The 446,792-nt window shown below is 66.8% G+C and carries 406 protein-coding genes, 10 tRNA genes, 1 other RNA gene and 1 pseudogene (2 of these 418 only partly in view); 235 read left to right on the plus strand and 183 right to left on the minus strand.

The window, feature by feature from the left end:
* Window positions 1–286 carry the 3' portion of a response regulator transcription factor gene (locus tag ACZ5M6_RS09415; RefSeq protein ID WP_336966801.1) on the plus strand. 389 nt of this gene lie to the left of the window's left edge, so only the last 286 of its 675 coding nucleotides appear in the window; its start codon lies beyond the left edge, outside the window; the stop codon is at window positions 284–286.
* A gap of 87 nt (window positions 287–373) precedes the next feature.
* On the plus strand, window positions 374–1,390 hold the full coding sequence (locus ACZ5M6_RS09420) for an AAA family ATPase (RefSeq protein WP_152949986.1): 1,017 nt from the start codon (window positions 374–376) through the stop codon (window positions 1,388–1,390).
* Between the two features lie 82 nt (window positions 1,391–1,472).
* On the opposite strand, the gene ACZ5M6_RS09425 is transcribed toward ACZ5M6_RS09420, so the two are convergent.
* Window positions 1,473–2,735 carry a TonB-dependent receptor gene (locus ACZ5M6_RS09425; protein WP_464158288.1) on the minus strand — a complete coding sequence of 421 codons (1,263 nt, stop codon included), beginning with the start codon at window positions 2,733–2,735 and terminating at the stop codon, window positions 1,473–1,475.
* Window positions 2,736–2,850: 115 nt separating this feature from the next.
* A complete protein-coding gene (locus ACZ5M6_RS09430) occupies window positions 2,851–5,631 on the minus strand; it encodes a M16 family metallopeptidase (RefSeq protein WP_464158290.1) in 2,781 nt (926 codons plus the stop codon).
* A 179-nt stretch (window positions 5,632–5,810) separates the two neighbouring features.
* On the opposite strand from ACZ5M6_RS09430, the gene ACZ5M6_RS09435 reads away from it, so the two are divergent.
* The 15 genes from ACZ5M6_RS09435 to ACZ5M6_RS09505 all read left to right on the plus strand — a co-directional run bounded on the left by ACZ5M6_RS09435 (window position 5,811) and on the right by ACZ5M6_RS09505 (window position 30,542).
* Window positions 5,811–7,259: a hypothetical protein gene (locus ACZ5M6_RS09435; protein ID WP_333895871.1), complete on the plus strand. Its 1,449-nt coding sequence runs from the start codon at window positions 5,811–5,813 to the stop codon at window positions 7,257–7,259.
* Window position 7,260: 1 nt separating this feature from the next.
* Entirely contained in the window at window positions 7,261–8,217 is a 957-nt protein-coding gene (locus ACZ5M6_RS09440; RefSeq protein WP_228184748.1) for a DUF58 domain-containing protein, read from the plus strand.
* 5 nt (window positions 8,218–8,222) lie between these two features.
* On the plus strand, window positions 8,223–9,926 hold the full coding sequence (locus tag ACZ5M6_RS09445) for a hypothetical protein (protein ID WP_464158292.1): 1,704 nt from the start codon (window positions 8,223–8,225) through the stop codon (window positions 9,924–9,926).
* A 16-nt stretch (window positions 9,927–9,942) separates the two neighbouring features.
* On the plus strand, window positions 9,943–12,408 hold the full coding sequence (locus tag ACZ5M6_RS09450; protein WP_336966813.1) for a VWA domain-containing protein: 2,466 nt from the start codon (window positions 9,943–9,945) through the stop codon (window positions 12,406–12,408).
* 2 nt (window positions 12,409–12,410) lie between these two features.
* The gene (locus tag ACZ5M6_RS09455) at window positions 12,411–17,870 is read left to right on the plus strand and encodes a hypothetical protein (protein ID WP_464158294.1); all 5,460 of its coding nucleotides are present in this window, start codon (window positions 12,411–12,413) and stop codon (window positions 17,868–17,870) included.
* 120 nt (window positions 17,871–17,990) lie between these two features.
* Window positions 17,991–19,373, plus strand: coding sequence for a sensor histidine kinase (locus tag ACZ5M6_RS09460; protein ID WP_227975900.1), 1,383 nt, complete (start codon window positions 17,991–17,993; stop codon window positions 19,371–19,373).
* Between the two features lie 69 nt (window positions 19,374–19,442).
* Window positions 19,443–20,375, plus strand: a complete 933-nt coding sequence (locus tag ACZ5M6_RS09465; RefSeq protein WP_464158296.1) for a retroviral-like aspartic protease family protein — start codon at window positions 19,443–19,445, stop codon at window positions 20,373–20,375.
* Between the two features lie 174 nt (window positions 20,376–20,549).
* A complete protein-coding gene (locus ACZ5M6_RS09470; RefSeq protein ID WP_464158298.1) occupies window positions 20,550–21,224 on the plus strand; it encodes a DUF3307 domain-containing protein in 675 nt (224 codons plus the stop codon).
* Window positions 21,225–21,918: 694 nt separating this feature from the next.
* Window positions 21,919–24,117: a TonB-dependent receptor gene (locus ACZ5M6_RS09475; protein WP_464158300.1), complete on the plus strand. Its 2,199-nt coding sequence runs from the start codon at window positions 21,919–21,921 to the stop codon at window positions 24,115–24,117.
* Entirely contained in the window at window positions 24,117–25,364 is a 1,248-nt protein-coding gene (locus ACZ5M6_RS09480) for a cytochrome P450 (protein WP_227975903.1), read from the plus strand. The genes ACZ5M6_RS09475 and ACZ5M6_RS09480 overlap by 1 nt, the downstream gene beginning before the upstream one ends.
* 10 nt (window positions 25,365–25,374) lie before the next feature.
* Window positions 25,375–26,247, plus strand: coding sequence for a helix-turn-helix transcriptional regulator (locus ACZ5M6_RS09485; RefSeq protein WP_464158303.1), 873 nt, complete (start codon window positions 25,375–25,377; stop codon window positions 26,245–26,247).
* The gene (locus tag ACZ5M6_RS09490) at window positions 26,247–27,716 is read left to right on the plus strand and encodes an aldehyde dehydrogenase family protein (protein ID WP_464158305.1); all 1,470 of its coding nucleotides are present in this window, start codon (window positions 26,247–26,249) and stop codon (window positions 27,714–27,716) included. Before ACZ5M6_RS09485 ends, ACZ5M6_RS09490 begins: the two co-directional genes overlap by 1 nt.
* 33 nt (window positions 27,717–27,749) lie before the next feature.
* Window positions 27,750–28,853: an NAD(P)-dependent alcohol dehydrogenase gene (locus ACZ5M6_RS09495; protein ID WP_464158307.1), complete on the plus strand. Its 1,104-nt coding sequence runs from the start codon at window positions 27,750–27,752 to the stop codon at window positions 28,851–28,853.
* Window positions 28,854–29,023: 170 nt separating this feature from the next.
* Window positions 29,024–29,338 (plus strand): 2Fe-2S iron-sulfur cluster-binding protein, encoded by a 315-nt coding sequence (locus ACZ5M6_RS09500; RefSeq protein WP_464158309.1) that lies wholly within the window; start codon window positions 29,024–29,026, stop codon window positions 29,336–29,338.
* Between the two features lie 4 nt (window positions 29,339–29,342).
* Window positions 29,343–30,542, plus strand: coding sequence for an NAD(P)/FAD-dependent oxidoreductase (locus ACZ5M6_RS09505; RefSeq protein WP_464158310.1), 1,200 nt, complete (start codon window positions 29,343–29,345; stop codon window positions 30,540–30,542).
* An 8-nt stretch (window positions 30,543–30,550) separates the two neighbouring features.
* On the opposite strand, the gene ACZ5M6_RS09510 is transcribed toward ACZ5M6_RS09505, so the two are convergent.
* From ACZ5M6_RS09510 to ACZ5M6_RS09525, 4 genes are read right to left on the minus strand one after another with little or no spacing between them, the layout of a single operon-like run.
* On the minus strand, window positions 30,551–31,354 hold the full coding sequence (locus ACZ5M6_RS09510; protein ID WP_464158312.1) for an enoyl-CoA hydratase/isomerase family protein: 804 nt from the start codon (window positions 31,352–31,354) through the stop codon (window positions 30,551–30,553).
* Entirely contained in the window at window positions 31,351–32,421 is a 1,071-nt protein-coding gene (locus tag ACZ5M6_RS09515) for a phosphotransferase (protein WP_464158314.1), read from the minus strand. Before ACZ5M6_RS09515 ends, ACZ5M6_RS09510 begins: the two co-directional genes overlap by 4 nt.
* Window positions 32,418–33,605 (minus strand): acyl-CoA dehydrogenase family protein, encoded by a 1,188-nt coding sequence (locus ACZ5M6_RS09520; protein WP_464158315.1) that lies wholly within the window; start codon window positions 33,603–33,605, stop codon window positions 32,418–32,420. The genes ACZ5M6_RS09515 and ACZ5M6_RS09520 overlap by 4 nt, the downstream gene beginning before the upstream one ends.
* On the minus strand, window positions 33,602–35,140 hold the full coding sequence (locus ACZ5M6_RS09525) for an acyl-CoA synthetase (RefSeq protein ID WP_152950018.1): 1,539 nt from the start codon (window positions 35,138–35,140) through the stop codon (window positions 33,602–33,604). Before ACZ5M6_RS09525 ends, ACZ5M6_RS09520 begins: the two co-directional genes overlap by 4 nt.
* A gap of 390 nt (window positions 35,141–35,530) precedes the next feature.
* Here ACZ5M6_RS09525 and ACZ5M6_RS09530 point away from each other — a divergent pair, with 390 nt between their 5' ends.
* From ACZ5M6_RS09530 to ACZ5M6_RS09555, 6 genes are all read left to right on the plus strand, one after another.
* A complete protein-coding gene (locus ACZ5M6_RS09530) occupies window positions 35,531–36,292 on the plus strand; it encodes an SDR family NAD(P)-dependent oxidoreductase (RefSeq protein WP_464158317.1) in 762 nt (253 codons plus the stop codon).
* An 81-nt stretch (window positions 36,293–36,373) separates the two neighbouring features.
* Entirely contained in the window at window positions 36,374–37,546 is a 1,173-nt protein-coding gene (locus ACZ5M6_RS09535; protein WP_464158319.1) for an acetyl-CoA C-acetyltransferase, read from the plus strand.
* 34 nt (window positions 37,547–37,580) lie between these two features.
* Window positions 37,581–38,558 carry an NAD(P)H-dependent flavin oxidoreductase gene (locus ACZ5M6_RS09540; protein ID WP_152950024.1) on the plus strand — a complete coding sequence of 326 codons (978 nt, stop codon included), beginning with the start codon at window positions 37,581–37,583 and terminating at the stop codon, window positions 38,556–38,558.
* Window positions 38,559–38,569: 11 nt separating this feature from the next.
* Complete coding sequence (locus ACZ5M6_RS09545) at window positions 38,570–39,346, plus strand: enoyl-CoA hydratase-related protein (RefSeq protein WP_464158321.1); 777 nt, start codon at window positions 38,570–38,572, stop codon at window positions 39,344–39,346.
* Between the two features lie 3 nt (window positions 39,347–39,349).
* Window positions 39,350–40,477: an acyl-CoA dehydrogenase family protein gene (locus tag ACZ5M6_RS09550; protein WP_464158323.1), complete on the plus strand. Its 1,128-nt coding sequence runs from the start codon at window positions 39,350–39,352 to the stop codon at window positions 40,475–40,477.
* Window positions 40,478–40,501: 24 nt separating this feature from the next.
* On the plus strand, window positions 40,502–41,683 hold the full coding sequence (locus ACZ5M6_RS09555) for an acetyl-CoA C-acyltransferase (RefSeq protein WP_464158325.1): 1,182 nt from the start codon (window positions 40,502–40,504) through the stop codon (window positions 41,681–41,683).
* A gap of 185 nt (window positions 41,684–41,868) precedes the next feature.
* On the opposite strand, the gene ACZ5M6_RS09560 is transcribed toward ACZ5M6_RS09555, so the two are convergent.
* The 6 genes and pseudogenes from ACZ5M6_RS09560 to ACZ5M6_RS09585 all read right to left on the minus strand — a co-directional run bounded on the left by ACZ5M6_RS09560 (window position 41,869) and on the right by ACZ5M6_RS09585 (window position 45,978).
* A complete protein-coding gene (locus ACZ5M6_RS09560; RefSeq protein WP_464158327.1) occupies window positions 41,869–42,417 on the minus strand; it encodes a peroxiredoxin family protein in 549 nt (182 codons plus the stop codon).
* Between the two features lie 159 nt (window positions 42,418–42,576).
* Entirely contained in the window at window positions 42,577–43,170 is a 594-nt protein-coding gene (locus tag ACZ5M6_RS09565; protein WP_464158329.1) for an LPD7 domain-containing protein, read from the minus strand.
* Window positions 43,167–44,057, minus strand: a complete 891-nt coding sequence (locus ACZ5M6_RS09570) for a type IV secretory system conjugative DNA transfer family protein (protein WP_464158331.1) — start codon at window positions 44,055–44,057, stop codon at window positions 43,167–43,169. The genes ACZ5M6_RS09565 and ACZ5M6_RS09570 overlap by 4 nt, the downstream gene beginning before the upstream one ends.
* A 100-nt stretch (window positions 44,058–44,157) precedes the next feature.
* Window positions 44,158–44,415, minus strand: a pseudogene (locus ACZ5M6_RS09575) (STN domain-containing protein); the annotation flags it as partial.
* 84 nt (window positions 44,416–44,499) lie between these two features.
* Entirely contained in the window at window positions 44,500–45,483 is a 984-nt protein-coding gene (locus ACZ5M6_RS09580; protein WP_464158333.1) for a FecR family protein, read from the minus strand.
* Between the two features lie 9 nt (window positions 45,484–45,492).
* Window positions 45,493–45,978 (minus strand): RNA polymerase sigma factor, encoded by a 486-nt coding sequence (locus ACZ5M6_RS09585; protein WP_464158335.1) that lies wholly within the window; start codon window positions 45,976–45,978, stop codon window positions 45,493–45,495.
* Between the two features lie 397 nt (window positions 45,979–46,375).
* Here ACZ5M6_RS09585 and ACZ5M6_RS09590 point away from each other — a divergent pair, with 397 nt between their 5' ends.
* On the plus strand, window positions 46,376–46,624 hold the full coding sequence (locus ACZ5M6_RS09590; RefSeq protein ID WP_464158337.1) for a response regulator transcription factor: 249 nt from the start codon (window positions 46,376–46,378) through the stop codon (window positions 46,622–46,624).
* Window positions 46,625–47,369: 745 nt separating this feature from the next.
* Here the strand turns inward: ACZ5M6_RS09590 and ACZ5M6_RS09595 are convergent.
* Window positions 47,370–47,445 (minus strand) — tRNA-Lys (locus tag ACZ5M6_RS09595).
* 156 nt (window positions 47,446–47,601) lie between these two features.
* Between ACZ5M6_RS09595 and ACZ5M6_RS09600 the strand changes: the two genes are divergently transcribed.
* Both ACZ5M6_RS09600 and ACZ5M6_RS09605 read left to right on the plus strand, forming a co-directional pair.
* The gene (locus tag ACZ5M6_RS09600) at window positions 47,602–49,014 is read left to right on the plus strand and encodes an amino acid permease (protein WP_287395962.1); all 1,413 of its coding nucleotides are present in this window, start codon (window positions 47,602–47,604) and stop codon (window positions 49,012–49,014) included.
* On the plus strand, window positions 49,014–49,367 hold the full coding sequence (locus ACZ5M6_RS09605; RefSeq protein ID WP_287106007.1) for an Hpt domain-containing protein: 354 nt from the start codon (window positions 49,014–49,016) through the stop codon (window positions 49,365–49,367). Before ACZ5M6_RS09600 ends, ACZ5M6_RS09605 begins: the two co-directional genes overlap by 1 nt.
* Here the strand turns inward: ACZ5M6_RS09605 and ACZ5M6_RS09610 are convergent.
* Both ACZ5M6_RS09610 and ACZ5M6_RS09615 read right to left on the minus strand, forming a co-directional pair.
* On the minus strand, window positions 49,364–49,696 hold the full coding sequence (locus ACZ5M6_RS09610) for a chorismate mutase (RefSeq protein ID WP_152950036.1): 333 nt from the start codon (window positions 49,694–49,696) through the stop codon (window positions 49,364–49,366). The genes ACZ5M6_RS09605 and ACZ5M6_RS09610 overlap by 4 nt on opposite strands.
* A 149-nt stretch (window positions 49,697–49,845) precedes the next feature.
* Window positions 49,846–50,661 (minus strand): ferredoxin--NADP reductase, encoded by an 816-nt coding sequence (locus ACZ5M6_RS09615; protein WP_464158340.1) that lies wholly within the window; start codon window positions 50,659–50,661, stop codon window positions 49,846–49,848.
* A gap of 109 nt (window positions 50,662–50,770) precedes the next feature.
* On the opposite strand from ACZ5M6_RS09615, the gene ACZ5M6_RS09620 reads away from it, so the two are divergent.
* The 6 genes from ACZ5M6_RS09620 to egtB all read left to right on the plus strand — a co-directional run bounded on the left by ACZ5M6_RS09620 (window position 50,771) and on the right by egtB (window position 59,200).
* Window positions 50,771–53,017 (plus strand): S9 family peptidase, encoded by a 2,247-nt coding sequence (locus tag ACZ5M6_RS09620; protein WP_464158342.1) that lies wholly within the window; start codon window positions 50,771–50,773, stop codon window positions 53,015–53,017.
* 27 nt (window positions 53,018–53,044) lie between these two features.
* A complete protein-coding gene (locus ACZ5M6_RS09625) occupies window positions 53,045–54,688 on the plus strand; it encodes an amidase (protein WP_464158344.1) in 1,644 nt (547 codons plus the stop codon).
* A gap of 47 nt (window positions 54,689–54,735) precedes the next feature.
* Window positions 54,736–55,014 carry a SemiSWEET family sugar transporter gene (locus tag ACZ5M6_RS09630; RefSeq protein WP_287105213.1) on the plus strand — a complete coding sequence of 93 codons (279 nt, stop codon included), beginning with the start codon at window positions 54,736–54,738 and terminating at the stop codon, window positions 55,012–55,014.
* 274 nt (window positions 55,015–55,288) lie between these two features.
* Window positions 55,289–55,594, plus strand: coding sequence for an SCP2 sterol-binding domain-containing protein (locus tag ACZ5M6_RS09635; RefSeq protein ID WP_182713812.1), 306 nt, complete (start codon window positions 55,289–55,291; stop codon window positions 55,592–55,594).
* Window positions 55,595–55,699: 105 nt separating this feature from the next.
* On the plus strand, window positions 55,700–56,926 hold the full coding sequence (locus ACZ5M6_RS09640) for an acyl-CoA dehydrogenase family protein (RefSeq protein WP_182713811.1): 1,227 nt from the start codon (window positions 55,700–55,702) through the stop codon (window positions 56,924–56,926).
* Window positions 56,927–57,040: 114 nt separating this feature from the next.
* The gene (gene egtB, locus ACZ5M6_RS09645) at window positions 57,041–59,200 is read left to right on the plus strand and encodes an ergothioneine biosynthesis protein EgtB (RefSeq protein ID WP_464158348.1); all 2,160 of its coding nucleotides are present in this window, start codon (window positions 57,041–57,043) and stop codon (window positions 59,198–59,200) included.
* Between the two features lie 220 nt (window positions 59,201–59,420).
* Here egtB and ACZ5M6_RS09650 read toward each other — a convergent pair whose 3' ends face one another.
* On the minus strand, window positions 59,421–59,642 hold the full coding sequence (locus ACZ5M6_RS09650; protein ID WP_152950050.1) for a con-10 family general stress protein: 222 nt from the start codon (window positions 59,640–59,642) through the stop codon (window positions 59,421–59,423).
* A gap of 116 nt (window positions 59,643–59,758) precedes the next feature.
* The gene (locus tag ACZ5M6_RS09655; RefSeq protein WP_182713809.1) at window positions 59,759–59,923 is read right to left on the minus strand and encodes a hypothetical protein; all 165 of its coding nucleotides are present in this window, start codon (window positions 59,921–59,923) and stop codon (window positions 59,759–59,761) included.
* Between the two features lie 121 nt (window positions 59,924–60,044).
* On the opposite strand from ACZ5M6_RS09655, the gene ACZ5M6_RS09660 reads away from it, so the two are divergent.
* The gene (locus tag ACZ5M6_RS09660; RefSeq protein WP_231681254.1) at window positions 60,045–60,338 is read left to right on the plus strand and encodes a hypothetical protein; all 294 of its coding nucleotides are present in this window, start codon (window positions 60,045–60,047) and stop codon (window positions 60,336–60,338) included.
* Between the two features lies 1 nt (window position 60,339).
* Here the strand turns inward: ACZ5M6_RS09660 and ACZ5M6_RS09665 are convergent, their stop codons facing one another.
* Window positions 60,340–61,041 carry an MBL fold metallo-hydrolase gene (locus ACZ5M6_RS09665; RefSeq protein WP_464158351.1) on the minus strand — a complete coding sequence of 234 codons (702 nt, stop codon included), beginning with the start codon at window positions 61,039–61,041 and terminating at the stop codon, window positions 60,340–60,342.
* Between the two features lie 192 nt (window positions 61,042–61,233).
* On the opposite strand from ACZ5M6_RS09665, the gene tig reads away from it, so the two are divergent.
* The 3 genes from tig to ACZ5M6_RS09680 all read left to right on the plus strand — a co-directional run bounded on the left by tig (window position 61,234) and on the right by ACZ5M6_RS09680 (window position 63,778).
* On the plus strand, window positions 61,234–62,577 hold the full coding sequence (gene tig, locus ACZ5M6_RS09670; protein ID WP_464158353.1) for a trigger factor: 1,344 nt from the start codon (window positions 61,234–61,236) through the stop codon (window positions 62,575–62,577).
* 159 nt (window positions 62,578–62,736) lie between these two features.
* Window positions 62,737–63,384, plus strand: a complete 648-nt coding sequence (locus ACZ5M6_RS09675; RefSeq protein ID WP_054765520.1) for an ATP-dependent Clp protease proteolytic subunit — start codon at window positions 62,737–62,739, stop codon at window positions 63,382–63,384.
* A gap of 73 nt (window positions 63,385–63,457) precedes the next feature.
* Window positions 63,458–63,778 (plus strand): hypothetical protein, encoded by a 321-nt coding sequence (locus ACZ5M6_RS09680; RefSeq protein WP_054765521.1) that lies wholly within the window; start codon window positions 63,458–63,460, stop codon window positions 63,776–63,778.
* 6 nt (window positions 63,779–63,784) lie between these two features.
* On the opposite strand, the gene ACZ5M6_RS09685 is transcribed toward ACZ5M6_RS09680, so the two are convergent.
* Complete coding sequence (locus ACZ5M6_RS09685; protein ID WP_054765522.1) at window positions 63,785–64,435, minus strand: HAD-IB family hydrolase; 651 nt, start codon at window positions 64,433–64,435, stop codon at window positions 63,785–63,787.
* 194 nt (window positions 64,436–64,629) lie between these two features.
* On the opposite strand from ACZ5M6_RS09685, the gene clpX reads away from it, so the two are divergent.
* The 4 genes from clpX (at window position 64,630) to ACZ5M6_RS09705 (ending at window position 69,477) form a co-directional block, all read left to right on the plus strand.
* A complete protein-coding gene (gene clpX / locus ACZ5M6_RS09690) occupies window positions 64,630–65,898 on the plus strand; it encodes an ATP-dependent Clp protease ATP-binding subunit ClpX (RefSeq protein WP_054765523.1) in 1,269 nt (422 codons plus the stop codon).
* Window positions 65,899–66,585: 687 nt separating this feature from the next.
* A complete protein-coding gene (lon, locus tag ACZ5M6_RS09695) occupies window positions 66,586–68,982 on the plus strand; it encodes an endopeptidase La (RefSeq protein WP_464158356.1) in 2,397 nt (798 codons plus the stop codon).
* Window positions 68,983–69,091: 109 nt separating this feature from the next.
* Window positions 69,092–69,367 (plus strand): HU family DNA-binding protein, encoded by a 276-nt coding sequence (locus ACZ5M6_RS09700; protein WP_054766918.1) that lies wholly within the window; start codon window positions 69,092–69,094, stop codon window positions 69,365–69,367.
* A 34-nt stretch (window positions 69,368–69,401) separates the two neighbouring features.
* A tRNA-Val gene (locus tag ACZ5M6_RS09705) sits at window positions 69,402–69,477 on the plus strand.
* 57 nt (window positions 69,478–69,534) lie between these two features.
* Here ACZ5M6_RS09705 and ACZ5M6_RS09710 read toward each other — a convergent pair.
* The gene (locus ACZ5M6_RS09710; RefSeq protein ID WP_464158359.1) at window positions 69,535–72,834 is read right to left on the minus strand and encodes an autotransporter outer membrane beta-barrel domain-containing protein; all 3,300 of its coding nucleotides are present in this window, start codon (window positions 72,832–72,834) and stop codon (window positions 69,535–69,537) included.
* A gap of 326 nt (window positions 72,835–73,160) precedes the next feature.
* Here ACZ5M6_RS09710 and ACZ5M6_RS09715 point away from each other — a divergent pair, with 326 nt between their 5' ends.
* The gene (locus ACZ5M6_RS09715; RefSeq protein ID WP_082382674.1) at window positions 73,161–74,411 is read left to right on the plus strand and encodes a glycosyltransferase; all 1,251 of its coding nucleotides are present in this window, start codon (window positions 73,161–73,163) and stop codon (window positions 74,409–74,411) included.
* 141 nt (window positions 74,412–74,552) lie between these two features.
* Here the strand turns inward: ACZ5M6_RS09715 and ACZ5M6_RS09720 are convergent.
* The 3 genes from ACZ5M6_RS09720 to ACZ5M6_RS09730 form a co-directional block, all read right to left on the minus strand.
* A tRNA-Asp gene (locus ACZ5M6_RS09720) sits at window positions 74,553–74,629 on the minus strand.
* Between the two features lie 82 nt (window positions 74,630–74,711).
* Window positions 74,712–74,788, minus strand: a tRNA-Asp gene (locus tag ACZ5M6_RS09725).
* Window positions 74,789–74,883: 95 nt separating this feature from the next.
* A complete protein-coding gene (locus ACZ5M6_RS09730) occupies window positions 74,884–76,515 on the minus strand; it encodes an AbgT family transporter (RefSeq protein ID WP_464158361.1) in 1,632 nt (543 codons plus the stop codon).
* 204 nt (window positions 76,516–76,719) lie between these two features.
* Here ACZ5M6_RS09730 and ACZ5M6_RS09735 point away from each other — a divergent pair, with 204 nt between their 5' ends.
* The 22 genes from ACZ5M6_RS09735 to ACZ5M6_RS09840 all read left to right on the plus strand — a co-directional run bounded on the left by ACZ5M6_RS09735 (window position 76,720) and on the right by ACZ5M6_RS09840 (window position 96,481).
* Window positions 76,720–77,097, plus strand: coding sequence for an NADH-quinone oxidoreductase subunit A (locus ACZ5M6_RS09735; RefSeq protein ID WP_054765527.1), 378 nt, complete (start codon window positions 76,720–76,722; stop codon window positions 77,095–77,097).
* Window positions 77,067–77,678: a NuoB/complex I 20 kDa subunit family protein gene (locus ACZ5M6_RS09740; protein WP_152950061.1), complete on the plus strand. Its 612-nt coding sequence runs from the start codon at window positions 77,067–77,069 to the stop codon at window positions 77,676–77,678. The genes ACZ5M6_RS09735 and ACZ5M6_RS09740 overlap by 31 nt, the downstream gene beginning before the upstream one ends.
* Complete coding sequence (locus ACZ5M6_RS09745) at window positions 77,675–78,319, plus strand: NADH-quinone oxidoreductase subunit C (RefSeq protein ID WP_182713804.1); 645 nt, start codon at window positions 77,675–77,677, stop codon at window positions 78,317–78,319. Before ACZ5M6_RS09740 ends, ACZ5M6_RS09745 begins: the two co-directional genes overlap by 4 nt.
* A gap of 65 nt (window positions 78,320–78,384) precedes the next feature.
* A complete protein-coding gene (locus ACZ5M6_RS09750; protein WP_054766920.1) occupies window positions 78,385–79,599 on the plus strand; it encodes an NADH-quinone oxidoreductase subunit D in 1,215 nt (404 codons plus the stop codon).
* Window positions 79,596–80,273 carry an NADH-quinone oxidoreductase subunit NuoE gene (nuoE, locus tag ACZ5M6_RS09755; RefSeq protein ID WP_201462517.1) on the plus strand — a complete coding sequence of 226 codons (678 nt, stop codon included), beginning with the start codon at window positions 79,596–79,598 and terminating at the stop codon, window positions 80,271–80,273. The genes ACZ5M6_RS09750 and nuoE overlap by 4 nt, the downstream gene beginning before the upstream one ends.
* Window positions 80,273–80,554 carry a hypothetical protein gene (locus tag ACZ5M6_RS09760; protein WP_054765531.1) on the plus strand — a complete coding sequence of 94 codons (282 nt, stop codon included), beginning with the start codon at window positions 80,273–80,275 and terminating at the stop codon, window positions 80,552–80,554. The genes nuoE and ACZ5M6_RS09760 overlap by 1 nt, the downstream gene beginning before the upstream one ends.
* Before the next feature lie 393 nt (window positions 80,555–80,947).
* Window positions 80,948–82,261 carry an NADH-quinone oxidoreductase subunit NuoF gene (gene nuoF, locus ACZ5M6_RS09765; protein WP_464158364.1) on the plus strand — a complete coding sequence of 438 codons (1,314 nt, stop codon included), beginning with the start codon at window positions 80,948–80,950 and terminating at the stop codon, window positions 82,259–82,261.
* Window positions 82,262–82,263: 2 nt separating this feature from the next.
* Window positions 82,264–82,755 carry a hypothetical protein gene (locus ACZ5M6_RS09770; RefSeq protein WP_464158366.1) on the plus strand — a complete coding sequence of 164 codons (492 nt, stop codon included), beginning with the start codon at window positions 82,264–82,266 and terminating at the stop codon, window positions 82,753–82,755.
* Entirely contained in the window at window positions 82,755–84,800 is a 2,046-nt protein-coding gene (gene nuoG / locus ACZ5M6_RS09775) for an NADH-quinone oxidoreductase subunit NuoG (protein ID WP_464158368.1), read from the plus strand. Before ACZ5M6_RS09770 ends, nuoG begins: the two co-directional genes overlap by 1 nt.
* Window positions 84,801–84,803: 3 nt before the next feature.
* Window positions 84,804–85,883, plus strand: coding sequence for an NADH-quinone oxidoreductase subunit NuoH (gene nuoH, locus ACZ5M6_RS09780; RefSeq protein ID WP_191555534.1), 1,080 nt, complete (start codon window positions 84,804–84,806; stop codon window positions 85,881–85,883).
* A complete protein-coding gene (locus ACZ5M6_RS09785; protein ID WP_191555535.1) occupies window positions 85,884–86,117 on the plus strand; it encodes a hypothetical protein in 234 nt (77 codons plus the stop codon).
* Window positions 86,114–86,347: a hypothetical protein gene (locus tag ACZ5M6_RS09790; RefSeq protein WP_464158370.1), complete on the plus strand. Its 234-nt coding sequence runs from the start codon at window positions 86,114–86,116 to the stop codon at window positions 86,345–86,347. The genes ACZ5M6_RS09785 and ACZ5M6_RS09790 overlap by 4 nt, the downstream gene beginning before the upstream one ends.
* Window positions 86,347–86,838 carry an NADH-quinone oxidoreductase subunit NuoI gene (gene nuoI / locus ACZ5M6_RS09795; protein WP_054765538.1) on the plus strand — a complete coding sequence of 164 codons (492 nt, stop codon included), beginning with the start codon at window positions 86,347–86,349 and terminating at the stop codon, window positions 86,836–86,838. The genes ACZ5M6_RS09790 and nuoI overlap by 1 nt, the downstream gene beginning before the upstream one ends.
* Before the next feature lie 71 nt (window positions 86,839–86,909).
* Window positions 86,910–87,536: an NADH-quinone oxidoreductase subunit J gene (locus ACZ5M6_RS09800; RefSeq protein ID WP_464158372.1), complete on the plus strand. Its 627-nt coding sequence runs from the start codon at window positions 86,910–86,912 to the stop codon at window positions 87,534–87,536.
* The gene (gene nuoK, locus ACZ5M6_RS09805) at window positions 87,536–87,844 is read left to right on the plus strand and encodes an NADH-quinone oxidoreductase subunit NuoK (protein WP_182713796.1); all 309 of its coding nucleotides are present in this window, start codon (window positions 87,536–87,538) and stop codon (window positions 87,842–87,844) included. Before ACZ5M6_RS09800 ends, nuoK begins: the two co-directional genes overlap by 1 nt.
* Before the next feature lie 2 nt (window positions 87,845–87,846).
* Window positions 87,847–89,949 (plus strand): NADH-quinone oxidoreductase subunit L, encoded by a 2,103-nt coding sequence (nuoL, locus tag ACZ5M6_RS09810; protein ID WP_464158375.1) that lies wholly within the window; start codon window positions 87,847–87,849, stop codon window positions 89,947–89,949.
* A gap of 4 nt (window positions 89,950–89,953) precedes the next feature.
* Window positions 89,954–91,438 carry an NADH-quinone oxidoreductase subunit M gene (locus tag ACZ5M6_RS09815; RefSeq protein WP_464158377.1) on the plus strand — a complete coding sequence of 495 codons (1,485 nt, stop codon included), beginning with the start codon at window positions 89,954–89,956 and terminating at the stop codon, window positions 91,436–91,438.
* Window positions 91,439–91,446: 8 nt separating this feature from the next.
* The gene (gene nuoN, locus ACZ5M6_RS09820) at window positions 91,447–92,889 is read left to right on the plus strand and encodes an NADH-quinone oxidoreductase subunit NuoN (RefSeq protein ID WP_464158379.1); all 1,443 of its coding nucleotides are present in this window, start codon (window positions 91,447–91,449) and stop codon (window positions 92,887–92,889) included.
* A 4-nt stretch (window positions 92,890–92,893) separates the two neighbouring features.
* Complete coding sequence (locus ACZ5M6_RS09825; RefSeq protein WP_152950073.1) at window positions 92,894–93,643, plus strand: biotin--[acetyl-CoA-carboxylase] ligase; 750 nt, start codon at window positions 92,894–92,896, stop codon at window positions 93,641–93,643.
* Entirely contained in the window at window positions 93,640–94,419 is a 780-nt protein-coding gene (locus ACZ5M6_RS09830) for a type III pantothenate kinase (RefSeq protein ID WP_152950075.1), read from the plus strand. The genes ACZ5M6_RS09825 and ACZ5M6_RS09830 overlap by 4 nt, the downstream gene beginning before the upstream one ends.
* Window positions 94,420–96,093: a ribonuclease J gene (locus ACZ5M6_RS09835; protein WP_191555542.1), complete on the plus strand. Its 1,674-nt coding sequence runs from the start codon at window positions 94,420–94,422 to the stop codon at window positions 96,091–96,093.
* Window positions 96,094–96,142: 49 nt separating this feature from the next.
* Window positions 96,143–96,481 carry a DUF3088 family protein gene (locus tag ACZ5M6_RS09840; protein WP_464158381.1) on the plus strand — a complete coding sequence of 113 codons (339 nt, stop codon included), beginning with the start codon at window positions 96,143–96,145 and terminating at the stop codon, window positions 96,479–96,481.
* 9 nt (window positions 96,482–96,490) lie between these two features.
* On the opposite strand, the gene ACZ5M6_RS09845 is transcribed toward ACZ5M6_RS09840, so the two are convergent.
* Window positions 96,491–96,844 carry a 5-carboxymethyl-2-hydroxymuconate Delta-isomerase gene (locus ACZ5M6_RS09845; RefSeq protein WP_201462526.1) on the minus strand — a complete coding sequence of 118 codons (354 nt, stop codon included), beginning with the start codon at window positions 96,842–96,844 and terminating at the stop codon, window positions 96,491–96,493.
* 76 nt (window positions 96,845–96,920) lie between these two features.
* Here ACZ5M6_RS09845 and ACZ5M6_RS09850 point away from each other — a divergent pair, with 76 nt between their 5' ends.
* The 4 genes from ACZ5M6_RS09850 (at window position 96,921) to ACZ5M6_RS09865 (ending at window position 100,558) form a co-directional block, all read left to right on the plus strand.
* Window positions 96,921–97,187, plus strand: coding sequence for a DUF1467 family protein (locus ACZ5M6_RS09850; protein ID WP_183215750.1), 267 nt, complete (start codon window positions 96,921–96,923; stop codon window positions 97,185–97,187).
* Between the two features lie 77 nt (window positions 97,188–97,264).
* On the plus strand, window positions 97,265–98,581 hold the full coding sequence (gene proS / locus ACZ5M6_RS09855) for a proline--tRNA ligase (RefSeq protein ID WP_182713789.1): 1,317 nt from the start codon (window positions 97,265–97,267) through the stop codon (window positions 98,579–98,581).
* On the plus strand, window positions 98,578–99,864 hold the full coding sequence (locus tag ACZ5M6_RS09860; protein ID WP_182713788.1) for a lipoprotein-releasing ABC transporter permease subunit: 1,287 nt from the start codon (window positions 98,578–98,580) through the stop codon (window positions 99,862–99,864). Before proS ends, ACZ5M6_RS09860 begins: the two co-directional genes overlap by 4 nt.
* On the plus strand, window positions 99,857–100,558 hold the full coding sequence (locus ACZ5M6_RS09865) for an ABC transporter ATP-binding protein (RefSeq protein ID WP_464158384.1): 702 nt from the start codon (window positions 99,857–99,859) through the stop codon (window positions 100,556–100,558). Before ACZ5M6_RS09860 ends, ACZ5M6_RS09865 begins: the two co-directional genes overlap by 8 nt.
* 27 nt (window positions 100,559–100,585) lie before the next feature.
* Here the strand turns inward: ACZ5M6_RS09865 and msrA are convergent, their stop codons facing one another.
* Window positions 100,586–101,218 (minus strand): peptide-methionine (S)-S-oxide reductase MsrA, encoded by a 633-nt coding sequence (msrA, locus tag ACZ5M6_RS09870; protein WP_464158386.1) that lies wholly within the window; start codon window positions 101,216–101,218, stop codon window positions 100,586–100,588.
* A 488-nt stretch (window positions 101,219–101,706) separates the two neighbouring features.
* Between msrA and dnaE the strand changes: the two genes are divergently transcribed.
* The 18 genes from dnaE to lpxB all read left to right on the plus strand — a co-directional run bounded on the left by dnaE (window position 101,707) and on the right by lpxB (window position 121,379).
* A complete protein-coding gene (gene dnaE / locus ACZ5M6_RS09875; RefSeq protein WP_464158388.1) occupies window positions 101,707–105,168 on the plus strand; it encodes a DNA polymerase III subunit alpha in 3,462 nt (1,153 codons plus the stop codon).
* A 98-nt stretch (window positions 105,169–105,266) separates the two neighbouring features.
* Entirely contained in the window at window positions 105,267–105,653 is a 387-nt protein-coding gene (locus tag ACZ5M6_RS09880) for a DUF3224 domain-containing protein (RefSeq protein WP_054766923.1), read from the plus strand.
* 97 nt (window positions 105,654–105,750) lie between these two features.
* Complete coding sequence (locus tag ACZ5M6_RS09885) at window positions 105,751–106,344, plus strand: DUF4142 domain-containing protein (protein WP_054765552.1); 594 nt, start codon at window positions 105,751–105,753, stop codon at window positions 106,342–106,344.
* Window positions 106,345–106,568: 224 nt separating this feature from the next.
* The gene (gene rpsB, locus ACZ5M6_RS09890) at window positions 106,569–107,453 is read left to right on the plus strand and encodes a 30S ribosomal protein S2 (protein WP_182714651.1); all 885 of its coding nucleotides are present in this window, start codon (window positions 106,569–106,571) and stop codon (window positions 107,451–107,453) included.
* Between the two features lie 102 nt (window positions 107,454–107,555).
* Window positions 107,556–108,497 carry a translation elongation factor Ts gene (gene tsf / locus ACZ5M6_RS09895; protein ID WP_464158390.1) on the plus strand — a complete coding sequence of 314 codons (942 nt, stop codon included), beginning with the start codon at window positions 107,556–107,558 and terminating at the stop codon, window positions 108,495–108,497.
* Window positions 108,498–108,622: 125 nt separating this feature from the next.
* The gene (gene pyrH / locus ACZ5M6_RS09900) at window positions 108,623–109,357 is read left to right on the plus strand and encodes a UMP kinase (protein ID WP_054765555.1); all 735 of its coding nucleotides are present in this window, start codon (window positions 108,623–108,625) and stop codon (window positions 109,355–109,357) included.
* 39 nt (window positions 109,358–109,396) lie between these two features.
* Window positions 109,397–109,954, plus strand: a complete 558-nt coding sequence (gene frr, locus ACZ5M6_RS09905) for a ribosome recycling factor (RefSeq protein ID WP_464158392.1) — start codon at window positions 109,397–109,399, stop codon at window positions 109,952–109,954.
* Window positions 109,955–109,988: 34 nt separating this feature from the next.
* Window positions 109,989–110,750 carry a polyprenyl diphosphate synthase gene (gene uppS / locus ACZ5M6_RS09910; RefSeq protein ID WP_054765557.1) on the plus strand — a complete coding sequence of 254 codons (762 nt, stop codon included), beginning with the start codon at window positions 109,989–109,991 and terminating at the stop codon, window positions 110,748–110,750.
* Window positions 110,750–111,571: a phosphatidate cytidylyltransferase gene (locus tag ACZ5M6_RS09915; protein WP_054765558.1), complete on the plus strand. Its 822-nt coding sequence runs from the start codon at window positions 110,750–110,752 to the stop codon at window positions 111,569–111,571. Before uppS ends, ACZ5M6_RS09915 begins: the two co-directional genes overlap by 1 nt.
* The gene (gene dxr, locus ACZ5M6_RS09920) at window positions 111,568–112,764 is read left to right on the plus strand and encodes a 1-deoxy-D-xylulose-5-phosphate reductoisomerase (RefSeq protein WP_464158394.1); all 1,197 of its coding nucleotides are present in this window, start codon (window positions 111,568–111,570) and stop codon (window positions 112,762–112,764) included. The genes ACZ5M6_RS09915 and dxr overlap by 4 nt, the downstream gene beginning before the upstream one ends.
* A gap of 23 nt (window positions 112,765–112,787) precedes the next feature.
* A complete protein-coding gene (locus tag ACZ5M6_RS09925) occupies window positions 112,788–114,005 on the plus strand; it encodes a M50 family metallopeptidase (RefSeq protein WP_464158396.1) in 1,218 nt (405 codons plus the stop codon).
* Between the two features lie 29 nt (window positions 114,006–114,034).
* Window positions 114,035–116,449 carry an outer membrane protein assembly factor BamA gene (gene bamA, locus ACZ5M6_RS09930; protein ID WP_228185557.1) on the plus strand — a complete coding sequence of 805 codons (2,415 nt, stop codon included), beginning with the start codon at window positions 114,035–114,037 and terminating at the stop codon, window positions 116,447–116,449.
* Window positions 116,450–116,486: 37 nt separating this feature from the next.
* Window positions 116,487–117,089, plus strand: a complete 603-nt coding sequence (locus ACZ5M6_RS09935; RefSeq protein WP_054765562.1) for an OmpH/Skp family outer membrane protein — start codon at window positions 116,487–116,489, stop codon at window positions 117,087–117,089.
* A gap of 7 nt (window positions 117,090–117,096) precedes the next feature.
* Complete coding sequence (gene lpxD / locus ACZ5M6_RS09940) at window positions 117,097–118,110, plus strand: UDP-3-O-(3-hydroxymyristoyl)glucosamine N-acyltransferase (protein ID WP_191555552.1); 1,014 nt, start codon at window positions 117,097–117,099, stop codon at window positions 118,108–118,110.
* Between the two features lie 2 nt (window positions 118,111–118,112).
* Window positions 118,113–118,589 carry a 3-hydroxyacyl-ACP dehydratase FabZ gene (gene fabZ, locus ACZ5M6_RS09945; protein ID WP_054765564.1) on the plus strand — a complete coding sequence of 159 codons (477 nt, stop codon included), beginning with the start codon at window positions 118,113–118,115 and terminating at the stop codon, window positions 118,587–118,589.
* Window positions 118,589–119,377, plus strand: coding sequence for an acyl-ACP--UDP-N-acetylglucosamine O-acyltransferase (gene lpxA / locus ACZ5M6_RS09950; RefSeq protein ID WP_464158398.1), 789 nt, complete (start codon window positions 118,589–118,591; stop codon window positions 119,375–119,377). Before fabZ ends, lpxA begins: the two co-directional genes overlap by 1 nt.
* Window positions 119,374–120,213, plus strand: coding sequence for a UDP-2,3-diacylglucosamine diphosphatase (gene lpxI, locus ACZ5M6_RS09955; RefSeq protein ID WP_287396201.1), 840 nt, complete (start codon window positions 119,374–119,376; stop codon window positions 120,211–120,213). The genes lpxA and lpxI overlap by 4 nt, the downstream gene beginning before the upstream one ends.
* Window positions 120,210–121,379, plus strand: a complete 1,170-nt coding sequence (lpxB, locus tag ACZ5M6_RS09960) for a lipid-A-disaccharide synthase (protein WP_464158399.1) — start codon at window positions 120,210–120,212, stop codon at window positions 121,377–121,379. Before lpxI ends, lpxB begins: the two co-directional genes overlap by 4 nt.
* 80 nt (window positions 121,380–121,459) lie before the next feature.
* Here the strand turns inward: lpxB and gltA are convergent, their stop codons facing one another.
* Both gltA and gltX read right to left on the minus strand, forming a co-directional pair.
* On the minus strand, window positions 121,460–122,752 hold the full coding sequence (gene gltA, locus ACZ5M6_RS09965) for a citrate synthase (RefSeq protein WP_054765568.1): 1,293 nt from the start codon (window positions 122,750–122,752) through the stop codon (window positions 121,460–121,462).
* 67 nt (window positions 122,753–122,819) lie between these two features.
* Window positions 122,820–124,235 carry a glutamate--tRNA ligase gene (gltX, locus tag ACZ5M6_RS09970; protein WP_464158401.1) on the minus strand — a complete coding sequence of 472 codons (1,416 nt, stop codon included), beginning with the start codon at window positions 124,233–124,235 and terminating at the stop codon, window positions 122,820–122,822.
* Between gltX and ACZ5M6_RS09975 the strand changes: the two genes are divergently transcribed.
* Window positions 124,234–126,411: a ComEC/Rec2 family competence protein gene (locus ACZ5M6_RS09975; protein ID WP_464160116.1), complete on the plus strand. Its 2,178-nt coding sequence runs from the start codon at window positions 124,234–124,236 to the stop codon at window positions 126,409–126,411. The genes gltX and ACZ5M6_RS09975 overlap by 2 nt on opposite strands.
* Here the strand turns inward: ACZ5M6_RS09975 and lexA are convergent.
* The 4 genes from lexA to ACZ5M6_RS09995 form a co-directional block, all read right to left on the minus strand.
* Entirely contained in the window at window positions 126,392–127,093 is a 702-nt protein-coding gene (lexA, locus tag ACZ5M6_RS09980; RefSeq protein ID WP_152950098.1) for a transcriptional repressor LexA, read from the minus strand. The two genes, ACZ5M6_RS09975 and lexA, sit on opposite strands and share 20 nt — an antisense overlap.
* Window positions 127,094–127,216: 123 nt before the next feature.
* Complete coding sequence (trpC, locus tag ACZ5M6_RS09985) at window positions 127,217–128,011, minus strand: indole-3-glycerol phosphate synthase TrpC (protein WP_464158403.1); 795 nt, start codon at window positions 128,009–128,011, stop codon at window positions 127,217–127,219.
* Window positions 128,008–129,045, minus strand: a complete 1,038-nt coding sequence (gene trpD / locus ACZ5M6_RS09990; protein WP_464158405.1) for an anthranilate phosphoribosyltransferase — start codon at window positions 129,043–129,045, stop codon at window positions 128,008–128,010. Before trpD ends, trpC begins: the two co-directional genes overlap by 4 nt.
* Window positions 129,046–129,061: 16 nt before the next feature.
* Window positions 129,062–129,652 (minus strand): anthranilate synthase component II, encoded by a 591-nt coding sequence (locus tag ACZ5M6_RS09995; protein ID WP_464158407.1) that lies wholly within the window; start codon window positions 129,650–129,652, stop codon window positions 129,062–129,064.
* 87 nt (window positions 129,653–129,739) lie between these two features.
* Between ACZ5M6_RS09995 and ACZ5M6_RS10000 the strand changes: the two genes are divergently transcribed.
* Window positions 129,740–129,946: a hypothetical protein gene (locus ACZ5M6_RS10000; RefSeq protein WP_054765574.1), complete on the plus strand. Its 207-nt coding sequence runs from the start codon at window positions 129,740–129,742 to the stop codon at window positions 129,944–129,946.
* Here ACZ5M6_RS10000 and trpE read toward each other — a convergent pair.
* On the minus strand, window positions 129,943–131,457 hold the full coding sequence (gene trpE / locus ACZ5M6_RS10005; protein WP_464158409.1) for an anthranilate synthase component I: 1,515 nt from the start codon (window positions 131,455–131,457) through the stop codon (window positions 129,943–129,945). The two genes, ACZ5M6_RS10000 and trpE, sit on opposite strands and share 4 nt — an antisense overlap.
* On the minus strand, window positions 131,454–133,361 hold the full coding sequence (locus ACZ5M6_RS10010; RefSeq protein WP_464158411.1) for a peptidylprolyl isomerase: 1,908 nt from the start codon (window positions 133,359–133,361) through the stop codon (window positions 131,454–131,456). The genes trpE and ACZ5M6_RS10010 overlap by 4 nt, the downstream gene beginning before the upstream one ends.
* Window positions 133,362–133,499: 138 nt before the next feature.
* Between ACZ5M6_RS10010 and tpiA the strand changes: the two genes are divergently transcribed.
* From tpiA to ACZ5M6_RS10030, 4 genes are all read left to right on the plus strand, one after another.
* Window positions 133,500–134,249 (plus strand): triose-phosphate isomerase, encoded by a 750-nt coding sequence (tpiA, locus tag ACZ5M6_RS10015; RefSeq protein ID WP_336966927.1) that lies wholly within the window; start codon window positions 133,500–133,502, stop codon window positions 134,247–134,249.
* A 108-nt stretch (window positions 134,250–134,357) separates the two neighbouring features.
* Entirely contained in the window at window positions 134,358–134,777 is a 420-nt protein-coding gene (secG, locus tag ACZ5M6_RS10020; protein WP_336966928.1) for a preprotein translocase subunit SecG, read from the plus strand.
* A gap of 120 nt (window positions 134,778–134,897) precedes the next feature.
* On the plus strand, window positions 134,898–136,550 hold the full coding sequence (locus ACZ5M6_RS10025) for a CTP synthase (RefSeq protein WP_152950112.1): 1,653 nt from the start codon (window positions 134,898–134,900) through the stop codon (window positions 136,548–136,550).
* Between the two features lie 99 nt (window positions 136,551–136,649).
* Window positions 136,650–136,808, plus strand: a complete 159-nt coding sequence (locus ACZ5M6_RS10030) for a hypothetical protein (protein ID WP_183215693.1) — start codon at window positions 136,650–136,652, stop codon at window positions 136,806–136,808.
* Between the two features lie 4 nt (window positions 136,809–136,812).
* Here the strand turns inward: ACZ5M6_RS10030 and ACZ5M6_RS10035 are convergent, their stop codons facing one another.
* Genes ACZ5M6_RS10035 through hemB form a run of 4 tightly spaced genes read right to left on the minus strand, consistent with a single transcriptional unit; the run spans window position 136,813 to window position 140,142 of the window.
* Window positions 136,813–138,129, minus strand: coding sequence for a hypothetical protein (locus tag ACZ5M6_RS10035; RefSeq protein ID WP_336966929.1), 1,317 nt, complete (start codon window positions 138,127–138,129; stop codon window positions 136,813–136,815).
* A 50-nt stretch (window positions 138,130–138,179) separates the two neighbouring features.
* Window positions 138,180–138,521, minus strand: coding sequence for a hypothetical protein (locus ACZ5M6_RS10040; protein ID WP_336966930.1), 342 nt, complete (start codon window positions 138,519–138,521; stop codon window positions 138,180–138,182).
* Between the two features lie 53 nt (window positions 138,522–138,574).
* Window positions 138,575–139,144 (minus strand): N-acetyltransferase family protein, encoded by a 570-nt coding sequence (locus ACZ5M6_RS10045; RefSeq protein WP_464158414.1) that lies wholly within the window; start codon window positions 139,142–139,144, stop codon window positions 138,575–138,577.
* Complete coding sequence (gene hemB / locus ACZ5M6_RS10050) at window positions 139,144–140,142, minus strand: porphobilinogen synthase (protein WP_464158415.1); 999 nt, start codon at window positions 140,140–140,142, stop codon at window positions 139,144–139,146. The genes ACZ5M6_RS10045 and hemB overlap by 1 nt, the downstream gene beginning before the upstream one ends.
* 147 nt (window positions 140,143–140,289) lie before the next feature.
* Here hemB and ACZ5M6_RS10055 point away from each other — a divergent pair, with 147 nt between their 5' ends.
* A complete protein-coding gene (locus tag ACZ5M6_RS10055) occupies window positions 140,290–141,090 on the plus strand; it encodes a class I SAM-dependent methyltransferase (RefSeq protein ID WP_464158417.1) in 801 nt (266 codons plus the stop codon).
* 4 nt (window positions 141,091–141,094) lie between these two features.
* Here the strand turns inward: ACZ5M6_RS10055 and ACZ5M6_RS10060 are convergent, their stop codons facing one another.
* The 3 genes from ACZ5M6_RS10060 to ACZ5M6_RS10070 all read right to left on the minus strand — a co-directional run bounded on the left by ACZ5M6_RS10060 (window position 141,095) and on the right by ACZ5M6_RS10070 (window position 145,935).
* Window positions 141,095–143,080, minus strand: a complete 1,986-nt coding sequence (locus tag ACZ5M6_RS10060; protein WP_464158419.1) for a M61 family metallopeptidase — start codon at window positions 143,078–143,080, stop codon at window positions 141,095–141,097.
* 227 nt (window positions 143,081–143,307) lie between these two features.
* Window positions 143,308–145,263 (minus strand): M61 family metallopeptidase, encoded by a 1,956-nt coding sequence (locus tag ACZ5M6_RS10065; protein ID WP_464158421.1) that lies wholly within the window; start codon window positions 145,261–145,263, stop codon window positions 143,308–143,310.
* 117 nt (window positions 145,264–145,380) lie between these two features.
* Complete coding sequence (locus tag ACZ5M6_RS10070) at window positions 145,381–145,935, minus strand: FKBP-type peptidyl-prolyl cis-trans isomerase (RefSeq protein ID WP_287396411.1); 555 nt, start codon at window positions 145,933–145,935, stop codon at window positions 145,381–145,383.
* Between the two features lie 127 nt (window positions 145,936–146,062).
* Between ACZ5M6_RS10070 and ACZ5M6_RS10075 the strand changes: the two genes are divergently transcribed.
* The 3 genes from ACZ5M6_RS10075 to ACZ5M6_RS10085 all read left to right on the plus strand — a co-directional run bounded on the left by ACZ5M6_RS10075 (window position 146,063) and on the right by ACZ5M6_RS10085 (window position 149,977).
* A complete protein-coding gene (locus ACZ5M6_RS10075) occupies window positions 146,063–147,013 on the plus strand; it encodes a mechanosensitive ion channel family protein (RefSeq protein ID WP_333897033.1) in 951 nt (316 codons plus the stop codon).
* Complete coding sequence (locus ACZ5M6_RS10080) at window positions 147,013–148,029, plus strand: threonine aldolase family protein (RefSeq protein WP_054765588.1); 1,017 nt, start codon at window positions 147,013–147,015, stop codon at window positions 148,027–148,029. Before ACZ5M6_RS10075 ends, ACZ5M6_RS10080 begins: the two co-directional genes overlap by 1 nt.
* Before the next feature lie 61 nt (window positions 148,030–148,090).
* Window positions 148,091–149,977: an ABCB family ABC transporter ATP-binding protein/permease gene (locus ACZ5M6_RS10085; RefSeq protein ID WP_464160117.1), complete on the plus strand. Its 1,887-nt coding sequence runs from the start codon at window positions 148,091–148,093 to the stop codon at window positions 149,975–149,977.
* Here ACZ5M6_RS10085 and ACZ5M6_RS10090 read toward each other — a convergent pair.
* From ACZ5M6_RS10090 to ACZ5M6_RS10105, 4 genes are all read right to left on the minus strand, one after another.
* Window positions 149,962–150,474, minus strand: coding sequence for a chemotaxis protein CheE (locus ACZ5M6_RS10090; RefSeq protein WP_464158423.1), 513 nt, complete (start codon window positions 150,472–150,474; stop codon window positions 149,962–149,964). The two genes, ACZ5M6_RS10085 and ACZ5M6_RS10090, sit on opposite strands and share 16 nt — an antisense overlap.
* Window positions 150,471–151,019, minus strand: coding sequence for a response regulator (locus tag ACZ5M6_RS10095; RefSeq protein ID WP_464158424.1), 549 nt, complete (start codon window positions 151,017–151,019; stop codon window positions 150,471–150,473). The genes ACZ5M6_RS10090 and ACZ5M6_RS10095 overlap by 4 nt, the downstream gene beginning before the upstream one ends.
* A gap of 72 nt (window positions 151,020–151,091) precedes the next feature.
* Entirely contained in the window at window positions 151,092–152,039 is a 948-nt protein-coding gene (locus ACZ5M6_RS10100; protein ID WP_464158426.1) for an acetyl-CoA carboxylase carboxyltransferase subunit alpha, read from the minus strand.
* 116 nt (window positions 152,040–152,155) lie between these two features.
* Window positions 152,156–153,058: a site-specific tyrosine recombinase XerD gene (locus ACZ5M6_RS10105; protein ID WP_464158427.1), complete on the minus strand. Its 903-nt coding sequence runs from the start codon at window positions 153,056–153,058 to the stop codon at window positions 152,156–152,158.
* 125 nt (window positions 153,059–153,183) lie between these two features.
* On the opposite strand from ACZ5M6_RS10105, the gene ACZ5M6_RS10110 reads away from it, so the two are divergent.
* The 3 genes from ACZ5M6_RS10110 to ACZ5M6_RS10120 are packed head-to-tail and all read left to right on the plus strand — an operon-like array spanning window position 153,184 to window position 155,440.
* Window positions 153,184–153,750 (plus strand): shikimate kinase, encoded by a 567-nt coding sequence (locus ACZ5M6_RS10110; protein WP_183215671.1) that lies wholly within the window; start codon window positions 153,184–153,186, stop codon window positions 153,748–153,750.
* On the plus strand, window positions 153,747–154,853 hold the full coding sequence (gene aroB / locus ACZ5M6_RS10115) for a 3-dehydroquinate synthase (protein ID WP_464158429.1): 1,107 nt from the start codon (window positions 153,747–153,749) through the stop codon (window positions 154,851–154,853). Before ACZ5M6_RS10110 ends, aroB begins: the two co-directional genes overlap by 4 nt.
* Complete coding sequence (locus tag ACZ5M6_RS10120; protein WP_464158431.1) at window positions 154,853–155,440, plus strand: GNAT family N-acetyltransferase; 588 nt, start codon at window positions 154,853–154,855, stop codon at window positions 155,438–155,440. The genes aroB and ACZ5M6_RS10120 overlap by 1 nt, the downstream gene beginning before the upstream one ends.
* Here the strand turns inward: ACZ5M6_RS10120 and ACZ5M6_RS10125 are convergent.
* The 3 genes from ACZ5M6_RS10125 to tadA are packed head-to-tail and all read right to left on the minus strand — an operon-like array spanning window position 155,437 to window position 157,447.
* The gene (locus tag ACZ5M6_RS10125; RefSeq protein WP_464158433.1) at window positions 155,437–156,483 is read right to left on the minus strand and encodes an NAD(P)H-dependent flavin oxidoreductase; all 1,047 of its coding nucleotides are present in this window, start codon (window positions 156,481–156,483) and stop codon (window positions 155,437–155,439) included. The genes ACZ5M6_RS10120 and ACZ5M6_RS10125 overlap by 4 nt on opposite strands.
* 40 nt (window positions 156,484–156,523) lie before the next feature.
* Entirely contained in the window at window positions 156,524–156,949 is a 426-nt protein-coding gene (locus ACZ5M6_RS10130) for an MliC family protein (protein ID WP_336966942.1), read from the minus strand.
* A 39-nt stretch (window positions 156,950–156,988) separates the two neighbouring features.
* Window positions 156,989–157,447, minus strand: coding sequence for a tRNA adenosine(34) deaminase TadA (gene tadA, locus ACZ5M6_RS10135; RefSeq protein WP_054766924.1), 459 nt, complete (start codon window positions 157,445–157,447; stop codon window positions 156,989–156,991).
* Between the two features lie 12 nt (window positions 157,448–157,459).
* Here tadA and ACZ5M6_RS10140 point away from each other — a divergent pair, with 12 nt between their 5' ends.
* Both ACZ5M6_RS10140 and rsmD read left to right on the plus strand, forming a co-directional pair.
* Window positions 157,460–158,920 carry a pseudouridine synthase gene (locus tag ACZ5M6_RS10140; protein ID WP_464158436.1) on the plus strand — a complete coding sequence of 487 codons (1,461 nt, stop codon included), beginning with the start codon at window positions 157,460–157,462 and terminating at the stop codon, window positions 158,918–158,920.
* A 3-nt stretch (window positions 158,921–158,923) separates the two neighbouring features.
* Window positions 158,924–159,496, plus strand: coding sequence for a 16S rRNA (guanine(966)-N(2))-methyltransferase RsmD (rsmD, locus tag ACZ5M6_RS10145; RefSeq protein WP_464158438.1), 573 nt, complete (start codon window positions 158,924–158,926; stop codon window positions 159,494–159,496).
* A 72-nt stretch (window positions 159,497–159,568) separates the two neighbouring features.
* Here rsmD and ACZ5M6_RS10150 read toward each other — a convergent pair whose 3' ends face one another.
* The 7 genes from ACZ5M6_RS10150 to ACZ5M6_RS10180 all read right to left on the minus strand — a co-directional run bounded on the left by ACZ5M6_RS10150 (window position 159,569) and on the right by ACZ5M6_RS10180 (window position 167,809).
* Window positions 159,569–160,021: a hypothetical protein gene (locus tag ACZ5M6_RS10150; protein ID WP_464158440.1), complete on the minus strand. Its 453-nt coding sequence runs from the start codon at window positions 160,019–160,021 to the stop codon at window positions 159,569–159,571.
* A gap of 81 nt (window positions 160,022–160,102) precedes the next feature.
* Window positions 160,103–160,576: a low molecular weight protein-tyrosine-phosphatase gene (locus ACZ5M6_RS10155; RefSeq protein ID WP_464158442.1), complete on the minus strand. Its 474-nt coding sequence runs from the start codon at window positions 160,574–160,576 to the stop codon at window positions 160,103–160,105.
* Window positions 160,577–160,612: 36 nt separating this feature from the next.
* The gene (locus ACZ5M6_RS10160; RefSeq protein WP_464158444.1) at window positions 160,613–162,280 is read right to left on the minus strand and encodes an AAA family ATPase; all 1,668 of its coding nucleotides are present in this window, start codon (window positions 162,278–162,280) and stop codon (window positions 160,613–160,615) included.
* 143 nt (window positions 162,281–162,423) lie between these two features.
* Entirely contained in the window at window positions 162,424–164,304 is a 1,881-nt protein-coding gene (gene mutL / locus ACZ5M6_RS10165; RefSeq protein ID WP_464158445.1) for a DNA mismatch repair endonuclease MutL, read from the minus strand.
* Between the two features lie 64 nt (window positions 164,305–164,368).
* Window positions 164,369–166,141, minus strand: a complete 1,773-nt coding sequence (locus ACZ5M6_RS10170) for a response regulator (protein ID WP_464158447.1) — start codon at window positions 166,139–166,141, stop codon at window positions 164,369–164,371.
* A 65-nt stretch (window positions 166,142–166,206) separates the two neighbouring features.
* Window positions 166,207–167,211 carry a cobaltochelatase subunit CobS gene (cobS, locus tag ACZ5M6_RS10175; protein ID WP_054765606.1) on the minus strand — a complete coding sequence of 335 codons (1,005 nt, stop codon included), beginning with the start codon at window positions 167,209–167,211 and terminating at the stop codon, window positions 166,207–166,209.
* Window positions 167,212–167,380: 169 nt separating this feature from the next.
* Window positions 167,381–167,809, minus strand: coding sequence for an organic hydroperoxide resistance protein (locus tag ACZ5M6_RS10180; protein WP_152950162.1), 429 nt, complete (start codon window positions 167,807–167,809; stop codon window positions 167,381–167,383).
* 136 nt (window positions 167,810–167,945) lie between these two features.
* Here ACZ5M6_RS10180 and ACZ5M6_RS10185 point away from each other — a divergent pair, with 136 nt between their 5' ends.
* On the plus strand, window positions 167,946–170,357 hold the full coding sequence (locus ACZ5M6_RS10185; RefSeq protein ID WP_054765608.1) for a penicillin-binding protein 1A: 2,412 nt from the start codon (window positions 167,946–167,948) through the stop codon (window positions 170,355–170,357).
* A 120-nt stretch (window positions 170,358–170,477) separates the two neighbouring features.
* Window positions 170,478–171,600 (plus strand): peptide chain release factor 2 gene (prfB, locus tag ACZ5M6_RS10190; RefSeq protein WP_152950166.1). Its coding sequence is split into 2 segments (ribosomal slippage): window positions 170,478–170,546 and window positions 170,548–171,600, totalling 1,122 coding nucleotides; the frame shifts between segments, so codons are not numbered across the junction.
* Window positions 171,601–171,653: 53 nt separating this feature from the next.
* Here the strand turns inward: prfB and ACZ5M6_RS10195 are convergent.
* Both ACZ5M6_RS10195 and ACZ5M6_RS10200 read right to left on the minus strand, forming a co-directional pair.
* On the minus strand, window positions 171,654–172,202 hold the full coding sequence (locus tag ACZ5M6_RS10195) for a bactofilin family protein (protein WP_464158450.1): 549 nt from the start codon (window positions 172,200–172,202) through the stop codon (window positions 171,654–171,656).
* Window positions 172,186–173,295 carry a M23 family metallopeptidase gene (locus ACZ5M6_RS10200; RefSeq protein WP_464158452.1) on the minus strand — a complete coding sequence of 370 codons (1,110 nt, stop codon included), beginning with the start codon at window positions 173,293–173,295 and terminating at the stop codon, window positions 172,186–172,188. The genes ACZ5M6_RS10195 and ACZ5M6_RS10200 overlap by 17 nt, the downstream gene beginning before the upstream one ends.
* Between ACZ5M6_RS10200 and ACZ5M6_RS10205 the strand changes: the two genes are divergently transcribed.
* On the plus strand, window positions 173,294–173,455 hold the full coding sequence (locus ACZ5M6_RS10205) for a hypothetical protein (RefSeq protein WP_464158454.1): 162 nt from the start codon (window positions 173,294–173,296) through the stop codon (window positions 173,453–173,455). The two genes, ACZ5M6_RS10200 and ACZ5M6_RS10205, sit on opposite strands and share 2 nt — an antisense overlap.
* Window positions 173,456–173,515: 60 nt before the next feature.
* Here ACZ5M6_RS10205 and ACZ5M6_RS10210 read toward each other — a convergent pair whose 3' ends face one another.
* The 3 genes from ACZ5M6_RS10210 to tyrS are packed head-to-tail and all read right to left on the minus strand — an operon-like array spanning window position 173,516 to window position 175,648.
* Window positions 173,516–173,980: a peroxiredoxin gene (locus ACZ5M6_RS10210; protein WP_464158456.1), complete on the minus strand. Its 465-nt coding sequence runs from the start codon at window positions 173,978–173,980 to the stop codon at window positions 173,516–173,518.
* The gene (locus ACZ5M6_RS10215; protein ID WP_464158459.1) at window positions 173,970–174,335 is read right to left on the minus strand and encodes a GIY-YIG nuclease family protein; all 366 of its coding nucleotides are present in this window, start codon (window positions 174,333–174,335) and stop codon (window positions 173,970–173,972) included. The genes ACZ5M6_RS10210 and ACZ5M6_RS10215 overlap by 11 nt, the downstream gene beginning before the upstream one ends.
* Before the next feature lie 59 nt (window positions 174,336–174,394).
* Complete coding sequence (tyrS, locus tag ACZ5M6_RS10220; protein WP_464158461.1) at window positions 174,395–175,648, minus strand: tyrosine--tRNA ligase; 1,254 nt, start codon at window positions 175,646–175,648, stop codon at window positions 174,395–174,397.
* 199 nt (window positions 175,649–175,847) lie between these two features.
* Here tyrS and ACZ5M6_RS10225 point away from each other — a divergent pair, with 199 nt between their 5' ends.
* From ACZ5M6_RS10225 to ACZ5M6_RS10245, 5 genes are all read left to right on the plus strand, one after another.
* Complete coding sequence (locus ACZ5M6_RS10225; protein ID WP_464158463.1) at window positions 175,848–176,354, plus strand: DOMON-like domain-containing protein; 507 nt, start codon at window positions 175,848–175,850, stop codon at window positions 176,352–176,354.
* Complete coding sequence (locus tag ACZ5M6_RS10230; RefSeq protein WP_464158465.1) at window positions 176,351–177,553, plus strand: exo-beta-N-acetylmuramidase NamZ family protein; 1,203 nt, start codon at window positions 176,351–176,353, stop codon at window positions 177,551–177,553. Before ACZ5M6_RS10225 ends, ACZ5M6_RS10230 begins: the two co-directional genes overlap by 4 nt.
* Before the next feature lie 425 nt (window positions 177,554–177,978).
* Window positions 177,979–178,542 (plus strand): alkyl hydroperoxide reductase subunit C, encoded by a 564-nt coding sequence (gene ahpC, locus ACZ5M6_RS10235; RefSeq protein WP_464158466.1) that lies wholly within the window; start codon window positions 177,979–177,981, stop codon window positions 178,540–178,542.
* A 142-nt stretch (window positions 178,543–178,684) separates the two neighbouring features.
* Window positions 178,685–180,271 carry an alkyl hydroperoxide reductase subunit F gene (gene ahpF, locus ACZ5M6_RS10240; RefSeq protein ID WP_182713644.1) on the plus strand — a complete coding sequence of 529 codons (1,587 nt, stop codon included), beginning with the start codon at window positions 178,685–178,687 and terminating at the stop codon, window positions 180,269–180,271.
* Window positions 180,272–180,339: 68 nt separating this feature from the next.
* The gene (locus tag ACZ5M6_RS10245; protein ID WP_464158468.1) at window positions 180,340–181,302 is read left to right on the plus strand and encodes a DMT family transporter; all 963 of its coding nucleotides are present in this window, start codon (window positions 180,340–180,342) and stop codon (window positions 181,300–181,302) included.
* A 10-nt stretch (window positions 181,303–181,312) separates the two neighbouring features.
* Here ACZ5M6_RS10245 and ACZ5M6_RS10250 read toward each other — a convergent pair whose 3' ends face one another.
* On the minus strand, window positions 181,313–182,629 hold the full coding sequence (locus ACZ5M6_RS10250) for an NAD(P)/FAD-dependent oxidoreductase (protein WP_464158470.1): 1,317 nt from the start codon (window positions 182,627–182,629) through the stop codon (window positions 181,313–181,315).
* Window positions 182,630–182,803: 174 nt separating this feature from the next.
* Between ACZ5M6_RS10250 and ACZ5M6_RS10255 the strand changes: the two genes are divergently transcribed.
* A complete protein-coding gene (locus ACZ5M6_RS10255; protein WP_464158472.1) occupies window positions 182,804–183,796 on the plus strand; it encodes a TerC family protein in 993 nt (330 codons plus the stop codon).
* A gap of 21 nt (window positions 183,797–183,817) precedes the next feature.
* Here the strand turns inward: ACZ5M6_RS10255 and ACZ5M6_RS10260 are convergent, their stop codons facing one another.
* Window positions 183,818–184,468: an alpha/beta hydrolase gene (locus tag ACZ5M6_RS10260; RefSeq protein WP_054765621.1), complete on the minus strand. Its 651-nt coding sequence runs from the start codon at window positions 184,466–184,468 to the stop codon at window positions 183,818–183,820.
* Between the two features lie 158 nt (window positions 184,469–184,626).
* Here ACZ5M6_RS10260 and ACZ5M6_RS10265 point away from each other — a divergent pair, with 158 nt between their 5' ends.
* Genes ACZ5M6_RS10265 through ACZ5M6_RS10305 form a run of 9 tightly spaced genes read left to right on the plus strand, consistent with a single transcriptional unit; the run spans window position 184,627 to window position 191,871 of the window.
* Window positions 184,627–185,109, plus strand: a complete 483-nt coding sequence (locus tag ACZ5M6_RS10265; RefSeq protein ID WP_054765622.1) for an Rrf2 family transcriptional regulator — start codon at window positions 184,627–184,629, stop codon at window positions 185,107–185,109.
* On the plus strand, window positions 185,106–186,245 hold the full coding sequence (locus ACZ5M6_RS10270) for a cysteine desulfurase family protein (protein ID WP_464158474.1): 1,140 nt from the start codon (window positions 185,106–185,108) through the stop codon (window positions 186,243–186,245). The genes ACZ5M6_RS10265 and ACZ5M6_RS10270 overlap by 4 nt, the downstream gene beginning before the upstream one ends.
* Window positions 186,245–187,711 (plus strand): Fe-S cluster assembly protein SufB, encoded by a 1,467-nt coding sequence (sufB, locus tag ACZ5M6_RS10275; protein WP_054765624.1) that lies wholly within the window; start codon window positions 186,245–186,247, stop codon window positions 187,709–187,711. The genes ACZ5M6_RS10270 and sufB overlap by 1 nt, the downstream gene beginning before the upstream one ends.
* Before the next feature lie 59 nt (window positions 187,712–187,770).
* Window positions 187,771–188,088: a hypothetical protein gene (locus ACZ5M6_RS10280; protein WP_464158476.1), complete on the plus strand. Its 318-nt coding sequence runs from the start codon at window positions 187,771–187,773 to the stop codon at window positions 188,086–188,088.
* 2 nt (window positions 188,089–188,090) lie between these two features.
* The gene (gene sufC / locus ACZ5M6_RS10285) at window positions 188,091–188,852 is read left to right on the plus strand and encodes a Fe-S cluster assembly ATPase SufC (protein ID WP_182713656.1); all 762 of its coding nucleotides are present in this window, start codon (window positions 188,091–188,093) and stop codon (window positions 188,850–188,852) included.
* On the plus strand, window positions 188,849–189,871 hold the full coding sequence (sufD, locus tag ACZ5M6_RS10290) for a Fe-S cluster assembly protein SufD (protein ID WP_464158478.1): 1,023 nt from the start codon (window positions 188,849–188,851) through the stop codon (window positions 189,869–189,871). The genes sufC and sufD overlap by 4 nt, the downstream gene beginning before the upstream one ends.
* Entirely contained in the window at window positions 189,850–191,088 is a 1,239-nt protein-coding gene (locus ACZ5M6_RS10295) for an aminotransferase class V-fold PLP-dependent enzyme (RefSeq protein ID WP_464158480.1), read from the plus strand. Before sufD ends, ACZ5M6_RS10295 begins: the two co-directional genes overlap by 22 nt.
* A 4-nt stretch (window positions 191,089–191,092) precedes the next feature.
* The gene (locus tag ACZ5M6_RS10300; RefSeq protein WP_287104396.1) at window positions 191,093–191,482 is read left to right on the plus strand and encodes an SUF system Fe-S cluster assembly protein; all 390 of its coding nucleotides are present in this window, start codon (window positions 191,093–191,095) and stop codon (window positions 191,480–191,482) included.
* Window positions 191,482–191,871, plus strand: a complete 390-nt coding sequence (locus tag ACZ5M6_RS10305) for a HesB/IscA family protein (RefSeq protein ID WP_183215633.1) — start codon at window positions 191,482–191,484, stop codon at window positions 191,869–191,871. The genes ACZ5M6_RS10300 and ACZ5M6_RS10305 overlap by 1 nt, the downstream gene beginning before the upstream one ends.
* Window positions 191,872–191,879: 8 nt before the next feature.
* Here the strand turns inward: ACZ5M6_RS10305 and ACZ5M6_RS10310 are convergent, their stop codons facing one another.
* A complete protein-coding gene (locus ACZ5M6_RS10310) occupies window positions 191,880–193,610 on the minus strand; it encodes a cytochrome c biogenesis protein DipZ (RefSeq protein WP_464158482.1) in 1,731 nt (576 codons plus the stop codon).
* Window positions 193,611–193,758: 148 nt separating this feature from the next.
* Here ACZ5M6_RS10310 and parC point away from each other — a divergent pair, with 148 nt between their 5' ends.
* Complete coding sequence (gene parC, locus ACZ5M6_RS10315) at window positions 193,759–195,972, plus strand: DNA topoisomerase IV subunit A (protein WP_464158484.1); 2,214 nt, start codon at window positions 193,759–193,761, stop codon at window positions 195,970–195,972.
* Here parC and ACZ5M6_RS10320 read toward each other — a convergent pair.
* Both ACZ5M6_RS10320 and ACZ5M6_RS10325 read right to left on the minus strand, forming a co-directional pair.
* The gene (locus ACZ5M6_RS10320; RefSeq protein WP_183215627.1) at window positions 195,965–196,717 is read right to left on the minus strand and encodes an arginyltransferase; all 753 of its coding nucleotides are present in this window, start codon (window positions 196,715–196,717) and stop codon (window positions 195,965–195,967) included. The two genes, parC and ACZ5M6_RS10320, sit on opposite strands and share 8 nt — an antisense overlap.
* Window positions 196,718–196,831: 114 nt before the next feature.
* The gene (locus ACZ5M6_RS10325) at window positions 196,832–197,731 is read right to left on the minus strand and encodes a flagellar motor protein MotB (protein WP_054765635.1); all 900 of its coding nucleotides are present in this window, start codon (window positions 197,729–197,731) and stop codon (window positions 196,832–196,834) included.
* Between the two features lie 123 nt (window positions 197,732–197,854).
* Between ACZ5M6_RS10325 and ACZ5M6_RS10330 the strand changes: the two genes are divergently transcribed.
* Window positions 197,855–198,715, plus strand: coding sequence for an NAD(P)-dependent oxidoreductase (locus ACZ5M6_RS10330; protein WP_464158487.1), 861 nt, complete (start codon window positions 197,855–197,857; stop codon window positions 198,713–198,715).
* Window positions 198,716–198,734: 19 nt separating this feature from the next.
* On the opposite strand, the gene ACZ5M6_RS10335 is transcribed toward ACZ5M6_RS10330, so the two are convergent.
* Together ACZ5M6_RS10335 and ACZ5M6_RS10340 are read right to left on the minus strand one after the other, a co-directional pair.
* The gene (locus ACZ5M6_RS10335; protein WP_464158489.1) at window positions 198,735–200,954 is read right to left on the minus strand and encodes a S9 family peptidase; all 2,220 of its coding nucleotides are present in this window, start codon (window positions 200,952–200,954) and stop codon (window positions 198,735–198,737) included.
* A gap of 75 nt (window positions 200,955–201,029) precedes the next feature.
* On the minus strand, window positions 201,030–202,814 hold the full coding sequence (locus ACZ5M6_RS10340; protein ID WP_464158491.1) for an acyl-CoA dehydrogenase: 1,785 nt from the start codon (window positions 202,812–202,814) through the stop codon (window positions 201,030–201,032).
* A 124-nt stretch (window positions 202,815–202,938) separates the two neighbouring features.
* Here ACZ5M6_RS10340 and ACZ5M6_RS10345 point away from each other — a divergent pair, with 124 nt between their 5' ends.
* Entirely contained in the window at window positions 202,939–203,490 is a 552-nt protein-coding gene (locus tag ACZ5M6_RS10345) for a cytochrome b (protein WP_191555590.1), read from the plus strand.
* Window positions 203,487–204,413, plus strand: coding sequence for an L-threonylcarbamoyladenylate synthase (locus ACZ5M6_RS10350; protein ID WP_464158493.1), 927 nt, complete (start codon window positions 203,487–203,489; stop codon window positions 204,411–204,413). The genes ACZ5M6_RS10345 and ACZ5M6_RS10350 overlap by 4 nt, the downstream gene beginning before the upstream one ends.
* Here ACZ5M6_RS10350 and ACZ5M6_RS10355 read toward each other — a convergent pair.
* The 4 genes from ACZ5M6_RS10355 to ACZ5M6_RS10370 all read right to left on the minus strand — a co-directional run bounded on the left by ACZ5M6_RS10355 (window position 204,410) and on the right by ACZ5M6_RS10370 (window position 207,782).
* Window positions 204,410–205,474, minus strand: a complete 1,065-nt coding sequence (locus tag ACZ5M6_RS10355) for a patatin-like phospholipase family protein (RefSeq protein WP_182713624.1) — start codon at window positions 205,472–205,474, stop codon at window positions 204,410–204,412. The genes ACZ5M6_RS10350 and ACZ5M6_RS10355 overlap by 4 nt on opposite strands.
* 24 nt (window positions 205,475–205,498) lie before the next feature.
* Entirely contained in the window at window positions 205,499–206,323 is an 825-nt protein-coding gene (locus ACZ5M6_RS10360) for a 3-hydroxybutyrate dehydrogenase (protein WP_348683648.1), read from the minus strand.
* A gap of 52 nt (window positions 206,324–206,375) precedes the next feature.
* Complete coding sequence (gene yaaA / locus ACZ5M6_RS10365; RefSeq protein WP_182713622.1) at window positions 206,376–207,161, minus strand: peroxide stress protein YaaA; 786 nt, start codon at window positions 207,159–207,161, stop codon at window positions 206,376–206,378.
* Between the two features lie 78 nt (window positions 207,162–207,239).
* Window positions 207,240–207,782: a DUF924 family protein gene (locus ACZ5M6_RS10370; protein WP_054765643.1), complete on the minus strand. Its 543-nt coding sequence runs from the start codon at window positions 207,780–207,782 to the stop codon at window positions 207,240–207,242.
* Between ACZ5M6_RS10370 and ilvC the strand changes: the two genes are divergently transcribed.
* Entirely contained in the window at window positions 207,781–208,815 is a 1,035-nt protein-coding gene (gene ilvC / locus ACZ5M6_RS10375) for a ketol-acid reductoisomerase (RefSeq protein ID WP_464158496.1), read from the plus strand. The genes ACZ5M6_RS10370 and ilvC overlap by 2 nt on opposite strands.
* 147 nt (window positions 208,816–208,962) lie before the next feature.
* On the opposite strand, the gene ACZ5M6_RS10380 is transcribed toward ilvC, so the two are convergent.
* Window positions 208,963–209,039: transfer RNA gene (locus ACZ5M6_RS10380), tRNA-Pro, on the minus strand.
* A 200-nt stretch (window positions 209,040–209,239) separates the two neighbouring features.
* Between ACZ5M6_RS10380 and ACZ5M6_RS10385 the strand changes: the two genes are divergently transcribed.
* Together ACZ5M6_RS10385 and ACZ5M6_RS10390 are read left to right on the plus strand one after the other, a co-directional pair.
* A tRNA-Gln gene (locus ACZ5M6_RS10385) sits at window positions 209,240–209,313 on the plus strand.
* Window positions 209,314–209,599: 286 nt separating this feature from the next.
* Window positions 209,600–209,684 (plus strand) — tRNA-Leu (locus tag ACZ5M6_RS10390).
* 187 nt (window positions 209,685–209,871) lie between these two features.
* On the opposite strand, the gene ACZ5M6_RS10395 is transcribed toward ACZ5M6_RS10390, so the two are convergent.
* The gene (locus tag ACZ5M6_RS10395) at window positions 209,872–211,482 is read right to left on the minus strand and encodes an amino acid permease (protein ID WP_182713620.1); all 1,611 of its coding nucleotides are present in this window, start codon (window positions 211,480–211,482) and stop codon (window positions 209,872–209,874) included.
* Between the two features lie 156 nt (window positions 211,483–211,638).
* Here ACZ5M6_RS10395 and hrpB point away from each other — a divergent pair, with 156 nt between their 5' ends.
* From hrpB to ACZ5M6_RS10410, 3 genes are all read left to right on the plus strand, one after another.
* Complete coding sequence (gene hrpB / locus ACZ5M6_RS10400; RefSeq protein WP_464158499.1) at window positions 211,639–214,074, plus strand: ATP-dependent helicase HrpB; 2,436 nt, start codon at window positions 211,639–211,641, stop codon at window positions 214,072–214,074.
* 75 nt (window positions 214,075–214,149) lie between these two features.
* Entirely contained in the window at window positions 214,150–214,359 is a 210-nt protein-coding gene (locus ACZ5M6_RS10405) for a hypothetical protein (RefSeq protein WP_042823661.1), read from the plus strand.
* A gap of 71 nt (window positions 214,360–214,430) precedes the next feature.
* The gene (locus tag ACZ5M6_RS10410; protein WP_396335229.1) at window positions 214,431–215,717 is read left to right on the plus strand and encodes an MFS transporter; all 1,287 of its coding nucleotides are present in this window, start codon (window positions 214,431–214,433) and stop codon (window positions 215,715–215,717) included.
* 55 nt (window positions 215,718–215,772) lie between these two features.
* On the opposite strand, the gene ACZ5M6_RS10415 is transcribed toward ACZ5M6_RS10410, so the two are convergent.
* From ACZ5M6_RS10415 to ACZ5M6_RS10425, 3 genes are read right to left on the minus strand one after another with little or no spacing between them, the layout of a single operon-like run.
* Window positions 215,773–216,570, minus strand: coding sequence for a TrmH family RNA methyltransferase (locus tag ACZ5M6_RS10415; RefSeq protein WP_464158502.1), 798 nt, complete (start codon window positions 216,568–216,570; stop codon window positions 215,773–215,775).
* On the minus strand, window positions 216,567–217,478 hold the full coding sequence (locus ACZ5M6_RS10420; RefSeq protein ID WP_464158504.1) for an RsmD family RNA methyltransferase: 912 nt from the start codon (window positions 217,476–217,478) through the stop codon (window positions 216,567–216,569). The genes ACZ5M6_RS10415 and ACZ5M6_RS10420 overlap by 4 nt, the downstream gene beginning before the upstream one ends.
* A gap of 18 nt (window positions 217,479–217,496) precedes the next feature.
* Window positions 217,497–218,879, minus strand: coding sequence for a glycosyltransferase (locus ACZ5M6_RS10425; RefSeq protein ID WP_464158506.1), 1,383 nt, complete (start codon window positions 218,877–218,879; stop codon window positions 217,497–217,499).
* Between the two features lie 127 nt (window positions 218,880–219,006).
* Here ACZ5M6_RS10425 and ACZ5M6_RS10430 point away from each other — a divergent pair, with 127 nt between their 5' ends.
* From ACZ5M6_RS10430 to ACZ5M6_RS10445, 4 genes are all read left to right on the plus strand, one after another.
* A complete protein-coding gene (locus ACZ5M6_RS10430) occupies window positions 219,007–219,636 on the plus strand; it encodes a TetR/AcrR family transcriptional regulator (protein ID WP_183215598.1) in 630 nt (209 codons plus the stop codon).
* Window positions 219,637–219,719: 83 nt separating this feature from the next.
* On the plus strand, window positions 219,720–220,439 hold the full coding sequence (locus tag ACZ5M6_RS10435; RefSeq protein WP_464160118.1) for an ABC transporter substrate-binding protein: 720 nt from the start codon (window positions 219,720–219,722) through the stop codon (window positions 220,437–220,439).
* Window positions 220,436–221,425, plus strand: a complete 990-nt coding sequence (locus tag ACZ5M6_RS10440; protein ID WP_287395793.1) for a FecCD family ABC transporter permease — start codon at window positions 220,436–220,438, stop codon at window positions 221,423–221,425. Before ACZ5M6_RS10435 ends, ACZ5M6_RS10440 begins: the two co-directional genes overlap by 4 nt.
* Window positions 221,425–222,180 carry an ABC transporter ATP-binding protein gene (locus ACZ5M6_RS10445; RefSeq protein WP_464160119.1) on the plus strand — a complete coding sequence of 252 codons (756 nt, stop codon included), beginning with the start codon at window positions 221,425–221,427 and terminating at the stop codon, window positions 222,178–222,180. The genes ACZ5M6_RS10440 and ACZ5M6_RS10445 overlap by 1 nt, the downstream gene beginning before the upstream one ends.
* On the opposite strand, the gene ACZ5M6_RS10450 is transcribed toward ACZ5M6_RS10445, so the two are convergent.
* A complete protein-coding gene (locus ACZ5M6_RS10450) occupies window positions 222,174–224,225 on the minus strand; it encodes a lytic transglycosylase domain-containing protein (RefSeq protein ID WP_464158509.1) in 2,052 nt (683 codons plus the stop codon). The two genes, ACZ5M6_RS10445 and ACZ5M6_RS10450, sit on opposite strands and share 7 nt — an antisense overlap.
* Before the next feature lie 125 nt (window positions 224,226–224,350).
* On the opposite strand from ACZ5M6_RS10450, the gene dapA reads away from it, so the two are divergent.
* Both dapA and smpB read left to right on the plus strand, forming a co-directional pair.
* Window positions 224,351–225,235, plus strand: coding sequence for a 4-hydroxy-tetrahydrodipicolinate synthase (gene dapA / locus ACZ5M6_RS10455; RefSeq protein ID WP_182713611.1), 885 nt, complete (start codon window positions 224,351–224,353; stop codon window positions 225,233–225,235).
* Window positions 225,235–225,708 carry an SsrA-binding protein SmpB gene (smpB, locus tag ACZ5M6_RS10460; RefSeq protein WP_054765718.1) on the plus strand — a complete coding sequence of 158 codons (474 nt, stop codon included), beginning with the start codon at window positions 225,235–225,237 and terminating at the stop codon, window positions 225,706–225,708. Before dapA ends, smpB begins: the two co-directional genes overlap by 1 nt.
* Before the next feature lie 16 nt (window positions 225,709–225,724).
* Here the strand turns inward: smpB and ACZ5M6_RS10465 are convergent, their stop codons facing one another.
* The 3 genes from ACZ5M6_RS10465 to ACZ5M6_RS10475 all read right to left on the minus strand — a co-directional run bounded on the left by ACZ5M6_RS10465 (window position 225,725) and on the right by ACZ5M6_RS10475 (window position 227,192).
* Window positions 225,725–225,916 (minus strand): hypothetical protein, encoded by a 192-nt coding sequence (locus ACZ5M6_RS10465; RefSeq protein ID WP_054765719.1) that lies wholly within the window; start codon window positions 225,914–225,916, stop codon window positions 225,725–225,727.
* 98 nt (window positions 225,917–226,014) lie between these two features.
* Window positions 226,015–226,653 (minus strand): uracil-DNA glycosylase, encoded by a 639-nt coding sequence (locus ACZ5M6_RS10470; protein WP_054765720.1) that lies wholly within the window; start codon window positions 226,651–226,653, stop codon window positions 226,015–226,017.
* Window positions 226,650–227,192: a LabA-like NYN domain-containing protein gene (locus tag ACZ5M6_RS10475; protein WP_152950228.1), complete on the minus strand. Its 543-nt coding sequence runs from the start codon at window positions 227,190–227,192 to the stop codon at window positions 226,650–226,652. The genes ACZ5M6_RS10470 and ACZ5M6_RS10475 overlap by 4 nt, the downstream gene beginning before the upstream one ends.
* A 25-nt stretch (window positions 227,193–227,217) precedes the next feature.
* Here ACZ5M6_RS10475 and folK point away from each other — a divergent pair, with 25 nt between their 5' ends.
* The 10 genes from folK to ACZ5M6_RS10525 all read left to right on the plus strand — a co-directional run bounded on the left by folK (window position 227,218) and on the right by ACZ5M6_RS10525 (window position 236,260).
* On the plus strand, window positions 227,218–227,766 hold the full coding sequence (gene folK, locus ACZ5M6_RS10480) for a 2-amino-4-hydroxy-6-hydroxymethyldihydropteridine diphosphokinase (RefSeq protein WP_224761548.1): 549 nt from the start codon (window positions 227,218–227,220) through the stop codon (window positions 227,764–227,766).
* Window positions 227,767–227,850: 84 nt separating this feature from the next.
* Window positions 227,851–228,210, plus strand: a complete 360-nt coding sequence (rpoZ, locus tag ACZ5M6_RS10485; protein ID WP_054765722.1) for a DNA-directed RNA polymerase subunit omega — start codon at window positions 227,851–227,853, stop codon at window positions 228,208–228,210.
* 98 nt (window positions 228,211–228,308) lie between these two features.
* The gene (locus tag ACZ5M6_RS10490) at window positions 228,309–230,489 is read left to right on the plus strand and encodes a RelA/SpoT family protein (protein ID WP_054765723.1); all 2,181 of its coding nucleotides are present in this window, start codon (window positions 228,309–228,311) and stop codon (window positions 230,487–230,489) included.
* A 39-nt stretch (window positions 230,490–230,528) separates the two neighbouring features.
* Window positions 230,529–231,113: an orotate phosphoribosyltransferase gene (gene pyrE, locus ACZ5M6_RS10495; RefSeq protein ID WP_228185672.1), complete on the plus strand. Its 585-nt coding sequence runs from the start codon at window positions 230,529–230,531 to the stop codon at window positions 231,111–231,113.
* A gap of 40 nt (window positions 231,114–231,153) precedes the next feature.
* Window positions 231,154–231,894, plus strand: a complete 741-nt coding sequence (locus ACZ5M6_RS10500) for a pyridoxine 5'-phosphate synthase (RefSeq protein ID WP_444572652.1) — start codon at window positions 231,154–231,156, stop codon at window positions 231,892–231,894.
* Window positions 231,891–232,292: a holo-ACP synthase gene (acpS, locus tag ACZ5M6_RS10505; protein WP_333895676.1), complete on the plus strand. Its 402-nt coding sequence runs from the start codon at window positions 231,891–231,893 to the stop codon at window positions 232,290–232,292. The genes ACZ5M6_RS10500 and acpS overlap by 4 nt, the downstream gene beginning before the upstream one ends.
* A 349-nt stretch (window positions 232,293–232,641) precedes the next feature.
* Window positions 232,642–233,355, plus strand: coding sequence for a signal peptidase I (lepB, locus tag ACZ5M6_RS10510; protein WP_224764416.1), 714 nt, complete (start codon window positions 232,642–232,644; stop codon window positions 233,353–233,355).
* Window positions 233,355–234,065 carry a ribonuclease III gene (rnc, locus tag ACZ5M6_RS10515; protein WP_054765727.1) on the plus strand — a complete coding sequence of 237 codons (711 nt, stop codon included), beginning with the start codon at window positions 233,355–233,357 and terminating at the stop codon, window positions 234,063–234,065. Before lepB ends, rnc begins: the two co-directional genes overlap by 1 nt.
* The gene (era, locus tag ACZ5M6_RS10520) at window positions 234,062–235,009 is read left to right on the plus strand and encodes a GTPase Era (protein ID WP_054765728.1); all 948 of its coding nucleotides are present in this window, start codon (window positions 234,062–234,064) and stop codon (window positions 235,007–235,009) included. Before rnc ends, era begins: the two co-directional genes overlap by 4 nt.
* A gap of 15 nt (window positions 235,010–235,024) precedes the next feature.
* Window positions 235,025–236,260: a serine hydrolase domain-containing protein gene (locus ACZ5M6_RS10525; protein ID WP_464158515.1), complete on the plus strand. Its 1,236-nt coding sequence runs from the start codon at window positions 235,025–235,027 to the stop codon at window positions 236,258–236,260.
* Window positions 236,261–236,373: 113 nt separating this feature from the next.
* Here ACZ5M6_RS10525 and ACZ5M6_RS10530 read toward each other — a convergent pair whose 3' ends face one another.
* The gene (locus ACZ5M6_RS10530) at window positions 236,374–237,885 is read right to left on the minus strand and encodes an acetyl-CoA hydrolase/transferase family protein (protein WP_464158518.1); all 1,512 of its coding nucleotides are present in this window, start codon (window positions 237,883–237,885) and stop codon (window positions 236,374–236,376) included.
* A gap of 185 nt (window positions 237,886–238,070) precedes the next feature.
* Between ACZ5M6_RS10530 and ACZ5M6_RS10535 the strand changes: the two genes are divergently transcribed.
* The 3 genes from ACZ5M6_RS10535 to recO are packed head-to-tail and all read left to right on the plus strand — an operon-like array spanning window position 238,071 to window position 239,939.
* Complete coding sequence (locus ACZ5M6_RS10535; RefSeq protein ID WP_054765731.1) at window positions 238,071–238,676, plus strand: flavodoxin family protein; 606 nt, start codon at window positions 238,071–238,073, stop codon at window positions 238,674–238,676.
* A 22-nt stretch (window positions 238,677–238,698) separates the two neighbouring features.
* Window positions 238,699–239,208: a nuclear transport factor 2 family protein gene (locus tag ACZ5M6_RS10540; protein ID WP_464158520.1), complete on the plus strand. Its 510-nt coding sequence runs from the start codon at window positions 238,699–238,701 to the stop codon at window positions 239,206–239,208.
* Window positions 239,208–239,939: a DNA repair protein RecO gene (gene recO, locus ACZ5M6_RS10545; RefSeq protein ID WP_054765732.1), complete on the plus strand. Its 732-nt coding sequence runs from the start codon at window positions 239,208–239,210 to the stop codon at window positions 239,937–239,939. Before ACZ5M6_RS10540 ends, recO begins: the two co-directional genes overlap by 1 nt.
* A 39-nt stretch (window positions 239,940–239,978) precedes the next feature.
* Here recO and ACZ5M6_RS10550 read toward each other — a convergent pair whose 3' ends face one another.
* Entirely contained in the window at window positions 239,979–240,587 is a 609-nt protein-coding gene (locus tag ACZ5M6_RS10550; RefSeq protein ID WP_152950246.1) for a hypothetical protein, read from the minus strand.
* A 292-nt stretch (window positions 240,588–240,879) separates the two neighbouring features.
* Here ACZ5M6_RS10550 and ACZ5M6_RS10555 point away from each other — a divergent pair, with 292 nt between their 5' ends.
* From ACZ5M6_RS10555 to ACZ5M6_RS10610, 12 genes are all read left to right on the plus strand, one after another.
* On the plus strand, window positions 240,880–241,218 hold the full coding sequence (locus ACZ5M6_RS10555; protein ID WP_054765734.1) for a RebB family R body protein: 339 nt from the start codon (window positions 240,880–240,882) through the stop codon (window positions 241,216–241,218).
* Window positions 241,219–241,253: 35 nt separating this feature from the next.
* A complete protein-coding gene (locus ACZ5M6_RS10560; protein WP_152950248.1) occupies window positions 241,254–241,577 on the plus strand; it encodes a RebB family R body protein in 324 nt (107 codons plus the stop codon).
* 103 nt (window positions 241,578–241,680) lie between these two features.
* On the plus strand, window positions 241,681–242,046 hold the full coding sequence (locus tag ACZ5M6_RS10565; protein WP_054765736.1) for a RebB family R body protein: 366 nt from the start codon (window positions 241,681–241,683) through the stop codon (window positions 242,044–242,046).
* Window positions 242,043–242,369 carry a hypothetical protein gene (locus ACZ5M6_RS10570; RefSeq protein ID WP_054765737.1) on the plus strand — a complete coding sequence of 109 codons (327 nt, stop codon included), beginning with the start codon at window positions 242,043–242,045 and terminating at the stop codon, window positions 242,367–242,369. The genes ACZ5M6_RS10565 and ACZ5M6_RS10570 overlap by 4 nt, the downstream gene beginning before the upstream one ends.
* 24 nt (window positions 242,370–242,393) lie before the next feature.
* The gene (locus ACZ5M6_RS10575; protein WP_054765738.1) at window positions 242,394–242,621 is read left to right on the plus strand and encodes a RebB family R body protein; all 228 of its coding nucleotides are present in this window, start codon (window positions 242,394–242,396) and stop codon (window positions 242,619–242,621) included.
* A 3-nt stretch (window positions 242,622–242,624) separates the two neighbouring features.
* Window positions 242,625–242,960: a RebB family R body protein gene (locus ACZ5M6_RS10580; protein ID WP_464158523.1), complete on the plus strand. Its 336-nt coding sequence runs from the start codon at window positions 242,625–242,627 to the stop codon at window positions 242,958–242,960.
* Between the two features lie 19 nt (window positions 242,961–242,979).
* Entirely contained in the window at window positions 242,980–243,213 is a 234-nt protein-coding gene (locus ACZ5M6_RS10585; RefSeq protein WP_054765740.1) for a RebB family R body protein, read from the plus strand.
* 34 nt (window positions 243,214–243,247) lie between these two features.
* Complete coding sequence (locus tag ACZ5M6_RS10590) at window positions 243,248–243,631, plus strand: hypothetical protein (protein ID WP_054765741.1); 384 nt, start codon at window positions 243,248–243,250, stop codon at window positions 243,629–243,631.
* A gap of 21 nt (window positions 243,632–243,652) precedes the next feature.
* The gene (locus ACZ5M6_RS10595) at window positions 243,653–244,003 is read left to right on the plus strand and encodes a hypothetical protein (protein WP_182713600.1); all 351 of its coding nucleotides are present in this window, start codon (window positions 243,653–243,655) and stop codon (window positions 244,001–244,003) included.
* A gap of 8 nt (window positions 244,004–244,011) precedes the next feature.
* Window positions 244,012–244,266, plus strand: a complete 255-nt coding sequence (locus ACZ5M6_RS10600; protein ID WP_182713599.1) for a hypothetical protein — start codon at window positions 244,012–244,014, stop codon at window positions 244,264–244,266.
* A complete protein-coding gene (locus tag ACZ5M6_RS10605) occupies window positions 244,263–244,580 on the plus strand; it encodes a hypothetical protein (RefSeq protein WP_182713598.1) in 318 nt (105 codons plus the stop codon). Before ACZ5M6_RS10600 ends, ACZ5M6_RS10605 begins: the two co-directional genes overlap by 4 nt.
* A gap of 263 nt (window positions 244,581–244,843) precedes the next feature.
* Window positions 244,844–245,482 (plus strand): RNA polymerase sigma factor, encoded by a 639-nt coding sequence (locus tag ACZ5M6_RS10610; protein WP_201462603.1) that lies wholly within the window; start codon window positions 244,844–244,846, stop codon window positions 245,480–245,482.
* Here ACZ5M6_RS10610 and ACZ5M6_RS10615 read toward each other — a convergent pair.
* From ACZ5M6_RS10615 to ACZ5M6_RS10625, 3 genes are all read right to left on the minus strand, one after another.
* A complete protein-coding gene (locus ACZ5M6_RS10615; RefSeq protein WP_464158526.1) occupies window positions 245,479–246,228 on the minus strand; it encodes a lysophospholipid acyltransferase family protein in 750 nt (249 codons plus the stop codon). The two genes, ACZ5M6_RS10610 and ACZ5M6_RS10615, sit on opposite strands and share 4 nt — an antisense overlap.
* 38 nt (window positions 246,229–246,266) lie before the next feature.
* Window positions 246,267–247,313, minus strand: coding sequence for a GGDEF domain-containing protein (locus ACZ5M6_RS10620; protein WP_336967014.1), 1,047 nt, complete (start codon window positions 247,311–247,313; stop codon window positions 246,267–246,269).
* 100 nt (window positions 247,314–247,413) lie between these two features.
* Complete coding sequence (locus tag ACZ5M6_RS10625; protein WP_464158529.1) at window positions 247,414–248,943, minus strand: DEAD/DEAH box helicase; 1,530 nt, start codon at window positions 248,941–248,943, stop codon at window positions 247,414–247,416.
* 247 nt (window positions 248,944–249,190) lie between these two features.
* Here ACZ5M6_RS10625 and ACZ5M6_RS10630 point away from each other — a divergent pair, with 247 nt between their 5' ends.
* Genes ACZ5M6_RS10630 through ACZ5M6_RS10640 form a run of 3 tightly spaced genes read left to right on the plus strand, consistent with a single transcriptional unit; the run spans window position 249,191 to window position 254,824 of the window.
* Window positions 249,191–250,009, plus strand: a complete 819-nt coding sequence (locus ACZ5M6_RS10630; protein ID WP_464158531.1) for an ImuA family protein — start codon at window positions 249,191–249,193, stop codon at window positions 250,007–250,009.
* Window positions 249,909–251,465 carry a Y-family DNA polymerase gene (locus tag ACZ5M6_RS10635; protein ID WP_464158533.1) on the plus strand — a complete coding sequence of 519 codons (1,557 nt, stop codon included), beginning with the start codon at window positions 249,909–249,911 and terminating at the stop codon, window positions 251,463–251,465. The genes ACZ5M6_RS10630 and ACZ5M6_RS10635 overlap by 101 nt, the downstream gene beginning before the upstream one ends.
* Window positions 251,462–254,824 carry an error-prone DNA polymerase gene (locus ACZ5M6_RS10640; protein WP_464158534.1) on the plus strand — a complete coding sequence of 1,121 codons (3,363 nt, stop codon included), beginning with the start codon at window positions 251,462–251,464 and terminating at the stop codon, window positions 254,822–254,824. The genes ACZ5M6_RS10635 and ACZ5M6_RS10640 overlap by 4 nt, the downstream gene beginning before the upstream one ends.
* 6 nt (window positions 254,825–254,830) lie before the next feature.
* Here ACZ5M6_RS10640 and ACZ5M6_RS10645 read toward each other — a convergent pair whose 3' ends face one another.
* Window positions 254,831–256,000, minus strand: coding sequence for an MFS transporter (locus ACZ5M6_RS10645; protein ID WP_464158536.1), 1,170 nt, complete (start codon window positions 255,998–256,000; stop codon window positions 254,831–254,833).
* A gap of 103 nt (window positions 256,001–256,103) precedes the next feature.
* Here ACZ5M6_RS10645 and ACZ5M6_RS10650 point away from each other — a divergent pair, with 103 nt between their 5' ends.
* Entirely contained in the window at window positions 256,104–257,000 is an 897-nt protein-coding gene (locus ACZ5M6_RS10650; protein WP_464158538.1) for a LysR family transcriptional regulator, read from the plus strand.
* Between the two features lie 62 nt (window positions 257,001–257,062).
* Here the strand turns inward: ACZ5M6_RS10650 and ACZ5M6_RS10655 are convergent, their stop codons facing one another.
* On the minus strand, window positions 257,063–257,575 hold the full coding sequence (locus ACZ5M6_RS10655; RefSeq protein WP_464158539.1) for a hypothetical protein: 513 nt from the start codon (window positions 257,573–257,575) through the stop codon (window positions 257,063–257,065).
* Window positions 257,576–257,762: 187 nt separating this feature from the next.
* Between ACZ5M6_RS10655 and ACZ5M6_RS10660 the strand changes: the two genes are divergently transcribed.
* Together ACZ5M6_RS10660 and ACZ5M6_RS10665 are read left to right on the plus strand one after the other, a co-directional pair.
* Window positions 257,763–258,629: a 50S ribosomal protein L11 methyltransferase gene (locus tag ACZ5M6_RS10660; protein ID WP_054765755.1), complete on the plus strand. Its 867-nt coding sequence runs from the start codon at window positions 257,763–257,765 to the stop codon at window positions 258,627–258,629.
* An 18-nt stretch (window positions 258,630–258,647) separates the two neighbouring features.
* Window positions 258,648–260,453 carry an aminopeptidase P family protein gene (locus tag ACZ5M6_RS10665; protein ID WP_464160120.1) on the plus strand — a complete coding sequence of 602 codons (1,806 nt, stop codon included), beginning with the start codon at window positions 258,648–258,650 and terminating at the stop codon, window positions 260,451–260,453.
* A 2-nt stretch (window positions 260,454–260,455) separates the two neighbouring features.
* On the opposite strand, the gene ACZ5M6_RS10670 is transcribed toward ACZ5M6_RS10665, so the two are convergent.
* The gene (locus ACZ5M6_RS10670; RefSeq protein WP_464158541.1) at window positions 260,456–262,192 is read right to left on the minus strand and encodes a patatin-like phospholipase family protein; all 1,737 of its coding nucleotides are present in this window, start codon (window positions 262,190–262,192) and stop codon (window positions 260,456–260,458) included.
* Window positions 262,193–262,277: 85 nt separating this feature from the next.
* Here ACZ5M6_RS10670 and ACZ5M6_RS10675 point away from each other — a divergent pair, with 85 nt between their 5' ends.
* The 5 genes from ACZ5M6_RS10675 (at window position 262,278) to ACZ5M6_RS10695 (ending at window position 266,224) form a co-directional block, all read left to right on the plus strand.
* On the plus strand, window positions 262,278–263,690 hold the full coding sequence (locus tag ACZ5M6_RS10675) for an FAD-binding oxidoreductase (protein ID WP_464158543.1): 1,413 nt from the start codon (window positions 262,278–262,280) through the stop codon (window positions 263,688–263,690).
* A 17-nt stretch (window positions 263,691–263,707) separates the two neighbouring features.
* The gene (locus ACZ5M6_RS10680; RefSeq protein ID WP_464158545.1) at window positions 263,708–264,421 is read left to right on the plus strand and encodes an HAD-IA family hydrolase; all 714 of its coding nucleotides are present in this window, start codon (window positions 263,708–263,710) and stop codon (window positions 264,419–264,421) included.
* Between the two features lie 114 nt (window positions 264,422–264,535).
* Window positions 264,536–265,825: a dicarboxylate/amino acid:cation symporter gene (locus ACZ5M6_RS10685; RefSeq protein ID WP_464158547.1), complete on the plus strand. Its 1,290-nt coding sequence runs from the start codon at window positions 264,536–264,538 to the stop codon at window positions 265,823–265,825.
* Window positions 265,826–265,881: 56 nt separating this feature from the next.
* A tRNA-Val gene (locus ACZ5M6_RS10690) sits at window positions 265,882–265,956 on the plus strand.
* A 55-nt stretch (window positions 265,957–266,011) separates the two neighbouring features.
* A complete protein-coding gene (locus ACZ5M6_RS10695; RefSeq protein WP_464158548.1) occupies window positions 266,012–266,224 on the plus strand; it encodes a hypothetical protein in 213 nt (70 codons plus the stop codon).
* A gap of 83 nt (window positions 266,225–266,307) precedes the next feature.
* On the opposite strand, the gene ACZ5M6_RS10700 is transcribed toward ACZ5M6_RS10695, so the two are convergent.
* Together ACZ5M6_RS10700 and ACZ5M6_RS10705 are read right to left on the minus strand one after the other, a co-directional pair.
* The gene (locus tag ACZ5M6_RS10700) at window positions 266,308–267,525 is read right to left on the minus strand and encodes an LL-diaminopimelate aminotransferase (protein ID WP_183215551.1); all 1,218 of its coding nucleotides are present in this window, start codon (window positions 267,523–267,525) and stop codon (window positions 266,308–266,310) included.
* A gap of 155 nt (window positions 267,526–267,680) precedes the next feature.
* Window positions 267,681–267,872: a hypothetical protein gene (locus ACZ5M6_RS10705; RefSeq protein ID WP_054765761.1), complete on the minus strand. Its 192-nt coding sequence runs from the start codon at window positions 267,870–267,872 to the stop codon at window positions 267,681–267,683.
* Between the two features lie 213 nt (window positions 267,873–268,085).
* Here ACZ5M6_RS10705 and ACZ5M6_RS10710 point away from each other — a divergent pair, with 213 nt between their 5' ends.
* A complete protein-coding gene (locus tag ACZ5M6_RS10710) occupies window positions 268,086–269,456 on the plus strand; it encodes a class II 3-deoxy-7-phosphoheptulonate synthase (protein WP_152950257.1) in 1,371 nt (456 codons plus the stop codon).
* Here the strand turns inward: ACZ5M6_RS10710 and ACZ5M6_RS10715 are convergent.
* Complete coding sequence (locus tag ACZ5M6_RS10715) at window positions 269,434–270,645, minus strand: FAD-dependent oxidoreductase (protein ID WP_464158551.1); 1,212 nt, start codon at window positions 270,643–270,645, stop codon at window positions 269,434–269,436. The genes ACZ5M6_RS10710 and ACZ5M6_RS10715 overlap by 23 nt on opposite strands.
* Window positions 270,646–270,845: 200 nt before the next feature.
* On the opposite strand from ACZ5M6_RS10715, the gene ACZ5M6_RS10720 reads away from it, so the two are divergent.
* Together ACZ5M6_RS10720 and ACZ5M6_RS10725 are read left to right on the plus strand one after the other, a co-directional pair.
* Entirely contained in the window at window positions 270,846–271,421 is a 576-nt protein-coding gene (locus tag ACZ5M6_RS10720) for a prephenate dehydratase domain-containing protein (protein ID WP_182713582.1), read from the plus strand.
* 281 nt (window positions 271,422–271,702) lie between these two features.
* Complete coding sequence (locus ACZ5M6_RS10725) at window positions 271,703–272,461, plus strand: chorismate mutase (RefSeq protein ID WP_054765764.1); 759 nt, start codon at window positions 271,703–271,705, stop codon at window positions 272,459–272,461.
* Between the two features lie 18 nt (window positions 272,462–272,479).
* Here ACZ5M6_RS10725 and ACZ5M6_RS10730 read toward each other — a convergent pair whose 3' ends face one another.
* The 3 genes from ACZ5M6_RS10730 to ACZ5M6_RS10740 form a co-directional block, all read right to left on the minus strand.
* Window positions 272,480–273,388, minus strand: a complete 909-nt coding sequence (locus ACZ5M6_RS10730) for an SDR family NAD(P)-dependent oxidoreductase (protein ID WP_152950260.1) — start codon at window positions 273,386–273,388, stop codon at window positions 272,480–272,482.
* A 98-nt stretch (window positions 273,389–273,486) separates the two neighbouring features.
* Window positions 273,487–275,439: an acetate--CoA ligase gene (gene acs, locus ACZ5M6_RS10735; RefSeq protein ID WP_464158553.1), complete on the minus strand. Its 1,953-nt coding sequence runs from the start codon at window positions 275,437–275,439 to the stop codon at window positions 273,487–273,489.
* 2 nt (window positions 275,440–275,441) lie between these two features.
* Window positions 275,442–276,791: a DcaP family trimeric outer membrane transporter gene (locus ACZ5M6_RS10740; RefSeq protein ID WP_191555712.1), complete on the minus strand. Its 1,350-nt coding sequence runs from the start codon at window positions 276,789–276,791 to the stop codon at window positions 275,442–275,444.
* A 164-nt stretch (window positions 276,792–276,955) separates the two neighbouring features.
* On the opposite strand from ACZ5M6_RS10740, the gene ACZ5M6_RS10745 reads away from it, so the two are divergent.
* Window positions 276,956–277,570: a response regulator transcription factor gene (locus ACZ5M6_RS10745; RefSeq protein ID WP_182713578.1), complete on the plus strand. Its 615-nt coding sequence runs from the start codon at window positions 276,956–276,958 to the stop codon at window positions 277,568–277,570.
* 7 nt (window positions 277,571–277,577) lie between these two features.
* Here the strand turns inward: ACZ5M6_RS10745 and rnhA are convergent, their stop codons facing one another.
* Window positions 277,578–278,030 (minus strand): ribonuclease HI, encoded by a 453-nt coding sequence (gene rnhA, locus ACZ5M6_RS10750; RefSeq protein WP_182713577.1) that lies wholly within the window; start codon window positions 278,028–278,030, stop codon window positions 277,578–277,580.
* 109 nt (window positions 278,031–278,139) lie between these two features.
* On the opposite strand from rnhA, the gene ACZ5M6_RS10755 reads away from it, so the two are divergent.
* The 3 genes from ACZ5M6_RS10755 to tatC are packed head-to-tail and all read left to right on the plus strand — an operon-like array spanning window position 278,140 to window position 279,887.
* Entirely contained in the window at window positions 278,140–278,352 is a 213-nt protein-coding gene (locus ACZ5M6_RS10755; protein ID WP_054765770.1) for a twin-arginine translocase TatA/TatE family subunit, read from the plus strand.
* Window positions 278,353–278,382: 30 nt separating this feature from the next.
* Window positions 278,383–279,000 carry a Sec-independent protein translocase protein TatB gene (gene tatB, locus ACZ5M6_RS10760; protein WP_464158556.1) on the plus strand — a complete coding sequence of 206 codons (618 nt, stop codon included), beginning with the start codon at window positions 278,383–278,385 and terminating at the stop codon, window positions 278,998–279,000.
* Window positions 278,997–279,887, plus strand: a complete 891-nt coding sequence (gene tatC, locus ACZ5M6_RS10765; protein ID WP_054765771.1) for a twin-arginine translocase subunit TatC — start codon at window positions 278,997–278,999, stop codon at window positions 279,885–279,887. The genes tatB and tatC overlap by 4 nt, the downstream gene beginning before the upstream one ends.
* A gap of 10 nt (window positions 279,888–279,897) precedes the next feature.
* Here the strand turns inward: tatC and ACZ5M6_RS10770 are convergent, their stop codons facing one another.
* From ACZ5M6_RS10770 to ACZ5M6_RS10780, 3 genes are all read right to left on the minus strand, one after another.
* Window positions 279,898–280,266, minus strand: coding sequence for a hypothetical protein (locus ACZ5M6_RS10770; RefSeq protein WP_464158558.1), 369 nt, complete (start codon window positions 280,264–280,266; stop codon window positions 279,898–279,900).
* Between the two features lie 78 nt (window positions 280,267–280,344).
* Window positions 280,345–281,751 (minus strand): type I glutamate--ammonia ligase, encoded by a 1,407-nt coding sequence (gene glnA, locus ACZ5M6_RS10775; RefSeq protein WP_444581165.1) that lies wholly within the window; start codon window positions 281,749–281,751, stop codon window positions 280,345–280,347.
* Window positions 281,752–281,802: 51 nt separating this feature from the next.
* Window positions 281,803–282,141, minus strand: coding sequence for a P-II family nitrogen regulator (locus ACZ5M6_RS10780; protein WP_054765773.1), 339 nt, complete (start codon window positions 282,139–282,141; stop codon window positions 281,803–281,805).
* Window positions 282,142–282,255: 114 nt separating this feature from the next.
* On the opposite strand from ACZ5M6_RS10780, the gene ACZ5M6_RS10785 reads away from it, so the two are divergent.
* The gene (locus ACZ5M6_RS10785) at window positions 282,256–283,074 is read left to right on the plus strand and encodes an NAD(P)H-hydrate dehydratase (RefSeq protein WP_464158560.1); all 819 of its coding nucleotides are present in this window, start codon (window positions 282,256–282,258) and stop codon (window positions 283,072–283,074) included.
* Window positions 283,075–283,770: 696 nt separating this feature from the next.
* Here ACZ5M6_RS10785 and qatD read toward each other — a convergent pair.
* The 6 genes from qatD to ACZ5M6_RS10815 form a co-directional block, all read right to left on the minus strand.
* On the minus strand, window positions 283,771–284,502 hold the full coding sequence (gene qatD / locus ACZ5M6_RS10790; protein WP_125901858.1) for a Qat anti-phage system TatD family nuclease QatD: 732 nt from the start codon (window positions 284,500–284,502) through the stop codon (window positions 283,771–283,773).
* Window positions 284,499–285,767: a Qat anti-phage system QueC-like protein QatC gene (gene qatC, locus ACZ5M6_RS10795; protein ID WP_125901857.1), complete on the minus strand. Its 1,269-nt coding sequence runs from the start codon at window positions 285,765–285,767 to the stop codon at window positions 284,499–284,501. Before qatC ends, qatD begins: the two co-directional genes overlap by 4 nt.
* Entirely contained in the window at window positions 285,764–286,630 is an 867-nt protein-coding gene (gene qatB, locus ACZ5M6_RS10800; RefSeq protein WP_125901856.1) for a Qat anti-phage system associated protein QatB, read from the minus strand. Before qatB ends, qatC begins: the two co-directional genes overlap by 4 nt.
* Entirely contained in the window at window positions 286,630–288,483 is a 1,854-nt protein-coding gene (locus tag ACZ5M6_RS10805; RefSeq protein WP_161639405.1) for a KAP family P-loop NTPase fold protein, read from the minus strand. Before ACZ5M6_RS10805 ends, qatB begins: the two co-directional genes overlap by 1 nt.
* A gap of 371 nt (window positions 288,484–288,854) precedes the next feature.
* Window positions 288,855–289,130, minus strand: coding sequence for a metal-sensing transcriptional repressor (locus tag ACZ5M6_RS10810; protein ID WP_125901854.1), 276 nt, complete (start codon window positions 289,128–289,130; stop codon window positions 288,855–288,857).
* Window positions 289,131–289,196: 66 nt separating this feature from the next.
* Complete coding sequence (locus ACZ5M6_RS10815) at window positions 289,197–289,556, minus strand: MerC domain-containing protein (RefSeq protein ID WP_464158563.1); 360 nt, start codon at window positions 289,554–289,556, stop codon at window positions 289,197–289,199.
* Between the two features lie 56 nt (window positions 289,557–289,612).
* On the opposite strand from ACZ5M6_RS10815, the gene ACZ5M6_RS10820 reads away from it, so the two are divergent.
* Complete coding sequence (locus ACZ5M6_RS10820) at window positions 289,613–290,938, plus strand: MFS transporter (protein ID WP_464158564.1); 1,326 nt, start codon at window positions 289,613–289,615, stop codon at window positions 290,936–290,938.
* A gap of 76 nt (window positions 290,939–291,014) precedes the next feature.
* On the opposite strand, the gene ACZ5M6_RS10825 is transcribed toward ACZ5M6_RS10820, so the two are convergent.
* The 7 genes from ACZ5M6_RS10825 to ACZ5M6_RS10855 form a co-directional block, all read right to left on the minus strand.
* A complete protein-coding gene (locus tag ACZ5M6_RS10825; RefSeq protein ID WP_161639109.1) occupies window positions 291,015–291,686 on the minus strand; it encodes a transmembrane anchor protein in 672 nt (223 codons plus the stop codon).
* A gap of 14 nt (window positions 291,687–291,700) precedes the next feature.
* Window positions 291,701–293,611, minus strand: a complete 1,911-nt coding sequence (locus tag ACZ5M6_RS10830) for a HupE/UreJ family protein (protein ID WP_464158566.1) — start codon at window positions 293,609–293,611, stop codon at window positions 291,701–291,703.
* The gene (locus tag ACZ5M6_RS10835; protein ID WP_161639110.1) at window positions 293,611–296,799 is read right to left on the minus strand and encodes an efflux RND transporter permease subunit; all 3,189 of its coding nucleotides are present in this window, start codon (window positions 296,797–296,799) and stop codon (window positions 293,611–293,613) included. The genes ACZ5M6_RS10830 and ACZ5M6_RS10835 overlap by 1 nt, the downstream gene beginning before the upstream one ends.
* Window positions 296,800–296,813: 14 nt before the next feature.
* The gene (locus ACZ5M6_RS10840) at window positions 296,814–298,079 is read right to left on the minus strand and encodes an efflux RND transporter periplasmic adaptor subunit (RefSeq protein WP_125901848.1); all 1,266 of its coding nucleotides are present in this window, start codon (window positions 298,077–298,079) and stop codon (window positions 296,814–296,816) included.
* The gene (locus ACZ5M6_RS10845) at window positions 298,076–299,344 is read right to left on the minus strand and encodes a TolC family protein (RefSeq protein WP_243637691.1); all 1,269 of its coding nucleotides are present in this window, start codon (window positions 299,342–299,344) and stop codon (window positions 298,076–298,078) included. Before ACZ5M6_RS10845 ends, ACZ5M6_RS10840 begins: the two co-directional genes overlap by 4 nt.
* A gap of 112 nt (window positions 299,345–299,456) precedes the next feature.
* Window positions 299,457–299,912, minus strand: coding sequence for a hypothetical protein (locus ACZ5M6_RS10850; protein ID WP_464158568.1), 456 nt, complete (start codon window positions 299,910–299,912; stop codon window positions 299,457–299,459).
* Between the two features lie 816 nt (window positions 299,913–300,728).
* On the minus strand, window positions 300,729–301,313 hold the full coding sequence (locus ACZ5M6_RS10855; protein WP_161639112.1) for a hypothetical protein: 585 nt from the start codon (window positions 301,311–301,313) through the stop codon (window positions 300,729–300,731).
* Window positions 301,314–301,411: 98 nt separating this feature from the next.
* Here ACZ5M6_RS10855 and ACZ5M6_RS10860 point away from each other — a divergent pair, with 98 nt between their 5' ends.
* Entirely contained in the window at window positions 301,412–301,663 is a 252-nt protein-coding gene (locus ACZ5M6_RS10860) for a helix-turn-helix domain-containing protein (protein WP_161639113.1), read from the plus strand.
* Window positions 301,664–302,099: 436 nt separating this feature from the next.
* Here the strand turns inward: ACZ5M6_RS10860 and ACZ5M6_RS10865 are convergent, their stop codons facing one another.
* From ACZ5M6_RS10865 to ACZ5M6_RS10875, 3 genes are read right to left on the minus strand one after another with little or no spacing between them, the layout of a single operon-like run.
* Entirely contained in the window at window positions 302,100–304,409 is a 2,310-nt protein-coding gene (locus ACZ5M6_RS10865; protein ID WP_161639114.1) for a hypothetical protein, read from the minus strand.
* Window positions 304,399–305,874, minus strand: a complete 1,476-nt coding sequence (locus ACZ5M6_RS10870) for a site-specific integrase (RefSeq protein WP_161639115.1) — start codon at window positions 305,872–305,874, stop codon at window positions 304,399–304,401. The genes ACZ5M6_RS10865 and ACZ5M6_RS10870 overlap by 11 nt, the downstream gene beginning before the upstream one ends.
* Window positions 305,874–307,040, minus strand: a complete 1,167-nt coding sequence (locus tag ACZ5M6_RS10875) for a tyrosine-type recombinase/integrase (protein WP_464158570.1) — start codon at window positions 307,038–307,040, stop codon at window positions 305,874–305,876. The genes ACZ5M6_RS10870 and ACZ5M6_RS10875 overlap by 1 nt, the downstream gene beginning before the upstream one ends.
* A 317-nt stretch (window positions 307,041–307,357) precedes the next feature.
* On the opposite strand from ACZ5M6_RS10875, the gene ACZ5M6_RS10880 reads away from it, so the two are divergent.
* Together ACZ5M6_RS10880 and ACZ5M6_RS10885 are read left to right on the plus strand one after the other, a co-directional pair.
* Window positions 307,358–309,028, plus strand: coding sequence for an MFS transporter (locus ACZ5M6_RS10880; protein WP_054765775.1), 1,671 nt, complete (start codon window positions 307,358–307,360; stop codon window positions 309,026–309,028).
* A 93-nt stretch (window positions 309,029–309,121) separates the two neighbouring features.
* Entirely contained in the window at window positions 309,122–312,496 is a 3,375-nt protein-coding gene (locus ACZ5M6_RS10885; protein WP_464158572.1) for a hybrid sensor histidine kinase/response regulator, read from the plus strand.
* A gap of 15 nt (window positions 312,497–312,511) precedes the next feature.
* Here the strand turns inward: ACZ5M6_RS10885 and ACZ5M6_RS10890 are convergent, their stop codons facing one another.
* From ACZ5M6_RS10890 to kdsA, 5 genes are all read right to left on the minus strand, one after another.
* Window positions 312,512–312,970, minus strand: coding sequence for an NfeD family protein (locus tag ACZ5M6_RS10890; protein ID WP_191557823.1), 459 nt, complete (start codon window positions 312,968–312,970; stop codon window positions 312,512–312,514).
* 14 nt (window positions 312,971–312,984) lie between these two features.
* Window positions 312,985–313,968: an SPFH domain-containing protein gene (locus ACZ5M6_RS10895; protein ID WP_054765777.1), complete on the minus strand. Its 984-nt coding sequence runs from the start codon at window positions 313,966–313,968 to the stop codon at window positions 312,985–312,987.
* Between the two features lie 77 nt (window positions 313,969–314,045).
* The gene (locus ACZ5M6_RS10900; RefSeq protein ID WP_464158575.1) at window positions 314,046–315,143 is read right to left on the minus strand and encodes a DUF3089 domain-containing protein; all 1,098 of its coding nucleotides are present in this window, start codon (window positions 315,141–315,143) and stop codon (window positions 314,046–314,048) included.
* A complete protein-coding gene (gene rfaD, locus ACZ5M6_RS10905; RefSeq protein ID WP_227975916.1) occupies window positions 315,140–316,141 on the minus strand; it encodes an ADP-glyceromanno-heptose 6-epimerase in 1,002 nt (333 codons plus the stop codon). The genes ACZ5M6_RS10900 and rfaD overlap by 4 nt, the downstream gene beginning before the upstream one ends.
* A gap of 1 nt (window position 316,142) precedes the next feature.
* The gene (kdsA, locus tag ACZ5M6_RS10910; RefSeq protein ID WP_370513357.1) at window positions 316,143–317,012 is read right to left on the minus strand and encodes a 3-deoxy-8-phosphooctulonate synthase; all 870 of its coding nucleotides are present in this window, start codon (window positions 317,010–317,012) and stop codon (window positions 316,143–316,145) included.
* Between the two features lie 100 nt (window positions 317,013–317,112).
* Between kdsA and ACZ5M6_RS10915 the strand changes: the two genes are divergently transcribed.
* From ACZ5M6_RS10915 to sseA, 3 genes are read left to right on the plus strand one after another with little or no spacing between them, the layout of a single operon-like run.
* Window positions 317,113–318,564: a cryptochrome/photolyase family protein gene (locus ACZ5M6_RS10915; protein WP_464158577.1), complete on the plus strand. Its 1,452-nt coding sequence runs from the start codon at window positions 317,113–317,115 to the stop codon at window positions 318,562–318,564.
* Between the two features lie 22 nt (window positions 318,565–318,586).
* Window positions 318,587–319,807, plus strand: coding sequence for an SAM-dependent methyltransferase (locus tag ACZ5M6_RS10920; RefSeq protein ID WP_191555696.1), 1,221 nt, complete (start codon window positions 318,587–318,589; stop codon window positions 319,805–319,807).
* A 15-nt stretch (window positions 319,808–319,822) separates the two neighbouring features.
* Entirely contained in the window at window positions 319,823–320,671 is an 849-nt protein-coding gene (gene sseA, locus ACZ5M6_RS10925; protein WP_464158579.1) for a 3-mercaptopyruvate sulfurtransferase, read from the plus strand.
* Between the two features lie 15 nt (window positions 320,672–320,686).
* Here sseA and ACZ5M6_RS10930 read toward each other — a convergent pair whose 3' ends face one another.
* Complete coding sequence (locus ACZ5M6_RS10930; RefSeq protein WP_464158580.1) at window positions 320,687–322,015, minus strand: dicarboxylate/amino acid:cation symporter; 1,329 nt, start codon at window positions 322,013–322,015, stop codon at window positions 320,687–320,689.
* 33 nt (window positions 322,016–322,048) lie between these two features.
* On the minus strand, window positions 322,049–323,137 hold the full coding sequence (locus tag ACZ5M6_RS10935; RefSeq protein WP_464158582.1) for an amino acid ABC transporter substrate-binding protein: 1,089 nt from the start codon (window positions 323,135–323,137) through the stop codon (window positions 322,049–322,051).
* Window positions 323,138–323,223: 86 nt separating this feature from the next.
* Here ACZ5M6_RS10935 and metC point away from each other — a divergent pair, with 86 nt between their 5' ends.
* The 7 genes from metC to gor all read left to right on the plus strand — a co-directional run bounded on the left by metC (window position 323,224) and on the right by gor (window position 331,830).
* Window positions 323,224–324,402 carry a cystathionine beta-lyase gene (gene metC / locus ACZ5M6_RS10940; protein WP_464158584.1) on the plus strand — a complete coding sequence of 393 codons (1,179 nt, stop codon included), beginning with the start codon at window positions 323,224–323,226 and terminating at the stop codon, window positions 324,400–324,402.
* 22 nt (window positions 324,403–324,424) lie between these two features.
* Window positions 324,425–325,774 carry an O-antigen ligase family protein gene (locus tag ACZ5M6_RS10945; protein WP_464160121.1) on the plus strand — a complete coding sequence of 450 codons (1,350 nt, stop codon included), beginning with the start codon at window positions 324,425–324,427 and terminating at the stop codon, window positions 325,772–325,774.
* Window positions 325,749–327,812 (plus strand): DNA topoisomerase IV subunit B, encoded by a 2,064-nt coding sequence (locus ACZ5M6_RS10950; protein WP_348682889.1) that lies wholly within the window; start codon window positions 325,749–325,751, stop codon window positions 327,810–327,812. Before ACZ5M6_RS10945 ends, ACZ5M6_RS10950 begins: the two co-directional genes overlap by 26 nt.
* Window positions 327,813–327,893: 81 nt before the next feature.
* Window positions 327,894–329,255: a bifunctional UDP-N-acetylglucosamine diphosphorylase/glucosamine-1-phosphate N-acetyltransferase GlmU gene (gene glmU, locus ACZ5M6_RS10955; protein ID WP_464158585.1), complete on the plus strand. Its 1,362-nt coding sequence runs from the start codon at window positions 327,894–327,896 to the stop codon at window positions 329,253–329,255.
* On the plus strand, window positions 329,252–329,935 hold the full coding sequence (gene rpiA, locus ACZ5M6_RS10960) for a ribose-5-phosphate isomerase RpiA (protein WP_152950271.1): 684 nt from the start codon (window positions 329,252–329,254) through the stop codon (window positions 329,933–329,935). Before glmU ends, rpiA begins: the two co-directional genes overlap by 4 nt.
* 62 nt (window positions 329,936–329,997) lie before the next feature.
* Window positions 329,998–330,330 carry a hypothetical protein gene (locus ACZ5M6_RS10965; RefSeq protein ID WP_464158587.1) on the plus strand — a complete coding sequence of 111 codons (333 nt, stop codon included), beginning with the start codon at window positions 329,998–330,000 and terminating at the stop codon, window positions 330,328–330,330.
* A 117-nt stretch (window positions 330,331–330,447) separates the two neighbouring features.
* Window positions 330,448–331,830 carry a glutathione-disulfide reductase gene (gene gor / locus ACZ5M6_RS10970; protein ID WP_464158588.1) on the plus strand — a complete coding sequence of 461 codons (1,383 nt, stop codon included), beginning with the start codon at window positions 330,448–330,450 and terminating at the stop codon, window positions 331,828–331,830.
* A gap of 25 nt (window positions 331,831–331,855) precedes the next feature.
* Here gor and ACZ5M6_RS10975 read toward each other — a convergent pair whose 3' ends face one another.
* Window positions 331,856–333,445, minus strand: a complete 1,590-nt coding sequence (locus ACZ5M6_RS10975; RefSeq protein WP_464158590.1) for a carboxylesterase/lipase family protein — start codon at window positions 333,443–333,445, stop codon at window positions 331,856–331,858.
* A gap of 114 nt (window positions 333,446–333,559) precedes the next feature.
* Here ACZ5M6_RS10975 and ACZ5M6_RS10980 point away from each other — a divergent pair, with 114 nt between their 5' ends.
* Complete coding sequence (locus ACZ5M6_RS10980; protein ID WP_464158591.1) at window positions 333,560–335,065, plus strand: sensor histidine kinase; 1,506 nt, start codon at window positions 333,560–333,562, stop codon at window positions 335,063–335,065.
* Entirely contained in the window at window positions 335,062–335,439 is a 378-nt protein-coding gene (locus tag ACZ5M6_RS10985; RefSeq protein WP_182714444.1) for a response regulator, read from the plus strand. The genes ACZ5M6_RS10980 and ACZ5M6_RS10985 overlap by 4 nt, the downstream gene beginning before the upstream one ends.
* 8 nt (window positions 335,440–335,447) lie before the next feature.
* Here the strand turns inward: ACZ5M6_RS10985 and ACZ5M6_RS10990 are convergent, their stop codons facing one another.
* Genes ACZ5M6_RS10990 through ACZ5M6_RS11010 form a run of 5 tightly spaced genes read right to left on the minus strand, consistent with a single transcriptional unit; the run spans window position 335,448 to window position 342,223 of the window.
* Entirely contained in the window at window positions 335,448–335,996 is a 549-nt protein-coding gene (locus ACZ5M6_RS10990) for a hypothetical protein (protein ID WP_464158593.1), read from the minus strand.
* Between the two features lie 39 nt (window positions 335,997–336,035).
* Window positions 336,036–338,852: a class I SAM-dependent DNA methyltransferase gene (locus ACZ5M6_RS10995; protein WP_464158594.1), complete on the minus strand. Its 2,817-nt coding sequence runs from the start codon at window positions 338,850–338,852 to the stop codon at window positions 336,036–336,038.
* Between the two features lie 55 nt (window positions 338,853–338,907).
* Window positions 338,908–340,119, minus strand: a complete 1,212-nt coding sequence (gene hutI / locus ACZ5M6_RS11000; protein WP_464158595.1) for an imidazolonepropionase — start codon at window positions 340,117–340,119, stop codon at window positions 338,908–338,910.
* Window positions 340,116–340,850, minus strand: coding sequence for a histidine utilization repressor (gene hutC / locus ACZ5M6_RS11005; RefSeq protein ID WP_152950277.1), 735 nt, complete (start codon window positions 340,848–340,850; stop codon window positions 340,116–340,118). Before hutC ends, hutI begins: the two co-directional genes overlap by 4 nt.
* The gene (locus tag ACZ5M6_RS11010; protein WP_464158597.1) at window positions 340,847–342,223 is read right to left on the minus strand and encodes a formimidoylglutamate deiminase; all 1,377 of its coding nucleotides are present in this window, start codon (window positions 342,221–342,223) and stop codon (window positions 340,847–340,849) included. The genes hutC and ACZ5M6_RS11010 overlap by 4 nt, the downstream gene beginning before the upstream one ends.
* 74 nt (window positions 342,224–342,297) lie before the next feature.
* Here ACZ5M6_RS11010 and hutG point away from each other — a divergent pair, with 74 nt between their 5' ends.
* Genes hutG through hutH form a run of 3 tightly spaced genes read left to right on the plus strand, consistent with a single transcriptional unit; the run spans window position 342,298 to window position 346,309 of the window.
* Window positions 342,298–343,119 carry an N-formylglutamate deformylase gene (gene hutG / locus ACZ5M6_RS11015; protein ID WP_464158599.1) on the plus strand — a complete coding sequence of 274 codons (822 nt, stop codon included), beginning with the start codon at window positions 342,298–342,300 and terminating at the stop codon, window positions 343,117–343,119.
* Entirely contained in the window at window positions 343,116–344,777 is a 1,662-nt protein-coding gene (gene hutU / locus ACZ5M6_RS11020) for a urocanate hydratase (protein ID WP_464158600.1), read from the plus strand. Before hutG ends, hutU begins: the two co-directional genes overlap by 4 nt.
* 2 nt (window positions 344,778–344,779) lie before the next feature.
* A complete protein-coding gene (gene hutH / locus ACZ5M6_RS11025; protein WP_464158602.1) occupies window positions 344,780–346,309 on the plus strand; it encodes a histidine ammonia-lyase in 1,530 nt (509 codons plus the stop codon).
* Window positions 346,310–346,327: 18 nt separating this feature from the next.
* Here hutH and ACZ5M6_RS11030 read toward each other — a convergent pair whose 3' ends face one another.
* Window positions 346,328–348,151, minus strand: a complete 1,824-nt coding sequence (locus ACZ5M6_RS11030) for a PPC domain-containing protein (protein WP_464158604.1) — start codon at window positions 348,149–348,151, stop codon at window positions 346,328–346,330.
* Window positions 348,152–348,251: 100 nt separating this feature from the next.
* Here ACZ5M6_RS11030 and folD point away from each other — a divergent pair, with 100 nt between their 5' ends.
* The 5 genes from folD to ACZ5M6_RS11055 all read left to right on the plus strand — a co-directional run bounded on the left by folD (window position 348,252) and on the right by ACZ5M6_RS11055 (window position 352,234).
* Window positions 348,252–349,175, plus strand: a complete 924-nt coding sequence (gene folD, locus ACZ5M6_RS11035) for a bifunctional methylenetetrahydrofolate dehydrogenase/methenyltetrahydrofolate cyclohydrolase FolD (protein ID WP_464158606.1) — start codon at window positions 348,252–348,254, stop codon at window positions 349,173–349,175.
* Between the two features lie 62 nt (window positions 349,176–349,237).
* Window positions 349,238–349,912: a LemA family protein gene (locus tag ACZ5M6_RS11040; protein WP_464158608.1), complete on the plus strand. Its 675-nt coding sequence runs from the start codon at window positions 349,238–349,240 to the stop codon at window positions 349,910–349,912.
* 7 nt (window positions 349,913–349,919) lie between these two features.
* Window positions 349,920–350,744, plus strand: coding sequence for a TPM domain-containing protein (locus ACZ5M6_RS11045; RefSeq protein ID WP_464158610.1), 825 nt, complete (start codon window positions 349,920–349,922; stop codon window positions 350,742–350,744).
* Entirely contained in the window at window positions 350,744–351,418 is a 675-nt protein-coding gene (locus ACZ5M6_RS11050) for a TPM domain-containing protein (RefSeq protein WP_292136832.1), read from the plus strand. The genes ACZ5M6_RS11045 and ACZ5M6_RS11050 overlap by 1 nt, the downstream gene beginning before the upstream one ends.
* 72 nt (window positions 351,419–351,490) lie before the next feature.
* Window positions 351,491–352,234: an endonuclease/exonuclease/phosphatase family protein gene (locus ACZ5M6_RS11055; protein ID WP_054765802.1), complete on the plus strand. Its 744-nt coding sequence runs from the start codon at window positions 351,491–351,493 to the stop codon at window positions 352,232–352,234.
* A gap of 37 nt (window positions 352,235–352,271) precedes the next feature.
* Here ACZ5M6_RS11055 and ACZ5M6_RS11060 read toward each other — a convergent pair whose 3' ends face one another.
* Window positions 352,272–353,750, minus strand: a complete 1,479-nt coding sequence (locus ACZ5M6_RS11060) for a phospholipase D-like domain-containing protein (RefSeq protein ID WP_464158613.1) — start codon at window positions 353,748–353,750, stop codon at window positions 352,272–352,274.
* 155 nt (window positions 353,751–353,905) lie between these two features.
* Between ACZ5M6_RS11060 and ACZ5M6_RS11065 the strand changes: the two genes are divergently transcribed.
* From ACZ5M6_RS11065 to pip, 5 genes are all read left to right on the plus strand, one after another.
* Window positions 353,906–354,085, plus strand: a complete 180-nt coding sequence (locus ACZ5M6_RS11065; protein WP_464158614.1) for a hypothetical protein — start codon at window positions 353,906–353,908, stop codon at window positions 354,083–354,085.
* Window positions 354,086–354,199: 114 nt separating this feature from the next.
* Window positions 354,200–356,926, plus strand: a complete 2,727-nt coding sequence (locus ACZ5M6_RS11070) for a coiled-coil domain-containing protein (protein ID WP_464158616.1) — start codon at window positions 354,200–354,202, stop codon at window positions 356,924–356,926.
* Window positions 356,927–356,978: 52 nt separating this feature from the next.
* A complete protein-coding gene (locus tag ACZ5M6_RS11075; protein ID WP_464158618.1) occupies window positions 356,979–357,599 on the plus strand; it encodes a C15 family peptidase in 621 nt (206 codons plus the stop codon).
* Window positions 357,600–357,695: 96 nt separating this feature from the next.
* Window positions 357,696–358,052 (plus strand): DUF423 domain-containing protein, encoded by a 357-nt coding sequence (locus tag ACZ5M6_RS11080; protein WP_191553981.1) that lies wholly within the window; start codon window positions 357,696–357,698, stop codon window positions 358,050–358,052.
* A gap of 44 nt (window positions 358,053–358,096) precedes the next feature.
* Window positions 358,097–359,071, plus strand: coding sequence for a prolyl aminopeptidase (gene pip / locus ACZ5M6_RS11085; RefSeq protein ID WP_464158620.1), 975 nt, complete (start codon window positions 358,097–358,099; stop codon window positions 359,069–359,071).
* 44 nt (window positions 359,072–359,115) lie between these two features.
* Here the strand turns inward: pip and ACZ5M6_RS11090 are convergent, their stop codons facing one another.
* Window positions 359,116–359,829, minus strand: a complete 714-nt coding sequence (locus ACZ5M6_RS11090) for a pirin family protein (RefSeq protein WP_054765807.1) — start codon at window positions 359,827–359,829, stop codon at window positions 359,116–359,118.
* 117 nt (window positions 359,830–359,946) lie between these two features.
* Between ACZ5M6_RS11090 and ACZ5M6_RS11095 the strand changes: the two genes are divergently transcribed.
* Window positions 359,947–360,873 carry a LysR family transcriptional regulator gene (locus tag ACZ5M6_RS11095; RefSeq protein ID WP_464158622.1) on the plus strand — a complete coding sequence of 309 codons (927 nt, stop codon included), beginning with the start codon at window positions 359,947–359,949 and terminating at the stop codon, window positions 360,871–360,873.
* A gap of 3 nt (window positions 360,874–360,876) precedes the next feature.
* On the opposite strand, the gene ACZ5M6_RS11100 is transcribed toward ACZ5M6_RS11095, so the two are convergent.
* From ACZ5M6_RS11100 to ACZ5M6_RS11115, 4 genes are read right to left on the minus strand one after another with little or no spacing between them, the layout of a single operon-like run.
* Window positions 360,877–361,182 (minus strand): hemolysin, encoded by a 306-nt coding sequence (locus ACZ5M6_RS11100; protein WP_464158624.1) that lies wholly within the window; start codon window positions 361,180–361,182, stop codon window positions 360,877–360,879.
* A 24-nt stretch (window positions 361,183–361,206) separates the two neighbouring features.
* The gene (locus tag ACZ5M6_RS11105; protein ID WP_231681288.1) at window positions 361,207–361,515 is read right to left on the minus strand and encodes a hypothetical protein; all 309 of its coding nucleotides are present in this window, start codon (window positions 361,513–361,515) and stop codon (window positions 361,207–361,209) included.
* Window positions 361,516–361,520: 5 nt separating this feature from the next.
* On the minus strand, window positions 361,521–361,979 hold the full coding sequence (locus ACZ5M6_RS11110; RefSeq protein ID WP_464158626.1) for a DNA polymerase III subunit chi: 459 nt from the start codon (window positions 361,977–361,979) through the stop codon (window positions 361,521–361,523).
* A 20-nt stretch (window positions 361,980–361,999) separates the two neighbouring features.
* Window positions 362,000–363,475 (minus strand): leucyl aminopeptidase, encoded by a 1,476-nt coding sequence (locus tag ACZ5M6_RS11115; RefSeq protein ID WP_464158627.1) that lies wholly within the window; start codon window positions 363,473–363,475, stop codon window positions 362,000–362,002.
* Window positions 363,476–363,619: 144 nt separating this feature from the next.
* Here ACZ5M6_RS11115 and ACZ5M6_RS11120 point away from each other — a divergent pair, with 144 nt between their 5' ends.
* The 7 genes from ACZ5M6_RS11120 to ACZ5M6_RS11150 all read left to right on the plus strand — a co-directional run bounded on the left by ACZ5M6_RS11120 (window position 363,620) and on the right by ACZ5M6_RS11150 (window position 372,762).
* Window positions 363,620–364,768: an LptF/LptG family permease gene (locus ACZ5M6_RS11120; RefSeq protein WP_464158629.1), complete on the plus strand. Its 1,149-nt coding sequence runs from the start codon at window positions 363,620–363,622 to the stop codon at window positions 364,766–364,768.
* Window positions 364,769–364,770: 2 nt separating this feature from the next.
* On the plus strand, window positions 364,771–365,913 hold the full coding sequence (gene lptG / locus ACZ5M6_RS11125) for an LPS export ABC transporter permease LptG (RefSeq protein WP_464158630.1): 1,143 nt from the start codon (window positions 364,771–364,773) through the stop codon (window positions 365,911–365,913).
* 81 nt (window positions 365,914–365,994) lie between these two features.
* On the plus strand, window positions 365,995–368,397 hold the full coding sequence (locus tag ACZ5M6_RS11130) for an LPS-assembly protein LptD (protein WP_464158632.1): 2,403 nt from the start codon (window positions 365,995–365,997) through the stop codon (window positions 368,395–368,397).
* Between the two features lie 72 nt (window positions 368,398–368,469).
* Window positions 368,470–369,825, plus strand: coding sequence for a peptidylprolyl isomerase (locus ACZ5M6_RS11135; RefSeq protein ID WP_231681292.1), 1,356 nt, complete (start codon window positions 368,470–368,472; stop codon window positions 369,823–369,825).
* Window positions 369,822–370,817, plus strand: a complete 996-nt coding sequence (gene pdxA, locus ACZ5M6_RS11140; protein ID WP_054765813.1) for a 4-hydroxythreonine-4-phosphate dehydrogenase PdxA — start codon at window positions 369,822–369,824, stop codon at window positions 370,815–370,817. Before ACZ5M6_RS11135 ends, pdxA begins: the two co-directional genes overlap by 4 nt.
* A gap of 8 nt (window positions 370,818–370,825) precedes the next feature.
* Complete coding sequence (gene rsmA, locus ACZ5M6_RS11145; protein WP_464158634.1) at window positions 370,826–371,635, plus strand: 16S rRNA (adenine(1518)-N(6)/adenine(1519)-N(6))-dimethyltransferase RsmA; 810 nt, start codon at window positions 370,826–370,828, stop codon at window positions 371,633–371,635.
* A complete protein-coding gene (locus tag ACZ5M6_RS11150; protein WP_292136855.1) occupies window positions 371,632–372,762 on the plus strand; it encodes a pyridoxal phosphate-dependent aminotransferase in 1,131 nt (376 codons plus the stop codon). The genes rsmA and ACZ5M6_RS11150 overlap by 4 nt, the downstream gene beginning before the upstream one ends.
* Before the next feature lie 233 nt (window positions 372,763–372,995).
* Here ACZ5M6_RS11150 and gmk read toward each other — a convergent pair whose 3' ends face one another.
* The 9 genes from gmk to ACZ5M6_RS11195 all read right to left on the minus strand — a co-directional run bounded on the left by gmk (window position 372,996) and on the right by ACZ5M6_RS11195 (window position 380,929).
* The gene (gmk, locus tag ACZ5M6_RS11155) at window positions 372,996–373,637 is read right to left on the minus strand and encodes a guanylate kinase (RefSeq protein ID WP_152950293.1); all 642 of its coding nucleotides are present in this window, start codon (window positions 373,635–373,637) and stop codon (window positions 372,996–372,998) included.
* Complete coding sequence (locus ACZ5M6_RS11160; protein WP_464158636.1) at window positions 373,627–374,508, minus strand: YicC/YloC family endoribonuclease; 882 nt, start codon at window positions 374,506–374,508, stop codon at window positions 373,627–373,629. Before ACZ5M6_RS11160 ends, gmk begins: the two co-directional genes overlap by 11 nt.
* Window positions 374,505–375,614 carry an endolytic transglycosylase MltG gene (gene mltG, locus ACZ5M6_RS11165; protein WP_464158638.1) on the minus strand — a complete coding sequence of 370 codons (1,110 nt, stop codon included), beginning with the start codon at window positions 375,612–375,614 and terminating at the stop codon, window positions 374,505–374,507. The genes ACZ5M6_RS11160 and mltG overlap by 4 nt, the downstream gene beginning before the upstream one ends.
* A 31-nt stretch (window positions 375,615–375,645) precedes the next feature.
* A complete protein-coding gene (fabF, locus tag ACZ5M6_RS11170; protein ID WP_464158639.1) occupies window positions 375,646–376,917 on the minus strand; it encodes a beta-ketoacyl-ACP synthase II in 1,272 nt (423 codons plus the stop codon).
* 149 nt (window positions 376,918–377,066) lie between these two features.
* Window positions 377,067–377,306 (minus strand): acyl carrier protein, encoded by a 240-nt coding sequence (locus ACZ5M6_RS11175; RefSeq protein ID WP_008264317.1) that lies wholly within the window; start codon window positions 377,304–377,306, stop codon window positions 377,067–377,069.
* Window positions 377,307–377,478: 172 nt separating this feature from the next.
* Complete coding sequence (gene fabG / locus ACZ5M6_RS11180; RefSeq protein ID WP_464158642.1) at window positions 377,479–378,219, minus strand: 3-oxoacyl-[acyl-carrier-protein] reductase; 741 nt, start codon at window positions 378,217–378,219, stop codon at window positions 377,479–377,481.
* A gap of 26 nt (window positions 378,220–378,245) precedes the next feature.
* Entirely contained in the window at window positions 378,246–378,539 is a 294-nt protein-coding gene (locus tag ACZ5M6_RS11185) for a hypothetical protein (RefSeq protein WP_464158644.1), read from the minus strand.
* A gap of 2 nt (window positions 378,540–378,541) precedes the next feature.
* Window positions 378,542–379,489: an ACP S-malonyltransferase gene (gene fabD, locus ACZ5M6_RS11190; protein ID WP_464158646.1), complete on the minus strand. Its 948-nt coding sequence runs from the start codon at window positions 379,487–379,489 to the stop codon at window positions 378,542–378,544.
* An 84-nt stretch (window positions 379,490–379,573) separates the two neighbouring features.
* Window positions 379,574–380,929, minus strand: a complete 1,356-nt coding sequence (locus ACZ5M6_RS11195; RefSeq protein ID WP_464158648.1) for a cytochrome b/b6 domain-containing protein — start codon at window positions 380,927–380,929, stop codon at window positions 379,574–379,576.
* Between the two features lie 132 nt (window positions 380,930–381,061).
* On the opposite strand from ACZ5M6_RS11195, the gene ACZ5M6_RS11200 reads away from it, so the two are divergent.
* Window positions 381,062–382,126 carry a PA0069 family radical SAM protein gene (locus ACZ5M6_RS11200; RefSeq protein ID WP_464158650.1) on the plus strand — a complete coding sequence of 355 codons (1,065 nt, stop codon included), beginning with the start codon at window positions 381,062–381,064 and terminating at the stop codon, window positions 382,124–382,126.
* A gap of 204 nt (window positions 382,127–382,330) precedes the next feature.
* Here the strand turns inward: ACZ5M6_RS11200 and ACZ5M6_RS11205 are convergent, their stop codons facing one another.
* Together ACZ5M6_RS11205 and ACZ5M6_RS11210 are read right to left on the minus strand one after the other, a co-directional pair.
* Window positions 382,331–382,738: a hypothetical protein gene (locus tag ACZ5M6_RS11205; protein WP_464158652.1), complete on the minus strand. Its 408-nt coding sequence runs from the start codon at window positions 382,736–382,738 to the stop codon at window positions 382,331–382,333.
* A gap of 5 nt (window positions 382,739–382,743) precedes the next feature.
* Entirely contained in the window at window positions 382,744–383,988 is a 1,245-nt protein-coding gene (locus tag ACZ5M6_RS11210) for a class I SAM-dependent RNA methyltransferase (protein ID WP_464158653.1), read from the minus strand.
* 204 nt (window positions 383,989–384,192) lie between these two features.
* On the opposite strand from ACZ5M6_RS11210, the gene ACZ5M6_RS11215 reads away from it, so the two are divergent.
* Window positions 384,193–384,840: a glycine zipper 2TM domain-containing protein gene (locus ACZ5M6_RS11215; RefSeq protein ID WP_183215448.1), complete on the plus strand. Its 648-nt coding sequence runs from the start codon at window positions 384,193–384,195 to the stop codon at window positions 384,838–384,840.
* A 149-nt stretch (window positions 384,841–384,989) separates the two neighbouring features.
* On the opposite strand, the gene ACZ5M6_RS11220 is transcribed toward ACZ5M6_RS11215, so the two are convergent.
* The 5 genes from ACZ5M6_RS11220 to ACZ5M6_RS11240 form a co-directional block, all read right to left on the minus strand.
* Window positions 384,990–385,715: a TlyA family RNA methyltransferase gene (locus tag ACZ5M6_RS11220; protein WP_464158655.1), complete on the minus strand. Its 726-nt coding sequence runs from the start codon at window positions 385,713–385,715 to the stop codon at window positions 384,990–384,992.
* A gap of 130 nt (window positions 385,716–385,845) precedes the next feature.
* Window positions 385,846–388,575, minus strand: coding sequence for a valine--tRNA ligase (locus tag ACZ5M6_RS11225; protein WP_464158657.1), 2,730 nt, complete (start codon window positions 388,573–388,575; stop codon window positions 385,846–385,848).
* Window positions 388,576–388,678: 103 nt separating this feature from the next.
* Window positions 388,679–389,302 (minus strand): DUF2497 domain-containing protein, encoded by a 624-nt coding sequence (locus ACZ5M6_RS11230; protein ID WP_464158659.1) that lies wholly within the window; start codon window positions 389,300–389,302, stop codon window positions 388,679–388,681.
* Window positions 389,303–389,460: 158 nt separating this feature from the next.
* A complete protein-coding gene (locus ACZ5M6_RS11235) occupies window positions 389,461–390,996 on the minus strand; it encodes a TolC family outer membrane protein (protein ID WP_054765829.1) in 1,536 nt (511 codons plus the stop codon).
* Window positions 390,997–391,132: 136 nt separating this feature from the next.
* Entirely contained in the window at window positions 391,133–391,762 is a 630-nt protein-coding gene (locus ACZ5M6_RS11240) for a protein-L-isoaspartate O-methyltransferase family protein (protein WP_191557847.1), read from the minus strand.
* A gap of 134 nt (window positions 391,763–391,896) precedes the next feature.
* Here ACZ5M6_RS11240 and ACZ5M6_RS11245 point away from each other — a divergent pair.
* Window positions 391,897–391,970, plus strand: a tRNA-Cys gene (locus tag ACZ5M6_RS11245).
* A 255-nt stretch (window positions 391,971–392,225) separates the two neighbouring features.
* Here the strand turns inward: ACZ5M6_RS11245 and ACZ5M6_RS11250 are convergent.
* Window positions 392,226–393,050, minus strand: coding sequence for a TrmH family RNA methyltransferase (locus tag ACZ5M6_RS11250; protein WP_054765831.1), 825 nt, complete (start codon window positions 393,048–393,050; stop codon window positions 392,226–392,228).
* Between the two features lie 62 nt (window positions 393,051–393,112).
* On the opposite strand from ACZ5M6_RS11250, the gene ACZ5M6_RS11255 reads away from it, so the two are divergent.
* A tRNA-Asn gene (locus ACZ5M6_RS11255) sits at window positions 393,113–393,187 on the plus strand.
* A gap of 100 nt (window positions 393,188–393,287) precedes the next feature.
* On the opposite strand, the gene ACZ5M6_RS11260 is transcribed toward ACZ5M6_RS11255, so the two are convergent.
* From ACZ5M6_RS11260 to cyoA, 7 genes are read right to left on the minus strand one after another with little or no spacing between them, the layout of a single operon-like run.
* Window positions 393,288–393,824 (minus strand): response regulator transcription factor, encoded by a 537-nt coding sequence (locus tag ACZ5M6_RS11260; RefSeq protein ID WP_054765832.1) that lies wholly within the window; start codon window positions 393,822–393,824, stop codon window positions 393,288–393,290.
* Window positions 393,821–395,158 carry an ATP-binding protein gene (locus ACZ5M6_RS11265; RefSeq protein ID WP_409614372.1) on the minus strand — a complete coding sequence of 446 codons (1,338 nt, stop codon included), beginning with the start codon at window positions 395,156–395,158 and terminating at the stop codon, window positions 393,821–393,823. Before ACZ5M6_RS11265 ends, ACZ5M6_RS11260 begins: the two co-directional genes overlap by 4 nt.
* A complete protein-coding gene (locus ACZ5M6_RS11270) occupies window positions 395,155–395,904 on the minus strand; it encodes an SURF1 family protein (RefSeq protein WP_323133022.1) in 750 nt (249 codons plus the stop codon). Before ACZ5M6_RS11270 ends, ACZ5M6_RS11265 begins: the two co-directional genes overlap by 4 nt.
* A gap of 21 nt (window positions 395,905–395,925) precedes the next feature.
* On the minus strand, window positions 395,926–396,321 hold the full coding sequence (gene cyoD, locus ACZ5M6_RS11275; protein WP_152950309.1) for a cytochrome o ubiquinol oxidase subunit IV: 396 nt from the start codon (window positions 396,319–396,321) through the stop codon (window positions 395,926–395,928).
* Window positions 396,318–396,944, minus strand: coding sequence for a cytochrome o ubiquinol oxidase subunit III (gene cyoC / locus ACZ5M6_RS11280; RefSeq protein WP_054765835.1), 627 nt, complete (start codon window positions 396,942–396,944; stop codon window positions 396,318–396,320). Before cyoC ends, cyoD begins: the two co-directional genes overlap by 4 nt.
* A 3-nt stretch (window positions 396,945–396,947) precedes the next feature.
* Window positions 396,948–398,948 (minus strand): cytochrome o ubiquinol oxidase subunit I, encoded by a 2,001-nt coding sequence (gene cyoB, locus ACZ5M6_RS11285; RefSeq protein WP_054765836.1) that lies wholly within the window; start codon window positions 398,946–398,948, stop codon window positions 396,948–396,950.
* Between the two features lie 13 nt (window positions 398,949–398,961).
* Window positions 398,962–400,176, minus strand: a complete 1,215-nt coding sequence (gene cyoA / locus ACZ5M6_RS11290) for a ubiquinol oxidase subunit II (RefSeq protein ID WP_228184203.1) — start codon at window positions 400,174–400,176, stop codon at window positions 398,962–398,964.
* A gap of 213 nt (window positions 400,177–400,389) precedes the next feature.
* On the opposite strand from cyoA, the gene ACZ5M6_RS11295 reads away from it, so the two are divergent.
* Window positions 400,390–401,754, plus strand: coding sequence for an MFS transporter (locus tag ACZ5M6_RS11295; protein ID WP_201462654.1), 1,365 nt, complete (start codon window positions 400,390–400,392; stop codon window positions 401,752–401,754).
* Between the two features lie 151 nt (window positions 401,755–401,905).
* On the opposite strand, the gene ACZ5M6_RS11300 is transcribed toward ACZ5M6_RS11295, so the two are convergent.
* The gene (locus ACZ5M6_RS11300) at window positions 401,906–404,761 is read right to left on the minus strand and encodes a TonB-dependent receptor (protein ID WP_464158664.1); all 2,856 of its coding nucleotides are present in this window, start codon (window positions 404,759–404,761) and stop codon (window positions 401,906–401,908) included.
* 302 nt (window positions 404,762–405,063) lie between these two features.
* On the opposite strand from ACZ5M6_RS11300, the gene ACZ5M6_RS11305 reads away from it, so the two are divergent.
* On the plus strand, window positions 405,064–406,620 hold the full coding sequence (locus ACZ5M6_RS11305; RefSeq protein ID WP_464160122.1) for a carboxylesterase/lipase family protein: 1,557 nt from the start codon (window positions 405,064–405,066) through the stop codon (window positions 406,618–406,620).
* Between the two features lie 5 nt (window positions 406,621–406,625).
* Here the strand turns inward: ACZ5M6_RS11305 and ACZ5M6_RS11310 are convergent, their stop codons facing one another.
* From ACZ5M6_RS11310 to ACZ5M6_RS11320, 3 genes are all read right to left on the minus strand, one after another.
* Complete coding sequence (locus ACZ5M6_RS11310; RefSeq protein WP_464158666.1) at window positions 406,626–407,624, minus strand: alpha/beta hydrolase; 999 nt, start codon at window positions 407,622–407,624, stop codon at window positions 406,626–406,628.
* A gap of 53 nt (window positions 407,625–407,677) precedes the next feature.
* Window positions 407,678–408,964 (minus strand): MFS transporter, encoded by a 1,287-nt coding sequence (locus ACZ5M6_RS11315; protein WP_464158668.1) that lies wholly within the window; start codon window positions 408,962–408,964, stop codon window positions 407,678–407,680.
* Between the two features lie 83 nt (window positions 408,965–409,047).
* Entirely contained in the window at window positions 409,048–409,884 is an 837-nt protein-coding gene (locus tag ACZ5M6_RS11320; RefSeq protein WP_464158670.1) for a 2-keto-4-pentenoate hydratase, read from the minus strand.
* Window positions 409,885–410,052: 168 nt separating this feature from the next.
* On the opposite strand from ACZ5M6_RS11320, the gene ACZ5M6_RS11325 reads away from it, so the two are divergent.
* Window positions 410,053–411,102 carry a LacI family DNA-binding transcriptional regulator gene (locus tag ACZ5M6_RS11325; protein ID WP_227975925.1) on the plus strand — a complete coding sequence of 350 codons (1,050 nt, stop codon included), beginning with the start codon at window positions 410,053–410,055 and terminating at the stop codon, window positions 411,100–411,102.
* 55 nt (window positions 411,103–411,157) lie between these two features.
* Here the strand turns inward: ACZ5M6_RS11325 and ACZ5M6_RS11330 are convergent, their stop codons facing one another.
* Window positions 411,158–411,820 carry an RpiB/LacA/LacB family sugar-phosphate isomerase gene (locus tag ACZ5M6_RS11330; RefSeq protein WP_054765843.1) on the minus strand — a complete coding sequence of 221 codons (663 nt, stop codon included), beginning with the start codon at window positions 411,818–411,820 and terminating at the stop codon, window positions 411,158–411,160.
* 224 nt (window positions 411,821–412,044) lie between these two features.
* On the opposite strand from ACZ5M6_RS11330, the gene kduD reads away from it, so the two are divergent.
* From kduD to ACZ5M6_RS11345, 3 genes are all read left to right on the plus strand, one after another.
* Window positions 412,045–412,803, plus strand: a complete 759-nt coding sequence (gene kduD, locus ACZ5M6_RS11335; protein WP_152950318.1) for a 2-dehydro-3-deoxy-D-gluconate 5-dehydrogenase KduD — start codon at window positions 412,045–412,047, stop codon at window positions 412,801–412,803.
* 19 nt (window positions 412,804–412,822) lie between these two features.
* Window positions 412,823–413,866: a sugar kinase gene (locus ACZ5M6_RS11340; protein WP_333896482.1), complete on the plus strand. Its 1,044-nt coding sequence runs from the start codon at window positions 412,823–412,825 to the stop codon at window positions 413,864–413,866.
* A 109-nt stretch (window positions 413,867–413,975) separates the two neighbouring features.
* Entirely contained in the window at window positions 413,976–415,625 is a 1,650-nt protein-coding gene (locus ACZ5M6_RS11345; protein ID WP_464158673.1) for a pectate lyase, read from the plus strand.
* Window positions 415,626–415,670: 45 nt separating this feature from the next.
* Here ACZ5M6_RS11345 and ACZ5M6_RS11350 read toward each other — a convergent pair whose 3' ends face one another.
* The 9 genes from ACZ5M6_RS11350 to ACZ5M6_RS11390 form a co-directional block, all read right to left on the minus strand.
* Complete coding sequence (locus ACZ5M6_RS11350; RefSeq protein ID WP_464158675.1) at window positions 415,671–417,170, minus strand: UxaA family hydrolase; 1,500 nt, start codon at window positions 417,168–417,170, stop codon at window positions 415,671–415,673.
* A 3-nt stretch (window positions 417,171–417,173) separates the two neighbouring features.
* A complete protein-coding gene (locus tag ACZ5M6_RS11355) occupies window positions 417,174–418,619 on the minus strand; it encodes a mannitol dehydrogenase family protein (protein WP_464158677.1) in 1,446 nt (481 codons plus the stop codon).
* A 32-nt stretch (window positions 418,620–418,651) separates the two neighbouring features.
* Complete coding sequence (gene uxaC / locus ACZ5M6_RS11360) at window positions 418,652–420,067, minus strand: glucuronate isomerase (protein ID WP_191554009.1); 1,416 nt, start codon at window positions 420,065–420,067, stop codon at window positions 418,652–418,654.
* 195 nt (window positions 420,068–420,262) lie between these two features.
* A complete protein-coding gene (gene rodA, locus ACZ5M6_RS11365) occupies window positions 420,263–421,417 on the minus strand; it encodes a rod shape-determining protein RodA (protein ID WP_054765850.1) in 1,155 nt (384 codons plus the stop codon).
* Window positions 421,414–423,411: a penicillin-binding protein 2 gene (mrdA, locus tag ACZ5M6_RS11370; protein WP_054765851.1), complete on the minus strand. Its 1,998-nt coding sequence runs from the start codon at window positions 423,409–423,411 to the stop codon at window positions 421,414–421,416. Before mrdA ends, rodA begins: the two co-directional genes overlap by 4 nt.
* Window positions 423,408–423,926, minus strand: coding sequence for a hypothetical protein (locus tag ACZ5M6_RS11375; RefSeq protein WP_054765852.1), 519 nt, complete (start codon window positions 423,924–423,926; stop codon window positions 423,408–423,410). Before ACZ5M6_RS11375 ends, mrdA begins: the two co-directional genes overlap by 4 nt.
* Complete coding sequence (gene mreC / locus ACZ5M6_RS11380) at window positions 423,923–425,044, minus strand: rod shape-determining protein MreC (protein WP_054765853.1); 1,122 nt, start codon at window positions 425,042–425,044, stop codon at window positions 423,923–423,925. The genes ACZ5M6_RS11375 and mreC overlap by 4 nt, the downstream gene beginning before the upstream one ends.
* A gap of 151 nt (window positions 425,045–425,195) precedes the next feature.
* Complete coding sequence (locus tag ACZ5M6_RS11385; RefSeq protein WP_054765854.1) at window positions 425,196–426,236, minus strand: rod shape-determining protein; 1,041 nt, start codon at window positions 426,234–426,236, stop codon at window positions 425,196–425,198.
* 284 nt (window positions 426,237–426,520) lie between these two features.
* Complete coding sequence (locus ACZ5M6_RS11390; protein ID WP_054765855.1) at window positions 426,521–427,234, minus strand: TVP38/TMEM64 family protein; 714 nt, start codon at window positions 427,232–427,234, stop codon at window positions 426,521–426,523.
* A gap of 124 nt (window positions 427,235–427,358) precedes the next feature.
* Here ACZ5M6_RS11390 and ACZ5M6_RS11395 point away from each other — a divergent pair, with 124 nt between their 5' ends.
* Window positions 427,359–428,564, plus strand: a complete 1,206-nt coding sequence (locus ACZ5M6_RS11395) for a pyridoxal phosphate-dependent aminotransferase (protein ID WP_409614343.1) — start codon at window positions 427,359–427,361, stop codon at window positions 428,562–428,564.
* A 51-nt stretch (window positions 428,565–428,615) separates the two neighbouring features.
* Here the strand turns inward: ACZ5M6_RS11395 and ACZ5M6_RS11400 are convergent, their stop codons facing one another.
* From ACZ5M6_RS11400 to serS, 8 genes are all read right to left on the minus strand, one after another.
* A complete protein-coding gene (locus tag ACZ5M6_RS11400; protein WP_152950324.1) occupies window positions 428,616–429,920 on the minus strand; it encodes a cation:proton antiporter in 1,305 nt (434 codons plus the stop codon).
* A gap of 109 nt (window positions 429,921–430,029) precedes the next feature.
* A complete protein-coding gene (secF, locus tag ACZ5M6_RS11405) occupies window positions 430,030–431,019 on the minus strand; it encodes a protein translocase subunit SecF (protein ID WP_464158681.1) in 990 nt (329 codons plus the stop codon).
* On the minus strand, window positions 431,019–432,611 hold the full coding sequence (gene secD / locus ACZ5M6_RS11410; protein WP_464158682.1) for a protein translocase subunit SecD: 1,593 nt from the start codon (window positions 432,609–432,611) through the stop codon (window positions 431,019–431,021). The genes secF and secD overlap by 1 nt, the downstream gene beginning before the upstream one ends.
* Window positions 432,612–432,646: 35 nt before the next feature.
* Window positions 432,647–432,964 carry a preprotein translocase subunit YajC gene (gene yajC, locus ACZ5M6_RS11415; protein WP_054765860.1) on the minus strand — a complete coding sequence of 106 codons (318 nt, stop codon included), beginning with the start codon at window positions 432,962–432,964 and terminating at the stop codon, window positions 432,647–432,649.
* Between the two features lie 104 nt (window positions 432,965–433,068).
* On the minus strand, window positions 433,069–434,118 hold the full coding sequence (locus ACZ5M6_RS11420) for a peptidoglycan DD-metalloendopeptidase family protein (RefSeq protein WP_321208062.1): 1,050 nt from the start codon (window positions 434,116–434,118) through the stop codon (window positions 433,069–433,071).
* A gap of 275 nt (window positions 434,119–434,393) precedes the next feature.
* Window positions 434,394–435,038 carry a protein-L-isoaspartate(D-aspartate) O-methyltransferase gene (locus ACZ5M6_RS11425; RefSeq protein ID WP_054765861.1) on the minus strand — a complete coding sequence of 215 codons (645 nt, stop codon included), beginning with the start codon at window positions 435,036–435,038 and terminating at the stop codon, window positions 434,394–434,396.
* The gene (gene surE / locus ACZ5M6_RS11430) at window positions 435,035–435,826 is read right to left on the minus strand and encodes a 5'/3'-nucleotidase SurE (protein WP_191554015.1); all 792 of its coding nucleotides are present in this window, start codon (window positions 435,824–435,826) and stop codon (window positions 435,035–435,037) included. The genes ACZ5M6_RS11425 and surE overlap by 4 nt, the downstream gene beginning before the upstream one ends.
* The gene (gene serS, locus ACZ5M6_RS11435) at window positions 435,826–437,322 is read right to left on the minus strand and encodes a serine--tRNA ligase (RefSeq protein ID WP_054765863.1); all 1,497 of its coding nucleotides are present in this window, start codon (window positions 437,320–437,322) and stop codon (window positions 435,826–435,828) included. The genes surE and serS overlap by 1 nt, the downstream gene beginning before the upstream one ends.
* A 264-nt stretch (window positions 437,323–437,586) precedes the next feature.
* Between serS and ACZ5M6_RS11440 the strand changes: the two genes are divergently transcribed.
* Genes ACZ5M6_RS11440 through ACZ5M6_RS11455 form a run of 4 tightly spaced genes read left to right on the plus strand, consistent with a single transcriptional unit; the run spans window position 437,587 to window position 439,594 of the window.
* Window positions 437,587–438,438 carry a thymidylate synthase gene (locus tag ACZ5M6_RS11440; protein WP_054765864.1) on the plus strand — a complete coding sequence of 284 codons (852 nt, stop codon included), beginning with the start codon at window positions 437,587–437,589 and terminating at the stop codon, window positions 438,436–438,438.
* The gene (locus tag ACZ5M6_RS11445) at window positions 438,438–438,737 is read left to right on the plus strand and encodes a phosphoribosyl-ATP pyrophosphohydrolase (RefSeq protein ID WP_464158685.1); all 300 of its coding nucleotides are present in this window, start codon (window positions 438,438–438,440) and stop codon (window positions 438,735–438,737) included. Before ACZ5M6_RS11440 ends, ACZ5M6_RS11445 begins: the two co-directional genes overlap by 1 nt.
* A complete protein-coding gene (locus tag ACZ5M6_RS11450; RefSeq protein WP_054765866.1) occupies window positions 438,734–439,264 on the plus strand; it encodes a dihydrofolate reductase in 531 nt (176 codons plus the stop codon). The genes ACZ5M6_RS11445 and ACZ5M6_RS11450 overlap by 4 nt, the downstream gene beginning before the upstream one ends.
* Window positions 439,265–439,273: 9 nt before the next feature.
* Window positions 439,274–439,594 carry a YbjQ family protein gene (locus ACZ5M6_RS11455; protein WP_054765867.1) on the plus strand — a complete coding sequence of 107 codons (321 nt, stop codon included), beginning with the start codon at window positions 439,274–439,276 and terminating at the stop codon, window positions 439,592–439,594.
* A gap of 34 nt (window positions 439,595–439,628) precedes the next feature.
* On the opposite strand, the gene ACZ5M6_RS11460 is transcribed toward ACZ5M6_RS11455, so the two are convergent.
* Both ACZ5M6_RS11460 and ACZ5M6_RS11465 read right to left on the minus strand, forming a co-directional pair.
* Window positions 439,629–440,726, minus strand: coding sequence for an NADH:flavin oxidoreductase (locus ACZ5M6_RS11460; RefSeq protein ID WP_183215396.1), 1,098 nt, complete (start codon window positions 440,724–440,726; stop codon window positions 439,629–439,631).
* Between the two features lie 75 nt (window positions 440,727–440,801).
* The gene (locus ACZ5M6_RS11465; RefSeq protein WP_191557991.1) at window positions 440,802–441,875 is read right to left on the minus strand and encodes an Mrp/NBP35 family ATP-binding protein; all 1,074 of its coding nucleotides are present in this window, start codon (window positions 441,873–441,875) and stop codon (window positions 440,802–440,804) included.
* A gap of 74 nt (window positions 441,876–441,949) precedes the next feature.
* On the opposite strand from ACZ5M6_RS11465, the gene miaA reads away from it, so the two are divergent.
* The 4 genes from miaA to ACZ5M6_RS11485 all read left to right on the plus strand — a co-directional run bounded on the left by miaA (window position 441,950) and on the right by ACZ5M6_RS11485 (window position 444,590).
* Window positions 441,950–442,831 carry a tRNA (adenosine(37)-N6)-dimethylallyltransferase MiaA gene (gene miaA, locus ACZ5M6_RS11470; protein ID WP_370866399.1) on the plus strand — a complete coding sequence of 294 codons (882 nt, stop codon included), beginning with the start codon at window positions 441,950–441,952 and terminating at the stop codon, window positions 442,829–442,831.
* Between the two features lie 5 nt (window positions 442,832–442,836).
* Window positions 442,837–443,202: a transfer-messenger RNA gene (ssrA, locus tag ACZ5M6_RS11475) on the plus strand.
* A gap of 89 nt (window positions 443,203–443,291) precedes the next feature.
* Complete coding sequence (locus ACZ5M6_RS11480; protein ID WP_182713053.1) at window positions 443,292–443,762, plus strand: SspB family protein; 471 nt, start codon at window positions 443,292–443,294, stop codon at window positions 443,760–443,762.
* Window positions 443,763–443,825: 63 nt separating this feature from the next.
* Entirely contained in the window at window positions 443,826–444,590 is a 765-nt protein-coding gene (locus tag ACZ5M6_RS11485) for a C13 family peptidase (RefSeq protein WP_054765870.1), read from the plus strand.
* Here ACZ5M6_RS11485 and ACZ5M6_RS11490 read toward each other — a convergent pair.
* The gene (locus ACZ5M6_RS11490) at window positions 444,559–444,915 is read right to left on the minus strand and encodes a RusA family crossover junction endodeoxyribonuclease (protein ID WP_054765871.1); all 357 of its coding nucleotides are present in this window, start codon (window positions 444,913–444,915) and stop codon (window positions 444,559–444,561) included. The genes ACZ5M6_RS11485 and ACZ5M6_RS11490 overlap by 32 nt on opposite strands.
* The gene (locus ACZ5M6_RS11495) at window positions 444,912–445,529 is read right to left on the minus strand and encodes a peptidylprolyl isomerase (protein WP_464158689.1); all 618 of its coding nucleotides are present in this window, start codon (window positions 445,527–445,529) and stop codon (window positions 444,912–444,914) included. The genes ACZ5M6_RS11490 and ACZ5M6_RS11495 overlap by 4 nt, the downstream gene beginning before the upstream one ends.
* Window positions 445,530–445,610: 81 nt before the next feature.
* On the opposite strand from ACZ5M6_RS11495, the gene fumC reads away from it, so the two are divergent.
* A protein-coding gene (gene fumC / locus ACZ5M6_RS11500; protein ID WP_152950333.1) for a class II fumarate hydratase crosses the window boundary here: on the plus strand, window positions 445,611–446,792 show its 5' portion. It continues 210 nt past the right edge of the window; 1,182 of the gene's 1,392 nt are visible here — the first part of the coding sequence; the start codon lies at window positions 445,611–445,613; its stop codon lies off the right edge, out of view.

Below are 446,792 nucleotides of genomic sequence, written 5' to 3' on the forward strand. Positions count from 1 at the left end.
ACCTTTGATGCACGACCTGGAAAGCGGCGTCTTTTTCGTGGACGAGACGCCCCTGACCCTGCGACGCACCGAAGCCCTGGTGCTGGAGGCGCTGATGGCGCGCCCCGGCGCCGTCATCCAACGTGAAACGCTGGAAGCGAGGGTCTACGGCTATGACAAGGTCGTCAACGCCAACTCGCTCGAGTCGCAAATCTCGCGTCTGCGCACCAATCTGGCGCGGCGGACCGACAAGGTGCGCATCCAGGCCGTTCGCGGCCTGGGCTATTGCCTAACCGAAGACAGCTGACATCGCCGCTCGATCTCAGATCGCGTCAGCCTGGTGCAAGCCAAGCATGAGACACCCACTCCTATGGCTTACGAATCCGGATATTCCATGACGTCTCAGGACGATGTCGAACGCGCCCGACAGGAGGCCGCCGCGTTCAAGGAGACCTTCATCAACATCCGCGCCGAAGTCGGCCGGATGATCGTCGGCCAGGCGGATGTCGTCGACGGCGTCCTGACCGCCCTTATGGCCGGTGGCCATGTGCTGCTGGAGGGCGTGCCGGGCCTGGGCAAGACCATGTTGGTCGCCTCTTTGAGCCGAGCGGTCGATCTGCCCTTCTCGCGCATCCAGTTCACGCCGGACATGATGCCGGCCGACATCGTCGGCACCACGGTCCTGACCGAAACCGACGGCGGGGGGCATGAACTGACCTTCCAGCAGGGGCCGATCGTCTCCAACCTGGTGCTGGCGGACGAAATAAACCGCGCGACGCCCAAGACCCAGTCCGCCCTGCTGGAGGTGATGCAGGAACGCCAGGTCACGGTCGGCCGCCGCACCATCAAGATGCCGGAACCCTTCTGCGTCATGGCGACCCAGAACCCCGTGGATCAAGAGGGCACCTATCCTCTGCCCGAGGCGCAGCTGGACCGGTTCCTGTTCAAGCTGGTCGTCGGCTACCCGTCCGAGTCCGACTATCACGCCATCATTGATCGCACGACGGCGGGGCACGACGTCGTGCTGAATCCCGTCGCCGACGCCGCGACGGTGCAACGGATGCGGGCTGTCGTGCGTCAGGTGCCCGTGACGGAGGCGGCCAAGACCTATGCCATTCGCCTGGTCATGGGCACCCAGCCGGGCAGCGACTATGCGCCCGACAGCGTCAATCGCAGCGTGGCCCTGGGCGCCTCTCCGCGTGGGGTTCAGAGCCTGATGCTGGCCGCCAAGGTCCAGGCCCTGCTGGATGATCGTTTTGCCGTCAGCACCCACGATGTCGCGGCTGTGGTCATGCCCGTCCTGCGGCACCGGCTGGTGGTCAACTATCACGCCCAGGCGAACAATCTCACGGCCGACGCCCTGCTGGAGGATGTCCTGGCCCACGTCAAACGTCCGTACGCCACCGACTGACGGTCCCCATAAAGGTCAGTCGGCACGGATGTCCGAGGCGCCGCAGGGTCCTGCTTTCCCTGCGGCGCCTTTCTTTTAGGGCTCAGAAGCGCTTGGCGAACTGGATGCCAACTTGCCGTCCGATGGGATCGTGATCGTCTCGGCCATAGCCGGGTGCCGGGCGGCCGTCGCCCAGGCGGGCCTCCGGACGGGTGTCGAATGCGTTCTGAACCTCGACCGTGATCTGGCCGCCGCCGGCCAAGCGACCTGATCGCGGAGCCGCCGTTGACCCTTGAGCGCGTAACTCGGAGGGTAGGAGGATGACGCCGAGCCGGAAATCCACAGCCGCGAAGCCGTCGACCACAAGGTCGTCCGGTCCCGTCGCGTCCCCTCGCAGAGATCGGTAGCCCGCCTGCCATCGAGCGCTCGTGCTCAGGCTCCAACGGCCCCGCCGGGTTTCGGCGTTCAGGAAGAGGGTCTGGCGAGGCAGGCCGCCGCCGACGCCCGCGATCCGGTCCAGAACCGGGGCGCCGGGTCCAAAACGGGAGCGATCCGTCAGGCGGTAGGCGTAATTCAGGTTGATCTGAAGGCTCTGCGGCTCCTCATCTTCACCCCGCGGCAAGGGCAAGGCCAGACTGACCGAAGTGGATAGGTCCTCCGATGTCGCGGAAGCCAGGTTCAGCGGCCTGCGGTCGATGAAGGCGAGCCGACCCTCGGCGTCGCGGATGAAGCGTTCCGGAAAGGCGGCCTCAAGCGCGGGGGTCGGTTCGCTCAGTTGTCCGACACCGTCCTGCGTCTCGTTTCGACCGTAGCTGAGGTTCAGGAAAAGCCCCGTTTTTGTAAGGGGCCCCGCGCTGACGCTCGCCGACAAGCGATCCGATCGCTGCGCCCTCAGGTCCGGATTGCCGCCGAGCAGCGGTGTGACCTGTACGGCCTGGCCGGTCACCAGATCGAACACCGAGACAGGATCGCCGTAGACGAGAGGCGCATAGAGTTGGTCGGTCGTCGGAGCGGCGTTCGCGGTCGCATATCCCGCATTGAGCCTCAACGCCTCGATCGGGGTCCAGTTGAGATCGAGATCCAACCCGTCGCCTTCGCCTATGGAGCTGTTTAGCAGATTGCCGCCGAGGCTGAGTGAAACCTCGCCAGGACCGAACTGACGCTCCCCATCCTCGTCGATCCGGCGCCACAGTGGAACGACTATATTGCCGCGCAGACTGGTGGTCCGGGTGGTGCGATCCTCTTCAACCACGTCGGCTTCGACCGTCGCTCGTTCCGTATCGGACCAGCTCAGCCGATGGTCCACGGACAGATTCGCTATCAGATTTCCCGTGGGCAGGGTCTTCAGCTTGCGGTTCGCGTCCATATTCGCCCCGATGGATCATGACGCAGAGAGGACACAAGGCCATTCGGGCGAGAACCGTGGGGGAGGGAAGATCTGGACCGGGTGCGCAAGACCCGGCCGAGCGTGTCGCTGCCGTCTAGCGTATTTTGGCCCCGTAGATGTTCCAAACCTCGACCGGCCCGAAGTTCAAGGCGCGAACAGAGGTCTCAATCTTCGAAAGGTCGCCGACAACAACCCAGGTCAGCTGTTCGGGGCGGTAGGTCCGGCGTGACCAGGCTTGGACCTGATCCAGGGTGACCGCCGACAGCCGGTCGCCGGACGAGGCGGCGCGATCATAGGGCAGGCCGTAGGCGGCCGAGCTGACGATCGACCCGAGGAAGGCGGCGTTGCCTGAGAAGGCCGACGGAAGGGCCAAGATGCGGGCGGTCCGGTCGCGGTCGATCTCGTCCTGCGTGGCGGGGCGTGCGTCGACGAAGTCGGCGATCTCCTTGCGGATCTCCGCCATGGCCTCGGCCGCGTGCTCCGCCTCGATGGCGCCGCTGACGGTGAAGAGGCGCTGGCCGACCGGGGCGTCCGACACGCCCCCAGTAAAGCCGTAGGTCCAGCCCTTGTCTTCGCGCAGGTTCATGTTCAGGCGGCTGTTGAAACCCGAACCCAGGACGGAATCGGCCAGAGCCTCGGCTGCGGACTGGTCCGGGTCGAAGGCGTCGACGACGTGGCCGGCCATTACATTTGTCTGGGTTGCTCCGGGCGCATCGACCAGAATGACGCGACCCGGTGTTCCAGCGGCGTCGGCGAGGGGCGCCAGCGGCGTCGGCGCGGTCGCGCGCCAGTCGCCGAAATATTTGCCGGCCACCGCGCGCGCCTGGTCGAGAGTAATGTCGCCGATCAGATAGAGGGTGGCGTTGTTCGGGCCCAGTTCGCGGTCGTGGAAAGCCTGGAGGGCGTCACGCGACACCTCGGCGGCGTCGGCTCGCGTGCCGATCCGGCCGTTGCGATGTCCTTCGCCCCAGACCGCACGCGCGTAGACAGGGCCTGCGGCGTTTATCGGATTGCGTTCATAGGCGTCGAACTGCGGACCGACCCCTTCCAGGGCCCGGTCGATCTCGCGCTGTGGATAGGTGGGGCGGCGAACGACTTCGGCGGCCAGGGCGAAGCCTTCGTCCAGTCGGGCGCTCAGCATTGACCAACTGACGCCGCTCTGGCGAGCCTGCGCGCCCGCCTCGATATTAACCCCTATTCGCGAGGCTTCGCGCGCGAGACGCTCGGCGTCGTAACGTCTTGTCCCGGCGGTCATCAGGCTGAAGGCCCGGGCGGCGGCGCCACGGCCGTAGGCGTCTTCCGCCATCGAGCCGGTGGCGAACTGAAGCCGGGCGTCGACGACGGGAAGATTGGGACGGTTCGCCACCACCAGCCTCAAACCGTTCGGCAAGACCGTCTCTTCGATCCGGGGAAACTGGATCCGCGTATCGGCAGGGCCGGGTTCGGGCATCCGCGTAGGATCCGCCAGGCCGGCGACGTCGGGCGCGCGCGCCGGCTTCGGCGCCGGCCGTTGCACCAGTTCGTAATAGGGGCGCGACAGGGTCCGCGCGGTCAGGGCGCGGATCTCGTCGCGGCTCGGGCTCTGAATCCAGTCGCGTTGCTTGAGGAAGTAGGTCGGGTCGCCGCGGGTGGTTTCCCCCTCCGCCAACCACGCCCCGATGGCGGCGCTGTCCTCGAGCATCCGCAGCAGCGACAGATCCGTCGCCGAAGCGACCGTCTCCAGCCGTTCGGCCGACGGGCCCTTCTCGTAAAAGTCCGCCAGGACCCGGTCGATGGCGGCGTCCGCCGCCTCGGGTTCTATCCCGGGTTTCAGCTCTACGGAGAGGCTGAAGGCGCCGGCCAGCTGACCTTCGTTGACCGAGGCGGAAACGCTGGAAGCGAGACCCCTATCCTCCACTAAGGCGTCATGCAGGGGCGTGCCCTTGCCGCCCGCCAGGCTGCGGGCCGCCAGTTGGAGCAGGGTGTTGTCGCGAGAGGCGGCGGCAGAAAGGGGCCATGTGCGGGTCAGGACGGCGACAGGGATGTTCTCGTAGACCACGTCGCGCCGGATGTCGGGCATCGGGGGCGTCCAAAGCGTCGGGCGGCTGATCGGTTCGCCTTGACGCACCCGGCCGAAATAGCGGGCCGCCTTCTCTTGGGCTGTTGCGACGTCGATGTCGCCGGCCAGAACCAAAACGGCGTTCGAGGCCCCGTAGTTGGCGGCGAACCAGGCCTTGACGTCCTCAACGGTGGCGCGATCCAGATCCTCCATCGAACCGATCGTCGTGTGGGCATAGGGATGGTCGGGGGGATAATAGCCCCGGAGGAACTGGGCTTCGGCGGCCTGTCCTGGGCCGAGCTCGCCCTGACGCTTCTCGTTCTTGACCACGGCGCGCTGCTCGTCGAGCAGAGCCTGGGTCATGCCGCTGTCCAGGTCGCCCATCCGGTCAGCCTCCATCCAAAGCGCGCGGTCGAGCGCGTTGGAGGGAACGGTCTGGAAATAGTTGGTGTAGTCGGCCGTGGTGCTGCCGTTGATCCCCGTCGCGCCGACCGCCTCGAGCGGCGGGAAATATTCGGTGGGTCGGTTGCGGGTCGGTTGGAACATCAGATGTTCAAACAGATGGGCGAAGCCGGTGCGGCCTTCCGGCTCGTCCTTCGATCCGATCCGATACCAGACGCCGACAAACACGCTCGGGGCGGTGCGGTCGGTATAGACCAGCACGGTAAGCCCGTTCGGCAGGGTGAAGCGCTCGTAGGGAATCTGCACCCTGCCGAGTTCCGCCCGTCCCGGGGCTCGACTCTGGGCTTCGGCTCGGCCGATCGCCAGAGCCGGGCCGGCAGCGACCAGCAGGGCAGCCAGGGCGACGCTCGCCGTCGTCTTGACGAATGGATGCACGGTCGACCCCTTGATCTATGGCGTTCTGCCGGCCCACCAAACATGCGAAGCTTGCCCCAGCCTTGCCGCTGCGGCGGGCGCACGCTTTCGTCTGGGCCCGGACGTCCCGTAAGGTTGGTGCAAGCTGCCCGGCCTAGGCGTTTCAGGGTGTTTCGCGTGTGCGGTTCGAGTTGGAGCGGATGATTCAGGGGGGCGATACAGGGCTGCGGCTGCGTCTGGACGCGCTCGAGGCCAAGGGGCTGCGGCTGATCCTGGATCAGGCGCGTCGCCAGGCCGTGTCGCGCGCGTTCGCCTGGGCCGCTCCCGCCTCGGCCGTCGGGGGGGTGGTCTTTGTGCTCTCCGCCCTGATCCAGCGCCCATCGCCCGTGGTCGGTCTCGCCGCCGTCGTCCTGCCGCCGCTCGTCGTGGGCGGCGTGACCTATCTGGGCGTGCGGCGCGCCCAGTCGATCGAACGTGCTGCTGCGCTCGCCCGCCTGGACCAGAGGTTCGGCATCAAGGACCGGATACAGACGGCCGACGAGTTTTCGCGGATCGCCGACCGCTCCTCCTTTCAGAGCGCCGCCCTCCAGGAGGCGTCGCCGTGGCTTGATCGAGCGGCGAACGCGCCGGTCGTCTCCACGCCGGTATTGACGGTTCGCCCGTCGCGGCTGTGGCTCTGGCTTCTTCTGGCCTTCGTGCTATTCGCCTCGGCCTTTTTCATTCCGGGCTTCGGGGCCGGGGCGAACCCGATCCAGAGCCCGGCCGACGAAACCGCAGCCCCGGCGGTCGCCTCTGTCGCCACGGCTGCGTCTAAGGCGTCGCCGGCCGTTCGGGATTTCGACGCGAACAGCGCCGTCGCCGTCCCCCGCAGCGGCGGTCAGGCAGGGCAGGCCGGCGAGGGGGAGGGCGTATCGTCGATCCTGCGCCGCCTGGCGGCCCTGTTGAGCCCGGACCGCAGCTCGGCCGGCGGTCCGCGTGCGCCGGGCAAGCCGGGGTCGGGCGGCGAAGCGGCGGCGGGCGGCGGCGAGAGCGTCGGACGCGGCGCGCTGGGCATGTCCGGGCACGGCTCTTCTCGCGGCGCCATGGCGGCCGAGCCGGAGGCCGCACGCACAACCCCGGACGACCAGGCCCCGGTCGGCGAGGCGGGCAATCAGGACCAGTCCGACATGGCTGACGCGCCGGCCAGCAGCGGACAGTCGGCGGGCGGGCGTCAGGACGCGCCCTCGGCCCGTCAGGCCGAGCCCGAGCGATCGGGGGAGGGGCGCCGGCAGAGCGGAGAGGGCAAACAGCCGGGCGGCCGCAGCCGTCGCGGCGACCAAGATCAACAGGGCGGCGAACAGAGCGGCGGCCAAGGCGAGTCCGGCCAGCGCAGCGGCGCCGACGCCGGCGCCAAGAAGGGGCGGGGCGTGTCCAGCCTGCTGCTCGCCACTCCGATGCAGGATCGTCTGGCCGGCATGGCCAGTCCCGGCCGCACCAGCACCACGACCCGGGACGGCGCGCCTCAGGCCTTTCCTGTCATTGCGGGTCAAGCCGGCGACCGCGGCGCGGCCCGGGGCGAGGCGTCACGCACGGCGCCCCGTGCGACCTCGCCGCAGGACCAGCGTCTGACGCGCGACTATTTCACCCGGCGAAATGCGAGCAGCGACTGAGATGCTGTTCCGCAAGCGCGCTCCAGTCGCCGCCTCACCTGTCGAAGACCTGGCCAAACCGCTGAGCTTCGAGACCCTGTTCGATCCCGGCTTCCTGGCGGGGCTCAAGGCCTTCTCCCTGCGGATCGCGCGGGCGCAGAAGGGCGGGCGTCTGGCCGAACAGCGCACCAATGCGCGCGGTCAGGGCGCGGAGTTCGCGGACTTCAAACCCTATGTCGCCGGCGACGATCTGCGCGCCATCGACTGGAACGTCTATCGGCGCCTGGGCAAGGTCTTCGTCCGGGTGTTCGAAGAGAGCCAGGACATGCCGGTCTATATTCTGGTCGACCGCTCGCGCAGCCTCTACGTCGAACAGCCCCCGCGCATTCACGCGGCCCAACGCGCCGCCCTGGCTCTGTCGGCCGTGGCGCTGGATCAGCACGATTCCGTCGGCCTCTTTCCCTTCTCCGACACGATGGAGATCGAGTTCCGCGCCGTGTCCGGCAAGGCCGGTCTGGCGCGCGTGGCGCACAGCCTCGCGGCCTACGAAGCCAAGGGCGGCACCGGTCTGGCGGCGGCCTTGATGCATCTCGCCGGCATGGGCGTCCGCCAGGGGCTTGTGATCGTGATCTCCGACTTCTTCGACGAAGCAGGCATTGAGGCTGTGGTGAAGGGGCTCGAGCGTTTGCCGCACAGGCTGCTGCTTGTGCAGATCGTCAAGGCGCATGATGCTGAGCCCGAACGCCATCCGGATCTGAACGGCGACGTGCTGATGGACGATGGAGAGACCCCCGCGCCGGCGTCCCTGACCATCACCCCCGAGCTGATCGCGCGCTACAAGGCGGCCTACGGCGTGTTCGACCGCGCCCTGGTCGACTTCGCCCGCGCCCGAGGCGCCGGCCTGGCGCGGATCGACGCCGATGCACCCGTGACGGAGCAACTGGCGACCCTGTTCGAAGGCGGAGCGGTCCGGCTGTGAGCTTCTTGTCGCTCCCTCTCTGGGCGGTCCTGATCGGCGCCGGCGCTCTGGCGGGCCTGTTGTTCGTGCTGCAGATTCTGAAGGCGCGCCAAAAGCGGGTGCGGATCGCCGCCGCCGGCCTCTGGGCCCAGGCCGCGCGGGTCGCGCCCTTGCGTGTGTTTCGCCAGAGGTTCCAGCGCTGGCTCGCCTATCTTTTGGTGCTGGCCATTGCTTTGCTGCTCTGGACGGCAGGGGCGCGACCGGAGCTTTCGCCCCGTCGCGACACGGCGCGCCATGTCTTCTATCTGGACGCCACTGCGGGTCTGACCGGTTCTGACCAGTTCGACCGCGCCCGCCGCGCCCTCATCGCCGATGTCCGGGCGACCGAGCCGTCCCGACGGACGGTCTATCTAGGGGACGCGACAGGCACGCGATTGTTGCGACCCGGCGAGAACATCGCTCTGCTGAACCGGCGCCTCGAAGGCCTGAAGCCTGAGGCCCGCCCGTCCGACTTCTCCCGCTTTGTCGCCTTGGGGCCCGTCGATCCGATGGCTGCGTCCTCAGAAGGCGAGCGGACGATCCTCCACTACTACGGCGCATGGACCTCGGGCGCGGCGGCGCGGCCCGCTGCAGGCGTCGAACAGGTCTGGGGCTATCTGGCCGAGGCCGTCCCCGGCAATCGCGGCGTCGTCGTCCTGGGTGCGCGTCCGGCCGTGTCCGGAGCTGCGGATCGCGCCGACATCCTGGTCCAGGCGGTGGATGCGCGCGGAGCGACCCTGCCGCCGGAAGAGTTGCGGTTCAGCCGCGACGGCCGCGACGTCTCAATGACACCGTCGGTCCTTGCGGGAGGCGCCTTGATCCTTCGGGACGTGGCGGCCGACGGAAGCCTCTTCGGCGTGCGTCTGGCGCGCGGCGACGCCTTTCCGGCCGATGATCGGGCGGCGCTGAGGCTCCCGGCGCGAGGCGGGCTGAAGGTGGCTCTTTCAGCCGGAACGCCGGCCGCCCTGCGGCAGGTGGTGGGTCTGGACGCAGGGCTGTCCGAGGTCGCAGTCGATCAGGCCGATGTGGTAGTTCGGCGCGCCGACGAGGTCTTCGGCGCCGACCGGCCCGCGTTCGTCCTGAGCGGAACCGACGCGCCGGCCTTCCGCCTGACCTATGCGGCGGACGAAGCCGCGCCCGATCTGGCCTCCGAGTCCGAGACCCTGGGGCTGGCGGATCTGGACGCCGCAGCCTTGGCGAGAAGGACCAACCGCCCCGTCGGCGTGGAATCCGACGCCGGCGCGCGGCGGGGCCTTTCGGTCTGGTCGGCGCTGTTCGATCAGGGGGGCGGTTTCACCACCTCGGCCGATTTCCCGGTCTTCGTCTCACGCTCGCTTCGATGGCTGTCCGACCCTGAACCCTGGATCGCCTACGCGGCCGCCGGGACGACCTTGGTCGATCAGTCGGATCTCTACGGACTCGCGGCGGATCGGCGCCTTGCGGCGCGGGCGTTGAACGGCGACCTCTATCTGGGCGGGGCCGGGCAGATCCGGATCGGCGACCTGCCGGTCAGCGTGTCCCTGCTGGACCGGGCGACGACCCTGGATGCGGCGCGTCCTCGACCGGCGGACATGGTCGTCGCGCCGGTGCGCGGGGCGGCCGTCGATCTCCTCTTCACCCTGTTGGTGCTGCTGGCCGGTCTGTTGCTGACGCTGGAATGGCGGTTGCACCAGCGCGGTGTCCTGGCCTGAGATTCTGATCGTGTCCTTGACCTTTCTTCATCCCGAGGCCGGTTGGCTTCTGCTTCTGCTGCCCGTCTTCGTCTGGTGGGCGCGCAAGGCCGCCCCCTTGCGCCTGGCTCTGCGTCTCGCCGTCTTTGCAGCCCTGATCGCCGCCTTGGCCCAACCAAGTCTGATCTATCCCAGGCGCGGCGCGCCGCAGGTCTTCGTCGTGGATCAGGGCGACCGCCTGTCTCCGGCGGTGCGCGAGCAGGTGCGCGAGGCTGTGACCGCCGCCGTCGCCCGTCGCCGGGCCGACGGCCCGGTCACCGTGATCCAACGCGGCGGGGCGCCGTTGAAGCTGCGCGCCGATCGCTTCGTCCTTCTGGGCGCCAAACCGAGCGACGACTCTCTGACCAAGGCGCTGGCCCTGGCCTTGAACGTCCTTCCTCAGGGCGCAAAAGGGCGCATCACCCTGGTCAGCGACGGTCTGAGCACGGACCGTGACTGGGGGCGCGCCGTCGACGGGCTGCTGTCGCGGGGCGTGGCGGTCGATACGGTGACCCTGGCGGCCGGCCGACAAGACGCCTTCATCGCCCGGGTCGCGACCCCGGTCGTCGGAGCCGGTGAACACATTCCCTTGCACGTCGGATTGGAAGGCGCGGGGCAGGGCCTGTCTGTCGCGGTCTTTAACGGAGCGCGTCGGGTCGCGGCGATCGGTCCATTCGATCTGGACGGCGCCTTGACCGTCCCCCTGTCTCTGCCGGGGGAGCCTTCCGGCTATCACGCCTTGCGGCTTGAGCTGTCGCGCGACGGCCAAGTGGTCAGTCGCTATCAGACCGACTTGGCCGTTCAGGATCCACTGCCCCTTCTCTACGCCAACGGACGTCAGGCCGGCGCGGGCGCAGCCCTGCAACGGTTGCTTGGCGACGGGGTACGGGTCGAAACCCGAGCCCCTGCGACCCTGGGAACGATGAATCTGGCCGCCTATCGGGCCGTCATGCTGGACGACGTTCCGGCCTCGGCTTTGTCGGCTTCCAGTCAGGCTCGCCTTGTCGCCGCCGTGCGCGAGGGCGGCCTGGGCCTTGTGGTTTCGGGCGGCGAGGCGGCCTTTGCGCCGGGCGGCTATGCCGACACGCCCCTGGCGGCGGCCCTGCCGGTCGAGATCAGACAGGATGAGCTGACCGAGGATCCCAGCGTGGCCCTGGCGGTGGTCATCGACACCTCGGGGTCCATGTTGGGGGCGCCTCTGGATCTGGGCAAACAGGTTGCCCGCCTGGCCGTGCGCAAACTGACCCCGGCCGACAGCGTCGGCGTGGTCGAATTCTACGGCGGACGCCAGTGGGTCGCCCCTATGCAGCCCGCGCGAGACATTCCCGAGGTCGAGCGCGCCATCGGCCGCGTCCAGGCCCAGGGCGGCAGCGAACACCTGTTCGGCGCCCTGCAGGAAGCCTATTACGGTCTGCAGAACACCCAGGCCCGATATCGCCATATCCTGGTCATTTCCGACGCCGGTGTGAACGCTGATCGCTATCCGCAGCTGATCCGCCATATCGCCGAGGATCAGGTGAGCGTCTCCACCGTCCTGGTGGGAGGCAGCGCTGAGGGCGAGGCTCGCATGGCCCAGTGGGCCCGTCTGGGGCGCGGTCGCTTCTATGTGGTCAATGACGAGTTCAGCCTGGTCGAGATCAACCTGAAACAGCCGCAGCAGAAGCCCGAGCCCGGCGTAAAGCGCGGTGGTTTCGTCCTTGCCGCATCGGCCCCGGCTTACGGATGGAGCGGTCTGACCGCCCCGCCGCCGGCGCTCGACGGCTACGCCCGCGTCGGGGGGCGGCCCCTGGCCGACACCCTGCTGCGGACGGGGACCGGCGATCCTGTCTTGGCCAGCTGGCAGTGGGGCGCGGGGCGGGTGACGGCCTTGATGACCGAGCCGGTGGGCGAGGGCGCGGCCGGTTGGCGCAATTGGGACGGCTATGGCGACTGGCTGAGACGGTTGATCGCGCGAACGGCGGATAGGCGCCCTGACTGGGACGTGCGTCTCGGCCGTGTCGGCGGACAGGTGTCGATCGTCGCGCAGCGGGTGCGCGGCGGTGGAGACGGCGTCCCAAGCTTGCGTCTCCTCGGCGACGGGGGCGGGGAGCAGTTTCTGGCGCCGGTCGCACGCGCCCCCGGACTTTTCACGGCGACCGTTCAGGTCGCGTCTGACCGGCCGGTGCGTGTGGAGGTCCGTGAAGCCGAAAGCGTGACACGCGCCGCCCTGCCGGCCTTTGCTGGCGGCGACCCGGACCGTCCCCTGTCCGAAGCCGACGCCATGCCGCTCGATCAACTGTCGCGCCTGACCGGGGGCGAGGCGTTCGACACGGTTGCGGCGCTTGCCGCCAAGCCAGGCGCCCACGGTGAGGAGGCGGCCGCCCTGGATCTTTGGGGCTGGCTGTGCTGGCTGGCCCTGGCCCTGTATCTGGCCGACATTCTGTATCGCCGTTGGCCGCCTCGGCGGACCGCCGCGGGAGCCTGACTATGATCCTCCGCTCCCCAACCCTCTTCCTGGCCCTGGGCGCGAGCCTTTGCGGCGTGGCGCCGACGACGGTTCTGGCGGCGCCCCAGGTGGAGATGACCGCCTCCCCTATCGAGCCAGGCCTTTTGAACGCCGAGCGTCTCGACTTCGCCGCGGCGGACCGACTGTATGCGCGCGCTGTTCTGGCCGACGACCTGGCAGGCGTCATGGCGCGTCTCGATAGCCTGGCCGTGTCTCCCGACCGGGGCATCGCCTGTCGGGCCGCCGTGCTGAAGGCGGTGCTGCTATGGCGCGGCGGTCAGGCTGAGGCGGCGGGCGACACCGTCTCAGCCGTCTTGACCCAATGCGAAACGACCGACGCCCTTCTGCTGCGGGCGCGTCTGCTGGACATTCAGGGCCAGGCCGGGGCCGCGACCGGCTTCTACGAACGCGCCCGCGCCCTGTCCGGCGATGCGGCCGAACGGATCATGATCGACCGCAGGTTGGCGGTGATCGGGGTGACAGGCCGTCGGCCGCTCGCCCTGGCCGAACTGGCTCAGGCCGGACCCGAGGCGGCCAATCGAGCGGCGGCTGTTTTGGGGTTGCTGGGACGCGCCGGAGACGCCCTCAGCCTGTATCGTCCCTCGGTCCAGGGTTACGCCGCAGCCGTGAGGCAGGCGGACTGGGCGGTCACGGCAGGCGACCGAACCGCCGCCGCCGCCGCCGCCTGGCGCGCTTTCGAGGTGGGGGCGACGTCGGAAGATCGATTGTACGCCTTGGCTCTTTTGGTCGAGGCCTATCGGACGGTGGACGATCTCGCTGGGGCCGAGAGGGATTTGGCTGGGCGGCCGCGTGGACCTGAGGTCGATCAGACTCGCCTCGACGTCCTCTTGGAACTGGGGCGCTACGACGAGGCAGTCGCCTTTGTTCAGGCCAGCGGAGACGCAGCCCTGCGCGAGCGGCTTCTCGGCGTGTTGCGCGCCGCCGGCCGCACCGACGAGGTCAAGGCGGAATACGCCCGACTGATCCGCGCCCAGCCCGCAGAGGCGCGCTGGTCGAACGACCTTGCCGCCCTCCATCTGCAACAAGGCGACGTGGACGGCGCGGTCGCCGTCTACAAGCTCTTCTTCGCCGCAAACCGGGATCGAGCCGAGGCCCAGATCGAGGCGGCGCGCCGTATGATCGCCATGGGGCTTGGCGATCAGGCTCGCAGTCTGCTGGGCGAGGCCGGCGCTCGTCCGGACCTGGCTGTTGCGGTGCGGCGCTTCGAGATCGAGGTCGCGATCGACCAGGGCAGGGACGCCGAGGCCGACGCCGGGCTGAAGGCCCTGCGCGCGCTTCGGCCGAACGATGTGGCGACACAGCTCGCAGTGGCCGAGGACTATGAACGTCTGGGCCGTCAGGATCAGGCGCTCGACACCCTGCTGTCGATCGAACGGGCGGGCGGCGTCCTGGACGACGACCAGCAGGCCCACATCGCCGAACTGGCGTATGCGGCCGGACGCCCCCAAGAGGCGCTGGATCGGTGGCGCAGCCTCTGGGCCCGGACCCAGCTTCCGGCCCGCAAGACCTATCTGCAGCGACTGATTATCCGGGCGGCCCAGAGGCTCGACCGCCTGGACGTCATCGGCGCGGAATTGGAGCAGCGGATCGCCAGCGGCGCCGCCGACGCGGGCGAGGTCAATCTCCTGGTCGAAATCCGCATCGCCCAGGCAGACGGCGCGGGCGCTGAACGCGCCATCCGGACCTACGCCGAACGCTCGGCTGCGGGCGAGGTACGCACCCTGGAGCAACTGGCCTCGGTTCAGGCGCGAATGCGCAACTACGCGGCGCTGAACCAGACCTTGGCGCGCCTTGCCGACAGAGATCCCCAAAATGCGGAAGCCTATCTTCGCCGGCTGATCATCAACGTCCTGCGGTTCCCCGACCCCGCCGAGAACGAGGCCGCGCGCAACGCCCGGATCGACGCCCTTTTGACCCGTATCCAGGGGACCGGTCGGCTGGACGGAGCCGATGCTGCGCGGTTCGCAGCCTCGATCTACACCTCCGGCTATCGGCTGGACGCCGCTCTGGTTCAGCACCGCCGCGCCCTGGCCCTGGCGCCGAACGACATCGACGCCTTGCTGGAATACACGGCCGCCCTCAAGGCGCGGGGCGATGTGGTCCAGGCCGCCGCCCTCTTGCAATACAAGGCCGAGACGGCCACCGACGAGGCGGGCTTTGTGGCCGCGGTCAACGGGCTGCTCGACGTCCTGGCGCCTGGCGGCCAGGGGAGTCCGCCCGTGCCGGCGGATCTGACGCAGGCGCGGCTCGGCTGGGCCAGACGCGCGGTTCTCGAACGCATTCTGACCTATGGCGACGATGTGCGCCTTTCGTCCCTGGTCGGGGACGTCAGCCAGGAACGGGGCGACTTCGACACCCAGAGACGGGCGCTTCAATCCTCTCTCGCGGTCGCGGGAGATCAGAAGCCCGCCGTCCTGCGTCAGCTGATCGCCCTGACTTCGCCCAGCGAGACCGGTGCTGGAGACCCGGCTCGCAAGGTCGTCTATGGGCGACGCCTGGTCGCCATGCACAAACCCTATCCGCCGGAATTCTACGCCGACTTGGCCAAGGCCTTCCTCGAACAGGGCGACGTCGCCGGCGCCGAGCGCGCCTTCGCCCTGATGGGCGATATGGGGGGGCTGGTGAATGTTGAGGCGCTGCGAGGCGAGGCCTATGCGGCCGTGGGGCGCCCCCAGGACGCCTTGGCCAGCTACCGCCTGGCTCTATTGCAGGATCAGGACAATCTCGATCTGTTGTCGCGGACGGCCGAGCTGATGGAGGCGCAAGGGCTGACGAACGAGGCGAGCGGCCTCTACTGGAAGGCGGTGAACCTGCTGATCCGTCGCCAACCGTCACGTCTGGTCGGAGACGCGCCCCCCAACCTGGACGCCGTTCAATACGGGCCGACCCTGATCGAAGGCCTGCTGCTGACCTGGCCCAGGGAGGACGACGCAGACCGGCTTGCGAGTTGGCGAGCGACCTTTGATGCGGCCATGGCGTCGTCAGAGGCGGATGGCGCTGAGCCCAAGCTGGCGGACGCTCCGCGCCTGGCCTTAGTCGTGGCGGTCAATCGTCGCTTGGCCGCCGCTCTGGACAAGCCGGTCTTGATCGAGGCCGAGGCGCCGTTGCAGGCCCTATATGGCGGCGACACGGCGTACCAGAGGGCGCTTGCCGCCTATCGAACCGATCCGACGGCCCATGCCGAGCAGAATCCGCTCGACGACCTCCGCCGTCAGGTCGCGCGTGACGGCGAGTTTGAACTGGACCTCGTTTTGGCCTTCGAGACAGGCGACCGTGCGCATATTCAGGGTTTGACGGCCCAGGCCATTGCAGAAGAGGCGCCTTGGCGTGCGGCGCGCGAGCTGGGCGCCGCAGCACCTCAGCCCAACGGCCTGATCATCTTGCTGATGAAGGCGGCGGAGTTCGCGTCGCCGTCCATGCTCCGCCAGGACATCCTGCCGCCGCTGCTGGCATCGGGTTTCAGCGACGACGTCTTCTTCGACCTCTATCGGATCGATCCCGAACGTCTGGCGCGTTTCGAATCGGCGGCCGGACGTCGGCTGATCGACGACGAAACCCTGATCAATCTCCTCGTCACCCGCGGGGGAGATCCCCTGCCGACGGCCTCAGCGGCGGGGCGTCGACGCGGCGGTCCCGATCCGCTGGATCAGATGGCGGCGCGGTTCGACGAAGATCGGCTGATCGGCTTCTATGAGACCCTGGTCGAGCGGATGATCCAGACCGGCGCGGTGTCCAGCTTACAGGAGGCGATCGCCGGCCGTCTCCTGGACCACCCTTTGTCCGCCGCCCAGAGAGAGCGCCTTCAGGCCGCGCTGATCCGGGATATCGGCGCCGATCGACCCAACTCGGACAATAGCGTGACCAACTTCACCGGCCTGCTTCTGCGGCTGGATGCGCCGGAGGGCAGCCGGGCGCTGCTACTGCAGGCGGCGCGGGCCGCGGCCTTGCGCTACCCGGACGGGACGCATCTGCCAGAGGTGCTGAGCGCCTGGTTCGAGGGAGAACGGAGCGCGAGCTTCGAAGCCTTGACCGCGCTGATCGAACAGGCGGACTCCGCCAATGACATCGGCCTGCAAACCCTGTTGCGCACCCGCTTCGCCGCCGAGCGGAAGGCGGCCTTCGACGCCTTCCTCGCGCGGTCTTCGGCGACCCGCGAAGAGACGGCGCGTTTTCAACGTCGTTTTCTTCGTGACGCCCTGAGGCAGGCCTCGCCCGATCCGGACGTGTTGGCGGCCTATCGTCGATTGGTGGTCTTCGAACCTGGCAACACGGCCTATGTCGCCGCTCTGATGACCTTGCAGGCCCAGTCCGGCGACGTCGCGGCCCTGGTCGATACAGCCCGTCCCTATGTCGCGGCCCATGTCGAGGACCAGGAGGCCGCTACGGTCTTGGGCTTGGCGCTCCGTCTTATCGGGGCCGACGCCGAGGCCGCTCGCACGGCGGAAGCCTCCAGCGTCGATCTGGACGACGCCGACTGGATCAGCCAGCTGTCGACACGCGCGAGCCAGCCCCGCTCCACTGAAGGCGAAATGCTCGGCGCATTCGGTCCCGTGTGGGAGGCCTATCAGCAGAAGTTCCCTGACGCTCCAGCCGGGCGGGCGCTCAAGACCGCAGAGCCCGAGTGGTCTCCGCTCGACGCTCGGCAAGATCGGCCGCTTGATCGTCTCGTCGCGGCGGACGGCGCGGCGGGTCAGGTTCTCCGTGGGCTCTGGAGAGAGACGACGCTGCGCGGTCGGGAAGATGGGGATACGGTCGCGCGCCAGTCGCTGATCGACGCCTTGGCGGATCCATCGGCGGCCCAATATGCGCCGCAAGTCGCGGACGCCCTGGCTCGTCGCGCCGAGGTCACGGAAGAACTGGAGGCGGAACTGTCCGTCTTGCCGCCGGCGAGTCAGGCGGTGCAGATGCGCCTCTACAGACAGGTCGCCCGGGGTCTCGTGGCGCAGGGCGCGGACATGTCTCGGCGAATGGACTTGGAGACGAGGCTCGGCGAAGGCGCCCTGTCGGTGCATAATTTGTCGCTCTATCTGGCCCTGGTCGAGGAGACGGCTTCGTCTCTCGATCCGACACGGCTCCGGGAGCTCCAAACCCGGCTCAGCGCGATGCCCTCGCCCTCGGCGCAGATGCGGTTGGCTATGGCGCGGGCGGCCGCGCGCTCGGGCGATCTGGAGGCGACCCAGGGGCTGCTCGAGGCGGCTCTGCTCCAGACCTTGTATCCGGCCGCTTCCGCCGCCCTGGAGCCCGGCGACCCGCCGCTGACGCCAACCGACCTGGTCGACGCCCTCTCGCTGTTGCCGGATCGCGTCGAAAGACGCCGCGCCCATGACGCCCTGGCCCAGCTTCTGGCTCGTCATGCGGACCGCGTCGCCGTCACTCATTTTGGCGCGCTCCCGCCATTGACCGAGGTAATACAGTCCTAGGGCGAGATCAGATCGGTTTCGCGCAACGTCGGGGCAGGCTAGGCTGCGACTGCGCCGATGGGCGAGGAGGACGGTTTGGGCTTTAATCCGCGGACCCTGCACAGGTCGATGTTTGGCCAGTTGGCGCTCATCACCGTGCTGTTCGTCGGGTTCGGCGTCTACTTCTTCACCATCCGGCCCCTGTTGTCCGTTGAACCCAGCGGGGTGGCGGATCCTCTGGCGCGCACGGCCACGCGCGCCTCAGACGTCTTGAGCCGTTTCGCCTTCGCCGAACGGGAGAAGCCTGGGTCAGGAGACGACCTGAGCCAGGATCCAGTTCTGCGGGAGATCGAAGCTCATAATCCCAACTTTCGCTATTTCGTTCGGGTCAACGGCCAGAACTACAGGCGCGGGGAGGGTACGCCCTTCTTCATCAGCTTGGCCTTTGATCGGCTGGAGCGACAGAATCTTTCGGCGGCTTATGACGGTCTGTGTCTGAACACCGCCCGCGACGAGGTGGGCGGTCGGGGCAAGAGTTTCCTGGCCTACGCTGACTGCGGCGGGCAGCGAAGCTATTACGAATATGCGGGGATCGAGCACCCGACTACCACTGCAGCGGCCAGTTCGGCTCAGCTCTACGGCAAGTTCATCTGGAGCTACGGCGGGCTTTTTCTGTTCACTGTCGGGGCCGCCTTTGTCGTCTTCGCCGTCATCCTGCTGATCAATATGCTGAGAATCCGGCGCGTGGCGGCCATGGCGCGCGACCTGGATCCAGACGCCTTGCCGGGCTTGTTTCCCGAACGCGGGCTGCCGCTTGAGGTGACGCCGCTCGTCTCGGCGCTCAATCAGATGATTGTGAGCGTCGATGAGGCCCAGCGCCGCCAGCGGTTCTTTCTGTCCGCCGCTGCGCACGAGATGCGAACCCCGCTGACGGTTCTGCGCACCCGGTTGGAAATCCTGGATGAGGGGCCGTTGAAGGATAAGCTGGTTTCGGATGTGCGTCGTTTGACCGATCTGGCCAACAAGCTTTTGACCCTGATGACCATCGGCGAGGCCGAGGACGCGATGCGGGAGACCGATCTGGTCACGGTCACGGGGCGAGTGGTCGGGGAGCGCGAGACGGTGGCGCGCAAGCGCGGCCTCGACCTGAGGTTCGAGCGCGAAGTCACAAGCTATCGCATCCGGGCGGACCCGGGTCTGGTCGAAACCGCCATCGGCAATGTGATCGACAACGCCCTGTCGTTTTCAGCAGAGGGGCAGGTCGTCACAGTACGCCTCGACAAGGCCGGCTGGGTGCGGGTTCGCGATCAGGGACCGGGAATTCCGGCGGATCAGGTCAAGGCCCTGTTCGAACCGTTCACGCGGATATCGACACGGGGCCGGAGCGGCTTTGGCCTGGGTCTGGCGATCGTGAAATCCGTGATCGACCGTCACAAGGGGGCTGTGGAGGTCAGTGCGCCGCCCGGAGGCGGAGCCGAGGTCGCGCTGAGATTCTCCCCGCTGCAGACCGAAGGGGATTTCTGACGAGCGGGTCGGGGCCAGCTTCCGACAAGCTGGCGGGTCTAAGCCTGACGGGACCATCAGGAGTCCGTCATGTCGCTTTCAGCCGTTATCGCCAGCTTGGCCCTGGCCGCCCAGTCGCCGGCTCAAACGCCTGGCTTGATCCTTTCCGTCGACGGTTCGTCGGGCGACGTTGCGGCGACGCCTGCGGCTCCTTCGACGGTATTGGGGCGAGACACCCGCGGGCGTCCTACCCTGACGGCCCGATTCAACGGCCAAGGCCCCTTCGCCATGGTGCTGGACACCGGCGCCCAGACCAGCCTCGTCTCGACCGGCCTGGCGGATGAGCTCGACTTGCCCGAACTCGACGGCGGACTGGGCGTCAACGGGGTGTCCGGGGCGGAACAGGCTCGTCTCTTTGCCGTGGATCGGTTCCAGACCGATCTGTTCGACGCGGACTCGGTCGCCGTTCCTGCTCTGCCGAACCAAGGCGTGACCGAGGCCCGGGGGATCGTAGGCATGGAAATGCTCGCTTCCGGGCGTCTGGTTTTCGACCAGATCGCCTATCGGATCCGCCTGGAGCCGTCCGGCGGCCCTCACGACGGGTACGCGGTGATTCAAGGCCGGCTGAACGACGCCGGCCTCCTGGTGGTTCCGGTGGAGATCGACGGGGTGAAACTGGATGCGCTTGTCGACACGGGCGCGGCGATTTCGGTGGTTTCGGGCGCCGCCGCCCGTGTTCTGGGCTGGGCTGAGGACGACCCGCGAATCAAGGCCGCAGGGGGCATGCGGGGCGCGGCGGGTCAGGGCGCTGCTGTTCAATCCGCCGTGGTCGGACATCTCGCGGTCGGTCCTGTGACCTTCCGGGACTTAAACCTCTTCTTCTCAGCCCAAGGCGGCCCCTCTACCGCCGACTTATCTCCCCCGACCTTTATTCTGGGGTCGGATTTGCTGAACAATCTTGAGGCCTTCGCGGTCGATTTTCCCAAGGCTCAACTGCTCATCCGGATCCCGAGCCGCGACTAGGGCGTCGCCATGGCGGGGGCGCCACATGAGCAGATCAGGATGAAACGGACTCTCGCTCAAATCGGGGGATCAGGAAGCGGGCACGTCATACCGTCTCGCGCTCATAGGCGCTCAAGCGTCGGGGCGAGCCTGAACCATCATGTTCGCCACGTAGCTCATGACGGCGACGCCCGATTGATTGAACACCGTCAACGCCGTCTTGGTCAGCCCGATGGTCGGCCGGCTTTCCGATCGTCGGGCTTCCAGCGCGACACTCTCGCGCCCCTGGCCCTGATGGCCGTCAGCCATTTCGCCATGGACTATGCCAAGACCCGTTGGCTGGGCGACCGGCTGTGGAGCTTCAGCCTGGATCAGGCGGTGCATATTGCGGTTCTGGTCGCCCTGGCCCTGGCCTGGCCCGACCTGGCGCGGCAGAGCCTCTGGGGCATGGCGCCGTCCGATGTCCAGCTTCAGATCTATGCGGTCCTGTCGGTCGTCTGCGGCGCGGTCGTCGGGGTTCCGGTTGGCGGCGTGGTGATCAAGAAGCTGGTGGAGCCGTTGGCGCCGACGTCGGCGCCGCCGAATGGACCGCTGCCGACGGCGCCGATCATCGGCATGCGCAGCGCCGGGCGCTACATCGGCTGGCTCGAGCGGGGGCTCACGATCACCTTCATCTTGATCGGCCATCCGGAAGGGGTCGGCTTCCTGCTGGCCGCCAAGTCCATCCTGCGCTTCCGGGACGTCCAGGATCAGACGGATCGTCACCAGGCCGAATATATCATCATCGGCACCTTCCTGAGCTTCGGCTGGGCCCTGTTCGCCGCGCTGGCGACCAAGGCCGCTCTGGCGCACTGGTTCGCCCCGCTCTGAACCGAGTTTGGCGGGGCGGCGCGACTAGCGGGATCCGCCCCGGTCGCGCGCCTCGTGCCTGTCCCTCGCTTGTTGAGGGGCGCGGCGCGCCTGGAAACGGTCCAGGGCCTCGGCCATCAGCCGGGTCTGGAGTGCGGCGCCCGGCGCCCAGGCCGGTCGGACGGCTGCGGCTCAGGCCCGGACCGTTGGCGTCGCCCAAACGCTCTCTGAGCTCCTGGGCGACGCGCAAGGCCTTCGGGGCGAAGACGACCGCCACGCCGCAGTTGCTGAGAATGTCCTCGGTGAGGTCGGGACCGTACGGCGACGATGGCGCAGCCAGGCCGGCCTGAGGGCCGAAGAGCGTGCGCCGGAGGCCGCGTTCAGATTGTCCGGGGTGGCGCCGCTTTGGCTTGTGTTGCTCTGGAGAAGCCCCCTCTGAAGCGATCTGTGTAGGGCCGGAAAAGCGATGTCGGATGGGGGGAACGTCGTTCGTTTTTCGCGGCTAGGCGAGCGTTGTGGCGTTCGGGCGGCTTGCAGCCTGCAAATCCGGCGAGCGCAAGATTTGTCAAATCTTGGAGCAAGCCCTGGCAAAGCCAATCCGCACAATCCGCCCTAGCGTCAAGAACAACAAAAAGGGCCGAGACACGGCTCATGTTCTAGGGAGGATGAAGATATGCGGACTCTACGTCAGAGGTGCGTTCTGCTTGCCATACTGATGACTTCGGTCGCGGGTGGGGCGCTTGCTCAAGAAGCGGCCCCGACGCAGCCCGGTCCGGCGGGCGCCGTCGACGACATCGTGGTGACCGCGCAGCGCCGTACTCAAGCGCTGTTGGATGTGCCGCTCGCGATATCGGCGCTCAACACCGAAACTCTCACTACCAAAGGCATTACCAACTCGGCGAGCCTGGCGACGGCCGTGCCCAATCTTCAGGTGTCCAGCCCCTACGGGAACACTCAGCCGAACTTCTCGCTGCGGGGCATCTCGGTTGCCAATGAATACAACGCCAACCAGGCCTCGCCGGTCGGCGTCTACATCGACGACGTCTATATCGCATCGCGCACAAGCCAGGGCATGGGCCTGTTCGACCTGGATCGGATCGAGGTGCTGCGCGGGCCTCAGGGCACGCTGTTCGGGCGTAACACCACCGGCGGCGCGATCAACTTCATCACCATGCGGCCGGATCTGGCGGGGACGGAAGGTCGGGTCGAAGCGGGCTACGCCAACTTCAATACCGTCAGCGCCCAAGGCGCATTCGAGACAACGCTGGTGGAGAACGAACTCGGAGTCCGAGCGGCGGTCAACTATGTCAAAGGCGATGGTCAGCTGAAAAACCTGGCTGCGAACGGGCGTGATTCCAACTCGGTCGATACGCTGCAGGGGCGGCTGTCGGTGCGTTGGAAACCCAACGACGGTCCTGTGGACGTTAATCTGCGCGCCTATGCGGGGCGTGATCGCGGCGCCCAGGCCGGTATTCACGGGCTTTCTGGACCCGGCGACGGCACTGGGTTCTTCGAGATCAACGAGAACCGGGTCGGCGACAACAAGACCGAAGCCTGGGGCGTCGCGCTGAACGTCGCCGCAGAGCTGAGCCCGACGGTCACTGTGACGTCGATTACCTCCAAGGACGGCGGCAACCAGGATCTACAACAGGCCGCAGATGGTTCGTCGCTCGATCTCTTGGACATCAATTGGAAGTCGGACTTCGACCAGTTCAGCCAGGAGCTTCGGCTGAATTATGACACTGACAAGATCCATGCCGTCGTGGGCGGTTTCTACGGAACCGACGAGATCGTCACCGACAACCTGTTCAATATCGGCAGCGCTCTGGGGCCGAACGTCAACGGCGGCTTCTTCCAGCATTACAAGCAAACGCGAAAGTCGTGGGCGATCTTCGCACAATCGGACTTCGTCCTGACGCCTAAACTGACGGTCACGGCAGGTGTTCGCTACACTCAGGACGACGCCGAATATCGCGACGGTTACGCCTATCTGTTCGCCGGCGATATCGGTGGCGAGATGACGCCGTTGGCGTCCACCGTGCCCTGCGCAACGCCTGCCGGAACCTGCGCCTATGATCCGGCGGCGCGTTACAATATTGACGGTGACTCCGACGCCGTCACAGGGCGGTTGGCGCTGTCCTATACGTTCGACAACGGCGTGCTCGCCTATGCCAGCTACAGCCGTGGCTATCGATCCGGAGCATTCAACGGCGGCGGCTATACGTCTTCGGCCGGTATTACTTTTATCCAGCCGGAGGAAGTAAACGCCTATGAAGCGGGTCTGAAGGGGCGGTTCATCGACGAGCGTCTCACCTTGTCGTCGGCGGTATTCTATTATGACTATTCGAACCAGCAGGTGCAGGATACCCGCGCCGGGCCGGTGTCGTTCCTGGTGAATGCGCCCAAGTCGGAAGTGTATGGCGGTGAGGTGGAGTTCGGATATCGCCCCATGCCCGATTTCAAGCTGAACGGCTCGTTGGGCTATCTGGATGCGACCTACAAGGAACTGACGCTCCAGGGCGTGGACCTCTCGGGCAATGATCTGCCGTTTGCGCCAAAGGTCACAGCGCAGCTGGGCTTCGATTGGACGTTTGTGCGACCGGCGGGCGGCGCACTGACGTTCTCGCCGACGGTCAGCTATTTCAGCCGCCAGTATTTCTCGCCGTTCAACGAGAAGAACGCCGCCGGGACGGGCCAGGTGAACTCGGAGCTGCAGCAGGACGCCTATGCAAAGGTCAACGCCTCGCTCTCGTGGGCGCGAGATGATCTGACGATCCGGGCCTTCGTCAACAACGCCTTCGAGAAAGAGACCTATTCTTATGGTCTGGACCTGCGAGGCGCGGGCTTCCCGTTCAACTTCCTGGTGCCGTCTGCTCCCCGCACCTATGGCCTGACGATCTCGAAGGCCTTCTGATGGCGATGCTCTCCAGCCAGGCGCCCTTCGACGTGCCGGATCTGAAAAACCCGGATCTCTACGTTGACCAGATGCCGCACGACGTCTTCGCGACCTTGCGTCGCGAAGCTCCGGTCCATTGGAATCCCGAGGTGGACGGCGCAGGCTTCTGGGCGGTGACGCGACATGCGGATATCGTCGAGGTGTCCAAACAGCCGCTGTTGTTCTCGTCGGCCTACGACAACGGCGGCCACCGGATCTTCAACGAGAACGAGGTGGGGCTGACGGGGGCGGGGGATTCTGCAGTTGGCGTCCCCTTCATCTCGATCGACCCGCCGACCCATACCCAGTATCGCAAGGTGATCATGCCGGCGTTGTCGCCTGTGCGGCTTGGCGACATCGAGACGCGCATCGAAGAACGCGTCGAACGGCTGCTGGATCAGATCCCCCTGAACGAAGTCGTCGATCTGGTGCCTCTACTGTCGGCGCCGTTGCCGCTGCTGACCCTGGCCGAGCTTCTGGGCGTCCCGTCTGAACGCTGGAAGGACCTCTATCACTGGACCAACGCCTTCGTGGGCGAAGACGATCCTGAGTTCCGCCAGTCGGCCGAGGCGATGGGGGCGGTCATGGCCGAGTTCTTCGCCTTCAGTCAGGACTTGTTCGAACGCCGTCGCGCCGCGCCCGGACCGGACATCGCCAGCCTGCTGGCCAATGCCGAGATCGACGGCCAGCCGGTCCCGTTCCGTGACTTCGTCGGCAACCTGATCCTGGTGCTGGTCGGCGGAAACGAGACGACGCGAAACTCGCTGAGTCACACCATCCTCGCCCTGTCGAAAGACCCGTCGCAGTGGGACCTGATCAGGGCGGATCCTGATCTCTTGAAGACCGCGACGGCCGAGATGGTGCGGCACGCCAGCCCCGTCATCCATATGCGCCGCACGGCGACCGAGGACACGGTCATCGGCGGCCAGGCGGTGCGCAAGGGCGACAAGGTCGTGGTGTTCTACGCCTCGGGCAATCGGGACGAGGCGGTGTTCGAGAACGCCGATCGGTTCGATCTGACCCGCAAGGGCGTCGTCCATGTCGGGTTTGGCTCCGGTCAGCACGTTTGCGTGGGCTCGCGGCTGGCGGAAATGCAGTTGCGAGTGGCCTTCCGGCTGCTGGCCAGACGGGTAGGGCGCTTCGAAGTTGTTGCGCCGCCTCGCCGTTTCAGATCGAACTTCATCAACGGACTGAAGAACCTGGATACCAGGCTGGTCCCTGCTTGAGGAAGCGACCATGGCGGACGACGACTGGGCTACAGAAGCGATCATTAGCGATACGCTGTGCGATAAGCCGGATATCGCGCTCGGCGGTCCGGCCGAGGGCTGGCGCCTGTCGCGCTGGCGACGGTTCGTCGGCAGCTATGCCTTGCCGCCCCTTCCGACGCCCGTCTTCGTCATGCACATCGGCGGCAAGCCGGTGAAGACCTGGGACCGGGACGGGTGGACGGGCAACAGCTCCATGCCCGGCGACGCCACCATAGTGCCGGCGGGAATGGCCTCACGCTGGCGGGTCGATGGGGAACTGGACACGGTCACCCTGAGCCTTGCGCCGCATTTGTTGAACGCCTCGCCGCATTCGGCCCGGTTCCAGCAACTTCGTTTCGCCTTCTCAGACGCCTTGGGGGCGGCGCTGACGCGCCAGGTGCTGTCGGAGCTCTATACGCCGGACTCCGTCGAACGAGATGGGTACGTCACCACCTTGATGACGGCGCTTACGTCTCATGTCCTCAGAGGCGCTGATCGTGCTCATGCCCCGTTGATCCCGACGTCATCCAACTCTTCATTCCGGCTCCATACGGTCATGGATCAGGTGAAGAAGGCGCCGGAGGCCGATCACAGCCTTGAGGAGATGTCGGCTGCAGCAGGGCTGACGCCCTCGCATTTCTGCCGGGTCTTCCGTCGCGCGACTGGCACTACGCCGCATCAGTTCGTCATGCGGACCAAGCTGGATCGCGCCCGGTTTCTGCTCGGTGCGTCGGAACTGTCGATGGCGCAGATCGCCGACAGTCTGGGCTTCAAGAGCCAGAGCCACTTCACCCGCAGTTATCGCCAGTATTTTCAAGAGACGCCGAGCGACTACCGCCGGCGCGGCAAGGAGGCCGCTTGATGGCCAGTCTTCAGGGTTTCGACGATCTGGTGTTGCCTGAGCTGAGGCTTCGGGCGGGCGGCGACGCCTTGTGGGTCGGGACCACTTTTGACGACGAAGATCCGTCCCGCGCCCAGGTGTTCGCGCAGATCCCTGAGGCGTCCGCATCGGACGTCGACGCCATCGTCGAGGGCGCCTGGATCGCCCTGAAGTCTCCGGCCTGGCGCGATCTCATCCCGCTGCAGCGCGACGCCCTGTTGCACAGATTCGCCGACGCCATCGAAGCCGATCTGCCGAGACTGGCGGCGCTGGAGGCGCTGGACGCGGGCAAGCCCATCTCGATGGCCGAGACCATCGACATCCCGGCGACGGTGGGATGGCTGCGCGCCTATGCCGGATGGCCGTCCAAGATCCAGGGGCGGGCCGGGGGTCTGGCGGCGTCTCCGGGCGGGCATCATGTCTATACGCGGCGCGAGCCGGTCGGCGTCGTCGCCGCGATCACGCCCTGGAACTTCCCGTTGGTGCTGTCGATGTGGAAGATCGCCCCCGCGCTCGCGGCAGGGTGCACCGTCGTTTTGAAGCCCGCGCCGGAAACCAGCCTGTCGGCGCTGCGCCTGGCCGAACTGGCGGTGCAGGCCGGACTGCCCGCGGGCGTTCTGTCGGTGGTCACGGGCGGCGGGGATGCCGGCGCACGGCTGGCCGCGCATCCGAAGATCGCCAAGGTGGCCTTCACCGGATCGACCAGGACGGGGCAGTCGGTGCTGTCGGCGTCGATCCCCGATCTGAAGCGCGTGACGCTGGAGTTAGGCGGCAAATCGCCATCGATCATTTGCAAGGACGCGGATCTGGCCAAGGCGATCCCCGAGGCGGCCTTCGGCTGTTTCTTCAACTCGGGACAAGTCTGCTACGCGGGCACACGGCTTTATGCGCATCGGTCGATCTATGAGGAGACGCTGGCGGGTCTGGCGGCGACGGCGGCGGCCTTGCCGATGGGCGTAAGCTCTGATCGTGGCGCGCAGCTCGGCCCGCTGATCAGCGCGCGCCAATATGACCGGGTCGCTGGCTTCGTCGATCGCGCTTTGGCGTCGGGTGTTCAACGATATGGGGACGCGCCCGTCGTCCCGGACCAAGGGCATTTCTATCCGCCGACCATACTGCGCGACGTGCCCGTCAACGCCGAGGTGGCCCGCGAAGAAGTGTTCGGCCCGGTGCTGTCGGTCACGCCCTTCGACGAATTCGACGAGGCCGTCGCGATGGCCAACGACAGCGACTACGGCCTAGCCGCCCACATCTGGACCCGCGACCTGGGCGTCGCGCATCGGGCGGCGGCGGAGCTGGAAGCCGGCACCGTGTTCGTAAACTGCATTCTCGCCGCCGATCCGGCCTTCCCGTTCGGGGGGATGAAGCGGTCGGGCATCGGACGGGAAAACGGGCCGGACGTCCTCGACGCCTACCTCGAATCCAAATCCGTGGTCGTGGCCCTGCCGTGATCCCTCCCTATTTCGCCTTCCCAGGATAGACATATGCAGATCACCGCCGCCGTTGCCCGAAAGCCGCACGCGGACTTCTCCGTCGAAACCGTCGAGATCGAGACGCCGCGCGCCGACGAGGTCTTGATCCGGATCACGGGGGTCGGACTTTGCCATACCGACCTGATTGCGCGCGACGGCTTCATTCCTGTCACCTTGCCGGCCGTGCTGGGCCACGAGGGGGCGGGGATCGTTGAAGCGGTCGGCTCCAGCGTGACCAAGGTGGCGCCGGGCGACCGCGTGGTGCTGAGCTTCGCCAGTTGCGGACACTGTTCGCGATGCGATGATCACCTGCCTTCCTATTGCCGGGAGTTTCCGGCCTTGAACTATGCGGGTGCGCGAAAGGACGGCTCGACCGGCGTCAGTCTCGGCGGTCAGCCGATCTCGGCAAACTTTTTCGGACAGTCGTCCTTTGCGAGTCACGCCCTGGCGTTCGAGCGCAATGTCGTGAAGATCGAGGACGCCGATGCGCCGCTCGAAATCCTGGGTCCGCTGGGCTGTGGGTTTCAAACGGGAGCCGGGGGGATCATGCGCTCCCTGGCCTGTCCGGCGGGATCGACCCTGGCTATTTTCGGCGGAGGTCCGGTGGGGCTTTCGGCCGTCATGGGCGCCGTCATCCAAGGCTGTGGGACCATCATCCTGGTCGAGCCGATCAAGGCGCGGCGCGATCTGGCCCTAGAATTGGGCGCGACCCACGTCATTGACCCGGCGACGGGCGACGTGGTCGAGGCCATCCGGGCCATCCTGCCTGACGGCGTCGACTACGCCCTAGAAACCAGCGGGCGTGAGCCGGTAGTGGAAGGGGCCTTGGCCAGCCTGGCCAGCCACGGCGTCCTCGGGCTGGTCGGGGTGCCCCCTAAGCCGGAGAGCAGCGTCGCGATCAATCTGGCCGGTCTGATCACCTATGGGCATCGCATCCAAGGGATCATCGAGGGCGACAGTGATCTGGACGGCTTCATCCCGGAGCTCGTGGCTCTGCATCGCGAGGGGCGGTTCCCGATCGAGAAGCTGACCAAGACCTGGCCGCTGTCCGAAATCAACGCCGCCGTCGAGGCGCAACACAAGGGTGAATGCGTGAAGGCCGTGCTCATTCCCTGATCCTCATTCGCGACGGCGGCGCCGTCGCCACCCTCTTCCTCCCCGGAAACTCCCGCCGATCGCCGCTAGGCTGCGAGCGGTCGGCGGGACCTTTTCTGAAAGCCGAGCCTGATGCCCACCGATTCACCCATTCAGAGCCGCCGCAAGGCCGTCTTGCAGGAGCAGGGCTGATGCCGGCCGTCACCATAATCCTGCGCGAGGGCGACGCCGTTTCGGTCGATGCCGAGATCGGTTCTTCGGTCATGGAGACCATCCGCAACGCCGGCATCGACGAGGTCGTCGCCCTCTGTGGCGGCTCGTGCTCGTGCGCGACCTGTCACGTGTTCGTTGAGGCGAACCAAGGGGCGTTGCCGGAAATGGCGGCGGACGAGGCCGACATGCTGGAGTGCAGCCTGTATCGCCAGCCGAACTCCCGCCTGTCATGCCAACTGCCCGTCACGGCGGAAATGGCGGGGCTGGTCGTTCGCATCGCGCCAGAGGAGTAGGGCGATGAGCGACGGCGAACATTCGTCCGATGTCCTGATCGTCGGCGGTGGGCAGGGCGGCGCACAGACCGCCATCTCGCTTCGCCAACTCGGGTTCGGCGGCTCGATCACCCTCATCGGCGACGAGCCGGAGCCGCCCTATGAGCGGCCGCCGCTCTCGAAAGAATATTTCGCCGGCGAGAAGACATTCGAGCGGCTACATCTTCGACCCGCGACATACTGGACCGAAAAAGCCGTCACGCTGATGACGAACGAGACGGTGGTTCAGGTGGATGCGCAGGCCCAGACCGTGCAGACGGCGTCGGGCCGTGTCGTGCGCTATGGCGTGCTTGTCTGGGCGGCTGGCGGATCGCCGCGAAGGATGACGTGCGACGGCGCGGATCTGGCAGGGGTCCATTCCGTGCGCAGCCGGGCGGACATCGACGCCATTCTGGCCGAGCTGCCCGGCGTAAAACACGTGGTCATCGTGGGCGGCGGCTATATCGGTCTGGAAGCCGCGGCCGTTCTTAGGAAGTTTGGCAAGTCGGTAACCCTGGTGGAAGCCCAGGCCCGGTTGCTGGCGCGGGTGGCGGGCCCCACCCTGTCCGATTTCTTCGCTGACGAGCATCGTGCGCAGGGCGTGGATGTTCGGCTGGGCGTCGGCGTCGCCTGTTTCGAAGGCCAAGGCCGGGTCAGCCATGTCGTGCTGGCGGACGGCGAGCGGATCGAGACCGATCTGGTGATCGTCGGGATCGGCATCACGCCCAATGTTGCGGTCCTGGCCTCTGCGGGCGCCGAGGTGACGAACGGCATAGACGTCGATGGACGATGCCGGACCAACCTGCCCAATGTCTTCGCCATCGGAGACTGCGCTAACCAGGCCAGCAAGTTCGCCAGCGACGCCAGGGTTCGTATCGAGTCCGTACCCAGTGTGTCGGAACAGGCAACGACGGTTGCGCGCGAGCTGACGGGGCAGGGCCGCGATCATGACGCCCTGCCGTGGTTTTGGTCCAATCAGTATGACCTGAAGCTCCAAACCGTCGGACTCTCGAACGGTCATGACGCCGAGGTCGTACAGGGCGACCCGGCCACGCGGAGCTTCTCGGTGGTCTATCTCCGCGAGGGGCGGATCATCGCCGTGGACGCCATCAACGCCGCCAAAGCCTTCATGAAAGGTCGCGGCTGGGTCTCCACCGGCGCATCCGTCGAAGTCCTGTCGCAGTAGAAGCGCCGTCATCCACCGGCGGCGGACGAAATGAAATCCGACGGCCGGCGCTCGACGAAGGCGGCGATCCCTTCGCGGCTTTCGGCGGACCGGCCCGCCCGCGCGATCATCCTCGCCTCGGCTTCCAGGTGGCTTTCCAGCGAAGCGCCATAGGCTCCGAGCAGGAGTTCGCGCGTGCGACCCCAGGCGCACACGGCCGAACGGGATAGTCGCTCGATCAACTGGTCGGCTTCAGCGGAAAGTGTTTCGGCGTCGAAGACGGAGGTTACAAGTCCCAGGTCGGCGGCCGTTGCCGCGGGCAGAGTCGGATCGGTCAGCATCAGCTCTTGGGCGCGACGCAGACCGATCAGGCGGGGCAGAAGCCAGGTCGCTCCCCCATCCGGTGACAGGCCGAGCTTGCCGTAGGCCAGGGTGAAGCTGGCGTCTGGCGACGCCAAGGCGATGTCGCCCAGCAGCGCCAAGCTGAAACCGGCGCCGGCCGCCGGGCCGTTGACGATGGTGACCAGGGGCTTCTCCATCCGCGCCAAGCGGGAGATCGCCGAGTGCAGGTAGCTGGTCAGTTCTTTCAGGAGCTGAGGAATCCTGTCCCCGGCCGAGGCGAAAAGCCGAACATCGCCGCCGGCGCAGAACATGCGGCCGGCCCCCGTCAGCACGACGCACCGGACCTCCGGATCCTCGTCGCAGGCGATCGCGGCCTCCATCAAGGCTTTGGCCAACTCGATGTTGATGGCGTTTCCGGCCTTGGAGCGATTGAGGATCAGGCGAACGACCGAACCCTCGCGTTGGATCAGCAGCGGAGCGTCGTCCGTCATGGTTGGGCCTGCATGGCTTGTTGGAGCGCGATTTTGGAGATGATGGGCAGGGTGGCGATCATCTCGCGGGCGTGCGCAGATGAGGCCGTGCCGCGGGCGATGCGCGCCTTGATGCCGTGGAAGATCGCGGCCAGGCGGAAGAGGTTGAAAGCGACGTAGAAGTCGAGGTTCGGCACGGCGTCGAGGCCCCGTCGCCGCCGATAGAGATCGACGTATTCGGCCTCGGTCGGCAGGTTGAGCGCGCCGATGTCCGCACCGACCAAGCCCGTCAGCATCGTCGGCGGGATCCGGTACATCATCATGTTGTAGGCGAAGTCGGCGATCGGCTGTCCAATGGTGGACAGCTCCCAGTCGAGGACGGCGACGATGCGCGGCTCTGTCGGGTGGAAGATCATGTTGTCGATGCGAAAATCGCCGTGGACGATAGAGGGCGCGCCATCCGGCGGCATATGCTCCGGCAGCCATGCGATCAGGGCTTCCAGATTGGGCTCCGTACCCGCTTCGGCGAGATCGGCGTCGTACTGGCGAGTCCAGCGCTTGACCTGGCGAGCGACATAGCCGTCAGGGCGGCCGTAGTCTTCCAACCCGATGGCGCGATAGTCGATCTGGTGCAGCCGGGCCAGAGTGTCGGCCATGGCCGCGAAATAGGCGGGGCGATCCTCGGCGGCGATGTCGGGCAGGGTGGCATCCCAGAAGATCCGGCCCTCGACCAGGTCCATCACATAGAAGGCCGTGCCGATGACGCCAGGGTCCTCGCACAGGCCGTGGACGTGGGGGACGGGAAAATCGACCGTGCCGAGCGCGCTCAGGATGCGCGCCTCACGCTCGACAGCATGGGCGCCGTCGGCGAGCCGTCCGGGCGGCTTGCGTCGCAGCACATAGTTCCGGCCGGGCGTGGACAGGCGGTAGGTTGGGTTCGACTGCCCGCCCTTAAACTGATGCACCGTCAGGGGACCGACGAAGTCGGGAATGGTCGCCGCCATCCATTCGGCCAAGGCCGCCTCGTCGAATCGATGCCTTTCGCCGACCTCGGCGAAGCCGGCGTTTGGGTTGGCTGCTTCGGTCATTGGGATACTCCTGCCGCCTCGGCGTGGGAGCGGGCCTCGCGCTTGATCGCCTTAGTCAGGCTCCATTTGTGGACCTCGGTGGGGCCGTCATAGATCCGGAAGGCCCGCAGTTCGCGAAAGACCTGGCCGACAATGGTGTCGTCGGTGACCCCGGTCCCGCCCATGACTTGAACGCAGCGGTCGGCGACAGCATAGAGGCCCTCCGATACCGCGACCTTAGCCATCGAACTTTCAACGGCGCCCAGCACGCCGGTGTCGAGCACCCCGGCGCACCAGTCGATCATCAGTTCGGCCTGTTTCAAGGCGATCTGGTTCTCCGCCAGCATGAAGCCGACGCCCTCGTGGTCGATCAGGGGCTTGCCGAAGGCTTGGCGTTTGACGGCGTAGGCGACGGCGATCTCATGGGCGCGGGTGCAGGCGCCCAGCCAGCGCATGCAGTGGGACAGTCGGGCAGGAGCCAAGCGTACCTGAGCGTATTTGAAGCCCTCGCCGCTGTCGCCCAGCATCTGGTCGGCGGGAAGGCGCAGGTTCTCGATGGTCACCACGGCATGGCCGCCTGGCATCGAGGTGTCGATCGTGTTCAGGATGCGGTCGATCCGGATCGCCGGGTCCGGCAGATCGACCAGGAACATACAGGCGCCGTCCTCGGACTTCGCCATGACGATGCCGATGTCAGCGCCCTCTGCGCCGGTGATGAAGGCCTTTCGGCCGTTGATGACCCAGTGATTGCCGTCGAGGCGGCAGGTCGTCTTCATCATCGACGGGTCCGACCCGGCGCCGCCTTCCTCCGCTGGCTCTGTCATGAAAAAGGCCGAGCGCGCCCGCCCTGAAACCAGGGGCTCCAGGAACCGGGCCTTCATTTCCGGCGATGCGACCTTGCCAATCAGGAACATATTGCCCTCGTCCGGGGCGGCGACGTTGACGGCGAGGGGGCCCAGCGGCGACAGGCCCGAGGCCCGCAGGACCACAGCCGTCTCTCGCTGCGTCAGGTGGGAACCGTCAGGGCGGATGTGCGGTGTCAGAACCCCGGCGTCGCGCGCCAGGTTGCGAAGGTCCTGGACCAGATCGTCGGAGGGGCCGTGAGCGGAACACCGCGCGTCGGTCTCGAAGGGGGCGACGACGTCGCGGACGAAGGATTCGACGCGGGCGGCGATGTCGCGTGCCTCGTGGGAAATCGTGCTCAAGAGACAGCGTCCTTTGCGTGGTAGTCGTCGCGGATCAGGCGTTTGAGCAACTTGCCCGTGGGTTCGCGAGGCAGGGTCTGGCGGAAGTCGACCTGACGAGGCGTCTTGACCCCGCCCAGGTGCTCTCGGGCCATACGGGTCAGTTCTTCAGCCAGCGCAGGACCGGCGTCGCTCCAGCTGGTCGGCTGGACGACCGCCACCACCCGTTCCCCCATCTCATCGTCCGGGGCGCCGACGACGGCGACATCCGCGACCAGGGGATGGGTGATCAGTAGGTTCTCGATCTCCTGCGGGTAGATGTTCACCCCGCCTGAGATGATCATGAAGCCCTTGCGGTCGGTCAGGAACAGATAGCCGTCTTCATCCAGATGGCCGATATCGCCCAAGGTCGCCCACCCTTGAGGACTGTAGGCCTTAGCCGTCTTCTCGGGATCCTTATGGTAGGCGAAGGCGGGGCCGTCGGAGAAATAGACATCGCCCGCCACGCCGACCGGCTGTTCTTCAAAACGCTCGTTCAGGATGCGGACCTTGCCGAGCACCGCACGGCCCACAGAGCCTGGCTTGGCCAGCCATTCCTCTGCGGAAAGGGCCGTGATGCCGCAGGCCTCCGTGCCTGAATAATATTCGTGGAGGATCGGCCCCCACCAGCTCATCATGGCCTGTTTGACCGGCACGGGGCAGGGCGCTGCGGCGTGCACGGCGGCCGTCATGCTGGAGACGTCGTACCGCGCTCGCACCTCCTCGGGCAGTTTGAGCATGCGCACGAAGTGCGTCGGGACCCAGGTGCTGGCGGTGACCCGGTAGCGCTCGACGAGGGCGAGCGCTTGTTCGGGATCGAACTGGTTCATGACTACGACCGTTCCGCCCAGTCGGTGCACCGTCATCGCCCAGCGCAGCGGCGCCGCGTGATAGAGAGGCGATGTCGAGAGATAGATGGTGTTCTCGTTCATGCCGTAGAGATCGCGCCCCATGGCCATAAGGCCGGTCGGGGCGTCGAGCGGGCCGTCCGGCAGCGACGGTCGAACGCCTTTTGGTCGTCCGGTCGTGCCTGACGAATAGAGCATGTCGGTCCCTGGGACAGCGTCCTCCAGCGGGCGGTCGGAAAAGGCTGAACGAGCGGCCGACCAATCCTGCAGTCCGCTTTGGCCGGTTATAGAGAAGGAGGCGATATCGAGGTTGGACGCAGCAGCCCTTCCGCATGCCGCCAGACGATCGGAGACGATCATCAGCCGCGCATCGGCATCTCGCAGAATGTAGGCGAGGTCGCCCACACTGCTCTTTGTGGACAGGCTGGTCAGGAAGACGCCGATCCGCTGGGCGGCCCAAGCGATCGTGAAGGTCTCGAAACTGTTGTCGAGCACGACAGCGACGACATCGCCGCGCTTCAGCCCGAGCTCGCGCATCAGCCGCGCGCCCTGGTTGGCCGATGCCTCCATCTCGGCATAGGTCATCACCTCGCCGCTCTCGGCGAGAATGCAAGCGGCTTTGTCGGGAACCCGCCGGGCATGGCCCTGCGGGTGTGTGGCCTCCGCCATGAACGACATCCTCCTCGTCCGGGTCGCACGCCAGGCTCGTCCCGGGCCGCCCGATAATCTTGTTGAGGGATGCGAGCCGCAGTCGGGGCGGTGAAGCAAGGGGGCCGCAAGAAACGTCAAATCTTTCGGCAAGGGAGGGCAAAGCCTTCGAAGCCGATCAGACGTAGCGTGATTTTAACGACAGCGCGGAATGCGCGGCGATCCCTCGAGGAGGAAAAATTGCGGAACCCATCATGCCCGGGGCGCCCTGGTCGGTGTCGCTGAACGCGACGTCGTCCCGCACTCGCGAACCCGAAGCCGCCTTCGGGCGCTTGTCCCACTCTCCGTGCCCCGCCTGGCGTCGTGATCGGCCGCCTTCGGGGCGGTCATTTGCCGAGAAAGACTGAACTCATGAATATCGCTGGACACGCCGCCATCGTCACCGGAGGTGCTTCGGGCCTGGGCGGCGCGACCGCCGCTCGTCTCGCCAGGGCCGGCGCCAAGGTCACCATCCTCGACCGCAATGCCGGGCTGGCGGCCGAAACCGCCGAGCGTATCGGCGGTCGGTTCGCGGTGGTCGATGTCGCGGACGAGGCGGCTGTCGCCAACGCCCTGGACGAGGCGGAGGGCGTTTACGGCAAGGCGCGCATCCTAGTGAACTGCGCCGGCATAGGTCCGCCCGCGAAGGTCATCGGTCGCGACGGCAAGGCGCTGCCGCTGGCGGACTTCGTCAGCATCATCACGGTCAACCTAATCGGCAGCTTCAATGTCTTGTCTAAGTTCGCCGAACGTCTGCACGATGCCGAGCCTGTCGGCGAAGAGCGCGGTGTGATCGTCAACACCGCCAGTGTCGCGGCCTTCGACGGTCAGATCGGACAGGCCGCCTATTCCGCGTCCAAGGCGGCGATCGCCGGCATGACCCTGCCTATCGCGCGAGAGTTCGCCCGCTATGGCATACGTGTCGCGACCATCGCGCCGGGCTTGTTCCTGACGCCGCTCCTCGCCACCCTGCCTCAGGAGGCCCAGGACTCGCTGGGTAAGCAGGTGCCGTTCCCCGCCCGTCTCGGCGACCCCGACGAATACGCCCACCTGGTCGAGTCCATCGTCACCAACGCCATGCTGAACGGCGAGACCATCCGACTGGACGGCGCCATTCGTATGGCTCCCCGCTGAGGATCGGGACGGTGAGCAGCACCTCTGAACCGATGAGACGCTCGTTCGGGCCTTCTGTCACGCCCGCAAGGAGAGATCTGAATGGCTGAGGCCTATATCGTCCAGAGCCTGCGCACCGCAGGGGGGCGTCGCAACGGCCGTGTGTCCGGCTGGCATCCTGCGGACCTTGGGGCCGAAATCCTGAACGCCCTGGTCGATCGCTCTGGCATCGATCCGGCCGCCGTCGAGGACGTCATCATGGGATGCGTCACCCAGGCCGGCGAGCAGGCATTCGCGTTTGGCCGTAATGCGGTTCTGGCCTCGCGCCTGCCGGAGTCGGTTCCGGCTCTGACCATTGACCGCCAGTGCGGCTCGTCTCAGCAAGCCGTTCAATTCGCCGCTCAGGCCGTCTTGAGCGGGACCCAGGACGTGATCATCGCCGCAGGCGCCGAGAGCATGAGCCGGGTGCCGATGTTCACCAACATGTCCTTCCATCAGGAGAAGGGGATCGGCGAAGGGCCGCTGAGCGCCCGAATCAAGGCCCGTTACGGACGCGACGTCTTCAGCCAGTTCGAAGGCGCGGAGATGATCGCCAAGAAATACGGGTTCGACCGCGATACCCTGGACGCCTACGCTCTGCGCAGCCACCAGCGGGCGACGACGGCGACGCGAGCCGGCGCCTTCGACGCCGAGATCGTGCCGATCGAGGTCCAGACGCCCGACGGCCTCACATCGCATACGACGGATGAAGGCATCCGCTACGACGCCACGATAGACAGCATAGGGTCCGTGAAGACCCTGGTCGAAGGCGGCGTGGTCACGGCTGCGAACGCCAGCCAGATCTGCGACGGCGCCTCGGGCGCGCTGATCGTCTCGGAAGCGGCTCTGAAGCGTTACGACCTGACCCCGATCGCCCGCATCCATAACTTCACGGTCACCGCCGGCGATCCCGTCATCATGCTGGAAGAGCCCATTCCGGCGACGAAGCGGGCGCTGGACCGCGCGGGACTGCGTATTCAGGACATCGACCTCTATGAGGTAAACGAGGCCTTCGCCCCCGTGCCCTTGGCGTGGCTCCAGGCGTTGGACGCCGATCCGGACAAGCTAAACGTCAACGGCGGGGCGATCGCCCTCGGTCATCCTCTCGGCGCATCGGGGACCAAGCTGATGTCGACCCTGATCCACGCCCTTAGGGCGCGCGGCAAACGCTATGGCCTGCAAACCATGTGCGAAGGCGGCGGCGTCGCCAATGTGACCATCGTGGAGGCGCTGTGATGAGCCGGGTCCGTCTGCAGGGGCAAGGCGACTGATGGCGATCCGGACCCGCCTGACGGAATTGCTCGGCATCCAGCATCCGGTCGTCCAAGGCGGCATGATGTGGGTCGGTCGCGCCGAGCTCGCCGCCGCCGTATCCAACGCTGGCGGACTGGGGATCATCACCGGCCTGACGCCAGGCTCGCCCGACGCCCTGCGCCGGGAGATTGAGCGCTGCCGAACGATGACCGACAAGCCCTTCGGGGTGAACCTGACCATCCTGCCGTCGGTCAGCCCGCCGCCCTACGCGGCGTACCGCCGGGCGATCATCGACAGCGGCGTCACCATCGTCGAGACGGCCGGTCACAGGCCTCATGAACATGTCGAGGACTTCAAGGCCCACGGGATCACCGTCCTGCACAAGTGCACGGCCGTCCGGCATGCCGTGTCCGCCGAGCGCATGGGCGTGGACGTTATTTCCATCGACGGCTTCGAGTGCGCCGGTCATCCGGGCGAGGACGACATCCCAGGCCTCGTCCTGATTCCGGCCGCGGTGGACAAGGTCACGATTCCGGTCATCGCCTCGGGCGGCATCGCTGACGGCCGTGGACTGGCGGCGGCGCTGGCGCTGGGTGCAGAGGGCGTCAACATGGGCACCCGTTTCTGCGCGACGGTCGAGGCGCCGATCCACGACAGGATCAAACAGTTCTTCGTGGCGAATGACGAACGGGCGACCAACCTGATCTTCCGCCAGTTCCACAATACCGGGCGGGTCGCGCGCAACAGCGTGTCGGACGAGGTTGTGGCGCGGTCGCAAAGGCCAGGCGCGGTGTTCGAGGACGTGCGTTCTCTGGTGTCCGGCGCTCAGGGCCGCGAGGCATTGGAGACCGGTGACCTGGACAAGGGTCTGATCTGGGCCGGTCAAGTCCAGGGCCTGATCCACGACGTCCCCACCTGTGCCGACCTTCTCACCACGATGATCTCGGACGCCGAAGCCATCATCGCCGGTCGCTTGGCCGGAATGCTCATTTAGGACTGCGCCGCATGACCTTTCAATACGCCCTGGTCGAACGCGAGGGACCGCTGACGATCGTCACCCTCAACCGGCCCCAGGCCCGCAACGCCTTGAACGCCGAAGCCCATGCCGAGTTGGCGGACATCTTCGACGCCTTTGCCGCCGACCCCGATCAATGGGTCGCGATCCTCACCGGCGCCGGCGACAAGGCCTTCTGCGCCGGTCAGGACTTGGCGGCGCTGGCTGACGGCGCGGTGCTACGTCCACCGCCGCGTGGGTTCGGCGGTCTCAGCAGCAGGTTCGACCTGAACAAGCCGGTCATCGCCGCCGTCAACGGCATCGCCTTCGGCGGCGGCTTCGAACTGGCCCTGGCGTGCGACATCGTCGTGGCCCTGGAGACGGCGAAATTCGCCCTGCCGGAGCCGAAGGTCGGTTTGGCCGCACTGGGCGGCGGCATCGAGCGGCTCCCACGTGAGATCGGCCTCAAGCGCGCCATGGGAATGATGCTGACTGGAAAGCCCGTCTCCGCGACCGAGGGGCTGCGCCTCGGCTTCGTCAACGAAGTGGTCGCCGAGGACGTCATGGGCGCTGCGCGACGTTGGGCGCAGGATATTCTGGTCTGCAGCCCGATGTCGGTCCGGGCCACCAAGGAGGCGGTCTTGCGGGGGCTGGATACGCCGCTCGAGGTCAGCGCCGAGACGGTCTGGACCTATCCCGCGATGGTCGAGATGCTGGCGTCCCAGGACGCCGCCGAGGGACCGAAGGCCTTCACGGAGAAGCGTGCTGCAGACTGGCGGGGTCGCTGAACCATGATCCTGACAGAGACCCAGTCCCTCGTCCGCGATGCGGTGCGGGCTATGGCGCGTGAACGGATCGCGCCGAACGCCGCCGCCTGGGAGGCGGCCGGCGCCTATCCCGACGACCTGTTCCGCGAACTTGCCGAACTGGGGCTGATGGGAATGACGGCGCCGGGCGAATACGGCGGGGCGGAAGCCGACTATGTGTCCTACGCCCTGGCGCTGATGGAGTTGGCGGCTGCCGACGGCGGCTTATCGACGGTGGTCTCGGTCCACAATGCGCCTGTCGTCGCGGCCCTGCTTCGTAACGGATCGACAGACCAGAAGACGCGCTTCCTGCCAAGACTTTGCGCTGGCGAGATCATCGGCGCCTTCGCCCTGACCGAGGCCGGCGCTGGATCCGACGCCTCGGCGTTGAAGACGCGGGCGGAGCGCGACGGCGACGGGTGGCGGATCGACGGGTCGAAACAGTTCATCACATCCGGTCGGATCAGCGGTCTGACCATCGTCTTCGCCGTGACGGATCCAGCAGCATGCAAACGGGGCCTGTCGGCCTTTCTCGTCCCGGCTGGAACGCCGGGCCTGACGATCGCCAAGCCGGAACACAAGCTGGGGCAGAAGGCGTCCGACACCTGCGCCCTCAGCTTCGACGACATGCGGATCGGCGACGAGCTTCGCTTGGGTGAAGAAGGCGACGGTTACAGGATCGCGCTGGCCAATCTGGAGACCGGCCGGATCGGCATCGCCGCCCAGAGCGTCGGGATGGCGCAGGCCGCGCTCGAGGTCGCCGTCGCCTATTCCAAGGCACGGATCGCCTTCGGCAAACCCATCGTGGAGCATCAGGCCGTCGGCTTCCGCCTGGCCGATCTGGCCGCCCGCCTGGAAGCCGCGCGCCAACTTGTGCTTCACGCCGCTTCGCTCAAGGACGCAGGCGTTCCCTGTCTGACAGAGGCTTCGATGGCCAAGCTGGTGGCGTCAGAACTGGCCGAAACCGTGGTCTCCGGCGCCATTCAGACCTTGGGCGGGTACGGCTATCTGGAGGAATACGGGCTGGCGAAGATCTATCGCGACGTCCGCGTCTGCCAGATCTACGAGGGCACCTCCGACATCCAGCGCATGGTCATCGCCCGCGCCCTCTGATCCGTCGTCGCCTTGAGGCAATCCATGTCAGATCCCGTCGTCATCGTCTCATTCGCCCGCACGCCGATGGGCGGTTTTCAGGGCGTGTTCGCTGGCGTACGTGCCACCGAATTGGGCGCCGCCGCCGTCCGGGCGGCCGTCGCGCGCGCTGGTGTTTCGCCTGACAAGATCGACCAGATCTACATGGGCTGCGTCCTGCCCGCCGGGCTTGGTCAGGCGCCGGCCCGTCAGGCGGCGCTTAGCGCCGGTCTGGGCCAGAACGTCGAGGCCACCACCCTGAACAAGATGTGCGGTTCGGGCCTGCAGGCGGTAATCATGGCTTCCGACAGCCTGGCGGCAGGCAGCGCTGACATCATCGTTGCGGGTGGCATGGAGTCCATGACCGGCGCGCCGTTTCTGATGAATAAGCACCGCGCCGGAGCCCGCATCGGCCACGACGTCATCGTCGATTCCATGATGATGGACGGTTTGGAGGACGCCTATGACGCCGGCAAGCCTATGGGATCGTTCGCCGAGGCCTCGGCGTGGACCTATCAGCTAACGCGCGAGGCTCAGGACGCCTATGCCATCGAAAGCCTGAACCGCGCGAACGCCGCCATCGCCTCCGGCGCCTTCAAGGCCGAGATCACCCCGGTCGAGGTCAGCGGCCGCAAAGGCGTCATCACGATCACAGAAGACGAACAACCCGGTAAGGCCAAGCCGGATAAGATCTCCGACCTGAAGCCCGTGTTCGCCAAAGAAGGGACTATCACCGCCGCGTCCTCGGCTTCTATTTCGGACGGGGCTGCGGCTCTTGTCCTGACGCGCGAGAGCGTGGCCAGGGCCATGGGGCTGCCGATCGTCGCCCGCATCGTCAGCCATGCGGCCCACGCCCATGAGCCCGGCCTGTTCACCACCGCGCCCGTACCCGCGATCCGCGAGGCGCTGAGCAAGGCAGGATGGTCGGTCGAGGACGTCGATCTTTGGGAAATCAACGAGGCCTTTGCCGTCGTCCCGATGATCGCCATGCTGGAACTGAGAATCGACCACGCCAAGCTGAACGTGAACGGCGGTGCGACCGCCTTGGGCCACCCCATCGGCGCTTCCGGCGCCAGGGTTCTGACGACGCTCTTGGCGGCCCTTCTAACGCGCGGTGCAACCAAAGGTGTCGCCAGCCTGTGCATCGGGGGCGGCGAGGCCGTCGCCATGGCGGTTGAGCTGGTCTGACATCGATGACGCGGTAAAATTGCTATGTATTAAAGCTATCACGTCGCTGAAGTACAATATTCCCCAGTATCGCTTTTTGAAAACGGTTACCGGTGGCCGACGGTTGATTCAGGCATTGTAAAAGTGGTGGATAGAGACATTTACTGCGCCGGTGGTTACGGATACCGTTCGGTGCGCCGAACGGATCAGTCTTCGGTATTCATGTCTTGCACGAAGGCAAGCCAGTTATCGTCGTCCATATGACTTTGATCAACAATCAGACCCTTTTCATCGACGAAAAGGTAAGATGGAATCATGTTTCTTGGATTTAGCTTCCGGCGTATGTCTAATGGAAGGCGCAAGACGTGGGATTCGAGCGTGCTCCCGGCCACAATGTTCGTGACGCCATGAACGTCGTCCGCCGGTATGATCCAGAACGCCACATCCGAAGCGGACAAGCCGGGCAGGAGGTCGATCAGAATCTCTCTCTTTTTGGTGCAATCCGGACACCCTGACGACAGGAAAACCAGAACCGTGTTCCGGCCAAGCAGGTCTCGCGAATGCACGGCGGCGTCATCGATCGCGCAGTGTCCTGTGAACGAGGGCAGGGGCAGGCCGATCAGGGAGGCGTCCGGCGACTGCTTGGCTTCGAGCGCCGCGACCCGCGCAGACAATCGGGCAGCCAAAAACACCATTGCGGAAAAGCCGAATAGGAGAACGGTCACCGAGATTTGGAGCGCCACCATGTCAGCCAAGGGCTAAGAAATCGGTTGTGAGCGGATCGTACAACCCCATAGGGTTGTGGAAGGATCGGCCGGAGCGCCTTTGGAATGATGCGGTGTCCCGCCTAGTAGTTGGGGCGGGACTGGAGGTCGGTGCAATCCAGGGCATCGGCGTCGAGGCGGCGCGCGCGGTTAGCGCGATCGGCTCCGGTCGCGCGCCTTGTGCCTGTCCCTCGCTTGGTCAGGGGCGCGGCGCGCCTGGAAGCGGTCCAGGGCCTCGGCCATCAGCCGGGTCTGGAGTGCGGCGTCCGGCACGAGGCGGCGCACGACCACGGCGGCGCGGACCATCCGATCCGCGATCTCGGCCGGCAGAGCCGGGCGCGGCTCAAGCCCGGCGGCCTGCCGGTCCCGCTCGCGCGGCCGGTGGCCCTGAACCTCCAGCCCCAGCGCCTGGGCCTGGATCCAAACTTCACGCCGAAACCCGGGATCGCCCGAGACCCGGACAGCGGTCCAGCCGCGATGCCGGGCGATCTTGAGCATGTCGATGACGGCGTCGGGATAGGCGTTGTAGGCGACCAGAGACCGGCCGCGATCCTGAAACATCGGTTCCGTCGCCCGATGGTCGCGAAAGAAGCGCTCCGGCCGGCCGCGAAGGTCCCGCTCGATCAGATAGCGGTCGAGGACGGCGTCCGGGAGGTCGCCCTTGGCGGTGGACCTATGGGTCTTCGCGGCGCCGGGCGAGAGCCGGTTCGGCGTCGAGGCGCGGGGCGGGACGGGTTCGGTCATGCGCCGACCTCGCGCGCCGGGGTGTCGAGGACGCGGTCGAGCCGGTCGCCGACGGCGGCCGCGTCGGCGCCGGGCGGCGGCGGGGGGAGGCCTTCTGCGGCGAAGGCGCGGGCGATGACGTCGAAATCCAGGGGATCCTCTTCGGCCGAGGCGGGAGCGGGCGAGGGGAGGACGGCAAGGACCGCGATCTCCGGCGCCGGCCGGAGCCTTCGGACAAAGACGCGCTCGCGCCAGTAGACGATCTTGCGCCCCCGAGTCGGCAGGGTCTCGGCCTCCAGCACGAGAAGCCGGTCCGACGGCAGCTGCATCAGTTCCTGGGGCAGCAGAAGCGCGCGCCTCTGGTCGGAGACGGTAGTGCTGCGGCGCCCGGCGGCCAGGCCGGTCGGACGGCTGCGGCTCAGGCCAGGCACGGTGGCGTAGCCCAGACGCTCGCTGAGCTCCTGGGCGACGCGCAAGGCCTTGGGGGCGAAGACGACCTCCACCCCGCAGTTGGTGAGAATGTCCTCGGTGAGATCGGGTCCATAGAGGGCCGAAGCCCCGTCGAGCAGGACATCGGTGCGCGCGATGGCGCTGCTGGGCAGGTTGGAGACGTCCGCGAAATCGCCGGCGCCGCCCGTACCGGCGATCCGCCGTCCGTTGACGAGCACCAGGGTCGCGTCCGCCCCAAGCCCCCTGAGATTGACCCCTGTGGCGTAGGCGGTGTTGCGGTTGGTGCGGTCCGCGCCGGTTCCAGCCGATCCCTCATAGGCCGCCCCGGTGAAATTCTGCGGCAGGGCCGCCAGGGTTTCGGCCACGGTGCCCCGTCCGCGACGGTCGACGTCGGCCTGAGTCAGAACCGTGACCGGCGACGGGCTGTCGGCGCCCCTGAGATAGGTCCCGGTGACCACCACCTCGTCCAGAACCGGCGTGGCGGGGTCTTCTTGCGCCTTCGCGGCGGGATCGATCAGAACAAAGACCGTCGGACGACTCTGCCGAAGAGGTCAGGCCGGTGTTGTGCAAAAGCAGGCCCAGCGCCGTCTCGGCCGTGTGGGCGCCCGAGACGCCTGCCGACCGGCGGCCTGCCGCCAAGGCCGAGGGATAGAGAATTTGCAGGCCGCTCTGCTGGGCGAAGGCGGGCAGGACCCGCTCCAACGGCCCGGCGGGAATGTCGTAGCTGCGCACCGCCTCCGCCGATTGCGCGAGGACCGGCGTGGCGGCGGCGAGCATCAGCGCGGCGAGCGCAGTTGAGGTGAAGGCCTGACGCATGAGTTCCCCCGTTGTCTACCCGCGGATGTGCGGGGCAGGGAAGAGACGTCGGGCGGTGCAACTGACCCTAAGTCTGTCGTCAGATTATTTTTTGGAGGCGGATCCCAGCAGAATCCGGCCGTCGTCGGAGACAGTGGCGTCCAGCCCATAGAGATCGCTGAGAGCGGCCACGAAGCCGTCGATGTCGCCGACATTGAACACGCCGCTGACAGGCACCGACGAGAGCCGCGCGTCCTGAAGCACGATCGGACTGCGGCTGTAGCGATTGATCTCCGCCAAAGCGATTGCGATCGGGGTTTTGTCGAAGGTCAGACGCCCGGCGCTCCAGCTGGTGGAGGCGACGACATTGACCGGCGTGACCTTCGGGCGCGGCGCCGAGGTGACCAACTGCTGGCCGGGCGACAACGACCATCGCGCGTCAGAGGCTGCGGGTTTTCGAACCGCCACCCGGCCCTCCACCAGAATGACCCGCGCGCCGGCGCCGGACCGGCGGACGTCGAACCGTGTCCCCAGCGCCGTCACCTCGGTGTCGCCCGCCCGGACCACGAAGGGCCGCGAGGCGTCTTTCGCCACGTCGAACATCGCCTGACCCTGGGTGAGCGCGACGGTGCGACGGTCGCCGGCGAAGCGAACGGAGACTCGCGAGCCCGTATCGAGGATCAGACGGGAGCCGTCGGCGAGCGCCACCCTGCGTTGCTCGCCGATCTCGGTTGCATAGGTCGCAGGCCGCAACGCCAGCCAGGCGAAACCGGCGGCGCCGAGCGCGAGCGCTAGGGCGCCGACCGCGCCGATCGGGACGAGGCGGTCCCGAAGAGGGTTTCGGGATGGGCGGGAACGACGCGGTCTCGCGGCCGCCTCCGTCAGGATCTGGATGTCGGGCGACCGGCCCAGGGGCACCGTCGCCGACCACAGGGCCTCCAGCCGGGCGAAGGCGCGGGCGTTCTCGGGGTCGCGCCGCCAGGCGCTGAACCGGCGCACATCGGCCGTCGTCACCTTGCGCTGATTGAGGCGGGCGAACCAGTCGGCCGCTTCCTTGCGCCTGATTTCGGCGTCAGCCTCGATCGTCATCCGTCTTGCCTAAAGGTCCAGCCGAGACGCGCAATACTCGAGCGCCCGGGCCATCCGCCATTCCACAGTCTTTGGGCTGACGCCGAGCGTTCGGGCGATCTCGGCATAGGTCATACCGCGAAACCGGTTCAGAACGAAGACGTCGCGATACAGCGGCGGCATCCCGCGGACCACCTGACCCAGCAGGGCTTCGTCCAACTGGGAGGCGGGCTGACTGTCCGTGGGATTGCATATCGCCGGAGTCTCACGCTGCCGGGCGTCTCGTCGGGCCTCGTCCTTCAACAGGTTCCGCGCGATCCGCAGGAGAAACGCCTTGGGGTGACGAATCCCGGCGCTATGGGGCGCCGCCCGGAGATAGGTCTCCTGAACAAAGTCGTCGGCGGCGTCCGCTCCTACCTCCGCGCGCAGCCGGCGCGTGAGCCAGCCGGCGTAAAGCCGGTAGAGACGGTTGACCCCGTCCCGATCCTCCCCGTCCAGCGGCTTTGCGTCCGTCACCCAGGCCTCTCCGGCGTCTGATGGAGAGGTCCGGAATCCGCATGCGGCTTTAGGACCGCGCACGCGCACGAGGCCGCGCCGGCAAGCCGTCGCCGTCGGACATCCGCGTCGCGCGGCGCCGTCGATGATGTGATGTCGCACAGGGGATTCCAGGCCCCACCGACGCGGACGTCGGCGAGTCGAGCATGAATCAAACCCCGGCTTGGCGCAACCCAAAGGCGCTGCGGCGTGGCGTCAACGGCGTCCGCCTTGTTTCGGCCTGTCGTGAGGCGCGAAGGACGGCGGCCAAAATCTGCAATTTCCGCAAAAATCTGGCGGATGGTCCGCAATTCACTGTCGTTGCCGGACCGTCGATTTCATCGCACCGTGAAACCGTCCGAAACCGGAGGGAATTGTCATGGACTTTGACGCTCGGTCTGATCGGGGAGGCTCGACGGTGCTGAGCGGCCGCGAGGCCCAGTGCCTCCTGTGGGTCAGTCGCGGCAAGAGTTCCAGCGACATCGGGCAGATCGTAGGGCTCTCGCCGCGCACGGTGGACAGTTATATCGAAAAAGCCTGTGCGAAACTGAAGGTCCGCACCCGGATTGAGGCGGTCGCCGTGGCGGTACGCAGCGGCCTGATCGACCCCGAGGGGGTATCGTCATGAGGGAAAGGGGGGCGGGTCTGGAACTTCTGTACGGAAGCCGGGGGTTTCAGCTCTGATCGCCGCCGACGCGCTGCGTCCCCCGGCTCAAGATCAGCGCCTATCCGTTCCGGAACCCGCCAGACGCCATTCTGGTGCGCGCACGGCGAGATGTCGATTCCCTGCGGCGGCGCCGAACATGGTTAGATACCGCGACGAAGCTCTGCCTCTGATGCAGGGCTCGGATGAGGCTTTGCAGTTTGGCTGGTGGAGGTCCTGACATCTGTGTCCGCCCACGCGCGGAGATCGGCCAACGAATAGACGACCCGTCCTCCAAGTTTGCGATAGATCGGGCCGGTGCCGCACGTTCTATGTTTTTCGAGCGTTCGGGCAGAGAGCCCTAAAAGCCTGCCGGCCTCGGGTGTCCGAACGAAGCGGCTCATCAGATCTCGCGCCTCTGCCATTGTTCTCTCTTGATTATTGACGGCGCGATTCTCCTGCGCCTTGGGCCGGAACCGAAGCCCGCAAGGTCGCGGTGGCGAGATGACGGGGCGTCGATCGCTGCTCCACTTTGTCCTGGCGGGAATGCAGCGCCGCAGTGAAGCGAAGCCGTCCATAAATCCCATTTATAGTCCACTAGGGGGCGCGCGGGCGTGTTCTGGCGAAGGTGACGCTCTTCCGCTTCACCGTTTTTCTTACCGTTTTTCTGGATTGCTGAAACGGCGAGTTTGCCCCCAACGGGGAAATCTTCAGCGATTTGAGGCGACGATGGTGGGTGATCACAGGTTCGAACTGTGGACCCGCTGATTAAGAGTCAGCTGCTCTACCGACTGAGCTAATCACCCACACCGATCGTCGCGACTTCGGCGAAGACGAGCGCCTCGCCGAAGGGCGCTCCTACTACCCACCCGTTCCGGGCTTGGCAAGCGCTTTCGCAAACTTTCTTTGACGGGCATGGTCTCGGCCGAATCAGCCGCAAAGACGGTGGGGGAGTGAGCATCATGGCCTTTTGGAACCGGCGTCGTTCGATCGATGTCATGACGGCGCCGCACGACGGGCCGCGGCTGAAGCCGACGCTCAGCTGGCCGCATCTGCTGGCCCTGGGCGTGGGCGCCATCGTCGGCACCGGCATTCTGACCCTGATCGGGGTCGGGGCGGGTCTGGCGGGGCCGGCGGTATTGATCAGCTTTGGCCTGGCGGGCCTGGTCTGCGTCTGCGCCGCCCTGGCCTATGCCGAACTGTCGACCATGATGCCGACGGCGGGCAGCGCCTACACCTATTCCTACGCCGTTCTGGGCGAGATGATCGCCTGGGTCGTCGGTTGGAGCCTGATCCTGGAATATTCGCTGGTGGTCTCGGCCGTGGCGGTGGGCTGGTCGGGCTATGCGGTTGGGTTTTTGACCGGCCTGGGTGTCGATCTGCCGGCGGTCCTGACGGCGGGGCCGCACGCCGGGGGAATCATCAACCTGCCGGCCGTCGCCATCATCGGGGTGGTGACCGGCCTGCTGCTGCTGGGCACCAAGGAGAGCGCAACCCTGAACGCGGTCCTGGTGGTCATCAAGATCGCCGCCTTGGTCGTCTTCGTCGCCATCGCCCTGCCGGCCTTCAAGCCCGAGAACTTCACCCCCTTCATGCCCAACGGCTTCGGCGCCCCCTTCGTCCAGACGGGGGTCATGGCGGCGGCGGCCATCATCTTCTTCGCCTTCTACGGCTTCGACGCCATCTCCACGGCGGCGGAGGAGACCAAGAAGCCTGAGCGGGACCTGGCCATCGGCATCATCGGCTCCATGCTGGTCTGCACGGCCCTGTATCTGGTGGTCGCCGCCGCCGCCATCGGCGCCCGGCCAGTCTCCGACTTCGCCGACAGCCCCGAGCCCCTGGCCCTGATCCTGCGCCAAATGGGGCAGGGCACGGCGGCCCAGTGGATCGCGGCGGCGGCGGTGATCGCGCTTCCGACCGTGCTGCTGGCCTTCCTGTTCGGCCAGAGCCGCATCTTCCTGGGCATGGCGCGCGACGGCCTGTTGCCGCGTCGGCTGGCCAAGGTCTCGGCGCGCGGCGTTCCGGCGGTGGTGACGGTCTTTACGGCTGTGGTGGTGGCGATCCTGGCCGGGCTGTTGCCGCTGGACGAACTGGCTTCCTTGGCCAACGCCGGCACTCTGGCCGCCTTCTGCGCCGTGGGCGTCTGCCTGATCGTGCTGCGGATTCGCGAGCCGGGCCGCCGGCGGGTGTTCAAGGCGCCCCTGTGGCCCCTGGTCGGCGCCGTCACCGTGATCGGCTGCGTGGTCTTCTTCCTTAGCCTGAAGCCGGTGACCCAGATCGGCTTCGTCGTCTGGAACGGGGTCGGCGTCCTCATCTATCTGGCCTGGTCGTCTCGGAACTCCCGTCTGGCCAAGGGCGAGGAAGAGGCCGCCTGATGGCCCGTCGCGACCTGACCGGCGCCGTCGACTTCAGCGTGCTGGAGGGCATGACCGGCGGCGACGCGGCGATTTCGGAAGAGGTGCTGTGCCTGTTCGTCGAACAGGCCGCCCTCTGGTCTGTGCTTCTGAATCCCAGGGCCGACGGTTGGCGCGACGGAGTCCACACCATCCGGGGCGCGGCCGCAGGGATCGGCGCCGGCGACCTGGCGGCGATCTGCGCCCAGGCGGAAACGGTCGAACAGGCCCTGGCGGCGCCGGCGCTGGAGCGGGTGCGCGACGCCCTGGACGCCGCGCTGGCCGACGTCGCGGCCTATCGCCACGAGCTGATGCTGCGGGGGCTTAAGGCCTAGCTTCGAGTCCGGTCGTAGACCGCGAACTCGTGCGCGATGCACCGGTCGATCAGCAGCCGCCAGACCGGTTCGGCGATCTCGGGCGACAGGTGGTGCGCTTGCGCGGCCGTCAGCACCTTGGCCACCACGTCGTCGATCCGGGCCTGGTCGAAGACGGCGTCGCGGTCGGGCTTGATGCGGGCGGCCGCCTCCATATAGCGCTGGCGTTCGGCCAGCAGGGCGACCAGGGCGCGGTCCAGGGCGTCGACGCCCTGGCGGACCTCGGCCATGGACTGGCATTCGGCAGGATCGACGCGGGGATCGACGGCGACAAGGGCAGGGTGGTGCATCAAAACTTTCCGCTCATCCCGGCGAAAGCCGGGACCCAGTGCTTTCGCCACACTGGTGTCTGGGATCAAGGGCGCAGATCGTCGAGAGACAGGGATCGCCCAAAGATCTGGGTCCCGGCTTTCGCCGGGATGAGCGGATTATTCAAGTGTCAGCCGACGAAGGCCCGCTCCAGCACATAGTCGGCCGGTTCAGCGTTGGAGCCTTCCTTCAGTCCATAGGTCTCCAGCAGTTCCCCGGCCTCCTTGATCATGGCCATGGAGCCGCACAGCATGACGCGGTCCTTGGCCGGATCGAAGCCTTCGGGCAGGCCCAGGTCGCGGAAGAAGTCGCCCGACTTGATCCGGTCGGTGATGCGGCCGGGGGTCTGGAATTCCTCGCGCGTGACCGTGGGATAATAGGTCAGCTGCGCCCTGGCCTCGTCGCCGATCAGGGGGTCGTCGTGGATCTCGCGGGTGAAGAAGTCACGGTAAGCCAGGTCGGCGACGTTGCGCACCGTATGGATCACATAGACATGGCCGAAGCGGGAATAGGTCTCCGGATCGCGCGCCACGCTCAGCCAGGGCGCCAGACCCGTGCCCGTGCCGATCAGGAACAGCCGCTCGCCGCCGGTCAGGGCGTCCAGCACCAGGGTGCCGGTCGGCTTCTTGCCCATCAGCACCGTGTCCCCGGCCACGATCTTTTGCAGGCGCGAGGTCAGGGGGCCGTCGGCGACCTTGATCGAGAAGAACTCCAGCTCCTCGGCCCAGCAGGGGCTGGCGATGGAATAGGCGCGCAGGATCGGCTTTCCGCCGTCTTCGCCGGGCAGGCCGATCATCACGAACTCGCCCGAACGGAAGCGGAAGTCCTCGGGCCGTTTCACGCCGAAGCTGAACAGGCTGTCGGTCCAGTGGCGAACCCACAGGACCTCAAGTTCGTTGAACGGACTGGCTTTCACAGGGGCGGGGGAGAGGGCGGCGTCGGTCATGGTGCGGCCTCTCTAGTCTGAGAACCGGTCGCAGGGAAGAAAAAGCGCTCCGGGCGGCGACCACTTTTCCTAGTGACGGCTTGCAGAAGCGTCGCTAGCGTCGCCGACCATGCGCACCCTTCTTCTCGCCTCGACCATCCTCCTCTCGGCCGGTTCAGCGGTCGCCCAGGAGACGCCCTCCAACATTCTGACGCCCGAGCGCGTCTTCTCCAGCCCCAGCTTGAACGGCCCCGTGGCCAAGGGCGTCAGCCTGTCGCCGGACGGCCAGCTGGTGGCCTTCCTGCGCTCGCGCGAAGATAATGTGGACGTCCAGGACCTGTGGGCCGCCCCCACCGGCGAAGGCGAGCCCTATAAGCTGATCGACGCCCGCGCCCTGGTTCCCGATGCAGGCGAACTGTCCGAGGCCGAAAAGGCCCGGCGCGAGCGGATGCGGATCAGCGCGCGCGGCGTGGTCGAATACGCCTGGGACCAGCAGGGCCGCTACATCCTGGCGCCGCTGGAGGGCGACATCTTCCTGGCCAGCCGCGCCGACGGCAAGGTGCGCCGCCTGACCGAGACCCCCGCCGACGAGATCGACGCCAAGGTCTCGCCAAAGGGCAACTATGTCTCCTGGGTCCGCGACCAGAACCTGGTCATCTATGATCTGGCCACGGGCAAGGAGACGCCGATCACCGACGACGGCGCCGGTCTGATCACCTGGGCCACGGCCGAGTTCATCGCCCAGGAGGAGATGGATCGCGACACCGGCTACTGGTGGAGCCCCGACGAACGCTACATCGCCCTGACCCGCGTGGACGAAAGCCCGGTGGACGTCGTGCCCCGGTTCGAGATCACCGGCGGCGGCGCGACCATGGTCGAGCAGCGCTATCCCCGCGCCGGCCGCCCCAACGCCTTGGTCGAACTCTATGTCCGCGATCTTCAGAGCGGCGCGCGGGTCAAGGTGGATCTGGGCGCCAATACCGACATCTATCTGGCGCGGGTCGACTGGTCGCATGACGGCAAGACCCTGTATGTCCAGCGTCAGTCGCGCGACCAGAAGACGCTCGACCTGCTCAGCGTCGATCCGGCCACCGGCGCATCGCGGGTCATCCTCAGCCAGAAGGCCGAGGCCTGGGTCGATCTGAACAACGACTTCCACGTCCTGCCGGATGGCCGTTTCATCTGGTCGAACGAGGACAGCGGCTGGCGCCACCTGTATCTGTACGACCGTAACGGGCGTCAGCTGCGGGCGATCACGCACGGCGACTATCCGGTCAAACATCTGGACGGGGTAAACGAACAGACCGGCGAGGTCTATTTCACCGCCTCGATGCGCGACGGCAAGGAACTGCCCATCGAACAGCAGATGTTCCGCGCCAGCCTGAACCGCACGGTCGATCCGGTGGCGGTGACCCCCGCCGGCGGCTGGTGGAACGTCTCGGTCAACGGGCCGGCGACCGCCTATGTCGGCAACTATTCCGATCCCGCCACCCCGCCCCAGTCGGCCCTGTACCGGATCGACGGCACGCGGATCCGCTGGATCGAGGAAAACCGGCTCGACGCCGATCACCCCTTCGCGCCCTACGTCTCGCGTCTGCGGGCGCCCGAGTTCGGCACGATGCAGAGTCATGGGGAAACCCTGGTCTGGCGCATGACCACCCCGCCCGACTTCGATCCGTCGAAGAAGTACCCGGTGGTGATGCAGGTCTATGGCGGTCCGGGCACCGGCGCAGGCGTGCAGAAGAGCTGGCAGCCCCTGACCAACCAGCTGCTGACCGAGGCCGGCTATATCGTCTTCCGCGTGGACAACCGCGGCGAGGGCGACCGGTCCCAGGCGTTTGAGACCAGCATCTATCGCCGCCTGGGCATCCCTGCGGTCGAGGATCAGGCTTTGGCCGCCAAATGGCTGAAAACCCTGCCTTATGTCGATGGCGACCATATCGCGGTCATGGGCTGGAGCTTCGGCGGTTTCCTCAGCCTGCTGACCCTGACCGATCCGGACGCTGGACTGGCCTCGGCGCTTGCCGGCGCCGCCCCGACCGAGTGGAGCCTCTACGACACCCACTACACCGAACGCTACATGTCCACGCCCCAGGACAATCCGGACGGCTACGCCGCCACCGACATCCTGCCGCGCCTGGACGACCTGACCGGCCGTCTGCTGATCCTTCACGGCATGGCCGACGACAATGTCATCTTCGGCAACGCCACCCGCGTGATCGACGCCCTCCAGGCCAAGAGCACGCCGTTCGAGATGATGCTCTATCCCGGCCAGAGACACGGCGTCCGCGGCGAACCGAGGCAACTGCAGCAATGGCGAACCTATCTCGACTTCCTGGACCGCACGATCGGCAAGAGGGCTGAGACGGCGGACTGACGACTGAACCAAGGCGCAGGGGCGAACATGTTGAAGACCAAGCTTTTGGCCGGCGTGTTCGCCGTCGTCCTCGCCGGCGTCGCGGCGCCGTTCGCCTCGGCGCAGACGCCGCCGCCCCCGCCGCCGCCGCCGAACGCCGACATCGCCTGGGTTCAGCGCGAGCGGACGCCCTACGGCTCCTGGGAGCAGATGGCGCGCTTCTTCCTCAGCCAGATTCGCACCTATGACGTCGAAGGCCGGTTCGGCGAGCCCGGTCCCGCGATCAACAGCCTGATCGCGATCAACCCCGATGCGCTCGAGGACGCCCGCGCCTCCGACGCCCGCCGCCTCGCCGGACAGGCCCTGCCGCTGGACGGCGTGCCCCTGGTCATCAAGGACAATGTCGAGGCGCGCGGCATGCCGACCACGGCGGGCTCCCTGGCCCTGGCCGCGAACCAGCCGGACCGCGACGCGCCGATCACGGCCCGGCTGCGCGCGGCGGGGGCGGTGCTGATCGGCAAGTCCAATCTGTCGGAGTGGGCCAATATCCGCTCGTCCCACTCCATCAGCGGCTGGAGCGCCGTGGGCGGCCTGACCCGAAACCCCTACGCCCGCGACCGCAACACCTGCGGCTCGTCCTCGGGATCGGGCGCGGCGGTGGCGGCGGGTTTCGCCATCGTGGCCATAGGCACCGAGACGGACGGATCGATCACCTGTCCGGCGGCGATGAACGGTCTGGTCGGGTTCAAGCCCACTGTGGGCCTGGTGTCGCGCACGGGGATCGTGCCGATCAGCCACAGCCAGGATACGGCCGGGCCGATGACCCGCACGGTCAGGGACGCGGCCCTGGTGCTCAATGTCATCGCCGGTTCCGACCCCGCCGATCCGGCGACGGCTGAGGCTGACGCCCGCAAGACCGACTATGCGGCGGCTCTGGAGGCGGCCAGTCTCCGCGGGGTTCGCATCGGCGTCGCTCGGTTCCTCACCGGCTATTCCGACGGCACGGACGCCGTCTTTGAAGCCAATCTGGAGCGGTTGCGCCAGGCGGGCGCCGTCCTGATCGAGATCAAGGACGGACCGGATATGGACGCTGTCGGCGGCGCGGAATTCACCGTCCTGCTGACGGAGTTGAAGGCGGATCTGAACGCCTATCTCGCCACCACCGATCGGGCCCAGGTCAAGACCCGCACTCTGGCGGACGTCATCGCCTTTAACCGCGCGACCCCGCGCGAGCTGGCCCTGTTCGACCAGGACCTGTTCGAGGCCGCCGAGGCGACCGGGGGCCTGTCCGACCCCGCCTATGTGGCGGCGCGCGAGACCTCGCTGCGTCTGGCCGGGGCCGAGGGGATCGATCGACTGCTGAAGGACAATGACGTCGCCGTCCTGATCGCGCCGACGACCGGCCCGGCCTGGATGACCGACGTCGTCAACGGCGACCACTATCTGGGCTCGGCCTCGACGCTGCCGGCTGTGGCGGGCTATCCCCACCTGACCGTGCCCATGGGGCAGGTGGGCGGGCTTCCGGTGGGGCTCAGCTTCATCGGCGGCCAGTGGCAGGATGCGCGGGTGCTCGCGCTCGGCTACGCCTTTGAACAGTTGGGACCGCAGCGGGTCGCGCCGGCCTTTTCAGCCTCGTTGAACAGCACGCGCGCCGTCGCGCCTGTGCTCGCGCCCATCCATCAGGAACCTTGATCGGCGGTCCGCTGTTGGGCCTTCATGACAAAGCCGATTCTCCCCGAATGAGCGACCTGATCGCCAATATCGTCGGCTCGGCCGCAGCGGTCTGTTCCGTCACCAGTTTCGCACCCCAGGCGCTCAAGATCTGGAAGGAGAGGGACGCCTCCTCCGTCAGTCTGAGGACCTATTCCCTGACCGTGACCTGTTTCGCCTTGTGGGTGGTCTATGGGGTGATGACCCAGGCCTGGCCCGTCACCTTGGCCAATTCCTGCGCCCTGGTCATGGCGTCCTGGGTTTTGGTGATGAAATGGCGGTTCCGCGACGGCGATCCCGAAGCCTGACGGCCCGATTCTGCAGGTTTGATCCGGATCAAGGCGAGGCGGCGGAGGCGGCGCGAGGGTGGGGCTGAGGAGATTTCCCATGCCCCATGACGCCGTCCCCTTCGTCGCCGCCATCGTCGCGGCCTTCGTCTTCTTCATGGCCGCCCTTGGTCTGGCCAGTCTCTATTCGGGCTCTTCACCGGACAAGTGACGAGAGCTTTACCCGACGTGATCTTGGCGCCCCGCGCGATGCGGGCTACGGCAGGAGCCTCAACGTCCAAGGGAGACGCCCCCAATGCCTGATCTCGCCCAAGTCACCGAACACATCCGCGCCGCCGTCGGCGACAACTCCGGCCTCGGCAAGACCGTGAAGCTCGACCTCGGCGACGAGGGCAAGATCTTCATCGACGGCGCCTCCGTGCCGAACACCGTCACCAACGAAGACAAGCCCGCCGACGCCACCGTCTCGATCAAGTGGGACGACTTCATGGCCCTGTCGGAAGGCAAGCTGGACCCGATGATGGCCTTCATGCAGGGCAAGCTGAAGATCGCCGGCGACATGATGATCGCCCAGAAGCTGGCCCCGCTGCTGAAGCGCTGATGGCTCGCTGATCAATACTTGTCTGCGGCGCGGCTCCCCTCGGGGGCCGCGCCGTTTTCGTCTTCAGCGTCCGTCAGAGGCGCGACCGAAAAACGAGGAAACGACATGGACTTCAGACATTCCGACCGCGCCCTGGACTGGCACGCCCGCGTGCGCCGTTTTCTCGACGAACAGGTCATCCCGCGCGAGGCCGACTATTTCGCCCAGGTGCGCGAAAACCCGAACCGCCAGCCTCCGGTCATGGAGGCCATGAAGGCCGCCGCGCGTGAGGCGGGCCTGTGGAACATGTTCCTGCCGGGCGGCCATGACGGAGAGAACGGGGGCGCCGGCCTGACGAACCTGGAATACGCCCCCCTCGCCGAGATGATGGGCCGCCACCTGTGGACGGCCGAGGTGTTCAACTGCAACGCCCCCGACACCGGCAATATGGAGGTGCTCCATATGTACGGAAACGCGGCCCAGCAGGACCGCTGGCTGAAGCCGCTGATGGCGGGCGAGATCCGCTCCGCCTTCCTGATGACCGAGCCCGAGGTCGCCTCGTCCGACGCCACCAATATCCGGACCCGGATCGAGCGCGACGGCGATCACTATGTCATCAACGGCCGCAAATGGTGGTCGACCAACATGGCCCATCCGAACGTCGCCGTGACCATCGTCATGGGCAAGACCGATCCGGACGCCGCTGCGCACGCCCAGCAGTCCCAGATCATCGTCCCCGTCGATACGCCCGGCTTCCGGGTCGAGCGGATGCTGTCGGTCTTCGGCTATGACGAAAAGCCCATCGGCCACGCCGAGGTGGTGCTGGAGAACGTCCGCGTGCCGGTCGAGAACCTGATCGCGGGCGAGGGCCGGGGATTCGAGATCGCTCAGGGGCGCCTCGGCCCGGGCCGTATCCACCACTGTATGCGCGTGATCGGCGCGGCCGAGCGGGCGCTGGAGCTGATGGTGACCCGCCTTCTGAACCGCACCGCCTTCAGAAAACAGCTGGCCGAACATTCGGTGTGGGAGCAGCGGGTCGCCGAGGCCCGCACCAATATCGAGATGTGTCGCCTGCTGGTGCTGAAGGCCGCCTGGATGATGGACGAGGCGGGGGCCAAGAACGCCCGCTCCGAGATCGCCCAGATCAAGGTCGCAGCCCCGCGCATGGCGCTTCAGGTCATTGACGACGCCATCCAGGCCTTCGGCGGCGCCGGCGTCTCGGCCGACACCCCCCTGGCCGAACTCTACGCCACGGTGCGCACCCTGCGGATCGCCGACGGCCCGGACGAGGTGCACAACCGCGCCATCGCCCGGCTGGAGTACGCCAAACACGGCGGCAGACCCTCGGCCTGAGAAACGGCGTCACGCCGTCCGCTTCCGAGGGAACCCCTGGCGGCGCCTGACGTTTTCCGGACAGGACGACGCGAGGCCAGCCGGGGCGTCGCAAGCGGGGACGGAACGGCTGAGATGAATGCGCGCTTGGAGCCCGATACGCGGGCGGCGTCCGACGTGACCCGTTTCAGGGCGATCCGGGGCGCCATGCCCGCCCTGGCGGAAGGCCTGTCGCCCGAGGATCTGGCGGCCCAGTCCATGCCGGACTGCAGCCCCAGCAAATGGCACCTGGCCCACACCAGCTGGTTCTTCGAGGCGATGATCCTGTCGGCCGACCCGGACTATGCTCCGGTCGATCCGCGCTTCCAGCAGCTGTTCAACTCCTACTACGAGGCCCTGGGCGAGCGGGTGCCCCGGCCCCAGCGCGGCCTGATGACCCGGCCCTCGGTGAACGAGGTCCTGGCCTATCGGCGCGAGATCGACCGCCGCATGGCCGCCTGGCTGGCCTCGGGGCCGTCCAGCGGCCATCAGCGCTATCTGTTCGAACTGGGCCTGCACCACGACCAGCAGCATCAGGAGCTGTTCCTGATGGACCTGCTGAACCTGATGGCCTGTTCGCCGCTGGACCCGGCCGCCTATGCGGTCGAGCCGCGACAGGCCCCGCCTGAGGCCGCGCGCGGCGGCGCCGTCGTCTTCGAGGGCGGCCTGGTCTCGATCGGTCATGGCGGCGCCGGCTTCGCCTTCGACAATGAGGGGCCGTCGCACCGGGTCTGGCTGGAACCCTTCGCCCTGGCCGCCGACCTGGTGACCAACGGCGACTGGCTGGGCTTCATCGCCGACGGCGGCTACGCCCGGCCCGAGCTGTGGCTGTCCGACGGCTGGGCCACAGTCAAGGCCGAGGCCTGGACCGCGCCCCTCTACTGGCGCCGCGACGGCGACGACTGGACGGTCCTGAGCCTGATCGGCCGCGCCCCGGTCGATCCGACCGCCCCGGTGCGGCATGTCAGCTTCTATGAGGCTGACGCCTACGCCCGCTGGGCCGGCAAGCGCCTGCCGTCCGAGGCGGAGTGGGAGCATGCCGCGACCACGGCGCCCGACGCCTTCTCAAACCTGTCGGGCGAGGTCTGGCAGTGGACGTCCAGCGCCTACGCCCCTTACCCCGGCTTCCAGCCGACGCCTGGCACGGCGGCTGAGTACAACGGCAAGTTCATGGCCAATCAGATGGTCTTGCGCGGCGGCGCCTTCGCCACGCCGCACGGCCACGCCCGCGTCACCTATCGCAACTTCTTCTATCCCCAACAGAGGTGGGCCTTCATGGGTCTGAGACTGGCCGAAGACGCCCCGCGCGGGCGCACGAGTTTCATTGAGGACGCCCAGACGGCCGCCTTCCGGCGCGACCTGGTCCAGGGCCTGTCCCGCGACCAGAAGGCCGTGCCGCCCAAGTGGTTCTATGACGCCGAGGGCTCGCGCCTGTTCGAAGAGATCACGGCCCTGCCGGAATATTATCCGACCCGTCAGGAGACGGCCCTGCTGCGCGACCGGGCCGCCGCCCTGACCGCCGACTTCGGCCCCGAGGCCGTCCTGGTCGAGTTCGGTTCGGGCGCCAGCGAAAAGACCCGCATCCTGCTGGACGCCGCGCCCGACCTCGGCGCCTATGTGCCGCTGGACATCAGCGAGACGGCCCTGCTGGACGCCGTCGCCCGCCTGTCCGCCGACTATCCGGCCCTGCGGGTCCAGCCGGTTCTCGGCGATTTCGAACATCTGTCGCCCCTGCCGGACGATTTGCCGCAGGGGCGGCGCATCGGTTTCTTCCCCGGCTCGACCATCGGCAATCTGGAGCCCGAGGAGGCGGTGCGGTTCCTGGCCTCGGCGCGTCGGATGCTGGGGGAGGGGGCCCTGTTCATTCTGGGCGTCGATCTGGTCAAAGACCCTGCGACCCTGGTCGCCGCCTATGACGACAGCCGGGGCGTCACCGCGGCCTTCAACCTGAACCTCCTGGTCCGCGCCAACGCCGAACTGGACGCCGATTTCGACCTGGACGCCTTCGCCCACCGCGCCGTCTGGAACCCGGATCACTCGCGCATGGAAATGCACCTTCAGGCGCTGCGTCAAACCGCCGCCCGCGTCGGCGACAGGGCCTTCACCTTCATGGCCGGAGAGACCCTCCACACCGAAAGCTCGCGCAAGTTCACGCCGGATTCGGTCGAGGCCCTGGCCAAGGAGTCCGGCTGGTCCATGGCCGGTTTCGAGGTTTCGCCCGAACCCCGCGTGGCCCTGGCCTTGCTGCGGGGGTGAGGGGGCCACTTCCTTTCTGTCTATACAGATAAGATCGTCATCCTCGGCCTTGTGCCGAGGATCCATAATCCCGGCGCCGGGCGTCGTGCCCCCTGCAAGACCGAGCCTATGGATCCTCGGCACAAGGCCGAGGATGACGGCCATGGGGGCGAGTGCATGGAAAAGAAAAAGGGCGGCGCATCCTCGACGCGCCGCCCTGCAGACTCTCACTGAAGCCGTGTCACTCGGCTTCGTTCGAAGCCGCGTCCTTCTTCGGCCCGTGCGAGGCCTCGCCGCCCTTGCGTCCGGCCTGGGCGGCCAGGCTGCGGTCTTGGGAGAAGCTTCGTTTTTCGCTGGGGACGCTTGCGCCCCCCTTGCGTGCGATTTCGCGCTGACGTTCGGGATCCATGGAGGCGAAGCCTCGCTTGGAAACGCCGGAGGGTCGCGAGGTCTGGCCGTCCATCGGTGTTCCTTTCAGTGCTGCCGTTGCGCTTGCCGAAATGAACCCTGTGACTCCGTGACGGTTCCGTAGGTAACTTCGTTTTACCGCGGTGATCTGAACGTCTTTGTGGTTTGACTTCAAACGGCTGCATAGGGGCGGGAATCGCCTTCGCCGCCGCCGCCCGGCTCCATCGGCGGCATTTCGTCCGGAGCGTCGGCCGGATCGATCTCGGGTTGTGGCGTCGGCTCGGGCTGGATTTCCGGTTGCGGCGTTCCGGGGGGCGTAGGTTCGACATAGGTCATGGTCTTCTCCTCTGAATGGAGAACGCGGCCCGCACCCCAATGTTCACCCCCGGCTTTGGGCGCGGACATGGGGAACTGGATCCGGTCGGGCCGGTTCAGTGTCCGAACCCCGGAGATTCCCATGACCCAGACCCCCATCGCCCCTTCCTCGCCCGATGACATCGTCACGGAAGACGACGGCCCGACCCAGCGCCTCGACCGACAGGCGGACGCCATCCTGGCCGAGGGCGAAGCCCGCAGCTTCGAGGACACCACCTCGCTGCGTCAGGCTCTGCGCGAAGACGCCGCCATGATCCGCAGCAAGGTGGCCGGCCGGGTCGAGACCGCCCGCGACGGCATCCGCGACGAGCCGATGCGGACCACCCTCTACGCCCTGGGCATAGGGGTGATCATCGGCATGCTGATGCGCCGCTGATCTACGCCGGCCCCACCGGCTCCCGCTGCATCGGCGCCCTCTGCAACGCCGCATCCGACACGAACGGATTGGTCCGCCGCTCCTCGCCGAAGGTCGAGATCGGCCCGTGGCCCGGCACGAAGGTGACGTCGTCGCCGAGCGGCCACAGCTTCTCCACCACGCTGCGGATCAGGGCCGGCGGGTCGCTCATCGGGAAGTCGGTCCGGCCGACCGAGCCCTTGAACAGCACGTCGCCCACCTGGGCGAACCGGGCCGCCGGGTTGAAGAAGATCACATGGCCGGGCGTATGGCCGGGGCAGTGGCGGACCTCCCAAGTCGTTTCGCCCAGGCTGACGGTGTCCCCGTCCTCCAGCCAGCGGTCAGGCGTAAAGGGTCGGGCCTCGGGCAGGCCGTACATCCGGCTGGTCTCCACGATCCGGTCGATCCAGAACTGGTCGGCCTTCTGGGGGCCGGTGATCCGGACCCCGGTCTTCTCCTGCATCTCGGCCGCGCCGCCGGCGTGGTCCAGATGACCGTGGGTGATCCAGATCTGATCCAGGGTCAGGCCGCGCCGCGCCACCTCGGCCAGAATCGCATCCACCGATCCGCCCGGATCGATCACGGCGGCCCTGTTGGTCCTCGTGCACCAAACAGTGGTGCAGTTCTGCTGGAGCGGCGTGACGGGCGTCACGAAGACGCCGATGGGGGAGGCGGGCTGGGTCATGGCGCCTTATTAGCCGCCCCTGTGACGCGAAACCACCGCTGCGGCCCACGCTCGCGTTGACCTTTTGAGCCCTTCTCGACATAAGGGCGGGCTTCGAGGCGCCGCTCCAAACGGGGCGGCCTTCTTGCTTTATCCATTCCGCGCCGACCGTCCCGACGGTTCATGCGCCCCAGAGCGTCAGAAATCCCGACCATGCAAGTCGTCGAAAAGTCGAACGAAGGCCTCAGCCGCGTGATCGCGGTCACCATTCCCGTCGCGGAGCTGAACGAGAAGCTCGAAGCCCGCGTCAAGGAAGTCGCCCCGCAGATGAAGCTGAAGGGCTTCCGTCCGGGCAAGGTGCCGGTCGCCCACGTCAAGAAGACTTTCGGCCGCGACTTCATGGGCGAGATCATCAACGCCCAGCTGAACGAGACCAGCCAGAAGGCTCTGGACGAGGCCAAGATCCGTCCGGCCGCCCCGGCCGAGATGAAGCTGACCTCCGACATGGACAAGGTCATCGCCGGTCAGGAAGACCTGGCCTATGAGATGTCGCTGGAGATCATGCCGGACTTCACCCCGGTCGATCCCAAGACCCTGAAACTGGAACGCCCCACCTATGAGGCGTCTGACGCCGATCTGGACGAGGCCCTGACCGAACTGGCCGGCCAGGCCAAGTCCTACGAGGACAAGAAGGGCAAGACCGTCAAGGCCGCCGAGGGCGACCAACTGACCATCGACTTCCTGGGCAAGCTGGACGGCGAGCCCTTCGACGGCGGCGCCGCCGAAGACGCGGACCTGGTGATCGGCTCGGGCCGCTTCATCCCCGGCTTCGAAGAGCAGCTGAAGGGCGCCAAGGTCGGCGAGGAAAAGACCATCGAGGTCACCTTCCCGGAAAACTACCAGGCCGCCCATCTGGCCGGCAAACTGGCCACCTTCGACATCAAGGTGAAGGCCATCAAATCCGAGGTCGAAGCCAAGGTGGACGACGAGTTCGCCAAGCGTATCGGTCTGGAATCGCTGGATCGCCTGAAAGAGCTTCTGAGCCAGAACCTGAACCAGCAGTACGCCGGCGCCGCCCGCTTCAAGCTGAAGCGGGCCCTGCTGGACCAGCTGGACGCCGCCCATGACTTCCCCCTGCCGCCCAAGATGGTCGAAGCCGAGTTCGACGGCATCTGGCAACAGGTCGAGGCCGACAAGGCCGCCGGCCGCCTGCCGGAAGAAGACGCCGCCAAGTCCGAAGAGGACCTGAAGGCCGAATACAAGAAGATCGCCGAGCGTCGCGTGCGCCTGGGCCTGGTCCTGGCCGAGATCGGCCGCGCCCACAATGTCCAGGTCACCGACCAGGAGCTGAACGCCGCCCTGCTGCAGGAAGCCCGCAACTATCCGGGCCAGGAGCAGGCCGTCCTGAACTTCTACCGCCAGAACCCCAATGCGGCCGCCCAGATGCGCGCCCCGATCTATGAGGAAAAGGTCGTCGACCTGATCGTCGGCCTGGCCGAAGTCACCGACAAGCCCATCAGCAAGGAAGAGCTGCTGAAGGAAGACGAAGAGGGCTGATCGCCGCCTTCATCGGATCGGGAAGAGGCGGGGGTCGGCGATCCCCGCCTTTTTCGTATGCGGGCCCCACCTTGTAAGGCGGCCTTCATAACGCGATATGCAGAACAACAAGGCGAGCGACCGCGAGTCGCGCGCTCCCCGCATTCTTGAGAAGGCTCCATGCGCGATCCGATCGAACTGATGAACATGAACCTCGTCCCCATGGTGGTCGAGCAGTCCAGCCGGGGCGAGCGCTCCTTCGACATCTTCTCGCGCCTGCTGCGCGAGCGGATCATCTTCCTGACGGGGCCGTTCGAGGACGGCATGGCGTCGCTGATCTGCGCCCAGCTTCTGTTCCTGGAGTCGGAGAACCCCAAGAAGGAAATCTCCATGTACATCAACAGCCCCGGCGGTCAGGTGACCTCGGCGCTGGCGATCTACGACACCATGCAATACATCAAGAGCCCAGTCTCGACCGTAGTCATGGGCATGGCGGCCTCGGCCGGCTCCCTGATCCTGACGGCCGGCGAGGCGGGCCAGCGGATCGCCCTGCCCAACGCCCGCGTCATGGTGCACCAGCCCTCGGGCGGTTTCCGCGGCCAGGCCTCGGACATCGAGCGCCACGCCGAGGACATCCGCTACACCAAGAAGCGGCTGAACGAGATCTATGTCCATCATACCGGCCGCACCTATGAGGAGGTGGAGCGCACCCTGGACCGCGACCACTTCATGTCGGCCGAAGAGGCCAAGGCCTGGGGCATCGTCGACCACGTTTATGACCGGCGCGAACAGGCGGACGCCGACGGCATAAAGACGCCCGGCGCCTGAGCCCCGTTTTTCAGCTAGAATAGGGGGCGCGTCCTGGCGGCGCGCCCCTTTCTTTTCGTCCATCGGAACCGAGATGCAGTTCACAAGAGACCCCTCAGGCACGATCGAAGTGGAGGGCGAGACCTACGCCTGGGAAATCCGACGCCAGCCGCGCCCCGTCGGCGGCGCGGTGTGGGAGGGGATGGCCGTCTCCCTTCGCCATGTGGATTTCAAGCGCGAGGCCATCATCCAGTTTCCGCCGCCCTTGCGTCCCAACGGCCGGCCCGACGTGGAGAAGCAGCGGGTCAATGTCGATGCGGTGCGCAACGCCGTCACCGCCGCCATCGAGGCGGGCTGGGACCCGACCTCGCGGGGCAAGGCCATGGTTTTCGACGTGGACGCCGACGGCCGCTGACGCCGTTCAGGGCCGCTGGGTGAAGACCCGGAACCCCGGCGACTGGGCGATGGCCAGCATTTCCGCGTCGCCGGAGGTGTCGCCATAGGCGGCCGTCAGGACCAGATCCTCGCCATAGGCGGCCTTCAGACGCCGCACCTTCTCCTCGCCCCGGCAGTTGGCGCCGTCGAAGGCGCCGGTCACCCGGCCTTCGGCGTCGAAGGTCAGGGGCGTTCCCAAGAGGGCCTCGGCGCCCAGCCGGCGGGCGAAGGGCTCAACCGTCGTCTCGGGCGAGGCGGTCACGATCACGCGATGGGCGCCGCGCTCGCCCCAGTCGTTCCAGACCTTCAGCGCGTCCGGCCGCATGAAGCGGTCCCAGACCAGGTCGGCGAACCGTTCCGCCTCGGCCTCCAGACTTTCGCGGTCCATGCCGGCCAGGAATTCCTTGACCGAGGCGGCCTTGATCCGGCCCCGATCACGATCCCGCCCATAGGCAGCCAGGGCCGGCGCCAGCTTGACCAGACCCAGGGCCCAGCCGCCCGGACCGGCCTTCCAGCGCAGAAACTGCGTGAAACTGTCGCGAATCGTCAGGGTGCCGTCGAAGTCGAAGGCGACGAGCGGCTGTTCCGAATTGATCCGGGACTGGCGTAATTCCTGCAGGCTTCCCATGTCAGACATTCGCCGTGATCCCCAACGACACTGATCCATCCCCTTTCCGTGACCTCGCCCCTCCGCCTTCGGGGTTGTCGTGGAACGTGGGATGGGTGATTGTCATTTTTTGAAGACCTTTGCGTCCAGAGTGCTGGAATCAACGCGGAGGAAGCGCGTATCGGGCCATTTCGGTCCGCTCCGCGGGAGTGAGATAAGGGTCTATGACCAAAGCAGCCGGCTCTGACGCCAAAAGCACCCTGTACTGCTCGTTCTGCGGAAAGAGCCAGCACGAAGTCCGCAAACTCATTGCGGGACCGACCGTCTTCATCTGCGATGAATGTGTCGAACTGTGCATGGACATCATCCGTGAAGAGCACAAGATCGGCTTCAAGAAGACGAGCGACGGCGTCCCCACGCCCAAGGAGATTCGCGACGTCCTGGACGATTACGTCATCGGCCAGTCGCACGCCAAGAAGGTCCTCTCGGTCGCCGTCCACAACCATTACAAGCGTCTGAACCACGCGACGAAGAACAACGACGTCGAACTGGCCAAGTCGAACATCATGCTGATCGGCCCGACCGGTTCGGGCAAGACGCTGTTGGCCCAGACCCTGGCCCGCATCATCGACGTGCCCTTCACCATGGCCGACGCCACGACCCTGACCGAGGCCGGCTATGTGGGCGAGGACGTCGAGAACATCATCCTGAAGCTGCTCCAGGCGTCGGATTACAATGTCGAACGGGCCCAGCGCGGCATCGTCTACATCGACGAAATCGACAAGATCAGCCGCAAGTCGGACAATCCCTCGATCACCCGCGACGTCTCGGGCGAGGGCGTGCAGCAGGCCCTGCTGAAGATCATGGAAGGCACCGTCGCCTCCGTGCCTCCGCAAGGCGGCCGCAAACATCCGCAGCAGGAGTTCTTGCAGGTCGACACCGCCAACATCCTCTTCATCGTGGGCGGCGCCTTCGCCGGGCTGGAGAAGGTGATTTCGGCGCGCGGCGAGGGGGCCTCGATCGGCTTCGGCGCCAAGGTCAAGGAAATCGACGAGCGCCGCACCGGCGACATCCTCAAGGGGGTGGAGCCTGACGACCTGATGCGTTTCGGCCTGATCCCCGAGTTCATCGGCCGTCTGCCTGTCCTGGCGACGCTGGAGGATCTGGACGAAACGGCCCTGGTCACCATCCTGACCGAGCCCAAGAACGCCCTGGTCAAACAGTACAAGCGTCTGTTCGAGATGGAGAATGTCGAACTGACCTTCACCGACGACGCCCTGATCGCCGTCGCCAAGAAGGCCATCACCCGCAAGACCGGCGCGCGCGGCCTGCGTTCGATCCTGGAAGGCATTCTGCTGGAGACCATGTTCGAACTGCCGACCTTCGAAGGCGTCGAGGAGGTGGTGGTCAACGCCGAGGTCATCGACGGCAAGGCCCAGCCCCTGCTGATCTATTCCGAAGCCTCCAAGAAGAAGGCCGACGGCGCCGCCTGATCGAGCCGCCGCTGAACGTCACAAGGGCCGGAGCGACGCCGCTCCGGCCCTTTTTTCAGCTGGGATCCTCCCCCGCTTGCGGGGGAGGTGTCGCGTCGATCGCGCAGCGATCCAGCGACGGAGGGGGAAATCTCACGAGTCTCCCGCAGGGTGGAAGAAACCCGCACCTTCTCTCGCCCTTTCGGCCGGCGCTTCATCCGCGCACTCCCGCATTCAGTCTCATCGGCAATACAAAGACTTGTCGGTCCCAGGCGCTGATCGACCCGTCGCGGCGCCGGGGCGGCTTATGCTGGCGGGATCAGCCGAGGCGGCGCAGAGGCGTGACGGAGGTGACTTTCAAATCGGACACATTGGACACATCGGACACTGTTTTTCTGTGTCCGACAGCCGCCGAACGGTTCTTCCGCTTCGCCGAGGGCTTCACTTCCGGACAGATCGGACACATCGGACACTGTTTTTCAGCCGTCCGAAAACCGCGCGCCGACCGGCCGCAGACCCCGGCGGCGTGGGCGGAAAGACACGTGCATGTGGGCGGATGGGCGGCCACGCTTGAACCGCAGGTCTTTCAAACCACATACTCATCCGAACGCCGTCGGAATCGACGGGCCGTCACGCGCTGGTCGGGCCTCTTGCCCGGGCGACCGTGGCGGCGGGCCGGCGATCACCAATGGCCCAGGAGTACGCATCATGACTGACACCAAGATCCTGCCCGTCCTGCCGTTGAGAGACATCGTGGTCTTTCCGCACATGGTCGTGCCGCTCTTCGTGGGCCGCGAAAAATCGGTGAAGGCCCTCGACGAGATCATGAAGGGCGAAAAGCAGATCCTTCTGGCGACCCAGAAGAACAGCGTTGACGACGACCCGTCGCCCGACGCCATCTACCCCATCGGCGTCCTGGCCAGCGTCCTGCAGCTGCTGAAGCTGCCGGACGGCACGGTCAAGGTCCTGGTCGAGGGCAAGGGCCGCGCCCGCCTGACCCGCTTCACCGACCGCACCGACTATTTCGAAGCCGAGGCCGTCGAGATCGAGGACGAGCCGGGTGAGACCTCTCAGGCCGAGGCCATGCTGCGCGCCGTGGTCGAGCAGTTCGAAAACTATGTGAAGCTGAACAAGAAGGTGCCGCCCGAGGCCCTCAGCTCCATCCCCCAGATCACCGACGCCTCCAAACTGGCGGACTCGGTCGCGGCCCATCTGTCGGTCAAGATCATCGACAAACAGGGTCTGCTGGAAACCATCGACGTGCCCAAGCGGCTGGAGAAGGTCTATGGCCTGATGGAGGGGGAAATCTCCGTCCTGCAGGTCGAGAAGAAGATCCGCTCGCGCGTGAAGCGTCAGATGGAGAAGACCCAGCGCGAATATTATCTGAACGAGCAGATGAAGGCGATCCAGCGCGAGCTGGGCGAGACCGACGACGCGCGCGACGAGATCATGGATCTGGAGAAGCGCATCCGGAAGACGCGCCTGTCCAAGGAGGCCCGCACCAAGGCCGAGGCCGAGGTCAAGAAGCTGCGCAACATGTCGCCGATGTCGGCCGAATCGACGGTGGTGCGCAACTACCTCGACTGGCTGCTGTCCGTGCCGTGGGGCAAGGCCAAGCAGAAGCCGATCGACCTGGTGCGGGCGGAAGAGATCCTCGAGGAGGACCACTTCGGCCTGGAGAAGGTCAAGGAACGGATCATCGAATATCTGGCCGTCCAGGCCCGCACCGGCAGCCTGAAGGGGCCGATCCTGTGCCTCGTCGGCCCTCCCGGCGTCGGCAAGACCTCTCTGGCCAAGTCGATCGCCAAGGCCACCGGGCGTGAATATGTCCGCATGTCCCTGGGCGGGGTGCGCGACGAGAGCGAGATCCGCGGCCACCGCCGGACCTATATCGGCTCCATGCCCGGCAAGATCATCCAGTCGATGAAGAAGGCCAAGACCACCAACGCCTTCGTCCTGCTGGACGAGATCGACAAACTGGGCGCCGACTGGCGCGGCGATCCGTCCTCGGCCCTGCTGGAGGTGCTGGACCCGGCCCAGAACTCGACCTTCGGCGACCACTATCTGGAGGTGGACTACGACCTGTCCCAGGTGATGTTCGTGACCACCGCGAACAGCCTGAACATGCCGCAGCCCCTGATGGACCGGATGGAGATCATCCGGGTGTCAGGCTACACCGAGGACGAGAAGGTCGAGATCGCCAAGCGTCACGTCCTGCCCAAACAGATGAAGGATCACGGCCTGAAGGACGGCGAGCTGGTCGTTCCGGAAGAGACCATCCGCGACCTGATCCGCTACTATACCCGTGAGGCCGGGGTGCGTTCGCTGGAGCGGGCCCTGGGCGGCCTGGCCCGCAAGGCCGTGCGCGAAATGGCCAAGACCGGCGTCGCCTCGATCACCGTCGATGCGGACAAGCTGGCCGAATACGCCGGTGTGAAGAAGTTCCGCTACGGCGAGACGGACGAGGAGGATCAGGTCGGCATCGTCACCGGCCTGGCCTGGACCGAGTTCGGCGGCGACATTCTCACGATCGAGGCGATCAAGATGCCCGGTCGCGGCCGCATGACCGTGACCGGCAACCTCAAGGACGTGATGAAGGAGTCGATCTCGGCGGCGGCCTCCTATGTCCGTTCGCGGGCTCTGGACTTCGGCGTCAAGCCGCCGGTGTTCGAGAAAACCGACATCCACGTCCACGTGCCGGACGGCGCCACGCCCAAGGACGGTCCGTCCGCCGGCGTCGCCATGACCGTGGCCATGGTCTCGGTCCTGACGGGCGTGCCGATCCGCAAGGATATCGCCATGACCGGCGAGATCACCCTGCGCGGCCGCGTCACCGCCATCGGCGGCCTGAAGGAGAAGCTGCTCGCGGCCCTGCGTTCCGGGGTCAAGACGGTGCTGATCCCCCAGGAGAACGAAAAGGACCTCGCCGACGTGCCGGACAATGTGAAGTCAGGTCTGGAGATCGTGCCGATTTCCACAGCGGACGAGGCCCTGAAATGGGCCCTGGTCGGCGCCCTGACCCCGGTCGAATGGGACGAGACGGCTGAACCCCTGCCGACGCCCGTTCCCCCCGCGGAGGGCGCTACGGCGGCCGTCAGCCACTGAAACGCGACTTAAGTCGCACGCCGCAACGCCGCCGACAGCCCGTCGGCGGCGTTTTCGCTTTTGACGCGAGCGCCTATCGGACGTTTACTGACCGTTTGGAGGGATGACGATGACGAAAGCGGAACTCATCGGTCGCATGGCGACGGCGGCGAACATCAGTCGGGACCAGGCCAAGGCGGCGCTGGAGGCCTTCACCGACGGTGTTGTCGAGGCCCTGTCTCACGGTCACGACGTCAAGCTGATCGGCTTCGGCAGCTTCACCACGATCGAGCGCAAGGCGGGGGTGGCGCGCAATCCTCAAACCGGCCAGGCCATAGCGCGGGCCGCCTCCCGCACCGCCCGCTTCCGCGCCGGCGAAGGCCTGAAAAGCGCCTTGAACGCCTGACGCCCAGAGGGCATAAGCCCCGCTCTGGTTTCAAGGGCGGCTAGCTCAGCTGGAAGAGCATCTCGTTTACACCGAGAGGGTCGGCGGTTCGAGCCCGTCGCCGCCTACCAATCAAAAAGGCCGCCGGATCGCTCCGGCGGCCTTTTCCGTTTGATCTCAGGCTCCGATCAGAACCGGAAGCTGGCCCGCAGCAGCAGCGAATAGCGGACATAGTCCTCCAGCAGCTCGGCGTCGCCCGTCAGGGACAGCATGCCCAGCTCGTTGCCCAGGTTCATGCGGAAGCCCAGCAGCAGGCCGCCGCCCTCGACGGCGTCCGGCGACAGGATGAAGTCCGGCCCGCCGCTGGCGAAGCGGGCGATGGTCTCGCCGGCGTCGACCGACAGATTCTGGCGATAGCCGATCCGCAGTTCGGGACGGATCCAGCCGTCGCGACCGAAGCCGTAGCCGACGTTCATCGCCGCCACCGCCGAGAAGATGTGGCTGTCGCGGGAATCGATGTCCAGATCGAAGCCGTCGCCGCCGCCCTTTTCGGATCGGGCGTCTTCCGACAGGCGGAAGTATTCAGCGTAGATTTCGGGACGGACGTTCAGCCGGCCGTAGTTGCGCTCATAGGAGGCGCCCCCGGCGGCGGCGGCGGTCCAGCCGTGCCAGTCGGAGGTATTGTTCAGATAGACGCCGCCGGCGACCAGCGAGCGGTCGGCGCTGAAGCTGGCGTAGCCGCCGGCCGCCCGAGCCCAGGTGGTCCAGTACTGGCCCTGGGCGCGCCAATAGAGGCCCAGCTCCAGAAGATTGGCGGACAGGACCTCTTCGGCCTCCGCTTCCGGATCCTTGATGTCCGAGGAGGTGAAGGCCGCCGTCACGCCGAAAGCGCCCAGGCTGGAGCCCTTCTCGACGCCGCCGGCCACGCCGAATCCTTCGGAACGGAAGCCGTAGGAGTCGGTCTTGTCCTTGTCTGCGTAGAAGTTGATCTCCTGCAGCCAGGCGCTGGTCTCGCCGGGCGCGGCGGAGGCGTTGCGACCGGTCAGGGCGCGGGTCACCGCGTCCACCCCGGCCGACAGCGACATCAGCGGACCGCCCGAATGGTCCGGCAGCATCTGCTCATAGGCGTCGATGAAGCCGTCGCGGCCCGTCTGGGACAGGAACAGGTTACGAACCGTCTCATTGGCGCCCAGGGCGGCGTAGACGGCGTCATAGGCCGAGGCCTCGACCGGGATCAGCCCGGCCTCCTGGGCGGTGCGCCGCCGTGCGTCGATATAGAGGCTGTTGGCGCCCTGATCGACGCCCGCTTCGACGACGTAGAGATACGGCGAGTTCTCGGCGAGCAGCTGTTTGTCGATTTGACCGACGTTGAGCGTCCCGGCCTTGATGATGTCGAACCGTTCCGGCCCCTCCAGCAGGGAAGAGAAGCGCACGCCCAGCTGGGCGCCCGTGGCCAGGGTTGCGGCGCCGCTGACGTTGAAGCCGCCGGCGCGATCGGCCTTGGGGTCCAGGGTCGTGATCAGGACGCCGTCAGCCCCCACGTTCAGGCTGGAGATGTTGGTGGCGGTCGTCTGGGTCGCGTTCAGCGTGCCCTTGGAGACGTTGATGTCCAAGGCGCCGTCGCTGTCGGTGATCGCGCCCTGAACCACGGCGCCGCCGCTGATCGCCAGGCGGTCCGCGCCTGCCCCGAAGGCGATGTCGCCGACGACCGTGCCGTTCTCGACATTGAAAGTGTCGGCGCCAGAGCCCAGCTTGATCGCGCCCACGATCTGGGGCTCGCTAGCGTCCGGCACTCCGTCCTTGTCAGTGTCGGTCGCAGTGCTGTCGGCTGCGGCGGGAACACCGTACTGGCGCAGGGTCACGCCGCTGGTGTTGGCCGACAGGTCGATGGCCGTGACCGTGCCGGAGACGTCCGCCAGACTGCTGGAGCTGGCGGTCAGGGAGCCGGCGATCACGCCGGCGTTGTTCAGCTGGGTCAGCGAGCCCGACTGATCGCGGATCACGGTCGCCGAACCGTCGTCGCCGCCGTAGGAGGCGATCATTGTTCCGGTGTTGGTCAGGCTGCCGACGTTCGCGCCGGCGCCGATCAGAACGCCCGTGGCGACCTCGGTTCCCTTGCCGGCCACGACGGCCTGGATGGTCCCGGTGTTGACCAAGGCGGGGGCGGAGACGCCGGAACCGACCTGGATGGCGGTGGCGTTGGCGTCGACGGCCGAGGCGGCGATCGAGCCTTCGTTGCGCACGCCGCCCGCAATCGTCACGGCCTGTCCGCCGTCCACGCCGAGTTGAAGCCCGCGTCCCTGAATGCCGGAATAGACGCCCGATCCGGTGATGGCGCCCCGGTTGATCAGGCCATAGGCGGCGTCGCCCGTTCCCACCGCGCCCAAGTTCACAGTGTTGGCGGTGGAGCCGATCAGCAGGGCCGGCGCGGCGCCCAGAGAGGTGAGGGCGGCCGTTGTCTCGCTGGCGTCGGGCACGCCGTCGCCGTCGCGGTCCAGATCATCGCGGTTCTTGACGCCGTCGCCGTCGTCGTCCTCGTCGCCGTTCTTGACGCCGTCCTTGTCGTCGTCGCCGTCGATGCCGGCGGCCGAATAGGCCAGGGCCTTGTCCAGCAGGACGCCGCCCGCGACATCGGCGCCGACGCGCACGGCCGGTCCGCCCTGAAGCAGGTCATCGGCGTCCAACTCATCCAGGAACAGGGTGGTGGCGTTGTCGAACGTTCCGGTGGAGGGGCGCGCCGGAGGCGGGGTGGTGTAGCGATAGCCGGTGGTGGCGATGGTGGAATGGATCTTCAGAGCGCCGCCCACGGCGCCTTCGACCGAGACCCCGGTCGCGCCCGCGCCGGTGGCCGAGATGGAGCCCGCTAGATCCACATTGCCCGAGACCGGAGCCGTGGTGCGGACGCCCGCCGTGTTGTCGCCCACGACCCGGATGGTGCCCAGGCTCTGAACCTTGCCGTTCACCGCCGATTCGACGCCGAGCCCGTAGGAATTATTGCCTTCGACCGTAATGGAGCCGCTGGATTCGACCAGGACGTTGCCGGTGAAGGGCGATGCCCCGGTCACCCGCACGCCATAGCGGCCGGTTCCCGTGGCGAAGGGGCCGTCCAAATCGCCGTCGCCGTCTGTGTCCTTGATGTCAGCCGTTTCCTGGCTGTCGGTGATGTTAATCGCCCCGCCGACCGTGACCGACCCGGTGTTGCCGCCGTTGACCAGGATGCCGGTGGCGCCGTCGGCGGCCTTGTCCATGGTGATGGAACTACCGCTGTCCAGATCGACGGTGTTGCTGGAATCCAGCGTCACGGCCGCGCCCGAGTTGACGGCGACCGAGCCGCCGCTGGCCAGACGGACGTTGTCCGCCGCCGTTCCGGTGGCGTTCGCCGTGCGGATCGGGGTGGTCCGGGCGGTCGAGACGACGACCTCGGCCTGAGCGCCGCTTACGGCCATCAAGGGGGCGATCGCCACGGCGGTCGCGAGCAGAATACGCATTCGGAAGAAAACCCCTGGTGGTCACGCGATCACGATGCAGGCGACCCTTTAGCAGGGTCCGGGCCAGCCTTCCCCAACTTTATCGAATTTGAGGCGAATGCAAGGCCGCGCTCCATCTGCTGCGGCGCCGAAAGGGCGGGGTGGTCGGGCCAAGGTCCTGATTTTCAGTCGTGATGGGCGGGGTTCGGAGGGTTTTTCTCGCTCCCTATTGAGCTTTGCCGCAGCCGGGTCTAGGGGCGAAGATCATGGTCAACCGCCTCTGAGGATGAGGCATCCATTCCGCGCCTTTCGGCGTTTGCGAGCGCAGACCTGACGAGAACCCCCGAATGACCCTGACTGATCTCGACGTCCACGAAAGCGAACTTCGTCTGATTCCCGGACTGGACGTGGAGGTGGCGGACACCTTGAGGGCGTTGAAACAGGCGTCGCAGGACGAGCGGCCGCGGCTGTTGGACACCACCATGCTGTACGCGCCCCGGTCCGGCGGCGTGAAGCGATACCTGCTGTCGAAGAAGGCGTGGATCGAGGCCAATCGGCCGGGGGTCAGCCATTCCCTCATCGTGCCGGGCGCCCGACACAGGGCGCGGGCGGACGGGATCGTTCAGCTGCGCGCCACGCGACTGCCGTTCGGAGACGGCTATCGTTGGCCCAGTTCGGTCAAGCGCTGGAGCGCCTGGGTCGCGGCCATGAAGCCGTCGATCATTGAGGCGGGCGACCCCTATACGCCGGGACAGGGCGCCCTGGAGGCCGGCCAGAGGGTCGGCTGTCCCGTCGTCGGCTTCTGCCATTCGGACCCAGCCGGCCTGGCGGCGCTTCATTTCGGCGAGTGGGCCAAGAAGCCCGTCGAAAAGCGCTGGGCCCGTCTGTTCTCCCAGTTCGACCGCGTCGTTTCGCCCAGCCGCTTCATCGCGCGGCGGCTTGAGGAGGCGGGGGTGGACAATATCGTCATTCGTCCGCTGGGCGTCGAGGTCGACACCTTCCGGCCCGACCGCCGCGATCGGTCCTGGCTGCTGAAGGAACTGGGCCTCGGCCCAGACGCACGCCTTCTGTGTTTTGCCGGCCGTCCCGCCAAGGAGAAGAACGTCGATGTTCTGATCGAGGCGGTCCAAAAGCTGGGCGCCCCTTATTATCTGGTCCTGGTCGGCGCTGGTTCGGGCATGCCCGCCGAGGACCGGGTGATCTCCCTGCCTTATGAGAAGGACCCGCGGGCGGTGGCCAAGATCATCGCCAGCTGCGACGCCTTCGTTCACGCCAATGACAAGGAGCCCTTCGGTCTGATCGTGCTGGAGGCCATGGCCTGCGGTCGGCCCGTGGTGGGCGTAAACGCCGGGGGCGTGGCCGAGACGGTCGATTCGACCGTGGGCCAGTTGGCCGCCAGCGCCGAGGCCGACGACTACGCCCAGGCGATCGAGGCCTTGTTCGCCCGCGACATCGAGGCCATCGGCCGCGCCGCCCGCGAAAAGGCGGTCAGCCGGTTCGCCTGGAACCGCGTCTTTGAAGACCTGTGCATGGTCTATGGAGAGCTGACCGGAGAGGCCGCCTTCGTTCAGCCCGAGGCGGCGTTCGCCGTCCACTGATCCGAAGCGGGCGCCGCCCGTCTCCGGGGACGGTATTGCGGTCAGCGCCGATCATACCCCGGAAGGGGATGATGTTTTTCCAAGAAATAGGGGATTTGCGCGCTTGCGGGGCGGCGCGCCGCTTCCTCGTTACAGAAGAAGTGGCGCGAGTGACGGGGCTCGAACCCGCGACCTCCGGCGTGACAGGCCGGCACTCTAACCAACTGAGCTACACCCGCGTACCTGGGTCGAAACTTTAGAGTTGTTTCGAAAACTGTGTGGGAAGGCGGTGTGCGCCACTCCATCTATTTCTAGAGAGAGTGGCGCGAGTGACGGGGCTCGAACCCGCGACCTCCGGCGTGACAGGCCGGCACTCTAACCAACTGAGCTACACCCGCGTTTCCCGACCGAAGCGGCTGTGCGCCCCGGCGAGGGGCGTCGTTTAGGCGGGCTTACACAGCGCGTCAAGCGACCTTTTTCGATAAGACGGGCCTCAGCGCGACGGGGCTGTGGGCGAAGGGACCGCCGCCGGTTGGGGCGGGGTGTGCGGACCCGCCAGACCGCCTGCAGCAGGCTCCTGGGCGGCGACGGCGGGGGCGGGCGGTTCGTAATAGACGCCGACGCCCGGCCCAAGCGGCAGGTCCAGCGTGACCCAGGCCGCCACCATGATCAGGCCGGCGACCAGGAAGGCCCCTGCATAGGGCAGCATGGTCGCCATCAGAGACCCCAGGCCGAAGCGCGGATCCCAGCGCTGGGCGAAGGTCAGGATCAGGGGGAAGTAGCTCATCAGCGGCGTGGCGATGTTGGTGACCGAATCGCCCATCCGATAGGCGGCGGTCGTCATCTCGGGCGAAATCCCCAACAGCATGAACATCGGCACCACGATCGGAGCCAGGGCGGACCATTTGGCCGAGGCCGAACCGATGAACAGGTCGAAGAAGCAGGAGACGAAGACCACGCAGATCAGCAGCAGGGGGGCGGGCAGGGCCAGGCTCTTCAGCTCGGCGGCGGCGTTGACCGCCAGGATCGGCCCCAGCCCCGACCAGTTGAACATGGCTACGAAATGGGCGGCGAAGAAGGCCAGCACGATATAGGGCGCCAACTGGGCTATGCCGTCGCGCATCATGCGGACCAGGTCCCGATGCGACTGGATTGACCGCGAACCGGCGCCATAGGCGGCGCCGGTCAGGAAGAAGGTCACGGCGAAGAAGGCCACCAGCGAACGGTACAGGGGATTGAACCTCTGTTCGGGCTCGGCCGCCGGATCGACGAAGGGCGAGCCGGGCAGGAGGGTGATCAGGGCCCAGAGGGCGATCATCCCCATCAGGGCCAGTCCGGCCCAGGCCAGGCCGCGCTTCTCATCGGCGGTCAGGGGCTGTTTCTCGGAGGCGGCGGGAGCGGCGGCGTCCGCCGACGGCGCCCACGGCCCCAGGCGCGGCTCGATCACCCGGTCCGTCAGGAACCAGACGATGGGGGTGAAGACCAGGACGACCCCGATGATGAAGAACCAGTTGCCGGCGATGTTCACCGAATAGGAGGGGTCGATCAGGTGGGCCGCCGGCTCAGTGATCCCCAGGATCAAGGCGTCGCTGGCGCCGGGAAACAGATTTCCGGCATAGCCGCCCGACACGGCCGCAAACCCGGCGGCCAGACCCGCCAGGGGGTGCCGACCCGCCGCAGCGAAGATGACCGCCGCCAGGGGGATGACCACGACATAGGAGGCGTCCGACGCATGGTGGGAGACCATGCCCGTCACAACCACGATCGGGGTCAGGATCGCGCGCGGCGCATTCAGCAGGGCGGCGCGAATCGCCGTGGCGAACAGGCCGGCCCTTTCCGCCACCGAAGCCCCGTAGATGATGGTGACGACGATCCCCAGGGGCGGGAAGTCCGCCAGGGTGCGCGGCATGCCGATGATCAGCCGCTCCAGGTTTTCGGTCGACAGCAGGCTCTGGGCCGCCAGCCGATCGCCCGTCACCGGATTCACCGCCGACCAGCCCAGGGCCGCGCCGATCATGCTGAGCAGAATCAGGCCGCCGACCAGCCAGAGGAACAGAAACACCGGATCGGGCAGACGATTTCCGATCCTCTCGACGGTGTTCAGAAGGCGCGCGGCTGGATTCATCGTCGGACTTTCGGGAGCGAAATCAGGCCGTCAGTAGGGCCGCGCGCCGTCGAAGACGGCAAGCGCCGCACCTGCGACATATAGCCCGAAAACCTGCGACCGATTCTCAACAAAAAACCCGTCGTCACAGGGGTTTGAACCGCGCCGACGTTGGGTCTAAGAAGCCCCGAATCCCGCCTCTCCCCGGCGGCCGAGGTTCTTTGAATGAACGCATTTCTGCTCGAATATCTGCCGGTGCTGATCTTCGCCGGCGTGGCCGCCTTCATCGGCGTGCTTTTCATCGCCCTGCCGCTGCTGCTGGCGCCGAAAAATCCGGACGCCGAGAAGCTGTCCGCCTATGAGTGCGGGTTCAACGCCTTTGACGACGCGCGGATGAAGTTCGACGTCCGCTTCTATCTGGTGTCCATCCTGTTCATCATCTTCGACCTGGAAGTGGCCTTCCTCTTCCCCTGGGCCGTGTCGATGTTCGACCTGTCGCAGGCGGGCATGATCTTCGCCTTTTGGTCGATGATGGTCTTCCTGGGCGTCCTGACCATCGGCTTCATCTATGAATGGAAGAAGGGAGCCCTGGAATGGGAGTGATCGCGCCTTCGTCGCCGCTTCCCGGCGCAATGGTTCCCGCCAACTCGGCCGCCCGGTCGACGGTCGAGGGCTATGACCCCAAGGTCCATGACAAGTTCTTCGAGGCGGTGAACACCGAACTGGGCGAGCGCGGCTTCCTGACCGCCTCGCTGGACGACGTCATCACCTGGGCCCGCACCGGCTCGCTGATGTGGATGACCTTCGGCCTGGCCTGCTGCGCCGTCGAGATGATCCAGATGTCGATGCCGCGCTTCGACGTGGAGCGCTTCGGCATGGCCCCCCGCGGCAGTCCGCGCCATTCGGACCTGATGATCGTCGCCGGCACCCTGACCAACAAGATGGCTCCGGCCATCCGCAAGGTCTATGACCAGATGCCCGATCCCCGCTACGTCGTGTCGATGGGCAGCTGCGCCAACGGCGGCGGCTATTATCACTACAGCTACAGCGTCGTGCGCGGCTGCGACCGCGTGGTGCCGGTGGACGTCTATGTGCCCGGCTGCCCGCCGACGGCCGAGGCCCTGCTGTACGGCCTGCTGCAGCTGCAGAAGAAGATTCGCCGCACGGGGACCATCGACCGATGAGCTCGCTGGCCGTTCAAGCCCAGTTCGAGGCCGCCTTGACGCCGATGGGCGCCGAGCTGGTCGGGGCGCTCGCCGGCGACGGCTGGGGCGTCGAGGCCCAGGTCGCCTTTGGCGAACTGACCCTGGTCGCGCCGCGCGAACACATCGTCGAGGTGATGACCGCCCTGCGCGACCGGTTCGGGTTCCAGCAACTGCTGGACGTCTGCGGCGCCGACTACCCGGATCGCGAAGAGCGGTTCGAGGTGGTCTATCACCTGCTGTCCCTGACGCGGAACGCCCGCATCCGGGTCAAGGTCGCCACCGACGAGGTCCAGCCGGTCCCGACCGTCTGCCACGTCTATCCGTCCGCCGGCTGGTTCGAGCGTGAAGCCTACGACATGTACGGGATGATCTTCGCAGGCCATCCCGACATGCGGCGCCTGCTGACCGACTACGGGTTCGAGGGGCATCCGCTGCGCAAGGACTTCCCCATGACGGGCTATGTCGAGGTCCGTTACGACGAAGAGCAGAAGCGGGTCGTCTATGAACCCGTCAAGCTGACGCAGGAATTCCGCACGTTCGACTTCCTGTCGCCGTGGGAAGGCGCCGACTATCCGGCGCCCGTCCTGCCCGGCGACGAAAAGGCTGGAGTGAAGGGCTGATGGCTGACGGCGCCCGTATCCCTGCGTCCGCGAACAGCGGCGGCGGCGGAGATCCCTTCGAAGACATGCCGATGGATCACCGGACCGACCATGCCCGCGACATGGACGACCGCAAGTTCACCATCAACTTCGGCCCGCAGCACCCGGCCGCGCACGGCGTGCTGCGTCTGGTGCTGGAGCTGGACGGCGAGATCGTCGAGCGCGTCGATCCGCATATCGGCCTGCTGCATCGCGGCACCGAAAAGCTGATGGAGGCCCGCACCTATCTGCAGAACGTGCCCTATCTGGACCGGCTCGACTATGTGGCGCCGATGAACCAGGAGCACGCCTTCTGCCTGGCCATCGAGAAGCTGCTGGGCATCGAGGTTCCGTACCGGGCTCAGCTGATCCGCGTCCTCTATTCGGAGATCGGCCGGATCGGGAACCACCTGCTGAACGCGACCATGCAGGCCATGGACGTCGGCGCCCTGACGCCCCCGCTCTGGGGTCACGAAGAGCGCGAGAAGCTGATGGTCTTCTACGAGCGCGCCAGCGGGGCGCGTCTCCACGCCAACTACTTCCGCCCCGGCGGCGTCCATCAGGACCTGCCGATGGACCTGATCGACGACATCGGTCGCTGGTGCCTGGAGTTCCCCAAGGCCCTGGCCGACATCGAGAGCCTGGTCACCGAAAACCGCATCTTCAAGCAGCGCAACGTCGACATCGGCGTGGTGTCCAAGGAACAGGCCCTGGCCTGGGGCTTCTCGGGCGTGATGCTGCGCGGCTCGGACATCGCCTGGGACCTGCGCAAGTCGCAGCCCTACGAGTGCTACGCCGAGATGGAGTTCGACATTCCGGTCGGCAAGAACGGCGACTGCTGGGACCGCTACCTCTGCCGCATCGAGGAGATGAAGCAGTCGGTGCGCATCATGGAGCAGTGCATCCATAAGCTGCGCAACTGCCCCGGCGAGCCGGTGATGGTCGAGGACAACAAGATCGTGCCGCCGCGTCGCGGCGAGATGAAGCGGTCGATGGAATCCCTGATCCATCACTTCAAGCTGTACACCGAAGGCTTCAAGACGCCGGAAGGCGAGGTCTATGCGGCCGTCGAGGCGCCCAAGGGGGAGTTCGGCATCTATCTGGTGTCGGACGGCACCAACAAACCCTATCGCGTCAAGATCTCGGCGCCGGGCTTCCGTCACCTGCAGGCGATGGACTGGATGAACCGCGGCCACCAGCTGGCCGACGTCTCCGCCATCCTGGGCTCGCTCGACATCGTTTTCGGAGAAGTGGACCGATGAGCGTTCGTCGTCTCGCCAAGGAACAGCCGGCCTCGTTCGCCTTTTCGAAGGACACCCAGGCCAAGGCCGAATGGTGGATCAAGAAATATCCGGAAAACCGTCGCCAGTCGGCGGTGATCCCGATCCTGTGGCTGGTGCAGAAGCAGGAAGGCTGGGTCTCAGAACCCGCCATTCGCGCGGTCGGCGAACTGCTGGGCATGCCCTTCATCCGAGTGATGGAGGTCGCGACCTTCTACACCATGTTCATGCTGGAGCCGGTCGGCAAGACCGCCCTGATCCAGGTGTGCGGCACCACGCCGTGCATGCTGCGCGGCGCCAATCAGCTGATGAAGGTCTGCAAGGAGAAGATCGGTCCCAAGGACCATCTGTCCGCCGACGGCCGCTTCACCTGGCAGGAGGTCGAATGCCTGGGCGCCTGTTCCAACGCGCCCATGGCCCAGATCAACGACTACTATTACGAAGACCTGACGCCCGAGACCATGGCCCAGATCATCGACGACTTCGCGGCGGGCAAGGCGCCCAAGCCGGGCTCCTACATCGGTCGCCACAACGCAGCGCCGGCCGGCGGGGCCAAGACCCTGCTGGACCCGAAGCTGTATGACGGCTCGGCCGCCAAGCCGATCAAGAAACTGCCCAACAGCGACCCGGCGCCGGTCGAGAAGGCCCCGGCCTGATGCCTGCCCCTGACCTCGACAGCGACGAAGGCCGCGCCGCATACCGCAAGGAGCTGCGCCAGGTCGCGCGCCCCCTGCGCGCGGGCGGGCTCGCGCTCGTGGTCGGCGCCGCCATGCTGATCCTGTTCACGCGGCAGGGCACGCCCGGCTTGGGCGACTGGGCCTATACGGCCTCCTACGTCATGCTGGGCCTGGGCTGGGCCTGCGTCATCGGCGCCGTCTACACCCGCACCCAACATCACCGACGCCGTATGCGCGAGCTGGAAGGCGCTTCGTCATGAGTGCGTCGATCTACTGTGGTTTCCTGAACTCGATGCAGCGTGCCGGGGGGCGCCATGTCGACGGATCAGAAACGGGCAGGGCGCCGTGCGCCCAAGCGCGGCCGAGGCGGATGGAGCCCCGCCGGGACAGGTCGATTGCTGGTCAATCTGGCCGGCGCGGCCAGTCTGTCGCTGAGCGCTGGGTCCGTATCGACGCAAACCCCGCCCACATCCCCTTCGGTCGCCCCCGCGACCGCTCCCTCTACGCCTACACCCGGTCCTGCTGATGCTTCCGAACCGCGTAACAAACCCAGCCCTGAACCGCGTCAGCCGCCGCCCGGCCAGCGCGATCTCGGCCTCGAACGCCAGTCCGCTCTCGGTCCCCCCCGTCGGCGTAGACGCAGGAGCAGCCTGATGGTCGGCATTCTCGAAGACAAGGACCGGATCTTCACCAACCTGTACGGCTTCCACGACTGGACGCTGGACGGGGCGAAGACCCGCGGCGCCTGGAACGCCACCAAGGACATGCTGGACCTTGGCCGCGACTGGATCATCAACAACGTCAAGGCGTCCGGCCTGCGCGGCCGTGGCGGCGCCGGCTTCTCGACCGGTCTGAAATGGTCCTTCATGCCCAAGGAAGTGAAGGATCGGCCTCACTACCTGGTCGTCAACGCCGACGAATCCGAACCCGCGACCTGCAAGGACCGCGAGATCATGCGCCACGATCCGCATCTGCTGATCGAAGGCTGCCTGATCGCCAGCTTCGCCATGCAGGCCCACGCCTGCTACATCTATCTGCGCGGCGAATATGTGCTCGAGCGCGAGCGGATGGAGGCGGCGGTCAAACAGGCCTATGAGGCCCGGCTGATCGGCAAGGACAATGTCCATGGCTGGGACTTCGACGTCTACATCCACCACGGCGGCGGCGCCTATATCTGCGGCGAAGAGACCGCCCTGCTGGAATCCCTGGAAGGCAAGAAGGGCCAGCCCCGTCTGAAGCCGCCGTTCCCGGCCGGCGCGGGCCTGTACGGCTGCCCGACCACGGTGAACAACGTCGAGTCGATCGCCGTCGTCGGCACCATCCTGCGCCGCGGCGCGGACTGGTTCGCCAGCTTCGGCCGTCCGAACAACACCGGCACCAAGCTGATGTCGCTGTCGGGCCATGTGAACACGCCCTGCGTCGTCGAAGAGACCATGTCGATCCCGCTACGCCAGCTGATCGAAGAGCACGGCGGCGGCGTTCGCGGCGGCTGGGGCAATCTGAAGGCCATCATCCCCGGCGGCGCCTCCTGCCCGGTCATCACGCGCGAACAGGCGGAAACCGTGCTGATGGACTTCGACTCCATGCGCGAGGTCCGCTCGTCGCTGGGCACCGCCGGCGTGACCGTGATGGACGAGTCCACCGACGTCGTGAAGGCGATCGCCCGCATCAGCTATTTCTTCAAGCACGAGAGCTGCGGCCAGTGCACGCCGTGCCGCGAGGGCACCGGCTGGATGTGGCGCGTGCTGGAGCGCATGGCCGTGGGCGAGGCCGATCCGTCGGAAATCGACCTGCTGCTGGACGTCGCCGGTCAGGTCGAGGGCCACACCATCTGCGCCCTGGGCGACGCGGCCGCCTGGCCGGTCCAGGGCCTGATCCGTCACTTCCGTCACGAGATCGAAGACCGTATCGCCAACTACCGCAGCCGCCGCGCGAACTTCGCCGGCCACGCGATCGCCGCGGAGTAGGAATGCGCCGCTTGTCCGCCATCGTGATCGGAGCCTTGGCTCTCGCCGCTTGCGGCGAGCGCGAAGCTGCGCCCACGCCTGCGGAGAAGGTCGCGGCTGCGGCCAAACCGTCCGACGCCGTGAAGACGGTGCCGGCGGTCCTGACGCCCGTCGATCTGCGCCGGGTCTGTCGCGCCGGCCTCGCCGCCATTCACGGGCAGCAACCCGGCGCCGTCGCCATCGACGGCGTGGAGGGCGAGGTGGTGCACGCCTCTTGGCGCGCGCCGGTCGACGGCGGCCGGATGCGCGCCGACTGCCGCGTCGAGAAAGACCTGATCGTGTGGAAACCGCTCGATCTGCCCGATCCAACCTTCGTGCGCTGGATGAACCAGTCGGACGATCCGGTGGTCCGCTACGTCATGGACGGCGAGACGATCACCATCACCCAGACCCTCCCGGATGGGACGACGGAACAGGCCGAATTGGCCGTTCCTGCTGAAGAAGAGGCCCGCTGATGCCAGTCGCCAAGGTCAACGGCGTCGAAGTTGAGTTCGAGCCCGGCATGACCGTGCTCCAGGTCGCCGAGCGCGCGGGGCAGGAAATCCCGCGCTTCTGCTACCATGAACGCCTGTCCATCGCCGGCAACTGCCGCATGTGCCTGGTCGAGGTGAAGCCCGGACCGCCCAAGCCCCAGGCTTCGTGCGCGCTTCCGGCCGCCGACGGCCAGGAGATCTTCACCGACACCCCGATGGTGAAGAAGGCCCGCGAAGGCGTGATGGAGTTCCTGCTCATCAACCACCCGCTGGACTGCCCGATCTGCGACCAGGGCGGCGAGTGCGACCTGCAGGACCAGTCCATGGCCTATGGCCGCGACGGTTCTCGCTATGCCGAGAACAAGCGCGCGGTCGAAGAAAAGAACATGGGGCCGACGATCAAGACCTTCATGACGCGGTGCATTCAGTGCACCCGTTGCGTTCGCTTCATCACTGAGGTCGCGGGCGTGCCGGACATCGGCATGATCTCGCGCGGCGAGGACGCCGAGATCACCACCTATCTCGAGAAGTCGGTCGCCTCGGAACTGTCGGGCAATGTCAACGACCTGTGCCCGGTCGGCGCCCTGACCCACCGGCCCTGGCAATACCACTATCGTCCGTGGGAACTGAAGAAGACCGAGACCATCGACGTCATGGACGGCCTGGGCTCGAACATTCGCGCCGATTACCGCGGCTCCGAGGTCATGCGGGTCCTGCCGCGCGTGAACGAGGGGATCAACGAGGAGTGGCTGTCGGACAAGAGCCGCTATGTCGTCGACGGGCTGACCGCGCGCCGCTTGGACCGCCCGTGGATCCGCGAGAACGGCAAGCTGCGCGCCGCCACCTGGAACGAGGCGCTGGACGCCGTCGCCGCCAACCTGAAGGCCGCCTCGGCCGACCGCATCGGCGTCATCGCCGGCGACCTTCAGGACGCCGAGTCGATGAAGGCGACCCTGGACCTGTTCCGCGCCCTGGGCTCCAAGAACACCGACTGCCGCCAGGACGGCGCCGCCCTGGGCTATGGCCCGCGCGAGGGCTGGCTGTTCAACTCCGGCCTGGAAGGCATTGAAAAGGCGGACGCCATCCTGATCGTGGGCGCCAACCCGCGCGTCGAGGCGCCCCTGCTGAACGCCCGTCTGCGCAAGAGCTGGATCAAGGGCGGGGTCGAGATCGGCGTCATCGGCGAACAGGCCGATCTGACCTTCGACTACGCCTATCTGGGCGCCGGGTCGAAGACCCTGGCCAAGCTGCCCAAGTCGGCGATGGACTTCCTGGCCAAGGCCGAGCGGCCGGCGATCATCGTCGGCTCCGGCGCGCTGAACGGGGAGGGCGGCGCCGCCGTCCTTAACGCCCTGGGCGCCCTGGCCAAGAAGGTCGGGGTCGTGACCGACAGCTGGAACGGCTTCAACGTCCTGCACCACGCCGCAGCGCGCGTGGCCGGCCTGGACATGGGCTTCGTGCCGGCCGAGGGCGGCTTGACGGCAGCGGAGATGCTGAAGCCGGGCGCGCTGGACGTGCTGTTCCTGCTGGGCGCCGACGAGGTCGATCCGACCGGTTCGAACGCCTTCCGCGTCTATCTGGGCAGCCACGGCGACCGCGGCGCGCACGGCGCCGACGTCATCCTGCCGGGCGCGGCCTATACCGAGAAGTCGGGCCTGTATGTGAACACCGAGGGCCGGGTGCAGATGGCCGAACGCGTCGTCTTCCCCAAGGGCGAGGCCAAGGAAGACTGGGCGATCATCCGCGCCCTGTCCGCCCGCGTCGACCAGACCCTGCCGTACGACACCCTGGACCAGCTGCGCGCCAAGCTGATGGCCGATCATCCGACCTTCGGCCGGATCGACTATCTGCCGACGCCGGCCGCCTTTGACCCCTCGAAACTGGGCGTCAAGGGAGACCTGGGCGACCGGGCCTTCACCTCGATCGTCGCCGATCCCTATCTTTCCAACCCGATCGCGCGCGCCAGTGCGACCATGGCCGAACTGTCCGCCCTGCGGATCGCCCCGGTCGCGATGGCGGCGGAGTAAGTCATGGACGCTGCTACCTCCTTTTGGGCCACGCCCGGCGGCTGGACGCTGATCACCCTCGGTCAGATCCTGCTGATCACCGTCGGCGTCCTGGTCGCCGTCGCCTTCCTGCTGCTGGCCGACCGCAAGGTCTGGGCCTCGGTGCAGATGCGCAAAGGGCCGAACGTCGTCGGTCCCTTCGGCCTGCTCCAGTCCTTCGCGGACATGATCAAATTCGTGCTGAAGGAGGTGGTCATCCCCTCCGGCGCGGACAAGGCGGTCTTCATCCTGGCGCCGATCATCACCGTCGTCCTGGCCTTCATGGCCTGGGCGGTGATCCCCTTCGCGCCGGGCTGGGTGGTGTCGGACCTGAACGTCGGCATCCTGTACATCTTCGCCGTGTCGTCGCTGGGCGTGTACGGCATCATCATGGGCGGCTGGGCTTCGAACTCGAAGTATCCGTTCCTGGGCTCGCTGCGTTCTGCGGCCCAGATGGTGTCCTATGAGGTCTCGCTGGGCCTGATCATCATCAATGTGATCCTGCTGGCCGGCACCATGAACCTGTCGCAGATCGTCGAAGGTCAAAGCGGCTATTTCTGGAACTGGTACGCCTTCGGCGGCGGGCAGGGCACCTGGCCCCTGATCGTGATCCTGTTCCCGATGTCGATCGTCTTCTTCGTCTCGGCCCTGGCGGAAACCAACCGCCCGCCGTTCGACCTGCCCGAAGCGGAGTCGGAACTGGTGGCCGGCTATCAGGTCGAATACAGCTCGACCACCTATCTGCTGTTCATGATGGGCGAGTACGTCAACATCGTCTTCATGTCGGCGATGATGACCATCCTGTTCTTCGGCGGCTGGAACCCCGGCTTCCTGTCGCAGGAGACGCTGGACGGCCTGCCGGCCTGGATCGCCTACACCCTCTATCTGCTGACCTTCGTCACCAAGACGGTCTTCTGGTTCCTGGCCATCGCCCTGGTGAAGGCCTTCGTGCCCCGCTATCGCTATGACCAGCTGATGCGGCTGGGCTGGAAGATCTTCCTGCCCGCCTCTCTGGTCGCCGTGGTGGTCACCGCCGCCTGGCGCGTCTTCGCGGTGGGGGCCTAGATGGTCTCGCGCGCCGTCATCCTGGTTCTGGCCGCGTCGGGGGGGCTCGCCGCCTGCACCTTCGCGCCCATTCCCGCGCCGGCGCCGACCGATCCGGCTGCGTCGCTGGAGCGGCGCGAGGACGGGGCACGCCGTGACGGCGAGACGGTCAATCTGTGCCGGATGATGAACCGCGACGATCCCCGCTACAAGACGATGGACTGCAAGGACGTGCTGCGGAGGGGCGGAGCATGACCCGTCTGATCCTCCCGCTGCTGGTCTTCGCGCCCGTTATGACGGCCTGCGCCCCCGACACCCGGATGCCTGAATCCGGCTATCAGTGGCAGCAGCGCCAGGAGCGGATCGAGCGCGAATGGCGCGCCGCCCAAACCCCGGTTCCAGCCCAGACCCCGACCAAGACCCAGGCCGTCGCCCCGGCCCAGACTTCAACCAACGGCGCCCCTGCGCCAGAGGATCGCTCGTGATGTTCACCCGTATCGCCCAGGCCGCCAAGGGCGCGATGATGCTCGACGCCATCGGCGCCATCGGCCTGACCCTCAAATACATGGCCCGCCCCAAGGCGACCGTGAACTATCCGTTCGAGCGGAACCCGCAATCGCCTCGCTTCCGCGGCGAACACGCCCTGCGCCGCTATCCGAACGGTGAAGAGCGCTGCATCGCCTGCAAACTGTGCGAGGCCATCTGCCCGGCCCAGGCCATCACCATCGAGGCCGAGCCCCGCGCCGACGGCAGCCGCCGCACGACCCGCTACGACATCGACATGGTCAAATGCATCTACTGCGGCCTGTGCCAAGAGGCCTGCCCGGTGGACGCCATCGTCGAGGGCCCGAACTCGGAGTTCACCGTCGAAACGCGCGAGGAGCTGCTTTACGACAAGGCCCGGCTGCTGGACAACGGCGACCGCTGGGAACGCCATATCGCTAAGAATCTGGAACTCGACGCGCCTTACCGCTAAGGCGCTCACGCTAACGGGTCGGCGATTCCCAAACGGGGGCACGACCGAGACGAAAGGGGCCTCGTCCCGACATGCTGCAAGGCATAGCCTTCTATCTGCTGGCGGCGACCGCCGTGGTGTCCGGCCTTCTGGTCGTGACCACGCGCAATCCCGTGCACAGCGTTCTCTTCCTGATCCTGGCCTTCTTCTCCTCTGCGGGTCTGTTCGTCCTTCTCGGCGCCGAGTTCCTGGCGATGCTTCTGGTCGTCGTCTACGTCGGGGCAGTGGCGGTGCTGTTCCTGTTCGTCGTGATGATGCTGGACGTCGACTTCCTGAAGCTTCGGGGCGGCTACGCCCGCTATCTGCCGATCGGGGCCATCGTCGCGGCCGTGCTGCTGTTCGAGATGATCCTGGTGTCCATCGCCGTCATCCAGGGCGGCGCGACCGCCGGCCTGGCGGCGCCGAGCGCGCCGAGCGCCGACATGACCAATGTCGAGGCGATCGGCCGGGTGCTCTATACCGACTATGTCTACTTCTTCCAGGCGGCCGGGATCGTGCTGCTGATCGCCATGATCGGCGCCATCACCCTGACCCTGCGCCACAAGCCGCATATCAAGCGCCAGAACATTTCGGACCAGGTCAACCGCTCCGCCGCCAAGGCGATGGAGGTCAAGTCGGTGCAGACCGGGCAGGGCGTCTCGCCCGAGGAGCTTCTCTGATGGAAATCGGTCTGATCCACTATCTCGGCACGGCCGCCGCCCTGTTCACCATCGGGGTCTTCGGCATCTTCGTGAACCGCAAGAACGTCATCATCATCCTGATGTCGATCGAGCTGATCCTGCTGGCCGTGAACATCAACTTCGTCGCCTTCTCGGCCTATCTCAATGAGGTGTCGGGGCAGATCATGGCCATGTTCGTCCTGACCGTGGCTGCGGCCGAGGCCGCCGTCGGCCTGGCCATTCTGGTGACCTTCTTCCGCAACCGCGGCGACATCGCCGTCGACGACGCCTCCGTGATGAAGGGCTGAGCGTGAACCTCCACACCCTGATCATTCTCGGGATCTTCGCCCCGCTGCTGGGCGCGACCATCGCCGGCCTGTTCGGCCGTCGGATCGGCAACATCCCGTCGCAGACCGTAACGACCGGCCTGCTGTTCTTCTCGTGCGCCGTCGCCTGGACGGTCTTCGGCCAGTGGACCTGGGGCCATCTGGAGCCCTTCACCATCCGCCTGGCGCCCTTCATCAATGTGGGGGACTTCCAGTCGGCCTGGTCGATCCGCATCGACGCCCTGTCGGCGACCATGCTGATCGTGGTCACCAGCGTCTCTTCGCTGGTTCACCTCTACTCCTGGGGCTATATGGCCGAGGACGACAGCCGGCCGCGCTTCTTCGCCTATCTGTCCCTGTTCACCTTCATGATGCTGGCGCTGGTGACGGCCGCCGACTTCATGCAGATCTTCTTCGGCTGGGAAGGCGTGGGTCTGGCCTCCTATCTGCTGATCGGTTTCTGGTACAAGAAGCCGACCGCCAGCGCCGCCGCCATCAAGGCCTTCGTGGTCAACCGGGTCGGCGACTTCGGCTTCGTGCTGGGGATCATGACCGTCTTCTGGATGTACGGCACGATCGAGTTCGCCGAACTGTTCCCGCTGGTCGCCTCCAAGGCGGGGACGACCTGGGAGTTCCTGGGCGTCCAGTGGTCCGCGCTGGATCTGGCCGGCTTCCTGCTGTTCATCGGCGCCATGGGCAAGTCGGCCCAGTTCTTCCTGCACACCTGGTTGCCGGACGCGATGGAAGGCCCGACGCCGGTGTCCGCCCTGATCCACGCGGCCACCATGGTGACCGCCGGCGTCTATATGGTCTGCCTGCTGTCGCCGATCTATGAGCACGCCCCCGGCGCCGCCCAGATCATCGCCATCATCGGCGCGATTACGGCCCTGTTCGCCGCCACGGTCGGTCTGACCCAGAACGACATCAAGCGGGTCATCGCCTATTCGACCTGTTCGCAGCTGGGCTATATGTTCTTCGCGGCCGGGGTCGGCGCCTATCAGGCGGCCATGTTCCACCTGTTCACCCACGCCTTCTTCAAGGCCCTGCTGTTCCTGGGCGCCGGCTCGGTGATCCACGGCATGCACCACGAGCAGGACATGCGGAAGATGGGCGGTCTGTGGAAGCTGCTGCCGATCACCTATGCCGTCATGACCATCGGCACCATCGCCATCACCGGCCTGGGCATCCCCGGCGTCGGCGGCTTCGCCGGCTTCTATTCGAAGGACTCGATCATCGAGAGCGCCTACGCCTCGGCCGCCAGCGGCCATAGCGCGGTCGGCCTGTTCGCCTTCTTCGTCGGCATCATCGCCGCCGGTCTGACGGCCTACTATTCGTGGCGCCTGGTCTTCATGACCTTCCACAACAAGCCTGTGTGGAAGGAGGAGGGCGACGCCCATCATGCGGACGACCATGCCTCGCACGCCCAGCTGGAAACCCATTCCGAGCCGGCGGCCGACGCGCATGCCCATGACGCGCATGACGATCACGCTCACGACGACCATGGCCACCATGGCCCGCTGCAGCCGCACGAGAGCCCCTGGGTCATGCTGGTTCCGCTGATCCTGCTGTCGGTCGGCGCCGTGGCTGCGGGCTTCGTCTTCGCGCCGCACTTCATCGGCCACCACGAGCACGAGTTCTGGCGCGGCGCCATCTTCACCGGCGAGCACAACCATGTGCTCCACGAAAGCCACGAGGTCCCGACCTGGGTGAAGTGGTCGCCGCTGATCCTGACCCTGATCGGCACGGCCTTCGCCTACTGGATCTATGTGGCGCGCGAGGGCATGGGCCGTCGCATGGCCGAGCGGGACGGCGTCATCTACCGCTTCCTGTACAACAAATGGTACTTCGACGAGCTGTACGACTTCGTCTTCGTGCGCGGCTTCCGGGCCCTGGGCGACGCCTTCTGGAAGGTCTTTGACGTAAAGATCATCGACGGCTTCGGACCCAACGGCGCCGCCTGGGCCTCGCTGAAATCGGCCGGCTGGCTGTCCAAGTTCCAGTCCGGATTCCTTTACTACTATGCCTTCGTGATGCTGCTCGGGGTGGCTGGTCTGCTCACCTTCGCCATCCTCGCGTGGGGAGCCTGATCCCGTGCCCTACATCCTGAGCCTCGTTACCTTCCTGCCGCTGGTCGGCGCCCTGGCGATCTTCCTCGCCCGGCTGGCGTCCAAGTCCCAGGACGCCGCCGCCCCGGCCGCGCGCTGGATCGCTCTGCTGACGACCCTGGTCGTCCTGGGCGTCTCGGTCGTGCTGGTCGCCGGTTTCGATCCGTCGAACACCGCCTATCAGTTCGTGGAGATGGCCCCCTGGTTCGCCGGGGCCAGCTATCATCTGGGCGTCGACGGGGTTTCGATCCTGTTCGTCCTCTTGACGGCCTTCCTGATGCCGATCTGCATCCTGGCCAGCTGGAAGTCGATCGAGACGCGCGTCGTCGAATATATGATCGCCTTCCTGATCCTGGAGACCCTGGTCATCGGCGTCTTCACGGCCCTGGACCTGTATCTCTTCTACATCTTCTTCGAAGGCACACTGGTGCCGATGTTCCTGATCATCGGCATCTGGGGCGGCGCCAACCGGATCTACGCGGCCTACAAATTCTTCCTCTACACCCTGCTGGGGTCGGTGCTGATGCTGCTGGCCATGCTGTGGATGTCGCACACCGCCGGCACCACCAGCATTCCGGAGCTGAAGCAGTACGCCTTCAGCCCCGCCGTTCAGCCCATCCTGTGGCTGGCCTTCTTCGCCTCCTTCGCGGTGAAGATGCCGATGTGGCCGGTCCACACCTGGCTGCCCGACGCCCACGTTCAGGCGCCGACGGCCGGTTCGGTCATCCTGGCCGGCATCCTGCTGAAGCTGGGCGGTTACGGCTTCATCCTGTTCAACGTGCCCATGTTCCCGGTCGCGTCCGAGATGTTCCGGCCCCTGGTCTTCACCCTGTCGGTGATCGCCATCGTCTACACCTCGCTGGTCGCCTGGCGTCAGACGGACATCAAGAAGCTGATCGCCTATTCGTCGGTCGCCCACATGGGCTTTGTGACCCTGGGCATCTTCGCCGGCAACGACCAGGGCATGCAGGGCGCCGTCTTCCAGATGATCAGCCACGGCCTGATCTCGGGCGCGCTGTTCCTGTGCGTCGGCGTGGTCTATGACCGGATGCACACGCGCGAGATCGCCTTCTATGGCGGCCTGACCTCGCGCATGCCCTGGTTCGCCGCCATCTTCCTGATGTTCACCATGGCGAATGTCGGCCTGCCGGGCACCTCGGGCTTCATCGGCGAAGTCCTGACCATGACGGGCGCCTATCGGGCCTCGACCTGGGCGGCCCTGGTGGCGGCCTCGGGCGTCATCTTCTCGGCGGTCTACGCCCTGACCCTGTATCGTTCGGTCATGTTCGGCGAGATCACCAATCCGAAGCTGATGACCATCGCCGACATCGACAAGCGTGAGCTTGCGCTGTTCGTGCCGCTGATCGTCGGCACCCTGTGGCTGGGCGTCCATCCGGCCGCCGTCCTCGATTACACCGGGCCCGCCGTCGAGGCCCTGACCAGCGCCTATCGCGCCGCGATCGGCGGGTGAGACCAAGCATGCCTGATCTGTCCTCCGCCCTGCACCTCGCCGCCTCGGAGCTGACCCTCGCGGTCGGCGCCCTGGTCCTGCTGATGGTCGGCGCCTTCATCGGCGACAAGAGCGCCCGGCTGGTGTCCATCCTGTCGGTCCTGCTGCTGATCGCCGCCGCCGTCGTCGCCGTCATGGGACCGTGGGGCGTCGCCTTCAACGGCGCCTATGTGGCCGACCCCCTGGCCATCTACGGCAAGAGCGTCATCTATCTCTCCGCCGCCGTGGCCGTCGTGCTGGGCGACGGCTGGATGAAGCGCACCCGCATCGCCAAGTTCGAATATCCGGTCCTGATCGTTCTCGCGGCGGTCGGCATGGGCATGATGGCCTCGTCCGGCGATCTGATCTCCATGTATGTCGGCATCGAGCTGCACTCGCTGGCCCTGTACGTCCTGGCTGCCTACCACCGCGACGACGCCAAGGCCTCGGAAGCGGGCCTGAAGTATTTCGTGCTCGGCGCTCTGTCGTCCGGCCTGCTGCTGTACGGCGCCAGCCTGATCTACGGCTTCGCCGGCTCGATGCGGTTCGAGGACATCGCCGCCTTCGCTCAGGACCATCCGGGCCCGGGCCTGGTCTTCGGCCTGGTCTTCCTGATCTGCGGCCTGGCGTTCAAGGTTTCGGCCGCCCCCTTCCACATGTGGACGCCTGACGTTTACGAAGGCGCCCCGACCCCGGTCGTGGCCCTGTTCGCCACCGCGCCCAAGGTGGCCGCCATGGTCCTGATCGCCCGCGTTCTGGAGGGCGGCTTCGCCGAGGCCCACGCCCAGTGGTCGCAGGTCCTGATCGCCATCTCCCTGCTCAGCTTCGTGGTCGGCGCCTTCGGCGGCATCGCCCAGAAGGACATCCAGCGTCTGCTGGCCTATTCGTCGATCGCCAACATCGGCTACGCCCTGTTGGGCATCGCCGCGGGCACCAGTGCGGGCCTTCAGGCCATGCTGATGTTCATGACCCTGTATGTCATCGACCAACTGGGCTTCTTCGCCATCCTGCTCAGCCTGTCCAAGTCGGGCCGCCCGATCCGACGCATCGCCGATCTCGCCGGTCTGAAGAAGGATCGTCCGGTCACCGCTGTGGCCCTGACCGTCCTGTCCTTGTCGGTGCTGGGCATGCCGCCGCTGTCGGGCTTCTGGGCCAAATACTATGTGTTCGGGGCCGCTGCCTCCGCCGGCTTGTGGCCGGTCGCCGCTGTCGGTCTGGTCGCCTCGGTCGTCGCCGCCTTCTACTATCTGCGGATCATCAAGCTGATGTGGTTCGATGCGCCCGTGGATGAGATCGCGATGGACAAGGCCTCGCCGGAAACCAACGTCATCGGCTGGGCCTGCGCCGCCTTCGCCTTCCCCCTGGTGATCGTCGGTCTGACCTGGCTGGAGCCGCTGACCAAGGTTGCGAGCGCCGGCTTCGGGAACGGTTAGGGCGTTGACGCCCGCCCCCTTGGTCATCCTCGACGAGATCGACTCGACCAACGCCGAGGCCCGGCGTCTCGCCGAGGCTGGAGAAGCCGGGCCGCGCTGGATCGTGGCTCGGCGCCAGACCGCCGGTCGCGGTCGCCGCGGCCGCAAGTGGGAGACGGAACAGGGCAACCTGGCCGCCACCCTTTTGATCACCACGCCCAAGTCGGCGGCCGAGGCGGCCCAGGCCACCTTCGTCGCCGCCCTGGCCGTCGCCGACCTGCTGGACGTCTTCGTCTCGCCGGCCCTGGTCTCGATCAAATGGCCGAACGACGTCCTGCTGGACGGGGTCAAGGTCTCCGGCATCCTGGTCGAGTCCGGCGCCCATGCGAACGGCGACCTGTGGCTGGCCGTCGGCATCGGCGTGAACCTGGCCCATGCGCCGGACGATACAGAGCGGGGCGCGACTGCGATTGCCGAGCGCCTGCGCGCCGACCTGGCTTTCGCACCCCCCATCGAGGCCGCCGCCGAGATCCTGGCCGAGACCTTCGCCGTCTGGTGGGGGCGGTGGCAGACCCTGGGCTTCGAACCTGTGCTGGACGCCTGGACCAGCCGGCTGACCGGCCTTAACGGCCCCTGCGTCGCGCGACTGGACAATGAGACCCTGGAAGGCGTGGCCGAGGGTGTCGAGGCGGACGGGGCGCTGCGTCTGCGTCTGACCGACGGCTCCGTGCGGCTGATCTCGGCGGGCGACGTCTTCTTCGGCAAGGCGAACTGATGCTGCTCGCCATCGAACAGGGCAACACCAATACGCTGTTCGCCGTTCACGACGGTTCGGACTGGATCGCCCAATGGCGCGCCGCCACAGAGGCCAGCCGCACCGCCGACGAATACGCCGTCTGGCTGAACCAGCTGATGGTCATGAAGGGGCTTGAGTTCGCCGCCCTGACCGGCTGCATCATCTCCAGCGTGGTGCCGCAATCGATCTTCAACCTGCGCAACCTGTCGCGCCGCTATCTGAACATCGAACCCCTGGTGATCGGCGAAAACGCCGAGCTCGGCATCGACGTCCGCATCGCCAAGCCCAGCGAGGCGGGCGCCGACCGTCTGGTCAACGCCATCGGGGCCAAGCTTGTCTATCCGGGCGACCTGATCGTGATCGACAGCGGTACGGCCACCACCTTCGACATCGTCGCCGACGACGGCGCCTTCGAGGGCGGCCTGATCGCGCCGGGGATCAATCTGTCGCTCCAGGCCCTGCACGAGGCCGCCGCCAAACTGCCGCGCATCGCCATTCAGAAGCCCGAGCATGTGATCGGCAGGGGCACGGTCGAGGCCATGCAGTCCGGCGTCTTCTGGGGCTATGTCTCATTGATCGAAGGCTTGGTCGCGCGCATCAAGGCGGAATGGGCGCGGCCCATGACCGTCATTGGAACCGGCGGGGTCGCCAGCCTGTTCGAAGGCGCGACCGACAGCATCGATCACTTCGACCCTGATCTGACTATTCGCGGCCTCCTCGAAATCTGGCGTCGTAACGCCCATCTGACGGACTGAATGAAAAAGCAAACCCAAGACGAACTCGTTTTCCTGCCGCTGGGCGGCTCGGACGAGGTCGGTATGAACCTCAACGCCTATGGCTTCGGGCCAGAGGCTGATCGTGAATGGCTGATCGTCGATGTCGGCGTCACCTTCGGCGACCTGTCGACGCCTGGCGTCGACGTGATCGTGCCGGACCCCACCTATCTGGAAGGGGAGACGATCAAGGGCATCGTCCTGACCCATGCGCACGAAGACCATATCGGCGCCCTGGGCTGGCTGTGGCCGCGTATCAAGGCGCCGGTCTACGCCACGCCCTTCACCGCCTATCTGATCCGAGACAAGCTGCGCGAGCGCGGCATTCTGGACGAGGTCGAACTGATCGAGGTGCCGCTGGGCGGAACCGTCGACATCGGCTCGTTCGGCGTCACCTTCGTCAACATGACCCATTCGATCGCCGAGCCCAGCGGCCTGGCCATCGACACCCCCCTGGGCACGGTGTTCCACACCGGCGATTGGAAGATCGACAACCAACCGGTGATCGGAACCAAGACCGACGCCCCGACCATCCGCGGCCTGGGCGACGAGGGCGTCCTGGCCATGGTCTGCGACTCGACCAATGTCTTCGTGCCGGGCGTGGCCGGGTCGGAAGGCGACGTGGCCGTGGCCCTAGCCAAGTTGATCTCGACTCTGAAGGGCCGCGTCGCCGTCGGCTGTTTCGCCTCCAACGTCGCCCGGATGGACAGCGTGATCCGCGCCGCGGAGGCCTGCGGGCGTCGCGTGGCCCTGGCCGGCCGTTCGATGCACCGGATCACGGCGGCGGCCAAACACGTCGGCATGCTGCAGGACGTGAAGCCCTTCCTATCGGACGAGGAGGCGCGCGTCTGGCCCGCCGACCAGATCCTGTACCTGTGCACCGGCAGCCAGGGCGAGGCGAGGGCGGCCCTGTCGCGCGTCGCCGACGGCACGCACCCGGTCGTGAAACTGGGCCTGGGCGACCACTGCATCTTCTCGTCGCGCCAGATCCCCGGCAACGAACTGGCCATCGGCAATCTGCAGGACCGTCTCGCGGACCGGGGCGTGCGCCTCTACACCGAGAAGGATCACCCCGGCATCCACGTCTCCGGCCACCCGTGCCGCGACGAGCTGAAGCAGATGTACGAATGGGTCCGGCCGCAGATCGCGGTTCCGACCCATGGGGTGCGCCGCTTCCTGCTGGAACACGCCAACCTGGCCAAGGAGGTCGGGGTCAAGGAGACGGTGACCCCGCGCAACGGCGACATGGTCCGTCTGGCCCCCGGTCCGGCCCAGATCATCGACGAAGTGCCGAACGGCCGGCTCTATGTCGACGGCGGCATGCTGGTGACCGAACAGGGCGAGGCCCTGAAGGAGCGTCGCCACGCCTCGACCAATGGCGTGCTGATCGTCAGCTTCGCCCTGGACAAGCGCGGCCGGATCGTCAGCGACATCGACATCCGCAGCGTCGGCCTGCCGGGCGACACCGCCACGCCCCTGGGCGACGCCCTGGACAATCTGGCCGAGCGGGTCGAGCAGGTGGTCAAGAGCCTGAAGGGCGAGGCCCTGGAGGACGAATTGGTCATCGAACAGGCCGTCGCCCGCGTGCTGAAGAAGGCCAGCCAGCAGATCTGGGATCGCCGTCCCATCGTCGAGACGGTCGTCCTGCGGGTCTGACGGCGCCTCCCTCTGGCGCTTCGGTCATGAGCCGATCTACATCGCGCTCATGGCCGAACGACTCTTCCTGCTGAATCCTGACTGGCACGACGATCAGGGCGGGCCCTGGTTCTGTCCGCCCGGCGCCTATATCGAGGGCGTCCTGGCCTTCTATCCCCAGCTGCGGGAAGCGCTTGAGGTGGTCTATCTGGACCACCCCCGGCCGCGCGCGCCAGTCGTCGCCGAGGTCGGCGAGGCGCATCAGAGCTGCCCGATCCTGATCCTGGACGGCGAACTGGACTGGCCCGAGGCCCAGGTCAGCGAAACCACCGGCCGCCGCTTCCTCCAGGACCACGCCATCGGCCCCTATCTGGCGGCCCGCTACGGCGTGGGCCGCCCGCATCCCTGAGGGCGCGCCTCAGCCGAGCGTGGCCTTGCGATAGGTCTCGTTCAGCTCGAACACCTCGGCCGAGACCTCGACCTTGCGCGTGACGCCGGCCAGGGCGGCCGTCAGGATCTCCAGCACGCGTTCGCTCAGCGCGCTCTTCTGCTCAGGCGTGCGGCCCAGCATCAGGCCGATGCGGCAGGCCAGCATGGCGGTCTCTGGCGCGTCGTCGGCGATGACGACATGATCCAGGGCGATCAGCCGGGTCTTGCAGGCCGACAGGGCGGCGCCGGCGATCTCGACGGCGGCCTGGTGGATCTCCAGCGCGATCGGGGTCCAGTCGGCGTCGGCCAGGTGGCGGGTGTATTCCAGGGTGATCTGCGGCATGTCGGGGACTCGTCGTGGGGAGGCTGATCCTCTAGACCGGTTTCAACCGGACGCCAAAGTTCCGACAGGAGGTTTCATGCCCATCGGCCCCGCCACCATGTTCGGCATCTACATCATCGTCTGGTGGACGGTGCTGTTCGCGGTCCTGCCGCTGGGAACCTCGCGCGAGACCCATACTCCGCCGACCGACGGCGCCCAATGGGGCGCCCCGACCACGCCGAACCTGAAGCGCAAATTCATCACCACCACCTGGGTGTCGGTGATCGTCTGGGCCTTCGTCATGGTGCTGATCTTCACCGGCTGGCTCCCCCTGCCGGACTTCTCGCGCGCCCCGGCTCTCTAAACGCCATCCCGGCCTAGCTTTCGCCCCGGTCCAGCGGCTAAAGCCTTGGTCTGTCTCTACGCCTAGGATTCCCCATCATGCGCCTGTCGCGCTTTTTCCTGCCCACGCTGAAGGAAGCCCCTTCGGACGCCCAGATTGTTTCGCACCAGCTGATGCTGCGCGCCGGCATGATCAAGCAGGAGGCCGCCGGCATCTACGCCTGGCTGCCGCTGGGCCTGAAGGTGCTGCGCAAGATCGAGCAGATCGTGCGCGAGGAGCAGGTGAGGGCGGGCGCCGTCGAGCTGCTGATGCCGACCCTGCAACTGGCGGACCTGTGGCGTGAGAGCGGCCGCTATGACGCCTATGGCCCCGAGATGCTGCGCATCACCGACCGGCACGAGCGCGAACTTCTGTACGGACCGACCAATGAGGAGATGATCACCGACATCTTCCGGGCCTATGTGAAGTCCTACAAGTCGCTGCCGCTGAACCTGTTTCACATCCAGTGGAAGTTCCGCGACGAGCGCCGCCCCCGCTTCGGCGTGATGCGCGGCCGCGAGTTCCTGATGAAGGACGCCTATTCCTTCGACGTGGACGAGGCCTCGGCCCGCAAGGCCTACAACCGCATGTTCGTGGCCTATCTGAACACCTTCGCCCGCATGGGGCTGAAGGCCGTGCCGATGCGCGCGGATACCGGCCCGATCGGCGGCGACCTGAGCCACGAGTTCATCGTCCTGGCCGAGACCGGCGAGAGCGCGGTCTTCTGCGATAAGAAGCTGGTCGAAATGCCGGCGCCGGGCGCGGACGTGGACTGGGATGATCTTCAGTCAATCGTTGATCAACGAACCGCGCTCTACGCCGCGACCGAGGAAATGCACGACGAAGCCCGGTTCGAGGCCGAGACCGCCGAGGGCGATCGCCTGTCGGCGCGCGGCATCGAGGTCGGCCACATCTTCTATTTCGGCGAGAAATATTCGGCGCCGATGAAGGCCCGCGTCGCCGGTCCCGACGGCCAGGACGCGAATGTCCACATGGGCAGCTACGGCGTCGGCGTGTCGCGCCTGCTGGGCGCCATCATCGAGGCCAGCCACGACGAGGGCGGCATCATCTGGCCCGACGCCGTGGCGCCGTTCGACGTGGTGGTGATCAATCTGCGCGCCAATGACGACGCCGTCTCCGCCGCCTGCGAGGACGCGGTCGCTCAGCTCGAGAAGCGGGGCAAGGAGGTGCTCTACGACGACACCGACGAACGGCCGGGCGGCAAGTTCGCCACCGCCGACCTGATCGGCGTGCCGTGGCAGCTGACCATCGGTCCCAAGGGCTTGGCGGACGGGGTGGTCGAGCTGAAGCGCCGCGCCACCGGTGAAAAGGTCTCCGTGCCCCTGGCCGAAGCCATCGAAAGGCTGACGGCTTGAACCCTCCAGCCCGTTCCTCCGGCCCCTTCTCCGCCTGGGAGATCGGTCTCGCCCTCCGTTACCTGCGCGCCAAGCGAAAGGAGGGCGGGGTCGCCACCATTGCGGTGATCAGCTTCATCGGCATCATGCTGGCCGTCGCCGTGCTCATCAGCGTCATGAGCATCATGTCCGGCTTCCGTGCGGAACTGCTGGGCCGGATGCTGTCGTTCAACGGCCATATGTACGTCCAGGGCCCGGTCCTGACGTCGGAAGATCGGGACGCCGCCCTGAAGCGGATCGCCGCCGTGCCGGGCGTGGCCAGCGTCACCCCTCTGAACGAGAGCCAGAGCCTGGTCCGGGTCGGCAACTTCACCACGGGCGCCATGGTGCGCGGCGTGCGGCCCCAGGACCTGGCCACCACCAAATATGTCTTCGACAGCCTGACGCCCCAGGAGCGGGCGAACTTCGGCAAGGGCGCCTATGGCGGCGACCGCATCCTGATGGGCGCGGCCCTGGCCAATTCCCTGGGCCTGCGGGTCGGCGATCCCGTCACCCTCTATTCGCCCACCGGAGCCGATAGCGCCTTCGGCAATCTGGGCGGGCTGGAAAAGACCTATTTCGTCGGCGGTCTGTTCCGCTCGGGCACGGCCGATTTCGACCGCGCCTTCCTGTTCATGCCGCTGGAACAGCAGCAGCTCTTCTTCGGGAAGGAAGGCGTGTGGGACGCGATCGAGATCAAGGTCGATGACCCCGACCGGGTCGGCGAACTGACCCCCGCCATCCGCGACGCGGCCGGGCCGGGCTCGGTCGTCAGCGACTGGCGCGAGCGTCTGGCCGCCTTCTACGGCGCCCTGAAGGTCGAGCGGGTGGCGATGAGCATTATCCTGGGTCTGGTGGTCGCCATCGCAGCGATGAACATCATCTCCGGCATCGTCATGCTGGTGAAGAACAAGACGCGCGACATCGCCATCCTGCGCACCGTCGGCGCCAGCCAGTCTTCGATCCTGCGGGTCTTCTTCATGTCGGGCGCCCTGATCGGCGTGGCCGGGACCGTAGCGGGTCTGGTGCTGGGCCTGCTGTTCTGCTGGAACATCGGCGCCATCCAGCACGCCCTGGAAGCCATCCTGGGGGTCCAGCTGTTCAACGCCGACGTCTATCAGCTGGACGCCATTCCGGCCCTAGTCGATCCCGTCGACGTGACCTGGGTCGCCCTGCTGTCCTTCAGCATGAGCTGCCTGGCCAGCCTGCCGCCGTCGTGGACGGCCTCGCGCATCGATCCCGTGGAGGCGCTCCGCTATGAGTAGTCCCATCCTGTCGGTGCGCGGCCTGACCCGCACCTATGACACCGCGAGCAGCGGCCTGACCGTGCTGAAGGGCGTGGATCTGGACGTCATGCCCGGCGAGATCGTCGGCCTGATCGGTCCCTCGGGCTCGGGCAAGTCCAGTCTGCTGCACGCCGCCGGCCTGCTGGAAAAGCCGACCGAGGGCACGGTCGCCATCGACGGCGAAATGGTGGGCGATCTGGACGAGCGCGCCCGCACCCGCCTGCGTCTGTCGCGGATTGGCTTCGTCTATCAGTTCCACCATCTGCTGGCCGAGTTCGACGCGCGCGACAACGTCGCCCTGCCGATGCGGATCGCCGGCATGGGCCAGGCCCAGGCGCGCAAACAGGCCGAGGAGACCCTGACGGCCTTGGGTCTGGGCGAACGCCTGACCCACCAGCCGGCCCAGCTGTCGGGCGGCGAGAAACAGCGCGTCGCCATCGCCCGCGCCCTGGCCAACCGGCCCCGCCTGCTGCTGGCCGACGAACCGACGGGCAATCTGGACCCGACCACCAGCCAGTCCGTGTTCGAAGCCCTGCGCGACCTGGCCAAGACCACGGGCGTCGCCGCCCTGATCGCCACCCACAATATGGAGCTGGCCGGCCACATGGACCGCGTCTTCGCCCTGAGGGACGGCCATCTGGAAGAGCGGGCGGCTCAAAGCCAGGCGTACTGAGCCAGGCCTGCTGAAGGCCCGCCTGCCTCAACCCACCGCCGCGTCGCCCCAGATGGCCCGCAGCTGCTGGGGCCGGCGGCAGCCCTGGCGGTAGGCTTCGTAGTGGGCGCGGTGGCGGCGGGCGTAGTCCTGGTGCTCCGCGCCGGCGGGCCAGAACCGCTGAGCCCCGACGACCGGGGTGGTGAAGCTCTTGCCCAGCACCCGCATGGCCGCATCGCGCGAAGCCACCGCCGCTGCGCGCTGATCCGCCGTGGCGAAGACGGCGGTTCGATAGGAGGGGCCTCGGTCGCAGAATTGTCCGTCCGGATCGGTCGGGTCGATCGTGCGCCAGTAGCGGTCGACCAGGGCGCGATAGCTGACCACGCGCGGATCGAAGGTCACCTGGACGGCCTCCATATGGCCGGTCCCGCCGCGCACCACCTGCTCATAGGTGGGATTGGCCCTATGGCCCCCGACGAAGCCCGACACCGCCGACCGGACGCCGGGCAGGCCGTCGAACGCCTTTTCCTCAGACCAGAAGCAGCCTCCGGCGAAGACCGCCGTCTGAAATCGAGGCGCGTCGCGGGCCTGGGCGTCGGCCGCCGCACGGGGCAGGGCGAGCAGAACGAGTCCCGCGACGATGGCTCCGACGCCGGTCGGGCGGATCTTTGATTTGAGCATGGTCGTCTCCCTGCTTGCTCTACATACGACGGACGCGCGTGAGTGGTTTCGTACGGAACGCCCCTGTGGATAAGTGTGGGGTTGACGCGAACAAGAGGTGAACATAGAACAAGACGGGAACATTATTCATTGGGGATGAACCGTAATGCCGCGTTTGATGAGAGACCTGTTGTCGTTGGCCTCGTGCGGGGGCTTCGTCTGGATGGTCTGGACCCTGGCCTTCAGCGTCACCGCCTGAAATCGGACACATCGGCCGACAGTCCGACTGTCGGTTTTCAACAGATCAAAGACTTAGGCGGAGGTTTCGGACAGATCGGACAGTTCGGACACTGTTTTTTCCCCGACTGGCCCTAGCCTCTATCCACAGCCGGGGGCCGAGATCGGCCGTCTCTGGGGCGGTTTGCGGTGTCTCCGCGCGCGACGATGTGAGACTCGGTCCAAGATGGCGTATGCGCCCCTGATCGGCGACGCGAGAGGCGGAAGGTGCAGTGAGCGAAACGGTGAACAGTCAGGGCTTCGTCCATCTGCGGGTCCGCTCGGCCTATTCCCTGCTGGAGGGCGCGATTAAGGCCGGCAAGCTGGGCAAGATGGCGGCCGAGGCGGGCATGCCGGCGGTGGCGATCACGGACCGGTCCAACCTGTTCGGCGCCCTGGAGTTCAGCCAGTCCACCAAGGACGCCGGGGTTCAGCCCATCGTCGGCTGCGCCCTTCCGGTCCTGGGGATCGGCGGTCAGCAGGCCGTGCGCTGGGCCAAGACGCCGACGGTGGTTCTGCTGGTCCAGAACGAGACGGGCTGGCGCAATCTGTGCGCCCTGTCCTCGGCGGCCTATCTGGAGGCCGGCGAGATGGCCGAGCCGGGCGTGGCCTGGAGCATGGTGGCGGCCCGCTCTGAAGGCCTGATCCTGCTGTCGGGCGGCCCCGACGGCCCGATTGATCCCCTGTTTGCCCAGGGCAAGTCCGGGGAGGGCGCCGCCGCCTTGGCGGCGATGAAGTCCGTCTTCGGCGACCGCTTCTATGTCGAGCTTCAGCGCCACGGCCTGGAGGACGAACGGCGCGCTGAGCCGGGTCTGGTCCAGTGGGCCTATGACAATGACGCGCCCCTGGTCGCCACCAACGACGTCTATTACGCCAAGGCGGCCCAGGCGAAGTCTCACGACGCCCTGTTGTGCATCGCCGACGGCGCCTTCACCGGCCAGGAGGACCGCCGCCGGATCACCGGGGAACACTGGTTCAAATCGGCTGAGGCCATGCGGGTTCTGTTCGCCGACCTGCCCGAGGCCTGCGACAACACGATCGACATCGCCCGGCGCTGCGCCTTCCTGGTCAAGACCCATGCGCCCATCCTGCCGCGCTTCGACACCGGGGCGGGGCGGTCGGAGGCCGACGAACTGGCCCACCAGGCGCGCGAGGGGTTGAAGCTCCGGCTTCAGCAAGTCCCGCCCGCCGTGCCGGAGGACGACTACTGGACCCGGCTGGAATGGGAGGTCGGCATCATCCAGCAGATGGGCTTCCCCGGCTATTTCCTGATCGTGTCGGACTTCATCAAATGGGCCAAGGAGCACGGCATCCCGGTGGGGCCGGGGCGGGGCTCCGGGGCGGGGTCGCTGGTCGCCTGGTCCCTGACCATCACCGATTTGGACCCCTTGCGGTTCGGCCTGCTGTTCGAACGGTTCCTGAACCCCGAACGGGTCTCCATGCCCGACTTCGACATCGACTTCTGCCAAGAGCGGCGCGAAGAGGTGATCGACTATGTCCAGGCCCATTACGGCAAGGACCGGGTGGCCCAGATCATCACCTTCGGCACGCTTCAGGCCCGGGCCGTGCTGCGGGACGTCGGTCGGGTGCTGCAGATGCCGTTGGGGCAGGTGGACCGGCTCTGCAAGATGGTGCCGAACAATCCGGCCAATCCCGTCACCCTGGCCCAGGCCATCGATCTGGAGCCGCGCCTAAAGGAGGCGAGGGACGCCGAACCGGCGGTTCGCACCCTGCTGGAGACGGCGCTGGAGCTGGAGGGGCTGTACCGCAACGCCTCGACCCACGCCGCCGGCATCGTCATCGGCGACCGCCCCCTGGTCGAGCTGGTGCCCCTGTACCAGGACCCCCGCTCCACCATTCCGGCCAGCCAGTTCAACATGAAGTGGGTCGAGCCGGCCGGCCTGGTCAAGTTCGACTTCCTGGGCCTGAAGACCCTGACGACCCTGGATCGGGCGCACGGCTATCTGTCCCGGCGCGGCGCCGCCCCGGTCTGGAACCAGCTGCCGCTGGACGACGCCAAGACCTATGAGCTGATGGCTTCGGGCCAGACGGTCGGCGTGTTCCAGCTGGAATCCCAGGGCATGCGCGACACCCTGCGCAAGATGCGCTGCGGCTCCATCGAGGAGATCACCGCCCTGATCTCCCTCTATCGGCCGGGGCCGATGGAGATGATCGACACCTATATCGACCGGAAGTTCGGCCGGGCCGAGGTCGACTATCTGCACCCCAGCCTGAAGGAGGTGCTGACCGAGACCTATGGCGTCATCATCTACCAGGAACAGGTGATGAAGATCGCCCAGATCCTGGCGGGCTACAGCCTGGGCGAGGCCGACCTGCTGCGTCGCGCCATGGGCAAGAAGAAGAAGGAGGAGATGGACTTCCAGCGGGCGCGCTTCATCAAGGGCGCTCTGGAAAAATCCGTCCCCGAAAGCCAGTCCGGCTCCATCTTCGACCTGGTGGCCAAGTTCGCCGGCTACGGCTTCAACAAGTCGCACGCCGCCGCCTACGCCCTGATTTCCTTCCAGACGGGCTGGCTCAAGGCCAATCATCCGGTGGAGTTCTTCGCCGCCTCGATGAGCCTGGATCTGTCGAACACCGACAAGCTGGCGGTCTTCTACCAGGACGCCAAACGGTTTGACGTGCCGGTCCTCCCGCCCGACATCAACCGCTCCTCGGCCGACTTCGACGTGGCCTGGGAGGAGGGGCAGGGGTCTGTCCTCTATGCGCTCGGCGCCATCCGCAACGTGGGGCTGGAGGCCATGCGCCACGTCATCGAGGTGCGCGAGACCGGCGGCCGCTTCGCCGACATCTTCGACTTCCTGGAGCGGGTCGATCCGCGCAGCGTCAACAAGCGGGCGCTGGAAGGCCTGGCCAAGGCCGGGGCCTTCGACAGCATCCACCCGAACCGCCGCCAGCTGGTCGAACAGGCCGACGTCCTGATGGCCTATTGCCAGAGCGTGGCGGCCGAACGCGCCTCGTCCCAGGTCAGCCTGTTCGGCGGAGACCAGGCCCATGTCGGCCGGCCCCGTCTGAAGAGCGTGGAGCCCTGGGTCGGGCCGGAGCGGCTGGATCACGAACTCTCCGCCGTCGGCTTCTATCTGTCGGGCCATCCGCTGGACGAGATGAGTTCGGCCCTGAAGCGCAAGCGCGTCACCTTCGTCGCCGAGGCCATTCCCCTGGCGGAGGGCGGCCATGAAGCCTTCCAGATGGCCGGTGTGGTGCGTCGCCGGCAAGAGCGCGCCAGCGCCCGCACCGGCGAGAAGTTCGCCTTCGTCACCTTCTCCGATCCGACGGGCGAGTTCGAATGCCTGTTCCCGCCCGAACAGCTGCGCAAATGCCGCGAGGTGCTGGAGCCCGGCGCCACCGTCATGGTGCGCGTGCGCGCCAAGGCGTCCGAGGGCGAGGTGCGGTTCTTCGGCGACGACGCCAGCCGGATGGACAATCTGCTGGATGACGCCAACATCGGCCTGCGGATCCACGTCTCGGCCCGCAGCGCCGACGCCGAGGCCCTGAAGACTCGTCTGGAGCGGGCCCGGTCCGGCGCCATCGGCAAGGGCGGGGAGATCGCCCTGGTCGCTTCGCTGGACGGTCGTCAGGAGGTCGAGATCAAACTGCCCGGCCGTTATCGTCTGGACGGCGCCCTGCGCGGCGCGCTGAAGTCCGCGCCCGGCGTCCTGATGCTGGAGGACGCCTGATGTCGGCTTGCGGTCTGATCCTCGCCCTGAGTCTGGCGGGGGGCGATCCTTCGAGCGCTCCGCCCCTCCAGCCGATCACCGCCTCAAGGAGCCAGACCATGTCCCACGCCGTCGGAACCTTCGAGGTTCAGATCACGCCGATCGCTCCAGACGCCGATGCGCCCGGCGGCGCGCCAGGCCGGATGCGTTTGGCCAAGACCTTTCACGGGGATCTGCAGGGCGAGGGCGCGGGCGAGATGCTGGGGCTGCTCAAGGACGGCTCGGGCGCCTATGTCGCCATGGAGCGGGTGTCCGGCGTTCTGGAGGGGCGACGCGGCGCCTTCGCCCTGGTCCATCGGGGCGTCATGGAGGCGGGCGCTCAGGATCTTCTGATCACCATCGTCCCCGGTTCCGGCGAAGGCGAACTGGCTGGGATTGCGGGCGTCTTTCATCTGAAGATCGAGGGCGGCGTCCACCGCTACGAGCTGGAATACAGCCTGCCCTGAGGCCGCCATATACAGCCAAGCCTATGGCGAAGCTTGTGAATTTTCGGAACCTCACAGCGGCGGGGCGGGTTTTGGCAGTCCATAGGGAGACTGTTCCATGAAAAATCTCGTTCTCGCTGGCGCCGCGTCGCTGGCTCTTCTCGCGGCCTGTAACCAAGGCGGTGACACTGCGGCCCAGAACACCGGCGAAGCCGTGAACGCCACCCAGGACGCGACGTCCGGCATGGTGGGCCAGACTTCGGCGGCCACCCTGGGCGCCAATACGGTGGACGGCTTCGTCACCAATCTGGCGGTCGGCAACATGTATGAGATCGAGGCCGCCAAGATCGCCCAGGCCAAGTCGAACAACGCCGACGTCAAGGCCCTGGCCGCCATGATCGAGAAGGATCACATGGCCGCGGGCGACAAGCTGAAATCGACGGCTGCGACGGCTGCGCCGGACGTGACCGTGCCGACCATGCTGGACCAGCGCCGCCAGGGTCTGATCGACAATCTGAACGCCGCCGCCCCGGACGACTTCAACAAGGTCTATCTGGACCAGCAGGTCGCGGCCCATAACGAAACCCTGACCCTGTTGAACGGCTTCTCCGACAACAGCGACGCCCCGGCCCTGGCCACCCTGGCGCGGGAGATGATCCCGACCATCACCACCCACCGCGACCGGGCTCAGGCCTTGGTCAACGGCATGTAAGACGGTCCTAGGATCGCAGGTGGAAGGGCGGCTCTTGACGGGGCCGCCCTTCGTCCTGTTCACGCCGCGCTTGCTATTGCGGGCCATCCCGACTACATGGCCCCCGCACTTCGCAACGCGGGCGAGGCGCGGTTCGGGGAGACATCCCGCTCCGCTCCATTCCGAGGGTCTTTCAGACCTTTAATCCCCGCGCCACGTTAGATCGGAAAAAGGACTGAACGATCATGGCTCTGCCTGAATTCTCGATGCGCACCCTGCTGGAAGCGGGCGCCCACTTCGGCCACCAGACGCACCGCTGGAACCCGAAGATGGACCGCTACATCTTCGGCTCGCGCTCGAACATCCACATCATCGACCTGTCGCAGACGATGCCGCTGTTCCACCAGGCCCTGGTGGCGGTGCGCGACGTCGCCGCCAAGGGCGGCCGCGTCCTGTTCGTCGGCACCAAGCGCCAGGCCGCCGAGCCGGTCGCCGAAGCCGCCAAGCGCTGCGCCCAATACTATATGAACAACCGCTGGCTGGGCGGCACCCTGACCAACTGGCGCACCGTCTCGGGTTCGATCGCTCGCCTGCGCGAGCTGGAAACCATCCTGGCCAACGGCGGCGAAGGCCGGGTCAAGAAGGAGCTGCTGAACCTGCAGCGCGAGAAGGACAAGCTGGAACTGTCGCTGGGCGGCATCAAGGACATGGGCTCCATTCCGGACATCATGTTCGTGATCGACACCAACAAGGAAGCGATCGCGATCCAGGAAGCCCGCAAGCTGAACATCCCGATCATCGCCATCCTGGACACCAACTCGGACCCGGACGGCATCACCTATCCGGTGCCGGGCAATGACGACGCCGCCCGCGCCATCCAGACCTACTGCGACCTGATCGCCGACGCCGTCCTGGACGGTCTGGCCGCCGGCGCCTCGGCCTCGGGCATCGACCTGGGCGCCTCGGAAGCCCCGGTCGAGCCGATGCTGCGCGAAGCCTCGGCCCCGGCCGAAGCCGAGCCCGCTCCGGCCGGTACGGAAGCGGTCGCCGAAGAGCTGCTGGCCTCGGACGACGCCTCGGCCAATACGGCGGCTCTGGACGCGGTCGAGACCGAACAGGCTGCGGGCTGAGGCCCGACGGCCTTCAAGACGAGGGCCGTGCGTTGAACTGACACACGGCCGGGCTAAGTCAGCCCGGCCGTTACCACATACGAATCCCCCAAGGAGAAGAACATGGCCGAGATCACTGCCGCCCTCGTGAAGGAACTTCGCGAGCGTTCGGGCGTCGGCATGATGGACTGCAAGAAGGCCCTGCAGGAAAATGACGGCAATATCGAAGCCGCCATCGACTGGCTGCGCGCCAAGGGCCTGTCCAAGGCCGCCAAGAAGGCTGACCGTGTCGCCGCTGAAGGTCTGGTGGCCGTGGCGTCCAAGGAAGACGGCAAGGGCGAAGTCGCCGCCGCCATCGAGTTCAATGCGGAAACCGACTTCGTCGCCCGCAACGAACTGTTCCAGAACGCCGCCAAGGCCTTCGCCCAGCTGGGCCTTGAGCACCACACGGTCGAGGCTCTGCACGGCGCCGAGCTGGAAGCCGGCAAGACGGTCCAGGACGAGGTGACCAACCTGATCGCCACCGTCGGCGAAAACATGCAGCTGCGCCGCGCGGCCCGTCTGTCCGTGTCGGAAGGCGTGGTTGCAACCTATGTCCACAACGCCGTTTCGCCGGGCGTCGGCCGTATCGGCGTTCTGGTGGCTCTGGAAGGCGAGGGCGACAAGACCGCCCTGCGCGACCTGGGCCGCAAGATCGCCATGCACGTCGCCGCCACGGCGCCGCTGTCGCTGAACACCGACGATCTGGATCCGGCCGCCATCGAAAAGGAACGCGCCGTCCTGATCGAAAAGGCCAAGGAAGAAGGTCGTCCGGAAAACATGATCGAGAAGATCGTGGAAGGTCAGATCAACAAGTTCCAGAAGGACGTGGTGCTGACCAAGCAGCCGTTCGTCATGGATCCGGACGTGACCATCGAACAGCTGGTCGCCAACTCGGCCAAGGAACTGGCCTCGTCCAACCTGCACCTGGCGGGCTTTGTCCGCCTGGCTCTGGGCGAGGGCGTGGAGAAGGTCGAAGGACCCGATTTCGCGTCGGAAGTCGCCTCCATGATGGGCGGAAACTAAGACCCTTTCCCTCATTCGTGAGGGTTTTGTATCAGAGGGGCGCGTTCGGCTTTGAAGGCCGGCGCGCCCTTCGTCTATAAGAAGTCGCCTGATTCAACGGCGCCGCAGACAACGGACCACACCGCATGCCCGACGCCCCGTCTAACTTCCGCTACAAGCGCGTCCTGCTCAAGGTGTCCGGCGAGGTGCTGATGGGCGATCAGGCGTTCGGCGTGGACATGAAGACGGTGGACACGGTCGCCAAGGCCGTGGCCCAAGTGGCGGCCGAGGGTGTGGAAATCTGTCTGGTGATCGGCGGGGGCAACATCTTCCGCGGCCTGTCCAAGGCGGCGGCGGGGATGGAGCGGGCCCAGGCCGACTATATGGGCATGTTGGCCACCATCATGAACGCCCTGGCCATGCAGTCGGCGCTGGAGAAGATCGGCGTCTCGACCCGGGTGCAGAGCGCCATTCCGATGGCCGCCATCGCCGAACCCTACATTCGCCGCCGCGCCCTGCGTCACCTGGAAAAGGGTCGGGTGGTGATCTTCGCCGCCGGGGTGGGCGCGCCCTTCTTCACCACCGATTCCGGCGCGGCCCTGCGCGCCGCCGAAATGGGCTGCGACGCCCTCTTGAAGGGCACCAGCGTGGACGGCGTCTATACGGCCGACCCCAAAAAGGACCCGACCGCGACCCGCTATGACACCCTGACCTATCAGGACGTTCTGGCCAAGGACCTGCGGGTGATGGACGCTTCCGCCATCGCCATGATGCGCGATACGGGCATTCCGATCGTCGTCTTCTCCATTCGCGAAGACGATTCCCTGCGCCGGACCCTGACGGGCGAGGGCACCTGCACGATCATCCAGGACCGCGGCTGATCGTTCGGACGACGAATAGAGACGAGAGAGACCAAGACCATGGCCAAGCCTGACGTGAAGACCTACCGCGACCGCATGGACAAGGCGGTCGCCGCCCTGAAGGAAGAGTTCAGCGGCCTGCGGACCGGACGCGCCAACGCCGGCCTCCTGGAGCCCGTGCGGGTCGAGGCCTATGGCTCGACCTCGCCGCTGACGGCCGTCGCGGCCATCAGCGTGCCCGAGCCGCGCATGATCACGGTCAATGTTTGGGACAAGGGGATGGTGGTCTCGGTCGAAAAGGCGATCCGCAACGCCAATCTGGGGCTGAACCCGATCGTCGACGGCCAGACCCTGCGTATTCCGGTCCCGCCCCTGACGGAGGAGCGCCGCAAGGATCTGGTCAAGCTGGCGGGCAAGTACGCCGAACAGCAAAAGATCGCCGTTCGCAACGTCCGCCGCGACGCCAATGACGACTTCAAGAAGGCCGAAAAGGCCGGCGAGATCAGCCAGGACGAACAGAAGAAGCTGGAGACCGACGTCCAGAAGGAGACGGATGCGGCCATCAAGCGTATCGACGAAGCCTTGAAGACCAAGGAACAAGAGATCATGCAGGTCTGACGGACAGACCGGGCCTGATGGGATCAGAAGACAGATGACGGCAGACAGCGCCGCGCCTTCAGGCTCGCGTCCTCCCGCTGGACCGCGCCATGTCGCCATCATCATGGACGGCAACGGTCGCTGGGCGAAGGCGCGCGGGCTGCCGCGCGCCGTGGGCCATCGCGAGGGCGTCCAGGCCCTGAAGCGCACCATCCAGGCGGCGCCGGATCTGGGCATTCAGTGTCTGACTGTCTTCGGCTTTTCGACCGAGAACTGGAGCCGGCCGCCCGACGAGGTCTCGGACCTGATGGGGCTGGTGCGAACCTATGTGGCCAGCGATCTGGCCCGTCTGGAAAAGGCGGGCGTGCGCCTGAGGGTTCTGGGCCGTCGCGAGGGCCTTCCGGCCGACATCGCCGCCATCATCGAAAGGGCCGAGGCCCAGACCGCGCACAATGATCGGTTCCTGCTTCAGGTCGCCTTCAACTACGGCGGCCGTGCGGACCTGATCGACGCCGCCCGTCGCCATATGCAGCGGATGCTGGCCGGCGAGACGATCGAGCCGATCGGCGAGGCCGACATCACCGACGGCCTGGCCACGGCGGGTTCGCCGCCGCTGGACCTGATCATCCGCACCTCGGGCGAGCAGCGGCTGTCGAACTTCCTGCTGTGGGAAGCCGCCTATGCCGAACTGGTGTTTCAGGACGTCCTCTGGCCCGACTATGGACCGAAGGCGCTGGAGGAGGCGGTGCTGATCTTCCGGCAGCGCGAGCGCCGCTATGGCGGTCGTGCGGTCGAGCCTGCGCGCGTGTCGGCCTGATGGCGGTCAAGGGACGCGACATCGCCTTGCGGGCCGCCTCCGCCGCCGTCCTGGCGCCGGCGGCTGTGGCCGCGACCTGGATCGGCGGCGTCTGGTTCCTGGCCCTGATCACGGCCGCGAGCGTCGTTCTGGCCTTCGAATGGGCGGCGATGAGCGCCCCGCATGCGCGACGCCTGATCGGCGGGGCCGTCAGCCTGGGCGTGGTCGCCGCAGTGGTCAGCGCCTATTTCGGCGTCATGTCGGTCGCCTTCGTGATGTTGGTGTTCGGCGCCGCCGCCGCCGGCCTCTATGCGCGCAGCCGGGGGCAACAGGCCTTGGACGCCGCCTATGGGGTCCTCTATCTGGGCTGGCCGTCGGTCCTGCTGATCTGGTTGCGGGACGTGGACGCCACGGTCGGCCTGCATTGGACCGTGCTGGTCTTCGCCGTCGCCTGGTCGGCTGACATCCTGGCCTATCTGGCCGGATCGACCTTCGGCGGGCCCAAGCTGTGGCCCCGCTTTTCGCCCAACAAGACCTGGTCCGGCTTCGTCGGGGGCATCCTGGCGGGCGCCGTCGCCGGAGCCGTCATGACGGCCTGGTTCGACATGGGGCGGTTGACCGTCTTCTGGGGCGGCGTGCTGGGTCTTGCGGCCGCCCTGGCGACCATGGCGGGCGACCTGTGGGAATCGGGCCTGAAGCGGCGCTTCGGGGTGAAGGACGCGGGCAACACCATTCCCGGCCACGGCGGCCTGCTCGATCGGGTGGACGGGCTGATGTTCGCCGTCGTGGTCGTCGCCGTCGGACGGCTGATCGTTCTGATGGTCGAACGGGGCGCGTCTTGATCCGCCGTCGCGTCTCCGTCCTGGGCTCCACCGGCTCGGTGGGTTCGTCCACCCTGGACCTGATGGAACAGGCCGAGGCGGGCGGGGCCGCCGCCTTTGAGGTCGAGGCCCTGACGGGCGGATCGAACATCGCCCGGCTGGCTGAACAGGCCCGGCGCTGGAAGCCGCGTGTGGCCGTGACCGCCGACGCCGCGCGTCTGGACGAGCTTCGCGACGCCCTGGCCGGCACGGACGTGGCGGCGGCGGCGGGAGAGGCGGCGGTCGTCGAGGCGGCAAGCCGTCCCGTCGACTGCGTCATGGCCTCCATCGTCGGGGCGGCGGGGCTGAAGTCGGCCTGGGCGGCGGCCGACACCGGCGCGACCCTGGCCCTGGCGAACAAGGAAAGCCTGGTCTGCTGCGGCGCGACCCTGATCGAGCGCGTGAACCGGGCGGGGGGACGTCTTATCCCGGTCGATTCCGAACATTCGGCCATCTTCCAGGTGTTTCCGGCCGAGGCGCCGGAGCGGGTGGCCAAGCTGGTGCTGACGGCCTCAGGCGGGCCCTTTCGCCAGACTCCGCGAGCCCAGATGATCGGGATCACGCCGGAACAGGCCGTGGCCCACCCCAACTGGAGCATGGGCGCCAAGATCTCGGTCGACAGCGCGACCATGGCCAACAAAGGGCTGGAGATGATCGAGGCGGCCTATCTGTTCGACATGCCCGCCGATCGGATCGACGTCGTGGTCCACCCCGAATCGATCATCCACAGCCTTGTGGAATATGTGGATGGTTCGACCCTGGCCCAGATGGGCCCGCCGGACATGCGCACGCCGATCGCCTGCGCCCTGGCCTGGCCCGACCGGATCGCCTGGCCCGCGCCCAAGCTGGACCTGCCCGCGCTGGGGCGGCTGACGTTCGAAGCGCCGGATCTGGCGCGTTTTCCGGCCTTGGACCTGGCCCGTCAGGCCCTGAAGGCGGGCGGGGCGGCGCCGGCGGTGTTCAACGCCGCCAATGAGATGGCGGCCTTCGCCTTTCTTGACCGCAAGCTGGCCTTTCTCAATATTGCCGCAGTCGTCGCCGAAACCCTTGAGCGTGCGATGAAAGCGGGGATGGTGTTCGGCTCTGGAGACGCCTGCAGCGCGGCCCTTTCGGTCGATGCTGAGGCGCGACGGATCGCCGGATCCATTATCGCCGGACTGGCGAACGCGGCCTGATCGGCCAGGGGAGACGATTTACGATGCTGGGCGCCCTGGGTCAGATCCTGATCTATATCGTGCCGTTCCTGCTGGTGCTGACCTTCATCGTCACCATCCATGAACTGGGCCATTTCCTGGTCGCCCGCGCCTTCGGCGTGAAGGTGGATCGGTTCGCCATCGGCTTCGGCCGGGCGATCTTCAGCCGCACCGACCGCCACGGGATCGAATGGCGGCTGGGTTGGATGCCGCTCGGCGGCTACGTCAAATTCTCCGGCGATCTGGATGCATCCAGCGTGCCCGATCAGGCTGGGCTGGCCGAACTGCGCCGACGCCTGGTCGCCCAGGGCGGTGCGGGGGCCGAACGCGACTACTTTCATTTCAAACCCGTCTGGCAGCGCGCCCTGATCGTCGTCGCCGGCCCGGCGGCCAACTTCATCCTGGCGATTTCGATCTTCACCCTGGTCTTCATGACCATCGGCACGCAGATCCGGCCGGCGCGGGTGGCCCAGATTCAGGCCGGTTCCCCCGCCGCCGCCGCCGGATTCCAGGTGGGCGACCTGATCACCGGGGTCAACGGCCGCACAGTGCGGGACGGGGGAGAGGTGACCCAGACGGTCATGCTGTCCACCGGCGACCCGGTTCGCTTCACCGTCGAGCGCGGCGCGCAGACGGTGGAACTGGTGGCGGTGCCGGAGCGCCGGGAAGAAAACGATCCGATCGCCGGCCGCATCAAGGTGGGTCGGATCGGCCTGGGGCTGGGCGCCAGCCGGGCCGATGTCCGCCATCTCCGCTATGGGCCGCTCGAGGCCGTGACCGAGGGGGTGCGTCAGACCGGCGAAATCATCGGCTCGACCCTGACCTATCTGGGGCGGCTGGTCACGGGTCGGGAGTCGGGCGATCAATTCAGCGGACCGCTGGGGATCGCCAAGGCGACCGGCGCCCTGACCACGGCGGCGGTGGAGGCCGATCCCGCGCCTCAGGCGATGGCGCTCAACCTCCTTCTCACCCTGACAAGCTTCGCCGCCATACTTTCGATCGGAATCGGATTTCTAAATCTTTTGCCCATTCCGGTTCTGGACGGCGGCCACCTGCTTTTCTACGGCTATGAAGCCGTGGCGCGGCGACCCGTGGCGGCGCGGTATCAGGAGATGGGCTATCGCGCAGGTCTTGCGCTTCTGGCGGGATTTATGTTGTTCGCGACGTGGAACGACCTACAGAAGCTCAACCTCTTCCAATTCCTCGGCGGGCTCGTCTCGTGAGCCGACGCCAGCCCCCGATGGTTTTCAGAATGAACGACATGAAATCTCGCGCCGCCGTCCGACTGAGCGCCCGATCCAGCCTCCTGGCGCTGGCCGTGGCCGCGGGCTTTTCCGCTCCCGCCCTGGCTCAGTCGGCTCCGGCGCCCGCTGCCGAGGGCGCGGCCCCGCAACAGCCGCCGCGCGTCGAGGTCGCAGCGCCCCAGGCCCTGACCGTCAATCGGATCATCGTCCAGGGCGCCCAGCGGATCGACCAGACCACGGTCTTGTCCTATCTGCCGATCCGCCCCGGCGACACCGTTGACGCCGCCGTGCTGGACGTGGCCGTGCGCACCCTGTCGCGGACCGGCCTGTTCGCCGACGTGCAGTTGGGCGTGCAGAACGGCGATCTGATCGTTCAGATCGTCGAAAACCCGATCATCAACCAGGTGGTGTTCGAGGGGAACAGCGCCGTCTCTCAGGACAAGCTGACCAAGGAGGTCACCCTCCAGCCCCGCGGCATCTACACCCGCGCCAAGGTGCAGGAGGACGTCGGCTCCATCGTCGAGCTCTACCGCCTGCAAGGCCGGATTTCGGCGACGGTGACGCCCAAGCTGGTGCAGTTGGAGCAGAACCGCGTCGATGTGATCTTTGAGATCAACGAAGGGCCGCAGACCGGCATCAGCGCCATCAATGTCCTGGGCAACAAGGCCTTTTCGGACAACGACGTCCGGGACGTCATGGTGACGGAGCGGTCGCAGTGGTGGAAGTTCTTCTCCAACAACGACAATTACGATCCCAACCGGCTGGAGTACGACCAGGAGCAGCTGCGCAAGTTCTACACCAACCGCGGCTATTACGACTTCCGCATCATTTCGTCGGTTGCGGAACTTCAGCCGGACAATCAGGCCTTCCAGATCACCCTGACGCTGAACGAAGGCGACAAGTACAACTTCGGCAAGATCGACGTGGTCACTCAGAACGACCGCCTCAACGCCCAGTTCCTGAAGGCCCTGGTGCCGATCCGCGAAGGCCAGCTGTACGAAAGCGACAAGATCGAACAGGCGGTCGACGCCTTGACCTTCGCCGCCGGCTCTGCGGGCTATGCGTTCGTCGAGATCAATCCGACGTACCGCGCCAATCCCGACACCGATACGGTCGACGTCACCTTCAACGTCTCAGAAGGCCAGCGGGTCTACATCGACCGCATCAATGTGGTCGGCAACACCCGCACCATCGATCCCGTCATCCGGCGCGAGCTGATGCTGACCGAAGGCGACGCCTTCAACCGCGCCCTGATGGAACGGTCGCGCAACAATCTGCGCGCGCTGGGCTTCTTCAAGGACGTGACGATCGAAGAGACCCGCGGCAGCGCCCCGGACCGGAGCATCGTCAACGTCAACGTCCAGGAACAGCCCACCGGCGAACTGTCGGTCGGGGCCGGCTTCAGCTCGGTCGATTCCTTTACGGTGAACCTGGGCATTTCAGAGCGGAACTTCCGCGGTCGGGGCCAGAACGTCGTCGCCCGGCTGGAGTGGGGCTCGCTGCGTCAACAGGTCGATTTCCGCTTCACCGAGCCTAAATTCCTGGGTCGCGACCTGCGCGCGGGCTGGGACCTGTTCCACTCGCGCTATGACCTCAGCGAATACTCCTCCTACGACTACCGGTCGACCGGCGGCGGCCTGCGGCTGACCTATCCGCTGAACGGCAATATGTGGCTCAGCACCCGCTACTTCCTGAAGTCCGACGAAATCATCGTCCCGACCGGCTATTGCAACACCAGCGGCAGCGGCTCGTCGGCCCTGTGCGACCAGGTCGGCAGCTACATCAACTCGTCTGCGGGCTATACGCTTCAGATGAACTACACCAACGATCCGATCCGGCCGACGCGCGGCTGGTCCGGCTCCTTGCGTCAGGACTTCGCGGGCCTGGGCGGCGACGTAAACTATGTGAAGACCGAGGCGGACGCCGCCTGGTACTACGGCATCACCCCGCGCTGGATCGTCAGCCTTCAAGGCTCCACCGGCTATGTCAGCGGCTGGAACGGCGACCCGATCCGCATCAACGATCGCTTCTTCAAGGGCGGCAACAGCTTCCGCGGCTTCGAAACCGCGGGCATGGGGCCGCGCGACCTGGACACCACCGACGCCCTGGGCGGCAACTTCTACGCCATCGGCACCGTCGAACTGACCGTGCCCAACTATCTGCCCGAACAGTACGGCATCAAGACCTCCCTGTTCGCCGATGTCGGCACCCTGGGAGTTCTGGATGACCGCTATAAGCTGACCTCGACCGGTGCGGTCGACACCACCATCGCCGACGAGCTGTCGCTGCGGGCTTCCGCCGGCGTCAGCATCCACTGGAAGTCGCCGATGGGCCCGATCCGGTTCGACATCTCAAAGGTCCTGTCCAAGGAAGACTACGACAAGACGGAATCCTTCCGCTTCTCGACCTCCACCCAATTCTAAGGAAGCGACGCAAAAAAGCGTTCGCAGAGGAATACCCATGAAAGCTCTGATCATCGCCGCCACGGCCGCCGCCTCGCTGGTCGCCACCGCCGCCTCGGCCCAGACGGCCGCGCCGGCCAACCCCGGTCCGGTCATTCCGGGCGTCTGCGTCTATTACAACGCCCGCCTGCTGGCCCAGTCGGCCGCCGGTCAGGCGGTCGAGGCCCGCATGCAGCAACTGGCCCAGGAGGTTCAGGGCGAGCTTCAGCCCTATGCCACCGCCATCCAGTCGGAAGCCCAGCAACTGCAAACCTCGGGGGCTAGCCTGCCCGCGGACCAATTGCAACAGCGCCGTCAGGCCCTGCAGCAGCGCGCCCAGGAGGCCCAACAGCTGGAAGCCACCCGCGAGAACGAGCTGCGCTACACCCTGGCCATGCAGCGCCAGGCCATCACCGAGGCTGTGTCGCCGATCCTGACCGCCCTCTATCAGGAAAAGGGCTGCGGCCTGCTGTTGGACCGCGAGAGCGTCTTCATGATGAACCCGGCCATGGACCTGACCGACGCGGCGATCCAGCGGCTGAACACGGCCCTGCCGACCCTGTCGTTCAACCGCATGCCGGTGCCGGCGCAGCAGCCGCAACAGCCGGCCGCCGCCAACTAAGGCCCTCATGCCCGATTCCCGCTTCTTCCAAACCCTTTCGCCCCTGTCCGTCGTCGAACTGGCGGCCAAGACCGGGGGTGAGGCGGTCCGGGGCGGGGACCGGATGATCGGTTCCGTCGCGCCCCTGTCCTCTGCGGACGGGGGGGCGATCGCGTTTATGGGCGACCGCAAGTTCGTGGCGGCCCTGGCGGCGACACAGGCGGGCTGCGTCATCGTGCCGGAACAGGCGGTGGGCTCGGTTCCGGCCGAGGCGGCGGTGATCGTCTCGCGCACGCCCCAGGCCTCCTGGGCCATGGCCTCGGCCCTGCTGCACCGCCCGTTGAGCCTGGACCGCGCCATCGCCCCGTCTGAGGCGTCCGAGGACGACAGCGTGGTGATCGAACCCGGCGCGGTTCTGGGCGAGGGCGTCCGCATCGGCTGCGGCACGCGCATCGGCGCCAATACGGTGATCGGCCCGGGCGTTCAGATCGGGCGCGACTGCGTGATCGGTTCGAACGTCACCGTCGGCTTCGCCCTGATCGGCGACCGTGTGAAGCTCTATGCCGGCGCGCGCATCGGCGAGGCGGGCTTCGGCGCCACCGGCACGGCGGCCGGCGCCATGGACATTCCCCAGCTGGGCCGCGTGATCTTGCAGGACGGCGTGACGGTCGGCGCCAACAGCTGCATCGACCGCGGCGCCTATGACGACACCGTCATCGGCGAGAACACCAAGATCGATAATCTGGTCATGGTGGGCCACAACTGCGTCATCGGCCGCAACAATCTGATGGCGGCCAATACGGGGATCTCCGGCTCCGTGACCAGCGGCGACAATGTCATCTTCGGCGGCAAGGCGGGGGTCGGCGACCATCTGACGATCGGCGAAGGCGCGCGGGTGGCGGCTGGGGCGGGGGTGCTGGCGGACATTCCGCCGGGCGAGACCTGGTCCGGCTATCCCGCCCGCCCGATCCGACAGTTCTTGCGTGAAACCGTCTGGCTCGCCAAACAGGCGTCTTCAAAGAAGGCCCCAAGGGAATCATAGGGATGAGTGAAGACGGCAAGATCGACTACGCCGAGGTGATGCGGCGGCTGCCGCACCGCTATCCCTTCCTGCTGGTGGACAAGGCCGAGGAGTTTGTTCCCGCGACTTCCATCGTGGGGATCAAGAACGTCACCCACAACGAGCCCTTCTTCCCCGGCCATTTCCCGATCGATCCGGTCATGCCGGGCGTGCTGATCGTTGAAGCCATGGCACAGACCGGCGCCTTGCTGATGTCCAAGACCCTGGACGTCGCCGTGGCGGACAAGGTCATCATGTTCATGTCGATCGACGGCGTGCGTTTCCGCAAGCCGGCGCGGCCCGGCGATCAGCTGCGCATGCAGGTCAAGGTGATCAAGGCGCGCGGCGACGCCTACAAGTTCCGCGGCGAAACCTTCATCGACGGCAAGCTGGCGGCCGAGGCCGAGTTCATGGCCATGGTCGTGACGGTGCCCACGCCGGCGACGGAGCCCGCCGCCTGATGGCCATCCACCCCACCGCCCTGATCGACGCCACGGCGACCCTGGCCGAAGGGGTCGAGGTCGGCCCCTGGTGCACGGTCGGACCGAATGTCTCCCTGGCCGAGGGCGTGCGACTGGTCAGCCATGTGGTGGTCCAGCAGGACACGACGGTCGGGGCTGGAACCGTGATCCATCCCTTCGCCGTCATCGGCGGCGATCCGCAGCACAACGGCTACAAGGGCGAGCCGGTGCGGCTGGAGATCGGCGAAAACAATCTGATCCGCGAGCACTGCACCTTCAACCGGGGCACGCCCCAGGGAACGGGCGTGACCGTCGTCGGCTCCAACAATCTGTTCATGACGGGCGCGCACATCGGTCACGACTGCGTGGTCGGCAGCCATCTGGTCATGGCCAACAACGCCACCCTGGGCGGTCATGCCCAAGTCGGCGACAAGGTCTTCCTGGGTGGGCTGTGCGCCGTGCACCAGAACGGGCGCGTGGGGCAGGGGGCGATCATCGGCGGTCTGGCCGCCGTCACCCGCGACGTCATCCCTTACGGTTCGGCCTGGGGCAATCATGCGCGACTGCGCGGGCTGAACCTGATCGGGCTGAAGCGCAAGGGCTACGGCAAATCCGAGATACGAAGATTGCTGGCCGCCTATCGCGACCTGTTCGAGGGCGAGGGCGAGTTCGCCGGTCGCATCGACGGCGTGGCCCAGGCCTACGCCGACCTGCCGGAGATCCTGGAGATCATCGCCTTCATCCGTGATGGCGGGCGGCGTCCGCTGTGTCTGCCGAACGCGGAATGAGCCGCTCGGGAAGGCTGGGGCTGATCGCCGGGGGCGGCGATCTGCCGGCGGCGGTGGCGGCCCGGTGCGAGGTCGAGGGACGGCCGGTCTTCATCATCCGTCTGGCGGGGTTCGCCGATCCGCATCTGAGCCGTTGGCCCAGCGCCGAGTTCGGCATGGCCCAGATCGGGGCCATATTGAAGGCTCTGAAGGCTGAAGGCTGCACCAGCGTCTGTCTTGCCGGCATCGTCAATCGACCCGATTTCAAGACCTTGAAGCCCGATCTGAAGGGCGCGTCTCTGCTGCCGGGCATCGTCGCGGCGGCGACCAAGGGCGATGACGCCCTGCTGAGGAAGATTCTGTCCATCTTCGAGGCCGAAGGATTTACGGTTGAAGGCGCAGACGACATCCTGGGCGGCGAGACCCTGGCAGGCGGAGCGCTGGGGGCGGTCGTCCCGACCTCGCAGCAGATGGACGATCTGAGAAAGGCGCTTCACGTCGCCGAAAAGTCCGGCGAACTGGATATCGGCCAGGGTGCGGTCGTCTGTGACGGCCTGGTCCTGGCGGTCGAGGCGCAGGAAGGCACCGACGCCATGTTGCGCCGCGTGGCGGACCTGCCCGCCGATCTCCGCGGCGCTCCGGCCTCGCCCAGGGGCGCCTTGGCCAAGGCGCCCAAGCCGATCCAGGACCTGCGCGTGGACATGCCGGTGATCGGACCGCGCACGGTGGAGCTGGCGGCGGCGGCAGGGCTGGCGGGGATCGCCGGCGTCGCCGGGCGGTTGATCCTGATCGACCGGTCCGCGATCGTGGCGGCGGCGGATCGGTTGGGCCTGTTCGTCTGGGGTGAAACGCGATGAGCCGTCCGTTGAAGATCATGCTGGTGGCGGCCGAGGCGTCGGGCGACGCCTTGGGCGCCGGCCTGGCGCGGGCTTTGAGAGTGCGGCTGGGTCAGGGGGTTAGCTTCGTCGGCATCGGCGGCCCGCGCATGGCGGCCGAGGGCGTCGTCAGTCCCTTCGACATCGCCGAACTGTCGATTCTGGGCTGGATCGAAGGTCTGCGCGCCTACCGGACGGTGCGCCGTCGCGTGGCGGAGACGGCTGCCCTGGCGGCGCGTGAACAGCCGGACGCGGTGGTTCTGATCGACAGCTGGGGCTTCACCATTCGGGTCGCAGAGGCGATCCGCGCCGCGCGGCCGGACGTGCCCTTGATCAAATACGTCGGGCCCCAGGTCTGGGCGTCTCGTCCTGGTCGGGCCAGGACCCTGGCGCGGGCCGTGGATCATCTGCTGGCCCTCTACAGCTTCGACGCGCCCTGGTTCGAGCGTGAAGGTCTGCCGACGACGGTGGTCGGCTCGTCCGCCCTGCACGTCGACATGGGCGGGGCCGACGGCGCCGCCTTTCGCGCCCGGCGCGGCCTCACGCCAGACGCCAAGCTGCTGCTGATCCTGCCGGGCAGCCGACCGGCTGAAATCGCGCGGATGACTCCGGTTTATGAGGCGACCGTCAAGCGGTTGAAGGCCCAGGATCCAGGCCTGGAAGTCGCGGTGGTCGCGGCGGGTACGGTGTCAAAGGACGTGGTCGGGCGCGTATCCGCCTGGCCTTTCCGCGTCCATGTCGTCGATGAGGCCGAAAAGTACGACGCCATGCGGGCGGCGACGGCGGCCCTGGCGACCAGCGGCACCGTCTCGACCGAACTGGCCCTGGCGGGGGCGCCGATGGTGATCGCCTATAAGATCGGGGGGGTAAGCTATCAGCTGATGAAGCGGCTGGTGACGGCCGAACACATCACCCTGTTCAACATCGCCGCCGGCGCACGGATCGCCCCGGAGTTCATCCAGGGCGAGGCGTCTGCGGAAAATCTGGCGGCGGCCGTCGGGCGGCTGTTGAACGATCCCGAGGCTGCGGCCGAGCAGGCAAGGCGTCAGACGGCGGCGCTGGACCTGATGGGACGGGGCGGGCCGGATCCTTCGACCCTGGCCGCCGAGGCCGTGTTGCGGGTCATCGAGGCCAAGGCGGCTGGATAGCGGCCCGATCTCTGTCTCAGACAAAGAAAACGCCGGGGCCTGCGCCCCGGCGTTCTGCATTTCAGGCCTGTGGCGCTCGATCAGCCGCGCTGTTCGATCGGCACGTAATCGCGCTGCGTCGGGCCGGTGTACAGCTGACGCGGGCGGCCGATCTTCTGCGACGGATCGGCCATCATTTCCTGCCACTGGGCGATCCAGCCCACAGTGCGGGCCAGGGCGAACAGGACGGTGAACATGGTGGTGGGGAAGCCCATGGCCGACAGGGTGATGCCCGAATAGAAGTCGACGTTCGGGAAAAGCTTGCGCGAGGTGAAATATTCGTCGTTCAGGGCGACCTTTTCCAGCTCCTTGGCGACCTGGAACAGGGGGTCGTTTTCGCGGCCCGTGGCGGCCAGAACCTCATAGGCCGACTGCTGCATGACCTTGGCGCGCGGGTCATAGTTCTTATAGACCCGGTGGCCGAAGCCCATCAGCTTGTATTTGCGGTCCTTCACGCCCTGGATGAACTCGGGGATCTTGTCGGGGGTGCCGATCTCCTTGAGCATGTTCAGCGCCTCTTCATTGGCGCCGCCGTGCGACGGGCCCCACAGGCAGGCGATGCCGGCGGCGATACAGGCGAACGGATTGGCGCCCGACGAACCGGCCAGGCGGACGGTCGAGGTCGAGGCGTTCTGCTCGTGGTCGGCGTGCAGGGTGAAGATGCGGTCCATGGCGCGCACCAGGGCCGGATCGACGTGATAGTCCTCGGCCGGGACGGCGAAGCACATCCGCAGGAAGTTTTCGGCGTAGGACAGGTCGTTGCGCGGCGAGATGAAGGGCTGGCCGACATGATATTTGTAGGCGCGGGCCGCGATCGTCGGCATCTTGGCGATCAAACGGATGGCCGAGATGTCGCGCTGGACCGGATCATGGATGTCCAGGCTGTCGTGATAGAAGGCCGACAGGGCGCCGACCGTGCCGACCATGATCGCCATCGGGTGGGCGTCGCGGCGGAAGCCTTCGAAGAAGCGGTCGAACTGGGCGTGCAGCATCGTGTGCATGGTGATGCTGTCTTCGAACTTCTCGTACTGCGCGGCCGTCGGCAGTTCGCCGTGCAGCAGAAGGTGGCAGACCTCGATGAAGTTCGACTGGGCCGCGAGCTGGTCGATCGGATAGCCCCGGTGCAGCAGGACGCCGGCGTCGCCGTCGATATAGGTCAGGCCTGACTCGCAGGAGGCGGTCGAGGTGAAGCCCGGATCGAAGGTGAAAGCGCCCGTTCCGCCGTAGAGCTTGCGGATGTCGATAACGTCCGGACCGGTCGAACCCGACAGAACGGGCAGATCGACGCTCTTGCCCTCGAAGGAGAGCGTGGCGGTTTTGGCTTGGTCAGTCATCAATGCCCCTTTGCATTTGGACGTCCGATCGCGGGGAGGCGCCGGGCGCTCTTAGGTTTGTGGTTGATCACTTAGTCTGTTGCAGCGCATCATCCAAGCGTCCGAGACTTTCGTCGCGCCCAAGAGCGGACAAAGTTCGTGCAATATCAGGTGATGTTGACCCTGCGGTAAGCGCTGCGCGCATCGGCGGGCCGATCTTGCCGAAGCCGACCTGTTCGGCTTCGGCGAAGCTCTTCAGCTCGGCTTCCAGGGCGAAGACGTCCCAGGACTGGAACAAAGCCAGCCGGTCGCGCAGGCGCGCCAGGCGGTCCAGGGTTTCGCCGGACAGCAGGGTGCGGCCCTTGTCGTCAATGTCCAGGGGACGTGTCTTGAGCACGAATTCCGTCTGGTCGGCCAACTCCAGCACGGTCTTGGCGCGGTCCTTCACGAACGGCATGGCGCGCTGAAGCCTGGTCTCGTCGGCTTCGGCCAGAGGCCGGCCGCGGGCGAGGTGGACGTCCAGCGTCAGCTTGGCCAGGCGTTCATCGTCGGCGAGCCGCAGCCAGTGGGCGTTGACGTGGGCCAGCTTGTCGAAGTCCAGCCGCGCCGGCGCCTTGCCGATGCCGGCCAGATCAAACCATTCGATCGCCTGGGCGTCGCTGAACAGTTCGTCGTCGCCGTGACCCCAGCCGAGGCGCGCCAGATAGTTGCGCATGGCCTCGGGCAGATAGCCCATTTCGGCGTATTCGTGGACGGCCTGGGCGCCGTGGCGCTTCGACAGCTTGGCGCCGTCCGGCCCGTGGATCAGCGGGATATGGGCGAAGGTCGGTCGGGTCCAGCCGAGGGCGTCATAGATCAGGCTCTGGCGGGCGGCGTTATTCAGATGGTCATCGCCGCGGATGACGTGGGTCACCCCCATGTCGTGGTCATCGACAACGACCGCGAGATTATAGGTCGGCACCCCGTCCGAGCGCAGCAGGACCAGATCGTCGAGGTCGTCGGTCGACCAGCTGACCGAACCCTGGACCTCGTCCGCGACGGTGACGGTCGCGGACTGGGGGCGACGGAAGCGGACGACGTGCGGCTGGGCCAGGTCGTCGACGGTCGGGGTGCGGTCGCGCCAGGGCGATTCAAAGGTGCGACGCTCGGCCTTGGCGGCGTCGCGCAGACGTCCGGTTTCCTCGGCCGTGGTGAAATCGCGATAGGCGTGGCCGGTCTCCAGCAGTTGATCGACGACTTCGCGATGGCGGTCGGCGCGGCTGAACTGGAACACCGGCTCTTCGTCGGCGAACAGCTCCAGCCAGCTCAGGCCGTCGAAGATGGCCTGGACGGCCTCCTCGGTCGAACGCTCCCGATCGGTGTCCTCGACCCGGATCAGGAAGCGTCCCGCGTGTCTCTTGGCGTACAGCCAGTTGAACAAGGCGGTTCTCGCCCCGCCGATATGCAGATAGCCTGTCGGCGAGGGGGCGAAGCGGGTGACGACAGTCGAAGAAGGCAAGGTCATGGGGGAAGGGTCCGTAAGCGAGGCCCTTATACGCCCCGAGGCGACAAAGCCTACCCCCGGCGCGCGTTTGCGGGTCTGGCTGGCCGACGAGATCAAGGCGCAGGCGCTGAGATGGCGGCTTTGGGCGCCGGTGGCCTTCGGCGGCGGCGCCGCCTGCTATTTCGCCCTGAGGACAGAGCCGAGCCTGTGGCCTCTGGTGATCACGGCGGCGGCGGCTGTCGCGGCATGGCTGGCGGCGCGGCGGCGCGGCTTCAGGCGGCGTCTTACCTGGCCGCTGATGATTCTGGCCTGCCTGACCTGCGGCCTGGCGGCGGCGAAGATTCGCACCGAAAGCGTGGCCGCCCCGATCGCGCCGGCCCTGCCCGAGGGGGTGGTGATCGAGGCCTGGGTCGTCGATGTCGACAGCCCTGGCGAGAACGGCGCGCGGATCGTGGCGGCCCCGGTCTGGATCCGAGGCCTGAGCCCGGAGGAGACGCCGGTTCGGCTGCGGGTCACGGTGAGGGGCGAGCCGCCGAGGGCCGGTGAGGCGATCCGACTGTTCGCCCTTCTCAATCCGCCCCCTGCGCCCGCCAGTCCCGGCGCCTATGATTTCGGTCGCAATGCCTTTTTCGAGGGCCTGGGCGGCGTCGCCTTCGCTCTGGGAGAGACACGGCGGATCGATCTGCCGCCGGCGCCGTGGCGGCTTCGACTGGCCATGGCGGTGAATGGGGCGCGCTATGCCCTGGCGGAGCGGATCGTGACGCGGCTGGGCCGGCGGACCGGCGGGATCGCGGCGGCCATGACCACCAGCCACGAGGCCTGGATCAGCCAGGCCGACATGGATGTGATGCGAGAATCCGGCCTGGCGCACATTTTGTCGGTCTCGGGCCTGCACATGGCCATCGTCGGCGGATTTGTCTTCTTCGCCGTGCGGTTGGGCGTGGCGGCCTGGCCCTGGCTGGCCTTGCGCGTTCCCGGCAAGAAGGTCGCCGCCGCGGCGGGCCTGACGGCTGTGGGGGTTTATCTGGTGATTTCCGGCGCCCCGCCGCCGGCGGAGCGGGCGGCGATTACCGCCTCCATCGCCTTTGCGGCCATCTTGCTGGACCGGCAGGCCGTGACCATGCACGGGCTGGCCGTGGCCGCCTTCGCCGTCCTGGCGATCCAGCCCGAGGCCATCGTGACGCCGGGGTTCCAGATGTCGTTCGCGGCGACGGCGGCCCTGGTGGCCCTGGTCGAAATCTGGCCCAAGCGGACCCGAGAGATCTCGGCGCCCTGGCCCATTGTGGCGGTCCAGAGGTTCGGCGGTTGGCTGACGGCGGCGGTGGCGGCCAGCGTCGTGGCGGGGCTGGCGACGGGACCCTTCGCCATGCAGCATTTCAACCGGACGGCCATGTATGGGCTGCTGGCCAATCTGGCGACGGCGCCGGTGGCGGACTTCGTCCTTATGCCCGCCCTCGCGTTGGGCGCGGCCTTGGAGCCCGTGGGCCTGGGCGGCCCGTTCCTGGCGGTGGCGGGGTGGGGCGTCGATCTGACGCTGGCGATCGGCGGCTGGACGGCCGGCTTGCCGGGCGCGGTGCGGACGGTGGCCAGCGCGCCGGACCCTGTGCTGCCCGTGGCCTTTCTAGGCGTGCTGTTCGTCTGCCTCTGGCAGGGGCGGCTGCGGTGGCTGGGCCTGCCTCTTGCGGCGGCGGTGCTGGTCTGTCCGCGCGCGCCGACGCCGGATGTCTGGATCGGCGAGGGGGGGACCAATGCGGCCTTTCGTCGCCAGAAGGAGGCGATCGTCGTCCGGCCCGGCGTGCGTGAGTTTGCGACGGACCTGTGGTCCCGGCGGCGCGGTCTGATCTTGGCGGACCGTCCCGAGGCCGGCTGGGCCTGCGACCGCGCTTCATGCCGTCCCGAGCTCACTGGGGCGGGGCCGGTCGCCCTGTGGTGGGGCAGGCGGACGCCGGACATGGAGCAGATGGACGCCCTGTGCCTTGCGGCCCCGGTCGTCAGCGTGCGGGCGGTGGTTCACGCCCTGCCGCCCTCATGTGACGGGCGGCTGGTTCTGGACGGGGCGGACTTTGCGCGCGGCGGGGCGGTGGAGCTGTGGCGTAGCGGCGCGGGCGGCTGGCGGGCCGTGTGGACGGCCGATGTCCGGGGCGACCGGCCGTGGGCGCGCCGGCCGAATCCAGCTGTCAGTGATAGCGGCGCATGAGGCCGACCAGCTTGCCCTGGACCTCGACCTGGTCGGGACCGAAGATGCGGGTCTCATAGGCGCGGTTGGCGGGCTCCAGGGCGATGGAGCCGCCCTTGCGGCGCAGGCGTTTCAACGTGGCCTCTTCGCCCTCGACCAGGGCCACGACGATCTCGCCGTTGTTGGCCGTGTCGCCGCGCCGGATCACGACCAAGTCGCCGTTCAGTATGCCGGCCTCGATCATGGAGTCGCCCTCGATCTCGAGGATGTAGTGATCGCCCTTGCCCAGCATGGATTCCGGCACCGGCAGCCGCTCCTGCTCGTGCTGGATGGCGGCGATGGGGGTGCCGGCGGCGATCTTGCCCAGCAGCGGCAGTTCGCGGGTGTCATTGGCGGCTGAGGCTGCAGCGACGGGACGCGCGCCGCCGCCGCCTTCGATGACATCGGGCTTGAACCCGGCCCGGCCGCGCGGGGCGCCGGCTGTAGCCTGTTCAGGCAGTTTGGTCACTTCCAGGGCGCGGGCGCGATGGGCGAGGCGGCGGATGAAGCCGCGCTCCTCCAGCGCCGTAATCAGACGGTGAATGCCCGACTTGGACGCCAGGTCCAGCGCCTCCTTCATCTCGTCGAACGAGGGGGAGACGCCGGTCTCCTGAATCCGTTCGTGGATGAACATCAGCAGTTCGTGCTGTTTGCGCGTGAGCATCGCCGGCCCCTCATGCGCCCGACCGACGAATCGGAACGGGCCGTGAACATTGACGATGTTCTGTAAGTGTTCCTTCCTAATGTCAACTTAACGGCGTCGCTTCACCACGCTCATCACGTTGGATCATAGGGTCAGCAGCGCCCGCGTCGCGGCCTCGACGTCGGCCTGACGCATCAGGCTCTCGCCGACCAGAATGGCCTGGGCGTGGGCGGCGGAGACGCGCGCAACGTCGTCCGGGGTGAAGATGCCGCTCTCGGCGACCAGAAGGGCGCGCACGGGGCTGAGGATCGCCAGGCGTTCCGTCGTTTCCAGATCGACCTCGAACGTCCGCAGCGACCGGTTGTTGATCCCTACCAGATCGCCGCCGAGGGCGCAGGCGCGCGCCATTTCCGCCTCGTCGTGGGTTTCGATCAGGGCGTCCATGCCGAAGCGCTCGGCCTCGGCCAGCAGTTCGGCGGCCAGCCGATCGTCGATCATGGCCAGGATGATCAGGATGCAGTCGGCGCCGAGCGCCCGGCTCTCGGCGACCTGCCAGGGATCGACCAGGAAGTCCTTGCGCAGGCAGGGCAGGGCGGTCGCCGCGCGGGCCTGGCCCAGATAGACGTCGTCGCCCTGGAAACTGGGGCCGTCGGTCAGGACCGAAAGGCAGGACGCGCCGCCGGCCTCATAGGCCTTGGCGAGGGCCGGGGGATCGAAGTCGGGACGGATCAACCCCTTGGACGGACTGGCCTTCTTGATCTCGGCGATCAGGGCGGGGCGGCCGGTGTCCTCGACCGTTCGATTCAGGGCGGCGCGGAAGCCGCGCGGGGCCGAGGCGGCCTGGGCCAGGGTCTCGATCGCGTCCTGAGAGGTCGCGGCCTTGCGGGCGGCGACGTCTTCGCGCTTGTAGGCGGCGATGCGGGCCAGAACGTCGGTCATGGGGTGTCCTCCGTCTCCAGCGGCGTGGAGGTGATGCGGGCCAGACGATCCAGCGCCTGGGCGGCCCGGCCGTCGTCGACGGCGGCGGCGGCGAGGGCGGCGCCTTCCGACAGGTCCGCCGCCCGATCCGCGACCACGAGGGCGGCGGCGGCGTTCAGCAGGACGATGTCGCGGTAAGGGCCGGTCTGGCCCGCCAGCAGGGCGCGAAGGGCGGCGGCGTTCTCCTCGGCGTCGCCGCCGCGGATGGCGTCGATGGAGGCGCGGGGCAGGCCGGCGTCCTCGGGCGTGACCTGGAAGCGGCGGACGGCGCCGTCCCTCCATTCCGCCACTTCGGTCGGGCCGGAGGTGGCCAGTTCGTCCAGACCCTGGCCGTGAACGGTCCAGGCGCGGGTCGCGCCCAGCCGGCCCAGCACCTCGACCAGGGGCTCCAGCAGGCGGGGGTCATAGACGCCCATGACCTGGCGTTTCGCCTGGGCCGGGTTGGACAGGGGGCCCAGCAGATTGAAGACGGTGCGGAAACCGATCTCGGCCCGGACGGGGCCTACATGGCGCATGGCGCCGTGATAGGCGGGGGCGAACAGGAAGCAGATGCCGGCCTCGTCCAGCGCCTTGCGCTGCTGGGCCGGGCTGGCGGCCATGTTGACGCCCAGGATCGACAGGACGTCGGACGAGCCGGATTTCGAGGACATGGCCCGGTTGCCGTGCTTGGCGACCTTCAGGCCGGCGCCGGCCAGGACCAGGGCGGCGGCGGTGGAGATGTTGTAGGTGTGCTGGCCGTCGCCGCCGGTGCCGCAGGTGTCGATCACCTCGTAGGGATGATCCAGCGTCAGGGCGGCCTCGCGCATGGCCTTGGCGAAGGCGGCGATCTCGTCCACCGTCTCGCCCCGAATGCGCAGGGCGGTGACGGCGGCCGCGACCTGGGACGGGGTCGGTTCGCCGCGCAGGCAGGCGGCGAAGAAGTCGTGCGCCTGTTCGGACGTCAGGGGGTGGCCCTCGACCAGTCGGGCGAGGATCGGCTTGAAACCATCGGCCATGGTCAGGCGGCCATGATCAGGCGGCCGCGAGGCGCTTCACGCCGGCGATCTGAAGGAAGTTGGCCAGCATGTCGTGGCCATGTTCTGTGGCGATGGATTCCGGGTGGAACTGCACGCCATGGATCGGGCGGCTGCGGTGCTGGAGCCCCATGATCTCGCCGTCGGCGGTCCAGGCGGTCACCTCGAGACAGTCGGGCAGGGTTTCGCGCTTCACGGCCAGGGAATGATAGCGGGTGGCGGTGAAGGGCGAGGGCAGGCCGGTGAAGACGCTCTTGCCGTCGTGATGGATCGGCGAGGTCTTGCCGTGCATCAGGGTCTTGGCGCGGATCACGTCGCCGCCGAAGGCCTGGCCTATGGCCTGGTGACCCAGGCAGACGCCCAGGATGGGCATGGAGGCCGGCGCGCTCTCGATCAGAGGCAGGCAGACGCCCGCCTGGTCCGGCGCGCAGGGACCGGGGGACAGCAGGACGGCGGCGGGGTTCAGCGCCCAGGCCTCGTCCGCTGTCAGGTCGTCGTTGCGCACCACATGGGTCGGCGCGCCCAACTCCGCGAGGTAGTGGACGAGGTTGTAGGTAAAGCTGTCGTAGTTATCGACGACGAGGATCATGATCAGGCTTCTAGGCGTGACAGGCGTCCGCGCCAAGCATATGCGTCGCTAAAGCGCATCTTAACGGTCATGGGGGCAGGTGGAGGGGTGAAACTCGCTGCCGAACAAGAGATCGCCGACAAGATCGCCGCCGCAAAGGCGAAGCTGGTCGTGGCCGAACCCAAGCCGATCAGCCCCTATGCGGCCCTGGGCGCCGCCGCCCTGGCCGCCACGGCCGCCGTGGTCATGGCCGGTGTCGTGGTGCTGGGGCCGGGCGTCCGATTCGACGAACCCCCGGCGACCTACGCGCCCTAGCGATTGCCGGTGCGGAAACGCCAGGCCTCCTCGGCGGCCCGCATGGGGGCGCGGGCCTTGTGCCGGGTCTCGGCGTATTCGGCGGCCGGATCGCTGTCGGCGACCACGCCGGCGCCGGCCTGGACGAAGATCTGATCATCAGCGAACAGGGCGGTGCGCAGGGTGATGCAGATGTCCGCCTCGCCGCCCGCCGAAATATAGCCGACGCCGCCGCCGTAGCCGACGCCGCGCTTTTCGGCTTCCAGCTCGTCGATGATCTCCATCGCCCGGACCTTGGGCGCGCCCGACAGGGTGCCGGCGGGAAGGGCCGCCAGCAGGGTGTCGACGGCGTCCAGTTTCGGATCGGCCTTGCCGCGCACATTGGAGACGATGTGCATGACCTGGCTGTAGCGTTCGACGACGAAGCTTTCGGTCACCTCGACCGTGCCCGGCGCGGCGACGCGGCCGACGTCGTTGCGGCCCAGGTCCAGCAGCATCAGATGTTCGGCCCGCTCCTTGGGATCGGCCAGCAGTTCGGCCTCCAAAGCCTTGTCCGCCTCGGGCGTGGCGCCGCGCATCCGGGTGCCCGCCAGCGGTCGAATGGTGACCTGGCCGTCCTTCAGCCGGACCAGGATCTCCGGGCTGGACCCGGCCAGCTGGAAGCCTTCGAAGTTCAGATAGAAGAGATAGGGGGACGGGTTCTGGCGACGCAGCGACCGGTAGAAGGCGAAGGGGTCTTCGGTCCAGGGCGCCGAGAAGCGGTGGCTGAGCACGACCTGGAAGATGTCGCCGGCGGCGATATAGTCCTTGGCCCGGGCCACCATCTCGCCGAATCCGGCCTCGTCCACGGGCGAGGCGAAGGTCGGGGCGGGCGTCGGCTGTGGCGCGGCGCGCACCGGCAAGGGCTCGCGCAGGCCCGTCTCGAAAGCGTCCAGCCTGGCGACCGCAGCATCGAAGGCTTGCCGCGCGTCGCCGCCCGTGTCGGGATAGGCGGCGGAGACCAGGATGATCTCCTGGCCGACCGAATCGAAGATCGCCACCAGCGACGGGCGGGTCAGGACTGCATCAGGCAGGTTCAGCGGGTCGGGATTGGGTTCGCCCAGCGGCTCGAGCAGGCGCACCATGTCATAGCCGAAGACGCCGAACAGGCCGGCCGCCATCGGCGGCAGACCCTCGGGCAGGTCGAACTTGGAGGCGGCGATGAGGGCGCGAAGCGACTGAAGCGTCGGCAGCGGCTCGGGAATGAACCGGCCCTCGGCGACGGCCGGACCGCGCGCCAGTTCCGCCGCGTTCGACCGGCAACGCCAGACCACGTCCGGGTCCAGGGTGAGGATCGAATAGCGTCCCTTGACGGCGCCGCCCTCGACCGATTCCAGCAGGCAGGCGTAAGGCCGGTGGAGCCCCAGCTTCAGATAGGCCGAGACCGGGGTCTCCAGGTCGTCGATCACCCGACGCACGATCACCTGGGGCCGGCCGGCCCTGAGGCCGGCGGCGAAGGCGTCGAAATCAGGCTCGCTGTCCGCTTGCGTCATTGCGCCGGAGCGGCGGGCGCGGTCGGTTCGGCCGACAGGCCCAGGGCCTGACGCGCCAGGCCGACGTCATGCTTGGCCTTGGAGCGTTTGGCCGCCGCCGCCATCTCGGTCTGAACCATGGCCTGGACGATCTCCTGGGTGATGCGCGGGCGGGCCTGTTCGGCGAGCGGACCGGCGACCGCTGGATTGGCGGCGTGGATGTCATCGACCCGGCCGATCAGGACGCCGCCCTGTCCCGGTTGGGAGAAGACCTGGCCCTTGGACTGGCCGAACAGACCTTGCAGCACGCCCTGACCGAGGGCCTCCTGGGTGGCCTGATCACGGACGACGCCGGTGCGGACGGTCAGGGGGGCGTTGACGGAACGGGCCACGGCGGCGATGTCCTGGCCTTGGCGCACGCGACCGGCCAGCTCCTCGGCCTTGGCGGCGAGCCGGCGCGAAATCTCACGCTGTTTCCACTGGGCGGCCAGGGGTTCGCGCACCTCGGCCAGGGTGGGCAGGGCGGAGGGACGGATGTCGTTCAGCCGAACCGCGAAATATTGGCCCTGACCGGCGTCCACCACATCGCTTTCGCCGCCCTTGGTCAGGGACCAGGCGGTTTCGAACAGCTGCGGCGGGGCGTTCAGCGGCTGGCCGTTCGGCAGTTTGCCGTCCTGGGTGAAGGGGGGCAGGTCGACGATCCGCGCCCCGGCTTCACGCGCGGCGTCGGTCAGGCTCTTGCCGGCGGTGCGGGCGGCTTCGTACTTTTCGACCTTGGCGTAGGTCTGGCCCTTGATGTCCTCGGCGCGCAGTTCCTGAAGGATTTGCTCGCGCGAACCCTCCAGGCTGGCGGGCTGACCGGGCTGGACCGCCGTCAGCTTGGCGACGGCGAAGCCCACGCCCGCCTGGACCGGGTCCGACACCTGGCCGGGCTGAAGGCCGAACACGGCCGCTGCCGTGGCGGCGTCGCCGATGGCGGAGCGCGGCGTGGCGTCGAACTGGGCCGGCTGGATGCTGTTGGCGCGGCCGACGTCTGCGGGCGACTGACCGGCGCGCAGGGCGGCGGCGATCTTCTGGGCCGCGTCGCGGCTGGGCGCCGTCAGGGTGACGAAGGTGCGGGTCTCGGGCTTGCCCAGGCTGTCCTTCTTGAATTCGAACCGCTCGCGGATCCGCTCTTCCGACACGGCCGGGGCGGCGCCGGGCTCCGGCGAGAACAGGACGACGGAGGCCATGCGGAACTCCGGCGCGCGCAGCCGGGCGGCGTTCTCCTGGATGAAGGCGTTCAACTGGGCGTCGGTCGGGGCGGGGATGTCTCCGGCCATCGCGGGGGTGATTTCGAACCAGCGGCCGTCGCGGCTCTCGAAGGCGGCGCCGGCCAACAGGGCGCCGTAGATCCGGGGCGCACGGGCGCCGGCGAAGACGGCGGCGTTGAAATGTTCGGTCGCATATTGGTCGCGCAGGTCCTGTTCCAGCATGGCGGGAGTCAGGTTCTGCTGGGCCAGGGCGCTCTCATAGGCCTTCTGGTCGAACTGGCCCGTGACCGAGTTGAAGAAGGCCGGGATCTGGCGGATCTGTTTGACGATCAACTCCTTGCCGGGGCGGATGCCCGCCTTCCACGCCCAGTTCAGGAAGCCCAGCTGTTCGGTCTGGCTTTCCAGAAAGCGGACATGGATGTTTTCGGCGATCAGATCCTCGTTCGTCACCGGACGACCGGCCTGCTGCTGAATGTTCTCGCGCACCCGTCCGAAGGCGGCGCTGAACTCGGCCTCGTTCATCGAACGGTCGCCGGCGTCGATGACGTGTTTCGGTCCCAGGTTGGCGAAGACGTCCATGCGCGCGCCCACGATCACAAAGCTGATCGCGATCAGGACGAGCAGGCCGGCGGCCCATTTTGAGCGCGAGAAGGCGCGGAAGGCGGTGATCATTCGTGGACCCGGAGACTTGCCGACGATGGCTTCGCTTCGGCGTATAGTCGGCTGGGGCGGGCCGCCGCAAGAACGGCTTGATGTCCAGATTGGGGCACCCCTCTTGGCGCGGAGGTTTTCGCCCCCTAGACAGGCGTGATGAAACAATCCGTGAAGTTGATCGTCGGCAATTGGAAGATGCACGGTCTGGCGGCCGCCCTGTCCGAAGCCGAGGGGTTGAAGACCGCCCTGTCCGCCGCACCGACCCAGGCCCGCGTGGCCCTGTGCCCGCCCGCCACCCTGGTCCATCAGATGAGCGCGGTTCTGAGCGGAAGCGCGATCGAGACCGGGGGGCAGGACTGTCATGACAAGCCGTCGGGCGCCTTCACCGGCTCGATCTCGGCGGAGATGCTGGCGGATGCGGGGGCCGGGCTGGTGATCCTGGGCCATTCCGAACGCCGCGCCGCCTTTGGAGAGACCGACGCCCAGGTGGCGGACAAGGTTCAGGCCGCCGTTGCGGCGGGACTGGAGCCCATCGTCTGCGTCGGCGAGACGCTGGAACAGAGACAGGCTGGCCAAGCCGTCGCGGTCGTCAGCGCCCAGGTGGCGGGATCTCTGCCCGACGGACTGGCGGAGCGGACGTTTGCGGTGGCCTATGAGCCGGTCTGGGCGATCGGCAGCGGCCTGACCCCGAGCCTCGAACAGATCGCCGAGGTCCATGCGGCGATCCGCAGCGCCCTGGTCGACCGGCTGGGCGAGGCGGCGCGTCGGGCGCCGATCCTGTACGGCGGCTCGGTCAAGCCGGACAATGCGGCCGGTATTCTGGCGACGGCGGAGGTCGGCGGGGCCCTGGTCGGGGGGGCGTCGCTGAAGGCCGAGGACTTTCTTCCGATCATCCGCGCGGCCTGAATGACGCGGCCGGGCGGTCGGGCGCGGCTATAGGTTTGCCCCTTGGCGGCATCGGTGATAGAGGCCGCCGCTTGATCGGCGCAGCTCCGCGCCCACATGAATGACGCCATGCTCCAGACCATCCTGCTCGTCGCCATCATCCTGGTCGCCGTCTCCTTGACGGGCGTCGTTCTGCTGCAACGCTCGGAAGGCGGCGCCCTGGGCATGGGCGGCGGACCCTCGGGCTTCATGACCGCGCGCGGCGCGGGCAATCTGCTGACCAAGGTGACCTGGGTTCTGGCCGCCCTGCTGTTCGGCCTGACCATCATCCTGACCGTGGTCGGCAATATGGACCGCGCCTCCACCTCGGTGATCGACGCCGACGCCGTGGGTTCCCTGGCCACCACGCCCCGGCCCCAGCAACAACAGCCCGCCCAAGCCCAGCCGGCCGCCCCCGCCCAACCGTCGGCCCCGTCGCTGGACGATCTGGAAGCCAGCCTGCCGTCGGCGGCGCCGGCCCAGCCGCCTGCCTCGACTCCGGCCCAGTAGGGCCGCCGCCGACCCAGAGTTCCGAAAGCGCGCCGCAGGGCGCGCTTTCTTCTTTTGATCAACAGTTCGATTCGCAGGCGACATGCGCCGTTTGCGAATCATGGAGTAAGGTGTTCGCCCATGGCTCGCTATGTGTTCATCACCGGCGGCGTGGTTTCCTCACTGGGAAAAGGCCTCGCCTCCGCCGCTCTCGGCGCTCTTCTGCAGGCGCGCGGCTATAAGGTCCGCCTGCGCAAGCTCGACCCCTATCTGAACGTCGATCCGGGGACGATGAGCCCCTATCAGCACGGCGAGGTCTTCGTGACCGACGACGGCGCCGAGACCGATCTGGACCTGGGCCACTATGAGCGGTTCACCGGCGTGTCGGCGGCCAAGTCCGACAACATCACCACCGGCCGGATCTACTCGACCATTCTGGAGAAGGAGCGGCGGGGCGACTATCTGGGCGCCACCGTCCAGGTCATTCCCCACGTCACCGACCAGATCAAATCCTTCTGCCTGACCCCGGCCCTGACGGATGCGGGCGAGGACGTCGACTTCGTCCTGGTCGAGATCGGCGGCACGGTCGGCGACATCGAGGGCCTGCCCTTCTTCGAAGCCATCCGCCAGCTGGGCCAGGACCTGCCGCGCGGCAAGAGCTGTTTCGTCCACCTGACCCTCTTGCCCTTCATCAAGACGGCCGGGGAGATGAAGACCAAGCCGACGCAGCATTCGGTCAAGGAGCTGCGATCCATCGGCATCCAGCCCGACATCCTGCTGTGCCGCTGCGAACAGCCGATCCCGGCCGAGGAGAAGCGCAAGATCGGCCAGTTCTGCAACGTCCGCGAAAGCGGCGTGATCCAGGCGATGGACTCGGCCGACATCTACGCCGTGCCGCTGGACTATCACCGCGAGGGGCTGGACAAGGAGGTCCTGGCCCATTTCGGCATCGAGGACGCGCCTGAGCCCGATCTGACGCGCTGGCGGGAGATCGCACGGCGCCGGCTGCAGCCCGACGGCGAGGTCACCATCGCCGTGGTCGGCAAGTACACTGTGCTGAAGGACGCCTATAAGTCCCTGATCGAGGCCCTGCACCACGGCGGGGTCGCGAACAACGTCAAGGTCAATATCGACTGGGTCGAGGCCGACACCTTCGAAGGCGATCCTGAGGCCTGCGAGGAGCGGCTTCAGGGCGCCCATGCGGTTCTGGTGCCCGGCGGCTTCGGCGAGCGTGGGTCGGAAGGCAAGATCGAGGCGGCGCGGTTCGCCCGCGAACGCAATATCCCCTATTTCGGCATCTGTTTCGGCATGCAGATGGCGGTGATCGAGGCGGCGCGGAACCTGGCCGGTTTTCCCAAGGCCTCCTCGACGGAGTTCGGCCCTACGACCGAGCCGGTCGTGGGTCTGATGACCGAATGGACCCAGGGCAATCAGCGCGTCCTGCGTCAGCAGGGCGGCGACCTGGGCGGCACCATGCGGCTGGGCGCCTATGAATCGACCCTGGCCGAAGGCTCCCGCATCGCCGAAATCTATGGGACCACGACCATCAGCGAACGGCACCGCCACCGCTACGAGGTCAACATCAACTATCGCGAGGCGATCGAGGCCAAGGCCGGTCTGGTCTTCGCCGGTCTGTCGCCCGACGGCGTCCTGCCCGAGACGGTGGAGCGGCCGGACCATCCCTGGTTCATCGGCGTCCAATATCACCCGGAGCTGAAGAGCCGCCCCTTCGCGCCGCATCCGCTGTTCGCCAGCTTCATTGCGGCGGCGGTGGTGCAGAGCCGGTTGGTGTGAGAACGACGCTCACGGACCTGCGATTCCGGTTGGCGTCCTTTTTGCGATAAAATGCCTGGAACGGATCGAATTAGGACGATCCGACAGGATGGACCGTCGATGATCGGCGCCTTGCTCTATTACCTGCACCGGCATGTCCGCCTGGTGCTCATTGTCGCCGGCCTTGGGCTCATGTTCGGCGTCGGCGTGATCGGCTATGAGGTCGTTCGCGGCCTGGCGGCGGCGTCGGCCCACCCGGCGCAAACCGGGCGGGCCTGAGCCGTCAGTCGATCTTCAGCCGCATGAAGACCATGCCGCCGTCCGGATCGCCGCCGTAGATCGGCTCCAGCGCGTCCGGCACGCGGTTCATCGCATAGAGGGCGCCGAGGCCGAAGCGGACGCGCGGGGCGATCCGCCAGTCGCGGACGGCGCCCACAGACGCCTTGCCCACCGTGTAGAGCGGGCCGTGGCCGCCGTGATCGCCGGGGACCAGTTCGTCGGTCTCGATCCGTTCGGCCCGGGCGAAGACGGTCCAGCGGTCGTTCGGATGGAGGGCGGATTCCAGCAGCCAGCCGTCCTTGGATTCATCGTGACTGTTGGTCTTGCGGCCCCAGGCCAGGGTCGAGGACCACCAGCCGGTCTCGCCCAGGCGGCGGGTGTGGAGGACGCTGGCCGACCATTTGGTCTCGTCCTCGTCAGGCTCGAGCTGTTCCGGGGCCGAGACATCGGCGTAGGAGGCCTGGAGGGCCCAGTCGGACGACGGGTTCCAGGAGGCTCGCACCGACCAGCTGTCCAGTTTCGGCTCATCTATGCCCCAGCGTTCCTCGTCCGGCTCGCGCCCCTTGAAGGCCGAGGTCTCGATCTTGAACCGGTCGTGGGCCCAGCCCAGGGTCGTCACGCCGAAGACGATATGGGTCGAGTCCAGCCAGTGGTGGGTGATGGGCGCCTCGGGACTGTCCATGGCGCTCATCCGGTGCATGAAGGCGGGCGGGCCGAAGGCGGGCTCGCCGGGCAGGCCGATGTAGCCGTAGAGGCTGTCCTTTTCGGACAGGCGTTTCGAATAGCTGGCCGACAGCTCCATGAAGAAGTCGTGCGGATGCTGGCGGTCCACCAGGGGATCGACGCCGTTCGCCGTTTCGCCGGCGGCCAGCAGCAGCGGATAGCCGGACTTGCCCATCAGGGGGTCGGGGCTGAGCATGGCGCGCAGGTTCAGGGTCGAACCGTCGTCGAAGTCACGGCGAGCCGTCGTCATCAACATGCCCGAGGCGAAGGTCTTGTCGCCGCCGCGGGGGCCGGACTGGGTGTCGTAGGTCAGGTTCAGCAGGGCGTGGGTCATCACCGTCCAGTCGCCCCGGACGGTGTGGATCCCGGCGTGTTCGCCGGAATCGGGTTGCCAGCTCGTGCCTGAGGCGTCGCGGTTCATGGGCCAGGGGCCGTAGGGGCTGGTCATGGCGTGGGCCATGTCGGCCCTGTCGTGGCCGGCGTGAGGATCAGCGGCCGGCTCCGCCTGGTGGTGAGAATGGTCCTGCGCCGTCGCCACTTGAGCGAGGGCTAGCAGGGAGACGCCGGCGAGGGCGCCGACGAGCGTATGGGGAGCCATGATGGCCTCCTTGAAGGATCGACTGAAGGCGCCGCGAAGCGCGCGAGGGTTCAGGCGATCAGGAGGCGGGGCGGGCCGGGCTCGGGCGAGGGCCGACAGCCTGACGGGAGGGCCGGCGAAACGGCGGTCAGACGAAGCGGCGCCGCAGCCGTCTGAGGACGGGCGGCGGGCGGAAGGGTCGGCGCCGCGACGCAGGCGACGCAGCAGGCCATGGCCTTCATGACCTTATCGGGTGCCTTATCGGGCGCCTTGCCGGACGGATCCGGGGTCGCTTGGCCCATCTCATGGCAGGGCGTCTCGGCCATGGCCGGGCTGGCCGAGACGCCGAGGGCGCCCAGGGTCAGCACCGCAAGGGCGCCGATCAGCAGCAGAAGGGACGAGACGATCTTCACGACGCCAAGGATAGGCGTTGCACTCCCCCGTCGCAATGGATCGCCCGCGTCATTCACCGGGCCGGCTTCTTGTCGACCAGGGGCAGGCCGGGGGCGTCGGGCGGGGTTCGGCCGCCCGGGCCCAGTTCCCGCTGCATGAAGACGACGTCGCGCCAGTCGTCGTGTTTCCAGCCTGCCGCCTTGAACACCCCGGCGTCGGCGAAGCCGCGGGCGCGGTGCAGGGCGATGGAGCCCTGGTTCGCGGAGTCGCCGATCACGGCGACCATCTGGCGCAGGCCGAGCGCCTCGCAATGGTTGATCAGCTGGTCCAGCAGGGCTCCGGCGACGCCGCGACCGCGGGCCTCGGGCGACACATAGATCGAATCCTCGACCATGTAGCGATAGGCTTGGCGGGTGCGGAACGGCCCGGCGTAGGCGTAGCCGACCACGGCGCCGTCGATCACTGCGACCAGGCGTGGCAGGCCCAGGGCCTGGACGGCGGCGAACCGGGCCGTCATCTCGATCTCGTCCGGCGGCTCCAGCTCGAAGGTGCCGCGCCCGTTGGCGACGCTCTCGGCATAGATGGCGGTGATCGCCGCCATGTCGGCGGGCGTCGCCTCGCGGATCTGGACGTCAGGCCGCATCAGCCCAGCAGCCGCGCGGCCTGGGGGGCGAAATAGGTCAGGACGCCCGCGCAGCCGGCGCGCTTGAACCCGTGCAGGGTCTCAAGGATGGCCCGGTCCTGGTCCAGCCAGCCGTTGGCGATCGAGGCCTGCATCATCGCGTACTCGCCCGAGACCTGATAGGCGAAGGTCGGGACGCGGAAGGTTTCGGACACACGCCGGACGATGTCGAGATAGGGCATGCCCGGCTTGACCATGACCGCGTCGGCGCCTTCCGACAGGTCCATGGCGACCTCCTTCAGGGCCTCGTCGGAGTTGGCGTAGTCCATCTGATAGGTCTTCTTGTCGCCCTTCAGCGCTTTCGAAGAGCCGACGGCGTCGCGGTAAGGGCCGTAGAAGGCCGAGGCGTATTTGGCCGCATAGGACAGGATCAGGGTGTCGTGGAAGCCGTTGGCCTCCAGGGCCTCGCGCACCGCCTGGATGCGACCGTCCATCATGTCCGAGGGGGCCACCACGTCGGCGCCGGCGTGAGCGTGGATGAAGGCCTGTTCGGCCAGGCGGTCCAGGCTGGCGTCATTGACGATCCGGTCGTCCTCCAGAACCCCGTCGTGGCCGTGGTCGGTGTAGCAGTCCAGCGCCACGTCGGTCATGATTCCGATCTCGGGCGCGGCGTCCTTGATGGCCTTGATGCTCTCGGGGATCAGGCCGTCGGGATCGGTGGCGCCCGTGCCGACCGCGTCCTTGAGGGCGCCGTCGACATTGGGGAAGAGGGCCAGCATCGGAATGCCCAGATCGCGCGCCTCGACCGCCGCCTTTGCGGCTTCCTTGGGCGACAGGCGGAAGACGCCGGGCATGGAGGCGACGGGGACGCGGTCCTCGGCGCCGTCGTGGACGATCAAAGGCCAGATCAGGTCGGCCGGGGTCAGGACGGTCTCGGCGACCATGCGGCGCACCCAGGGGCTGGCGCGCAGACGCCGGGGACGGGCGAGCGGGAAGGGGGCAGGCTGGTAGGGGAGCATGGCGAGACCTTGGAAATCTGTCGCCGGACTAGCGCCGCCGGGGCCGGGGCGCAAATCGCGTGAGGATTCGGATCGTTTCAAGCGGGATACCGGCTTGCGCCGGGCGACGAAATGCGAGCCTATCGCGACGAACTGAGGGAGACGAAGATGATGAGACGATGGGCGGCGGGCGCGGCGGTTCTGGCCCTGGCGGCGGGACTGTCGGGATGTATCATCATCGCCTCCGACGGCGGCGACCGGACGGTGGTCGTGGACAGCGCGTCCTCGTCCGCCCCCGCCTATGTCTCCCTCTATGCCGACGCCGTCGCCGATCCGAAGCGCCCGGCCGAGGAGGTGGCGCGCGATCCTCTGCGTCATCCAGCCGAGATCCTGTCCTTCGCCCAGGTCGCGCCCGGCGACAAGGTGGCCGACATCCGCCCCGGCGCCGGCTATTTCACCCGCCTGTTCTCGGACGTGGTCGGGCCGACGGGCCGGGTCTACGCCTTCGTGCCCGAGCGGACCATGGCGCGGGAGAACCCCCTGGCCGACGCCCTGGCCGCCGCCTATCCCAATGTGACGCGGGTCAACGGCCTGCTGGACTCCATGACCTATGACCAGCCGCTGGACCTAGTCTTCATGAGCCAGGAGTACCACGACTTCCACATTCCCGGCTTCAACACCGATGTGGCCAGGATGAACGCCGCGGTGTTCGCCGCCCTGAAGCCCGGCGGCCGCTATATTCTGATCGACCACCAGGCGGCGCCGGGGACGGGGATTTCGGCGGTCCAGACCCTGCACCGGATCGAGGGCGACTATCTGAAGCGCGAGGTCGAGGCCGCCGGCTTCGTCTTCGAGGCCGAGAGCCGGGCGGTGGCCAACCCCGACGACGACCACAGTCTGAACGTCTTCGACGCCGCCATCCGCGGCAAGACCGACCAGTTCGTCTATCGTTTCAGAAAGCCGGGCTGAGACCTCAGCGCCGGCGCGGGGCCAGGATGTCGGACAGCCGGTCCGGGGTTCCTTCGATCCGCTCCAGACGCGGATAGCGCAGGCCGTCGTGATAGTCGAAGGCGACGGTGCGGAACCGGTCGCCGGACTTGATCAGCAGCTCCAGGGGGGCGTCCGTCCCCTTGGCGGCCGTGACGGCGTCGCGCAGAACCTCGGCCGAGCCCGCCTTGCCGTTGACGGCGACAAGCGACCAGCCGGCGCCGATCCCCTGTTCGAAGGCCGGGCCGCCCCAGCGGATATTGGTCAGCTTGTCACCCGACAGGCTGAAGCCCAGCGAATATTGGAAGTCATTGGCCCAGCCGCCGTTCACCGCCTTTTCATCGGCGTTGGGCGTGTCGGTATAGGTCAGGCGCCAGCCGCCCCGTTCGATCCCCGCCAGGGGCGCGCGGGCGTCAGGGCCGACGGCGTCCAGCCTTTCGCGCAGGAAGCCGGCCCAGTCGTGCGGATGGACGGCGTTCAGGGCGGCGACGACCTGATCGAAGGTGTAGCCCTGGGGCGCCCAGGCGCCGTCGCTGTGGCCGAAGAAGGCCCGGGCGAAGTCGTCGAGCGACTTGCGCCCGTTCGTCTCGGCCCGGATCAGGGTGTCGGCGTCCAGCCAGACCAGCAGGCTTTCGCGATAGTAGTCGCCGGTGCCCCGCATCCAGGAGGGATATTGGCCTGGCACGCGGTAGCCCAGGAGATTGTGGTTGTTGGTGTCCTGAAGGGCGCGCCACTGACGGCCGGGCTGGTTGTCATAGAAGGCGGCGACGCTGGCCAGGGTCGCCAGGGCCACCCCCTTGGAATGCAGGCCCGAGCGGGCGGCCAGGACATCGCCCCAATATTCCGTCTGGCCCTCATAGACCCACAGCAGGGTGTTCTGGGTCGGGACGTTGTGGTTGGCGGTCAGCTCATCCGCCGGGCGCATGAACTTGCCGTTCCAGGAGTGGGTGTATTCGTGGGGCAGAAGGGCGCGGTCGCCGGCGCTCTTGGCCCAGTCGGTGAAGAAGCCGGGGGCGCCGGTGTTCTCGGAGGAGCGATGATGTTCCAGACCGATGCCGCCCATCTGGTCGGTCAGGGCGAAGAGGAACTCATAGTTGTCGAAGTGACGGGCGCCGAACAGGCGGTCGGCCTGCTGGACCATGTTCTCGTAGAGCTTCAACTGCTCTTCGGTGGCGGCGAGACCTTTCTCCTCGTCGGCGAGGAGGTTCAGGTGGACCCTTGATTCAGACGGGGCGCCGTTCGGGTCGATATCGACGCGGCGATAGTGGGCGCCGGCGAAAACCGGGCTGTCGATCAGGGTGTAGAGGTCGGTGGTCTCCAGCCGCGCCACATCGCCGTCGCGGCCTTCGGTCTTCAGGGCCGTGCCGTAGCTCCAGCCGGCGGGCAGGCGGATGGAGGGGGCGACCTGAATCTGGCGGCTGTAGTAGCCGGCCGGATAGAGGATGGCCTTCTCCCACTGCAGATTGACCATGGCGGGGGTCATCAGGACGCGCCAGTTGGAGCTGTCCGGCTGGGTCAGCTGTTCGAAGGCGACTTCGATCGCCGTCACGCCTGCGGGAACGTCCAGGTGGAAGGCGTAGGGGTCGAGGGTGTCGCGCAGCCATTCCAGCCTCTGGCCGTTCGCCGTCACCGTCAGACCGGCCAGCAGCTGGATGGGGCCGGTGGCGGCGTGGTTGCCCGGCAGATATTTCGGATAGAGCAGGGTCAGCGGGCCGGGAGCGGCGACGGGGATGGTCTGGCTGACGCGGATGATTCGCCGGTCCAGGTCGGTGATGTCGGCCCGGTACTGGATGACGCCGGGATAGGGCCTGTCCGCAGGGGCGGGGATGGCCGGTTGGGGCCGCGGCAGGGCCAGGGCCGCGTCGCGCGCCTCGACCACCACCGGCGTCGACTGGAAATCCTGGGCCAGGGCTGGGGCGGCCGTCATCAGGGCGGCGAGGCAGGCGGCGGCGGTCAGGCGGGTACGCGGCATCAGGTCATCCGAACAGCAGGGCAGATCTGCACCGTCGGGGAGCGGGCAAGGGGCGTCAAGTGCAGCAGGCGCGGTGCGGCGTTAGAGCCCCTCCTTCACGGCGCCGAACGGCGCCGCGCCACCTCCCCACCCTGTGGGGAGGAGACGGTGCTGTCTCCTCCCTGTCGCAAGGCGATGGGGCGGCGGCTCGGAGCGAAGCGGAGAGACAGAAAGGGGGGCTACCGGCGTCAACGCTTGCGCGGCGTCAGTATGTCGCCCAGCCGGTCCGGGGTTCCGGGGATGCGTTCCAGGCGCGGGTAGCGAAGGCCGTCGTGATAGTCGAGGACGACGGTCCGGTACTGGTCGCCGTCCTTGACGATCAGGGTGATCGGCACGGCGGGGTCCTTGGCGGCGGTGACGGCCTCGGCCAGTCGGTCGGGCTTGGCGGCCTGGCCGTTGACGGCGACGATCTCCATGCCCGGCGCCAGGCCGGCCTTGAAGGACGGGCTGCCCCACTGGACGCTGCGGATCGCATTGTTCTCGCCGGTCTGCAGGCCCAGGGAATAGGTGAAGTCGTTGCGCTTGAACTCGCCGTACAGGGTCTTCTGATAGGCCGTCGGGGTCTCGCCGTAGGTCAGCCGCCAGCCGCCGCGCTCCAGCCCGTCCAGCGGCGCGCGGGCGTCGGGGCCGACGGCGTCCAGCCGCGCGCGCAGGAAGGCGGCCCAGTCGTTCTCGACCACCCCGTTCAGGGCCGCGACCACGTCTTCGAAGGTGTAGGGCGCCGGTTCGAAACTGCCGTCCTGAACGCCGTAGAAGGCGCGGGCGAAGTCGTCGAGCGACTTGCGGCCGCCGGTCTTCTCCCGGATCGTCGTATCGACGTCCAGCCAGATCAGCTGGCCTTCGGAATAGTAGTCCTCGTCCCTCTGCCAGGACAGCCAGGCCTTGGGCCGGCGCTGGCTGATGATCGGGTCGTTGGTGGTGTCCTGAAGCGCGCGCCAGCCGCGCCCGACCCGGTAGTCATAGGAGGCCGCCGTCATGGCCAGGGAGTCCATGGCCTGTTCCTTGGTCAGAAGGCCCGAACGGGCCGCGACGACCTGGCCGTAGTATTGGGTCTGGCCCTCATAGACCCACAGCAGGCTGTTCTGCATCGGGCTGTTGAAGTTAGGCACATACTGGTCCGCCGGGCGACGCCATTTGCCGTCCCAGGAGTGGTTCATCTCGTGGCTGAGCAGATCGCGGTCGCCCAGATGGGTGGCCCAGCCGGTGAAGAACTCGGGATCGACCGAGTTCTCGGAGGAGCGATGATGCTCAAGACCGATGCCGCCCAGCTTGTCGGTCATGGCGATCAGGAAGTCGTAGTGGTCGAAATGGCGCGCGCCGTAGAGGCGGTCCATCTGGGTCACGAGGTTGCGCAGGATCTGAATCTGCTCGTCGGTGGCTTCCAGGCTCTTCGCCTCGTCGGCGACGATATTGGCGCGGACCGGCGAGCGGCCGCCGGGGTCCAGGTCGATCTGGCGATAGTGGAGGCCGGCGAAGACGGGGCTGTCGATCAGGACCTCCAGATTGACCGGTTTGAAAGTCTGGACGTCGCCGGTCTTGGTTTCCGGCTCCAGCGCCGTGCCGAAGCGCCAGCCGGTGGGGAACTTGACCGTGGGATGGACCATGATGTTCCGCGACCAGTGACCGGCGGGATAGAGCAGCATCTTCTCCCACTGGATGTTCAGCATCTCGGGCGTCATCGTCACCCGGCCCTGGGCGCCGCTGGTCGGCGAAAGGTGCTGCATGGCGATCTTCAGCTCGGTCGCCCCGGCCGGAACCGTGATGTGATAGGCGAAGGGGCTGAGGGTGTCGCGGACCCATTCGACCCGCCGGCCGTTCGCGGTGATCTCGATCCCCGCCAGCTGGGTGATCGGCCCGACCGGACCGTGGTTGCCCGGCAGCCATTCGGGGAAGAACAGGACCATGGGCCCGCTCTGGGCGACGGGAAGAGTCTCGGTGATCGAGAAGATGTGCTGGCCCAGGTTGGTCGCGTCGATTTCCAGACCGATCACCTCCGGATAGGCGACGTCGCGCGCCGCTGGGATGGGCGTCAGGGGCGCCGGCAGGGCGGGCGCCGCCGTCGACGCCTGTTGCGCCAGGGCGGCCGGTGCGGCGGAGGCCAGCAGGAGGGCGAGGCCGACGGCGCGAAGGCGGGTGCGGATCATGGACGCGGACTTTCGAACTCAGGAAAGGGAGAGGCGCGACAGTCCGCCGCACCGCGTGGATCGTCAAGCGGTCGGGCCGATCGGACGCCGAAAATCTCGTTCGCCCGGACCCAGGCGTCAGGCGCCGGGGGTCACGTCCAGCAACTCCACCGAAAAGCGCAGGGTGGAGTTGGGCGGAAGCTGATCGCCGCCGACCCAGCGCGAGCCATAGGCCAGGGCCGGCGGAATGACGAACTCAAAGGTCTCGCCGACCCGCATCAGGGCGACCCCTTCGGTCCACCCCTTGATGACCCGGTTCAGCGGAAACTCGGCCGGTTCGTTGCGGGCGTAGGAGCTGTCGAACTCCCGCCCGTCGATGAAGGTCCCGCGATAATGGACCTTGACCGTATCGGTCGCCGACGGCTGGGCGCCCTCGGGATGGGCCTTGCCCACGCGGCGGTATTGCAGGCCGCTGGCTGTGGTGGTCCAGCCGCGCCGGGCGCCGTTCCACGCCAGATAGGCCTGGTTTCCGGCGTCCCAGGCCTGTTGCGGCGTCTGTCCGGCCTGGCCCTCGACCTGGGCGGCGGCGCGGGCGGCCGCCGAGGCCGTTTCGGCGTAGGAGACCGGCGTCCCGCGCGTCGCGCAGGCGGAAAGGGCGAGGGCGGCGAGGAGGATCGGCAGGGTGCGAGTCATAAGGCGACGCTATCAGGCCGAACGGGCCGCCGCCAACCGTCTTTGCGCGAAGGCGACATAAGCGGAAGGAGCGGGAAATTGAGCCGGCGGGGTTCCAATCGGGACTTAAGGCGTTAGACCCGCGACCATGTCCATAGACAACTCTCTCGCCGAAGCAGTGGCGGCCGGTCGCCAGGCCGTGGCCGTCGACGCCGTCATGATCGCCAAGCTGACCGACATGGCCGGCGACTTCGCCATCAATCTGATCATCGCGGCCCTGATCTTCGCGGCGACCCTGTTTGCGGCCAAATGGGCGGCGGGGCTGGCGCGAAGGGCGCTGTCGCGGATCGGCGCCTTCCGCCACGACCAGACGGTCCTCAGTTTCGCCGTTCAGGTGGTGCGGGTGGTGGTGATCATCATCGGCATGATCGCCGTGCTGCAAAGGCTGGGGGTGCAGACCACCTCCATCATCGCGGTTCTGGGCGCGGCGTCCCTGGCCGTGGGCCTGGCGCTTCAGGGCACATTGTCCAATGTGGCCTCGGGCATCATGCTTCTGATTCTGCGGCCCTATCGCGTCGGGGACGTGGTGGACGTCGGCGGCATGGCCGGGACGGTGCAGCGGCTGGACCTGTTCACGACCCAGCTGTCGAACGCCAACAACCACAAGATCGTCATTCCGAACTCCAAGGTCCTGAGCGATCCCCTGACCAATCTGACCGGCCAGCAGACCCGGCGGATCGAGATCAACTTCACCGTCGGCTACGGCGAGGATCTGAACAAGGCGCGCTGCGTCCTGGCCGACATGGCCGCAGCCCATGACAAGGTTCTGCACGACCCCCATCCCTGGACCGGGGTGACCGGCCTGTTGGACAGCGCGGTCCAGATCACCCTGCACGCCTGGGTCAAGGTCGAGGACTGGTGGCAGACCCAGGCCGATCTGATGCAGGGCGGCAAGGAGGCGCTGGACGCCGCCGAGATCGAGATTCCCTTCCCGCACCAGGTCGCCGTGCCCTATGGCGACGAGGACGTCATGCCGGTGGTCCGTGTGCGGACGGTCGACCCGAACCAGGCCGAAGAGACGAGTACGAAGACCCGCTGATGCGTTACGATTTCGGATCCGACAACACCGCCGGAATGGCGCCCAGCGCCCTGGAGGGCCTGATCCAGGCCAACGCCGGCTTCGTTCCCTCCTACGGCGCCGATGCGATCACGGCGCGGGCCGCCGACCAGATCCGCCAGAGGCTGGACGCCGACGCCGACGTCCGTTTCGTCTTCAGCGGCACGGCGGCCAACGCCATCGCCCTGTCGATGCTGACCTATCCGTTCGAGGCGGTGCTGGCGCACAACGCCGCCCATGTCTGCACCGATGAAACGGGGGCGCCGGGCTTCTTCGGCCAGGGGGTGGGGCTGATCGGCCTGCCGGGCTTTTCCGGGCGGATCGATCCCCTGGCGCTGAAGGCGCAGCTGACCGAGCCCGAGGTCGGCCATCGCCAGCCGCCGGCCGCCCTGTCCCTGACCCAGGCCACGGAATACGGCGCCGTCTATACGGAAGAAGAGCTGCGCCATCTGATCGAGCCGGTGAAGGCGTGCGGCTATGGGGTGCATATGGACGGGGCGCGGCTGGCCAACGCGGCTGCGGCCGGGTTCGACCTGAAGGACATTGCGCGCCTGGGCGTGGACATATTGGTGTTCGGCGGCGCCAAGGCGGGCGCGTCTTGCGTCGAGGCCCTGGTCCTGTTCGACAAGAGCCTGGCGCGGCGGCTGGACAATCGGCTGAAACAGGCCGGACAGACGGCGTCCAAGGCCCGGACGCTGGCCGGACCCATGCTGGGGCTGCTGGAAAGCGGCGACTGGGAGGCGGGCGGCGCCCACGCCAATCTGATGGCCCAGCGTCTGGCGGCCGGGATTGCGACGCGCTCGCCCTTCGTCCTGGCCCATCCGGTCGAATCCAATACGGTTTTCGTCCGTATGCCGGCCGAGGCGCACCAGAGGCTGAAGGCCCTGGGCTGGGCCTGTTATCAGTTCGACGACGGATCAGTCCGGTTCGTCTGTTCCTGGGCGACCCAGGAAGAGGCGGTGGACGAGCTGATCGCCGCCATCGCCGGCCTGAACTGAGCGGTTCACAGCGGGCGGCCTTTTCCCGGCCGTCTTGACTGTCCATATGCGGACCATGGCGATGCGCGGAGAGCGCTCCGGCGGCCGGCGCGACCCGATGGTCAAGGCGCAGCAGGCGGGGAGCATGCAGGACAGAACGGAAGGCCCGCCGACGCTGAAGGCGCTGGCGGATCTGGTGCGGCTGGTCGGGCGATCGGGCGCGCCGCAGCTGCGCGCGCGGCTGGGGGCGGCGATCGCCCTGACCCTGGCGGGCAAGGGTCTGGGCGTGCTGGCGCCCCTGGTCCTGGGCGCGGCGGTCAATCGGCTGGCGGCCGGACAGGGAACGGCCGTCGCCATGGGCTGGGGCTTCGCCGCCTTTGCGGTCGGCTGGGCCCTGGTGCGGTTTCTGTCGGCGGCGGCGCCCCAGGCCTCGGACGTGGTCTTCGCCCCGGTCCGAGCGGCGGCCCAGAGGCGGACAGCCGCCGAAGGTTTCGCCCACGCCCTGAGCCTGTCGCTGGATTTCCACCAGACCAAACGCTCCGGCGCCCTGTCGCGGACCCTGGATCGCGGCTCGCGGGCCGTGGACTTCCTGCTGCGCATCCTGGCCTTCAACCTGGTTCCCACCGGGGTGGAGCTGGTGCTGGCGGCGGCGGTGCTGGGCGGCAAGTACGACTGGCGGTTCGCCGCTGTGGCGATCGCGGTGGTGGTCGTCTACGCCGCGGCCACCTTCGCCCTGTCGAACTGGCGGCTGGAGCATCGGCGGGTGATGAACGCCGCCGATTCGGAGGCCGCCGGGGTCTCGGTCGACGCCCTGCTCAACTATGAGACGGTCAAGTCGTTCGGCGCCGAGGCGCGGGCCGCCCTGACCTATGACCGGGCCCTGGGCGACTATGCGGCGGCGGCCTTGAAGGCCAACACCTCCCTGGCCCTGCTGAACGGGATTCAGGCCCTGATCATGAACCTGGGTCTCGGCGTCATGGCGGTCATGGCTGGGTTCGAGGCTGCGGCTGGGCGGATGGGGCCGGGCGACGTGACGGCGGCGGTGCTGATCATGGTCTCCCTGTATGCGCCCCTGAACATCCTGGGCTTCGCCTATCGCGAGATTCGCCAGTCCTTCATCGACATGGAGGAGATGCTGAAGGTCACGCGCCAGACGCCCCAGGTGGCGGACGCGCCCCACGCCCAGCCCCTGCCGCGCGCGGCCGATGCGCGGGGCGCTGCGGTCGAGTTCCAGCACGTCGGCTTCCGCCACGACGCCCGCGCCAATGGGCTGGAGGACGTCAGCTTCGTGGCGGCGCCCGGAACCACCACCGCCCTGGTCGGGCCGTCGGGTGCGGGCAAGTCGACCATCGTCAAACTGGCCCTGCGGCTGATCGATCCGCAGGAGGGCCGGGTTCTGATCGACGGCCGCGACGTGCGCGACGTGACCCAGGCGTCCTTGCGGGCTGCGGTAGCCCTGGTGCCGCAGGACGTAGCCCTGTTCAACGACACCTTGGCGGCCAATATCGCCTTCGCCCGGCCCGAGGCGGACGAGGCCCAGGTCTGGGCTGCGGCGGAGGCGGCGGAACTGGCCGACTTCATCCGCGGATTACCGGACGGGATGCAGACCCGGGTCGGAGAACGGGGGCTTAAGCTGTCCGGCGGCGAACGCCAGCGGGTGGGCATCGCCCGCGCCCTGCTGGCCGATCCCTGCATCCTGATCCTGGACGAGGCCACCAGCGCCCTGGACAGCCGCACCGAGGCGGCGATCCAGAAGACCCTTCGGCGGGTCAGCGCCGGACGCACCACCCTGGTGGTCGCCCACCGGCTGTCCACCGTGGCCGACGCCGACCAGATCCTGGTGCTGAAGGCGGGGCGGATCGTCGAGCGCGGGGCCCATCACGAACTGGTGGCGCGCCAGGGCGGGGAGTACGCCGCCCTGTGGCGCAAACAGACGCGGGCGGGACGGACGATTCAGGCGGTCGGCTGAACCGCCTGATGAGCCGTCTGATGAGCCGTCTGGGGCGCGGCGGGCAGTTTGCGCTTCAGAACCTCAGCCAGGTTGTCGACGATGGCGGCGCGGGGCGCTGCGGCGTCGGTCGGCAGGCTGAGCAGCAGCTTCATCGCCTGGGCGTGGACCGTGGCGATGCGCCAGTCGAAACCACCCTGGCGCGGGGCGGCGTCCAGAAGGTCGCACAGACCCTTGGCGGCCGTGCACAGATCATCCATCGCAAAGGGGCTGGCCGCGTCGATGATCTGGTTGGACGCTGAATAGGCCAGGTCCAGCCGCAGGGCCTCGATCGTGCCCGGCGCCGGCTCGGCCAGGAGGACGGCGATGTTGTCGGCGATGATGGCGCAGGCCTGGTCCCTCAACCCGCCCAGATTGGCCTGGGCCTGAGCGAGGGCGACGCCGACGCTGACGCCGCCGGGGCGATCCACCATCTCCGCCAGGCGCGAGCGGCGTTGAACGTGGGTGATGACCGTCATGCGAACTCCACCATATTGTTGCGGAGCCTGTCGGCGCGCCGTTCCTCGCCCTCATAGAGTTCGGGGCGGACGAAGCGACGATCCGGGCCCAGATAGTCCCCGACCTCAAGGAAGGGGCGCGTGTCGCGGGCGACCCAAAGGATGCGCTCCAGCAGCATGGCGGCGCTGAAGGGCTTGGTGACGACAAAGTTGGCGCCGCAGTCCCGCGCCTCGGCCACCCGACCGCGTCGGATGTGGCTGGCCGTCATGATGACGGGGGTGAAGGCGTTGGGATTTGGGCCGGACCGGCGCAACCATCGCACCAGTTCGAACCCGTCTATGTCGGGCATGTCGGTGTCGATCAGCAAGAGGTCGATCGGCTTTTCCGCCAGGAGGCTCTGGGCTTGAACGCCGCTGCCGACCGTATAGGCCGGGCGCACGCCGAAGCCGGACAGGACGCCCGTGGTCAGGGTCAGGGAGAAGGGCGAATCATCGACCACCATGACGACGGCGCCGCTCAGATTGAAGACGGCGCTGTCCCTGAGCGTATCCGACTGTGTCGGCATGTCCGATCTTTCCAATCCCCCGGGTCCTATAGGCTAGAACCTGGAGGTGGATGCGCGGTTAACGGCGTTCGATCAGAGGGCGCCGATGGCGTAGAACCGCTCGGCGCGGCGGGTCTTGATCTGCTGGGGCGACAGGCCGTCGAAGGATTGGAGTTCCTCGGCCAGAACGTCGCCGACCCTGGCCAGGGCGCCGTCGCGGTCGGCGTGGGCGCCGCCGGTCGGTTCCTCGATCAGACGATCCACGATCTTCAGCGCGACAAGGTCCGGGCCGGTGATCTTCATGGCCATGGCGGCGTCGCGGGCCCGGGCGCCGTCGCGCCACAGAATGCCGGCCGCCCCTTCGGGCGAGATAACCGAATAGATCGAATGCTCCAGCATCAAGACGCGGCTGGCGGCGGCGATGGCGATGGCGCCGCCCGATCCGCCTTCGCCGGTGATGGTGGCGATGGAGGGCACGCCCAGGGTCAGGCAGCGTTCGGTCGAACGGGCGATGGCCTCGGCCTGGCCGCGCTCTTCGGCGCCCAGGCCCGGATAGGCGCCTGCCGTGTCGATGAAGCTGAGGACCGGCAGGCCGAACTGTTCGGCCATGTCCATCAGGCGCACGGCCTTGCGATAACCCTCGGGCCGGGCCATGCCGAAGTTGTGGGTCAGGCGAGTCTCGGTGTCGTGGCCCTTCTCATGGCCCATGACGACGACCGGACGGCCCCGGAATCGCGCCAGCCCGCCCAGAATGGCCTGATCGTCGCCGAACTGTCGGTCGCCGTGCAGTTCGGTCCAGTCGGTGAACAGGCCTTGGACATAGTCGATGAAGTGGGGGCGTTGCGGATGCCGCGCCACCTGGGTCTTCATCCAGGGGTCAAGGCCGGCGTAGGTCTTCTTGCGCAGCTGTTCAGCCTTCCTGCGCAGGCCGGCGATCTCGTTGTCGAAGCCCCCGGAGGTCTCGGACAGGGCCGACAGCTCTTCGATCTTGGCTTCCAGATCGGCGATCGGCTTTTCGAAATCGAGATAGTGCGTGGCCATAAAGGCGTCCGAAAACGGCGGGCGAGGCGCCCCAGGGGAAGGCGGGGGAAACTAGAGAGGTCGGGGCCGTGGGGCAAGCGGGGTGACAATGTCGCTTTCACAGCCGTGAGTCGGAGTTATTCGTCCCGCGCCAAGGGGTGGTTCTGGTGGACGACCTGGGCCAGGCGGTCGGTGGCGACGTGGGTGTAGATCTGGGTGGTGGCGATGTCAGCATGGCCGAGCAGGGTCTGGACCACGCGCAGGTCGGCGCCGCCCTCCAGAAGATGGGTGGCGAAGGCGTGACGCAGGACGTGGGGGCTGACCCGCGCCGGGTCGAGGCCCGCCGCGACCGCGGCCTCGTCCAGCAGCTGGGCGAACCGGCGCGGGGTCAGATGGCCGGAACGGCCGGAGGATGGAAACAGCCAGGGGCTGTCGGGCGCCTCGGGCTTGCGCCGGGCGTCGCGCGCCGTCAGCCATGCCTTCAGCGCCGCGCGGGCGGCGGGGTTCAGGGGGGCCAGGCGCTCCTTGCCGCCCTTGCCGCGCACGATCAGATAGGCGGGATCGCGGCGCACGGCCTCGACCTTCAGGCCCAGCAGTTCCGACACCCGCAAGCCCGAGGCGTAGGCCATCTCCACCAGGGCGACCAGACGCAGGCCGGCGGCCGCGTCTCGGGCTGCGGCGGCGGCCAGCAGCCGGTCGATCTCGTCCCGGCTGAGGGACTTGGGCAGGGGGCGGCCCTGTTTGGGGGCGTCCAGGCGACGCGACGGATCGTCGGCCCGCCAGCCCTCGGCCAGGGCGAAGCGGTAGAACTGCCGCACCGACGACCGGCGTCGGGCGGCGGTGGCCGCCGACAGGCCCCGGCGCGACAGGTCGGCGAACCAGGCCTCGACCGCCTCGGCCGGGGCCTGCATCAGGCCGCCGTCCGACGACAGGGCGGCCTCGGCGTCGGCCAGATCCCGTCCATAGGCCGCCAGGGTGTGGGGCGAGGCGTCACGCTCCACCGCCATCATCTCCAGAAAAGCTTCGATTTGTGGCGTCATGCGGCGATCGTTCCTGCGAACGGATGGCGCGAGGCCGGGCTTGGTGTAGAGGTTCCAACGATCATGTCCGCCTGCGCCGTCGCCTTCGCCGTTTCCTTCGCCGTCCGTTCCGCCGGAGCCGCCGGATGAGGCGGCGCGCGAATCCGGGCCCGACCCGCACCATAGCCCTGGTCGGCCTGATGGGGGTGGGCAAATCGTCGGTGGGGCGGCGGCTGGCCAATCGGTTGAAACTGCCCTTCGCCGACGGAGACGTGGAGATCGAGGAGGCGGCGGGAATGACCGTGTCCGAAATCTTCGCCGCCTTGGGCGAGGCCGAGTTCAGGGCCGGCGAGGCGCGGGTGATCCGCCGCCTGCTGGAGGGGCCGCCCCTGGTCCTGGCCACCGGCGGCGGGGCGATGATGAACCCGGAGACCCGCGCCCTGCTGAAGGAAAGAGCCGACACGGTCTGGCTGAGGGCCGATCTGGCGGTCATCGCCGAACGGGTGGCGCGGCGCGACACCCGGCCCCTGTTGCGCGGCAAGGACCCGCTCGAGGTGCTGACGGCCTTGGCCGAGGTCCGTTATCCGATCTATGGCGAGGCCGACGTCACCGTGGACGTGGGGCAGGGGTCTCACGGCCAGGCGGTGGACGCCATTCACAAGACCCTGCGCCGACACTGGCGCACACGCCGCCGTGCGGAGACGAAAGCATGACGACCATTTCCGTCAGCGGCGGCGCCTTCGCCGCCTATCAGGTGATCGTGGGGCGCGGACTGCTGCAGCAGGCGGGCGCCCGGATCGCGCCCCTGGCCCGGGGCCGGACGGTGATCATCACCGATGAGACGGTCGAGGCCGTTCACGGCGCCGCCCTGACCGCATCCCTGGCGGCGGCGGGGGTCCAGAGCCGGATCGTCGCCGTGCCGCCGGGCGAGGGGTCGAAATCCTTCGCCCAGCTGGAGCGGGTGCTGGACCGGCTGCTGGAGATCGGCCTGGACCGCAAGGACGTGGTGATCGCCCTGGGCGGCGGGGTGGTGGGGGATTTGGCCGGTCTCGCGGCCGCGCTCTACATGCGCGGCATCGACTTCGTGCAGATCCCGACGACCCTGCTGGCCCAGGTCGACTCGTCCGTCGGCGGCAAGACGGCCATCGACACGCCGCGGGGCAAGAACCTGGTCGGCGCCTTCCATCAGCCGCGCCTGGTCCTGGCCGACATCGACGTGCTGGCGACCCTGCCGGCGCGGCAGGTGAAGTCCGGCTGGGCCGAGGTGCTGAAGCACGGGCTGATCTGCGACCCCGCCTTCTTCAACTGGCTGGCGGGCGAGGGGGCGGCCGGAGCGTCGGGCGATCCGGCGGCCCTGGAACGGGCGGTGATCCGCTCAGTCGAGATCAAGAGCGCCGTGGTCGGGGAGGACGAGAAGGAGGCGGGACGCCGCGCCCTGCTGAACCTGGGCCACACCTTCGGCCACGCCATAGAGGCCGAGGTCGGGTTCGACGAAGACGCCCTGGCCCATGGGGAGGCGGTGGCGCTCGGCTGCTGCATGGCCTTGCGCTATTCGGCGCGCGAGGGACTGTGTTCGGCCGAGGACGCCGCGCGGGTCGAGGCGGTGATCGCGGCGGCGGGCCTGCCCACGCGGCTGGATCAGGCGGGCGCCTTCGAAGCCGACCGGCTGCTGGCCCTGATGGCCGGGGACAAGAAGGCCGAGGGCGGCACCCTGACCCTGATCCTGGCTCACGGCGTCGGCCGGGCCTTCGTCGCCAAGGGCGTGGATGCGGACAAGGTGCGCGCCTTCCTGATCGCCGAAGGGGCGACGGGCTGATGCAGATCGCCGTCGTCCCGCTGGAGGATCGGTTCGTGCGGCTGGAGCCGTTTACCGAGGATTTGCGGGAGACGATGAAGGCGGCGCTGGATTGCGATCCGGCCGCCTGGGAGATCATGGTCGCGCCCGCCTATGGCGCGCATTTCGACGGCTGGTGGGGCGCCGCCCTCAAGGCCATGGCGGCCGGAACGCGCATCGCCCACGCCGTGCGGCGGCTGTCGGACGGGGCGGTGGTCGGGACGACCAGCCTTTACGAGATCCACCCGGCCTATCGACGCTGCGAGATCGGATCGACCTTCTATCGGCCGGAAGCGCGGGGCGGGCCGGTCAATCCGGCCTGCAAGCGGCTGCTGCTGGGCCACGCCTTCGACGCCGGCGCTGTGCGGGTCGAGATCATCACCGATGCGGTGAATGCGCAGAGCCAGGCGGCGATCCGCAAACTGGGCGCCAAGGCCGAGGGCGTTCTGAGGAAGCACAAGACCACCTGGACCGGCCGGGCGCGGGATACGGCCATGTTCGCGGTGATCGACGACGACTGGCCCGAGGTGCGGGACGGGCTGGATCGAAGGCTGGCGGCGTTCGGCTAGGCGTCCATCTCCTCGATCAGGGCCGCAATCAGGTCGGCGGCGGGAAGGCTGCGGGCCAGGGGCGCGCCCTGGCCGGCCCATTGGGCGCCGAAGCCGTATTCGCCGACGGCCTTGGCGGCGGCGTTCAAGGCCTTTCCGGCGTCATAGGCGACGGGATAGTCGGGGATGGCGGCCGTCGTCTGCGCCCCCAATTCGGTGAAACGATTGCGCAGGCAGCGGGCGGGTCGGCCCGATACGGCGCTGGTCATGACGGTATGACGCGCCGCGTCGCTGAACAGGGCGGCGCGATAGGCGGCGTCGGCGGCGCTTTCGTCACAGGCGACGAAGGCGGTGCCCAACTGGGCCGCGACGGCGCCCAGGTCCAGGGCGGCGCGGACGCCCCGGCCGTCCATGATCCCTCCGGCGGCGACGACCGGCAGGCCGCTGTGAAGCGCCAGCAGGCGGGTCAGGGCCAGAGTCCCCAAGCGGCCGTCGTCGGCGTCAGGATCGAACATCCCGCGATGGCCGCCGGCCTCCCATCCTTGCGCCACCACGGCGTCGACGCCCGCCGCCCTGCAAGCCAGGGCTTCATCGAGATTGGTCGCCGTGGCCAGGAGCAGGCAGCCGGCCTGTTTCAGCGCCCGGATCCGCTCTCCATCGGGCAGGCCGAAGTGGAAGCTGACCACGGCGGGGGCGTCGGCGATCAGGCGCGCCAGCATGGCGTCGTCGTCGGCGAAGCTGCGATAGGGGGCGTTCAGCGTGGCGGGGGGCGCGGCGCCGAAGGCGGCGAACGACGGCGTCAGGGCCTGAAGCCAGGCGGCTTCCGCACCTTCGTCGCGGCGGGGCGCGGCGTGGACGAACAGATTGACGTTGAAGGGGCGGTCGGTCAGGGCGCGGGTCTCGGCGATCATCCGGCCGGCCCCCGCCGCATCGGTCGCGCCGACGGCGATGGAGCCCAGCGCCCCGGCGTTCGAAACGGCCGCCGCCATGGCCGGGGTCGAGACGCCCGCCATGGGCGCCTGGACGATCGGCGCGGTCAGGCCAAGCTGTTCGATCAGGGACATGGACCGCAGCTAGGGAGCCGGGTCGGCTTCGGCAATGGGGTCAGTCGACGGCCCGGCATTCGGTCGGCTGTCGGCCTTCGACGGACCAGGTGGCCAGCACCCCCTTGCCGCGCAGTTCGACGTTGGAGGCGCGGTACCAGATGCCGTCGGCGGCGCGTTCCTGATAAAGATCCACCGCCTCGCCCGAGGAGTTGCGGACCGTCGCCATCTGGCGCGGATTGTCGAAATCCACCGACAACCGCTCGCCGTTGTCGCACAGATAGACCGTATGGACGACGCGGTTCAGGACGCGGTCCTGGACCTCGGCGCCGGTGCGTTTGCGGGCGGTCTGGGCCTCGATGGCGCGTTCCTTGACCTCGTCGCCGGTGGTGGGAGCCTTGTCGGGGTCAGGGCCGCAGGCCGTCAGAAGGAGGACGGCGGCGAGGCCGCCGAGAGCGAAGGACGGCCGCAGAACCGGCTTGGACAAGGCGATACTCCTCACAACAGCGCCGCTTGGGGCGGCGGTCTAACGTCCGCCGCCTGCGGCCGTTCCTCTCCGTTGACGGAAGAAGGACTTGAGCAGGCTGGACGCCTCCTCGGCCAACAGACCCCACTCCGTCGCCGGACGCCAGTGGCAAGTGGGTTGCTCGAACAGACGGGGGCCGTGGAGCACGGCGCCGCCCTTGGGATCATCGGCCGCCCAGACCACGCGACCGATGCGGGCGTGGCTGATGGCGCCGGCGCACATGGCGCAGGGCTCAAGCGTCACATAGAGGGTCAGGCCGGTGAGGCGATAGTTCTGCAGCGCCGTCGCCGCGCGTCGCATGGCCACGATCTCGGCATGGGCTGTAGGGTCGTGCGCGCAGATCGGGCCGTTGGCGCCGGTGGAAATCACCGCGTTTGAGGCGGGATCGACAAGAATTGCGCCCACAGGCACCTCTCCTGCGTCCGCCGCCGCTTGCGCTTGGTCCAGCGCCATGCGCATGAACCGCTCATCATGGTCCGCCATACGAACGACAACGACAAGAAGCCCCGCGCCCGTCAAGACGGACGGTCGCCTGGGCCCTTCAAATCCTCCGGTCCTCGCAAGAGCGGCGACGGGAAGACCCCCTTCGGCGACAAGCCGCGCAAGGCCTTTGCCGGCAAGTCGGGCGACGACCGCCCCCGCGCCGGCGCCAAACCGGCCAAGGCCGAGGCCGCCCCGGTCCGCAGCGAGCGAATCGCCAAGGCGATGGCCCGCGCCGGCATCGCCTCGCGCCGCGAGGTCGAGCGGCTGATCGGCCTGGGCAAGGTGGCGGTCAACGGCCGCATCCTGGACACGCCCGCCACCCTGGTGACGCGCGACGACGTAATCACCGTGGACGGCAAGCCGATCGGCGGGGCCCAGGCGACGCGCGTCTGGCGCTATCACAAGCCGGCCGGTCTCTTGACCAGCCACAAGGATCCGGCGGGCCGGCCGACGGTGTTCGACGCCCTGCCGGCGGGGCTGCCGCGCGTGATCTCGGTCGGGCGGCTCGATCTGGCGACCGAGGGCCTGCTGCTGCTGACCAATGACGGGGAGCTGAGCCGGGCGCTGGAACTGCCCTCGACCGCCCTGGTGCGCCAGTACCGCGCCCGGGCGCGGGGCAAGATCACCCAGGCCCAACTGGACAAGCTGAAGGACGGGGTCGTCGTGGACGGCGTCTCCTATGGTCCCATTGAGGCCACCCTGGACAAGGCCAAGGAGTCCAAGTCCGAGGACGGCAAGGCGCCGGCCAATCTGTGGATCTCGGTCTCGATCACCGAGGGCAAGAACCGCGAGGTGCGCAAGGTGCTGGAGTCGGTCGGCCTGACGGTCAACCGGCTGATCCGTCTGGCCTATGGGCCGTTCCGTCTGGACGTCCTGCCGGTCGGGGCGGTGGAGGAGGTGGGGCCGCGCGTGATCCGCGAGCTGCTGGCCGACCATATCCGGCCCGAGAACCTGCCGACCGGCAATACGGTCGAGACGCCCGCGCCCATTCCCGGTCGCCGGATCGCCACCCCCATCGTCAAGGGCCGCTCCGGTTCGGCCATGTCGGATCCGTCGCGCAAGCCCAGCCGCGTCCGCGCCGCCGAGTCGGCCCAGGCCGAGGCGGTCGAGCGCCGCGAGCGGGCGCCCAAGAAGGACGGCTGGGCCAAGGCCAAGCCCAAGTTCGAACATTCCAAGAGCTTCAAACCGCGCGAGCGCACCGCCCCCGAGGGCGATCGCCCCGCCCGCGCCGACGGCGACCGGCCCAAGCGGGTGTTCAAACCCCGCGACGACCAGTTCATCGACGACCGCAGGAAGCCCGCAGGCCGCAGCGAGGGGGGGCGCAGCGGCGGGCCTCGCGGCGGCGACCGGCCGGTGCGGCCCCCGCGCGCGGGCGGCGGCAAGCCGGCGGGACCGTCGGGGACCAGCGGCCGTTCGCCGGGGGGCAAGCCCCGCACGCCGCGCGGCTGATCCATGCGGATCGTCGCCGGAAGCCTAAAGGGCCGGGCCATCGTCGCGCCGGAGGGGCAGGGCACGCGCCCGACCTCGGACCGGGCGCGCCAGGCCCTGTTCAACGTGCTGGAGCACGCCGCCTGGAGCGAGAGCCTGAACGGCCTGCGGGTCATCGACCTGTACGCCGGATCGGGCGCCCTGGGCTTTGAGGCGATCAGCCGGGGCGCGGGCTTCTGCCTGTTCGTCGAGACCGACGACGGGGCCAGGGGCGCGATCCGGGAGAACGCCGACGCCTATGGGCTGATGGGCCGCACCCGGGTCCATCGGCGCAGCGCGACCGACCTGGGCGTCCGGCCCGGATCGGACGGCGAGGCCTTCGACCTGGCCTTCCTGGACCCGCCCTACGGCAAGGGTCTGGGCGAGCAGACCCTTGTGCGGCTGCTGGAGGGGAACTGGCTGAAGCCGGGCGCCCTGGTGGTGTTCGAACGCGGCTCGGGCGAGCCGGACATCGACACCCCCGGCTATGACCGGCTGGATGCGCGGGACTATGGGGCGGCGCGGGTGCTGTTCCTGAAGGTCGCCCCCGCCGCCTGACGGGGCGAAAGTGCACTCCAAATTCTTTTAGTGCACTTTCGTGCAGATTTTTGCGAGGGAGTCGCAGGACGGTCAGTCCTCGGGCGGCGGTCCCAGCAGGGCCTCGTCCTCTTCGTCGATCTCGCGCCGCATCCCTTCCAGCGAGGCGTCCACCTCTTCGCGGCTCATGCCCCTGAAGAAGTCGGCGTCGAAGGCGCGGGCCTCGCGGGTCAGGTCGTCGGCCAGGGCGCGCCAGCGCCGGGCGTCCGACGCGCGCCCGCCCTCCACCGCCTCGATGAACCGCAGGCGGGCGGTGCGCGCCAGCTCGTCCAGGTCGATGTCCTCATACAGGGACAGGTTGATCTCGCCGGGCGGCGGCTCCACCTGATCGCTGCGCCGCCAGCCGTATTTGCGGGCGCGGCGGCGAAAGGCCGACAGACCCAGGTCATGACGCCGACATACGGCCTCGGCGCTGAGACCCGACAGATAGTCGGCGCGGGCCTGGCCCCAGATGGCGGCTTCACGGATGCGATAGGGCTGGGTCATGGCCGTGTCCTTAAAACGACGGTACGTCAGACTCGGACGTGGAGCGAGCCCCCCTCCGTCGGCTTTCGCCGACGGGGCGTGTCAGGCGCGGACCAGCCTCTGGATCAGTCCCCGCGCCCCCGCCGTCACCTCGGCCCAGGTGACCTCGAACCCGGCGTCGTCGCCGAAATAGGGATCGGTCACGGCCTGGCCCTCGCGGCCGGGCACGTGGTCGAGCAGAAGACTGAGTTCGGCGACGGCGCCCCCTTCGTCGTCTCTGGGCGCGATCCGGCGCAGATCAGCCAGGTTGTCGTGGTCCAGGGCGATGAGGTGGGTGAAGCGGCGGAAGTCCGCCGGCGTCACCTGCCGGCCCTGATAGCCGGAGATGTCGATCCCATGTTTGCGCGCCACGGCCTGGGCGCGCGGGTCGGGCGGATGGCCGACATGCCAATTCCCCGTGCCGGCGGAGTCGACGATCAGGTCGAGACGCAGGCGTTGGGCCTCGGCGCGGAGGGCGGCCTCGGCGAGGGGGGAGCGACAGATGTTGCCGAGGCAGACGAAGAGGATGGAGGGCATCAAGTCAGCCTCCCTGTGATGTCGGCTTCAACCAAATTAACGCGGCGGCAGTTTCGATTGCAGCGCCTGCGAGATACGGTTCGCGGCAGCTGGATAGGCATCAGGATTCTTCAACGCGCCGACAACCACACTTGTGTAAAGGTCTTTGTGCATGCCGAGCGCTTGAGCTAGTGACCCCAATAGTCGCTTGTTTGGCATGACTTTTAAATAGCCGTCCCAAGACCCGGCGCATGCTTGATCCACGACGCTAGCTTCAACGTCGAAAACCGCACCTATGTCGGAAACGACCCGCGAAATATCCACGGTAGACACGAAGGCAGCCCGTGTGGCCGGTCGGTCAGGATTGCTTCTAGCCGCGTTTGCAAGCCCTTCGAGGGCAATATCGATGCGGCGTTTTGCGCGCTCGACGATAACCGGCTCTCGCTGCATAGCCCGAGATTTTTCGCTAGCTTCAAAATCTGTCCAGCGCGAGTCGAAATCACTCAATCCAAGGTGTAGTGCGACGGATTCGGCGACCTCCTTTAAACAAAAGAGACCTTCGATCTCGTGAACTGGCAGAACATGAAAACCTTCTGCTTGGCGGCTAGCAAGCCATTCATCCGGCCAGAAGTCTCGTTCAATCAGGCCAGTCGGACTCGCTGCAGAAATAGTGTCGCCGCTCTGAAATACATAGGTCGACTGTCTTACTGCGGTGCAGCTTCCCACCGGTGCGACCGAGGTGCCGCCAGAGTTGAACCAGGCCTCATAGAAAGGTCTATCGATACTGCCATCGTCTACGCCTTCGCAGAAAACGAGGCGGCTTGCCGAAACCGAAAGAGTAGCAGCTCCGTAAATTTCTTCAAATACGGCGGGGGGGATTCTCTCACTTGCGGGGATCACAGAAACAACATTTTCAGCCCGCACTACAACCATTCGCGCATTGCGTCGTGACAGCGCGAAAGCAAGATCGTGGGTCACGTATGCGAACCGGCAGTCCAACCGTGACTGCTCAACGACATCCCAGAAGCGTCGGGCCAACAGACTGTGCATGTGAACTTCGGGTTCGTCGATTAAAACAATGCCAGCCGAGGCCGTGACGATCCTAGCGATCAGGTAGAGGATGCTCCGCTCGCCTTCACTCATGTTGGAGGCTGCGTACGTATTTCTTGTCCCATCGGGAAGCGTACGTTCGACCCGAGGATTGTAGGACTGGAGATTGAATCGACGCTCAGGGAAAACAACACGCCAAAGACGCTCTACGTCTGCAATCTTGGTGCTCGGGCGAGGAGCTGTTGGGCTGTCGGCGGTAGCGCGATAAAAATCTACGCCTACCTGAGCTTCCTCCGCCTTCAAGTAAGTAAAAAGCTGATTTATATCTTGAACCTTGCGGCGGTTCGCTTGGCCCATCCCCGGTATGTTATAACCGTTGTTTTGCTGTGATCGGAGCATATTTTCAGCGTCATGCATAGCGACCGGCCCCAGAGTGTCTGGAACGTCCGTTTGGCGATCCGCTGGGATTAGCGTGACGTTAGGAGATGTCGCTACTAGAGAAACTAGCCGAGATTTACCTGCTCCATTGGCGCCAATGAATACCACGGGCTCGCAGCCAGAAATAATTCGATCCCCGTCAACCGTAATAATGGGGCGAACTTGCTGGCCCGGCATGCGCGGTCGATGGTCTGGGATGTCGAAGGTAAATGGGATGGACGCGTTGGCTTGCGACATCGGCGTTCTCTAGCAGCTATAAAGTCAAGCATCACCGTGCGACGCGCAAGCGCTGCGCAACTGCACCGCGAGTAGCTCTACAGTTTGTGTCAGTCACAGAGCAAGGGTCGATCTTGGCGTGGATTCGACCACAATTGTCCCACTCACCGCCGCCCGAACAGCTTCTCCAGATCGTGCAGCTTCAGCTCCACATAGGTCGGCCGCCCGTGGTTGCACTGGCCCGAATGGGGGGTGGCTTCCATCTGGCGGAGCAGGGCGTTCATTTCGGGGGCGGTGAGGATGCGGCCGGAGCGGACGCTGCCGTGGCAGGCCATGGTGCCGCAGACCTCGGCCATCCGCTCCTTCAGCGACAGGGCGGCGCCGTGTTCGGCTAAATCGTCGGCGATGTCGCGGATCAACCCTTGCACGTCCGTGTCGCCCAGCAGGGCCGGGGTCTCGCGCACCAGGACGGCGCCGGCGCCGAAGGCCTCGACGATCAGGCCCATCTCGGCCAGTTCTTCGGCCCGCCCGGCGACGCGTTCGGCCTCGGCCGGGTCCAGATCGACCACCTCGGGCGTCAGCAGGGCCTGGCGGGTGACGGACCCTTCGGCCATCTGGGCCTTCATCCGCTCATAGACCAGGCGTTCGTGGGCGGCGTGCTGATCGACGATGACCAGGCCGTCGCGGGTCTGGGCCACGATATAGTTGGCATGCAGCTGGGCCCGCGCGGCGCCCAGGGGCAGGTCGATGTCGGAAGGGGGAGGGGCGAGTGGCTGGGGGGCAGTGGCGAGTGGCGAGTGGCGAGTGGCGAGTTCGCCGTATGAGGCGCCGTCCCAGCCGGGTTCGACGCGGGCGCTGCGTTCGTGGAGGCCAGGCAGGACTTGCGCCGCGGCGGCGGGCTGGGACCAGCCTGTCCACCCGGACCAGCCCTCGCCACTCGCCACTCGCCACTCGCCACTCTGCGTCACGCCCGTGTGCGGCCTGAACCCGCTCAGAGCATCCGCCGCCACGGTCGTGCTCGCCCGGTGGCCGGCGGCGTGGAGCGCGTGCCTCAGGGCGCCGACGATCAGGCCGCGCACCAGGGCCGGATCGCGGAACCGGACCTCGGCCTTGGCGGGGTGGACGTTGACGTCCACGTACAGTGAGTCGATGTCGATGAAGAGGGCGGCGGCCGGGTGCCGATCCCGCGCCAGAAAATCGGCATAGGCGCCGCGCAGGGCCCCTTGCAGCAGCCGGTCCTTCACCGGGCGGCCGTTGACGAACAGATACTGATGCGCCGCATTGCCGCGCGAATAGGTGGGCAGGCCCGCATAGCCCGACAGGCGCACCCCGTCCCGCTCCTGGTCGATCAAGAGGGCGTTGGCCTCGAAGTCGCGACCCAGCAGGGCCGAGAGCCGTTTCAGCCGGCCCTCGTCGCCGGGGTGTTCGGCGGGCAGGCGCAGCGCGACCTTGCCGTCCAGCGACAGGGTGAAGGCGACGGCCTCGTGCGCCATGGCCTGGCGTTTGATCTCTTCCGAAATGGCCATGGCCTCGGCTCGTTCGGACTTCATGAACTTGAGCCGGGCGGGGGTGGCGTAGAAGAGGTCGCGCACCTCGACCCGCGCGCCGTGCGGGCCGGGGAAGGGGGCGGGGGCCAGGGGGCGGGTCGCGCCGCCCTCGACCTGGATGACCCAGGCCTCGCCTTCATCGCGCGACCGGGTGGTGATCGACAGGCGGGCGACCGAGCCGATCGAGGGCAGGGCCTCGCCTCGAAAGCCCAGGGTGTGGATGCGCAACAGGTCCACGTCCCCGGCGTCGTCGGGCTCCAGCTTGGACGTGGCGTGGCGTTCGACGGCGAGCGGCAGTTCTTCCTTGGGGATGCCCTTGCCGTCGTCGGCGATCAGGATGCGCGACAGGCCGCCGCCGTCGGCCTGGATCTCGATATTGCGGCTCCCGGCGTCCAGGGCGTTCTCGACCAGTTCCTTGATGGCGCTGGCCGGGCGCTCGACCACCTCGCCGGCGGCGATGCGGTTGACGGTTTCGGGGGAGAGGCGGCGAATGGGCATGTGCCCGCCAAGATAGGGGGGCGAAGGGATTCGCGCCACGCCGGTCAGGGCCGGACCGTTTCCGTCAGGCGGGGACGGCGGAGGCGGCCGTCTGTTCCAGCAGGGCCTGAAGCGCGCCGATCTGGATCGGCTTGCCCAGGACGCCGTCGGCCCCGGCGGCCCGATAGCGGGCCACGTCGTCCTCGAACACATTGGCCGTCAGCATGTGAATCGGGGTGCGGGGGCGGCCCTCGGCGGCCTCCTCGGCGCGGATCAGCCTGACCGCCTCGACCCCGTCCATCACCGGCATCATGGCGTCCATCAGCACAAGGTCGAACCGGTCGGCGCGCAGGGCGTCCACCGCGTTGCGCCCGTTCTCGACCAGGGCGAGGTCCAGGCCGAACGACTGGAACAAGAGGGCCAGCAGCTTGCGATTGGCCGGATGGTCCTCGGCCGCCAGGACGCGCAGGGCTGGGGGCGCGTCGGGCGTCGGTGCGGGCGGAGCGGCCTCCGCGTCCGTCTCGACGGGGGCGCGCGGGGCGGTGAAACGGAACCAGAAGACGGCGCCCGCGCCCTCGGCCGGACGCACGCCGACGCTTCCGCCCAGCCCCTCGGCTGCGGCGCGGCACAGGGCCAGGCCCAGACCCGCCCCGCCTGCGGCCCGCCCGGCGGCCAGCTGTTCGAACGGCTGGAAGATGCGCTCGCGCTGATCCTCGGGCACGCCGGGGCCCTGGTCGTGGACCTCCAGGCTCAGGGCGATCCGGCCGTCCGCCTGGGGCCGGGCCTGGGCGACCAGGCGGATGGTTCCCGCCGGGGTCAGTTTCAGGGCGTTGGACAGATAGTTGATCAGCACCTGTTCGACCCGCGCCTGATCCGTCAGGACCGCGAAATCGGCAAGGTCGCCGTCCAGAACGACCTCCAGCGTCAGGCCCAGTTCGGCGACGCGGGTGCGCCAGACCCGGGCGATGGCCTCGATCCGGGCGGCGACGTCGACGGGAGCGATCTGGAGATCGGAATGACCCGATTCGATCTTGGAGATGTCCAGCGCCCCGTTCAGCAGCCGCAGCAGCATGCCGCCCGCCTCGGCCATGTCGTCGATCACGACCGCCTCGGCCTTGGGCCGGCGCCGGCCGCGCAACACCTCGGTCAGGCCCAGGATGACGTTCAGGGGGGTGCGGACCTCATGGCTGATCATGGCCAGGAAGCGGGACTTGGCCTTGTTGGCCCGTTCGGCGGCGGCCCGGTCGGTCTCGGCCTGGCCCAGGGCGGCCTGAAGCTGGCGGCTGCGTTCGGTCAGGGCCACCATCAGCTCCACCGTCTCGCGGTCGCCGCGCCACTGACGCCAGGCGGCGGCGATGATGCCCAGGACGAACAGGGCGACGGCGAACTTCAGCGTCGGCGTGGCCTGGGGCTGGTGGGCGGCGATGATCATGGCCGCGATCGACGGCGGCGCCACGGCCGCCAGGAAGCTGCGCCGGCTGATGTGGACCTGAAGGGCGCCCACCATCAGATTGCCCGCCAGCAGCAGCCGCAGATAGTCGATCGTATCGGGCCGAACCCACCAGGCGGCCAGGATGTAGACGGCGTTGTGCGAGGCCAGCCCCAGGGTGATCAATTCGGTCCGAAGACGGAACCGCCGCCCGGCGCCCGGCGCCTCGGGCCGGGTGCGGGCGATCTCCACCGTGCGCCACAAAAGGACATAGAGGCCCAGCTGGATCAGGCCGAAGTTCGCCGCCCAGCCCCAGTCCAGCACCCAGGCGGCCACCAGAATGACGGCGACGATGGTCGTCAGCCGGACCGCGAACATGTCGCGATACCGGTCGGCATAGGCCCGGATATAGTCGGCTTTCTGGATCACGCGGCGGCGCCCCTCTTACGAGCTTCGCCATAAGGGGAGGACCTTAATGAGCCCTCAATCCGGCCCTACCCCACCTTCACCCGCGTCGCCGCCTCGGGCAGGTCTTCCCCGAACGCCCGCTGGTAGAACTCGGCGATGGTGGGGCGTTCCAGTTCGTCGCACTTGTTCAGGAAGGTCAGGCGGAAGCTGAGCGCCACGTCGCCGCCGAAGATCAGGGCGTTCTGGGCCCAGGTGATGACGGTGCGGGGCGACATGACGGTGGAGATGTCGCCGTTCATGAAGGCGTTCCTGGTCATGTCGGCGACGCGGACCATGGCGGCGATGCGGCGGCGCCCTTCCGCGTCCGACCATTCAGGGACCTTGGCGGCGACGATCTCGGCCTCGACGTCGTGGTCGAGGTAGTTCAGCGTGGTGACGATGTTCCAGCGGTCCAGCTGGGCCTGATTGATCTGTTGCGCGCCGTGATACAGGCCCGTGGTGTCGCCCAGACCGATGGTGTTGGTCGTGGCGAACAGGCGGAAATATTTGTTCGGGCGGATGACGCGGTTCTGGTCCAAGAGCGTCAGGCGGCCTTGCGCCTCCAGCACGCGCTGGATCACGAACATGACGTCGGGACGGCCGGCGTCATATTCGTCGAAGACCAGGGCGACGGGGCGTTGCAGCGACCAGGGCAGTATGCCCTCGCGGAACTCGGTGATCTGCTTGCCGTCCTTCAGGACGATGGCGTCCTTGCCGACCAGGTCGATGCGGCTGACGTGGCTGTCCAGATTGATGCGGACCAGGGGCCAGTTCAGGCGGGCCGCCACCTGTTCGATATGGGTCGACTTGCCGGTGCCGTGATAGCCCTGGACCATGACGCGGCGGTCGAAGGCGAAGCCGGCGCAGATGGCGATCGTGGTCTGGGGATCGAAGCGATAGGCCTCGTCGATCTCGGGCACATGGCTGTCGCGCTCGGCGAAGGCGGGCACGGTCATGTCGCTGTCGATGCCGAAGGCCTCGCGCAGGGTCACGCGGCGGGTCGGTTCCAGGGTGATCAGCGGATCGGGGGAGGCGTCGAGCGGGGAGGTCATGCCCGAGCGATTAGCGCACGTTTGGGATCACTTAAACCCCGCTCATCCCCGCGAAAGCTGGGATCCCGTTCTTTTGCTCGGCAGTGCGTTGGGCGATGCGCTTTTGCAGACGGCGGCGATCATCGCCCAAGGCACTGGATCCCCGCATTCGCGGGGATGAGCGGAGGTCTTACTTGGCCGCCAGGCGAACGTCGACGTTGCCCCGCGTGGCGTTGGAATAGGGGCAGACCTGGTGGGCCTTTTCGATCAGGTCTTCGATCACAGCCTGGTCCAGGCCGTGGTCGGTGACGGTCAGATCGACGTCCAGGTTGAAGCCTTCGCCCCGGGTGTTCTTGCCGAAGCCGACGCCGGCGGTGATCTTGGTGTCGGGGCCGACGGGCGTCCCCGCCTTGCCGCTGACCAGACGAAGCGCCCCCAGGTAACAGGCCGCATAGCCGGTGGCGAACAGCTGTTCGGGATTGGTCCCGTCGCCGCCCTTTCCGCCCATTTCCTTCGGCGTAGAGAGTTTGACGTCGATCTTGCCGTCGTCGGTGGTCGAGCGGCCGTCTTCGCGGCCGCCGCCCGAGGCGGTGGCCTGGGCGCGGTACAGAACTTCCATGGCGGTCTCCTGTGTTGGGAAGGCTTCAGATGGGGGCTGAACGAGGCAGGGAAAGGGGGCGTTGCATCCGCACCCTAGCCTTTCGGGGCCGACGCGGGCTAAAGCACCAATTCGGGGCGTGTCGTCGGAGTAGGCCGTGAAGATTGCCGAACGCTGGTTCGTATGGGCGGGCATGGTCCTGCTGGGCGGCATCGCCCTGGCGGGGGTGGCGGTGGCCGTCTATGCGGCCTGGCTGTTCCACGACCTGCCCGACGCCTCGGAACTGGCGGACTACCGTCCGCCGACGGCGACGCGAGTCTATGCGGGCGACGGCACCCTGATCGGGGAGTTCTCGGACGAGCGGCGAATCTACGTCTCCTACGACCAGATTCCGGCGACGGTGGTGCAGGCCTTCCTGGCCGCCGAGGACCGCAACTTCTTCCAGCACGGCGGCATCGATGTGGGCGGCATAGGCCGGGCGTCGCTGAAGAACGTCTTCAACCTGGCGCAGGGGCGCCGGCTGGAAGGCGGCTCGACCATCACCCAGCAGGTGGCCAAGAACGTCCTGCTGACCAATGAATCGAGCCTGAACCGCAAGCTGAAGGAAGCCATCCTGGCCAATCGCCTGGAGGCGACCCTGTCCAAGGAGCAGATCCTCGGCCTGTATCTGAACGAGATCTTCCTGGGCTACCGGTCGTTCGGCATCGCCTCGGCCGCCTACAACTATTTCGGCAAGTCGCTGAACCAGCTGACGCCGGACGAGGCGGCCTTTCTGGCCTCCCTGCCCAAGGGGCCGAACAACTATCACCCCAAACGCCATCCGGGCGCGGCCAAGGGCCGGCGGGATTGGGTGCTGGGCGAGATGGAGCAGAGCGGCTGGTTGACCCAGGCTCAGCTGGCCGAGGCGCGCGCCCGGCCCCTGGTCACGCGCGACGCGCCGCAGCGGTCGGAATATAAGGACGCGGACTTCTTTGTGGAGGAGGCGCGGCGTCAGGCGGCGGCCAATCCCGATTTCGGCGCCCAGTTGCGCGCCGGCGGCTTCTATATGCGCACCACCCTGGACCCGACCTTGCAGACGGCCGCGCGCCAGGCCCTGATGCAGGGTCTGGAGAACTATGACCGTCGCCACGGCTGGCGCGGAGGGTGGGGCTCGACCGACTTCGCCGAGGGCTGGCAGGCCGCCGCCCTGAAGGAACAGGCGCCGCCCGAACGCCGCAGCTGGCAGGCCGCCGCCATCGAGAGCGTCAGCGGAAACACGGTTCGCATCCGCACCGCCAAGGACGACGAGAGCGGAACCCTGATCGCCGCCGACGCCGCCTGGGCCAACGCCAACCGCCAGCTGCGGCGCGGCGAGCTGATCTTCGTCGAGAAGAAGAACGGCCAGTTCGCCCTGAAACAGGTGCCGCGCGTCAACGGCGCCCTGGTGGCGATCGAGCCCCAGTCGGGCCGGGTCCTGGCCATGGTGGGCGGCTATTCCTTCGCCCTGTCCAGCTTCAACCGGGCGACCCAGGCCAAGCGACAGCCGGGGTCGGCCTTCAAGCCCTTCGTCTATGCGACGGCGCTGGAGGGGGATTTCACCCCCGCCTCCATCGTGCTGGACGCCCCGATCAGCTTCGCCGGCGGCCCCAACGGCCAGCGCTGGACGCCTGAGAACTACAGCCGGGAATATTACGGGCCCCAGACGCTGCGGCGCGGGCTGGAGCTGTCGCGCAACGTCATGACGGTGCGCCTGGCCCAGTCGGTCGGCATGAAGAAGATCGTCGATCAGGCGGACAGGATGGGGATCCCGGGACTGACGCCAAACCTGTCGGTGTCCCTGGGCGCGGGCGAGGTGACGCCGCTGGAGATCACGGCGGCCTATTCGGCCTTCGCCAACGGCGGACGGCGCGTGACCCCCTATCTGATCGACTATGTTCAGGACCGGGACGGCCAGACCATCTTCCGCGCGGACGCCCGCAACTGCCGCGAATGCGGGCGGGGCTTCTCCGGTCAGGAATCGCCGCGTCTTCAGCCGCGCGGAACCCAGGTGATCGATCCGATCACCGCCTATCAGATGAGTTCGATGCTGGAAGGCGTGGTCCAGCGGGGCACGGCCGCCAGCGCGCGCGGCCTGGGTCGCTGGGTCGCCGGCAAGACCGGCACGACCAATGAATACCGTTCGGCCTGGTTCGTCGGCTTCACCACCGATATCGTGGTGGGGGTCTTCATCGGTTTTGACGACAACCGGTCGCTGGGGTCCGGCGAGGCCGGCGCCTCGGCCGCCGTGCCGGTCTTTACCGAATTCATGCAGACGGCGCTGAAGGAGCGGCCGGCCCGGCCCTTCGTGCGGCCCAAGAACGCCGTCTTCCGCACCGTGAACGGGATCGAAGAAGCCTTCCGCCCCGGCACTGAACGCCAGGCGCCGGCCCCGGTCCAGGCCCCGAGCCAGCCGGTCGGACCCCAGAACTATTATGACGTGATCCGTCGCGAACAGGAGGCGGCGGCCGCCGGCGCCAACGCCCCGCCGCCCGCCGCCGCCCCGCCGCCGCCGAAGAAGGCGCCGGCCGAGGACTTGAGCGGACTGTACTGAGGCTCTAGGTAGGCCTTCCGAACGGCGCGTCCTCGTGGCGCGCCGTTCTTCATTCTTTTCGCCCTATCGCGCGACCTGCGGGCCGCGCTGCTTGAGGGCCTAGTGTCGCTGGAGATTGCGATGAGACCGGATGTCGAGGCCATGAAGGCCGACATCGAGCAGAGCGTCGCTCTGCTCAGGAGGCGTCTTTGACTGGGACGTCGCCGTCAGAAAGCTCGATGAGCTGAACGCACGGGTCGAGGACCCGACCCTGTGGGACCGGCCGGAAGAGGCCCAGGCCGTCAGCCGCGACCGTTCGCGCCTGGAAGGCCAGATCAACGCCGTCAAGGCGATGGAGCAGGACCTGGAAGACGGGGTCATGCTGGCCGATATGGCCGATGAAGAAGGCGACGAGGCCGCTCTGGAAGAGGCGCGCGCCCTGTTGCGCGGCATCAAGGAGCGGGCGGCGCGGGCCGAGCTGGAGGCCCTGCTGTCCGGCGAGGCCGACGGAAACGACGCCTATCTGGAAGTCAACTCCGGCGCCGGCGGCACAGAATCCAACGACTGGGCGGGCATGCTGCTGCGGATGTACAGCCGCTGGGCCAAGGCTCACGGCTATGAAGTCACGGTCGAGGCTCAGGAGGACGGCGAACAGGCGGGGGTCAAGTCGGCCACCGTTCTGATCAGCGGCCCCAACGCCTATGGCTGGCTGAAGTCGGAATCCGGCGTCCATCGCCTCGTGCGGATCAGCCCCTATGATGCGGCGGCCAAGCGGCACACCTCGTTCGCCTCGATCGGCGTCTCGCCAGTCGTCGACGACACGATCGAGATCGACATCAATCCGTCCGACGTGCGCACCGACACCTATCGCGCCTCGGGCGCCGGCGGTCAGCACATCAACAAGACGGATTCGGCCGTGCGTCTGACGCACATTCCGACCAATACGGTCGTGTCCTGCCAGACCGGCCGGTCGCAGCACCAGAACCGCGAACAGGCGTGGAAGATGCTGCGGGCGCGTCTGTATGAGCTGGAACTGCAGAAGCGCGAGGCGGCGGCCCAGGCCCTGAACGACGCCAAGACGGACATCGGCTGGGGGCACCAGATCCGATCCTATGTGCTGCAGCCGTATCAAATGGTGAAGGACCTGCGGACCGAGGTCGAGACCTCGGATACGCAAGGGGTGCTGGACGGTGACCTTGACGCCTTCATGGGGGCGGCCTTGGCGGCGCGGGTCGGCCAGACGCGGGGCTCGGTCGCCGATTGACGGCGAGGGCGCGGCCTGATCGCTGAAATCCGGCGATCAGGCCGCGACGCGGATCAGGCGTTCGGCTTCAGGGCCACGACGTCAGCCTTGGCCTCGCTCGCCGGGGCGGGCGTCGGCTGGGGCGCGACGGGGGCGACCGGCGCCGGGGCGGGGGCCTGACGCTGGCCCTGGGCGACGCGGCCCTGGAAGAAGGCGCCGACGTCGATCGACAGCTGTTCGGCGGTGATGTCGCCTTCCACATAGGCTGTGGCGACCAGTTTGATCTGCTTGCCCTGGACGCCGCCGACGATGCGGCCGCGCACTTCGATATAGTCGGCCTGGACATTGCCCTCGACCGCGCCGGTCTCGCCGACGATCAGGCGGCCGACGCGGACGTCGCCCTTGATCTGTCCATCGATCTGCAGATCGCCCGCGCCGGTGATATTGCCTTCAAAGGTCAGGTCGGAGGACAGGGTGGACAGGCCGCGGCCTGGCGTCGTGGCGGCCGGGGCCGCGCCGGGGCGCGGGGCGGCCGGCATGTCCGGCAGCGGCGGAATGGCCGGGGCCGCAGGACGAGGCGACGACGGCGTCGGGGTCGCGGGTTTGCTAATTTTGTTGAACAAGTTGATCTCCTGCTCTGAGGAAGCGTGCGGGGTTCTGCGGCCGGCCGTTCAGCCAGACTTCGTAATGGAGGTGGACGCCGGTCGATCGGCCGGTGGTGCCCATGGCGCCGATCCTCTGGCCGAGCGCGACCGACTGCCCCGGCTGGACGGCCAGGGCGTTCAGATGGGCGTAGCGTGTCTTGAAGCCGCGCCCGTGGTCTATCTCGACCGTATTGCCATACCCTGAACGAACGCCGGCGAAGGAAACGACGCCGGGCGCCGTGGCGTAGATGGGGGTGTTCAGCGGTGCGGCGAAGTCCTGGCCCTGGTGGATGGCGGGACGGCCGTTGAAGGGGTCGAAGCGGACGCCGAAGCCGGAGGTGGTGCGGGCCTGGGTCGGCCGTTTGAACGGCAACTCTTCGGCGGCGTCAGACAGGGTCCGCATTTCGTTCAGATTGGTCGCCGCGTGGCGGATGCGGACGGCGAAGGGTTCGTCCACATCCAGAATAGCGGCCAGGGCCCGGGGATCGCGCGCCTCCACCAGGGGGCCGCCCAGCGGTTCGGCGGCGGCGACATAGGCGGCGGGATTGAGGCCGGCGAGGCGGAAGGCCAGTCTGAGCCGTTCGGCGCGGGTCTGGGCGAAGGTCTCCGCTCGATCCAGCAGCCGTTCCTGGTCCAGCCGTACCGCCAGAATGCGCTGGATCGGCGGCATGTCGGCGCGCAGCGGCTTGGGCGCCAAGGCCTGGACCGCCCCGTTCACGCCGTTCAAGCCGGTCATGATCTGGGCCAGGGCGGCGTGACGCCGCTCGATCATGGCGGCCGTCTGGTCCAGGGCGCCGTTCGTGGCGGACATGCGGACGACCGCGCTTTCCAGCCGCGCCTGAAGGTCCGCGTTCAGCCGCTCTGACGCGGCGCGCGCGCGGATGACCTCGGAATCGGCGTGGCGCCGGGTCACGATGTCGAAGAGGAAGGCGCCCGAGGCGACCAGAGACCAGACCAAGAAGGCCGATGCCGCCAGGCCGAGCAGGATCTGACGCCGGGCGGTGAGGGCGTAGGCCCGAACCTCGTCATGGCTGCGGAGATAGACGTAACGGACGGGCAAAAAACGATCCATGAAGGAGCGTTTCGGCGCTTTCTCTTCCAGGTCCATAAAGCAACGCCCCCACGTCGAGGTGGGGTTTATCCGCCGCCTTTATGACAGCGGCAAGATGGTTCACCTGTTGTTAACTGTCATTTCCGGCCTTTTCGGGCATTTTCACGCAAAAGTGCCTTGAGAATCCCGGAATGCGAGAACCCGCTTGGACGGGATTCCCCTTGAAGGCGATTCGGCGTTCTCAGCCCAAGGCGCGGGCCGCTGCGAGAACCTCGGCGGCGTGGTCGGCGACCTTCACATTGCGCCAGGCGCGGGCGATCCGACCCTCGGCGTCGATCAGGAAGGTGGCGCGCTCTATGCCCATATATTCGCGGCCGTACAGCTTCTTCTGGACCCAGACGCCCCAGGCCTCGCAGGCGGCGCCGTCCTCGTCCGAGGCCAGGACGACGGCGAGGGCGTATTTGGCCTTGAACTTGTCGTGCTTCTTCACCGTGTCCCTGGACACGCCGATGACCGGGCAGCCCAAGGCGGCGAAGTCGGCGGACAGGGCGGTGAAGTCCTGGGCCTCGCGGGTGCAGCCGGTCGTGTCGTCCTTGGGATAGAAGTAGACGACGGCGGGCTTGCCCCTCAGGGCGGCGAGGGAGATCCGGCCGCCGTTGTCGGTCGGCAGGTCGAGAGCGGGGGCGGGCTGGCGTTCATCGGTCATCGGGTGTCTCACTTACTCCGCTCATCCGCGCGAAGGCGGGGACCCAGTCCTTGGCGTCCTTCATGCCGCCAAGACGAAGGTGATCGTAAAGGTCGAGCCAGTCTGGGTTCTGCCGCTCAATCATCCGCAGTTTCCAAAGCCGGTTCCATTTCTTGATCTGCCGCTCCCGGTGGAAGGCCGCGTCTCTACTTTCATGCGCCTCGTACCAGACGAGCAAATGGACGTCGTACTTCGCCGTGAATCCAGCGAAGGTCTTGTCCCTGTGCTGCCTCACCCGTTGGATCAGATCGTCGGTCGAGCCCGTGTAAAGGGTGCCGTTTCGGCGACTGGCCACGATGTAGGTGAAGAAGGCCAAGCTTTGACACCTATCTGGGTCCCCGCCTACGCGGGGATGAGCGGAGCTGAAAAGCTACCCTAAACGGGCCTAACCAGCACGATCTTCTTCTTGCCGGCCGCCAGCTTGATCACGCCGTCCTTCAGATCGGCCTCGGTCAGCAGCTGGGCGCCGTCGGAGACGGCGACGTCGTTGAGGCGCAAGCCCCCGCCCTGGGCCAGGCGGCGCGCCTCGCCGTTGGAGGCGGTCAGGCCGGCCTTGGTCACGACGGCGGCGATCATGGCGCCGTAGATCTCGGCGGCCGGAAGTTCGACGGTCGGCAGGTCGGCGGACAGCTGACCCTTTTCGAAGGCGTTTTCGGCGGCGGCGCGGGCGGTGGCGGCGGCCTCGGCCCCGTGCAGCAGGGTGGTGGCGGCGTCCGCGAGGGCCTTCTTGGCCTCGTTGATGGCCGCGCCCTCCAGGGCCTCGTATTCGGCGATCTGCTCCAGGCTGAGGTCCGTGAACAGGCGCATGAAGCGGCCGACGTCGGCGTCCTCGGCGTTGCGCCAGAACTGCCAGTAGTCATAGGGGCTGAGCTGTTCGGCGTTCAGCCAGACGGCCCCTTGCGCCGTCTTGCCCATCTTGCCGCCCGAGGCCGTGGTCAGAAGCGGGGTGGTCAGGCCGAAGGCGGCCTTCTGGTCCACCCGGCGCACCAGATCCACGCCCGAGGTGATGTTGCCCCACTGGTCCGACCCGCCCATCTGCAGCGTGACCTTCAGGCTGCGGTTCAGCTCCAGGAAGTCCACCGACTGCATCAGCATGTAGTTGAACTCGAGGAAGGTCATCGGCTGCTCGCGCTCGAGCCGCAGCTTGACCGAGTCGAAGCTCAGCATCCGGTTGACGGTGAAATGGGTGCCGAAGTCGCGCAGGAACTGGATGTAGCCGTAGGTCGACAGCCAGTCGTCGTTATTGACCATGACCGCATCGGTCGGGCCGTCGCCGAAGGTCAGGAATTTGGCGAAGACCGTCTTGATGGAGTCGATGTTCGACTGGATCGTCTCTTCGGTCAGCTGGGGGCGCGACGTATCCTTGCCGGTCGGGTCGCCGACCTTGGTGGTGCCGCCGCCCATCAGGACGACAGGCTTGCCGCCCGCCTGCTGGAGCCGGCGCAGCATCATGATCTGGATCAGGCTGCCGACGTGCAGCGACGGGGCGGTGGCGTCGAAGCCGATGTAGCCGGCCACCACGCCCGAGGCGGCCGCCTCGTCCAGCTCGGTCGGGTGGGTGATCTGGTGGATGTAGCCGCGGGCCTGAAGGGTGCGGAGGAAGTCGGATTTGAAGGCTTGGTCGGTCATGGCGGAGGCTCCGTTAGCAGGGATGCCGGCGGTCGTCTTCCATTTCCGAAGAGCGCGTCGCCAGCGAAGGCGGCGCGAGTTCGCGGGCCGCTCGCTTACAGCGGGCGGTAATACAGGCCGGCGATGGCGCGGGCGGCGAACATGGGTTCTGGATAAGGCGCAGCGTTGACCGGCGTCAAGCCTGCGCTACGAAGACGGGATGCGTCTGCCCTTGATCCCGCACCCGACCTCTTCCCCCGGCGGGCTGACGCTGGAGGTCGAGGCGCGACGGGCGGGGCGGGTGTTGAGCCTGGAGTATCTGTTGGCCGGGCCGGTCGAGACGGTGCGCTGGCCGCAGGCGCCGGCGCGGGCCAGGACGGACGAACTGTGGCGGACGACCTGTTTCGAGGCCTTCGTGCAGACGGCCAGCGGCTATGTCGAATATAATCTGTCGCCGTCGGGGGCCTGGGCGGCCTATCGGTTCGACGGCTATCGCGAGGGGATGCGGGGGCTGGAGATCGCGCCACCCTTCATCGTCACGCGCATGGCCCAGGGGCGGTTCGTTCTGACGGTCGATGTGGAGCTGCCCGAGGATGCGACGGACGCGGTCGGGCTGACGGCGGTGGTCGAGGGTCTGGACGGGGCGATCGCCTATTGGGCCCTGGCCCATCCTTCGGATAAGCCGGACTTTCATCATCCCGACTCGTTTGCGTTGGAACTGCCATGAACTTCGGTCTCGACCGCCTGCTGTCCGACGACGCCCTGAGGGCGCAGCTGAAGGGGCGGCGCGTGGCCCTGCTGGCGCATCCGGCCTCGGTGACCAGGGATCTGAGCCATGCGGTGGACGCCCTGGCCGCCTGTCCCGAGATAACCCTGACCGCCGCCTTCGGCCCCCAGCACGGGATGAAGGGCGATCTGCAGGACAATATGATGGAGAGCCCGGATTATCGCGATCCGGTGCACGGCTTCCCCGTCTTCAGCCTGTACGGCGAGGTGCGGCGGCCCAAGGACGAATGGATGGAGACGTTCGACGTCGTCCTGATCGACCTGCAGGACCTGGGCTGTCGCATCTACACCTATGTGACCACGCTTCTGTACGTGCTGGAGGCGGCGGCGAAACACGGCAAGTCGGTCTGGGTGCTGGACCGGCCCAATCCGGCGGGGCGGCCGGTTGAGGGGATGACGCTGAAGCCCGGCTGGGAGAGTTTCGTTGGGGCCGGGCCTATGCCGATGCGGCACGGGATGACCCTGGGCGAACTGGGCCTGTGGTTCATCGACCGGTTCAAGCTGGATTTGGATTACCGGGTCGTGGAGATGCAGGGCTGGGCGCCGGAGGCGGGACCGGGCTTCGGCTGGCCGTTGGGGGAAAGGTCCTGGGTCAATCCCAGCCCCAATGCGCCGAACCTGAGCATGGCCCGCTGCTACGCCGGGACGGTGATGCTGGAGGGGGCGACCCTGTCGGAAGGGCGGGGCACGACCCGGCCGCTGGAGCTGTTCGGGGCGCCGGACATCGACGCGCGGGCGGTGATCGCCGAGATGCAGGCTCTGGCGCCGGAATGGCTGGGCGGTTGCGTGCTGCGCGACATGTGGTTCGAGCCGACCTTCCACAAACATGTCGGCAAACTGTGCAGCGGGGTGCAGATCCATGTCGATCACCCCGGCTATGACCACGCCGCCTTCAGGCCGTGGCGGGTGCAGGCCCTGGGCTTCAAGGCGATCCGGCGGCTGTATCCCGACTACGATCTGTGGCGGGATTTTCCGTATGAATATGCGTTCGGGAAACTGCCCATCGACGTGATCAATGGCGGGCCGGGCTTGCGGGAGTGGGTGGACGACGCGGCGGCGGGGCCGGGGGATCTGGATGCGGCGACGCGCCCGGATGAGGCGGCGTGGGAAGAGGCGCGGCGGGCGTTCCTGCTGTATTGATTTCACCTCTCGTCATCCTCGCCCTTGTGGCGAGGATCCAGACTCCCGGTGTTTGCCGTGTGTGCACGCTGTCCAAACACCGGGAGTCTGGATCCTCGGGACAAGCCCGAGGATGACGGAGAGGGCGAAGGCGGGGTGGCTGAGCTTGGGAAGGGGCGAGGCGGGCGTTCCTGTTGGATTGATGTCGCTTTTCGTCATCCTCGGGCTTGACCCGAGGATCGAGCGTTGAGGCGCGTGTGCGTCTGTTCCGGCGCAATGCGGCGAATAATCCGGTCCTCGGGTCGAGCCCGAGGACGACGGAGTTGGGCGGGGTGATGGATATAACCAAAATCTATCACGCATCTGCAAATAAGTGATTGGGCTTATCTGCTGCGATGCGGTAGGAAGCGGGCCTCCCCAACCTCCCAACGGAATGGAAGCCCTGCATGGCCCTCATCAACACGACCATCAAACCCTTCACGGCCGAGGCCTATAAGGACGGCAAGTTCCTGACCGTCACCGAGGCCGATGTGGCGGGCAAGTGGGCGATCTTCTTCTTCTATCCGGCCGACTTCACCTTCGTCTGCCCGACCGAGCTGGAAGACCTGGCCGACAACTACGCCGAGTTCCAGAAGCTGGGCGTCGAAATCTATTCGGTGTCGACCGACACCCATTTCTCGCACAAGGCCTGGCACGACTCCTCGCCGGCCATCGGCAAGATCACCTACACCATGCTGGGCGATCCCTCGGGCCTGGTGACCAACAACTTCGACGCCATGCGTCCGGGCGTCGGCCTGGCCGACCGCGCGACCTTCCTGGTCGATCCGGACGGCGTGATCCAGTTCACCGAGACCACCTCGGAAGGCATCGGCCGCAACGCCGCCGAACTGCTGCGCAAGGTCAAGGCCGCGCAATATGTGCGGTCGCACCCGGGTGAAGTCTGCCCGGCCAAGTGGGAAGAAGGCGAAGCCACCCTGGCGCCGTCGCTCGACCTCGTCGGCAAGATCTAAGACGGAACGCCTATCGGGTCCGGCCTTCGGGTCGGACCCACCCGGCCGCCGCCCTGTTTCGTGGGGGCCGGACCCTATCGCGCAAGCCTCGCCGGGATCGGCTCGAAGGCGGCGCGTCACCCTGGAATTCGAGGACTGCCCCATGCTGGACGCCAATCTGAAATCTCAGCTCGAGAGCTACCTCAAGAACATCGTCCATCCGGTCGAACTGGTCGCCTCTCTGGGCGCCGGGCCCAAGTCGCAGGAGCTGAAGACCCTGCTGGAGGAGATCGTCTCGGTCTCGCACGGCAAGGTCGAGATGGGCCGCGACTATGACGACGAACGCCAGCCCAGCTTCCTGATCCGCAGGAAGGGCACCGACATCGGGGTGAGGTTCGCGGGGATTCCGCTGGGCCACGAGTTCACCTCGCTGGTGCTGGCCCTGCTGCACGTCGGCGGCCATCCGTCCAAGGCGGCGCAGGAGGTGATCCAGCAGGTCAAGGACCTGGAGGGCGACTATGTGTTCGAGACCTATTTCTCGCTGTCGTGCCAGAACTGCCCCGACGTGGTGCAGGCCCTGAACCTGATGAGCGTGCTGAACCCGCGCATCAAACACGTCGCCATCGAGGGCGGCCTGTTCAAGGACGAGGTGGACGAGCGCAAGATCATGGCCGTGCCGACGGTCTTCCTGAACGGCGAACTGTTCGGCCAGGGCCGGATGGAGCTGGAGCAGATCGTCGCCAAGCTGGATTCGGGCGCCGAGGCGCGGGCCGCCGAGCGGCTGAAGGCCAAGGACCCGTTCGACGTCCTGGTGGTCGGCGGCGGTCCCGCCGGGGCGGCGGCCGCCATCTATACGGCGCGCAAGGGCATCCGCACCGGCATCGTGGCCGAACGGTTCGGCGGCCAGGTGCTGGACACCATGGCGATCGAGAACTTCATCTCGGTGCCGCACACCGAGGGGCCGAAACTGGCCGCCCATCTGGAACAGCATGTCCGCGAGTACGAGGTGGACCTGATGAACCTGCAGAAGGCGGCCAAGCTGATCCCGGCCAAGGTTCCGGGCGGGCTGCACGAGGTGGTGCTGGAGAACGGCGCCAGTCTGAAGTCGCGCACCGTCATCCTGTCGACCGGCGCCCGCTGGCGCCAGATGAACGTGCCGGGCGAGGACCAGTACAAGAACAAGGGCGTGGCCTATTGCCCCCACTGCGACGGGCCGCTGTTCAAGGGCAAGCGGGTGGCGGTGATCGGCGGCGGAAACTCCGGCGTCGAGGCGGCCATCGACCTGGCGGGCATCGTGGCCCATGTGACCCTGATCGAATACGACAGCGAGCTGCGGGCCGATGCGGTGCTGCAGAGGAAGCTGGCGACCCTGCCGAACGTGCGGATCGTCACCTCGGCCCTGACGACCGAGGTGCGCGGCGACGGCGAGAAGGTGACGGGCCTGGTCTATAAGGACCGCAACTCCGACGCCCATCACGACGTCGATCTGGAAGGCGTCTTCGTCCAGATCGGCCTGGTGCCGAACACCGAATGGCTGCACGGCGCCGTCGCTCTGACGACGCGCGGCGAGATCGAGGTGGATCACCGGGGCGAGACGTCTCAGCCAGGCGTCTTCGGGGCGGGCGACGTGACGACTGTGCCCTATAAGCAGATCGTGGTGGCGATGGGTGAGGGCTCCAAGGCAGGGCTGGCCGCCTTCGACTATATGATCCGCACCGTCCCGGCCGAAGAGGCGGTCGAGGCGGCCTGACGTCCAGGGCGGTTTTCGCTGTAAGGCGAACCGTGTAAGCGCAGGCCAGGTTTAAGGCGGAGCGCGATATGACGGCGGCATCCTCGGGCCGGCTGTGGGGCGTCGCCTCCGGCCTGGGCGCAGGCGCGATGTGGGGGCTGGTCTTCCTGGCGCCCAAGTTTGCGCCCGAGGCCTCGCCCCTGCTGCTGACCGCCGGGCGGTATCTGGCCTATGGGCTGATCGCCGCCGTCCTGATCGCCCCGCGCTGGCGGCGGCTGGCGCCCTTGATCGAGGCGCGGACATGGCGCGCCCTGGTCTGGCTGAGCCTGGCGGGCAATCTGGTCTATTTCGCCTTTGTCGTGGTCGCAGTGCATCTGGCCGGGGTGGCGGCCTCGGCCCTGATCGTCGGCATGGTGCCGGTGGTGGTGGCCCTGTGGGGGCTGAGGGACCGCAGCGGACCGTCCCTGTCACGCGCGGCGCCCCCCATCGTCCTGGCCGCCCTGGCGGTGGCCCTGATCGGCTGGCGGGCCCTGGCTCAGGGGGAGGCGGGGGCGGAGGGACCGACGGGGGCTCAGGCCCTGATCGGCTTGGTCTGCGCCCTGGGCGCCCTGGCGTCCTGGTCGGCCTATGCGGTGGGCAATAGCCGCTGGATGGCGCGGCTGCCCGAGGTCTCGCCCCATGACTGGTCCCTGCTGACCGGCGTCGTGACCGGCGGCCTGGCATTGATCCTGGCGGTCCCGGCGGTTTGGACCGCCCAGGACTGGAGCGGGGGGCAGTGGCTGCATCTGGCGGGGGTCTGCCTGGGCGTGGCCCTGTTGGCCTCCATCATCGGCAACGCCCTGTGGAACCAGGCCAGCCGCCGCCTGCCCCTGTCCATGCTGGGCCAGATGATCGTGTTCGAGACGGTGTTCGCCTTCGTCTACGGCTATGTCTGGGAGGGGCGGGGGCCGGCCCTGGTGGAGGTGCTGGCCATACTGATGATGATCGTCAGCGTCATCTGGTGCGTGCGCGCCCACGCCCCGCCACGCGGCGCGGAGGAGCCGCCGCACTGATCACGGCGGCTCAGTGCAGCTTGAGCCGACCCGAGACGCGGCGGTGCAGCAGCCGTGACAAGGCCAGGATGACGGTGCGACGGACGCCCAGAATGGCCCGGTGGTGGTCCAGGTGCAGGGCCATATAGGCCCATTTGGCGATCAGCCCCTCGATCAGGAAGTTCGGCCCGCTCAGATTGCCCATCAGCGATCCCACGCCCCGGTCCCCGCCCAGCGACACCAGCGACCCCCGGTCGCGATAGACATAGGGGCCGGGATCGCGAGCCGGGTCCGCCAGGGCCTGGGCCAGATAGGCGGCCTGTTGGGCGGCGGCCTGGGCGCGGGCGGGGACCGGGCGCCCGTCGGGGCCTGGCGCTTCGGCGCAGTCGCCCAGGGCGTAAATGTCTGGGGCGGAGGTCCGCAGCCGGTCGTCTACGACGAACTGATTGAGACGTCCCGTCGTCAGGCCGAGGTCGCGGTTGGTCTCGGCGGCCTTGACCCCTGCGGCCCAGACGATCAGGTCGGCGGGGACTGCGCCTCTGGACGTCTCCAGCCGGTCCGCATGAACGGCCTGGACCTTGGCGTCGGTCAGCAGCCTAACCCCCTTGGCCTCCAGGGCCTGGGCCGCCTTGGTCGAAACCCGTTCCGGGAGACCGCCCAGGATGCGGGGCGCGGCCTCCACAATGGCGACGTCGATGTCGAACCTCTGGTCCGGCGTCAGGCCCGCAGACAGTTCGTCATGGCCTTCGATCAGTTCGGTGGACAGCTCCACCCCCGTGGCGCCGGCCCCGACGATGGCGATGCTCAGCCTGCGATCATCCGAATAGGCCGCAGCCAGGAAGGCGCTGGTCAAACGTTTGTTGAAAGCCTCGGCGTCGGCGACGTCTTCCAGAAGATGGGCGTGTTCGGCGGCGCCCGGCGTGTTGAACAGGTTCGAACCGCTGCCGATCGCCAGGACCAGGGTGTTGAAGGCCAGGGTGCGCGGGGCCACCAGGACGGCGCCGTCCTGATCGCGGATTTCACCCAGGGTCAGGGTCTTGTTCGCCGGATCGAGCCCGGTCAGGTCGCCGAAGGCGAAGCTGAAATGATTGCGGCGCGCCAGGACGGGATAGGACAGCCCCTCCTGATGGCTGTCCAGCGATCCGGCCGCCACCTCATGCAGGCTGGGCTTCCACAGGTGGAAGATGGAGCGGTCGATCAGCAGGACGCGCCGGCGCCCCTCGCGCGGTCCGAACCGACGGCCAAGGCGGGCGGCGAGCTCAAGCCCGCCTGCGCCGCCGCCGATGATGACGATGTCATGAACGGGCCGCGGCGCGGCGGCAGGGGAGGAGGAAGCGGTTTGCGTCATGGGGATCTAGCGAGGCTTTATCGGCAGGGTTCCACTGGCCCCTATGTGGACCCGGCGAGACCGTTTGTCGCGCCCGTTGACGCGATATCGGCTCTGTCTTAGCCATAAGAGGCGGCGATCCGGGCCCCTCTGGCGATCCCTTCCGATCGCGATGTCGGCCGCCTCTCGACATTGATGGAGGTAGACGTGGATTTTCTGCTGGCCGAATGGCTCGGCAAGCCCGCATGGATGTGGGTCGGCTTTATCGGAATCGTGGCCCTGCTGCTGGCGCTCGACCTGGGCGTGCTGAACCGCAAGGATCATGAAATCGGGGTTCGCGAGAGCCTGCTGCTGTCTTCGATGTACATCGCCATCGCCCTGGCGTTCGGCGGCTTCGTCTGGTGGGAGCTGGGGTCGGAAAAGGGGCTGGAGTATCTGACCGGCTTTGCGATCGAAAAGAGCCTGGCGATGGACAATGTCTTCGTCATCGCCATGATCTTCGGGGCCTTTTCCATACCGCGCATCTACCAGCACCGGGTGCTGTTCTGGGGCATCGTCGGGGTGATCGTCCTGCGGGCCCTGATGATCGCGGGCGGGGCGGCCCTGGTCAGCCGCTATGAGTGGGTGCTGTATCTTTTCGCGGCCTTCCTGGTCTTTACCGGGATCAAGATGTTCGCCGCCCGTCACGAGACCGAGCAGGACATCGCCGACAATCGGCTGCTGGCCTGGCTGCGTCGCCGCCTGCCGGTGACGGAGACCTTGCACGGACACGCCTTCTTCGTGCGTCAGCCGAACAAGACGGGCCGGACGGCGCTGCACGTCACGCCGCTGTTTCTCGCCCTGGTGATGATCGAACTGGCGGACGTGGTGTTCGCGGTGGATTCGGTGCCGGCCATCTTCGCCATCACCACCGACCCCTATATCGTCTACACCTCGAACATCTTCGCCATTCTGGGCCTGCGGGCGCTGTATTTCGCCCTGGCGGCGGTCATCCACCGCTTCGCCTATCTGAAACAGGCCCTGGCCGTGCTGCTGATCTTCATCGGCGGCAAGGTGATCGCCGCGCCCCTGATGGGACTGGACAAGATCCCGCCCGCCGTCTCGCTGAGCGTGACGGCGGCCATATTGGCCGCAGGCGTCGGCTATTCGCTGTGGCGGACCCGATCGGAGGACGCCAAGCCCGTGTGAACCGAGCGGCCGGCCTGAGGTTCAGGCCGGCTTTTCTTCCAGCCGCTTGTCCAGATAGGCGCCGACGCGGCGATCCACGGCGGCCATATGATCCTGCCAGAAGTGGCTGGCGCCCTCTTCCAGCTCATAGTCGATGACGATGCCCTTCTGGGTGCGCAGCTTGTTGACCACCCGCTCCACCTCGACCGGGGGGACGATGGTGTCGGCCGTGCCGTGCAGGAACAGGCCCGACGCCGGGCAGGGCGCCAGGAAGCTGAAGTCGTACATGTTCGACGGGGGCGAGACCGAGATGAAGCCGTCGGTCTCGGGTCGGCGCATCAGAAGTTGCATGCCGATATAGGCGCCGAACTGATAGCCCGCGACCCAGGTCTGGCTGGCGCCGGGATTGTTGGCCTGAAGCCAGTCCAGCGCCGTGGCCGCGTCCGCCAGCTCGCCGATGCCGGAATCGAATTCGCCCTGCGACTTGCCGACGCCGCGCGAATTATAGCGCAGGGTGGCGAAGCCGCGCTGCTGGAACAACTGGTGCAGGGTGACGGCGACCGGGTTGTTCATATGACCGCCCGCCTTGGGATGCGGGTGCAGGATCAGGGCGATCGGGGCGTTCGGGCGCTTGCCCGGAGAATAGCGGCCTTCGATGCGACCGGAGGCGCCGGGCAGGATGACTTCAGGCATAGGGGCTCTGGAATCCGTTCAACTGTCATTTCGCGCGAGCGTAATACTTGACCGCCGAGGTGGGACTTTCTAAGTCCCTCCGCAAGCGCGCCGCCTTTGCGAAGGCGCGGGTTCTAACACAAGAGCCCTGGAAAGCGCGCAATTTTTGAAGGTGCGATATGCGTCTGTCGACCAAGGGACGATACGCCGTCATGGCGATGGCCGATCTGGCGAAGAATGGACGCGGCGCCGGCGGGGAAATCCGGGCGGTTTCCTTAGCCGAGATCGCCGCGCGGCAGGAGATTTCGCTGAGTTACCTGGAGCAGCTGTTCGCCCGGCTGCGCAAGAGCGGCCTGGTCAAGAGCGTGCGCGGGCCCGGCGGCGGCTATCGCCTGGCCAAGGGCGCGGATGAGACGGTGGTGGCGGAAATCGTGCTGGCCGTGGACGAGCCGATCCGCGCGACCCGGTGCGTGGCGCACGGAACACCCAAGGGTTGCATGCTGGCCGGCGAGCGCTGCATCACCCACAACCTTTGGGAAGATCTGGGCGACGAGATCCATCGCTATCTGGCCGGGGTTTCGCTGGAGGATGTGGTGATGAACCGCACCGGCCGGCGACGCCAGCATGTCGATCCGCCCGTGGCGGTGGAGGCGGCGGCATGAGCGCGGTCTATCTGGACTACAACGCCTCAGGGCTGGTGCGGCCCGAGGTTCTGGAGATCATGACCAAGGCCCTGGCCGACAACGGCAATCCGTCGGCGGTCCACGCCGCCGGCCGTCGGGCGCGGGCGCGGATCGAGACGGCGCGCGCCCAGGTCGCCGAACTGGTCGGCGCCGATCCGACGGCGGTGGTGTTCAACTCGGGCGGCACCGAGGCCAATGCGCAAGCGATCGCCAGCGCCCTGGCGGCCGGGTGCGAACGGCTGATCGTGTCGGCGACCGAACATCCGTGCGTGGCCGAGGCTGCGGCGGCGGCAGGCGCGCCGGTCGAGATTCTGCCGGTCGATGCGAACGGCTTGGTCGATCTGGCCTGGCTGGCCGAGGCCTTGGCGCGGCCCGGTCGGGCGGTGGTCGCCATCCATCATGCGAACAATGAAAGCGGCGTGATCCAGCCGATCGCGCAGGCGGCGGCCCTGGTGCGGGCCGCCGGCGGCTGGCTGCACGTCGACGCCATCCAGTCGGCGGGCAAGATCGCCGTCGATATACGGGCTCTGGATGCGGACAGCCTGACCCTGTCGGCGCACAAGCTGGGCGGTCCCCAGGGCGTCGGCGCCCTGGTCTTCAAGGAAGGCGTGTCGGGCGTGCGCATCCTGCACGGGGCGGGGCAGGAACGGGGCCTGCGCGCCGGGACCGAGAACGGGCCCGGGATCGCCGGGTTCGGCGTCGCCGCCGTTTGCGCCGCGCGCGATCTGGAGACAGTCGCTTCGCATGCGGCCTGGCGTGACGCCGCCCAGGCGCGGGTCAAGGCGGCCGGGGCGACCATCATCGGCGAGGGCGCCGATCGCCTGCCCAACACCCTGTTTTTGGCCGTCGAGGGCTGGGACAGCCCGCAACAGTTGATCACCCTGGATCTGGCCGGGTTCATGGTGTCCGCCGGTTCGGCCTGTTCCTCGGGCAAGGTCAAGCCGTCCAAGACGATCAGCGCGATGGGACTGAATAGGCTGGCCACGGGGGGCGTGCGCGTCTCCGGCGGCTGGGGCACGACCGAGGGCGACTGGGCGCGGTTCGCCGACGCCTGGGTGGACGCCTGGACCAAACACAAGGCACGCGCCGCCGCGCGCGTGAGAGAGGTCGCCTGATGGCCGCCGTCAAGGAAACCATCGACACCGTCGCCGAACTGGAACGGTACAAGTACGGCTTCACCTCGGATGTGGAGCAGGAGTTCGCCCCCAGGGGGCTGAACGCCGACATCGTGCGCTTCATCTCCGAAAAGAAGGGCGAGCCGGAATGGATGCTGGAATGGCGCTTAGCCGCCTATGAACGCTGGCTGGCGATGGAGGAGCCGACCTGGGCGGCGGTTCGTTACGAGCCCGTCGATTATCAGGACCTGTTCTACTACGCCGCGCCGAAGAAGAAGGAAGGGCCGAAGTCGCTGGACGAGGTCGATCCCGAGATCCTGGACGTCTACAAGAAGCTGGGCATTCCGCTGAAGGAGCAGGAGGTTCTGGCGGGGGTGCAGGGCGCCCCGCGCGTGGCCGTGGACGCCGTGTTCGACAGCGTGTCCGTGGTCACCACCTTCAAGGAGGAGCTGGCCAAGGCGGGCGTGATCTTCATGCCGATTTCCGAGGCCTTGCGCGAATATCCTGAGCTGGTGCGGAAATATCTGGGGTCGGTGGTGCCGGTCTCGGACAACTATTTCGCGGCCCTGAACAGCGCGGTCTTTTCGGACGGGTCGTTCGTCTACATCCCGCCGGGCGTGCGCTGCCCGATGGAGCTGTCGACCTATTTCCGCATCAATGCGAGCCAGACGGGCCAGTTCGAGCGCACCCTGATCATCGCCGACAAGGGCAGCTACGTCTCGTACCTTGAGGGCTGCACCGCGCCGATGCGCGACGAGAACCAGCTGCACGCGGCCGTGGTCGAGATCGTGGCCCTGGACGACGCCGAGGTGAAATATTCGACGGTCCAGAACTGGTACCCCGGCGATGCGGAAGGGCGGGGCGGCATCTACAACTTTGTCACCAAGCGCGCCGATTGCCGGGGCGACCGGTCCAAGGTGTCCTGGACCCAGGTCGAGACCGGTTCGGCCGTCACCTGGAAATATCCGTCCTGCATCCTGAAGGGCGACGACAGCTCGGGCGAGTTCTATTCCATCGCCATCACCAACGGGCGTCAGCAGGCCGACACCGGCACCAAGATGATCCACCTGGGCAAGAACACCAAGTCGCGGATCATCGCCAAGGCGGTGTCGGCGGGTCGGTCGGACTCAACCTATCGCGGCCTGGTTTCGGTGCATCCGAAGGCGACGGGGGTGCGCAACTTCACCCAGTGCGACAGTCTGCTGATCGGCAAGGAGTGCGGCTCGCACACCATCCCCTATATCGAAGCCCGCAACGGCTCGGCCCAGCTGGAGCACGAGGCGACGACGACGCGCCTGTCGGACGACCAGCTGTTCTACGCCCAGCAGCGCGGCTTGTCGCAGGAGGAGGCGGTGGCCCTGCTGGTCAACGGCTTCGTCCGTGACGTGCTGCAGGAACTGCCGATGGAGTTCGCCGTCGAGGCGCAGAAGCTGGTGGCGATCAGTCTGGAAGGCTCGGTCGGATGACGGATCGACGGGCGGGGTTCGCCAACAAGGTCACGAAGGGGGCGCCGTCATCAGGCCTGATGAACGACAAGCGCGCCAACGAGCGCCTGAGGCGTACGGTTGAATGGCGGACGCCGACGTCAACCGAGCAAAAGGCGTTTGAAGCTCACAGGACGCTGAAAACGTACGCGGACTTTCTCGTCGCGGCTGTCGAGACCGATGACGAGAGCTGGATTCTGATGGAGCGCGTCTGGCACGGCTTTCCCGATCCGCCTCGCTGGATATTCATCGCATTCGGGCCGGACGGCCGGACGATATGCGGTGGCGATTTTGACCATATCCCCACGAATTGGACAATGCCCGAAGGCGCGATCCTGGCGTTGGAAGAGACTGTTTGACGATGCTGACTATATCCAACCTCCACGTCTCCGTCGGGGACAAGCCGATCCTCAAGGGGCTGACGCTCGACGTTCCCGCCGGCGAGGTGCACGCCATCATGGGGCCGAACGGGGCCGGGAAGTCGACGCTGGGTTACGCCCTGTCGGGCCGGCCCGGATATGAGGCGACTGAAGGCGCGGTCGAATGGGCGGGCGAGGACCTGCTGGCGCTGGAGCCGGCGGAGCGGGCGGCCAAGGGCGTCTTCCTGTCGTTCCAGTATCCGATAGAGATTCCCGGCGTCCCGGCCCTGACCTTCGTGCGGACGGCGCTGAATGCGCAGAAGCGCGCGCGGGGCGAGGAGGAGGTGGCGGCGCCGGCCTTCCTGAAGCTGGTCCGCGAGGCGTCCCGAAGCCTGAAGATGGACTTCGACATGCTCAAACGTCCTTTGAACGTCGGCTTCTCCGGCGGAGAGAAGAAGCGGATGGAGATCCTGCAGATGGCCCTGCTGGAGCCGTCGCTGCTGATTCTGGACGAGACCGATTCCGGCCTGGACATCGACGCCCTGCGGATCGTGTCGGAAGGGGTGAATGCGCTGCGGTCGCCGGATCGCGCCATGCTGGTCATCACCCACTATCAGCGCCTCTTGGACTATATCAAACCGGACCGGGTCCATGTGCTGGCGGGGGGGCGGATCGTGGCCTCGGGCGGGCCGGAGCTGGCGCTTCAGCTGGAGGCGGAGGGGTATGACAAATATCTCCCGCCGGTGCTTGAGGGGGCGGCGTGAGCGCGACCTTCGCCATCGACTTGGCCGACGCCTCGACCTTTCCGTCGCGGCGAGATGAGGCGTGGAAATACAGCGATCTGAAGCGGTATCTTCGCGAGGCGCCTGAGCCGTCCGGCACGGCGACGGTGGGCGCGCCGGGGCCCTTTTATGACCTCGGCGGCGAGGCTGTCGTCTTCGCCAACGGGCGGGCCGTGGGCGTGACCGACTTCATCGCCTCGGGCGAGCAGACGCTTCGGCTGCGCTACATCTCCGACGCCGTGGGCACGGGCCACACGGCGAGTGCGCGGGTGGCGGCGCGGGCGGGCGCCAAGCTGCTGCTGTTGGAGACGCATGAGGGGGCGGGCTCGGCCTATGTCGCCCACAATACGCTGGAGCTGGATGTGGCGGCCGGGGCCGAGGTGACGCGCGTCGTCCTGGTCGAGGAGCCGGAGGACGCCATTTCCGTGTCCGAGGCCCATGTGAAGGTCGAGGCGGGCGGCGTCTATCGCCAGACCGTCATCGCCACCGGAGCCAGGCTGCAACGGATCGAGACCCGGATTTCCCACTTCGCCCAGGGCGCACAGGTCCAGGCCGACGGTCTTTATCTGCTGAACGGATCGCGCCACGCCGACCTGACCAGCGTGGTGCGGCACTTGGAGCATGACGGCGCGACCAGCCAGCTGATCAAGGGCGTGGCGCGCGACACGGCGCGGGGCGTCTTCCAGGGGAAGATCGTGGTCGAGCGCGGGGCCGACGGCACGGATGCGCGGATGGGGCACCACGCCCTGATCGCCTCCGAACGGGCCGAGATCGACGCCAAGCCGGAACTGATCATCTACGCCGACGACGTGCAGTGCGCCCACGGCAATACGGTCGGGGCGCTGGACGAGAGCGCCCTGTTCTACATGCAGCAGCGCGGGGTTCCGGCCGAGGAAGCGCGCGCCCTGCTGACCCAGGCCTTCCTGATCGAGGTCATCGACCGGATCGAGCACGAGGGCGCAAGAGAGGTGGCGCGGGAATGGCTGACGGCTCGGTTGTGACCCTGTTTGATCCCTACGCCGTCCGGGCGCAGTTTCCGATCCTGTCGCGGCAGGTGAACGGGAGACCGCTGGTCTATCTGGACAACGCCGCCTCGGCCCAGAAGCCGCGCGCGGTGATCGACGCCCTGGTGGCGACGATGGAGGGCGGCTACGCCAACGTCCACCGCGGTCTGCACACCCTGTCGAACGAGGCGACTGAGGCCTTCGAGAAGGCGCGGGAGATCGTGGCCCGCTTCCTGAACGCCGAGAGCGCGGAACAGGTGGTCTGGACCAAGGGCGGGACCGAGGCGATCAACCTTGTGGCGAATGGGCTGGGTCTGTCGATCCAGCCGGGCGACGAGATCATCGTCTCGGAGATGGAGCATCACTCCAACATCGTGCCCTGGCATCTGCTGCGTGAGCGGCGCGGGGCGGTGGTCAAGTGGATTCCGGTCAGGGATGACGGGTCTCTGGACATGGCGGCCTACGCCGACCTGCTGGGGCCCAAGACGCGGATGGTCGCCGTCACCCATATGTCGAACGTGTTGGGGACCATCAATCCGGTCGCCGAGATCATCCGTCTGGCGCATGCGGCCGGGGCGCAGGTGCTGATCGACGGCTGCCAGGGGGCGGTCCATGCGACGCCGGACGTGCAGGCGATCGACTGCGACTTCTATGTGCTGACCGGCCACAAGCTGTTCGGTCCGACCGGCATCGGCGCCCTGTACGGCAAGGCCGAGGCGCTGGAGGCCCTGCCGCCCTATCAGGGCGGGGGCGAGATGATCGAGACGGTCGAGCAGGACCGCGTAACCTACGCCAAGCCGCCTCATCGGTTCGAGGCGGGGACGCCGCCCATCCTGGAGGCCATCGGCCTGGGCGTGGCGCTGAAATGGCTGACCCAATATGATCGGGCAGCGGTTCAGGCGCATGAGCATGCGCTGTACCAGCATGCGGTTGATCGCCTGCAGGGGCAGAACTGGCTGCGGATCCTGGGTCAGGCGGAAGGCAAGGGCGCGATCCTGACCTTCGCCGTCGAGGGTGCCCACGCCCACGACGTGGCCCAGATCATGGACCGTTACGGGGTGGCGGTGCGGGCCGGACTGCACTGCGCCGAGCCGCTGGCGAAAAGAATGGGGGTGACGTCGAGCACCCGCGCCTCCTTCGCCCTATATAACACGGTGGAGGATGCCGACGCCTTCGTGGATGCGCTGATCAAGGCGCGGAACTTCTTCGTGTAACGCCATGACAGACGACCCTATTCAAGACAGCGACGCCTTCAAGGAAGCCTGGGCCGAGCCGCAGCAGAGCGCCCTGTCTCAAGCCGAGCTGGACAGGCTGACCGAGGATCTGATCGGGGCGCTGAAGACCGTCTATGATCCGGAAATCCCGGTCGATATCTATGAGCTGGGGCTGATCTACCGGGTGGACGTCAATGACGACCGCGACGTGGTGGTGGACATGACCCTGACTGCGCCGGGCTGTCCCGTCGCCGGCGAAATGCCGGGCTGGGTCGAGACGGCGGTGGAGAAGGTGGAGGGCGTCCGCAGCGCCAAGGCCAATCTGGTGTTCGACCCGCCGTGGGACGCCTCCAAGATGAGCGACGAGGCCAAGCTGGCCCTGAACATGTTCTGATGAGCGAACTTCAAACCACATCCCGTCCCCGCCGCCCGCGCCCCAAGGTCGTGACCCTGACGGACGCCGCCGCCGCGCGCGTGCGCGAAATCCTGGACAAGGCCGACAACAGCCACATCGGCCTGCGGATCGGCGTCAAGAACGGCGGCTGCGCAGGCCAGGAATACACCTTCGCCTATGCCGATGAGATCGGCCCCCTGGACGAGGTGGTCGAGGACAAGGGGGTCACCATATTGATCGAGCCCAAGGCGGTGCTGTTCCTGATCGGCACCGAGATCGACTATGAGACGACCCGCCTGTCGTCGAAGTTCGTCTTCAACAATCCCAACCAGACCGACGCCTGCGGCTGCGGCGAGAGCGTCACCATCGTGCCGGCGGCGGCGGACTGAGGCATGCTCTAGCCGAAGGTGAAGGCGAAGACCTGGACGCCGGGGTCAAGGAATTCGATCTCGAACGTGTGTTCCCGCACCGGGCCGGCTTGGCGGATCAGCTGATACAGACGCTGGCGATCGACGCGGCCCTGGCCCTGGGCGTCGATGTCCGATCCCGCGTCGGGTCCGGGCGGGGCGCCGTCGATCCGGACCCGGAAGCGTAGCCCGGCGGCGCCTTCACCCGGCCCCATGACCAGATGCAGGTCGCGCGCCTTGAACCGGAAGGCCAGGCGTCCGCCCGGCGCCGTCAGGGCGGCGTGTTCCCGCGTCACCCGCCAGGAGCCCGCCAGGCTCCAGTCGTTCAGCTGTAAGGCCGCCGGCCCATAGGTCTTGACGGCGTCGCGCGCGAAACCACCGGGCGAGCGGAAATTCTCGGCCCTGGCGTAGCCGACATAGGTCTCGGGCGAGGCGAGCTGGGCCATGTCGGCGGCGGCCTCGGCGCCCTGGGCCTGGACCTGAACCAGGTCAGAGGCGACGTCGGCGGCGCCCGCCTCTTTCAGCAGTTGCTGAATGACCCGTTCGGACCCGTCATAGTCGCCCTCGCCGAAATGGTGGTGGCGGATCCGGCCCTGGGCGTCGATGAAATAGTGGGCGGGCCAGTACTGGTTCTTGAAGGCGCGCCAGACGGCGAAGTCGTTGTCCATGGCTACCGGATAGGCGACCCCGAGACGGGCGACGGCCTCGCGCACATTGGCCTCGGACTTTTCGAAGGCGAACTCGGGCGTGTGGACGCCGATCACAACCAGTCCCTGATCCTTATATTTTTCGGCCCAGGCGCGGACATAGGGCAGGGCGCGCAGGCAGTTGATGCAGGAATAGGTCCAGAAGTCGACCACCACCACCTTGCCGCGCAGTTGCTCGCGGGTCAGGGGCGGCGAGTTGATCCAGGTCGTGGCGCCGGACAGGGGCGGCATGACGCCCTCGACCGGCAGGTTGTTCAGGTCGGCGGGGGCGGTGTTGGTCGGGACGCCGCGGCCGACCGTCGTCAGCAGGGCCTGTTCGAGCCGTCCCGTGCCGGCGGCCGAAATCCGGGTCAGCAGGCCGGTGTCCAGGCCCAGAGCGATGGCGGCGACCCCGACCAGAACCAGAACCCCCAGGCCGCGCCGCACCCATTCGCCGACGCCCAGGGCGCCCTTCATCGCCTTGAACACCCGCCCGCCGACCAGCAGGGCCAGGGCCAGGGAGGTGGCGGCGCCCGCCGCATAGGCGAGCAACAGGACGGTCGAGCCGACGCCGGCGCCCTGCAAGGCCGCGCCGGTCAGGATCAGCCCCAGGATCGGGCCTGCGCAGGGCGCCCACAGCAGGCCGGTCGCCACGCCCAGCAACAGGGAGGATCGCACCTCGCCCCGGTCGTCCGAGCCGCGCTGGACGCGATCGGTCAGCCAGGACCCGGCCGCCACGAAGGGCCGCATCAACCGGTCCCCTACGGCAGGGATCAGCAGGCTGAGGCCCAGCGCCGCCATGACCGCCAGAGCGATCCATCGCCCGACCTCATTGGCCCGCACCGCCCAGCCGCCGCCGAGCGCCGCCAGACTGGCCACCCCGGCGAAGGTGACGGCCATGCCGACCAGGAGAGGCAGGCCGTTGCGGACGAACGGTCGATCCGCCCGAGCGAAGACGAACGGCAGGACGGGCAGGATGCAGGGGCTGACGATCGTCAGGACGCCGGCGAGATAGGACAAGAGAAACAGGATCATGCGGGCGCCCGATGCGGGTGGAGTTCTCCACATACGAAGCCGGGCGGCCTTCGGTTACCCCGCCGATGACATTATCTCCCACAGATAGACGACCTGCCGGCCGCGAACGGGCTAGACTTCGCGCTTCCGATCCCCGATTCGCTGGCCCATGACGATCCACGCTCCGCCGCCGGAAGGCGGCCGTATCATCGACGAGCCGATGGAGACGGCGCTCAGCCGTCGCTATCTGGCCTACGCCCTGTCGACCATCACCAACCGCGCCCTTCCCGACGTCCGGGACGGGTTCAAGCCCGTGCACAGGCGCATCCTGTACGCCATGCACCAGATGCGGCTGAACCCGCAGGCGGCGGCGCGCAAATGCGCCAAGGTCGTCGGCGAAGTCATGGGGGGATACCACCCTCACGGCGACGCCTCCATCTATGAGGCCCTGGTGCGCCTGGCCCAGGACTTCGCCCAGCGCTATCCGCTGGTCGACGGCCAGGGGAATTTCGGCAATATCGACGGCGATAGCGCTGCGGCCATGCGCTATACCGAGTGCAAGCTGACCGCGGCCGCCGTCCTGCTGCTGGAGGGGATCGACCAGGACGCGGTCGATTTCCGCCCCACCTATGACGACCAGGACGAGGAGCCGGTCGTCCTGCCGGCCGGCTTCCCCAATCTGCTGGCCAACGGGTCTTCGGGCATCGCCGTGGGCATGGCGACCTCCATCCCGCCGCACAATGTCGGCGAACTGATCGACGCCTGTCAGCTGTTGCTGGAGCGGCCCGAGGCGACCACGGACGAGCTGGTGCAGGTGGTCCCCGGACCCGACTTCCCCACCGGCGGCGTGGCTGTCGAAGGCCGCGCAGCCATTCTGGACGCCTATGAGACGGGCCGCGGCGGGGTGCGGCTGCGCGCGCGCTGGGAGACCGAGGACCTGGGCCGCGGCGTCTGGCGGATCGTCGTCACCGAAATGCCGTACCAGGTGCAGAAGTCGCGCCTGATCGAAGCGCTGGCCGACCTGATCGAGCAGAAGAAGGCGCCCCTGCTGGGCGATGTGCGCGACGAGTCGGCGGAGGACATTCGCCTGATTCTGGAGCCCAAGAATCGGACCATAGAGCCTGAAATGCTGATGGAAAGTCTGTTCAAGCTTTCCGATCTCGAGGTCCGTTTCCCGATCAATATGAACGTGCTGGACGCCGACGGCACGCCGCGCGTCATGGGGCTGAAGGCCTGTCTCAAGGCCTTCCTGGATCACCGGCGCGAGGTGCTGAACCGCCGGTCGCAATGGCGGATCGCCCGGGTCGAGAAGCGGCTGCACCTGCTGGAAGGCCTGCGCATCGTCTTCCTGAACCTGGACGAGGTGATCCGCATCGTCCGCGAGGAGGAACAGCCCAAGGCCGTCCTGATCGCGCGCTTCGGCCTGACCGAGGTCCAGGCTGACTTCATCCTCGACACCCGGCTGCGGCAGCTGGCGCGTCTGGAAGAGATGACGATCGAGAATGAATTCAAGGAGTTGTCGGAAGAACTTGCCAATCTGAAGGCGCTTACGTCGTCGGAAGGCAAGCAGTGGAAGGCTGTTTCCAAAGAGCTTGAGGCGGTGCGCAAGGCGCTGATCTCGCTGCGGCGCACGACGATGGGCGAGGCGGTCGACGCCTCGGCCTTCGTGGCCCCCGAGGCCTTCATCCCGCGCGAGGCCATCACCGTCATCCTGTCGGAGCGCGGCTGGATCCGCGCCGCCAAGGGCAAGGTCGAGGATCCGTCGGAGCTGAAGTTCAAGGAAGGCGACAAGCTGGCCTATCTGGTTCCGGCCTATACGACGGACAAGCTGCTGGTCGGGGCGTCGGACGGCCGGATCTTCACCATCGGCGCGGACAAGCTGGCGTCGGGCCGCGGCCACGGCGAGCCGCTGCGGCTGATGATCGACCTGGACGAGAAGGCCGAGATCATCAATCTGCTGGCGCACCAGCCGGGCGGCAAGCTGCTGATCGCCTCAAAGGCCGGCTACGGCTTCATCGCGCCCGAGGACGACACCCTGGCCCAGAAGCGGGGCGGCAAACAGGTGCTGAACGGCGAGATGCTGGCCATGCTGCGCGTGCCGACCAGCCCTATGGGGGATCACGTCGCGACGATCGGCGAGAACATCAAGACCTTGATCTTCCCTCTGGCCGAACTGCCCGAAATGGGGCGCGGCAAGGGTGTGAAGCTGCAGAGCTTCAAACAGGGCGGCCTGGCCGATGTGACGGTCTTCAACGCCGAACAGGGGCCGGAATGGGCCGACGGCGGCGGTCGGCGGCGCAACTGGCCCGACTGGAAGGACTGGCTGGGCAAGCGCGCCGGGGCCGGTCGCCAGGGGCCGAGGGGATTGCGGAAGTTCAGATAGGGGGCGGCTGGTCTTCCAGCCGCATCCAGCCCAGCTTGCCCAGCACCTCCAGGGGGCGGAAGTCGGCCTTGTAGTCCATCTTCTCCGAGCCCCGGACCCAGTAGCCCAGATAGACGAAGGGCAGGCCCACCTGGGCCGCCTGACGGACATGGTCGAGGATGGCGAACCGACCCAGACTGCGGCGGTCAAGACGCGGGTCGTAGAAGCTGTAGACCATGGACAGGCCGTCTCTGAGCAGGTCCGTCAGGGTCACGGCGACGAGGTCGCCGGGGCCGCCGTCGTCGGACGGCAGGCGGTATTCGATCAGATGGGTGCGGACGGCCGTGTCCTCGACCATGGCGACATAGTCGAGCCAGCCCATATCGCTCATGCCGCCCAAGGGGTGGCGGCTGGTCAGATAGCGGCGCAGCAGCTGGAACTGTTCGGTCGTGGCCTCGGCCTCGACCAGGGCGCGCGTCAGGTCGGCGTTGCGCGCCAGAACCTTGCGCTGGGATCGGCTGAAGGCGAAGTCCGGCACAGGCAGGCGGACGGAGACGCAGGCGTCGCAGGCTTCGCAGGCGGGGCGATAGGCGATGTTCTGGCTGCGGCGGAAACCCGCCAGGGTCAGTTCGTCATTGACGTGGGCGCCGTCCGAAAAAGGCAGGTTTGCGAAGACCTTCCGTTCCGTCTTGCCCGGCAGATAGGGACACGGGGCGACCGAGGTCATGAAGAACCGGAGCTGGCGTGTCGGCACATGTTGGGTCACGACTCTAGGTCCGCACCCGATCTGGCCCAAAATAGGACGGTCTGACGCTCATGCCGCGATTTGGCGCGATTGAGCGCTCGGCGGCAAGCGCCAGGGCGCCACAGCCGCTCAGGATCACAGCGAGGTGTCCATAGGCAGGACCGGGGCCTCGCGCAGCAGGACGATGGCGATGCGGCGGTTGCCGGGCAGGCTGGGATCGTCGGGATAGAGGGGGTCAGAGCCCGCCTTGCCGGCGACCGAATAGACCCGATCGGGGTCCACGCCCGCGCTTTGCAACACCAGGCGCGAGCCGTTGGCCCGTTCGGAGGATAGGGTCCAGTCCGCCGGGCCGCTGGCGCGGTTCGACCCTGGCGTGGCGCTGGTGTGGCCGGTGATGGAGATGCGGTTGGGCAGCTGGTTGATCACCTTGGCGACCGCGCGCAGCAGAACCTGAGCCCGCGCATTGGGGCGGGCCGAGTTGTTGTCGAACATGGACCGGCCTTCCTGGTCCACCAGCTGGATGCGCAGCCCTTCGGGCGTCTGGTCCACGATCAGCTGTTTGGACAGTTCGGCCAGTTCCGGCATCGACTGCATGGCCTGACGCAGCGATTCCGCCGCACTGGCGAACTCGGCCGCCTCGCGCTTCTGGATTTCGGCCTGGAGGGCTGCGTCGCTGGCGGAGGTGAGGTTTGAGCTGGGGCCGGTGTTGGTCGTCTCCGGCGGGGCCTCGGGCGCCAGCTGTTCGATGACCGACTGCGAGCCGGAGCTCTTGGGACCGTCGTCGCCCAGCGCCGTGCCGCCCAGAAGGCCGCCCGAACCCGAGGTGGTTTCGGACACGCTGGCGGGGGCGAAATATTCGGCGATGCCCTTCTTCTGTTCCGGGTCGGTCGTGTTGATCAGCCACATCAGCAGGAAGAAGGCCATCATGGCCGTCACGAAGTCTGCATAGGCCACCTTCCAGGCGCCGCCGTGGTGGCCTCCGCCGGAAACCTTTTTCACCTTCTTGATGAGGATCGGACGATCGCTCACGGACATGGACGCACCCCGGCAAGTTCGCGGCAGCATGACGCGGCAAGGTTAACCGCCCGTTGACCCCCAGCCTGGGTTGAACCTTGGGGCGACCCAGCCTAGTCCAAGGCGGAAACACGGGAGCCTGCCATGAAGATCGCTTTCGCCGGCCTCGGGGTCATGGGCGCCCCGATGGCGCGCCACCTGGTGAACGCCGGCCATCCGGTCGTCGGCTTCAACCGCACCCCCGCCAAGGCCCAGGCCTGGGCCGAGGCCGTGGGCGCGCGGGCGGCCGAGACCGTGTCGGAGGCGGCGCAGGGGGCGGAGCTCTTCATCCTGTGCGTCGGCAATGACGACGACGTGCGGGCGGTCGTGACCGAGGCCCTGCCGCACCTGGCCGAAGGGGCGGTCATCGTGGATCACACCACGACATCGGCCAAACTGGCGCGGGAAATGGCCCAGGCCGCGGCCGAGGCGGGGCGCGTCTTCATCGACGCCCCGGTCTCAGGCGGTCAGGCGGGCGCAGAAAACGGCCAGCTGAGCGTCATGGCCGGCGGCGAGGCCGAGGCCCTGGCCCGGGCGGAACCGGCGCTGACGGCCTATTCCAAGGCGATCAAACATATGGGGCCGGCGGGCTCGGGCCAGCTGACCAAGATGGTCAATCAGATCGCCATCGCCGGCGTGGTCCAGGGCCTGGCCGAGGCGGTCCATTTCGCCCAGGTCGCGGGCCTGGATACGGACGCGGTCTTCGAGGCGGTATCCAAGGGCGCGGCCCAGAGCTGGCAGATGGACAATCGCTGGAAGACCGCCGCCCAGGGCCGTTTCGACTTCGGCTTCGCCGTCGATTGGATGCGAAAGGACCTGGGCCTGGTTCTGGACGAGGCGCGGTCGAACGGGGCGCGTCTGGCCCTGACGGCTCTGGTCGATCAGTTCTACGCCGAGGTTCAGGCCATGGGCGGCAATCGCTGGGACACCTCCAGCCTGGCGGCGCGGCTTCAGCCCAAGGACTGAAGCCACCGGTACGGGCGGGTTAAGCCGTCTCCCAGCCCTTTTCGATCGCCCAGACTGCGAAGGCGTAGTCGTGGGCGACCTCCTTCAGATAGTCGAACCGGCCGGCGGCGCCGCCGTGGCCAGCCTCCATATTGATCTTCAGCAGGACGGGCTTGCCCGAGGTGGTGGCCGGCCGCAGTTTGGCGACCCACTTCTCCGGCTCCCAGTAGGTGACGCGCGGATCGGACAGGCCGCCCGTCGCCAGGACGGCGGGATAGGCTTGGGGCTTCACCTGATCATAGGGGCTGTAGCTCATCATATAGTCGTAGGCGTCCGGGTCCTCGATCGGATTGCCCCATTCGGGCCATTCCGGCGGGGTCAGCGGCAGGGAGGTGTCGCTCATCGTGTTGATCACATCGACGAAGGGCACCTGGCCGATGATCCCGGCCCAGAGGTCCGGCCGCATATTGTTGACGGCGCCCATCAGCATGCCGCCGGCCGATCCGCCCTGGGCCACGATGTTTCCGGCCGTGGCGTAGTTCTGCGCGATCAGATGTTCGGCGGCGGCGATGAAATCGGTGAAGGTGTTCTTCTTGGTCATCCGGCGGGCGCTGAGAAACCAGCCCCAGCCCTTGTCCGATCCACCCCGGATGTGGGCGATGGCGTAGATCCAGCCGCGATCCACCAGCGACAGACGATTGGTCGAGAAGCCCGCCGGCATAGGGATGCCGTAGGAGCCGTAGCCGTACAGCAGCAGCGGGGCCGAGCCGTCGATCGGCGTGGTGCGGCGGCGCAGGACGGTGACAGGCACCAGTTGACCGTCGGCGGCGGGGGCGTTCAGCCGTTCGACCACATAGTCTTCGATATTGTGGCCCGACGGGATTTCCTGGGTCTTGCGCAGCGTGCGTTCCCGCGACGCCATGTCGTAGTCATAGGTCTGGGTCGGGGTGGACGGCGAGTTGTAGCTGTAGCGGGTCGTCGTGGTGTCGAACTCCGACGCGCCCGACAGCGACAGGGCGAAGGCCGGTTCATCGACGGCGATCGCATGTTCGGCCCCGGCGCGATCGCGGATGATGATGCGGGTGTTGGCGTCGGCCCGTTCCTGGCGCGCCAGATGATGGCGGGTCAGGTCCACCCCCTCGATGAACCGGCCCGGCGTGTGGGGGACGAGATCCGTCCAATGCGCCCTGCCGGGCGTCTCCGTCGGCGCCTGAACGATCTTGAAGTCGATGGCGTCGTCGGCGTTGGTGCGGATCACCCAGCGGTCGTCCCAGTGATCGACGTCATAGCGGACAGCGACCTGACGCGGCTCCAAAACAACCGGCGCAGCGGTCGGGTCGTCGGCGGGAATATAGCGGGCCTCGGACGTCTCCTGGTTCTGGATGCCGATGACGATGAACCGGTCGTCGGCGGTGCGGCCGACGCCGATGAACATGCCGTCGTCTTCCTCCTCATAGACCAGGGTGGTTTCGCCGCCGCGCGCCGGACGGCGGAAGATCTTGTCCGGACGTCCGTTGTCGTCCCGGTTGGTCCAGAAGATCCACCGGCTGTCAGGCGAGAAGGTGAAGTCGCCGGTGGCGCTCTCGATGACCTCGGGCAGGACTTCGCCGGTCGCCAGATCCTTGACGTAGATCTTGTGCACCTCGGACCCTTGCGCGTCCTCGGCATAGGCGAACAGGCTGTGGTCGGGGCTGTGGGAGGCGGCCGAGACTTCCGAATAGGCCTTGCCTTCGGCCAATTCATTGGCGTCCAGCAGCAGTTGGGGCGTCGGGGCGACGATGAAGGTCTTCGTCACCGGTCGGCCCTCGACCATCCAGGTCCCTTGGCGTTCCACGCGCATGTAGCGGGGATGCTGATCGCCCGTGCGGTACTCGACATAGTAGGTCCAGTCGCCGTCAGGCGCGGGGACGGAACTGTCGTCCTCCTTGATGCGTCCGCGCATCTCCTGGAACATCGTCTCCTGGAGGGGGAGGGTCGAGGCCATCATGGCTTCGCGATAGGCGTTTTCGGCCGTCAGATGCTCTTTGACCTCGGCCTTGATCAGGGTCGGATCGCGCAGCACCGCCTGCCAATTGTCGTCCTTCATCCACTGATAGTCGTCGGTGCGGGTGCGCCCCAGCTGTTCGATGACGACGGGGATCTTCTTGGCGACAGGGGGTTGGGGCATCGAGGCTCCGGAAGACTGGCGGGCGAGGGCGGGGGAGGCCGAGGCGGCCAAGGCCGTCGCAGCGGTGGACAGGAGGATTTGGCGTCGGTTCATGGTCGGCTCCCGGGCGTGCGGATGCGACCTTGGGCGTTCGGGCCGCCCAAGGTCAAATCAAGATCGCGTCGGGCGTCAGCCCGCCAGGGCCTCGACCGTCATCCGTTTCAGCAGGTCGCCGCCCTGGCCCACGGCCGCCAGACGGCTGGAGACATGGCCCAGAACATTGGCGGCGTAGAGTTCATAGAGGTCCAGCTTGCCCTGCAGCCAGATCGGATCGCCGTCGGCGGCGTCCAGCCGCGCCTTGGCGGCCAGCGCCCCCTTGGCCAGCATCCAGCCGCCGATGACGTCGCCCAAGAGCTTCAGATAGGCGTCCGCCGCGGCCAGGACGTCGGCCGCCGCATCCGGGTCGGCCTTGCGGTCCAACAGCCACAGGGTGGCGTCCTCCACCGCCTCGACGGCCGTGGCGAACCGTTCGACCGGCTTGCCGGCATAGAGGCCAGAGAGGTCGGCCAGCGTCGTCTTCATGTCGGCGATCAGGGCCTTGGCCGCCTCGCCCCCGTCCATCGACAGTTTGCGCCCGACCAGATCCATGGCCTGGATGCCGTTGGTGCCCTCGTAGATCGGGGCGATTCGGGCGTCGCGATAGTATTGAGCCGCGCCCGTCTCCTCGATGAAGCCCATGCCGCCATGGACCTGGACGCCCAGGGAGGCGACTTCGCATCCGACGTCGGTGGACCAGGCCTTGGCGATGGGGGTGAACAGGTCCTCGCGGGCCTTCCAGCGGCGGCGCGCCTCTTCCGTTTCGGCATGACGGGCCAGGTCGGCGGCGACGCCGGTCGACAGGCACAGGGCGCGAGCGGCCGCGGTCTTGGCCTTCATCACCCCCAGCATCCGGCGCACGTCCGGATGATCGAAGATGGGGGCGTTGGCTTCTCCGGTCCAGACCGACCGACCCTGGCGGCGGTCCAGCGCATAGGCCAGGGCGTGCTGATAGGCGCGTTCGGCGATGCCGACGCCTTCGACTCCTACGGCCAGGCGGGCGGCGTTCATCATGACGAACATATGGGCCAGGCCCTCGTTCGGACGTCCGACCAGTTCGGCGCGCGCGCCCTCATAGGCCATGACGCAGGTGGGCGAGGCGTGGATGCCCAGCTTGTGCTCGACCCCGACGGGACGGAAGGCGTTGCGTTCGCCCAGGCTTCCGTCGTCCTTGACGAGGAATTTCGGCGCCAGGAACAGGCTGATCCCCTTGGGCCCCTTGGGCGCGTCGGGCAGGCGCGCCAGGACCAGATGGATGATGTTGTCCGTCGCGTCGTGATCGCCCCAGGTGATGAAGATCTTCTGACCGTGGATGGCGTAGGTTCCGTCGCCGTTCGGCGTCGCCGTCGTGATCAACGAGCCCAGGTCCGATCCGGCGCCCGGCTCGGTCAGCACCATGGCGCCGGTCCATTCGCCGCTGACGAGCTTGTTCAGATATCGGTCCTTCTGTTCGGGCGATCCCACCTGCTCCAGGGCCTCGATCGCCGCCAGCGACAGCATGGGGCAAAGACCGAAGGCCATGTTGGCGGAGTGGACGGTCTCATAGGCCGCCAGCTCCAGGGCCTTGGGCAGGGCCTGGCCGCCCGCCTCGACCGGCGCCGACAGACCGGTCCATCCGCCGGCGGCGAACTGGCGATAGGCGTCGGCGAAGCCGGGAGCGGCCGAGACGGCCCCGTTGGCGTAGAGCGAGCCCTTCTGGTCCCCGATGCGGTTCAGCGGGGCCAGAACCTCCTGCGAAAACTGTCCCGCCGCCTCCAGCACGGCCGAGGCGACGTCGGAATCGTAATCCGGAAAGGCGCCGGTGGCGGCGACGTCCGCCATGCCGGCCACGGCCTCCAGGGTGAAGGCCAGATCACGAACGGGGGCGCGGTAGCTCATGGGTTTCCTCGATGTCCTTTCCGGCTTAAGTGCCTCGCCGAAGCCCCCCGTCGCAAGAGAGACTTGGCGCAGTCGGGGCAGTCGGGGCACAGTGACGCCCTGCCGCGAGGGAAGGGAAGTCGTCATGGCCGAGCCGCGCAATCGCTATTCGTCGGTGTCACTGGCTTTGCACTGGATCATCGCTGCGGCGATCCTGGTCCAGGTGCTGCTGATCACCGCCCATGAGAGCACGGAGGGGCCGCTGTCCGGGCAGTTCGTCATGCTGCACAAGTCGCTGGGCGTGTCGATCCTGATCCTGACCCTGGCTCGCATCGGCTGGCGACTGGCGCATCCGGCCATTCCCTTGCCCGCGCAGATGCCGCGCTGGGAGCGGCTGGCGGCGCGCGCCACCCATGTCCTGTTTTACGTCGTCCTGATCGCCATGCCGTTGACCGGCTGGCTGGCCACCTCGGCGGCGGGACGCGACTTCGCCTGGTTCGGCCTGTTCGACTGGCCCCTCTTGCCGGTGGGCGGCGGGCGCGAGGCCGCCGGTCGGTTCATGGACGTGCATGAGACGGTGATGAAGGGGCTCTATGTCCTGATCGCCCTGCATGTCGCCGCGGCGCTGAAGCATCAGTTCATCAACCGCGACAATGTGCTGCATCGGATGATCCCCCTGATCCCGCGGCGGCCGTGAGGAGCGCGGGCGACCCGCCGGATCAGGCCGCCGCCGCCCTGCGCCGCGGCGAACTGATCCTGCTGCCGACCGAGACGGTCTATGGCCTGGGCGCCGACGCCGCCGATCCGCGAGCGGTGGCCGCCATTTTCGAAGCCAAGGGAAGACCTCGGTTCAACCCCTTGATCGCGCACGTCTCTGACGCCGCCGCCGCTGAGGCGATCGGTCTGTTCGACGCCGCCGCCCGGGCCCTGGCCCAGGCCTTCTGGCCGGGGCCGATGACGCTGGTGATCCCGGTGCGGGATCGGACCCGCGTCTGTGATCTGGCGCGCGCGGGGTTGGACAGCGTCGCCGTGCGCGTTCCCGGCCACGCCCAGGCGCGGGCTGTGCTGTCGATGTTCGGCGGCCCCGTCGTGGCGCCGTCGGCCAACCGCTCGGGCCGGCCCAGTCCGACGACCTTCGCCGACGCCGTGGAGGAGACCGGCTTCGCCGTCTCGGCCGCCGTGGACGGCGGTCCTTGCGCCGTCGGTCTGGAAAGCGCCGTCGTTTCGGTCCTGGATGGACGGGTCGCCCTGCTGAGACCCGGCGCCGTCACCCGAGCAGAGATCGAGGCCGTGGTCGGCCCCCTGGACGAGGGTGGCGACGGGCGACGCTCGCCGGGTCGGCTGGCCGTCCACTATGCGCCTGACGCCCCGGTGCGGATCGAGGCGACCCAACCGCGTCGGGGCGAGATCCTGCTGGGGTTCGGGCCGGGCGTCGGCGACCCCCGCTGGAGTCTCAGTCCTTCCGGCGATCTGCGAGAAGCCGCCGCTAATCTGTTCAAGTTGTTCAGAGAAGCAGACCGAGCCAAGCCGGCGGGCATAGCCGTGGCGCCCATTCCTTCCTCCGGACTGGGCGAGGCGATCAACGACAGGCTTCGGCGAGCGGCGGGCTTCGTCGGCTAACCGAACCGCGCCTGAAGATCGACGCTGGAGCGGCGTCCGACGCTGGCGAGACAGGTCTCCAGCCAGTCGTCCGCAGCCGCCCGGCCACGGGCTTTCAGGTCGGTCAGGAAACTCCATTCCGTGTTGAACTTCGACCTCAAGGACAGGTCCGACAGCCAACCGTCGGCCTCGATGGCGTGCAGTCGCAATTGTCGATAGGGGCCTGAGCCGTGTTTCAACTGTCCCTGGCTGATCATTTCTCCGGCCATGGCGATGGCGCGGAGTTCGGCCAGCAGCGGCGCGTTGAAGAGGATCTCATTCAACCGATCAACGATGTCGCCCGCCGCGCGGGGCGTCTCGTCGCGCACCATCGGGTTCAGCGTCACCAGCAGCACGTCGTCCGGCGTATCGTCCCCTGTCAGGGGCCAGAGCGGCGGATTGGTCAGATAACCGCCGTCCCAGTAAGGCTCCCCCTCGATCTCGACGGCCTGAAACAGGTGCGGCAAACAGGCCGAGGCCATCAGGACGTCGGCGGTGATCTCGCTGGACGCGAAGATGCGGGCCCTGGCCTGGCGCACAGCCGTGGCGGCGACGAACAATTTGACGTCGGAGCCCTGGACCGCCTGAAAATCCACGGCCGTCTTCAGAACCCGCTTCAGAGGATTGTGGTTCAAGGGATTGAATTCATACGGGCTCATTGACAGAGCCAGGGTTTCTCCGGCGCGCCAGAGCGGCGTGTCCTTCAGCCAGTCGGGCGCCTGGGCCGGATTCCACAGGGCGCTGTCGCCGAAGACGTTGCGGCCCCCCGACTGGTTGATCTCGCGCCACAGCCGGTCCAGGGCGGCGCGGGCGTCGCCGCTCGCCAGGCCGGAAACCAGGGCGGCCCCGTTCATGGCGCCGGCGGACACGCCCGAAACGGCGCGGATGTCCAGCCGATCGTCTTCCAGCAGTCGATCCAGCACCCCCCATTGGAAGGCGCCGTGCGCCCCGCCGCCCTGAAGCGCCAGACAGAAGGGCCGCCGTCCTGTCGAGGCGGCGGCCAGGTCCGTCGGCTCGGCGGTCTTGCGTTTGAAGATCGCCATAGGTCGGCCCCCGCTGGGATGATCTTATTGAGCGGTCCAGCCGCCGTCGATCGAGAAACTGGCGCCGTTGGCCGAGGCGCCCAGGTCGCTGACCAGATAGAGGAACAGCCCCGCCAACTGATCCGTCGTGACGAACTGTTTGGTCGGCTGGGCGGCCAGGATCACGTCGCTCATGACCTTTTCAGGACTGATGCCGCGGGTGCGGGCCTGGTCTTCGATCTGCTTTTCCACGATCGGCGTATGGACGAAGCCGGGGCAGATGGCGTTGCAGGTGATGTTGTCCTGCGCCAGCTCCAGCGCCACCGTCTTGGTGAAGCCGATGACGCCGTGTTTGGCCGCGACATAGGCCGATTTGAAGGGGCTGGCGACCAGGCCGTGGGCCGAGGCCATGTTGACGATCCGACCACGCCCCTGGGCCTTCATGATCGGGATGGCGGCGCGGGTAGCGTAGAAGGCCGAGGACAGGTTGATGGCGATGATCTGTTCCCATTTGTCGGTGGGAAACTTCTCGACCGACTCCACATGCTGGACGCCGGCGTTGTTGACCAGAATGTCCAGGCGGCCGAACTCGCGCTCGGCGAAGGCGACCATGTCGGCCACCTCCTCGCCGCGCGTCATGTCGGCGGGGTGATAGCGCACCCGCACGCCGGAAGACGCTTCAAGCGCGGCGCGGGTGCGCTCGATCTCGGCCGGATCGCCCAGGCCGTTCAGGACCACGTCGCCGCCCCGCGTCGCCACCGCGCGCGCCAGGGCCAGGCCGATGCCCGAGGTCGAGCCCGAGATCACCGCCGCCTGACCCTTCAGATCGCCGATGTCGCGGAAGTCAGGGGACTGGGGCGAGGTGGACATGGATGCGCCTTTCGTTCTTTCGCGAGAGACTAGCGGGGGCGCCCGGCGAAGATCAAGAATTTCCCGACCTGATGAATATCCATTCGGTCTCGGTCGAGGCCGCCTTGTCGAAACCGTAGCCGTCCCGGTCGAAAGCCTTCAGATCCTCGACTCGTTCCAGCCGTTCGTCGATGGCGAAGCGGCTCATGGCGCCGCGCGCCTTCTTGGCGAAGAAGGAGACGATCCGCGTTTCGCCGTTCTTCTCCTCGCGGAACTGGGGCGTGACGACCGGCAGTTTCAGAGCCTTGGCGTCGACGGCGCCGAAATATTCCTGGCTGGCCAGGTTGACGACGACCGGATCGGGCGATCCCTGGGCTCTGAGGTCTTCGGCGTCGGCGTTCAGCTGTTTGGAGATCCGATCGCCCCAGAAATCATAAAGGCTGGAGCCGCGGCGGGTCTTCAGCCGCGTGCCCATTTCCAGTCGATAGGGCTGGATCCGGTCGAGCGGACGCAGCAGCCCGTAGAAGCCGGACAAAATCCGCAGATGGTCCTGGGCGAAGGCCAGGGCGGCGGCGTCCAGCTCTCGCGCCTTCAGCCCCTCATAGACGTCGCCGGCGAAGGCGAAGGCGGCCTGGACGCCGTCCGTCGATTCCGGATCGAACGCCCTGAACCGTTCCAGATTCAAGGTCGCCAGATCATCCGAAATCCCCATCAGGCGACGCAGGTCGGCCTTGGTCTGACGCCGCGCCGTCGCCGCCAGGCTGGCGGTGTCTTCCAGAAAGCGACGCTCCGTGCCGGGCAGGGCCGGATCGGCCGGCGAGAAGTCGAGCCGTTTGGCGGGAGAAAGAAGGATCAGCAAGGGACGGCTCCGTGATGGCGCCGCTCACATAGGCCGCTTCTGCGAAGATTTGAACGGGCGAGGCCGGAATGCCGCGGCTCAGCCGCCGAAGCCGCCCTGATCGAGGAAGGCCTGCTCTTGCGGCGTCGTCGCGCGGCCCAGGGCGAGGTTGCGGTGGGGAAAGCGGCCGAAGCGCACGATGATGTCGCGGTGCAGGCGGCCCCATTTCTCCAGCTCGGCGTCGCCGGCGACCAGGGCCAGGTAGCGGTCCTGATCCTCGAGCCGTTCGGAATGTTCGAAGGGCAGCAGGAGGAAGTTCTTCAGCTCGGGTTCGACCCGGAGGTGCCAGCCGCGCGCCACCGCCTGTTCGGCGAACATCAGCGCCAGGGGATCGGTGGCGAACTGATGGGCCGTGCCGCGGAAACTGTTCCTCGGATACTGATCCAGCAGGATCAGCAGGGCCAGGGCGGTCTCGGGGGCCTCGATCCAGTCGTCGCGTTCGCGCCGGGCGGCCGACAGGTGCAGATCCTGGCCGCGCGACCGAAACTGGGCGTCGAAGGCCTCGTCCTTGGCGAACCACTTTTCGGGCCCGGTCTCTTTCCAGAAGGCGACGACGTCGAATGCGGTTATGAAGGGGGCCATGACCAACATCTTAGCCAATCCGCTGCCCGTCTTCCATGACCGCGACTGCGACCTTTCGATCATCCGCGGCAAGCGCGTGGCCATGATCGGCTACGGCAGTCAGGGACGCACCCATGCGCTGAACCTGCGCGATTCGGGCGTGACCGACATCGTGGTCGGCCTGAAGCCCGGGTCGAAGACGCGGGCTGTGGCCGAAGCCGACGGATTTAAGGTGATGACGGCGGGCGAGGCGGCGGCTGGGGCGGACGTGGTCGCCGTCATGACCTCCGACGAGGCGCACCGCGACCTGTGGCGCGACGAGCTGGCGCCGACTGTGCGGCCCGGCGCGGCCCTGGTCTTCGCCCACGGCCTGTCGGTGCGGTTCGGCCTGGTGGAGCCCCGCGCCGACCTGGACGTGATCCTGGCCTCGCCCAAGGGGATCGGGCCGCGCATTCGCGACCTGTACGAGGCCGGGGAGGGGGTCTTCTGCCTGTTCGGGGTGCATCAGGACGCGACGGGCGGGGCCCATGCGCTCGGCCTGTCCTATGCGGCGGCCCTGGGCTGCGGACGCAAGGGCATCCTCGAGACGACGATGCGGGACGAGTGCGAGAGCGATCTGTTCGGCGAACAGGTGGTGCTGTGCGGCGGGATCGCCGAACTGATCGATTCGGCCTTCATGAAACTGGTCGAGGCCGGCTATCCGGCCGAGGTGGCCTGGTTCGAATGTTTCTACGAGGCCAAGCTGGTCACCGACCTCATGTACGAGCGCGGCATAGCCGGCGCCTTCGCCAAGATCTCCAATACGGCGGAGTACGGGGCCTACCGCACCGGCCCGCGCGTGATCGGCGCCGAATCGCGCGCCGCCATGGATCAGGTCCTGGCCGAGGTTCAGGGCGGAGGATTCGTGCGGGATCTGATGGCGGACTATGACGCCGGCTCGCCCGACCTCATGGCGCGGCGCGCGGCCCTGGGGCGGCGGCCGATCGAGTCGGTAGGGGCGCGTCTGAACGCGGTGGCGCGCCTGGCGCGGGAGACGGCGGCGAACGACGACTGAGGCGCGGGAGATTCGTCATCCTCGGGCTCGACCCGAGGATCGGCTGTGGATCGGGCTGTGCGTCCTCAGTGAGGCAATGCGGCGGACAGCCCGGCCCTCGGGTCGAGCCCGAGGGTGACGATCATATGGAATTTTAGAAAGAGAAGATGGTCGGAGTGAGAGGATTCGAACCTCCGACCCCTGCGTCCCGAACGCAGTGCTCTACCAGGCTGAGCCACACTCCGACCGTGGGGGCTGGGCCGCAAGGCGTCGCCCCGAAGTGAGGACGCGGCTTATAGCCATGGGTTTCGGAGGCCGCAAGCGTCCATTTCGACCTTCTTCGCAGGCGGCGAAAATTGTCCTGAATGGGGGTGTTGCATCCGAAAACGGTTTGGCCTATCTGACCGCCTCCGCCGCACGAGAGTGCAGCGGACGCCGGACCTGCTGGGGAATGGTGTAATGGTAACACTCCGGTTTTTGGTACCGTCATTCTAGGTTCGAGTCCTAGTTCCCCAGCCACCGCCTCTCCCATAAGCAAAGGCCTGCCTTGGGCCTCCCTTGGCGTCAGGCCGTCGTCGCTGACCGGCTCTTGGCGTGGAATCGAAGCGCGCCAAGGCCGCTCGACGCCGGAACCTTCCCGACCGGCCTAGCCTCAAGACGCGGACGATTCAGCGCGGAGGCGGCTTTCTGGCGCGCAATCCCCAGGGCGGCGCGATTCGCAATGAACTGGTGGCCGAACGGTGTTGGGGTTACAGCGCCCCTTGTCAGGGGCGATCCAGCCCTCTAGAGCCCACTGCCTGCCCATGCGGATGTGGCGGAACTGGTAGACGCACTGGATTTAGGTTCCAGCGCCGCGAGGCGTGGAGGTTCGAGTCCTCTCATCCGCACCAAGCAAAAAGGCCCGGGATCGATCCCGGGCCTTTTTGTCTTTGTAGGGCAGGCTTATCGCGCTTCGCGCTGCTTGAGGCCATTTTGTGGGCCCATCGCGCGTGGCGTTAGTTGAGGCGCCGTTAGCGCGCCACTGTTTCCCTTGCGGCGAAGAAAAAGGCCGGGGCGTCGACCCCGGCCTTCTTTGCATCAGTCGCGTTCTTCCTTGGAGCCGGGGGCCGGGGCGCCCGGCATCGGCGGGACCGGGCCGACCGGGGCGTCGGGGGACAGTTCCGGGACCTCGACCAGGCCGCGGGCGACGTGGCTCTTACGGAAGCCGTAGGCGAAATAGATCACCAGACCCACGGCGCCCCAGATGGGCAGGACCATCTTGGCGTCATGCGGCAGGTTCCAGAACAGGAAGGCGCAGCCGGCAGCCGAAAGCGGCGCGATGATCCAGACCAGGGGCGTCTTGAACGGACGTTTCCGGTTCGGGTCGGTCTTGCGCAGGATCAGGACCGCGATCGACACCATGAAGAAGGCGAACAGGGTGCCCGAGTTCGAGATGTCGGCCAGCTGACCCACTGGGAAGAGGGCGGCGGCGATGGCGACGGCGACGCCGGTGAACAGGGTCACGACATAGGGGGTCTTGAACCGCTTGTGCATCTTGGTCAGGCCTTCCGGCAGCAGGCCGTCGCGCGCCATGACGAAGAAGATGCGGGTCTGGCCGTAGATCATCATCAGGATGACCGAAGGCAGGGCCAAGAGGGCGGCGGTGCCCAGGGCGTTGCCGACCTGCGGATGGCCGATGACGCGCAGGACGTGGGCCAGGGCCTCGTTCGAGCAGACCAGGGCCTCGGCGTTGGCCGGCAGGGCGCAGGCGGCGACGAAGGCAGGCGAGCCCGGCTGGACGGCTTGACCGGCGGCGCCGAGGACCGGCTGGGCGCCGATGGCGCCGGCCGCGCCCAGGGCGACCAGCAGATAGAAGACGGTGCAGAAGGCCAGGGAGCCGATCAGGCCGATCGGCACGTTGCGCTGCGGGTTCTTGGTCTCTTCAGCAGCGGTGGAGACGGCGTCGAAGCCGACATAGGCGAAGAAGATCGAGGCGGCGGCGCCGACGATGCCCATGCCCGAATAGGCGCCGAACAGGCCGTTGGGCGCGAAGGGCGACAGGTTGGCGGTGTCGATGACCGGCAGGGTCAGGACAATGAAGACCGTCAGGGCCGCGACCTTGATCGCCACAAGGATGGCGTTGACGCGGGCCGACTCGGTGGTGCCCAGGATCAGCAGGCCCGTCACGGCCAGGGCCACGATGATGGCGGGAATGTTGACGATCCCGGCCGAGAAGTCCGGCGTCGGGATGAAACCGTTCATGCTCCAGGTCGGTCCGGCGGATAGGAGGTCCGGGAAGTCGAAGCCTATCCCGTTCTCTATCAGGCCCAGCACATAGCCGGACCAGCCCACCGACACGGCCGAGGCCGCAACAGCGTATTCGAGGATCAGGGCCCAGCCGACGCACCAGGCGAGCAGCTCGCCCAGGACGGCGTAGGTATAGGTGTAGGCCGAGCCGGAGACCGGGGCCATGGCCGCCAGTTCCGAATAGCAGAGCGCCGCCACCGCGCAGACCGCGCCGGCGATGACGAAGCTGACCATCATGCCGGGGCCGGCCTTCTGAGAGGCCGCAGCCGTCAGAACGAAGATGCCGGTGCCGATGATGGCGCCGATGCCGAGCAAGGTCAGTTGAACAGGTCCGAGCGACCGATGAAGCGACTTCTTCTCGGCCGTGGCCAGAATCGCGTCGAGCGACTTAACGCGCCACATAGAATACCCCCACGTTTACGGCGGCCCTCTGGCCGCGTCGGCGGGGACGCTAGCGGCGGAATGCGGGCCGCGCAACGCGCATGACGGCGGGGTGAAGCGCTCACGACGCTTTCGTGATCGTGGCGCATCGGGGGCGCATCGGGCTAGAGGCGGATCATGTTGCCGATCCACGCCGTTCTCGACCCGCTGAAATCCGCCCTTGCAAACGGAAATACGGCGGTTTTGGCCGCCCCGCCGGGGGCGGGGAAGACCACGGTCGTCCCCTTGGCCCTGCTGGACCAGGCCTGGCTGGGCGACGGACGGGTGCTGGTGCTGGAGCCGCGCCGTATCGCCGCACGGGCCGCCGCCGACCGGATGGCCGCCACCCTGGGCCAGGAGGCGGGCGGGACGGTCGGCTACCGCACCCGGCTGCAGAGCCGGATCGGGCCGAAGACGCGGATCGAGGTGATCACCGAGGGGGTCTTCACACGGATGATCCTGGACGACCCCGGCCTGGAGGGGGTGGGAGTGGTCCTGTTCGACGAGTTTCACGAGCGCAGCCTGGACGCCGACCTGGGTCTGGCCCTGGCGCGGGAAACGCAAGGGGCGCTGCGGGAGGATCTGCGGCTGCTGGTGATGTCGGCCACCCTGGACGTGGCGGGGGTGTCGCGGTTGCTGGACGGCGCGCCGGTGATCGAGGCGGAGGGGCGGGCCTATCCGGTCGACACCCGCTATCTGGGCCGCAATCCGACCGAGCGGTTCGAGGAGGCGATGACGCGGGCCTGTCTGACGGCCCTGGGCGAGGAGACGGGGTCGGTTCTGGCCTTCCTGCCGGGGCAGGGCGAGATTCATCGGGTCGTGCGGCAGATCAACGAACGGCTGAGGCTGCCGAACGTCGACGTGGTTCCCCTGTATGGCGGACTGGATCGGGCGGAGCAGGACCGCGCCATCGAACCGGCGGCGCCGGGGCGGCGCAAGCTGGTGCTGGCGACCTCGGTTGCGGAGACGAGCCTGACGATCGACGGGGTGCGGGTGGTGGTGGACGGCGGCCTGTCGCGCGTGCCTCGGTTCGAGCCGTCCAGCGGCCTGACCCGGCTGGCCACGGTTCGGGTCAGCCGGTCGTCGGCGGAACAGCGCCGGGGACGGGCGGGACGGACCGAACCGGGCGTCTGCTATCGGCTGTGGGACGAGGAACAGACGCGCGGCCTGGTCCCGCATCAGCGGCCGGAAATCCAGGAAGCGGACCTGACCGGCCTGGCGTTGGATCTGGCGCGATGGGGCGCGCGGTCGGTCGAGGGGTTGGCCCTGCTGGACCCGCCGCCGGCCGGAGCCCTGGGCGAGGCGCGCAAGGTGCTGACGCGGCTGGGGGCGCTGGATGCGGAGGGCGGGTTGACCGATCACGGGCGGCGGCTGACACGCATCCCCCTGTCGCCGCGCATGGCCCATATGGTCGCCGTGGCCTCGGACGGGCACGACGCCATGACGGGCGCGCGGATCGCGGCGGTGCTGAGCGAGCCGGGATTGGGCGGATCGAACGTGGATCTGCACGAACGGCTGGTCGGCCTGGAGCGGGACCGGTCGCCGCGGGCGCGGGATGCGTTGAAACTGGCTGAGCGCTGGGCTCGGGCGGCGGGCGGCGGCGCGGGCGGATCGGTCGATGAGGGACTGCTGCTGGCCGAGGCCTTCCCCGAACGGATCGCGCGGATGCGGGGCAAGGCCGGCGAGATGTTGCTGGCCGGCGGACGCGGGGCCATGGTCGAGGCGACCGATGCCCTGGCGCGCGAGACCTGGCTGGCGGTGGCCGAGCTGGGGGGCGGCGAGGCGCGGGACCGGGTGCGGCTGGCGGCGGCGCTGGACGCGGCGACGCTTGAAACCGATCTGGCGCGGCTGATCGAAACCGAGGAACGGCTGGCGCGCGAGCCCTCGGGCCGGGCGGTGATCAAGCGCATCCGACGGATCGGCGCGATCGTTCTGGATGAGAAGGTGATCGGGACGCCTGACGCGAGCCAGCTGTCGGCCGTACTGAAGGCCGAGGTCGAGGCCGAGGGGATCGGCGCCCTGCGCTGGGGCGAGCAGGCTTCGGCCCTGCGGGCGCGTCTGGCCTTTCTGCACGGGCTGGACCCGGCCTGGCCCGATGTGTCGGACGAAGGTCTCATGGCGGCGCGCGAGGCTTGGCTGTGGCCGGTGCTGGAGGGCGCTAAGTCGCTGGCGGCGATCGGCGACGGCAGGCTGGCGGACGCCTTGCGGGGGCTGATCCCCTGGGATCTGCAACGCAGGCTGGACGAACTGGCGCCGCCGCGACTGACGACGCCGCTGGGGTCGGCGGGCATCGACTATGGCGCCGAAGGAGGACCGCGCGTGGAGATCCGCGTTCAGGAGCTGTTCGGCGTGACGACCCATCCGACGGTCGGCGGCGGCCGCGTTCCCCTGACCCTGGCCCTGCTGTCGCCGGCGCGGCGGCCGGTGCAGGTCACCCAGGACCTGCCGGGATTCTGGGCGGGCTCCTGGGCTGCGGTGCGCTCGGAGATGCGCGGCCGCTATCCGCGCCATCCCTGGCCCGAGAACCCGGCCGAAGCCCAGGCGACCAATCGGGCCAAGCCGCGCGGGACGTGAAGCGTCGAACCGGTCCCAAGCGGCTGCAACCGGGCGGCAAGCGCTGCGTTGAGCCAATCTCGCAGAGGACGCCCCATGGCACTTACCCAACTCGACCCCCCGCTGCCTGTCACCGTGCAGGATCGCGGCAAGGGGTTCGCCTTCGCCGTCATCGACTATGGTCAGGAGCACAATCTGATCTGGGTGACGGCCATTACCGAGACCGGAGAAATCTGGTGCGCGCCCAACCCGGTCGTGCGGATGCAGGCGAACTGGACCATGGGACGGCCGTCGCCCGCAGGTTGAGGCTTTTCAGCGGGGGAAGATGACGCGATATGGTCAGGCGCACCTGCGGTGCGCCAACCGGGGACGAAATCGTGTCGAACGCCAGGATCATATCGCCCACAGCCGGCAAGGCGCGGGTTCTTTTCGCCAGCCTGATCGGCACCACGATCGAATTCTACGACTTCTACATCTACGCCACGGCGGCGGTGCTGGTGTTTCCGCAGCTGTTCTTCCCGGGCGGAGACCCGACGACGGCCATGCTGTCGTCCTTCGCCACCTTCTCCATCGCCTTTTTCGCAAGACCGGTCGGCGCCCTGGCTTTCGGGCATTTCGGGGACCGGGTGGGACGCAAGGCGACCCTGGTGGCGGCCCTTATGACCATGGGCCTTTCGACCGTGGCCATCGGCCTGCTGCCGACCCATGCGACGGTCGGTATTGTCGCTCCCCTGCTGCTGGCCCTGTGCCGGTTCGGACAGGGGCTCGGCCTGGGCGGCGAATGGGGCGGGGCCGTGCTGCTGGCCACCGAAAACGCGCCGCCGGGCAAGAAGGCCTGGTTCGGCATGTTCCCGCAACTGGGGGCGCCGATCGGCTTCATCCTGTCGACGGGCGCCTTCATCGTCCTGACCTCGACGATGGGCGAGGCCCAGTTCGAGGCCTGGGGCTGGCGCCTGCCCTTTCTGGCCAGCGCCGTCCTGGTCTTCGTCGGTCTGTGGGTGCGGTTGAAGATCACCGAGACCCCGGAATTCCAGACGGCGATGGACCGGAAGGAGCGGGTCAAGGCGCCGGCCGTGACCCTGTTCGCCCAGCACAAGACCGCCCTGTTCCTGGGGACGTTCAGCGGGGTGACGACCTTCTCCCTCTTTTATCTGATGACGGTCTTCGCCCTGGGCTGGGCGACGACGGGGATGGGGCTTGAGCGCGGCGAGGTCCTGCCGGTTCAACTGATCGGGGTGCTGTTCTTCGCCGCCTTTATCCCTGTGACGGCCCTGCTGGCCGACAAGTTCGGCCAGGTGAAGGTGCTGATCGCTTCATCGGTCGGGATCGCCCTGTTCGGCGGCCTGTTCGCGCCCCTGTTCGGAGCGGGGCTGACGGGGCTGCTGATCTTCTTCGCCCTGGGCTTTGCGCTGATGGGCTGCACCTACGGCCCTATCGGCGCGGCCATGGCGCGGCCCTTCCCGACGGCCGTCCGCTATACGGGGGCGTCCATGGCCTTCAATCTGGCCGGGATCGTGGGGGCGTCGCTGGCGCCCTATCTGGCGACCTGGCTGGCCAAGACCTATGGACTGGCGGCGGTCGGCGGCTATCTGGCCCTGTCGGCGGTGGTGACCATACTGGCCCTGTGGGGCATGGGGCGGGTCAGCCCGGAGACGGAACTCTAGAGCCTGATCCGTTGAGGAGGAACCGCGAAGCGGTTCCGTCCGAAACGATCATGCCCTAGGCTTCGTCCGTCGCCGCATAGACCATGATCCCGGTCGCGATGGCCAGGTTCAGACTGTCGGCCCGGCCGCGCATCGGGATCTTGACGTTGACGTCGCAGGCGGCGGCCAGTTGGTCGGTCAGGCCGGCCTGTTCATTGCCCATCAGGATCAGCGACGGCTTCTGCATCACCGCCGAGTGGTGGCTGACCTTGGCGTCCAGCCGGGTGCCGACGACGCTGCCGGGCCAGGTCTGGCGCCAGGCCAGGAAGGACTCGGGGTCGGCTTTGGTGATGGAGACGGCGAAGACCGAACCCATGGTCGCGCGCACCGCCTCGACCGAATAGGGATCGACGCAGTCGCCGATCAGGATGACGCCGCCGCAGCCGGCCGCGTCGGCGGTGCGGATGATGGTGCCCAGATTGCCGGGATCACGCACCTGCTCCAGGGCCACCCAGCAGGGGGCCGAGGCGGGGTCCAGCCTGTCCAGAGGGGTATAGATCTGATCGAACACGCCCAGGACGGTCTGCGGATTGTCGCGGCGGCTGATCTTTTCGAGGATGGCGTGGGTGACGACGACGATCTCGCCGCCGGCCTTGCGCGTCTCGGCCTTTGCCCGGTCCAGCAGGGGGTGCGGGCGGGCGTCCTCGCCGACCAGCAGCAGGCGCGGCGCCCGGCCCAGGTCCAGGGCCTCGCCGATGAATTTCAGCCCCTCGGCCAGGAAGGTCCCGGTGCTGTCCCGCTCCTTGCGCATATGCAGGGCGCGGACGGCCTTGACCGTGTCATTGGTCAGGGATGTGATCACGCGGTCCGTCATCGGCTCCACCGGGCGAAGAAGGACAGGCCGATGGCGCGGGCGTTCGGGCCGTCTTCGGACAGGGCCAGTTCGCCCCAGTCGATGCGACCGCTACGATCCGGCAGGGCCTCGGCCATCAGATGGGCCAGGGACAGGCCGGAGATGCGGGCGGCGTAGGCGTTCAGCAACAGGAAATCGGCCTCGTGGGACAACAGGGCGGCGCAATCCTTCAGCAGGGCCGGCATGTCCTCGAACAGGCGCCAGACCTCGCCGGTCGGGCCGCGTCCGTACTTGGGCGGGTCCAGGATGATTCCGTCGTATTTGGAGCCGCGCCGGACCTCGCGGGCCACGTATTTGCGGGCGTCCTCGACGATCCAGCGGATCGGGCGGTCGGACAGGCCGGACTGTTCGGCGTTCTCGCGGGCGTAGTTGACCGACTTCTTGGAGGCGTCGACGTGGGTGACCTCGGCCCCTGCGGCGGCGCAGGCCAGGCTGGCGACGCCGGTGTAGCCGAACAGGTTCAGGATCTTCGGAGCCCGGCCGGCGTCGCGCGTGAAGGCGCGCACGCGGCCGTCCAGCCAGTCCCAGTTGGCGGCCTGTTCCGGAAAGAAGGCTAGGTGGCGGAAAGGCGTGAAACGGCCGGTGAACTTCACCTCGCGCCATTTCAGGGGAAAGGCGTCGACGGGGCCGTGCCGGTCGAAGCGCCAGCGGCCGGAGTCTTCCTCCTCCTGCTGCGGGTCGAAGGCGGCGGTGGCCTGGTCGAAGGCGGCCGGGTCGCGCGGGGACCAGAAGCACTGGGGCTCGGGCCGGACCACCGTATAGGGGCCGTAGCGCTCAAGCTTCCTGCCATCGCCGGAGTCCAGCAGGGCGTAGTCGGACCAGCCGCGGGTCACCAGGGTTTCGGGGGTGGGAGAGAGCAGGGGCGCCATCCTGCGGCTGATAGGCGGTCAGGCGGCCTTACGTCCAGCATCGACATAGGTGGAGGCGCAGCATTCGGCGTCCAGGTCTGGGTCGTGGACCGTCTTGTCCCAGACATAGGGCGATACGATCAGTCGCCACAGGGCCTGGGCGAAGGCGACGCTGAGAAGTGACCAGTAGGCCGGCGCCAGCAGCATGTCGCTGAGACGATAGTCCAGACCGGCGCGGCGCGCTCCGACGGCGCAGCTCATCCATGCGGCGACGACGCCCAGGGCCAGGACGGCGAGCGATCCCGTCGGCAAGGACGGCGCCGCGCCCGCGTGAAGACCCAGGAGGAGGGCCGAGCCGATCCAGGCCAAGGCGGGAGCGTGGCAGGCGGCGGATATGACGGCGGCTCCCAAGGTCATGACAAGCGACAGCAGTCCGCGCTCGCCCAGGGCGGCGGGCGAGCGCGTATGGACGCCCCAGGTCTGCATATAGCCCTTCAACCATCGCGTTCTCTGGGGCAGCCAGCGCTCGAAAGGGCCGGGCGGCGTTTCCCAGGTCGGTCGGTGGATGACCCCCAGACGCCACCCCGCCGACCAGAGCCGAAAGCCAAGGTCGGCGTCTTCCGTCACATTATAGGCGTCCCAACCGCCCAGATCCCGGAGGATGGCCGTCCGAAGATGATTGCTGGTGCCGCCGAGGGGGAAGGGCAGGTTCAGCTTCGCCATGCCCTGAAGATTGACCTCGAAAAGGGCGGCGTACTCCAGGGCGAACTGTCGATCGAGAAACCCCTTCAGGCCGGCGCCTCTGCGAACGCGCAACGGCGCCTGAACGCAGGCGAGATCAGGGCTCTGGGCGAAGTGCGCCGCCGCTTCACGCAGTTGCCCCGGGTCCGGCGCATCTTCGGCGTCATAGACGGTGACCAGTTCGCCCTTGATGAAGGGAAGGGCGTGGTTGAGGGCGCGCGGCTTGGTCTGGGGCGCGCCAGGCGGCACAATCAGGATCTGCAGCCAGTCAGGCCTGGCTGCGGCCGTCGCCGCCGCAATGGTTGACTGATCGTGCGCTTCCAGGATGAGGAACCCCTGCAACTGTCGGCGGGGGTAGTCCAGCCGAGACAGGTTCTGCACCAACTGCTCCACCACCGCCGCCTCGTCATACAAGGCCGCCAGGACGGTATAGCGCGGCCAGCGGCCCGGCTTGGGCGGCGGGGGCGGCGGAGAAAGACTGGCTGCCGCCAGGACGGCCCGCCAAATGGCCGTGGCGACGAAACAAGCCTGAAGCCCCAAGATCAGGGCCTCCAGCGTCGCCCGTGGCCAGAGGACAAGGCCGAACGCCGCACATGCGACCAGCCCGCCGACAACCGCCGCCTGCCAGGCCGTCGGCGTTCGACGCCCTGCGCCGCTGAGCGCATTCGTCTTGATCATCATCGTTCCAGCCCCCGCCCGAGCCGAATACAACTGGAAATACTTGTTTGTTGCAACTGGATTTTTCTGCGCCGATTGGCGCCGATGATCGATTGTCGCTATTCAGATCGCCCCTGACCTGGAGTCGCCTTTGCCCCTCGCGTCGCAATCGTCTCGTTCCCACCGCAAGCCCAAGGGGGAAGGCCATTCACGGCGCGGCGAAATCCTGGCCGCCGCCGAGCGGATTTTCGTCGAGCACGGCTATGAAGGAGCGACCATTCGCAAGATCGCGGATGAGGTCGGCCTGTCCTCGACCGCCCTCTATATGCATTTCCCCGATAAGGGCGCGATCCTGCAGGAAATCTGCCGCAACGCCTTCAGCGTCCTGACGGCGGCTGCGGCCTCCCTGTCGACGGGCTCCGCGCCGCCGGAGGTGCGACTGAGGGCCATGATCGAGGCGTACGCCCAGTTCGGGTTCGATCAGCCCAACGCCTATCGCCTGATCTATCTGACCCGTCCCGTTGAGGCCCGAGAGGGCGCTCAGACCTTGTCTCAGGAACTGGGCGCCGTCGTCTTTTCCGCCTTTGGAGCCTTGGTTGAGGAGACCGTGGCCGCAGGGCGGATGGAGGGCGACGCCAGGGCGATCGCTCAGTCGATTTGGGCGGCTGCGCACGGCGTCGTGTCGCTGATGATCACCAAACCCTATTTTCCTTGGGTGGAGCGGGACCGGTTGGTCAAGACGACCCTGGACGCCGTGTTCGACGGCCTGCTTAAGCCGTGACCCCACGCCCCCGGTCGCTCCTTCTCTGTCTGGTCCTTGTGGGGCTGACGCCGGTCCCCGCCCAGGCTCGGCCCTTGCGGGTCATGGCCCTGGATCAGTGCGCCGATCAATATGTCCTGGCCCTGGCGCCGGACGCCGAACTGGCCCTGTCGCCACGCGCCGACGACCCTGACGCCTGGCTGAGGCGCGAGGCGGCCGGACACCGGCGGCTGCGCCCGACCCTGGAGGCGGCGGTGGGGTTCAAGCCGGATGTGGTCGTCCGCTACTGGGGCGGCGAACCCCGGCTGCTGGCGGCCCTGGAGCAGCGCGGGACCAAGGTGGTCACGATCGCGGACGCGACGGACTTCGACGGGGTGCGCGCCAATATTCGCGCCGCAGCGCAGGGTCTCGGACAGGCCGAGCGGGGGGCTCGACTGGAGCGGACCATGCAGGCCAAGCTGGATCGCGCGGCGCCGCCCGCCGGAAGCCCCACGCCCGGCGCCCTCTATCTGACCTCGGGCGGCTATACGTCCGGTCCCGGCACGCTGATGGATGCGATGATGCGGGCGGCCGGCTTTCGCAATCTGACGACCGCGCCGGGCTTCGGGGCCGTCAGTGTCGAGCAGATCGCGCTTCAGCCGCCCCTCCGGTTCGTGCTGGGCTTTTTCGACCAGTTGCGGGCCGACTGGCGGGGAGCAGGCCGCCATCCGGTGGTGCGCCGCGCCGCCAAGGGGCGGACGGCGGCGAAGCTGCCGGCGGCCGTCCTGACCTGTCCCGCCTGGTTCGCCGCCAACGGGGTGGAGATGATGAAGGCGCGGCCATGAGTCGGACGGTTCGTCTGTGCGTGAGGCTGGGCCTGCTCTGTACGGCGGCCGTGGCGACCGCCGTACTGTTCGGGGAGACGGGGTTCGACCGCGCCCAGTATGCGGCGGCCTTCGGCGATCCGTCTTCAGGTCCCTGGGACGTCTTGTGGCAGGTGCGGGCGCCCCGCGCCGTCTGCGCCCTGGTCGTGGGGGCGGCTCTGGGGCTGGCGGGGGCGGTGATGCAGGGGCTGCTCCGCAATCCCCTGGCCGATCCTGGCGTTCTGGGGGTTTCGGCGACGGCGGCCCTGGGCGCGGCCCTGGCGATCGTCCTGGGCGGCGCGGGCGTTGCGGGCCTGGTGGAGATGTCGGCCCTGGCCGGCGCTGCTGTGGCCGGTGGGGTGCTGGTCGCGGCAGCCGGACTGATGCGGGCGCCGGAGGCCCTGATCCTTTTCGGGGTGGCTTTGTCGAGTTTCGCGGGGGCGGCGACGGCCCTGATCTTCAACCTGTCGCCGTCTCCCATCGCCCAGGCCGAGGTCATGGCCTGGCTCTTGGGATCGGTACAGAACCGGAGCTGGGTGGATGTCGCCTGGGTGGCGCCGGCCCTGGCTATGGCCGCCGTTTTCGCGGGCCTGTCGGCGCGGGGACTGCGGATGCTCACCCTAGGCGATGAAACGGCCGCAATCTCGGGGCTCTCCATGGGGCGGTTGAGAGGCTTCGCCCTGATCGCGGCGGCGCTGGCGACGGGGGCGGCGGTGGCGGTCGCGGGCGTGATCGGTTTCGTCGGTCTGGCGGCGCCCCATCTGGTGCGGGCGGCGGTGCGTGGGGACGCGGGGCGAATCCTGGCGCCCTCGGCCCTGGCCGGCGGACTGATCCTGGTGGTCGCGGATTTAGCGGCGCGGCTGACGCCGACGGATCAGGAGCTGAAACTGGGGGTGTTCACGGCCTTGATCGGGGCGCCCCTGTTCGCCTTGATCGCCTGGCGGGCGGCGCGGGAGTGGCGGCTGTGATCGCGCCGCTGACGATGTGGGACGCCCAGGCGACCCTGGGCGGGCGCAAGGTGCTGGACGGTGCGAACGTCCAGGTCGAGCGCGGCCGATTGGTCGCGCTGGTCGGTCCCAATGGGGCGGGCAAGTCCAGCCTGATCAAGGCGTTCGTCGGATTGCTGGCGCTGGACGGCGGCGTCGCCCGCCTGAACGGCGACGACGTCACAATCCTGTCCCCTCGAGAACGGGCCCGGCGCGTCGCCTATCTGCCCCAGGAGCGGCGGATCGCCTGGAATCTGCCGGCGGTGGAGGTGGCGGCCCTGGGCGCGCCCTTCCTGGCCGGTCCCGAAGCCTTGGCGCGGGCCAAGCGGGCTCTGGCTGAAGTGGGCGGCGCCCATCTGGTCGATCGCGGCGTAGCCGAAATGTCCGGCGGCGAGCGGGCGCGGGTGCTGCTGGCGCGCGCTTTGACGACCGACGCCCCCATGCTGCTGGCGGATGAACCGATCGCGGGGCTCGATCCGGACGCGCAGCGGCTGGTGCTGGAGCGGCTGCGGACCCGCGCGGACGGCGGCGCCGCCGTGCTGGTCAGCCTGCACGACCTGACCCTGGCGGCGACCTTCGCCGACCAGGTGGTGGTCATGCATCAGGGACAGATCGCCGCCGCCGCCCCGCCGATGGAGGCGCTGGAGCCGGGCGTGCTCAAAAACGTCTTCGGCTTGGACGGGCGCTGGGTCGAAACACCGGACGGGCCGCTGCTGGCGGCCCGACGGGCTCAGTAGGCGACGTAGGGACGGGGACCCGCTGCGGCGCCGCGCGCAATGTCGGCCGAGGGCGTCAAGGGCGCCGAGCCGCCGTTCAGCCGGGCCTTGTAGACCGCCATATTCTCCATGACTCGCATCATATAGTTGCGCGTCTCGGTGAAGGGGGCGCATTCGATGAAGTCGATCGCGGCGTTGGCGTCGCCGCGCGGGTCGCCGCAGCGGGCGATCCACTGGTTCGGCCGGGCTGGGCCGGCGTTATAGCCGACGGTCGCCAGCAGCATGGAGCCGTTGTTGGCCGCCATCAGCTCGCCCAGGTGATAGCTCCCCAGGGTCATGTTGTAGTCCGGGTCCCACAGCTGTTCGGCCGAGAAGCTCATGCCCAGGCGACGGGCCACGCCGGAGCCGGTGGAGGGCAGGAACTGCATCATTCCGCGCGCATCGGCGCCGGAGCGGGCCCGAGGGTCGAAACTGGATTCCTGACGCGTGATCGCCTGGGTGAACTCCAGCGGCGCCGCGCCGGCGACCTGGGGTGGTATGCGGACCGGATACATCCGCTCCGGCAGGACAAAGCCCCTCTGGCTGGCCGCACGGCCGACCATCATGGCTGCGAAACCGTCGCCGTAGCTGCGGCTCAGATCCATCAGCAGGGCCAGATCCTCGATCGTGGGGAGGTCGTTGTCGAGTTGATAGGCGAAGACCCGCAGCAGGCTGGTCTCCCCGGTCTCGCCGAGAATCCGAGTGGCGCGAACCCGCTCGTCGGCTTCAAATCGGGCGATGTCCGCAGGGGTGGGCGCCGGATCGCCGGGCAGGGTCAGGGTGGTCATCCCGGCCTTTTCGGCGGCGAGCTGGCCATAGAAGGTCTGCCAGTGCTGGGCCCCGTTGCGGTAATAGGCCTGGGCGGCGTCGCGCTCGCCCCGGGCCTCGGCGGCCCGGCCCAGCCAGTAATAGGCGCGGCCCTGGGTGATCGGAGTTGAGGAGGCGGTGCGCAGGGCCTCGAAATGACGGGCGGCGACTTCGGGCTGGTTCAGCTTTGTCAGGGCGACCCATCCGGCGAAGAATTCGGCGTCAACCATTCGGTCGCCCGAGGTGAAGCCGTGGCCGTTCATCGCATCATAGGCGGCGCGCCAGTTTCCCTGCTGCAGGGCGTCCAGATAATAGTTGCGGCGCTCGGTCCACAGGGTGTCGTCGCCCACCGTGTGGCCCGGAGCGGGCGGGAGGTAGGCCAGAAGCGGGAAGGCTTCGGACTGACGGTTCTGAGACCGCAGGATACGAACCCGTTCCAGGACCACGACGGGATCGACGGCCTGTGTCGGGGTCAGGGAAGCGACCACGGCGTCAGGGCTGTAGGCGGTGCGCAGGCTCATGACGGCGTTTGCGACGGCCGCCCGTTCCGGTGAGACGAGGCCCGTCATCGCGCGGGTGGCCGGGCCGTGAGGGCCCATCAGTAGCAGATTGAGGCGGGTCTCATGATCGGCCGGGGTCAACCATCCGGCCCAGGCGGCCAGAATGCGCGATTGCGGCGCCTCGTCGAAGGATCGCGTGCGCCACCATTCGCGGATCAGGGCGCGCGCCTCATCGCTTCGCCCCCTCTGTTCAAGGGCGGCGGCGTAGGCGATGGCGCCATCGACCGTGCGGGGCGGTTCCTGCGCGAACAGGGCCAGGGCGGCGTCCGGGCCGACGCCGGATCGGGCCAGCACCTTTTCTGTCGCTTCGCGGCGTGATTCGGCCCTCGGCCAGCCGGCCAGCTCCGTCTGGGCGCGGGCGAGGTCGGCGTAGGACAGCTGTTCGCCCGAGGTGTCGATCAGGGCCCACTGGACCAGTTTGCGCGCTGCGGGATCGCCGATCTGTGAGAGGGCCGACTGGGCGCCCAGCACGTCGCGCGCCCGCGCGGCGGCCAGTCCTTGACGAAACAGCGCCGTGTCCTGATCATTCAGGACGCGGGTTTGGCCATAGGCGACGCCGGTTTGAGTGACGGAACCATAGGGGACGGCCTGCGCCGGCGCCGCGTCTTGAGGGCTCGGCGCAATCAAGGCGAGCACCGCCGCCAGACTCGTCGCAATCATGATCTTTCCTGTTCTCATTCATCCCGGTTGCGGCGAAGCCGCTGGCGACCTAACGTCTCGCGCTCTCAAGACAGAGGTCCTGGACGTCCGTCCATCGCCCCTCCCCAGTTAGGCTAGCTAGTCCCATGACCGCCCCCTTGTTCAAGGGCGTGATCACCGCCCTGATCACACCACTTCATGACGGAAACGTGGACGAAGCCGCATTCGCCACGCTGATCGAGCGTCAGATCGCCGCAGGCGTCAGCGGCCTGGTGCCCGTCGGCACGACAGGCGAGGGCGCCAGTATGGATCTGGACGAGCACAAGCATGTGATCGAACTGTGCGTGCGGCTGGTCGCCGGCCGCGTTCGCGTCATCGCCGGAACCGGTTCGCCCTACACCAAGGAAGCCATCGACCTGACCCGTCACGCCAAGACGGTGGGGGCGGACGGCGCCCTGGTCGTGACGCCCTATTACATCCGCCCGTCCCAAGCCGGGATGGCGGCGCATTTCGAGGCCATAGCGGACGCCGTCCAACTGCCCATCCTGCTTTACAACGTGCCCGCGCGAACCGGCGCGGACCTGGCGAATGAGACGGTGGCGCGATTGGCGGCTCATCCGAACATCGTCGGCATCAAGGACGCCACCGGCGACATGAGCCGGGTCAGTTGGATGCGGGCCGAGATCCAAGAGCCGTTCGACCTGATCTCCGGCGATGACTCCAGCTATTTGGGCTATCACGCCCATGGCGGGGTGGGACTTATTTCGGTGGCGTCGAATGTGGCGCCCGAAGCCATGGTCGCTTTGCACAATGCGGCGGCGGCCGGCGACTATGCCGCAGCGCGGGATTGGCAGGACCGTCTGATCGGTCTGTGTAAGGCGCTGTTCCTCGATAATTCTCCCGCCCCGACCAAATACGCCCTGGCCCGGCTGGGCCTGTGCCGTGAAGAGGCGCGCTTGCCGCTGTCGCCGACCTCCGACGCGGTCAAGCCGGCCATCGACAAGGCCATGGTCGAGGCGGGCGTGATCTGATGGCGCCCAAGCCGCAGCCCAAGTCCAAGGTCATCGCCGAGAACCGCCGCGCGCGCTTCGACTATTTCCTGGAGGACAATATAGAGGCGGGGATTCAGCTGCTGGGCACCGAGATCAAGGCTCTGCGCGACGGTCGGGCCAATATCGCCGAAAGCTATGCGGCGGTTGAGGGGCGAGAGATCGTCCTGATCAACGCCGACATTCCGCCCTACAAACAGGCCAACCGCTTCAATCACGAGCCCCGCCGGCCGCGCAAATTGTTGCTGCATCGCAAGCAGATCGACAAGCTGATGGGGGCGGTGCAACGCGACGGTCAGACCATCATCCCGCTGAGGCTCTATCTGAACGAAGCGGGCAAGGCGAAGTTGGAGATCGCCCTGGCCAAGGGCAAGAAGCTGCACGACAAGCGCGAGGCCTCGGCCGAACGGGACTGGCAGCGCGACAAGGCGCGGCTGATGCGGGACAAGGGCTGAGCCCCGTCGCCGTCGCCTAGCTGAGAGGGCGGGCGTCCATCACGCCGGGCAGGTCGGAGACTCCTCGGCTCATCTGGCCGCCGGCGGAGGGGGCGACCAGACCCCCTGTCAACAGCGTCAGCACCGTGAAGGCGACCACGACCACGGCTGCGATCAAGGCCAGCCTGCGCTCGGCTGGGGTGAAGAGTCGATCGGTCGTGCGTTGCATGGTTCAGCCTCCCTCCCCTCGAGAACGCAGCGGCGGGGCCTCAGTTCCGCCTCAATTGGATCCTGCCGGATTGGTGCGACACCTCCGCGACAGCACGGTCAGGCTTCTATGATCGACCGGGCGCGATTGAACACCGCTTCGAACATGTCCGGGGTCAGGCGACCCGTGTTCGTGTTCAATCGGGAGCAGTGATAGGAGTTCAGGATCACATAGCCTCCGGCCTCGCCCTCGGCCCCATGCCCCGCCGGCATGGCCGAGGCGGGGCGGCCGAACGCCTTGAGGATGTTGCGGCGAGAGACGTCGCCCAGGGTGATGATGACCTTAAGATTGGGCAGAAGCGCAAGTCGGTCGATCAGGAAAGGACGACAGGTCGTCTCTTCGACCGGCAGGGGCTTGTTGCCGGGCGGGGCGCAGCGGACGGCGTTGGTGATCATGCAATCGACCAAGGTCAGATCATCGTCGCCGTTCGGCTCATAGGTTCCGGTCGCGAAGCCGGTCTTCTTCAGCGTGTCGTACAGCAGCCATCCGGCGTGGTCGCCCGTGAATGGACGGCCGGTGCGGTTGGCTCCGGTGCGGCCCGGCGCCAGGCCGGCGACCAGAAGCCGCGCCTGAGGGTCGCCGAAGGAGGGGGCGGGGCCGTTCCACCAATCCGGATTCTGGCGGGCGTTTTCCTGGCGATAGGCCACCAGTCGCGGGCAGAGCGGACAGTCGCGGGGCGGCTCGGGCGTTAGGCTCATTGCGCCGTCGCCGACTTGGGTCGGCCGAAGTCGGCCATCAGATCGTTCAGGTCCAGGAAGGCGTCCGCCTGACGGCGCAGTTCGTCGGCGATGTGGGGCGGCTGAGTCTTCTGGGTGGAGATGACCGTCACCCGCACGCCCTTGGCCTGGACGGCCTGGACCAGCCGTCGGAAGTCGCCGTCGCCCGAAAACAGCACGACATGATCCAGCGCCGGAGCCAGCTCCAGCATGTCCACCGCGATCTCCATGTCCATATTGCCCTTGATCCGGCTATGGCCGGCCGTGTCCGTGAACCGCTTCACCGGCTTGGTGACGACGGAAAAGCCGTTGTAGTCCAGCCAGTCCACCAGGGGTTTTACCGGTGAGAACTCTTCGCCCTCCACCACCGCGGTGTAATAGTAGGCGCGGATCAGGATGGATTTCTCGCGAAACCAGTCCAGCATCCGCCGGAAGTCCATATCGTGTTGCAAGGCGCGTGCGGCGGAATACAGGTTGGACCCGTCGATGAAGATCGCCAGGCGGTCGGTGGGATGAAACATGGTCGAGGCCGTCGAAAGAGATGAAATGAGGGACGAAAGGCGAGGGGCGCCGGTCGATACGAGAATCGACGCCGCACTCGACCTGAACGCCGCAGTCATCGTGGCGCTGGGCTGTAATGACAAGGGGGCCTGGTCGTCTTGCCGCGAGGCCCTGGAGGCGGCTCTGGCGCGGTTTCGCACGGAAGGGATCGACATCATCGCCCGGTCGTCCTGGTGGTCGTCGCTGGCATGGCCCGATCCGCAGGATCCGCCGTTCCTGAACGGCGTCGTGATCGTGAGCACCGCCCATGATCCCCATGATCTGATGGCGGCCCTGGGCCGGATCGAAGACGCCTTCGGGCGGCGTCGGTCGGCGCGCAACGCGCCGCGCACCTTGGATCTGGACCTGATCGCCTACGGGCGACTGATCGGCGACCTGAACGGCCTGATCCTGCCGCATCCCAGGGCGGCCGAGCGCAGATTCGTCATGGGGCCGATTGCGGAGATTGCGCCGGACTGGGTGCATCCCGCCGGCGGCGACGCCGCAGCCCTTGCCGGGGCCGCAGGGGTCGGCAAGGACGCTCATCCCATCTGACGCCGTAGTTTCGCCGCTCTGGCGTTGCAAAACAGCGACCATATCTGTATTTGACGCGGTTCTCCCCCGCGTTCGAGGAATTTCATGGCCCGCGTCACCGTCGAAGACTGCATCGAGAAGGTTCCGAACCGCTTTGGTCTGGTGCTGATGGCGGGTCACCGCGCCCGCAGCATCGCCAACGGCGCCGCCCTGACGATCGACCGCGACAATGACAAGAACCCCGTGGTCGCCCTGCGCGAGATCGCCGATGACACGGTGGCGCCCGATGAACTGCGCGAGACCATCATCACGACGCTGCAACGCGTCGATGAGCGCACGGAGGCCGAGGACGAGGCGGAAACCGTCGCCCTGCTGGCCGAGCCGCAGCACATGAACATGGCCGAGGCCGAGCTGATCCGCGCCCTGCAAAGCGACCGGGACGGCGGTCAGGAGGAGCGCTACTGACGCCCGAGGGAGCCCCAGGCGTCACTATCCTGCCGGCGCGGACCGAGACGGTTCCGCCGGCGCCCCAAGCTGCAGACAAAATCGAGCCGGCGAAAGACATGGCGCCGCTCAAGCGCGCGCCGATCCTGCGTCAGTTCGAACTGATCGAGGCCGTCAAGGCTTATGATCCGACCGCTGACGAGGCGCTTCTCAATCGCGCCTATGTTTATGCGATGAAGATGCACGGCTCGCAGCTGCGGGCTTCAGGCGATCCCTATTTCGCCCATCCGATCCAGGTCGCGGGCATATTGACCGACTATCGGCTGGACACGGCGACGATCGTCACGGCCCTGCTGCATGACGTCGTCGAGGACACCTCGGCCACACGCGAAGACATCGCCCAGATGTTCGGGGAAGAGGTGGCCGTCCTGGTTGAGGGCGTGACCAAGCTGAGCCGGCTTGAGCTTCAGGCCGAGCATACGCGCCAGGCCGAAAACCTCCGCAAATTCATTCTTGCGATCAGCCGGGACGTGCGGGTCCTGTTGGTCAAGCTGGCGGACCGCCTGCACAACATGCGGACCCTTCAGTACGTCAAGCCGGAGAAGCGTGAGCGCATCAGCCGCGAGACGCTTGAGGTCTATGCACCCCTGGGGCGGTCGATCGGCATTCACTCCATTGCTTCCGAGTTGGAAGAACTGGCCTTCACCCATCTGAATCCGACGGCCAAGACGGCCATCGAACGTCGGCTTGAGGCGTTGAAGCTGGAGCATGGTCACGCCATCGAGGGCGTGTCGGACGAGGTGGAGCGGGTGCTGTCGGAAGCCGGGGTGCCGGCTCGGGTTTTCGGTCGGCAGAAGACGCCCTATTCCATCTGGCGCAAGCTGCAACGCAAGTCCGTCGGGTTTTCGTCCCTCTCCGACATCTATGGATTCCGCGTCATTCTGGAGGCGGAGGACGACTGTTACCGCGCGCTGGGCGTGATCCACCGGGCCTGGCCGATGGTGCCGGAACGGTTCAAGGACTTCATCTCCACGCCCAAGTCGAACAACTACCGCTCGCTGCACACCACGGTCGTGGGGCCGCGCGGCTTGCGAATCGAAATGCAGCTCCGCACCGAGGCTATGGACCGCGTCGCCGAGGACGGGGTGGCGGCCCACTGGCGCTACAAGAACCATTCCTACGGTTTCGATCATGAAGCCATGGCGACGGGAGGCGGCCGCGATCCCTTGCAGAACCTGCGCCACCTGGTTCAGGTGATCGAACACGGCGAGGGCGGAGAGGACTGGGTCGAGCACGCCAAGCTCGAAATGTACCTGGATCAGGTCTTCGTTTTTACGCCCAAGGGCCGGCTGGTGACCCTGCCGCGGGGCGGCATGCCGCTGGACTTCGCCTATGCGGTTCACACAGAGGTCGGCGACACGGCCGTCGGGGTAAAGGTCAACGGCGAGCTCAAGCCGATGCGGACGCCCTTGCAGAACGGCGACGTGGTCGAGATCATTCGCGGGGCCAAGCGGGAGGTGCCGGCGGACTGGCGTAGTCTGACGGTGACCGGGCGGGCCCGTTCCGCCATTCGTCGTCATATCCGAACCTCCGAGCGTGAAGAGTTCATCAAGCTGGGCCGTGTGGCGCTGGAGCAGACGCTGGCCCGGGTGGAGAAGTCTCTGGCTGACGTCTCGCTAAAGCCGGTTCTGGAAACCCTGGCGGTCGCCTCGGACGACGATGTGTTCGAAAATCTGGGCCGCGGTCGGTTCTCGCCCACGACCGTGGCCGAGACCCTGTTCCCGTCCTTGAAGGGGCGGTTGAAGGCCGGGCCGGAAAAACAGAGGATCGAAGGCGACACGGCCCGGCTGTTCGTTCGCGGCGGCGGGCTCACGCCCGGCGTCAGCGTCCATTTCGGCCGTTGCTGCACCCCGGTGCCCGGCGATCGCATCGTGGGCATTCTTGAGCCGGAGACCGGGCTCACCGTCCATACCATCGACTGTCAAGCCCTGGCGGCCTTCGCCGATGACGATTCGGTCTGGCACGATCTGCAATGGACGCCCCAGGCCGAGACGGACGCCGTCGCCGCGGTCCGGTTGAACGCCACCATCCGCAATGCGCCGGGCGTGCTGGGACAGGTGACCACCCTGATCGGCGAGGCGGGCGGCAACATCATCAATCTGTCGATGGCCTATCGCCAGCAGGACTTCTTTGACGTGACGATTGATGTGGAGGTGGAGGACGCCAAACACGCCACCACCATCATGGCGGCTCTGCGGGCCAATCCTTCGGTCGACAACGTCGATCGCGGGCGCGGCTGAGTCTTTCGCCGGACGGGGCGAGGCGCTAAGACCCCCCGCATGAACACCCAAGACGTCCTCAACGAGTTTCGCGACGCCGGCGCCCTGCGCGAAGGCCATTTCGTCCTGTCCTCCGGTCTGCACAGCCCGGTCTTTCTGCAGAAGAACCTGGTCTTCATGCAGACGGACCGCTGCGAGCGGCTGTGCAAGGCTTTGGCGGACAAGATCGTCGCGACGGTCGGGCCGGTGGATGTGGCCATTTCGCCGGCCGTGGGCGGGATCATTCCCGGCTATGAGACGGCGCGTCACCTGGGCGTCCCGTCGATGTATGTCGAGCGCGAAGGCGGCCAGTTCAAGCTGAGGCGCGGGTTTTCGGTCGAGCCGGGCCAGAAGGTTGTGATGGTGGAGGATATCGTCACCACCGGCCTGTCGTCGCGCGAATGCATCGCCGCCATCCAGGCGGCGGGAGGCGAGGTGGTCGCTGCGGCCTGTATCGTGGACCGGTCAGGCGGAAAGGCCGATGTGGGCGTGCCCCTGATCGCCCTGGCGTCGCTGGAGGTGCCGGCCTATCCCGCCGACGCCCTGCCGCCGGAACTGGCGGCCGTGCCGGTCGAAGACCCCGGCAGCCGCAGACTTTCGAAGTAATGTCCGGCGAAGCGACGTCGGGGTCGGCGAGGAGCTGAAGATGCGCGAACGGGTGAGGCTGGGCGTCAATATTGATCATGTCGCGACGGTTCGGAACGCCCGCGGCGGCGCCCATCCGGATCCGGTCCGCGCGGCGGAGACGGCCTTGACGGCGGGGGCGGACGGCATCACCGCCCACCTGCGCGAGGATCGGCGCCACATTACGGATGCCGACATCGGCGTGCTGAGCGCGCTCTGCGCGCGCGCCGGCAAGCCGCTGAACTTCGAAATGGCCGTGACCGACGAGATGCTGAGCATCGCCCTGCGCCACCGCCCCCACGCCGCCTGCCTTGTACCCGAGCGGCGCGAGGAGGTGACGACGGAAGGCGGCTTGGCGGTGGCGGGACAGGAGGCGCGGATCAAGCCTGTCGCTCAGGCCCTGACGGAAGCTGGGATACGGGTCTCGCTGTTCATCGAACCGTCCGAGGCTCAGGTCGAGGCCGCCGCGGCGGTCGGCGCTCAGGTGGTGGAGTTTCACACCGGCCGCTATTGCCACCTGACCGATCCCGGCGAGCGGGAGGTCGAGTTCGAGCGGCTGGCCGCCGCCGCCGCCCAGGCCGACATCCTGGGGCTGGAGGTCCACGCCGGTCACGGGCTCGACTATGAGACCGCCCCAAGGATGTTGGCCATTCCCGAGATTCGGGAGCTGAACATCGGCCATTTCCTGATCGGCGAATCCATATTTGTGGGCCTGGATACAGCGATCCGGCGCATGCGGGCGGCTATGGATTCGGCGAAGTGATCATCGGCGTCGGCGCGGACCTGTCGGACATCCGGCGTATCCAGGCCTCGCTCGACCGGTTCGGCGAGCGGTTCAAACAGCGCTGTTTCACCGATATCGAACGGACGCGGTCGGATCGGAAGCCGGACCCGGCCTGGAGCTACGCCAAGCGGTTCGCGGCCAAGGAGGCCTGCGCCAAGGCCCTGGGCACCGGCATGAGGGCGGATGTCTATTGGCGCGACATGGGGGTGGTGAACCTGAGGTCCGGGCAGCCGACCCTGGCCCTGACCGGCCACGCGGCCGATCACCTGGCGCGGCTGACCCCGGCCGGGCACGAGGCGAAGATTCACCTGACCCTGAGCGACGAACACCCCTATGCGCTCGCCTTCGTGGTGATCGAAGCCTTGCCGCTGTCGTAATCGCGATATACCCGTCACTGGACGACCGCGAGGACGCGGCAAGGGGATGCTTGATCGCATGAGCGAAGATCAAAAGCCGCAGGGCGACGACGTGAACACGAGCGATGCTGCGGGTGCGGCCTCGGCGGGCGACGTCTATGTCTGGACTGAGGGCGACAAGGCGGAGAAGCCTGTGGAGGCGCCTGTCGAGCCGATGACCTCGACGACTTCGGCGGCGCCGGTCGCCGCGAAGCGGCCGGTTTGGAGCGACGACGGCGACGCCCCCTTCGAGGACGCGCCGGCGCCTGCGGCGCACAAGGCGGACAAGTCTTCCAAGGCCAAACAGGGCGGCGGGGCCGGGGACGAGACGATGGAAATCGTCAAGACGGTCGTCTTCGCCCTGCTGATCGCCATGGTGCTGCGGATCTTCCTGTTCCAGCCCTTCACCATTCCATCGGCCTCGATGGAGCCGAACCTGTATGAGGGCGACTATATCGTCGTGTCGAAATGGTCCTACGGCTATTCGAGACATTCGATCCCGTTCAGCCCGCCGCTGTTCGACGGCAGGATCTTGGGGTCGGCGCCCAAGCGGGGCGACATCGTCGTGTTCAAACTGCCGCGCGACGACAAGACCGACTTCATCAAGCGCGTGATCGGCTTGCCGGGCGATCGGATCCAGATGATCGCCAACAAGCTGTATATCAACGATAAACCTGTTCAGGACGTCGTGGTCAGCCAGCAGGAGATCAACGACATCTTCGGCCCGCGCCCCGTCACCGAGGTTCGCGAGACCCTGCCCAACGGCAAGAGCTTCATGACCCAGGACTTCGGCCCGGGCAACGATCTGGACGACACCCCCGTCTATGAGGTGCCGGCCGGTCACTATTTCATGATGGGCGACAACCGCGACAACTCGATCGACAGCCGCGTCGAACAGTCCAGCGGCGTGGGCATGGTCCCGGCCGAGAACCTGGTCGGCAAGGCGCAGATCATCCTGTTCTCGTGGAAGCCGGGCGCCTCGCTGTTCAAGCCCTGGACCTGGGGCAATGTGCGGCTCGATCGGTTCTTCGACGTTCTGCACTGATGGCGAATACGCGGGCCGAGGCGGTCGCGGCGCTTGAGGCGCAGCTCGGCCATCATTTCCGGGACAAGGCCCTGCTGGATCGCGCCCTGACCCACGCCAGCGTGGGCGAGGGCGCGCCGGTCGGCGTCCATGGGCCCAAGCACAACGAGCGGCTGGAGTTCCTGGGCGACCGGGTTCTGGGCCTGCTGGTGGCGGACAAGCTGTCGCGGGATTATCCGACCGCGGACGAAGGGCAGCTGTCGTCCAGCCTGCACGCCCTGGTCGACAAGACCGCCTGCGCCCGTGTGGGCGAAGCCCTGGGCGTCGGCCCGGCGATGCGGCTCTCGCCGGGCGAGACCAAGACGGGCGGCCGCCGCAAGGCCGGGGTCATCGCCGATGCGGTCGAGGCCATTCTGGCGGCCGTCTATCTGGACGGCGGTCTCGAGGCGGCCCGGACGGTGTTCGACAAGGCTTGGGCGTCGGAATTTGCAGCGCCCCCGTCGCGAACCGTGACCAATCCCAAGTCGGCCTTGCAGGAATGGGCCCAGGGGCTGGGTCGGCCCCTGCCGACCTATCGCATCGCAGATCGGACGGGTTCGGATCATGCACCGACTTTCACCGTCGAGGTGTCCGTTGAAGGCGTGGAGCCCTTGACCGCGCAGGGGCGTTCGCGTCAGGAGGCGGAGAAGGCGGCCGCAACGGCCCTTTTGAAACGTGAAGGCGTCATTTGACCGATATTGAAAACCAGCGGGCGGGCTTCGCCGCCATCATCGGCGCCCCGAACGCGGGCAAGTCCACGCTGGTCAACCGGCTGACCGGGTCCAAGGTCTCCATCGTCACCCAGAAGGTGCAGACCACGCGGTTCCCGGTGCGCGGCATCGCCATGGAAGGCGACGCCCAGATCGTGCTGGTGGACACCCCCGGCATCTTCACCCCGCGCCGACGTCTGGATCGGGCCATGGTCGCCTCGGCCTGGGGCGGCGCCGAGGATGCGGACGTGGTGGTGCATCTGATCGACGCCCAGTCCCACATCAACGCCGAAGGTCGCGAAGGCACGGCGGCGGATCGGCGCTCGGCCGAGGACACCGAGACCATCATCGCCAATCTCAAGGCGACCGGAACCAAGGTCATCCTGGCCCTGAACAAGATCGACGGCATGCGGCGCGACACCCTGCTGGGCCTGTCGCAGAAGCTCTTCGAGAGCGGCGTCTATGAGGAGGTCTATATGATCTCCGCCGCCAACGGCGACGGGGTCGAGGACCTGAAGCAAAGGCTGGCGCGGTCCATGCCCAAGGGGCCGTGGCTCTATCCCGAGGACCAGGCGGCGGACGTGCCGGTGCGGGTTCTGGCGGCCGAGATCACGCGCGAGAAGGTCTATCTGCGGGTCCATGAGGAACTGCCCTATTCGGCGGCGGTGGAGACGACCAGTTTCGAGGAGCGGGCCGACGGCTCGGCCCGCATCGAACAGACCATCTATGTCGAGCGCGAGAGCCAGCGCCCCATCGTTTTGGGCAAGGGCGGCCAGACCCTGAAATGGATCGGCCAGAAGGCGCGTGAGGAGCTGAACGAGATTCTGGGCCGCCAGGTCCACCTGTTCCTGACGGTGAAGGTCGATCCGAAGTGGCAGGATTCGCGGGCGCTCTACGCCCAGTTCGGTCTGGATTTCGACGTCTGAGCGCCCGTGTTTGAAGTGCCGCGTACCCCGGGGGGGCATCCCCGGCTCGTTCTGGGCGTCCTGGGGGCGCTGATCCTCGGCGGCGCCGTCTGGGCCGGATTCTCCACAGCGGTAAGGCCCGTCAGCGACGCAGCGCGCGCCGCCGCTGCGCCCGATACGCCGCCGCGCCCGCCGCTGGTCGTGGTCGAGGACCTGCCTCGGCTGGCCGCGCGGCTGGATCGCGAGGCTGCCGCCGGTCGGTTCATGGGAGGGGTCCTGGTAGCCAGGGGCGACCGGGTTCTGTTCCGTCAGGTCTACGGCAAGGCGAACTATGGGCAGGACCAGGCGCTGAAACTGGACTCGCGGTTCCGGCTGGCCTCGATCTCCAAACAGTTCACGGCGGCGGCTATTCTGCATCTGCAGGGCGAGGGACGGCTGAGCGTCTCGGACCCCGTCTGCAAATGGATCCAGCCCTGTCCCAAGGCGTGGGAGCCGGTGCGGATCAGCCACCTGCTGTCGCACACCTCGGGCATACCGGACCTGATGGCGCGGCCGGGCTGGGGCATGAGGCGCACGACTCCGGCGACCCTGGACGAGCTGACCGAGGATTCGAAGCGGTTCGGCCTGCAGTTCACGCCAGGGACCAAGGTCCGGTACGACAATGCAGGCTTCAACCTGGCGGCGGCGATTGTCGAGAAGGCCAGCGGACGGCCGTATGAAGCCTATATGCACGACACCTTCTTCGGCCCCCTGGGCATGAAGGACAGCGGGCTGGACCTGGACGGCGGCGACCATGGGCTGATTATGGGGTACGCCAACTTCCCCGGCGGGCTGGCGGCCCAGCCGAACGCCAACACCTCCATCGTCGCGGGGGCGGGGGCGGTCTATTCGACGCTGGACGATCTGCTGGTCTGGCAGAGGGCGTTGCACCGCGGCGGTCTGCTGAAGCCGTCCAGCTATCAGCAGATGCTCGCCGACCACGCCCCTGCCGATACGCCGATGGAGCGGGGCCATCCACGCCGCGACTGGGGCTACGGGATTTTCGCGAACCGGCTGGGCGATCAGGTTCGGCCAAGCTTCCAGGATCGCCAAATCTACCACACCGGCAGCTGGGGCGGATTCCGCAACCTGATGCTGTACCAACCCGACGCCGATGTGACGGTGATCGTGCTGTCGAACAACTATCACCTTCGGGATCAGGTCTTCCTGATCAGCCAGCAGGCGATGGCCGAAGCCCTGGGCCGTGACTTCCCCACGACCCTGCACCGCTAGCCTCATCTGAGGCCGTCCTAAAAGCGTCCGCTCCCGTCAAACGGACCGGCGCGGGGCGCAAAGGCTTGCGCCGCCGTATTCAGGAGCGGACGGAAGTGATCCGACCCGCTTCCTCAGGCCGGAAGCATGGACCCAGTGTCGATATAGCGCTGATGCCAGGACAGGGCCTCGTTCAGCAGATGCGGCGACTGGAGACCGTAGGAGCCCTTCAGCGCGCGCTCGAAATAGTCGGTCAGTCCGTCGCGGTATCTGGGGTGGGCGCACTGGGCGATGATCAGCCGGGCGCGCTGTTTCGGCGACAGGCCGCGCAGATCGGCCAGGCCCTGTTCGGTGACGATGACCTGGACGTCCTGGGTGATGTGATCGACATGGCTGGCCATGGGGACGATGGCCGAGATGGCGCCGCCCTTGGCCGTCGAGGGGGTCACAAAACACGAGATGAAGGCGTTGCGCGAAAAGTCGCCCGAACCGCCGATGCCGTTCTGGATGCGCGAGCCCATGACCTGGGTCGAGTTGACGTTGCCGTAGATGTCGGCCTCGATCAGGCCGTTCATGGCGATACAGCCCAGGCGGCGGATCAGCTCGGGGTGGTTGGAGATTTCCTGGGGGCGCAGGATGATCTTGCCGCGGAACTGCTCCATCCGGCTGTTGAGATCGGCCGCCGCCTCAGGGCTGAGGGAGAAGGCGGTGGCGGAGGCGACGGTCAGCTTTCCGGCGTCCAGCAGGTCCAGCATGCCGTCCTGGATGACCTCCGTATAGGCGGCCATCCGCTCGAACGGACTGTCCATCAGGCCCGCCAGGACGGCGTTGGCGACATTTCCGACGCCCGACTGGAGCGGGAGCAGGGCGGCGGGCAGGCGGCCGACCTTCACCTCATGCTTGAGGAATTCGATCAGGTGACCGGCGATGGCGCGGGCGTTGGCGTCCGGAGCGGCGAAGGGCAGGTTGCGGTCCGGCGCCTCCGTCTCGACGATGGCGACGATCTTGTCCGGGTCGCAGCGCAGGGTCGGCTGGCCGATCAGCTGGTCGGGCCGGGTCAGGGGGATGGGCACCCGATTGGGCGGCAGGGCGGTGCCGTAATAGATGTCGTGCATCCCCTCCAGGGCGGCATCCTGCCAGGCGTTGACTTCGAGGATCACCCGCTCGGCCCGGTCCAGCCAGGTCTTGTTGTTGCCGATCGAGGATGAGGGGACCAGGGAGCCGTCCTCCTTGACCGCCGAAACCTCGATCACGGCCGTGTCGAGGCTGCCCAGCACGCCTTGCCAGACCATGGGGGCGAGGTGGCTGAGGTGCATGTCCAGATAGTCCATCTGGCCGGAGTTGATCTTCTCGCGGGCGATGGGGTCGGAGTTGTAGGGCAGGCGGCGTTCGATGCCGTCGGCCTTGGCCAGGGCGCCGTCCAGCTCGGGTCCGGTCGAGGCGCCGGTCCACAGGTTCAGCCGGAAGGGGGAGCCCGCGTCATGCGCCGCCTCGATCCGCCGGGCCAGGGCCGGCGGGACAAGCTTGGGATAGCCGGAGCCGGTGAAGCCGCTCATGCCGACGGTCGATCCGGCCGGGATCAGGGCGGCGGCGTCTTCGGCCGACATAAGCTTGGAACGCAGGGACGAACAACGGATGCGCGACATGAACTCTTCAGGGTTGCGGCCGGGGAGGGCCTTCAGCGTCTCGGTTAGGCGGCGCCTTGAAGGCGATCCATTCGACCTTGGTCTAGATCGGCCCAGGCGTCCCTGATCTTCGTCAAACCCGCCACGCCTCGATGGAACGCCTCAAGGCCCCGCCGGTTTGCCAGAAAACGACGGAAAGGATCCCCATGAGAGCGCTCGTTCTGAACTGCACCCTGAAACCTTCGCCCCAGACGTCCAGCACCGAGGCCCTCGCCCGGGTGGTGATCGCGGAGCTGGAAAAGGGCGGCGCCGAGGTCGAGCTGGTCCGGCTGGTGGATCTGAACCTCAAGCCGGGCGTGAGGACGGACGAGGGCGAAGGCGACGACTGGCCCTCGGTTCACGCCAAGATTATGGCGGCCGACATCGTCGTCTTCGCCACCCCGACCTGGGTCGGCCAGATGTCGAGCGTCTGTATGAGGGCCCTGGAGCGGATGGATGCCCTGTTCGGGGAAACGGACGACAGCGGCCGGCCCGTCGCCTTCGGCAAGGTGGGCGGCATCGTCATCACCGGCAATGAGGACGGCGCGCACCATATCGTCGCCACCGTGTCCCAGGCCCTGATCGACATGGGCTTCACCATGCCGGCGCAGAGCTGGACCTACTGGCACCTGGGGCCGGGCGCCGGTCCCGACTATGTCGAGACGGATCAGGGCCATGACTATTCCGATCGGGTTGGCCGAAACGCCGCGCGCAATCTTCTGGCCCTGGCCCGTGTTCTGAGGCCCGACACCTACCCCGTTCCCGAAAGCTGAGAACAGGACTAGAACGGGCGGCATGATCATCGCCCTGTTCGCCGTTCTCGCCCTTCAAGCCGCGCCGCCGACGACCGGGTCGTCAGTGCGGACCAATGAGGTCCGCGCGACCGCCCAACGGGAGGCGGACGCGGCGGCGGCGACCCTGGACCGGATGCATCAGGCGGCGGCAGACGCGGACGGCGAAACCTATTTCGCCCAGTTCAGCGACACCGCGCGATTCGTCGGCACTGACGCGTCGGAACATTGGGATATCGCCGCGTTCAAAGCCTATGCCGAGCCGCTGTTCGCCCGCGGCCAGGGTTGGACCTATCGCCCCTCTGACCGCACTCTGATCGTCTCCGGCGACGTCGCCTGGTTCGACGAGAAGCTGGACAATGACGGCTACGGCGCCCTGCGGGGATCCGGCCTGCTGCGGCGGAGCGGGCCGGAAGGCGTGTGGAAGATCGAGCAATATGTGCTCAGTTTCACCGTGCCGAACGACCGCGCGCGCGCCGTGGTCGCCCTGATCAAGTCCGACGCCGCCGACTGATGGATTTCCACGAAGAGGCCTTCGTCCTGTCGGCGCGGAGCCACGGCGACACCGGCGCCGTGGTCGATCTGCTGACCGAGACCCATGGGCGCCGCGCGGCCTATGTGGCGGGCGGGGCGTCGCGGAAGATGCGGCCGTTTCTGCAAGCGGGGGCGCGTGTCGTGGCCGACTATCGGGCCCGAACCTCGGATCACTTGGGCGCGGCGCGGCTGGAGCCGGTGGGCGAGGGGCCGAGCGCCCTGTTCGACGACGCCCTGGCCCTGACCGGCCTGGCGGCGGCGGCGGGGGTGGCCCAGGGCGCCCTGCCGGAGCGCGAGCCGCATCCGGGCGTTTTTCTGGCCTTTGAGGCGCTGATGGCGGCCTTCGCCTGGCCCGAGGTCTGGCCGGCGGTCTTCGTGCGGTTCGAGGCAGGGCTGCTGGAGGATCTGGGCTTCGGGCTGGATCTTTCGAAATGCGCGGCGACCGGCGTCACTGACGACCTGATCTATGTCAGCCCCCGCACAGGCCGCGCCGTCAGCCGCGCGGCCGGCGCCCCCTATGCCGACAAGATGCTGGCCCTGCCGCCCTTCATGCTCGGCGCCCAGGCCGGCGTGGACGAGGGGGACGTCAAGGCGGGCTTCGACCTGACCGGGCATTTCCTGGAGCAGTTCGTCTTCCACCCGCAGAACCGGCCCCTGCCGCCGGCGCGGGTGTGGATGCTGGACAAGCTGGGCGAGGCGGGCCGGCTGTAGGATCTGGAGCGTCGCTCCAGATCCCAGGCTTGACGTGGTTCAGGCGACGAGGAAGGCGATGCCGATCTCGCGATGGGGCGTGTAGCGGATCTCATATCCGGTCAGCATGGCCAGCTGCTCTTCCGATTCCGGAGAGAAAAACAGGCCGAGCGAGATCTTCCTGGCGCCCCCCAGCCCCAGCCGCATCGGACCGTTCAGCTTCCAGGTGTCGTACCGCAGGCCGTCGATGAAGCCGGCCCAGTTGCGGAGCGACTCGCACTTCATCTCGACCACGATCTCGTCCGAGGACGGGTTTTCGAAAGGGTTGTTGACCAGGAAGTCGGCGCGCGCCCGGTCGGGATAGACATAGGCTTCGCGCTCGATCCAGGCGTCCTGGACATTGGCGTTGATGTGGCCGGCGATTTCGGCCTGGGCCCAGGCCTCCCAACCGCCGGCGAGCGGCCAGACCAGGCGGATTCGATTGACGTTGGCGCTGGCCCATTGGGTGACCAGATCCATGAAGTTGGCGGTGGAGATCGGCATAGGTGTCGCTTCCGCATTGGCGCTCGCCGGTCGGGCGACGCCGGAGAAGGGCGCGGTGGCTGAGGGACGGACCGAACGGCCTTCGACCATACGACCGAGCAACAACAGGTTGAGCGCTCTCGACATGATGGGATGCTCCCGGTCCCGATTGCACGGTCTGGCCCACCACTCCCGCGTCAGAGCCGCGCCCCGAAAGACTGCGACGCGAGCGGTGGCGTCCCGCACACCCGACGTGGCCGACGGCGTCTTGTGAAACTTGAACGCGCATTTTCAGCAGGCGCGCCGAGCGATGGAGAAATCAACCAAAGGTGGTTCACGAGTTGGCCGCTCGACCGTCAAGTCCGTGAGGTCGCGCTTCAGCGGGGCGAGGCGACCTTCCTCAAAACGGGCCTCGATCCAACGGGTAAGGAGAGAACTGATGGCTATTCCAACTCCGGTGAACGGTCAGATCACCGACGCTGTAACCCAGGCCAATGTGAAGGTCCTGGGCGACGCCCCGGCCATGGCCATGGGCGCGATCTACCAGTCGCTGGCCCATTCCACGGGCATTCTGTACGAAAACGCCGCTTCGTCGCAGCAGCAGCTGGCGATCGCGGCGCAGGCCGCCACCAACCAGGGCGTCATCCAGATCTACAGCGTGGACACCATGGCCGGGGCCGTGGCGACCTCGAAGATCGCCCAGTCCGACACCCCCGACAATATGCTGTCCCTGCTGACCGCCCTGCGCGCCGTCGGCCCCGGCGCCGGCGTCTCCTGACGCTTCACCCTCGCACTGAAAGAAGGATTTGAGACATGGCGCTTCCCACTCCCGTCAACGGCATGATCACCGACGCCGTCACCCAGGCCAACGTCAAGGTTCTGGGCGACGCCCCGGCCATGGCCATGGGCGCGATCTACCAGTCGCTCGCCCACTCGACCGGCATTCTCTACGAGAACGCCGCCTCCTCGCAGCAGCAGCTGGCGATCGCCGGACAGGCCGCGACCAACCAGGGCGTGATCCAGATCTACAGCGTGGACACCATGGCCGGCGCCGTGGCGGCCAGCAAGATCAGCCAGTCGGACACCCCCGACAATCTGCTGTCGCTGCTCACGGCCCTGCGCGCCACCCAGGTCTGAGGACCGGCCGACGGGCGACGCGGCCGGCGAGCGTCGACTGTCGTAATCCGCCATCGTTGCGGTCGGGCCCCGGCGCCCGCCGCGCCACCCTTGGGAGGACGACGTGTCCGAGGCCAGCAACAAGAGCGGCGGCGCCGACAAGGGCTCGCCCAACCTCGGCGACTATGAGGACATCCTCAAGCTCGCCCTGGAGCTCAGCCGCAATCCGGCCACCGCGCCGATCGCCGATTCGGTGGCCAGCACCTTGCTGACGGTCATCGGCTCGGGCCCCAGCTTTGCGGCGATGCAGAGCCTTGTCGCCGCCAATCAGGCCAGCGGGCTGATGTACCACAACGCTGTGGCCCATCAGCAGACGACCAACATCCTGGGCATGGTGGCGACGATGAACTGCGTCAACGCCCTGATGGACAAGCCGTCCTTCGTGCCCTGGCCAGACATCAATCCGCGTCGAGAGGAGCCGTTCGAATGACGCAGGAGGAGACGCGATCGCCGGACCTGCGGGGTTCGGCCGCCTGTCGGGATGACCTTCTGGTGCTGTGCGGCGGGGCGGGGGTCTGCAACGCCAGCCTGATCACCATCATGGCCTCGGCCGACGCCTTCGCCGCGCGCCTGGCGGCGTCCAGCCAACACGCGGCCGAACTGTCGACCCTGCAACTGCGACAGCTGGCGACCAGCCTGGCCGAGATGCAGCCGATGCGCGCCGCGCGCGCGGCGGACATGGGCGTCCGCGCCGTTTCGCAGACCCATGCTCAGGCGCCGTCGCCCATGTACGGCGCGCCCGTGGTCACCTGAGCATCTGAAAGAGGGGGAAGGCTTATGACCGACACCGTCAATGCGCAGATCACCGATGCCGTGACCCAAACCAACGTCAAGGTTCTGGGCGAAGGTCCGGCGGAGGCTGTCGCGATCGCCGTTCAGGCGGTGGCCCACGCCACCAGCCTGTCGGTGGAGAACGCCAGCCAGGCCCAGGGCGGCATGCAGCAGATCAACAATGCGGCGGTCGGCGCCCTGATCGCCAAGATTCTCGAAATCCCGGTGGCCTGAGTCATGGCCTATTCGCCCGCCGTCAACAGCCGGATCACCGATGCGGTGACGCAACAGAACATGATGGTTCTGGGCTCTGCGTCGACGGTGGCCATGGGGTCGATCTACCAGAGCGCCGCCCATTCGACGGCCATCGTCTTCCAGAACGCGGTTCAGGCCCAACGCCAGGCCTCCATCTGCGCCCAGGCGGCGACCAACCAGGGGGTGATGCAGGTCTATGAGATGGGCGGCCTCGTCTCGGCGGCGGCCACCGCTCGCGTTGCGGCGCGCCCGCCGGCTTCGAACACGCTGGAAACCGCCGTGATGCTGCTCGCCGCTCTGAAAATGCTGAAACTCTAGATTTGTCAGGATCTGAACCATGGCCGCCGATACGCCCGTCAATTCTCAGGTCACCGACGCCGTCACCCAGACCAACGTCAAGGTGCTGGGCGAGGCGCCCGCCCAGTCCATGGCCCTGGTCTATCAGAGCATGGCTCACTCCATTTCCCTGGCCATGCAGAACGCTCAGCAGGCGCAGGGCGGGCTGCAGCAGATCGGCAACGCCGTCACCTCAAGCGCCGTCACCATGATCATGAACGCCGCGCACAAATAGCGCCGGGCCCTCCTGAAACGAAAGCAGCCGCGCCGTGAGCGAACCCGCCGTCAACAGCCAGATCAAGGACGCCGTCCAGACCTCGACCAACTGGGCCATGGGCTTTGCGCCCCTGGACGCCGGCACGCCGTCCAGCGCCAGCCGCGTCTCTGCCGGCGGGGCCATAGCCTATGACAAGGCGACCCAAGCCGCAGCCTTGGCGGTTCAGGACGCGGCCGATTACCAGCGCAATGTGATGTCGATCAGCACCACCGTCCAAGGCAAGGCGATGGCGATGATGCTGGCCTCCGGCGGCCTGAACGAACCGGCGCTGGTCGCCTATGCCATGGCCCTGGTCAGCGCGTTCGCCGCCCCCATCGCAGCCGGTCTGGCGGCGGAGTCCGTCACCAAGGCCGTCGAGAGCTTCCCCAAGAACTGAAGCCATACAAAGGAGACTATCGTGAGCCGACTGACCCTGTCCGCAAAGAGCGACGCCCAGGCCGTGATTCAGGAAGCGGAAGCCCTGGAATGGGAGACGCAGCGCGCAATGGAAGACTGGAGCGAGGAGGCCGGCGACGGCTTGTTGCGACCGTCCTTCGCCGCCAGCCAGGAACGCTACCTGGACCTGCGCCGCGCGTCGGAAACGGTCGTGGCCATCCTCTATCAGATGCAGGAGCCGCTTCTCGACGACCCCTACGCCTCATGGGCCGCCAAGCTGATGGTCAAGGCCAAGGGCCTGCTGACCGATATTGAGGACGGCGAACTGGTCGCCAAGACCACCTTCGTCCCGGCGTCCGCCGACAAGGACTGAGGCGCCCCATGACGAACGATGACGCCGGCGTCGAGCCGGGCGCCGCCCCGGCGCCGGCGCGCGATCCCATTGTTCTGGCGGCGCAACAGATGGTGATCGAAATGTTCAACCTGGCCAGCGCTCAGCTGCCGGATCTTCTGAAGCTGCAAGATCCAGCGGCCGGTCAGGTGGCCAAGTTCAGCGAGGAGATGATCAACCAGCTGAAGGGACAGGTCGAGCGCGCCCTGGGCCTGCCCGCCGCCGGTAAGGACAAGACCTCGTGACAGAAGGGGCGGGCCAGCATCTGTATGACGCTGTGTCGGCGCAGAAGCACCAGGTCGTCGACAGTTTCGCCGATCAACGCGAACAGTTGAGGAAGGCCGTTGCGGACCAGCGCTTGGCGGCCATGCCGGAGGAGATGCGTCGCGCCGCGCTTGGGCCGTCCGCCCAGGTGAGTCGCGAGATCGTCGATACCTTACGGGCGATCATTGCGCAGGAGGTGACGCGACAGCTGGATCTCGCCATCTGCGCGATGCTGGCGCGCGCGGCCGAGGCAGAAGAGGGCGCGGCTCTATCGGCCGAGGCGACGCACAGCTGATCTGATTTCCCTCGAATTCGGATCGCACGCTTCACAAAATCCGAGGAAACCCGTTTAAGTTGTATTCGCGGGGGTGATGGGGCGGACGTCGCATAGACGGCGGGCGGCGCTTCTCCGCCAAGGTCGGATCAGCGCGTCGGCGGCCGACTTCAGCCCGATGGGACAGAGGGGTCGGGAAGATGAATGTTGTCCGCCTGTTTCCAGAAAAGGAAACCCCGGAGATCGAACAGATCGCCAGGTCGCCGGCCCGAACCGAACGAGGCTTGCGTCGGGGTATAAAGCCGGCCCAGCCTTCGCCGGTCGATGTTCTGGCCAGGGCGGCCGGAGAGCGGCGCGCCGCTTCGCCGCTGACGCCGACGGAGGTCATCGCTCGATCCCTGGAGCGGCCGGCCTCCATGGATCGGTTCTGGGCCATCTGGATGGCGCATCAGACAGCCCTACGGCAGAGAAGTCTTCGTCTGTCCGGCGGAAATCGCGCCGACGCCGAGGATGCGCTGAGCGCCGCCATGGTGCGGGCCGCCCAGGCTTTTCAGCGGCAACCGGTGGAGAATCCTCGAGCCTGGCTGGTGCGCATCCTGCACAACACCTGTATGGATCTGCATCGTCAGAACGCCAATCGCATCCCCATCCAGACAGAGGACGCCGATCTGCCGCAGCCGACTGCGGCGGCCTGGGTCAAGGCGGCCCCGTCGCCGGAAGAAGCCCTCTCGCAACAAGAGCGAGACGCCGCCTGGGACAAGGCCATGAACGCCCTGCCGGCCGCACTGGTCGAACCCTTGCGGCTTCACCTGGACGATTGGGGGGATGATCGGATCGCCGCCCATCTGAACATCAGTCGCGAACTGGTTCGAAAACGACGACAACTCGCCAAGAACCGTCTGCGCCTGTTGCTGGACCTCTAGACGGGCGGATCGACCAGCACCGCCGGCGACAGGGGGGCGCCTGTGGCCTCTGCCACCAGCTCGGCCGTGCGCGCTTCGATCACGGCTTCCAGGCGCGCCAGGAATTCGTCCTTGTCCAGGCCGACTGGAATGGGGTCCAGAAACTCGAGCGTGGCCGTGCCTGGATGCTTCTCGTACTTCTCTTCGGGCCAGAAGAGGCCGAGGTTGGTGGCCAGCGGCACGACCGGCATGTCGAAGTCGCGATGCATATGCCAGACACCTGAGCGATAGCGGTATTTCTGTCCGACCGGGGCGAGGTGACCTTCAGGATAGATCAGGATCTTGCGGTTTTCAGCCCTGGCTTGGGCGGCGCGGGTTGCGAGCGCCTGACGCGCTTCGTGGCCGCCGCAGCTGTTGACCACGATCGCCCCCAGCTTTTTCAGAACGCCGCCGAGCAGGGGAAATTTTTCCAGGTGGTCGCCGGTGACGAAAGCCAGATCGTCGAACTGATCATAGGTCGCGAAGCCGTCGCCCCAGCTCTGGTGTTTGGAGGCGATGATGAAGGCGCCCTCAGGCAGCCGTTCCTTGCCCCGCACGTCCAGGCGGATGCCGGCGAAGAGGGCCATGGCCTGCACCATGCGTCGGACGTAGCGGCGGATGACCCAGCCAGTCGGGCCCCGCCCGGGGGCAAGCGCCGCGAAGGCGGCGGCCAAGCCATAGGCGATCGAGAGAATCCAGTAGGCGACGTTGAATGAAAAGCTGCGCATGGATCGATTATTGCGCAGCTGGCCGCGATGTCATGCCCTCAAGCCGCGTTTTCGAGGGCGGGCGCCCGCGTGACGCGATTGCGACCCCCGCGCTTGGAGGCGTAAAGCGCCGCGTCCGCGCGCTCCAGAAGGGCGGCGGGGCTTTCTCCCGGCCGATAGTCGGCAAAGCCGGCCGAAAGCGTCACCTTGCCCAGATCGTCGTTGGTCGAGCGACGCCGCAAGGCTCGGGACGCAACCTCTTCGCGGATGGTCTCCAGCGCCGCCAGAACCGTCCCCGCACCCTCGCCGGGGAAAAGGATGGCGAACTCTTCACCGCCGAAGCGGGCGACGAAGCGATTTCCGCCGCTGAAGCGAGACAGGACGGTCGAGACATAGCGCAAAACCTGGTCGCCCGTCTGATGGCCCCAAGTGTCGTTGAACCGTTTGAAGTGGTCGATGTCGATGATCGCCAGGATCAGCGGCGCATCGCCAGACGCACAGGACTGTTCCAACCGCTCGTCGAAGGCCTTGCGGTTGGCCAGGCTGGTCAGGGCGTCGGTCATCGCTTCGCGCCGGACCTCTTCCAGATGCTCGCGCAGTCGCGCGATTTCCTTGTTGGAGGTCTCCAGTCGCTTTTCCAGCACGGCGGTTTCGCGCCGCGCGCGTTTGGTCGCCGTCGACAGGCCGCTGACCAGCGCTTTCAGCGGCGAGGCGGCGCCGGCGGCTTCAATAGTGTTGGACGCATCCGCCAGGGTGTCGCCATAGTCCGCCTGGGTCTTATGGGCCTTGGCGATGGCGTTGGCGACGCTGGCCAGTTCCCGGTCCAGCACGGCGCCGGCGTCGCGAATCTGCTCCGACAAGCGGCCGCGCGGCAGGAATTCTGCGGCGAGCCGCTCGGACACCTCGTCCGATATGATTGCCGACGCGGCCAGGAGCCGGTCGATCTCGCAGGCGAGCGGGCTCTCGCGGTCGTCAAGGTAATGAAGCCAGAGCTCGAAGTTCAGTCGGGTCGGCCAGACGCCGGCCTTTTCCATCTCGTCGATGACATGGTGCGCGAAGGCGTAAGCCTGAGGCCCTCTGACCGTCGTCTCCAGCTCGGCCGTCATTCTACGCTCCAACCCCCTTCTAGAGTTTCGCAGGACATTAGATGTCTATCCGTAACACCGGGTAAACAGCAGGCGGGGAGAGGGCGTAAATCAGCGGGGATCAGCCGTGAATGATCACCGGTCGGCGTAGGAAGGCGGGTATGTCGTCGCCGAAACCCTTGACCCCGGTCCGCTCGCGCTCCTCCGGCCGGCGTTCGCCGCGGCGATCGGACTGGCGCAGTTGAGGCTCGAGTTCCGCACGGGCGGGACGATCCGAATCGACAGAAACCGGCTCGGAGAGGGTCGCCTCGACCGCTGGCGGAGGCGCGGCCTCCGGCTTGGTCTTGCGGCGGCTGCGAGAGCGGGCCGGAGCCTCGGCGGTCTGCGCTTCGGTCGGGATTTCCGCAGACGCCGCGACGGCCTGTTCCGTCTTGTCCGTTGATCGCGTCCCACCGCGGCCGGTTCTTTCGCGTCCGCCCTTGTCATCGCGCTGGGCGGGCTTCTTGGTCGTGTCGAAATCGACGCCGTCCAGGACCAACTCCTCCGGCTCCTTCTTGATCAGCTTGAGCACCTTATCCAGCGACTTGTCGTCGGCCGGGGTCACGATCATGAAGGCCTGTCCCAGACGGCCGGCCCGGCCCGTGCGGCCGATGCGGTGCACATAGTCGTCGGCGTGGTGCGAGACGTCGTAGTTGAAGACGTGGCTGACGTCGGGAATGTCCAGACCGCGCGCGGCGACGTCGGACGCCACCAGAATCTTCAGCGCCCCCGAACGGAAGTCGGCCAGGGTCTTCATCCGGTGCGACTGATCCAGGTCGCCATGGATGGGGGCGGCGTCGAAGCCATGAGTCTTCAGCGACTTGGCGACGATATCGACTTCCGACTTGCGGTTGCAGAAGACGATGCCGTTCTTGACGTCCGACCGCTCGATCATGGCCCGCAGAGCGGTGCGCTTGGCCTTGGGGTCGCTGGTGGGGATGCGAACCAGATATTGGGTGATGGTGTCGGCGGTCTGGGCGGGACGCGAGACCTCGATCCGGGTCGGATCCTTGAGGAAGGCGGTCGTCAGGCGGGTGATCTCCGGCGGCATGGTGGCCGAGAAGAACAGGGTCTGGCGACGCGGCGGCGTCAGTTTGAAGATCCGTTCGATGTCGGGGATGAAGCCCATGTCGAGCATCCGGTCGGCTTCATCGACGACCATGATCTCGACGCCCGTCAGCAGCATCTTGCCGCGTTCGAACAGGTCGAGCAGGCGGCCCGGAGTGGCGATCAGGACGTCGACGCCCTTGTTCAGCGCCGCCACCTGGTCGCCCATGGAGACGCCGCCGATCAGCAGCACCCAGCTCAGCTTGGTGCCCTTGGCGTATTTGGCGAAGCTCTCGGCGACCTGGTCGGCCAGTTCGCGGGTCGGGGCCAGCACGATGGCGCGCGGCATCCGGGCACGGGCGCGGCCCGAGGCCAGGCGCTCGACCAGGGGCAGGGTGAAGGCGGCGGTCTTGCCCGTCCCGGTCTGGGCGATGCCCAGGACGTCGCGGCCGGCGAGGGCGACGGGGATCGCCTGTTCCTGAATGGGGGTGGCGGTCGTATAGCCGGTGTCGGCGACCGCTTGCAGGGTCGTGGGCGAAAGGCCCAGTTGGGAAAATTCTGTCATGAATCCTTGGGACGAAAAGCGTCTGCGTGCATAGCAGCGACGGAACCGCCCCTCTTTGGGCGAGCGGGCGGCGCGGATCGCAGACCTGTCCCGAGGCTGGGGGCGATATAGAAGCCCCTCCGACAAAGTCAAGTATTCTCGCTATTTCGGCCTGCTGAAGCGGAATAAATTCCCATGGTCAAGTTGGAGGTCGCTTGACTCCTCGTGGCCTGAAAGAGGCATATAAGAGAACAAAAGGAGAACTGTTGTGCGGTCCGACCGCAAGATCGAAGCCCTGCGCCAACATCTGAAAACCCTGGAGGCAGCCGGTCATCCAGTGGACGACGCACGCTTCGATCTCGGACTGGAGGCGGCTGACCGGCATCTAGGCGGGCTGGCGACCCATGGGCTGCACGAGGTTTACGCCGCGACTACGCCTGATGCGACAGCGGCCCTGGGGTTCGCTCTGGGACTGGTCCGCCGGACGGCGGGCGATCGACCTGTGGTCTGGGGGGTCCAGGCCATGGCCGAACTGGAGACGGGGCGGATCTATGGGGCGGGCCTGCGCGAACTGGGGCTGGATCCCGGCCGGCTGGTGCTGGTGCGGGTCAAGGAGACGAAGGATCTGCTGGCGGCGGGAGAGGAAGCCCTGGCCGGTGGAGCCGTGGGAGCGGTGCTGCTGACAGCCTGGGGCGAGAGCAAGGTGCTGAGCCTGACCGCCACGCGTCGCCTGTCGATGGCGGCAGGGCAGGGACGGGCGACTGCACTCCTGACCCGGTTGGCGGCCCAGCCCCAGCCCAGTGCAGCCGAAACGCGGTGGCGGATCAGGGGGGCTTTGTCGCGGGCGCTGGAAGCGGAGGCCCCTGGCCATCCGACCTATGCGGTCGAACTGTTGCGACATCGGCTGGGCGCGCAGCCGAGAAGCTGGATCATGGAGTGGGATCGTGAGCGCGGAATCTTCGAACAGGGCGGGCAGAATGCCGGACATGAACAGCCGCAACGACCGGCGCTATCTGGCGGTCTGGTTTCCCCTGCTGCCGACAGATCGGCTGAGGCGCGAGGAGAGGGGCTCAGACGCTACGGCTGAACCGGCCACCGTGTTGGTGGAAAAGGTGAAGGGCGGGCTCCGTTTGGCCGCTGCAAATGGTTCCGCCCTGGCTCTGGGTCTGTCGCCGGGCATGACTCTGGCGGACGCGCGGGCGCGGGCGCCGAATATCCGCGTGGAGCCGCACCGGCCCGAGGCGGACACGGCCCTGTTGAGACGGGTGCTGCTGGATTTCGGACGCTTCACCCCGATGGCGGCGACGGACGGGCCGGACGGCCTGGCGCTGGATGTGACCGGTTGCGCCCACCTGTTCGGGGGTGAAGAAGGACTGATCCGGGCGGTCGCGGCGCGGGCTGAGGGCGTGGGTCTGGCGACGCGCCTGGCCCTGGCCGGCACGCCCGAGGCGGCGCGGGCCCTGGCCCGCTTCGGGCGGGGCGGAATCTATCAGGGCGAGGACCAGAGCCAGGCCCTGCGTCGCTTGCCGGTCGCGGCGCTGGAACTGTCGGACAAGGAGACCCAGGCCCTGTCGCGCGCGGGCCTGAAGACCCTGGCGCATCTGGCGGACCGCCCCACGGCGCCCATCGCCGCCCGGTTCGGGGCCGCAGCGGCGACGCGGCTGAACCGGGTGTTGGGACGCGAAGACGTCCGCATCCGTCCCGAACGGCCGGTTCCGCTCGTCTGCGTCGATCGCATTCTGGTCGAACCGATCACGGAGACCCCGGACATCGAGGCGGTGATCGGCGACCTGCTGGTCGAGGCCATGGACCGGCTGGACCTGCGCGGTCAGGGCGGGCGCGCGTTTCAGGCCGGCTTTTTCCGCCTGGACGGGGAGGTGCGCCATATCACCGTGCGCACGGGCCGTCCCACCCGCGAGGCGGCGGCCGTGCTGCGCCTGTTCCGCGAACGGCTGGCCAGTCTGGCGCGGCCCCTGGATCCGGGGTTCGGATTCGATCAGTTGCGTCTGTCGGTGACAGTCGCCGACCGCCTGGCCTCGCGCCAGCGGGGCTTCGAGGCCGCCCCGTCCACCGCTGAAGATCTGGGGCGACTGATCGACCGGCTGACCGCGCGTCTGGGGCCGGAGGCGGTCAGCCGGTTCGAGCCGATAGAGTCGCACTGGCCCGAACGCGCCGTCCGCCTGAGCCCGGCGGCCCATGCCCTGGGCGAGATCGTCGCCTGGTCCGAACCGGACCCTGCCGACCCGCCGCTGCGGCCGTTGCAGATGTTCGATCCGCCCCAGCCGGTTCTGGCCACGGCGGAAGTGCCCGATCATCCGCCTAACCGCTTCATCTGGCGGCGGGTGGACCACCGGCTGGTCCGGGTCGAAGGCCCCGAGCGCATCGCGCCCGAATGGTGGCGCAGGTTGCAGGGGCCCCAGGAGCCGACGCGCGACTATTACCGGGTCGAGGACCAGGAGGGACGGCGTTTCTGGCTGTTCCGTTCCGGCTTCTACGGCGAGGAGCCGGCCCCGCGCTGGTTCCTGCACGGGGTCTTCGCATGACCGCCTATGCCGAACTGGCGACGCGCAGCAACTTCTCCTTTCTGGAGGGGGCGTCGCATCCGAAGGAGCTGGTGCTGGCTTCGATCCTGCTGGGCCATACGGGAATGGGTCTGGCTGATCGCAACAGTCTGGCGGGCGTGGTCCGGGCCTGGAGCGCGCTGAAGGCCTTGAAGGAGGAGGGGCTGTCGCCGCCGGACAAGGTGCGCGAGGGCGGCGGTCCAGGCGAGGTCGGCTGGGTCGAGGATCCGATGAACGACCCGGCCCTGAGCGACCGGGTCAAGCAGCGCGCCCAGGCCTTCAAACTGGTTCTCGGCGCCCGGCTTCGGTTCAATGACGGCGCGCCGGACATTCTGGCCTATCCGGAGGATCGCCAGGGCTGGGCGCGCCTGTGTCGCCTGCTGACGCTGGGCAACAGTCGAGCCAGGAAAGGTCAATGCGAGATCGGCCTGCACGACCTGTGCGCGGCGCCCGAGGGATTGCTGCTGATCGTCATGCCGCCGCCTCGTCTGGAAGGCTTGGAGGCCGTGCTGGCGCGAGTGGTCGCGGCGGCGCCGGGCGCGGTCTGGCTGGGGGCGGCCATGACCCGTTCCGGCGACGACCGGCGCCGCCTGGCGCGGCTTAAGGCGATGGCGAAGCGGACAGGCGCCACCCTGCTGGCGGTCAATGACGTCCTGTATCATGAGGCCGGACAGCGCGACCTTCAGGATGTCCTGACCTGTATCCGCGAAGGCGTGACTCTGGAAACGGCAGGGCGACGGCTGGAAGAGAACGCCGAGCGCCGCCTGAAGCCGCCGCGGGAAATGGTCCGCCTGTTCGCCGATGCGCCAGAGGCGGTGGCGGAGACGCAGAATATGCTGGCGCGGGTGAGGTTCGACCTTGAGGATCTTCGCTACAACTATCCCGAGGAGCCGATCCCGCCGGGGTGGTCGTCACAGGACTGGCTGGCGCACCTGGTCGATCGAAACCTGGACCAGAAATATCCGCAGGGTGCGCCTCAGAAGGTGCGCGATGATCTCGACAAGGAGCTCGCCTACATCCGGGAGCGCGATCTGGCGCCCTATTTCCTGACCATCCACGACATTGTCCAGGTCGCGAACGACAAGGGCATCCTGTGTCAGGGACGAGGATCTGCGGCGAATTCGGCCGTCTGCTATGTGCTGGGGATCACCTCGGTCGATCCCGGCCAGCATGATCTTCTGTTCGAACGCTTCCTGTCGGCCGATCGAAACGAGCCGCCGGATATCGACGTCGATTTCGAACATGAGCGGCGCGAGGAGATCATTCAGCACATCTACGACCGGTATGGGCGGCACAGGGCGGGCATAGCGGCGACGGTCATCCGTTACCGACCGCGCAGCGCCATTCGCGAGGTCGGCAAGGTCCTGGGTCTGACCGAGGATGTGACGGCGCGGCTGGCCGGCAGTCAGTGGGGCAGTTTCGGCAGCGACATGACCGAAGGCCACGTCGCCCAGGCCGGACTGGAAGTCGCCAATCCGCAGATCGCGCGCGCCGTCGCCATGACGCGGCGGCTGCTGGGCTTCCCGCGTCACCTGTCACAGCATGTCGGCGGCTTCGTCCTGACCCAGGACCGGCTGGACGAGGTCGTGCCCATCGGCAATGCGGCCATGCCGGACCGGACCTTCATCGAATGGGACAAGGACGACATCGACGCCCTGGGTCTGATGAAGGTCGATATTCTGGCGCTGGGGATGCTGACCTGTATCGCCAAGGCGTTCGATCTGATGCGGTCGCTGGGAGTGGCGGACCTGCGGCTGGACACGGTTCCCGACGAAGATCCGGCCGTCTACCGCATGCTTCAGGAAGGGCGGTCCATCGGGGTCTTTCAGGTGGAGAGCCGGGCGCAGATCAACATGCTGCCGAGGCTGAAACCCGCGACCTTCTACGATCTGGCCATTCAGGTGGCGATCGTCCGGCCGGGGCCGATCCAGGGCGACATGGTGCATCCCTATCTGCGTCGACGCCAAGGTCTGGAGGCGCCGGACTACGCCCGGCCCGGCCCGCCGCATGATCCGGACGAACTGAAGAAGGTGCTCAAAAAGACCCTGGGCGTGCCCCTGTTTCAGGAGCAGGCGATGAAGGTCGCCATGGTGGCGGCCGAGTTCACCTCGGCCGAGGCCAATGGTCTGCGCAAGGCGATGGGCACCTTTCGAGGCGACGGGACGCTCTGGAAGTACGAGGCGCGAATGGTCGGTCGGATGATCGCCCGCGGCTACGACCCCGCCTTCGCCCAAAGATGTTTCGAGCAGATCAAGGGCTTTGGTTCGTACGGCTTTCCCGAGAGCCACGCGGTGTCGTTCGCCAGGCTGGTCTACATCTCGTCCTGGATCAAATGTCATCATCCGGCGGTGTTCGCCTGTGCGCTGCTGAACAGCCAGCCCATGGGATTCTATGCGCCGGCCCAACTGGTGCGGGATGCGCAGGAGAGCCCGCAGAAGGTCGAGGTGCGGCCGATCGACGTGAACCACAGCCTCTGGGACAATAGGCTGGAGCCGACGGCACGGGGACCGGAATATCCGGCCTTGCGATTGGGGATGCGCCAGATCGACGGGTTCAAACAGGTTTGGGCGGACCGGATCGTCGCGGCGCGCGAGGTTCCCTTCGTCGATGTGGAGGAGATGGCGCGGCGGACGGGGCTGGAGGCGGCCGCGATGCGGAAGCTGGCGGATGCGGACGCGTTTCGGTCGATGGGGCTGGATCGACGCGAGGGGTTGTGGGCGGTCAGACGCTTGCCGGACGACGAGCCCCTGCCGCTGTTCCAGGCGGCGCGGGCGCGGGAGCTGGGCGTCGAGGCGGCGGCGAACCTGCCGCTGATGCCGCTGAAGGAGCATATCGCCACCGACTATCAGACGACGCGCCTGTCGCTGAAGGGGCACCCGATGCAGATCCTGCGGCCGATGTTCGACGCCGAGCGGGTGCTGAGCGCCGAGGCGGTCTACGCCAAGAGGCACGGGGCGCTGGTGAAGACGGCGGGGGTGGTGCTGGTGCGCCAGAGGCCCGGCACGGGCAACGCCATCTTCGTGACCCTGGAGGACGAGACCGGGGTGGTGAACATCCTGCTGTGGGCGCGGCTGTTCGAGACTTTCCGGCGTGAGGTCATGGCCGCGCGGCTGATGGAGGTGGAGGGCACGGTCGAAAAGAGCGTCGAGGGCGTGCTGCACGTCATGGCGCGGCGGGTGATCGATCGTTCGGCCGAGCTGGGGCGGCTGTCCGAGGACTATGACCTTGAGGTCGAGCTGTCGCGGGCGGATGCGGTGAAATATCCGCAAGGCCCGCGCAGCCCGACCGGCCGGCATCCGCGCGACGTCCGAATCTTGCCGGGGTCGCGCGACTTTCACTGACGGACGTCAGCAGGTGGCGGGGGCCGCCACCGCTGTCCGCTTGCGGCTTAGGAAAAGGACCAGCAACAGGCCCAGTCCGGAAGCGACGGCTCCGGCCAAGGACACGGCTGGATAACCGAGGCCTCCTGCGATGACCGCTCCGCCCACGGCCGCGCCGATGGCGTTGCCCAGATTGAAGGCGCCGATGTTCATCGCCGAGGCCAGGTTGGGCGCATCGCCGGCGGCGCCCATGACCCGCACCTGGAGCGGCGGCACCAGGGCGAAGCTGGCGATCCCCCACAGGAAGACCAGTATCGAGGTCGGGACCGCGAACGGCATGGCGACAGCGAAGGCGACCAGGATGGCGGACAGGGAGGCCAGGGTCACGATCAAGGTCCGGTCCACGGACTTGTCCGCGAACTTGCCGCCCAGCCAGTTGCCGAGCGTCAGGCCCAGCCCATAGGTCACCAGCATGGCGGTAACGAAGCCGAGCGAGGCGTGGGTCTGCTCGCGCAGGATCGGGGCGATATAGGTGAAGACGGTGAACATGGCGCTGGAGCCGATCACCGTCAGGGCCAGTGCCGCCAGCACGGAGCCGCGACTGAGGACGCGCAGCTCGGCGGCGATGTTTCCGCCGGTCGGAGCGGAGAGTTGGGGCAGGGTCAGGCGCAGGGCGGCCATGACCCCCACGCCGATGGCGGCGATGCCCCAGAAGCTGGCGCGCCAGCCCAGGGCGTCGCCGGCCCAGGTCGCCAGGGGCACGCCGACGACATTGGCGATGGTCAGGCCCATGAACATGGCGGCGACGGCGCCCGCCTGACGGTTCGGCGGGACCAAGCCGGCGGCCACGATCGAGCCGACGCCGAAGAAGGCGCCGTGGTTCAGCGAGGTGATGACCCGCGCGATCAGCAGCATCGCGTAGTCGGTCGAGATCGCTGACAGCAGGTTGCCGACGGTGAAGACGGCGGCGAGACCGATCAGCAGGGCTCGGCGCGGCATACGGCCTGTGGTCAGGGTCATCAGCGGCGCGCCCAGCATGACCCCCAGGGCATAGGCGCTGATCAGCAGGCCGGCCGTGGGAATGGAAACGCCGAGATCGGTGGCGATGACGGGCAGCAGACCCATCGGGGCGAACTCGGTCACGCCGATACCGAAGGCGCCGGCGGCGAGGGCGAGCAGGGGAGGATTGAGTTTCATGGTTGTCCTTCGGCGATGTCCTTGTCCGGACGCACAGATGGACGGCGATCCGCGCCAGCGTTAGGCAGGCTTCAGGCCAAAGATTTTTGATCTGGACGCACAGATGCAGACGACCGGCGTAGACCGCGCGAGAGAGATGGAAGTGTTCGCCGCCGTGGCGCAAAGCGGCAGTTTCTCGGCTGCGGGGCGGATGCTGGACCTGACGCCGTCTGCGATCAGCCGGACCATCGACCGGATCGAGGCGCGGCTGGGCGTGCGGCTGATGCTGCGGACCACGCGGGTGCTGACGCTGACGGCGGAGGGCCAGACCTATCTGGCGGCGGCGCGTCGGATCCTGGCCGATCTGGACGATGCCGAGCGGGTCATCTCCGACCAGGGAGCCCCGCGCGGGCGGGTCAGGGTCAGCGCGTCCCTGGCCCACGGCCGCCAGCGCGTCGTGCCGCTGCTGGGCGAGTTCGCCCGCCTGTATCCGCATATACTGATCGACTTCAACCTGACCGATGTCGTGGTCGATGTGGCGGCGGGCCAGGCCGATGTCGCCATCCGGTTCGGACCGCTGGCCGACAGTCCGCTGACGGCGCGCCGACTGGGCGAGACGGGGCGGACCATTGTCGCCTCGCCGGAGTATCTGGCGCGACGGGGCGCGCCGCAGGTCCCGGAGGATCTGCACGATCACGACTGTCTGAACTTCAATTTCCGCCGGGCCGAGCCGGTCTGGCCCTTCCGGCGCGACGGCCGGGATTACGCCCTGACGGTGAGGGGACCGATCGAGGCCAACAATGGCGAGACGCTGACGCAGCTGGCGCTGGCCGGCGTCGGGGTGACGCGAGTGGGCAATTTCAGCGTCGCGGACGCCATCGAAACGGGGCGGCTTGTCCCGCTGCTGGAAGCCTTTAATCCTGGTGATCGCGAGCCGATCCACGCCGTCTTTGTGGGCGGCGCCAATATGCCGGCTCGGGTAAGGGTCTTCGTGGACTTTCTGGCGGAACGGCTGCGCTGAACCGGAAATCGCCGGACGAGCGGACCCGTCCGGCGAGCTTCAGTCTCGACTGCGATTTGAACTCAGCGCTTGCCGAAGATCAGATCGCCCAGTTTGGCGAAGAAGCTCTTTTCATCCGTCTTCGGCGCGGCGGCCGGGGTCGGAGCGGCGGGCTTGGGCGTTTCGACCGGCTTCGGCGCCGGAGCGGCGGCGGCCGGCGCAACGACCGCAGCGGGCGTCGGCGCAGCGACGACGGCCGGGGCGGCAGGCTTGGGCGCAGCGGCCTTGGCGGCCGGCTTCGCGGCTGTGGTCTTGGCGGCGGGCTTGGCTGCAGCGGGCTTGGACGCCTTGGGCGCAGCGGCCTTCACCGGCGCAGCCTTGGCGGCCGGAGCGGCCTTGGGTTTGGCGGCCGCCTTCGGTGCGGCCTTGGGCGCAGCGGTCTTCGCAGCGGCGGCCTTGGCGGCCGGCTTCGCAGCCGGGGCCTTGGCGGCGGGCTTGGCGGCTGCAGCCTTGGGGGCGGCCGTCTTGGGCGCAGGCTTTGCAGCGGCGGGCTTGGTCGCCTTGGGCGCGGCGGTTTTCTCGGCGACGGCCTTCACAGCGCTCGACTTCGGCGCGGCTTTAGGCTTGGAAGCGGCGGTCGCCGGTTTCGGCGACGCAGGTTTAGACGTAGACGGTGACTTGGCCATGTATTCCCCGACCCCTCGGTTAGTTAAAAAGCCCGGCGGCGTCGGGAGGACGAAGCGCCGGATCGCAACGATTCGCCATCTTAGCGGTGTTTGAGAAATGTCCGAGTCCGCAGTTCAGATAATCGCACGCGGTTCGCGCGACAGCGCCGAGGCCGCCGCCGCCGCCATCGACGCCGATCCCATGCTGGAGGGGGCGACCTATTCCATCCTGGAGGAGGACGAGGATCGCAATCTCTGGCGTATCGACGCCTTCCCGACGACCGAGGACGAGGTCGAGGGTCTGAAGGCGACCCTGGCCGACTACGCCGTGACCGTCACGGTCGAGAAGCTGGCCGACGCCGACTGGCTGGCCATGTCGCTGTCGGGCCTGCCGCCGGTGCGGGCCGGGCGCTTCTTCGTCTATGGGGCCCATGACGAGGGACGGGTTCCGCCGAACGCCGTCAATCTGAAGATCGACGCCGGCGCCGCCTTCGGCACCGGCCACCACGGCACGACGGTCGGCTGTCTGGAAGCCTTCGACGACCTGCTGAAGCGGGAGCGGTTCGAGCGGGTGCTGGACGTCGGCTGCGGCACGGGCGTCCTGGCGATCGCGGCGGCCCGCACCGGCAGCCGGATCGCCATCGGCACCGACATCGACGCCCCTTCGGTGCGGATCGCCAATGAGAACGCCGCCCTGAACCAGGCCCACGCCAGCTTCGTCCACGCCTCGGGCCTGAACGACCAGCGGGTGAGAAAGCACGGACCCTATGATCTGGTCTTCGCCAACATCCTGGCCCCGCCGCTGGTGGCCCTGTCGCAGGACATCAAGACGGCGCTGAGCCTGGGCGGGGTCGCCATACTGTCGGGCCTGCTGCGGACCCAGGAACGTCGGGTGACGGCGGCCTATACGTCGCGCGGATTCCGTCTGGAGAAGCGCATCCATCACGACGCCTGGAGCGCCCTGGTGCTGCGGCGAATGGGCTGAGGAACGAGAGACGAGATGATGCGCCAGACCTTCGACGAGACCACCGATCCGTCCTTCGGGGCCAAACACCTGCCGCTGTTGCGCGCCGAGATGGCCAAGCAGGGGCTGGACGGCTTCCTGATCCCGCACGAGGACGAACACCAGAACGAATATCTGCCCGACGCCAACGAGCGGCTGGCCTGGGCCACCGGCTTCAACGGCTCGGCCGGGGCGGCCGTGGTGTTCCAGGACCGGGCCAGCATGTTCACCGACGGCCGCTATACGGTGCAGGTCAAGGTCCAGACCGATCCGGCCCTGTTCGAACGGCGCGACCTGAACGACGTCGCCGCCTATCTGGAAACGGCCAAGCCCGGCCAGGTAATCGGCTATGATCCGCGTCTGCACAGCCCGGACGCCCTGGTCCCGCTGAAGGCGGCGGCCCAGAAGGCGGGGGCGGAGCTGAAGCCGGTCGAGGCCAATCCGCTGGACCTGGCCTGGGGGGCGGATCGTCCGGCCCAGCCGACCGCCCCGGTCGTCCCGCACGAAGATGTCTATTCCGGCGAGGCCCATGCGGCGAAGCGGGCGCGGATCGGTCGGGCCGTGGCGGACGCCGGCGCCGAGGCCGTGGTTCTGACCGCGCCCATGTCGATCGCCTGGCTGTTCAATGTGCGCGGCGGCGACGTGATCCGCTCGCCGTTGCCGATCGGCCAGGCCGTGCTGGAGGCCGACGGCAAGGCGCGCCTGTTCCTCGATCCGGCCAAGGTGACCAATAAACTGCCCGGCTGGCTGGGCGACGAGGTCCAGCTGGAGGCGCCCGAGCGGCTGGGCGAGGCGCTGGATGGTCTGGCCGGCAAGAAGGTGATGATCGATCCCGCTCTGTCGTCCGCCTGGTATTTCGACCGGCTGGAGCAGGCGGGGGCGACGGTGGTGCGGGCCATGGACCCCTGCGCCGTTCCGCGGGCCGCCAAGAACGCGGTCGAGATCGAGGGCAGCCGACGCGCCCATATCCGCGACGGCGCCGCCCTGGCCAACTTCCTGCATTGGGTCGACACGGTCGCCCAGCAGACCCTGCCGGACGAGCGCGAGGTGGTGGAGACCCTGGAGCGGTTCCGCGAGGCGACGGGCGCCCTGAAGGACCTGAGTTTCGACACCATCGCCGGAGCCGGGCCGAACGGCGCCCTGCCGCATTACAAGCCGGTCGGGGCCACGATCCGACGGATCGAGAAGGGCTCCCTGCTGCTGGTGGACGGCGGCGGCCAGTATCTGGACGGGACGACCGACGTGACCCGCACCATGGCGGTGGGCGAGCCGACGGCGGACCAGCGTCACAAGTTCACCCTGGTGCTGAAGGCCCATATCGCCATGGCGACGATCCGCTTCCCGGCGGGGACCAGCGGCATGGCGCTCGACGCCATAGCGCGGGCGCCGATGTGGGCGGCGGGGCTGGATTACGACCATGGGACCGGCCACGGCGTCGGCTCCTATCTGGGCGTCCACGAGGGGCCGCAGCGGATCGCCAAATGGGGCACCAGCCAGCCGCTGCTGGAGGGGATGATCCTGTCCAACGAGCCCGGCTATTACCGCGAGGGCCATTGGGGCGTCCGCATCGAGACCCTGCAGGTGGTGACGCCGGCCGTGGTTCCCGAGGGCGGCGAGCGGCCGATGCACGGCTTCGAACAGCTGACCTTCGCCCCGATCGACCGCAAGCTGATCGCGGTCGATCTGCTGACCCCGGACGAGCGGGCCTATGTCGACGCCTATCACGCCGAGACCTTGGCCAAGGTCGGCCCCCTGGTCGAGGGCGAGGTGCGGGCCTGGCTGGAACAGGCCTGCGCGCCGCTCTGAACTTACAGGTCGAAGGCGCGGGATCGCCGCCGCAGGTGGGTGACGGGAACGGGCAGGTCCGCCAGGGCCGCCCGGGTCGCCTCGTAGCCTGAGGCGACCGGCTCGTCATAGGCCTTCCAGTCGCGGATGTCGGTCCCGCCGGTTCGCGGCAGGATCAGGACGTCGGCGGCGGCGCGCGACTGCTCCATCTCGGCGTCGGTGGTGATGGTGGCCGAGCGCATCAGGATGGAGACGATGGGCGGGCCGGCCTTCCAGGCGCCCGACAGCACCCATTTCCACCAGGAGGGGGGATTCTCCAGGGCGGCCGGATCGACGCCGCGGGTCTGGGACATGTCCACGCCGATGATGGGGCCGCTGTTCAGCTGGCGCATCACGCTGGTGGGGAAGTTCTTCAGCACCGCCCCGTCCACCAGAACCTGGCCGTCCATGACCACGGGCGGCAGGACGCCGGGAATAGCGATCGAGGCGCGCATGGCCCGGCGCATCAGGCCGGCGCGATGAACCTCGATCCGGCCTGATGTCAGGTTGGAGGAGACGCAGAAGAAGGGCAGGCAGAGATCGGCCAGATCGGTGTCGCCATAGGCCCGCTCCAGCAGCCGGGCCACCTTGCGGGCGCGCGACATGGCGATGATGGGAAAGGCCAGGTCGGACAGAGGGTCGGATTCGACGAAGGCGCGCCGGACCTCGAAGTCCAGCCGCTCGAACGACCAGCCCATGGCCGGGCCCGCCGCCACCACCGCCCCCATGGAGGCGCCCCCGACGAAGTCGATCGGGACCCGGGCCTCCTCCAGGGCCTTGATCGCCCCCATGTGGCAATAGGCCCGCGCCCCGCCGCCCGACAGGACCAGGCCGACCGCCGTGCCGGTGATAACGCGGGCCATGCGGTCCGAATCGGTCTCGACTCCCTCGACGCAATGGAACCAGCGGTCCGGCTGGAGCACATTGAGCCAGACGCGAGTGTTGGCCGGCCGGTTCATGCGCGGATCGCGCAGCAGGATCAGATCGGTCAGGCGCCGGCCGTCGCCGAACCCCATACGCCGGGGCAGGTCCGACGGCGGGGCCAGAAGCCCGCTGCCGACGATGAACAGGCGATCGACCTGGCGGGCGCACAGCTCGGCCCAGGCCTTCTGGTCCAGTTCGGCGACATAGAGGACATAGTCGTGGTCGTCCTCGACCCGGCTGAACCATTCGGCGGCCGAGCTGAGAGCCGACTGATCGATCACCTTGCAGGTGAAGCCCATGGCCTGGACGCCCGCCGCGATCCGTTCGACGAAGGCGCGGATCGGGCGCGGGCGGGCCGAGACGAAGCCGAAGACGCTGGGCTCGGCGGCGCCCACGGCCCGCTCGCGGGCGCGATGGATCATCAGGCGCGACAGTTCGACCAGCAGATCCGGCTCGGATCGAGCGGCGTCGAAGAAGGCTTCGCGCGGCAGGGCCAGGATTTCGGTGTCGCGCAGGGCGACCACGTCCGCGGTGTGCGGGGTGCCGGCCACCATGGCCATTTCGCCGACCGGCTCTCCGGGCCGGATGACGCCGACCAACTGGGGCGGTTGATCCGTCTCGACGTGAAACACCCCCAGCCGGCCCGAGCGGACCAGATAGAGGGTGTCGGACGGATCGCCCGCCGCAAACAGCCGCTCGCCCCCGGTCAGGGCGAACCAACTGGCGCGATCGATCATCGGTCCTTCGAAGATGCGCGCCAGGGCGACGGCCAGGGTGTCGGGACGAAGCGGAGCCATGCCGTCTTGTACGGCAGATAAGGGAGGAGGTGAAATGGCGCGAAAACGCCTTTCAACCGATCGCGACGCCTGACAAAAGGGGCGAATGCCCCACGCCATTCCCTCGACCGCTGTCCTCGACGCGCTGAAGGCCGCCCTCGGCCCTGGCGGCTGGACCGAGGATCCAGAGGTCATCGCCCCGTCCCTGACGGAGTGGCGAAACCGCTGGACGGGCCATACGCCTATTCTGCTGACGCCGCGCTCGACCGAGGAAACCGCCAAGGTGATCGCCATCTGCGCCCAGTCGGGCGTGGCCGTCACCCCCCAGGGCGGGGGCACGGGCCTGGTCGGGGGACAGATCCCGTTCGGCGAGGTGTTGTTGTCCCTCAAGAAGATGCGGGCCGTGCGCGACGTGACCCCATTGGACGACGCCATGACGGTGGAGGCGGGTCTGACCCTGCTGGAGGCCCAGCAGGCGGCGGCGGCGGCCGGACGGGCCTTTCCGCTCAGCCTGGCGGCCGAAGGCTCGGCGACGATCGGGGGGGTGATCTCCACCAACGCCGGCGGCACCCAGGTGCTGCGCTACGGCATGATGCGGGACCTGGTCCTGGGCCTGGAGGCGGTCCTGCCGAACGGCGAGATCTTTCACGGTCTGAAGCGGCTGCGAAAGGACAATACCGGCTATGATCTCAAGCAGTTGCTGATTGGTGCGGAGGGCACCCTGGGCGTCGTCACTGCGGCCACCCTGAAGCTGTTTCCGATCATGCGGTCACGCGCGGTCGCCGTGGTCGCCCTGGAAACGGCTGCGGCGTCCATCGAACTGCTCGCCCGCGCCAAGGCGGAGACCGGCGGCGGGGTCGAGGCCTTTGAGTTGATGAAACGTCTGGGCATGGAGCTGGTGCTCAAGAACATCCCCGACACCCGCGAACCGCTGGACACGACGCCGAATTGGTATGTGTTGATCGAGATCGCGTCCGGGACGGCGGGGGGCGCCGAGGCCCAGATGGAGCGGCTGCTGGAAGTCGCCTTTGAGGAGGGGCTGATCACCGACGCCGCCATAGCGCAGAACGATGCGCAACGCGCCGCCTTCTGGCGGCTGCGTGAAGAGCATTCAGCGGCCCTGAAGCCCGAGGGCGGCGGGTGGAAACACGATGTCTCCGTCCCGATCAGCCGCATCGCCGAATTCATCGACGAGGCCACAGCGGCCGTCGAGCGCTTCCATCCCGGCGCCCGTGTCTCGGTGTTCGGCCACGTCGGCGACGGCAATCTGCACTACGACATCCTGCCCGGCGTCGGCGAGGATGTGGCGGCCTTCATCGGCCGCTGGAAAGAGGGCTCGCAGGTCGTTCACGACGTCGTCGGGCGTTATGACGGCTCGATCTCGGCCGAACACGGCCTGGGTCGGCTGAAGACCGAAGAGGTCAAACGCTACAAGTCGCCGCTGGAGATCGAGACCATGGCCGCCATCCGACGCGCCATCGATCCGCAGCGGATCATGAACCCCTCCGTGCTCTTCTAGAGGGACGGGGCGAAGATATGGGCCTGCGTGACCTGGACGGCTGGACCGTCCTCTTCGATCTGGACGGCACCCTGGTCGATTCCGCTCCAGATCTGGTTGGAACCCTGAACCGTCTGCTGATCGAGGAGGGATTGCCCCCTGCGCCCCCCGAAGCGGCGAGAACCCTGATCGGCTCGGGCGCGCGCGCGCTGTTGGCGCATGGGTTCGAGGCGGCCGGCGCCGATGTGGAACGGGCCCGGTCCGATGCGCTCTTTGAGCGGTTCCTGGTCGATTACACCGCCCATATCGCCGACGGCTCGCGGGCGTTCGAGGGTGTCGTCGAGACCTTGGAACGCCTGGCCGAACGCGGCGCAGTCTTGGCGGTCGCCACCAACAAGCGGTCGGACCTGTCTGAACTGTTGCTGGACCGGCTTGATCTTCGCCGCCATTTCCTGGCCGTCGCCGGCCCCGATCGGGTCAGCGCCCGCAAACCCTCGGGGGCGCATCTGAAAGAGGCTGTGGCGATGGCGGGCGGTGACCCGGCCCGCGCGATCATGGTCGGCGACGCCGCGCCCGACGCCGAGGCGGCCCGCGACGCCGACATGCCCTGTGTCCTGACCACCTTCGGCTACACGCCCGTGCCGGTGGACACCCTGGGCGGAGACGTCCTGATCGACGCCTTCGAAGACGTGGAAGAGGCGATCGACGGCATTCTGGCCGAGTTTTACGTAAGGCGGGCCCTGAAGGTCTGAAAGAGCTGCGCTTAAGCCTGCACGCAGGAAAACTGGCCATGTTCGGGCACGACGACGGTTGCGGAACGGCGGGCCGATGGACAGATTGGCCCATCCCAGCCGAAAGCCCCCTTCATGATCTCCCGCTTCTTCCAAATTCCGCTTTGGCAGCGCACCTTCGCGGGCCTCGCCCTGGGGGTGATCGCCGGCCTGATCCTGCGTGAAAGGGCCGAGATCTGGCTGCAGCCGATCGGCGACGTCTATCTGAACCTGATCCGTATGGTGGTGGCGCCCCTGGTGCTGTTCACCATCGCCAGCTCGATCGCCAAGCTGGGAGAAGGGGCGGGGGCCGTCCGCCTGGGCGTGCGCACCCTCGTCTGGTTCGCGATCACGTCGCTGCTGGCCGTGCTGGTCGGTTTCGCCTTCGGCCATCTGATCAATCCGGGCGTGGGCCTGTCGAACCTGCCGCTGGGCGAGGTCAAGGAAAGGGTCATTCCGACGCCGCTGGAGGTGCTGATCGGCGTCGTCCCCACCAATCCCTTCGCCGCCTTGGCCGAAGGGAAGGTGTTGCAGATCATCTTCTTCTCCGCCCTGGTCGGCATGGCTCTGGTCGCGCTGGGCGATCGGGCCCAGGGCGTGCGGCGACTGGTGGACGAGGGGGCGTCAGTCATATTCCGCATCACCCGCTGGGTGATCCAGCTGACCCCCATCGGCGTCTTCGGCCTGATCGGCTCGGTCGTCGGCGGCTATGGCTGGGAGGCGCTTCTGCCCCTGCTGAAGTTTATCGGCGCCATCTACGCCGCCTGCCTGTTCCACATACTGGTCGTCTATTCGGGGCTGCTGAAGCTCCATGGCCTGAAGGTCGTCAGCTTCTTCCGCGGCGCCTTCGCGGCCCAGCAGACCGCCTTCGCCACCTCGTCGTCGCTGGGAACCCTGCCGATCACCCTGCGCCAGACGGTCGAGCGGCTGGGCGTGCCCCAGGCCTACGCCGCCTTCGCCGTGCCTCTGGGCGCCAATGTGAAGATGGACGGGTGCGGCGCCATCTATCCCGCCATCGCCTCGATCTTCATCGCCCAGTATTTTCAGATCGACCTGACCCTGACCCAATACATACTGATCGGCCTGACTGCGGTCTTGGGCTCGCTGGGGACGGCGGGGGTTCCGGGAACCTCGATCGTCATGCTGACCCTGACCCTGTCCACCGCCGGCCTGCCGCTGGAAGGCATCGGCTATATCGTCGCCATCGACCGGGTCATCGACATGATGCGGACGGCGACGAACGTGACCGGTCAGATGCTGGTCCCGGTCTTGGTGGCCAGGGAGGAAGGCATTCTGAACGTCGATATCTATGACGGCCACGTGGCCTGGCTGCCCGGCGATCCGGAGGCGGAGACGCCCGAAACCGTTCAGGCGGCCGGAATCTGAAACGGACGCTTGCGCCGCGCGAGCGACCGGGCTATGTCGCCGCCTCCGCAAGGCATGGATGCGTAGCTCAGCGGGAGAGCACCTCGTTCACACCGAGGGGGTCACAGGTTCAATCCCTGTCGCATCCACCATCTTTTCCCTCATAGACGCCTTGCAGCCCAGCTTGCGAACGCGACGAGAGTGTCGATGCCGGAGATCAACGACACGGTTCATATCCGCTTCTCGCTCAGAGGTTTGGGCGGGCCCTTCTGGCAGACAAACGCCACCATCGCCTCGATCGGCCAGGGGGTGGCGCTGCTGGACGGTCTGGACCGGCAGGTTCCGGCGGCCGTGACGGAGCTGAAGCGCGCCGGGCCGAACCGCTGGACCCTGGACTGGGAAGTCAGAAGCCCGCCTTAGAGCCTGATCGGTTGAAGTGGAATCGCTTCGCGATTCCGCTGAAACCGTGAATCAGGCTCCAGATTAAAGCGAGAGCCTGATCCTCAGACGTCCGGCACGTCGCGTCCCGGCGGCACATTGACGCCCATCGACTTCAGATAGGTCTTGATGTTGCGCGCGGCCTGACGAATCCGATGCTCGTTCTCGACCAGGGCGATCCGCACGAAGCCCTCGCCGTTCTCGCCGTAGCCGACGCCCGCCGCCACCGCGACCTTGGCGTGGGTCAACAGTTGCTTGGAGAACTCCAGACTTCCCAGGTGGGCGAGGGCGGGGGGCACGGGCGCCCAGGCGAACATGGAGGCGGCGGGCTTGGGGATGTCCCATCCCGCCCGCGCAAAACTGTCGATCAGGACGTCACGGCGGCGATGATACAGGGCGCGGTTCTGATCCACGATGTCCTGCGGACCGTTCAGGGCCGCGACAGCGGCCGCCTGGATCGGCGTATAGGCGCCGTAGTCGAGATAGGACTTCACCCGCGCCATGGCGGCGATCAGCTTGCGATTGCCGACGGCGAAGCCGATGCGCCAGCCGGCCATGCTGTAGGTCTTTGACAGGGAGGTGAACTCGATCGCCACGTCCTTGGCGCCCGGCACCTGCAGGATCGAGACGGTCGGCTTGCCGTCGTAATAGAGTTCGGAATAGGCCAGGTCGCTGATGATCCAGAGGTCATTGGCCTTGGCGAAGGCGACGACCCGCTCATAGAAGGCCAGGTCGACCGTCTCGGCTGTCGGGTTCGACGGATAGTTCATCACCAGAACCTTGGGGCGCGGCACCGTATAAGCCATGGCCCGTTCCAGACTCTCGAAATAGCGTTCATCCGGCGTGGTCGGCACGCTGCGGATGGCGGCGCCGGCGATGATGAAGCCGAAGGTGTGGATCGGATAGGAGGGGTTGGGCGCCAGGACCACGTCGCCCGGTTCGGTGATGGCCGTCGCCAGACTGGCCAGCCCCTCCTTGGAGCCCATGGTGACGATGACCTCGGTCTCGGGGTCCAGATCGACGCCGAAACGACGGCCATAGTAGTTGGCCTGGGCCCGGCGCAGGCCGGGTATGCCCTTGGAGGCCGAATAGCCGTGGGCGTCCGGCTTTCGCGCCACTTCGCATAGTTTGTCGATGACGTGCGGCGGCGGCGGCAGGTCCGGATTGCCCATGCCGAGGTCGATGACGTCCTCACCGGCCTGACGGGCGGCGGCTCGCATGGCGTTGGTCTCCGCGATCACATACGGAGGCAGGCGCTTCATGCGATAGAATTCTTCGGACATCGGTCTTTGTGGGTGGAAGGTGAAGGGGGCGCAAGCGATGCCACCGATGCGCGCTTCATGAAACAGAAAGATGAAGGCTGACGGGCTTTATCCGCCAAAAACTTGTGACGCGGCCTCTCTCGCGCCGCTCCTACGCAAGAAGCTTGCGAGCCGGCCTAGCCGATGAAGACGCGCGGCTCCTCGCCGATACGCGCGGGCGTCGGTGAGCGGTTCTGCGGGCCTCGCCGCCGCCGCACATAGTCGGACAGGCCGCGCACCTCGGCCTCGGCGACCCCGTCGCGCTCCATCAGCCGACGCACGATGGGATCTGACAGCATCTCGTCCAGGGTCAGGTCGTAAGACGTCATGGCGCATCTCCGGCTCACGGTTCGCCCCCTCCGACGAGATGGGGCGGCCCTGTCAGGACGCCAGAGCTAGATGGCGATGTCGTGGAAATTTCACGGTCCGGGCGCGCCAAAACGGCGCCTTTTCCGGCGCCGCCAGCCGAGAATTGGGTCTCCGCCGCAATATCTGTTCGTCTTTTCGTTGTTCATGCGGCGGCAAGGCCCTATTCTTTTCGGATGACACGCTGGACCCCCGAAAGCTGGAGAACCAAGACCGCCCTGCACATGCCGGCGGACTATCCAGATCCGCACGCCCTGGCCTTGGTCGAGGACGAACTGCGCGCCCTGCCGCCGCTCGTCTTCGCCGGCGAGGCGCGGCGCCTGACGTCGAAACTCTCGCAGGTCGAGCGGGGCGAGGCCTTCCTGCTCCAGGGCGGCGACTGCGCCGAGAGCTTCAAGGAGTTCTCGACCGACAACATCCGCGACACCTTCCGCCTGATCCTGCAAATGGCCGTGGTCCTGACCTTCGCTGGCCGCAAGCCGGTCGTGAAGGTGGGGCGGATCGCCGGCCAGTTCGCCAAGCCGCGCTCGTCGCCGCTGGAAGAGATCGACGGCGTCGAACTGCCCAGCTATCGCGGCGACATCATCAACGGCATGGGGTTCACTCCGGAGGAGCGCGCGCCCGATCCGCAACGGTTGATCCGCGCCTACAACCAGTCGGCCTCGACCCTGAATCTGCTCCGCGCCTTCGCGGGCGGCGGCTATGCCGACCTGTACAACATCCATCGCTGGACCCTGGGCTTTGCGGGCGACAACGCCGCCGGGGCCCAGTACCGCGAACTGGCCGACAAGATCACCGAGGCCCTGGCCTTCATGGAGGCGGTCGGCGTCACGCCCGAGACCCATCCGGATCTGAGCCGGGTCGAGGTCTTCACCAGCCACGAGGCCCTTCTCCTGAACGTCGAGAGCGCCCTGACGCGGCTGGACGGCGGTTCGGGCGAATGGTTCGACACCTCGGCGCATATGCTGTGGATCGGCGAACGCACGCGTCAGCTGGACGGCGCCCATGTCGAGTTCATGAAGGGGATCAAGAACCCTATCGGCGTGAAGTGCGGACCCACAATGACGGCCGACGACCTGCTGCCCCTGATCGACGTCCTGAACCCGGACAATGTCTCGGGCCGACTGACGCTGATCGGCCGCTTCGGTCACGACAAGGTCGGCGAACGCCTGCCCAAGCTGATGCGCGAAGTGAAGGCCTCGGGCCGCAAGGTGATCTGGTCCATTGACCCGATGCACGGCAATACGCTGAAGGCCGGCAACGGCTACAAGACCCGGCCGTTCGACCGGATCCTCAGCGAGGTGCGGACCTTCATCGACGTGGCGGAGGCGGAAGGGGTGCACCCCGGCGGCGTCCATCTGGAGATGACCGGCCAGAACGTCACCGAATGCATCGGGGGCGCTCAGGCCGTGACCGAGGACGACCTGTCCAACCGCTATCACACCCATTGCGACCCGCGCCTGAACGCCGACCAGGCGCTGGAGCTGGCCTTCCTGGTGGCCGAGCGGTTGAAGGCAGGCCGGATCAGCCGCTCGGAAGCCGCCTGATCGACGGAAACAGCGGGGCGACGAGGCCGATGGTCGCGTTCGCCTCGGCCCGGTCCGGCGTTTCGTCGTCGATACCGACGCCGTTCATGTCATTGCGCGTGGCCTGAACCACGATCCCGTCCGGTCGCGACAGCACGGTCACGCCCCGGAAATGCAGGCCGTAGTTGACCTCGGGCTGGGGCGCGAGCCAGGCGATCTGGCCGCGCACGGGGATCATCTCCTTGTCCTCGAACAGGGCCTTTGCGCCATAGCCGGTGCAGTTGATCACGATCTTCTCGGGCAGGTCCGTCAGATCCGCCGGCGTGTTGAAGGCGCGGGTCTCGATCCGGCCGCCCTGGCTCAGAAACTCGGTCTCCAACCGGTGCGCCAGTTCGGCGACGTTGAACTGCATGGCGCTGACCATGCGGGTCTCCCCAACCGGAAAGGGCGAGGCGGAAACGGGCAGGGGGATGGATCGCGGCGCCAGCCCGTCCAGCCTGTATTCGGCGAATCGGATCGGCTTTATCCCAGGCGCGGTAAGGATCGGCGGCGGTTCGACCGTACGCGGCAGGTCCGCCGCGCCCGACAGCATATAGCGGTCGCTAAAGACGACCGGATCGCCTTCTGTCCCCAGATAGGTCTGGTGAGTGGCGTAGGTCTCGCGCGCCATCTGTTCCCAAAGGGCGGGGAAGTCAGCCGCGACGCGATCAGCGTCGGCGATGCGGCTGTCCGGCGTCCAACTGCCTGTGGCGCGCATGGATCGGGTGAAGGCGGCCCGTTCGCGCGCATAGATGGTCACCCGCGCCCCCATGCGTTGAAGCTGGAGCGCCGACGTCAAGCCGAGGGCGCCGCTGCCGATCACCGCGACCACGGGCGGACCGCCCCCCAGACCCGCCAGGGCCATGGCCTTGCGCGCTGCGATAGCGCTGGAGCCCCAGGACAAAGACCAGCCGCTGCCGCCGTGGCCATAGTTGTGAACCACCTTGGTCTCGCCGACCGCCTCCACGTTCAGGCGCGGGCCTGTCGGGCGAAAAGGACGGGTGCAGACGGTGATGCGTATGATCCGCTCGGGCGTCATCAGGATCGGCGCGATCCGGCGCGGGGCAAACCCTGTCGTCGGCAGGACGGCAGGCGTCGGCGCGCAGCCTGCAAGGGCTCCCGCCAGGCCCGTCAACACGGCCCGACGGTTGGAGCTGGTGACGACGGACATGAGCGGCTCCGGAAGATGCGAACTGCGACGCTACCCGCACCATGCGCGGCCCGAAAGCACCCCACGATCACATTCGGCTTGTGGGGACGAAAGCGGCGCCGCAGATACGGCGCGAAACGGTCACGGCTCGGACAACTATGCTCCGTCTGATCGCGGCCAGCAAAGGGAAGGCTTTCGGCGGTCCGTCGGAAGTGATGAATATGGACAAGCCAACACAGCAAGACGACAACCCCGGTCGGGTCGCCTATCAGGGCGCCCCCGGCGCCTTCAGTCATGAGGCCTGCACGGCCCTTCGCCCCTGGGACGAGGCTGTGCCGTTCGAGACCTTCGCCGAGGCCATCGCAGCCCTGAAGGGCGGCGACTGCGACTGCGCCCTGATCCCGGTCGAGAACTCCTCCGTCGGCGTGGTCGAACCCGCCGCGACCCTGGTGCGCGACTCCGGCCTTCGCGTGGTCGCCGAAGCCTGGCGGCCGATCCGCCACGCCCTGATGGGACTGGACGGCGCGCGCATCGCCGATCTGAAGCGGGTGCTCAGCCACCCCATCGCCCTGGCTCAGTGCGAACGGACACTGAAGGGCCTGAAGCTGAACGTGGTCGAGCATTTCGACACCGCCGGCGCCGCCCGCGACGTCGCCGAGGCGGGCGATCCGACCCAGGCGGCCATTGCGCCGGTAGGGGCCGCCGAGGTCTATGGCCTGTCGATCCTGCGCAACGATCTTCAGGATTCCAGCGATAACCGGACGCGTTTCGTCCTCCTGGGGGCCGATAGGGCTTGACGGCGCACGGTCTTTGCGTGCTTTAAGGCCGCTCGGATCGCGAACGATCCGCATAACCGGACCCGGACCCATGTCCCGCCAGCGCGCCCTTTCTGTTTCCTTCGACCGTTCGCGCGCGGTGTCCGGCCTCTATTTCGGCTACGGCTTTTACGGCTTTCGATACGCCGGCTGAGGCGTCGGGCGCTCTTCGTCCCTGACTGTCTCGCCGGCGACCGCTCTGGACCAGAGCGGCTGTCCGCCCCTGCACATCGAAATCCTGCCTTTGCCGAAAGCCCGAACCCATGTCCTCTTCCAACGTCCAGATGATCCGACCTGAACAGGTTGAACTGACGCCTGAACAACAGGCCCTGGCCGCCCTGCGCGCCGAGATCGACACCATCGACGATCAGATCCTGGCCCTGTTCGAACAACGTCTCGCCGTCGCCGCCACCGTCGGCCGCGCCAAGGACGCGCCCACGGGCCCCCACACCAAGCTTCGCCCCGACCGCGAGCAGACTGTCCTGTCGCGGATGCTGTCCAAGTGCCGCCCCGAAAACGCCGAGGCGGTCGAACACCTCTGGCGCGAGATCGTCGGCTGGGGGCTGGCGCGTCAGGGCCGGCTGCAGGTCCAGGTCTGGGCCCCGATCGAACCGACCCGCGCCTATGACGGCGCCCGCCTGCGCTTCGGCGCCGCCGCCGACATCAAGATGGTGCGCGACCCGCAGAAGGCCCTGGCCTTCGCCGCCGAGGGCCATGGCGTGGCCGTTCTGGCCATCAATACCGAGGACGCCTGGTGGATGGGCCTTCGCCGTGAATGGTCAATGCTCAGCGTGTTCGACGGTTACGGCGGCGAGACGCCGACGTCTCTGGCCGTCGGCAAGATCGATCCGCCGGCCCTGCCGAAGGGCCGCCGCGTGGTCGTCACCGCCGGCGGAGACGCCGGCGACGGCGGCGGCGCTCGTCGCTGGGGCCTGAACACCCACCACGGCTGGACCATCGCCCTGACCGAGGCGGAACTGACGCCGGGCGAGGCGGAAGGCTGCGTCGGCGCGATCGGCTGACCGCGCCGACATGAAGGCTCAGGAGGCGTGCGCCTTCTGGGCCTTGGTCAGTTCGATCATGCCCTGGGCGGCGCCCATCTCCGGCACGATCTCTTTCGCCCGGTCGGAGATGGCGTCGAACTGGGCCGCCACCTGTTCCGGCGCATCCTCGCCCGAGATGTGGACGCCCTCGGTCAGCGTCACATAGGCGCGTTCGAACCCGCCGGCGCCGGCCGCCAGGATACAGCGGCTCGGCGCCTCCCGGCTCAGCAGATACAGCAGGCCCGGCGTCACCAGCGCCGGATCCAGGGCCTCCAGGGGCAGGGCGGCGCCCAGGTCTTCGGTCATGCGCGTATGGGCCGTGGGCGCCAGGCAGTTGACGCGGATGTCGTTCTTGGCCCCCTCGATCGACAGGGTCTGCATCAGACCGACCAAGGCCATCTTGGCCGCCCCATAGTTCGACTGGCCGAAATTGCCGTAAAGACCCGAGGAGGAGGTGGTCATGACGATGCGGCCGTAGTTCTGGCCGCGCATGATCTCCCACACCGCCTTGGTGCAGTTGACCGCCCCCATCAGATGGACGTCCACGACGAAGCGGAAGTCCTCCAGCTCCATCTTGGCGAAGGTCTTGTCGCGCAGGACCCCGGCGTTGTTAACCAGCAGATCGACCCGACCCCATTTCGCCATGGCCGCCTCCACCATGGCCTGAACGGCGGCGAAGTCGGTGACTGAGGCGGCATTGGGCATGGCCTCGCCGCCGGCGGCCTCGATCTCGGCCACGACAGCCTCGGCGGCGGTAACGGAACCGCCCGAACCGTCGCGGGCGCCGCCAAGATCATTGACCACCACCTTGGCCCCGCGCGCCGCCAGGGCCAGGGCGTGCTGCCGCCCCAGACCACCGCCCGCGCCTGTCACAATGGCCACCTGTCCGTCGAACCGGATCGTCATCCTATCGTCTCCACCCAAGCACTGGGGCCCTCGGCGCTACAGCCGGCCCCTTGATCCGGTTTTGACGACGCCGGGCGCGGCGCACAAGTCCGGCCTGATCAGCCCGCGCGGTTCTTCACCAGATCCTCGACGACCGACGGATCGGCCAGGGTCGAGGTGTCGCCCAGCGAGCCGATCTCGTTCTCGGCGATCTTGCGCAGGATGCGGCGCATGATCTTGCCGGATCGGGTCTTGGGCAGGCCGGGCGCCCACTGGATCACGTCCGGGGCGGCGATGGGGCCGATCTCGCGACGGACGTGGGCGCCCAGGGCCTTGCGCAGATCCTCGGTCGCCTCGACCCCCTTGTTCAGGGTGACATAGGCGTAGATGCCCTGGCCCTTGATGTCGTGGGGATAGCCGACCACGGCCGCCTCGGCCACGTCGTCGTGCAGCACCAGGGCGCTCTCGATCTCGGCCGTACCCATCCGGTGGCCCGAGACATTGATGACGTCGTCGACCCGGCCGGTGATCCAGTAATAGCCGTCCTCGTCCCGGCGACAGCCGTCGCCGGTGAAATACCGACCCGGATAGGTCGAGAAATAGGTCTCGAAGAAGCGCTGATGATCGCCGTAGACGGTGCGCATCTGGCCCGGCCAGCTGTCGGTGATGCACAGATTGCCCGAGACGGCCCCGACCAGTTCCTGGCCCTCCGCATCGACGATCTGCAACTCCACGCCGGGCAGGGGCAGGGTGGCCGAACCCGGCTTCAGGTCGGTGGCGCCGGGCAGGGGGGTGATCAGATGGCCGCCCGTCTCGGTCTGCCACCAGGTGTCCACGATCGGGCAGCGCCCGTCCCCGACCATCTCGTGATACCAGCGCCAGGCCTCGGGATTGATCGGCTCGCCGACCGTGCCCAGCAGACGCAGCGATTTGCGCGACGTGGCCTTCACCGGCGCGTCGCCTTCGCGCATCAGGGCGCGCAGGGCCGTGGGGGCGGTGTAGAAGACCTCCACCTTGTGCTTGTCCACCACCTGCCAGAACCGGCTGGCGTCGGGATAGTTGGGCACGCCTTCGAACATCAGGGTGGTCGCGGCGTTCGCCAGCGGACCATAGACCAGATAGGAATGGCCCGTGACCCAGCCCACGTCGGCGGTGCACCAGAAGACCTCGCCCGGGCGATAGTCGAACGTCAGCTCATGGGTCCAGGCGGCCCAGAACAGATAGCCGCCCGTCGTGTGAAGAACGCCTTTCGGCTTTCCGGTGGAACCTGAGGTGTAGAGGATGAACAACGGATCTTCCGCCTTCATCGGCTCGGGCGGACAGTCGGTCGAGGCCTTGGCCGCCTCGACGGCGTAGTCGATGTCGCGGCCTTCGATCATCGGCACGTCGGCGCCGGTGCGGCGGACCACCAGAACCGTATCGACCTTCACCTTCTCGAGGGCCGCATCGACATTGGCCTTCAGCGGCACGATCTTGCCGCCGCGCACGCCCTCGTCGGCCGTAATGACCAGGTTGGAGCCGCAGTCCTCGATCCGGCCGCACAGGCTGTCGGGCGAAAAGCCGCCGAAGACCACGGAATGGACCGCCCCGATCCGGGCGCAGGCCAGCATGGCGTAGGCGGCCTCGGGGATCATCGGCAGATAGATGGTGACCCGGTCGCCCTTCTTGGCCCCGTGGGATTTCAGTACATTGGCCATGCGGCAGACCTGCGCGTGCAGCTCGCCGTAGGTGATGTGACGACTGTCCGCCGGATCGTCGCCCTCCCAGATGATCGCGGTCTCATCCTTGCGGTGGGGCAGGTGTCGGTCGATGCAGTTGGCGGCGACGTTCAGGACGCCGTCCTCGAACCAGCGGATGCGGAAATCCTCCTTCCTGAAGGAGACGTCCTTGATCCTGGTCGGCGCCCTGATCCAGTCGAGGCGTTTCGCCTGTTCGGACCAGAAGGCCTCGGGCGTCTCGCGCGCCGCGATCCGCGCCGCCTCATAGGCTCGCCGGTCCATATGGGCCTTGGCGGCGAAGTCTGCGGGAACGGGGTAGAGGTCGGAATCGGGCACGCGAGACGTCTCCAGCATCTTTAGAATCCGTATTTGGCGAACAGGATCAATCGGGTCATGTCGCCGCTCGCGCCGGATTCGATTTCGCGGTCGGCGAACATCAGCTCGGCGCCGACATCAAACGCCGTAACCGGCGACCAGATCAAGTTGGCGTGGACGCTCTGGGCCGACCGGTTGACGGCCAGACCGGTCACGCTCGTGTCATTATCGACCGACTGCGCCGACCAGATCAGGCTGGAGCGCCAGCCGGGCGCCCAGACGTGACGATAGGCGGCGAAGCCGGCGACGACGCCGATCGCGTCCAGTTCGCCCGAGGCGTCCAGCACCGCGTCGTTCGAGAAGTTCAGCCCGACATATCGGCCGATCCCTTCGCCGCCCGTCACCATCAGACGCAGATCGTCCTTGGCGCCGACCTTGATCTTGGTCGAGGCGGACAGGCCCCAGCCGGTGGCGGTGGAATCGATGCTGGTCGACGGGTTCTGGTACTTCAGCTGACGCAGCAGACCGGCGAACTGCAGATCCCCCCAGGGCCGCGCCAGGGCGTAGCGGGCGGTGAAGTCGGGCAGGCTGTTGTCGTCGGCGATGATCCGCGCGCCGCCGCCGAACGGGGTCACGGTCGTCTCGGGGTTTTCCACCGAAACGGAGAAGGGACCGCGCGTGTAACGCACCTGGACCTGCCGCGCGAAGACCGTGCCCTCGGCCGCGCCGATGAAGTCGGCGGATTCGGGCAGGACGGCGGTGTTCTGGAAGTTGGTCCACTCCTGGCCGATCAGCCAGTTGTCGATGGTCACGAAGGCGCGGCGCAGGGCCGGGTTGGCGGGGCTGGTGGTGCGCTGGTCCGCCGTGCCGGGCAGGGTCTGGAAGTCCATCTCCAGCCGCGTGCCGACCTTGTGGCCGCCGACCAGGCCGTCGGTCGTCAGCCAGAACCGGGTCTGGCGGGCGTTGAAGTCGGTCGCCGTATCCTCGTCGGCGCCGCCGATGGGGATGGAGCCGGGGATATGGAACTCACGCAGGGCGTCGCCATTGGCGGGATCGCCGCCGGAATAGCTGGAGGCCGAGGCGTCCACCTTGACGAAGCCGCCGAACTTCACTGTGTGGTCGCCGATCCGGAAACCGTCGCTCGGTGCGGCGGCCTGTTGGACCGGCGCCGGCGCGGGCGTCGGGCGGGTCTCAAGCCGGATGATGTCCTGCTGCTGCGCCGCCTGCTGGGTGCGGGCGGCCACGACTTCGGATTTGAGGGCGTTCAGCTCGGCTTCAAGCTGAGCGATTCGGGCTTCGAGGGCGGCCTGGGCGTCTTGCGCCGAGGCGACGCCGGGGGCCAGAAGCAGGGCCGCCGCCGCGCATCCTGCCGCCAGGCTGGATTTGATCATGATGGTTCCTCCCTGGCTCGTCTGTTGCGAGCGTCCGAATGAACCTTTTCCCCAAGGGGCGTATGCGGCCATTAGCCAATGGTCTAGTTTCGACCAAAGTCGAACCGCGTCATGCTGCTGCAGACGCGGCCGCCAAGAACGCTGCGCGAAGGGAAGGACGCCTGATGGATCGAATCGTCATCGCCGACGATCACCCCCTGTTCCGCGCCGCGCTGCGGTCCGCCGTCTCCAAGGCCTCGCCCGAAGCGACGATAGAGGAATGCGCCAGCCTGGCCGAGGCGCGAGCGGCCCTCAGGACGCCGACCGACCTGCTGCTTCTGGATCTCAAACTCTCCGACAGTGAAGGCATGGCGGGCCTGGCCGCCGTTCGGGCCGAACATCCCGTCGTTCCGGTCGCCGTCGTCTCGGCCAGCGAGGAGGCGAGCGTCGTGCGCCGCGCCCTGGCCCTCGGCGCCGCAGGCTTCATCCCAAAATCCGCCGCCCTTCCGCAGATGGTGGAGGCGATCACGGCCGTTCTGGCCGGCGACGCCTGGGCGCCCGAGACGCCGGAGGCGGCCGGAGAGGACGACCTCGCCGCCCGGGTCGCCAGCCTGACGCCGTCGCAGCTGCGCATATTGGAAGGGTTGAAGGCCGGGCGGTTGAACAAGCAGATCGCCTTCGACCTGGGCGTCTCCGAAGCAACCATCAAGGCGCATCTGACCAGCGTGTTTCGAAAGCTGGGCGTTTATAATCGGACCCAGGCGGTGATTCTGGCTCAGCAGATGGACCTGACCCGGTGACCCTGGTTTAGGCCCTTTTCAGCTCCGCCACGCCGCGATTCGCCAACTGGTCCGCGCGCTCATTCAACGCATGGCCGGCGTGGCCCTTGACCCAGCGCCATTTGACCTCGTGCCTCTGGCGCGCCTCATCGAGACGTCGCCAAAGGTCGGCGTTCTTGACCGGCTTCTTGTCGGCGGTCAGCCAGCCGCGCGCCTTCCAGCCGCGCATCCATTCGGTCACGCCCTGCATGACATATTTGCTGTCTGTATGAAGCTCGACCTTGCACGGGCGTTTCAGCGCCTCCAGCGCCATGATGGCGGCCGTCAGTTCCATGCGGTTGTTAGTCGTATTCGCCTCGCCGCCCCAAAGTTCCTTCTCGTGACCGCCCGCAGTCTGGAGCAGGGCGCCCCAGCCTCCGGGGCCGGGATTGCCCTTGCAGGCGCCGTCGGTGTGGATGATGACGTGATCGGAGAGACTCATGGTCGCGCACACCTACAGCCTCCCTTGGCGTGGGGCCATGACTCCGCCTATATGCGGGACGAAGAAGAGTGGATGGGGCCGATCATCGGCCTCTTCGAGGAGATTACCCATGGGCTCCATGAGCATCTGGCACTGGGCCATCGTCATTGTCGTGGTCGCCGTCCTGTTCGGCGGACGCGGCAAGCTGTCCAGCATCATGGGCGACGCCGCCAAGGGCATCCGCGCATTCAAGGACGGCCTGTCGGACGACGGCAAGAAGGACGCGACGCAAGACGGCGTCGGCGCCCTGCCGCGCACCGAGGCGGAGAAGGAAAAGCACTGAAGTCCGCGTCGGGTCTTTGAGGGCTGACGCATGGGCGGGCTCGGCCCCGGTATCGGGGGCTTCGAACTATTGGTGATCGGTCTGGTGGCCCTGCTGGTGGTGGGGCCCAAGGACTTGCCTGTGCTCATGCGCCGCGTGGGCCAGATGCTGGCCAAGGCCCGCGCCACGGCCAATGAGTTCCGCTCCAGCTTCGACGAGATGGCGCGCCAGTCCGAGCTGGACGAGTTGCGTAAGGAGGTCGAGGCGCTGCGGAGCGGGCAGGGGGCCATGTACCCCCTGGGCGCCGAGGCCGATGCGGCCTTCAAGGAGATCAACGCCGGTCTGACGACGCCGCCGCCCGTCGCCTCACTGCCGACCCCGGCGGTGGATGAATGGCCCGATGCGTCGCCTGTCTCCCCGCTGGAGCCGGAGCCGGAGGCCAAGTCGAAGCCCGATTCAAGGCCCAGGTCGAAGCGCGGCAGTTCGACCGCCGAAACCGCAGCAACGCCCGCGAAAACGAAGAAGACCGCCAGGGCGGGCGGGGCGGTCGCGGCGAAGACCCGCGCCTCGGCCAAGGGCGCCGCCAAGACCCAGATCTCGGACGCCCAGGCGCCGGCCCAGTCGTCCGCCAAGACCAAGACCCCGCGCAAGAAGGCCGTCGAGCTTTGACTATCTCCGACCGCGACGAGGCCGAGATCGAGGCGTCGCGCGCGCCCCTGATGGACCATCTGATAGAGCTGCGCAGCCGGCTGCTGGTCTGCGTGGTCGCCTTCGGTCTGGGCTTCATCCTGTGTTTCGCCTTCGCCAATCAGATCCAGATCGCCCTGATCAAACCCTATCAGGCGGCGGCGGCCATTCATGCGGCGGCGGCGGCCTCTGGAGGCCACGCCAATCCGCTGGAGCTGATCGCGATCATGACGGGTTTCAAACCCTATCCGCCCGGTTCGGCCGCCGTGGTGCAACTGATCGCCACTGCCCCACTGGAACAGTTGTTCACCAAGATGAAGATCGCCGCCTTCGGCGCGGCCGTCCTGACCTTCCCGGTCATGGCCTGGCAGGTTTACCGCTTCGTCGCGCCCGGCCTGTACCGCAATGAGCGGGGCGCCTTTCTGCCCTTCCTGATCGCCGCCCCGGTGATGTTCTGCCTGGGGGGAGCCCTGGTCTATTACGTCATGCTGCCCTTCGTCATGCTGTTCTCCCTGGGGCAGCAGGTGGTCAGCGACGGCATATCGGTGGCCCAGACGACCAAGATTTCTGATTATCTGAACCTTGTCACTTCCCTGCTGCTGGCCTTCGGCCTGTGCTTCCAACTGCCGGTCGTGACGACACTTTTAGGCCTGGCCGGCTTGATCAATTCCAAGATGATGGCCTCGGGTCGCCGCTACGCCATCGTCGCCGTGGTGGTGGTCGCCGCCGTCGTCACGCCGCCGGACCCCATCAGCCAGCTGATGCTGGCGGTGCCCCTGGTCATCCTCTACGAGGTCTCGATCTGGTGCGTGCGGCTGATCGAACTGCGCCGCAAGAAGGCGGACGACCTGGAAGCCGAAGCGGCTTAGGTATTCGGTTCTAGATCCAACATCCCGCCAAGGACATGGTCGCAATCAGCGACCAAGATATCGTCATAGGACAGAAGGTCAGAGCCGTGCCTGCTATGAAGGTTCGGTACTTTTGACCCAGAATAAAAAGCACTGCGGCGCCCGTGCCGCTCATGAACGCGAGCGCGATAGGCAAGTTGTTCAACGGTCGCCTTTCGCAGGATCCAGCCGGAAGAGTGAAGGCTGCTTGAAGCGCTAACATGGAGACGAGCGGCAGGCTGAGCGCAATAATGATCCAGACATAGGGTTTCCACGGCCTTGTTCGCCACGGGTAGGCGAATATCGCGATGAGGAGTCCGATGGGGCTGAGGGCGGGGCTGAACAGCACCAGTTCAAGCATCGTCCGGGCCTTTTCAGATGTCATAGAAAAAGGGCCGGGGGAATCCCCCGGCCCTTAGCCTTCATGCCGACCTGTCGATCAGCAGCTGTAGTACATGTCAAACTCAACCGGGTGCGGGTGCAGTTGCAGGCGCATCACCTCTTCCATCTTGAGCTCGATGTAGCTGTCGATGAAGTCGTCATCCATGACGCCGCCCTTCTTGAGGAAGGCGCGGTCCTTGTCGAGGTTCTCCAGGGCTTCACGCAGCGAGCCGCAGACCTCGGGGATGGAGCCGCGCTCTTCCGGCGGAAGGTCGTAGAGGTTCTTGTCGGCGGGCGCGCCGGGATCGATGCGGTTTTCGATGCCGTCCAGGCCCGCCATCAGCAGGGCGACGAAGGTCAGATAGGGGTTGCCCATCGGGTCGGGGAAGCGGGCTTCCAGACGCTTGGCCTTCGGCGAGGAGACGTGCGGAATGCGGATCGAGGCCGAGCGGTTGCGGGCCGAATAGGCCAGTTTCACCGGGGCTTCGTAACCGGGGACCAGACGCTTGTAGGAGTTGGTGGTCGAGTTGGCGAAGGCGTTGATGGCCTTGGCGTGCTTGATGATGCCGCCGATGTACCACAGGCATTCCTGCGACAGGCCGGCGTATTTGTCGCCGGCGAACAGGGGCTTGCCGTCGCGCCAGATCGACTGGTGCACGTGCATGCCCGAGCCGTTGTCGGCGAACATGGGCTTGGCCATGAAGGTCGCGGTCTTGCCGTAGGCGGCCGCGACGTTGTGGATGACGTACTTATACAGCTGCAGCCGGTCGGCCATGGTCAGCAGGTCCGAGAACTTCAGGCCCAGTTCGTGCTGGGCCGGCGCCACCTCGTGGTGGTGCTTCTCGGGCTGGAGGCCCAGGTCACGCATCACGCCCAGCATTTCGCCGCGCAGATCCTGGCCGGAATCGACCGGGTTGACGGGGAAATAGCCGCCCTTGGGCCCAGGGCGGTGGCCCATATTGCCCTCAGTGTATTCGGCGCCGGTGTTGGCCGGCAGTTCGGTCGAATCGTAGCTGTAGCCGGTGTTGTGCGGCTGGGTGTTCCAGCGCACGTCGTCGAAGATGAAGAACTCGGCTTCCGGGCCGAAATAGACGGCGTCGCCCACGCCCGAGGACTGGACATAGGCCAAGGCCTTCTTGGCCATAGAGCGGCTGTCGCGGTTGTAGGGCTCGCCGGTGTCCGGGTTCAGCACGTCGCAGAACAGGAACATCGTCGTCTGCTGATAGAAGGGGTCGATATAGGCCGTGGTCAGGTCCGGCTTCAGGAGCATGTCCGACTCATTGATCGCCTTCCAGCCGGCGATGGACGAGCCGTCGAACATGGTGCCTTCGTTCAGAAAGTCCTCATCGACTAGGTCGACGTCGAAGGTCACATGTTGCAGCTTGCCGCGGGTGTCGGTGAAGCGAACGTCGACGTATTTGACGTCCTTTTCCTTGATCTCTTTGAGGATCTTGCTGGCGCTCATTCTCGGAAGTCCTGTTTCTTGGTCGTTGGGGAGGAAGAGGGGCAGGTGAAGTCAGACCGCCTGAGCCCCGGTTTCGCCGGTGCGGATGCGGATCACGTCGGCGACGTCGGAGACGAAGATCTTGCCGTCGCCGATCTTGCCGGTGCGGGCCGAGGTCTGAATGGCCTCGACGACCGCAGGCGCCAGGTCGTCGGCGACGACGACCTCGATCTTGATCTTGGGCAGGAAGTCGATGACGTATTCGGCGCCGCGGTACAGTTCGGAATGGCCCTTCTGGCGGCCGTATCCCTTGGCCTCCAGCACGGTCATGCCTTGCACCCCGACGTCCTGGAGCGCCTCTTTGACGTCATCCAGCTTGAAGGGCTTGATGATGGCTTCGATTTTCTTCATGGCGACCCCTGAACGGCGTGCGAAATGCAGCGGCGTTCGGGCGGGAATGGGACACATCAAAGCCATCGAAGGCAAGCAGTTTTCGCAGAAAAGTCACGGATATTCGGAGTTCGGATGATTGAAACCAACGACCCGGCGATCTGGCGCAATTTTCTTCCGTGGCCTGGGCCGGAAACGCATAAGCATGCGCGGGGACGCTTGGGGGTGGTGTCCGGTCGGGCGCATCAGACGGGGGCGGCCCGTTTGGCGGCGCGCGCCGGTCTGAGGATCGGCGCCGGGGTGGTGCGGATCCTTTGCCCGCCCGACGCGGTCGCGACGATCGCCTCAACGGTCACGGCCGTCATGCTGACCCCCTTCACCTCGCCCGAGGCCCTGGGGCGGGAGGTCGAGGAGATGGACGCCGTCGTCGCCGGCCCCGCCGCCGGGCTTGACGAGGGTACGGTGGCCAACATCCAGGCCCTTGCGCTGAGCGGCGCGGCCTTGGTGATCGATGCGGACGGTCTGTCGGTGTTCAAGGGCCGCAGCGCCGAACTGTTCGCCGTTCTGGACCGCGACGACGTGCTGACGCCCCATGAGGGCGAGTTCGAACGGCTGTTTCCCGGCCTGTTGAAACAGGGCAGGGCGGCCGCCGCCGTCGAGGCCGCCCGCCACGCCCAGGCTGTCGTCGTGCTGAAGGGCACCCAGACCCTGATCGCGGCGCCGGACGGCCGGGTGCGCCTAAATCCCAACGGCTCGCCCTGGCTGGCGACGGCCGGAACCGGCGACGTCCTGGCCGGCATGATCGGAGGCCTGATCGCCCAGCGTATGGACAGTTTCGACGCCGCAAGCGCCGCCGTCTGGCTGCATTCCGACGCCGCCGCGCGGTTTGGTCCGGGTTTGATCTCCGAAGACCTGTGCGACGTGCTGCCGCAAAGCCTGAAGGCGTTGCGGTGAAGCCGTATCAAGCGCCGCAGCAGCCTTCCTTCAGTGACGATGGATTCGCCGAAGGCGCCCTAATCCCGGCCCATTAGGCGCTCGAGTTCGCAAAGGATGAGTTCCATCGCCGAGAGGAGCGTGGCTTTTCCGTCATCATCGGGCTGAGCCGCCCATACGCATGTCCTTGCGCATGCCTCGCAAGGCCCCACGAATCCGTCAAGACGTTGGCGCGTAATCGAGCGGAGCGCGCAGCGGACTTGTACGTCGAAGGCGCTGATGCAGCATCTCGAGGATGGGCCCGGTGCGGGAGCCTTGCAAACTCAGTCTCAGCGTTACGGAACAAGAGTCTCAGGCTTACGGCGCCAATCCTGCGGAAATGCTGAAATCTCAGGATTAGCGAAACTCAAAGCAACACCGACCAACTTGGGCTTTCTTCCGAGACCACACAGTCTCGGAGCGTGTTGCGAAAATAGGCGGCTGAATTATTGGAATTAATCTCGCAATTTTAGGGTCAAGCCCGTTGCACTCATTATCCGAGGCCCTGTTGCGAGGCCGCCGCCGCTTGGGTGGCTGCTAAGCGGGAAAGTTCCAGAAATTCGAGACGTAGAAAGCTTGTGGATAAACGCCAGGGGCGAAGCGAGGCGTCCGCTTCTGACTCGGAGCGGCAGTTCCGTGAGTCTGCTTTGGGTGACTGAGACGCAATAGTCTCGAGTGCTAGGACGAAGCGGCAAGGCGGCGAAGATTGTCCCTCAATTGTCCCCGCACATCCTCGACGGGCCGACGCCAGATTTTTGCGAGACCAGTAATAGCCAAGCTGGCATCCCAAGGCATGAGACGTTCGCCATCGACCATAGCAAAGGGGCCATCCGTCTCAGTCAAAACTCGATCGACCGGCATGGCGGCGACCAACTTTTGTCCCCGCTCCGACGCCAGCATTGCTGGCCCGACGCTAAACCAAGCTCGCGAGGTTACTGCCCGTCTGAGTTCGGTCCCGCTTCCGGAAAACCAATGAAACACTGGCGAACCAGACTTTGGATGGGCCTCCAGTGCATCAAGAACGGCCGTCGCGGCTCGACGGCTGTGGAGCGATAAGATGCGGCCTCCAGCGCGCTCACAGTTCCGCAGGAGTTCGCCAAAGACTGCCTTCTGTTCGGTCCAAAACGGCCGACATTCCGGCGAGCCGTCCAAACCAACCTCTCCAACATAGGCAGTGCGGGGGAGTAGGTCGGCAAACAATCCCGTTTCTCCGCAGCGAATGTGCGCCAACTGCGGGTGCAGGCCCAAACCGGTTCGGATACGTGATTTTCCCTTGGCCAAGGCCTCGGTGCCTTCGAACGCCGAAGGTGTGGTGGTCACCGACAGGACGTAGAGACCATCGGCCTCGCAACGTTCAGCCACCGCCGCCGGATCGGGGTAGAGATCCAGATGGCAGTGCAGATCGATCACTTCACACCATAGGCCCCATGTAGGGCGCGGAACTCTGAAAGTCCGCGCTCTAACATTCCGCGCGTTGCCTCGCGATCAAGAAATGGAGAACTAAGAGCGTGGCCGATCCAGGTATCGACGCCGCTCGCCTTTGCCAAGGCCAAAGCCATGGCGACGGCTCGCACGTCATCGAACATCGCGTGGTCGGCGTCATCCTTGGCAAGGTTGTCATAGATGTAGGTGGTGTCGTCCTGGCGTCCCCACCGGATGAAAGCCGCTCGCCGAACCTGGCAGGGGACGCAGCGCCCGCAATGCCGATAGCCGAAACGCTGAAAACGCCCGCAGCTGGTGGATCCTGCGGCAAGCGAAGCCAGACGAACCTGATCACGGCAATGGAGCATCATCTCGCCCTTGGTCAGACCGACGTAGGGATTGGTGAGTTTGACGCCCAGTCCCGCAGCATCGAGGACAGACTGTAGCCGCCCCAGATACTCGGGGTGGGCGGTTCGCGTGCTCAGGCTCCCCAATCGGATGCCCGTCAGTGGTGCGTTGAGCGCAATGAAGCCGTTCTCGCAAACAAACAACGGAACCGTTCCACCGGCTTGCACAGGCGCGAGGGAAGTCGCTGTCGCGACCGCGAAGGCGATGAAGGCGATGGAGCGGGCGCGCTGGGAGTCCTCGGTCGCCTCCGGAATCTGCACATTCGGATTGACCTGGATGTGCCTCAGTCCCAGCAAACTGGCGAAGACCCTCTGCTTCGCGCCGTCTCCCCGGACGGTCTGACTCACCGCAAGGGGATTCCAGCCCACGGCCTTCAGATCGATGGCACCGATCAAGCTGTCCAGTCCGCCCGAAAGTAGCATTACACTGTCATTCGCCGGCCTGAACGGCTTGGGCAGCTTCGCTGGCGCGAACCCGCCCGCAGCGAACCGCAGCGTCCAGACGTCGCTCGTCAGGAACGCTAGGGCGCGCTGGAGTTCGGGAGCTTGGGTCTGCCAGAAAGCGGGGTCCGATACGGCGATGTCCAGTTCGATTTCCCGCGTCCATCCATCGGGGCTGCGATCCCGCACCACGTTGAAATCAGCGGCCACGACCGACAACGCGATGGCCAGAAAATCCCATCCGCGCTGCGAGGGTTGTAGCTTCTGCCGCCGGAACATTCCGGCCGCCGCCTCGCCGGCGCTCGATCGGCCCGGAGACCCGGGTTGCCCAAACAAGGTGACACGCATCGCCCCGTCAGGCGCACCGACCACGTCGAAGCCGGCAGGTCCGCAGATCAGCCTCATTCGCCATATCCCTCAAAGACGACGAAGGTCTCGCGTAGCGCAGCGCGCACGATCTGGGAGACCCGGCCGGTCGTTAGCGATTGCCCGGCCTGCTGCAGTTTACGGAAGGATGAGGCGACGGTTTCGCGGATGTAGTCGCGGACCTCCTTCAGGCGGGCCAGGGCCGTGGTGGCGGACGGAGCGCTATCGCGAAGCGCTTTGCCAACATCCAGATCGAACCGGCGAAACACGTCGCTGGCGGTAAACCGCTCCACCGCAAACGCCCGTTCCTCCGGGGAGAGATTCACCAGGTCCGCGTTGGGATGGGTGGTCAGCAGCTCGCTCAACGCATCGCGGATAGAGGCGCGTTCCGCCTCGGCGTCCTGGGTCCCGTCGACCGGCCGCACGGCCTCGACAAGAGCGTCCATGACCTCACCCGCGTCCTTGCCCGCGAGGCTTGCGGCATCTACGCCCGAAATCGGCGGCCCGCCCGCGGCGAGACCGCCCAGTGCGCTCGCCAGCGCCCCCGCGGTGGCGGCGGTGCCGCCCATGCGGCGTGTCGCCGTGCCTGAACCGCCGTAGCCCGTTCTGGCATACTGACCCAGACTACGCTGCAGGGCGCGTTGGTCCCCTGTCCGGGCGAATTCGCCGATGTTCCGGCGTACGCCCAGGAAACGACCTGGCGGCGCCAGCGGCGCCGGTTGAGGGGCGGGAGCAGGGGCGGGAGCGGCCTCCGGCGGCGCGTCCGGCGCGTCCGGCGCGTCTGGATTGGCGCCGTCTCCATCGGGTTGGGGATCCGGCCCGCCCGGCGGCGGCGCAGGTGTCCAGGGCGGGACCATGGGAACGCCGCCGCCCGGCCCCCCGCTCGACTGGGACGTTCCCATCAGCCTCCCCTTTTCACTTTGATCGCCGCCTTGACCGGCGGCGAGACCGCGGCCGTCAGCCAGTAGTCCATCAGAGCGCTCGCCCAAGGCTGTTCGCCGATCTTGGGAATGATGTTGGCGCGAATCTGGGCCGGCGGTCGTTCGCGCAGAAACGCTGCGATCCGGGCTCCTTGTGCAGGATCCACATTCGAGAGGGTTAGACAGGCCTCAAGAATATCCGGCACGCCCCATTCCTGCTCCTGTCGCGCCTTCGCGAGCAGGCGGTCCATCATGACCGCGGTTTCGACCCGCGGCACTGCCACCAGACGATCCTTCAGCAACGACGCCATGTCCGGATGTTCGAGCAAGGCCAGGAGCAGTTCCGCCGCTTCCGACGACAGGCGATCTTCCGGCGTGATGAGCGGTGCGTGCTCCCGGCTCACATACAGGGCGCCGCGCAAATCCAGGTCGGCCAACTGCGGGGCCAGCAACAGCCATTCCTTCACAAAGGCACTGTCCCACGGGGCCTCGAGCGCCAAGTCCGCGCCGGCGTTCGCCTTGGCCTCCCACTCCGCCAGGAAGGCGGGTTTGCCGGTATCGCTGCCCGTCACGGCGCCGACGAGCGCGGCATAGGCGGTCGGGTCGCCCAACCGCTCGAACAGCAGCAGTTTGACGAGAACGGCTTCATCGACACCGACCCCCTGAGCCCGCGAAATCGTCATGCGGATGGCGAGCGCGTTGAGAAAGCGCTTGATCAGTCGCGGATTGCCCGAGATGCCGGCCGCCGACGTCATCAGCGGCGCGAGGCGTTCGGCCGTATCGAAACGCGCAAGGAGCGCATCGGGCAGGTCCACGCCGAGCGACTGCACGAAGGCGCGATCAACCCGCTTGCCTTGCCAGGTCTTCTGGAGCTGGCCGGCGATGCCGTCGCGGATTCGTTCCCGGTCGGTCGTCCCGAGACTGCTCTCATCGACGTAGAGCATCATCATATAGGCCCGCACTTCCTGGGTGCCCAAAGGCGGAACCCGGATGGGGACCTGGATAAGCTTGTCGAAATAGCTGGTGATTAGGGCTTCGTCGGGCACCCCCTCGAAATGCTTGCGGACGGCGTGTTTGATCATGTCCGTGTCGGCGGCGACCACGAAGGCGGTGTTGCGCAAGAAGAGAAACAGCCGGATGGCCTCCAGCGTGGAGATGGTCGTTTCGGGCAGACAGCGATCGAGGTCGTCGATCAGCACAACCAGCGTCACGCCCAACGCCTCCAGCGTCTCCTCGAAGTCGTCCCGGAGCGCCTGGATTTCCTTGGGGGGCGACGAGTCCGCCACCGGATGGAGCAGCCCCTCGGACGCCCTCGCGACCTCACCCGCCTTGGTCTGCCCGTCTTCCAGTAGCTTTTGATCGACCCCGCCGGTCAGCGCCCGGACGCCGAGATTGTAGATTTCACCGACCAGGCCGATGGGCGGCCCGCCCAACGCGAGGGAAATCGCCGTGCCGCCCGTCAACTTCGCCAACCGAAGCCACCGCACGCGTTTCAGAAGGGCCGCAGCCTTGTCCAGGCCCGTGGCCCGAGCCTTGGCCTCGTCCTCCAGCTTGGACGCGATCACGTCCATCAGCGCCGCACGGGCGTCGTCATAACCCTGATAGAGCCAGGCGTTGAATTCCACGAAGACGAAGGGGCGGTCGCCCGGCGAGGCGATCCGCTGCGTCAGGGCCGCCTGGGTCAACTTGATCATCGACGATTTGCCGACGCCCCATGCTCCCGACACGCCGATGGAAACCGGCCGCCCTTTTGCTTGGGCAATGATCTCACCAACGGTCTGGGCTACGCCTGAGAAATTCAAAAAATCTCGGTCGGTCTCATTATCTGGCCACATCTTCACGCTCGCGAATCAGAGACAAGTCACGACCATAGCGCGTAGCGGCTAAGTTGAAACATGCAGAGAAAACATCGTTCTCTCGCCGTTAATTTCTGTCGGTTGACTGCCGAGGCGACCCATTTTCGAAATGGCGTCGCAGGGCCGCCGCAGTCTGGGCCGTGCGCGACTATTTCAAGGGCGGGCGGTACAAGGTGAAGGAGTTTCTGGCTGTCGGCGCGAGAGACGGCGAAGACGATCGGACGGTGCGTAGGCGTACAATGTCCGCTCATGGCGCATTGCTTTCTATCAGCTCAGTCGAGAAGGGGGCTCTGCACCCCACCGGCGATCTTGGGTGAGGTCAGATTTGTTCTCGGTTGCGCCTTTCGATCTCACAGATACTTCGTGATCTCGCGAAACTCTCCGACAGCCTGACGCGCCTCCGCCCGGTCGCCTTCGGCCGCGTGCGCCAGGCAATGGTCGATGTGATCGTGGATTAACGTCTTCTTCGCGGCGGCGACAGCTTTTTCGATCGCATGCAGTTGCTGGGCGAGGTCGAGGCACGACCGCTCGGCCTCGATCATGCCGATGACCGTGCGAAGGTGCCCTTCGGCCCGCTTGAGCCGCTTGATGATGTCGGGGTGCGAGGCGTGGGATACGTGTGCCATGGAATTTGACCTATCCCCCCGGAGAGGATAAGGCAAGATGAAATTCCAGTCCGTGGGGCGCGCGGATCAGACCCGACGAAGGGAAACGACGTGCGCCGAGATGAGGAGAAGCGAACCTAGAACCGTGCTCCCCACTGTCCAGCCGTGCCCCATGAGTTCGGTGGCGCCGAACACCAGAAGCGAAACCCCGAAGACGGCGACCGTCTTGATCGCGGTCGCGATGTCTGGCCGGCGCAGGATCGATCCGTAGGCGAAGGCGGCCGCCACCAGAGCGAAGACGCCGTGCAGCCATTCGGTCGTCGCCAGGCCGACCAGCGGCAGCACGCTGACCAGCACGGGAGCCGTCAGACAGTGCAGCAGGCACATCACGGACAGACCGGCGCCCAGGACGTCTCCAGACCTGCGAGGCGTAAAGGCTTCCGACAACGACATACTCCGATGTTACCCTGTAACGTTTATCTCCGTAAGTCAGGCATTGAAAGATGTTCTCTCCGCTTCGTAACGCCGCATATCGTCATCTCTTCATCGCCCAGGTTTCGGCCCTGCTCGGAACGGGGATGGCGACGGTAGCGCTGGGGCTGCTCGCTCATGACCTCGCCGGCGCCAATGCGGGCGAGATCCTCGGGGCGGCCCTGGCCATCAAGATGATCGCCTATATCGGCGTCGCGCCCTTCGCGAGCGCCTTGGCGGCGAAGCTGCCGCGCAAGACTCTGCTGGTCGGCCTCGATCTCGTTCGCGCGGGCGTGGCCGTCGTCCTGCCGTTCGTGGGCGAGGCGTGGCAGGTCTACGCCCTGATGACGGTGCTGTATGTCGCGTCGGCCGCCTTCACGCCGGCCTTCCAGGCGATGATCCCGGACATCCTGTCGGACGAGGCCGAATACACCAAGGCGCTGTCGCTCTCGCGCCTCGCCGCCGATCTGGAAAGCGTCGCCAGTCCCATCGTCGCCGCCCTGCTGCTGGCGGTCATCAGCTACAACAACCTCTTCGTCGGCACGGCACTGGGCTTTGTCCTGTCCGCAGGTTTCGTCGTGACGGCGATCCTGCCGCGTCCGTCGGACACTCGGCCCCTGCCTTTCCTGCGTCGTCTGACCGGAGGTGTGCGTCTGTTCGCCTTCACGCCCCGACTGCGCGGCTTGTTGGCGATCAGCCTGGCGACGGCCGCCGGCGGCGCCATGGTGTTCGTCAATACGGTTGTTCTGGTGCAGTCCAACTTCGGTCTGTCGCAACAAGCCACGGCCTGGGCGCTGGCGGCCTTCGGCGGGGGGTCGATGACGGCCGCCGTCGTGCTGCCTCGTCTGCTGCACAGCGTGACCGATCGGACGGCCATGGTCCTGGGGGCGGGACTAATGACGGCGGTTCTGGCGGCGGGCGCCATCGTCGCCGACACCTATCCGATCCTGATCGGCCTGTGGATCGCGATGGGGTTCGGCTACTCTCTGACCATCACGCCGGCGGGGCGGGCCTTGCGCCGGTCGGCGGCGCCCGAGGATCGGCCGGCCCTGTTCGCGGCCCAGTTCGCCCTGTCCCATGCCTGCTGGCTGGTCGCCTATCCCGTCGCGGGCCTGGTTTCGGCCGAAGCCGATCCGAGGACGGCCTTCATGGTCCTGGCCGGGCTGTGCGGTCTGGGCGTCGTGGTCGCCCTGTCCATCTGGCCCGCGCACGATCCGCTGAACCTGCTGCACAGCCACGATAACCTGGCGGCCGACGATCCACATCTGAAGGAAGGCATGACGCCGGATGGAGCGGGCGCGGCGCACGCTCACCCTGTGGTCATCGACGATCGGCACAGACGCTGGCCGAAATCTTAGGCGTTGGCGGAGCGCAAGCAGGAACGCTCCGCCAACCCAGCGACCCGCCCTCAAGGGCGGGCCGCACAAGCCGGTGTCAGACCACCCGCTTGATCTCGGTATAGGCGCCCTGGGTGCGCAGGGTGATGGTCACCGGCTCACCCGTGCGGTTGCGCCAGAACCAGCCGTGACTGCCCGTGAAGGCCGCCGTCAGTTCGCCGGACTGTTGCTGCGCCGACCCCTTGCCGTAGCCGTGGTAGGACAGGCCCGGCCGGTCGGCATGGGTGTCGAAGTTGATCTTGCCCCCGCTGCTGAGCCAGGTGAACCGCGCCTTGGCGCCTTCGGCCATCACCAGCTTGATCTCGGCGCCCTGATCGGGAGCGAGCGTGATCACGGTCTCATCGTTTCGCACTTCGGCGGCAGGCGTCGAGGCGGCCTGCGCAGGTGCAGCTTGGATGGGCGCAACGGGAGCCGCCCCCCCTGCAGAAGGCGTCGCGACGTCGAGCGGCGGGGCCTCCGACAGGCCGGACGCAGCGGCCGCGTCTGCAGCGGCGTCGGCCTCCGCCTCGGCGGCGAGTTGCACCTTGATACGGCCCATTTCGGTCAGGCCGAACACCGAGCCGATCCGGGTCGGATCGACGCCGTACTCGCTGGGCAGCACCACGGTCACGAGAAGGACCGAAGCGACGGCTGCGGCGATACCGGTGGACTTGAGAAGCTGACCCGTGGTCGGCAGGTCGGAACGGGCGGGACGGTTTGCGTTGTACATGGAGGTGTCTCCGATCACATGACGAAGAAGCCGACGAGCTGATAGCCCATCAGGATGAAGCCGCAGGTCATTAGGACGACCTGGGTGAGGTAGCCGTGTTTCCAGAAGCTGTTCGACTGACGCCAGAAGCCCATCAGGATCAGGATGCCGCCCAGAGCGAGAAGTTGGCCGATCTCGACGCCGATGTTGAAGGCGATCAGGTTCGGGATCAGACCGTCAGGTGACAGGTTGAAGTCCTGCAGCTTGGTGGCGAGGCCGAAGCCGTGGAACAGACCGAAGATCAGGGTCGCGCCCTTGGTCGACGGCTGGAGCCCGAACCACCTCTGGAAGGCGCCCATGTTGTCGAGCGCCTTGTAGACGACCGACAGGCCGATGATGGCGTCGACCAGATAGCTGGAGACGCTGATGTCGGTCAGCACGCCCAGCAGCAGGGTCGAGGAGTGGCCGATCGCGAACAGCGTCACATAGATGCTGATGTCCTTCATCCGGTAGAGGAAGAAGATCACGCCGAACAGGAACAACAGGTGGTCGTAACCGGTGACCATGTGCTTGGCGCCCAGATAGACGAAGGGCCAGAACAGGAAGCCGGAAGTCTCCTGGATATAGCCCTTGTCGCCCTCGGCGACGCCGTGGGCGAAGGCGCTGGTCATCGCGCCTTCGATGAAGAGGAAGAGAATCACCATGACCGCAAAGGTCCATGGAGATCGAAGCAAACGACCCAAGGAGGACGTCATTTTAGACCTTTCGATTGGGGGGAGGGAGAAGCGTCGTCCCAAGAGGAAGACGCCAGGAAGGGCCCGCCTGACCCAAAGTCTGGCGGGACGTTCCCAGAAACGGTGCAGGACAAAGGCGGCGACCAGGGTGATCGCCAGAAGCACGCCGGCCTCCCACCAGGGCAGAAGGTAGCGGCTGTCCCCACCCCGGATCATCGCCATGGCGTTCTTCCAGACGATGAGCAGGGGCAGATGCACGAGGTAGAGGGCGTAGGAGGCTTCGCCTGCCTCCAACGCCAGGGGATGCGCCGCCCACTCGTCCGAGTCGGTCTTGGCCAGCAAGGCGAGCGACAGCACGACGAAGCCGCAGACGAGGACCGTTAACCGTTCGTCCGCAGACGACTGCATAAGAACCAGCAATGCGGTCAGGGCGCCGGCCGCGATCAACCGGGCGGTCGTCTCGGACGGTTTGAACCGACATCCAACCTGATAAAGGCCGATGCCGAACAGGAACTCAGGTGCGATCCTGAGCACGCCGAGAACCAGTTCGGCATGGGTCAGAACCTCACCGAACCGCGCCCTGTAGAAGGCGTCCGACCCCAGGAAGAGCGCCACCGCCAAGGTCAAGGTGACCCAGGCGTTGCGGCGCGCCTTCAGGCCGATCCAGGCGAAGACCGGAAAGGCCAGATAGGCCGCCCATTCGGCGGAAAGCGACCAGGACGGTCCGTTCCATTCGTTGGGCGCCTTCGCCACGAACCAAGCGTGGGTCAACAACATCGCCGAGCCGAACCCCGACAGGGAATAGCTGTCGGAATCGAAGGGTTGCCCCAAGAGGACGGCGATGGAGGCGACGGCCGCCATCACCATCATCATGGCGAAATGGGCCGGATAGATCCGCGCCAGCCGGGCGATCAGGAACCGCCCATGGCTGTAGCGGCCCTCGCGCACCTGGCGCCCATAGACGTGCGCCAGGACAAAGCCCGAAAGTATGAAGAAGAAATCGACAGCCAGACGGGCACGCTCGATCAGGGCGACGCCGGTTCCACCCTGGGGCACCATGTTGAGTTGGTAGTGGAACAGGACGACGCCGAGCGCGAGCCAAAATCGGATGCTGGTCAGGGCCGGCATCCGATCGGGGAAGGCATGCGCCGACGCGGCGGGAGAAGCCGCGTCGGCGCCGCCCGCGCTCTTCGGGAAAAGAGCGCGGGTCATCAGCCGTTCCGACGCCCTATGTGGAACGGCAGACGATCCATCCAGGTCGTGCGCGGACGATCGCTCGTTCCGTCACGACCGTGAACCAGGCTGTAGAGGGCCGGCAGGACCAGCAGGGTCAGCACTGTCGAGGAGACGATGCCGCCGATGACCACGGTGGCCAGCGGACGCTGGACTTCCGCGCCTGCGCCGACATTGATCGCCATCGGCACGAAGCCCAGGCTGGCGACCAGGGCGGTCATCAGAACCGGCCGAAGCCGGGTCAGGGCGCCGTCGCGGATCGCTTCTCCGACCGGCTTGCCCTCCTGGATCAGCGACCGGATGAAGGTCACCATCACAACCCCGTTCAGCACGGCCACGCCCGATAGAGCGATGAAGCCGACGCCGGCCGAGATCGACAGGGGCAGACCGCGCAGGGCCAGAGCCGCCACTCCGCCGGTCAGCGCCAGGGGTACGCCGGAGAAGACAATGGCGCTGTCCTTCCAGGAGCGGAACAGTGCGAACAACAGGCCGAAGATCAGCAACAGCACCGCAGGAACGACCAGTTGCAGCCGTTTGGCGGCTGAGATCAGCTGTTCGAAGGTGCCGCCGTAGGTGACCCAGTAGCCGGCGGGCAGTTCGACCTCGCTTTCGATCCGCTCCTGGGCCTCTCCGATGAAGGAACCTAGGTCGCGGTTACGGACGTTGGCGGTGACGACGATGCGTCGCTTCCCGTCCTCGCGGCTGATCTGGTTGGGTCCCGTTTCAAGCCCGATCGTGGCGATCTCGCTGAGCGGCACGAAGCCGCGCGGCTGACCGTCGATCGCCGGCACCGGCACCTGGATGCGGCCGATGGCGTCGGTGTCCGAGCGAAGGTCCTCGGGCATTCGCACGACGATGTCGAAACGTCGGTCGCCCTCGAAGATCTGTCCGGCCGTCGTCCCGCCCATGGAGGTGGCGATGACGGACTGAACATCGTCGATGCTCAGGCCCAGGCGGGCGATGGCGGAGCGGTCAGGCGTGATCTGCAGCATGGGCAGGCCGGTGACCTGCTCGGACTGCGGGTCGGCCGCGCCGGGAATGGCGCCGACGATCTCCTCGATCTGCGAGCCGAGTTGCACCAGCTGATCCAGATCATCGCCGTGAACCTTGATGGCCACGTCGGCGCGGACGCCGCTGAGCAGTTCGTTGAACCGCATCTGGATCGGCTGGGTGAACTCGTACTTGCTGCCGGGGATTTCGTTGACCGCCTCCTCCATCTCGCGAACGAGCTGGAGCTTGGGCTTTCTCGAATCCGGCCAGTCCTTGCGATCCTTCAGTAGGATGAAGGTGTCCGCAACCGAGGGCGGGACGGGATCGGTCGCCACTTCGGCGGTGCCGATCTTGGCGACGACACGCTCCACTTCCGGGAACTTCGCCAGACGCGCCTCGACCGCTGTCTGCATCTGGATGGCCTGGCTCAGGCTGGTTCCGGGGATGCGCAGGGCGTGCATGGCGATGTCGCCTTCGTCGAGGTTCGGCACGAATTCCGAACCCATCCGAGAAGCGATCAGGCCCGAGATCGCCACCAGGGCGACGGCGGCGCCGACCATCAGGACGCGCGCCTTCAGCGCGAAGTCGAGGGCCGGCTGATAGCCGGTCCGCGCCCAGCGCATCAGGAAGCTGTCCTTCTCCTGAACCTTGCCGGTGACGAACATCGCCACGGCCGCCGGCACGAAGGTCAGCGACAGGACCAGGGCGCCGGTCAGGGCGATGACCACGGTGATGGCCATCGGGTGGAAGGTTTTGCCCTCCACGCCGTCCAGCGCGAAGATCGGCACATAGACCAGGGTGATGATCAGCACGCCGAACAGGGACGGTCGGATCACCTCGCTGGAGGCCGAGGCCGCGAGGCTGAACCGTTCCTCGCGGGTCAGCAGACCGCCTTTGTGGTGCTGGGCTTCGGCGAAGCGACGCAGACAGTTCTCGACGATGATGACGGCGCCGTCGACGATCAGACCGAAGTCCAGGGCGCCCAGGCTCATCAGATTGCCGGAGACCCCGGCCTGAACCATGCCGGTGATGGTCATCAACATGGTGATCGGGATGACCGCCGCCGTGATCAGGGCCGCCCGGATGTTGCCGAGCAGCAGGAACAGGACGACGATGACCAGAAGGGCCCCTTCGACCAGGTTCTTCTCGACCGTCTTGATGGCCCGCTCGACCAGGTCGGTGCGGTCATAGACGGGCGAGGCGACCACGCCCTTGGGCAGGGCCTTGGCGGCTTCCTCCAGCCGCGCCGCAGCCGCCTGGGCGACCACGCGGCTGTTCTCTCCGGCCAGCATCAGGACGGTGGCCAGCACTGTCTCCTTGCCGTTCTCGGTCGCAGCCCCGGTGCGAAGTTCCTCGCCCAGACCGACGTCCGCGACTTCCGCCACCCGAATCGGAACCCCGCCGCGCGTCGCGATGACGATGTTGGACAGGTCTTCCTGGGTGGAGGCCTGGCCCGGCACGCGGATCAGCCATTGCTCGCCGAAACGCTCGACATAGCCGGCGCCGACATTGGCGTTGTTGCGCTCCAGCGCTTCGACCACCTCGCCCATGGTCACGCCGAAGGCCGAGAGCCGTTCGGGGTAGGGGGTGACGTGGTACTCGCGCACGAAGCCCCCGATGGTGTTGACCTCGGTGACGCCGGGCGTGTTGCGCATCTGCGGACGGATGACCCAGTCCTGCAGGGTGCGCAGGTCCTCGGGCGTATAGGCCGTGCCGTCCGACTTGCGGGCGTTGGGCTCGGCCTCGATCGTGTACATGAAGATCTCGCCCAGCCCCGTGGCGATAGGGCCGAGTTCCGGCGACAGACCCGGCGGCAACTGACCGAGCGCGCTCTGCAGCCGCTCGTTGACCAGTTGGCGCGCCCGGTAGATGTCCGTGCCGTCCTCGAAGACGACCGTGACCTGGCTCAGGCCGTAGCGCGAGACGGATCGGGTATAGCTGAGGCCGGGAACGCCTGCGATGGCGGTCTCGACTGGGAAGGTGATGCGTTGTTCGGCTTCGAGCGGCGAATAGCCGGGCGCCTCCGTGTTGATCTGAATCTGAACGTTGGTGATGTCGGGCGTGGCGTCGATAGGCAGCTTCTGGAAACTCCAGACGCCGACCGCCGCCGCGACCAGGACGAGCGCCATGACGACCCAGCGGAACCGGATCGATAGCGCGATGATGCGTTCAAGCATGATGCGCGCGCCCCTTAGTGGTCGTGGCTCGCGCCGGACTTGTCGATGTCCGCGCGAATGAGGAAAGCGCCGTCAACGACATAGGTCGTGCCGGGCTCAATGCCGCCGAGAACCTCGGTCCACTCGTCGGTGCGACGACCCAGATCGAGCATCCGCACCTCGTAGGTGTCGCCTACCTTGGCGTAGACGACGGTGAAGTCGCGGAACGGCTGCAGAGCCTTGGTCCTGACCGCCAGCGGGACTTCGCCCGTGCCGACCTGGACTACGCCCGATACGCCCAGACCCGGCCGCCAGGCGCCCGACTGGGCCGGCAGATGGACATGGGCCACCATCGTCTGGCTCATCACGTCCGCCGACGGCAGGATGGCCTCGATCGTCGCCATGGTCCGGCTATCGCCGGCCAGGCTCTTGACCTCGACACGCTGGCCGACACGGACCCGTTCGGCGTCACGCGGATAGAGGAAATACTCCGCGTGCAGTTGAGACGGGTCGCCGATCTCCAGCATGGGCTGGCCGCCGCCGGTGATCTGGCCGGGGTTGGCGTTCTTGACCGTGATCACGCCCGAGATCGGCGCCGTGACCGTATAGGTCTGCAGGCTTTCGCTGGACTCGACGCGCGCCAGGACCTGGCCGCGCCGGACCGACTGACCCAGTTCCACGTTCATGGAGACGATCCGGCCCGGATAACGGGCGTGGACCTCGGCCTTGCCTTCAGGCTTGATCTCGACCCGGCCGTTGAGCGGCAAGGTCTCCCCCAGCACCGCCGGTCCGACCCGTTCTGTCGTCACGCCGCCGGCCTGGGCCGCCTGCGCGGTGATCGTGGTCCGTCCTTCATAGGATTGATAGGTCCAGTTAGACCGATTGCCGGCGCGAACCGCATTGACCGAGACGTCGAACGAGTGAGGCTCGAACACGACGCCGGGGCTGGCCAGATAGTCGTTCTCTGGCGTGAAGACGAACCGATCCACTTTCGGTCCCAGGCGGCTCAGGGCCATAGTGACCTGGACCTGACGCGGATCGAGCGGCTTGTCGTTCTGGTAGGGATAGAGGCGGAAGAGCGGTTCGGGACCTTCTTCGTAGATAGTCACTTCGAGAGCGAAATCGCCGTCGCGCAGCAGACGACCGTTGTGCGGGCCGCGCTCGTAGTCGGCGGCCGCAGCCGCCGCCTCCTCGGCGGTCGGTTCCGCCTTTTCCGCGCCGCCGCCGCAGGACGCCAGCGCCAGTGCGAGGACGGTCACGGCCGCGCCATAGGCGAGCCTGGGGGTTCGGATGCTGTTCATGGTTGGGTCTCCAGGCCGATCAGGCCAGCGTGCGCGCCGGTCAGCCGGTCGAGGCGGGCGCGGTCGTTGTGGAAGGCCTGCAGCACGGCCACGCGTCGGGCGCGGGCCTGCAGAAGGGCCGTATGGGCGGACATGACGTCGTTGTAGGTGAAGCCCCCTCGGGCGAAGCCTTCGCGGACCAGGGTCACCGCCCGTTCCGCCTGGGGCAGGGTTTCTTCGGATATCCGCCGCGCTTCGTTGGCCTGGGTCAGAAGCAGGACCTGCAGCCGAGCGATCTCGCGATCCAGTTCGATCCGGCGCGCGTTCATGTCCGCCTGGGCGGCGACGCCTTCGGCGCGTGCGCGATCGATTGCGCCCTGGTTCTTGTCGTAACGCTGCAGGGGAATGCTGCCCCCGAACACCAGAGAGACGTCGTTGTCCCACATGTGCCGCACGCCGACGCTGACGGTCGGGTCGGCCACGGCGCGCGCCTCTTCGACGCGAACCTGGGCTTCGGCGATGGCCCGACGCGCCTGGAAGACCTCTAGGTCGGCCGGCGAAACCTCGCCCGCCGCGATCCGCGAAGCGCTGGTGTCCTCGAAGGCGGCGCGGCCGACCGAGAAATCGGCGACGCCGTCCCAGAACTTCGCCAGCACGATGCGGGCGAGGCGGGCCGCGACCTCGGCCTGATCGAATTCGATCTGGGCCTGGGCCAGTTCCGCCTCGGCGCGAGCGCCGGCGAACAGAGGATCGCGGGCGGCGTTGACGCGCCGCTGCACCTCGGCCTGGAAACGTTCGGCCAGATCCAGCCGTTCGCGGGCGATCTCCACCTGGGCGGCGGCGGCTAGGGCGTCGGTCCAGGCGCGTTGGACCAGTTCCAGCCTGTCGAGCTGGGCCACCCGCGCCTCGGCGACGACCAGCAGGCCTTCGCTGCGCGCCAGGGTGGAACGCGCGGGTCGATCGCCGCCGCGTTCCAGCCTCTGATCATAGGTCAGGGTGGTCTGGGTCAGGTCGATGAAGGAACCGGCGCCGAAGGTCGGCAGATTCTCGACCATCAGGCCAAGGGTGGGGTTGGGGCGCACGCCGGCTTGGCGAACCCCAGCCTCGACGGCGCGAAGACGCGCTTCGAGACCGGCGCGGGCCGGGTCGGCGGCGATCGCGCGGCGCAAGGCCGCATCGAGATCCATAAGGGGCGCCGCCGATGAGGCAGGCGCAGCGGGCGACTGCGCGAGCGCAGCCGAAGGCGGCAACAAGGTCGCGGCCGTGACGAGCACCAGGGCGGACACAGCCGCGCCTCGGCCTCGCCATCCGGCGGGGCCGGACTGAGGACGTATCAAGGAATTTCTCCGACAGGACGCGCGCAGCCGAACGGCCGCGCAGGATCAGCTTTTCAGGCGATCAGGCGTTCTGTTTCGGAGGTTGGTGCGGGGCGTCGACCAGGGCGCCCGGCGGCACGGAATCGGGCGCTGGCCCGAGACGCGCGACATGGATTATGGAACCGCCGATCGACGGCAGGTCGGCGCCGATGACCAGATGCTGGTCGGCTCCACCGTGGTGGTGGTGCGGTTTGATTGGCTTCTCGCCGATATCGCTATCGGCGACGTCGAAGGCGGTATCGCCCGGCAGGGCGTCGATAGCCCGGCGATCATGGTCATGATCGTCGGCGGCGATTTCGACATAGGTGACGCCGGGGAACTGCACCGCATGTTCGATCTTGTGCTCGGCGCTGATCGCGCCAAAGCCCTGCAGCGCGACCATGAGGGTCACGGCTAGGCCGACGCAGAACTGGCGAGCAAGGTGCGACAATGAAATACCCCGAAGCCTCCGCTTACGCTGAACGCGGAGTTTCAGCAATGGGGCGCTCCTGAGGCAGATTGTCCCTGACGAGCCTTGGGTGATGACGATGCATTGGGCACGTCTTTACGCAACGCGGTTAGTTTTGCCTCTCGAACAGGGAGAGCCGTGATGAGAGTGATGTCCGGTAGTTCACCCCAACTGGCAGGCGGTGTTCTGATCGGGAGCTCCGTGCTCTCAGCGGTGATATTCATCCTCTGGGGCGTGAGCATCGGCCGTCCGATGTGGAGGCTGTCGAAATGTCGGCTCTCGCTGTGGTCCCCATCGCGCTCGGCGCGGCGATCTATCGCTCTAGGCTTCGCAAGGCCTAATCCGAAATCCGTCCGATCCTGCCGAGCGTCTCTGGATCGCCACCGTGAACTCGTAGCCCCCCAGGGTTTCGGTTCGGGTGCGTCTGGTTGGTTGGGTTAATCAGAAAGGTCTGGAAGTAGTCTGTTATTGGCTCCGTCCCGGCTGCTTTCGTCAAGAAGACGTGAAGACGGCGCGGGCGTATGATGCCGACGCGTAGGCCTATGATCGGCGTCTCCTTTCGCCAATGAGTCTTTGCCGCTGCTTCTCGGAAAGGGACATCGTTCCCCGCAGTTCCAATGTCCCAAGCCCGAAAACAGGAATGCTTAGAGAGCGTTTCACCTCGCCGTCGGTGGAAAGCAACCATGGATTATCGCGAGCCAAGCGTCGCAACGCCCATAATGGCAACCAGATTTGCATGATCTACGCCTGTAGTTCTACGAAAACGAAATTCGCCATCGAAACCGGCCCTGATTTACACCGCTAACTGCTACCCAATGCGCCGCGCACCCTCATTTCGTTTAGTGCCTATGATGGTGCAGGTGACGATTTCCCGGGGGCGCGTCTCCTGTTTTCGATCATCATCACTTTCATCGCGAATTGTCGTGCGGTTGCAGAAATCTCGTGGCCGTTCAGACTTCCGGAACTCGCCGCAAGACGTGCAAGCGATATGAAGGCCACATCCATTATTTGCCTAACGCTGAGATGGTCGCCTGCCAGATGACGAAGCAGGGCATACTGGAAACCGGCGATCTCGAAATACATACCGAAAACCCTACCTCGACCAGGCTCGGTGCGAAGATAACCGAGGGGGAGGGGAGGCGGCTCTGAAGGAAGGGCTACGTTCAGGAGGTTGTAGATGACAACAGGCAACTGCTGGCCTGCTCCCGACGCGAGCATGTGAAGTTCGGAGAGCAGTTTGTCGGGTAGAGGTACTGATAGTGTGGCGATCACGGCGGGGATGGCGCGCCATTCAGATGAGGGGGCCTGTAGCCCCAACGCGACCCGATCCGACAGCAGGTCGGTGATCACGGCGTCAAGAGGTGCTCGCAAATCTTCCGCCGCCCGGCGAAGGTCGTCATAAATGGCGCCGGAGAGGTGGATGTCGATCATCGCGCGATCGTCAAGTGAAGAGGTATGAGAAGCTGACGCCATGAGGTGCTACTTAACGGCTGTCGACGTAAAGTCATCACCCATCGACTCTCAACGCCATGTCGGTCGGAAGGGGAAATGCGCTACGCGCCATAGTGGCGGCGAACGTGAGGCGTATTCGACACGAACGTCGGCTTAGCCAAGAGGACCTCGGCGCGGCCTCCGAACTGCATCGCACCTATGTTGGCTCTGTGGAGCGATCAGAGCGCAACTTGTCCATCGACAGCATTGCGTCGTTAGCGGCGGGGCTGGGTGTCGAGGCTTGGTTGCTTTTGCGGCCGGTAGCAGATTCAGACACGGAACGTAGCTGAGTAACCGTCGCAGAGGGAATCGCGCCCAAGGCGTTCAACTCCTTGAAGGCGGCTGAGTAGGTTGGAAAATGCTCCTGCCAAGCAGTGGCGCCTCCGATCCGCCCGATGGCAAGCAGCGATGCTCTCATCCCAGCTACAAGTAATTTGTTTTGCCGTTCGAGTGTGCGTACGCGCGCTTCCGCTACCTGCAACCTTGTAGCGACGCTCACAGGTCCAGATTTGGTGAGTTTCGAAGCGTGCGCTCTCACCGCTGATTGCTTAGCTCGAGCTTCCGCTACCAGCTGTGCCATAGCAGGTCGCCGGGACAGCGAGGACGCGAAGGGGAAGAGGTGAGGGACCTTCCGCGAGACGGCGTTGAGCGAAATTGACTCGTCGCCTTCGATCATCGCATCAAGAATATTGCGCAAGTCAGTTTCGGTCGGGGATTTTTTGCGGGTCATCGCGGCGGCAAGTAGCGGCTTCCGCCTGCTGGGAAAACAGGTTCGTTCGGAGCCGTAGCTAAAGCTGCTTCCACACCAGAGAGGCGCGTCATTGCATGCTCCAGGTGGGCATCGAAATGTGGGGCCTTGCTGGGGGTGGCTCGAAGTTGGCTGATATGAAGTTCAAAACGTCCCTTCAATTTCTGAAGGTGCGCTTGCTCTGCTGGTGAAGATGTTCGAACAAGCTGAGAGCAATTGTTGAAACACTCCAGATGTTTCAAACACGGACTGGCCGCGAAGCTGTTGAGGCAAAAACCGTAAGGGGTGGAATGTAACGCGCCCGCTTCAGCATTGAGATAACGAAAGGCGATCTCGTCACCCTGCTCCATTTGGATTGTCAAAAATTTCTGAACAATTGGGCCTCGAACGCCCTTCGCTCTTATGAGATCAAAAGCTTGACGCGCCTTTGGACCCAGCAATTCGTCTGCGAGGGCCATCTGCTGAGGCTCCATCTCCTCAAGGCGTTCAGATGTTGACCTATGATCGTAATGATAGCTTTGGGCAACTGATGTTCGATTGAATCGCTTGGTTATGATGGTGTCGGCCACTCCCATCCTGAACAGTTCGTTGGTTTGTAAGTGGCGCAGCGAGTGCGGATTGGCTGACAGCTTCTTAGCATCGTCATCATTTCCATACTTTCGGAACATTAGTCCGGCGTTCTTTCCGCCAAGCTGAAGCTCGAGATCGACGCGATCTGCTCGTTTAACCGAGAAATAGTTGTAAGTATCTACTATCGATCCATGTTTCTCTTCGGCAATAACTTTTCCTGGTATTAAAAATAGGAAATCATAATCGTGCAGAGAACGACCTCCTGTCTGTACGGTTCTCGTATCGGGAAGTTTAAGTTGGAGATGCTGTTTGGCTAGCTGCTCCATGTCTCCAGCTCGCACGTATATGCCGGATCCATCGTTCCGCTCCCAGTTAGCAAAGCTGAAAATCTCGCCATCAGCCCTCCTGAGAACCGGCCGCATAGATGCGCTTTCCATGCGCCGGAAGTACTCGCGCACCTGCTTGTGGGGCCCGACGCTCACGACCTTCCAGTCTTGATGAGCGCGCATTTCCGCGAGCAGCGTCGGATCGTATGTACTCCGATACGCCGCTTGGAGCTCGCTGGGGATCGGCTCCCGCGAAATCTGCATCATCCCCGACATACGACGATAAGCATGCGCCCACGGCACAAGGTCGTCATCTTGAAGGCCAACGAAAAGCCGTTTCTCCGCATGTTGGCGCTTGAGCATCTGCCTCTGTGGCGCTGTTACTTTGAGAACTGCCGTCACGGCTTCTCGAACGATAGGAGCGAGCAGATTTGGAACATGGTGGGTCGCCTCAACGAACTCCTGCCCTGGCCCGTCTTGATGCTGTTTCTCCGCGAAGTGCGTTAGGCTGGTGATGGGCTCTGGTGGTCCGAACCTGCGGCCAGGCATGATGCCGTCATCCCTGACGATGAGCGTTTCTGCGGGAAGATTCACCATTTCACCTAGCCGGAACCCAGTGGCCGCAAGGATGCGTGCCTGATGGAAGCGGATGAAGTCGGACGTGGTGCGAGGGCTCTCGTTAAAGATGATGCGAACCAACTCAACCATCGCCTCCGGCCGAGGCAGCTTCTCTTCGTAATGCCGCCTGCTAAGGTCTGATCGAAGACTATCTGGGCGCTTCGCATCCAATTGGCGCCGTAGGGTCGTCGTCAGCTTGTCTGCTTGGGAATGAGACTGTGCATTGTCTGGGAAAGGCGCGCAGTAGGGCGCTAGGGGCCGGAAGTCGGCGAGCTGGAAAGTGTCGAACCAAGAGACGATGAGCCCCTTCAGCAGACGTGCCCATTGACCTGAATCACTGGCCCCCAAGGCAACGTTAAAGCTCAACTGAACGCGATCAGGTGTGAGCTGTGAGGGAGCGGACGCTCCGACACATCCTGCGAGTAGGCGATAGGGATTTCCGAGATTGGACAATCCATTACGAGGTTTGTTCCGCTTCACGAACAGATCGTGTAGGAGGATTGCCTTATACAACTCGATCCATTCAGCGCCCATGACGGGAGGCATCGAGCTGCCATCAAGACGTTCGAGCATATTCGCGCCTGACGCCAGCGTCGCAAACGTGGTCATCTGCGCTGCTTGGCCAGCTCCGTGCCCGGCCGCTGCCGACAAATCCCACCGCGCCAGTCGCGGTATTTTTCCGGTCGAGAGGTCGTAAGGTACGTTCCAACTGAGGCCCCGATCGTCCGCGATCTGCCGCGCCCGTTCGATAAAACTACTGATCTCAGATGTCATTTGCCCTGTCTGTCGCCGCCGCGGCAACCTCCGCAATAGCCTCAAGTGTGGTCCGAAGCTGCATCATGGCGGGACTGACGCGAACAAGTTTCTCAGGCTGATCAAAGTCCAATACGACCTGCCTTAACTCGTCGAGCAACGCATTGTGGACGCCGGGTTCGCTGACGGGGAGAAACTTGTGACAGGTGTAGCAAGCGAGGACGGGGTTCCGTTGGCACGAAGACTGTCCTGACTGACACGCTCCAATGCCGGTGACCGGAATACCGTGGGGCATCCCAGCGATCTGCCGATCCCCCGGTTCCCGCAGAAGCTGTGCGGCAGTGATCATGTCGCCTCGAGCTGCCGCAGCGACGCCCTGGTAAGTAGGGGAGTAGCCTAGCGCCATATTGATTTGTGCAGCTTGTCGAGTAGATGCGGAGAAATACACCTGAGCCGCCGTTGTATCTGAGTGCCCTAAGAAATCGCTTAGGCTCTCATTTGAGATACCGGCATCGGCTAAACGCTGCGCGCTAGTGTGCCGAAGCGCCCCATTGGCATATGCGACCCCAGTAATATTCTCCAACGCGTCTCGTACCAATTTGCTCAACTCGTCAGGACGAAGCGCAAAGTACTTTTGGTGGATCGGCCTAATCTCAGACCAACGCCGAAATATTGGAATCCATCCAGGATTTATCTTCCGCGTCACGATCCGTCGGACTTTGATATGGCGTTGCTTCAACAGTTCCACTTTCATGTGCAACACATCGGCGTCGTGAAAAGTGAAGTCCGTCGGCTCGAGTGATGCCAGTTGTTGTCGCCGCAATCCAAATTGGAAACCGAGAGCTATCACAGCAGCAATCTGCAGTTCTTTGCGGCCTACCTCCATGGATCTCCGGGCGGTGACATCTAGAAAATCGACCACACGGCTCTGAGCCGATGCGGACAAAAAACTCGTTCCGTTTCGGACGCCAGCGTACTTGTCTAACGCATGCCCTGGAAGCGCTCTGACAATCTGACTGTCGCTCTCACGCCAAAGGCCAATCTCCCACCTACAAGCGAACTGTGCAGCCGACCTGACAGCAATGGCATGGTGGCGGGAAAGCATGTCGCGAAACTCGTCGATCCAGCGCCTCTGGAACTCGATCGCTGTACTCTGTCCAATCGCAATGATGATTGGAATCAGTAAGCTTTTCTGGTGGAGCGCCTGATAAACGTGCGCGAAGTTCACCACGGTAGTCACCGATCCGAGTAGCTTCTCGCCGAGGTGAGCCCGCAAAAAATGATCAACCCACGGATCGCCAAAACTCAACGATAAGCTAGCTACGCCTCCGTTATTATGCAGGCGCCACTCACCCACGCCAGGCTGATGCAACGTAACATCGCATCGTCTGAACTGATCTCTATATCGGATCAGCGATGGCAAGGCAGGAAGTGAGGGTAGGGGGGCGGCTGGTTCCTCGTGATGGAACAGATCGTACTGATCCATTAGCAACCTATCCCTTCGCGAAGGGCGGCCAACGCATCGTCGAACGTTTCGTCCCACAAATTCGCATAGCGCGGCTCGAAGAATTTCCGCGCGTAGTGGAACGGCATTTCTGATCCAGGCGCCCAACCCATGAAAGGCCGGATTCTACGGCTCATCTCCTCGTGATCCATCCCGCTTGAGGAGAACCGCTGATACCTAACAACGCTGGCTGTATGACGAAGACTGTGCGGCGAAATCTGATTACCTGCGCGCGCTGCAAGACTTTCGTGCGCCGAGGGACTGAGGTTGCGCTTGATGACCTGGAATATCTCTTCAACAGACTGTTCTGAGAGTGGCAACCGCTGAGCGGATGAGAAAAGGAATTCGTGATCCGGATCTCCACGATATTGGGAAATGTAAACGTCAAGTGCAGATACCAAAGTATGAGACAAAGGCAATTCTCGTACTGCCCATGCATTCTTCAGCCTTGGCGGGCTTGCCCGACTGTCTTCGCAAGCAGGTTGATTTATATCGAGCCAGTGAACTTGTTTTCCCAAACGAAAGTCGAACTCGGAATGGATGCTGTCCGGCGTCAAAAGAAGCATTTCTCCACGCCGGAGACCTAGCTGAAAAAGCAGCAGGACCATCGTGTAATTTCGCCACCGAGCTATCGTCGTTCTGAAAGGATTCCGACGGCTCGTGGGGTCGACAAGCTCGAACATGTCTTCGAGAACGTCCGCCGGCAACGACCTAGCTGTCTGGCTGATCGGCTTCGTAGGTGCTGCACTTCGTATTTGAGAATATGATCTTTGGAGCGTTTTGAGCTGCCGTGACAGTTCAGGCACCTGACCGCCGTTAACCATCTCGAGTATGCCGAACACAAACCGCTTCTGAAGAGCCCACCTCTTGTCTGCCGCTTGGCGTGTCTGATGGCCTAATAGCGCCGAGGAGAGAACTGCTCTTAAGGCCCCCAGATCCGTCTCTATGAGGGCCTTATCAAGGTCCACCGGCGGCTGCATGGCTTCGGCATCGCAATAGAGACCCGAGATTGCGCGCGCATACTTCTCACGCGTCGCAATTGCGGCATGCGCATTTAGGAAGTCGAGCCAAATGGTGGCGGCGTACCGAGGAAAGCCCAATGCGTCGACGCATGCAGGACCGCTTAGCGATGGAGGTAACAAACTCATTCGTGGGCAGCTGATAAGTGCGTAACTAACGGAAGCTACAGCAGCTTTAGTTCAGTGCGATCAAGCCTAATATGGGTCGAGGCGGCCCGCCCAAACCCACGTCGCTGCGCCATTTGGATAGCTGCGCGTCGTGGGTTTGCGCTACAGCTGCAACAGAAATGAGATTGGTCGGCCTTCGCATAATATATCTTAGGCGAAAATGACACTCGACCAAAGTCGCCCTGACGCTTGTCTCAGCCCTGCGTCACTCTCTCGGCCAATCGCGCACTTGCGGCGTGAAAACGGTCGGAAAGACCAGACAGCTGGGAGGCTACGCTATGACGGACAGCGCCATCGGTGCGCCGGTCGATGAGTATGTGGTGGGTAAGAACGACAAGCTGGTGATTCTGGCGTCGTCGGTCGGCACCGTTATCGAATGGTATGATTTCTATCTGTACGGGTCGCTGGCCGCGATCATCACCGTGCAGTTCTTCTCGGGCGTCAATGAGACGACCGGCTACATCTTCGCCCTGATGGCCTTCGCCGCCGGATTTGCGGTTCGACCGTTCGGGGCCGTGGTCTTCGGGCGTCTGGGCGACCTGTGGGGTCGCAAGAACACCTTCCTGGTGACCATGCTCCTGATGGGGCTTTCCACCTTCGTCGTGGGTCTGTTGCCCCCCTATGCGGCCATCGGCATCGCCGCGCCGATCATTCTGGTGCTGATGCGGCTGATCCAGGGTCTGGCCCTGGGCGGCGAATACGGCGGCGCCGCCACCTATGTCGCCGAGCACGCGCCACATGGTAAACGCGGCTTCTACACCTCCTTCATCCAGATCACCGCCACGGCCGGCCTGGTGCTGAGCCTGGTCGTCATTCTGGGCGTCCGTGTCTCGGTCGGCGAGGAGGCCTTTGCGGAATGGGGCTGGCGGATCCCCTTCCTGGTCTCGATCCTGCTGCTGGGCGTGTCGCTATGGATTCGTCTGAAGCTGTCCGAAAGCCCGTCCTTCAAACGGATGAAGGCCGAGGGCAAGGGGTCCAAGACCCCGCTGAAGGACTCCTTCGGCAAGTGGCCGAACCTGAAGCTGGTGCTGATCGCCCTGCTAGGCCTCACCGCCGGCCAGGCCGTGATCTGGTACACGGGTCAGTTCTACGCCCTGTTCTTTCTGGAACGGGTGATGAAGCTGGACGCCACCCTCGTCTATGTGATGCTGACCATCGCCCTGGTCGCGGCCTCGCCCTTCTTCATCTTCTGGGGCTGGCTGTCGGACAAGGTCGGACGCAAGCCGGTCATCCTGGCCGGCTGCCTGATCGCCGCCCTCACCTATTTCCCCCTGTTCAACGCCCTGACCCAGGCCGCCAATCCGCGCCTGGCCGCCGCGGCCGCCTCGGCGCCGGTCGTGGTCTATGCCGATCCGGCGGACTGCAACGTCCAGTTCGATCCGATCGGCAAGACGGTGTTCAACCACTCCTGCGACCTAGCCAAATCCTATCTGGCCAAGGCCGGGGTGACCTACACCAATGTCGAGGCGCCCGCAGGCACGGTGGCTCAGGTACGGATCGGCGACCAGGCCGTCGTCCAGAGCTTCCGCGGAGACGCCATGGCACCTGCCGATTTCGCGGCGGAGAAAAAGGCCTGGGACAAGCAGTTGGGCGAGGCCCTTACGGCCGCCGGCTATCCTGCCAAGGCGGACAGCGATCTGGTCAACAAGCCGATGGTGGTGCTGATCCTGTTCATCCTCGGCTTCTATGTGACCATGGTCTACGGACCGATCGCTGCGGCCCTGGTCGAGATGTTCCCGACCAATATCCGCTACACCTCCATGTCCCTGCCCTATCACATCGGCAACGGCTGGTTCGGCGGCTTCCTGCCGACCACGGCCTTCGCCATCGTGGCGGCGACCGGCAACATCTATTCCGGCCTCTGGTACCCGATCATCGTGGCGCTGGGGACGGTCGTGCTGGGCTTCCTTCTGGTCAAGGAAGGAAAGGATGTCGATCTAAACGCCTGAATTCTTGCAATCAGGCGTGGATGAGGGGCGGGTCGTCGCAAGACGGCCCGCCTTTCCCTTGTGAAAGCCCCCCTGCCCGGTTCAGATGCCGCCATGTTCAGCCTGATGATCCTCGGCCTGGTCATCGCCCATATGGCGGTGCTGTTCGGCGTCGCCTGGCACCAGGAGCGGCCGGGCGCGCGCGGGCGCGGCCTGGGTCCGTCGGTCTATGCCCTGTCGCTGGCCATCTACTGCACCTCCTGGACCTATTATGGCGCGGTGGGCACCGCAGCCCGTGAGGGGTGGGAGTATCTGCCCATCTACATCGGCCCGGTGCTGGGGCTAACGGTGCTGTTTCCTCTGTGGCGTCGGATCGCCGCCGCCGCCCGGCGCGAGAACGTCGGCTCGATGGCGGACTTCGTGGCGTCCCGCTATGGCAAGAGCCAGACCCTGGGCGCGGTCGTGACGCTGGTCGCCATACTGGGCTCCCTGCCCTACATCGCGCTGCAGCTGAAATCCCTGTCCATGGCGGGGGCCCTGTTGACGGCGGGGACGCCGGTGGCCGGTTCCGAGAGCCTGACCGTTCTGGTGCTGGCGGGGGTGCTGGCGGGGTTCGCCATATTGTTCGGGGCGCGGCGGCCGGATCTGACCGAACACAATCGGGGCCTGATCCAGGCCGTCGGGTTGGAGTCCCTGGTCAAGCTGGGCGCTCTGCTTCTGGTCGCGGCCTTCGCCCTGTTGCTGCTGGTTCAGAACGGTTCAGGCGCGACAATCCGAGAGGGGCTGGGCGCCCTCGCCGCCCCGCCGGAGCTGACGCCTCGATTCCTGGCCATCGCCCTGATCGCCACCCTGGCCATCTTCTGTCTGCCGCGTCAGTTTCACGTCGCCTTCGTCGAGGGCGCCGACCCCAGCCATGTGCGCCGGGCCCGCTGGATTTTTCCGGCCTATCTGGTGCTGACCAGCCTGGCGGTGCTGCCGTTGGTGGCCGCCGGCGCCCTGTTCGCACCCTCGACCAACCCCGACCTGCTGGTTCTGGCCCTGCCGTTCGGGCGGGGCGAGACGTGGCTGACCGCCGTCGTCTTCGTCGGGGGGTTTTCCGCCGCCACGGCCATGGTCATCGTCGAGGCCGTGGCCCTGTCGGCCATGGTGTCCAACAGCCTGATCCTGCCCTTCCTGGCGCGAGACCGATGGCGGTTGCGCGGCGACGCCTCGGACATGTCGGGCATCATATTGCAGGTGCGACGGGGGGCCATTGTGGCGGTGCTGCTGCTGGCCTGGCTTTACTATCAGGCGACTGATCAGTCGCGGGGGCTGGCGGCCATGGGGCTGGTGTCCTTCGCCGCCATGGCGCAACTGGCGCCCGCCCTGTTCGGTGCCGTACTGTGGCGCGGCGGTCACGCCCACGGCGCCCTGGCGGGCGTCACCGTCGGGATCACGGTCTGGATCGCCATGCTGGCCCTGCCCCAGCTGGCGCCGGCCGCGCCCTGGCATCTGCATGTCATGTTGGGGGTTAAGGACCCGCTGGCGCTGGGCGTCTTCGTCAGCCTGGGGCTGAACCTGGCCGCCTATGTCGGGGTGTCGCGGTTCGCCCAGCCGCGGCTGATCGACCGAGTCCAGGCGCGGGCCTTCGTCGATCGTCTGGGGCCCGACTGGCTGGAGGCGCGGCCGTCGCCGGCCGGCGCCTCGGTCGGCGATCTGCGCGCCCTCGTCGCCCGCTTCATCGGGGACGAACGCGCCGAGCGGGCCTTTGCGGCCTGGAGCGCCGAAACCGATGTCCGGTTGCGAGACGCCGATCCGGCCAATGCGAGTTTGGCAAGGGCGGCGGAGCGGATGCTGGCCGGCGCCATCGGGGCGGCCTCGGCTCGGCGGGTGATCGCCGCCGCCCTGGCCGGCGGCGGCCGCGCGCCCGAGGATGTGGTGCGGATGCTGGACGAGGCGTCCCAGGCCGTCCAATTCAGTCGGGACCTGCTTCAGACGACCCTGGACAATATCGACCAGGGCGTGATCGTCGTGGACGAAGATCTGCGCATAACGGCCTGGAATCGCCGATATGTGTCTATGTTCGATCTCCCGGCCGGCTTCGTTCACGTCGGCTTGCCGATCGCCAGCATCTATCGACTGAACGCCGAACGCGGTGAAAGCCCCAACGACATTGACACCTGGGTGGAGCGGCGGCTGGAAGCCTTGAGCCGGCGCATTCCCCATGACCATGAACGGCTTCAGCCGGACGGGCGGGTGCTGCGTTCGTCCGGGGCGCCGATTCCCGGCGGCGGCTATGTGACCAGCTATACGGACATCACCGCCCTGCGGCGGGCGGCCAGCCAGTTGGAAGAGGCCAACGAAAGGCTGGAAGCTCGGGTCGCCGACCGGACGGCTCGGCTCGAGGAAGCGCGGCGCGCGGCGGAGGAGGCGACGGCCTCCAAGACCCGCTTCCTGGCCGCCGCCAGCCACGACCTGTTGCAGCCTTTGCATGCCGCGCGGCTGTTCATCGCCGCCCTCAAGGAAGAGCCGGCCGTCTCGGGACCGGAGGCGGGGCCGGCCGGCCGCACCCTGGCCCTGAATGCGGACCGGGCCATAGACAGCGCGCACCGGCTTCTGACCGCTCTTTTGAACCTGTCGAAGCTGGAGGCCGGCGGGGTGAAGGCGGCCGTGACACAGGTGTCGCTGGACGGACTGTTCGACGAGCTGGAGCGCGAATATCTGCCGGTGGCGGAGGCCAAGGGGCTGCGGCTGACTCTGGTGCGGAGCGGTCTGTGGGTGCAGTCGGACCGGGATCTGCTGCGGTCGATGCTTCAGAACCTGATCGCCAACGCTATTCGGTATACGGACACCGGACGGGTGCTGGTCGGGGCGCGGCGCAAGGGCGAGACCGTGCAAATCCTGGTGTACGACACCGGGCGAGGCATCCCCGACGCCGATCGTGAGACCGTTTTCGGGGAGTTCGTCCGCCTGCCCGGAGCGCCGGTCGATGAACCGGGCGCGGGGCTGGGCCTGGCCATCGTGCGACGATTGTCCAGCCTGCTGGATCATCCGCTGACGCTGACGTCCCGCGTCGGGGCCGGAACCGCCTTCCGCATTACGGCGCCGCGCCGTCACGCCGATCGTCCGCCTGAACCGGCGCCGCTGAAGGAGACGCGGCTGCCTCTGTCGGGTTTGCGGGTGCTCTGCGTCGACAATGAGCCGGTGATCCTGGACGCCTTGACGGCCCTGCTGACACGCTGGGGCGCCCGTCCGGTGACAGCGTCCAGCCTTGAGGCCGCAAAGGCCGTGACGGGGCCGTTCGACGCCGCCCTGATCGATCTGCATCTGGGCGAAGGGCCGGAAGGATTTGCGGTGATCGACTGGCTGCGGCCGCTGGGCGTGCGTCGGATCGCCTTGGTCACGGCCGATACGCGCGACGGCCTGAACGATCAGGCGACCGCCGCCGGGGCGGTGCTGCTGCCCAAACCCATCAAGCCCGCGGCGCTGAAAGCCTTTCTGTCCAGCTGAAGCGCCGGCTTGGATTCAGACGGCCGAGCGCACGGTCAGCACCGATCCGCTGACGCCCTTGACCACCACGTCCTGCCCTGGTTCGGGCGCCTCGCCCTCGATCACGGCAGCCCATTCGGCGCCGGATACGAACACCCGCCCGCGGCCGGCGACGAAGGCCTCCACGACCCGGGCGCGCTGATCAAGCAGACGACTGTCCCGATCATTGATGTCCTGGCCGGGCGGATTGGCTTTCTGCACCAGACGCCGCGACAGAATGGTGGCGATCACGGTCAGAACGGCGAAGACGGCGACCTCGCCCGGCAGGCCCAGACGCAGACCCACCGCCGTCATCACCGCCACCAGTCCCGCCGAGACCGCAGGCCACAGCAGCCATTCGGTCGAGAACATCGCCTCCACCGCCAGAAGGAGCACGCCCACGCCCAGCCAGATCCAGAACGGCTGGGCGGTGTAGAGATCGGCCACAAGGGTCATGTCGCGCGCTCCGATCAGGCGGTCGGCGGAACCGACGAACGACGTGCGGTCGTCGTTGGCCGAGCAGGCTGCGGCGCGTCCTGCTGCTGAGCCTTGGCCAAGCCGACCATCTCGCCGATGCCGGCGATCGTGCCGACGAGGGCGCCCATTTCCGCCGGAACGATGACGGTCCGCTGCTGAGGGCTGCGGGCCAGGTCGGCGAAGGCCTCGACGTATTTCTGGGCGACGAAATAGTTGATGGCGTTGACGTCCCCTCGGGCGATGGCTTCCGACACCATGGCGGTGGCGCGGGCTTCCGCCTCGGCTTCCCGCTCGCGCGCCTCGGCGTCGCGGAAGGCGGCCTCCTTGCGGCCTTCGGCCTCCAGAATGGCTGCCTGTTTGGCGCCCTCGGCGCGGGCGATGGCGGCCTGTTTCTCGCCGTCGGCTTCGGTCACCACAGCGCGGCGTTCGCGCTCGGCCTTCATCTGACGGGCCATGGCGTTGGTGACGTCGGTCGGCGGGGTCAGGTCCTTGATCTCGATCCTGTTGACCTTGACGCCCCAGGGCTCGGTCGCCGCGTCGATGACGTGCAGCAGGCGGGTGTTGATGCTGTCGCGCTGGCTCAACACCTCGTCCAGCTCCATTGAGCCGACCACAGTTCGCAGATTGGTCATGCACAGTTGAGCGATGGCGTAGGTCAGGTCGTCGACCCGATAGGCGGCGCGGGCGGCGTCCATCACCTGGATGAAGACGATGCCATCCACCCGGACCATGGCGTTGTCCTTGGTGATGACTTCCTGAGTCGGTACGTCAAGAACCTGCTCCATCATGTTCATCCGCTTGCCGATTCGTTCCACGAACGGGGTCAGAAAGCCAATGCCGGGGCTCAAGGTCTTGGTGTATTTTCCGAACCGTTCGACTGTGAATTCGCGCCCTTGGGGCACGATCTTGATCACGCTGAACAGCAGCGAGACGGCGAGGAACAGCAGAACGCCGGCGAAGATGGTGAGCACGTCCATGGGGGTCCTCCTTGAGAACCCCAGGTTACGCCGCGGCAGGCGGCTGCGCCATAAAAACCGGACGCGAGACGACCGTTTCAGCCCGCCCGAGCGGCGTAAACCGCCAGACGCTCCGCAACATCGTCTTCAATATCACCATAGAACAAGTTGTAAGGGCGGGCTTTTCGTCGATCCGCCCAACTCCCTCTTTCCTTGAAGGACTCCAGATCAGGCCAGCTGTGGCGCAGCAATCCGTCGCGGCACTGGGTCTCGACCTCCCGCGCCATCAGGGCCGGCCTTGCGCCCCATTCCAGGCCGGTGGCGTTGGTGGCGCCGCGATGAAGCCGTGCGGGGACGCGCGCTTCGCCCGTTCCGCCCGTCACCGGATTGACGCAGACCGGGCGGCGGCCCGCAAGATCGACGAACTGTCCGCGCTCGTCCCAAACCGTCGCCCGTCGAAGCCGGCGATGCGCGGCCGCATCATCGGGAGCGCCGACTTGAGACCAGGCGACGACGCAGTGGATCTGCCGCCGGTCGGCGCAGGGCGGCGTGTCGGCCGGCAGGTTTTCGACGGCGATGATGGCGTCCATCAGATAGGCCGCGACCATCCGGCTTCTGAGCACGGGATCAGGCGCGATCCGTTCCCGGATCAAACGATCCAGAAGATCGGCCCCCTGCTCCACCCCCGCCAGGACGATGGGGCCCGTCGGATGGCGACCCAGCCAGACGTCGAAGGCGGACAGAATATCGTCATAGGCGAAGGCGCGCGCTTCGCGCGCGTCGTCGCGCAGGGTCAGCCGCGTATAGAGGCTGGCCTGCCTATAGCGGGGCGCGCTGACGGCGCCGGCGCGAGCGAAGGGTCCGGCGTAGTTCGGCAGAACCACGCGCTCCAGATAGGCGTCGGCCTTCTTGTCGCCGATCGCGCCGTTCCAGTCGCGGCCGCCGTCGAAGGTCGTCGAATGGACGAAGAAGACATTGGCCGCGCCGGACCCTTGCACCCGCGCGTCCAGAAGGGCCCAGGCCGAGGGCTGGGCGTAGTCGGGCGCCGGGGGCGGGCGATAGGTCTGAAACGGAATCTGCGGATCAAGGGCGGCGCGCAGAATGTCGCCCCGCCAGACGGCCACCGCCGCCGTCAACAGAAAGACCAGGACAAAGCCGCTGTATCCAATCCATTGACGCAATGTCAGATGTTTCATCGATAAGGATCTGGCTGAGAAAGGAATTGCTGAACATAGCGCCGCACTCCCTCTTCCAGAGGCGTCGCCTGTCCCTCGAAACCCGCAGCCCGGATGCGATCCATCCGCGCCTGGGTGAAATACTGGTATCGGTCGCGGATGACCTCCGGCATGTCGATATAGGCGATCGCCTCAGGCTTGCCGGCTGCGGCGAAGGTGGCGCGCGCCAGGTCGGCGAAGGAGCGGGCCTGGCCCGATCCGGCGTTGAAGATCCCCGAGACCTGAGGCGATTGCAGCAGGAACTCGATCACATCGACCACATCGTCCACATAGACGAAGTCCCTCAGCTGACCCCCGTCAGCATAGGCGGGGTTGTGCGAGCGGAAGAGGCTGACGGTCTCGCCCGCCGCCACCTTGGGCCAGATCTGGGCGACGACCGACTTCATCCCGCCCTTGTGGCCCTCGTTCGGTCCATAGACGTTGAAGAATTTCAGCCCGGCCCATTGCGGCGGCGCCTGGTCCCGGTCCGCCTGTCGAACCGCGTACTGGTCGAACAGAAGCTTGGAATAGCCATAGGCGTTCAGGGGCCGCAGCTGCCCCAGGGACAGGGCGTCGTCATCGTCGTTGAACCCCGTCTCGCCGTCGCCGTAGGTGGCCGCCGAGGAGGCGTAGATCAGGCGGACGTTGCGGATGGCGCACCAGTCCCAGAGATCGCGCGACAGGGTGAAGTTGGTCCGCAGGATCAGGTCCGCATCCGGTTCGGTCGTCGAGGAGATCGCGCCCATATGGACCACGGCCTCGATCCGTTCGGCATGGCGCTCCAGCTGGTCGAACATCTCCTCGGGAGACCAGAAATCCGCGATCGGATGTTTGGCCAGATTCCGCCACTTGCCCAGATCGGCCGTCTCCAGCCGATCACAGACGATGACGTCATAGGCCGTCTCCTTCGTCAGCCGGGCCACGATGTTGGAGCCGATGAAGCCGGCTCCGCCGGTCACCACGATCATCCGGGGCGTCATGTCAGGCCTGGGTCGTCTTGGCGCCGATCTGGATGGCCAGATCGTCGAAGGCGATCAGCTGGGCCGCCAAGGCCTCGAACTGATCCAGCGGCACCATGTTCGGGCCGTCCGACGGGGCGTTGTCGGGGGCCGGGTGGGTCTCCATGAAGACCGCGTCCACGCCCACGGAGACGGCGGCGCGGGCCAGAACCGGCACGAACTCGCGCTGGCCGCCCGACGAGGTGCCCTGCCCGCCCGGCTGCTGCACGCTGTGGGTCGCATCGAACACGACCGGGCAGCCGATGTCGCGCAGCACCGGAAGCGCCCGCATGTCGCTGACCAGGGTGTTGTAGCCGAAGCTGGCGCCCCGTTCGCACGCCATGACGTTCGGATTGCCGGCCCCAACCACTTTGGCCACGACATTCTTCATGTCCCAGGGGGCCAGGAACTGGCCCTTCTTGATGTTGATCGCCTTGCCGGTCGCGGCCGCAGCCAGCAGCAGGTCGGTCTGGCGGCTCAAAAAGGCCGGGATCTGCAGCACGTCGACCACCTCGCCGACGGGTCCGCACTGCGCCTCGGAGTGGACGTCGGTCAGGGTCGGCAGGCCCGTCACCTCGCGGATCTCGGCGAAGATCGGCAGGGAGTCCTTCAGGCCGATTCCCCGCGCCGCATTGGCGCTGGTCCGGTTCGCCTTGTCGAAACTGGTCTTGTAGATGATGCCGACCTTCAGCCGCTCGCCGATTTCCTTCAGCGCATGGGCCGTCTCCAGCGCGTGCTGACGGCTCTCCATCTGGCAGGGGCCGGCGATGAAGACGATTCGGGCGCCGCCGCCGATGACGACAGGCGTCCGAAGACCTTCGGACAACGTAATGACGGCGTTGGGTCGGCTCACGAGGCGGCTCTTTCGAAGTTCAGGCGTTATGGGAGCGGCGTTTGCCGCAGCTATGAGGCCATCAGGTGGCGCTCATTTCCCGTGAGCGCAAGCTATCATCATGGAGTTCGCCTGCGTGGCCCCCAAGCCTGTCGTCCTTTGGTTTCGCCGCGACCTTCGCTTGCACGACAATCCCGCCCTCAACCAGGCCGCCGCGACCGGCCGTCCGATCCTGCCGGTCTTCATCCTGGACCGCGACCCGGACCGCCCGGCGGGCGCCGCCTCGCTGTGGTGGCTGGACAAGTCTCTGCGCGCCCTGGACGCCGCGCTGCGCCAGCGAGGATCGCGGCTGATCCTGCGGCGGGGCGAGGCCCTGGTGCAGCTTCAGGTGTTGATCCAAGAAACCGGCGCCGACGCCGTCTTCATGAACCGTCTATTCGAGCCCGCCGCCTTCGCTCGCGACGCCGAGATCGCCCATGAGCTGAAGTCGGCCGGCGTCGACTGCCGAGGCTTCAACGCGTCGCTCCTGGCGCGGCCGGGCGCCGTACTGAACGGGTCGGGCGCGCCCTACCAGGTCTTCACCCCCTTTATGAAGGCCCTGCTGGCGAAGATTGAGCCGCTGCCGCACACGACCGGACCGCGTCGGATCGAGACCCCGGCCGAGGTGGCGGGCGAGGCGGTGGACGACTGGGGTCTGCACCCCACCCGGCCCGACTGGTCGAAGGGCTTCGACTGGACGCCGGGCGAGGCCGGCGCCGCAGCGGCCCTGTCCGACTTCCTGGCGCGCGGTGCGAAGACCTACGCGGCCGACCGCGACCGCCCCGGCCTGCCGTCCACCAGCCGCCTGTCGCCCCACTTGCACTGGGGCGAGATCAGCCCCTGGCGTGCGGCCCAGCGCGCCCGCGAGGCCGCGCCAGCGGCCGAGGCGGCCAAGTTCGTCTCCGAACTGGGCTGGCGCGACTTCTCTGCCCATCTGCTCCACCATTTCCCGACGATCGTCGACCGCGCCTTCCGCCCGGAATATGAGGCCATGCCTTGGCGCAACGATCCCGAGGGGCTGGAGGCGTGGAAGCGGGGCCGCACCGGCTATCCCCTGGTCGACGCCGGCATGCGTCAACTTTGGACGACCGGCTGGATGCACAACCGGGTGCGGATGGTCGCGGCCTCCTTCCTGGTCAAACATCTGCTGATCGACTGGCGCGAGGGCGAGGCCTGGTTCTGGGACACTCTGGTGGACGCCGACCTGGCCAGCAATGTGCAGAACTGGCAGTGGGTGGCGGGCTCGGGCGCCGACGCCGCCCCATACTTCCGCATCTTCAATCCCATAGGTCAGGGCGAAAAGTTCGACCCCGACGGCGCCTATGTCCGTCGCTGGGTTCCCGAGCTGCGCCGCCTGCCGGACCGTTGGCTCCATTCGCCGTGGACAGCCCCCGCCGAAGTTCTGCGCGACGCGGGAGTGAGGCTTGGAACGGACTATCCGCACCCTATCTTGGATCATGCCCAGGCGCGTGCGCGCGCCCTCGACGCCTTGAAGACGGTGTCGGGTCGCGATGCGTCCGCTGATCCTGACTGACGATTGAGACAGAGGTTCTTGCATGACTGCCGCCGCTCTGGACATCGAGGCCGCCGCCGCCCGCACCCCGCGCGTTTTCGGCCTGCTGCTGCGTCTGCTGGCGTCGAACTGGACCTTCGGCCGCCTCACCGTTCGCCTGCCGAACGGCGAGGTTCATGTGCTGGAGGGCGCCCGTCCCGGCCCCAGCGGCGTGCTTGAAGTCAAGGACTATCGCTTCGCCCGCCGCGTCCTGGCCGCCGGCGACATCGGCTTCGCCGAGGCCTATATGGCCGGTGAATGGGACAGCCCCCATCTGGCCGCCCTGCTGGAGACCCTGGTCGAGAACTATGACCACATCCGCCGCCTGTTCGACGGCAACTGGCTGATGAAGGTGGTCAACTGGCTGGCCCACCGGCGCAACCGCAACAGCCGGACAGGCTCGAAAAAGAACATCCACGCCCACTACGACCTGGGCAACGCCTTCTACTCGACCTGGCTGGACCGTTCGATGACCTATTCCTCGGCCCGGTTCGACGGCGCCGACCGGTCGCTGGAAGCCGCCCAGCAGGCCAAATACGCCGCCCTGGCCCGGATGATGGACCTCAAGCCCGGCATGTCGGTGCTGGAGATCGGCTGCGGCTGGGGCGGCTTCGCCGAGTTCGCCGCCCGCGAGATCGGCGCCCAGGTCACCGGCCTGACCATTTCGAAGGAACAGTACGATTTCGCCCGCCGGCGCCTGTTCAACGCCGGCCTTTCGGACAGGGCGACAGTCGACCTGATGGACTATCGCGACGTCCAGGGCCGCTTCGACCGGGTCGCCTCCATCGAGATGTTCGAGGCGGTCGGCAAGGAATACTGGCCCGCCTATTTCGGCAAGATCCACGAGGTGCTGAATCCCGGCGGCCGCGCGGGGCTTCAGATCATCACCATCCAGGAGCCCCTGTTCGACGAATACAACGCCCGCACCGACTTCATTCAGAAATACGTCTTCCCCGGCGGCATGCTGCCGTCGGAAGAGCGGCTGAAGCCGGTCGTGGCCGCCGCCGGCCTGAACTGGGGCCCCATCGAACGCTTCGGTCTTGACTATGCCGAAACCCTGAAACTCTGGGACGATCGCTTCCAGGCCGCCTGGTCCGACATCCGCCGCGTCACCGGTTTCGACGAGCGGTTCCGCCGGCTGTGGCGCTTCTATCTGGCCTATTGTGAGGCGGGCTTCCGCTCGCGCCGGACCGATGTGGTGCAACTGGTGCTGGACCGCGCCTGACATTAGGCTGGGGCCATGACCCAGCCCTCGCCCCTCTTTCCCCTGATCTCCACAGGGGATCTCGCCGCCCTGACGGACGATCCGTCGCTGCGCATCCTGGACGCCAGCTGGCATCTGGACGGCCGGGACGGCCGGGCCGAGTTCGCGGTCGGACATATTCCCGGCGCCCGCTTCTTCGATCTGGACAGCGTCTCTGACGGCTCCTGCGGCCTGCCCCACATGCTGCCCTCGCCCGCAGCCTTCGCATCCGCCCTGTCGGACCTGGGGATCGGCGAGACGCACCGGGTGGTGGTCTATGATTCCGTCGGCCTGTTCTCGGCGGCCCGCGTCCGATGGATGCTGAAGGTCATGGGCGCCGCCCACGTCCAGGTGCTGGACGGCGGTCTGCCGAAATGGAAGTCCGAGGGACGCCCCGTCGAAGCCGGGACCCCGCCTCCGCCTTCGCCCGCGCGGTTCACCCCGGATTTCGACGCGGACGCAGTCGCCGGCCTGGATGATGTGCGCGCCGCACTCGCAGAGGGGATTCAGGTCGCCGACGCCCGCGGTCCCGCCCGCTTCGCCGGCCAGGCGGCGGAACCCCGACCCGGCGTCCGTGCGGGCCATATGCCCGGCGCGATCAACCTGCCCTACGCCGCCCTGATCGACGGCGACGGTCGGCTGAAACAGGGCGACGCCCTGAGCGCGGTTCTGGAGCAGGCGGGGCTGGATGCGGCGGCGCCGGTGATCACCACCTGCGGCTCCGGCGTCACGGCCGCCATCATCAGCCTGGCGCTGGAGACCCTGGGCCGGCCTTCGCGCCTCTACGACGGTTCCTGGGCCGAATGGGGGTCTCGGACCGACACCCCCGTCGCCACTGCGAGCTGAGCCCCTTCGTCCCGATCAGGCCAGGATCGGCGGCGAGGCCGGGGTTTCGGTGATCGGCTCGACCGGCTCGTCCTTCTCGCCGCGCGAGACGACGGTGGCCAGCACCAGGTCGCCGGTGACGTTCAGCGTCGTGCGGCACATGTCCAGGAAGCGGTCGACGCCCAGGATCAGACCGATCCCTTCAGGCGGCACCTTCACCATGACCAGGATCATGGCCACGACCGGCAGCGACCCGGCCGGCACTCCGGCCGTGCCGATTCCGCCCAGGATGCAGACCAGCATGACGATCAACTGCTGGGTCAGGCTCAGGTCGACGTTGAAGAACTGGGCCAGGAACAGCACCGTCACCCCCTCGAACAGGGCCGTGCCGTTCTGGTTGGCGGTGGCGCCGACGGTCAGCACGAAACGGGCGATCTTGCGCGGCAGTTTCAACTCGTGCTCGGCCGCCTTCAGCGACACCGGCAGGGAGGCGTTGGACGAGGCCGTGGAGAAGGCCACCACCATGGGCTCGCGCACCGCCTTGAAGAAGCCGAACGGCGAGCGCCCGCCGAGAATCCAGATGACGAGGGGATAGACGACGAACATATGGATCGCCATGGCGCCAACGGCGACGCCGACGAAGGCGGCTAGACGCACCAGCAGATCCCAGCCGAACAGGGCGGCCAGATTGAACATCAGGCAGGCGATGGCGATGGGCGCCAGTTTGATGAAGAGGTTGATCAGCTTCATCGTGACTTCGAGAATGCCTTCGATGACCTGCTGGAGGCGGTCGGTGGCGGGGCTCTTGGCCATGACCAGGCCGATGCCGAAGAACAGGGCGAAGACCATGAGCGGCAGGATCTGGTTCTCCGCCGCCGCCGTGACCGCGTTGGACGGAACCAGGCCTAGGAAGAAGTCGCCGAGCTGGATGGTCTCCGGCGCATTCTGGACGATTCCGGCCGCGCCGTCGCGGCCTTGCTCCAGCAACTGTTGAGCCATGGCCGGATCGACGCCGCGACCGGGCTGCAACAGATTGACCATCACCAGCCCTATGACCACGGCGATGCCGGACACCAATATGGTCAGAAGCAGGGTCCTGATCCCCGCCCGGCCAAGGGCGTTCAGATCCCCCATCTCCGCCACCCCGATGACCAGGGCTGAGAACAGCAAGGGGATCACCATCATGAACAGCAGGCGCAGGAAGATCTGACCGGCCGGGCCGGTGACGTTGTCGGTCAGCCAGACGACCCAGGGCGTGTCGGCGCCGAGGGTCAAATTGACCCAAAGGCCGGCGCCCAGGCCGACGGTGAAGCCGATCAGCATCAGCCAGTGGAGCGCCAAGCCCCCGCGTTTGGTCTCAGTCATCTGTCCCCCAGAAAACGATGCAAGTCGTCGCGCTTAACGGATCGGCAATCCATAGATCAAGCCGGGCGGCCGACCGTTCCACTGTGCGTTCAATCCGCGGGCCAGGTCGAGCGGCGATTGAGAGCCCAGGTTCCGATCGAAGATTTCGCCATAGTTGCCGACTGCGGAAACAGCGTCCTTCGCCCAGGTCTTCGACAGGCCCAGCATGGCGCCGAAATCCCCTTCGGCGCCCAGCAGACGCCGGATGCGCGGGTCTTTTGCGTCTTCGGCTTGGGCTTCGACATTCTCCTGGGTCACGCCCAGTTCTTCGGCCAGAATGACGGCGTTGAGGGTCCAGCGGACCACGTCGGCCCAGCGTTCGTCTCCTGCGCGGACGACTGGTCCCAGCGGCTCCTTGGACACCACGTCTGACAATATCGTGTGCGCCTGGGAATCGGCCAGGACGGCGCGCGCAGCGGCCAGGGCCGAAATGTCGGCGCTCAGGGCGTCGCAGTCCTCGCGGCCATAGGCGTCGCGCGCCGCCTCCTCCGTGGGCAAGACGACAGGCCGGTACGGGATCCCCCGTGACCTGAAGAAGTCGTCGGCGTTGGCCTGGGCGGTCGAGCCGGCCTGGACGCAGACCCGCGCCCCATTCAGCTCAGTCGCGCTGTTCAGACTGAGTGACCGCCGCACCAGAAAGCCCTGGCCGTCGTAATAGTTGACGCCGGCGAAGACGAATCCTTCGCCGGCGTCGCGGCTCATGGTCCAGGACGAGTTGCGCCAAAGGACATCGATCCTGCCCTCATTCAAGGCGGCGAACCGGTCTGAGGCCGACAGGGGCACGAAGCGCACCGCCTCGGAGTCGCCCAGGATCGCCGCCGCCATGGCCCGGCAGAAGTCGGCGTCGAAACCCCGCCATTGCCCGCGATTGTCGGTGTGGGCGAAGCCCACCAACCCCTGATGCACCCCGCAATTGAGCCGCCCGCGGCGCTTGACCGCCGCCAAGGTCGGACTTTCGGGGCGATCGGTCGTCACCGTCGGCGCCGGGACCGGGGGGGCGTCGTCTTCGGCGGCGCGTCTGGCGTCGTTGCGGCCGCAAGCCGCCGCCGCCAACAGCAGGACCGTCATCGCTCCGATCGCCATGATCCGCATCGCGTTCGTCTCCTCCGCTTGCGCCCGGCCGACTTTAGAGGCCTTTAGACCCTGATCCGCAAGCCATCGGAGAGGCCATGTCGCCGCATTCGGACCGCACCCGCCTGATCTCGTCCGCCACCCGCCGGGGGCAGGGCCGCCGTCCGGTCAATCCCCCCGTCGAGCGGGCCTCGACCATGCTCAGCGACCGTGCGGCGGCCATGCGGGATGACGCCGATGGCCCGACCTACGGCCTGGGCGGCGGGGCGGCCGCGCGCCAGCTGCGAGCGGCCCTGGCCGACCTGGAAGCGGCCGAGGACGCCTTTATCGTTCCCTCCGGCCTCGCCGCCGTCACCGTGCCCCTGCTGGCCCTGACCCGGCCGGGCGACGAGGTGATCACGACCGACGCCCTCTATGGCCCGTCGCGACGCTTTCTGTCCCGCTACCAGGCCGCGCGCGGCGTCACGTCACGATTTTTGCCGGCCGATGCGGATGCTGAAGAGGTGATCGCCGCGATCGGGCCGCGCACCCGCCTGGTCCTGATGGAGTCGCCCGCCTCCCTGACGTTTGAAATGATCGACGTCGCGGCAGTGGCTCGGGCCTGTCGCGAACGCGGCGTGCTCAGCATGATCGACAACACCTGGGGCGCCGGCCTGGCCTTCAAACCCCTGGCCCACGGCGTGGACGTCAGCGTCCAGGCCCTGACCAAATATGTTTCGGGCCATTCCGACGTTCTGATGGGCGGAATCTCCGTGACGGATTCAGCCTGTCGCCGGGCGATCGCCGATACGATCGAAGACCTGGGCTGGCACGTTTCGCCCGACGACGCCTGGCTGGCCCTGCGCGGCCTGCGCACCCTGCCCCTGCGCTACGCCGAACAGGGTCGGTCGGGTCTGATCGTCGCCGAATGGCTGCAGGCCCGGCCCGAGGTGTCCCGCGTCCTTTATCCGCCCCTGCCCGGCTCTGTCGGCCATGAGCTGTGGACACGCGACTTCACCGGCGCCGCCTCCCTGATGGGGGTGGTTCTGAAGGGGGGAACCGAGGCCGCCGGCCAGGCCCTGCTTGACGCCCTCCGCCTGTTCGGCATGGGCTATTCCTGGGGCGGATTCGAAAGCCTGATCACCCACGAAACCCATCAGACGGCCTATCGCGTCCATCCGCCCGCCTTGGAGGGGGAGCTCATCCGACTGCATGTGGGGCTGGAAGATCCGTCGGACCTGATTGCGGACCTGGAGCGGGGACTGGCGGCCTTCCGCGCCGCGCTCACCCTTCCTTAAGCGGGCGGCGTCACCCTTGGGCGTGCGCGCCTCGCCTGACCGATTCGATCAGCCGACCGATCCGCCCGCCTGGGAGCAGTGGGCGGCGGGCTTCGTCGTCTTCATGCTGACCGGCGCCCTTTTCGCCCCGGTCTTTGCGCCGGACCAGAGCGAGACCCCCATACTGCGGTTCCTGTGGCTGCCGGTCTATGCGGTGACGGCGGGGCTGATCGTCTTCCGGTTCGAGCGCGTCATTCGCGCCTGGCCGGCCTGGCTGGCGGTGGGCGCCCTCGTCGGCCTGGCCTATGTGTCGCAGTACTGGTCGATCGATGCGGAGGTGACGGAGCGGCGCGTCATCGCCCTGGCGATCAACAGCGCCTTCGCCGTCTATCTGGGCGCCGTCTTTAATGGCGCCGCCCTGCCCCGCCTGTTGATGCGCGCGGGCCTGGTGATGGCGATCGGCAGCCTGATCATGGTCTTCCTGTTTCCTCGGATCGGAGTGCACCAACTGGACAACGCCGGCCTGTGGCGCGGGCTCTGGTACGAAAAGAACCAGATGGGCCTGGTCATGGTAGTCGGCGCCGTCTCGGCCGCCGCCGTTCTTGTCGCCGATCATCTGGCTGACAATGGCCGCAAACCCTGGATCGCCCTCCTGACCCTGGCGCTCACCACGCTTTTGGTGGTCGCCACCCAGTCCAAGACCTCCCTGCTGTGCCTGATCCTGGGGGTCGGCATCGTCGGCGGCTGGTGGGTGCTTCGCCAAGGCGGAGCCGCCGTCACCGTGGTTGCGGTCTGGTTGGGGGTCGTCATGGCGGCCGGCGGCGCCTGGCTTTGGAACACACAGTCCGCCGTCATCCTCGAAGCCCTGGGCAAGGATCCCTCCCTGACCGGCCGGACCCTGATTTGGGAGGCGTTGATGCGCAAGGTGGCCGACCGTCCCTGGACCGGCTACGGTTTCAGCGCCTTCTGGGGCGTGGACTCCATCCCCGCGCGCGCGATCCGAATAGAGACCCAATGGCCGGTTCCCTCGGCCCACAACGGCTGGATCGACCTTCTGGTCCAGCTGGGCTGGCCCGGCGCCGTCCTCGTGGGTTTGGTGATGGCCGTTTCGGCGGTGATGATTCTGGCCCGGCTGAACGGAATGGGCGCGCGCGAGGGTTTCTGGAGCCTGGGCTATATGACGGGCTTCTTCGTCCTGAGCCTTTCGGAGAGCGTGCTTCTGACCCACGCCAACCTGCCCTGGGTGCTGATGCTGGCGATTTTGGCCCGCGCCGTGACCTTCGATCCCGTTCCGGCACGACCGCCGCTTGCTCGACCGCCCCAGCGGGCCTACCAGAACCGGCCCCGAATCGCCTCAGACTATGTGAATGGCCGCCGATCTCTTCGCTTTTGACGACACGCCCCAGCCTCCGAAGCCGGAGGCGCCCAAGCCTGTCCCGACGCCGGGCGCTGCGGCGGCGCCCGCCCCTGCGCCCGCACCGACCCCGGCCGCTGCGGTCCCCGGCGGCTATTCCGCCTCCTCGATCGAGGTGCTGGAAGGCCTGGAGCCCGTCCGCAAACGCCCCGGCATGTATATCGGCGGCACCGACGAACGCGCCCTGCACCACCTGTTCGCCGAAGTCCTCGACAACGCCATGGACGAGGCGGTGGCCCGCCACGCACGGCTGATCACCGTCGATCTGGACGCCGAAGGCTATCTGTCCGTCCGCGACGACGGCCGCGGCATCCCCGTCGACCCGCACCCCAAACACCCCGGCAAGTCGGCGCTGGAGGTGGTCATGACCGTCCTCCACTCGGGCGGCAAATTCTCGGGAAAGGCCTATGAGACCTCGGGCGGCCTGCACGGCGTCGGCGTCTCGGTCGTCAACGCCCTCAGCGAAAGCGTCGAGGTCACGGTCTGGCGCGACGGTTTCGAGTGGAGGCAGGCCTTCTCGCGCGGCCATGTCCTGGCCCCGATCCAGCAGGTCGGCCCGTCCAAGAAGCGCGGCACCCTGATCCGCTTCAAGCCGGACGAGCAGATCTTCGGTGTCGGCGCGGCCTTCAAGCCCGCCCGCCTGTTCCGTATGGCGCGCTCCAAGGCCTATCTGTTCCGCGGCGTCGAGATCAAATGGACCTGCGCCCCCGAACGGATCACCGACGCCACCCCGGCACAGGCCCTGCTCCACTTCCCCGGCGGCCTGGCCGACGCCCTGGCCGACCGCATCGGTGAGCTGGAAACCGTCACCCCCACCTTCGCCGGCCGCGCCGAGCGTCAGGGCGAGGCGGGCGCCTTCGAATGGGCGGTCACCTGGTCGCCCGCCGGTTTCGGCGAGGCGGACGGCTTCATCCAGTCCTACTGCAACACCGTCTCCACCCCCGACGGCGGCACGCACGAAGCCGGCTTCCGCGCGGCCCTGGTCAAGGGGCTCAAGGCCTATGGCGAACTGACCAATGAGAAACGCGCCGCCATCATCACGGCCGAGGACGTCATCGCCAACGCCGGCGCCCTGATCAGCGTCTTCATCCGCAATCCCGAGTTCCAGGGCCAGACCAAGGACCGTCTGTCCTCGCCCGAGGGGGCGCGGATCGTCGAACAGCTGCTGCGCGACCCGCTGGACCACTGGCTGACCGAAAGCCCCAAACAGGCCAACGCCCTGCTCGGCTTCGTCATCGACCGGGCCGAAGACCGGCTGCGCCGCCGCAAGGACAAGGAGGTCCAGCGCGCCGCCGCCACCCGCAAGCTGCGCCTGCCCGGTAAACTCTCCGACTGCTCGCGTCAGGCCGCCGAGGGCACCGAACTCTTCATCGTCGAAGGCGATTCAGCCGGCGGCTCGGCCAAACAGGCGCGCGACCGCACCACCCAGGCCATCCTGCCCCTGCGCGGCAAAATCCTGAACGTCGCGTCGGCCACGGCGGACAAGCTGCGCCAGAACGTCGAACTGTCCGATCTGGCCCTGGCGCTCGGCGTCCAGCCCGGCAATCGCTTCAACATCGACGACCTCCGCTACGAGCGGATCATCATCATGACCGACGCCGACGTGGACGGCGCCCATATCGCGGCCCTGCTGATCACCTTCTTCTATCGCGTCATGCCTGAGACCATCCGTCAGGGCCGGGTCTTCATGGCCCTGCCGCCGCTGTACCGGATCTCGGCCGGCCCCTTGAGCGAATACGCCCGCGACGACGCCCACCGCGACGAGCTTCTGGCCACCGTCTTCAAGGGCAAGAAGACCGAGATCGGCCGGTTCAAGGGCCTGGGCGAAATGATGGCCTCCCAGCTGAAGGAGACCACCATGGACCCGAAGAAGCGCACCCTGGCCCGGATCACAGTGCCGGACGCCGAGGCGAGCATCGAGGATTTGGTCGAACGGCTGATGGGCAAGCGGGCTGAGGCCCGTTTCCAGTTTATCCAGGAAAACGCCCAGTTCGTGAAGGAAGAGCTGGACGTCTGATCCCGCCCGCCACGCCCCCGTGACGCCTGGACCCAGGCGCGCTAGAGGGCGACAGACCAAGACCGACAGCCGGATCGATCCATGACCCAGACGCCGCCCCGCGCCGCCATCATCCTCGCCGCCGGCCAGGGCACGCGGATGAAATCGCCCCTGCCCAAGGTGCTGCATCCGGTCGGCGGGCGCGCCATGCTGGATCACGCCATTGACGCCGCCGAGGCCCTAGGCTGCGAGCGGGTGGTCGTGGTGGTGGGCGAGCATTCGCCGGAGGTCCGGGCCCACGTCGTCAACCGCCTGGGCGAGGCTGCGATCGCTGTCCAGGACCCGCCCCTGGGCACCGGTCACGCCGTGCGCGCCGCCGAACAGGCTCTGGCCGGGTTCGAAGGAGACGTGGTCGTCACCTATGGCGACGTCCCCCTGCTGAAGGCCGCCGACATCGCGCCTGTCTTCGGCGCGTCGGGGGTCACCGTGATCGGTTTCGAAGCCCGCGACCCGGGCGCCTATGGCCGTCTGATCCTCGAGGGCGACATCCTGACCGCCATCACGGAGGCCAAGGAGGCCTCGCCCGAGGTGCTGGCCGTCACGGCCTGCAACTCGGGCGTCATGGCCGCGCCGGCCGCCCTGCTTTTTTCCCTGTTGGCCCAGGTCCGCAACGACAACGCCAAGGGCGAATACTATCTGACTGACGTCGTCGAACTGGCGCGCAAGGCCGGCCATCCCACCCGCGCCGTCTTCGCCGACGAGGACGCGGTCATGGGCGTCAACGCCCAGGCGGAACTGGCCCAGGCCGAGGCCCTGTTCCAGAAGGTTCAGCGCGAGACCTTCTTAGCCGCCGGCGTGACCATGAGCGCGCCGGATACCGTCCACTTCGCCTGGGACACCCAGGTCGGAGGCGGAACGGTGATCGAACCCTATGTGGTCTTCGGGCCGGGCGCGGTGATCGAGGGCGGGGCGCGCATCCGCAGCTTCAGCCATATCGAGGGCGCGCGCGTCGCGGCCGGGTCGGAGGTCGGCCCCTACGCCCGGCTGCGGCCAGGCGCGGACCTGGGCAGGGGCGCCAAGGTCGGCAACTTCGTCGAGGTCAAGAACGTCCGTATGGCCGAGGGCGCCAAGGCCAATCACCTGGCCTATCTGGGCGATGGATCGGTCGGCGCCGGCGCCAACATCGGGGCGGGAACCATCTTCTGCAACTATGACGGCTTCAACAAGGCGCAGACCGAGGTCGGGGCCGGCGCCTTCGTCGGCTCCAATTCCAGTCTCGTCGCCCCCGTGACGGTCGGCGCGGGCGCCCTGGTCGCCTCCGGCTCCGTCATCACCGAGGACGTGCCGGCCGACGCCCTCGCCTTCGGCCGGGCCCGCCAGACGAACAAGCCGCAAGCCGCCGCCGACTTCCGTGAAAAGGCCAAGGCGAAGAAGGAGGCGGCCAAGGCCGCCAAGCTGAAATGAGCGATCTGCAAAAGAAGAACGCCGGCGAAGCCGCCGCCCAGCATGTCGAGCCCGGCATGGTGGTGGGCCTGGGCACCGGCTCGACGGCCGCCTGGTTCGTCAAGGCTCTGGCCGCCCGCAATCTGTCCGGTCTGCGGTGCGTCCCCACATCCGAAAAGACCGCCGACCTGGCGCGCGATCTGGGACTGACCCTATCGACGCTGGAAGACACGCCGCGCATCGACCTGACGGTCGACGGCGCGGACGAGGTCGGTCCCGGCTTGGCCCTGATCAAGGGGGGCGGCGCCGCCCTGTTGCGTGAGAAACTGGTGTGGGAGGCCTCCAGCCGCTGCATCGTCATCGCCGACGCCGCCAAGGTGGTTCCGGTGCTCGGCGCCTTTCCCCTGCCGATCGAGGTCGTCGCCTTCGGGCACAAGACCACGGCCAATCGCATCGCCGACGTCCTGGTCGACCATGATATCCATGCGCCGGCGCGCGTGCGCCAGGCGGATCGCGGTCTGGTTCGCACCGACGGCGGCAATCTGATCTATGACGCGGCCTGCAAGGCCATCCACGACCCGGTCCGTTTAGCCGATGACCTGAAGCTGATCACCGGCGTGGTCGAACACGGCCTGTTCCTCGACCTGGCCGACCTCGCCATCATCGGCACGGACAAGGGCGTGGACACGCTTCTGCCCTAGGAGTCTCGGAACGACCTGGCGCCCTAGCCGCTATCCCTTTTCACCCGAAAAGGACGCGAACCATGCCGCACCAGAACTCTGAGTCTCCGACCGCAACGGCGCAGAACGCCGTCAACGAGCCGCAAGTCCCGAACGATGAGGCGCGCGAGCAGCACGTCATCGTCCATCCCGAGGCGAAATCCTATGCCGCCGACGACTATCGCGACGCAGCGCTCGCCCCTCCGGCCGCTGGAGAAGTCGCCGATTATGCGGACGACGGCGAAGCGCTGGACGAGCCCTTCCAGCAAGGCGGCGACAAGACCAATCGCCCGTATCGAACGGAAGTGATGAGCGAACAGGGACCGAAGACACGCGCAGCCAACGCCCGAATCGTAAAGGGGCGCCCCGCCGGCTGAAGGCGCAAGCCTTGCCGTGCCGAGCGCCCCCTCCTAATTCGAACCTCAGGCTGCGACGTATGCCGCCGAACTTAAATGAGTCCGGCTCTGTGCAGCGTCGGGACGCCGGAGCGCCAGATGGCTGATTACGACTACGACCTCTTCGTCATCGGCGCCGGCTCCGGGGGCGTGCGTGCAGCGCGGCTGACCGCCCTGGACGGAAAGCGGGTCGCGGTGGCCGAGGAATACCGGGTCGGCGGCACCTGCGTCATCCGAGGATGCGTGCCCAAGAAATTCATGGTCATGGCCTCCGAAGTCAGCCATGCGTTGCAGATCGCTGAGGGCTACGGCTGGTCGTTCGACCAGGCCCGGTTCGACTGGCCGACCTTTCTCGAAGCCAAGGACGTCGAAATCGCGCGTCTTTCGGGTATCTACGCCGCCAATCTGGGTAAGGCCGGCGTTGAGCTGGTCCATGGTCGGGCTGTGTTGAAAGACGCCCATACGGTCGAAATCGTCGGAAAGGATCAGGTTTTCACCGCTGAAAGGATACTGATCGCCACCGGCGGCCGCCCATGGAAGCCGGACGGCCTGACCGGGATCGAGCACGCCATCACCTCGGAAGAGGCCTTCCACCTGCCCGAACTGCCCAAGCGCATCCTGATTGCGGGCGGCGGCTATATTGCGGTGGAGTTTGCGGGAATTTTCGCCGGCCTGGGCGTCGAGACGACCCTGATCTATCGCGGGCCGAACATCCTGCGCGGCTTCGATGACGATGTGCGCGCCCATCTGGCCGGCGAGATCGAAAAGCGCGGCATCAAGGTGATCCTGGGCTGCCAGCATGAGAAGATCGAGAAGACGCCGACCGGACTGATCAACCACCTCGAAAACGGCATGAAGCTGGAAACGGACGTGGTCATGTTCGCCACCGGCCGGGTTCCGCATGTGAAGGGCTTGGGGCTGGACGCCGCCGGGGTCGAGTTGAACGAGGCCGGGGCGATCAAGGTGGACCGCTGGTCAAAGACGACGGCCGAAAACATCTGGGCCATCGGCGACGTCACCGACCGGATGAACCTGACTCCGGTGGCCATTCGCGAAGCGGTGGCGTTTCACCAGACCGTCTTCAGGAACAATCCTCAGCATTTCGACTATGAGGCCGTGGCGACGGCGGTGTTCAGCCAGCCGCCCGTCGGCGTGGTCGGCCTGTCGGAGGCCGAGGCGCGCCGGTCCTGTTCGGCCGGCGTCGATGTCTATGTCACCCGCTTTCGGCCGATGAAATACGCCTTCACCGGCTCTGAGGAGCGGGTTCTGATGAAGCTGGTCGTCGACGCCGACAGCCAGAGGGTGGTCGGCGTCCACATCGTCGGGCCGGACAGTCCGGAGATGATCCAGCTCGCCGCCATCGCCGTTAAGGCCGGCCTCACCAAGGCCCAATGGGATGCAACCTGCGCCGTCCACCCGACCATGGCGGAGGAGTTGGTGACGTTGAAAGAAAAGCAGTCCAGCAGCACCTCGGCGGGCTGAACCTTCCGCAACCCAGGCCGGGTCCTCAGTGTTGATAGGGCCTAGCCATGTCTTCATCTGGCCGATGCGCCAGGGGACGCCCGCGCGGGCGCTCACGGAACTGTTCGATCAGGTCCAGACGCCCCGCGTCCGGGGTCGAAACGGCGACGGGACCGTCGTTCCGGATCAGCAGCAGCGTCGGATTGCCTCTTCCGGCCGCCATCGGCCAGTCGGGCCGGCCTACTCCGTTCGGATCGCCGGAGCGGGCGAAGCTGGTCCAGTAGCCCATCATGGCCTGGGAGGCGACCTGATCCACCGGCCGCACCGGATAGGGCAGAAGCGACAGCGTTCCAAAGACATAGGGCCGCTCGATCGCATGGGTGGCGCCGCCGTGCGGTTCGGGATTGTCCGGCGAGGAAATGTCGAACCGATAGAGATAGGCGGGTCGTCCTGCGGCGGCGTGCAGCCGCGCCAGCAGCCGTGCGGGTTCGGAGAATACGGCGTCGGTGATGAAACCGCGGTCAAACCCGGCCTCTCCGCCATAGGCCTGGATGATCTGGGCACGTTCCAGCCAAGTCATGTCGTCGTCGATCATGCCGTAGCCGTTGCGGTCGGTGGGCTTCATCCACCAGAATTCGGCGCTGTTGGTCCCGATGATCAAGGGCGCCGGCGACTGCCGCCCGGCGCGGAAGGCCGCCTCGACGGTCGAAGGCACGATCCTGCCGTCGATCAGAGTCAGGTCGCCGTTGGCGAAGACGGGCGCAGGCGTCAGCAGCAGTTCGACCGGCGCCGACCGCAGATCAGCCGCCGTCATCAGATTGTGGCCGTGCGCCCAAACCTCGCCCCGTTCGCGGGCGGACGGCAGGTCAAAGGCGCCGCGTCGATCCAGGGGCGTCTGCAACTCACGACCCAGTCCGGACTGAACGACGGCCCGGGCGAACAGATCACGCGCCGGAGGCGAGATCATCAGGCGGGTCACCATGGCGCCGCCGGCGGATTCCCCGAATATGGTGACGTTGTCGGGGTCGCCGCCGAAGGCGGCGATATTGGCCTTTACCCACTTCAGGGCGGCGATGACGTCCATGACGCCATAGTTGCCCGCCGGCTCATCGGCCGGCCGTTCGGCCGCCAGGGCGGGGTGATCAAAGAACCCCAGCCGTCCCAGGCGATAGTTGAGCGTGACCACCACCATGCCCTGACGCGCCAGGTGCGACCCGTCGTAGAGCGCGGCCGTGCCCGAGCCGTTCACCAGTCCGCCGCCATGGATCCACACCATCACCGGCGCCGGCTCAGCCGTATCAAGAGGGCGCCAGACGTTCAAGTTCAGGCAGTCCTCGCTCATCGGCAGGGGGCCGACGCCGGGATCGCCCTGCGGCGTGGCCTGGATACAGATCGGCCCATAGGTCGAGGCGTCGCGACGGCCTTCCCATCGCGGGGCCGTCCCCGGCGGCCGCCACCGCATCTCTGCGACCGGCGGGGCGGCGTAGGGAATGTTCTTGAAGGCGGCGATGTCGCCGTCCGCCACGCCCGTCAGCTCGCCCTGGTCGATCCGGATCAGAGGCGGATCGTTGGCGGGCCGGTCTGTGGGTTGAGCGATCATCAGGGAGAGGGTGGCCAAGGCGCCGGCGATTGTCATGCCCTGTCCTTAGCAAATTCCCTCGACGGGCCAATGACGATCCGAAAATGATTTGTGCTGGCGTGAACCTTTTCGTCAGGTCGGCGTTTACGCCCGGTTCGACTGGGGCGTGGCTTGACTGAACTTCTGACACAGGGCGCGTCGATCGCCGATTTGGCGACCGCGTTTGCGGCTTCGCCCAATCCCTATCTGTTGCTCACCCCGGATTTGCGGATCTTCGACGTCAATCAGGCCTATCTGGACGTCACCCGTTCGAATCGGCCCGATCTCCTGGGTCGACCGCTGTTTCAGGCCTTCGATTCCGGACCGGGGCAGGAGGCGCCCGAAAACGTCCGGCAGGTCAGGGCCTCACTTGAAAAGGCGCGCGACACCCGACAGCGGGACCATCTGGCCCTCGTCCGCTATTCGCTCCCGCGACGCCTGGACGACTGCCGGGAGGTGTTCGAGGAGCGGATCTGGAGCGCCACCCATACGCCGCTGCTCAACGCCGAAGGCGAGGTCGTCCTTCTGCTTCAGCACACGATGGACATCACGGACCTGTTCCCGGCCGCCCCGCCCGACGAACCGACGACGGCCCTCGATGCGATCGTCGGCGGTTCCGTTCTGCGGCGCGCCCAGTCGGTGCAGGAGGACAACCGTCGCCTGGAGAAGGAACGCAACCGCCTGGTCGAGATGTTCATGCAGGCGCCGGGCTTCGTCGCCATTCTGTCGGGCCCGGACCACTGTTTTCAGATGTACAACGCCGCCTACGGGCAGTTGATCGGCCACCGCGACATCGCCGGCAAGCCGATCCGGGACGCGCTGCCTGAGCTGGCCGGCCAAGGCTATTATGAGTTTCTCGATTCCGTCTTTGCTACAGGCGAAGCCTATGAGGGGCGCGAAAGCCTGGCGCAACTTCAGCGGCGGCCCGGAGCGCCGCTGGAAAACCACTATCTGAACTTCATCTATCAGCCCATTCGCGACGAGGCCGGCCAGGTGGTCGGCATCTTCGTACAGGGTCACGACGTGACCGAGAACGTCCTGGCCGCCCGCCGTCAGAAGTCGATGATCGACGAACTGAACCACAGGGTGAAGAACACCCTGGCGACGGTCCAGTCCATCGCGATCCAGACGGCGCGGTCCCACCGCGACCCCTCCACCTTCGCTCAGGCCTTCCAGGCGCGCATCCTGGCCCTCTCCCACACCCACGATCTTCTGACGCGGACCCATTGGGAGGGCGCCGATCTGCGCGCCATTCTGGAACACGAGACTGAGGCGTTCGGTCCGACGCGCTTCCACCTGAACGGTCCCGCCGTCGCCCTGGAGCCGGCGACCGCCCTGTCTCTGGGCATGATCTTCCATGAGCTGGCGACGAACGCCGGCAAGTACGGCGCCCTGTCCACGCCCCACGGACGGGTTCTGGTCGACTGGGGCGTGGCGGATCAGACTGCGCCGAAATTAAAGCTGTCCTGGCGAGAGCTGGACGGGCCGAAAGTTACGCCACCGGACACAAGAGGCTTTGGTAGCCGATTGATTGAACGAAACATTCGTCACGATCTGGCGGGTGAGATCGATCTGGTTTACGGCAAAGACGGATTGATTGCGGAACTCATTGTTCCCCTCGACAGGACACCCCTATGAACCAGCCGCTGAGTGGACGCCGTGTCTTGGTTGTGGAGGACGAGTCCCTCGTCGCCATGTTGCTCGAGACCATTCTGGAGGACATGGAGTGCGTGCCCATCGGTCCCGCGTCCAATATCGACGAGGGCGAGACCCTGGCCCGCGACACGGTCGAGCTGGACGCAGCCCTGTTGGACGTCAATGTCGCCGGCCGGCAGGTCTTTCCCGTAGCGGAGGCCCTGAAAGCCCGCGGCGTGCCCTTCGTCTTCTCGACCGGCTATGGCGAAGGCGGTCTGCCGGACGAATGGCGCGGGTCGCCGACCATCCAGAAGCCCTTCACAGAGGCGGCGGTGCGCGACGCCTTGCTGAAGGCTATGGGCGTGGCCGAGGTCTGATTCGGGTTTCAAGCTCGATGGGGGGCGAACCAGCCTGTCTCCGAATGTTGAACCGCCCCTGAAACGGCCAAGACCGCCAGCGTATGTTCGATCGTGCGGGTCTTACGCCGTCCGCCGCCTTCAAACGCCGCCGCCAGATGCTCAGGCTGCATGGGGACGCCGGCGCGTCTCAGACGGAACAGCAGGGCTGAGGCCAAGGGGCCCGGCTCCTCCGGAAGCTGCGGCCGGCTGGGCGGCGATACCAGGACCGCCTCGGTCTGGACGGGCTGGGGCGCGATGATCCGTACCTTGCCGCTCTGATAGGCGGGACGGACGAAGCGCACCCGTCCCTGCGCCTCCTCCTCCGCCCTTCTCCGATTCAGCTGCGTCAATCCCGACATGATCGTCGCCTCATCCGCATCGGCCGGCCAGCCGTAGGCCTTGGTCACCCGCTCATCCAGCCGGCGATGAAGATGATCGAGGATGCCGATGCGGCCGCGGTCATGTCTGTCCCGTTCGGACGTCTCGAGGGGACGGGCCTCGGCCGCGCGGGCCATCGCGTTATAAAGCGCCGTCATGGTCAGGTCGGGATTCTCAGCCAGGACGCGCGCCCGCGTCTAGTCCAACTCCTCCCCCAGGGCCGCCAGTTCAGCCGCCTGGGCCGGGTCCAGTTCGGGAAAGGGAAAGCGGTCGAAACAGACGCCTTTCACATAGACGGCCTCGCGCTGATACTCGCCGATCCTTCCACCGTTCGCGGCGAACCAGGCCCGATGGACGCGGGACGACAGCACCGCCAGCACGGCCGGATCGTCACTGGCGATGACGACGAGCTTGTTGTCGGGCAGGACGTCCTTGTCCAGAAAGCGGAACCAGCGGTGTTTGGCGGTTTCGACCGTAACTATATAGCGATCAAGACCCGTCAGGGCGGCGCGAAGCTCGCGGCGCGGCTCGCCGAAGAGCCACCAGCTGTCCCTATAGGCGGTGCGGTTGTTGCGCTCCCGCTCGGGCTTCACCGCCTCAAGCAGATGCTGATAGATCAGAGGATGGCGACGCCGCACGTCGGCCTCGTCCCACCCGAACAGGTCGATCACCTCAAGATTTCGGCTGCGATCCGCCAGATCGCGACCATTCCGATAGGCGCGGATCGGCGACGGCGCTCCGACCTCTGAACCGCCCAGCAGGGCGCGTCCCTGTTCCGGCGTCACCAGGAATCCGGCGCCCATCAGCTGGACGCCGCGATAGGCCAGGCCTGCATTGGCCCTCAGATCGACCGCCCGGCCCAGACCGTCGTCGATCATCAGGTCCGCGCCGATGACCCCTCGCCTTTCCTGAAAGGTCAGACGGGGAAGATCGGTGTCGAGGTCGGCCTCGTCCGTCACGCCCAGCCACCGGCCCTGGCCGTCCGCCTCCCCCCTTTCCGCCACCGACATGGCGATGCGGACGTCGGCGCGGCCGACGCCGACGACCCACGGATGGTCGGGGATGGCGAATACCAGGCGAACCGCCGGGCGGCGGTTGAGATGATGCGCGATGACACGACGCGAAAAGGTCTGGGTGACGGAATTGGTGGTGATGAAGCCGAAGCGGCGCAGGAGGGAGCCCGGCCGGGTCAGAATCTCGGCCGCGCGATCCCACCAGACGGTCACCAGATCGGCAGAGCGAAACCGACCGCCGCGCACCTGGTCCAGGGCGGCCATATAGCCGTCGCCGAAGGCCGCACGCAGATCCTTGCCGCCCATGAACGGCGGATTGCCGATGATGAAATGCGCCTCCGGCCAGGGCGTCGGCCGCGGATCGACATAGTGCTCGACCAAACGATCCCCGCCCGTTTCGCCCGGCGCCCCAGCGATCCGCGAACAACTGACCAGGGCGTCGACATGCACGACCCGGCGAAAGTCCTTCAAAATCGGTTCAGAAGGGGCGGCGTCGCCGAACAGGCGAAAATGCCATTGCAGATGGCCGATCCACATCACCATCTCGGCGATCCAGGCGGCGTAGGCGTTCTTCTCCACCCCATGGAATTGTTCGGGACTGACGACGTGGCCGTCCAGACCCAGGCGGCCCTGCTCCTCCCCCATTTCCGCCAGAACGCCCAGAACCTCTCCCTCAAGCGCCTTCATCATATGCATGGCGACATAGAGAAAGTTCCCCGTCCCACAGGCCGGATCCAGAACCCGCACCCGGCAAAGCTGATCATGAAAGGCGCGGATCATCCGCCTTGCGCCCTGGACGTCGTCTTCGAGATAGAGCCCCAGGGCCTGGGCCTCGACCGCCTCCCAGTCCGCTCTCAGGGGCTCCATGATGGTCGGCTCGATCAGGCGTTCGACATAGGCCCTTGGGGTGTAGTGCGCCCCCAGTTCCGCGCGCTCTTGCGGATCCAGGGCCTGTTCCAAAAGGGCGCCGAAGATGGCCGGCTCGACCAGGGCCCAGTCGCACCGGGCCGCCGCGATCAGGGCCTCAAGCTCCTCTTCCGTGATCGGCAAGGGGACGGCGGAGCGGAACAGGCCGCCGTTGAAGCGGCGAAGACGCTGCTGAATCGCCAGACAATGCCCGCCCTGATCCATAAGGCCGAAGAAGACCCGCGCCCCTTCGTGGAACCGATCCGCCTTGCCCCGATAGGCTTCGAGAAACCGCAGGAATCCCCGCTCCTCGATCAGGCCGACGCTGTCGGCGAACATGGCGAAGATGCACTGCATCACGAAGAGCGCGGTCTGGTTGGCGCGGGCCGCCCGCTGAACCCGGTCTTCGCCCGCCGTCGATCGCCTCTGGCCGATCGAGCGCACAAGCCAGGCCAGACGTCGGGCGATGTCCGTCGTCGCCTCTGCGACCGCAGCGGCGGGATCCAAGGACAGGGGGTCGAGCCAGATCCGGCGCAGCCTGTCGCGGACCTCGGGCGCGCGAAGATGCTCCAGCTCGATGCGGTAGGTGGCGCGATCCGGGTAAGGGATATAGGCCTTCCCCTGACGATCGAAATCCGACCAGACCTCGATGCACCGGCCCACGTCGACGATGATCAGGAAGGGCGGCCATTCATCCAGCGCCTTGGCGTAGTTCTCAGCCTGGCGCTTCGCCGCGCGCATCAGGCGATCCACCGCCTCAGGCGAAGGCGCACGGGGTCTCGCGCTGTGTTTGAGGAAAAGCGACAGTTGGACCGCCGGATCAAGGGGGCCGCCGTCGCGCCGCTTCGACGACTGTTTGGCCTCCAGCACGAAACAGCCGCGCTTGGCGCAGTCGATCCAGCCCTGGGTCGCGCGGCCGTCGTCATGCCGGAAGCGGACCGGCCGCTCGAAACAATAGTCCAGGTCGCCGGTTCGCTCGTCGTCGGGCGCCGGGACCCCGATCAGACGGCACAGCTGAATGATGAAGGTCTGATAATGCGACCGTTCCCCGATCGGGGCATGGGCCCAATGCGCGATAAAGGCGTCGACATCCACAGATTGCTCCCCGGCTACGGAAGCAACCTATAGTTAAATTTTTCGCTCCCGCAACCTAAGAGCGCACGCCGTCCAGCCAACGGGCGTGCAGCACAGGCTTGCCCAGCCAATAGGCCAGTTCTGCGGGATTTTGGATGTCCCAGGCAGCCAGATCGGCCCTGAGACCGACCTCCAAACGCCCCAGGTCGGCGCCGAGACCCAGGGCGTGGGCCGCCTCTCGCGTCGCCGCAGCCAAAGATTCCTGGGGAGTCAGTCGAAACTGAACGCAGGCCAGATTCATCGCCGCCGTCATGGAGGCGAGCGGAGAGGTTCCCGGATTGCAATCTGTAGCCACCGCCATTCGGACGCCGTGACGGCGCAAGGCGTCGATCGGCGGAATCCGGGTCTCGCGCAGCATCAGAAAGGCGCCCGGCAGCAGCACCGCGACGACCCCCGCCTGGGCCATGGCCGCCACCCCGGCCTGCGTCGCATATTCGATATGATCGGCGGACAGGGCGCCGTAACGCGCCGCCAAGGCCGCCCCGCCGCTGTCGGACAACTGGTCCGCATGCAGTTTGACCGGCAGACCCAGCCCTCTCGCCTTGTCGAACAGGCGCGACACCTGATCGGGGGAAAAGGCGATCGGCTCGCAATAGGCGTCCACCGCATCGACCAGTCCCTCGGCGTGGGCGGCGGGCAGTATGTGTTCGACGGCCTCATCGACATAGGCTTCGGGGTTCGCGCGATGCTCCGGCGGCGTGGCGTGCAGACCCAGATAGGTGGTGCGAACCCGCACCCCGCCTTCTCGACCGATGCGGCGGGCGACGCGCAGCATCTTCAACTCGCTGTCTCGGTCCAGACCATAGCCGGACTTGATCTCGACGGTGGTGACCCCCGTCGCCTTCAGCCCCTCCAGCCGTTCCATGGCCGAGGCGAACAGTTCGGCTTCCGACGCCGCGCGCGTGGCCCGGACCGAAGACAGAATCCCTCCGCCGGCCCGGGCGATCGCCTCATAGGTCGCGCCGCCCAGCCTCTGTTCGAACTCGGCCGATCGATCGCCGCCGAAGATCAGATGGGTATGGCAGTCGATCAGACCGGGCGTGATCCAGCGCCCGTCGAGCCGCTCCGTCCTGCGGGCCGAAACGGTCGGCAGGTCCGCCCGAGGTCCGATCCAGACGATGCGTCCGTCCGCCGCCGCCACAGCGGCGTCCTCGATCACCCCATAGCCCCCCTCGCCTTCGGACAGGGTCGCGGCGTGGCAGTCGATCAAAAGCAGGTCGATCTTCATCGTCTCGGCTCCCCGGCGCGTCCACCGGAACGGGCGGAGGAAAAAAGCGCGACCAGATCATAGCGGTCGCCCGGAAAGAGCTGGCGCACCTGGGTCACGCCCAAACCGTCGCGCCAAGTGCGTCGTTCCACGCAAAGGCAGGCGGCGCCCCTCTTGATCTGCAGGAGGCGCGCCGATTGGGCGTCCGCCCCCATCGCCCCGATGCGATTTTCAGCCTCGGTCCAGGGTTCTGATTCCAGGAGCCAGCTTCCTGGCGAAACCCGTTTGAAATCGACGGCGATCGCCTGGGGCGCGGCCTTCAGCCCGATCAGTCGCCGCTCGAGGGCCAGGGGAATGGAATCGGCGCTGTGCAGACAGGTCAGGTCCAAAAGGCGCGCGCCGGCCGCAAGCTCCGCTTCGGCGGCGTCGGCCGGCCCGCGCTCGATCTGAGTCAGAAGACGATAGCCGTAGACCTGTCCCCGCTCCGTCACCTCGGCCCTGAGATCGGGGATGGCCAGAAAGGCGGCGTGGGCCTTGGGCTGGGCCACAAAGGTGCCCGCCCGGCGTCGGCGCACCACCAAGCCTCGGGCCGCCAGTTCCGACAGGGCTTTGGACACGGTCGCCCGCGAACAACCGTAGTCCTGCATGAGCTCATGTTCGAACGGCAGGCGCCGCCCCGGCGCCAGGGCGCCCGAAAGGATGCGATCCTCCAGATCGGAATAGATGCGGCGATGCAGCGGCCCCGCGCTCACGCCAGCACCGCCTTCAAGGCCTGGCGATAGCGCGCCTCAATGGCGTCGCGCGCGACATGGCGCCCCTGCCGGACCACCTGCCGTCCCGCGCGCCAGACCGAGGCGACGCCCCCTCTGGGCGCCCCGAAAATCCAGCTGTCCAGCACCGCGTCTCCGAACCGGCCCTCCAAACTGATGTGGCCACCGTCAAGGGCGACGATGTCCGCTGCGGCGTCCAGGCTCAACCCGCTGGACACGCCGGTCGCCTGAGCGCCCCCGGCCAGGGCCTGATCAAAGAGAAGCCGTCCGGTCGAACGATCGGGGTCAGCCATGACGGCCCGGCCTCTGAGGGCCAGCCGCTGGCTGTATTCCAGCATCCGCAGTTCGTCAGCCAGGCCGATCTGCACATTGGAATCCGTGCCCACGCCGAAACGGCCGTCGGCGCGGTGATAGGCCGCCGCCGGGAAGATTCCGTCGCCCAGATTGGCCTCTGTGATCGGACACAGGCCGACCACGCTCCCGCGCGCGGCGACTCCCCGCCATTCGGCCTCCGCCACATGGGTGGCGTGGATCAGGCACCAGCGCGGATCGACCGGAGCGTTGGCCAACAGCCATTCCACGGGGCGCGCCCCGGACCAGGCCAGACAGTCCTCAACCTCCTTGGTCTGTTCCGCAACATGTATGTGGATCGGCCCCTGTCCGGCCATGGCAAGCAGCGCCTGCAACTGTTCCGGCGTGACGGCGCGCAGGCTGTGGGGCGCCACCCCCACCCCGGCGTCCGCCAGTCCGGCGGTCAGGGCGCGGCAATCGGCGACAAGGGCCGCATAGCCGTCGAGGTCGGTGATGAACCGTCTCTGACCTTCGGTCGGCGCCAGGCCGCCGAAGCCGGAATGGGCGTAAAAGACCGGCAGCAGGGTCAGGCCGATGCCCGTCGCCTCGGCCGCCGCCGCGATCCGGGTCGCAATCTCCGCCCGGTCGGCGTAAGGCGCGCCGGTCGGGTCGTTGTGGAGGTAGTGGAACTCCGCCACCCGGGTGAAGCCGCCCTCCAGCATTTCGGCGAAGGCCAGGGCCGTGATGGCCTCGATCTCGTCAGGGCCGCCCCGATCCAGAAACCGGTACATCAGACGCCGCCACGTCCAGAAGTCGTCATCGGTCGGCCCCCGCGCCTCGGTCAAACCGGCCATGGCGCGCTGAAAGGCGTGGCTGTGCAGATTGGCGACGCCCGGCAGGGCCACGCCGCCGCCCTGGTCTTGCGGCGATCGCGCGACCTCCGTCTCCAGACGGGATATGCGGCCTTCGCGGACCCGGACCCTGACCCCGCGCGCCCAGCCTTGCGGCAGCAGGGCCGCTTCGAACCAGAGCGACAGATCGACGGGCGTGGGCTCAGGCGTCACTGGACAGGTCCATCGGGTTGCGATCAATATGTCTAGACATACCACGACGATCCGATTTGGCGAGGGAGGCCGAGATGACGTCCGACTGGCTGACCGTGCACGAGGGCGCCGCCCCCCTGATCATCGGCCTGCCCCACACGGGAACGACCATTCCTGCAGCGATCGAGGCGCGGATGAGCTCGCCCTGGCTGGCGCGCAAGGACGCCGACTGGTGGGTGGATCGGCTTTACGACTTCGCCCGGGACATGGGCGCGACCACGGTTTGCACCGCCCTGTCGCGCAGTGTGATCGACGTGAACCGCGACCCGTCCGGCGCATCCCTCTATCCGGGCCAGATCACGACCGGCCTTTGTCCGCTCGAAACCTTCGACGGCGAGCCCCTTTACCGGCCCGGCCAGGCGCCCGACGCTGCCGAGATCGAGGAAAGGCGGGCGGCCTGGTTCGATCCCTATCATGCGGCGCTTCAGGCCCAGATCGACCGGTTGCAGGCGAAGGGGCCCCTGGTCGTCTATGACGCCCACTCGATCCGATCGGTGGCGCCCCGGCTGTTCGCCGGCGAACTGCCCCAGTTCAACATCGGCGACAATGACGGCGCCACCTGTGCGCCGCAGCTGACCCAGGCGGTCGAGGCCGCCTGCGCCGTCAGCGGCGACAGTCTGGTCGTCAATGGGCGGTTCAAGGGCGGTTGGACCACGCGCCACTACGGCCGTCCCCAAGTCGGCGTGCACGCCATCCAGATGGAGTTGGCGGACCGAGGCTATATGCGCGAACCGGCCGAGGGTCTGACGCCCGAAAACTGGCCCAGCCCCTATGAGCCGGACCGGGCCGAGACGATGCGTCGTCATCTGCGCCGCATCCTGAACGCCTGCATCACCTTCGCCGAGAGCCGGACATGAAGACCAATATGCGCGAGATCCGCAGCCCGCGCGGTCCTGAAAGGACCGCCAAGACCTGGGCCGCCGAGGCCGCAATCCGGATGTTGATGAACAATCTCGACCCGGAAGTCGCTGAACGACCGCAGGATTTGGTCGTCTACGGTGGGATCGGCAAGGCGGCGCGGGATTGGCCGGCCTTCGACCGGATCGTCCAAACCCTGACCGATCTGGCCCCCGATGAGACGCTTCTGATCCAGTCAGGCAAGCCGGTGGGCGTGTTCCGCACCCATGCGGATGCGCCACGCGTGCTGATCGCCAACTCCAACCTCGTGCCGAAGTGGGCGACCTGGGATCATTTCTCAGAACTCGACCGTAAAGGGCTTATGATGTATGGACAAATGACCGCCGGGTCATGGATCTACATCGGCACCCAGGGCATTGTTCAGGGCACCTATGAGACCTTCATGGAGGCCGGTCGCCAGCATTACGGCGGCGACTGGTCCGGGCGATGGATCCTGACGGCGGGCCTGGGCGGAATGGGCGGGGCGCAGCCGCTGGCGGCCACCATGGCGGGAGCCTCCTGTCTGGCCGTCGAATGCCAGCGCAGCCGGATCGAGATGCGGCTGAAGACCCGCTATCTCGACGTCATGTCGGAAAGCCTGGACGAGGCTCTCGATCTGATCGAGCAGGCCAAGATCAGCAAAAAACCTATCTCGGTCGGCCTGTTGGGCAATGCAGCCGAACTTCTGCCTGAACTTGTCAAGCGCGGGGTGAAGCCGGATTTGGTGACGGACCAGACCAGCGCCCACGATCTGGTGAACGGCTATCTGCCTTCCGGCTGGTCTGTGGCGGAATGGGAGGACCGTCGCCAGTCCGATCCCGGCACCGTCTCTGCCGCCGCCGCCGCCTCCATCGCCCGCCATGTCCAGGCCATGCTTGATTTCCAGGCGTCCGGCGCGCCCGTGGTCGATTACGGCAACAACATCCGCCAGGTCGCACTGGATCAGGGTGTGGCGCGCGCGTTCGACTTCCCCGGCTTTGTGCCCGCCTATATCCGCCCCCTGTTCTGTCGGGGGGTGGGGCCGTTCCGCTGGGCGGCCCTGACTGGAGATCCAGAGGACATCCGCAAGACCGATGCGGCCATGAAACGGCTGTTTCCTGACAATGCGGGCCTGCACCGCTGGCTGGACATGGCGCAGGAAAGAATCGCTTTTCAGGGACTTCCGGCCCGAATCTGCTGGATCGGACTAGGCGACCGTCATCGCGCGGGGCTGATGTTCAACGACATGGTCGCCTCGGGCGAGTTGTCGGGGCCGATCGTGATTGGGCGGGATCATCTGGATTCCGGCTCCGTCGCCAGTCCCAACCGCGAGACTGAGGCCATGGCGGACGGGTCCGACGCCGTATCGGACTGGCCCCTGCTGAACGCCCTTCTGAACACGGCCTCCGGCGCCAGCTGGGTGTCGCTGCATCACGGCGGCGGGGTCGGCATGGGCTATTCGCAGCATTCCGGCGTGGTCATCGTCGCCGACGGCACGCCGGAGGCGGCCCGCCGGCTTGAGCGGGTCCTGTGGAACGACCCCGCGACAGGCGTCATGCGCCATGCGGACGCCGGTTACGAGATCGCCCGTGCGGCGGCGCGGGCCCACGGTCTGAATCTTCCCAGCCTCGAGGCTTGATCATGACAGAACTGATCATCGGCGCTGCGCGCCTGACCTTGCCCCAGTTGCGCGCCGCCCTGGAGGGGCCGGTGACGGTAGCCCTGACGCCCCAGGCTTGGTCCGACGTCGAGCGCGGCGCCGAGACGGTGGCCGCCATCGTCGCTGAAGGGCGAACGGTCTATGGGATCAACACCGGCTTCGGTCTCCTGGCCAACACCTCCATCGCGCCTCAGGATCTTGAGACTCTGCAACGCAATCTGGTGCTGAGCCATGCCTGCGGCGTCGGCCCTCTCCTGCCCGATGCGGTGACGCGGCTGATGATGGTGCTGAAGATCGCCAGCCTGGCCCGCGGCGCGTCGGGCGTACGCCGCCAGACGCTGGAGGCTCTAATCGCCCTGGTCGAGGCCGACATCCTGCCCTGTGTCCCATCCAAGGGGTCGGTGGGCGCCTCGGGCGACCTTGCGCCCCTCGCCCATATGAGCAGCGTCCTGATCGGCGTCGGCGAGGCTCGTTGCGGCGGAGCGGTTCTGGACGCCCAGGCGGCCCTGTCCAAGATCGGACTAGAGCCGCTGGTTCTGGGGCCGAAGGAAGGCTTGGCGCTTCTGAACGGCACCCAGTGTTCAACCGCCCTGGCCTTGGCGGGTTTGTTCGCCGCAGAGGCGGTGTTCGCCGCAGGGATCGCGGCCGGCGCCCTGTCCGTGGACGCCCTGAAAGGGTCGGACGCCCCGTTCGATCCGCGCATCCACGCCCTGCGCGGCCAGCCCGGCCAGATCGCCGTCGCGGGCCGGCTGAGAGCGCTGATGCAGGGCTCGGCCATACGCGATAGCCATAGAGACGACTGCACCAAGGTTCAGGATCCCTACTCCCTGCGTTGCCAGCCCCAGGTCATGGGCGCCGTGCTTGACGTCCTGACCACGGCGGCCGAGGCGCTGGAACGCGAGGCCAATGCTGTCACCGACAACCCTCTGGTCTTCATTGACGACGGGGATGTGATTTCAGGCGGCAATTTCCACGCTGAACCCGTTGCTTTTGCTGCCGATCAGATCGCCATGACCCTGTGCGAGATCGGTAATATCTCCGAACGGCGGACGGCCATTCTGGTCGATCCAAAAATGAGCGAACTGCCGGCCTTCCTGGTTCGTGAAAGCGGGCTGAACTCCGGCTTCATGATCGCCCAGGTGACGGCTGCGGCCTTGGTGGCCGAGAACCGGATGATGGCCCACCCGTGCAGCGTCGACACCGTGCCGACCAGCGCCAACCAGGAAGACCACGTCAGCATGGCGACCCATGGCGCGCGACGCCTGCTGGACATGGCGGAGAACGCCGCCACTGTGGTGGCGATCGAACTGCTGGCGGCGGCCCAGGGGTTGGAGTTCCACCGTCCCCTGACCAGTTCCCAGGACTTGGAACGGGTCTACGCCCTCGTCCGCGAAGCCGCCGCCCGCTACGCCAGCGACCACTATTTCGCGCCCGACATCGCCCGCGCGACTGACGGGGTTCGGGCGGGGCGGTACCGCCCCTTCGCCCTCGACCTGCTGCCCTCCGCCTGAGACGGAGCCAGCCCCTGATCAGGGCTGGCGTTCCACCGCCAGCGCATAGGCGCCGGTCTCATTGGGGGCCAGGGCCCGAGCGCGCACGACGTACCAGCCGTCTTCCGGCGCGGTCCATTCCAGCTTGGCGTGGGTGTCCGACAGCCCGTCATCGTCCGTCGCCAGACTGGTGAAGGCTTCGCCGCCTTCGCCCAGATCCAGGAAGGCGTCAAAGGCGTTCGAGACCAGGGTGATGCGCAGCTTCTCGTCCTTCTTGGCCTGGAAGCGATAGGCGTCGTAATAGGCGCCCTCTTCGGTCATGGCGTCGGTGGAACTCAGGGTTCCGCGCGCCGTGGCGCCGACCAGGATGCTGCCGGGTTCCGGCTCCGGGCCGCGCTCGGTCAGTTCCAGGGCGTAGAGCCCGTCCTCTTCCGCCGACAGGGGCATGACCCGGATGACGTAGTCGCCGGTCTTCGGCAGGGTGAAGTTCAGCCGCGAATCCGTACCCTGGGCCAGGCCGTCGTCGTCGCTGGCCAAGGCGGTGAAATCGCCTTCGGCGGCCCCAACCTCCAGATAGGCGTCGAAGTCGCCGGATCGAAGGATCGCCTGGATACGCTCTCCCTCCGCGCCGGAGAAGGCGTAGGCGTGATAGTGTTTGCCGCCATCCGACTGGGGATCTTCGGTCTTGATCTCGCCTTCGACCGTGTCGCCGAACTGGATCGGCGTCGGCGGCGGCGGGGGGGCGACTTCGCTGACGGTCAAGGTGAATCGTCCCTCCCCGTCGCCGCTGAAGGCCCGCGCCTCGACCACATAGTCTCCCGCCGTATCGAGGGTCGCCGTCAGGCGCGAATTCGTACCCACGCCTGCGCCGTCGTCGTCCTGGGCGATCACACTGCCATCAACACCGTTTCGCAGGACCAGATAGGTGTCGAAATCCTTTGACGACAGTTCAATGGCGACCCGCTGACCCGCCTCAGCGCTGAAGCGATACAGCTGGGCGCGTTGACCGTCGTCATTGGCCCCCGTGTCGGCATTCAGTTCGCCCTCGACCTTATCGCCGATCACGAGGGGTTTCGCCGGCGGGGCGTCAGGGGCGGGCGCCAGTCCGATCGTATAGGCGCCGGTTCCGTCCTGCACGGCCGTGGCGCGGATCACATAGTCGCCCGCCGTCGGCGCCGTGAAGACGAGGCGGGAGTTCAGCCCCTGATCGGGGCCGTCGTCATTGTGAGCCAGTTCGACGAAGTCGCCGCCCGCCATTCGCCCGACCCGCACCAGGGGATCGAAGTCGTCGGAGTTCAGGGTGATGATGACTCTCTGGCCCTGTTCCGCCCGGAAGCTGTAGGCGTCATAGGAGCCGCCGTCCTCCTGTTGGGGGTCGCGATCGGTCAGTTCTCCGGCCTCCTCGGCGCCCAGTCGGATCCGCGCGGGCCGGGGCGCTCGGGCCGGGGCGGGCCGTTCGCGGAGCGACAGGCTGTAGCCCCCGCCGTCCGTTCCCGACAGGGTCCGCGCCCGCAGCACATAGGTTCCGTCCTCTTCGGGCGTAAAGCGCAGCCGCGCGTCCGTGCCCTCACCCAGACCGTCGTCGTCTTCCGCCAAGGCCTCGTCCGATCCTTCGGCGTAAAGGGCCAAATAGGCGTCAAAGGAGTCGGATCTCAGCACCGCCTCAAGCCGCTGGCCCGCGCGCGCGGCGAATCGATAGTCGTCATAGACATAGTCGCCGTCGGTGTCCCGGGCGTCGCCCTCCCCCAGGGCGCCGTCAACGGTCGCGCCGATCCTCAGGCTCGCAGCCTCCTGCGCCAGGGCGGGCGAGACGCTCCAGATCAGGGCCAGGGCGCCGGCGGCGGCGAGAAGCGAGGGCTTCATGAAGAACACTCCAAGAGTTTGCGCCCGATCATAGACGCAGAACGGGGACGGCTGTAAATCGCGCCATCCCCTTTCCGTCCCTTCTCGCCTAGGAGCTCTCATGTCGGCCGAGCCCGCGCACGCCATACTGATCGACGGCAAGGCCTATGCGGCCGCCCTGGTGGACCGGGTCGCCGCCGCCGCCGCCCGCCTGGAGGCCAATGAGGGGGTGAAGCCGGGCCTGGCCGTCGTCATCGTCGGCGAAGATCCGGCCAGCCAGATCTACGTCCGCAACAAGGGCGAGACCACGCTGCGCGCCGGCATGCGGTCCGACACCCACCGCCTGCCCGACACGATCAGCCAGGAAGATCTGCTCGCCCTTATCGCGACCTTGAACGCCGATGCCGACATCCACGGCATTCTGGTGCAGTTGCCGCTGCCGAAACACATCGACTCCTCGGTCGTGCTGGACGCCATTGATCCCGACAAGGACGTCGACGGCTTTCATGTAGTCAATGCGGGACGGCTGGCGGTCGGACTGGCCGGCATGGTCCCCTGCACCCCGCTGGGCAGTCTGATGCTGTTGAAGGATCAGCTGGGCGACCTGACGGGTCTGAACGCCGTCATCGTGGGCCGGTCGAACATTGTGGGCAAGCCGATGGCGCAGCTGCTGCTGGCCGAAAACTGCACCGTCACCGTGGCCCATTCCAAGACCCGCGACCTGGCCGCCCTTTGCCGCACGGCCGACATACTGGTGGCCGCCGTCGGCCGGCCTGAGATGATCAAGGGCGACTGGATCAAGCCGGGCGCGACCGTGATCGACGTCGGCATCAATCGCGTGCCGTCCGCCGATCCGGTCAAGGCGGCCGAGGGCAAGACCCGCGTGGTCGGCGATGTCGCCTTCAGGGAAGCGGTGGAGATAGCGGGTCGCATCACCCCAGTTCCCGGCGGCGTCGGCCCCATGACCATCGCCTGTCTGCTGGCCAACACCTATTCGGCCGCCTGTCGCTCCATCGGCGTCGAACCGGAGCCATTGGACGCTTGAAGCGTTGCAGCCGTGGGGCGATAGTCGCCGCCACGGCGCTGATCGCCGAGAGGGGAGAAACCATGGCTCGTTCCAATGCTCGCGCTCTGGCCTTGGCCGCAACGCTCATCGCCGTTCCGGCGGTGTCCGCCTGCGGCTACAATACGATTCCGACCAAACAGGAACGGGCTGAAGCCGCCTGGGCCGACGTCCAGGCCCAGTATCAGCGCCGGGCGGATCTGGTGCCCAATCTGGTCGCCACCGTTCAGGGCGCGGCGATCCAGGAACGCACCACCCTGACGGAGGTGATCAACGCCCGCGCCCGCGCGACATCGGTCAATGTCTCGGCCGCCGACCTCAGCAATCCCCAGGCTTTCCAGCAGTACCAGCAGGCCCAGGGGCAGCTTTCCGGCGCTCTGTCGCGCCTTCTGGTCTCTGTCGAAGCCTATCCCCAGCTCCAGGCCAATCAGAACTTCCTGACCCTGCAGTCTCAGCTGGAGGGGACGGAAAACCGGATCACCATCGCCCGCCGCGACTACAATGAGGCCGTGCGGGACTACAACACCACCCTGCGGACCTTCCCCAATGTGATCTGGGCCAAGACGGTCCATTCCGGCTCGCAGCCGATGCAGCTGTTCACCGCGACGGCCGAAGCCCAGTCGGCGCCCAAGGTGGAGTTCAACCTCGGAGCGCCGGCCGCTGCCCCGGGCGGCGGAGCGGCGCCGGTGACGCCGGGATCCGCCCCGCCCGCGCAGTGACGTCCTCGTGAGCGGTTTTCTCGCCCTGGTGAAACATCGCACGGTCGCGGCCGGTCTGGCGGGCCTTCTCACGACCTTGATCATCGCCCTGGCGGTCGCGTCCGCGGCCTTGGCGGAGCCGGCTTTTCCGCCCCTTTCCGGCCGGGTGGTCGATCAGGCGGATCTTTTGGACGCGGCGACGGAGCAGGCCCTTACCGAAAAGCTGGCGGCGCTGGAGGCTCAGTCCAGCGACCAGCTGGTCGTGGTTACGGTTCCGAGTCTGGATGGGCTGGAGATCGAGGACTACGGCTATCGCCTGGGGCGCGCCTGGGGGATCGGGCAAAAGGATCAGGACAACGGCGCCCTGCTGATCGTGGCTCCAACGGAACGCAAGGTTCGGATCGAGGTCGGCTATGGGTTGGAGCCGATCTTGACCGACGCCTTCTCGTCCCAGCTCATTCGCAACCGAATCCTGCCGGCGTTCCGCGAGGGCGACTATTCGGGCGGGATCGTCGACGGCGTGGATGGGCTGATCGAACAGCTTCGGCTTGACCCGGCCGAGGCGGAGGCGCGGGCCGCTGCGGCCCAGGCGGAAGAGGCCGACTCCGGTCCGGCGATTCCCCTGATCGTCATTGCCCTCATCGGCTTGGGCCTCTTCGTTATCGGCGTCGGTTTTGCGAACGGCGGCCGCCGCCATCGACGCAACGGCGTATCGCCCATACTGATCTGGGCGGCGTCCGAGGCCTTGAAGAACGCCGGACGCGGCGGCGGGGGCTTCGGTGGAGGGGGCTTCGGCGGATTCAAGGGCGGCGGCGGCGGGTTCGGCGGCGGCGGCGCCTCGGGAGGATGGTGATGCGACTGACCGAAGACGATCGGAACCGTATCGCCGATGCAGTGGCCAAGGCCGAACAAGCCACCTCAGGCGAGATCTTCTGCGTCCTGGCCGGGCGCGTCTCGTCCTATAGGGACGTCAGCCTGGCCTGGGCGGGGACCGCGGCCCTCGCGGCGCCCGCCTTGCTCATTCCGTTCGGCTTCGGCCTGAGCTGGACCGGCGACGGCTGGCAGGCGGCGCATGAATCGACATCTGAAATCATCCGTCAGACCTTGACCCTCTACGCCCTGATCCAGGTCGTCCTCTTCGCCGTCGTCTTCCTGTTGACGCGCATTCCGCCGGTGCTGCGCTGGGTTACACCGCGCTCTATCCGCCGCAAGCGCGTGCGGGCCGCCGCCATGCAGCAGTTTCTCGCCCATGGCGTCCATGTCACGCGCGAGCGTACGGGTGTTCTGATCTTCGCCGCCCTGGCCGAACATCAGGTCGAACTGATCGCGGACGAACTGATCCTTCAGAAGGTGGACGAGGGGGTCTGGGCCGACGCCGTAGCGGCCCTGGTGCGGGGACTGAAGGCCGGTTCGCCTGCGGCCGGTTTCGAAGCCGCCGTACAGCAGTGCGGCCAGGTCCTGACGACGCATTTTCCACCACGTCCCGACAACCCCAATGAGCTTTCTGACCGGCTGGTCGTGCTGTGATCGTCGCACCGCGGTCGTAATCCGCGCCCAAAATGCCTAATCCTGCGTCCCTGCCCCGCTTACCGGGAAATCATGCCTCGCCTACTGACCTATAATGTTCACCGCTGTGTCGGCACGGACAAGCGACTGGACGTCGATCGCATCGTCGCCGTCATAGGCCAGCATGAGCCGGACGTCGTCTGCCTTCAGGAGCTGGACGTCGGCCGGCTGCGGACGGGCAAGGTGGATCAGGCCGAGGCGATCGCCGAGGGCCTGGCCATGACCTCGCGCTTTCACCCCGCCATGCGAGTGGAGGCCGAGCTTTACGGCGACGCCATCCTGACCCCCCACCCCGAGCGGTTGATCCGAGCCGACGCCCTGCCTACCGTCCGCGGCATTCCGGGATTGGAGCCGCGCGGCGCCCTCTGGTCCGAGATCATGATCGACGGCGCGGCCGTCAATGTTCTGAACACCCATCTGGGCCTGGTGCCTCGAGAGCAAAGACTGCAGGCCGCCGCCCTGGTGGGGTCAGGCTGGCTGGGCGGATGTCAGGGTCCGGCCCTGTTGGCCGGGGACTTCAACGCCACATCGATCACCCGCCCCTATCAGACCTTGGCGCGGCGTCTCGACGACTGTCAGCGTCGCCTCGATCTGAAGCCCTCGGTGAAAACCTTCCCGTCCAGCTTTCCGGCCATCCGAATCGACCATTGCTTCGTCAGCTCCGAGATCCGCGTCACGGGCGTAAGATCCGACTTTTCTCCCTTGGCGAGGGTGGCGTCGGATCACCTGCCTCTGATCATCGACTTCGACATCGTTCCGGACGCTGATCCGGCTTAGAGCCGGGGCCTTCCGGACGGAACCGCTGCGCGGAGCCTCAGCCCGGCGCCAGGCCGCCTTCGGAGGCGGGCCGCGTTCGATGGGATCGATTCAGCCGTTTCCACGGCCGCCAGGCGTCGCTCGTGGATGTGGGGTCGCCCAACTGCCATTCGGCGATAAGGCGCTCGATGGGCGTCGGGGGTTCGGCGCCCAGCGGTCGCAGCCGCTCGCTTTCGAAGCTGCAGATGGCCGCCCCGGTGGACCCCATCACCCCCTCGACGGCGGCGAACTCTTCGGCGGCGACGCCGATCCAGTGCGCGATGGTGCGATGGCGGTGGGCGCGAATCACTGCGCGCCCGGCGTCGTCCCGGGGTTCGGCGGCCACGTCGCATTCGGTGTCCAGCCCCATCGACCGATTGTTCAGATTGGTCGAGCCGATCCGCAGCAGCTGATCGTCAATGATGGACACCTTGGCGTGGACGATGATCCGGTCGCCCCTTCGGGTCAGGGGCGAAAAGGCGAAGAAACGATTGTAGCGGTCCGCCTGCTCCAATCGGTACAGGACCTCGGCGCGGGCGGTGTCCATGGTGATGCTGTCGAACCAGCTGGGGCTCTTGCCGGTGGACACCACCACCACTTCCGGCCCGTCCACCTCCGCCAGCCGTTCGGCCAAGGCGGCGGCGATCACGGGCGAGGTGAAATATTGGTTTTCCAGATAGATCAGCCGTTTGGCGCGTCGGATCGACTCCATGTGCAGGGCTTCGTTTTCCCGTACCTCGTGACGGCCTGACCATTTCGGCTCGGTCCGGGCGATGCCGATCGGGACGTCGGTCATCTGAACCGGCACGCCGTCCGGCCAGGGGTCGTTGTCCACCTCGTCCGGCGCGGTCCTTTCCCAGGTCGCACGGAACCAGCGCTCGCGCGCCAGGTCACCCAGGGCGCGCGCCGCTTCGCCGTCCATGACGCACATCACCTCGTGACGCGCCTTGCAGATGAGCCCGCTGGGCAGGGCCCGCCGCGGATCCCCGTCCAGATGCTCGTCGGAGTCCCAGCGGTCGGTCGAGATGTCGCCCCCGCCGCAGAAGGCGACCCGGTCATCGATCACGATCACCTTCTGATGATGGCAGGCGCCGATCGGGCCCGGCGCGTCCATGCGGAACTCGACCATACGTTTGCGGAACCAGCGCTGGGCCCGGTGCGGATAAAAGCCTTGGGACGCGGCGATCAGCAGCGGCGATTTCCAGATCAGAAGCCGAACGTCCAGCTCGGGCTTGCGCTTCACCAGCATCCGCAGCTGATGGCCGATCTCATGCTGTTTCTCACCGGGCCGGGTTTCGGGATCCAGGTGGGTGCGGGGGTCGAACTGCCAACCCAGGATGACGATCGACCGCTCCGCCTTTTGCAAGGCGGACGAAAGGGCGTCGAAATAGGCTTCGTTCTCCATCAGAATCGAGAAGCGGCCGGCGGGCGCGCTGCGCCACACCCCGGCGTCGGGGCCCAACAGACTTCCTTCATAGCCGTCAGCGACTTGGGTCATTCCGCCTGCCTGCCCGATTCGCGTGACACCGCGATGGGACGCTCGCCGTCTCCGTTCCATGGAGCCTCGGCGCGGTCAATCTTTGGCGGCAGGATTGTGACGTTCGCCAAAAAGGCGCATAACTGCACGGCCGAACGGGCGGGGAGGTGTTTTCAATGCAGGTGCTGGTCGAACTGATCGCCGGCCTTGTCGCCCTGCTGGCCGCCCTCGTCCTCTCGCAGTTCGGGGTGGATATTCACGCGCCGCCCGCCGCCGACCGCGAAGTTCACCGCGTCAAAGACTGCCGCACGGACGACGCCGCCACGTTCAAGTCCAACGCTCGGCCGGACTGCTGATTGCGAACCGTCCACCTCTGTTGAACCGGTTCGACTTGGACCTTGGGTTTCAACTCGCTAGGGTCGAATCGGCGCGTGCTCGCGCGCCTGCGCATGAATCGAGCTCGACGCCTGATGAAATCCCGTAACCGGCCGCCGCTGACCCTGACGAACGAAGACGCCGTCCTGCCTGAAGAGACGCCGGACGTCGCCCTGCCCGCCACCGAGCGATTTGACGGGGAACCCGGCCACGTCGCGGACGAACCCGGCGGCGAAGGCCCGCCGCAGGCCGAGCTGGCGCCCCTTCCGCCGCCGCCGCCGGAACGTCCGATCTCTGAGCGTCGCCGCCGCCGGCTGGCGGAAGAGGCGCGGCGCGCCCAAGAAGAGGCGGAGCGTCTGAGCGCCGAAGCCCAGATCGCGGATCACGCGCCTGGAGAGCCTGAGCCGGAGCCCGCCCCCCAGCGTCGCCCCCCCTCCCGTTTCCGGATCAGAACGCCGGATCAAGACCAGCCGGTTCCGCAACAGGCGTCTGAGGCCGATTCGGCTCCCATCGCCGAACCGACGATCGCCGACGCTGCGGCGGGTCCGCTGGAAATGGCGGTCGCCCAGGGCCAGCCGCCGGCGCCCTTCGAACGCTCCCCGCCCATTCCGGCCTCGCCCGGGAGCTCGACGCCGGCCCCAAGCGGCCGCAACGCCTATCTGTTCGCCGGCCTGGCCTCGGCCTTGTGGATCGGAGGGGTCGCCTCATGGGCGGCCTATGAGGTCGGCGCCGGCGGGACGGACCTGGATCCGCTCAGGATCGCCGTCTACGCCCTGCTCGCCCTGGCGCCCGCCAGCCTGACGCTGGTCCTGGCCAACGCCATTCTCCAGGGCGCCGGCCTGGCGGCCGAGACGCGGCGCGCGCGCAGAATGGCAGAATCGCTGGTGGCCCCCACGGCTTTCGCCGCAGATCAGGCGGGGCAGGTCCTGACCTCGCTTCGGACCGACATCGACCACGCCGCCCTGGCGGCCGAGCGCGCGCGCAGCGACATGGCCCTGCTTCGGCAGGCCCTGGCCGAGGAGACCGAGCGTCTGAACGAGGCGGCGGAGGCCGCCGGCCGCACTGCCCGACGCCTGGTCGAGAACCTCGGGCGGGAGCGGGATCAGATGCAGGCCCTGGGCCTTCATCTGGACAGCCAGGCCGCCGGAGTCCTCGACGCAGTCGAGCGCCAGTCGCGCATGGTCGCCGACGCCTCCGACCTGGCTCAAGCCCAGCTTCGCGAGGCGGAAGCCGCCCTGGCCGCCCGAGCCGCCGACATGGCGGCGGCTGCGGGAGAGGCCCAGGACGCCGCTCGCGTCGCCGCCGATGATCTGGCGCGCCAGACGATCCGCCTGGAGAATGCGGGCTCGGGGGTCGCCGAACAGATTCAGTCGGTCGAGGAAGGGCTCAGCCAACAGCGCGCAGCCCTGGTTACCGCCGCCTACGCCCTGCGCACCGATCAGGAGGACTTCTCCGCCCAGGTCGAGAGCCAGCGGGCCCAATTCGTCGAACATCTGTCGGCGACACGCGCCGCCCATAACGAAATGGGACAGACCTCCCAGGCCTCGATCCAGGCCTTGCGGGAAATTCTGGAAGCCGCCGGCGATCAGTTCCGCGCCCTCGTCGACATGTCTCAGCGCGAGGCGGACGGCTTCGACGCCGCCACAAAGGTCTCGCTCGATCGGTTCGAAGCCTTGGCCGCCGATGCGCGCGACACCCTGATGGAGGAGACCCGCCGCGCCCTGGAGCAGATGCGCGCCACGGCCGAGGATTCCCGCGCCGCCGCCGCCGACGCCTCCGAACAGGCCCGGCTGCGCGCCGACCGCCTCGGCGAAGCCCTGTTCGAGGCCGCTCAGAAGGCCGACCAAGCCGCTGACGCCCGGATCGAAGACGCCCGACGCATCGTCGGTGAAACCTCCGGTCTGCTGGAACAGGCGGGCGAACGGATGGTCCAGCGGCTGGAAAGCCTGATCGATCGCCTCAACGCCGCCCTCTCCGAGATCGACACGGCCGTGGCCGACGTCGACGAAAGGGCGGCCCGCCTGCCCGAACAGGCGCGCGCGCGCGTCGACGCCGTTCGCGCCAGTGTGGAAGAAGGACTGAACGCCCTGGCCGCCGCCTCGCGCAAGGCGGCCGAGGACACCGAGGCCCTGGATGTCGGCTTCCAGGAAAGGGTTCGCCGAAACTACGACATGTTGACGGAGGCGGTGCGCCTGATGGGCGTGGTCTCAGGCGACGCCCCGACCGGCCGCCGCCGAGACCCTGATTTTGAGCCGGAGCCCCGGCCTTCGTCTCGCCTGCCCGCCTCGCCGCCGGAGCGCGAAGAGGACAAGGGCTTCGGCCTGCGGGGCCGGCTGCGTCTGGCGCCGACCGAGCCGGACAAGGCCAAGTCGCCCGGCGCCGGCCTGGGCTGGGCCGAACTGGTCGCGGGCGGCCCGGAAGCGCCGCCGCTGGACCTGGACACCCCGACCGCCGCCGCGCCGGACACGGCGGCCCTGTCGGACCGCGTCTCGGCCGCCATCCGCCGCATGGGTGTCGATCCCAACGCCCTGTTGCCGCGCTCGCGCGTGGAAGAGGCGGCGCGCCTGCTGGGCGACGGCGATCCTGACGGCGCCCGTCACATCGTCCGACGCGTCGCCCCGGCCGCCGTCCGCAGCGTGTCTAGGCGCGTGCTGAGCGACCCCGAACTCCGCGCAGACGCGGAACGCTATGTCCGGGTCTTCGCCCAGGAATTGGCGAGCGCGGCGCGCATGCGGGATCTTGCGGCCATCCAGACCCGCCTGGCGTCCGACGGCGGCCGCGCCTTTATGTTGTTGGACGCAGCGGTCGGCGATCTGGGATGAGGCTTGACGTCGGCCCCCTGTTTCCTTCACCTGTCTTCGTCACGGAAACTTCATGGAATTCGTGGGGATCGGGGCCGGCATGATCATTGAGACCGAAACGCCGGGGCGATCCGACCGTCGACCCGGCATCGCCATATGCGCCTATGAGGCGGACGCGCCCGGCTGGGATCTGGTCGAGGATCTTTCGGGCGAGGTCTGGAGCCCTGCCGGCGCCCGCACCCTGCGCATTCCGGCCGAGGACCCGGATCATCTGGCTCGGATGATCGGGGGCGTCCTGGACAGCGGCGACTGCCGCGCGGTTCTTCTTGTCGGACGTAATCCAAAGGGGGGCGGCTTCCGCATGCAGATGCGCGCCGAAAACCGCGCGCTGGATCGCAAATCCCGCCTCTCCGACACCGGCCCCGCCGTCGCCCGGACGACGGCTCCTGTGGCGGATATCATCCGCGCCCTGAACGAAATCGGTTTGGCGGCCGATGCTTCATCGGACTCTGTCGATGATGTGGGCTCCTATCTCCTTTATCGGGTTTTGGCCGATCTGCCCGACGAAGCGCATACCCCGGCCGTGGGCCTGCTGCGCGCGCCGCCGGGCGCTGACGAGGCGGCGGTGAAGAAGGCTGTGAAGACCGCCGCCTCTGTAATGGCGGGGCAGATGGCGCTTCTGCCGCGCTTCTGACGTTTGCCCTCGGCGGACCAACCGGTAGAGCCGGATCGGCTCAAGAGGAACAACTCCCCGGTTCCGCCCGAAACGATCATGCCCTAGGGTCGATCCATGATGGTGAACCGCAATCTGATCGTCTTCGCCGCGTTCAACGGCGCCATGGCCGTGGCGCTCGGCGCCTTCGCCGCTCATGGTGCGGCGCCGCAGGTCCGCACGCTGCTGTCGACCGGCGCGGCCTATCAACTGACCCATGCCGTCTTCGCCCTGGCCTGCGCTGTCTGGACCGGAGGCGGGCGGCTGGCGCGGCTCGCCGGATGGCTGGGCGCGACGGGCGGGCTGGTGTTCGGGCTCGCCCTGGCCTTTCTTGGCGTGCTCAGCCTGTCGACCATGGGAATGGTGGCTCCAATCGGCGGTCTGCTGATGATCTCGGCTTGGTTTTGCCTCGCTGTTGCGGCATTGCGACCCTAGTTTCCAGTACGGCCGCGCTTGCAGCCTCTCAGAAAGACCTCCCCATGGCCTTCCCTGCGCCTTCTGAGCCGCGTCGAGACCTTTATCCCGAGATCGAGCCCTTCGCCTCCGGCTGGATGCAGACCGACGGGGTCCATGAGATCTATTACGAGGAATGCGGCAATCCCCAGGGCCGGCCGGTCCTGGTCCTGCACGGCGGCCCCGGCGGGGCGGTCAATCCGGGCATGCGGCGCTATTTCGACCCGGCGCGTTACCGGATCATCCTGTTCGACCAGAGGGGGTGCGGCCAGTCCCGACCGCATGCGTCCCTAGAGAACAACACCACATGGACCCTGATCGAGGACATCGAACGGCTGCGCGAGCGCTGCGGCGTCGACAAATGGGTGGTGTTCGGGGGATCGTGGGGCTCCACCCTCTCGATGGCCTACGCCATCACCCATCCTGAACGGGTCATGGCCCTGGTGCTGCGCGGCATCTTCCTTCTGACCAAGAAGGAGTTGCACTGGTTCTATCAGGACGGCGCCTCGATGATCTTCCCCGACGCCTGGGAACGCTTTGTCGAGCCGATTCCCGTCGCTGAGCGCGACGATCTGATGGGGGCCTATCACAAGCGGCTGATCGGCGAGGATCAGGGCGAGCGGGAGCGCTGCGCCGTCGCCTGGTCCTGCTGGGAAGGCGAGACCGTCAGCGTGGAAGGGCCCGGCGCCAAGCCGGACAAGTTCGCCGACCCGACCTTCGCGGTCGCCTTCGCGCGGATTGAAAACTGGTTCTTCACCAACGCCGGCTTCTTTCCTGAAGACGGCTGGATTCTGAAGAATGTGGACCGGATGCGCCACATTCCCTGCTGGATCGCCCAAGGCCGGTTTGACGTCGTGACGCCGATCGCCGGCGCCTGGGCCCTGCACCGCGCCTGGCCCGAGGCGAAGCTGGACATCGTCGGTGACGCCGGCCACGCCTCGTCCGAACCTGGCGTCATCGACAGCCTCATTCGCGCAACAGACTGGGCGGCGAATCTCTGAAGCGGCGCCGGGCGGGATCGACCCCGCCCGGCGCCCTTCAACCGTCAGGCCGCGTCCACCAGGACCACTTCGGCGTCCGACAGGGCCTTGACCGTCACCAGCTCCTCTTGGGCTATGGCCGCGCCGTCTCTAGCGTTCAGCCGAACCCCATTGACCTCGATCTCGCCCTTGGCCGGAACCAGATAGCCGCGACGGTCGGCGCCCAGCGGATAGTCGGCGCTGTCGCCGGCGTTCAGGGTCGCCGCCACGATCCGCGCATCGGTGCGAATGGGCAGGGCGCCCCCGCCGCTCTCGGACGTGTCGCCTTCAAAGCCCGAGGCCAGGACCACAAACTGGCCCGCCCTTTCGCCCTTGGGAAAGGGCTTAGAGCCCCAGCTGGGGGCCTCGCCGCGCCTGGTCGGCTCGATCCAGATCTGGAAGATTCGGGTCAGTTCCGGCTCGGCGTTGTATTCGGCGTGACGAATGCCTGTGCCGGCGCTCATGACCTGAACATCGCCGGCGACGGTGCGGCCCTTGTTGCCCAGGCTGTCCTCATGGGTGATGGCCCCGTCGCGGACATAGGTGATGATCTCCATGTCGGCGTGCGGGTGAGGCGGGAAGCCGGTCCCGGCGGCGATCTCATCGTCATTCCAAACCCGCAGATTGCCCCAGCTCATCCGCTTGGGATCATAGTAGTTGGCGAAGGAGAAGTGATGTTTGGCGTTCAGCCAGCCATGGTTGGCGCCGCCGAGAGATTCAAAGGGTCTGCGTTCGATCATCGGTCTGTCCTCAGGCCGGGCCGTCCCGGCGTCATTGACTTGACGCCAAGATAGAGATCGACGACCGAACAGAAATAGAAACCCCTGAAACTCATCGTTTCCGACTTGGAGGTCGCCATGTCCCGCCTGCCTGACCTCGAGGCCCTCGCCATCTTCGCCAAGGTGGCGGAGGCCCAGTCTTTCTCCGGCGCGGCTGACGCCCTGGGCCTGTCCAAGGCGACGGTGTCCAAGGCGGTGACGCGGCTGGAACAACAACTGAAGACCACCCTGCTCCATCGGACCTCGCGCCGTTTCGCCCTGACCGACGCGGGGCGCAATCTGGCGGCGCGCGCGGGCCAGATGTTGGCTGAGGCGGAAGGGGCGGTGTCCGAGGCCCTGGACATGTCCGTGACGCCGCGCGGCCTCGTGCGGCTGGCCGCGCCCATGTCGTTCGGCATGGCCTATGTCGCCCCGGCCCTGCCGCAGTTCCTGGCGACCCATCCGGATGTCTCCGTCGATCTGCATCTGTCGGACGAGGTGGTCGATCTGGTGGGCGGCGGCTTCGACTGCGCCCTGCGCATCGCCGCCCTGCCCGACTCATCGCTCACGGCGCGTCGTCTGCGGCCGGTCGAGCGGTTCCTCGTGGCCTCGCCTGACTATCTGGCCCAGCGCGGGCGGCCGATCCATCCGAACGATCTGGAGCGGCATTCCTGCCTCGGCTACGCCTATATGCCGACCCCGGACGCCTGGCGCTTCATCAATGACGCCGGCGAAGAGGTCGTGGTGCGGCCGCGCGGGCCGTTGCGAGCCAATAATTCCGACGCCCTGACCGCCTCCCTCTGCGCGGGCCTGGGCCTCTTCCCCCAGCCGGACTTCATCTATTGGAGGGACGTCGCCGAAGGGCGGCTGGAAACGGTCATGACCGACTGGCGCCTGCCCCCCATCGCCCTGCATCTGGTTGCGCCCAGCGGCGGACCGCGCCCGGCGCGCGTGTCGGCTCTGATGGATTATCTGGCGAAGACCTTCAGCGCTCCGCTCTGGCCCGGTGACGAGGTCGGCCGCTGAGGCTCAGCCGCACTTGACCTGCTGGATCATGCCGGTCGCCTCGTCATAGACGAAGTTCACCCGGTTCTCGCGATAGTCCATCGTGGCCGCGCAGGTGGTGCACAGGAGGCGGAAGGTCTGACCTTCCGGCGCGCTGGGCACCGTCGAACGGTTCCGGCCCACATAGGCCTGATAGTCCTCCACCTTGCAGGCTTTGAACGCAGTGTCGCCCCCCGGCGCGGCGCCGGCGGCGGGCGTCTCGGTCGGGGCGCAGGCCGACAGGGCCAGGCCCGTCGACATCAGGGTCGTCAGGATGAAGGCGGTCTTCATGGTCGTCTCTCCTAAAAGCCAGCGTCAGCCGCAGCGGACCTGTTCGATGATCCCTGTCTGGGCGTCGTAGAAGATGTTCAGCCGGTAGGCCGAGAAATCATGGGTGACCGGGCAGGTGGTGCAGGTCACGCGCCGGTTGACGACATCCACAGGCACCGGAATTTCGGTCTTGGGCCGCCCCACCAGATACTGAAGTTCCCCTGCCTTGCAGACATCGGTCGTCTGGGCGGTCGGCATGCGGCTGCCCACAGGCGGCGTGACCTGCGCCTGTTCCACGGTTCGCGGGGCCGGCTTTTCTGCGACGGGCGTGGAACAGCCAGCCAAGGCCGCCAAGACGATCAGGCCGCCTTTTCCCAGCGCCCTTCGTCCGTCTGGCGACAATAGGCCAGATTGGCCCCGTCCGTCTTCAGCGTCTTCCAGCGGGCGCGCGCCTGCTGGAGCGCCGTTTCGTCCCGACCGTCGAAAATGATGAAGCATCGTTCGATCCCTTCCGTGGCGCCCACTTCTGCGTCATCGACGATGAACAGCGCCTGAGCGCCGTTCAGGTTCTCTCCCGATTCGCTCAGAAGCACCGGCTGGCGATCGGCATGGGGCTGATCCGCCCGACCGTGCGGCAGAAAACTCTCTTCGTGGAAGGTCCACAGCCGCTCGTCCAGATCATCCAGCCGATGGGCATGAGACGATTTGATCAGGGCGCGCCAGCCCCGCTCGAGGGTCTTCTCGAGCAGGGTCGGCAGCACCTGGTCCAGGGAGGACCGCTCCAGGTGGTAGAACCAGATTTCGGGCTTGCCGCTCATCCGGCTTTACCGTCCAGGGCTCAGGCTTCGTAGGTGTCGGCCACCATCCGGTCCAGGGTGCGCACGGCGAAGCCGACGCCGCCTTCCGGCACGGTGGGGCTGGGGCTCTTGTTCGCCCAGGCGGTCGGCGCGATGTCCAGGTGCGCCCACGGCACGCCGTTGGTGAAGCGCTGCAGGAACAGGGCCGCGGTGATCGAGCCGCCGGCGCGGCCGTTGCCGGTGTTCTTCACATCGGCGATCTTCGAATCAATGTGCTGTTCGTAGATGGCCGGGATCGGCATGCGCCAGAAGTTCTCGCCCACCTTCTTAGAGGCGGCCAGGATCGGCTCGGCGACCTCGTCCGAGTTCGAGAAGACGCCGGCGTAGTCCAGGCCCAGGGCCACGATCATGGCGCCGGTCAGGGTGGCCAGGTCGATCATGAACTTCGGCTTGAACCGCTCCTGCGTGTACCAAAGGGCGTCAGCCAGGACGAGGCGGCCCTCGGCGTCGGTGTTGATCACCTCGACCGTCTGGCCCGACATGGACACGACCACGTCGCCCGGACGCTGGGCGTTGCCGTCCGGCATGTTCTCGACCAGGCCCAGCACGCCCACGGCGTTGACCTTGGCCTTGCGGCCGGCCAGGGCGATCATGGTTCCGGTCACGGCGGCGGCGCCGCCCATGTCCCACTTCATGTCCTCCATGCCTTCGGCCGGCTTGATCGAGATGCCGCCGGTGTCGAAGCAGACGCCCTTGCCGACGAAGGCCAGGGGTTGGGCGCCCGCCTCGCCGCCGTTCCACTTCATGATCGCCAGCTGGCTTTCGCGACGGCTGCCCTGGCCGACGCCCAGCAGGGTGCGCATGCCCAGCTTCTCCATCTCGGCCTCGCCGAGGATTTCGACCTCCAGGCCCAGGCTCTCGAGCGCCTTGACGCGGCGTGCGAACTCGGCGGGATAGAGGACGTTGGCGGGCTCGGACACCAGATCGCGGGCGAAGATCACGCCGTCGGCCACAGCCGTCAGCGGCTCCAGGGCGGCCTCGGCGGCGCGCAGGTCGGACGTCACGACGCGCACCGTATTGATCGACGGAATCTTGTCCGGCTTCTGGGTCGTCCGGTATTTGTCGAACCGGTAGGCGGCCAGTCGCACCGCGAAGCCGACGCGCGCGGCCTGTTCAGGGCTCAGGTTAGAGGCGTCGATGGTCAGGACTTCCGCGCCCGACAGTTTCACCGCAGCATAGGCGTTGCCGCCGAACGCCTCGACCGCCAGGTCGTCGATCTTGTCCGCCGCCCCGGCGCCGACCAGCAGGATGGACTCCGCCTTTGCGCCAGAGACGGCTGCAACCATCAGGGTCTGGCCGGCCTTGCCTGCGAACCGTCCTTTGCTCATCGCGCGGGTCAGGGCGCCGCCGGACTGTTCGTCCAGTTCCGATCCGGAACCGGCGAGGACGCGATCTTCATGAACAGGCACGGCCAGGATTTCAGCGGCGTCAACGGCAGCGACGAACTCGATCTTCATTCAACGACTCCAGCCGGGCCCCACCCGGCGCTCACAACAGAAGAAAAAGACAAACGGCGCGTCTGCTTGTCGCGGACGCGCCCTCCTGTGCTACTAGATGCGCCTCATCGCCGCCGCCTGCAACCGGGCGAAGTCCATCCGCCCATGACCCTGATCCAAAGATACCTTTTTCGCCAGCTCTCCCTACCCGTGGTCGCGGCGTGCGCGTCCCTGGCTGGAATCGGAATTTTGAGTCAGAGCCTCGACCAACTCGAGGTCATCGTGGAACGGGGTCAGAGCGTCTGGGTGATGGTCAAGCTGACGCTTCTGGCCCTGCCTCAGTTGCTGGCCGTCATCCTGCCCATAGGCCTGTTCGTCGGCGCCCTGATCGCCCTGACCCGGATGCAGCGCGAGCAGGAACTGACCGCCGCCTTCGCCGGGGGCATGACCCGCTGGCAGGTCATATCGCCGGCGGCGCGGCTCGCCATCCTCGTGCTGATCCTGAACCTGATCATGACCCTGTTCGCCCAGCCCTGGGCCCAACGGGAGGCCCGCAACCAGGCCTTCGCCATCCGCACCGACCTGGCGGCCCTGCTTGTCGAGGAAGGCCAGTTCGTCCAGGGGCCGGACGGGCTGACCGTCTATGTCCAGCAGATTGAGCAGAACGGTCTTCTGAAGAACCTTTTCGTCTATCTGGACGACGGCAAGTCCAGCCAGAACTGGAGCGCGGCCGAGGCCCGCTTCGGGCGTGACGCCGCCAATGAGCCGGTCCTGACCATGATCGACGGCTCCTGGCAGAAATATTCCTCGCGCGGCGTACTCGAAACCCTGTCTTTCGACCGCTACGACTTTCCGCTGGGACAGTTCTCGGCCGTGACCGAGCAGATTCGCTACAAGCCGGCCGACCTCTATCTGCGTCAACTGCTCAACCCGACCCCGCGCGTGCTCGAAACGGCGGGCTCGCGGGGAGAACTTCTGGCGGAGGCCCATGCGCGGATATCAGCGCCGCTTTACGCCTTGACCGCCATGGCCATGGCCCTGGCGGCGATCCTGGGCGGCGCCTTCAGCCGCACCGGCTATTCGCTTCGCATCGCTAAGGCGGCCGGTCTGTTTCTGCTCGTGCGGGTGATCGGCTATGGCCTGGTCGCGGCCAGCGCCTGGAACCCCTGGATGAACCTGCTCCAATATATCGCGCCCCTCGCCGCGACCGCCTTGGCGCTCCGGCTTCTGTTTCGCGCACTTAAGCCGCGAAAGCGCCGGTCCTGGGCGATCGTTGAGCGGCTGCGGCCCCTGTCTCCGGCTAGGACGGGGTGACCATGAGGTCTCTGTCCCTTCCCGCCCAGTCCTTGCGTTCGCGCCTTCCCCGTCTGGGCCGCATCGAAATCTATGTACTGATTCAACAGTTGCGCGCCTTGGGCGTGGCCCTGGCGGTGATCTCCGCCCTGGTCATGCTGATCGACTTCGTCGAGGTGTCGCGCGGCGTAGGATCGGATCAGGATCTCTCGGCCCTGCGCATCCTGGGTCTGGTGGCGCTGAAGTCGCCGGCGGTGATCGTCCAGCTGCTGCCCTTCGTCTTCCTGTTCGGCACCTTGGGCGCCTATATCGGCCTGAACCGACGCAGCGAACTGGTCGCCATGCGGGCGGCGGGGGTGTCGGCCTGGCGTTTCGTCCTTCCGGCGGCCGGGATGGCCTTCGCCCTGGGCGTTCTTACCGTGACCGTTCTGGGGCCCTTGGCCTCAGCCGGCGACGGTCTGTGGCAGCGCGAACGCGCCCGCATTTCCGGCGCCGCCAACGATGACCGGACGGACGCCCCCATTTGGCTGCGCGAAGGCGACGATCAGCGTCAGATGATCATCCGAGCGGGACGTCAGGACCGCGCCAACGCCCGGCTTCTGGACGTCACCTTCTTCATCTACGTCACGGATGCGGAAGGAAATCGCGACTTTTCCGAACGGATCGACGCCCAGTCGGCCGCGCTCAGCGCCGGCCGCTGGCGTCTGACCAACGCCGTCGGCGCCAGCATCGGCCAGAGGGCCGTCGCCTATTCAAGCCTCGATCTGCTCTCCAGCCTGGCGGACGAAGAGGCGTTCGAGCGATTCGCCCGTCCCCAATCGACGCCCTTCTGGTCCCTGCCGAATCAGATCCAGCGGATCGAGGACGCCGGCTTCGCCTCAACCGCCTATCGCCTTCGGCTTCAGCAGCTGCTGGCGACGCCCCTGGTCTTTGCGGCCATGTCCATACTGGCGGCGGCTTTCTCTCTACGTCTGATGCGTCTTGGGGACCTGGCGAGGATGAGCGTGGCCGCCGTCGTCCTGGGCTTCGCCTTCTTCTTCCTGAACCAATTCAGCTCGGCCATGGGTTCGGCCGAGGTGGTGCCGCCCCTGGTGGCGGCATGGCTGCCGCCCTTGTTGACGGCCCTCGCCGCCTTCACCTTGCTGTTCTATACCGAAGACGGCTAAGCGAGCGCCTCGCTCAAGACAGACGGATGCTTCATGCAAGGTGATCGCGATCGGCGTTCAAGGGCCTTACGGGCTAGGCTTTTGGCCGGCGCGGCGCTCCTGGCGTGTCTGCCCTTCGCGGAAGAGGCGCTCGCCCAGGCTCAGCCGGTGCCGGATCAATCGGCGGTTTCCGACGTCCTGCCCCAGGGCGCCGTCTATGTGGACGCCGACAGCGCCGGCCGTGTCGGCGACACGATCGTCGCCCAGAGCAACGGCGCGCGCCGGGTCTATCTGCGCGCTGACGGTCATGTGCTTCGGGGCGAGAACCTGACCTATGATCTGTCCACCGGCGCGGCCGCGGCCGACGGCCGGGTGGAGGCGATCGCGCCGGACGGCACGGTCGTCTACGCCAGCCATTTGGAGGCCGACGGCGAACTGAAGGCGGCCGTCGCCGTCGATTTCGCCACCCGTTTCAGCAACGGCGCCAGCCTGATGGCCGCGACGGCGGTTCGCCGAAGCGAACGGGTCAATGAGCTGAACTACGCCGTCTTCACCCCCTGCCCCATCTGCGACGACAAGGGTCCCAAGACCCCCAGCCTCTCGATCCAGGCTGAGAAGGTGGTTCAGGATGAGGCCCTGCGCGCCGTCATCTACCGCAATGCGATGTTCCGCATCGGCGGGGTGCCCGTCTTCTACACCCCCTTTTTCGCCCACCCGGATCCCACCGTCGAACGCGCGTCCGGCTTCCTGGTGCCGATCGTCAACTATGACGAAGGCCGCGGCGTCTCGATCGAAACCCCCTATCTGCATGTCGTTTCGCCGTCGGAAGACTGGCTGATCAGCCCGCAGTTCAACACGCGGGTGTCGCCCCTGCTGAACCTTCAGTGGCGCCGCCGCTTCGTCAACGGAACGATCGTCGCCCGCGGCGGCTACACCTACGAACGGACCTTCGGCGACTTCGATCGGGACGGCGACGGGGATTATGAGAGCAACATCCGTTTCGGCGACAAGGAACATCGCAGCTATGTGCTGTCCCATGGCGAGTTCGACCTCTGGGGCCCCTGGCGCCTCGGCTTCACGGCCGAGCGGACGTCCGACAAGACCCTGTTCGACCGCTATGACATTCAGAACCCCTATCAGGACAACGGCCTCTATTACGGCGACCGTCGTCGTCTGATCAGCCAAGTTTACGCCGAGCGTCAGACCGACCGTTCCTATATTTCGATCGCAGCCTTTTCGATCCAGAGCTTGAGACTGGACAACCGCTTCGCCGACACGGATTTCCGCGACGCGGAAGGGTTCAAGGTCTTTGAAAACGACGGTGCCCTGCCGATCGTCGCCCCCCTGGTCGACGCCCGCTGGGAGCCGTCGGGTCTGATCGGCGGCGGCCGGCTGCGGCTGAAGGGGTCCGCCGTATCCCTGTATCGCGACGTTTTCGTCGGCGCGCCGGTGCTCAATCCGGACATCGTGCCTGGGGCCCCAGCGGGGCTTTCGGGCGTGGACAGCCGGCGGATCACAGGTCAGGCGGAGTGGCGTCGCGTCTTCATCACGCCCAACGGCCTGCGTATCGAGCCCTTCGTCGACGCCCGCGTGGATTTCTACGCCCTGTCCGACCTGCCGCCGATGATGGGCGTCGAAAGCGACGAGACGCTGAGCCGCACGCGCGCGAGCGCCGGGGTGGACCTCAGTTACCCCCTGGTGCGTCGCACGCCGCGCGGCGACATCATTCTGGAGCCGGTCGCCCAGCTGTCGGTCTCCAACAAGTCCGACATCGACCCCCGCATTCCCAATGAGGATTCACAGGTCATCGAACTGGATGAATCCTCCCTGTTCCGCATGGACCGCTTCTCGGGCTATGATCTGGTGGAAGGCGGCGCCCGTTTCACCGCCGGCGCCCGCGCCACGATCCGCTGGTCCGAAGGCCGCAGCGCCAGCCTTTTCGTAGGCCGCAGCTACCGCGCCGACGACGAAGACGCCTTCCGCACCACCATACCCGACAGCACGACCGGCGCCCTCTACGACCCCACCGGCCTGGCCTCCTCGGCTTCCGACTGGGTGGTCCAGGGCAGTTTCTCGCCTTCGGACCGTATCCGCAGCTGGGGCCACGCCACCGTCGACGGGTCGGGCGACATCCGGCGCGCCGAGGCCGCGCTGGACGGACGTTGGGGCCGGCGCAACCTGGCCAGCTTCAGCTATATCGTCGATCGGTCCAATCCGTTGTCAGGGCCGCTCAATCGGAACTATGAATTCGTCCAGCTGGCGGGTCAGCAGTTCGTCTACGGCCACTGGGGCGTGGCCGTAGCCGGGATCGCCGACCTGGAGCGCAACGTCATCACCCGCCAGGAGGTCGGCCTCCTTTTCGACGACGATTGTTTTCGGGTCGAGATCGGTTATCGCCGCGACAATACGCGGGTTCGGGCCAGTGGTCCGTCGGACGGGGTGTATCTACGCCTAAACCTCGCCACTTTCGGAGGTTCAGGTTATGGACAGGGCGGATTGCGTTGAGCATGACGCTGTACGGGGCGCGACCGCCTGCCGGCCCGGCCGGTGGACCGCTGTGAGGAATCAGGACGACCAATGGGTTTGATGCGTTATTCGACGGGGGCTGCGCTCGCGGCGCTCCTCCTCGCCGGTTCGGCCTATGGTCAGACGGCGCCCGCTCCGGCCGCCCAGCAGCCGACGGCCGCAGGCGCGCCTAACCCGGCGGCCGGAGACGGACCGGTTGCGGCCCGCGCCGCGCCTCAGTTCGAACTGGCCGACGGCATTGTCGCTACGGTTAATGACAAGATCATCACCGGCTATGATCTGCGCCAGCAGATGCTGATGCTGATCGCCTCGTCCCAGGTTCAGCCGACGGAACAGAATCTGCCGGCGATCCAGCAGGCGGCGCTGAACCGACTGATCGAAGAACGGCTGAAGGCCCAGGAAATCACCAAGTTCGAGACCTTGAAGGTCACCGACCAGGAGATCGACGAGGAAATCGCCCAGATGGCGCGCCAGGCCGGCGTCACGCCGGCCGCCTATATGGAGTTTCTCCAGCAGGGCGGCATTCAGCCCAGCGCCTTCCGCGAAAACCTGCGCACGGAGATCGGCTGGAGCCAGCTGGTGCCCGGCCGCTTCAACAGCCGCGCCCGACCCAGCACGCTTCAAGTCGAGCAGGAGCTGCGCCGCCTGAACGAGGCGGCGGCCCAGCCCCAGTATCTGATCGGTGAAATCTACATCGAAGCGGCGCGGGTCGGCGGCCAAGAGGCTGCGATGAACGGCGCCCGCCAGCTGGTGCAGCAGATCATTCAGGGCGCGCCCTTCCAGGCGGTCGCCCAACAGTTCTCCTCCGCCCCGTCCGCCTCGGCCCGCGTCCCCGGCGACGCAGGCTGGGTGGTCAAGGGCACGGTGCAGCCGGCCCTTCAGACCATCTTCGACCAGCTCCAGCCCGGCCAGCTGTCGAACCCCGTCCCGGTCGATGGCGGCGTCTACATCATCTATATGCGCGACAAGCGCGATGGCGCGGCCACCAGCCTGGTTTCAATGAAGCAGATGATGGTCGAACTGCCGGAATCGGCGTCAGAGGCCGAGCTCGCAGCGGCCACCCGGACTTTGGAAGGCCTCCGCCAGGGACTGAACTGCGACAACATCCTGTCCCAGGCGCGTGCGACCCAGGGCGTGATCGGCGCCGACCTGGGCGAATCGGACGTGGCCAATCTGGCGCCCCAGTTCCAGCAGTTCGCCCGCACCGGCGAGATCGGCTCGGTCTCGACCCCGATCCGCACACCGCTCGGGCTTCATCTGGTCGCCGTCTGCGGCCGTCGCGTCGGCGGTCCTGAGGCCCCCAATCGTCAGCAGGTCGAGAACCGCCTGCGCGGCCAGAACCTGGCGGTGCTGGAGCGTCGCTATATCCGCGATCTGCGCAACGACGCCCTGATCGAGTTCAAATGACCCGGCCTCTGGTCCTGACGCTGGGCGAACCCGCCGGCGTCGGGCCGGAGATCGTGGCCGCCGCCTGGCGGGCGCGTTCGGCCGACATGCTGCCGTTCGCCGTAATCGGCGACGCCGCCCTGCTTGAGGCGCAAGGGATCGCCGTCGCCGACGTCTTCACGCCCGGCGAGGCCGCCCAGCATTTCGAGCGGGCCCTCCCGGTCATTCACCGCGCCCTGCCTGCGCCGGTGACAGTCGGCCTTCCCGACCCGGTCAATGCGCCCTCGGTCGCCGACGGCATCGAAGAAGCCGTCAATTTCGCTCTGTCGGGCGAAGCCTCGGGTCTGGTCACCGCCCCCATCGCCAAGGCGCCTATGTACGCCTCGGGTTTCCGCTTTCCGGGCCACACCGAGTTCATCGCCGAACTGACCGCCGACGCCCCCTACGCCGGCACGCGGGGGCCCGTGATGATGCTGGCCGCCCGCGACCTGCGCGCCTGTCTGGTGACTATCCACGTCGCCCTGGATCAGGTTCCCGAGCTGATCACGGCCGAGCGGGTCGCCCGCACCGCCCGCGTCGTCCACGAAAGCCTGAAGCGCGACTTCGCCATCGCCCGCCCGCGCCTGGCCATGGCCGCCCTGAACCCCCACGCGGGCGAAGGCGGCGCCCTGGGGCTGCAGGAGATCGAGACCCTGATCCCCGTCGCCGAACAGCTGCGCGGCGAAGGGATCGACATCACCGACCCCAAACCCGCCGACAGCCTGTTCCACGACGACGCCCGCGCGACCTATGATGCGGTGATCTGCATGTACCACGACCAGGCCCTGATCCCGGTCAAAACCCTGGACTTCTGGGGCGGGGTCAATGTCTCCCTGGGACTGCCCGTCATCCGCACCTCGCCCGATCACGGCACGGGTTTCGACATCGCCGGCAAGGGGATCGCGCGTCCGGACAGTCTGATCGCCGCCGTTCGTCTGGCATCGGAGATGGCGGCGGCCCGCGCCGCGCGCTAACAGGGCGTGTGACCGACCTTCCCTCTCTCCGCGAAACCCTCGACGCCCACGGCCTGTCGGCGAAGAAGAGCTTTGGCCAGCATTTCCTGCTGGACCTGAACGTCACCCGCAAGATCGTCCGCCTGGCCGGCCCGTTCGACGGTCGCGCCGTGATCGAGGTCGGCCCCGGCCCCGGCGGCTTGACCCGCGCCCTGCTGGACTCCGACGCAGGCCCCGTGGTCCTCGTCGAAAAGGATCCGCGCTTCATTCCCCTGCTGTCAGAACTGGACGATGGCTCCGGTCGTCTGACGATCGTCGAGGCTGACGCCCTGAAGGTGAAGGAGGCGGATCTGGTCTCCGGCCCCGCCCATCTGGTCTCCAACCTGCCCTACAATGTCGGCACCGCCCTGCTGATCAAATGGCTGACCGGCCCCTGGCTGCCCCACAGCCTGACCCTGATGTTCCAGAAGGAGGTCGCCGAGCGCGTCGCCGCTGGGCCCGGCGAGGACGCCTACGGCCGCCTCGCCGTCATCGCCCAGGCCGTCTGCACCGCCCGCATCGTCATGCACCTGCCCGCCGCCGCCTTCACCCCGCCGCCCAAGGTGGCCTCGGCCGTGGTCCATCTGGTCCCGCTGGATGAGCGCCCGTCGCCTGAGCGCCTGAAGAAGTTGGAACGCGTCACCGCCGCCGCCTTCGGCCAGCGCCGCAAGATGCTGCGCTCCAGCCTGAAACAGCTCGGCGGCGCCGCCCTTTGCGGGGCCGCCGGCATCGAACCCGACGCCCGCGCCGAGACGATCGACGTGGCCGGCTTCCTCAGACTGGCGGACGCCCTGACATGACCGTCGAACCCTTCCGCGCCATCACCGTCAGCCGTCTGGCGCACCAGCTGAAAGCCGAAGGCCGGTCGATCATCCATATGGAATTCGGCCAGCCCTCCACCGGCGCGCCCGCTGCCGCCGTCGCCCGCGCACATCAGGTGCTGGACGCCGACGCCATGGGCTATTGGGAAAGCCCCGACCTGCGCGCCCGCATTGCTCACCTGTACCAGGACCGGTACGGCGTAACGGTCGATCCCGCCAACATCCTGCTGACCTGCGGGGCCTCGCCCGCCCTGGTCCTGGCGCTCAGCGTCCGGTTCAAGCCGGGCGACCGCATCGCCCTGGCCCGTCCCGGCTATGTCGCCTATCGCAACAGCCTGCGCGCCCTGCATCTGGAGCCGGTGGAGATCGCCTGCGGTCCCGAGACCCGGTTCCAGCTGACCGCCGCCCAGCTGGAGGCGCTCGATCCCGCTCCGGCCGGCGTCATCATCGCCAGCCCGGCCAATCCGACCGGGACCATCATCCCGGAGGCCGAACTCGCCGCCATCGCCGAGGTCTGCCGCGCGCGAAACATCGCCATCCTTTCGGACGAGATCTACCACGGCCTGTCCTACGCGGGCCCGACCCCGTCGATGCTGCAGTTCGCGCCGGACGCCCTGGTGATCAACAGCTTCTCCAAATACTGGAGCATGGCCGGCTGGCGGTTGGGCTGGCTGCTGGTCCCCGAGGCCCTGATCGAGGCCGCTCGCGCCTATATCGGGAACATGTTCCTGACCCCGCCCAGCCTCAGCCAGCACGCAGGCCTGGTCGCCATGGACGCGATCGACGAGCTTGAGGGCCATATCCAGACCTACGCCCGCAACCGCGAGCTGATGCTGGCGGCCCTGCCGGCGCTTGGATTGAGGAAGATCGCGCCGCCTGACGGCGCCTTCTACATCTGGGCCGACATCGGCCACCTGACGGACGACAGCGTGGCCTTCTGCGAACAACTGCTGCGCGATACCGGCGTGGCCACCGCGCCGGGCGTGGATTTCGACCCCGTCGATGGTCGACGCTACATCCGCTTCAGCTTCGCGGTCTCGACAGGGGAGATCAAGGCCGCGTTGGAACGAATCACGCCTTGGTTCGCCGCTCGAAATCCAGGCTGAGCCGATCCGCAAAAGGCGGCAGGCCCATGGTGGGTCGTACCTAAGCAATCGCCCCTAGGCCGATATTTACCCTCTGGAACCTGCCTTGTGGGAAAAGGAGTGCAGTTGCGTAGCGCATAGGACGACATCGCGTAGGACGCCCCCGCCGGCGCGATGTCGTCGCCGCTTCACAGCCGAAGACGACACTGCGGCGGCCTCTCCCCCCCTCCCGCCAGCCGCGGTGTCGTTGTTCGTCAGACAGGCTCGCGTAGCAGGGCGGCCTTGTAATCCCCCACCCACAGATTGCGGAACCGGCGCGATCGCTCGGCGTGATAGATGTGCGCCAGCTCGGCGTAGGACCGGTCAAAATCCTCGTTGACGATCACATAGTCGAAGGCGTCGCAGTGTTCGATCTCACCCTTGGCGTTGGCGACGCGGCGCTCAATGACATCGTCCGAGTCCTGCGACCGGGTGACCAGTCGTCGGCGCAGCTCTTCCAGGCTGGGCGGCAGGATGAAGACCCGCACCGCGTCCTCCGGGCATTTCTCGGCTACGTCACGCGCGCCCTGCCAGTCGATGTCGAACAGGACGTCACGTCCCTCAGCCAGGGCCCGATCGACCGGCCCGCGCGGGCTGCCGTACAGATTGCCGTGGACATCGGCCCATTCCAGGAAGGCGTCGGCGTCGATCAGCTTCTGGAACCGCTCGCGATCCACGAAATTATAGTCGCGACCGTCGACCTCGCCGGGACGGATGCCCCGCGTCGTCATCGACACCGACAGTTCCAGCCCCCCGTGGTCCGCCATCAACCGACGGCACAGCGACGTCTTGCCGGCGCCCGACGGGCTGGCGACGATGAGGAGGACGCCCCGGCGGGGCGAGCGTTCATTCGACATTCTGAACCTGTTCACGCAACTGTTCGATGACGGCCTTCAGCTCAAGGCCGATTCCAGTGAGCGCCGTCGTAGCCGATTTCGAGCAGAGGGTGTTGGCCTCGCGCATGAATTCCTGCAGCAGGAAGTCCAGTTTCCGTCCAGCCGGCGGCGCGGTCATCAGGTGGCGCGCCGCGGCGACATGGGCCGACAGCCGGTCCAGCTCCTCGCGCACGTCGGCCTTGGCCGCCAGCGACGCAGCTTCCAGAAAGATTCGCTCGTCCAGGCCCGGCGCAGCCGGCGCCAGTTCGGCCATACGGCGGCTGAACCGGTCGCGGATCGCCTCGACCTGCGCCTGGGCTTCGCCCTCGGCCGAGGCTACCAGGGCCTCAATTCGGTCGTTGAACCCGCCCAGCACGGGCGCCAGCTGGGCGCCCTCCGCATGACGCGCGCCCCTCAGGGCGTCCATCGCCTCTTCGACCGTCCGGCCGATGGCGGTCTCCAGCGCGGCGCGCGCCTCTGGATCGTCCGTCTCCTCAGGGGCCTCTATGACGCCGCGCAGGGCCAACAGGCCGTCCGCAGACGGGGGCGTCGCTCCTTCCTCCGCCAGCTCGTTCGCCAGGGTCAGATAGCGCGCCAGCAGCGGGGCGTTGATGGTGACCGCCGGCTCCGCCCCCTCCACCCGTCTGGCCTGGACGCCGACGGTGATCTGACCGCGCGCGAAGCGAGCCTGGGCGGCCGCCCTGACGGCGCGCTCCAGGGCGTCGAAACCGTTCGGCCCGCGGAACCGGACTTCGAGATTGCGCCCGTTCACCGACCGCGCCTCGACCGACCAGGTCCAGCCGCAGCCGGCGCCTTCGGCGCGGCCGAAGCCCGTCATGCCGGATATGCTCATCTCAGCTCCTGGCCGGCCCTCGGGGGCAGGGTGATCGTCGCCTGATCGGGGGCGCCGGGCGCTGCCGATTCGGCCTCCGCCGCGACCGGCGCCGGATCTTCGGGCGGCAGGCCGGCCTTCTGTCGCTCAATCTGACGCCAGCGCGCCACATTGCGCAGATGCTCTTCATAGGTGACGGCGAAGACGTGGCCGCCCGATCCGTCGGCGACGAAGAACAGGGCCGGATCCGCCGGCGGGTTCAGCACGGCCTCCAGCGCCTCCTTGCCCGGATTGGCGATGGGCGTCGGCGGCAGGCCGTCGATCTGATAGGTGTTCCAGGGCGTCTGGCGCTGCAGCTCGGATCGGCGGATGCCGCGACCCAGCGGCCGCCCCTGGGTCAGGCCGTAGACGATGGTCGGATCGCTCTCCAGCCGCATCCCCTGACGCAGTCGATTGGAGAAGACCGCCGCCACGCGCGGCCGCTCGGCCGCCAGCCCGGTCTCCTTCTCGACGATGGAGGCCAGGATCACCGCCTCTTCGGGGTTGCGCACCACGGTTCCCGGTCCGCGCCGGGCCCACAGCAGCCGCAGGTTCTCCTTGGCGGCGCGCTGCATCCGGTCGATGACCGACTGGCGGGTGTCGCCGCGTGACACCTCATAGGTGTCGGGCCACAGACTGCCTTCCTCAGGCGTCACCTCGACGGTTCCGGTCAGCACCGGCTCCTTGGCCAGGATGTCCAGCGCCTGGGCCGAGGACCAGCCTTCCGGCAAGGTCACGAAATGGCGCACCACCCGCCCCTCGACCAGCAGGTTCAGCACGCCGGCCAGCGAGGTCCCCGACGGCACCTCATATTCGCCGGCCCGCAGCTTGCGATCCGCCCCGGTGAAGGTGGCCGCCGCCTTGAACAGGTCGGTCGAACGGATCACCCCCGCCGCCTTCAGCTGGGCGGCGATGGCCGAGACGCCGGAGCCGCTGGCCAGGGTCACGACCGTCCGGTCCCCCTGCCGTGCGCCCGGGCCCGGCCCATAATAGACGCCCCAGACGATGGCGAGGGCGGCGATCAGGAACAGGCTGAAGGTCGCCGAGGCGGTCAGCAGGCTGACCGTCAGCCCCGACCGTTTCTCCATCCTCCTGTGACCCCGCCCCCGTCCGGACATGTCAGTCGACCTTCTTGAAGATCACCGAGGCGTTGGTGCCCCCGAAGCCGAAACTGTTGGACATGGCGACGTCGATCTTCATCGGCTTGGCCTTATTCGGCACCAGGTCGATCGGCGTCTCCATCTCCGGATCGTCCAGATTGATCGTCGGCGGCGCGACCTGATCCCGGATGGCCAGGACGCAGAAGGCCGCTTCGATGGCGCCTGCAGCGCCCAGCAGGTGGCCCGTCATCGACTTTGTCGAACTGACGGCCAGGTTCTTCGCATGGTCTCCGACCAGGCCTTCGATGGCCTTCAGCTCGATCCAGTCAGCCATGGTCGAGGTGCCGTGGGCGTTGACGTAGTCCAGGTCGGACGGTTGCAGGCCCGCCCGCTTCAGCGCCGCCTTCATGGCGCGCGCCCCGCCCTCGCCGTCCTCGGACGGGGCGGTGATGTGATAGGCGTCGCCGCTCATGCCGTAGCCGACGATCTCGGCGTAGATCGTGGCCCCGCGCGCCTTGGCGTGTTCGTACTCCTCCAGCACCAGGATGCCTGCGCCCTCGCCCATGACGAAGCCGGCGTGGCCCCGGTCATAGGGTCGCGAGGCCTTCTCCGGCGTGTCGTTATAGGCGGTGCAAAGCGCCTTGCAGGCCAAAAAGCCGGCGATGCCGATCGGCACGATCGAGCTTTCGGCCCCGCCCGCCACCATGACGTCGGCGTCGTCCAGGGCGATCATGCGCGCCGCATCGCCGATGGCGTGGGCGCCGGTGGCGCAGGCGGTCACCGCCGCATGGTTCGGCCCCTTCAGCCCGTGGCGGATCGAAATCTGCCCGCCGGCCAAATTGATCAGGGCGCTGGGGATGAAGAAGGGGCTGACGCGGCGCGGCCCCTGTTCCTTCAGCACCAGGGCCGTCTCGGCGATGGGACCCAGGCCGCCGATGCCGGAGCCGACCATGACGCCGGTTCGTTCCTTGTCCTCGTCCGTCTCGGGCTTCCAGTTGGCGTCATGCAGGGCCTCGTCCGCCGCCGCTATGGCGTACAGGATGAAGTCGTCGACCCGCTTCCGGTCCTTGGCGGACATGATCTTGTCGGGGTCGAAGTCGCCCTCGCCCCCGCCGCCGCGCCCGTCGACGCTCGGCACCTCGCCGGCGATGGTGCAGCCATAGCCCTCGGTGTCGAAGGCGGTGATCGGACCGATGCCCGACCGTCCCTCGACGATGCCCTTCCAGCTCTTGTCGACGCCCCAGCCCAGGGGGGTCAGCAGACCGATGCCCGTAACGACGACGCGGCGCATGGTGCGTGCTCCTTCAACTCCAATCCTGTCCCGGGGAATCACTGCGGATTCGCGTGGGTCAGAAACAGTAAAGGCCGCCGGGCGTCTCCGCTAGGAGCGCCGGGCGGCCCTGTGATCTGTCAGCCTGTCGGCCGCCAGTCGGGGCTGGATCAGCCCGCCGACTTTTCGTCGATGAACTTGACCGCATCGCCGACCGTCTGGATGTGCTCGGCGGCGTCATCCGGGATCTCGATGTCGAATTCTTCTTCGAAGGCCATCACCAGCTCGACGTTGTCGAGCGAGTCGGCGCCCAGGTCGTCGATGAAGCTGGCCTTTTCCGTGACCTTGTCCGGATCGGCGTCCAGGTGGTCGATGACGATCTTGCGAACGCGCTCGAGGGTGTCGGACATGAGTGTCTCTCTGCCTGTTTAAAATCGCCGTAGAGGCGGGGGTAGCTTCAGAAATCGCCGTCTCACGGCAGCGAAGGCGATGCAAGCCCGAAAGCCTGAACCGCCGATGCGTTCCTGCCCTTTAGCACAGGCTTTCGGGCAGGAAATAGGGTGTAGCGTGTCGTGATCGTGATCAGATCATCGCCATGCCGCCGTTCACATGCAGCGTCTGGCCCGTCACATAGGCCGCCTCGTCCGACGACAGATAGACGGCGGCGGCCGCGATCTCGTCGCCCGTGCCCAGCCGGCCAGCCGGAATCCGGCCCAGAATGGTCTCGCGCTGCTGGTCGTTCAGCACGTCGGTCATGGGCGAGGCGATGAAGCCCGGCGCGATGCAATTGACGGTGATCCCGCGCGACCCGACCTCCTGAGCCAGCGACTTTGAAAAGCCGATCATCCCGGCCTTGGAGGCCGAATAGTTGGTCTGGCCCGGATTGCCGGTGACGCCCACGACCGAGGTCACGCCGATGATCCGGCCCGAACGGCGCTTCATCATCCCCTTCACCGCGGCACGGGTCAGGCGGAAATAGCTCTCCAGATTGATCTGAATGACCGACTGGAAGTCCTCGTCCTTCATCCGCATCAGAAGGCCGTCCTTGGTGATGCCCGCATTGGCCACCAGGATGTCCAGCGGCGCGCCAGCCGCCGCCTCGGCCGCCGCGACCAGATTATCGACCGACTCGGGATCCGACAGGTTCGCCGTCGCGAAATGGGCGCGCTCGCCCAGTTCCTTGGCCAGATCCGCCAGCACCGCCTCGCGCGTGCCCGACAGCACCACGGTCGCGCCCTGGGCGTGCAGCGCCCGCGCCACCGCGCCACCGATCCCGCCCGTCGCACCGGTCACCAGCGCGGTCTTGCCTGCAAGATTGAACATAGTTCTTCTTCCTCTTCGGCTTCTGGTCAGCCCTGAATGACCGGCAGAATGCCCCAAACCAAAACCCACACGGCAAGCAGACAGGCGTAGCCGCTGATCAGCACTCCCCAACCCTTCCGGCCTTCAGTCACAAAACGCACGAGGAGTGCAAGCCCGCTGAATACAAAAACCAAGGCCGCCAGACCTACCAATACAATGCCCCAGGGGTCTCCATCTCTCGCACCGCCGGTGTAGCTTTCGTCGATGAGATGCAGAGTTCCCAGCACAGCCAGAAGGCCCGACGCGGCGACGAACACTAGCTGCCTGCGCAGGTTGGCCATTCTCAAGCCAACGAGGCGGCGAAGGCTTCCAGCTCTTCGGGCGTATTCAGCGGCAGACACTCGGCCTCCGGTGCGATCCGCTTGGCCATGCCGGTCAGCACCTTGCCCGAGCCGATCTCGACAAAGCGCGTCACGCCGCCCTCTCCCGCCATCCATTCCATGCTCTCGCGCCAGCGCACCCGGCCGGTCACCTGCTCCACCAGCAACCGGCGGATCACCTCAGGGTCGCTCTCCGGCCGCGCCAGCACATTGGCCACCACGGGCGCGACCGGCGCCAGAATGGTCGCCGAAGCCAACGCCGCCGCCATCTCGTCCGCCGCCGGCTGCATCAGCGGGCAGTGGAAGGGCGCCGAGACGTTCAGCGGGATCGCCCGCGCGCCCAGTTCCTTGGCCTTTTCGATAGCCCGGTCCACCGCCGCCTTCTCGCCCGAGATGACGATGTTGCCGGCGTTGTTGTCGTTGGCGACCACGCAGACGCCCAGTTCGGCGCCCGCCGCCGCTGCGGCCTCGGCCAGGGCCAGATCGGTCTTGGGGCCGATCAGCGAGGCCATCGCCCCCTGCCCCACCGGAACCGCGCGTTGCATGGCTTGGCCGCGAAGCTTCAGCAGCCGCGCCGTATCCGACAGCGAGATCGCGCCCGCCGCCGCCAGGGCCGAATATTCGCCCAGCGAGTGACCGGCCACATAGGCCGCCTTGGCCACGTCGAAATCGAACTCGACCTTCAGCGCCCGGATCACTGCGACCGACACGGCCATCAGGGCCGGCTGGGCGTTCTCGGTCAGGGTCAGCTGGTCCTCGGGGCCTTCGCGCATCAGCACCGACAGCTTCTGGCCCAGGGCCTCGTCCACCTCGGCGAAAACGTCTCGGGCGGAGGCGAAGGCGTCGGCCAGTTGCGCGCCCATGCCGACGGCCTGGCTGCCCTGTCCCGGAAACAGAAGTGCGAGGGTCATCGACCGCTCCCTGAATCATTGATCAAGAGCGCGGACCCCTAAGGCCAGACTTCCCTCAGGGCAAGCGGCCCCAGGTTCGGGGCCTCAGTCCGCCCGACGCGCAGAGACCCTGACCTGGACCTCGATCATCTTCGAAACCCAATCGCCGGTCGGATCCGACACCAGGCCCAGATTCAACGCCGTCCGGTCCAGTTGCAGCCGACCGGCCACCGTGGCGACGCCGTCGGCCTCGCGGAAGGTGAACGGCAGGACGACGCTCAGCCACGCGTCCTTGATTCTCAGCGTGCCCCTCGCCTCATACCGATCCCCGCCCAGGGCGCGGAACCCCGTCGTCTCGAACCGGGCGGTCGGATACTGGCCAGGATCGAACCATTCCGCGCCCTGCAAAGACCCCTCCTGGGTCGCATCGCCGGTGCGGGCCGAATTGGTCTGAACCGTAATCACCGCCTTGGACCCGGCCAGGTCTTGCGGATCGAACCGGATTCGCCCCTCCCACTGTTCGAACCGGCCCTTAAAGGCGGCGCCCGACTGGGTTCCGCCGAAGGCGATGCTGGAGACCGCGCGATTGATCGTCCAGACGCCGGCCTTGACGGCCGTCTCAGCGGGCGCCGCTTCAGCGACTGGCTCCGCCGCAGCTTCAGGCGCGGTTCCGGGCGCCGAAGCGGCGCTCGTCGAAACCGGCGCCGTGCGGCGCGTCTCCAGGCCGGACTTGGGATCGGGCCGCGCCGCCACCGCTCCGGCCATGGCCACGACCGCGATCAGGGCCACGCCCGCGCCCCGCTCGATCCAGGGCGAAGCCGGCGCGGTCTTTGGCGCCGCCGCCGACGCATGACGCTCCGCCGGCTTGAGGAAGGGCGCCATGTGCGCCAGCACCCCGTCGCGGTCCAGAAACTGGTGCTTCAACGCCGCCCCGACGTGCAGCACGATCAGGGCGACCGCCCCCCAGGCCATCGCCGCGTGCGCCCCCATGGCCTGGAAGGCCAGGGTCCGCCTGACGCCCGCCGACAGCTCGGCCACGCCCGGCAGATGCGGGATCGGGAACAGGCCGAACCAGCTGGTCGCCACCTCCAGCGCCCGGTCCAGCGCCACAGCCCATCCGGCGGACACATACAGCCACCCCGTCAGCGGCAGAGCCAGCATCAGGGCGTAGAAGGCCACATGGGTCGCATTGGCCGCAAAACGCTCCCATCGCTTCATTTCGCCCGGCAGGGCCAGCGGCCGATGCGTCAGCCGCCACACGATCCGCACCACGGTCAGGGCCAGAATCAGAAAGCCGATCGACTTGTGAATCTGGAACACCCGATAGGCCATGGCCTGGCTGTCTCGGTGTTCGACAGCGGCGGTCATCCACCATCCCATGGGAATCATCGACAGGATGCAGACGGCGATCGCCCAGTGCAGGGCGATGGCGACGGCGGAATAGCGATTGGGCGCGTTCATGGGCGGGAGATAACCAAGCGCGCTCCATATCGCAACAGCTACTGTAGCTGTTATTATCCCTAACCGTTGCTTCGTCCCCAAGATCGACGAATGTTCTTGCTATGTTCTCTTTTATGATCCACTGTTCCAGTCATGCAAACCGCCAAGGGAAGAGGCGCGCGTTCGAATGCGACAGGCCGTTACGAGCCCGAGCAGCATGAGTCGTTCGACGACGGCTGGACGAACGACGACGCCGAGGCCGCGCCGCTGCGCACCACCCTCACGCCCGAACACGCCCGCACCATCATCGCCCGGAACGACAGTCCCGACATCGGCTTCGACCGCTCCATCAACCCGTACAAAGGTTGCGAACATGGCTGTATCTACTGCTACGCCCGTCCGTCCCATGCCTGGATGGGCCTATCCCCGGGCCTGGATTTCGAGAGCCGGATCTTCTTCAAGCCCGAGGGCGCACGTCTGCTGGAACAGGCCTTCCTCGCCCCCCGATACCGGTGCAAGCGCATCCACATAGGCGGCAACACCGACCCCTATCAGCCGGTCGAACGCGAGCTGAAATCGACCCGTTCGATCCTCGAGGTCATGCGGCGGTTCAACCACCCCTTCAGCATCATCACCAAGTCGGTGCTGATCGCGCGCGACGCTGATATTCTGGGGCCGATGGGCCAGGCCGGCCTGGCGTCGGCCTTCGTCTCCATCACCACCCTGGACCGGGGCCTGGCCCGCGCCATGGAGCCCCGCGCCTCCACCCCGGCCAAACGGCTGGAGGCCATCAGCCGTCTCGCCGACGCCGGCTGCCCCGTCGGGGTCGGCTTCGCCCCGGTCATTCCCGGTCTGAACGACCACGAACTGGAATCGGTGCTCGAGGCGGCGGCCAAGGCGGGGGCGACGCGGGCCATGTACGTCACCCTGCGCCTGCCGCTCGAGATCAAGGATCTGTTTCGCGAATGGCTGGCCGACGCCCGCCCCGACCGCGCCGCCCGCGTCATGTCCCTGATCCGCCAGACGCGCGGGGGCAAGGACTACGACGCCGACTGGTCCCAGCGCATGAAGGGAACCGGCCCCGTCGCCGAACTGATCGGCGCCCGCTTCAAAGCCGCCGTCAAACGCTACGGCCTGGATGCGCCGCTGCGACCGCTCGACGAAACCCAGTTCCGCATCCCCGCCGACGCCCGGCCGCAGTTGGAGCTGTTCGGCTGAATCATGCGACGCTTGGCCGACGCTCGTAATCTTGACGGAAGACGCCCGCCTTTTCAGCCTGTTGAGAGCGTCAAACCACCCTGAACCCGGCGCTTTCCACTGGCGTGGTAAGGTCGTGAACAGGTCTTTGACAATTCAGCGCGTCGGGAAGCTCCCGCCAAAATGTGCACTAAAGTGCACTCATTTTTTCTTGAACGATCAGGCCTAGTCCGCCGCTGACGGATCGACGGCCCGTGTCACCAGATCGCGCCAGGTCGGGTCCGTGTCGTCGACCAGATCGACATCCTCCATCAGGGCCACCGCCCCCTCCCCGTCCGGCAGGATGAGGCCCAGGATCTCCATCGCCTCGCCGTCCGGCCCCAGATGGCTCTCGGCCTGGACGGCGACGGCCGCCTGTTCGCCGTCCTCCTCCCACCAGATCACCGGCTGGGGCAGGTCCATGGCGATGGGGCGCGGGTCGTCGGTCTCGCCCAGGGCGAAGACGGCTCGGCGCGCCTGGACGTCCTCCAGGGTCGCCACCGCCCCGACGAAGGGCTTCAACCGCCCCCAGTCGTCGGCGTCGAACCCGCCCCCGTCTTCGCCCAGAAAGCCATCTTCCAGCTCGTCATCCATAGGGCCTACCGCTTGAAAATACTGACGAGTTCGACATGGGCCGACCACAGGAACTGGTCCACCGGCGTGACCCGCTCCAGCCGGAATCCGGCGTCGATCAGCACTCGCGCGTCCCGCGCAAAGGTCTGGGGATTGCACGACACCCCGACCACGACAGCGGCCTTGGTCCCGGCGATCTGGGCCGTCTGGTCGATGGCCCCCGCGCGCGGCGGGTCGAACACGATGGCGTCGCACCCCTTCAGGTCATAGGGGGTCAGGGGCCGCCGGAACAGATCGCGCGCCTCGGCCGTGATCGGCTTCATCCCCTTGGCCGAGCCCACGCCCGCCTTCAGGGCCGCGATCCCCGCCTTAGACGCATCGGCCGCGATCACCGGCGCCACCGTCGCCAGCGGGAAAGTGAAGGTCCCGGCCCCGCAGAACAGATCGGCGATCTTTTTGGCGCCCTTCACCGCCGCCACGGCCCGCTCAACCATGGCCGCCTCGGCCTGGGGCACGGCCTGCAGAAAGCCCCCCGCCGGCAGGGGCACGGTGGCGGGGCCGAAGCCGATCAAGGGTTGACGCGCCATCATCAAGGCGTCGCCCGCGAGGCTCAGCCGCGCCAGATCGGCCCGCCGCGCCGCCTCTATGGCCCGCATCTGGGCGTCGGCCGACAGCCCCCCGCCCGAGCGCCGCTCGACCCCCGTCACATCCACGTCGAGCCCAGACAGGGTCGAGGTCACGTGCAGGGTCGGCGCCGACTTGGGATGCTCCAGAAAGGCCGCCGCCACCTCGGTCAGGGCCGGGATGGCGCGGATGATCCGGGAATCGGCCACCGGGCATTCCCGCACCTCGACCAGCCGCCACGACCGCCGCGCCTTGAAGCCCAGCACCACCCGGCCGTCCTGGGTTCGGCGCGCGTGCAGAGCCACCCGACGGCGCGTTCCGGTGGGACTCGCCACCGTCGCCTCAAGCTCGGTCTCGATCTTCTCGCGCGCCAGGGCCAGCCGCACCTGTTCGCGCTTCCACTCCAGATAGGGCCTGGCCGCCCAGTGTTGCAGCGAGCAACCGCCGCAGTCGCCGTACTGGGGCGACACCGGCGCGATCCGGTCTGGGCTGGGGGTCACGATCTCGACCTGCTCCAGCCGCCCGTCGACGACTTCCCCCCGCACCGTCTCCCCAGGCAGGGTCAGGCCCGCGAAGACCGGCCCCTGCGGCGTCTCGGCGACGCCGTCGCCCTGCCCGCCGACGCGGCTGATGGTAAAGGTCTGCATCGCCGGGCTTCTAGCCCCGACGCTCCTCCGCGCCAAGCCACCGCCTCAAGCAGCGTTGAGCGCGATAGGCCCACGAAACATGAACGAAGATGAACAGCCCACTCAAAAGCCGTTCAGCTTCGCGGTCCTAAACCTGCATGCAACAGACAGCCGGTCCAGCCGTTCAGCGCCCGTCACTGAACGTCCGACCATAAGGGGTTGAAGATGCGCCTTTCCAACACGTCACTCGCCGCAGTTGCGGCCCTTACGATCGGTGCCTTGGCCGCCCCGGTCTCCGCCTCGGCTCAAGCCTACAGCTACAGCCGCAACTACGGAACCGGCGCCTACGCCCCCGCCTATGACTACGGCCGCTATGGTCGGCAGACCTACGATCCCTGCGCCCGCGAGCGAGAAGGACGCACCGGCGCCGGCGCCGTGATCGGCGGCGGCGCGGGCGCCGTCATCGGCTCTCAGCTGGCCGCGCGCGGACGCCGCACCGAAGGCAGTATTCTGGGCGGGGTCGTGGGCGCCGTCATCGGTTCGCAAGTCGGCCGCTCCAGCTCGGACGCCTGCCGCAGCTATCAAGCCGGCTACGCCTCCAACGGCTACTACGGCGGCGGCTACAGCCAGCCGAGTTACGGCTATTACGACGATCGCTATACGGGCGATAACGGCTATCGCTACGACGACCGCCGCGACGACTACGCCGACGACCGGTACGATGATTACCGCTCGCGCCCGATCGATTCCTATCAGAACTCCGACCGATGCCGCTTGGCGGAAAGCCGCATCCGTCTGCCGGACGGTCGCACGGACACCCGCTATGTCCGCACCTGCCCCGACCAGTACGGCCGCTATCGCGTCGTCGATTAATTTCAGCCCCCCTGTCAAATCGACGACGTGACGGGAGCCGCCGGAGGATCAGTCCTCCGGCGGTTTCTCATTTTTGAGGGGCTACCGGCCTTTGGCCTATTTGAGCCGGCGCTAGGAGGGCTCCAACGCTTCGCGCGGCTTAGGGCTGTTTAGCCTGGCTGATTGGCCCAGAGCAGGAACTCGACATTGCCGTCGCCGCCGGTGATCGGGCTTTCGGTCGTCGCCTGGACGGCCCAACCCAGGGCCTCCAACCAATCCCTGACGCGCTCCACGGCGGCGGCGTGGGCGGCCGGATCCTTGACCACACCCTTCTTGCCGGCGCCGGGACCGTCCGCCTCGAACTGCGGCTTCACCAGCGTGACCAGATCCGCGCCGGGCGCCGCAAGATCCAGGGCAGCGGGCAGCACCTTGCCCAGGCTGATGAAGCTGGCGTCGCACACGATCACAGACGGCGCCTCCGGAATCAGGTCGCGCGTCAGATCGCGCGCGTCCGTCCGCTCCAGATTGACCACGCGCGGATCGGCCGCCACCCGGTCGTGCATCTGCCCAAACCCTACATCGACCGCGAACACCTTGGCCGCCCCGCGCTCCAGGCAGACCTCGGTGAAGCCGCCGGTCGAGGCGCCGACGTCCAGCACCACCCGCCCCTCGATCGCCACAGGCCAGACGGTCAAGGCGTGATCCAGCTTCAGCGCCCCGCGCCCGACCCAGCGGTGGGCCGGTTCCGCCTCGATTTCGGCCTCCTCGGCGATCTGCTCCGAGGGCTTGGCCACGACGCGCCCATCCGCCTTCACCCGCCCCGCCTCAATGGCGGCGCGGGCGCGGGAACGGGTGTCAAACAGTCCCCGTGCGACGAGCAGTTGGTCGATGCGCATCTAAATCCTCCCCCATCGGGGGAGGGGGACCGCGCGCAGCGTGGTGGAGGGGCCCTGCCCCGGACACCAGCCTTGGATCGAGCCCCCTCCACCGCTTCGCGGTCCCCCTCCCCCGTGGGGGAGGATTGGGTCATCCGATCTCGCTGAGCCGCGCCAGCGCCGCCTGCAGCTTGACCTTGCCCGCCTCGGCCTCGGCCAGTTTGGCGCGCTGCTCCTCGACCACTTCGGGCGCGGCGCGCGACACGAAGTTGGGATTGCCCAGCTTCTTGTTCACATGGCCGATATCGGCGTCAAAGACGGCGATCTCCTTTTCCAACCGCGCCCGTTCGGCGGTCAGGTCGATGATCCCCGCCAGCGACAGCGCCGCCGTCGATCCGCCCGAGACGAAGGTCACGGCCCCCGTCGGCGCGGCCTCCGCCGATCCGACCTCGGACACGCGACCTAGGGTCAGGATCAGGTCGCGATGGCGCGCGATTCGCTCGGCCGTGGCTGCGTCCGGCGCGACGAAGGCCAACGGCGGCTTGGCCGACGGCGGCACATTCATCTCGGCCCGCAGCCCCCGGATTTCGCCGACCAGATCGACCAGCCAGCCGATCTCGGCCTCGGCCGAGGCTTCGATGAAGCCGTCCGGCAGCACCGGCCATTCGGCGCCGATCAGCAGGGTCTCGCGCGCCGGCCCCTCCTTGCCCAGCTCGGCCCACAGCTCCTCGGTGATGAAGGGCATGACCGGGTGCAGCAGCTTCAGCGTCTGGTCCAGGGTCCAGGCCGTCATGGCTCGCGTTTCGGCCTTTGCGGCCTCGTCCGAGCCCTGGAAGATCGGCTTGGCCAGCTCCAGATACCAGTCGCAGAAGACGTTCCAGACGAACCGGTACAGCGCCCCGGCCGCATCGTCGAACCGCCCGCCCTCGATGGCCTCCAACACGGCCCGCTCGGCCTTGGTCAGTTCGCCCCGGATCCAGCGGTTGATCGTCTGTTCGACGGTCGCGGGATCGAAGCCCTCGACGCGGGCGCAGCCGTTCATCTGGCTGAACCGGGCCGCGTTCCACAGCTTGGTGCCGAAGTTGCGGTAGCCCTCGATCCGCTGTTTCGACAGCTTGATGTCGCGCGTGCCCGACAGGATGGCCATGGTGAAGCGCAAGGGGTCGGCGCCCAGTTCGTCGATGATTCCCAGGGGGTCGATGACGTTCCCCTTGGACTTCGACATCTTCTGGCCCTTCTCGTCGCGGACCAGGCCGTTGATGATGACCCGTTTGAACGGGACCTCGTTCATGAAGTGCAGGCCCATCATCATCATCCGGGCGACCCAGAAGAAGATGATGTCCGCCGCCGTGACCAGGTCGCTGGTCGGATAGAACCGCTCCAGATCCTCGGTCTTCTCGGGCCAGCCCATGGTCGAGAAGGGCCACAGGGCGGAGGAGAACCAGGTGTCCAGCACGTCCTCGTCCTGCGTCAGGGCGACCTCGGAATCATAGTCGGCCATCGCCAGTTCGCGGGCGTCCTCTTCGGTCTCCGCGACATAGATCTCGCCGCCCGGCCCGTACCAGGCGGGGATGCGGTGCCCCCACCACAGCTGGCGGCTGATGCACCAGGGTTCGATGTTCCTCAGCCATTCGAAATAGATCTTCTCGTACGACTTGGGCTCGAACACCGTCTCACCCTGCTCCACCGCCTTCAGCGCAGGTTGGGCCAGGACTTTGGCGTCGACGTACCACTGGTCCGTCAGCCAGGGCTCGATGACCACGCCGGAACGGTCGCCGTGCGGCACCACATGCTTGGTCTTCTCGATCTCGCGCAGCCAGCCCTCTTCCTCGGCGCGAGCCACGATGGCCTTGCGCGCGGCGAAGCGGTCCATGCCGACGTATTCGGCCGGGATTTCCGGCACGTCGTCGGCGACGATCCGGGCGAAGGCGTCCATGACGTTCAGGGCCGGCAGGCCGGCGCGCTTGCCGACGCCGAAGTCGTTGAAATCATGCGCCGGGGTGACCTTGACCGCGCCCGAGCCCTTGGTCGGGTCAGCATACTCATCAGCCACAACGGGAATACGGCGTCCGGTGATCGGCAGGGTCACGAACTTGCCGACCAGCCCCTTGTACCGCTCATCCTCCGGATGAACGGCCACGCCGGTGTCGCCCAGCATCGTCTCGGGCCGGGTCGTCGCCACCACGATGAAGTCGCGCGTCTCCCATTCCGTCGCCTCGCCGTCCTCGTCAAAGGCGACGGGGTGTTCGTAGGTGACGCCGTCCGCCAGCGGATAGGCGAAATGCCAATAGGCGCCGTCCACCTCGCGCTGCTCGACCTCCAGGTCCGAGATGGCGGTCTGGAAATGCGGATCCCAGTTCACCAGCCGCTTGTCGCGATAGATCAGGCCCTCCTTGTGCAGTTGCACGAAGACCTTGCGCACGGCCGCGTTCAGCCCCTCGTCCAGGGTGAACCGCTCGCGCGACCAGTCGCACGAGGCCCCCAGGCGGCGCAGCTGGCGCACGATGGTCCCGCCGCTCTCGGCCTTCCACTCCCAGACCTTGTCGATGAAGGCGTCGCGACCCATGTCGCGCCGCCCGACATTTCCGGCGGCGGCCAGCTGGCGCTCGACCACCATCTGGGTGGCGATGCCGGCGTGGTCCGTACCCGGCAGCCACAGCACCGCCTTGCCCTTCATCCGGTGATAGCGGGCCAGGATGTCCTGCAGCGTATTGTTCAGCGCATGGCCGATGTGCAGGCTGCCCGTCACATTCGGCGGCGGAATGACGATCGAATAGGCGCCCTCGGTCCCTTCCATGCGGGGCGCGAACAGGCCGCTCTCTTCCCACTGGGCGTACAGGCGGGGTTCGGCGGCCTGGGGTTCGAAGGTCTTTTCGAGCATGGGTCTTCTTTGATCGTTGTCGTGCGGCCAGGGCGCGGCCTTGAATGACAAAGGGCGGCCCCTTCAGGAGCCGCCCCTCGATAGTCTGAGGTGAAGCGAAGGGCTAGGCGCTGCGCGCGATGCGTTCGACTTCCCTCTGTACCGCCGCCTGGACGATCCCCGGCAGATTGTTGTCCAGCCAGTCCTTGAGCAGCGGACGCAGCATTTCCGCCACCATGGCCTCGACCGTATTGCCGCTGACGAAGCTCATGTCGCCTCCCGCCGGCGCAGGCGCGGCCTCCGGCTTCTTGAAGCTGGCCGCCAAGCCCGCAAAGGCCGAGGCGGCGCTGGCGGCGGCGCTTTCGCCGACCAAGGCGTCATAGCCGCTGGACGCCGCAGGCGCCGGCTCCGTCGCGGCAGGGGCCTCTTCAACGGCTTCGACCACATCCAGATCGCCGATGCTCTCGGCGGCAGGCGGCGCTTCATAAAGCTCGGTCAGCTCGAGAACGTCTTCTTCCGCAGCCGCTGGCTGGGGCTCGGCCTCGGCGACCGGCTCCGGCTGGGCGGCGAAGATGGTCTCGGCCGGTTCCGGCTCAGGCTCCGGCTGGGGTTCCGGTGCGGGGGCGGCTTGCGGCTCCGCCGCCGCAGCAGCGGGCGTTTCCGCCGGCGCCTCGTCTTCGGAGATGATCCGGCGAATAGACGCCAGGATCTCCTCCATGGTCGGTTCCGGCGCGGGCTGATCGGTCATGGCTAAACCTTGGAGAGACCTGGAACAAACTGAGACACGACGCCAGACGTCGCGACACGCCCCGAAAAGACTGCTGATCCCCCCGGTCGCCCGTTTGTCGTCGCACCAACGCCCGCCGGAATCAACGGGCGTTTTAGGCTTGAAGGCTGATCAGAGGCTCAATTCTGCGGCGCCGTCTCGACAACTTCGCTTTTTAGCTGGGCGTCGATCGGGGCGTCGGGCGCATCGTCAGCGTCCACAACGGGCGGCGAGGCCACCCGGTCCAGCGCCTCGATCACGCCGTCCCAGGGCAAGGCCCCGCGATTGCGCACGCGGTCGTAGTTGGCCTTGGCGTCATAGGCTTCCAGCGTCGGGTTCAGGGCAGGCCCTTCCAACTGTCCCATGGCCGACAGGAGCGAGGCGCGGGCGACATATTCGGCCGCACGCGCGCTGGCCAGGGCGGTCTGGGCCGAGCGCAGAGCCACTTCCTGGTTCAGCACGTCCAGAGTGGTGCGAAGGCCCACCTGGGCCTCCTGCCGCACGCCCTCGGCGGCGACGGAGGCGGCGCGAACCGCCTCGTTCCCCGCGGTGACGTTCGCCCGTGTGGACAGAACCTGGGCGTAGGCGGAACTGACGTTCTGCAGGATGGTGCGCCGTTCGGCCTCGATGGCGATCTGGGCGGCGTTGGCCTGTTCCAGAGACTGGGCGACCCGCGAACGGTTCAGGCCGCCGGTGAACAGCGGCACCGACAGGGTAGCGCCGGCCGTAAAGCTGCGGCGATCCGCCAGCTCATCCAGATTGCTGAGGTCGGTCGCCGTACCGCCGTAGGAGGCTGTCGCGCGAATGGAAGGCAGATATTCGGCGCGCGCCGCCGCCACCGCCGCCTCGGCCTGCTGAAGCCGGTATTGGGCCGCCAGAAGACCGGGGTTGCGCGCCAGGGCCACCTCCATGGCGGCGTCGAAATCGGCCGGAATCGTCGGCAGGACGGGGGCGGCCTCCAGGTCGGTCGGCGACTGGCCCACCACGGCGGCATAAGCGGCGCGCGAGGTCGACAGTTGCGCCCGCGCGCTGGCCAGGTCGGCCTGCGACTGAGCCAGGGAGGCTTCGGCCTGGGCCACGTCGGTGCGGGTGATCTCCCCCACCTCGAACCGTGCGCTGGTCTCTTCCAGCTGGCGCTGAAGAACCGACAGATTCTCCTCGCGAATACGCAGGATCTCCATGTCGCGGGTGACGTTCACATAGGCCTGGATCACCGCCAGCATGACCGACTGTTCGGTACCGCGCAGGGTCTCCCGGCCCGCCAACACCCCGGCGCGGGCCTGGTCGATCGCCAGGGCGCTGCGTCCCGCCGTCCAGATGTTCTGGGACAGGCTGACCCCAGCCGTGGCGCCGTCGCTCTCGCTCGAGGAGCTGGAGACCTGGGTGTCGGGCACGCCGTCGTTGTTGGTGTCGACGAACTGGGTCACGGTCGGAAAGTCGTTGCGGGTGTAACTGGCGCCCACCGAACCGCTGAGCGTCGGCCGTAGGCCCGACCGCGCCTGAACGACCGTCTCGTCCAAAGCCCGCTGGTTGGCGCGTTGCGCCAGCAGGTTCGGATTGGTGCGATAGGCCAGGGCGATCGCATCCTGGAGGGTTTCAGCCCAGGCGGGCGCGCCCAGTCCGGTCACGAGAGCAACCACAGCGGCCGAAGCCAGGGTACGCGAGCGTTTCAACATTGTCCGTCCTTGCCTGACGCCCCCGCGAGCGTCCGATGTTCTTCAGCGTAACTGCGGCTTCCGCCCGTTCCACGCCAGTTAAGTTTTTTTCACGCTCACCGCCGAGTCCAGGCTGCACCCGGGCTTACCGTCGGTTTCACAGGGCGAAACTGGGCGCCGGCGTCAGTTCCGCCAGGAGGGCCGGCGACGAATCGAACAGTTCGCGGCGAGACAGCCCTTCTCGGCCCTTGGTGTAGAGGGCCGCCTTGCCGATAGCGCCGCGACGCTCGACCAGAACCATCCGACCGCCGATCCGCAGGGCGGCGCCCCAGGCGTCCGGCAGGGCGGCGACGCCGCCTTCGCAGACGATCAGATCCCAGCCCTCGCCGACCGGTCGGCTCAGCGGGGCCAGGGCCGTCGCGACGCCTTCCGCCTCCAAAGGCGCCCCGACAACGTCGAACACCGCCTGTTCGGCTTCCTGAGCCGTCACCGTCAAGCCCATGCGCGCTAGCACCGCCGCAGCATAGGGCGCCGCTATGGCCAGGGCCTTTTCGCCCTCGCGGGCGTCGGCGGCCTGAAGCAGTTTCGACAAATCCCGCGCCGGCATCAATCGACGGTCGGCCGCGATCTCGACCTCGGCATCCGAATAGGCGGCGAAGATCCGATCTGGCGCGCAATAGTTCTCGCGCGGCACCGCCATCATCGCCTTGTGGATCTCATGGCTGGTGACATCGTTCACGCGAACCTGGGAATCGACCATGGCCTTGCGCTCGGCAGTGAAATCCATCTGTGGTCAGCCTTCAAACGGGAGGGGGAGAGGAATTATCGCGTGCTTATAGTTCCGTGCGTTGCAGCGGACAATCCGATCTGATAGCGAACGCCCCTCGCGATGACCGCCCCCGAGTGATCGGGGATCAGAGCGGCCTGATGGCGGAGTGGTGACGCAGAGGACTGCAAATCCTTGCACCCGGGTTCGATTCCCGGTCAGGCCTCCATCGCGAAGAGACGCTGCACTAAAAAGGGGCGCGAACCGCACGGTTCGCGCCCCTTTTGTCTCAGCCGCCGATCCGAATCAGACCGGTGCGGTGATCCACCCGATCGCACCGGCCGCGCCCAAGGCGGCGACACCCAAGGCGATAGCCAGAGCGACCCTGGCGTTCCTGTTCAGAAAGTACAGAAGATTCATGATCAGCCCCCCAGCAGGCTGATGGTCGCCACAACTTCGTTCGACACGCAAGATGAATAGAAGGTTAACGCTTAAACTCTGGGTGATCTCCGTTCGAGGTCATCTGATACAGAGCCAGGGCGCTGGTCGCCGCGACGTTCAGCGAATCAAAGCCGCCCGCCATGGGAACGCCGACCGCCCGGCATCGACCGATCACCTCTGGGGGCAGGCCCGGCCCTTCCGATCCCAACACGACGGCCACCGGTCCGCTGCGACGATAGTCGGCCAATCGCTCGGTCGCCGAGGGCGTCAGCGCCAGCACCTCGACGCCGGCCGCTCGAAGCGCCTCGACCAAGGCTGACGCCCTGGTTCCCACGGCGAATGGGGTTCGCAGCACGGCCCCGACGGAAACCCGAATGGCCTTGCGATAGAAGGGGTCGCAACAGAGGTCGTCCAGAAGAACCGCCCGCGCGCCAAAGGCGGCCGCATTGCGGAACAGGCCGCCCATATTGTCGTGATTGCCGACGCCGCAGGCCACGACGAACACATCATCCGCTCGCACGTCGCACAGCAGGGCCTCGACGGAAGCCGTCGCCGGCTTCTCCCCCAGGGCCAGGATGCCGCGGTGCAGGGCGAAGCCCGCGATCCCGTCGAGCACCGCCTGGGAAGCCGCATAGACGGGAACGTCGGCCGGAAGGATCGCGATCACGTCCGCCAGCGCCTCGACGCGCTTCTGCGCCAGCAGGATCGCGCGTGGACGGCAGCGTGAAGCGGCGGAGGCCAGAACGCGCAAGACCACCTCGCCCTCGGCCACGAACAGTCCCTCTCGGCCGGTCAGGTCCCGTTCGCGGATGTGGCGAAAGCCGGCGATCCTCGGATCGTCAGGGTCATGGATGGAGATCGTGCGCATTCGTCATTTTCCCCATTGCACGAATCGAACGGCCGCTGCTATAGGCCCGCCTCCCGAGCAGTTCCGCGGTAGCTCAGTGGTAGAGCAGCCGACTGTTAATCGGCTGGTCGTAGGTTCGAATCCTACCCGCGGAGCCACTCGGGATTAGTCGCCAACGAGATCGGCGGCGCCCCCTTCCCTTCACATCCGATCGCTCACCGCCGCCTTTCGCATGCGGCGACGACCTCGGCCTGTCGATCAGGTGACGCGGCGTTTCTCCAGCTTTCGCGCCAGGGTGCGGCGGTGCATGCCCAGGCGGCGGGCGGCCTCTGAGATGTTGAAATCGGTCTCAGCCAGGGTCTCGTGAATGCGTTCCCATTCCAGAGTCTTGATGGAGGTGGGGCGAGTAGTCAGCGGCGTATCGGCGTCGCCTGCAGCCTTGCCGAAGGCGGCCTCGATGTCGTCGGTGCTGGCCGGCTTGGCCAGATAGTGGCGGGCGCCCAGTTTGATGGCCTCCACCGCCGTCGCGATACTGGCGAAGCCGGTCAGAACGACGATGTTCATCTCGGGGTCCAGTGCATGCAGGGTGGAGACGCAGGCCAGGCCCGAGGCGCCCCCCAGTTTCAGATCCACTACGGCGAAGCCGGGCCGATGCGTCTTCAAAACCTCGCCCATCTGGTCGGGGCCGTCGGCGCTGACGACAGTGTAGCCGCGACGCTCGAAGGATTTCCGCAGGGTGCGCGAAAAGGACTCGTCGTCCTCGACGATCAACAGCACGGGGGCTTCATCGCTCATGGAAGTTCTCCAGCAGAATTATCCTCCGGCGCCAGGACGTCGATCGGGACGGTCAGCCGCACCTCTCCCCCGCCTGCGGCGGGATTGGACGCTTCGACCACGCCGCCGAGGGAGCGGATCACATTGACCAGCAGAAACAGGCCCAGGCCCGCGCCAGGGCGATCCTTCGTCGTATTATAGGGCTTGCCCAGCCGCTCAAGAACCGTGGCGGGAAAGCCCGGCCCATTATCCCGCAGCGTGACCTGCAAACAGCCTTCGGTCACCGTGGGCGTGACGATGACCCGCCGCGCGCCCGCCTCGACCGAATTGTCGAACAGGACGCTCAGAACCTGTCGCAGGGCCGGGTCGGCGATGATCCGTGGATCGAGTCCATTCCACGGCGTCAGCTCCACCTTCACGCGGCTGTCCCGCGCGCCCCAGCCGTCGGCGACCTCGCGCAGAAATCGCACCAGGGTGGTTTGGGTCGGCGCCTGTCCCCTCGCCTCTCCCGCCGACATCAGAATACCGGTCACGATGGATTTGCAGCGCTCCACCTCGGCCTGCATCACCTCCATGTCCTGGGTCAGATCGGCGTTGGCCTTCAGCAGAGGCATGCGACGCCAGTCGCTGAGGATGACCGAGAGGGAGGCCAGGGGCGTCCCCAGCTCATGGGCCGCCCCGGACGCGAGCAACCCCATGCGGACGATGTGGTCCCGCTCGGTCGCCTGCTGCCGAATGTCCGCAAGATAGGCGTCCCTGGCTCTCAGATTCTCGGTGATCCGGGTGATGAAGAGCACCAACAACACCGCGATGAGCAGAAAACAGATCAGACCGCCCGCCAAATAGAGGCTTAAGCCCCCGCCATGCTCCGCAGGGAGGTCGAGCGGGCGGTTGAACAGCCCCAAGCCTGCGAAACACAGGCTGGTCACGACGATCAGCGACCAGGCGTAGGCCGGCGCCAGAAGCACGGCGCCCAGGACCACCTGCAACAGATAGAGGGCCACGAAAGGATTGGCCGCGCCTCCCGTCAGGAAGAGTTGCCATGTCAGGGCGGCGACGTCGGCGAGAAGCGCCAGCATCAGTTCCTGATCGGATATGGCGTCGCGCCTCTGGGTCAATGGAATGCTGATCAGGTTCACCACCACCAGACCGGCCGGGGCGATCAGCAGCCAGCCGATCGGAACCCGAATATCCATGACGAAGTGGACGATCAGGATGGTGGCGATCTGTCCCGCCACGGCCAGCCATCGCAACTGCACCAGAAGGCGAAGATTGCGGCGGTTTACGGCTTCCTGAGACACCGCCGTCTCGCGCCAGTCGCCCATTCCGAACAGGCGCTGCAAGACCGAGTTCATGGCGCCGCCCGTCGGCGTCGCGTTTCGCGCGCCAACACGCCGTATCCGACCAGGGTCAGCAAGGCCATGCCGAACCAGGTGAGGGCGTAGACGAGATGAGAGTTCGGAAAGGCGATAACTGTCAATCCGCCGCGCGGCCATCCGTCCGGGTTCGGTCGGGCGTCGGCGTCGATGAAATAGGGTGCGGCGTTCGACAGGCCGCGCGCCGCCGCAATGGCCGCGACGTCGCGCGAATACCAGCGCCCCGCGCCGGGATCATTGGCGCGAAGAAAGCCGCCTCCGGGCTCGGTGACGCGCAAAAGACCCACGACGGTCTGCGGACCGCCCACCTGCGCGCCGCTTCGAGTCTCGGGCGCGCGCCTCTCGGGGGTAACGAAGCCCCGGTTGACCAGAACGATGAAGCCTTGCGTCGTTCGCAGCGGCGTCAGAACCCAGAAGCCGGCGCCATAGTCGGTCACCGCCTGAACCAGGGTCTCGCGGCCATGATCGAACACGCCGCGGACCATGACCCGTCGGTACTGATCATTGGCCTGAGACAGCGTCGCCCAGGCGGCGGGGCCCGGCGCCGGTTGAGGGGCGGCGTGAACCCGGGCGTCCACCTGTGCGATCAGCTCGGTCTTCCACCTCAGCCGCTCGAGCTGCCAGACGCCGAGGGCGACGAAGCCGGCGAACAGCAGGGCCGCGCCCAGCCCGGCCCAAAGCAGAACCGGGGAGGTACGCCGCGCGATGGACTGCCGGGCCTGGATGGCGGTCTCCTAGCCGTCCTCTCAGGAGGACATCTGGCTCATGTCATGGGTGGAGGGCATCATATTGGTGTTCAAATGATACATGACCCACAGCGAGCCCGACAGGGCGATGACCACGACGATGATCGTGAAGATCAGGGCCAGCATGGTCCAGCCGCCTTCGGACTTCGAATTCATGTGCAGGAAGTAGATCATGTGGACCACGATCTGCACCACGGCGAAGGCCATGACGATCAGGGCGGTGGCCTGGGTCGGCAGGACCCCGGTCATGACCAGCCAGAAGGGGATGGCGGTCAGGATCACCGACAACACAAACCCGATGAGATAGCTCTTGAAGGAGCCGTGATTATGCCCCTCGTGGCCCAGGTGGTCGGTGTCGTGGGACTCCGGCGAGTGGTCGTTCTTGTCGGCGCTCATCGAACCATGCCCAGCAGATAGACGAAGGTGAAGACGCCGATCCAGATGACGTCGAGGAAGTGCCAGAACATCGACAGGCACATCAGGCGGCGCTTGTTGGCGGGGATCAGCCCCTTCCAGCTCACCTGGACCATCAGCGTCACCAGCCAGATGATGCCGAAGGTCACGTGCAGGCCGTGGGTGCCGACCAGGGTGAAGAAGGCCGAGAGGAAGGCGCTGCGTTGCGGCGTCGCGCCTTCATGGATCAGGTGGGCGAACTCGTAGAGCTCGATCCCCAGGAAGGCCAGACCGAACAGGCCGGTGACGGCCAGCCAGATCAGGGTCTGGCGCGTCTTGTTCTTGTCCATCGCCAGCATGGCGAAGCCGTAGGTGATCGACGAGAACAGCAGCATGGCGGTGTTGACCGCCACCAGCTCCAGGTCGAACAGCTCTTTCGGTCCGGGACCTGCGGCATAGTTGCCCCCCACGACGCCGAACACGGCGAACAGCATCGCGAAGATGAGGCAGTCGCTCATCAGATAGAGCCAGAAGCCCAGCATGGTGCTGGAGCCTTCCTCGTGATGCGGCTCCTCTTCCAGGTGGAAGACGTTCGGGTCGTCGATCTTGATCGCCGTCGCGCTCATGGATCAGCCCTCCGTTCCGGCCAGGAGGCGGGTGCGCGCCTCTTCGGTCGCGCGGACCTCATCCGCAGGGATGTAGTAGTCGCGCTTGTAGTTGAAAGTATGGGCGATCGAGACCGCCAGCACGCCCAGGAAGCTGAGCGCCGCCAGCCACCAGATGTACCAGACCAGGGCCAGCCCCATCACCAGGCACAGGCCGGAGATGATGACGCCGGCGCCCGTGTTCGAGGGCATGTGAATGGCCTTGTAGCCGCTCAGCGGGCGCTGATACTTCTTCTTCTTCATGTCCCACCAGGCGTCGGCGTCATGGACGACGGGGGTGGAGGCGAAGTTGTAGGCCGGCGGCGGCGAAGAGGTCGCCCATTCCAGAGTCCGGCCGCCCCAAGGGTCGCCGGTCGTGTCGCGCAGCTTGTCGCGATTGATGATCGAGACCGCGAACTGGATGAACATGGCGGCGATGCCCAGGGCGATGACGCCCGCGCCGATGGCCGCGATCACGAACCAGATCTGCAGCGACGGATCGTCGAACACGCGCATCCGGCGCGTCACGCCCATCAGCCCCAGAACGTACAGGGGCGCAAAGGCCAGCCAGAAGCCGGGCACCCAGCAACAGAAGCTCACCATCCCCCAGAACTTGTCCAGCTTGAAGCCGAAGGCCTTGGGCCACCAGAAGTTGATGGCGGCGAACAGGCCGAACAACACCCCGCCGATGATGACGTTGTGGAAGTGGGCAATCAGGAACAGCGAGTTGTGCAGCACGAAGTCGGCCGGCGGCACCGCCAGCAGCACGCCCGTCATACCGCCGATGACGAAGGTCAGCATGAAGGCGACCAGCCACATCATCGGCAGTTCGAAGCGGATACGGCCGCGATACATGGTGAACAGCCAGTTGAAGATCTTCGCGCCCGTCGGGATCGAAATGATCATCGTGGTGATGCCGAAGAAGGAGTTCACCGAGGCGCCCGAGCCCATGGTGAAGAAGTGGTGCAGCCACACCAGGTACGACAGGATGGTGATGACGACCGTGGCGTAGACCATGGAGGTGTAGCCGAACAGCTTCTTGCCCGAGAAGGTCGAGGCGATCTCCGAGAAGACCCCGAACAGCGGCAGGATCAGGATGTAGACCTCCGGGTGACCCCAGATCCAGATCAGGTTCACGTACATCATCGGATTGCCGCCGAAGTCGTTCGTGAAGAAGTTGGTGCCGACGTAACGGTCCAGCGTCAGCAGGGCCAGAACGGCGGTCAGGACCGGGAAGGACGCCACGATCAGGACGTTGGTGCACAGCGAGGTCCAGGTGAAGACCGGCATCTTCATCATGCCCATGCCGGGCGCGCGCATCTTCACGATGGTGGCGATCAGGTTGATGCCGGACAGGGTGGTCCCCACCCCCGCGATCTGAAGCGCCCAGATATAGTAGTCGACGCCGACGCCGGGGCTGTAGCCGATACCCGAGAGCGGCGGATAGGCCAGCCAGCCCGTCCGGGCGAACTCGCCGACGAACAACGAGGCCATGACGATGACGGCGCCGGCCGTCGTCATCCAGAAGCTGAAGTTGTTCAGGAAGGGGAAGGACACGTCACGCGCGCCGATCTGCAGGGGCACGACATAGTTCATGATGCCCGTCACCAGCGGCATGGCCACGAAGAAGATCATGATCACGCCGTGGGCGGTGAAGATCTGGTCGTAGTGGTGGGCGTTCAGATAGCCCTCGGATCCGCCGAAGGCCATGGCCTGTTGCAGGCGCATCATGATCGCGTCGGCGAAGCCGCGCACGAACATGATCAGACCCAGGATCATGTACATGATCCCGATCTTCTTGTGGTCCACGGTGGTGAACCACTCCTTCCAGAGATAGCCCCACAGTTTGAAATAGGTCAGGGCGCCCACCAGGGCGGCCCCGCCGAGCACGACGACGACCATGGTCGCGAGCACGATCGGCTCATGCGGCAGGGCCTCGAGCGTCAGCCGCCCGAAGATAAGGGGAATGAGGGTGTCAGCGTTCATCGACTGTGTTCGCTCAAGCGTTGGGGGCGGAACGGACGTCGGTCGAAACCGCCCCCGTCGATTGTTGTGATCGGGACAGCGCCGCCATCGGCTGTCCCTGAAGCGACAGGCCCTGCCCCATCAAAGGAGCCAGGCTGACCGGGGCGCTGACCGAATCCAATTCAGCGCGGCGAATACGCTCTGCGGCGGCCGCCTCGGCCTGCAAGGGGGTGCAGATGGTCATCACATAGCTGTCGTCAGAGCCGAAGATGGCGGCGTTCTTCCCGCGGCCGGCGTACTTGTCGTAGACCAGCGGCATGGTGTTGCGCACCGAAGCCATGGTGAGGCCGCCCTTGCGGTCGATCTCCATCATCTCGCCCATGCACATCTTGCCGGGCTCGACGCACATATTGAGGATGGCGTCCCACAGGCCGCCTTCGACATTGGCGAAATAGAGGGCAGGGACCTTTTCGCTGGGCTTTTCCAGATCCAGATAACGTTCACGGTCTAGAACCTGGCCGCCGCGCCGCACGCCGGCGATCCAACCGTCGAAACCGGCCTGATCGACCCCGTGGAAGACGAAGCGCATGTGCGAGAAGCCGTCGCCCGAATAGTTGGCCGAAAAGCCCTCGTAGTCGCCGGGTCGATTGATCACGGCGTGCAGCTTGGTCTCCATGCCGGGCATGGCGTAGATCTGACCCGCCAGGGCCGGAATATAGAAGGAGTTCATCACCGAGGAGGAGGTGATGTGAAACCGGATCGGGCGATCCACCGGCGCAGCCAGTTCATTGACCGTCGCCACGCCGTACTGCGGATAGATGAACAGCCACTTCCAATCCAGGGCCACCACATTGACCTGCAGGGGCTCGACGTTTTCGGCCACGGCCTGCCCCGGCTTGATCCGGTCGATCGGGCGATAGGGGTCCAGGAGGTGCGTGCCCGCCCAGGTCAGGGCGCCCAGGCAGATGATGATCAGCAGCGGCGCCGCCCAGATCACGACTTCGAGATGGGTCGAGTGGTCCCAGTCGGGCTGATATTCGGCCTCCTTGTTCGACGCCCGGTACTTCCAGGCGAAGAAGACGATCAGAGCCATCACCGGCACGATGATCAGCAGCATCAGCAGGGTCGACACCATCAACAGGTCGCCCTGCTGCTGGGCGACGTCGCCTGCAGGTTTCAGGACGACCAGGTCGCAGGCCGACAGCGCGGCTGCCAGGGGCGCGAGCAGAAGTAGGCGCAGAAGGCGCAAGACGGCTCCAATCGGAAAACGTCGGACAAGGGGGAGGAGTCGCGACGGTTGGCGTTCGAATTCGGCCCGATAGTCAGCTTCGATGCGGAACGACATTGGACAATCTGTCCTATCCCCTCGGACCGCCTTTCATCGCAAAGGGCGCGCGGTCATAATACGGCGTCTGAGCCGTGATCTTCCAATTTTACCCGTTTTACGGAGCGATGCCAGCCCATGTCCGCCTCGACGACCCCCTCGTCAGAGTCGCTGGAACGCGACGCCGCCGCCCTCCATGCCCGTCATGACCATAGCCATGGCAAGGTGGACGCCGGGGAGATCGCCATTGGTGTGATCATCGGCCGCACGTCGGAGTTCTTCGACTTCTTCGTCTACGCCATCGCCTCGGTCGTGGTGTTCCCGCAATTGATCTTTCCCTTTGCCGGTCCGATCGGCGGCACCCTGCTGTCCTTCGCCGTCTTCGCCCTGGCCTTCCTGGCGCGGCCTCTCGGCACCGCGCTCTTCATCGCCATCGACCAGAAGTTCGGGCGCGGCGCCAAGCTGACGACCGCTCTGTTCCTTCTGGGCACTTCGACCGTCGCGGTCGCCTTCCTGCCCGGCTATGAGACGATCGGCATCGCTGCGGCGGTCCTGCTCGCCGTCTTCCGCATCGGCCAGGGCGTCGCCCTGGGCGGCGCCTGGGACGGGCTGGCTTCGCTTCTGGCCCTAAACGCGCCGGAGAATCGTCGCGGCTGGTTCGCCATGATTCCGCAACTCGGCGCCCCGATCGGTCTGATCGTCGCCTCCGCCCTTTTCGCCTTCTTCCTGAACACCCTGTCGGCCGCCGACTTCCTGGACTGGGGCTGGCGTTACCCGTTCTTCGTGGCCTTCGCCATCAATGTGGTGGCCCTGTTTGCGCGGCTTCGCATCGTCGTCACCCCCAGCTTCCAGAAGCTGTTCGAAACCCGCGAACTTCAGCCCGTGCCGGTCCATGCCGCCGTCAAGGCCGAGGGTCCGCGCATCGCCATCGGCGCCTTCGCCCCCCTGGCCAGCTTCGCCATGTTCCACATGGTCACCGTCTTCCCCCTGTCCTGGGTCTTCCTCTTCACCCAGGAGACGCCGGTGCGCTTCCTGCTGATCGAAATGGTCGGCGCCGCCTTCGGTCTACTGGCCATCCTGGCCTCGGGCCTTCTGGCCGACCGTTACGGCCGGCGGACCCTGCTGGCGATCACCGCCGCCGGCATCGCCGCCTTCTCGGGCTTTGCGCCCCAACTGCTGAACGGCGGCGCGATCGGCGAGCTGACCTTCATGATTTCCGGCTTCATCCTGCTGGGCCTGTCATTTGGCCAGGCCTCGGGTCCGGTGGCCTCCAGCTTCTCCCTGGCCAACCGCTATACGGCCTCGGCCCTGACGTCAGATCTGGCCTGGCTGTTCGGGGCCGGGTTCGCTCCCCTCGCCGCCCTGTGGATCTCCAGCCAGTTCGGCCTGATCGCCGCCGGCGCCTATCTGCTGTCCGGCGCGATCTGCACCCTGGTCGCCCTGTGGATGAACCGCGAGCTGGCCCGCAGCGCGTCGGATAAGCAACGGGCCGCAAAGGCCTGATCACCAACCGATCTGACCTTCCAACCCCGGTTCCGCCTTGCGGGACCGGGGTTCTTGCTGCGTGAAGGCCAAACTCAGGGCCTTTCATGCAAAACGGGCGATGCCTAAGCATCGCCCGTTCGGCCGCACGATGGACAGGAAGCCCCGTCGATCAGAAGCGGTAGCGCGCCCCGATGTAAATCTGGCGGCCGGTGTGATGGTAGACATAGGTGCTGTCGCGCGATCCGCCTAGGTCGCCGTGGTTCTGACGGTTTTCCTCGTCCGTCAGATTCAGCCCCTCAACCGACAAGCTGAGGCTGTCCGTCAGATTGTAAGAGGCAGAGGCGTCGATCGTCGTCGTCTCGGACTTGCCCTGGAACGGAATCAGACCCGCCGCGCCGTTTGAACCCGGGACATTCTGGTAATAGGCGTCGCGGTAGGCGGCTGAGACCCGCGCGTTCAGCTTGCCGTCGTCATAGTAGAGGGTCGCGTTCCAAGCCTCGGGCGACAGGTTCACCAGATCCTCAGTCACGATGACGGTGCAGCTCGCCGTGGTGCAGTAGTCGATCTCAGACTCGACGTGGGTGTAGTTCAGCAGCGCGCCGATGTTGGACAGCGGCCCCGGCAGGAAGCTGAAAGTCTGCTGGTAGCTGATTTCAAACCCCTTCAGCGGCCCCCCTTCCGTATTGGTAGGGGTGCTGAACACATAGGGCGAACCGGGCGGCCGGGTGGAGACCGCCGGGAAGGCCACGGGATTGAGCGCCGTCAGTTCGCCGTAGGTCAGGGTCTGCTGGGTCGTCTGCACGAAGGTGGAAATGTCCTTGTAGAAATAGGCGAAGGACAGCAGGGCTTCGGGCGCGAAATAATATTCGACCGACAGATCATAGGTCTTGGCGCGATAGGGCTCCAGTTCGACGTTTCCAAGCGAGGCGGTGTTGCTCGATGCGTTGACCGCGCTCAGCGCAAACACCGGAACAAGGCTGGTGACCGGCGGACGCGACATCACCTTGGCGGCGCCGAAGCGGACGATCAGGTCCTCCATCGGCTCAACCGCGACGTTCAGCGACGGCAGGGTGTCTTCGTACTCGTTCTCGCCCGTCACCGGCGTCGCCACCCCGCCGACGTTCGAATAGCCCAGGGCTTCGACCTCGGTCTTGACCTGACGCACGCCGACATTGCCGCGGACCGGCAGGCCCATGATCTCCAGATTCCAGTCCGCCTGAACGAAGCCGCCCGTGTCGGTCTCCGCCACCTCGCGCCAGTTGCCGTAGGTAGAGGGGTTGCCGTTCAACCCGATCAGACGGAAGTCGCCGCCGGCGACCCCGGTGTCGCAGTTGCAACGATAATCCCAGACGGTTTGCAGCGCCTCCAGGTCCGGACGGATCCAGGATGTCGCCGCCCCGGCGGGCAGGTCCAGATTCTTGCCGAACCCGGTCCGCAGATCCGTCACATCCGCCATGGTCACCCCGGCCGGAAGCGCCGGCGCGCCATTCGCCACACGCGCAAAGGCCCGGCTGCTCGATTCATATTCCTTGCGGCTGACGCCCGCCTTCAGCGTCAGGCGCTCGCTGAGCTCGAACGCGAAATTGGCTTCGCCGGTGGTGTAGACATTGTCCTGAAAGTTGGCGCTGGAGCGCAGCTCGGACCGGGGCTGGGCGCCGGTCGGGCCGACGATGGACCATTGCGCCGGATCGGTGACGTCAAAGCCCCAGTTGATGGCCGGAAGATTGCGATTTTCCCGGAAATCATAGGAATAGCCGTCGACATTCTGTCGGTCGATGATGGCGCTGACCTGCACCGGATTGCCGAAGCTCGATTCCGCGCGCCCAATCAGGCCGTTGAATCTCAGTCGGTCCGAGAACTCATGCTCGACCGCAAAGGTCATCTGCTTGAACTCAGTCTCCAAGACGTCGAACCGCTGCTCGCTGCGGATGTCCATGTCGTCGAGCCGGGCATAGGTCATTTCGCCGGTGTCGGGATCGATTGCAAAATCGACGATGTCCACCTGGGGCTTGCCGCCCTGATCCGCCCCGCGGCTGAGGGACCAGGCTTGCAGGAAGTTCTCGCTGCGGGTCGAATCCAACTTGGAGTAGAGCATATCCAAGGTGAACAGGGTCGGACCGTTGCCGGGCCGCGCCTGCAACGAAAGGGTCGCGCCGAGCCGCTCTTGACCGTGTTCAAGGCTGCCGTATCGCGGAATACGCGGATGATAGGTGGTCGACGGGCTGGGCAGGACGCTGCCGTTCTGGAAACCGCCGTCGGCGCTGGCCGGGCCCCAACGGACGGAGCTGAAGCCCTCTTCAAGGCTCTCACGTTCGCTGTAGGCGATGGAAAACAGGGCGCCCAGCTGATCGTCGGCCCAGGTGTTGGAGATCAGGCCGGCGAAGCGGGGGCTCCAGTCTTCCGACAGGTCATTGTAGCCGTACTGGCCAGACAGGGCGCCTTGGAAGCCCATCTTGTCGAAGGGTCGGCTGGTCCGAAGGTCCACCGTGGCCCCCAAAGAGCCCTCCTCCACCTCGGCCGAGGAGGTCTTGCGCACCGTGATATTGTTGAAGAGCTCCGAGGCGAAGACGTTGAAATCGAAGCCACGCCCTCGGTTCACGCCGCCGGAAGAATCGGTCGCCCCGGTGGAAGCCTGGGCTTCGATGCCGTTGATCCGCGTCCGGGTGAACTCCGAACTTAGACCCCGGACGGTCAAGGTGCGGCCTTCGCCGGCGTCGCGGTCAATGGAGACGCCGGGAATGCGCTGGATCGACTCGGCGAGGTTGGTGTCAGGGAAGTCAGCGATGTCTTCAGCCGAGATGGCGTCCACCACGCCCGCCTCGCGACGCTTGATGTTCAGGGCGTTCTGAAGGCTGGCCCGAAAACCGGTGACCACGATCTCATCAACCTCAGTGGCGCTCTGGGGCTGAGGCGCGGTCTCGGTCGCCTGAGCGGCGGCGTCGTGCGCCATCAGCGCGAGGGTCAAGGCGCCGAGCGATGCGGTCGCGGTCAGGGCGCGTTGGGCGAATTTCTGGCGTGGGGTCATCTGGCTTTCTCCTCCCGTTCATGGCCCTCGGAGATCAATCGCCTCCGTTCGGCCGCCCGCTGCTGGCGGACGACACCGGTGTCAGCTTTGGTTTGCCAAAGTACTGCTACCGGTGTCATAGTTGTTGTACGCACAGTCGCCTTTCTATTGCAAGACGGACCTCTGACGGGTTTTCGCGGCCCGCGCATCATAGGCAAGGCGGCCTTGCCGACCATTACCGACCGGGCGACAGAACACCGGCGACAGGGAAGGACATCAGGTTGAAGCAGCCCCTCTCCAGCAGTTCCGCAGAACAGACGTCCATGACGCGGCGATCGGCCTTAGCGGCGGGTTTGAGCGCCGCCGTCATAGCGCAAACGGCGACGGCAGGGCCGCGCGCGTCGGCGCCGCGCGTCACGACGACGGCTGGGCCCGTCATCGGCCTGCGAGAAGGGGAACTCAGCGTCTTCAAGGGGATTCGCTACGGAGCCCCGACACGGCGATTTCGGCCGCCCGAACCGCCCGCGCCTTGGCGGACGCCGGTCCTCGCCGTCCAGTTCGGCGCCGCCGCTCCTCAACGCGGGGATGAACCCAACCAAAGCGAAGACTGCCTTTTCTTGAATGTCTGGACCCCTGGCGCCGACGCTGCTCGGCGGCCGGTGATGATCTATATCCATGGCGGCGCCTACGCCACCGGCTCGGGCTCGCACCCCCTCTATGACGGCTCGCGACTGGCCGCAGAGGAGGATGTGGTCGTGGTCACGCTCAATCATCGCCTCAACGCCTTCGGCTACGCCTATCTGGCGCGGCTCGTTCCAGGCTTTGAAGACTCCGGCAACCTCGGTCAGCTTGACCTGATCCTCGCGCTGAGATGGGTTCGCGACAATATCGCGGCCTTCGGCGGCGATCCCAATCGGATCATGCTGTTCGGCCAGTCCGGCGGCGGCGCGAAGATCGCCACCCTGATGGCCATGCCGGCGGCGGAAGGCCTGTTCCACTGCGCCGCCACCATGAGCGGTCAACAGGTCACGGCGTCCGGGCCGATCAACGCCACCACTCGCGCTGTGACCTGGCTGAAGGCCCTGGGGCTGACGCCCGATCGCGCGGCCGAAGCGGCGACCCTGCCGGTGGAGCGTCTGCTCGAAGCCCAGGCGGAGCAGGACCCGATTCTCGGGTTCGGCGGACTGTATTTCGGCCCGGTTCTGGATTTCCGCGCCCTGCCCCGACATCCCTTCTATCCGGACGCCGCGTCCTCGGGTCTCAAGACGCCCATGATCATCGGCAATACCCGCGAGGAGACGCTGGGCTTCATGGGCGACGATCCCAAAAACCAGGACCTGACCTGGGACACGCTACCGGGTCGATTGACGCCGTCCGTCATGCGGATCGACGTCGCGCCCGAGGTCGTCGTCGACGCCTATCGTCGCATGCATCCCGACTGGTCGCCCGACCAGGTGTTGATCGCCGCGACCACGGCCGGCCGCTCCTGGCGTGGCGCGGTGATCGAGGCCGAGGAACGCGCCAAGGCCGGAGCGCCCGCCTGGGTCTATCAGCTCGACTTTCCCGGCGTCATGGCCTCTGGCCGCAAGGGCGCCTTCCACACGGCGGACATCCCCCTGGTCTTCGGAACTGTCGCCTCGCCCGAATCCCGCGTGAACGGTCCTGGCGCCGAGACCGTCTCAGCGGCCATGCGAAAGGCATTCGCCGCCTTGGCGCGGAACGGTGATCCGAACCACCCGGGCCTGCCGCGCTGGGACCGTTACGAACTGCCACAGCGCCAGACTCTGCTGTTTGATGTCGAGCCACGCATGGCGAACGATCCCAGGGGCGACGAGCGCGCCTTCTTCGCCGCCATTCCCTATATCCAGCCCGGAACCTGACCCGCCTAGAGCGGCACGTTCAGCCGACCGGCCCAGGCCCGGACCAAGTCAGGCCAGACCTGGGCGGGCCGGCCCTGGATCAGACGTACGCCGAAGCCGTGGCCGCCTTCTTGAAAGAGGTGTGCCTCCGTCGGCACGGCCGCAGCCTTCAGCGTCCTCAACAGTTGAAGGCTGTTCTCGACCGGGACCGCCAGGTCGTCCATGGCGTGAAGCATGAAAACCGGCGCGGCGTCCCGCCAATCCATCGCCTCCAGAGAATAGGCCCTGATCTGGTCCGCTGCAGGAGCCTGGCCCAGCAGATGGGTTCGCGAACCCTGGTGGGCGTGGGGGTCAGCCATGGTGGCCACCGGGTACATCAAGACCGTCAGGTCGGGCCTTAGCGAAACGGCGTCTTCGGCGTCGATGGCGGGATAGGTCTCATCGCGCCTGGCGCTGAGCAATCCTGCGAGATGCCCGCCCGCAGAGGCCCCGAGGACGCCAATCCGCGCCGGGTCCACTCCATAGACGTCCGCGCGGGAGCGGATCAGCCGCATCGCCCGTTGCGCATCCTGTAGCGGGGCGTCCGGCCCGGCGGCCCAACCATCCGCCGGAAGTCGGTAGCGAAGCACGAAACAGGTCGTACCGGTCGCCGCGAAGACGCGGGCGACGTCGTAGCCCTCTTTGTCGAGAACCGCCCAACGGTAGCCGCCGCCCGGAATCAACAGCAGGGCCGAGCCGTTGGGTCGTGCCGGCCGAAAGACCGTCAGCATAGGATCATCGGTGTACTGGGCGTAGCGGTCGTGAAAAGCCGGATCGGTCGAACGCTCCGGCACGATCGGCGTGAGCCGCACCCCCTCCCCGCCCGGCGCGCCGCGGGGCCACAACCGGATCGTTTCGTCGGGGTCGGGCGGCGCGGCCGCCTGCCGCTCTCCAGCAGAGAAAGCCTCGGCCGCCGCCGGCCGTCCGAACACCAGGCCGCCTGCGGCGAAGACCAGGCCGAGCAGATGTCTTCGAAGCAGCGTCATCTCTCCATCCAAAAAGAAGCGGCCGGACGAGTGATCGTCCGGCCGCGCTTTGATCAGACCTTGGCCGGAGCGTACTTCGGCGAAAGCAGATGCACCACCAACAGGGCGATCAGATAGGCTGAAGCCGCCACGATGAAGATCGGCGTATAGGTCCCGATCTGCTCCAGCACATAGCCGGCGTACTTCGCCATCGCCATCCCGCCGATGGCCCCCAACATGCCCCCGATCCCGACGACCGAACCGACCGCCGAGCGCGGGAAGACGTCGCCCGGCAGGGCGTAGAGATTGGCCGAAAAGCCCTGGTGGGCCGCGGTGGCCAGACCGATGATGCCGACCGCCACCCAGAGGTTGGACGCCATGGCGGCGAAAGCGACCGGGACGGCGCACAGGGCGCAGATCAGCATGGTGATCTTGCGGGCCCTATTGACGCTCATGCCGCGGTGCATGAAGCGAGACGACAGCCAACCGCCGCCGACCGATCCCACGTCCGACAACAGGTAGATGGCGACCAGCGGGGGGCCGAAGGATTTCAGATCAAGTCCGTAGGTTTTGCCGAGGAAGTCCGGCAGCCAGAACAGGAACATCCACCAGATGGGGTCGATCAGGAACTTGCCCACGGCGTAGGCCCAAGTTTCCTTGACGCCCAACAGCTTGGTCCATTTGACCTTTTCAACGACATCGGCAGGATCCTGCTCGATATAGGCCAGCTCGGCAGCCGACAGCCGCTTCTGTTCGCGCGGCCGGCGATAGACCAGGAGCCAGATCGGCAGCCAAATTAGGCCCAGCAGGCCGGTGATGACGAAGGCCAGTTGCCAGCCGAAGGCCAGAACCAGACCCGGAACGATCAGGGGCGTGACAATGGCGCCGATATTGGTGCCCGCGTTGAACAGGCCCGTCGCCAGGGCGCGTTCCTTCTTTGGGAACCACTCGGCGACGGCCTTGATGCCTCCAGGGAATCCGCCGGCCTCGCCGACGCCCAGGAGCATGCGCGCCATCATGAAGTGCGACAGATCCCGCGCCGCACCGTGCAGGATGTGGCCGATCTGCCAGATGCCGAATGCCACGCCCAAGCCCCAGCGTGCGCCGACGCGGTCCATGATCCGGCCCCAGAGCAGATAGGCCACGGCGTAGGAGGCCTGGAACCAGAAGACGATGTCGGCGTAGTCGGTCTCCGACCAACCGAACTCGGTTGACAGCATGGGCTTCAAGAAGCCGATCATCTGGCGATCGACATAGTTGATGACCATGGCTGCAAACAGCAGCCACATGATGATCCACCGATACTTGCCCGGCGACGGCGCCTTGATCTCAATCGGTCCTGCGCTTGACGCGTCGGTCATGATTATTCCCGTTCCTGATGGTTCCTCACGCGTCCCGGCTCTCTCGTCCCTCAACGGCGGCCAGGTTGACGTGTTTAAGAAGATTACTGCGCTTCAGCCCTCACGACCGAGCAATGGAGTTCGGCAACGCCCCTGAACACGCATACGGCCTGATCCCCTGCATGGACCCGGTGTACGCCGGTAACGGCGCCGGTGGAGATCAACATGCCGGCCTTCAGCGGTCGGCCCCATCGGGCGCAATGCTCGGCCAAGAAACGGACGGACTCCATTGCGCCGCCCTGAAGCGACGCAGAACCGCCGACGCCGACGCTCTCGCCGTTGACGAAGGTTTCGACCTCGATCGCCTCCAGCCGCTCGCGCCAATCCGCCAATTCAGGCCCGATGATCAGGCCGCCGTTGTTGCCGAAGTCTGAGGCGACGACTGCGGAGCCCAGGTCATTGATCGCCGACAAGGGGCTGCCCGCCAGTTCGACGCCCACGAAGATCTTGTCGATCGCCGCGACGGCGTCCGCCAAGCTCCAATCCGTCTTGTCGGGGTCCAGATCATGACCGATGCGGGCGATGAACTCGGACTCGACGGCTGCAAAGCCGCCCTCGATCTCCGGCAACGCCGTCGCGGCGCCTTCAGCGCTCGCCCAAACATTGCGTGCAAAGATGGCCCCGGCCAGTCGGTGAACCCCCAGCTCCGGCTGCTGTGAAGGCGGCACCCCGCCGACCTTCCATCCGACGACCTTGTCGGGAAACCGCTCTATGGCGGCGGCCTGGATCGCATAGGCCTGGACCATGTTTTCCGGAATCCGGCCTGGATAGGTAGGCGTGGGGCGGCAGGCGAGTCGCGCCGCCACGAAGCGCGCCGCGATCTGATCTGGCTCTGCGGCGACAGGGGCCGTCCCGATTTCGGCGATCGGCGTCGCGCTCATGACGCTACGCTCACGAATGAATAGGTGCGGATCAAGGTAAGGCCTCGCAAACAGGCCGCGATAAGAGCGAGCGAGGAAACCGGTGTCAATGCGCTTTGAAGAGGTTTGTAGCGTCCGGCGCGAGTCGGCGTTATGGCTGAAGCTCGACAAGAAGGAAGGAGCCGCACCTTGGCTCAAGACGATCCGCGCCCCGGCAAGACGGCTAAGCGGGCCACCATCAACGACGTCGCCCGCGTGGCGGAAGTGTCCAAAAAGACCGTCTCGCGCGTGATCAACCAGTCGCCGTTCGTGCGCCAGGACACGCGGGAACGAGTCAATGCGGTCATCAAGGCGTTGGGCTTTACGCCCGATCCCCAGGCGCGCGGGCTGGCGTTCCGCCGCTCTTTCCTGATCGGCCTGATCTACGACAACCCCAGCCCGACCTATGTCGTCAATATGCAGCAAGGCGTGCTGGACGCCCTGAAGGGTTCGGGGTTGGAACTTGTCGTCCATCCTTGCAACCGCAACTCCCCTACTCTGCTTGAGGACATCCGAGGCTTCGTGGAGCGGCAAAGGCTCTATGGCGTCATCATGCCCCCTTCGGTGTCTGAGGACGAGGCGGTCATCGCGCTGCTGCGCGAACTGGATTGCCCCTATGTCCGCATCGCCTCGGTAGCCCTGGACGAGCCGGCGTCGATGGTGGTGACGAACGACGGGATAGGGGCGGCTGAGGCGGCGAATCACCTTGCCGACCTGGGCCACCGGCGGATCGGTCTGGTTCGCGGGCCGGACCTGTTCCGATCGTCGGCGGTGCGAAGCAAGGGCTTTATCGACGCCCTGTCGGCGCGCGGGATTCCACTGGCGCCCGAATACGACTTCAAGGGCGCCTATACGTTTGAATCAGGTGTTGAAGCCGGCCACGCCCTGCTTTCCTTGGCCCACCCGCCCAGCGCCATCTTCACCCTCAACGACGACATGGCGATCGGGATCATGCAGGCGGCCCGCGAGCGGGGGCTGGAGCTGCCACGCGACCTGTCGATCGTCGGGTTCGACGATCTGCCCATGGCCGCGCGGGTCTGGCCGAACTTGACCTCCGTCCGCCTGCCGATTCGCGACATGGGCCGCATGGCGGCCGAGAAGCTTCTGGCGCCCATGCGCGGCGTGGATGCGGCCCAGTTGAAGCAGCCGGAAGTCCGACCTGCTCTCGTGGTGCGGAAATCCGCTATCCCTGCGGCTTGAAAACGCTTTTCAAAAAGGCGGCCGGCGCGGGCCACGCGCCGGCCGAGCCTTGGCCTTATGCGGGCTCCAAAGCCTTCGCGCCGCTCAGAACGCCCTTCAGATAGTCGCGAATATCTTCGTCCGTAGCGTTGGCGAAGAAGTATTCGGAAAACCGCTCGCCCGCGATCGCGGCTTTCAGCAAGTCCTGATCCATCTCCTTCAGCACGGTCAGCATGTCCTTGCAGGATGCGGCCTTCAGATCGCGCAGCACGCCTCGGTTCTTGCGCATGATCTCCGCACGTTCCTTGGGATAGCCCAGGCCGCGCTCGCCCTCGAACAGTTTGCGATACACGTCCTGAAGGTTCAGCTCCGCCGCCCAACCGAACCCCTTGGCATAGGGCATGGAGATGGCGTTTCCGTCATTGATCTGGCCGAACAGGAAGGCGTCGGTCGGATCAATGACCAGGCCGCAGAAGACGCCCGGCATGCTGTTGCAGGCCAGCATCGATCCCATGCCGGTGCCGCAACCGGTCACCACGAAGTCGGCGGCGCCGGAGTTGAGCAGGATGGCGGTCAGCACGCCGTTCATCACATAGGTCAGCGACGCCTTATCCTCGGCGGCGTACATTCCATAGTGGAACACCTGATGCCCCAGCGGCTCCGCGACGGCGGACAGAGCCGCATGCACCGTCTCGCTTTTTGCGGCCTGGCTGTTTTCGATAATGAGCGCGATCTTCATGGGGACTCCTCAAGGCGAGTTCAGGCGACATCGAACCATGTCGCGCGATTATGGGCTAATGGATTGCATCATAATATGACACCGGTTACCTAGTCCACATGGGGAGAGATGCAAGGTCACCCGGATCGATTTCGCGGCGAAGCTGACAGAGCGGAACATTCGCCCTTGCCGCATCACACCCGCTAAACGGCGTCGCAAAAGGCGCAGACCAGAGGAAACACAATATGACCACTCCATTCGACCTCACCGGAAAAGTCGCCCTGGTCACCGGCGGCAATGTGGGCTTGGGCCAGGGAATCGCTCTGGCTCTGGCGGAAGCCGGCGCCGACATCGTTTCGGTCGCCCTGTCGGATTCCGACGACACGGTCGCCAAGGTGAAGGCCATGGGACGCCGCGCTCATGCGGTCAGCGCCGATCTGACCTCGATCGAACCGGTCGAGCGCGTGGTTCAGGAAACCCTTGAGGCGATGGGCCGGATCGACATCCTGGTCAACAATGCGGGCCTGATCCGTCGCGCCGACGCCGTGGACTTCACCGAGGCCGACTGGGACCTGGTGATGAACATCAATCTGAAGACCGTCTTCTTCCTCAGCCAGGCCGTGGCCCGTCACTTCATCAAACAGGGCGAAGGCGGCAAGATCATCAACATCGCCTCCATGCTTTCCTTCCAGGGGGGCATCCGGGTGCCCTCCTACACCGCCTCCAAGTCGGGCGTGGCCGGCCTGACCAAGCTGATGGCCAACGAATGGGCGCCGCACGGCATCACCGCCAACGCCATTGCGCCTGGGTATTTCGCCACTGCCAACACTCAGGCGCTGCGCGAGGACCCCGTCCGCTCGGCTGAAATCCTGGGCCGCATCCCGGCCGGCCGCTGGGGCGAGCCTTCGGACCTCGGCGGGGCCGCCGTCTTCCTGGCGAGCCGAGCGTCCGACTATGTCCAAGGCGCCATCCTGCCGGTCGACGGCGGTTGGCAGGCGCGCTGAGCGACGGCTAGTCTGAAGCATGACCCACAGCGCATCTCCCCGCCGCATCCTCTGCTTCGGCGAGATGCTGCTGCGGTTTTCGCCCAATCAGCACGAGTTGCTTCTGCAGTCTCCCGCCCTGACGGTCCGTCCAGGGGGCGCGGAGGCGAATGTCGCGGTCTCCCTGGCCCAATTCGGCGCCCCCACGGGTTTGGCGACAGTCTTGCCCGACAACGTCCTGGGTCGCGCCGCGCGTGACGAAGTGCGCCGACACGGCGTCGATACCTCGACGGTCGTGTTCAAGGCCGGTCGAATGGGCCTGTACTTCCTCACCCCTGGGGCCGTAAGGCGCCCATCGGAAGTCCTGTACGACCGCGCCGGCTCCGCCTTCGTCGAACATGTCCATACGGCGTTCGATTGGGACGCCTTGCTGGACGGGGTGGAATGGCTGCACGCGTCCGGCGTCACGCCGGCTACCGGCCCTAACGGCTCGTCCGCCGCCGTCGCCCTGATAGATGCTGCGGCGCGCCTGGGGGTTAAGGTCAGTTATGACGGCAACTTCCGCGGAAAGCTGTGGGAGCAATGGGACGGCGATCCCCCGAGGGTCTTGGGCGGCATGCTGAGCGGCGCGACCCTGGCCTTTGCTGACGATCGTGACTTCGGCCTGGTGCTGAGGACGCGGTTCGACGACGCCGACCCGGCCGTCCGGCGTCGCGAGGCCGCAAAGGCCGCCTTCAACGCCTTTCCTCGTCTTCAACGCATCGCCTGCACCCTGCGGGTGCAAGACAGCGTCGCCGACCAGGCGCTTTCAGCGGTGATGCTGACGCGAGACGGTGGACGGATCGTCGAAACGCAGGCGGACGCCCTGCACATGGCCGGTGTCGTGGACCGGGTAGGCGGTGGCGACGCCTTCGCTTCCGGCGTGCTGTTCGGGCTCTGGAGCGGCTGGTCGGATCAGCAGGCGCTGGATTTCGGCTTGGCGGCCGCCGGCCTGAAACACTCGGTTCCGGGCGATTTCAACATGTTCTCGGCCGATCAGGTTCGGGCGGCCATGGGTGACAACGGGTTCGACATTCGCCGTTAGATCCCAGCCGGATCCCGTCGAGACTCCCCTAGGAAACCGGTGTCAATCGTGCTTGATTGAGTCTCCAACCGGCCGCGAAGAGCCGTTTCAGAGGTCCAGGAGTTTCAGCATGCATGCCCCTTCCATGAGCCGTCGCGCCGTCTTGGCCGCCGGCGCCGCCGCCACATTCGTCGCCGCCTCAGCACCCGCCCTCGCTGTCGCCGCCTCGGCGCCTCAGCGGGACGCCATCCTGGCGGGGATGAAGCGGGCCGCACGCTTTATGACCGATGAGGCTGCAGTCGAAGGCGGTTATGTCTGGCAGTATCTGCCCGACTTTTCTCGGCGTTGGGGCGAGCTGGAAGCCGGCCCGACCATGATCTGGGTGCAGCCGCCTGGAACCGCGACCATGGGGCACCTGTTCCTGGACGCCTACCATGCGACCGGCGACGAATTCTATTATGAGGCCGCCAAGTCCGCCGCCGACGCTCTAGTCCGGGGCCAACACCCGGCCGGCGGCTGGAACTATGTCATCGACACGGCCGGCGAGGCTTCGCTGAGGCGGTGGTACGACACGGTCGGCAAGAACGCATGGCGGCTGGAGGAATTTCATCGCTACTACGGCAACGCCACCTTCGATGACGCGGGTACGGCTGAGGCCTCGCAACTGCTTCTTCGCCTGTACCTCGAAAAGCGAGACCGCAAATATCTGGCGCCTCTGAACAAGGCGATCGATTTTGTTCTCGACAGCCAGTATCCGAACGGAGGCTGGCCTCAACGTTACCCCTTCGTACAGAACGGCGGCGTCCACGGGCACGCCGACTACACGCCCTACATCACCTTCAATGACGATGTCGCAGGCGAGAATCTGGAGTTTCTGATCTACGCCTGGCACGGGTTGGCGCGGAACGGACGCGGCGATCCGCGCATCCTGGATGCGATCAACCGCGGCATGGATATCTTCGTCAGAACCCAACAGCCTCAGCCCCAGCCCGCCTGGGGCCTGCAGCATTTCCCCGACACCCTAAAGCCGGCCGGCGCGCGGACGATCGAACCTCAGGCCCTCGTCACCCATGCGACGGGCACCAACATCAAGTCGATGCTCGGCTTCTACCGGTTGACCGGGGACCGGAAATTCCTTGACCGCCTGCCTGAGGCCCTGGACTGGCTGGATCAGGTCGCGACCAAGCCGCCGCTCAATACACCGGGGCGGACCCATCCCACCTTCATTCTCGAAGGCGCCAACACCCCGATCTACATCCATCGTCGGGGATCCAACGTCGCCAACGGCCAGTACTACGCCGACGACAATCCCGAGAATCTGATCGTCCACTACGGTTCGTTCCGGAACGTGGACACGCCCGCTCTTCGCGCGGAGTATGCCCGCCTCTCCGCCCTGCCGGTCGAGGCTGCGACGCAAGGGTCGCCGCTGAAGGCGCGACCGGGCTCTCTACGGCTTCCGACCTATTTCACCCTTCAGGACGTCGATGTCTGGGACATGTCCGGCGAGGCCAAACGGCCGTCGCCGGTCAGCGAGAGCCGCGTAGCCGAGGTTCTGGCCGGACTGAATGCGCGGGGCTATTGGCCGACGCCGCTGACGACGACGTCGAACCCCTACAGGGGCGACTCCCCGACGGCCGTGACCGGCGGCGAATATCAGATGACACGCGTCGGCGACGTCTGGGACACGTCGCCCTATCGGACCGACTACCCGGTCGAGGGCGTTTCCACCTCGGTCTTCATTCGGAACATGGGCGATCTGATCCAGGCCCTGGTCGCCTGATTGGAGCGGGCGGCCCGAATGATCGGGCCGTCCGGCGTCCGGCCTTTAGAGGTAGGCGCCCACCTGCCAGGGGACGAACTCATTGTCGCCGATGCCCAGCGCCTCCGACTTTGACGGCTCGCCAGAGGCCACGGCCAGCATCTTTTGGAAGATCCGTTCGCCGACATCGGTAAGGCTGGCGCCCGTAAGCACCGGCGATGCGTCGATATCCATGTCCTCGTCCATCCAACGCGCCAATTTGGCGTTGGAGGCGATCTTGATCGAGGGCGCCGGCTTGGCCCCGAAGACTGAGCCACGGCCGGTGGTGAAGACGATCAGATTGGCGCCCGAGGCGATCTGGCCCGTCGCCGAACAGGGATCGTAGCCTGGGCTGTCCATGAAGCTGAGCCCCCTGGCCGCCCGCGGTTCGGCATAGCCGATCACGTCGTTGAGCGGCGTCGAGCCCGACTTGGCGACGGCCCCCAGAGACTTCTCCAGGATGGTTGTCAATCCGCCCTTCAGATTGCCCGGAGAGGGGTTGTTGTTCAGCTCCATCTGATGTCGCGCCGCATAGTCGCGCCACCAGGCCAGGCGCGCCTGCAGCTTGTCGGCGACGGCCTGTGACGCAGCACGGCGCAGCAGCAGGTGTTCGGCTCCCCAGATTTCGGGTGTCTCCGACAACAGGGCCGACCCGCCGTGGCTGACCAGCCGATCGACCGCCTCGCCCAAGGCCGGGTTGGCCGTGACGCCGGACCAGCCGTCCGAGCCGCCGCACTGAAGGCCGACCGTTAGATGCTCGGCCGACACGGTCGTGCGTCGCATCTTGGCGCCCTCCCTGATCAGGTCGCGAACGATCGCGACGCCGGCCTCGATCGCGCGCCCTGTCCCTCCAGCCTCCTGTATAGTCAGGGCGTGAAGTGTGGGACCGGCGTTCAGCCCCTCATTGGCGAGCCAGGCGGGGATCTGATTGGCCTCGCACCCCAGCCCTACGATCAGCAGGGCGTGAAAGTTCGGGTGTCGGGCATAACCTCCCAGGGTGCGCTGCAAAAGGGCGACGTCGGAAGACAGGGATGAGCCGCCGCATCCCCCCTGGTGGGTGAAGGCGACCACCCCGTCAACACCGTCCGGCAGGCCGTCATCAGGAAAGGCGTCGGCGATGCGGCGCGCCACTGTGGCGGAACAGTTCACGCTGGTGAGCACGCCGATATAGTTTCGCGTCCCCACTCGCCCGTCCGGGCGCACGATCCCCTGAAAGGTCGCGTCAGACCGCAGCGGCGGCGAACGCAGATCTGCCCCCACCTCGGCCTCTCGTCCATCGTCGGTCATCATCAGATTATGGATGTGAACGTGGTCTCCCGGCGCGATCGCAATGCGGGCGCGGCCGATGACCTGACCATAGCGACGAACCACTCCTCCCGCTTCCACAGCATGACGCGCGATCTTATGACCCGTGGGGATGTGGATGCGCGCGGGGACGTCCAAGCCTTCGGGAGTCTGGCCTTCGGAAATGTCATCCAGGGCGATGGCGACGTCGTCGAGTGAATTTAAGACCAGAATGCGAGACATGATCTAGACCGCCGCCTCCCGCGCCGCCTCGACCGCTCCTTCGCGACACAGCGACAGATAGGCGTCCGTAACCGCCAGGGCGAAGCGGTGGTCCGCCGCCAGGCGCTGCGGAAAAACGGCCGCAAGCCTCAGAAGACTCAGCACCTGGTCGGCTTCATTGTCAGCCTCAGCCAGACGCCGGGCCGTTTCGGCGGCCAGCGGATCATCGACCTCGAAGCGCTCTCCCCCTTCCGTCAAACCCGATTGCCACCTCATCCAGGCCGCTACGCCCAGCGCCGTCGCCTTGATCCCGAGCCCTGCCGCCAAACGATCTGCGGCTGTCGCCAACAGTCGCTGTGGCAGCTTCTGAGAACCGTCGATGGCGATCTGGCGTGTGCGATGCATCAGGGCGGCGTTGCAGAAGCGCGCCATGAGGGCGTTCCGATAGTCGGCGATCACCAAACCGGGCGGCGGCTCCAACGTCGTCTCGACCTCGTCCCACAGGGCTTCGACATAGGTGCGGAAGGATGGCACACCCACCACCTCATGCACATGTTCGAAGCCGGCCAGGGCCCCAAGGTAGGACAAGGCGGAGTGAGCGCCGTTCAGGAGTCTCAGCTTGGCGTTCTCCCAAGGCTCGACGGACTCCGCCAACTGAACGCCCAGGCCTGGAAAGTCCGGTCGCTCGCCGGCGAAGTGGTTTTCGATCACCCACTGGGTGAAGGGCTCCGTCTTGACCATGCCTTGATCCTCAAAGCCGAGCCGGCCGGTCAGTCGCGCCACATCGTCGGGGGTAGTCGCAGGAACAATGCGGTCGATCATGGTCTGCGGGAAGGCGCCATGACGCCTGATCCAGTCGGCCAAATCAGGGTCGATACGGCCCGCCATCGCCAGCACGGCCGCCCTGATTCTTTGCCCGTTCTGCGGAAGATTGTCGCAGCTGATGACGGTGAAGGGTTTAAGGCCCGCAGCCTTGCGCGCCTTCAGCGCCGCAACAAGGAATCCGGGGGCCGTGCGCGGCGCCTCCAGATCGATCAAATCCGCAGCCACGTCCGGATCATTGAAAATCAGATCGCCGCTTGCGGGGTCGATACGGTAACCCTTTTCGGTGACGGTCAAGGTGACGATGTGAACCTCAGCCCTCGCCATGGCGGCCACCAGGGCGGCGGGGTCTTCTGGGCCGACCAGGACGCCGCAGCCCGAGCCAATGACGCGAAGATCCTCGCGCGCCCCGTCACGCAGCACCAGGGTGTACAGTCCGTCTTGGGGATTCAGTTGGTCTCTGACGCCCGGCGACCGCAGCGAGGCCCCGAGAACCCCCCAACGCAGGTCGCCGCCGGCCAGGGCGTCGTCGAAAACAACCGCCTGATGGGCGCGGTGGAAGGCTCCCACCCCCAGATGCACTACGCCGGTCTTCACCTCCGCACGGTCATATTTGGGCTGAGCGACGTCCAAAGGCAGTTGCGACAAAGCCCCTGAGTTCAGCCGGGACGTTTGACCGCTCACAGCTTGTAAGCCGCCTTGACCAGGCCATAGGTCAGGGCGTGGGCGACCTCGTGCGCCTCGTCCTCCTCGATCCTATGCTCCACCACAAGCCGGGCCAGGAAGCTGCAGTCCATGCGCCGCGCCACATCGTGACGGGCCGGGATCGACAGGAAGGCGCGGGTGTCGTCATTGAACCCGACCGTGTTGTAAAAGCCGGCGGTCTCGGTGACCTGTTCGCGGAAGCGGCGCATGCCCTCTGGGCTGTCGTGGAACCACCAACTGGGACCCAGTTTCAACGCCGGATAATGACCGGCCAGCGGAGCCAGTTCGCGGCTGTAGCTGGTCTCGTCGAGGGTGAAGACGATCAAGGACAGGCGCCTGTCCGCTCCAAAGCGATCCAGCAGCGGCTTCAACGCCCTGACGTAATCGGTCGGGGTGGGAATGTCGCATCCCTTGTCGCGTCCAAAGCGATCGAACACCGTCGCCGAATGATTGCGGAAACTGCCGGGATGCAGTTGCATCACCAGGCCGTCCTCGACCGACATGGCGGCCATTTCGGTCAGCATCTGGCCGCGAAACAGCTCGGCGTCCGCAGCTGTCGCAGACGCCGTGGATACGCGACGGAACAGAGCCTCGGCCTCTCCTCTCGGCAGATCCGCCGTAAAGGCGGTCGGATGGCCGTGGTCGGTCGAGGTCGCGCCCCTTTCGATGAAGAAGGCGCGACGGTCGCGGAGGGCTTGAAGATAGCCGTCCCAGCTCATGACGTCGCGACCGGTAAGATCGGCCAGGCTGTGCAGATTGTCGCGGAAACCCTCATAGTCCGGATCAAGGACCGGGTCGGGTCGAAACGCGGTCAGCACCCTGCCTTTCCAGCCTGACGACGCGATGGTCTTGTGGTGATCCAGGGTGTCGAGCGGGCTCTCGGTGGTGGTCAAAACCTCGATATTGTAGCGTTCGAACAGGGCGCGTGGCCGGAAACCGTCGGTTTTGAGGGCGGCGTCGATGACGTCGTAATAATGGTCCGCCGTCTCGCCCGAGAGACGCACATCCAGGCCGAACACCTCGGCATAGACCCAGTCATGCCAGAGGCGCGAAGGCGTGCCGCGAAACAGGTGATAGTTCTCGGCGAACCGGCGCCAGATTTTCCTGGGATCCGTCTCCACAGGCCCGCCGTCGACGCGCGGCACGCCCAGATCCTCCATCGCCATCCCCTGCGAATACAGCATCCGAAAGACGTAATGGTCGGGCGTAATCAGCAGCTCAGCCGGGTTGGCGAAGGCTTGGTTCAGGGCGAACCAGCTGGGGTCTGTATGCCCGTGCGGACTGATGATCGGCAGATCTTTGACGGCGTCATACAGCCGCCGCGCGACTGCGCGGGTTCCCGCATCTGCTGGAAACAGGCGGTCGGGATGAAGTCGGAGCGGCTGAGTCATGAAATCCTTCCCTCAGTTCCCGCCGGCCGGACGCGACGAGTCGTTTCTGTCCCTCCTGTTACAGGGCCGAGGACAAAAAAGACACCGGTTACCTACAGGTCGAAAAATCCTGGTCGGCCTATGGCGCCCGCAGAATATGCGGCGCTTTAATCAAACATGCTGGACGGCCCGCCCAGGCGCGCTTTCCAATCAGCCTCAGATCAGCCCATGGCCCTTCGGCAGTTCGGCGTATCGATGCACCCGCGTCGCCATGACGAGGCCGAAGCCTATCATGACGGTCAGCATCACCGTGCCGCCGTTGGACAACAGCGGCATGGGCACGCCCACGACTGGCGCAAGCCCCATAACCATGGCTCCGTTGATCAGCACATACATGGCGAAGGTGGCGATCACGCCGGACGCCGCCAAACGGCCGAAATGACTGTGGGACAGGGACGCTATTCGCAAAGAGATCAATATGATGGCCGCATAGGCGCTGAGCAGGAAGAAGGCGCCGACGAAGCCGAACTCCTCAGCGAAGGCGGCGAAGATGAAGTCGGTATGCCGCTCGGGCAGAAACTCCAGCTGGCTCTGGCTGCCCAGGCCGTAGCCCTTGCCAAGAAGCCCGCCCGAGCCCATCGCGATCTTGGATTGGACGATCTGATACCCCTTGTCGGCCATGTCGGCCTCAGGGTTCAGGAAGGTCAGGACCCGGTGGCGCTGATAGTCGTGCATGCCGAACATCACATAGGGAGGCACGGCGACCGTGGCGACGGCGGCGACGGCGGCGATGATCTTCCAGTTCAGACCGGCCATGAACATGATGGCCGCGCCGGTCAGGCCGATCAGCATGGCCGAGCCCAGATCCGGCTGGTGCGCCACCAGCAGGAAGGGCATGCCGATGATGGCGACGGGAATGATCAGCTTCCAGTGAAAGCTCGCCTCCTTGGCCGAGGCCCCGTGGTACCAACGCGCCAGGGCCAGAACCACGCCGATCTTCATGATTTCCGAGGGCTGTATGCGGGTCACGCCCAGGTCAAGCCAGCGCGTGGCGCCGAGCGCGGTGTAGCCCAACGGCGTCTCGACGAGAGCCAGTAGGAACAGGGCCACGCCATAGATGGGATAGGCCAGGGCGAACCAGTAGCGAATGTTGATCATCGACAGCCCCAGCATCAGCACCAGGCAGACGCCGAACCGGATCAGGTGTTTAGCCGCCCAGGGTGACCACGAGCCGCCCCCCACCGAATAGAGCATCATTGCGCCCGCGCCGCCTACGGCGCAGATGAGCAGCAGAAGCCGCCAGTCGAGCTGGCTGATCTTGGTCGAAACGCGCTCGCGCTCGCCGGGACGAGACAGGGCGGAAGCGGTCATAAGCGCGGCTCCGTCGATGGGGGAAGCGGATCAACCGCCTCCGGCGTCGGCGCCGCCGGCTCGACGGTCGAAGGCTGGGTCAGGTCCGTCGTCTCTGTCGGCTCGGGCGCCGGCGGGCGTTCCATTCGCGCGCGCATCTCCGGATCCTTCAGCAAGGCGACCTTCATCACCTCCCGCGCGCGCGGCGCGCCGGCTGTACCGCCGCCCATGCCGCCGTGTTGCACAATCACCGACACGGCGTAGCGGGGATTGTCCGCCGGCGCGAAGGCGATGAACAGGTTGTGGTCCTTCTGGGCCCAGGGCCGGCCCGCGCCCTTGCGGGAGCCGGCGCCGTAGTTCTGCGCCTGGGCCGTCCCGGTCTTGCCCGCCATGCGGATGTCGCCGAGGCCCAGTTGGCTGTTCCTGAAGCCGGTCCCGCCGACGTCGGTCACCGCCTCCATCCCTTCCCGCATCACCTGCACGAAGGCCGGATCATAGGGCAGGTCGGCGAAGCTGCGGTCGCCCCCCTGCTCCACTCCCCCGATCGACTTGATCAGCCGCGGCGTCACGGCCTTTCGGCCATTGGCCAGTCGCGAAGCATAGACGGCCAGTTGCAGGGCGTTGACCGTCAAGGCGCCTTGACCGATGCCGTAGCTCGGCGTTTCGCCCGGATACCATTTGCCGTCGCCCCGCACGGGATTCTTCCGCCGCCATTCTCGGTCAGGCACCAGGCCCGGCTTCTGGCCGGAGATGCCGATGTCGTAGGTCTGGCCAAAGCCCATTTCGCGCGCCGTCTCGGCGATGGCGTCCGGCCCGACCTCGACCGCCAGGGTCATGAAATAGACGTTGCAGGAGTTCTTGATCGCCGAACGCATGTCCTGCGAACCGTGCCGTCCCAGGCAGGCGAACCGCCGCCCCAGATAGTAGGCCCCGTTGCAGACGATCCGTCGGTTCGGATCGCCGCCCCGTTTCAACGCCGTCAGCCCGACGACCGGCTTGAAGGTCGAGCCGGGCGCGAACGTCCCCGTGAGAGCCTTGTCCAGCAGCGGGCGACGTTCATAGTCGGCCAAGGCGCGATAGATGCTGGAAGGCACGCCCCCCACAAACAGGTTGGGATCGAACGATGGGGCGGAGGTCATCGCCAGGATGTCGCCGTTGCGGACGTCCATCACGACGCAGGCCCCGGACTCCTCGCCGAACACCTCCAGCGCCCGGTTCTGAATGTCGGCGTCGAGGGTCAGAACCACTTCCTGCCCGGGAACCGCCGGGCGGGAGCCGCCCACATCCTCGGCCACCACCCGACCCCGCGCGTCCACCTCGACGCGATTACCGCCGGGCTCGCCGCGCAGGGCCTCGTCCAGCGCCTTCTCCACCCCTTGCCGGCCGATGCGGAAACTGGGGTTGAACAGCAGGGGCGGAACCTCCTCCCCCCTGTCGCGGATGGCCTTGACGTCCCGATCGGACACCTTGGCCACATAGCCGACCACATGGGCGAAAGAGCCGCCGAAAGGATAGTAGCGGGCGTCGTTCATGTCTGCCATGACGCCCGGCAGCTCGTTGGCGTACAGATTGACCTTGGCGAACTCCTCCCAGGTCAGGTCGCTCTTGACCGGAACCGGGTTGAACTTGGACGAGGCGTTGACGTCGCGGATGATGGCGCGGCGGCGTTCCAGGGTGTCGGGAAGCAGCCGACCCAGCAGGTCCAGGGTCTGGTCCAGGTCCTTGGTTTCGTCGCGCACCACCAGCACTCGGAAACTGGGGCGGTTGCCGGCGATGACGACGCCGTTGCGATCCTTGATCAGGCCCCGCGGCGGCGGAACCATGCGGAAGTTGAACTGGTTCTGCGACGAGAGGGTCGCATACTCCTGAGCCTGCACGACCTGGAGCTGGGCCAGCCGCCCTACAAGCGCCGCCACGCCGAGGGTCGCCAGGCCGCCGAACACGAAGGTGCGCCGCAGGAACGAGCCCTGTCGTTCATTGACGTCGGCGAAAAAAATGGAAGGTTCGCCGCTCATCGGAAGCGAATGTCTCCATCGTCGAACCGCTCAAGCATCCAGTCAGCGACCGGATAAAGCAGGAGGGTCGGGACGATCTGGCCGATCAGCGACAGAATAGCCGGCGGATTGCCCGCCCGCACCGTCACGATGACATAGGCGAACAGAAACGCCCCCAGGGTGCAGGCCACATACCAGGCGAACCGGATCAGCCCTTCGTGTCCGGCCAAAAGATTGCGCGACAGAAGCAAGACGCCATAGACCCCCATCAGACACAGGGCCCACATGCCGAGCGGGCCGTTCCAAAACAGGTCAAGGAACAGGCCCAGGGCGAACAGCACAGCCGGCGCCGTCATCGACGGACGGATCAAGGGCCAGGCGAAGGCCAGAACCATGGGCACGACCGGCTCCGGCAAGGTCAGGCCGAAAAGCTGGGCGGGGGTGGCCAGGACGATGGTCGCCGCGACCGCCACAAGGGCCGGATAGAGGATCCATTGCAAAGGCCCGACGACGCGGACCGCAACCGGCCGTCTCACGCGGCGCCTCCCGGCGCAGGCGAGGGTCCGCCCGGCGGAGTCTCAGGCGTGGACTGATCCGGAGCGGCGCGCGGAGCCGGACCGCGCTGAACCGACGGCCCGGCGGTTGCGGCCTGCGAAGCCTGGGCCTGCCGCGTGCGTTCGGCCTGGGCGCGTGCGGCCGCTTGCCGGCGTGCGGCAACGTCCGCAATCGCAGCCGCCTGTTCGAGGCTGGGCTCGGGCGCCGTCCCCAGACCCGCCAGGGGCGGCGCATTCAGGGCGTTGGGATCGACCAGTTGGCCGAAGTCCTGGAACAACAGCACACGCACATAATCGACAGCGCCACGATCGCTGAACAGTTTGACGCGCCAGCTGCCGTCAATGCCCTTGGCGGCGACGCCGATCGGTATGCCGCGCGGCAGTCCCCCACCGTCCCCAGAACTCAGAATGCGATCACCCGGCTGCACCGAGCCGGCTCCGCGAACAAACTCCAGACGCGGGTTGTCGCTGCCGTCGCCGGTGAGAAGCGCCCGCGCATCGGTGCGATCCACCAGGACGGGCGTCCGAGACGCCACATCGGTCAGGAGCACCATGCGGCTCACGCCTCCGGTCGCGCCCGTCACGCGACCGACGAGGCCGTGTTCATTGATCACCGGATTGCCGATCCGCACGCCGCGGCGCGTGCCCACGTCCAGAAGCTTGGCCCGATTAAAGGGTCCGCGCGCGTCGGAGATGGCGCGCGCCGTGATCATCGGAACGGGCGGCTCAGTCCGCAGCCCCAGCAAGGCTTCATAGCGCGCGTTGACGTTCTTCAGGGCGATGGCCTGGTCGCGCCACGGTTGGAGTTCCGCCAATTCCGCCTTGAGTTTCCGATTTTCCGACACCGCGAAGAAATAGCCCCCGACATAGTCGGTGACGGCGCCGACCCAGCGCACCGGCGCGGCCAAGATCCCGCTGACAGGTCCAGTCACCGTATCAGCCGCTCCGCGCACGGCGCCATAGCTGGAACCGCCGTCGACGGCCTTGCGATCGCTCACCAACAGGAGGCCGGCGGCCACGATCGACACGACGACGACAACCGCGGCGGTCCAGACCAGCGGCACCTTCAGGTTTTCAAAGGGACCGTCGCGAAACGCCACGGGCGACCTTCCACAAAAGGGGTTGGAATCGACAGGCGATCCCTGTCGTTCTGCCTGCCTATCGCAAAATCAGGGCCGGAATGGAACCGTCGATCACGCAGGGCTGAAAAGGATTTGCGGCCGGACTTTCGCCCAGCCGCGATCGAAAAAATCAGAGCGCCGAGTCGAGCACGCCCTTCATCCAGCGCGGATGCTCCAGCACGCGGCCGCAGCCGATGGCGACGCAGGACAGCGGGTCGTCGGCCACCGAGACCGGCAGGCCGGTGTGGTCGCGAATCTCGACATCCAGGCCGCGCAGCAGGGCGCCGCCGCCCGTCAGCATGATGCCCTTGTCGGCGATGTCGGCGGCCAATTCCGGCGGGGTGGCTTCCAGCGCGACCTTCACGGCCTCGATGATCTGGGTCACCGGCTCGGCCAGGGCTTCGGCGGCCTGGCGTTCCGAGATACGGACCTCGCGCGGCACGCCCTGCATCAGGTCGCGGCCCTTGACCTCGATCGACAGGCCTTCGCCGTCGGCCGGGATGCGGGCGGTGCCGATGTCCTTCTTGATCCGCTCGGCGGTCGTTTCGCCGATCAGCAGATTATGGTTGCGACGCATATAGCTGATGATGCTGTCGTCCATCTTGTCGCCGCCGACGCGGACCGAACGCGAATAGACGATGCCCGACAGAGACAGCACGGCCACCTCGGTGGTGCCGCCGCCGATATCGACGACCATGGAGCCGGTCGGCTCGTGGATGGGCAGGCCCGCGCCGATCGCGGCGGCCATCGGCTCGTCGATCAGGCCTACGCGGCGCGCCGAGGCGTTCAGGCAAGAATCATTGATCGCGCGACGCTCGACCGCCGTGGCGCCGGACGGCACGCAGACGATGATCTTCGGGTTCACGAAGCCCTTGCGGTTATGCACCTTGCGGATGAAGTGTTTGATCATCTCTTCGGCGACTTCGAAGTCGGCGATGACCCCGTCGCGCATCGGGCGGATGGCTTCCATGTGGCCGGGCGTTCGGCCCAGCATCTGCTTGGCCTCAATGCCCACGGCGTGAACGATCTTGCGTCCGCCGACGTTGCGCAGGGCCACCACGGACGGCTCGTTCAGGACGATGCCCTTGCCCTTCATGTAAATCAGGGTGTTGGCGGTGCCCAGGTCCATCGCGATGTCGTTGGAGATCGCGCCGAAAAGGGAAAAGCTCATGGGAATCGATACCGTTGTTCTTTGACCGAGGGCGTCAGTTTCGCAGTCGACCTGGCGACGCCCCGCCGTCCTGACATCCCCTTGCCGGACAGCTTCCTGATCGTCTTCGCCACGCCTACCGCTGGCCCGTGTGCCCGTATGAAACAGGGAATACAACCCCCTTCGCGTACCGGACACGCGTTCACCCCCAGGCCTGTGTAAGCTTGGCGCTCCGGGCCGTTCACGATAGCGTCATGAGGGGGAAGGACTCCCTGTGAAACATCCTGCCGGCGCTTGCCGCAACGTCAGTCCCCACGCGCCTTTTCGCGACGCCTCACCCACTCCCGGACCCCCAGCATTAGACCCAACCAGGCCAGGGCCACGCCCGCCAGGATGGCCGAGGTCCAAACCCCGTCGCCGCTGACGGCCGTCATGAAGGAGCCGCCGAAAAAGGCCACAAGCGCCGTCTTGGGCAAAACCCCCAGGGCGCATCCGGCCAGGAAGCCGGGAAAGGACGCCCGCGCCGCGCCAAAGGCCATGTTGACCACGATGAAGGGCGCCGAGGGCACGTTGCGGATCATGAAGCTGGCGTAGAAGGCGTTCTGCCCCACGAACCGGGTCAACCGCCCGACCGTCTTTCCGCCGTGCCGCTCCAGCACCCGCGCGGTCGGCCCGCGCCCCATCCAATAGGTGACGGCGGCCGAGGCGACCGTGGCGATCCAGCTGTACAGAAACCCGAACCAGGGCCCAAAGGCCACCACGCAGGCGGCGATCAGAATGAACTGAGGCGCCCCGAAGAAGGCTGCGACCGTGAACACGATCACGGCCGCCGGCAGGCCCCACGGCCCGTGCCGGAATCCGCCCAGCCAGGCCTCCAGCCGCGCCTCGGCGTCCAGCCCCAGCTGGCTCTTACCCACGGCGAACAGAGCCGTCATCGCGCCCAGAACGACAACCGTCGCCAGCACGGCGCGCCAGCGCCGCGCCTCCATATTGGACAGGAAATCGAGGATCCAGCGCATCAGACGCGCCGCTTATCACCCCGGCTGTACATTAGCGAGCCTGGGCGGATTGTCCCGGCGGGCCTGCGCGCGTAAGGAACCTCGCCCTCCCCGGCGACAACCTTCCAAGACCGATGGGATTCCCATGTCCAGCCTGCAATCTTCCGCCCTCGCCCGCGTCAAGCCTTCGGCCACCATCGCCGTGACCGCCCAGGCCCGGAAGCTCAAGGCGGAGGGCCGCGACGTGATCGGCCTCGGCGCCGGGGAGCCGGACTTCGACACGCCGGAGAATATCAAACAGGCCGCCATCGACGCCATTAATCGCGGTGAGACCAAATATACCGACGCCGACGGCATGCCCGAACTGAAGAAGGCCATCGTGGCCAAGTTCGCCCGCGAGAACGGCCTGACCTACGACGTGTCGCAGATCCACGTCGCCCCGGGCGGCAAGCCGGTCATCTTCAACGCCCTGGTCGCGACCCTGAACCCCGGCGACGAGGTCATCGTGCCTGCTCCCTACTGGGTCTCCTATCCCGACATGGTCCTGCTCGCCGGGGGCGAGCCCGTGACCGTGGTCGGCGAGGAGAAGGACGGCTTCAAGCTGCGCCCCCAGGTGCTGGAGGCCGCCGTCACGCCCAAGACCAAGTGGCTGATCCTGAACAGCCCCTCCAACCCGACCGGCGCCGCCTACACCCAGGCGGAGTTGCTGGCCCTGGCCGAGGTCCTGCGTCGTCACCCCCACGTCTGGGTGCTGACCGACGACATGTACGAGCACCTCGTCTATGGCGACTTCGAATACACCACCATCGCCCAGGTCGCCCCCGACCTGATCGACCGCACCCTGACCGTCAACGGCGTGTCCAAGGCCTATGCAATGACCGGCTGGCGCATCGGCTACGCCGGCGGCCCCAAGCCGCTGATCGACCTGATGCGCAAGGTGGCCAGCCAGACCACCTCCAACCCGACCAGCATCAGCCAGTGGGCGGCGGTCGAGGCCCTGAACGGAACCCAGGACTTCATCCCCGAGCGCAAGGCCGCCTTCGAGAAGCGTCGCGACCTGGTCGTCTCGATGCTGAACCAGGCGACGGGGATCACCTGTGCTGTGCCGGAAGGCGCCTTCTACGTCTATCCGTCCATCGCCGGCCTGATCGGCAAGACGACGGAATCGGGCGTGGTCATCGACGGCGACTCGACCTTCGCCGCCGAGCTGCTGAACGCCGAGGGCGTCGCCGTGGTCCAGGGCGAGGCCTTCGGCCTGTCACCCTATTTCCGCATCAGCTACGCCACCTCCGACGCCGTGCTGGAAGAGGCCTGCACCCGCATCCAGCGCTTCGCCGCCTCGCTGCGTTGATTTTTCAACCGGACGGACGCCTCTGTGTCCGTCCGGATCAACGGCCCCAGGTCAGGCCGTGACGCGAGGCGACAGTCGGGCTCCGTCGCCGTCCGGTTCGTTCGGATCGCCCAGCTCCCCTTGCTCTCGCGCCCTGCGGCCATAGACCCATTCGAACAGCGGCGACGCCATAAGGGTCGTGATGATGGCCATCAGGACCAGGATGGAGAACAGGGCTGGGCCGATGACGCCGCGCTGAAGTCCGATATTGATGATGATCAGCTCCATCAGCCCGCGCGCGTTCATCAGGGCGCCGATCCCCATGGCCGTGGCGTTGTCCTGGCCCGTCAGCCGGGCGGCCGCCCAGCAGGCGCCCCCCTTGGCCAGGACGGAGCCGGCCAGGATCACCAGGGTGACGGCGGCCAAACCGATATTGTCCACCATCGTCAGCTGCGTATTGAGCCCCGAAAAAGTGAAGAACATCGGCAGCAGAACCAGAACGGCGAAAGGCTCCAGCTGACGTTTGATCTCCGCCGTCAAAAGGCCGCGCGGCATGGCGACCCCCAGGATGAAACCGCCGAAGACCGCATGGATGCCGACGGCGTCCATCGCCCAGGCGCTGAGCATGAACAGGATCAGGACGACGCCCAATACGCTCGGTCCGACGCGCCCCTCCCGCTCTGCGATCCGGCCTAGGGGCGCCAGAAGCCGGGGCCCCAAGGTCATCATGAAAAGGGCGAAGGCGCCGCCTCCGGCGATCGCCACCACCGCCACCATCGGGCCGGCGCCGAAGCTGGCCAGGACGATCGCCAATACGCACCACGCCCCGGCGTCATCGATGGCGCCGGCGGCCAGAGACAGCGATCCCAGCCTCGATCCGCTCAGGCCGCGTTCGTGAATGATGCGGGCCAACATGGGAAAGGCGGTGATCGAAATGGCCGCGCCCATAAACAGCATGGCCTGCCAGGTCACGATTCCCTCGCCGAACAGGCCAAGACTCAGTAGCCAGGGCGCGATGGCGACCGCGACCAGAAACGGCGCCGCCATACCGGCCAGCGACACGGCCGCCGCGCTGGTCGCATGGGCGCGGAAATGATCCCGGCGAAAACCCAGCCCGACCAGGAACATGTAGAGACCGACGCCCAGCTGGGCGCCGACGAACAGGATGGACCGCGACTCCTTCGGAAACAGGGCGGCCTGCAAGTCGGGAGCCAGAAGTCCGAAAAGGGACGGCCCCAGGATCACGCCTGCGATCATTTCGCCGACGACCTGCGGCTGACCCAACCAGCGCTTGGCCGCCCATCCCACCACCCGGCAGGCGGCGATGATCACCGCCATCTGCAGGAAAAAGGCGACACTCAGCTCCGCATTGGTCATGCGATGATCCCTCCCCAGGGCGCGCCGTTATTGAGAACGATCACAGGTCGCTCACCCTAAACACCCTCGTCGCCTATTCAAGGCTCCCCGCAGACCTAGGTCGTCTTGATCAGGGCCGGCTGGCCATGCCCAGCTTAACCGGCTTGGCCTCCTCGTTCAGGGTGCCGCGCTTGACGCCCCAGAGCAGGATGATCGGCGCGCCGACATAGATGGACGAATAGGTGCCCACGATGATGCCGAACATCAGGGCGATCGAGAAGCCGAACAGGGCTTCGCCGCCGAACAGGGCCAGGGCCGCCAGCACCATGACGGCGGTCACGCCGGTGATGATGGTCCGCGACAGGGTCTCGTTCAGCGACAGGTCGATCACCTCGCCCAAAGGCATGGTCTTGTACTTGCGCAGGTTCTCGCGAAGCCGGTCGAACACCACCACGGTGTCGTTCATCGAATAGCCGATGACGGTCAGGATGGCGGCGACCATGTTCAGGCTGAACTCCAGGCGGAAGACCACGATCAGGCCGAAGGTCAGCACCACGTCGTGCAGCAGGCCGATCACGGCGCCGAAGCCGAATTGCGGCTCGAACCGGAACCAGATGTAGAGGAACATCAGGCCGATAGCGACGGCCAGGGCCAACAGGCCCGAGGTGAACAGTTCGCCGGACACCTTGGACCCGACCACGCTGACGCCCGAATACTGCACCTCGCCGACCGTGCCGCTGATGGCGCGCTCGACCTGGTTCACCACCTGGGTCTGATCGCGGCCTTCCGGCACCTGGAAGCGTAGGATGGCGGTCGAGCCGTCATCGACATTGGTGTCGCGCCGGGCGATGCCCTGCACCTGGACGTCGCCCAGGTTCAGACCGTTCACCGCCTCGCGCACCCGGTCCAGCTCGATGGTCTGGCCGGCGGGCTTGGACACCTCCATCGAGGCGCCGCCCCGGAAGTCGATGCCCATGTTCAGGCCGGGCACGAAACAGCCCACGATCGAGGCGATGCACAGCACCACCGACAGGACGGCGGCGTACCGGGAGTATTTGACGAAATGGAAGTTCGTCTTCTGCGGCAGCAGTTTGATGAGGGGCCATCCACGCATCGCCATTACTCCGCGATCGGCAGTTTTTTGGGCTTGGCGGTCTTGAGCCAGTAGGCCAGCAGCACCTGGGCCACCAGAACCGACGAGAACACCGAGGTGAAGACGCCGATGCTCAGCGTCCAGGCGAAGCCGCGTACCGGACCGGCGCCGAAGACGAACATGATCGCCGCCGCCACCAGGGTGGTGACGTTTGCGTCCAGGATCGTGCCCCAGGCCTTGGAGAATCCGGCGTCCATGCTGGCGATCACGCTGCGGCCCGCCCGGGCCTCGTCGCGCATCCGCTCATAGATCAGCACATTGGCGTCCACCGCCACGGCGAAGGTCAGGATCAGACCCGCGATGCCCGGCAGGGTCAGGGTCGCCTGGGTCAGCGACATGGCCGCCACGATCAGCACGCCGTTCAGGATCAGGCCGACCACCGAAACGCCCCCGAACAGGAGGCCGTAGGCCAGGATCATGAAGACCACGATGATGGCGAAGCCGACGGCGGTCGATAGGGCGCCTGCGGCCACGGCGTCGGCGCCCAGTTCGGCGGTCACGGTCCGGCGTTCCTCGACGTTCAGCGGCGCCGGCAGGGCGCCCCCGTTCAGCAGGTTCACCATCGTCGCGGCTTCCTGGATCGTGAACTGGCCTTCGATGATGCCCGATCCGTTGGTGATGGCGCTGTTGATGCGCGGCGCGGATATGACCTTGCCGTCCAGGATGATGGCGAAGGGTTTGCCGATATTGGCCGAGGTCGCCTCGCCGAAGCGGCGGGCGCCGGCGCCGTCGAAGCGGAAGCCGATGGCGGGGCGGCCGCTCTGATCGGCGTCGACCGAGGCCCGTGTCAGGTTTTCACCCGAGACCAGAACCCGCTTCTTGACCAGATAGGGCGTGCCCTGTTCATCGGTCAGCAGTTCAGCGTCCGGCGGCACGCGACCCGCCTGGGCCTCCGTCACCGAATTCTCAGTGTCCACCATCTGGAAGGTCAGTTGCGCCGTCTGGCCGATGACCTCCTCCAGCCTGCGCGGATCGCTCTCGCCCGGCGCCTGGACCACGATCCGGTCGGCGCCCTGGCGGGTGATCGAGGGTTCGCGCGTACCCAGGCTGTCGATGCGGCGACGGACGACTTCGATGGACTGATCGACCGCCGTCGATCCCATGCCGGCCAGGGCCGCGTCCGTATAGGCGAATCGGACCCGGTCCGAACCGACGCGGCTGGCCGTCCGTTCGACCTGGCCGGACGGTCCCGGCGCGCCGGCGAGGCGGCGCAGGGCTTCAAAGGCGGCGGTCTGTTTCGCCGGGTCCGCCAAAGCGACCACGACGCCGCCCGCCTCGCGCTGGAGGCCGTTGGTGGCGATGCCCTCGCCGTTCAGGGTCACCCGCACGTCCTCGATCAGATTGGTGACGCGCTTCTCGCGCATCGCCGGCACGTCCACCTCGAGCAGCAGATAGGAGCCGCCCTGCAGGTCCAGCCCCAGGTTCAGGGCGTTCTTCGGCAGCCAGCCGGGCAGCGCCTCCCGCTGAGCCGGGCTCAGCAGGTTGGGATAGGCCAGCAGGCAGCCGATGATCGCCGAGGCGACGACGAGAATGATTTTCCAGCGCGACAGCTGAATCATGAGGACAGTCCAGGTTCAGCGATACGCTTCGGGTCTCAGGCCTTGGAGTCGTTGGCGGCGACGGCGGTGCGGTTGCGCACCTCGGCGATCATCGCCTTGACGACGCGGATATTGACGCTGGGCGCGATCTCGACATTGACCTCGGCCTCTTCGACGCGGGTCACCTTGCCGATGGCGCCGCTGGACAGGACCACCGTGTCGCCGCGCTTCACGGCGGCGATGGCGGCCGCATGTTCCTTGGCGCGCTTCTGCTGCGGACGGATCAGCAGGAAGTAGAACAGGATGAAGATGGCGACGATCGGCAGGAACTGCATGATCACGGCCATCATGCCGCCGTCAGCTGGGGCGCCCATGGGGTCTCTCCGAACACAAGGCGGGGCGGCCCTCGTCGGCGCCCCCATTAAAACGAGGCGCGGAACCTAGGGCCGCGCTTCGCGGATTGCAACGTAACGAACGATCAGCGCGGCAATACGCTCAGGGGATCGACCGCCACGGGGTCGTCGCCGCGCATCTGGCGGGTCTCGAAATGGATCGACGGGCGGCCGTCCCCGGCGGTCAAACCCACGGTGCCGATCTGCTGACCCGCGCGCACGTCGTCGCCGTCCTTGACCGTGGCCGAGCCCAGATGGCCGTAAACCGTGCGCCAGCCGCCGTTGTGCACGATCAGCACCGTCAGGCCCTGGCCCACCAGATCGTCGCCCACATAGGCCACGCGCCCACCGGCCGCCGCCACGACCGAGGCGCCGGCCGAGGCGCCGATATTGATCCCATTGTTGCGCTCGCCCATGCCGACCGGACCGAACCGTCTCAGGATGTCGCCCCGCACCGGCCATTGCAGGGCGATGGTTCCGCCTGCGACGGGCGTCGTCGCCGGACCGGGCGCGCTCTCGACCGGCCGCGTCTGGACCGGCCGCGTCTGGGCCGGCAGGGCCGGATTGCCCGAGGGCGGCGGCGGGGGCGGCGGAACCACCCCCGAGTTCGGCACCAGCACACCGGCCGGCGACGGCCCCGTGGCGTAGGGATCGCGTCCCGTGTCCACGGCGGAATCGGGCAGAATGATTCTTTGACCGCTGGTGATCGCGCCGCGCGGCCCCAGCCCGTTCAGGTCGATCAGGGTTTGAACCGGCGTCTGGAACCGCCGGCCGACGCCCGAGATGGTGTCGCCCGGCTGGATCACATAGGCCGCGCCCGGCGTCACCACGGCGGGCGGCGAAGATGGGGCGGGCGTCGCCGGATAGGTCGGCTGGGCCGGCGTGACCGAAACCGGCGGCGGCAGGGCCCCGCCGTCGATCGAGCCGACCGGCGCCGTCGCCGGCGGCTGCTGATACGGTTGGGCGGGGGTCTGCGGCTGGGCCGGCTGACCATAGGGGCCCTGCTGAGCCTGCGGCTGGGCGCCTCCGGCAGGAACAGGGCGCGTCGAATACTGCGGCTCGGACGGATAGGTCATACAGGCCGCTGCGCTCAGCGACGCCGCCAAGATCACAACCGCTCTCATTCCGCCCGACATCACCTGCACCGGCCGCTCCTTACGTGGTTAAATCCGCCCGCCCGGTTTGCCCGCTCGCGCCGCCCAAGCCAAGCCCGCAATCGTCGCCAAAGTGGGGCGGGAAGGTTAACGGCCGTCCAGACCCTCTCCCGCTTGCGGGAGAGGTGGCCTGGCGTCCGCGCAGCGGACCAGGGTCGGAGAGGGAAGTTTTCTTTCAAGAAGCATGACTTCCCCCATCGTCAGGCGTGTCGCTTCGCGCCACGACCTGACACTTCCCCCGCAAGCGGGGGAAGGTCTCACCCCTCCTTCGCCGTCCCCTCGACCAGGGGCACGAACCGCACTTCCGTCAGGCTTTCGCGCCGGAACGAGCCGTCACCTTGCCCCACATAGCGGTGCAGGATCTGCACCGAGGTGCGGCCCACCGGCGCCACCAGAACCCCGTTTGGCTTCAGCTGTTTCAACAGTTCGGTCGGCTCGCCCGGCGATGCGGCCGTCACCATGATCCGGTCGAAGGGCGCCTGTTCGATCCAGCCCAGGCCGCCGTCTCCGTGACGGGTGATGACGTTCTCGATCTCCAGGGCGCGCAGACGCGCCTCGGCCTCGACCAGCAGACTGCGATACCGCTCCACCGAATAGACATAGCGCGCCAGCCGGCTCAGCACCGCGCACTGGTAGCCGCTGCCGGTGCCGATCTCCAGCACCCGGTGACGGGGCTGGACGTCCAGGGCCTGGGTCATCAGGCCGACGATATAGGGCTGGCTGATGGTCTGGGCGCAGTCGATCGGCAGGGCCTGGTCTTCCCAGGCCTGATCCAGGAATTTTTCGTGCACGAAGACCGCGCGGTCGATGCTCTCCATCGCGCCCAGCACCCGGGGGTCCGTCACCCCCTGCTGGCGCAGCGACAGGATCAGCCGTCCGGCGCGGTCGTCGTGCAGGTTCATGCCGCCTTCACCGTCTTCGGCGGCGCCCCGCCCAGCACCTTTTTCAGGTCATGGACGCTCGGCATGTGGGTCAGGTCGATGTGCAGAGGCGTGACCGAAATCCGCCCCGCCTCGATGGCCCTCAGGTCCGTGCCCTCGGCATGCTCCTGCTTCTCGCCGCGGAAGCTCATCCAGTAATAGTCGCGCCCCCGCAGGTCAGTGCGGCGCACCGCATGCATCTCGCCCACGTCGCGGAAGCCTTGCGTCGTCACCTCGATCTGCTCGACCCGTTCGGGCGGCAGATTGGGAAAGTTCAGGTTCATCACCACGCCCGGCGCCCATTTCTGGTCCAGCAGACGCGAAATGATGGCCGGGGCGAAGGCTTCGGCCGTCTCCCAGTGGGCGACCACCTCGTCATGGAACCTTTCCAGGCTCTGGCTCAGGGCGATGGAGCGGATGCCGAAGGCCATGCCTTGCAGCGCCCCCGCCACCGTGCCGGAATAGCTGACGTCCTCGCCGATATTGTGCCCCCGGTTCACCCCGGACAGCACCAGGTCCGGCTTCTCCGGCATCAGATCGTTGACCGCCAGGATGACGCAGTCGGTCGGCGTCCCCGTCACCGAGAACCGCCGCTCGCCATGCTTATGCACCCGCAGCGGCTCGGTCAGGGTGATCCCCCGCCCCTTGGCCGACTGTTCGACGGCGGGGGCGCACACCCAGATGTCGTCGCTCAGGGTGCGCGCGATCCGCTCAAGGGATTCAAGACCTTCCGCCTCGATCCCGTCGTCGTTTGTCAGGAGGATACGCATCAGCCTACGAACTCGCGACCGCTCATATACGGCTGCAGCACCTTCGGCACCGCGATCCGCCCGTCGTCCTGCTGATAGTTCTCCATGATCGCCACCAGGGTCCGACCGACCGCCAGCCCCGACCCGTTCAGCGTATGGACGAACTCGGTCTTCTTCTCGCCGGCCCGCTTGAACCGGGCGTCCATGCGCCGGGCCTGGAAGTCGCCGCAGTTCGAGCAGCTGCTGATCTCGCGATAGGTCCCCTGGCTGGGCAGCCAGACCTCCAGGTCGAAGGTCTTCTGCGCCGAGAAGCCCATGTCGCCCTTGCACAGCAGCATCCGCCGGAACGGCAGCTCCAGCGCCTTCAGCACCGCCTCGGCGCAGGCCGTCATCCGCTCGTGCTCGGCGTCGGAGTCTTCCGGCCGCGCGATCGACACCATCTCGACCTTGGAGAACTGGTGCTGGCGGATCAGCCCGCGCGTATCCCGCCCCGCCGACCCGGCTTCAGCGCGGAAGCAGGGCGTCAGCGCCGTCATCCGCATCGGCGTGGCGAGGTCGTCCTCGGACAGGATGGTCTCGCGCACGAGATTGGTCAGGGAGACTTCGGCGGTGGGGATGAGCCAACGGCGGCTTTGTGCCTCACTGGCTTGAAGCTTGAAGAATGCCTCTTCAGCTTCGATCCAAGCTCGCTCTCCCAACGCCGAATAAACTTCAGAGTAGCCGTTCTCATCAATTTCGATGGGGCCGTTGTTGCGCTCATAGTCAGCAACGAGTTGATCATAAACGTCGCCAGCATCAATGCCGCGTGACTTGATCATTTCGTACTGGTCCCGGAAGGACAGCCCCGTTTGGAATAGATCTGGCCGGAACTTCGGCCATTGTCCCGTACCGAACATCGCCTCGTCCCGCACCAGCAGCGGCGGGTTCACTTCCAGATAGCCGTGCTGGTCCGTCTGCAGGTCCAGCATGAACTGGCCCACGGCCCGTTCCAGCCGCGCCAACTGCCCCTTCAGCACCGCAAACCGAGCGCCCGACATCTTCGCGGCCGCCTCGAAGTCCAGCATCCCCAGGGCCTCGCCCAGGTCGGCGTGATCCTTGGCCGGGCCGCCTTCGCGGGGCGTGCCCCAGCGCGAGACCTCGACATTGCCCGCCTCGTCCTCGCCGTCCGGCACATCCTCGGCCGCCAGGTTCTTCAACCCCGCCAGCAGGTCGCGCAGGTCCTTGCCAACGCGCGCCTCGATCTCGGCCGCCGCCGCGATATCGCCCTTCAGCGCCTCGACCTCGGCCTTCAGCCGGTCGGCCTCGGCCATGTCCTTCTTGCCCATGGCGGCGCCGATCAGCTTGGAGGCGGCGTTGCGCTTGGCCAGGGCGTCCTGGCCCGTGGTCTGGGCGTGGCGCAGTTCGGCGTCCAGCCGCAGGATGTCCGCCACCAGCCCGTCGGCCTGATCCACCCCGCGCGACGACCAGCCCGCGACATAAACCTGCGGGTTTTCGCGAATGGCTCTGATGTCGTGCATGGTCTGAAACTTCGGCTGGGCGGGAGAAGCCGAACGCTCTACCCGCCTGCGCGGTTAGGGGCAACGGCGGCGGGGCGGTTCCCCCTCCACCACGCTTCGCGCGGTCCCCCTCCCCAAAAGGGAGGAATGCGATGACCGAAATCCTCCCCCTCTGGGGGAGGTGGCGCGGCGCGCAGCGCCGCGACGGAGGGGGCCGGCCCGTTTTCTGTGGACGTCGGTTCGGAACCGCGTGGCGAATCACCCGGACTGGGGCAAGTTGGCGGCATGAACGCTCAGGTCGCCTCTTCAGAACTTCAGGGCCGGACGGCCCCGGCCGACCATCCGGAGCGGCAGTATCTGGACCTGCTGCGCGACATTCTGGACAAGGGCGTGCGCCGCGACGACCGCACCGGCACCGGCACCCTGGGCGTCTTCGGCCGCCAGATGCGGTTCGACCTTTCCAAGGGCTTCCCTGTCCTGACCACCAAGAAGCTGCACCTGCGCTCCATCATCGTCGAACTGCTGTGGTTCCTGCGCGGCGAAACCAACATCGCCTATCTTAAGGAGAACGGCGTCCGCATCTGGGACGAATGGGCCGACGCCGAGGGCGAACTGGGTCCGGTCTACGGCAAACAGTGGCGGTCCTGGGCGGCGCCGGACGGCCGCGTCATCGACCAGATCGAGAAACTGGTCCATGGCCTGAAGACCAATCCCCACAGCCGCCGCCATATCGTCACGGCCTGGAACCCGGCGGACGTCGACGACATGGCCCTGCCGCCCTGCCACTGCCTGTTCCAGTTCTTCGTGGCGGATGGGAAACTGAGCTGCCAGCTGTATCAGCGCAGTGCCGACGTCTTCCTGGGCGTGCCCTTCAACATCGCCTCCTACGCCCTGCTGACGATGATGCTGGCCCAGGTGGTCGGGCTGGAGCCGGGCGAGTTCGTCCACACCTTCGGCGACGCCCACCTGTATCTGAACCATTTGGAACAGGCCGAGCTCCAGCTCACACGCGAACCCTTGCCCCTGCCCGTGATGAAGATCGCGCCGAAGGACGATCTGTTCGCCTTCGAACTGTCGGACTTCACGCTGGAGGGCTATGAAGCCTGGCCGCACATAAAGGCCGAAGTGGCCGTCTGATGGATTTCAAGAGTCTGCAGGCCGACGTCCTGCGCATCTCCGACCTCTACGCCGCCAATCACGGCATTGATCGCGACCGGGACTGGGCCTTGCTGAAGCTCCAGGAAGAGCTGGGAGAGCTGACGGCTGAACATCTGCGGCTGTCCGGTCGGGCGCGCGGCGCGGGCGACGCCGAGGCCCTGCGCGACGAGGCGGCCGATGTTCTGGGCATGCTGTTGATCTATTGCGCGGGCGCCGGGATCGACCTTGAAACCGCGATGCGACGCAAATGGCTGAAGTGGCTGGAGCCTGCGGCATGACCGGGCCCGCTCGGATCGCCCTGGTCGTGGCCCGCGGCCGGAACGGCGTCATCGGCCGGGACGGCGACCTGCCCTGGCGGCTGCGTTCGGACCTGCAGAGATTCAAGGCGATCACTATCGGAAAGCCCTGCCTGATGGGGCGCAAGACCTGGGAGAGCCTGCCGCTGAAGCCCCTGCCCGGCCGGCTGAACCTGGTCCTGACCAAGGACGAGTCCTATGAGGCCGACGGCATGGCCAAGGGCGCCGTGGTCTGCTCCAATCTGGACGAGGCGATCGAGATCGCGCGCGAGACCGCCGAGGAGGACGGCGTGGACGAGATCTGCATCATCGGCGGCACGGCCCTGTTCGCCGCCGCCCTGCCCCGCGCCCGCCGCCTCTATATCACCGAGGTCGACGCGGCCCCCGAGGGAGATGCGGTCTTTCCGTCGTTCGACGAAACAGCCTGGGTTGAAGTATCTTCCGAAACCCATGCGGCGGGCGAGAAGGACGACCACGCCTTCACCTTCCGCGTTTTGGATCGTCGTTAGGAGCCCCTCATGTACGTCGCCACCACCAATGACCTGCCCGGTTTTCGCGTCACCCGCCACATCGGCCTGGTGCGCGGCGTTACGGTGCGATCCCGCAACGCCATTTCCGACGCCATCGGCGGCGTCCAGTCCATGCTGGGCGGCCGGGTCGGCGCCTATGTGAAACTGGCCGAGGCGGGGCGTCAGGAAGCCTATGACGAACTGGTCAAACACGCCCAGGCCCACGGCGCCAACGCCATTCTGGCCGTCCGCTATGACGCCACCGAGATCATGCCGGGCGTGACCGAGGTGCTGTGCTACGGCACCGCCGTGATCGTCGAGCCGGCCTGACCTCACTGAGACCTGACCGGCTCGACGCAGCCGGTCAGGACAGGGTCATCAGGTCCGAGCGCTCGAAATTGCGCAGTTCCTCGGTGCGCCCGTCCCGAATCTTCTGCACCCAGTGCGGATCGGCCAGCAGCGCGCGGCCGACCGCCACCAGATCGAACTCCTCCTTCTCCAGCCGGCGCACCAGACCGTCCAGCGAGGCGGGTTTGGAGCCTTCTCCACCGAAGGCCGCGATAAATTCGCCGTCCAGCCCGACCGAGCCGACGGTGATGGTCGGCTTGCCCATCAGCTTCTTCGTCCAGCCGGCGAAGTTCAGGTCCGACCCCTCGAACTCCGGCTCCCAGAAGCGGCGCTGCGAGCAGTGGAAGACGTCGACCCCGGCGTCCGACAGGGGCGTCAGCCATTCCACCATCTGGTCCGGCGTCTCGGCGATCCGGGCGGCGAAGTCCTGCTGCTTCCATTGCGACAGGCGCAGGATGACGGGGATGTCGTCGCCCACGCCTTCGCGCACCGCCTTGACCACCTCGGCGCCGAAGCGCGCCCGCTCGGCGATGGTCGGCCCGCCCCAGCGGTCCTCGCGCACATTGACCCCGCCCCAGAAGAACTGGTCGATCAGATAGCCGTGGGCGCCGTGGATTTCGACGGCGTCAAAGCCCAGCTCCCGCGCCGCGCGCGCAGAGCGACCGAACGCAGCGATGGTGTCGGCGACGTCTTCTTCGGTCATCGGCTCATACTTGGCCTTGCCCGGCGCCGTCAGGCCTGACGGACTGTCCACCTTGCCCAAGGGCGTCCAATCAGCACCCTGCCCCCGCGCGGATCCGACGTGCCAGATCTGCGGCGCGATCAGGCCTCCGGCGGCGTGGACCTCGTCCACCACCGTCTTCCAGTGCGGCAGGGCCTCGCCGTGGAAAACGGGTACATTGACGTCGTTGCGGGCGGCGGGACGCTCCACCACCGTGCCCTCGGTCACGATCAGCCCCACACCGCCCTCGGCGCGGCGGCGGTAATAGCCGGCCACATCGGACGTAGGGACGCCGTTCGGGGAAAAGGACCGCGTCATGGGCGCCATGACGATGCGGTTGGGCAGGGTCAGTCCCTTGACCGTAAAAGGGCGAAACAGGGCGTCGACGCTCATTGGATCTCCTCGCGAAATGGCAAGGGTGAAGGTGGCGAATAGAGTTGCGTTTGAAAACCCCACGCCCTGAAGTTTCTACAACCCCAGAGAATCCGCCACTTGCTCGGCGATCACAGCGAACCGCACCGCGATCGCGCCTTCGGGATCCGAGACGACCACCGGCCGCCCCGCATCTCCGCCCTGGCGCAGAGCCGCCTCCAACGGCAGATCGCCCAGGAAGGGGACAGACAGGCGCTCCGCCTCGGCCTTGGCGCCGCCCTGTCCGAAGACGTCGCCGCTCATGTTTTCAATGAGGCCCAGCGTCGGCACATTCACCTTCTGGAACAGGGTGTGCGCCCGCCGGGCGTCGGCCAGAGCCACCTCCTGCGGCGTGGAGACGATGACGGCGCCGTCCAGCGGGGTCCTCTGGATCAGGGTCAGTTGCACGTCGCCTGTGCCGGGCGGCAGATCGACCACCAACACGTCCAGCGGCGCTTCGGCCGCGCCCCATCGGGTCTGGGTCAGCATCTGGGTGATGGCCTGGGACGCCATCGGCCCGCGCCAGATCATGGCGTCGTCCATCCTGGTCAGCAGGCCCACAGACATCGCTTTCAGTCCATGCGCCTGGTGCGGCACCATAGCCCCGTCCTCATAGGCGGGCTGGCCGCTGATCCCCAGCATGGTGGGCAGCGAGGGACCGTAGACGTCGGCGTCCAGAATCCCGACAGACAGCCCCCGTGCAGCCAGGGCTGCGGCCAGATTGACGGCCACGGTGGACTTGCCCACCCCGCCCTTGCCGCTGGCGACGGCCAGCACGCGCCGGACATGGGCCGGACGGTCCGTAGGGACCGGCGCCTTGGGGCGTCCCTGATCCACAGCGGCCTTCGAAAGGCCGGCGGTGCGCGCGGGCTTGCCGAGCCCGGGCTTGGCCTCCGCCGTCAGGATCACCGAGACCCGGTTCATGCCGGGGATGGCCTTCAGCGCCGCCTCGGCCGCGTCCCTGACGGGGGCGTAGGTCGCGACCAGACTGCGGTCCACCTCCAGGGCGAAGCCCGCCCGATCCTCGGCCACGACCAGCCCCTGCACCAGGCCCGAAGCATGGAGCCCCTGGCCCGAAACCGGGTCCTTGACGGCGTCGAGCGCGGCGATGACGGCGGAACGTTCGACCAAGACGGTCTCCACAAGACTTGCAGGCGATAAGGGGCGCGTTCTATCGCCCCTGGATGCCGCCCGCGAGCCTCGATTTGTCCAAGCCGCCGTTAGTCACCCTGATCGCCGGCCCCACCGCCTCGGGAAAATCCGCCCTGGCGTTGAAGATGGCGCGCGAGACCGGGGCGGTCATCATCAACGCGGACAGCCAGCAACTCTACGCCGACCTGCGCATCCTGACCGCCCGCCCCTCGCCGGAGGACGAAGCTCTGGCCGACCACCGACTCTATGGCGTCGCTGACGCGGCTGAGGCCTGGTCGGTCGGACAATGGAGCCGGGCCGCCCTGACCATTCTGGACGAACTGCGGACGGAGAATCGCCCCGCCGTCCTCGTCGGCGGCACGGGCCTTTATTTCGCAGCCCTGACCCGTGGGCTGGCCGACATTCCTCCGGTCCCCGCCGCCGTGCGCGACCAGATCGAGGCGGACTATCTGGCGCAAGGCGAGGCTGCGTTTCGCGCCCGGCTCGCCGACGTCGACCCCCAGGCCGCGCAATCCATAGAAGTCGGCGACCGCCAGCGCCTGGTGCGGGCCATGAGCGTCCATTCCGCCAGCGGTCGCTCGCTGACAGACTGGAAGGCGCGGACCCGCCCGCTTCTGGAGCCCGGTTCATGGACGGGCCTCGTGCTCGAACCGGATCGCGCGGTCCTCTACGCCAACTGCGACCGGCGCGTGGATACGATGGTGGAAACGGGGGCCCTGTCCGAAGTTCGACGCCTCATCGCGCGCAATCTTTCACCCGCCCTTCCGGCTTTCAAGGCGGTGGGCGTGCGCGAGCTCGCCGCCCATGTCGCCGGCAACCTTGAGCGCGAGCCGGCCGTCGCTGCGCTGAAGCAGGCCACACGGAACTACGCAAAGCGGCAGCTGACCTGGTTCCGAAACCAGACGCCGGACTGGCTTCGGCTCCCCGGCGCCTGACGACGGGGCTTGGAAACCGCCCAGGCCACGCCTATATTCGCGTCGTTCGGCTTCGGCCGGACTATGGCGATAAAGGCGCCTGTAATAAGCGGACCGGACCCGGGTGCGATTCCCGGCGGCTCCACCATTTCTCCCTGCGTTATCGGCGGAGGCAGTATGGGGCCGACTAGCATCGACGGACGTGTAAAGAGGATTGCTTTCGCTCGTCCTGGCCCACCGTATCGGGCCATTTTCTAACTGCGAACGATAACTTCGCTGGAGAAGTCGCTCTCGCCGCGTAATGCGGTTCGGGTGATTTCGAACCTTAAGTCCTAGGGGTTCAGATCCCTGGGCGGGGCCTGTCGGGAGCCTGGCAACAGAATCCCGGCGCTTATCCCGCACATCCTGCGTCTTTACCTCATTCACATCTTTCGCCCACGCGCCTGCGCCGCTATCAGTCGCGCTTAATTGCGAGGTGACGATGACCGACCAGACCCCTCCGGTCGATGAGATGCAGTACGAGCGGCTGGCGCACGAGGCTTTGCGCGGCGTGATCCGGTCTGCGCTCGATCATGTGGCCGCCGAAGGTCTGCCCGGCGCGCATCACTTCTACATCACCTTCAAGACCCGGGCCGCCGGCGTCAGCATTCCTGCGGACATGCTGACCAAATATCCCGATGAAATGACGGTGGTGTTGCAACACCAGTATGAGGATCTTCAGGTCGAGGCCGACCGCTTTTCCGTGAAGCTCCGCTTCGGCGGCGTGCCTCGCACCCTCGCCATGCCCTATACGGCGGTGACCCGCTTCTACGATCCCAGCGTCCAGTTCCTGCTGCAGTTCGAAGAACCCGAGATCGTCGAGAATGTGGAAGACGCCACGCCGCCGGAAGATCCGGCGCCGACGTCCGACGGTCCGAAGGTCGTTTCCCTGGACCAGTTCCGCAAGAAATAGCGCCTTCCCTCACCCCGTCCTGGCGCTAAGCTCCCGTGTAAGGGATGTGGATGAGGACGTGCGATGGGTCGGTGGACCACGGCGGCGGTCGTAATGTTCAGCCTGGTCGTCCTGGGCTGTTCGGCCCAGGCGCAGAACCGGTTCGACGGCTGGGCCTCCGCCGTCATAGCCGCCGACTGGCGCGACAGCGACGGCCGAGCGATCACCGCCTTCGACAACGCCCAACGCGACCTGTCCAAGGCCTTTCAGCGAGCCGGCTTCGATCCGGCCTCCATGGTCAGCGTGAGCCTGCGTCCGGACGTCGCCGCGCCGGTGGAGGCCGAGGACAGCCTGCGTCGGTTTGCCGAGGCGGCTGAACGGGCGACGCGCGGCTGCCTCTTCTACGTCACCTCCCACGGCTCTCCCGAAGGCCTGGTTTTCGGACCGGAGGCGACGCTGGCTCCAGAGGATCTGATCCCTGTCTTGCGTCAAACCTGCGGCGATCGTCCGACGGTCGTGGTGCTGTCCGCCTGTTTCTCGGGCGTCTTCGTCGACGGCCTGAAGGGACCGAACCGCATGGTCATGACCGCCGCCCGGCGCGATCGCTCCTCATTCGGCTGCGCCGCCGACGCCCTCTATCCCTATTTTGATGAATGCGTGCTGGACGGCCTGAAAACCGCGCCGGATTTCATCGCCCTGTCCCGCGCCGCCACGTCTTGCGTCGCCGCGCGCGAACAGGCGGAGGGGCTCTCTCCGGCCTCAGAGCCTCAAACGGCGATCGGCGCGAACATGCAACTGCTTTTGCCGACGCTGCGGTTCAGGCCCTACGAGGATAGGATCGGATCGTAATCCGCTCGCGCTCGCCTTCCCGCCGCTCCACGAGAAGACGGGCCACCTGGCTGTCGTCGTGGAACAGATAGCCCTTGATCGAGTCGAGCAGGGCCTTGGCCAGGTTGTCGAGGTCCATCCACGGGGGTTCGCCGACATGTTCCATGCGGATTTCGACCACATGATCGCCCCAGGACGGCCGCGACGCCCACTCCTTGCGCATGAACTCATAGACCAGCGGCTTGTAGTATTTGGCCTGAGTGGTCAGGCCGTCGATGACGATCTCGACCGCCTCGCCGTCCTCGCGGGCCCGCACCTTGCCGGTTCCGATCCAGCCGACGGTCATCGGGTGCAGACGGACGGCGCGGCGTCCAGCAAACGGGCGGAACGGATGACGACCGGCGGCGTCAGCTGCTCTTCGGCGTTCGCAGGCATCTTCTGGATGCGGCGCGCCACATCCAATCCCTCGATCACCCGGCCGAAGGCGGCGAATCCCTGGCCATCCGGATTGCGGGCGCCGCCGAAATCCAGACTGGGGGTGTCCTGGGTCACAATGAAGAAGCTGGACGTCGCGCTGTCCGGGCCGTCGCGCGCCATGGACACGGTCCCCGCGAGATGACGCAGTCCTGTGTCCCGAGTCCGCTCCAGCGGAATGGGCGGACGGGCGTCGTCGTCGCTCCCCCGCGGCGTCGCCGCCTGGATGACGTCGATCGGGTTCGGGTTGGCCGTATTGGTCTCGCGCACCACGGTGCGGAAGAAGGACCCGTTGTCATAGTCGCCGAAGACGACGTAGCTGATGAAGTTGCAGGTGCTGATCGGCGCCGCTTCGGCGTCAAGGGCCAGAACGATTCGCCCGGCCGTCGTGTCCAGGGCGACGCGCGGTCGAGGCTCTTCAGCGGGAAGTCCGGCGCATCCCGCCAGCATCAGCAGAGTCGCCGTTAGAATATGCTTTGGTCCCATGGCCGCCTCGCCTTGCCCTGCTCTTCTCTCGTGCTACACCGCCGCGCATACAATCGCCACGCCTGAGAGCCTTGTCCGCGCATGAGCAACGTCCGCACTGAAACCGACACCTTCGGCCCCATCGAGGTCGCCGCCGATCGCTACTGGGGGGCCCAGGCGCAACGGTCTCTGGGCAATTTCAAGATCGGCTGGGAGAAGCAGCCCCTGCCGGTCGTGCGGGCCCTGGGCATCGTCAAGCGCGCCGCCGCCGAGACCAACCGCGACCTGGGCAAGCTCGACCCCGCCCTGGCCGACGCCATCATCCAGGCCGCCAACGAGGTCATCGAGGGCAAGCTGAACGACCACTTCCCCCTGGTCGTCTGGCAGACGGGTTCGGGCACCCAGTCGAACATGAACGCCAATGAGGTGATCTCGAACCGCGCCATTGAAATCCTGGGCGGCGAGATGGGCTCCAAGAAGCCGGTCCACCCCAACGACCACGTCAATATGAGCCAGTCGTCGAACGACACCTATCCGACGGCCATGCATGTGGCCTGCGCCGAACAGGTCGTCAACGACCTGATCCCTGCGCTGAAGCACCTGCACGCGGCCCTGGACGCCAAGTCGAAGGCCTGGGCCCACATCATCAAGATCGGCCGCACCCACACCCAGGACGCCACCCCCCTGACCCTGGGCCAGGAGTTCGGCGGCTACGCCCAGCAGGTCGCCAACGGCATCGAGCGGATCGAACAGACCCTGCCCAAGCTGATGGAACTGGCCCAGGGCGGCACCGCCGTCGGCACCGGCCTGAACGCCCCCATCGGGTTTGCCGAAAAGGTCGCCGCCCAGATCGCCCAGATCACAGGCCTGCCCTTCACCACCGCCCCGAACAAGTTTGAGGCCCTGGCCGCCCACGACGCCATGGTCTTCAGCCACGGCGCCATCAACACGGTGGCCGCCTCGCTGTTCAAGATCGCCAACGACATCCGCTTCTTGGGGTCCGGCCCGCGTTCGGGCCTGGGCGAGCTGGCCCTGCCGGAAAACGAGCCGGGCTCGTCGATCATGCCCGGCAAGGTCAATCCGACCCAGTGCGAGGCCCTGACCCAGGTCTGCGTCCAGGTGTTCGGCAACAACGCCGCCCTGACCTTCGCCGGCTCGCAGGGGCATTTCGAGCTGAACGTCTACAACCCGGTCATGGCCTACAACTTCCTGCAGTCGGTCCGACTGCTGGCCGATGCGGCGATCAGCTTTACCGACAACTGCGTCGTCGGCATCGAAGCCCGC

This window comes from Brevundimonas sp. Br13, from assembly GCF_055391505.1.

Excerpts from the sequence above, each read along its gene's own strand:
- ACZ5M6_RS11390 (WP_054765855.1), bottom strand. The coding sequence starts at position 427,234 with ATGCGCTGGATCCTCGATTTCCTGTCCAATATGGAGGCGCGGCGCTGG.
- tpiA (WP_336966927.1), top strand. The coding sequence starts at position 133,500 with ATGAAACAATCCGTGAAGTTGATCGTCGGCAATTGGAAGATGCACGGT.
- ACZ5M6_RS09770 (WP_464158366.1), top strand. The coding sequence starts at position 82,264 with ATGCGCCGCTTGTCCGCCATCGTGATCGGAGCCTTGGCTCTCGCCGCT.
- ACZ5M6_RS11090 (WP_054765807.1), bottom strand. The coding sequence starts at position 359,829 with ATGATCGAACGCAGACCCTTTGAATCTCTCGGCGGCGCCAACCATGGC.
- ACZ5M6_RS10180 (WP_152950162.1), bottom strand. The coding sequence starts at position 167,809 with ATGGAAGTTCTGTACCGCGCCCAGGCCACCGCCTCGGGCGGCGGCCGC.
- ACZ5M6_RS10085 (WP_464160117.1), top strand. The coding sequence starts at position 148,091 with ATGCGCGGAGAGCGCTCCGGCGGCCGGCGCGACCCGATGGTCAAGGCG.
- ACZ5M6_RS09760 (WP_054765531.1), top strand. The coding sequence starts at position 80,273 with ATGCCTGCCCCTGACCTCGACAGCGACGAAGGCCGCGCCGCATACCGC.
- ACZ5M6_RS11460 (WP_183215396.1), bottom strand. The coding sequence starts at position 440,726 with ATGAGCGTCGACGCCCTGTTTCGCCCTTTTACGGTCAAGGGACTGACC.
- ACZ5M6_RS09475 (WP_464158300.1), top strand. The coding sequence starts at position 21,919 with ATGACTTCGGTCGCGGGTGGGGCGCTTGCTCAAGAAGCGGCCCCGACG.
- ACZ5M6_RS10890 (WP_191557823.1), bottom strand. The coding sequence starts at position 312,970 with ATGACCCTTGTGGCCGATCTCTACACCGCCCAGCCGTTCTGGATCTGG.
- ACZ5M6_RS10720 (WP_182713582.1), top strand. The coding sequence starts at position 270,846 with ATGGACAAGCCAACACAGCAAGACGACAACCCCGGTCGGGTCGCCTAT.
- ACZ5M6_RS10125 (WP_464158433.1), bottom strand. The coding sequence starts at position 156,483 with ATGTCCCTGATCGAACAGCTTGGCCTGACCGCGCCGATCGTCCAGGCG.
- ACZ5M6_RS11240 (WP_191557847.1), bottom strand. The coding sequence starts at position 391,762 with ATGGATTTCACTGCCGAGCGCAAGGCCATGGTCGATTCCCAGGTTCGC.
- ACZ5M6_RS10810 (WP_125901854.1), bottom strand. The coding sequence starts at position 289,130 with ATGGCACACGTATCCCACGCCTCGCACCCCGACATCATCAAGCGGCTC.
- ACZ5M6_RS11350 (WP_464158675.1), bottom strand. The coding sequence starts at position 417,170 with ATGTCTCGCATTCTGGTCTTAAATTCACTCGACGACGTCGCCATCGCC.
- ACZ5M6_RS10585 (WP_054765740.1), top strand. The coding sequence starts at position 242,980 with ATGGCCGCCGATACGCCCGTCAATTCTCAGGTCACCGACGCCGTCACC.
- pdxA (WP_054765813.1), top strand. The coding sequence starts at position 369,822 with ATGACCCGGCCTCTGGTCCTGACGCTGGGCGAACCCGCCGGCGTCGGG.
- ACZ5M6_RS09495 (WP_464158307.1), top strand. The coding sequence starts at position 27,750 with ATGCAGATCACCGCCGCCGTTGCCCGAAAGCCGCACGCGGACTTCTCC.
- ACZ5M6_RS09610 (WP_152950036.1), bottom strand. The coding sequence starts at position 49,696 with ATGCACCACCCTGCCCTTGTCGCCGTCGATCCCCGCGTCGATCCTGCC.
- ACZ5M6_RS10715 (WP_464158551.1), bottom strand. The coding sequence starts at position 270,645 with ATGTCCGTCGTCACCAGCTCCAACCGTCGGGCCGTGTTGACGGGCCTG.
- ACZ5M6_RS10530 (WP_464158518.1), bottom strand. The coding sequence starts at position 237,885 with ATGTCGCGCATCCGTTGTTCGTCCCTGCGTTCCAAGCTTATGTCGGCC.
- ACZ5M6_RS10555 (WP_054765734.1), top strand. The coding sequence starts at position 240,880 with ATGGCTATTCCAACTCCGGTGAACGGTCAGATCACCGACGCTGTAACC.
- ACZ5M6_RS10100 (WP_464158426.1), bottom strand. The coding sequence starts at position 152,039 with ATGGCCACGCACTATCTCGATTTCGAAAAGCCGATCGCCGATCTGGAA.
- ACZ5M6_RS10260 (WP_054765621.1), bottom strand. The coding sequence starts at position 184,468 with ATGCCTGAAGTCATCCTGCCCGGCGCCTCCGGTCGCATCGAAGGCCGC.
- ACZ5M6_RS10425 (WP_464158506.1), bottom strand. The coding sequence starts at position 218,879 with ATGATGATCAAGACGAATGCGCTCAGCGGCGCAGGGCGTCGAACGCCG.
- qatB (WP_125901856.1), bottom strand. The coding sequence starts at position 286,630 with ATGGGAACGTCCCAGTCGAGCGGGGGGCCGGGCGGCGGCGTTCCCATG.
- ACZ5M6_RS10935 (WP_464158582.1), bottom strand. The coding sequence starts at position 323,137 with ATGGCGATCGGAGCGATGACGGTCCTGCTGTTGGCGGCGGCGGCTTGC.
- nuoK (WP_182713796.1), top strand. The coding sequence starts at position 87,536 with ATGGAAATCGGTCTGATCCACTATCTCGGCACGGCCGCCGCCCTGTTC.
- ACZ5M6_RS09850 (WP_183215750.1), top strand. The coding sequence starts at position 96,921 with ATGCCCATCGGCCCCGCCACCATGTTCGGCATCTACATCATCGTCTGG.
- ACZ5M6_RS10160 (WP_464158444.1), bottom strand. The coding sequence starts at position 162,280 with ATGTCGCAAGCCAACGCGTCCATCCCATTTACCTTCGACATCCCAGAC.
- mltG (WP_464158638.1), bottom strand. The coding sequence starts at position 375,614 with ATGGAGAAACGGTCGGGGCTGACGGTCAGCCTGCTGACCGCCTCGGCG.
- ACZ5M6_RS11300 (WP_464158664.1), bottom strand. The coding sequence starts at position 404,761 with ATGACCCCACGCCAGAAATTCGCCCAACGCGCCCTGACCGCGACCGCA.
- ACZ5M6_RS10150 (WP_464158440.1), bottom strand. The coding sequence starts at position 160,021 with ATGACCCAGCCCTATCGCATCCGTGAAGCCGCCATCTGGGGCCAGGCC.
- ACZ5M6_RS11065 (WP_464158614.1), top strand. The coding sequence starts at position 353,906 with ATGCAGGTGCTGGTCGAACTGATCGCCGGCCTTGTCGCCCTGCTGGCC.
- ACZ5M6_RS10370 (WP_054765643.1), bottom strand. The coding sequence starts at position 207,782 with ATGGCCCCCTTCATAACCGCATTCGACGTCGTCGCCTTCTGGAAAGAG.
- lpxA (WP_464158398.1), top strand. The coding sequence starts at position 118,589 with ATGGCCATCCACCCCACCGCCCTGATCGACGCCACGGCGACCCTGGCC.
- ACZ5M6_RS11100 (WP_464158624.1), bottom strand. The coding sequence starts at position 361,182 with ATGAAGACCGCCTTCATCCTGACGACCCTGATGTCGACGGGCCTGGCC.
- ACZ5M6_RS11265 (WP_409614372.1), bottom strand. The coding sequence starts at position 395,158 with ATGAACTCGGTCTTGCAGCGCCTGTTCGGAATGGGCGACTGGCGCGAG.
- nuoN (WP_464158379.1), top strand. The coding sequence starts at position 91,447 with ATGCCTGATCTGTCCTCCGCCCTGCACCTCGCCGCCTCGGAGCTGACC.
- cobS (WP_054765606.1), bottom strand. The coding sequence starts at position 167,211 with ATGACCTCCCCGCTCGACGCCTCCCCCGATCCGCTGATCACCCTGGAA.
- ACZ5M6_RS11455 (WP_054765867.1), top strand. The coding sequence starts at position 439,274 with ATGTACGTCGCCACCACCAATGACCTGCCCGGTTTTCGCGTCACCCGC.
- ahpC (WP_464158466.1), top strand. The coding sequence starts at position 177,979 with ATGGCCCTCATCAACACGACCATCAAACCCTTCACGGCCGAGGCCTAT.
- ACZ5M6_RS11400 (WP_152950324.1), bottom strand. The coding sequence starts at position 429,920 with ATGACCAATGCGGAGCTGAGTGTCGCCTTTTTCCTGCAGATGGCGGTG.
- ACZ5M6_RS10705 (WP_054765761.1), bottom strand. The coding sequence starts at position 267,872 with ATGACGTCTTACGACCTGACCCTGGACGAGATGCTGTCAGATCCCATC.
- ACZ5M6_RS11310 (WP_464158666.1), bottom strand. The coding sequence starts at position 407,624 with ATGACGCTGCTTCGAAGACATCTGCTCGGCCTGGTCTTCGCCGCAGGC.
- hutU (WP_464158600.1), top strand. The coding sequence starts at position 343,116 with ATGAAGACCAATATGCGCGAGATCCGCAGCCCGCGCGGTCCTGAAAGG.
- ACZ5M6_RS11225 (WP_464158657.1), bottom strand. The coding sequence starts at position 388,575 with ATGCTCGAAAAGACCTTCGAACCCCAGGCCGCCGAACCCCGCCTGTAC.
- ACZ5M6_RS09710 (WP_464158359.1), bottom strand. The coding sequence starts at position 72,834 with ATGCGTATTCTGCTCGCGACCGCCGTGGCGATCGCCCCCTTGATGGCC.
- secD (WP_464158682.1), bottom strand. The coding sequence starts at position 432,611 with ATGATTCAGCTGTCGCGCTGGAAAATCATTCTCGTCGTCGCCTCGGCG.
- ACZ5M6_RS11135 (WP_231681292.1), top strand. The coding sequence starts at position 368,470 with ATGGGTTTGATGCGTTATTCGACGGGGGCTGCGCTCGCGGCGCTCCTC.
- cyoB (WP_054765836.1), bottom strand. The coding sequence starts at position 398,948 with ATGAACGCTGACACCCTCATTCCCCTTATCTTCGGGCGGCTGACGCTC.
- ACZ5M6_RS10500 (WP_444572652.1), top strand. The coding sequence starts at position 231,154 with ATGCGCGAACGGGTGAGGCTGGGCGTCAATATTGATCATGTCGCGACG.
- ACZ5M6_RS11445 (WP_464158685.1), top strand. The coding sequence starts at position 438,438 with ATGGATTTCAAGAGTCTGCAGGCCGACGTCCTGCGCATCTCCGACCTC.
- ACZ5M6_RS09750 (WP_054766920.1), top strand. The coding sequence starts at position 78,385 with ATGCCGATGGATCACCGGACCGACCATGCCCGCGACATGGACGACCGC.
- ACZ5M6_RS10575 (WP_054765738.1), top strand. The coding sequence starts at position 242,394 with ATGACCGACACCGTCAATGCGCAGATCACCGATGCCGTGACCCAAACC.
- clpX (WP_054765523.1), top strand. The coding sequence starts at position 64,630 with ATGACCAAAGCAGCCGGCTCTGACGCCAAAAGCACCCTGTACTGCTCG.
- ACZ5M6_RS09500 (WP_464158309.1), top strand. The coding sequence starts at position 29,024 with ATGCCGGCCGTCACCATAATCCTGCGCGAGGGCGACGCCGTTTCGGTC.
- ACZ5M6_RS10685 (WP_464158547.1), top strand. The coding sequence starts at position 264,536 with ATGATCTCCCGCTTCTTCCAAATTCCGCTTTGGCAGCGCACCTTCGCG.
- ACZ5M6_RS09485 (WP_464158303.1), top strand. The coding sequence starts at position 25,375 with ATGGCGGACGACGACTGGGCTACAGAAGCGATCATTAGCGATACGCTG.
- ACZ5M6_RS10615 (WP_464158526.1), bottom strand. The coding sequence starts at position 246,228 with ATGCGCAGCTTTTCATTCAACGTCGCCTACTGGATTCTCTCGATCGCC.
- ACZ5M6_RS09730 (WP_464158361.1), bottom strand. The coding sequence starts at position 76,515 with ATGAATCCAGCCGCGCGCCTTCTGAACACCGTCGAGAGGATCGGAAAT.
- ACZ5M6_RS10840 (WP_125901848.1), bottom strand. The coding sequence starts at position 298,079 with ATGAACAGCATCCGAACCCCCAGGCTCGCCTATGGCGCGGCCGTGACC.
- ACZ5M6_RS10950 (WP_348682889.1), top strand. The coding sequence starts at position 325,749 with ATGGCCGCCGATCTCTTCGCTTTTGACGACACGCCCCAGCCTCCGAAG.
- ACZ5M6_RS10560 (WP_152950248.1), top strand. The coding sequence starts at position 241,254 with ATGGCGCTTCCCACTCCCGTCAACGGCATGATCACCGACGCCGTCACC.
- ACZ5M6_RS10450 (WP_464158509.1), bottom strand. The coding sequence starts at position 224,225 with ATGATTGCGACGAGTCTGGCGGCGGTGCTCGCCTTGATTGCGCCGAGC.
- ACZ5M6_RS11080 (WP_191553981.1), top strand. The coding sequence starts at position 357,696 with ATGATGGTGAACCGCAATCTGATCGTCTTCGCCGCGTTCAACGGCGCC.
- ACZ5M6_RS10140 (WP_464158436.1), top strand. The coding sequence starts at position 157,460 with ATGGTCCGCCATACGAACGACAACGACAAGAAGCCCCGCGCCCGTCAA.
- frr (WP_464158392.1), top strand. The coding sequence starts at position 109,397 with ATGGCCAAGCCTGACGTGAAGACCTACCGCGACCGCATGGACAAGGCG.
- pyrH (WP_054765555.1), top strand. The coding sequence starts at position 108,623 with ATGCCCGACGCCCCGTCTAACTTCCGCTACAAGCGCGTCCTGCTCAAG.
- ACZ5M6_RS11340 (WP_333896482.1), top strand. The coding sequence starts at position 412,823 with ATGACCCACAGCGCATCTCCCCGCCGCATCCTCTGCTTCGGCGAGATG.
- ACZ5M6_RS10335 (WP_464158489.1), bottom strand. The coding sequence starts at position 200,954 with ATGAACCGACGCCAAATCCTCCTGTCCACCGCTGCGACGGCCTTGGCC.
- ahpF (WP_182713644.1), top strand. The coding sequence starts at position 178,685 with ATGCTGGACGCCAATCTGAAATCTCAGCTCGAGAGCTACCTCAAGAAC.
- ACZ5M6_RS09865 (WP_464158384.1), top strand. The coding sequence starts at position 99,857 with ATGAGTAGTCCCATCCTGTCGGTGCGCGGCCTGACCCGCACCTATGAC.
- ACZ5M6_RS09525 (WP_152950018.1), bottom strand. The coding sequence starts at position 35,140 with ATGGCGGAGGCCACACACCCGCAGGGCCATGCCCGGCGGGTTCCCGAC.
- ACZ5M6_RS10340 (WP_464158491.1), bottom strand. The coding sequence starts at position 202,814 with ATGAGCTACCGCGCCCCCGTTCGTGATCTGGCCTTCACCCTGGAGGCC.
- folD (WP_464158606.1), top strand. The coding sequence starts at position 348,252 with ATGTCGGCCGAGCCCGCGCACGCCATACTGATCGACGGCAAGGCCTAT.
- serS (WP_054765863.1), bottom strand. The coding sequence starts at position 437,322 with ATGCACGACATCAGAGCCATTCGCGAAAACCCGCAGGTTTATGTCGCG.
- ACZ5M6_RS10210 (WP_464158456.1), bottom strand. The coding sequence starts at position 173,980 with ATGACCGATGAACGCCAGCCCGCCCCCGCTCTCGACCTGCCGACCGAC.
- ACZ5M6_RS11220 (WP_464158655.1), bottom strand. The coding sequence starts at position 385,715 with ATGCGCATCGACCAACTGCTCGTCGCACGGGGACTGTTTGACACCCGT.
- ACZ5M6_RS10675 (WP_464158543.1), top strand. The coding sequence starts at position 262,278 with ATGCCCCACGCCATTCCCTCGACCGCTGTCCTCGACGCGCTGAAGGCC.
- ACZ5M6_RS10700 (WP_183215551.1), bottom strand. The coding sequence starts at position 267,525 with ATGTCCGAAGAATTCTATCGCATGAAGCGCCTGCCTCCGTATGTGATC.
- tsf (WP_464158390.1), top strand. The coding sequence starts at position 107,556 with ATGGCCGAGATCACTGCCGCCCTCGTGAAGGAACTTCGCGAGCGTTCG.
- ACZ5M6_RS10330 (WP_464158487.1), top strand. The coding sequence starts at position 197,855 with ATGAAGATCGCTTTCGCCGGCCTCGGGGTCATGGGCGCCCCGATGGCG.
- ACZ5M6_RS09880 (WP_054766923.1), top strand. The coding sequence starts at position 105,267 with ATGTCCCACGCCGTCGGAACCTTCGAGGTTCAGATCACGCCGATCGCT.
- sufB (WP_054765624.1), top strand. The coding sequence starts at position 186,245 with ATGGCCGCCGTCAAGGAAACCATCGACACCGTCGCCGAACTGGAACGG.
- hemB (WP_464158415.1), bottom strand. The coding sequence starts at position 140,142 with ATGCTCCCCTACCAGCCTGCCCCCTTCCCGCTCGCCCGTCCCCGGCGT.
- ACZ5M6_RS09505 (WP_464158310.1), top strand. The coding sequence starts at position 29,343 with ATGAGCGACGGCGAACATTCGTCCGATGTCCTGATCGTCGGCGGTGGG.
- hutG (WP_464158599.1), top strand. The coding sequence starts at position 342,298 with ATGACGTCCGACTGGCTGACCGTGCACGAGGGCGCCGCCCCCCTGATC.
- ACZ5M6_RS10360 (WP_348683648.1), bottom strand. The coding sequence starts at position 206,323 with ATGTCCACCTCGCCCCAGTCCCCTGACTTCCGCGACATCGGCGATCTG.
- ACZ5M6_RS10110 (WP_183215671.1), top strand. The coding sequence starts at position 153,184 with ATGAGGCGGCGCGCGAATCCGGGCCCGACCCGCACCATAGCCCTGGTC.
- ACZ5M6_RS10880 (WP_054765775.1), top strand. The coding sequence starts at position 307,358 with ATGACGGACAGCGCCATCGGTGCGCCGGTCGATGAGTATGTGGTGGGT.
- surE (WP_191554015.1), bottom strand. The coding sequence starts at position 435,826 with ATGCGTATCCTCCTGACAAACGACGACGGGATCGAGGCGGAAGGTCTT.
- ACZ5M6_RS11395 (WP_409614343.1), top strand. The coding sequence starts at position 427,359 with ATGTCCAGCCTGCAATCTTCCGCCCTCGCCCGCGTCAAGCCTTCGGCC.
- metC (WP_464158584.1), top strand. The coding sequence starts at position 323,224 with ATGTCGCCGCATTCGGACCGCACCCGCCTGATCTCGTCCGCCACCCGC.
- ACZ5M6_RS10095 (WP_464158424.1), bottom strand. The coding sequence starts at position 151,019 with ATGCCGACACAGTCGGATACGCTCAGGGACAGCGCCGTCTTCAATCTG.
- ACZ5M6_RS10355 (WP_182713624.1), bottom strand. The coding sequence starts at position 205,474 with ATGGCGATCTTCAAACGCAAGACCGCCGAGCCGACGGACCTGGCCGCC.
- rnc (WP_054765727.1), top strand. The coding sequence starts at position 233,355 with ATGGCGAATACGCGGGCCGAGGCGGTCGCGGCGCTTGAGGCGCAGCTC.
- ACZ5M6_RS09490 (WP_464158305.1), top strand. The coding sequence starts at position 26,247 with ATGGCCAGTCTTCAGGGTTTCGACGATCTGGTGTTGCCTGAGCTGAGG.
- ACZ5M6_RS10225 (WP_464158463.1), top strand. The coding sequence starts at position 175,848 with ATGCGTCTGCCCTTGATCCCGCACCCGACCTCTTCCCCCGGCGGGCTG.
- qatC (WP_125901857.1), bottom strand. The coding sequence starts at position 285,767 with ATGAGGCTGATCTGCGGACCTGCCGGCTTCGACGTGGTCGGTGCGCCT.
- ACZ5M6_RS10470 (WP_054765720.1), bottom strand. The coding sequence starts at position 226,653 with ATGAGCCTAACGCCCGAGCCGCCCCGCGACTGTCCGCTCTGCCCGCGA.
- ACZ5M6_RS11160 (WP_464158636.1), bottom strand. The coding sequence starts at position 374,508 with ATGAGCATATCCGGCATGACGGGCTTCGGCCGCGCCGAAGGCGCCGGC.
- ACZ5M6_RS11230 (WP_464158659.1), bottom strand. The coding sequence starts at position 389,302 with ATGACCGATCAGCCCGCGCCGGAACCGACCATGGAGGAGATCCTGGCG.
- glnA (WP_444581165.1), bottom strand. The coding sequence starts at position 281,751 with ATGAGCGCCAGCAAGATCCTCAAAGAGATCAAGGAAAAGGACGTCAAA.
- gltA (WP_054765568.1), bottom strand. The coding sequence starts at position 122,752 with ATGACTGACCAAGCCAAAACCGCCACGCTCTCCTTCGAGGGCAAGAGC.
- ACZ5M6_RS10990 (WP_464158593.1), bottom strand. The coding sequence starts at position 335,996 with ATGACGGCGCTTTATAACGCGATGGCCCGCGCGGCCGAGGCCCGTCCC.
- gmk (WP_152950293.1), bottom strand. The coding sequence starts at position 373,637 with ATGTCGAATGAACGCTCGCCCCGCCGGGGCGTCCTCCTCATCGTCGCC.
- ACZ5M6_RS10295 (WP_464158480.1), top strand. The coding sequence starts at position 189,850 with ATGGCTGACGGCTCGGTTGTGACCCTGTTTGATCCCTACGCCGTCCGG.
- ACZ5M6_RS10345 (WP_191555590.1), top strand. The coding sequence starts at position 202,939 with ATGGCCGAGCCGCGCAATCGCTATTCGTCGGTGTCACTGGCTTTGCAC.
- ACZ5M6_RS10090 (WP_464158423.1), bottom strand. The coding sequence starts at position 150,474 with ATGACGGTCATCACCCACGTTCAACGCCGCTCGCGCCTGGCGGAGATG.
- ACZ5M6_RS11070 (WP_464158616.1), top strand. The coding sequence starts at position 354,200 with ATGAAATCCCGTAACCGGCCGCCGCTGACCCTGACGAACGAAGACGCC.
- ACZ5M6_RS09440 (WP_228184748.1), top strand. The coding sequence starts at position 7,261 with ATGCTGTTCCGCAAGCGCGCTCCAGTCGCCGCCTCACCTGTCGAAGAC.
- cyoD (WP_152950309.1), bottom strand. The coding sequence starts at position 396,321 with ATGAGCGCCGACAAGAACGACCACTCGCCGGAGTCCCACGACACCGAC.
- ACZ5M6_RS10670 (WP_464158541.1), bottom strand. The coding sequence starts at position 262,192 with ATGGCTCCGCTTCGTCCCGACACCCTGGCCGTCGCCCTGGCGCGCATC.
- ACZ5M6_RS11480 (WP_182713053.1), top strand. The coding sequence starts at position 443,292 with ATGACCGACCAGACCCCTCCGGTCGATGAGATGCAGTACGAGCGGCTG.
- ACZ5M6_RS10755 (WP_054765770.1), top strand. The coding sequence starts at position 278,140 with ATGGGCTCCATGAGCATCTGGCACTGGGCCATCGTCATTGTCGTGGTC.
- rnhA (WP_182713577.1), bottom strand. The coding sequence starts at position 278,030 with ATGAGTCTCTCCGATCACGTCATCATCCACACCGACGGCGCCTGCAAG.
- trpD (WP_464158405.1), bottom strand. The coding sequence starts at position 129,045 with ATGGCCGATGGTTTCAAGCCGATCCTCGCCCGACTGGTCGAGGGCCAC.
- ACZ5M6_RS11175 (WP_008264317.1), bottom strand. The coding sequence starts at position 377,306 with ATGTCCGACACCCTCGAGCGCGTTCGCAAGATCGTCATCGACCACCTG.
- rpoZ (WP_054765722.1), top strand. The coding sequence starts at position 227,851 with ATGGCCCGCGTCACCGTCGAAGACTGCATCGAGAAGGTTCCGAACCGC.
- ACZ5M6_RS11260 (WP_054765832.1), bottom strand. The coding sequence starts at position 393,824 with ATGAGCGATGAAGCCCCCGTGCTGTTGATCGTCGAGGACGACGAGTCC.
- secF (WP_464158681.1), bottom strand. The coding sequence starts at position 431,019 with ATGGCGATGCGTGGATGGCCCCTCATCAAACTGCTGCCGCAGAAGACG.
- gor (WP_464158588.1), top strand. The coding sequence starts at position 330,448 with ATGGCTGATTACGACTACGACCTCTTCGTCATCGGCGCCGGCTCCGGG.
- lpxD (WP_191555552.1), top strand. The coding sequence starts at position 117,097 with ATGCCCGATTCCCGCTTCTTCCAAACCCTTTCGCCCCTGTCCGTCGTC.
- ACZ5M6_RS10490 (WP_054765723.1), top strand. The coding sequence starts at position 228,309 with ATGGCGCCGCTCAAGCGCGCGCCGATCCTGCGTCAGTTCGAACTGATC.
- egtB (WP_464158348.1), top strand. The coding sequence starts at position 57,041 with ATGAATGCGCGCTTGGAGCCCGATACGCGGGCGGCGTCCGACGTGACC.
- ACZ5M6_RS10055 (WP_464158417.1), top strand. The coding sequence starts at position 140,290 with ATGATGAGACGATGGGCGGCGGGCGCGGCGGTTCTGGCCCTGGCGGCG.
- pip (WP_464158620.1), top strand. The coding sequence starts at position 358,097 with ATGGCCTTCCCTGCGCCTTCTGAGCCGCGTCGAGACCTTTATCCCGAG.
- ACZ5M6_RS10570 (WP_054765737.1), top strand. The coding sequence starts at position 242,043 with ATGACGCAGGAGGAGACGCGATCGCCGGACCTGCGGGGTTCGGCCGCC.
- ACZ5M6_RS10265 (WP_054765622.1), top strand. The coding sequence starts at position 184,627 with ATGCGTCTGTCGACCAAGGGACGATACGCCGTCATGGCGATGGCCGAT.
- ACZ5M6_RS10200 (WP_464158452.1), bottom strand. The coding sequence starts at position 173,295 with ATGGATCGTTTTTTGCCCGTCCGTTACGTCTATCTCCGCAGCCATGAC.
- ACZ5M6_RS10600 (WP_182713599.1), top strand. The coding sequence starts at position 244,012 with ATGACGAACGATGACGCCGGCGTCGAGCCGGGCGCCGCCCCGGCGCCG.
- ACZ5M6_RS10770 (WP_464158558.1), bottom strand. The coding sequence starts at position 280,266 with ATGCTTGAACTGGTGCTGTTCAGCCCCGCCCTCAGCCCCATCGGACTC.
- proS (WP_182713789.1), top strand. The coding sequence starts at position 97,265 with ATGCGCCTGTCGCGCTTTTTCCTGCCCACGCTGAAGGAAGCCCCTTCG.
- ACZ5M6_RS10860 (WP_161639113.1), top strand. The coding sequence starts at position 301,412 with ATGTCGGTCGGAAGGGGAAATGCGCTACGCGCCATAGTGGCGGCGAAC.
- ACZ5M6_RS09665 (WP_464158351.1), bottom strand. The coding sequence starts at position 61,041 with ATGACCCAGCCCGCCTCCCCCATCGGCGTCTTCGTGACGCCCGTCACG.
- ACZ5M6_RS09620 (WP_464158342.1), top strand. The coding sequence starts at position 50,771 with ATGCGCACCCTTCTTCTCGCCTCGACCATCCTCCTCTCGGCCGGTTCA.
- ACZ5M6_RS09745 (WP_182713804.1), top strand. The coding sequence starts at position 77,675 with ATGAGCTCGCTGGCCGTTCAAGCCCAGTTCGAGGCCGCCTTGACGCCG.
- ACZ5M6_RS09790 (WP_464158370.1), top strand. The coding sequence starts at position 86,114 with ATGACCCGTCTGATCCTCCCGCTGCTGGTCTTCGCGCCCGTTATGACG.
- ACZ5M6_RS09465 (WP_464158296.1), top strand. The coding sequence starts at position 19,443 with ATGTCGCTTTCAGCCGTTATCGCCAGCTTGGCCCTGGCCGCCCAGTCG.
- ACZ5M6_RS10985 (WP_182714444.1), top strand. The coding sequence starts at position 335,062 with ATGAACCAGCCGCTGAGTGGACGCCGTGTCTTGGTTGTGGAGGACGAG.
- dapA (WP_182713611.1), top strand. The coding sequence starts at position 224,351 with ATGACCGCCCCCTTGTTCAAGGGCGTGATCACCGCCCTGATCACACCA.
- cyoC (WP_054765835.1), bottom strand. The coding sequence starts at position 396,944 with ATGAGCGCGACGGCGATCAAGATCGACGACCCGAACGTCTTCCACCTG.
- ACZ5M6_RS10965 (WP_464158587.1), top strand. The coding sequence starts at position 329,998 with ATGCCGCACCAGAACTCTGAGTCTCCGACCGCAACGGCGCAGAACGCC.
- ACZ5M6_RS10035 (WP_336966929.1), bottom strand. The coding sequence starts at position 138,129 with ATGGCTCCCCATACGCTCGTCGGCGCCCTCGCCGGCGTCTCCCTGCTA.
- nuoG (WP_464158368.1), top strand. The coding sequence starts at position 82,755 with ATGCCAGTCGCCAAGGTCAACGGCGTCGAAGTTGAGTTCGAGCCCGGC.
- lpxB (WP_464158399.1), top strand. The coding sequence starts at position 120,210 with ATGAGCCGTCCGTTGAAGATCATGCTGGTGGCGGCCGAGGCGTCGGGC.
- ACZ5M6_RS10785 (WP_464158560.1), top strand. The coding sequence starts at position 282,256 with ATGATTGAAACCAACGACCCGGCGATCTGGCGCAATTTTCTTCCGTGG.
- ACZ5M6_RS10310 (WP_464158482.1), bottom strand. The coding sequence starts at position 193,610 with ATGATCCTGTTTCTCTTGTCCTATCTCGCCGGCGTCCTGACGATCGTC.
- ACZ5M6_RS10835 (WP_161639110.1), bottom strand. The coding sequence starts at position 296,799 with ATGCTTGAACGCATCATCGCGCTATCGATCCGGTTCCGCTGGGTCGTC.
- ACZ5M6_RS10065 (WP_464158421.1), bottom strand. The coding sequence starts at position 145,263 with ATGATCCGCACCCGCCTTCGCGCCGTCGGCCTCGCCCTCCTGCTGGCC.
- hrpB (WP_464158499.1), top strand. The coding sequence starts at position 211,639 with ATGTTGCCGATCCACGCCGTTCTCGACCCGCTGAAATCCGCCCTTGCA.
- ACZ5M6_RS11295 (WP_201462654.1), top strand. The coding sequence starts at position 400,390 with ATGTCCGCCTCGACGACCCCCTCGTCAGAGTCGCTGGAACGCGACGCC.
- hutI (WP_464158595.1), bottom strand. The coding sequence starts at position 340,119 with ATGAAGATCGACCTGCTTTTGATCGACTGCCACGCCGCGACCCTGTCC.
- nuoE (WP_201462517.1), top strand. The coding sequence starts at position 79,596 with ATGAGCGTTCGTCGTCTCGCCAAGGAACAGCCGGCCTCGTTCGCCTTT.
- ACZ5M6_RS11120 (WP_464158629.1), top strand. The coding sequence starts at position 363,620 with ATGACCCTGATCCAAAGATACCTTTTTCGCCAGCTCTCCCTACCCGTG.
- ACZ5M6_RS09685 (WP_054765522.1), bottom strand. The coding sequence starts at position 64,435 with ATGTCTGACATGGGAAGCCTGCAGGAATTACGCCAGTCCCGGATCAAT.
- ACZ5M6_RS09455 (WP_464158294.1), top strand. The coding sequence starts at position 12,411 with ATGATCCTCCGCTCCCCAACCCTCTTCCTGGCCCTGGGCGCGAGCCTT.
- ACZ5M6_RS11075 (WP_464158618.1), top strand. The coding sequence starts at position 356,979 with ATGGAATTCGTGGGGATCGGGGCCGGCATGATCATTGAGACCGAAACG.
- ACZ5M6_RS10250 (WP_464158470.1), bottom strand. The coding sequence starts at position 182,629 with ATGACGCAAACCGCTTCCTCCTCCCCTGCCGCCGCGCCGCGGCCCGTT.
- ACZ5M6_RS10625 (WP_464158529.1), bottom strand. The coding sequence starts at position 248,943 with ATGACAGAATTTTCCCAACTGGGCCTTTCGCCCACGACCCTGCAAGCG.
- ACZ5M6_RS10825 (WP_161639109.1), bottom strand. The coding sequence starts at position 291,686 with ATGTACAACGCAAACCGTCCCGCCCGTTCCGACCTGCCGACCACGGGT.
- ACZ5M6_RS10535 (WP_054765731.1), top strand. The coding sequence starts at position 238,071 with ATGAGAGCGCTCGTTCTGAACTGCACCCTGAAACCTTCGCCCCAGACG.
- ACZ5M6_RS10780 (WP_054765773.1), bottom strand. The coding sequence starts at position 282,141 with ATGAAGAAAATCGAAGCCATCATCAAGCCCTTCAAGCTGGATGACGTC.
- mrdA (WP_054765851.1), bottom strand. The coding sequence starts at position 423,411 with ATGAGCGGCGAACCTTCCATTTTTTTCGCCGACGTCAATGAACGACAG.
- sufC (WP_182713656.1), top strand. The coding sequence starts at position 188,091 with ATGCTGACTATATCCAACCTCCACGTCTCCGTCGGGGACAAGCCGATC.
- uxaC (WP_191554009.1), bottom strand. The coding sequence starts at position 420,067 with ATGACTCAGCCGCTCCGACTTCATCCCGACCGCCTGTTTCCAGCAGAT.
- ACZ5M6_RS09625 (WP_464158344.1), top strand. The coding sequence starts at position 53,045 with ATGTTGAAGACCAAGCTTTTGGCCGGCGTGTTCGCCGTCGTCCTCGCC.
- ilvC (WP_464158496.1), top strand. The coding sequence starts at position 207,781 with ATGACCAACATCTTAGCCAATCCGCTGCCCGTCTTCCATGACCGCGAC.
- ACZ5M6_RS10440 (WP_287395793.1), top strand. The coding sequence starts at position 220,436 with ATGAGTCGGACGGTTCGTCTGTGCGTGAGGCTGGGCCTGCTCTGTACG.
- ACZ5M6_RS09650 (WP_152950050.1), bottom strand. The coding sequence starts at position 59,642 with ATGGACGGCCAGACCTCGCGACCCTCCGGCGTTTCCAAGCGAGGCTTC.
- ACZ5M6_RS10325 (WP_054765635.1), bottom strand. The coding sequence starts at position 197,731 with ATGTCCGTGAGCGATCGTCCGATCCTCATCAAGAAGGTGAAAAAGGTT.
- ACZ5M6_RS09480 (WP_227975903.1), top strand. The coding sequence starts at position 24,117 with ATGGCGATGCTCTCCAGCCAGGCGCCCTTCGACGTGCCGGATCTGAAA.
- ACZ5M6_RS10820 (WP_464158564.1), top strand. The coding sequence starts at position 289,613 with ATGTTCTCTCCGCTTCGTAACGCCGCATATCGTCATCTCTTCATCGCC.
- ACZ5M6_RS10805 (WP_161639405.1), bottom strand. The coding sequence starts at position 288,483 with ATGTGGCCAGATAATGAGACCGACCGAGATTTTTTGAATTTCTCAGGC.
- ACZ5M6_RS10300 (WP_287104396.1), top strand. The coding sequence starts at position 191,093 with ATGACAGACGACCCTATTCAAGACAGCGACGCCTTCAAGGAAGCCTGG.
- tig (WP_464158353.1), top strand. The coding sequence starts at position 61,234 with ATGCAAGTCGTCGAAAAGTCGAACGAAGGCCTCAGCCGCGTGATCGCG.
- secG (WP_336966928.1), top strand. The coding sequence starts at position 134,358 with ATGCTCCAGACCATCCTGCTCGTCGCCATCATCCTGGTCGCCGTCTCC.
- ACZ5M6_RS10245 (WP_464158468.1), top strand. The coding sequence starts at position 180,340 with ATGACGGCGGCATCCTCGGGCCGGCTGTGGGGCGTCGCCTCCGGCCTG.
- tatB (WP_464158556.1), top strand. The coding sequence starts at position 278,383 with ATGGGCGGGCTCGGCCCCGGTATCGGGGGCTTCGAACTATTGGTGATC.
- ACZ5M6_RS10405 (WP_042823661.1), top strand. The coding sequence starts at position 214,150 with ATGGCACTTACCCAACTCGACCCCCCGCTGCCTGTCACCGTGCAGGAT.
- ACZ5M6_RS09915 (WP_054765558.1), top strand. The coding sequence starts at position 110,750 with ATGGCGGTCAAGGGACGCGACATCGCCTTGCGGGCCGCCTCCGCCGCC.
- lepB (WP_224764416.1), top strand. The coding sequence starts at position 232,642 with ATGGAAATCGTCAAGACGGTCGTCTTCGCCCTGCTGATCGCCATGGTG.
- rpsB (WP_182714651.1), top strand. The coding sequence starts at position 106,569 with ATGGCTCTGCCTGAATTCTCGATGCGCACCCTGCTGGAAGCGGGCGCC.
- folK (WP_224761548.1), top strand. The coding sequence starts at position 227,218 with ATGAGGGACGAAAGGCGAGGGGCGCCGGTCGATACGAGAATCGACGCC.
- ACZ5M6_RS09640 (WP_182713811.1), top strand. The coding sequence starts at position 55,700 with ATGGACTTCAGACATTCCGACCGCGCCCTGGACTGGCACGCCCGCGTG.
- ACZ5M6_RS09845 (WP_201462526.1), bottom strand. The coding sequence starts at position 96,844 with ATGCCGCAGATCACCCTGGAATACACCCGCCACCTGGCCGACGCCGAC.
- ACZ5M6_RS10435 (WP_464160118.1), top strand. The coding sequence starts at position 219,720 with ATGGCCCTGGATCAGTGCGCCGATCAATATGTCCTGGCCCTGGCGCCG.
- ACZ5M6_RS11235 (WP_054765829.1), bottom strand. The coding sequence starts at position 390,996 with ATGTTGAAACGCTCGCGTACCCTGGCTTCGGCCGCTGTGGTTGCTCTC.
- sseA (WP_464158579.1), top strand. The coding sequence starts at position 319,823 with ATGACCCAGCCCTCGCCCCTCTTTCCCCTGATCTCCACAGGGGATCTC.
- ACZ5M6_RS11440 (WP_054765864.1), top strand. The coding sequence starts at position 437,587 with ATGAACGCTCAGGTCGCCTCTTCAGAACTTCAGGGCCGGACGGCCCCG.
- ACZ5M6_RS09840 (WP_464158381.1), top strand. The coding sequence starts at position 96,143 with ATGGCCGAACGACTCTTCCTGCTGAATCCTGACTGGCACGACGATCAG.
- fabG (WP_464158642.1), bottom strand. The coding sequence starts at position 378,219 with ATGTTCAATCTTGCAGGCAAGACCGCGCTGGTGACCGGTGCGACGGGC.
- ACZ5M6_RS11315 (WP_464158668.1), bottom strand. The coding sequence starts at position 408,964 with ATGACCGACGCGTCAAGCGCAGGACCGATTGAGATCAAGGCGCCGTCG.
- ACZ5M6_RS09530 (WP_464158317.1), top strand. The coding sequence starts at position 35,531 with ATGAATATCGCTGGACACGCCGCCATCGTCACCGGAGGTGCTTCGGGC.
- ACZ5M6_RS10395 (WP_182713620.1), bottom strand. The coding sequence starts at position 211,482 with ATGTGGCGCGTTAAGTCGCTCGACGCGATTCTGGCCACGGCCGAGAAG.
- ACZ5M6_RS11185 (WP_464158644.1), bottom strand. The coding sequence starts at position 378,539 with ATGGCCAACCTGCGCAGGCAGCTAGTGTTCGTCGCCGCGTCGGGCCTT.
- ACZ5M6_RS09550 (WP_464158323.1), top strand. The coding sequence starts at position 39,350 with ATGATCCTGACAGAGACCCAGTCCCTCGTCCGCGATGCGGTGCGGGCT.
- ACZ5M6_RS10830 (WP_464158566.1), bottom strand. The coding sequence starts at position 293,611 with ATGACCCGCGCTCTTTTCCCGAAGAGCGCGGGCGGCGCCGACGCGGCT.
- ACZ5M6_RS10725 (WP_054765764.1), top strand. The coding sequence starts at position 271,703 with ATGTCCTCTTCCAACGTCCAGATGATCCGACCTGAACAGGTTGAACTG.
- mutL (WP_464158445.1), bottom strand. The coding sequence starts at position 164,304 with ATGCCCATTCGCCGCCTCTCCCCCGAAACCGTCAACCGCATCGCCGCC.
- ACZ5M6_RS10665 (WP_464160120.1), top strand. The coding sequence starts at position 258,648 with ATGCGCCAGACCTTCGACGAGACCACCGATCCGTCCTTCGGGGCCAAA.
- ACZ5M6_RS10105 (WP_464158427.1), bottom strand. The coding sequence starts at position 153,058 with ATGACGCCACAAATCGAAGCTTTTCTGGAGATGATGGCGGTGGAGCGT.
- ACZ5M6_RS11030 (WP_464158604.1), bottom strand. The coding sequence starts at position 348,151 with ATGAAGCCCTCGCTTCTCGCCGCCGCCGGCGCCCTGGCCCTGATCTGG.
- ACZ5M6_RS09740 (WP_152950061.1), top strand. The coding sequence starts at position 77,067 with ATGGAAGAAGGGAGCCCTGGAATGGGAGTGATCGCGCCTTCGTCGCCG.
- ACZ5M6_RS09885 (WP_054765552.1), top strand. The coding sequence starts at position 105,751 with ATGAAAAATCTCGTTCTCGCTGGCGCCGCGTCGCTGGCTCTTCTCGCG.
- ACZ5M6_RS11425 (WP_054765861.1), bottom strand. The coding sequence starts at position 435,038 with ATGAACCTGCACGACGACCGCGCCGGACGGCTGATCCTGTCGCTGCGC.
- parC (WP_464158484.1), top strand. The coding sequence starts at position 193,759 with ATGACGATCCACGCTCCGCCGCCGGAAGGCGGCCGTATCATCGACGAG.
- nuoH (WP_191555534.1), top strand. The coding sequence starts at position 84,804 with ATGGACGCTGCTACCTCCTTTTGGGCCACGCCCGGCGGCTGGACGCTG.
- ACZ5M6_RS11420 (WP_321208062.1), bottom strand. The coding sequence starts at position 434,118 with ATGTCGGGCGGAATGAGAGCGGTTGTGATCTTGGCGGCGTCGCTGAGC.
- tadA (WP_054766924.1), bottom strand. The coding sequence starts at position 157,447 with ATGCGCATGGCGCTGGACCAAGCGCAAGCGGCGGCGGACGCAGGAGAG.
- fabF (WP_464158639.1), bottom strand. The coding sequence starts at position 376,917 with ATGCGCCGCGTCGTCGTTACGGGCATCGGTCTGCTGACCCCCCTGGGC.
- ACZ5M6_RS10025 (WP_152950112.1), top strand. The coding sequence starts at position 134,898 with ATGGCTCGCTATGTGTTCATCACCGGCGGCGTGGTTTCCTCACTGGGA.
- ACZ5M6_RS09935 (WP_054765562.1), top strand. The coding sequence starts at position 116,487 with ATGAAAGCTCTGATCATCGCCGCCACGGCCGCCGCCTCGCTGGTCGCC.
- ACZ5M6_RS09785 (WP_191555535.1), top strand. The coding sequence starts at position 85,884 with ATGGTCTCGCGCGCCGTCATCCTGGTTCTGGCCGCGTCGGGGGGGCTC.
- ACZ5M6_RS09995 (WP_464158407.1), bottom strand. The coding sequence starts at position 129,652 with ATGATCCTCGTCGTCGATAACTACGACAGCTTTACCTACAACCTCGTC.
- ACZ5M6_RS11115 (WP_464158627.1), bottom strand. The coding sequence starts at position 363,475 with ATGAAGATCGAGTTCGTCGCTGCCGTTGACGCCGCTGAAATCCTGGCC.
- ACZ5M6_RS10640 (WP_464158534.1), top strand. The coding sequence starts at position 251,462 with ATGACCGCCTATGCCGAACTGGCGACGCGCAGCAACTTCTCCTTTCTG.
- ACZ5M6_RS09925 (WP_464158396.1), top strand. The coding sequence starts at position 112,788 with ATGCTGGGCGCCCTGGGTCAGATCCTGATCTATATCGTGCCGTTCCTG.
- ACZ5M6_RS10120 (WP_464158431.1), top strand. The coding sequence starts at position 154,853 with ATGCAGATCGCCGTCGTCCCGCTGGAGGATCGGTTCGTGCGGCTGGAG.
- ACZ5M6_RS09545 (WP_464158321.1), top strand. The coding sequence starts at position 38,570 with ATGACCTTTCAATACGCCCTGGTCGAACGCGAGGGACCGCTGACGATC.
- yajC (WP_054765860.1), bottom strand. The coding sequence starts at position 432,964 with ATGGGCGCCCCAGCTGACGGCGGCATGATGGCCGTGATCATGCAGTTC.
- ACZ5M6_RS10660 (WP_054765755.1), top strand. The coding sequence starts at position 257,763 with ATGTCCGAGTCCGCAGTTCAGATAATCGCACGCGGTTCGCGCGACAGC.
- ACZ5M6_RS09420 (WP_152949986.1), top strand. The coding sequence starts at position 374 with ATGACGTCTCAGGACGATGTCGAACGCGCCCGACAGGAGGCCGCCGCG.
- gltX (WP_464158401.1), bottom strand. The coding sequence starts at position 124,235 with ATGACCTTGCCTTCTTCGACTGTCGTCACCCGCTTCGCCCCCTCGCCG.
- ACZ5M6_RS10680 (WP_464158545.1), top strand. The coding sequence starts at position 263,708 with ATGGGCCTGCGTGACCTGGACGGCTGGACCGTCCTCTTCGATCTGGAC.
- ACZ5M6_RS10740 (WP_191555712.1), bottom strand. The coding sequence starts at position 276,791 with ATGATCAAATCCAGCCTGGCGGCAGGATGCGCGGCGGCGGCCCTGCTT.
- nuoI (WP_054765538.1), top strand. The coding sequence starts at position 86,347 with ATGTTCACCCGTATCGCCCAGGCCGCCAAGGGCGCGATGATGCTCGAC.
- acs (WP_464158553.1), bottom strand. The coding sequence starts at position 275,439 with ATGCTGGAGACGTCTCGCGTGCCCGATTCCGACCTCTACCCCGTTCCC.
- ACZ5M6_RS11195 (WP_464158648.1), bottom strand. The coding sequence starts at position 380,929 with ATGAACGCGCCCAATCGCTATTCCGCCGTCGCCATCGCCCTGCACTGG.
- lon (WP_464158356.1), top strand. The coding sequence starts at position 66,586 with ATGACTGACACCAAGATCCTGCCCGTCCTGCCGTTGAGAGACATCGTG.
- ACZ5M6_RS10030 (WP_183215693.1), top strand. The coding sequence starts at position 136,650 with ATGATCGGCGCCTTGCTCTATTACCTGCACCGGCATGTCCGCCTGGTG.
- ACZ5M6_RS10745 (WP_182713578.1), top strand. The coding sequence starts at position 276,956 with ATGGATCGAATCGTCATCGCCGACGATCACCCCCTGTTCCGCGCCGCG.
- ACZ5M6_RS09580 (WP_464158333.1), bottom strand. The coding sequence starts at position 45,483 with ATGACGATCGAGGCTGACGCCGAAATCAGGCGCAAGGAAGCGGCCGAC.
- ACZ5M6_RS10620 (WP_336967014.1), bottom strand. The coding sequence starts at position 247,313 with ATGACGGCCGAGCTGGAGACGACGGTCAGAGGGCCTCAGGCTTACGCC.
- ACZ5M6_RS09535 (WP_464158319.1), top strand. The coding sequence starts at position 36,374 with ATGGCTGAGGCCTATATCGTCCAGAGCCTGCGCACCGCAGGGGGGCGT.
- trpC (WP_464158403.1), bottom strand. The coding sequence starts at position 128,011 with ATGACCGACGTTCTGGCCCGCATCGCCGCCTACAAGCGCGAAGACGTC.
- ACZ5M6_RS10540 (WP_464158520.1), top strand. The coding sequence starts at position 238,699 with ATGATCATCGCCCTGTTCGCCGTTCTCGCCCTTCAAGCCGCGCCGCCG.
- rfaD (WP_227975916.1), bottom strand. The coding sequence starts at position 316,141 with ATGACGCCCCGGATGATCGTGGTGACCGGCGGAGCCGGCTTCATCGGC.
- ACZ5M6_RS09565 (WP_464158329.1), bottom strand. The coding sequence starts at position 43,170 with ATGACCGAACCCGTCCCGCCCCGCGCCTCGACGCCGAACCGGCTCTCG.
- ACZ5M6_RS09555 (WP_464158325.1), top strand. The coding sequence starts at position 40,502 with ATGTCAGATCCCGTCGTCATCGTCTCATTCGCCCGCACGCCGATGGGC.
- ACZ5M6_RS09700 (WP_054766918.1), top strand. The coding sequence starts at position 69,092 with ATGACGAAAGCGGAACTCATCGGTCGCATGGCGACGGCGGCGAACATC.
- ACZ5M6_RS10010 (WP_464158411.1), bottom strand. The coding sequence starts at position 133,361 with ATGATCACCGCCTTCCGCGCCTTCTCGCGCTCAAAATGGGCCGCCGGC.
- ACZ5M6_RS11055 (WP_054765802.1), top strand. The coding sequence starts at position 351,491 with ATGCCTCGCCTACTGACCTATAATGTTCACCGCTGTGTCGGCACGGAC.
- ACZ5M6_RS10415 (WP_464158502.1), bottom strand. The coding sequence starts at position 216,570 with ATGACGGACCGCGTGATCACATCCCTGACCAATGACACGGTCAAGGCC.
- ACZ5M6_RS09635 (WP_182713812.1), top strand. The coding sequence starts at position 55,289 with ATGCCTGATCTCGCCCAAGTCACCGAACACATCCGCGCCGCCGTCGGC.
- pyrE (WP_228185672.1), top strand. The coding sequence starts at position 230,529 with ATGAACACCCAAGACGTCCTCAACGAGTTTCGCGACGCCGGCGCCCTG.
- ACZ5M6_RS10695 (WP_464158548.1), top strand. The coding sequence starts at position 266,012 with ATGCCGGAGATCAACGACACGGTTCATATCCGCTTCTCGCTCAGAGGT.
- uppS (WP_054765557.1), top strand. The coding sequence starts at position 109,989 with ATGACGGCAGACAGCGCCGCGCCTTCAGGCTCGCGTCCTCCCGCTGGA.
- ACZ5M6_RS09655 (WP_182713809.1), bottom strand. The coding sequence starts at position 59,923 with ATGACCTATGTCGAACCTACGCCCCCCGGAACGCCGCAACCGGAAATC.
- ACZ5M6_RS10930 (WP_464158580.1), bottom strand. The coding sequence starts at position 322,015 with ATGACTGAGACCAAACGCGGGGGCTTGGCGCTCCACTGGCTGATGCTG.
- ACZ5M6_RS09600 (WP_287395962.1), top strand. The coding sequence starts at position 47,602 with ATGGCCTTTTGGAACCGGCGTCGTTCGATCGATGTCATGACGGCGCCG.
- ACZ5M6_RS09510 (WP_464158312.1), bottom strand. The coding sequence starts at position 31,354 with ATGACGGACGACGCTCCGCTGCTGATCCAACGCGAGGGTTCGGTCGTT.
- ACZ5M6_RS11150 (WP_292136855.1), top strand. The coding sequence starts at position 371,632 with ATGACCGTCGAACCCTTCCGCGCCATCACCGTCAGCCGTCTGGCGCAC.
- ACZ5M6_RS09590 (WP_464158337.1), top strand. The coding sequence starts at position 46,376 with ATGGACTTTGACGCTCGGTCTGATCGGGGAGGCTCGACGGTGCTGAGC.
- ACZ5M6_RS10650 (WP_464158538.1), top strand. The coding sequence starts at position 256,104 with ATGCAGACGACCGGCGTAGACCGCGCGAGAGAGATGGAAGTGTTCGCC.
- rsmD (WP_464158438.1), top strand. The coding sequence starts at position 158,924 with ATGCGGATCGTCGCCGGAAGCCTAAAGGGCCGGGCCATCGTCGCGCCG.
- ACZ5M6_RS10205 (WP_464158454.1), top strand. The coding sequence starts at position 173,294 with ATGAAGGAGCGTTTCGGCGCTTTCTCTTCCAGGTCCATAAAGCAACGC.
- glmU (WP_464158585.1), top strand. The coding sequence starts at position 327,894 with ATGACCCAGACGCCGCCCCGCGCCGCCATCATCCTCGCCGCCGGCCAG.
- lpxI (WP_287396201.1), top strand. The coding sequence starts at position 119,374 with ATGAGCCGCTCGGGAAGGCTGGGGCTGATCGCCGGGGGCGGCGATCTG.
- ACZ5M6_RS10855 (WP_161639112.1), bottom strand. The coding sequence starts at position 301,313 with ATGATCGACATCCACCTCTCCGGCGCCATTTATGACGACCTTCGCCGG.
- ACZ5M6_RS10635 (WP_464158533.1), top strand. The coding sequence starts at position 249,909 with ATGAACAGCCGCAACGACCGGCGCTATCTGGCGGTCTGGTTTCCCCTG.
- ACZ5M6_RS11060 (WP_464158613.1), bottom strand. The coding sequence starts at position 353,750 with ATGACCCAAGTCGCTGACGGCTATGAAGGAAGTCTGTTGGGCCCCGAC.
- ACZ5M6_RS10550 (WP_152950246.1), bottom strand. The coding sequence starts at position 240,587 with ATGTCGAGAGCGCTCAACCTGTTGTTGCTCGGTCGTATGGTCGAAGGC.
- ACZ5M6_RS11495 (WP_464158689.1), bottom strand. The coding sequence starts at position 445,529 with ATGGGACCAAAGCATATTCTAACGGCGACTCTGCTGATGCTGGCGGGA.
- ACZ5M6_RS11385 (WP_054765854.1), bottom strand. The coding sequence starts at position 426,236 with ATGAGCTTTTCCCTTTTCGGCGCGATCTCCAACGACATCGCGATGGAC.
- rodA (WP_054765850.1), bottom strand. The coding sequence starts at position 421,417 with ATGACCGCTTCCGCCCTGTCTCGTCCCGGCGAGCGCGAGCGCGTTTCG.
- ACZ5M6_RS11450 (WP_054765866.1), top strand. The coding sequence starts at position 438,734 with ATGACCGGGCCCGCTCGGATCGCCCTGGTCGTGGCCCGCGGCCGGAAC.
- nuoF (WP_464158364.1), top strand. The coding sequence starts at position 80,948 with ATGGTCGGCATTCTCGAAGACAAGGACCGGATCTTCACCAACCTGTAC.
- ACZ5M6_RS10230 (WP_464158465.1), top strand. The coding sequence starts at position 176,351 with ATGAACTTCGGTCTCGACCGCCTGCTGTCCGACGACGCCCTGAGGGCG.
- ACZ5M6_RS10865 (WP_161639114.1), bottom strand. The coding sequence starts at position 304,409 with ATGACATCTGAGATCAGTAGTTTTATCGAACGGGCGCGGCAGATCGCG.
- ACZ5M6_RS10645 (WP_464158536.1), bottom strand. The coding sequence starts at position 256,000 with ATGAAACTCAATCCTCCCCTGCTCGCCCTCGCCGCCGGCGCCTTCGGT.
- ACZ5M6_RS09675 (WP_054765520.1), top strand. The coding sequence starts at position 62,737 with ATGCGCGATCCGATCGAACTGATGAACATGAACCTCGTCCCCATGGTG.
- ACZ5M6_RS10080 (WP_054765588.1), top strand. The coding sequence starts at position 147,013 with ATGCGTTACGATTTCGGATCCGACAACACCGCCGGAATGGCGCCCAGC.
- smpB (WP_054765718.1), top strand. The coding sequence starts at position 225,235 with ATGGCGCCCAAGCCGCAGCCCAAGTCCAAGGTCATCGCCGAGAACCGC.
- ACZ5M6_RS09660 (WP_231681254.1), top strand. The coding sequence starts at position 60,045 with ATGACCCAGACCCCCATCGCCCCTTCCTCGCCCGATGACATCGTCACG.
- ACZ5M6_RS11485 (WP_054765870.1), top strand. The coding sequence starts at position 443,826 with ATGGGTCGGTGGACCACGGCGGCGGTCGTAATGTTCAGCCTGGTCGTC.
- ACZ5M6_RS10420 (WP_464158504.1), bottom strand. The coding sequence starts at position 217,478 with ATGGCGCCCCTGCTCTCTCCCACCCCCGAAACCCTGGTGACCCGCGGC.
- ACZ5M6_RS10875 (WP_464158570.1), bottom strand. The coding sequence starts at position 307,040 with ATGAGTTTGTTACCTCCATCGCTAAGCGGTCCTGCATGCGTCGACGCA.
- ACZ5M6_RS11345 (WP_464158673.1), top strand. The coding sequence starts at position 413,976 with ATGCATGCCCCTTCCATGAGCCGTCGCGCCGTCTTGGCCGCCGGCGCC.
- ACZ5M6_RS09615 (WP_464158340.1), bottom strand. The coding sequence starts at position 50,661 with ATGACCGACGCCGCCCTCTCCCCCGCCCCTGTGAAAGCCAGTCCGTTC.
- ACZ5M6_RS09800 (WP_464158372.1), top strand. The coding sequence starts at position 86,910 with ATGCTGCAAGGCATAGCCTTCTATCTGCTGGCGGCGACCGCCGTGGTG.
- bamA (WP_228185557.1), top strand. The coding sequence starts at position 114,035 with ATGAACGACATGAAATCTCGCGCCGCCGTCCGACTGAGCGCCCGATCC.
- ACZ5M6_RS10305 (WP_183215633.1), top strand. The coding sequence starts at position 191,482 with ATGAGCGAACTTCAAACCACATCCCGTCCCCGCCGCCCGCGCCCCAAG.
- trpE (WP_464158409.1), bottom strand. The coding sequence starts at position 131,457 with ATGACGCAAGCGGACAGCGAGCCTGATTTCGACGCCTTCGCCGCCGGC.
- ACZ5M6_RS09975 (WP_464160116.1), top strand. The coding sequence starts at position 124,234 with ATGGGGGAAGGGTCCGTAAGCGAGGCCCTTATACGCCCCGAGGCGACA.
- ACZ5M6_RS10975 (WP_464158590.1), bottom strand. The coding sequence starts at position 333,445 with ATGACAATCGCCGGCGCCTTGGCCACCCTCTCCCTGATGATCGCTCAA.
- ACZ5M6_RS11320 (WP_464158670.1), bottom strand. The coding sequence starts at position 409,884 with ATGAGCGCGACGCCGATCGCCGAAATCGGGACGGCCCCTGTCGCCGCA.
- ACZ5M6_RS11210 (WP_464158653.1), bottom strand. The coding sequence starts at position 383,988 with ATGCAGACCTTTACCATCAGCCGCGTCGGCGGGCAGGGCGACGGCGTC.
- aroB (WP_464158429.1), top strand. The coding sequence starts at position 153,747 with ATGACGACCATTTCCGTCAGCGGCGGCGCCTTCGCCGCCTATCAGGTG.
- ACZ5M6_RS11330 (WP_054765843.1), bottom strand. The coding sequence starts at position 411,820 with ATGAAGATCGCGCTCATTATCGAAAACAGCCAGGCCGCAAAAAGCGAG.
- fabD (WP_464158646.1), bottom strand. The coding sequence starts at position 379,489 with ATGACCCTCGCACTTCTGTTTCCGGGACAGGGCAGCCAGGCCGTCGGC.
- ACZ5M6_RS11205 (WP_464158652.1), bottom strand. The coding sequence starts at position 382,738 with ATGGATGACGAGCTGGAAGATGGCTTTCTGGGCGAAGACGGGGGCGGG.
- ACZ5M6_RS09735 (WP_054765527.1), top strand. The coding sequence starts at position 76,720 with ATGAACGCATTTCTGCTCGAATATCTGCCGGTGCTGATCTTCGCCGGC.
- msrA (WP_464158386.1), bottom strand. The coding sequence starts at position 101,218 with ATGCTCAAATCAAAGATCCGCCCGACCGGCGTCGGAGCCATCGTCGCG.
- ACZ5M6_RS10920 (WP_191555696.1), top strand. The coding sequence starts at position 318,587 with ATGACTGCCGCCGCTCTGGACATCGAGGCCGCCGCCGCCCGCACCCCG.
- ACZ5M6_RS10255 (WP_464158472.1), top strand. The coding sequence starts at position 182,804 with ATGGAGGTAGACGTGGATTTTCTGCTGGCCGAATGGCTCGGCAAGCCC.
- lptG (WP_464158630.1), top strand. The coding sequence starts at position 364,771 with ATGAGGTCTCTGTCCCTTCCCGCCCAGTCCTTGCGTTCGCGCCTTCCC.
- ACZ5M6_RS11305 (WP_464160122.1), top strand. The coding sequence starts at position 405,064 with ATGACGCGGCGATCGGCCTTAGCGGCGGGTTTGAGCGCCGCCGTCATA.
- ACZ5M6_RS11200 (WP_464158650.1), top strand. The coding sequence starts at position 381,062 with ATGCAAACCGCCAAGGGAAGAGGCGCGCGTTCGAATGCGACAGGCCGT.
- ACZ5M6_RS10895 (WP_054765777.1), bottom strand. The coding sequence starts at position 313,968 with ATGGACGTGCTCACCATCTTCGCCGGCGTTCTGCTGTTCCTCGCCGTC.
- ACZ5M6_RS10580 (WP_464158523.1), top strand. The coding sequence starts at position 242,625 with ATGGCCTATTCGCCCGCCGTCAACAGCCGGATCACCGATGCGGTGACG.
- ACZ5M6_RS09425 (WP_464158288.1), bottom strand. The coding sequence starts at position 2,735 with ATGGACGCGAACCGCAAGCTGAAGACCCTGCCCACGGGAAATCTGATA.
- ACZ5M6_RS09630 (WP_287105213.1), top strand. The coding sequence starts at position 54,736 with ATGAGCGACCTGATCGCCAATATCGTCGGCTCGGCCGCAGCGGTCTGT.
- ACZ5M6_RS09605 (WP_287106007.1), top strand. The coding sequence starts at position 49,014 with ATGGCCCGTCGCGACCTGACCGGCGCCGTCGACTTCAGCGTGCTGGAG.
- ACZ5M6_RS10280 (WP_464158476.1), top strand. The coding sequence starts at position 187,771 with ATGAACGACAAGCGCGCCAACGAGCGCCTGAGGCGTACGGTTGAATGG.
- recO (WP_054765732.1), top strand. The coding sequence starts at position 239,208 with ATGGATTTCCACGAAGAGGCCTTCGTCCTGTCGGCGCGGAGCCACGGC.
- ACZ5M6_RS10710 (WP_152950257.1), top strand. The coding sequence starts at position 268,086 with ATGACACGCTGGACCCCCGAAAGCTGGAGAACCAAGACCGCCCTGCAC.
- ACZ5M6_RS10730 (WP_152950260.1), bottom strand. The coding sequence starts at position 273,388 with ATGACGATCCGGTTCGACGGACAGGTGGCCATTGTGACAGGCGCGGGC.
- rpiA (WP_152950271.1), top strand. The coding sequence starts at position 329,252 with ATGAGCGATCTGCAAAAGAAGAACGCCGGCGAAGCCGCCGCCCAGCAT.
- ACZ5M6_RS10060 (WP_464158419.1), bottom strand. The coding sequence starts at position 143,080 with ATGCCGCGTACCCGCCTGACCGCCGCCGCCTGCCTCGCCGCCCTGATG.
- ACZ5M6_RS11095 (WP_464158622.1), top strand. The coding sequence starts at position 359,947 with ATGTCCCGCCTGCCTGACCTCGAGGCCCTCGCCATCTTCGCCAAGGTG.
- tyrS (WP_464158461.1), bottom strand. The coding sequence starts at position 175,648 with ATGACCGACCAAGCCTTCAAATCCGACTTCCTCCGCACCCTTCAGGCC.
- kduD (WP_152950318.1), top strand. The coding sequence starts at position 412,045 with ATGACCACTCCATTCGACCTCACCGGAAAAGTCGCCCTGGTCACCGGC.
- lexA (WP_152950098.1), bottom strand. The coding sequence starts at position 127,093 with ATGCTCACGCGCAAACAGCACGAACTGCTGATGTTCATCCACGAACGG.
- ACZ5M6_RS10075 (WP_333897033.1), top strand. The coding sequence starts at position 146,063 with ATGTCCATAGACAACTCTCTCGCCGAAGCAGTGGCGGCCGGTCGCCAG.
- ACZ5M6_RS10270 (WP_464158474.1), top strand. The coding sequence starts at position 185,106 with ATGAGCGCGGTCTATCTGGACTACAACGCCTCAGGGCTGGTGCGGCCC.
- ACZ5M6_RS11490 (WP_054765871.1), bottom strand. The coding sequence starts at position 444,915 with ATGACCGTCGGCTGGATCGGAACCGGCAAGGTGCGGGCCCGCGAGGAC.
- fabZ (WP_054765564.1), top strand. The coding sequence starts at position 118,113 with ATGAGTGAAGACGGCAAGATCGACTACGCCGAGGTGATGCGGCGGCTG.
- ACZ5M6_RS11050 (WP_292136832.1), top strand. The coding sequence starts at position 350,744 with ATGCGACTGACCGAAGACGATCGGAACCGTATCGCCGATGCAGTGGCC.
- ACZ5M6_RS10155 (WP_464158442.1), bottom strand. The coding sequence starts at position 160,576 with ATGCCCTCCATCCTCTTCGTCTGCCTCGGCAACATCTGTCGCTCCCCC.
- hutH (WP_464158602.1), top strand. The coding sequence starts at position 344,780 with ATGACAGAACTGATCATCGGCGCTGCGCGCCTGACCTTGCCCCAGTTG.
- ACZ5M6_RS11250 (WP_054765831.1), bottom strand. The coding sequence starts at position 393,050 with ATGCGCACGATCTCCATCCATGACCCTGACGATCCGAGGATCGCCGGC.
- ACZ5M6_RS09540 (WP_152950024.1), top strand. The coding sequence starts at position 37,581 with ATGGCGATCCGGACCCGCCTGACGGAATTGCTCGGCATCCAGCATCCG.
- ACZ5M6_RS10045 (WP_464158414.1), bottom strand. The coding sequence starts at position 139,144 with ATGCGGCCTGACGTCCAGATCCGCGAGGCGACGCCCGCCGACATGGCG.
- ACZ5M6_RS10475 (WP_152950228.1), bottom strand. The coding sequence starts at position 227,192 with ATGTTTCATCCCACCGACCGCCTGGCGATCTTCATCGACGGGTCCAAC.
- ACZ5M6_RS09435 (WP_333895871.1), top strand. The coding sequence starts at position 5,811 with ATGATTCAGGGGGGCGATACAGGGCTGCGGCTGCGTCTGGACGCGCTC.
- ACZ5M6_RS11110 (WP_464158626.1), bottom strand. The coding sequence starts at position 361,979 with ATGAGCGGCAAGCCCGAAATCTGGTTCTACCACCTGGAGCGGTCCTCC.
- ACZ5M6_RS10885 (WP_464158572.1), top strand. The coding sequence starts at position 309,122 with ATGTTCAGCCTGATGATCCTCGGCCTGGTCATCGCCCATATGGCGGTG.
- ACZ5M6_RS09515 (WP_464158314.1), bottom strand. The coding sequence starts at position 32,421 with ATGACCGAAGCAGCCAACCCAAACGCCGGCTTCGCCGAGGTCGGCGAA.
- ACZ5M6_RS10465 (WP_054765719.1), bottom strand. The coding sequence starts at position 225,916 with ATGCAACGCACGACCGATCGACTCTTCACCCCAGCCGAGCGCAGGCTG.
- ACZ5M6_RS10900 (WP_464158575.1), bottom strand. The coding sequence starts at position 315,143 with ATGAAACATCTGACATTGCGTCAATGGATTGGATACAGCGGCTTTGTC.
- ACZ5M6_RS11040 (WP_464158608.1), top strand. The coding sequence starts at position 349,238 with ATGGCTCGTTCCAATGCTCGCGCTCTGGCCTTGGCCGCAACGCTCATC.
- ACZ5M6_RS10870 (WP_161639115.1), bottom strand. The coding sequence starts at position 305,874 with ATGGATCAGTACGATCTGTTCCATCACGAGGAACCAGCCGCCCCCCTA.
- ACZ5M6_RS09715 (WP_082382674.1), top strand. The coding sequence starts at position 73,161 with ATGACCCTGACTGATCTCGACGTCCACGAAAGCGAACTTCGTCTGATT.
- ACZ5M6_RS10915 (WP_464158577.1), top strand. The coding sequence starts at position 317,113 with ATGGAGTTCGCCTGCGTGGCCCCCAAGCCTGTCGTCCTTTGGTTTCGC.
- ACZ5M6_RS11215 (WP_183215448.1), top strand. The coding sequence starts at position 384,193 with ATGCGCCTTTCCAACACGTCACTCGCCGCAGTTGCGGCCCTTACGATC.
- ACZ5M6_RS09680 (WP_054765521.1), top strand. The coding sequence starts at position 63,458 with ATGCAGTTCACAAGAGACCCCTCAGGCACGATCGAAGTGGAGGGCGAG.
- ACZ5M6_RS09835 (WP_191555542.1), top strand. The coding sequence starts at position 94,420 with ATGAAAAAGCAAACCCAAGACGAACTCGTTTTCCTGCCGCTGGGCGGC.
- ACZ5M6_RS10070 (WP_287396411.1), bottom strand. The coding sequence starts at position 145,935 with ATGACTCGCACCCTGCCGATCCTCCTCGCCGCCCTCGCCCTTTCCGCC.